382 protein-coding genes, 10 tRNA genes, 1 other RNA gene, 3 pseudogenes, 2 riboswitches and 2 other annotated features (1 of these 400 cut by a window edge) are annotated in these 389,829 nt (G+C 43.5%); of the genes and pseudogenes, 330 read left to right on the top strand and 66 right to left on the bottom strand.

Features of this window, described 5'->3' with window-relative positions; all coding sequences use genetic code 11:
* Window positions 1-336 precede the first annotated feature (336 nt).
* The 4 genes from serS (at window position 337) to FGL80_RS02215 (ending at window position 7,993) form a co-directional block, all read left to right on the top strand.
* On the top strand, window positions 337-1,647 hold the full coding sequence (gene serS, locus FGL80_RS02230; RefSeq protein WP_055307344.1) for a serine--tRNA ligase: 1,311 nt from the start codon (window positions 337-339) through the stop codon (window positions 1,645-1,647).
* Window positions 1,648-1,776: 129 nt separating this feature from the next.
* A complete protein-coding gene (secA, locus tag FGL80_RS02225; protein ID WP_055307439.1) occupies window positions 1,777-4,191 on the top strand; it encodes a preprotein translocase subunit SecA in 2,415 nt (804 codons plus the stop codon).
* A 79-nt stretch (window positions 4,192-4,270) separates the two neighbouring features.
* Window positions 4,271-5,389, top strand: a complete 1,119-nt coding sequence (gene prfB, locus FGL80_RS02220) for a peptide chain release factor 2 (protein WP_029509440.1) — start codon at window positions 4,271-4,273, stop codon at window positions 5,387-5,389.
* A gap of 129 nt (window positions 5,390-5,518) precedes the next feature.
* Entirely contained in the window at window positions 5,519-7,993 is a 2,475-nt protein-coding gene (locus FGL80_RS02215; RefSeq protein WP_055307345.1) for an ATP-dependent Clp protease ATP-binding subunit, read from the top strand.
* Window positions 7,994-8,002: 9 nt separating this feature from the next.
* Here the strand turns inward: FGL80_RS02215 and FGL80_RS02210 are convergent, their stop codons facing one another.
* Window positions 8,003-8,620, bottom strand: a complete 618-nt coding sequence (locus tag FGL80_RS02210) for a prepilin peptidase (RefSeq protein ID WP_172792701.1) — start codon at window positions 8,618-8,620, stop codon at window positions 8,003-8,005.
* Between the two features lie 326 nt (window positions 8,621-8,946).
* Between FGL80_RS02210 and rpsL the strand changes: the two genes are divergently transcribed.
* The 36 genes from rpsL (at window position 8,947) to rplQ (ending at window position 31,649) form a co-directional block, all read left to right on the top strand.
* The gene (gene rpsL, locus FGL80_RS02205) at window positions 8,947-9,360 is read left to right on the top strand and encodes a 30S ribosomal protein S12 (RefSeq protein WP_009999878.1); all 414 of its coding nucleotides are present in this window, start codon (window positions 8,947-8,949) and stop codon (window positions 9,358-9,360) included.
* A gap of 15 nt (window positions 9,361-9,375) precedes the next feature.
* Window positions 9,376-9,846 (top strand): 30S ribosomal protein S7, encoded by a 471-nt coding sequence (rpsG, locus tag FGL80_RS02200; protein WP_009999877.1) that lies wholly within the window; start codon window positions 9,376-9,378, stop codon window positions 9,844-9,846.
* Between the two features lie 201 nt (window positions 9,847-10,047).
* Window positions 10,048-12,162: an elongation factor G gene (fusA, locus tag FGL80_RS02195; protein ID WP_055307347.1), complete on the top strand. Its 2,115-nt coding sequence runs from the start codon at window positions 10,048-10,050 to the stop codon at window positions 12,160-12,162.
* 124 nt (window positions 12,163-12,286) lie between these two features.
* Window positions 12,287-13,480 carry a CynX/NimT family MFS transporter gene (locus FGL80_RS02190; protein WP_055307348.1) on the top strand — a complete coding sequence of 398 codons (1,194 nt, stop codon included), beginning with the start codon at window positions 12,287-12,289 and terminating at the stop codon, window positions 13,478-13,480.
* A 76-nt stretch (window positions 13,481-13,556) separates the two neighbouring features.
* Window positions 13,557-14,672 carry an ABC transporter ATP-binding protein gene (locus FGL80_RS02185; protein ID WP_172792702.1) on the top strand — a complete coding sequence of 372 codons (1,116 nt, stop codon included), beginning with the start codon at window positions 13,557-13,559 and terminating at the stop codon, window positions 14,670-14,672.
* A complete protein-coding gene (locus FGL80_RS02180) occupies window positions 14,659-15,486 on the top strand; it encodes an ABC transporter permease (RefSeq protein WP_147001979.1) in 828 nt (275 codons plus the stop codon). The genes FGL80_RS02185 and FGL80_RS02180 overlap by 14 nt, the downstream gene beginning before the upstream one ends.
* 4 nt (window positions 15,487-15,490) lie before the next feature.
* The gene (locus FGL80_RS02175; protein ID WP_009999871.1) at window positions 15,491-16,318 is read left to right on the top strand and encodes an ABC transporter permease; all 828 of its coding nucleotides are present in this window, start codon (window positions 15,491-15,493) and stop codon (window positions 16,316-16,318) included.
* A 1-nt stretch (window position 16,319) separates the two neighbouring features.
* Complete coding sequence (locus FGL80_RS02170) at window positions 16,320-17,399, top strand: ABC transporter substrate-binding protein (protein WP_055307350.1); 1,080 nt, start codon at window positions 16,320-16,322, stop codon at window positions 17,397-17,399.
* 300 nt (window positions 17,400-17,699) lie between these two features.
* Window positions 17,700-18,008, top strand: a complete 309-nt coding sequence (gene rpsJ / locus FGL80_RS02165; protein WP_002816040.1) for a 30S ribosomal protein S10 — start codon at window positions 17,700-17,702, stop codon at window positions 18,006-18,008.
* Between the two features lie 69 nt (window positions 18,009-18,077).
* Window positions 18,078-18,764: a 50S ribosomal protein L3 gene (gene rplC / locus FGL80_RS02160; RefSeq protein WP_009999868.1), complete on the top strand. Its 687-nt coding sequence runs from the start codon at window positions 18,078-18,080 to the stop codon at window positions 18,762-18,764.
* A gap of 32 nt (window positions 18,765-18,796) precedes the next feature.
* A complete protein-coding gene (gene rplD, locus FGL80_RS02155; RefSeq protein ID WP_009999867.1) occupies window positions 18,797-19,420 on the top strand; it encodes a 50S ribosomal protein L4 in 624 nt (207 codons plus the stop codon).
* Window positions 19,420-19,707, top strand: coding sequence for a 50S ribosomal protein L23 (gene rplW, locus FGL80_RS02150; protein WP_009999866.1), 288 nt, complete (start codon window positions 19,420-19,422; stop codon window positions 19,705-19,707). Before rplD ends, rplW begins: the two co-directional genes overlap by 1 nt.
* Window positions 19,708-19,729: 22 nt before the next feature.
* Window positions 19,730-20,563, top strand: a complete 834-nt coding sequence (gene rplB, locus FGL80_RS02145) for a 50S ribosomal protein L2 (RefSeq protein WP_055307352.1) — start codon at window positions 19,730-19,732, stop codon at window positions 20,561-20,563.
* A gap of 17 nt (window positions 20,564-20,580) precedes the next feature.
* Window positions 20,581-20,862, top strand: coding sequence for a 30S ribosomal protein S19 (rpsS, locus tag FGL80_RS02140; protein ID WP_004899458.1), 282 nt, complete (start codon window positions 20,581-20,583; stop codon window positions 20,860-20,862).
* Between the two features lie 16 nt (window positions 20,863-20,878).
* Complete coding sequence (gene rplV / locus FGL80_RS02135) at window positions 20,879-21,235, top strand: 50S ribosomal protein L22 (RefSeq protein ID WP_004899456.1); 357 nt, start codon at window positions 20,879-20,881, stop codon at window positions 21,233-21,235.
* Window positions 21,235-21,906: a 30S ribosomal protein S3 gene (gene rpsC / locus FGL80_RS02130; protein WP_009999864.1), complete on the top strand. Its 672-nt coding sequence runs from the start codon at window positions 21,235-21,237 to the stop codon at window positions 21,904-21,906. The genes rplV and rpsC overlap by 1 nt, the downstream gene beginning before the upstream one ends.
* Before the next feature lie 14 nt (window positions 21,907-21,920).
* Window positions 21,921-22,334 carry a 50S ribosomal protein L16 gene (gene rplP, locus FGL80_RS02125; protein ID WP_009999861.1) on the top strand — a complete coding sequence of 138 codons (414 nt, stop codon included), beginning with the start codon at window positions 21,921-21,923 and terminating at the stop codon, window positions 22,332-22,334.
* Window positions 22,334-22,540: a 50S ribosomal protein L29 gene (gene rpmC, locus FGL80_RS02120; RefSeq protein ID WP_002816028.1), complete on the top strand. Its 207-nt coding sequence runs from the start codon at window positions 22,334-22,336 to the stop codon at window positions 22,538-22,540. The genes rplP and rpmC overlap by 1 nt, the downstream gene beginning before the upstream one ends.
* 22 nt (window positions 22,541-22,562) lie before the next feature.
* Entirely contained in the window at window positions 22,563-22,829 is a 267-nt protein-coding gene (gene rpsQ / locus FGL80_RS02115) for a 30S ribosomal protein S17 (protein WP_009999860.1), read from the top strand.
* A gap of 52 nt (window positions 22,830-22,881) precedes the next feature.
* Window positions 22,882-23,250: a 50S ribosomal protein L14 gene (gene rplN / locus FGL80_RS02110; RefSeq protein WP_009999859.1), complete on the top strand. Its 369-nt coding sequence runs from the start codon at window positions 22,882-22,884 to the stop codon at window positions 23,248-23,250.
* 23 nt (window positions 23,251-23,273) lie between these two features.
* Window positions 23,274-23,582 carry a 50S ribosomal protein L24 gene (rplX, locus tag FGL80_RS02105; RefSeq protein ID WP_009999857.1) on the top strand — a complete coding sequence of 103 codons (309 nt, stop codon included), beginning with the start codon at window positions 23,274-23,276 and terminating at the stop codon, window positions 23,580-23,582.
* A gap of 23 nt (window positions 23,583-23,605) precedes the next feature.
* The gene (gene rplE / locus FGL80_RS02100; RefSeq protein WP_009999856.1) at window positions 23,606-24,148 is read left to right on the top strand and encodes a 50S ribosomal protein L5; all 543 of its coding nucleotides are present in this window, start codon (window positions 23,606-23,608) and stop codon (window positions 24,146-24,148) included.
* 142 nt (window positions 24,149-24,290) lie between these two features.
* On the top strand, window positions 24,291-24,689 hold the full coding sequence (rpsH, locus tag FGL80_RS02095) for a 30S ribosomal protein S8 (RefSeq protein WP_009999855.1): 399 nt from the start codon (window positions 24,291-24,293) through the stop codon (window positions 24,687-24,689).
* A gap of 24 nt (window positions 24,690-24,713) precedes the next feature.
* Window positions 24,714-25,250, top strand: coding sequence for a 50S ribosomal protein L6 (rplF, locus tag FGL80_RS02090; protein ID WP_009999854.1), 537 nt, complete (start codon window positions 24,714-24,716; stop codon window positions 25,248-25,250).
* A gap of 99 nt (window positions 25,251-25,349) precedes the next feature.
* Window positions 25,350-25,703, top strand: coding sequence for a 50S ribosomal protein L18 (gene rplR / locus FGL80_RS02085; RefSeq protein WP_009999853.1), 354 nt, complete (start codon window positions 25,350-25,352; stop codon window positions 25,701-25,703).
* Between the two features lie 18 nt (window positions 25,704-25,721).
* Window positions 25,722-26,228 carry a 30S ribosomal protein S5 gene (gene rpsE / locus FGL80_RS02080; protein WP_009999850.1) on the top strand — a complete coding sequence of 169 codons (507 nt, stop codon included), beginning with the start codon at window positions 25,722-25,724 and terminating at the stop codon, window positions 26,226-26,228.
* A gap of 11 nt (window positions 26,229-26,239) precedes the next feature.
* On the top strand, window positions 26,240-26,422 hold the full coding sequence (rpmD, locus tag FGL80_RS02075) for a 50S ribosomal protein L30 (RefSeq protein WP_004899438.1): 183 nt from the start codon (window positions 26,240-26,242) through the stop codon (window positions 26,420-26,422).
* 28 nt (window positions 26,423-26,450) lie between these two features.
* A complete protein-coding gene (rplO, locus tag FGL80_RS02070) occupies window positions 26,451-26,885 on the top strand; it encodes a 50S ribosomal protein L15 (RefSeq protein WP_009999848.1) in 435 nt (144 codons plus the stop codon).
* The gene (gene secY / locus FGL80_RS02065; protein WP_055307353.1) at window positions 26,885-28,219 is read left to right on the top strand and encodes a preprotein translocase subunit SecY; all 1,335 of its coding nucleotides are present in this window, start codon (window positions 26,885-26,887) and stop codon (window positions 28,217-28,219) included. The genes rplO and secY overlap by 1 nt, the downstream gene beginning before the upstream one ends.
* The gene (locus tag FGL80_RS02060) at window positions 28,212-28,775 is read left to right on the top strand and encodes an adenylate kinase (RefSeq protein WP_029509450.1); all 564 of its coding nucleotides are present in this window, start codon (window positions 28,212-28,214) and stop codon (window positions 28,773-28,775) included. Before secY ends, FGL80_RS02060 begins: the two co-directional genes overlap by 8 nt.
* 108 nt (window positions 28,776-28,883) lie before the next feature.
* Entirely contained in the window at window positions 28,884-29,099 is a 216-nt protein-coding gene (gene infA, locus FGL80_RS02055; protein WP_002816015.1) for a translation initiation factor IF-1, read from the top strand.
* 45 nt (window positions 29,100-29,144) lie between these two features.
* Window positions 29,145-29,264, top strand: a complete 120-nt coding sequence (gene rpmJ, locus FGL80_RS02050) for a 50S ribosomal protein L36 (RefSeq protein WP_009999832.1) — start codon at window positions 29,145-29,147, stop codon at window positions 29,262-29,264.
* An 84-nt stretch (window positions 29,265-29,348) separates the two neighbouring features.
* Complete coding sequence (gene rpsM, locus FGL80_RS02045) at window positions 29,349-29,720, top strand: 30S ribosomal protein S13 (protein ID WP_009999831.1); 372 nt, start codon at window positions 29,349-29,351, stop codon at window positions 29,718-29,720.
* Window positions 29,721-29,850: 130 nt separating this feature from the next.
* Window positions 29,851-30,237 carry a 30S ribosomal protein S11 gene (gene rpsK / locus FGL80_RS02040; protein ID WP_009999830.1) on the top strand — a complete coding sequence of 129 codons (387 nt, stop codon included), beginning with the start codon at window positions 29,851-29,853 and terminating at the stop codon, window positions 30,235-30,237.
* A 46-nt stretch (window positions 30,238-30,283) separates the two neighbouring features.
* The gene (locus FGL80_RS02035; RefSeq protein ID WP_009999829.1) at window positions 30,284-31,228 is read left to right on the top strand and encodes a DNA-directed RNA polymerase subunit alpha; all 945 of its coding nucleotides are present in this window, start codon (window positions 30,284-30,286) and stop codon (window positions 31,226-31,228) included.
* A gap of 37 nt (window positions 31,229-31,265) precedes the next feature.
* Complete coding sequence (rplQ, locus tag FGL80_RS02030) at window positions 31,266-31,649, top strand: 50S ribosomal protein L17 (protein WP_009999828.1); 384 nt, start codon at window positions 31,266-31,268, stop codon at window positions 31,647-31,649.
* A gap of 53 nt (window positions 31,650-31,702) precedes the next feature.
* Here the strand turns inward: rplQ and FGL80_RS02025 are convergent, their stop codons facing one another.
* The gene (locus FGL80_RS02025; RefSeq protein WP_055307354.1) at window positions 31,703-32,701 is read right to left on the bottom strand and encodes a polyprenyl synthetase family protein; all 999 of its coding nucleotides are present in this window, start codon (window positions 32,699-32,701) and stop codon (window positions 31,703-31,705) included.
* Window positions 32,702-32,801: 100 nt separating this feature from the next.
* Window positions 32,802-34,472: an FAD-dependent oxidoreductase gene (locus tag FGL80_RS02020; RefSeq protein ID WP_055307355.1), complete on the bottom strand. Its 1,671-nt coding sequence runs from the start codon at window positions 34,470-34,472 to the stop codon at window positions 32,802-32,804.
* 187 nt (window positions 34,473-34,659) lie between these two features.
* Here FGL80_RS02020 and FGL80_RS02015 point away from each other — a divergent pair, with 187 nt between their 5' ends.
* From FGL80_RS02015 to FGL80_RS01975, 9 genes are all read left to right on the top strand, one after another.
* Window positions 34,660-35,481: an energy-coupling factor transporter ATPase gene (locus FGL80_RS02015; RefSeq protein ID WP_055307356.1), complete on the top strand. Its 822-nt coding sequence runs from the start codon at window positions 34,660-34,662 to the stop codon at window positions 35,479-35,481.
* Complete coding sequence (locus FGL80_RS02010; protein WP_055307357.1) at window positions 35,457-36,314, top strand: energy-coupling factor transporter ATPase; 858 nt, start codon at window positions 35,457-35,459, stop codon at window positions 36,312-36,314. Before FGL80_RS02015 ends, FGL80_RS02010 begins: the two co-directional genes overlap by 25 nt.
* A complete protein-coding gene (locus FGL80_RS02005) occupies window positions 36,307-37,107 on the top strand; it encodes an energy-coupling factor transporter transmembrane component T family protein (RefSeq protein WP_055307358.1) in 801 nt (266 codons plus the stop codon). Before FGL80_RS02010 ends, FGL80_RS02005 begins: the two co-directional genes overlap by 8 nt.
* 36 nt (window positions 37,108-37,143) lie before the next feature.
* Complete coding sequence (gene truA, locus FGL80_RS02000) at window positions 37,144-37,929, top strand: tRNA pseudouridine(38-40) synthase TruA (protein WP_055307359.1); 786 nt, start codon at window positions 37,144-37,146, stop codon at window positions 37,927-37,929.
* 194 nt (window positions 37,930-38,123) lie between these two features.
* A complete protein-coding gene (gene rplM, locus FGL80_RS01995) occupies window positions 38,124-38,567 on the top strand; it encodes a 50S ribosomal protein L13 (protein ID WP_009999818.1) in 444 nt (147 codons plus the stop codon).
* Window positions 38,568-38,585: 18 nt separating this feature from the next.
* Window positions 38,586-38,981: a 30S ribosomal protein S9 gene (gene rpsI, locus FGL80_RS01990; protein ID WP_009999817.1), complete on the top strand. Its 396-nt coding sequence runs from the start codon at window positions 38,586-38,588 to the stop codon at window positions 38,979-38,981.
* Between the two features lie 1,120 nt (window positions 38,982-40,101).
* Complete coding sequence (locus FGL80_RS01985) at window positions 40,102-42,060, top strand: hypothetical protein (RefSeq protein WP_147001782.1); 1,959 nt, start codon at window positions 40,102-40,104, stop codon at window positions 42,058-42,060.
* Between the two features lie 131 nt (window positions 42,061-42,191).
* On the top strand, window positions 42,192-43,793 hold the full coding sequence (locus FGL80_RS01980; protein WP_055307361.1) for a hypothetical protein: 1,602 nt from the start codon (window positions 42,192-42,194) through the stop codon (window positions 43,791-43,793).
* A gap of 262 nt (window positions 43,794-44,055) precedes the next feature.
* A complete protein-coding gene (locus FGL80_RS01975; protein WP_055307363.1) occupies window positions 44,056-44,250 on the top strand; it encodes a hypothetical protein in 195 nt (64 codons plus the stop codon).
* 81 nt (window positions 44,251-44,331) lie between these two features.
* Here the strand turns inward: FGL80_RS01975 and hflX are convergent, their stop codons facing one another.
* The 3 genes from hflX to FGL80_RS01960 all read right to left on the bottom strand — a co-directional run bounded on the left by hflX (window position 44,332) and on the right by FGL80_RS01960 (window position 48,019).
* Window positions 44,332-45,630: a GTPase HflX gene (gene hflX, locus FGL80_RS01970; protein ID WP_147001781.1), complete on the bottom strand. Its 1,299-nt coding sequence runs from the start codon at window positions 45,628-45,630 to the stop codon at window positions 44,332-44,334.
* Window positions 45,631-45,827: 197 nt separating this feature from the next.
* On the bottom strand, window positions 45,828-46,493 hold the full coding sequence (locus FGL80_RS01965) for a histidine phosphatase family protein (protein WP_055307365.1): 666 nt from the start codon (window positions 46,491-46,493) through the stop codon (window positions 45,828-45,830).
* Window positions 46,494-46,624: 131 nt separating this feature from the next.
* On the bottom strand, window positions 46,625-48,019 hold the full coding sequence (locus FGL80_RS01960; protein ID WP_147001780.1) for a hemolysin family protein: 1,395 nt from the start codon (window positions 48,017-48,019) through the stop codon (window positions 46,625-46,627).
* Between the two features lie 436 nt (window positions 48,020-48,455).
* Between FGL80_RS01960 and nrdH the strand changes: the two genes are divergently transcribed.
* The 4 genes from nrdH (at window position 48,456) to nrdF (ending at window position 52,413) form a co-directional block, all read left to right on the top strand.
* A complete protein-coding gene (gene nrdH, locus FGL80_RS01955; protein WP_029508861.1) occupies window positions 48,456-48,686 on the top strand; it encodes a glutaredoxin-like protein NrdH in 231 nt (76 codons plus the stop codon).
* A 104-nt stretch (window positions 48,687-48,790) separates the two neighbouring features.
* A complete protein-coding gene (nrdE, locus tag FGL80_RS01950) occupies window positions 48,791-50,962 on the top strand; it encodes a class 1b ribonucleoside-diphosphate reductase subunit alpha (RefSeq protein WP_147001779.1) in 2,172 nt (723 codons plus the stop codon).
* 30 nt (window positions 50,963-50,992) lie between these two features.
* A complete protein-coding gene (locus FGL80_RS01945; RefSeq protein ID WP_009999797.1) occupies window positions 50,993-51,433 on the top strand; it encodes a class Ib ribonucleoside-diphosphate reductase assembly flavoprotein NrdI in 441 nt (146 codons plus the stop codon).
* Between the two features lie 2 nt (window positions 51,434-51,435).
* Window positions 51,436-52,413, top strand: coding sequence for a class 1b ribonucleoside-diphosphate reductase subunit beta (gene nrdF / locus FGL80_RS01940; protein ID WP_055307368.1), 978 nt, complete (start codon window positions 51,436-51,438; stop codon window positions 52,411-52,413).
* Between the two features lie 34 nt (window positions 52,414-52,447).
* On the opposite strand, the gene FGL80_RS01935 is transcribed toward nrdF, so the two are convergent.
* On the bottom strand, window positions 52,448-53,116 hold the full coding sequence (locus FGL80_RS01935) for a phosphatase PAP2 family protein (protein WP_055307369.1): 669 nt from the start codon (window positions 53,114-53,116) through the stop codon (window positions 52,448-52,450).
* Between the two features lie 192 nt (window positions 53,117-53,308).
* On the opposite strand from FGL80_RS01935, the gene FGL80_RS01930 reads away from it, so the two are divergent.
* Both FGL80_RS01930 and FGL80_RS01925 read left to right on the top strand, forming a co-directional pair.
* A tRNA-Tyr gene (locus FGL80_RS01930) sits at window positions 53,309-53,391 on the top strand.
* A gap of 38 nt (window positions 53,392-53,429) precedes the next feature.
* Window positions 53,430-53,501 (top strand) — tRNA-Gln (locus tag FGL80_RS01925).
* 95 nt (window positions 53,502-53,596) lie between these two features.
* On the opposite strand, the gene gpmA is transcribed toward FGL80_RS01925, so the two are convergent.
* The gene (gene gpmA, locus FGL80_RS01920) at window positions 53,597-54,310 is read right to left on the bottom strand and encodes a 2,3-diphosphoglycerate-dependent phosphoglycerate mutase (RefSeq protein WP_029509470.1); all 714 of its coding nucleotides are present in this window, start codon (window positions 54,308-54,310) and stop codon (window positions 53,597-53,599) included.
* Between the two features lie 108 nt (window positions 54,311-54,418).
* Window positions 54,419-54,619 carry a cold-shock protein gene (locus tag FGL80_RS01915; RefSeq protein ID WP_010001709.1) on the bottom strand — a complete coding sequence of 67 codons (201 nt, stop codon included), beginning with the start codon at window positions 54,617-54,619 and terminating at the stop codon, window positions 54,419-54,421.
* Window positions 54,620-54,969: 350 nt separating this feature from the next.
* Here FGL80_RS01915 and FGL80_RS01910 point away from each other — a divergent pair.
* The 13 genes from FGL80_RS01910 to FGL80_RS01850 all read left to right on the top strand — a co-directional run bounded on the left by FGL80_RS01910 (window position 54,970) and on the right by FGL80_RS01850 (window position 72,941).
* A tRNA-Leu gene (locus tag FGL80_RS01910) sits at window positions 54,970-55,054 on the top strand.
* A gap of 106 nt (window positions 55,055-55,160) precedes the next feature.
* Complete coding sequence (locus tag FGL80_RS01905) at window positions 55,161-55,502, top strand: hypothetical protein (RefSeq protein WP_010001708.1); 342 nt, start codon at window positions 55,161-55,163, stop codon at window positions 55,500-55,502.
* 2 nt (window positions 55,503-55,504) lie between these two features.
* Window positions 55,505-56,317 carry a triose-phosphate isomerase gene (gene tpiA, locus FGL80_RS01900; RefSeq protein ID WP_055307440.1) on the top strand — a complete coding sequence of 271 codons (813 nt, stop codon included), beginning with the start codon at window positions 55,505-55,507 and terminating at the stop codon, window positions 56,315-56,317.
* Between the two features lie 270 nt (window positions 56,318-56,587).
* Window positions 56,588-60,202, top strand: a complete 3,615-nt coding sequence (rpoB, locus tag FGL80_RS01895) for a DNA-directed RNA polymerase subunit beta (protein ID WP_147001778.1) — start codon at window positions 56,588-56,590, stop codon at window positions 60,200-60,202.
* A 145-nt stretch (window positions 60,203-60,347) separates the two neighbouring features.
* The gene (gene rpoC, locus FGL80_RS01890) at window positions 60,348-64,010 is read left to right on the top strand and encodes a DNA-directed RNA polymerase subunit beta' (protein ID WP_147001777.1); all 3,663 of its coding nucleotides are present in this window, start codon (window positions 60,348-60,350) and stop codon (window positions 64,008-64,010) included.
* Between the two features lie 194 nt (window positions 64,011-64,204).
* A complete protein-coding gene (locus FGL80_RS01885; RefSeq protein ID WP_010003348.1) occupies window positions 64,205-64,612 on the top strand; it encodes a Mini-ribonuclease 3 in 408 nt (135 codons plus the stop codon).
* The gene (gene rlmB, locus FGL80_RS01880; RefSeq protein ID WP_029509476.1) at window positions 64,609-65,370 is read left to right on the top strand and encodes a 23S rRNA (guanosine(2251)-2'-O)-methyltransferase RlmB; all 762 of its coding nucleotides are present in this window, start codon (window positions 64,609-64,611) and stop codon (window positions 65,368-65,370) included. The genes FGL80_RS01885 and rlmB overlap by 4 nt, the downstream gene beginning before the upstream one ends.
* 83 nt (window positions 65,371-65,453) lie before the next feature.
* The gene (locus FGL80_RS01875) at window positions 65,454-66,008 is read left to right on the top strand and encodes an RNA polymerase sigma factor (RefSeq protein WP_055307441.1); all 555 of its coding nucleotides are present in this window, start codon (window positions 65,454-65,456) and stop codon (window positions 66,006-66,008) included.
* Between the two features lie 95 nt (window positions 66,009-66,103).
* The gene (gene eno / locus FGL80_RS01870; RefSeq protein ID WP_010001698.1) at window positions 66,104-67,429 is read left to right on the top strand and encodes a phosphopyruvate hydratase; all 1,326 of its coding nucleotides are present in this window, start codon (window positions 66,104-66,106) and stop codon (window positions 67,427-67,429) included.
* Window positions 67,430-67,634: 205 nt separating this feature from the next.
* Window positions 67,635-68,219: a DNA-3-methyladenine glycosylase I gene (locus tag FGL80_RS01865; RefSeq protein WP_055307372.1), complete on the top strand. Its 585-nt coding sequence runs from the start codon at window positions 67,635-67,637 to the stop codon at window positions 68,217-68,219.
* A 104-nt stretch (window positions 68,220-68,323) separates the two neighbouring features.
* Window positions 68,324-69,817, top strand: a complete 1,494-nt coding sequence (locus FGL80_RS01860; protein ID WP_055307373.1) for a Ppx/GppA phosphatase family protein — start codon at window positions 68,324-68,326, stop codon at window positions 69,815-69,817.
* Entirely contained in the window at window positions 69,817-71,961 is a 2,145-nt protein-coding gene (locus tag FGL80_RS01855; RefSeq protein ID WP_055307374.1) for an RNA degradosome polyphosphate kinase, read from the top strand. Before FGL80_RS01860 ends, FGL80_RS01855 begins: the two co-directional genes overlap by 1 nt.
* Entirely contained in the window at window positions 71,958-72,941 is a 984-nt protein-coding gene (locus tag FGL80_RS01850; protein ID WP_055307375.1) for a Ppx/GppA family phosphatase, read from the top strand. The genes FGL80_RS01855 and FGL80_RS01850 overlap by 4 nt, the downstream gene beginning before the upstream one ends.
* A 250-nt stretch (window positions 72,942-73,191) precedes the next feature.
* Here the strand turns inward: FGL80_RS01850 and FGL80_RS01845 are convergent, their stop codons facing one another.
* Complete coding sequence (locus FGL80_RS01845) at window positions 73,192-73,827, bottom strand: YigZ family protein (RefSeq protein ID WP_055307376.1); 636 nt, start codon at window positions 73,825-73,827, stop codon at window positions 73,192-73,194.
* A gap of 17 nt (window positions 73,828-73,844) precedes the next feature.
* Between FGL80_RS01845 and FGL80_RS01840 the strand changes: the two genes are divergently transcribed.
* The 28 genes from FGL80_RS01840 to proC all read left to right on the top strand — a co-directional run bounded on the left by FGL80_RS01840 (window position 73,845) and on the right by proC (window position 93,563).
* Window positions 73,845-75,122: an ATP-dependent helicase ComFA gene (locus FGL80_RS01840; protein WP_055307377.1), complete on the top strand. Its 1,278-nt coding sequence runs from the start codon at window positions 73,845-73,847 to the stop codon at window positions 75,120-75,122.
* Between the two features lie 257 nt (window positions 75,123-75,379).
* Window positions 75,380-75,790 carry a ComF family protein gene (locus FGL80_RS09105; RefSeq protein ID WP_244297942.1) on the top strand — a complete coding sequence of 137 codons (411 nt, stop codon included), beginning with the start codon at window positions 75,380-75,382 and terminating at the stop codon, window positions 75,788-75,790.
* An 82-nt stretch (window positions 75,791-75,872) separates the two neighbouring features.
* A complete protein-coding gene (hpf, locus tag FGL80_RS01830; protein WP_055307379.1) occupies window positions 75,873-76,421 on the top strand; it encodes a ribosome hibernation-promoting factor, HPF/YfiA family in 549 nt (182 codons plus the stop codon).
* A gap of 132 nt (window positions 76,422-76,553) precedes the next feature.
* Complete coding sequence (locus tag FGL80_RS01825) at window positions 76,554-78,101, top strand: ABC transporter permease (RefSeq protein ID WP_055307380.1); 1,548 nt, start codon at window positions 76,554-76,556, stop codon at window positions 78,099-78,101.
* A gap of 70 nt (window positions 78,102-78,171) precedes the next feature.
* Window positions 78,172-78,762 (top strand): TetR/AcrR family transcriptional regulator, encoded by a 591-nt coding sequence (locus FGL80_RS01820; RefSeq protein WP_055307381.1) that lies wholly within the window; start codon window positions 78,172-78,174, stop codon window positions 78,760-78,762.
* 52 nt (window positions 78,763-78,814) lie between these two features.
* The gene (gene rpmG, locus FGL80_RS01815) at window positions 78,815-78,964 is read left to right on the top strand and encodes a 50S ribosomal protein L33 (RefSeq protein ID WP_010001468.1); all 150 of its coding nucleotides are present in this window, start codon (window positions 78,815-78,817) and stop codon (window positions 78,962-78,964) included.
* Window positions 78,965-78,979: 15 nt separating this feature from the next.
* Window positions 78,980-79,153: a preprotein translocase subunit SecE gene (gene secE / locus FGL80_RS01810; RefSeq protein WP_010001469.1), complete on the top strand. Its 174-nt coding sequence runs from the start codon at window positions 78,980-78,982 to the stop codon at window positions 79,151-79,153.
* Window positions 79,154-79,272: 119 nt separating this feature from the next.
* Window positions 79,273-79,899, top strand: a complete 627-nt coding sequence (gene nusG, locus FGL80_RS01805; protein ID WP_029509488.1) for a transcription termination/antitermination protein NusG — start codon at window positions 79,273-79,275, stop codon at window positions 79,897-79,899.
* Between the two features lie 112 nt (window positions 79,900-80,011).
* Window positions 80,012-80,476, top strand: a complete 465-nt coding sequence (gene rplK / locus FGL80_RS01800; RefSeq protein ID WP_010001472.1) for a 50S ribosomal protein L11 — start codon at window positions 80,012-80,014, stop codon at window positions 80,474-80,476.
* Window positions 80,476-81,168, top strand: coding sequence for a 50S ribosomal protein L1 (gene rplA / locus FGL80_RS01795; RefSeq protein WP_010001473.1), 693 nt, complete (start codon window positions 80,476-80,478; stop codon window positions 81,166-81,168). The genes rplK and rplA overlap by 1 nt, the downstream gene beginning before the upstream one ends.
* A 39-nt stretch (window positions 81,169-81,207) precedes the next feature.
* Window positions 81,208-81,326, top strand: a sequence feature (ribosomal protein L10 leader region).
* A 28-nt stretch (window positions 81,327-81,354) separates the two neighbouring features.
* On the top strand, window positions 81,355-81,930 hold the full coding sequence (gene rplJ, locus FGL80_RS01790; protein ID WP_010001474.1) for a 50S ribosomal protein L10: 576 nt from the start codon (window positions 81,355-81,357) through the stop codon (window positions 81,928-81,930).
* 56 nt (window positions 81,931-81,986) lie between these two features.
* The gene (gene rplL, locus FGL80_RS01785; protein WP_010001475.1) at window positions 81,987-82,352 is read left to right on the top strand and encodes a 50S ribosomal protein L7/L12; all 366 of its coding nucleotides are present in this window, start codon (window positions 81,987-81,989) and stop codon (window positions 82,350-82,352) included.
* Window positions 82,353-82,472: 120 nt separating this feature from the next.
* Window positions 82,473-83,114 (top strand): class I SAM-dependent methyltransferase, encoded by a 642-nt coding sequence (locus tag FGL80_RS01780; protein ID WP_055307382.1) that lies wholly within the window; start codon window positions 82,473-82,475, stop codon window positions 83,112-83,114.
* Entirely contained in the window at window positions 83,092-83,601 is a 510-nt protein-coding gene (gene tadA, locus FGL80_RS01775) for a tRNA adenosine(34) deaminase TadA (RefSeq protein ID WP_055307383.1), read from the top strand. The genes FGL80_RS01780 and tadA overlap by 23 nt, the downstream gene beginning before the upstream one ends.
* A gap of 62 nt (window positions 83,602-83,663) precedes the next feature.
* A complete protein-coding gene (locus FGL80_RS01770) occupies window positions 83,664-84,182 on the top strand; it encodes an HD domain-containing protein (RefSeq protein WP_055307384.1) in 519 nt (172 codons plus the stop codon).
* A 23-nt stretch (window positions 84,183-84,205) separates the two neighbouring features.
* Window positions 84,206-84,293: signal recognition particle sRNA small type (gene ffs, locus FGL80_RS01765), an RNA gene on the top strand.
* Window positions 84,294-84,367: 74 nt separating this feature from the next.
* The gene (dnaX, locus tag FGL80_RS01760) at window positions 84,368-86,140 is read left to right on the top strand and encodes a DNA polymerase III subunit gamma/tau (protein ID WP_055307385.1); all 1,773 of its coding nucleotides are present in this window, start codon (window positions 84,368-84,370) and stop codon (window positions 86,138-86,140) included.
* A 36-nt stretch (window positions 86,141-86,176) separates the two neighbouring features.
* On the top strand, window positions 86,177-86,782 hold the full coding sequence (gene recR / locus FGL80_RS01755; protein WP_010001482.1) for a recombination mediator RecR: 606 nt from the start codon (window positions 86,177-86,179) through the stop codon (window positions 86,780-86,782).
* Complete coding sequence (locus FGL80_RS01750) at window positions 86,779-87,039, top strand: YaaL family protein (RefSeq protein ID WP_010004630.1); 261 nt, start codon at window positions 86,779-86,781, stop codon at window positions 87,037-87,039. Before recR ends, FGL80_RS01750 begins: the two co-directional genes overlap by 4 nt.
* Window positions 87,040-87,086: 47 nt before the next feature.
* Window positions 87,087-87,740, top strand: coding sequence for a dTMP kinase (tmk, locus tag FGL80_RS01745; protein WP_055307386.1), 654 nt, complete (start codon window positions 87,087-87,089; stop codon window positions 87,738-87,740).
* Window positions 87,737-88,066 carry a cyclic-di-AMP receptor gene (locus FGL80_RS01740; protein ID WP_010001486.1) on the top strand — a complete coding sequence of 110 codons (330 nt, stop codon included), beginning with the start codon at window positions 87,737-87,739 and terminating at the stop codon, window positions 88,064-88,066. Before tmk ends, FGL80_RS01740 begins: the two co-directional genes overlap by 4 nt.
* A complete protein-coding gene (locus tag FGL80_RS01735) occupies window positions 88,066-88,986 on the top strand; it encodes a DNA polymerase III subunit delta (protein WP_055307387.1) in 921 nt (306 codons plus the stop codon). Before FGL80_RS01740 ends, FGL80_RS01735 begins: the two co-directional genes overlap by 1 nt.
* A gap of 1 nt (window position 88,987) precedes the next feature.
* Complete coding sequence (rsmI, locus tag FGL80_RS01730) at window positions 88,988-89,863, top strand: 16S rRNA (cytidine(1402)-2'-O)-methyltransferase (RefSeq protein ID WP_055307388.1); 876 nt, start codon at window positions 88,988-88,990, stop codon at window positions 89,861-89,863.
* Window positions 89,864-89,903: 40 nt separating this feature from the next.
* Window positions 89,904-90,635, top strand: coding sequence for an acyl-[acyl-carrier-protein] thioesterase (locus FGL80_RS01725; RefSeq protein WP_055307389.1), 732 nt, complete (start codon window positions 89,904-89,906; stop codon window positions 90,633-90,635).
* A gap of 45 nt (window positions 90,636-90,680) precedes the next feature.
* Window positions 90,681-91,673, top strand: a complete 993-nt coding sequence (gene galE / locus FGL80_RS01720; protein ID WP_029509497.1) for a UDP-glucose 4-epimerase GalE — start codon at window positions 90,681-90,683, stop codon at window positions 91,671-91,673.
* 132 nt (window positions 91,674-91,805) lie between these two features.
* Window positions 91,806-91,878: transfer RNA gene (locus FGL80_RS01715), tRNA-Lys, on the top strand.
* Between the two features lie 226 nt (window positions 91,879-92,104).
* A complete protein-coding gene (locus FGL80_RS01710; protein ID WP_010001492.1) occupies window positions 92,105-92,749 on the top strand; it encodes a deoxynucleoside kinase in 645 nt (214 codons plus the stop codon).
* A 46-nt stretch (window positions 92,750-92,795) separates the two neighbouring features.
* On the top strand, window positions 92,796-93,563 hold the full coding sequence (gene proC / locus FGL80_RS01705) for a pyrroline-5-carboxylate reductase (protein WP_055307390.1): 768 nt from the start codon (window positions 92,796-92,798) through the stop codon (window positions 93,561-93,563).
* Between the two features lie 55 nt (window positions 93,564-93,618).
* On the opposite strand, the gene FGL80_RS01700 is transcribed toward proC, so the two are convergent.
* A complete protein-coding gene (locus FGL80_RS01700; protein WP_055307391.1) occupies window positions 93,619-94,848 on the bottom strand; it encodes an aminopeptidase in 1,230 nt (409 codons plus the stop codon).
* A gap of 179 nt (window positions 94,849-95,027) precedes the next feature.
* Here FGL80_RS01700 and FGL80_RS01695 point away from each other — a divergent pair, with 179 nt between their 5' ends.
* From FGL80_RS01695 to FGL80_RS01685, 3 genes are read left to right on the top strand one after another with little or no spacing between them, the layout of a single operon-like run.
* Entirely contained in the window at window positions 95,028-95,765 is a 738-nt protein-coding gene (locus tag FGL80_RS01695) for a GH25 family lysozyme (RefSeq protein WP_055307442.1), read from the top strand.
* Entirely contained in the window at window positions 95,762-96,763 is a 1,002-nt protein-coding gene (locus FGL80_RS01690; RefSeq protein WP_055307392.1) for a Gfo/Idh/MocA family protein, read from the top strand. Before FGL80_RS01695 ends, FGL80_RS01690 begins: the two co-directional genes overlap by 4 nt.
* 3 nt (window positions 96,764-96,766) lie before the next feature.
* A complete protein-coding gene (locus FGL80_RS01685; protein ID WP_055307393.1) occupies window positions 96,767-98,086 on the top strand; it encodes a DEAD/DEAH box helicase in 1,320 nt (439 codons plus the stop codon).
* Window positions 98,087-98,143: 57 nt separating this feature from the next.
* On the opposite strand, the gene FGL80_RS01680 is transcribed toward FGL80_RS01685, so the two are convergent.
* Entirely contained in the window at window positions 98,144-99,436 is a 1,293-nt protein-coding gene (locus FGL80_RS01680; protein ID WP_147001776.1) for a hypothetical protein, read from the bottom strand.
* An 83-nt stretch (window positions 99,437-99,519) separates the two neighbouring features.
* Window positions 99,520-99,975, bottom strand: a complete 456-nt coding sequence (locus FGL80_RS01675; RefSeq protein WP_055307395.1) for a hypothetical protein — start codon at window positions 99,973-99,975, stop codon at window positions 99,520-99,522.
* A gap of 205 nt (window positions 99,976-100,180) precedes the next feature.
* Between FGL80_RS01675 and FGL80_RS01670 the strand changes: the two genes are divergently transcribed.
* The 5 genes from FGL80_RS01670 (at window position 100,181) to FGL80_RS01650 (ending at window position 104,982) form a co-directional block, all read left to right on the top strand.
* Window positions 100,181-100,870, top strand: coding sequence for a response regulator transcription factor (locus FGL80_RS01670; protein WP_010000796.1), 690 nt, complete (start codon window positions 100,181-100,183; stop codon window positions 100,868-100,870).
* The gene (locus FGL80_RS01665; protein WP_055307396.1) at window positions 100,863-102,146 is read left to right on the top strand and encodes a sensor histidine kinase; all 1,284 of its coding nucleotides are present in this window, start codon (window positions 100,863-100,865) and stop codon (window positions 102,144-102,146) included. Before FGL80_RS01670 ends, FGL80_RS01665 begins: the two co-directional genes overlap by 8 nt.
* Window positions 102,147-102,199: 53 nt before the next feature.
* Window positions 102,200-103,069: a S1C family serine protease gene (locus FGL80_RS01660; protein ID WP_010000799.1), complete on the top strand. Its 870-nt coding sequence runs from the start codon at window positions 102,200-102,202 to the stop codon at window positions 103,067-103,069.
* A gap of 168 nt (window positions 103,070-103,237) precedes the next feature.
* A complete protein-coding gene (gene fucP / locus FGL80_RS01655) occupies window positions 103,238-104,578 on the top strand; it encodes an L-fucose:H+ symporter permease (RefSeq protein WP_055307397.1) in 1,341 nt (446 codons plus the stop codon).
* An 11-nt stretch (window positions 104,579-104,589) separates the two neighbouring features.
* On the top strand, window positions 104,590-104,982 hold the full coding sequence (locus tag FGL80_RS01650) for a VOC family protein (protein ID WP_055307398.1): 393 nt from the start codon (window positions 104,590-104,592) through the stop codon (window positions 104,980-104,982).
* A 35-nt stretch (window positions 104,983-105,017) separates the two neighbouring features.
* Here FGL80_RS01650 and FGL80_RS01645 read toward each other — a convergent pair whose 3' ends face one another.
* Window positions 105,018-105,347, bottom strand: a complete 330-nt coding sequence (locus tag FGL80_RS01645) for a thioredoxin family protein (RefSeq protein WP_055307399.1) — start codon at window positions 105,345-105,347, stop codon at window positions 105,018-105,020.
* A gap of 523 nt (window positions 105,348-105,870) precedes the next feature.
* Here FGL80_RS01645 and FGL80_RS01640 point away from each other — a divergent pair.
* From FGL80_RS01640 to FGL80_RS01590, 11 genes are all read left to right on the top strand, one after another.
* Window positions 105,871-106,752: a homoserine O-acetyltransferase/O-succinyltransferase family protein gene (locus FGL80_RS01640; RefSeq protein WP_055307400.1), complete on the top strand. Its 882-nt coding sequence runs from the start codon at window positions 105,871-105,873 to the stop codon at window positions 106,750-106,752.
* Window positions 106,753-106,772: 20 nt separating this feature from the next.
* The gene (locus FGL80_RS01635; RefSeq protein ID WP_055307401.1) at window positions 106,773-107,882 is read left to right on the top strand and encodes a trans-sulfuration enzyme family protein; all 1,110 of its coding nucleotides are present in this window, start codon (window positions 106,773-106,775) and stop codon (window positions 107,880-107,882) included.
* Window positions 107,879-109,024, top strand: a complete 1,146-nt coding sequence (locus FGL80_RS01630) for a trans-sulfuration enzyme family protein (protein WP_055307402.1) — start codon at window positions 107,879-107,881, stop codon at window positions 109,022-109,024. The genes FGL80_RS01635 and FGL80_RS01630 overlap by 4 nt, the downstream gene beginning before the upstream one ends.
* Window positions 109,025-109,038: 14 nt before the next feature.
* Window positions 109,039-110,166 carry a vitamin B12 independent methionine synthase gene (locus FGL80_RS01625; RefSeq protein WP_055307403.1) on the top strand — a complete coding sequence of 376 codons (1,128 nt, stop codon included), beginning with the start codon at window positions 109,039-109,041 and terminating at the stop codon, window positions 110,164-110,166.
* A gap of 33 nt (window positions 110,167-110,199) precedes the next feature.
* Entirely contained in the window at window positions 110,200-111,054 is an 855-nt protein-coding gene (locus FGL80_RS01620; RefSeq protein WP_055307404.1) for a MetQ/NlpA family ABC transporter substrate-binding protein, read from the top strand.
* The gene (locus FGL80_RS01615) at window positions 111,054-111,530 is read left to right on the top strand and encodes an S-ribosylhomocysteine lyase (protein ID WP_055307405.1); all 477 of its coding nucleotides are present in this window, start codon (window positions 111,054-111,056) and stop codon (window positions 111,528-111,530) included. The genes FGL80_RS01620 and FGL80_RS01615 overlap by 1 nt, the downstream gene beginning before the upstream one ends.
* A 187-nt stretch (window positions 111,531-111,717) precedes the next feature.
* A complete protein-coding gene (locus FGL80_RS01610; protein ID WP_147001775.1) occupies window positions 111,718-112,851 on the top strand; it encodes a 5-methyltetrahydropteroyltriglutamate--homocysteine S-methyltransferase in 1,134 nt (377 codons plus the stop codon).
* 123 nt (window positions 112,852-112,974) lie between these two features.
* Window positions 112,975-114,579 carry a peptide ABC transporter substrate-binding protein gene (locus tag FGL80_RS01605; RefSeq protein WP_147001774.1) on the top strand — a complete coding sequence of 535 codons (1,605 nt, stop codon included), beginning with the start codon at window positions 112,975-112,977 and terminating at the stop codon, window positions 114,577-114,579.
* Window positions 114,580-114,597: 18 nt separating this feature from the next.
* Window positions 114,598-115,320 carry a gamma-glutamyl-gamma-aminobutyrate hydrolase family protein gene (locus FGL80_RS01600; RefSeq protein WP_147001773.1) on the top strand — a complete coding sequence of 241 codons (723 nt, stop codon included), beginning with the start codon at window positions 114,598-114,600 and terminating at the stop codon, window positions 115,318-115,320.
* 193 nt (window positions 115,321-115,513) lie between these two features.
* The gene (locus tag FGL80_RS01595; RefSeq protein ID WP_029509519.1) at window positions 115,514-117,358 is read left to right on the top strand and encodes an APC family permease; all 1,845 of its coding nucleotides are present in this window, start codon (window positions 115,514-115,516) and stop codon (window positions 117,356-117,358) included.
* Window positions 117,359-117,403: 45 nt separating this feature from the next.
* A complete protein-coding gene (locus tag FGL80_RS01590; protein ID WP_010000837.1) occupies window positions 117,404-117,592 on the top strand; it encodes a hypothetical protein in 189 nt (62 codons plus the stop codon).
* A 46-nt stretch (window positions 117,593-117,638) separates the two neighbouring features.
* Here FGL80_RS01590 and FGL80_RS01585 read toward each other — a convergent pair whose 3' ends face one another.
* Window positions 117,639-118,370 (bottom strand): type 1 glutamine amidotransferase, encoded by a 732-nt coding sequence (locus tag FGL80_RS01585; protein WP_010000836.1) that lies wholly within the window; start codon window positions 118,368-118,370, stop codon window positions 117,639-117,641.
* Window positions 118,370-119,728, bottom strand: coding sequence for a Mur ligase family protein (locus tag FGL80_RS01580; protein WP_147001772.1), 1,359 nt, complete (start codon window positions 119,726-119,728; stop codon window positions 118,370-118,372). The genes FGL80_RS01585 and FGL80_RS01580 overlap by 1 nt, the downstream gene beginning before the upstream one ends.
* A 224-nt stretch (window positions 119,729-119,952) precedes the next feature.
* On the opposite strand from FGL80_RS01580, the gene FGL80_RS01575 reads away from it, so the two are divergent.
* From FGL80_RS01575 to FGL80_RS01515, 13 genes are all read left to right on the top strand, one after another.
* Window positions 119,953-120,558, top strand: a complete 606-nt coding sequence (locus FGL80_RS01575; RefSeq protein ID WP_029509522.1) for a thymidine kinase — start codon at window positions 119,953-119,955, stop codon at window positions 120,556-120,558.
* Window positions 120,559-120,658: 100 nt separating this feature from the next.
* Window positions 120,659-121,732 (top strand): peptide chain release factor 1, encoded by a 1,074-nt coding sequence (prfA, locus tag FGL80_RS01570; RefSeq protein WP_029509523.1) that lies wholly within the window; start codon window positions 120,659-120,661, stop codon window positions 121,730-121,732.
* A gap of 2 nt (window positions 121,733-121,734) precedes the next feature.
* Window positions 121,735-122,742: a peptide chain release factor N(5)-glutamine methyltransferase gene (gene prmC / locus FGL80_RS01565; RefSeq protein ID WP_147001771.1), complete on the top strand. Its 1,008-nt coding sequence runs from the start codon at window positions 121,735-121,737 to the stop codon at window positions 122,740-122,742.
* Between the two features lie 38 nt (window positions 122,743-122,780).
* Window positions 122,781-123,788, top strand: coding sequence for an L-threonylcarbamoyladenylate synthase (locus tag FGL80_RS01560; protein WP_147001770.1), 1,008 nt, complete (start codon window positions 122,781-122,783; stop codon window positions 123,786-123,788).
* A gap of 252 nt (window positions 123,789-124,040) precedes the next feature.
* Window positions 124,041-124,310, top strand: a complete 270-nt coding sequence (locus FGL80_RS01555; protein WP_010006425.1) for a phosphocarrier protein HPr — start codon at window positions 124,041-124,043, stop codon at window positions 124,308-124,310.
* 2 nt (window positions 124,311-124,312) lie between these two features.
* Window positions 124,313-126,028, top strand: a complete 1,716-nt coding sequence (gene ptsP, locus FGL80_RS01550; protein WP_055307413.1) for a phosphoenolpyruvate--protein phosphotransferase — start codon at window positions 124,313-124,315, stop codon at window positions 126,026-126,028.
* 52 nt (window positions 126,029-126,080) lie between these two features.
* Window positions 126,081-126,791, top strand: a complete 711-nt coding sequence (gene tsaB / locus FGL80_RS01545) for a tRNA (adenosine(37)-N6)-threonylcarbamoyltransferase complex dimerization subunit type 1 TsaB (protein ID WP_147001769.1) — start codon at window positions 126,081-126,083, stop codon at window positions 126,789-126,791.
* Entirely contained in the window at window positions 126,775-127,332 is a 558-nt protein-coding gene (gene rimI / locus FGL80_RS01540; protein WP_010000825.1) for a ribosomal protein S18-alanine N-acetyltransferase, read from the top strand. Before tsaB ends, rimI (FGL80_RS01540) begins: the two co-directional genes overlap by 17 nt.
* Window positions 127,307-127,717, top strand: coding sequence for a ribosomal protein S18-alanine N-acetyltransferase (rimI, locus tag FGL80_RS01535; protein ID WP_147001768.1), 411 nt, complete (start codon window positions 127,307-127,309; stop codon window positions 127,715-127,717). Before rimI (FGL80_RS01540) ends, rimI (FGL80_RS01535) begins: the two co-directional genes overlap by 26 nt.
* 37 nt (window positions 127,718-127,754) lie before the next feature.
* Window positions 127,755-128,765, top strand: coding sequence for a tRNA (adenosine(37)-N6)-threonylcarbamoyltransferase complex transferase subunit TsaD (gene tsaD, locus FGL80_RS01530; RefSeq protein WP_147001767.1), 1,011 nt, complete (start codon window positions 127,755-127,757; stop codon window positions 128,763-128,765).
* A gap of 169 nt (window positions 128,766-128,934) precedes the next feature.
* Entirely contained in the window at window positions 128,935-129,582 is a 648-nt protein-coding gene (locus FGL80_RS01525; RefSeq protein WP_095653136.1) for a redox-sensing transcriptional repressor Rex, read from the top strand.
* An 8-nt stretch (window positions 129,583-129,590) separates the two neighbouring features.
* Window positions 129,591-130,628 carry a lipid II:glycine glycyltransferase FemX gene (locus tag FGL80_RS01520; RefSeq protein WP_055307416.1) on the top strand — a complete coding sequence of 346 codons (1,038 nt, stop codon included), beginning with the start codon at window positions 129,591-129,593 and terminating at the stop codon, window positions 130,626-130,628.
* 156 nt (window positions 130,629-130,784) lie between these two features.
* On the top strand, window positions 130,785-131,615 hold the full coding sequence (locus FGL80_RS01515; protein WP_055307417.1) for a Cof-type HAD-IIB family hydrolase: 831 nt from the start codon (window positions 130,785-130,787) through the stop codon (window positions 131,613-131,615).
* A gap of 25 nt (window positions 131,616-131,640) precedes the next feature.
* Here FGL80_RS01515 and FGL80_RS01510 read toward each other — a convergent pair whose 3' ends face one another.
* Complete coding sequence (locus tag FGL80_RS01510) at window positions 131,641-132,129, bottom strand: aromatic acid exporter family protein (protein WP_055307418.1); 489 nt, start codon at window positions 132,127-132,129, stop codon at window positions 131,641-131,643.
* A gap of 116 nt (window positions 132,130-132,245) precedes the next feature.
* Here FGL80_RS01510 and FGL80_RS01505 point away from each other — a divergent pair, with 116 nt between their 5' ends.
* The 10 genes from FGL80_RS01505 (at window position 132,246) to FGL80_RS01460 (ending at window position 141,564) form a co-directional block, all read left to right on the top strand.
* Window positions 132,246-132,986 carry a nitroreductase family protein gene (locus tag FGL80_RS01505; protein ID WP_147001766.1) on the top strand — a complete coding sequence of 247 codons (741 nt, stop codon included), beginning with the start codon at window positions 132,246-132,248 and terminating at the stop codon, window positions 132,984-132,986.
* A gap of 172 nt (window positions 132,987-133,158) precedes the next feature.
* On the top strand, window positions 133,159-134,139 hold the full coding sequence (locus FGL80_RS01500) for a type I phosphomannose isomerase catalytic subunit (RefSeq protein WP_147001765.1): 981 nt from the start codon (window positions 133,159-133,161) through the stop codon (window positions 134,137-134,139).
* Window positions 134,140-134,335: 196 nt separating this feature from the next.
* Window positions 134,336-135,298: a mannose/fructose/sorbose PTS transporter subunit IIA gene (locus FGL80_RS01495; protein ID WP_084459886.1), complete on the top strand. Its 963-nt coding sequence runs from the start codon at window positions 134,336-134,338 to the stop codon at window positions 135,296-135,298.
* Window positions 135,299-135,335: 37 nt separating this feature from the next.
* Window positions 135,336-136,145, top strand: a complete 810-nt coding sequence (locus tag FGL80_RS01490) for a PTS mannose/fructose/sorbose transporter subunit IIC (RefSeq protein WP_055307421.1) — start codon at window positions 135,336-135,338, stop codon at window positions 136,143-136,145.
* Window positions 136,146-136,159: 14 nt separating this feature from the next.
* A complete protein-coding gene (locus tag FGL80_RS01485) occupies window positions 136,160-137,071 on the top strand; it encodes a PTS system mannose/fructose/sorbose family transporter subunit IID (RefSeq protein ID WP_055307445.1) in 912 nt (303 codons plus the stop codon).
* A gap of 135 nt (window positions 137,072-137,206) precedes the next feature.
* Window positions 137,207-137,584, top strand: a complete 378-nt coding sequence (locus FGL80_RS01480; protein WP_055307422.1) for a DUF956 family protein — start codon at window positions 137,207-137,209, stop codon at window positions 137,582-137,584.
* Window positions 137,584-138,417 (top strand): YitT family protein, encoded by an 834-nt coding sequence (locus tag FGL80_RS01475; protein WP_055307423.1) that lies wholly within the window; start codon window positions 137,584-137,586, stop codon window positions 138,415-138,417. The genes FGL80_RS01480 and FGL80_RS01475 overlap by 1 nt, the downstream gene beginning before the upstream one ends.
* A gap of 147 nt (window positions 138,418-138,564) precedes the next feature.
* Window positions 138,565-138,849, top strand: coding sequence for a co-chaperone GroES (gene groES, locus FGL80_RS01470; RefSeq protein ID WP_010000805.1), 285 nt, complete (start codon window positions 138,565-138,567; stop codon window positions 138,847-138,849).
* An 84-nt stretch (window positions 138,850-138,933) separates the two neighbouring features.
* Window positions 138,934-140,553, top strand: a complete 1,620-nt coding sequence (groL, locus tag FGL80_RS01465; RefSeq protein WP_010000804.1) for a chaperonin GroEL — start codon at window positions 138,934-138,936, stop codon at window positions 140,551-140,553.
* A 123-nt stretch (window positions 140,554-140,676) separates the two neighbouring features.
* On the top strand, window positions 140,677-141,564 hold the full coding sequence (locus tag FGL80_RS01460) for a prenyltransferase (protein WP_147001764.1): 888 nt from the start codon (window positions 140,677-140,679) through the stop codon (window positions 141,562-141,564).
* Between the two features lie 29 nt (window positions 141,565-141,593).
* Here the strand turns inward: FGL80_RS01460 and cbpA are convergent, their stop codons facing one another.
* On the bottom strand, window positions 141,594-142,241 hold the full coding sequence (gene cbpA / locus FGL80_RS01455; RefSeq protein ID WP_147001763.1) for a cyclic di-AMP binding protein CbpA: 648 nt from the start codon (window positions 142,239-142,241) through the stop codon (window positions 141,594-141,596).
* Between the two features lie 119 nt (window positions 142,242-142,360).
* On the opposite strand from cbpA, the gene pth reads away from it, so the two are divergent.
* The 12 genes from pth (at window position 142,361) to FGL80_RS01395 (ending at window position 154,318) form a co-directional block, all read left to right on the top strand.
* Window positions 142,361-142,930 carry an aminoacyl-tRNA hydrolase gene (gene pth, locus FGL80_RS01450; RefSeq protein ID WP_147001762.1) on the top strand — a complete coding sequence of 190 codons (570 nt, stop codon included), beginning with the start codon at window positions 142,361-142,363 and terminating at the stop codon, window positions 142,928-142,930.
* 38 nt (window positions 142,931-142,968) lie between these two features.
* The gene (mfd, locus tag FGL80_RS01445) at window positions 142,969-146,496 is read left to right on the top strand and encodes a transcription-repair coupling factor (protein WP_186737165.1); all 3,528 of its coding nucleotides are present in this window, start codon (window positions 142,969-142,971) and stop codon (window positions 146,494-146,496) included.
* A 27-nt stretch (window positions 146,497-146,523) separates the two neighbouring features.
* Complete coding sequence (locus FGL80_RS01440) at window positions 146,524-146,814, top strand: RNA-binding S4 domain-containing protein (protein WP_019041443.1); 291 nt, start codon at window positions 146,524-146,526, stop codon at window positions 146,812-146,814.
* Window positions 146,815-146,895: 81 nt separating this feature from the next.
* On the top strand, window positions 146,896-147,291 hold the full coding sequence (locus FGL80_RS01435) for an FtsB family cell division protein (protein ID WP_029509550.1): 396 nt from the start codon (window positions 146,896-146,898) through the stop codon (window positions 147,289-147,291).
* Between the two features lie 28 nt (window positions 147,292-147,319).
* Entirely contained in the window at window positions 147,320-148,627 is a 1,308-nt protein-coding gene (tilS, locus tag FGL80_RS01430; RefSeq protein WP_147001761.1) for a tRNA lysidine(34) synthetase TilS, read from the top strand.
* Window positions 148,627-149,166, top strand: coding sequence for a hypoxanthine phosphoribosyltransferase (hpt, locus tag FGL80_RS01425; RefSeq protein WP_010003862.1), 540 nt, complete (start codon window positions 148,627-148,629; stop codon window positions 149,164-149,166). Before tilS ends, hpt begins: the two co-directional genes overlap by 1 nt.
* Before the next feature lie 23 nt (window positions 149,167-149,189).
* Window positions 149,190-151,265 (top strand): ATP-dependent zinc metalloprotease FtsH, encoded by a 2,076-nt coding sequence (gene ftsH, locus FGL80_RS01420; RefSeq protein ID WP_055307431.1) that lies wholly within the window; start codon window positions 149,190-149,192, stop codon window positions 151,263-151,265.
* A 101-nt stretch (window positions 151,266-151,366) separates the two neighbouring features.
* The gene (gene hslO / locus FGL80_RS01415) at window positions 151,367-152,263 is read left to right on the top strand and encodes an Hsp33 family molecular chaperone HslO (protein WP_147001760.1); all 897 of its coding nucleotides are present in this window, start codon (window positions 151,367-151,369) and stop codon (window positions 152,261-152,263) included.
* A 116-nt stretch (window positions 152,264-152,379) separates the two neighbouring features.
* Complete coding sequence (gene lysS / locus FGL80_RS01410) at window positions 152,380-153,861, top strand: lysine--tRNA ligase (RefSeq protein WP_029509554.1); 1,482 nt, start codon at window positions 152,380-152,382, stop codon at window positions 153,859-153,861.
* A gap of 83 nt (window positions 153,862-153,944) precedes the next feature.
* Window positions 153,945-154,017, top strand: a tRNA-Asn gene (locus tag FGL80_RS01405).
* A gap of 127 nt (window positions 154,018-154,144) precedes the next feature.
* Window positions 154,145-154,217 (top strand) — tRNA-Asn (locus tag FGL80_RS01400).
* 28 nt (window positions 154,218-154,245) lie between these two features.
* Window positions 154,246-154,318: transfer RNA gene (locus tag FGL80_RS01395), tRNA-Thr, on the top strand.
* A gap of 78 nt (window positions 154,319-154,396) precedes the next feature.
* On the opposite strand, the gene FGL80_RS01390 is transcribed toward FGL80_RS01395, so the two are convergent.
* Entirely contained in the window at window positions 154,397-155,578 is a 1,182-nt protein-coding gene (locus tag FGL80_RS01390) for an MFS transporter (RefSeq protein WP_147001759.1), read from the bottom strand.
* A gap of 291 nt (window positions 155,579-155,869) precedes the next feature.
* On the opposite strand from FGL80_RS01390, the gene FGL80_RS01385 reads away from it, so the two are divergent.
* From FGL80_RS01385 to FGL80_RS01370, 4 genes are all read left to right on the top strand, one after another.
* A complete protein-coding gene (locus FGL80_RS01385; RefSeq protein WP_147001758.1) occupies window positions 155,870-157,198 on the top strand; it encodes an APC family permease in 1,329 nt (442 codons plus the stop codon).
* 132 nt (window positions 157,199-157,330) lie between these two features.
* Window positions 157,331-158,722 (top strand): DUF2130 domain-containing protein, encoded by a 1,392-nt coding sequence (locus FGL80_RS01380; RefSeq protein WP_147001757.1) that lies wholly within the window; start codon window positions 157,331-157,333, stop codon window positions 158,720-158,722.
* A 94-nt stretch (window positions 158,723-158,816) separates the two neighbouring features.
* Window positions 158,817-160,766, top strand: a complete 1,950-nt coding sequence (locus FGL80_RS01375; protein ID WP_147001756.1) for a DNA/RNA helicase domain-containing protein — start codon at window positions 158,817-158,819, stop codon at window positions 160,764-160,766.
* A gap of 182 nt (window positions 160,767-160,948) precedes the next feature.
* Window positions 160,949-161,221, top strand: a complete 273-nt coding sequence (locus FGL80_RS01370; RefSeq protein ID WP_147001755.1) for a hypothetical protein — start codon at window positions 160,949-160,951, stop codon at window positions 161,219-161,221.
* Window positions 161,222-161,284: 63 nt separating this feature from the next.
* On the opposite strand, the gene FGL80_RS01365 is transcribed toward FGL80_RS01370, so the two are convergent.
* Both FGL80_RS01365 and FGL80_RS01360 read right to left on the bottom strand, forming a co-directional pair.
* Window positions 161,285-161,356 (bottom strand) — tRNA-Glu (locus tag FGL80_RS01365).
* 94 nt (window positions 161,357-161,450) lie between these two features.
* Window positions 161,451-161,774: a hypothetical protein gene (locus FGL80_RS01360; protein ID WP_147001754.1), complete on the bottom strand. Its 324-nt coding sequence runs from the start codon at window positions 161,772-161,774 to the stop codon at window positions 161,451-161,453.
* 370 nt (window positions 161,775-162,144) lie between these two features.
* On the opposite strand from FGL80_RS01360, the gene FGL80_RS01355 reads away from it, so the two are divergent.
* Window positions 162,145-164,229, top strand: a complete 2,085-nt coding sequence (locus FGL80_RS01355; RefSeq protein WP_147001753.1) for a DNA topoisomerase — start codon at window positions 162,145-162,147, stop codon at window positions 164,227-164,229.
* 19 nt (window positions 164,230-164,248) lie between these two features.
* On the opposite strand, the gene FGL80_RS01350 is transcribed toward FGL80_RS01355, so the two are convergent.
* Window positions 164,249-165,208 (bottom strand): Dyp-type peroxidase, encoded by a 960-nt coding sequence (locus FGL80_RS01350; protein ID WP_147001752.1) that lies wholly within the window; start codon window positions 165,206-165,208, stop codon window positions 164,249-164,251.
* A gap of 153 nt (window positions 165,209-165,361) precedes the next feature.
* Here FGL80_RS01350 and FGL80_RS01345 point away from each other — a divergent pair, with 153 nt between their 5' ends.
* Complete coding sequence (locus FGL80_RS01345; protein ID WP_147001751.1) at window positions 165,362-166,717, top strand: MFS transporter; 1,356 nt, start codon at window positions 165,362-165,364, stop codon at window positions 166,715-166,717.
* 41 nt (window positions 166,718-166,758) lie between these two features.
* Here the strand turns inward: FGL80_RS01345 and FGL80_RS01340 are convergent, their stop codons facing one another.
* The 5 genes from FGL80_RS01340 to FGL80_RS01320 all read right to left on the bottom strand — a co-directional run bounded on the left by FGL80_RS01340 (window position 166,759) and on the right by FGL80_RS01320 (window position 171,551).
* Complete coding sequence (locus tag FGL80_RS01340) at window positions 166,759-168,009, bottom strand: MFS transporter (RefSeq protein ID WP_147001750.1); 1,251 nt, start codon at window positions 168,007-168,009, stop codon at window positions 166,759-166,761.
* A 217-nt stretch (window positions 168,010-168,226) separates the two neighbouring features.
* On the bottom strand, window positions 168,227-168,898 hold the full coding sequence (tenA, locus tag FGL80_RS01335; protein ID WP_147001749.1) for a thiaminase II: 672 nt from the start codon (window positions 168,896-168,898) through the stop codon (window positions 168,227-168,229).
* Window positions 168,899-168,908: 10 nt separating this feature from the next.
* On the bottom strand, window positions 168,909-169,571 hold the full coding sequence (locus FGL80_RS01330; RefSeq protein WP_147001748.1) for an energy-coupling factor transporter transmembrane component T family protein: 663 nt from the start codon (window positions 169,569-169,571) through the stop codon (window positions 168,909-168,911).
* Window positions 169,568-170,977 (bottom strand): ABC transporter ATP-binding protein, encoded by a 1,410-nt coding sequence (locus tag FGL80_RS01325; RefSeq protein WP_147001747.1) that lies wholly within the window; start codon window positions 170,975-170,977, stop codon window positions 169,568-169,570. Before FGL80_RS01325 ends, FGL80_RS01330 begins: the two co-directional genes overlap by 4 nt.
* Window positions 170,970-171,551: an ECF transporter S component gene (locus FGL80_RS01320; protein WP_147001746.1), complete on the bottom strand. Its 582-nt coding sequence runs from the start codon at window positions 171,549-171,551 to the stop codon at window positions 170,970-170,972. Before FGL80_RS01320 ends, FGL80_RS01325 begins: the two co-directional genes overlap by 8 nt.
* A gap of 140 nt (window positions 171,552-171,691) precedes the next feature.
* Window positions 171,692-171,781: riboswitch (TPP riboswitch) on the bottom strand.
* 127 nt (window positions 171,782-171,908) lie between these two features.
* Between FGL80_RS01320 and FGL80_RS01315 the strand changes: the two genes are divergently transcribed.
* Window positions 171,909-173,246 (top strand): dihydrolipoyl dehydrogenase family protein, encoded by a 1,338-nt coding sequence (locus tag FGL80_RS01315; protein ID WP_147001745.1) that lies wholly within the window; start codon window positions 171,909-171,911, stop codon window positions 173,244-173,246.
* A gap of 98 nt (window positions 173,247-173,344) precedes the next feature.
* Here the strand turns inward: FGL80_RS01315 and FGL80_RS01310 are convergent.
* A tRNA-Gln gene (locus FGL80_RS01310) sits at window positions 173,345-173,416 on the bottom strand.
* Between the two features lie 111 nt (window positions 173,417-173,527).
* Between FGL80_RS01310 and FGL80_RS01305 the strand changes: the two genes are divergently transcribed.
* The 3 genes from FGL80_RS01305 (at window position 173,528) to FGL80_RS01295 (ending at window position 176,040) form a co-directional block, all read left to right on the top strand.
* Window positions 173,528-174,028 (top strand): phosphatidylglycerophosphatase A, encoded by a 501-nt coding sequence (locus tag FGL80_RS01305; RefSeq protein ID WP_147001744.1) that lies wholly within the window; start codon window positions 173,528-173,530, stop codon window positions 174,026-174,028.
* 159 nt (window positions 174,029-174,187) lie between these two features.
* Window positions 174,188-175,333: an N-acetylglucosamine-6-phosphate deacetylase gene (nagA, locus tag FGL80_RS01300; protein WP_147001743.1), complete on the top strand. Its 1,146-nt coding sequence runs from the start codon at window positions 174,188-174,190 to the stop codon at window positions 175,331-175,333.
* Complete coding sequence (locus FGL80_RS01295; protein WP_147001742.1) at window positions 175,333-176,040, top strand: GntR family transcriptional regulator; 708 nt, start codon at window positions 175,333-175,335, stop codon at window positions 176,038-176,040. Before nagA ends, FGL80_RS01295 begins: the two co-directional genes overlap by 1 nt.
* A 165-nt stretch (window positions 176,041-176,205) precedes the next feature.
* Here the strand turns inward: FGL80_RS01295 and FGL80_RS01290 are convergent, their stop codons facing one another.
* The 6 genes from FGL80_RS01290 to FGL80_RS01265 all read right to left on the bottom strand — a co-directional run bounded on the left by FGL80_RS01290 (window position 176,206) and on the right by FGL80_RS01265 (window position 182,289).
* Entirely contained in the window at window positions 176,206-176,901 is a 696-nt protein-coding gene (locus tag FGL80_RS01290) for a methionine ABC transporter permease (RefSeq protein ID WP_048700191.1), read from the bottom strand.
* Between the two features lie 2 nt (window positions 176,902-176,903).
* Window positions 176,904-177,983 (bottom strand): methionine ABC transporter ATP-binding protein, encoded by a 1,080-nt coding sequence (locus tag FGL80_RS01285; RefSeq protein ID WP_147001741.1) that lies wholly within the window; start codon window positions 177,981-177,983, stop codon window positions 176,904-176,906.
* 4 nt (window positions 177,984-177,987) lie between these two features.
* On the bottom strand, window positions 177,988-179,334 hold the full coding sequence (locus FGL80_RS01280) for a M20/M25/M40 family metallo-hydrolase (RefSeq protein ID WP_147001740.1): 1,347 nt from the start codon (window positions 179,332-179,334) through the stop codon (window positions 177,988-177,990).
* A gap of 62 nt (window positions 179,335-179,396) precedes the next feature.
* The gene (locus FGL80_RS01275) at window positions 179,397-180,242 is read right to left on the bottom strand and encodes a MetQ/NlpA family ABC transporter substrate-binding protein (RefSeq protein ID WP_147001739.1); all 846 of its coding nucleotides are present in this window, start codon (window positions 180,240-180,242) and stop codon (window positions 179,397-179,399) included.
* Window positions 180,243-180,359: 117 nt separating this feature from the next.
* Window positions 180,360-181,208, bottom strand: a complete 849-nt coding sequence (locus FGL80_RS01270) for a MetQ/NlpA family ABC transporter substrate-binding protein (protein WP_084459517.1) — start codon at window positions 181,206-181,208, stop codon at window positions 180,360-180,362.
* 397 nt (window positions 181,209-181,605) lie between these two features.
* A complete protein-coding gene (locus tag FGL80_RS01265; protein ID WP_029508884.1) occupies window positions 181,606-182,289 on the bottom strand; it encodes a YoaK family protein in 684 nt (227 codons plus the stop codon).
* Between the two features lie 391 nt (window positions 182,290-182,680).
* Here FGL80_RS01265 and FGL80_RS01260 point away from each other — a divergent pair, with 391 nt between their 5' ends.
* Window positions 182,681-185,344 (top strand): cation-translocating P-type ATPase, encoded by a 2,664-nt coding sequence (locus FGL80_RS01260; RefSeq protein ID WP_147001738.1) that lies wholly within the window; start codon window positions 182,681-182,683, stop codon window positions 185,342-185,344.
* A gap of 6 nt (window positions 185,345-185,350) precedes the next feature.
* Window positions 185,351-185,794, top strand: coding sequence for a hypothetical protein (locus FGL80_RS01255; protein WP_010000091.1), 444 nt, complete (start codon window positions 185,351-185,353; stop codon window positions 185,792-185,794).
* Window positions 185,795-185,824: 30 nt separating this feature from the next.
* On the opposite strand, the gene FGL80_RS01250 is transcribed toward FGL80_RS01255, so the two are convergent.
* Entirely contained in the window at window positions 185,825-186,232 is a 408-nt protein-coding gene (locus FGL80_RS01250; RefSeq protein WP_147001737.1) for a Fur family transcriptional regulator, read from the bottom strand.
* Between the two features lie 146 nt (window positions 186,233-186,378).
* On the opposite strand from FGL80_RS01250, the gene FGL80_RS01245 reads away from it, so the two are divergent.
* Window positions 186,379-187,248: a YihY/virulence factor BrkB family protein gene (locus tag FGL80_RS01245; protein ID WP_147001736.1), complete on the top strand. Its 870-nt coding sequence runs from the start codon at window positions 186,379-186,381 to the stop codon at window positions 187,246-187,248.
* On the top strand, window positions 187,241-187,840 hold the full coding sequence (locus FGL80_RS01240) for a DUF1054 family protein (RefSeq protein ID WP_147001735.1): 600 nt from the start codon (window positions 187,241-187,243) through the stop codon (window positions 187,838-187,840). The genes FGL80_RS01245 and FGL80_RS01240 overlap by 8 nt, the downstream gene beginning before the upstream one ends.
* 32 nt (window positions 187,841-187,872) lie before the next feature.
* Here FGL80_RS01240 and FGL80_RS01235 read toward each other — a convergent pair whose 3' ends face one another.
* The gene (locus tag FGL80_RS01235) at window positions 187,873-188,694 is read right to left on the bottom strand and encodes a hypothetical protein (protein ID WP_147001734.1); all 822 of its coding nucleotides are present in this window, start codon (window positions 188,692-188,694) and stop codon (window positions 187,873-187,875) included.
* Between the two features lie 99 nt (window positions 188,695-188,793).
* Window positions 188,794-188,896, top strand: a riboswitch (SAM riboswitch).
* Between the two features lie 96 nt (window positions 188,897-188,992).
* Here FGL80_RS01235 and metK point away from each other — a divergent pair.
* Entirely contained in the window at window positions 188,993-190,150 is a 1,158-nt protein-coding gene (metK, locus tag FGL80_RS01230; protein ID WP_010000098.1) for a methionine adenosyltransferase, read from the top strand.
* Window positions 190,151-190,182: 32 nt separating this feature from the next.
* Window positions 190,183-191,121 (top strand): ADP-ribosylglycohydrolase family protein, encoded by a 939-nt coding sequence (locus FGL80_RS01225; RefSeq protein WP_147001733.1) that lies wholly within the window; start codon window positions 190,183-190,185, stop codon window positions 191,119-191,121.
* Between the two features lie 43 nt (window positions 191,122-191,164).
* Here the strand turns inward: FGL80_RS01225 and FGL80_RS01220 are convergent, their stop codons facing one another.
* The 4 genes from FGL80_RS01220 to FGL80_RS01205 form a co-directional block, all read right to left on the bottom strand.
* Window positions 191,165-192,094 (bottom strand): diacylglycerol/lipid kinase family protein, encoded by a 930-nt coding sequence (locus tag FGL80_RS01220; protein WP_147001732.1) that lies wholly within the window; start codon window positions 192,092-192,094, stop codon window positions 191,165-191,167.
* A gap of 69 nt (window positions 192,095-192,163) precedes the next feature.
* Complete coding sequence (ppcA, locus tag FGL80_RS01215) at window positions 192,164-193,681, bottom strand: phosphoenolpyruvate carboxylase (protein WP_147001731.1); 1,518 nt, start codon at window positions 193,679-193,681, stop codon at window positions 192,164-192,166.
* A gap of 163 nt (window positions 193,682-193,844) precedes the next feature.
* Entirely contained in the window at window positions 193,845-195,527 is a 1,683-nt protein-coding gene (gene rnjA / locus FGL80_RS01210; RefSeq protein ID WP_147001730.1) for a ribonuclease J1, read from the bottom strand.
* A 3-nt stretch (window positions 195,528-195,530) separates the two neighbouring features.
* Window positions 195,531-195,743: a DNA-directed RNA polymerase subunit epsilon gene (locus FGL80_RS01205; RefSeq protein WP_010000105.1), complete on the bottom strand. Its 213-nt coding sequence runs from the start codon at window positions 195,741-195,743 to the stop codon at window positions 195,531-195,533.
* Window positions 195,744-195,896: 153 nt separating this feature from the next.
* Between FGL80_RS01205 and FGL80_RS01200 the strand changes: the two genes are divergently transcribed.
* The 15 genes from FGL80_RS01200 (at window position 195,897) to FGL80_RS01130 (ending at window position 206,604) form a co-directional block, all read left to right on the top strand.
* A complete protein-coding gene (locus FGL80_RS01200) occupies window positions 195,897-196,442 on the top strand; it encodes an LOG family protein (protein ID WP_010000106.1) in 546 nt (181 codons plus the stop codon).
* 23 nt (window positions 196,443-196,465) lie between these two features.
* The gene (locus FGL80_RS01195) at window positions 196,466-196,936 is read left to right on the top strand and encodes a MarR family winged helix-turn-helix transcriptional regulator (RefSeq protein WP_055307472.1); all 471 of its coding nucleotides are present in this window, start codon (window positions 196,466-196,468) and stop codon (window positions 196,934-196,936) included.
* 91 nt (window positions 196,937-197,027) lie between these two features.
* On the top strand, window positions 197,028-197,588 hold the full coding sequence (gene efp / locus FGL80_RS01190) for an elongation factor P (protein WP_010000108.1): 561 nt from the start codon (window positions 197,028-197,030) through the stop codon (window positions 197,586-197,588).
* 148 nt (window positions 197,589-197,736) lie between these two features.
* Entirely contained in the window at window positions 197,737-198,198 is a 462-nt protein-coding gene (locus FGL80_RS01185) for an Asp23/Gls24 family envelope stress response protein (protein ID WP_010000110.1), read from the top strand.
* Window positions 198,198-198,614 carry a transcription antitermination factor NusB gene (nusB, locus tag FGL80_RS01180; RefSeq protein WP_010000112.1) on the top strand — a complete coding sequence of 139 codons (417 nt, stop codon included), beginning with the start codon at window positions 198,198-198,200 and terminating at the stop codon, window positions 198,612-198,614. The genes FGL80_RS01185 and nusB overlap by 1 nt, the downstream gene beginning before the upstream one ends.
* A gap of 119 nt (window positions 198,615-198,733) precedes the next feature.
* Complete coding sequence (locus FGL80_RS01175; RefSeq protein ID WP_055307474.1) at window positions 198,734-199,531, top strand: TatD family hydrolase; 798 nt, start codon at window positions 198,734-198,736, stop codon at window positions 199,529-199,531.
* Window positions 199,524-200,105 carry a ribonuclease M5 gene (rnmV, locus tag FGL80_RS01170; protein WP_147001729.1) on the top strand — a complete coding sequence of 194 codons (582 nt, stop codon included), beginning with the start codon at window positions 199,524-199,526 and terminating at the stop codon, window positions 200,103-200,105. The genes FGL80_RS01175 and rnmV overlap by 8 nt, the downstream gene beginning before the upstream one ends.
* On the top strand, window positions 200,089-200,976 hold the full coding sequence (gene rsmA, locus FGL80_RS01165) for a 16S rRNA (adenine(1518)-N(6)/adenine(1519)-N(6))-dimethyltransferase RsmA (RefSeq protein ID WP_147001728.1): 888 nt from the start codon (window positions 200,089-200,091) through the stop codon (window positions 200,974-200,976). The genes rnmV and rsmA overlap by 17 nt, the downstream gene beginning before the upstream one ends.
* A gap of 104 nt (window positions 200,977-201,080) precedes the next feature.
* Window positions 201,081-201,314, top strand: a complete 234-nt coding sequence (locus tag FGL80_RS01160; protein WP_010000116.1) for a Veg family protein — start codon at window positions 201,081-201,083, stop codon at window positions 201,312-201,314.
* A 48-nt stretch (window positions 201,315-201,362) separates the two neighbouring features.
* Window positions 201,363-202,217 (top strand): metal ABC transporter solute-binding protein, Zn/Mn family, encoded by an 855-nt coding sequence (locus FGL80_RS01155; protein WP_147001727.1) that lies wholly within the window; start codon window positions 201,363-201,365, stop codon window positions 202,215-202,217.
* Window positions 202,217-202,939 (top strand): ATP-binding cassette domain-containing protein, encoded by a 723-nt coding sequence (locus tag FGL80_RS01150; protein ID WP_147001726.1) that lies wholly within the window; start codon window positions 202,217-202,219, stop codon window positions 202,937-202,939. The genes FGL80_RS01155 and FGL80_RS01150 overlap by 1 nt, the downstream gene beginning before the upstream one ends.
* Window positions 202,926-203,717: a metal ABC transporter permease gene (locus FGL80_RS01145; RefSeq protein WP_055307478.1), complete on the top strand. Its 792-nt coding sequence runs from the start codon at window positions 202,926-202,928 to the stop codon at window positions 203,715-203,717. Before FGL80_RS01150 ends, FGL80_RS01145 begins: the two co-directional genes overlap by 14 nt.
* A 95-nt stretch (window positions 203,718-203,812) precedes the next feature.
* A complete protein-coding gene (gene purR, locus FGL80_RS01140) occupies window positions 203,813-204,646 on the top strand; it encodes a pur operon repressor (RefSeq protein ID WP_029509603.1) in 834 nt (277 codons plus the stop codon).
* 6 nt (window positions 204,647-204,652) lie between these two features.
* Window positions 204,653-206,026 (top strand): bifunctional UDP-N-acetylglucosamine diphosphorylase/glucosamine-1-phosphate N-acetyltransferase GlmU, encoded by a 1,374-nt coding sequence (gene glmU, locus FGL80_RS01135; protein WP_147001725.1) that lies wholly within the window; start codon window positions 204,653-204,655, stop codon window positions 206,024-206,026.
* A gap of 98 nt (window positions 206,027-206,124) precedes the next feature.
* Window positions 206,125-206,604, top strand: a complete 480-nt coding sequence (locus tag FGL80_RS01130) for a hypothetical protein (protein WP_147001724.1) — start codon at window positions 206,125-206,127, stop codon at window positions 206,602-206,604.
* On the opposite strand, the gene FGL80_RS01125 is transcribed toward FGL80_RS01130, so the two are convergent.
* The gene (locus FGL80_RS01125; RefSeq protein WP_308584213.1) at window positions 206,601-206,825 is read right to left on the bottom strand and encodes a hypothetical protein; all 225 of its coding nucleotides are present in this window, start codon (window positions 206,823-206,825) and stop codon (window positions 206,601-206,603) included. The genes FGL80_RS01130 and FGL80_RS01125 overlap by 4 nt on opposite strands.
* Window positions 206,826-207,236: 411 nt before the next feature.
* Here FGL80_RS01125 and FGL80_RS01120 point away from each other — a divergent pair, with 411 nt between their 5' ends.
* The 3 genes from FGL80_RS01120 to holA are packed head-to-tail and all read left to right on the top strand — an operon-like array spanning window position 207,237 to window position 211,136.
* Entirely contained in the window at window positions 207,237-207,881 is a 645-nt protein-coding gene (locus FGL80_RS01120) for a helix-hairpin-helix domain-containing protein (RefSeq protein ID WP_244297940.1), read from the top strand.
* The gene (locus FGL80_RS01115) at window positions 207,881-210,175 is read left to right on the top strand and encodes a DNA internalization-related competence protein ComEC/Rec2 (RefSeq protein WP_147001723.1); all 2,295 of its coding nucleotides are present in this window, start codon (window positions 207,881-207,883) and stop codon (window positions 210,173-210,175) included. The genes FGL80_RS01120 and FGL80_RS01115 overlap by 1 nt, the downstream gene beginning before the upstream one ends.
* Window positions 210,138-211,136: a DNA polymerase III subunit delta gene (holA, locus tag FGL80_RS01110; RefSeq protein WP_147001722.1), complete on the top strand. Its 999-nt coding sequence runs from the start codon at window positions 210,138-210,140 to the stop codon at window positions 211,134-211,136. The genes FGL80_RS01115 and holA overlap by 38 nt, the downstream gene beginning before the upstream one ends.
* A gap of 37 nt (window positions 211,137-211,173) precedes the next feature.
* On the opposite strand, the gene rpsT is transcribed toward holA, so the two are convergent.
* Together rpsT and rpsO are read right to left on the bottom strand one after the other, a co-directional pair.
* Window positions 211,174-211,425 (bottom strand): 30S ribosomal protein S20, encoded by a 252-nt coding sequence (gene rpsT / locus FGL80_RS01105; protein WP_010000129.1) that lies wholly within the window; start codon window positions 211,423-211,425, stop codon window positions 211,174-211,176.
* A gap of 51 nt (window positions 211,426-211,476) precedes the next feature.
* Window positions 211,477-211,746, bottom strand: a complete 270-nt coding sequence (rpsO, locus tag FGL80_RS01100; protein ID WP_010000131.1) for a 30S ribosomal protein S15 — start codon at window positions 211,744-211,746, stop codon at window positions 211,477-211,479.
* Between the two features lie 229 nt (window positions 211,747-211,975).
* On the opposite strand from rpsO, the gene gatC reads away from it, so the two are divergent.
* From gatC to alsS, 9 genes are all read left to right on the top strand, one after another.
* Complete coding sequence (gatC, locus tag FGL80_RS01095; RefSeq protein ID WP_010000132.1) at window positions 211,976-212,284, top strand: Asp-tRNA(Asn)/Glu-tRNA(Gln) amidotransferase subunit GatC; 309 nt, start codon at window positions 211,976-211,978, stop codon at window positions 212,282-212,284.
* 2 nt (window positions 212,285-212,286) lie between these two features.
* Complete coding sequence (gene gatA / locus FGL80_RS01090) at window positions 212,287-213,759, top strand: Asp-tRNA(Asn)/Glu-tRNA(Gln) amidotransferase subunit GatA (RefSeq protein WP_147001721.1); 1,473 nt, start codon at window positions 212,287-212,289, stop codon at window positions 213,757-213,759.
* Between the two features lie 53 nt (window positions 213,760-213,812).
* Window positions 213,813-215,252 carry an Asp-tRNA(Asn)/Glu-tRNA(Gln) amidotransferase subunit GatB gene (gatB, locus tag FGL80_RS01085; RefSeq protein WP_147001976.1) on the top strand — a complete coding sequence of 480 codons (1,440 nt, stop codon included), beginning with the start codon at window positions 213,813-213,815 and terminating at the stop codon, window positions 215,250-215,252.
* A 137-nt stretch (window positions 215,253-215,389) separates the two neighbouring features.
* Window positions 215,390-216,379, top strand: coding sequence for a diacylglycerol kinase family lipid kinase (locus FGL80_RS01080; protein ID WP_077282225.1), 990 nt, complete (start codon window positions 215,390-215,392; stop codon window positions 216,377-216,379).
* 53 nt (window positions 216,380-216,432) lie between these two features.
* Window positions 216,433-217,827 (top strand): 23S rRNA (uracil(1939)-C(5))-methyltransferase RlmD, encoded by a 1,395-nt coding sequence (gene rlmD, locus FGL80_RS01075; RefSeq protein WP_147001720.1) that lies wholly within the window; start codon window positions 216,433-216,435, stop codon window positions 217,825-217,827.
* A gap of 186 nt (window positions 217,828-218,013) precedes the next feature.
* Entirely contained in the window at window positions 218,014-219,630 is a 1,617-nt protein-coding gene (locus FGL80_RS01070; RefSeq protein ID WP_010004318.1) for a CTP synthase, read from the top strand.
* Between the two features lie 74 nt (window positions 219,631-219,704).
* A complete protein-coding gene (gene uvrC, locus FGL80_RS01065; protein WP_147001719.1) occupies window positions 219,705-221,498 on the top strand; it encodes an excinuclease ABC subunit UvrC in 1,794 nt (597 codons plus the stop codon).
* 174 nt (window positions 221,499-221,672) lie between these two features.
* On the top strand, window positions 221,673-222,992 hold the full coding sequence (gene obgE, locus FGL80_RS01060; RefSeq protein WP_055307532.1) for a GTPase ObgE: 1,320 nt from the start codon (window positions 221,673-221,675) through the stop codon (window positions 222,990-222,992).
* A gap of 224 nt (window positions 222,993-223,216) precedes the next feature.
* Window positions 223,217-224,902, top strand: coding sequence for an acetolactate synthase AlsS (gene alsS / locus FGL80_RS01055; protein ID WP_147001718.1), 1,686 nt, complete (start codon window positions 223,217-223,219; stop codon window positions 224,900-224,902).
* 204 nt (window positions 224,903-225,106) lie between these two features.
* Here alsS and FGL80_RS01050 read toward each other — a convergent pair whose 3' ends face one another.
* The 3 genes from FGL80_RS01050 to FGL80_RS01040 form a co-directional block, all read right to left on the bottom strand.
* Window positions 225,107-225,607: a GNAT family N-acetyltransferase gene (locus tag FGL80_RS01050; RefSeq protein WP_055307488.1), complete on the bottom strand. Its 501-nt coding sequence runs from the start codon at window positions 225,605-225,607 to the stop codon at window positions 225,107-225,109.
* A gap of 31 nt (window positions 225,608-225,638) precedes the next feature.
* Entirely contained in the window at window positions 225,639-226,607 is a 969-nt protein-coding gene (locus tag FGL80_RS01045; RefSeq protein ID WP_055307489.1) for a thymidylate synthase, read from the bottom strand.
* Window positions 226,608-226,905: 298 nt separating this feature from the next.
* Window positions 226,906-227,388 carry a deoxycytidylate deaminase gene (locus tag FGL80_RS01040; RefSeq protein ID WP_129873755.1) on the bottom strand — a complete coding sequence of 161 codons (483 nt, stop codon included), beginning with the start codon at window positions 227,386-227,388 and terminating at the stop codon, window positions 226,906-226,908.
* A 73-nt stretch (window positions 227,389-227,461) separates the two neighbouring features.
* Here FGL80_RS01040 and FGL80_RS01035 point away from each other — a divergent pair, with 73 nt between their 5' ends.
* Window positions 227,462-228,313 (top strand): bifunctional 5,10-methylenetetrahydrofolate dehydrogenase/5,10-methenyltetrahydrofolate cyclohydrolase, encoded by an 852-nt coding sequence (locus FGL80_RS01035; protein ID WP_147001717.1) that lies wholly within the window; start codon window positions 227,462-227,464, stop codon window positions 228,311-228,313.
* Window positions 228,314-228,342: 29 nt separating this feature from the next.
* Here FGL80_RS01035 and FGL80_RS01030 read toward each other — a convergent pair whose 3' ends face one another.
* From FGL80_RS01030 to FGL80_RS01015, 4 genes are all read right to left on the bottom strand, one after another.
* Window positions 228,343-229,281, bottom strand: a complete 939-nt coding sequence (locus FGL80_RS01030; RefSeq protein WP_147001716.1) for a biotin--[acetyl-CoA-carboxylase] ligase — start codon at window positions 229,279-229,281, stop codon at window positions 228,343-228,345.
* A 9-nt stretch (window positions 229,282-229,290) separates the two neighbouring features.
* A complete protein-coding gene (locus FGL80_RS01025) occupies window positions 229,291-229,593 on the bottom strand; it encodes a CHY zinc finger protein (RefSeq protein ID WP_147001715.1) in 303 nt (100 codons plus the stop codon).
* Window positions 229,586-230,131 carry a biotin transporter BioY gene (locus FGL80_RS01020; protein WP_147001714.1) on the bottom strand — a complete coding sequence of 182 codons (546 nt, stop codon included), beginning with the start codon at window positions 230,129-230,131 and terminating at the stop codon, window positions 229,586-229,588. Before FGL80_RS01020 ends, FGL80_RS01025 begins: the two co-directional genes overlap by 8 nt.
* A gap of 104 nt (window positions 230,132-230,235) precedes the next feature.
* A complete protein-coding gene (locus FGL80_RS01015; RefSeq protein WP_010000150.1) occupies window positions 230,236-230,862 on the bottom strand; it encodes a GntR family transcriptional regulator in 627 nt (208 codons plus the stop codon).
* 182 nt (window positions 230,863-231,044) lie between these two features.
* Here FGL80_RS01015 and FGL80_RS01010 point away from each other — a divergent pair, with 182 nt between their 5' ends.
* Both FGL80_RS01010 and FGL80_RS01005 read left to right on the top strand, forming a co-directional pair.
* Window positions 231,045-232,241, top strand: a complete 1,197-nt coding sequence (locus FGL80_RS01010; protein WP_147001713.1) for a quaternary amine ABC transporter ATP-binding protein — start codon at window positions 231,045-231,047, stop codon at window positions 232,239-232,241.
* A complete protein-coding gene (locus FGL80_RS01005) occupies window positions 232,234-233,940 on the top strand; it encodes an ABC transporter permease/substrate binding protein (protein ID WP_147001712.1) in 1,707 nt (568 codons plus the stop codon). The genes FGL80_RS01010 and FGL80_RS01005 overlap by 8 nt, the downstream gene beginning before the upstream one ends.
* Before the next feature lie 32 nt (window positions 233,941-233,972).
* On the opposite strand, the gene FGL80_RS01000 is transcribed toward FGL80_RS01005, so the two are convergent.
* Genes FGL80_RS01000 through FGL80_RS00990 form a run of 3 tightly spaced genes read right to left on the bottom strand, consistent with a single transcriptional unit; the run spans window position 233,973 to window position 236,562 of the window.
* Window positions 233,973-234,437 carry a substrate-binding protein gene (locus FGL80_RS01000; protein ID WP_147001711.1) on the bottom strand — a complete coding sequence of 155 codons (465 nt, stop codon included), beginning with the start codon at window positions 234,435-234,437 and terminating at the stop codon, window positions 233,973-233,975.
* 12 nt (window positions 234,438-234,449) lie between these two features.
* Window positions 234,450-235,676: an ABC transporter permease gene (locus FGL80_RS00995; protein WP_147001710.1), complete on the bottom strand. Its 1,227-nt coding sequence runs from the start codon at window positions 235,674-235,676 to the stop codon at window positions 234,450-234,452.
* Complete coding sequence (locus tag FGL80_RS00990; RefSeq protein ID WP_147001709.1) at window positions 235,669-236,562, bottom strand: ABC transporter ATP-binding protein; 894 nt, start codon at window positions 236,560-236,562, stop codon at window positions 235,669-235,671. The genes FGL80_RS00995 and FGL80_RS00990 overlap by 8 nt, the downstream gene beginning before the upstream one ends.
* Before the next feature lie 372 nt (window positions 236,563-236,934).
* Here FGL80_RS00990 and FGL80_RS00985 point away from each other — a divergent pair.
* Window positions 236,935-237,006 (top strand) — tRNA-Glu (locus FGL80_RS00985).
* A gap of 445 nt (window positions 237,007-237,451) precedes the next feature.
* Here the strand turns inward: FGL80_RS00985 and FGL80_RS09030 are convergent.
* Window positions 237,452-237,607, bottom strand: coding sequence for a hypothetical protein (locus FGL80_RS09030; RefSeq protein WP_186737163.1), 156 nt, complete (start codon window positions 237,605-237,607; stop codon window positions 237,452-237,454).
* A 70-nt stretch (window positions 237,608-237,677) separates the two neighbouring features.
* Window positions 237,678-238,268, bottom strand: coding sequence for a DUF4352 domain-containing protein (locus FGL80_RS00980; protein ID WP_147001708.1), 591 nt, complete (start codon window positions 238,266-238,268; stop codon window positions 237,678-237,680).
* A 338-nt stretch (window positions 238,269-238,606) separates the two neighbouring features.
* Between FGL80_RS00980 and FGL80_RS00975 the strand changes: the two genes are divergently transcribed.
* Window positions 238,607-238,888, top strand: a complete 282-nt coding sequence (locus FGL80_RS00975) for a DUF2087 domain-containing protein (RefSeq protein WP_010004893.1) — start codon at window positions 238,607-238,609, stop codon at window positions 238,886-238,888.
* 112 nt (window positions 238,889-239,000) lie between these two features.
* Here the strand turns inward: FGL80_RS00975 and FGL80_RS00970 are convergent, their stop codons facing one another.
* On the bottom strand, window positions 239,001-239,780 hold the full coding sequence (locus tag FGL80_RS00970) for a DNA/RNA non-specific endonuclease (RefSeq protein ID WP_147001707.1): 780 nt from the start codon (window positions 239,778-239,780) through the stop codon (window positions 239,001-239,003).
* The gene (locus FGL80_RS09100; protein WP_147001706.1) at window positions 239,744-240,097 is read right to left on the bottom strand and encodes a hypothetical protein; all 354 of its coding nucleotides are present in this window, start codon (window positions 240,095-240,097) and stop codon (window positions 239,744-239,746) included. Before FGL80_RS09100 ends, FGL80_RS00970 begins: the two co-directional genes overlap by 37 nt.
* 235 nt (window positions 240,098-240,332) lie before the next feature.
* Here FGL80_RS09100 and FGL80_RS00960 point away from each other — a divergent pair, with 235 nt between their 5' ends.
* Window positions 240,333-240,563, top strand: coding sequence for a CsbD family protein (locus FGL80_RS00960; protein ID WP_010001439.1), 231 nt, complete (start codon window positions 240,333-240,335; stop codon window positions 240,561-240,563).
* A gap of 45 nt (window positions 240,564-240,608) precedes the next feature.
* Here the strand turns inward: FGL80_RS00960 and FGL80_RS00955 are convergent, their stop codons facing one another.
* A complete protein-coding gene (locus FGL80_RS00955) occupies window positions 240,609-241,154 on the bottom strand; it encodes a GNAT family N-acetyltransferase (RefSeq protein WP_147001705.1) in 546 nt (181 codons plus the stop codon).
* Between the two features lie 266 nt (window positions 241,155-241,420).
* Between FGL80_RS00955 and FGL80_RS00950 the strand changes: the two genes are divergently transcribed.
* From FGL80_RS00950 to FGL80_RS00935, 4 genes are all read left to right on the top strand, one after another.
* Entirely contained in the window at window positions 241,421-243,427 is a 2,007-nt protein-coding gene (locus FGL80_RS00950; protein WP_147001704.1) for a hypothetical protein, read from the top strand.
* Complete coding sequence (locus FGL80_RS00945; protein ID WP_147001703.1) at window positions 243,424-244,047, top strand: ATP-binding cassette domain-containing protein; 624 nt, start codon at window positions 243,424-243,426, stop codon at window positions 244,045-244,047. The genes FGL80_RS00950 and FGL80_RS00945 overlap by 4 nt, the downstream gene beginning before the upstream one ends.
* Window positions 244,048-244,146: 99 nt before the next feature.
* Window positions 244,147-244,641, top strand: coding sequence for a GNAT family N-acetyltransferase (locus FGL80_RS00940; protein WP_186737161.1), 495 nt, complete (start codon window positions 244,147-244,149; stop codon window positions 244,639-244,641).
* Window positions 244,642-244,802: 161 nt separating this feature from the next.
* Window positions 244,803-245,123 (top strand): DMT family transporter, encoded by a 321-nt coding sequence (locus FGL80_RS00935; RefSeq protein ID WP_010002201.1) that lies wholly within the window; start codon window positions 244,803-244,805, stop codon window positions 245,121-245,123.
* Between the two features lie 61 nt (window positions 245,124-245,184).
* Here FGL80_RS00935 and FGL80_RS00930 read toward each other — a convergent pair whose 3' ends face one another.
* Window positions 245,185-247,098: a sugar MFS transporter gene (locus FGL80_RS00930; RefSeq protein ID WP_147001702.1), complete on the bottom strand. Its 1,914-nt coding sequence runs from the start codon at window positions 247,096-247,098 to the stop codon at window positions 245,185-245,187.
* A 169-nt stretch (window positions 247,099-247,267) separates the two neighbouring features.
* On the opposite strand from FGL80_RS00930, the gene FGL80_RS00925 reads away from it, so the two are divergent.
* The 6 genes from FGL80_RS00925 to FGL80_RS00900 all read left to right on the top strand — a co-directional run bounded on the left by FGL80_RS00925 (window position 247,268) and on the right by FGL80_RS00900 (window position 257,499).
* On the top strand, window positions 247,268-248,284 hold the full coding sequence (locus FGL80_RS00925; RefSeq protein ID WP_147001701.1) for a LacI family DNA-binding transcriptional regulator: 1,017 nt from the start codon (window positions 247,268-247,270) through the stop codon (window positions 248,282-248,284).
* A 70-nt stretch (window positions 248,285-248,354) separates the two neighbouring features.
* Window positions 248,355-250,571, top strand: coding sequence for an alpha-galactosidase (locus FGL80_RS00920; protein ID WP_147001700.1), 2,217 nt, complete (start codon window positions 248,355-248,357; stop codon window positions 250,569-250,571).
* A 46-nt stretch (window positions 250,572-250,617) separates the two neighbouring features.
* Window positions 250,618-251,796, top strand: a complete 1,179-nt coding sequence (locus FGL80_RS00915) for a galactokinase (RefSeq protein WP_147001699.1) — start codon at window positions 250,618-250,620, stop codon at window positions 251,794-251,796.
* A gap of 9 nt (window positions 251,797-251,805) precedes the next feature.
* Window positions 251,806-253,326 carry a UDP-glucose--hexose-1-phosphate uridylyltransferase gene (locus FGL80_RS00910; RefSeq protein ID WP_147001698.1) on the top strand — a complete coding sequence of 507 codons (1,521 nt, stop codon included), beginning with the start codon at window positions 251,806-251,808 and terminating at the stop codon, window positions 253,324-253,326.
* An 18-nt stretch (window positions 253,327-253,344) separates the two neighbouring features.
* On the top strand, window positions 253,345-254,382 hold the full coding sequence (locus tag FGL80_RS00905; protein WP_244297939.1) for an aldose epimerase family protein: 1,038 nt from the start codon (window positions 253,345-253,347) through the stop codon (window positions 254,380-254,382).
* A 24-nt stretch (window positions 254,383-254,406) separates the two neighbouring features.
* A complete protein-coding gene (locus FGL80_RS00900) occupies window positions 254,407-257,499 on the top strand; it encodes a beta-galactosidase (RefSeq protein ID WP_147001697.1) in 3,093 nt (1,030 codons plus the stop codon).
* 71 nt (window positions 257,500-257,570) lie between these two features.
* On the opposite strand, the gene FGL80_RS00895 is transcribed toward FGL80_RS00900, so the two are convergent.
* Window positions 257,571-258,146: a recombinase family protein gene (locus FGL80_RS00895; RefSeq protein WP_147001696.1), complete on the bottom strand. Its 576-nt coding sequence runs from the start codon at window positions 258,144-258,146 to the stop codon at window positions 257,571-257,573.
* Between the two features lie 358 nt (window positions 258,147-258,504).
* On the opposite strand from FGL80_RS00895, the gene FGL80_RS00890 reads away from it, so the two are divergent.
* The 25 genes from FGL80_RS00890 to FGL80_RS00770 all read left to right on the top strand — a co-directional run bounded on the left by FGL80_RS00890 (window position 258,505) and on the right by FGL80_RS00770 (window position 290,490).
* Complete coding sequence (locus FGL80_RS00890; RefSeq protein WP_186737159.1) at window positions 258,505-259,443, top strand: vWA domain-containing protein; 939 nt, start codon at window positions 258,505-258,507, stop codon at window positions 259,441-259,443.
* 28 nt (window positions 259,444-259,471) lie between these two features.
* Window positions 259,472-261,106, top strand: coding sequence for an MSCRAMM family protein (locus tag FGL80_RS00885; RefSeq protein WP_147001694.1), 1,635 nt, complete (start codon window positions 259,472-259,474; stop codon window positions 261,104-261,106).
* Window positions 261,103-262,167, top strand: a complete 1,065-nt coding sequence (locus tag FGL80_RS00880; RefSeq protein ID WP_147001693.1) for a SpaA isopeptide-forming pilin-related protein — start codon at window positions 261,103-261,105, stop codon at window positions 262,165-262,167. Before FGL80_RS00885 ends, FGL80_RS00880 begins: the two co-directional genes overlap by 4 nt.
* Window positions 262,157-263,668 carry a SpaH/EbpB family LPXTG-anchored major pilin gene (locus tag FGL80_RS00875; protein ID WP_147001692.1) on the top strand — a complete coding sequence of 504 codons (1,512 nt, stop codon included), beginning with the start codon at window positions 262,157-262,159 and terminating at the stop codon, window positions 263,666-263,668. Before FGL80_RS00880 ends, FGL80_RS00875 begins: the two co-directional genes overlap by 11 nt.
* A 24-nt stretch (window positions 263,669-263,692) precedes the next feature.
* Window positions 263,693-264,484: a class C sortase gene (locus FGL80_RS00870; RefSeq protein WP_147001691.1), complete on the top strand. Its 792-nt coding sequence runs from the start codon at window positions 263,693-263,695 to the stop codon at window positions 264,482-264,484.
* Window positions 264,485-264,598: 114 nt separating this feature from the next.
* Window positions 264,599-266,629: an ATP-dependent DNA helicase RecG gene (gene recG, locus FGL80_RS00865; RefSeq protein ID WP_147001690.1), complete on the top strand. Its 2,031-nt coding sequence runs from the start codon at window positions 264,599-264,601 to the stop codon at window positions 266,627-266,629.
* A 39-nt stretch (window positions 266,630-266,668) separates the two neighbouring features.
* A complete protein-coding gene (gene mutS, locus FGL80_RS00860; RefSeq protein WP_147001689.1) occupies window positions 266,669-269,263 on the top strand; it encodes a DNA mismatch repair protein MutS in 2,595 nt (864 codons plus the stop codon).
* A gap of 28 nt (window positions 269,264-269,291) precedes the next feature.
* Window positions 269,292-271,289, top strand: a complete 1,998-nt coding sequence (gene mutL, locus FGL80_RS00855) for a DNA mismatch repair endonuclease MutL (RefSeq protein WP_147001688.1) — start codon at window positions 269,292-269,294, stop codon at window positions 271,287-271,289.
* Between the two features lie 41 nt (window positions 271,290-271,330).
* Entirely contained in the window at window positions 271,331-271,843 is a 513-nt protein-coding gene (locus FGL80_RS00850; protein WP_147001974.1) for a YehS family protein, read from the top strand.
* Window positions 271,844-271,917: 74 nt separating this feature from the next.
* Window positions 271,918-272,331 carry a nucleoside-diphosphate kinase gene (gene ndk, locus FGL80_RS00845; RefSeq protein WP_055307521.1) on the top strand — a complete coding sequence of 138 codons (414 nt, stop codon included), beginning with the start codon at window positions 271,918-271,920 and terminating at the stop codon, window positions 272,329-272,331.
* A gap of 118 nt (window positions 272,332-272,449) precedes the next feature.
* On the top strand, window positions 272,450-273,328 hold the full coding sequence (murB, locus tag FGL80_RS00840; RefSeq protein ID WP_147001687.1) for a UDP-N-acetylmuramate dehydrogenase: 879 nt from the start codon (window positions 272,450-272,452) through the stop codon (window positions 273,326-273,328).
* A 3-nt stretch (window positions 273,329-273,331) separates the two neighbouring features.
* A complete protein-coding gene (locus FGL80_RS00835; protein WP_055307523.1) occupies window positions 273,332-275,428 on the top strand; it encodes a Na+/H+ antiporter in 2,097 nt (698 codons plus the stop codon).
* A 64-nt stretch (window positions 275,429-275,492) separates the two neighbouring features.
* On the top strand, window positions 275,493-276,311 hold the full coding sequence (gene cdaA, locus FGL80_RS00830) for a diadenylate cyclase CdaA (RefSeq protein WP_055307524.1): 819 nt from the start codon (window positions 275,493-275,495) through the stop codon (window positions 276,309-276,311).
* Window positions 276,308-277,330 (top strand): CdaR family protein, encoded by a 1,023-nt coding sequence (locus tag FGL80_RS00825; protein WP_147001686.1) that lies wholly within the window; start codon window positions 276,308-276,310, stop codon window positions 277,328-277,330. Before cdaA ends, FGL80_RS00825 begins: the two co-directional genes overlap by 4 nt.
* A gap of 18 nt (window positions 277,331-277,348) precedes the next feature.
* Window positions 277,349-278,713, top strand: coding sequence for a phosphoglucosamine mutase (glmM, locus tag FGL80_RS00820; RefSeq protein WP_147001685.1), 1,365 nt, complete (start codon window positions 277,349-277,351; stop codon window positions 278,711-278,713).
* 86 nt (window positions 278,714-278,799) lie between these two features.
* Window positions 278,800-279,501 (top strand): ribonuclease III, encoded by a 702-nt coding sequence (gene rnc / locus FGL80_RS00815; RefSeq protein WP_147001684.1) that lies wholly within the window; start codon window positions 278,800-278,802, stop codon window positions 279,499-279,501.
* A 4-nt stretch (window positions 279,502-279,505) separates the two neighbouring features.
* On the top strand, window positions 279,506-283,060 hold the full coding sequence (gene smc / locus FGL80_RS00810; RefSeq protein ID WP_147001683.1) for a chromosome segregation protein SMC: 3,555 nt from the start codon (window positions 279,506-279,508) through the stop codon (window positions 283,058-283,060).
* Between the two features lie 2 nt (window positions 283,061-283,062).
* The gene (gene ftsY, locus FGL80_RS00805; protein ID WP_147001682.1) at window positions 283,063-284,331 is read left to right on the top strand and encodes a signal recognition particle-docking protein FtsY; all 1,269 of its coding nucleotides are present in this window, start codon (window positions 283,063-283,065) and stop codon (window positions 284,329-284,331) included.
* Complete coding sequence (ylxM, locus tag FGL80_RS00800; RefSeq protein ID WP_010000174.1) at window positions 284,328-284,672, top strand: YlxM family DNA-binding protein; 345 nt, start codon at window positions 284,328-284,330, stop codon at window positions 284,670-284,672. Before ftsY ends, ylxM begins: the two co-directional genes overlap by 4 nt.
* Before the next feature lie 64 nt (window positions 284,673-284,736).
* Window positions 284,737-286,212 (top strand): signal recognition particle protein, encoded by a 1,476-nt coding sequence (gene ffh, locus FGL80_RS00795; protein WP_055307534.1) that lies wholly within the window; start codon window positions 284,737-284,739, stop codon window positions 286,210-286,212.
* Window positions 286,212-286,391: a hypothetical protein gene (locus tag FGL80_RS00790; protein ID WP_010000171.1), complete on the top strand. Its 180-nt coding sequence runs from the start codon at window positions 286,212-286,214 to the stop codon at window positions 286,389-286,391. The genes ffh and FGL80_RS00790 overlap by 1 nt, the downstream gene beginning before the upstream one ends.
* A gap of 40 nt (window positions 286,392-286,431) precedes the next feature.
* Entirely contained in the window at window positions 286,432-287,235 is an 804-nt protein-coding gene (locus FGL80_RS00785) for a Cof-type HAD-IIB family hydrolase (protein WP_147001681.1), read from the top strand.
* Between the two features lie 82 nt (window positions 287,236-287,317).
* The gene (hisC, locus tag FGL80_RS00780) at window positions 287,318-288,382 is read left to right on the top strand and encodes a histidinol-phosphate transaminase (protein WP_147001680.1); all 1,065 of its coding nucleotides are present in this window, start codon (window positions 287,318-287,320) and stop codon (window positions 288,380-288,382) included.
* 286 nt (window positions 288,383-288,668) lie between these two features.
* Entirely contained in the window at window positions 288,669-289,952 is a 1,284-nt protein-coding gene (locus FGL80_RS00775; protein WP_147001679.1) for an adenylosuccinate synthase, read from the top strand.
* A gap of 25 nt (window positions 289,953-289,977) precedes the next feature.
* On the top strand, window positions 289,978-290,490 hold the full coding sequence (locus tag FGL80_RS00770; protein ID WP_147001678.1) for a YiiX/YebB-like N1pC/P60 family cysteine hydrolase: 513 nt from the start codon (window positions 289,978-289,980) through the stop codon (window positions 290,488-290,490).
* A 33-nt stretch (window positions 290,491-290,523) separates the two neighbouring features.
* On the opposite strand, the gene FGL80_RS00765 is transcribed toward FGL80_RS00770, so the two are convergent.
* Window positions 290,524-292,590, bottom strand: a complete 2,067-nt coding sequence (locus FGL80_RS00765; protein ID WP_147001677.1) for an ATP-dependent Clp protease ATP-binding subunit — start codon at window positions 292,588-292,590, stop codon at window positions 290,524-290,526.
* Window positions 292,591-292,743: 153 nt separating this feature from the next.
* Between FGL80_RS00765 and FGL80_RS09025 the strand changes: the two genes are divergently transcribed.
* The 35 genes from FGL80_RS09025 (at window position 292,744) to FGL80_RS00595 (ending at window position 327,843) form a co-directional block, all read left to right on the top strand.
* Window positions 292,744-292,917 (top strand): hypothetical protein, encoded by a 174-nt coding sequence (locus FGL80_RS09025; protein ID WP_186737157.1) that lies wholly within the window; start codon window positions 292,744-292,746, stop codon window positions 292,915-292,917.
* A 101-nt stretch (window positions 292,918-293,018) separates the two neighbouring features.
* Complete coding sequence (locus FGL80_RS00760) at window positions 293,019-294,026, top strand: rod shape-determining protein (protein ID WP_055307544.1); 1,008 nt, start codon at window positions 293,019-293,021, stop codon at window positions 294,024-294,026.
* A 74-nt stretch (window positions 294,027-294,100) separates the two neighbouring features.
* Window positions 294,101-294,958 carry a rod shape-determining protein MreC gene (gene mreC / locus FGL80_RS00755; RefSeq protein WP_010001764.1) on the top strand — a complete coding sequence of 286 codons (858 nt, stop codon included), beginning with the start codon at window positions 294,101-294,103 and terminating at the stop codon, window positions 294,956-294,958.
* Window positions 294,958-295,485, top strand: a complete 528-nt coding sequence (gene mreD, locus FGL80_RS00750; RefSeq protein WP_147001676.1) for a rod shape-determining protein MreD — start codon at window positions 294,958-294,960, stop codon at window positions 295,483-295,485. The genes mreC and mreD overlap by 1 nt, the downstream gene beginning before the upstream one ends.
* A gap of 43 nt (window positions 295,486-295,528) precedes the next feature.
* Window positions 295,529-295,751: a binding site (T-box leader), on the top strand.
* 182 nt (window positions 295,752-295,933) lie between these two features.
* Window positions 295,934-296,575, top strand: coding sequence for an amino acid ABC transporter permease (locus FGL80_RS00745; RefSeq protein ID WP_147001675.1), 642 nt, complete (start codon window positions 295,934-295,936; stop codon window positions 296,573-296,575).
* A 3-nt stretch (window positions 296,576-296,578) separates the two neighbouring features.
* Window positions 296,579-297,217, top strand: a complete 639-nt coding sequence (locus FGL80_RS00740; RefSeq protein ID WP_055307546.1) for an amino acid ABC transporter ATP-binding protein — start codon at window positions 296,579-296,581, stop codon at window positions 297,215-297,217.
* Window positions 297,217-298,071: an amino acid ABC transporter substrate-binding protein gene (locus tag FGL80_RS00735; RefSeq protein ID WP_147001674.1), complete on the top strand. Its 855-nt coding sequence runs from the start codon at window positions 297,217-297,219 to the stop codon at window positions 298,069-298,071. The genes FGL80_RS00740 and FGL80_RS00735 overlap by 1 nt, the downstream gene beginning before the upstream one ends.
* A gap of 125 nt (window positions 298,072-298,196) precedes the next feature.
* Window positions 298,197-299,651 carry a cardiolipin synthase gene (gene cls / locus FGL80_RS00730; RefSeq protein WP_147001673.1) on the top strand — a complete coding sequence of 485 codons (1,455 nt, stop codon included), beginning with the start codon at window positions 298,197-298,199 and terminating at the stop codon, window positions 299,649-299,651.
* On the top strand, window positions 299,648-300,916 hold the full coding sequence (gene yfmF, locus FGL80_RS00725; RefSeq protein ID WP_055307549.1) for an EF-P 5-aminopentanol modification-associated protein YfmF: 1,269 nt from the start codon (window positions 299,648-299,650) through the stop codon (window positions 300,914-300,916). The genes cls and yfmF overlap by 4 nt, the downstream gene beginning before the upstream one ends.
* Window positions 300,913-302,184, top strand: coding sequence for an EF-P 5-aminopentanol modification-associated protein YfmH (gene yfmH, locus FGL80_RS00720; protein WP_147001672.1), 1,272 nt, complete (start codon window positions 300,913-300,915; stop codon window positions 302,182-302,184). The genes yfmF and yfmH overlap by 4 nt, the downstream gene beginning before the upstream one ends.
* Before the next feature lie 13 nt (window positions 302,185-302,197).
* The gene (locus FGL80_RS00715) at window positions 302,198-303,076 is read left to right on the top strand and encodes a helix-turn-helix domain-containing protein (RefSeq protein ID WP_147001671.1); all 879 of its coding nucleotides are present in this window, start codon (window positions 302,198-302,200) and stop codon (window positions 303,074-303,076) included.
* Window positions 303,077-303,085: 9 nt separating this feature from the next.
* A complete protein-coding gene (gene pgsA / locus FGL80_RS00710; RefSeq protein WP_055307552.1) occupies window positions 303,086-303,667 on the top strand; it encodes a CDP-diacylglycerol--glycerol-3-phosphate 3-phosphatidyltransferase in 582 nt (193 codons plus the stop codon).
* Between the two features lie 133 nt (window positions 303,668-303,800).
* Window positions 303,801-304,946: a recombinase RecA gene (gene recA / locus FGL80_RS00705; RefSeq protein ID WP_147001670.1), complete on the top strand. Its 1,146-nt coding sequence runs from the start codon at window positions 303,801-303,803 to the stop codon at window positions 304,944-304,946.
* Between the two features lie 114 nt (window positions 304,947-305,060).
* On the top strand, window positions 305,061-305,750 hold the full coding sequence (locus FGL80_RS00700) for a response regulator transcription factor (protein ID WP_010001777.1): 690 nt from the start codon (window positions 305,061-305,063) through the stop codon (window positions 305,748-305,750).
* Between the two features lie 178 nt (window positions 305,751-305,928).
* Entirely contained in the window at window positions 305,929-306,837 is a 909-nt protein-coding gene (locus FGL80_RS00695; RefSeq protein WP_147001669.1) for a phosphate ABC transporter substrate-binding protein, read from the top strand.
* Between the two features lie 68 nt (window positions 306,838-306,905).
* Window positions 306,906-308,261 (top strand): sensor histidine kinase, encoded by a 1,356-nt coding sequence (locus FGL80_RS00690; RefSeq protein ID WP_147001668.1) that lies wholly within the window; start codon window positions 306,906-306,908, stop codon window positions 308,259-308,261.
* 105 nt (window positions 308,262-308,366) lie between these two features.
* Window positions 308,367-309,260: a phosphate ABC transporter substrate-binding protein PstS family protein gene (locus FGL80_RS00685; protein ID WP_147001667.1), complete on the top strand. Its 894-nt coding sequence runs from the start codon at window positions 308,367-308,369 to the stop codon at window positions 309,258-309,260.
* Window positions 309,261-309,343: 83 nt separating this feature from the next.
* On the top strand, window positions 309,344-310,267 hold the full coding sequence (gene pstC / locus FGL80_RS00680; RefSeq protein WP_029509636.1) for a phosphate ABC transporter permease subunit PstC: 924 nt from the start codon (window positions 309,344-309,346) through the stop codon (window positions 310,265-310,267).
* On the top strand, window positions 310,267-311,151 hold the full coding sequence (gene pstA, locus FGL80_RS00675; protein ID WP_055307559.1) for a phosphate ABC transporter permease PstA: 885 nt from the start codon (window positions 310,267-310,269) through the stop codon (window positions 311,149-311,151). The genes pstC and pstA overlap by 1 nt, the downstream gene beginning before the upstream one ends.
* Window positions 311,152-311,242: 91 nt before the next feature.
* Window positions 311,243-312,082 (top strand): phosphate ABC transporter ATP-binding protein PstB, encoded by an 840-nt coding sequence (gene pstB / locus FGL80_RS00670; protein ID WP_010001785.1) that lies wholly within the window; start codon window positions 311,243-311,245, stop codon window positions 312,080-312,082.
* Window positions 312,079-312,849 carry a phosphate ABC transporter ATP-binding protein PstB gene (gene pstB / locus FGL80_RS00665; RefSeq protein ID WP_055307560.1) on the top strand — a complete coding sequence of 257 codons (771 nt, stop codon included), beginning with the start codon at window positions 312,079-312,081 and terminating at the stop codon, window positions 312,847-312,849. Before pstB (FGL80_RS00670) ends, pstB (FGL80_RS00665) begins: the two co-directional genes overlap by 4 nt.
* Before the next feature lie 18 nt (window positions 312,850-312,867).
* A complete protein-coding gene (gene phoU / locus FGL80_RS00660) occupies window positions 312,868-313,542 on the top strand; it encodes a phosphate signaling complex protein PhoU (protein WP_010001788.1) in 675 nt (224 codons plus the stop codon).
* A gap of 184 nt (window positions 313,543-313,726) precedes the next feature.
* Window positions 313,727-314,062 carry a phage holin family protein gene (locus FGL80_RS00655; protein WP_147001666.1) on the top strand — a complete coding sequence of 112 codons (336 nt, stop codon included), beginning with the start codon at window positions 313,727-313,729 and terminating at the stop codon, window positions 314,060-314,062.
* 22 nt (window positions 314,063-314,084) lie between these two features.
* Window positions 314,085-315,047 carry an HPr(Ser) kinase/phosphatase gene (gene hprK / locus FGL80_RS00650; RefSeq protein WP_055307562.1) on the top strand — a complete coding sequence of 321 codons (963 nt, stop codon included), beginning with the start codon at window positions 314,085-314,087 and terminating at the stop codon, window positions 315,045-315,047.
* The gene (locus tag FGL80_RS00645; protein ID WP_147001665.1) at window positions 315,040-316,050 is read left to right on the top strand and encodes an NAD(P)H-dependent glycerol-3-phosphate dehydrogenase; all 1,011 of its coding nucleotides are present in this window, start codon (window positions 315,040-315,042) and stop codon (window positions 316,048-316,050) included. Before hprK ends, FGL80_RS00645 begins: the two co-directional genes overlap by 8 nt.
* Before the next feature lie 47 nt (window positions 316,051-316,097).
* Window positions 316,098-316,970 (top strand): UTP--glucose-1-phosphate uridylyltransferase GalU, encoded by an 873-nt coding sequence (gene galU / locus FGL80_RS00640; RefSeq protein WP_055307564.1) that lies wholly within the window; start codon window positions 316,098-316,100, stop codon window positions 316,968-316,970.
* Window positions 316,971-317,048: 78 nt separating this feature from the next.
* Window positions 317,049-318,005, top strand: coding sequence for a thioredoxin-disulfide reductase (gene trxB / locus FGL80_RS00635; RefSeq protein WP_147001664.1), 957 nt, complete (start codon window positions 317,049-317,051; stop codon window positions 318,003-318,005).
* Window positions 318,006-318,261: 256 nt separating this feature from the next.
* Complete coding sequence (locus FGL80_RS00630; RefSeq protein WP_147001663.1) at window positions 318,262-319,458, top strand: MFS transporter; 1,197 nt, start codon at window positions 318,262-318,264, stop codon at window positions 319,456-319,458.
* Window positions 319,459-319,549: 91 nt separating this feature from the next.
* The gene (gene gtfA / locus FGL80_RS00625; RefSeq protein WP_147001662.1) at window positions 319,550-321,004 is read left to right on the top strand and encodes a sucrose phosphorylase; all 1,455 of its coding nucleotides are present in this window, start codon (window positions 319,550-319,552) and stop codon (window positions 321,002-321,004) included.
* A gap of 63 nt (window positions 321,005-321,067) precedes the next feature.
* Complete coding sequence (locus tag FGL80_RS00620; RefSeq protein ID WP_147001661.1) at window positions 321,068-321,724, top strand: DedA family protein; 657 nt, start codon at window positions 321,068-321,070, stop codon at window positions 321,722-321,724.
* 46 nt (window positions 321,725-321,770) lie between these two features.
* Entirely contained in the window at window positions 321,771-323,471 is a 1,701-nt protein-coding gene (locus tag FGL80_RS00615) for a phospho-sugar mutase (RefSeq protein ID WP_147001660.1), read from the top strand.
* A 120-nt stretch (window positions 323,472-323,591) separates the two neighbouring features.
* Window positions 323,592-323,951 (top strand): 50S ribosomal protein L19, encoded by a 360-nt coding sequence (gene rplS, locus FGL80_RS00610; protein ID WP_010001800.1) that lies wholly within the window; start codon window positions 323,592-323,594, stop codon window positions 323,949-323,951.
* Between the two features lie 361 nt (window positions 323,952-324,312).
* Window positions 324,313-325,398 (top strand): DNA polymerase IV, encoded by a 1,086-nt coding sequence (gene dinB / locus FGL80_RS00605; protein WP_055307569.1) that lies wholly within the window; start codon window positions 324,313-324,315, stop codon window positions 325,396-325,398.
* A 63-nt stretch (window positions 325,399-325,461) separates the two neighbouring features.
* Window positions 325,462-326,418, top strand: a complete 957-nt coding sequence (locus FGL80_RS00600; RefSeq protein WP_147001659.1) for a DHH family phosphoesterase — start codon at window positions 325,462-325,464, stop codon at window positions 326,416-326,418.
* Window positions 326,419-326,478: 60 nt separating this feature from the next.
* A complete protein-coding gene (locus tag FGL80_RS00595) occupies window positions 326,479-327,843 on the top strand; it encodes a DEAD/DEAH box helicase (RefSeq protein ID WP_055307571.1) in 1,365 nt (454 codons plus the stop codon).
* Window positions 327,844-327,901: 58 nt separating this feature from the next.
* On the opposite strand, the gene FGL80_RS00590 is transcribed toward FGL80_RS00595, so the two are convergent.
* Both FGL80_RS00590 and FGL80_RS00585 read right to left on the bottom strand, forming a co-directional pair.
* Window positions 327,902-328,729: an alpha/beta hydrolase gene (locus tag FGL80_RS00590; protein ID WP_147001658.1), complete on the bottom strand. Its 828-nt coding sequence runs from the start codon at window positions 328,727-328,729 to the stop codon at window positions 327,902-327,904.
* Complete coding sequence (locus FGL80_RS00585; protein ID WP_147001657.1) at window positions 328,719-329,933, bottom strand: PTS sugar transporter subunit IIC; 1,215 nt, start codon at window positions 329,931-329,933, stop codon at window positions 328,719-328,721. Before FGL80_RS00585 ends, FGL80_RS00590 begins: the two co-directional genes overlap by 11 nt.
* A 156-nt stretch (window positions 329,934-330,089) precedes the next feature.
* On the opposite strand from FGL80_RS00585, the gene FGL80_RS00580 reads away from it, so the two are divergent.
* The 5 genes from FGL80_RS00580 to dltD are packed head-to-tail and all read left to right on the top strand — an operon-like array spanning window position 330,090 to window position 334,542.
* Entirely contained in the window at window positions 330,090-330,230 is a 141-nt protein-coding gene (locus tag FGL80_RS00580) for a teichoic acid D-Ala incorporation-associated protein DltX (protein WP_010001237.1), read from the top strand.
* Between the two features lie 15 nt (window positions 330,231-330,245).
* The gene (dltA, locus tag FGL80_RS00575; RefSeq protein ID WP_147001656.1) at window positions 330,246-331,778 is read left to right on the top strand and encodes a D-alanine--poly(phosphoribitol) ligase subunit DltA; all 1,533 of its coding nucleotides are present in this window, start codon (window positions 330,246-330,248) and stop codon (window positions 331,776-331,778) included.
* Complete coding sequence (dltB, locus tag FGL80_RS00570) at window positions 331,771-332,979, top strand: D-alanyl-lipoteichoic acid biosynthesis protein DltB (RefSeq protein ID WP_147001655.1); 1,209 nt, start codon at window positions 331,771-331,773, stop codon at window positions 332,977-332,979. The genes dltA and dltB overlap by 8 nt, the downstream gene beginning before the upstream one ends.
* Window positions 332,980-333,017: 38 nt before the next feature.
* Window positions 333,018-333,257: a D-alanine--poly(phosphoribitol) ligase subunit DltC gene (dltC, locus tag FGL80_RS00565; RefSeq protein ID WP_055307576.1), complete on the top strand. Its 240-nt coding sequence runs from the start codon at window positions 333,018-333,020 to the stop codon at window positions 333,255-333,257.
* A gap of 1 nt (window position 333,258) precedes the next feature.
* Window positions 333,259-334,542, top strand: coding sequence for a D-alanyl-lipoteichoic acid biosynthesis protein DltD (dltD, locus tag FGL80_RS00560; RefSeq protein WP_147001654.1), 1,284 nt, complete (start codon window positions 333,259-333,261; stop codon window positions 334,540-334,542).
* Between the two features lie 46 nt (window positions 334,543-334,588).
* Here the strand turns inward: dltD and FGL80_RS00555 are convergent, their stop codons facing one another.
* Window positions 334,589-335,293: a YslB family protein gene (locus FGL80_RS00555; protein WP_147001653.1), complete on the bottom strand. Its 705-nt coding sequence runs from the start codon at window positions 335,291-335,293 to the stop codon at window positions 334,589-334,591.
* A 90-nt stretch (window positions 335,294-335,383) separates the two neighbouring features.
* Between FGL80_RS00555 and murI the strand changes: the two genes are divergently transcribed.
* The 7 genes from murI to ruvA are packed head-to-tail and all read left to right on the top strand — an operon-like array spanning window position 335,384 to window position 341,041.
* Window positions 335,384-336,229 carry a glutamate racemase gene (murI, locus tag FGL80_RS00550; protein ID WP_147001652.1) on the top strand — a complete coding sequence of 282 codons (846 nt, stop codon included), beginning with the start codon at window positions 335,384-335,386 and terminating at the stop codon, window positions 336,227-336,229.
* A 1-nt stretch (window position 336,230) separates the two neighbouring features.
* Window positions 336,231-336,845 (top strand): XTP/dITP diphosphatase, encoded by a 615-nt coding sequence (locus FGL80_RS00545; RefSeq protein ID WP_147001651.1) that lies wholly within the window; start codon window positions 336,231-336,233, stop codon window positions 336,843-336,845.
* A gap of 20 nt (window positions 336,846-336,865) precedes the next feature.
* A complete protein-coding gene (locus FGL80_RS00540) occupies window positions 336,866-337,402 on the top strand; it encodes a YfcE family phosphodiesterase (RefSeq protein ID WP_147001650.1) in 537 nt (178 codons plus the stop codon).
* 47 nt (window positions 337,403-337,449) lie between these two features.
* Complete coding sequence (gene ruvB, locus FGL80_RS00535) at window positions 337,450-338,508, top strand: Holliday junction branch migration DNA helicase RuvB (protein ID WP_029508969.1); 1,059 nt, start codon at window positions 337,450-337,452, stop codon at window positions 338,506-338,508.
* The gene (locus FGL80_RS00530) at window positions 338,508-339,365 is read left to right on the top strand and encodes a metallophosphoesterase (protein WP_055307582.1); all 858 of its coding nucleotides are present in this window, start codon (window positions 338,508-338,510) and stop codon (window positions 339,363-339,365) included. The genes ruvB and FGL80_RS00530 overlap by 1 nt, the downstream gene beginning before the upstream one ends.
* Entirely contained in the window at window positions 339,362-340,423 is a 1,062-nt protein-coding gene (gene queA, locus FGL80_RS00525) for a tRNA preQ1(34) S-adenosylmethionine ribosyltransferase-isomerase QueA (RefSeq protein WP_048701507.1), read from the top strand. Before FGL80_RS00530 ends, queA begins: the two co-directional genes overlap by 4 nt.
* Window positions 340,424-340,447: 24 nt before the next feature.
* Window positions 340,448-341,041, top strand: coding sequence for a Holliday junction branch migration protein RuvA (ruvA, locus tag FGL80_RS00520; RefSeq protein WP_141308035.1), 594 nt, complete (start codon window positions 340,448-340,450; stop codon window positions 341,039-341,041).
* Window positions 341,042-341,118: 77 nt separating this feature from the next.
* Here ruvA and FGL80_RS00515 read toward each other — a convergent pair whose 3' ends face one another.
* Complete coding sequence (locus tag FGL80_RS00515) at window positions 341,119-341,751, bottom strand: deoxynucleoside kinase (protein ID WP_055307585.1); 633 nt, start codon at window positions 341,749-341,751, stop codon at window positions 341,119-341,121.
* 303 nt (window positions 341,752-342,054) lie between these two features.
* Here FGL80_RS00515 and FGL80_RS00510 point away from each other — a divergent pair, with 303 nt between their 5' ends.
* The 49 genes and pseudogenes from FGL80_RS00510 (at window position 342,055) to FGL80_RS00280 (ending at window position 388,780) form a co-directional block, all read left to right on the top strand.
* Window positions 342,055-342,246, top strand: coding sequence for a hypothetical protein (locus tag FGL80_RS00510; protein WP_010005314.1), 192 nt, complete (start codon window positions 342,055-342,057; stop codon window positions 342,244-342,246).
* A 21-nt stretch (window positions 342,247-342,267) separates the two neighbouring features.
* The gene (locus FGL80_RS00505) at window positions 342,268-342,759 is read left to right on the top strand and encodes a PH domain-containing protein (RefSeq protein WP_147001649.1); all 492 of its coding nucleotides are present in this window, start codon (window positions 342,268-342,270) and stop codon (window positions 342,757-342,759) included.
* Entirely contained in the window at window positions 342,752-344,218 is a 1,467-nt protein-coding gene (locus tag FGL80_RS00500) for a PH domain-containing protein (RefSeq protein WP_147001648.1), read from the top strand. Before FGL80_RS00505 ends, FGL80_RS00500 begins: the two co-directional genes overlap by 8 nt.
* An 89-nt stretch (window positions 344,219-344,307) precedes the next feature.
* Complete coding sequence (rpsP, locus tag FGL80_RS00495) at window positions 344,308-344,721, top strand: 30S ribosomal protein S16 (RefSeq protein ID WP_055307588.1); 414 nt, start codon at window positions 344,308-344,310, stop codon at window positions 344,719-344,721.
* 132 nt (window positions 344,722-344,853) lie between these two features.
* Window positions 344,854-345,450, top strand: a complete 597-nt coding sequence (locus FGL80_RS00490) for a 5' nucleotidase, NT5C type (protein WP_147001647.1) — start codon at window positions 344,854-344,856, stop codon at window positions 345,448-345,450.
* Window positions 345,451-345,591: 141 nt separating this feature from the next.
* Window positions 345,592-346,356 (top strand): DeoR/GlpR family DNA-binding transcription regulator, encoded by a 765-nt coding sequence (locus tag FGL80_RS00485; protein ID WP_147001646.1) that lies wholly within the window; start codon window positions 345,592-345,594, stop codon window positions 346,354-346,356.
* The gene (pfkB, locus tag FGL80_RS00480) at window positions 346,353-347,264 is read left to right on the top strand and encodes a 1-phosphofructokinase (RefSeq protein ID WP_147001645.1); all 912 of its coding nucleotides are present in this window, start codon (window positions 346,353-346,355) and stop codon (window positions 347,262-347,264) included. The genes FGL80_RS00485 and pfkB overlap by 4 nt, the downstream gene beginning before the upstream one ends.
* Before the next feature lie 16 nt (window positions 347,265-347,280).
* A pseudogene (locus FGL80_RS09290) lies at window positions 347,281-348,072 on the top strand (fructose PTS transporter subunit IIA); the annotation flags it as partial.
* Between the two features lie 57 nt (window positions 348,073-348,129).
* Window positions 348,130-349,200, top strand: a pseudogene (locus FGL80_RS09285) (PTS fructose transporter subunit IIC); the annotation flags it as partial.
* A gap of 65 nt (window positions 349,201-349,265) precedes the next feature.
* Complete coding sequence (locus FGL80_RS00470; protein ID WP_147001643.1) at window positions 349,266-349,757, top strand: methylated-DNA--[protein]-cysteine S-methyltransferase; 492 nt, start codon at window positions 349,266-349,268, stop codon at window positions 349,755-349,757.
* A gap of 296 nt (window positions 349,758-350,053) precedes the next feature.
* Window positions 350,054-350,596, top strand: coding sequence for an HdeD family acid-resistance protein (locus FGL80_RS00465; protein ID WP_147001642.1), 543 nt, complete (start codon window positions 350,054-350,056; stop codon window positions 350,594-350,596).
* 43 nt (window positions 350,597-350,639) lie between these two features.
* Window positions 350,640-351,161 carry a ribosome maturation factor RimM gene (gene rimM, locus FGL80_RS00460; RefSeq protein ID WP_172792707.1) on the top strand — a complete coding sequence of 174 codons (522 nt, stop codon included), beginning with the start codon at window positions 350,640-350,642 and terminating at the stop codon, window positions 351,159-351,161.
* The gene (trmD, locus tag FGL80_RS00455; protein ID WP_010001270.1) at window positions 351,161-351,892 is read left to right on the top strand and encodes a tRNA (guanosine(37)-N1)-methyltransferase TrmD; all 732 of its coding nucleotides are present in this window, start codon (window positions 351,161-351,163) and stop codon (window positions 351,890-351,892) included. Before rimM ends, trmD begins: the two co-directional genes overlap by 1 nt.
* Before the next feature lie 104 nt (window positions 351,893-351,996).
* Window positions 351,997-352,443, top strand: coding sequence for a hypothetical protein (locus FGL80_RS09095; protein WP_244297938.1), 447 nt, complete (start codon window positions 351,997-351,999; stop codon window positions 352,441-352,443).
* Entirely contained in the window at window positions 352,427-353,344 is a 918-nt protein-coding gene (locus tag FGL80_RS00450; protein ID WP_244297936.1) for a hypothetical protein, read from the top strand. Before FGL80_RS09095 ends, FGL80_RS00450 begins: the two co-directional genes overlap by 17 nt.
* A 156-nt stretch (window positions 353,345-353,500) precedes the next feature.
* Window positions 353,501-354,430 (top strand): aldo/keto reductase, encoded by a 930-nt coding sequence (locus FGL80_RS00445; RefSeq protein WP_147001641.1) that lies wholly within the window; start codon window positions 353,501-353,503, stop codon window positions 354,428-354,430.
* A gap of 297 nt (window positions 354,431-354,727) precedes the next feature.
* Window positions 354,728-355,495 carry a tyrosine-protein phosphatase gene (locus tag FGL80_RS00440; protein WP_147001640.1) on the top strand — a complete coding sequence of 256 codons (768 nt, stop codon included), beginning with the start codon at window positions 354,728-354,730 and terminating at the stop codon, window positions 355,493-355,495.
* Between the two features lie 25 nt (window positions 355,496-355,520).
* Window positions 355,521-356,411, top strand: coding sequence for a YveK family protein (locus tag FGL80_RS00435; protein ID WP_147001639.1), 891 nt, complete (start codon window positions 355,521-355,523; stop codon window positions 356,409-356,411).
* Between the two features lie 12 nt (window positions 356,412-356,423).
* A complete protein-coding gene (locus FGL80_RS00430) occupies window positions 356,424-357,188 on the top strand; it encodes a CpsD/CapB family tyrosine-protein kinase (RefSeq protein WP_147001638.1) in 765 nt (254 codons plus the stop codon).
* A 30-nt stretch (window positions 357,189-357,218) separates the two neighbouring features.
* Window positions 357,219-357,830, top strand: a complete 612-nt coding sequence (locus FGL80_RS00425) for a sugar transferase (protein WP_147001637.1) — start codon at window positions 357,219-357,221, stop codon at window positions 357,828-357,830.
* 1 nt (window position 357,831) lies between these two features.
* Window positions 357,832-359,016: a beta 1-4 rhamnosyltransferase Cps2T gene (cps2T, locus tag FGL80_RS00420; protein WP_147001636.1), complete on the top strand. Its 1,185-nt coding sequence runs from the start codon at window positions 357,832-357,834 to the stop codon at window positions 359,014-359,016.
* Entirely contained in the window at window positions 359,013-359,924 is a 912-nt protein-coding gene (locus FGL80_RS00415; RefSeq protein ID WP_147001635.1) for a beta-1,6-N-acetylglucosaminyltransferase, read from the top strand. Before cps2T ends, FGL80_RS00415 begins: the two co-directional genes overlap by 4 nt.
* 1 nt (window position 359,925) lies before the next feature.
* Window positions 359,926-360,885 (top strand): capsular polysaccharide synthesis protein, encoded by a 960-nt coding sequence (locus tag FGL80_RS00410; RefSeq protein WP_147001634.1) that lies wholly within the window; start codon window positions 359,926-359,928, stop codon window positions 360,883-360,885.
* Entirely contained in the window at window positions 360,869-361,564 is a 696-nt protein-coding gene (locus FGL80_RS00405) for an acyltransferase (RefSeq protein ID WP_147001633.1), read from the top strand. Before FGL80_RS00410 ends, FGL80_RS00405 begins: the two co-directional genes overlap by 17 nt.
* Window positions 361,565-362,374, top strand: a complete 810-nt coding sequence (locus FGL80_RS00400; protein ID WP_147001632.1) for a LicD family protein — start codon at window positions 361,565-361,567, stop codon at window positions 362,372-362,374.
* On the top strand, window positions 362,331-363,236 hold the full coding sequence (locus FGL80_RS00395; protein WP_186737155.1) for a glycosyltransferase family 2 protein: 906 nt from the start codon (window positions 362,331-362,333) through the stop codon (window positions 363,234-363,236). The genes FGL80_RS00400 and FGL80_RS00395 overlap by 44 nt, the downstream gene beginning before the upstream one ends.
* A 12-nt stretch (window positions 363,237-363,248) precedes the next feature.
* Window positions 363,249-364,328, top strand: a complete 1,080-nt coding sequence (locus tag FGL80_RS00390) for a glycosyltransferase family 4 protein (RefSeq protein WP_147001630.1) — start codon at window positions 363,249-363,251, stop codon at window positions 364,326-364,328.
* Window positions 364,329-364,411: 83 nt separating this feature from the next.
* Window positions 364,412-365,962 (top strand): lipopolysaccharide biosynthesis protein, encoded by a 1,551-nt coding sequence (locus tag FGL80_RS00385; RefSeq protein ID WP_147001629.1) that lies wholly within the window; start codon window positions 364,412-364,414, stop codon window positions 365,960-365,962.
* Window positions 365,955-367,223 (top strand): hypothetical protein, encoded by a 1,269-nt coding sequence (locus FGL80_RS00380; RefSeq protein WP_147001628.1) that lies wholly within the window; start codon window positions 365,955-365,957, stop codon window positions 367,221-367,223. The genes FGL80_RS00385 and FGL80_RS00380 overlap by 8 nt, the downstream gene beginning before the upstream one ends.
* Window positions 367,224-367,286: 63 nt before the next feature.
* Complete coding sequence (locus FGL80_RS00375; RefSeq protein WP_147001627.1) at window positions 367,287-368,243, top strand: glycosyltransferase; 957 nt, start codon at window positions 367,287-367,289, stop codon at window positions 368,241-368,243.
* Between the two features lie 9 nt (window positions 368,244-368,252).
* Window positions 368,253-369,110, top strand: a complete 858-nt coding sequence (locus tag FGL80_RS00370) for a glycosyltransferase family 2 protein (protein WP_147001626.1) — start codon at window positions 368,253-368,255, stop codon at window positions 369,108-369,110.
* 102 nt (window positions 369,111-369,212) lie between these two features.
* Entirely contained in the window at window positions 369,213-370,232 is a 1,020-nt protein-coding gene (locus FGL80_RS00365; protein WP_147001625.1) for a DUF6625 family protein, read from the top strand.
* A 48-nt stretch (window positions 370,233-370,280) separates the two neighbouring features.
* Window positions 370,281-371,165 (top strand): glucose-1-phosphate thymidylyltransferase RfbA, encoded by an 885-nt coding sequence (rfbA, locus tag FGL80_RS00360; protein WP_147001624.1) that lies wholly within the window; start codon window positions 370,281-370,283, stop codon window positions 371,163-371,165.
* A 10-nt stretch (window positions 371,166-371,175) separates the two neighbouring features.
* Window positions 371,176-371,769, top strand: a complete 594-nt coding sequence (locus tag FGL80_RS00355; protein WP_095652700.1) for a dTDP-4-dehydrorhamnose 3,5-epimerase family protein — start codon at window positions 371,176-371,178, stop codon at window positions 371,767-371,769.
* Window positions 371,770-371,781: 12 nt separating this feature from the next.
* The gene (gene rfbB / locus FGL80_RS00350) at window positions 371,782-372,819 is read left to right on the top strand and encodes a dTDP-glucose 4,6-dehydratase (RefSeq protein WP_048701554.1); all 1,038 of its coding nucleotides are present in this window, start codon (window positions 371,782-371,784) and stop codon (window positions 372,817-372,819) included.
* 12 nt (window positions 372,820-372,831) lie between these two features.
* On the top strand, window positions 372,832-373,680 hold the full coding sequence (rfbD, locus tag FGL80_RS00345) for a dTDP-4-dehydrorhamnose reductase (protein ID WP_147001623.1): 849 nt from the start codon (window positions 372,832-372,834) through the stop codon (window positions 373,678-373,680).
* Between the two features lie 212 nt (window positions 373,681-373,892).
* The gene (locus FGL80_RS00340; RefSeq protein ID WP_147001622.1) at window positions 373,893-375,005 is read left to right on the top strand and encodes an acyltransferase family protein; all 1,113 of its coding nucleotides are present in this window, start codon (window positions 373,893-373,895) and stop codon (window positions 375,003-375,005) included.
* A gap of 97 nt (window positions 375,006-375,102) precedes the next feature.
* Window positions 375,103-376,158: an AAA family ATPase gene (locus FGL80_RS00335; RefSeq protein ID WP_147001621.1), complete on the top strand. Its 1,056-nt coding sequence runs from the start codon at window positions 375,103-375,105 to the stop codon at window positions 376,156-376,158.
* A 166-nt stretch (window positions 376,159-376,324) separates the two neighbouring features.
* Window positions 376,325-377,413, top strand: a complete 1,089-nt coding sequence (locus tag FGL80_RS00330) for a GntR family transcriptional regulator (protein ID WP_147001620.1) — start codon at window positions 376,325-376,327, stop codon at window positions 377,411-377,413.
* A 228-nt stretch (window positions 377,414-377,641) separates the two neighbouring features.
* Window positions 377,642-379,066 carry an L-arabinose isomerase gene (gene araA / locus FGL80_RS00325; RefSeq protein WP_147001619.1) on the top strand — a complete coding sequence of 475 codons (1,425 nt, stop codon included), beginning with the start codon at window positions 377,642-377,644 and terminating at the stop codon, window positions 379,064-379,066.
* Window positions 379,067-379,078: 12 nt separating this feature from the next.
* A pseudogene (locus FGL80_RS00320) lies at window positions 379,079-380,441 on the top strand (sugar porter family MFS transporter).
* A 77-nt stretch (window positions 380,442-380,518) separates the two neighbouring features.
* The gene (locus FGL80_RS00315; protein ID WP_147001618.1) at window positions 380,519-382,138 is read left to right on the top strand and encodes a xylulokinase; all 1,620 of its coding nucleotides are present in this window, start codon (window positions 380,519-380,521) and stop codon (window positions 382,136-382,138) included.
* 5 nt (window positions 382,139-382,143) lie between these two features.
* A complete protein-coding gene (locus tag FGL80_RS00310; RefSeq protein WP_055307624.1) occupies window positions 382,144-382,848 on the top strand; it encodes an L-ribulose-5-phosphate 4-epimerase in 705 nt (234 codons plus the stop codon).
* Between the two features lie 124 nt (window positions 382,849-382,972).
* The gene (locus tag FGL80_RS00305) at window positions 382,973-383,926 is read left to right on the top strand and encodes a ketopantoate reductase family protein (RefSeq protein WP_147001617.1); all 954 of its coding nucleotides are present in this window, start codon (window positions 382,973-382,975) and stop codon (window positions 383,924-383,926) included.
* A 75-nt stretch (window positions 383,927-384,001) separates the two neighbouring features.
* A complete protein-coding gene (msrA, locus tag FGL80_RS00300; RefSeq protein WP_147001616.1) occupies window positions 384,002-384,529 on the top strand; it encodes a peptide-methionine (S)-S-oxide reductase MsrA in 528 nt (175 codons plus the stop codon).
* A gap of 159 nt (window positions 384,530-384,688) precedes the next feature.
* Window positions 384,689-385,633 (top strand): ribonuclease Z, encoded by a 945-nt coding sequence (gene rnz / locus FGL80_RS00295; protein WP_147001615.1) that lies wholly within the window; start codon window positions 384,689-384,691, stop codon window positions 385,631-385,633.
* Between the two features lie 33 nt (window positions 385,634-385,666).
* On the top strand, window positions 385,667-387,628 hold the full coding sequence (recJ, locus tag FGL80_RS00290) for a single-stranded-DNA-specific exonuclease RecJ (RefSeq protein WP_147001614.1): 1,962 nt from the start codon (window positions 385,667-385,669) through the stop codon (window positions 387,626-387,628).
* 57 nt (window positions 387,629-387,685) lie between these two features.
* A complete protein-coding gene (locus FGL80_RS00285) occupies window positions 387,686-388,216 on the top strand; it encodes an adenine phosphoribosyltransferase (RefSeq protein WP_010004086.1) in 531 nt (176 codons plus the stop codon).
* Window positions 388,217-388,366: 150 nt separating this feature from the next.
* A complete protein-coding gene (locus tag FGL80_RS00280) occupies window positions 388,367-388,780 on the top strand; it encodes a hypothetical protein (RefSeq protein WP_147001613.1) in 414 nt (137 codons plus the stop codon).
* A gap of 426 nt (window positions 388,781-389,206) precedes the next feature.
* Here FGL80_RS00280 and FGL80_RS00275 read toward each other — a convergent pair whose 3' ends face one another.
* A protein-coding gene (locus FGL80_RS00275) for an ATP-binding cassette domain-containing protein (protein WP_147001612.1) crosses the window boundary here: on the bottom strand, window positions 389,207-389,829 show its 3' portion. Its footprint extends 1,072 nt past the window's final position; 623 of the gene's 1,695 nt are visible here — the last part of the coding sequence; its start codon lies beyond the right edge, outside the window; its stop codon occupies window positions 389,207-389,209.

Here is a 389,829-nt window from a genome sequence, read left to right as displayed (position 1 = left end):
AAATAAGGAGAGGTAGCGCAAAGCTACCTCTCTTTTCTTGTGTAAATGAATCTTGCCTTTTATTTTTTTTTTCGTTACAATAGGGATAATAGCTTACCATAATTAGGCACTTTCAGAAAATTGTTGGTTGATGAGAAACAATACGCCGAAACTCCAGTAAGTCACGTTTAGTGGGTAATGCCACTCGGAACTCTCCGTTATCAGAAAATGAGTGTTGTACGCTTTTTGTGTACAAAATCTGGGTGGTACCACGGAAGCGCGTTTTCGTCCCTTGTCCTGTTGGATGGGATGGCAACGCGCTTTTATATTAGACTTTAAAATTAAAGGAGCAGAATAATGTTAGACATGAAGTATTTGCGCAAAAATGAAGCTGAGGCAACGCAACGGTTGCTTGATCGGGGTGTACCAGCAGAAAGGTTACAAGAGTTGTTGGCCTTGGATCAAGAACGGCGAGAAGCCATCCAACAAGTTGAAAATTTGAAGGCACAACGGAACGCTGTGTCGGATAAGATTGCGTATGCTAAGCGTAACAAAGAAGATGCAAGCGAAGCCATTGCGGCGATGCAACAAGTTGGTGCGGAAATTAAAGCCTTAGATGCACGTCAAGCAGAGTTGGATGAGGCAGTGAAAAATTTGGCGGCCCATTTGCCTAATTTAGCAGCGCCAGAAGTACCAGTTGGCCCAGACGATACAGCAAATGTTGAGCAGCGCGTTTGGGAGCCAGCTGACTATGGCACACGACCACATGCTTTGGCGGACACACCAAGTTGGTTGAAAGCGCACTATGAAATTGGGGAAGCACTGGGCATTTTAGATTTCGAACGTGGCGCTAAGGTTTCTGGAGCTCGTTTCTTGTATTATGTTGGTGACGGGGCCCGTTTGGAGCGTGCTGTTTACAACTTTATGCTTGATGAACATCGACAAGAAGGGTATACCGAAATGATTACCCCAATTGTGGTCAATGATACAGCGATGTTTGGTACGGGACAGTATCCGAAGTTTCAAGATGATGCTTACCGTGTAGAAGGGTTGGCCCAAACTTATATTCCAACAGCAGAAGTACCACTGACAAACTATTATGCTGGAGAAACAATCCCGAGCGAAAACTTACCAATCAAATTTACTGCGTTATCACCATCATTCCGTAAGGAAGCTGGGGCAGCTGGAAAAGATACGCGTGGCTTGATTCGTTTGCACCAATTCAATAAGGTGGAAATGGTGAAGTTTACTAAGCCGGAACAATCATATGCCGAATTGGAAAGCATGACAGCCAATGCGGAAAACATTTTGCAAAAGCTAGGTCTTCCTTATCATGTCGTGATGCTATCAACGGGGGATATGGGCTTCTCAGCAGCAAAGACTTATGATATTGAAGTGTGGATGCCGCAACAAAAGGTTTATCGCGAAATTTCATCAGTATCAAACACAGAGGACTTCCAAGCACGTCGCATGCACATTACGTATCGCGATGACAATGATAAATTGCAGTTGGTGCACACATTAAATGGATCAGGACTAGCCGTTGGTCGGACGGTCGCAGCCATTTTGGAAAACTATCAGAATGAAGATGGCACAGTCACAATTCCTGAAGTGCTACGGCCTTACATGGGTGGGCAAACAACATTAGCGGCAACAGCACATTATTAATCGATGAAAAGCCTATATTTATTGGGCTTTTTTTGCTACAATTTATAATAGACTATTGTGCGGTAGAACACACAAATTCATATTTCAGAGGAGACACACGCAACTAATTCAGGTTGTGTGCTAAAAACAATGGCAAATCCAATACGTAAATTAGTTGATAATTCAAAAAAACAACTAAAAAAATTAAACAATATTGCCGATCAAGTTGAAAGTTACGCTGATGAAATGTCAGCATTAACTGATGCGCAATTACAAGCTAAAACGCCATTTTTCCAGGAAAAAATTGCAGCAGCGGTAGCTGCTACAACAGATAAGGATAAACAAAATAAAGCCCTATCAAAGGTATTAGATGAGATATTACCAGAAGCTTTTGCAGTTGCGCGTGAAGGTGCTAAGCGTGTCTTAGGACTGTACCCATTCCGTGTTCAAATTATGGGTGCTGCGGTGTTGCATGGTGGTAATTTAGCGGAAATGCGTACCGGTGAAGGTAAGACACTAACAGCAACGATGGCGGTTTATTTGAATGCCTTATCAGGTCGTGGTGTGCATGTGGTGACTGTCAACGATTATTTGTCAGCGCGAGATGCTGAGCAAATGGGTCAGCTTTATAATTGGCTTGGCCTAACTGTTGGTGTGAATGTCGGTGATGCGCCAGCTGATGAAAAACGAGCAGCGTATAATGCCGATATCACTTATTCAACAAACTTTAACATTGGGTTTGATTATTTGCGTGATAACATGGTGCATCGTGCCGAGGAGCGCGTGATGCAACGTGGGTTAAACTTTGCGTTGATTGATGAAGCGGATTCAATTTTAATCGATACGGCGCGGACACCTTTGATCATTTCAGGACCTGGATCAGGTGTTTCACAATTGTATGCACGGGCTGACCGTTTTGTAAAAACACTTGTACGCGACGAAGATTATAAAATTGATGAAGAAGCTAAGACAACGATGATGACCAATGAAGGGATTCATAAGGCAGAGGTCTTCTTTAATTTGGACAATTTATATGCTGCTGGCGATACAGCCTTAACGCACCATATTGACCAAGCACTTCGTGCGAACTTTAACTACATTAATGATAAAGACTATGTGGTACAAGATGGCGAAGTCAAGTTAATTGACCAGTCAACGGGTCGTATTTCTGAAGGCACACGTTTGTCGGATGGCTTGCATCAAGCAATTGAAGCCAAAGAAGGCGTTGAAATTCAAGAAGAAAATAAGTCAATGGCACAAATTACGTATCAGAATTTGTTCCGTATGTATAAGAAACTGTCTGGTATGACGGGAACAGCCAAGACTGAAGAAGAAGAACTACGCGAAATCTACAACATGGAAGTCATTACGATTCCAACTAACCGACCAGTTAAGCGTGTGGATTATCCGGATTTGTTGTACCCATCAATGCGTGCTAAGTACAACGCGGTGGTTAAATTAATCCAAGAATTACACGCCAAGGGGCAACCCATTTTAATTGGGACAGGGTCTGTTGAATCATCTGAATTGTTGTCGAAAATTTTGATGGCACAAAATGTCCCACATAACGTATTGAATGCCAAAAATAACGCCAAAGAAGCTGAAATTATCGCTAACGCGGGACAACGTGGGGCCGTAACAGTTGCGACTAACATGGCGGGACGTGGAACAGATATTAAGCTTGGCCCTGGTGTGTCCGAATTAGGTGGGCTAGCTGTGATTGCCACAGAACGTCATGAATCTCGCCGAATTGATAACCAGTTACGTGGTCGTGCTGGTCGTCAAGGTGATGAAGGCTTCTCACAATTCTTCTTGTCATTGGAAGATGATTTGATGATTCGTTTCGGTGCAGAACGTATTCGTCTGATTTGGGAACGTATGAATTTGGATGAAGAAGAAACAGTGATTAAGAATCGTTTGATCACCCGTTCTGTTGAATCAGCCCAAAAGCGTGTCGAAGGTAACAACTACGATACGCGTAAAAACGTGTTGCAATATGATGATGTTGTCCGTGAACAACGTGAATTAATGTATCGTCAACGTGATATCGTCATTGATGAAACAAAATCATTGGATTGGGTCCTCATGCCAATGGTTGAACGGACAATTAATCGTGTCGTTGATGCACAAACCAAAGGTAAGAAGCCAGCGGAATGGCATTTGGATCAAATCGTTACCTTCGCCGGTAATGTTTTGGTGAATGAAAATGATATTTCGGTTGCCCAGTTAAAAGGGTTAGACCGTGATGGCATCAAGGCATTGCTATTAAACTTAGCAAAAGAAAATTATCGTGTTAAGCAGGGTCAACTCTATGATCCGGCACAAATGTTAGAATTTGAAAAAGTGGTCATTCTCCGTGCCATTGATCAACATTGGACAGACCACATCGATGCCTTAGATCGTTTGCGTCAGGGTGTTGGCCTTCGTGGTTATGGGCAATTGAACCCACTGATTGAATATCAAAACGAAGCGTTTGACAACTTCAACAAAATGATTGCTGATGTTGAATATGATGCGACACGCACCTTTATGAAAGCAGAAATCCGTCAAAACTTACAAGCTTAAGAGTTACCATGCCTGATGGTTGACGGTTGCATAATTATAACGAACCTTGTGTTCGTTTTTGTTTTGAAGGGATACTGGAATGGAAATTATTGATGCTAAACATGCTTTAGCAGATATCGAAGAAAATATTGCCCGTTTTCGTGGCACACTGGATCTGGAAGCGTTAACAGAAGAAATCGCTGATTTTGAAAACCGCATGACAGAACCAGGTTTTTGGGATGATAATGTTAAGGCACAAAAAGTCATTGAAGAAAATAATATTTTGAAGAATCGTCGGGATTCATTCTTAAACTTGACAAATCAGGCAGAAGAAATCGCTGTACTCATTGAAATGTTGTCTGAAGATCCGGAAGATGAGGATACTGCAGCCGAATTAGCGGCCAGTGTGGAAAAGGTTCAAAAAGATGTTGAAGCCTACAATTTGGAACAACTGTTAACTGAACCTTATGATGCCAACAATGCCATTTTGGAAGTGCATCCAGGATCTGGTGGTACCGAATCAACTGACTGGGGTGCCAACTTGTATCGGATGTACACGCGTTGGGCTCAGCAGCATGGCTTCCAAGTGGAAGTGTTAGATTATCACGCTGGTGACGAAGCAGGGATTGATAGTGCGACTATTAAGATTTCTGGGCACAATGCTTATGGCTTCTTACGGAGTGAAAAGGGTGTGCACCGCTTTGTGCGTATCTCACCATTTGATTCAGCGGGTCGTCGTCATACGAGTTTCGTCAGTGTCGATGTGATGCCGGAATTGGATGACACGATTGAAGTTGAAGTCCGTGATGATGACATCAAGATGGATGTTTTCCGTTCAGGTGGTGCCGGTGGACAAAACGTCAACAAGGTGTCAACCGGTGTCCGATTGACGCACGAACCAACCGGTATCGTTGTGTCATCAACTGTTGAACGGACGCAGTACGGTAACCGTGACTATGCTATGCGTTTGTTGAAGGGGAAGTTGTACCAGCTTGAATTAGAAAAGCAAGCAGCGGAACGTGCCGCCTTAACGGGTGAAAAGATGGAAAACGGCTGGGGATCACAAATTCGGTCGTATGTCTTACATCCTTATCAGATGGTCAAAGATCATCGAACGAACTACGAAACCAATCAGCCGCAACAAGTACTTGATGGGGACTTAGATCCGTTCATTAATGCCTATTTGCAATGGCAATTGAGTTTAAAAAACCCAAATTAACCCATAAAGGTCGAAACGATTGTTTCGGCTTTTTGCATTATGAAACAGATTAGTTTCTAAACCCCGTCACGTGCGTTATAATATAAGTCAATCTGAGACGCGATTGCCTTAAAAAATGGAGGGCATAATATGGATAACACATACACACCTAGTGCGCAAAACGTCCTCGTTTTAGCACAAGAACAGGCAAAATATTTTAAGCATCAGGCTGTTGGGACAGAACACCTCTTGCTTGCTTTAGCGATTGAAAAAGAAGGTATCGCGAGTAAAATTTTAGGCCAGTTTAATGTGACGGATGACGATATTCGTGAAGAAATTGAACACTTTACTGGCTATGGCATGACAGCACGTTATGACAAAAATAGTTATCTTCCTTATTCACCAAAGGCGGCTGATATTTTACGACAAGCAGGTGAAGAATCACGGGCGTTAGCCCAACCGCGAGTTGGCACAGAGCATATCCTCTTAGCACTCTTACAAGATGAAAGTATTTTATCATCACGTATTTTGCTGGCTTTGGATGCCAACTTGCAAGAAATGCGGCGTGCAATCCTACGTAAGTTAGGTGTGACGGACGTGCGCAAGCAAATGAAACAACATGATCGCCAGCAGCCACAGGGTACGCCCACATTAGACGGTTTGGCACGTGATTTAACGCAATTAGCCAAGGATAACAAGATGGATCCGATTGTCGGGCGTTCGAGTGAAGTGCGACGTGTCGTACAGATTTTGTCACGGCGGACGAAGAATAATCCGGTTTTGATTGGCGAACCTGGTGTTGGAAAAACAGCAATTGCTGAAGGCTTGGCGCAACGTATTGTGACCAATGATGTGCCTGATTCACTTAAAAACAAGCGCCTGATGGCATTGGATATGGGTTCACTAGTTGCCGGGACAAAATATCGTGGTGAATTTGAAGATCGCTTAAAAAAGATCATTGATGAAATTTATCATGATGGACAAGTCATTTTGTTTATTGATGAACTTCACACGTTGATTGGTGCTGGTGGTGCTGAAGGCGCGATCGATGCCTCTAACATTTTAAAGCCAGCGTTAGCACGTGGTGAAATTCAAACATTAGGCGCCACGACTTTTGACGAATATCAAAAGTATGTGGAGTCAGATGCTGCTTTGGAACGGCGTTTTGCACCAGTGACGGTCAATGAACCCTCACAAGCAGACGCCATTGCGATTTTGACCGGCATTCGACCAAAGTTTGAAGCGCATCATCAAGTGCAAATCGATGATGAAGCGATTGCAGCAGCCGTGAAACTATCATCACGTTATATTACGGATCGTTTCTTGCCCGACAAGGCAATTGATTTGATGGATGAAGCTGGGGCTAAAGTACGTATTGATGCGGTTGATAAGCCAAATGCCCTGCAAAAAAACCAGTTACGTTTAGCTGAATTGACAGAAGCGAAGGATCAAGCCATTACGGCACTTGACTTTGAAAAGGCGGCCGATCTGCGTGCTGAAGAAATGAAAGTCAAAAACAAGTTAGATAAGTTAGCCGCGAAAATGGCCAATCAAACAGCGGCTGACCGGCCACAATACGATTTACACGTGACGGCTGAAGATATCGCGGAAGTGATTTCACAGCAGACAGGTGTGCCACTAACACAACTTGAAAAGAACGAAAAGCAACGACTCGTTAATCTGGAAGCCGTGTTGGGTCGCCGTGTGGTGGGACAAAAGCAAGCTATTTCTGCGGTTGCGCGTGCCATTCGTCGTGCTCGTTCTGGCCTGAAAGATCCAAGTCGTCCAATTGGGACTTTTATGTTTTTGGGGCCAACAGGGGTTGGTAAAACAGAATTGGCCAAAGCTTTAGCCGAAGCGGTCTTTGGTAATGAAGATAATATGATTCGGATCGATATGTCTGAATATCAAGAGCGTTGGTCAGCTTCACGTTTGATCGGCTCAGCGCCTGGTTATGTTGGCTATGATGAGGGTGGTCAACTCACAGAGCAAGTCCGTAATCATCCTTATTCCGTTATCTTGTTAGATGAAGCTGAAAAGGCACATCAGGATATTTTCAACCTCATGTTGCAAGTGTTTGATGATGGTTTCTTAACAGATTCTAAGGGGCGCAAGGTTGATTTTCGAAATACGATTATTATCATGACGTCAAACCTTGGGGCAACAAGATTACGTGATGAAAAAGCCATGGGCTTTGGGGCCGTTGACTTGAAAAATGATAACGCCGCGGTTGCTGAAAAAATTCGTGAAACGTTGAAAGAAACCTTCCGACCTGAATTTATTAACCGACTAGATGAGGCGGTCGTCTTTGAGCCGTTAACGAAGCCTGAAATTCATACGATTGTGAAGCTCATGAGCCGTGATATCTTACAACGGGTTGCTGAACAAGGAATTTCAGTTAAAATCACACCAGCCGCGATTGATGTGATTGCTGATGCCGGATTTGATCCAGAATATGGGGCACGACCAATTCGTCGTGTCTTACAAACAAAAGTTGAAGATGCATTAAGTGAAGCGCTATTGCGTGGCAATATTACCACTGATAGTGTTGTGACGATTGGGGCAAAACAAGGCGATATTAACATCACCATTAAGCCACAGAAAAAAGTCATCACACATGCTTAACAAAAGTGATCACATCACGTATGTGGTCACTTTTTCAATGGCGCTGACAATCAGCCAACCCACGAGTAAAAAGGGCACAAACGGGGCGCATCGTCGCGTATAATAGTGGAGATAACCATAAGTCAGGAGTGCTGCGGTAAGGAGCGTCAGCGCCAAAATCATGGGGGATGACACTAAACCAATCACCATCAGGACGGGAAAGTCCCCGCTACCTAGGGCGTGGCGCACGTAAATTAGCCACAGACAAATCAGGGCAAACATGCCAACGACTAGCAGTTGAGGCGTTTCCCAACGTGTCCATACCAAGTAAGCCAGCCAAGGGTAGAGTAGATTGGCGTGAATGGTCTGTTGGTCCCAGTCTTCCAAAGCCAGAAAAAAGAGACACAGAGCTGTTAGCCATAGTTCTGGTTCAGGGAATAGCCAAGTCCCAATAATACCCCCAAGGCATTCAAATAAGACGTAAGTATAACCGTAGTGGTGTTGGCAATAGCGACAGCGGCTTTTGGTTAACAGTGCCGACACGATAGGGATGAGATCAAACCAAGCCAATACATGCCCACAATGCCAACAAAATGAGCGTTGCGTAGTTAAGGGGATTTTGTGAGTTAAGCGATCGTTGAGGCACATGATACTTGAGATGAAACAAGTATTGAGTAGAAAGATAACGAGTATAGTCATAAGGTATCATACGCAGTCGTTGTGGAAAATACTTGTTAAGAGCAACTGTTTTCCACAAATTTTAAAGAGATGCTGTTAAACCTATTGACAATCACTGTCAATCTGGTAATATATTGGACGTGCTTTTAAGTAATCTGTTCTGTGAGCTATTCACAACGTGCTGAACGGCGCTGTAAAGGCAATTGTCAGCAGATTTCCAGTAAGCATTTTTGTTTAAAGACAGAAATGACACACCTGGAACTGTGTAACTAATAAAATTTTAAGGAGACCGTAGCATGCCTACAATTAACCAATTGGTTCGCAAGCCTCGTAAGTCAAAGGCGACTAAGTCAAAGTCACCAGCTTTGAACTTCGGCTATAACTCAATGAAGAAGAAAGCAACAAACAATGTTGCACCACAAAAGCGTGGTGTTGCAACACGTGTTGGTACAATGACACCAAAGAAGCCTAACTCAGCTTTGCGTAAGTACGCCCGTGTTCGTCTTTCAAACTTGTACGAAGTTACAGCATATATCCCAGGTATTGGTCACAACTTGCAAGAACACTCTGTTGTTTTGATCCGTGGTGGTCGTGTTAAGGATTTGCCTGGTGTACGTTACCACATCATCCGTGGTGCATTGGATACAGCTGGTGTTGATGGACGTAAGACATCACGTTCAAAGTACGGCACAAAGGCGCCAAAGAAGTAAGAAGGAGACTGACAAATGCCACGTAAAGGTTATACTAAGCGTCAGGAAGTTTTGCCTGACCCAATTTACAACTCAAAGCTCGTTTCACGTTTGATCAACAAGTTGATGCTTGATGGTAAGCGTGGAACTGCGTCAACTATCTTGTACGATGCTTTTGATCGTATCAAGGAAGCTACTGGTAACGATCCATTGGAAGTTTTCGAACAAGCTATGGAAAACATCATGCCAGTATTGGAAGTTAAGGCTCGCCGTGTTGGTGGATCTAACTACCAAGTGCCAATCGAAGTACGCCCAGACCGTCGTACAACATTGGGATTGCGTTGGTTGGTAAACTACTCACGTTTGCGTAACGAACACACAATGGATGAACGTTTGGCTAAGGAAATCATGGACGCCGCTAATGACACTGGTGCATCTGTAAAGAAGCGCGAAGACACACACAAGATGGCTGAAGCTAACCGTGCATTTGCGCACTATCGTTGGTAAAATGCGTGGCGCAATTCAGTTTGTGTCATGACTGCTTACGTTGATTTATTGTTGCTTAGAATTTAATTGTTCACGGTCACAATAAATAGTGTAAAATGACAGTAGATGGTAAAACGCTATTGGCTTTTACCGTCAAAAAGCGAACACAATTCTGTGTCGCTTTTTGTTGCATATAGAACAAAAACCAGGAGATAACTCACAATGGCAAAACGTGAATACCCACTAGAACGTACACGTAACATTGGTATCATGGCCCACATCGATGCGGGTAAGACAACCACTACGGAACGTATCTTGTACTACACAGGTAAAATTCACAAGATTGGTGAAACACACGATGGTGCTTCACAAATGGATTTCATGGAACAAGAAAAGGAACGTGGAATCACAATCCAATCAGCCGCTACAACAGCGGTATGGCGTGGATTCTTTGACCAATTCGCTAAGACACCTTACCGTGTTAACATCATCGATACACCAGGTCACGTGGACTTCACAATCGAAGTTGAACGTGCTTTGCGTGTGCTTGATGGTGCCGTAGCCGTGCTTGATGGTGCTGCCGGTGTTGAACCACAAACAGAAACTGTTTGGCGTCAAGCTACAACATATGACGTGCCACGTATTGTCTTCGTTAACAAGATGGATAAGATGGGTGCTGACTTTGAAATGTCAGTTGACTCAATTCATGAACGTTTGCAAGTTAATGCTGAAGCTATCCAATGGCCAATCGGTGCCGAAGATGACTTCGAAGCTATCATTGACTTGATTACACAAGAAGCTTACTACCCAGTTGATGACTTGGGTGAAAAGTGGGAACCACGTGAAATCCCTGCCGAATTGAAGGAACTAGCCGAAGAAAAGCGTAACACGTTGATCGAAGCAGTTGCTGATGTTGATGATGAATTGATGGAAAAGTACCTTGAAGGTGAAGACATTTCTGTTGATGAATTGAAGGCAGCGATCCGTCGTGCCACTTTGGCATTGCAATTCTACCCAGTGCTTGCAGGTTCAGCCTACAAGGATAAGGGTGTGCAAATGATGTTGGACGCGGTTGTTGACTACTTGCCAGGACCTTTGGATGTTAAGCCATATACTGCTACTGATCCAAAGACTGGTGAAGAAGTTGAATTGATTGCCGATGATAACAAGCCATTTGCTGCTTTGGCATTTAAGATCATGACTGATCCTTTCGTTGGTCGTTTGACATTTATGCGTGTGTATACTGGTACTTTGCAATCAGGTTCATACGTACAAAACACATCTTCTGACACACGTGAACGTGTTGGTCGTTTGCTACAAATGCACGCGACATCACGTACAGAAATCGAAGAAGTCTTCTCTGGTGATATTGCTGCGGCAATCGGTTTGAAGAACACAACAACTGGTGATTCTTTGACTGCTGTGGACCACCAATTGATTCTTGAATCAATGGAATTCCCAGAACCAGTTATCGAATTGGCTATCGAACCAAAGACTAAGGCTGACCAAGACAAGTTGTCAAATGCCATCCAAAAGTTGGCGGAAGAAGATCCATCATTCCGTGCCACAACAAACCCTGAAACTGGTGATACTTTGATCGCTGGTATGGGTGAATTGCAATTGGATATCATGGTTGATCGTATGCGCCGTGAATTCAACGTTGAAGCAACAGTTGGTGCCCCACAAGTTGCTTACCGTGAAGCCTTTACACAAACAGTGCAAGCGCGTGGATACTTCAAGCGTCAATCTGGTGGTAAGGGACAATATGGTGATGTTTACATCGAATTCTCACCAAACGAAGAAGGTGCCGGCTTCGAATTCGAAGACGCCATCGTCGGTGGTGTTGTGCCTCGTGAATACATTCCATCAGTTGAAGCTGGTTTGAAGGATGCTTTGAATGCTGGTCCTTTGGCTGGATTCCCATTGGTTGACTTGAAGGCTAAGTTGTATGATGGTTCATACCACGATGTCGATTCTTCTGAAGCAGCCTTTAAGATTGCTGCCTCATTGGCCTTGAAGGAAGCTTCAAAGACAGCCGGTGCAGTTATTCTTGAACCAATCATGGCGGTTGACATTGTTGCCCCTGAAGATAACCTTGGTGATGTGATGGGACACGTTTCAGCACGCCGTGGTATGATCGAAGGTCAAGAATCTCGTGGTCCTGTTTTGGCAGTTAAGGCGAAGGTGCCTTTGTCAGAAATGTTTGGTTATGCAACGACTTTGCGTTCAGCAACACAAGGTCGTGGTACATTCCAAATGGTCTTTGATCACTATGAAGCTGTGCCAAAGAACATCCAAGACGAAATTATCAAGAACAGCGGTAACAAAGAAGATTAATGCTATTAATCTGATACCGTAGATTATGAGTTTATTCAGTAGATAATACTGACAGACGGTCCAGTTAAAACGGCGTCACCCAATCGGGTGACGCCGTTTTGTGTCGATAAATTGAGGAGAATTTATGCTGAAACAGCACAGTAAGTTTTTGATACCGGGCATTATCGTGATTGGTATGGTCTTGCGTATTCCGTTTACGTCGATTCCACCGATTATTTCACATATCGCCAAAACACAACACGTCCCAGTTGGCCAGCTTGGTATTTTGACGACAATACCACTGATCGCCTTTGCAATTTTTTCCTCTATTGCACCAAAGACAGCAGAAAAGTTAGGCTTAGAACGGACTTTTGCCGTGATGCTGGTTGTGATGGTTGTCGGCTCGTGGATTCGGATTATCAACACACCGCTCCTTTATATTGGGACATTATTGATTGGGGTTGGAATCGCCCATATGAATGTCCTCTTGCCCAGTGTGATTCGGTTGTACTTTCCCAATAAAGTTGGGCCGATGACGTCAACGTTTACCTTTAGTATGATGTTAGCCACCGCAGTTGGTGCAGGGTTATCGGCGCCGATTGCTGAAGCAACGCATTGGCACGTGTTTATTTTGTTATTAACAACGGTAATCGGTATTGCTTTTCTAGTGTGGTTACCCAATGTGCGCTTTGCTGCCAAGCATCCGCACTCATTAGCCACTACACCAACTGGTGTGAAGCGACCAAAAAATGCGCATGTTTGGCGTAATCGGTATGCGTGGTTGCTGTTGTATTTTGCTGGTGTCCAATCGGCTATGTTTTACATTTTAATGGCTTGGGGACCGACAATGGCGATTCAAACTGGTCTATCGGCATCAGTCGCGAGTGTGTTTGCCGGTATTAATGCCTTGATCGGGTTACCGTTTGCTCTGACAGTTCCAACGATTGTTGCCCGTTTATCGTCTGTTGGTCGGCAATGGTTGGTTGGTGTGTCTTCGGTGATTGGGATTGTGGGCTATCTGTTGCTCTTAGTGCCCAATAACCATTTTGGCTATTGGTTAAGTGTCAATCTATTGATTGGGGTAAGCACGTCGATTTTATTCCCTTATCTCATGACAACCTTTAGCTTGAAAACAACGACACCAATTCAAACCGCAGAATTATCTGGTATGGCGCAAAGTGGTGGGTATGTCATTGCTGCCCTAGGGCCAGCGTTATTTGGTTATGGTTATGGTTGGTTCCATAGTTGGGTACCGCAAATCGTGGTGATGATCATTTTGTTCATTTTGATGACGATTGCAATTGTTTTAGTGGAAAAACAACATAAAATCTTATCATAAGAAAAGCACGCAGGTAATGAACTTGCGTGCTTTTCTTGATACAATAGTTCTATTGACTAAAAGTGAGGGTTGGGAATTGACTAACACATCAACACCAATTATTGAATTTAAGAACGTTGGTTTATCTTATGATGACAACGAAGTTCTAAAGAACATTGATTTAGCGCTAGAAGCGGGTAAGTTTTACACGTTGCTAGGGCCTTCAGGATCGGGAAAGACTACGATTCTTAATTTAATTTCAGGCCAATTAACGCCGACACATGGCGAGATATTGTTTGAGGGAAACGTGATCAATGACGTGCCGGTTGAAAAACGGCATATGAATACGGTTTTTCAAGATTATGGCCTATTCCCCAATATGGATGTTTTTGATAATGTTGCCTTTGGCCCTAGCATTAAGGGCATGAATAAAGCTGATATCAAGACAAAAGTCATGGAAATGCTGGACCTCGTTAAGCTGTCAGCGTATGCGGATCGTGAAATTAATGAATTGTCAGGTGGCCAAAAGCAGCGTGTTGCCATTGCGCGAGCATTAGCGAATGATCCGGAAGTGCTATTGTTGGATGAACCTTTGTCAGCGTTGGACTATAAGTTGCGTAAAGACATGCAGTATGAATTACGCGAAATCCAACAACGTTTGGGCATTACGTTTGTCTTTGTCACACATGATCAAGAAGAAGCGTTGGCTATGTCTGATTGGATTTATGTCATGAATGACGGGGTCATCCAACAAAATGGCTCACCAGAAGATATTTATGATGAACCAATCAACCACTTCGTGGCTGACTTTATTGGCGAATCTAATATTTTAGATGGTGTTATGAAGGCGGACTATCTGGTTCACTTTACGGGTAAAGACTTTGAAAACGTCGACGCCGGTATGCGACCAAATGAAAAGGTTGAAGTGGTTATTCGTCCTGAAGATTTGGATTTGACGAGTGTTGAAAACGGTAAGTTGGTGGTCACGATTGATGATCAGTCATTCCGTGGTGATTATTACGAAATCACAGCTATTGATGATGATGGGAATGAATGGCAAGTGCAAGCCACAAACAAATCAACGATTGGTGAACGCGTTGGCTTGACGTTTGATCCAGAAGATATTCATATCATGCGCTTTAACGAATCAGAAGATGACTTTGACGCGCGTTTGGAAAGTTATGAGGATGATAGCGATGATGTCAAAGCGTAAACAGCAGCGACAATTATTCTACCTGGTGCCCTATGGTGCTTGGTTGGTGCTATTTGTCATTGTGCCACTTGTATTGTTGCTGTTTCAATCATTAACGACCCAAGATGGTCATTTTACGTTGCGTAACTATGAGACCTACTTTAGTAGTGGGACTTACTTGTTAATGACGATTAATTCAGTCTGGTATGCTTTCTTGATTACGGTCATTACGCTGGTGATCAGTTACCCGACCGCTTATCTCTTAAATCAATTAAAGCATAAGCAATTCTGGCTCTTATTGATTATCTTGCCAACTTGGATTAACTTATTGCTCAAAACTTATGCATTTATTGGTTTGTTATCAAAATCTGGTACGGTCAATAATTTTTTGGGCTTATGGGGCATTGTGCCGCAGCAACTCTTGTTTTCTAACTGGAGTTTCTTGTTGGTGGCGGCCTACATTGAAATTTCCTTCATGATTCTACCAATCTTTAATTCGTTGGCCGAGATCAATCCACGTCTTGCGCAGGCTAGTCGTGATTTAGGCGCAAACAAATGGCAGACGCTTCGGCGTGTCATCATGCCGTTGTCGATGCCCGGTGTTAAAGCCGGTATCCAAGCGGTCTTTATTCCTAGTTTGTCACTATTTATGGTGACACGACTCATCGGTGGTAACCGAGTGATTACTTTGGGTACGGCAATTGAAGAGCATTTCTTAGTGACGCAAAACTGGCGTTTAGGTTCGACGATTGGTGTAATTTTAATTGTTGCGATGGTTATTACGATGATTCTGACACGAGATCGTGCGCGTCAGTCGTCGAGAAAGCGAGGTTGAGCGGATGCATAAAAAAATTAAATGGGCTAATATTTATCTCTGGTTCGTCTTTATCTTGCTATACCTACCCATCTTTTTCCTGATTATCTATTCATTTAATGCCGGGGATGTCATGCAAGGTTGGGATGGCTTCTCTTGGAAACATTACGGTGAACTGTTTGCTGATACGCGGATTATGGAAATTGTTGTCAGCACGCTCTTACTGGCTATTTCAGCGTCAGTGATATCAAGTGTGATTGGCACGGCAGGGGCTTTATACGTGTACAATTTAAGAAACGGCCTCGTGAAGAATGTCTTCTTATCGTTGAATAACGTCTTGTTGGTGTCACCGGATGTTATTATTGGTGCGTCATTCTTGGTGTTTTTCACGGTACTGGGCTTCTCACTAGGCTTTACATCAGTTTTGCTGTCACATATCGCGTTTACGATTCCAATCGTTGTGTTGATGGTCTTACCGCGCCTTCAGGAAATGAATCAATCGCTTGTTGCTGCCGCAAAAGACTTGGGTGCTAATAATTGGCAAATGTTAACCCGTGTGGTCTTACCGGTGATTTCACCAGGTATTTTGGCTGGCTTCTTCATGGCCTTCACGTATTCATTAGATGATTTTGCGGTGACATTCTTTGTCACGGGTAATGGGTTCTCAACATTGTCTGTTGAAATTTATTCTCGTGCCCGTCAAGGGGTCAGTCTTGAAATCAACGCGTTGTCAGCCGTGATGTTTTTAATATCATTGCTTATGGTGCTGGTATACTATGCGATTGCAACACGTGCTGAAAAAAATAAGAAGCGTGCGACGCGTCTTATGTTGGTAGCGTCGGAGGGACTGTGATATGAAAAAGTTGCTACTTGGCGTTGTCGCCATCTTGATTGTTGTCGGGGGACTATTTGGGACTCAGCAATATCTTGCGACTAAAACAGGTTCAGATGCGTCTTCTGACAAAGTGTTGAACCTGTACAATTGGGGTGATTATCTCGATCCTGATTTGATGGCCAAGTTTACCAAGGAAACGGGCTATCAGATTAGTTATGAGACGTTTGATTCCAATGAAGCCATGTATACTAAAATTAAACAAGGTGGCACGTCATATGATTTGGCGGTGCCATCGGATTACATGATTCAGAAAATGAAACGTGAAAACTTGCTGTTGCCGTTGGATCATAGCAAGTTAACTGGTCTTAAAAATTATGATCCGCGTTTTATGAATTTATCTTTTGATCGCCACAACAAATACTCATTGCCTTATTTTTGGGGCACACTCGGCATTATTTATAATGACAAGTTAGTGGATGGGAAAGATGTGCAACATTGGGATGATCTCTGGTCATCAAAATTCCGGAATCAGATTTTGCTTGTCGATTCAGCGCGTGATGCCTTGGGCGTTGCGTTGATTACCCAGCATAAATCAGTTAATACGAAATCTGTTGCTGATTTAGCTGCGGCGCAAGCGAAGTTAGAAGCACTGATGCCAAACGTCAAAGCCATTATTGCTGATGAAATTAAAATGTATATGGCCCAAAATGAAGCAGGGCTGGCTGTTACCTATTCAGGTGAAGCCGCCGAAGCCATTGATAATAACCCGCATTTGCACTATGTTGTGCCAAGTGAGGGGTCAAACCTTTGGTTTGATAATATTGTGATGCCAAAGACGGCCAAGCATAAAGAAGCGGCTTATGCTTTCTTGAACTTTATGAGTGAGCCTAAGAATGCTGCTCAGAATGCGGAATATATTGGTTACGCAACGCCGAACGCGAAAGCGAAGGCATTATTGCCAAAGGCAGTGCGTAATGATCCACAATTCTATCCAAGCAATGAAACGATTAAGAATCTGCAAGTCTATGATGATTTAGGTCAGAAGTGGACTGAAAGATATAATGATGCCTTTTTGGAATTTAAGATGTCAAAGCGTTAAAAACCGACAAATTTTTGTCGGTTTTTTCTTTTAATAAATTTTGGTCAAAAGAAAAAGTCGCAGAATTAAATTGATAAAAGCCTTGCGCATGTAGGGTTCTTCTGTTATAGTAGTTAAGTACGCTTTTGGAACAGTAGTCATATAAACCTACCGAAAGCCTGGTGTATCAATGTTTAGCGATGATGATTAAGGTTGCGACACGCGCGGCCGCGTTGCCATGGGCGCGCAAAACACAAGCAGTGTTGTCGGTTTTTAATTGGAGTTAGCTGATTTACAAAATCAACGAGGAGGCACGAAATAATGGCACAAAAGAAGATCCGTATCCGTTTGAAGGCATACGAACACCGCATCTTGGACCAATCAGCAGAAAAAATTGTTGAAACGGCCAAGCGTACGGGCGCAGAAATCGCTGGTCCTATCCCTTTGCCAACTGAACGTACATTGTACACAATTCTACGTTCACCACATAAGCACAAGGATAGCCGCGAACAATTCGAAATGCGCACGCACAAGCGTTTGATCGACATTGTGAACCCTACTGACAAGACAGTTGACGCATTGCGTAAGCTTGAATTGCCATCAGGTGTTGCAATCGAAATCAAGTTGTAATTTTAACGAATACAACTTCGCACCCGTTAGGGTAAAAATAAGTCAAGAAATTATTTAAGGAGATTAGTCATGACTAAAGGTATCTTAGGCCGCAAAGTCGGTATGACTCAGGTTTTCACTGAAACTGGTGAATTGATCGCCGTGACTGTTGTTGAAGCTACACCAAACGTCGTTTTGCAAGTTAAAACTGTAGAAACAGACGGATATGATGCAGTACAACTCGGTTACCAAGACAAGCGCGCAGTTTTGTCAAACAAACCTGAACAAGGTCACGCTTCAAAAGCAAACACGACCCCTAAGCGCTACGTTCGTGAAATCCGCAATGCGGAAGGCGAATTTAACGCAGGGGATGAAATCAAGGTTGATACATTCGCAGCTGGTGAATACGTCGACGTTACTGGAATCACGAAGGGACATGGCTTCCAAGGTAACATCAAGAAGGATGGCCAATCACGTGGACCAATGGCTCACGGATCTCGTTACCACCGTCGTCCAGGTTCAATGGGTGCTATCATCAACCGTGTCTTCAAGGGTAAGCTTTTGCCTGGACGCATGGGAAACCACAAGCGCACAATGCAAAACGTTGCTATCGTCCACGTTGACGTTGAAAACAACTTGTTGTTGTTGAAGGGTAACGTACCTGGCGCAAACAAGTCACTATTGACAATTAAGTCAACCGTTAAGGTTAACGCAAAGCATCCTGAAGTTAAGATGGCCGGTGTTTCAGCACCAGCTGCCGCAGCTGAAGAAGCTTAATATAGACTATATAGAAAGGAGAACAATCAATCATGACTAAAGTTGCTGTATTAAAGCAAGATGGTAGTCAAGCTGCTGAACTCGAATTGAACGATGCAGTTTTCGCCATCGAACCTAACAACGCCGTTATCACAGATGCAGTTTTGATGCAACGCGCATCAATGCGTCAAGGTACTCATGCTGTCAAGAACCGTTCAGCGGTTTCTGGTGGTGGACGTAAGCCTTGGAAGCAAAAGGGTACTGGTCGTGCACGTGCCGGTTCAATCCGTGAACCACAATTCCGTGGTGGTGGAATCGTCTTCGGACCAACACCTCGTTCATATGCCTACCGTATTAACCGTAAGTCTTACCAATTGGCTTTGAAGTCAGTTTTGTCACAAAAGCTTGCTGACGGTAAGTTGGTTGTTGTTGATGCTTTGTCATTCGAAGCACCAAAGACACAAGACTTCAAGAAGGTTTTGGCTAACTTGTCAGTTGACACAAAGACATTAGTAGTTGTTGATGAAGACAACGAAAACGCAATCTTGTCAGCACGTAACTTGGCTAACGTTCAAGTTATGACAACAAAGGGTATTAACGTACTTGACGTTGTTAATGCAGATAAGCTGGTGATTGTTCAATCATCAATCGAAGAAATCCAAGGAGGTCTTGCCTAATGGATGCACGCGATATTATCCGTCGCCCGATCATTACTGAAGCATCAATGGCGCAAACAGAACGTAAGCGCTATGTCTTCGAAGTCGATGTTCGTGCCACAAAGCCTGAAATTAAGAAGGCAATTGAAGAGATCTTCGACGTTCAAGTATCTGGCTTGAACACAGCTAACGTTCGCGGTAAGAAGAAGCGCCAAGGTCGTTACGTTGGTTACACACGTAAGTTGAAGAAGGCAACCGTAACGTTGTCAAAAGATTCAAAAGATATTCAAATCTTTAACGAAGGTTAATTCTAAATAGGAGGAAAAGACATTGGCTATCAAGAAGTATAAGCCAACCTCTAACGGACGTCGTAACATGACGACTTCAGATTTCGCTGAAATCACGAAGTCAACGCCCGAAAAGAGCTTGTTGGCAAAGAAGTCAAAGACTGGTGCACGTAACAACTCTGGTCGTATGACAGTGCGCCACCACGCTGGTGGACACAAGCAAGCCTACCGTTTGGTGGACTTCAAGCGTATCAAGGATAACAAGACAGCTACTGTAAAGGCTATCGAATACGATCCAAACCGTACAGCAAACATCGCTTTGCTTGTATATGAAGATGGTATTAAGTCATATATCTTGGCGCCAAAGGGATTGAAGGTTGGCGATAAAGTACAATCTGGTCCTGATGCCGACATTAAGCCCGGCAATGCCTTGCCATTGCGCAATATTCCTGAAGGTACTTTGATTCACAACATCGAATTGAAGCCTGGTAAGGGTGGTCAATTGGCACGTTCTGCTGGAACTTCAGCACAAATCTTGGGTAAGGATGGCAAGTATGTCATCGTTCGTTTGACTTCAGGCGAAGTACGTTTGATCTTGGCAACTAACCGTGCAACAATCGGTGAAGTTGGTAACGCTGAACACTCATTGATTAACTGGGGTAAGGCTGGTCGTAACCGTTGGCGTGGAAAGCGTCCACACGTTCGTGGATCAGTTATGAACCCTAACGATCACCCACACGGTGGTGGTGAAGGTAAAGCACCTGTTGGTCGTCCAAGTCCTATGTCACCATGGGGTAAGAAGACTGCTGGTAAGAAGACTCGCGACAAGAAGAAGGCTTCAACGAAGTTCATCGTTCGCGGTCGTAAGAGTAAGTAAGGGAAAGGAGACAACTAATGGCTCGTAGTTTAAAAAAGGGACCATTTGCGGACCCACACTTGCTTAAGAAGATTGAAGCGCAAGCGGATTCTGAAAAGAAGTCAGTGATCAAGACTTGGTCACGTCGTTCAACAATCTTCCCAAGCTTCATCGGCTTTACAATTGCCGTTTATGATGGTCGCAAGCACGTTCCGGTTTTTGTACAAGAAGACATGGTTGGTCATAAGTTGGGCGAATTCGTACCAACACGTACATTCAAAGGCCACAAGGCTGATGATAAGAAGACCGGTAAAAAATAAAGGAGGAAATTGAAAAATGGCTGAACAAATTACTTCAGCTCGCGCGACAGCCAAGATCGTTCGCGTTGCCCCACGTAAGGCACGCCTAGTTCTTGACACAATTCGTCGTAAGAGCGTTAACGAAGCATACGCAATTTTGAAGTTCCTACCTAACACTTCTACTGAAGATATTTACAAGGTTTTGAACTCAGCAGTTGCTAATGCTGAAAACAACTTCTCATTAGACCGAGAAGATCTTATCGTGAAGGAAGCCTTTGCTAACGAAGGACCTACGCTTAAGCGTTTCCGTCCCCGTGCCAAGGGTTCTGCTTCACCAATCAACAAGCGTACAAGCCACATCACAATTGTGGTTGCTGAGAAGGAGGCAAAGTAATGGGTCAAAAGATTAACCCTACTGGATTCCGTGTCGGCGTTATTCGCGACTGGGATGCAAAGTGGTTTGCTGACAAGGCTGATTATGCTAACCAACTTCACGAAGACTTGCGTATTCGTAAGTACATCGAAAAGAACTTAGCGGATGCCGCAGTTGATCGCGTTGAAATTGAACGTAGCACAAAGTCACGTGTTGACGTATCTATCCACACTGCTAAGCCAGGAATGGTTATCGGTAAGGGTGGTTCAGAAGTTGAAAAGCTTCGTACACAATTGGCTAAGTTGACTGATGTCGATGAAAAGGGACGCTCAAAGCGTGTCTTCATCAACATTGTTGAAATCAAGAAGCCTGACTTGTCAGCACACTTGGTTGGACAACAAATCGCTGGTGATTTGGAACGCCGTGTGGCTTTCCGTCGTGCGATGCGTGGTGCTATCCAACGTGCAACACGTTCAGGTGCTAAGGGTATCAAGGTAATGGTTTCAGGTCGTTTGAACGGTGCAGATATTGCCCGTGTTGAACAATACACTGAAGGTACTGTGCCTTTGCATACTTTGCGCGCTGATATCGATTACTCATGGGACGAAGCAATGACTGCTTACGGTAACTTGGGTATCAAGACTTGGATTTACCGTGGTGATGTTTTGCCACAAAAGAAGAACAGTAAGTAAGGAGGGAAGCGAACATGTTAGTACCAAAGCGTGTTAAATTCCGTCGTGTACACCGTGGCCACATGCGTGGTGAAGCAAAAGGTGGAAAGACGGTAACGTTCGGTGAATTCGGCTTGCAAGCAACAACATCAAGCTGGATTACAAACCGTCAAATTGAAGCTGCCCGTATTGCAATGACACGTTATATGAAGCGTGGTGGTAAGGTTTGGATCAAAATCTTCCCTCACAAGTCATATACATCTAAAGGTGTCGGTGTTCGAATGGGTAACGGTAAGGGTTCACCTGAAGGTTGGGTAGAACCAGTTAAGCGTGGTAAGGTAATGTTTGAAGTTGCAGGTGTTCCTGAAGCAACTGCACGTGAAGCATTGCGTTTGGCACAACACAAGTTGCCTGTACGTACAAAGATTATTGCTCGGGAGGCTGAATAATGGCTAAAGCAAGTGAATTGAAAGAATTGTCACTTGCGGATTTGCAAAAGCGCGAGGCCGAATTCAAGGAAGAATTATTCAACCTACGTTTCCAATTGGCTACTGGCCAACTTGAAAACACGGCGCGTATTGCACAAGTTCGTAAGGACATTGCACGAGTTAAGACAGTTATCCGTGCGCAAGAATTGGCAAACGCCAACAAATAAGACGAAAGGAAGAAGCTGAAAAATGAGTGAAGAACGTAATGCTCGTAAGGTTTACCAAGGCCGCGTTGTTTCAGATAAGATGGACAAGACAATCACTGTCGCTGTTGATACTTATGTGAACCACGCCGTTTACGGTAAGCGTGTTAAGTACACAAAGAAGTTTAAAGCCCATGATGAAAACAATAGCGCTAAGATGAACGATATTGTCCAAATCATGGAAACACGTCCTTTGTCTGCAACTAAGCACTTCCGTTTGGTTAAGATCGTTGAAGAGGCAGTTATTCTTTAATTTGATCGTTATCAAATCGTCGTAATTAATTGCTAACTAAGGAGGAAGAACCATGATTCAACAAGAGAGTCGTTTAAAAGTGGCTGACAACTCTGGCGCACGTGAAATCTTGACGATTAAAGTGCTCGGTGGTTCAGGCCGTAAGTTTGCTGGTGTTGGTGACGTTATCGTTGCCACAGTTAAGCAAGCTATCCCTGGTGGTAACGTAAAGAAGGGTGACGTCGTTAAGGCTGTTATCGTTCGTACTGTTTCAGACGTTCGTCGTGCAGACGGTTCATACATCAACTTTGATGAAAATGCCGCTGTTATCGTAAAGGACGACAAGTCACCAGTTGGTACGCGTATCTTTGGCCCTGTTGCACGTGAATTGCGTGATGCAGACTTTATGCGTATCGTTTCATTGGCACCAGAAGTGCTCTAAAACTGACAAGGAGGAGCCAAATCATGTTTGTAAAAACAGGTGATAAGGTTCGCGTCATTGCCGGCAAAGACAAGGGAAAAGAAGGCACAATCACTAAGACTGTTGCTGCAAAGGACCGCGTTGTTGTCGAAGGCGTGAACATCGTTAAGAAGCATCAAAAGCCTTCTAACGAATACCCACAAGGTGGTGTTATCGATATCGAAGCACCAATCCATGTATCAAACGTGCAATTGCTTGACCCTTCAACTAACGAACCAACTAAGGTTGCGTTCAAGATTGAAGATGGCAAGAAAGTTCGCGTATCTAAAAAGTCTGGTAACGTACTAGGCTAATATTGAAAGGTGAAATCATTTTCATGGCTAACGCATTAAAAGAAAAATATGTTAATGAAGTTCAACCTGCTTTGATCGAAAAGTTTAACTTCTCATCACCAATGCAAGCCCCTAAGATCGAAAAGATCGTTCTTAACATGGGTGTTGGTGATGCGGTGTCAAACTCAAAGAACTTGGATGAAGCGGTTGAAGAATTGAAGTTGATTGCTGGTCAACAACCAGTTATCACAAAGGCAAAGAAGTCAATCGCTGGTTTCCGTTTGCGTGAAGGTATGTCAATCGGAACTAAGGTTACATTGCGTGGTGAACGCATGTATGAATTCTTAGACAAGTTGATCAACATCTCATTGCCTCGTGTCCGTGACTTCCGTGGTGTATCATCAAAGGCCTTCGATGGTCGTGGTAACTACACTTTGGGTGTTCGTGAACAATTGATCTTCCCTGAAATCGATTTTGACCAAGTTAACCGCGTTCGCGGCTTGGACATTGTTGTGGTTACAACAGCTCAAAACGATGAAGAAGGTCGCGCATTGTTGACACTTTTGGGCATGCCATTTGCAAAGTAATTTTGCAAATTAAAAACGTTCGTTACTCTTATAATTAAAAGAGTGACACGTTTTTAACTGTTATTGACCGAAATGGTCTATAATAGTTAAGAGCGTGTCATTTCATTATGTCCGTTCAAAAATAAAAGGAGGATATCGATAGATGTCTATGACTGATCCAATCGCTGATTTGTTAACACGTATTCGTAACGCCAACATGGCACACCGTGACGTTGTTGAAATTCCAGCATCAAAAATTAAAATGAGCATCGTTGAGATCTTGAAATCAGAAGGTTTCGTTCGCGACGTAGAATACATCGAAGATAACAAGCAAGGTGTTATCCGTGTATTTCTTAAGTACGGCGAAGACCGTAACCGTGTGATTACAGGACTTAAGCGTATCTCAAAGCCAGGTTTGCGTAAGTATGCCAAGGCTGATTCATTGCCAAAGGTTTTGAACGGTTTGGGTATTGCGATTATCTCAACTTCTGTTGGTGTGATCACTGACAAAGAAGCACGCGCAAAGCAAATCGGTGGCGAAGTGCTCGCTTACGTTTGGTAATATATCTAAGAAAGGAGACTTACCATGAGCCGTATTGGAAATAAAGTAATTACATTGCCAGCAGATGTTGAAGTATCTCAAGAAGGTACAGTTGTTACTGTTAAGGGACCTAAGGGAACATTGTCACGTGAAATTGCGCCGCAAATCACAATGACTGTTGAAGGTTCTGAAGTAACATTCACACGCGCAAGCGATGATAACAAGACAAAGGCTTTGCACGGTACAACACGTGCAAACGTTGCTAACATGGTCGAAGGTGTTTCTACTGGATTCACTAAGACTTTGAAGCTTGTCGGTGTTGGTTACCGTGCCGCAAAGTCAGGTTCAAAGTTGACTTTGTCTGTTGGTTACTCACACCCAGTTGACTTTGAAGACCGCGAAGATTTGACAGTTGAAGTACCAGATGCTTTGACAATCAAGATTTCAGGTATTTCAAAGCAAAAAGTCGGCGATTTCGCTGCTGAAATTCGTGCCGTACGTGCCCCAGAACCTTATAAGGGTAAGGGTATTCGTTACGAAGGTGAAGTTGTTCGTCGTAAGGAAGGTAAGACTGGTAAGTAATCAAATCGTCAGATTTTTTAACTTACTCGTATTATTTTCAATTATTAATCACAATAAATTTAACATGGCGTAAGCCATCAAGAAAAGGAAAGCACAGCTATGATTTCAAAACCAGATAAAAACAAGCTCCGCTTAAAGCGCCACAAGCGCGTTCGCGGCAAGATTTCTGGTACTGCTGCTCGCCCACGTTTGAACGTTTTCCGTTCTAATGCAAACATCTACGCGCAATTAATTGATGACGTAGCGGGTGTAACGCTAGCAAGTGCCTCAAGCCATGATGCAGAAGTATCAGGTACAAAGACAGAACAAGCTATTAAAGTTGGTGAATTGATCGCTACACGTGGTAAGGCCGCAGGATTAGAAGAAGTTATCTTCGATCGTGGTGGTTACTTGTATCACGGACGTGTTCAAGCATTAGCAGAATCAGCCCGTGAAAACGGCTTGAAGTTCTAAGGAAAGGAGGAATAAAAAATGGTTGAATTCGTTAACCCTAAGTCACTTGGTGAATTAGAAGAAAACGTTGTTGCTATTAACCGTGTCACAAAAGTTGTCAAGGGTGGTCGTCGTTTGCGTTTCGCAGCGTTGGTTGTCGTTGGTGATAAGCAAGGCCACGTTGGTTTTGGAACTGGTAAGGCACAAGAAGTTCCTGAAGCTATCCGTAAGGCAATCGAAGATGCTAAGCGTAAGATGATCACTGTACCAACAGTAGGGACAACTATTCCTCACGACGTCCTTGGCGTTTGGGGCGGTGGTAAGATCTTGATCAAGCCAGCCGAAGAAGGTTCTGGTGTTGCTGCCGGTGGTGCTGCACGTTCTGTTATGGAATTAGCAGGTATCGCCGATGTGACTGCAAAGTCACTTGGCTCATCAACACCAGTTAACGTTGTCCGCGCAACTTTTGAAGCTTTGACAAGCTTGAAGGATGCAGAAGAAGTAGCAGCTTTGCGTGGTGTTTCATTGGAACACTTGGCTGAATAAGGAGCGATAAAATGGCTGATTTGAAAATCACTTTGATTAAGAGTGCGGCTCATCGCTTACCAAAGCAACGCGCGATCGTTAAGTCACTTGGACTTGGTCGTGTATCTAGCTCAGTGGTGAAGCCTAACAACGAAGCTACTCGTGGCGCAATTTTCCACATTGCTCACTTGGTTAGCGTTGAAGAAGTAAAGTAATAACGATAAAAATAGGAGGTACCGAAAGATGAACTTGAACGAATTACAACCTGCTGCAGGTTCACGCAAGTTGCGTAACCGTGTAGGTCGCGGTACGTCATCAGGAAACGGTAAGACATCTGGACGTGGTCAAAAGGGTCAAAAGGCTCGTGGCAAAGTACGTTTGGGATTCGAAGGTGGTCAAATGCCTTTGTACCGTCGTATTCCAAAGCGTGGATTTACTAACATTTCACGTAAGGAATTTGCTGTGGTTAACTTGGAAAAGTTGAACGCATTCGCAGATGGCACAGAAATCACGCCAGCACTTTTGATTGAAAGCGGTGTTGTTAAAAATCAAAAGTCAGGTATCAAAGTCTTGGCTGTCGGTCAACTTGACAAGAAGTTGACTGTTAAGGCACATAAGTTCTCAGGCGCTGCTAAGGCGGCTATCGAACAAGCCGGTGGAACGACTGAGGTAATTTAATGCTACGCACGTTATTTAATGCAGTACGTGAAAAGGATATTCGCAAAAAGTTAGGGTGGACCTTCCTGCTTCTGTTTATTTACAGAATCGGAACGCACATTACTGTGCCTGGTGTTAACCCTGCTGCAATGGCGGATATGGCCAATTCAGGATTAATGAACATTCTGAACATTTTTTCTGGTGGCGGTTTAATGAATTACTCATTGTTCGCAATGGGTGTTTCACCTTACGTGACGGCACAAATTGTTGTGCAACTTTTGCAATTAGATATCGTGCCTCGCTTTGTTGAATGGAGTAAGCAGGGTGAAGTTGGTCGGCGAAAGTTGAACAACGCCACACGTTGGTTAACCCTCGTGCTTGCATTTGTTCAGTCCGTAGGTATTACAGCTGGATTTAATTCACTGACAGCCTACGGACTTGTTAGCCACACAAATGATGTGATGTCATACCTTGTCATTGGCACGGTCATGACCATCGGAACATTTTTTGCGATGTGGCTAGGTGAAATGATTACTGAAAAAGGATTAGGAAACGGCGTTTCCATGATCATCTTTGCTGGAATCATTGCACAAGCACCTTCAGGCATGTATGACATTTTCAAAGAAAATATCTTACAAGCCAACTCAAATGATTTAGTCAACGGCATTGTCTTTATGGCTGTGTTAACAGCTGCCATGATCTTGGTCATCGGCATTACAACATGGTTCTATGAAGCCACACGTCGTTTACAAATGCAGTACACACGTTCTGCAACATCATATGGTAGTGAAGCTTATTTACCATTGAAGGTTAACGTCTCTGGCGTTATTCCGGTCATTTTTGCCTCATCATTTATTAGTACACCACAAACGATTTTGTTGGCATTCCAAGGTAAATATGCGTCAGCGCAATGGTATCAAGTTATGCAAGATCTATTTAGCTTGACAACACTACCGGGTGCAATTCTCTACACTGTTTTGATTATCATCTTTACCTACTTCTATGCCTTTGTCCAAGTTAACCCTGAGAAGTTATCAGAAAACTTGCAAAAGCAAGGGGCTTACATCGTCGGTGTACGTCCTGGTAATGAGACAAAGGCTTATGTGTCACAATTACTTTTGAATTTGAGCTTTGTTGGTTCAATCTTCTTAGGTTTTGTGGCCTTGGTACCACTCATTGCCTCAGATGTCTGGGGTTTGAACGAGAAAATTGGACTAGGTGGCACAAGCCTTTTGATTACAATTGGCGTGGCGCTTGATTTGATTCGTCAAATTGATGGCTTGATGCAAAAGAGAAATTATATTGGGTTTATCACAAAAGATCAGTTAGCAAATCGGGAGGCAGCTAATGGCTAAGAATTTGATTTTGTTAGGTTTGCCAGGTGCTGGAAAAGGCACACAAGCAGACCTTATTGTTAAGGATTATCCAACGGTTCACATCTCTACTGGAGATATTTTCCGTGCCAATTTGGCCAATGATACAGAATTGGGAAAGCAAGCACGTGAATATATGGACGCTGGTAACTTGGTCCCTGACGAAATCACAAACGCAATGGTTGCTGATCGTTTGAGTCAAGCAGATGTTCAAGCTGATGGTTTCATGTTAGATGGTTACCCACGTAATGAAGCGCAAGCGGCATTCTTGGATAAGTATTTAGCCGAAAATGGGACATCAGTTTCTGCAACACTTTATTTTGAAGTTTCTGATTCATTGTTGCGCGAACGTCTTTTGGGACGTGGCCGCGCAGATGATACACCTGAAGTTATTGACAACCGTTTGGCGGTCAATAAAGCAGCGAACTTGCCATTGGTAGATTACTACCAAAAGGCAGGTGTCTTGCACACAATCGATGGCGGACAAGAACTTGCCGAGGTGTATCATGATGTGAAAGCGGTTTTGGATAACTTGTAAGCAAAGTTTCTGAAATCACATTGAGAAGTACTAGCAAATCTGGTATAATTTGATAGGTTAAGCACTTCTCAACAATGTTGAACATTATTAGCACAGGAGGTTAAGTGCATGGCCAACGATGTCATTGAAATCGAAGGTAAAGTGAAAGAAACTTTACCAAATGCGATGTTCCAAGTAGAACTCGAAAATGGCGCAGTTATCTTGGCGCACGTTTCAGGTAAAATTCGTAAGAACTTTATCCGAATCTTGCCAGGTGACCGTGTCACAGTCGAAATGTCACCATACGACTTAACGAAAGGTCGTATTACTTATCGTTTCCGTTAAGAAGTGATTTGGAATAATCAGTTAACCGAATAGGAGGAATAGATTATGAAAGTACGCCCATCAGTTAAAAAGATGTGTGATGCTTGCCGCGTTATCAAGCGGAATGGTCGCACAATGATCATTTGCCCAGCTAACCCTAAGCACAAGCAACGTGCTGGAAAGTAATTTTCCAGAACTAGGCAATTTTAAAAAATTATTGTAAATAGACATAACTGTCATTTTCAAAATACTAACAGGAGGTAAATTGTTATGGCTCGTATTGCAGGTATTGATTTGCCACGTGACAAGCGTATTGTCATTGGCTTAACATACATCTACGGAATCGGTAATACTACTGCACAAAAGATTTTGGCTGAAGCAGGCGTTTCAGAAGACGTCCGTGTTCGCGATCTCACAGCAGATCAAGAAGACGCCATCCGTGCAACAGTTGACAAGTTGAACTTGCAACTTGAAGGTGATTTGCGTCGTAAGGTATCACTTGATATCAAAGCGTTGCAAGAAATCGCTTCATACCGTGGCATTCGTCATCGTAAGGGCTTGCCCGTTCGTGGACAAAACACGAAGAACAACGCTCGTACACGTAAAGGCCCAGCTAAGGCAATTGCTGGTAAGAAGAAGTAATCTCTGATTATTTTTTCTGTTGTATCCTAATCGATACGGCACATGATTATCGTAACCATAGTTACGTAATGTTGGTTAAGCAATTAACCCGAGAAATTATATAAAAAGTATTGAAAAGGAGGCAAACATTATGGCAGGTCGTACAACGCGTAAGCGTCGTGTGAAGAAGAATATTGAAACTGGTGTTGCTCACATCCACTCAACATTCAACAACACAATCGTCATGATTACAGATGTTCAAGGTAACGCAGTTGCTTGGTCATCAGCCGGTGCGCTTGGCTTCAAGGGAAGCCGTAAGTCAACACCATTCGCTGCTCAAATGGCAGCAGAAGCAGCCGCAAAGAGTGCCATGGAAATGAACATGCGCACTGTTGCAGTTACTGTTAAGGGACCAGGTTCTGGTCGTGAATCAGCAATTCGTGCTTTGGCTGCAGCTGGCCTGGAAGTAACATCAATTAAAGATGTTACACCAGTTCCCCACAACGGATCACGCCCACCAAAGCGTCGTCGTGTTTAATTGATTTTCATTGCTCTTGCTGTGAAAGAAGGGGTAAGAATTACAGATGATTGAATTTGAAAAGCCAAATATTCATAACATCGAAGAGGATGCCCGCTATGGCAAATTTGTTGTAGAGCCTCTTGAACGCGGATATGGTACAACGCTTGGGAACTCTTTGCGTCGTATCTTATTGTCATCGCTTCCGGGCGCAGCCGTTAACACGGTGCAAATTGACGGTGTCGTTCACGAGTTTTCAACTGTGGATGGTGTCGTTGAAGATGTCACACAAATCATCTTGAACCTCAAGAAGGTTGTGTTGGCGATTGATTCGGATGATGAACGCAGCCTTGAAATCGATGTTCAAGGTCCGGCTGAAGTGACTGCTGCTGATTTGCAAGCAGGTGCAGACGTTGAAGTTTTGAACCCTGATTTGCATATCGCTACTGTGGCAGCAGGTAAGTCATTGCATATGACAGTCACGGCAGTTAAAGGTCGTGGTTACTCATCAGCAGACGAGAATAAGCAATTGCGTGAAGAAATGCCGATCGGTGTTTTGGCAGTTGATTCAATTTATACGCCTATCGAACGTGTGAACTACCATGTAGAAAACACACGTGTCGGTGCACGTGATGATTATGATAAGCTCACTTTTGATATTTGGACTAATGGTTCAATCAAGCCTAGTGATGCTTTGAGCCTAGGTGCAAAAATCTTGGCGGAACATTTGAACTTGTTTATGGATATTTCTCCAGTGGCAGCTGAAGCCAATGTTATGGTGGAAGCGGAACCTGTTGCCGTTAGTGCGTCAGATTCTGCGCCAATTGAAGACTTGGACTTATCAGTTCGTTCTTATAATTGTCTCAAACGGGCCGGTATCAACACTATTGTGGAGTTGACAGATCGCACTGAAGCCGACATGATGAAGGTGCGTAATCTCGGTCGGAAATCACTTGACGAAATCCAAGAAAAGCTGACTGAAATGGGCTTAGGATTCCGTAAGGAAGATTAACACATGTCTTTAAACTACTATAAAGGAGGATTCACCAATGCCATATCGTAAATTGGGTCGTACATCTTCACAACGTAAAGCTTTGTTGCGTGATTTGACTACTGATCTTTTGATCAACGGTCGTATCACGACAACTGAAGCCCGTGCGAAGGAAGTTCGTAAGACAACTGATAAGATGATTACATTAGGTAAGCGTGGTGACTTGGCGGCTCGTCGTCAAGCTGCTGCCTTTGTCCGCAACGAAGTTGCTGACGTGATCGAAGACGGCGACAACGTGAAAGTACAATCAGCTTTGCAAAAGTTGTTTGATGACGTTGCACCTCGCTTTGCTGAACGTAATGGTGGTTACACACGAATTCTCAAGACTGTCCAACGTCGTGGCGATGCCGCTCAATTGGTCATCTTGGAACTTGTTGATTAATTACGTTACATCTAAAAAATACCCCTTGGAATTTAATTTCCAAGGGGTATTTTTTAATGATCACGATGCAGTAATAATTGACTTAATTGCTCAAGTTGTGTTTGAATGGTTGGTTCAGGTAAGTTGCTAATTAAGGCTTGTAGTTGTTCGGTATAGTCTGTGAGTAATGCATTTAGCTTTGTCATCGCGTGACTTTGAGTAATGAGTTCATGCAAACGAATCATGTCAGCATCGCTAATTAAATCACGTTGCATGAGTAAGGCCCGAATATCATCACGCACAGTTGGATCTGTGAGGGCAAATAAAACAGGGGCAGTGTAGATCCCATTGCGAATATCTTGACCAATGGGCTTACCAAGAGATAATTGTTGCGTAATGGATTCAAAATCTAAGTAGTCATCCAATAACTGGAAGGTAATCCCCAAATTTTCACCTAATTGACTCACAGTATCTTGTAGGTCGTCAGCGATTGCTTGACCACTAATCAGCCCAAAGGTCACACTGAGTTTGAACAAGGCCGCTGTTTTGCCTTTGATTTGCGACAGGTAAGTGTCAAAGGTCGCATCAACATTAAAGCGATGATGCTTTTGCACTAATTCACCGAATAAAATGTCTTGTAGGGCTGTTAGGGCGAGTTGGTTGGCTTGTGGCAGGTTTGTTTGTTCAAGTAGAGAAAACATACCAGTCAGCAAGTAATCGCCGGCATAGACAGCAGTATCTTTGCCAAAACGACTTTGAATACTCTCGTAACCACGACGTAATTTAGATTCATCAATAATGTCATCATGAATTAGGGTCGCCAAGTGTAAGAGTTCGACACTGGCACCGAGTTGAATCGCTTGTTGGTTATAAGGTGTTGTCGTGAGTTTTGAGAAAATAAGAGTCAGTGCTGGACGAACGAGTTTACCGGCATTTAGTTGTGAACGAATTGCTGTATCAATGTCTTCGAAGCCGATATGCCAGCTGGTTGCCATACGATTTAAAACAGCGACTAATGGTTCGGATAATTCGGGAAATTGTTCCCACATTTTTGGAAGAGTAGGGGTTACCATGTTAAAATTCTCTATTTCTCTCGGCCAACTGAACACGCAGTATGGCTTATTTTATGTACAAAGTGCGAGAACACACATTCTCGCACTTTTTAATTATAACTTATTTATCTAAATCATCGTAGAGTGACTTTGCTTTACCATACCAAAGGCTACCAAGACCCTTTTGAAGCAATGGTACGACGTAGAAATCAAGACCGAAGCCACGACCAGCGCCGTTCATCACAGCGATACTTGAGAAGATCAAGAACCAGTGTGTAAGATCAAAGCCATTAGATGCCCAAGCGGCAATGGTCAAAATAATTGACACAAGCGCTAATGGCCAAGTCATCAAACCAATGAGCAAGCCAGCACCTGTTACAATTTCAATAAAGCTGGCAAGCCCATGTTGCCAGAAGAGGTCGTTAAGTGGGCCAACTTTACCTAGTGCGGCCAAGATCCAGAAGAGGCCTAAGAAGATACGCAAAGGTGTTGACCACAAGACGTTACCTAGACGAGAAACGGCACCCTTGAATGGGTTACGGCCGTTTTCTGTACGGAAGAATTCGTCCAACATGTAATGGAAAATTGAATACATTGAACGGATTTGTGAATAGAAGAAAATGTTGATGCCGTGCTTAGCCAGACTAGCGAAGAAGCCAGAGAAATTCAAGCCCATCAAGCTAGCAACCGTGTAGTGTGAGCCAATTGAAACGGCGAAACCGTGGTAGCTAACCACTTCACCAAATGTCTTTGGCTTAGCAAACCCAAGGTCAGCCAAAATGTTGTTTGAGGCAGCACGGGCAGCACTTTCAGCACCTTCAACCGTTTGTGGCACAGGGCCAGTCTTTTCATCAACGTAAGACAATGTGTCACCAACCACATAAATGTCTTCGGCTGGCTTATCATCTTCAAGGGTTGCGTGCATGTAGTCGTCGGCTTCGATACGGCCACCACGACCATATTTGAAGCCCCAGTCAGAGATGAATGACTTGGCCTTCACACCAGCTGTCCAAATGAGGGACTTGGTTGGCAAAGTTGAGCCATCCTTGAAAATCACACCATTTTCATCAACACCAGTAACCATGGCACCCAAACGAAGATCAACGCCGTTGTCAGTCATGTACTTCAATGCCTTGTCAGCGAGGCGACGATCTTGGAGCATGTTCAAAATTGTTGGGGCAGCTTCAAGTAATACCAGCTTGATTTCAGATTCATCCAACTTGTAAGTGTCAGCCAAGACCTTACGTTGTTCAATGAATTCACCCATCAATTCTGCACCAGTAAAGCCAGAACCAACCACCGCAATTGTGAGCATTTGTTCACGCTTAGCTGGATCAAGTTCACCGGCACCTTGGCCGATAATGCTTTCAATGTGGTGACGGATTGCCAATGATTCTTCCATTGACCATAATTCAAAGCCATGTTCCTTCACACCTGGTGTGCCGAAATCGTTTGATTGACCACCAACGGCCAAAATCAACTTTTCATAGCTCACGTCGCCGTGAGTTGTCTTAACGATCTTGGCAGCCTTATCGATACCATTAACTTCGGCCGTCAACAACTTCACATTTTTATTTTGGTAGAAGAGATGTTCCAAGTCTTCTTGCACGTGCTTTGGCGCCACACGCTTTGAAGCCACTTCATGCAACTCAGTCATGTACGTGAAGTAAGAATGCTTATCAATTAAAATGATATTGTATTCTTTGTGTGATTTTAATTTCTTTGACAAAGTTTTTGCTGCGAATACACCACCGAAACCAGCGCCAACAATGACAATATTTTTTTCTGACATGACTCTTTTCTTCCTTTTGTGAATTATATAATATTCTTGTGAAATACCTTTTTTATTATAGACCTATTTTCGTTATTTTAAAAGCATTTCGGCCAAAAAACCTTTGTGAAAAAAATAGTGATTATAATAAAGCGAGGGGAAACTCAATATAGTATTCAGGCCCTAACCTATGATAGAATAAGGTCTAATGACGCAAGCAATAGAAATTCACAATTTAAACTATCAATATGATGACGACCAAACATTGTTCGATGGGTTCAACTTAACGATTGAAGCTGGGCAATGGGTCGCACTAGTGGGCCATAATGGCTCAGGTAAATCAACGTTAGCGAAGTTGATTTTGGGCTTAATTGAAGCCAATGCCGGTGACATCACTGTTTTTGGTGTGCCGTTATCGGCAGAGACGGTGCATGACATTCGTGACCAAATTGGCATGGTCTTTCAGAACCCTGATAACCAATTTGTTGGCGCAACGGTCGCTGATGATGTGGCCTTTGGCTTGGAAAATCAACAGTTACCAAGTGCCGATATGCCGAGTCGAATTGATGACGCGCTGACAGTCGTTGGCATGCAAGGGTTTAAGGATCGCGAACCCCACACGTTATCTGGTGGTCAAAAGCAACGGGTTGCCTTAGCAAGTGTGTTAGCCTTGACCCCTAAAATTATTATTTTAGATGAAGCCACGGCTATGCTTGATCCAGATGGTCGTGAGACCGTGATGACAACCTTACAGGACCTTAAGGCCCGTTTTGGTGATGCGTTAACATTGATTACGATTACGCATGATATGGATGAAGCGGCACTGGCTGATCGTGTTGTGGTGATTAATGACGGGCAGCTGATCCTTGATGGCACCCCAGAAGAAGTCTTTAGTCAACGACAGGTGATGCATGAAAACGGGTTGGAATTACCTTTTGCAGGTGAGTTAGCGGCACAATTGACGCCAACACCTGAACAGTATTTAGATGAGAGAGAATTGATTCAGTGGCTATCACGTTCGAAAAAGTAAATTTTAGTTATGGTGCCGGCACAACTCTGGCCCAAGCTATTTTGCATGATGTCACCGTTACCATGCCAACCGGCCAAGTGACCGCAATTGTTGGCCAAACCGGCTCAGGCAAATCAACCCTTGTGCAGCATATTAACGGCTTGCTGAAGCCAACTGAGGGGCGGGTATTGGTTGATGGTTTTGAACTCACCCCACGGACAAAAGAAAAGCAACTGATGCAATTGCGGAAAAAGGTGGGCATTGTCTTCCAATTTCCAGAGAATCAGTTGTTTGCCAATACCGTGCTGGCGGATGTGATGTATGCCCCGTTAAATTTTGGTGCCGATCAGGCGACAGCCAAGGCCGCTGCTGAAGCGGCTTTACGTCGTGTTGATGTTGATGAATCACTTTGGCAGAAATCACCCTTTGAGCTTTCTGGTGGGCAAATGCGTCGTGTCGCTATGGCCGGCACGTTAGCGAGCGATCCGAGTGTGGTGGTGTTAGATGAACCCGCGGCGGGCTTGGATCCTAAAGGGCAAGCGGAACTGTTGCAATTGGTATTAGAGTTGAAGAACATGGGCAAAACGGTGATCTTTATTTCGCACCATATGGATCATGTGGTGGCAGTGGCTGATCAGGTCGTTGTCATGCACGATGGTCAGGTTGTGGCCAACGAAACGCCTGCGCAACTATTTAATCGCGATATGGCATGGTTTAAAACGATGAAGTTAGACCTACCAAAAGCAGGGCAATTTACGGAAAAGTTAAAGGCAGCTGGGGTCGTGTTGCCAGAGCGGCCACTAACATTGCCGAGCTTAGCCACAGCCATTAATGCGGAGGTCGGCCATGAATAACATTATGATCGGCCGTTTTGTGCCAGGAAATTCCTTTATTCATCGCCTTGATCCACGGACTAAAATGATTGGGACGTTTGTCTATATTTTGGTGTTACTGTGGGCCAATAGTTGGGCGACGTATGCTTGGGCAGCGATCTTTGTCTTGGGCTTGATCCGCTTAACGGGTCAACCGTTTAAGCTGTATTGGGATGGGTTAAAACCGATCTTTTGGCTGATTTTATTTACGGTCATCTTGCAGTTAATCTTTACCCCAGGAACGCCCGTCCTTTACCAGTTGGGGCCTATTAAAATCACGACCCCAGGGTTAATTAATGCGGTTTATGTGATGCTACGGTTTATCCTCATCATCTTGATGTCAACAATTCTGACATTGACGACACCGCCAACCAGCATTGCAAACGCCTTGGAAATGCTGTTAGGGCCGTTAAAAAAATTGCGAGTGCCCGTTGCCGAATTAGCGCTGATGTTGTCCATTGCGCTACGATTTGTCCCGCTATTAATGGACGAAACCCAAAAAATCATGAACGCCCAAAAGTCACGGGGGATGAGCTTTTCTACGGGCGGCCCGATTAAACGGGCTAAGGCGATTATTCCCTTGCTAATTCCGTTGTTTGTCGGGGCGTTACAACGCGCCTTGGACTTAGCCAATGCGATGGAAGTGCGTGGGTTTAAAGACGCTGTGCAACGGACAAAATACCGTGTGTTGCATTATGGACATAATGATGTGCTGGCTTTTGTGGGCTTAGGTGTTTTTGTGGTGATTTTTATGATTGTGAACTTATATTTGTAAGCTAACGCGTCAAACGTTATGAGAGAGTGGGGAGTTATGCCACGATATAAAGCAGTCGTCGCTTATGACGGCTCAGAATTTTTCGGATTTCAAGTCCAAACGAAAAACGGCGTGGAACGCCAACGAACAGTGCAGGGTGAACTCAACCGCGCTGTGAATCAAATGGCCAAGTTGCCAACGCCCGCCATTAAGGTCGTGGGCGCTTCACGGACAGATACAGGGGTGCATGCTTTTGGCCAAGTGGTCCATTTTGATTTACCATTTGATATCCAACCGGAAGGGGTTCGTAAGGGACTCAATACCTTGTTGCCCCGCGATATTATGATCAAACAGGTGGAACAGGTGGCGGATGACTTTCATGCCCGCTTTAACACGCATGCGAAGCGCTATATCTACCGTGTCTCGACCCAAGACTTTACTGATCCCTTTAAGCGCCGTTATACGGGGCATTTCCACTGGCGTTTAGATGTTGCCCGTATTCAAGCGGCGTTACCTGATTTACTCGGGGAACATGACTTTGCCAGCTTTGCGGCTTCAGGGAATCAAACGGCGACGACCGTGCGGACCATTACGCGTGCGGATGTCGAAGTGAAACCAGATGAACAAGAGTTAGTGTTCACGTTTGAAGGGAATGCCTTCTTATATAACCAGATTCGGATTATGGTTGGGGTGTTGCTGGAAATTGGGAACGGTCGGCGTGACGTGCATGATATCGTGCGCTTAATTGCCGTGAAAGATCGTGAACAAGCCCGCTTTACCGCCCCGGCCAGTGGGTTGTATCTGGATGAAATTTATTATGATGAACCAGTGGCTGATAAATGATAAACAGTTGGGGATGGCGTGTTTAAGAAGTGGTTGTCACCGAAGGAATTTGGCGACAACCATTGACAATACGGATTATTTTAGGTAAGATAATACACGGTATTGTTTACCTCACGATAAGCCCCGGAAACTTATTGTAATTGCGTGGCAAGGAACGGCTGCGTTTGTAAACAACTAATCAAAGGAGCGCACACATGCGTACAACATTTTTAGCAAAACCAGGTGAAATCGAAAAGAAGTGGTATATTATTGATGCCAAGGACGTCGTTTTGGGACGTTTGTCAACAGTAGTTGCTTCAATTTTGCGTGGTAAGAACAAGCCAACGTTTACACCAAACGTTGACATGGGTGACCATGTAATCATCATCAATGCAGGCGAAGTTAAGTTGACTGGTAAGAAGGCCACTGATAAGGTTTATTACCACCACTCAAACCACCCAGGTGGTTTGAAGGCTCGCACAGCTGGAAACTATCGTGAATTCAACCCTGAAAAGTTGCTTGAATTGTCAATCCACGGTATGTTGCCAAAGAACACTTTGGGTCGTAAGCAAGGCTTGAACTTGCACGTGTATGCTGGTGCAGAACATGCCCACGCCGCACAAAAGCCTGAAGTACTTGACATCAACAAGTTAGTTTAAGAAAGGAGAATCTAAATTATGGCTACAGCAGTACAATATGCCGGCACAGGCCGTCGTAAGAACTCAGTTGCTCGTGTGCGTTTGGTTCCAGGTAATGGCCAAATCACAATGAACGGCAAGTCAATCGAAGAATATATTCCTTTCGCTAACTTGCGTGAAGTTGTTTTGCAACCATTTAACGTTACTGAAACATTGGGAAACTACGATGTTTTGGTTAACGTCGTTGGTGGTGGATATTCTGGTCAAGCTGGTGCAACACGTCACGGTATCGCCCGTGCGTTGTTGACAGTAGATCCTGATTTCCGTGAAGCATTGAAGGCAGCAGGTTTGTTGACTCGTGACTCACGTATGAAGGAACGTAAGAAGCCAGGTTTGAAGAAGGCTCGTAAGGCTTCACAATTCTCAAAGCGTTAATATTCTTTTTTCCACAACGGTTGTTGCTAATATATGGTGGCAATTGGTGGTATCGATCATTAATGTTAGAGCAAATCTAGTAAATTTAAAAGCATCAGCATTTTGCTGATGCTTTTTTTGTGGTGTTGATTCTAAGTAGCATTTTTGAGTTATTAGCAATTTACATGACCAATTTGTTTGGAAATTTACAAGTAAGAAGAAAAATACAATCTTGATTTTTTATGTCAAAAGACCATTGAAGAGTTATGAGATGATCTGCATCATGATGATAATTTTGAATTATTTTTGGTGATCGCAGAATTTGATTTAAATTACTGTGTAATTTTACATTTTTTTGACGATTGAACGTAAACACACCGTTAAGAATGTTGAAATTGAACAGTAGTGTCTTTTTATTTCGATATATTGAAGTCTTTCAAAAAATCTGACTCCCAAACTATTTTCGTATGACCACCAGCTTTATAGTAGTTATTAGGTTCGGCATACTACGTACTGACAGTTTCTCATTTTAGGATAGACTATTTTTATTACAGTCTAGCCATCGCAACTGGAATCAACACATATGTTGTGTAAACATGTTATGGATGCAAAGTATTAGCTGATCTATTCAATATTCTGGAGGTTAGAATGAATTACGCTAAAGATTACTGGGCGGAGATTGTGGTGACGATTAAAGGCGTCACTGCAATTTGCGTAGCAAATGATGAGAGACACAAATATTAGGAGAAAAAGTTGACAGAATAAAATAGTAAGATAGATATACGTGACGGTATTTATGTATCTCTATGTTGTGTTATACAAAAATAAAAGCTATGAATCAAATACTGTTAGATTCATAGCTTTTTATTTGGCGATGACATTTCATATTATTGCATGAATTAAAGAAAATAGGATGGATTAGCAACTACAAAAGAAGAAAGTGTTGGGAGGGTTACGACGAAAAATAATAAAGTAATATTTATGTCTTTGTACGGAGGGTAAGTGGCAAAAAGGGGGAAGTGTGTCTCGAAATTGGTGGGGGAGCATGAGGAGTAATGGGGGTAAAAGGCTATTCTTTTGGATAAGTTTTTTTTGTTTTGGAAGAGGTATAATGGGGTTAAGTCTAGGGAGGTTGATGCATATGAGTAGGAGAATTCATGTTTTAGATTGGGAGCCCTGGAATGATAACGAGTTTGAAAAGAGGGTTTTGAAAATTCTGCAGATGGGTTCTGAAGAGATTACATCTTTAGAATTTTTAGAGTTGTTCGATGCGTTTCAGATGATTAAAACCAAAAAGAATGATATTAAAGACGGGAAAATTAAGTCTGACATACATCAAAAAATATCGCGGAGATATCATAATATATCCGCGGAAAAAATTCATAAAGAATTTCATTCACTTTTTACGTATAAGGAGCATGACTATCACGAGTTTTGTCATAGCTTATTGCAGGTATTTGAGGAGTATAAATGGCATAAAGTATTTCAAGAGCATGATTTAAATCGTATTCTTGAGGCTGGGCGAATAAGAATACAGAATTTTCTAAAAACAGAATATTGGGGTAAATACTACTCCAGTGTAGTTAAAAAATTATTTTTAAGTAAAGCAAAAAACTTTGAATTATTGTTAGATAATTTTACAGATAGTAACACTAAGTATATGATTCCAAGTAATATTTCTAAACAAGAATTTTACGACTTGGCTGTCCGGTATATAGATGGTGAAGCAGACTCAGAGGCGAATGTAAATTATTTAAGATTAATACAAGGCGGGTTAAGTGGGTTAGGAAAACATCTCAATTTGGATGCTATGCTGAGATTAAAGATAAAAAATGAAATCAACCGCCAAATTGACAAACATTTCTCGGAAAATGAAGGGTATAAGGAGTCATATGCCATATATGGAAATTGGAGTGATTTTATCAAGGAAAATCCAGATAATGAAATCAGAGGATACGTTGATGTAGAATTTTTGAGGACTTATTCAGATATTCCTACACTGCTTAATAGCGTTCAATACTTGCATTGGTTTTTAAATATCAATGGAATATGGAATTTAGTTAGCTTTCCTAATCTCGAAGCCGACATTTTTAGTAGTTTGTTAGGAATAAAGTCGAATCATCATTATGAAATGAGTTTTTTCTTCTCATCCAAACAACGGATAGTTTTAAACGAGCTAAGAGTAATGAGAGGTGTGCTTCAACAAGAACATCATGTAGAATTTGAGGACATATTTAATTACTTTTTTTTAGAGTATTCAAAACAAGTCTTACATTTAGATTGGCTTCCAATCGAGTTTTCTAAGAGTGTGTCATATGGTGCGAAAGTTAGTTTAATGTTTATAGCTGAAGAAAACCTTCGTAAACAATGGTACGCTTTTACTAAGTATGGTGACATACAGCACGATCTTGTTAATTTAACGTCGACGCCACGGTTTAAAGACTTAAAGAGTGTTATCCCTAATAAATATGTGTATGTACATTCAGAGAAAATGATTAAAATAAATAATTTATTGTTTTCAACACAGTCACATCTGGGATATATTAATCAAAATTTACAAGCGGATACATTTATTGATTTGTTACAAAATAATAAAGTTTCGTATTCTGACTTTTCGCCGTACCAAACAGAAAATATAGACTTTTTGGTAGAAGAAGAGATAATCACTGTACGGGAAAACGACGAAATTTTTGTGACAAACCAACAAGCTCAGTTTATTTTAATATGTCGATTTTTATGGTCATATGGAGTTATAAACTATTACAATTTTCCTTTTGCTGAAGTAGGCGATTCTGCAACAGAGTATCAAAACTTGATTAATACTAAAGTAGAACAAGGATATTTGAAAACTGAGAGTACGTTATTTTCAGAACCAGAAATTAATTATTTGAACTACTTACTTAATAACTCAGAGTATGATAATGCAAAGGCTTTACGTAACAAACATAATCATTCTTATGTTGCTGAAAAGGATGAAGACAACTTAGAAGATTACTTATATGCCTCGGCTGTAATTTTTGTTTATATTATCAAAATTAATGAAGAGATCCACTTGAAAAATCTCTTAGAGGGAAAAGAAGGATTCTGGATGGAAAGATAAAAGTAATCTGAAGAGGAATAAGGAGAGGTATAGGATTAGAATAGCAGGGGCTCATATATTTGTAAAAATCAGTAGACAAAACGAACATATGTTCGTATAATTTAGATGTAATCTCAAGGAGAAAAATTTATATGGGTAATAATAAAAGTTTAGTCTTTGATTTTAAATCGATATTGAAAACACAGTTTTCATCGGTAACTGTTGAAGAAAGAATACAGTTTTTGAATTCATTAATTCAAAGACGCTCTCTAGCTGGTACGCAATTGGTGGATGATCAACCAAAACTTGATTTTCAATCACTTAAGTTATTGATTGAGTATAGTTATTATATTGTTTCTTTACCATATGTTCCTGGCCCAGTTCAGAAATTTAATGCGACTGTGGGGGGAAATGTACTTTCTGAATTAGTTAATGCTACAGTTACTTATTACTTGTCCGATTCTTTAGAACGGAACGCTGATGAGATTGCGGAACTAGATTTTTTTGTCTCACATTTAAATTATGACTACGTAGAAGCGCCACAGTATCTTGAATACTTCGAATATTTTAAAGAGGAACTAGAAGAATACTTAGGATTTACAAATTCGTTTAATTTTGTAAGAATGTTGTTAGCAACTTCGGTGGTAAGAGTTGATCAAGTATATGGTGATTTATTGCCAGATTTCCTTACAATGGGAGTTCCTATTGATCAATTAGAAAGATTATATCCAGGAATAGGGGATACTCTTATTAGTTCTGAAAGCTTCCAGAACGAATTTGATAATATCAATTATCCTACAGATATTGAAAATCTTCTAAACAATGCTAAAGTACCTGCTATTCAACATAATGGGCTTGTTTTTATTCCGAATTCAATAAATATTGTGCAATATATTGCGGTGGGTTTGCGACGATACATTAAACCTCGTGGTAAAAAGGCCATGCGATTTCAACATAAGCATGAAGGTTTTTTAAAAAAAGTTATTACTGAAAAAGTGGCTAACAGAGAAAATGATATTAGTGTTGTGACTAATTTTTTTGTTTCAGTAGTAAATGGAAGAGAACATGATTTGCTATTGTTGTGGCAAAATTACGCCTTTGTGATTGAATTAAAAACAGCTGATATTGAGTTTAACAGTATGAACGCAGCTGGATCACTGCTATCGTTGCAAAGAAAGTATTCATCCGTTATAGGCAAGGCCATGATTCAGGAGCAAGATGCTGAAATAGAACTGAGAAATAATAGAAAATATTTTACGCGAGAAGGGGATGCAAAGTCTAAGCAAATACTACCTAAAAGGGTAAAGAAATTCAATGGTGTTATTTTAACCGGGAAAAATTATCAGTCTTTGGCACATAATCAAGAGAGATATTCAAAAGACAGTAATGTCTTGAAGTCGGTTATGAGTATTTTTGACTTTGAGATTATTTTTGCATGGACTGTTCATTTTAGAAATCCTAAATTTTTATCAGACTATTTAACATGGCGAGTTCAGCAACATACGATGAATATGATTGTGGATATATCAATGGATGAGATAGCATTGTTTGAATATTTTGTTATGTTTGAAGGTAAAACACATCAGGATATACCTATAGTGTTGTCTAGTCAGGGAGGAACTAGTATTTTGCTCTGGTATCAGAATGAATATAGTAGACGAGATGAATTAATGTCGACGAATTTTATGAGCCAGTGGATGGAAAAGTTTTTGGCTGATGATGAAACAAATGTATTTGAAGATATAAAATCATGATTGTGAATCAAGCCGGTAAAGTAAAAAGCCCCTCATATGTGGTGTACCCCGAAAGTTGCTTTAACTTTTTGGGTACATCACTCATTTTTGCTGATGCTTTTTTTGTGGCGTTGTTGAATAGCGATCGCGTTAGGGATAGATATGTTATATCGTCAAAAAATGAATGGAATGCCAGATTTTTTACATTTAATGCTATTCTTATGTAAACCCTTGCATTATAATAAAAATAATGAGTCAAATACACAATCAAAAGAGGTAAATAATGGATAAACTATTAACGTTTATTTTGATAATTGCCGCGCCATTTATCGTGATTGGCATTGTCTATTTGTTTGGATGGCTTCTTACTGGTCTTATCATGCTGTTTGGTGTGAGTTATGCAAGTGCAAGGCTTGTGGGCATTGCTTTAGCGGTGTTGATTAGTTTTTGGTTTATCGGTTATCAGGGATTTAAGTAAATAGCCTTGGGAACCAGCGTAATGAACAGATAGCCAAATAAAAAGCCCCCCCACACGCTAATCCGTGTGAGGGGCTTTTTACTAGACAATATAATCCGCGTACAACTTGCGTTCTAACTCTGACAATTCAACGGTAATCAATGTACCAGTCTCATCATAGTCCTCTTTGCTAAAGGTATGCTTAGCGGCGAGTTTGGCTTGCACAGCGCCTTGGTCAAAGGGGATGTGGAGCGTGACTTCTTGGACGTCGTTGAAGATTTGCTTCTTGATTAAGTCAATTAACGCATCTTGTGAGGCAGGGTCTAGGGCGGAGATGGTGATTGTATTTTCACCAGACACGTCAGGGTAGACGAGTTTCGTGCGATCCGCCTTGTTGTAGACAGTGATCATTGGCACGTCAGTGACGCCGACTTCAGCCAATGTTTTTTCTGTGGTAGCCATCATGTCTTTGTAGTGTTCATCTGACACATCCACGATCTGTAGCAATAAATCAGCATTCGCAGCTTCTTGCAGTGTTGATTTAAAGGCAGATACCAGATTGTGTGGTAACTTTGAGACGAACCCAACCGTATCACTGAGTAAGAACTGCTTCTTATCTGGCAGGGTTAATTGTCGGACAGTTGTCGTTAATGTGGCAAACAACATGTCTTTTTCAAAGACTTGCTTGGTATCGTCCGTATCAGCACCCACCCCAAAGCGCGCGAGTAGGCGGTTCATCAACGTTGACTTACCGGCGTTGGTATAACCAACCAGAGCCACATTGGCCAATTCATTGGTTGTCCGCTTTGCTGAACGTGTTGACGTCCCTTTGGACAACTCAGCGAGTTCTTGGCGAATATGGACCATTTGTGACGTAATTCGACGACGTGATTCTTCGAGCTTCGTTTCACCGGAACCACGTGACGTAAAGCTAGCGCCACCCGCACCAGTTTGCTGATCAAGGCTCACAGACATACTTGTCCGTAAGCGGGGAAGCTGGTACTGCAAGCGAGCTAACTGGACTTGCAACTTCGCTTCCTTAGTTTGGGCGCGTTGGGCGAAAATATCTAAAATCAGCCCCGTACGATCTAGCACCGTCGTGTTGGTTAACTTTTCTAAGTTACGAATCTGTGATGGGGATAACTCATCGTTAGCAACGATCATATCCACTTCGTAAGTCTTGGCTGCTTCAGCTAGTTCTTCAACTTTCCCCTTACCAAAGTAAGTAGCAGGGTTTGGCCGTTCCAGCTTTTGGGTAAAAGTTTCCACTGGGGTCAAGTTGTTGGCCTTTGCTAGATTACCTAGTTCTTCTAATTCATAGGTTAAATTAGCCTTGCTGGTCGTTAGGCCAACCAGAAAGACTTTGCGTGGCTCTTGGGCGTTAGTGTGTTGTTCAGTCATAAAAAAATACCTCCAGATAATACGAGACTGGGGGCATTTTACGTGTCAAGGGCAAAACTGCTGACCAATCTCAAGATGTGCACATAAAAATAGAGACTCTACTCTTATCTACGGGATCTTAAAATTCGTTTGACAATTGATTGCACTTCCTTTATTTATACTACTGATAGTGTAACAGTTTTTCGCGGTGCTGTCTATTAAAAGACGGTTGTATCATCGTTGAAGCGCACCACCGTGGCATCATGTGGGTCAAGTGCCAACTGCATCACCGCACCGTTTTTAACGGGCTCACTGGCGAAATCGTGACGACCTAACTTTTCTGCAATGCCGCGAATCGTTGTCCCGTGTGAGACAATGAGGACGTTATCACCGTCTTTGTGGCGGACACGGATGTCATTGAAGCCGCGTGAAACGCGCGTCCACCATTGTTCGTCGTCTTCGGCGAAATGGTAGGGGTCAGCTTGATGAATGGTATTCATTGCGTCGGCCATGCCGTAAATGGTAATCAAGTTTGCGTAAGTTTCAAAGGGTGTTTCTTTAAAAGCCGTTAAGGTTGTTGTAACAGTTTCACCGTTAATCCCTTCAAACGACCCAAAGAACTGTTCACGGAAGTCAAAGAGTTGCGTAGGTTCCTCTGGTGAGTCTGCGGTATTATTTTTCAAAATATAGCGCGCGGTATGAATGGCACGGGTCAAATCAGATGAGTAAGCACCATCAAAATGAATGTTAGCGAGCCGCTTGCCGGCATTCAAGCCATGTTCGATCCCTTTTGGGGTGAGGGGAGCATCAGACCAACCTTGAAAACGGTGTAAAAAGTTGAAGTAAGTTTCGCCGTGACGGACGATATAGACGTTAATTGACATAGTAATAGTTGTAGGCCATTGTCTTGAACAGTCGTTCCGCAATGCGCTACAATCGCCTCCTAAATGGTTATTATCTCCATTCTAACATAAAATGCCGGACACCAAAAAAGACCGCGTTTGCGGTCTTTTCATTAAGCGGGTGAGTCCTCTGTATTTGACTTGTCATCTTTTTCATCTTCGTCGAAGATGCCATTATGATTTAAGTCTTGTTTTGGTGTTGGTAACTCTTGAACAATAAATTCTGAAATGTAAGCATTGTCATAATCTAAGGCCGTTAATTTGAAGTTGGCCACTTGCATCGTGTCGCCAGCTCTAAATTCAGGGTCATGATTTAAGACATAACCGGTCAAAGTGACGGCTTCGTCTTCTTCAAGTTCTTTAATCTTCTTGTTGAAGTAACGTTCAAAGTCATAAAGGGTCATCTTACCAGAGACTTTATAACGGTGATCACCAAGCTTTTCGATGTAGTCATCTGAGACGTCATCGATTTCATCACGGACAGTACCGAAAAGTTCTTCGTAGATATCCTTATCCGTGATCATACCACTGGTACCACCGTATTCGTCCACGACAATGGCGATCGGCGAACGCTTGATAATCATTTCATCCATGACATCGTGTAAGTCCATGTTTTCAGGGACGGCTGGAATATCACGCATGATTTTAGCGACTGTATCTTGATCGTTAATGCGAGATTGACGCAAGAGGTCATAGATAAAGACATAACCTAACACTTTATCCTTGTCATTATCAGCAATGACTGGGAAACGTGAGTAACGATCTTGTAGGTAAAGATTGATGGCATCAGCGATTGTCGTCGTGACATCAATAGCAGTCATTGATGTCCGATCAATCATGATATCTACGGCAACCTTATCGTTCATCTCAAAGGCGCGCTTCATAAACGTCAAATCTTCTTCGTCCAGCTCACCAGCAGCGGCGGCATTACGTGACAGTGAGAGAATTTCGGTTTGTGAATAGATATCTTCTTCGCCATCCGTACGGAAGCCCAACATGTGGGTAATCACATTTGATAAGTGATCTAATGCCCAAATCAATGGGAACAGCAGAATATGGAAGAAACGCACAGGACGAACAATTAGCAGTAAGACCTTAATCGGTTCTTCAATCGCGATGTTTTTCGGTACCAAATCGGTAAACACCGCATGCACGATCGTGAAAATAATCATGGCAGAGACTGACGATACGACGCCAGAATATTCTGCTGGAATAAGACCAGTCTTTAGAATGATTTCGGCGACCGTTTCTTCACCAATCCAACCTAAAATCAAACTTGTGAGTGTGATACCGACTTGTGCAGTCGATAGATATTCAGTTAAATGCGATGCCATATAGATGGCATGATCAATATTACGTGAAGGCTTTTCGCGCTTTTCTTGCAAATCGCGTAACGCACTTAGACGTACTTTAACCAAAGAGTATTCTGTTAACGTGAACAAAATAGCGAGTAACAGCACCAAAACAATAATGAAAAAGTTAAGGAGCATAGACGGACCAGAATCCAAAGTCGTAAACCTCTTTTCTTATGTATACTACACGGTATTATACCAGAAAACGCCATGAAATAAAAATGTGGCTGGGGGGATAGGGCATGCAATGCGTCGTTGACGTTATTGGAAACGAACACATTTTCGCTTGTTGTCAAGTAGCTTGGTTAGCACAAAAGACCGTTAGGCGCGAAAACTGGCACTTTTGACGTGTTTTCTAAGTTTTTTGTGATGGTTTCATTTGTGGTGAAATTGGCATAATCGTTGATATATCGGTGTTTTTCACGCACAAAAAATAAGTTTGTGAAATTTAAAATCATTTTTCTCGGCAAACAATTGCTAACATTGTCTCGTGTCGAACAACTGTTTGTGAAGACGTATATTGTCCTTGTTTAATTTCCAAAACAGGGTAAACTAGCAATAACAATTAAGACAAAAGATTGAGGCAACGATTATGGAAAAAGTAACTGTTTATACAAAATATAACTGCGTACAATGCAAAATGACGAAGAAGTTCTTGTCAGCGCAAGGTATCCCCTTTAAGGAAATCAACATTGAAGAAGAAGTCGCATATGTGGAAACGTTAAAGGCTGACGGGTTCCGACAAACACCCGTTGTCGCCATTGAGGGCATGCCAAAGTTTTCTGGTTTCCGCCCAGACGTACTCAAAAAGATTTCAGCTTAATTAAAGCAATTAATGAAGAAAGACCAAAGGCGGAAGTCAACGGCGATGAGTTGTTGATTTCCGCCTTTATAACAAATACAATAATATAGTAAGGGATTGTAATTATGCCATTAAAAGAGATTAACTTAGATAAGGTGACTTATTTTGACTTGAACAACCAAGTCAACATTCCGAAAAACAATCAGATTCAACTTGAAAAAGACCAAGAAGCGCTAGATGCTTTTCTCACAGAAAACGTTTGGCCGAATGTTTTAAAGTTCGACTCTTTGTCAGAACGTTTTGAGTGGCTTTTTGAGCATAACTTTTTGGAACGTGCCTTTATCGAACAGTATCGCTTAGCGTTTATTGAGGAATTGTATGCTTACCTTGAAGGCGAAAATTTCCACTTCAAGTCATTTATGGCGGCATTCAAGTTCTATAATCAATATGCGCTTAAAACAAATGATGGCCAATATTACGTTGAAACTTACATCGATCGTGTTGCGATGAATGCATTGTATTATGCTGCGGGTAATGAAGCGTTGGCCTTGCGTTTGGCCGATGAAATGATTCACCAACGTTACCAGCCAGCCACACCAAGTTTTTTGAATGCTGGGCGGGCGCGTCGTGGTGAATTGGTGTCATGTTTCATTATTCAAACGTCTGACGACATGAATTCAATTGGACGAACGATTAATTCGGCGTTGCAACTTTCAAAAATGGGTGGTGGTGTCGGCATTAACGTGTCAAACTTGCGTGAAGCTGGGGCACCGGTCATGGGAATTGCCAATTCGGCTGGTGGCGTTGTGCCAATCATGAAGTTGTTGGAAGATTCTTTCACATTTTCATCACAAGTTGGCGCACGCCAAGGGGCTGGCGTTGTCTATTTGTCAGTTTTCCATCCTGACATTATGGCATTCCTGTCAACTAAGAAAGAAAACGCGGATGAAAAGATCCGTGTTAAAACGCTATCGCTTGGCTTGACCGTGCCGGACAAATTCTATGAATTAGTGCGCAAGAACGAGGATATGTACTTGTTTAGTCCGGCAGATGTGGAAAAGGTGTATGGTGTCCCATTTAACTATGTCGATATTACAGCTGAATACGACAACATGGTAGCCAATGATCAAATTACGAAATATCGACTCAATGCGCGGACGCTTGAAGAAGAAATTTCAAAGTTGCAGCAAGAATCTGGCTACCCTTATATCCTTAACGTTGATGTGACCAATCGTGCCAACCCAATTGCGGGTAAGATTGTGTCATCAAACTTGTGTTCGGAAATTTTGCAAGTTCAGACGCCATCTGAACTTGATAACGGGCAACAATACACGCGTTTGGGGTCAGATGTCAGCTGTAACTTAGGATCAATCAACATTGTGAACATGATGGCAACGCCTGATTTTGAAACATCTGTTGATACCATGGTACGCGCTTTGACGTTTGTTTCGGATACGTCAAACTTGGATGTCGTGCCATCAATTGCCAAGGGAAACCAAGAAAAGCATGCCATTGGCCTTGGGGCAATGGGCTTGGCAGCTTATTTTGCGCAAAACCAAATGTATTATGGTGATGAAGCGTCCCTTGATTTTACGTCAACATTCTTCATGACGTTGAACTATTATTCAATTAAAGCGTCAATGAAGTTGGCTAAAGAACGTCAAGAAAAGTTCTTTGAATTTGACAAGTCGACGTATGCTGATGGTACTTACTTTGATAAGTACCTCACGCAAGATTGGACACCGAAAACACCACAAGTTGCCGATGCTTTTGCTAACCATCATGTGCCAACGCAACGTGACTGGTTAGAATTAAAGGAAAATGTCATGAAGTATGGGATGTATCATGCCTACCGACATGCCATTGCACCAACCGGCTCAATTTCTTATGTGAACGACACCACCGCAACATTGTTACCAATTGTCAATAAAATTGAAGAACGTCAAGAGGGGATGATCGGAAAAGTGTACTATCCTGCTCCTGGTTTAAACAACGAGACGATGCCATACTACGTGTCAGCTTACGACACTGATATGCGAAAAGTCATCGATGTTTATGCCGCGGCACAAGAACACATTGACCAAGGCATGGCCTTAACGTTATTCATGCGTTCAACGTTGTCAACGGTGTTGTATGAATGGAAAAAGGGTCGGACAGAAAAAATGACAACACGTGATTTGACGATTTTGCGTCACTATGCCTTTAATAAAGGGATTAAGTCATTGTATTATGTCCGCACATTTACGGATGATAACCAAGAATCTGGTGTGAACGAGTGTGAAAGTTGCTCGATTTAAGCACATCACGGTACAAGGGATAAGAGGGTCATGGTCAAAATTAATATTTTATATGCGTCAACAGAAGGTAACACAGTATCATTTGTCTCAAAGTTAAGCGAAGTGGCAGCGGCGTATGGCGATACAGTCGTAGCGCGTTGTATTGGGGATGAAACGGATTATGCTAACGAGACAGAGCCATTTGTGGCTATTGTACCAACCTATTTAACAGGTGGTACCGGTACTGGGCCAGAAGTCACCGAGATTTTTACGAATGCCTTGGGCGATTATATCGCCTTTGGTCGAAATCAACATTATCTCAAAGGTGTCATCGGCTCGGGCAACCGTAATTTTAACGTCCAATTCAATTTGACAGCGATACGTTACGCTGAACGGTTTAACGTACCAATGTTATACGCCTACGAATTACGCGGTAGCACATTCGATGCAGACAAAGCTTATCACTTAATCAAACCAATATTTGGAGAATAACTGTGGTACAACATTTAAAAGACAATTCATATACAGCAATTAACTGGAACAGCATTGAAGATGAGTTAGATAAGGCAACTTGGGAAAAACTAACCCAACAATTTTGGCTCGACACACGTATCCCAATTTCAAATGATTTGCGGCATTGGCGTGGCGACATGTCACCACAAGAACAAAAAGCGATGAACCTTGTCTTTGGCGGGCTCACGACGTTGGATACGCTACAATCACAAGATGGGCTGGCGCAACTGAAGTTTGATTCGCTTAATCAAAAAGAAGAAGCTGTCTTGAATAACATCCAATTTATGGAGTCTATTCATGCGAAGTCTTACTCATCAATTTTTGAGACGTTAAACGAAAAGTCAGAAATTGAAGCTATTTTTGATTGGGCCGATAATAACGAATTCTTGCAATATAAGGCCAACCGTATTAACGATATTTACCAAACAGGCACATCGTTGCAAAAGAAAATTGCATCTGTCTTTTTGGAAACGTTCTTGTTCTATTCTGGTTTTTATACACCGCTGTATTTCTTGGGACACAACAAGATGCTGAACGTGGCTGAAATCATTAAGTTGATTATTCGTGATGAATCAGTTCACGGGACGTACATTGGCTATAAGTTCCAAATTGGCTTTAACCAATTGTCTGAAGATGAACAAGCAGAATTGCAAGCTTGGATGTATGATTTGCTCTATGATCTTTATGAAAATGAAGAGAAGTATACACATGAATTGTACGATGACTTGGGCTGGTATGATCAAGTCATGACCTTCCTCCGTTATAATGCGAATAAAGCGTTGATGAATCTTGGTCAGGAACCTATGTTCCCTGATGGTGCCGAGGATGTGAATCCGGTGGTTATGAATGGCTTGTCAACATCAACGGCTAACCATGACTTTTTCTCAGGTGTTGGGAACGGGTATCTCTTGGGTGCTGTTGAGGCGATGGAAGAAGACGATTACACAATCGGACAATAATAAAAAGCGTGATTGCAAATCGCAATCACGCTTTTTAAATTTCTTCGTTTTCAAATAATGGGACGCGTCGTTGTAGGAAAGTGGCAAACTTTGGATAAAGCGTGGCCGAAAGGATCACCCAAGCATAGGCGAATAGAATTGCCGCAACTGTATCACTGAAAAAATTAGCGTTGAAGTACAAACGACTCATAATGGTTAGAGCCCCGATAAGTTGGGTCAACCAAGTAATGATGATTTGCGCACGGTAGCTGTTGATGTTTGGCGTCACCAAGATGCCAATAATGAAAATGACGACGAACAGCCCGAAGACGTGCGAACTGGGAAATGATGATGCCGTGTCTGATAATAAATGACCAACTGGTCGTGGCCGATTGACAATGAAGCGGATGATGCTCAAAAATAAATCGCCGAGCAAGACGCTGGCAACAGTCCAAATCGCTGGGACACGCAATTGCGCAATGATGAGTATGCCTGCCAAAATGAAGGCGTAAATAACGTCGACGACAGGGTTACCCAAAAAGGTCGCAATGGCCATGACGGTGTCACCAAAGTTAGTTTGCACAGTGTTGAATAAACTATGCAACAGTTGGTCGAATGCGACAGGCACCAGGATATTAAATTTAGTGAGTAGGCCGAGTAGACAAGCAATCAGAAAGCAAATCAGAGCTTGTCGGCGCTGTTTATTGGTGGCGGATACAATCATGAGTTACAACTCCAAATGCAGTTTTTTACCTTATTCTAGTATAATGAATGCCTGCCATATAAACAAGATAATTTATTTGAAATCCAGTTATCGGCAGTCGGATCATTATCAGCAAAAAAAATAAAAAAATTTGCGAAAAGGGGTTGTCAAGGTTTTAAATATTTGTTATTATAATATAGTTGTTTGAGACATGGGAGTGTAGCGAAGTCTGGCTAAACGCGACGGACTGTAACTCCGTTCCTTCGGGTTCGTAGGTTCGAATCCTACCGCTCCCATAGCCGATTAATAGTTAACGGCTGAATAAATTAACTATTGCCCCTTGGCCAAGCGGTAAGGCAGCGGTTTTTGGTACCGCCATGCGCTGGTTCGAATCCAGCAGGGGCAATCTTAAAAAACCGGCATACGTGATGTATGCCGGTTTTTCTTTGGCAAAAAAGGCATAAAAAAGCCTAGTCATCATCAGATAACTAGGCTAGAGAATTACTTTGTCAAAGTCTTCTTAGAAACAACTGACAAATCATCAGCAAGGTCATAAACCAATGGTTGACCGTTAGCGATTTCAACATTCAAGATGTCTTCATCTGAAATGTTTTCCAAGTGCTTAACCAAGGCACGCAATGAGTTACCGTGGGCAGCGATGACAACGTTCTTGCCAGCCTTCAATTGTGGGGCAATGTCTGATTCCCAGAATGGCAAAACGCGTTCCAATGTGATCTTCAAGTTTTCGCCCAATGGCAATTCACCTTCAGGCACATCAGCATAACGACGGTCAAAGGCAGGGTATGTCTTGCCTTGCACAGTTACTTCTTCATCGTAGCTGTCCAACAATGGTGGCAAAACGTCGTATGAACGACGCCAGATGTGGACTTGTTCAGCACCCCACTTTTCAGCAGCTTCGGCCTTGTTTTGTCCTTGCAAAGCACCGTAATGACGTTCGTTCAAACGCCATGACTTTACTTCAGGGATGTACAATTGACCAGCTTCTTCCAAAGCATAGTGCAATGTTGTGATGGCACGTGTCAAAACAGATGTGTAGGCTTGGTCGAATTGGATGCCTTCGGCAGCCAATAATTCACCAGCTTCTTTTGCTTGGGCGATACCCTTGTCTGACAACTTTGTGTCAACCCAACCGTTGAACAAGTTCAATGCGTTCCATTCACTTTGACCGTGACGGATCAATACTAACTTAGCCATGTGTGCTAAACTCCTTAATTTGTGTTTAATCTAACATATTCATTATACCACGAAATTTGGACACAAAAAAACTCGCCGAAGCGAGTTTTTTGTGTTAGTTGCTTAAGATTACAACTTAACGATGTTTGCAGCTTGCAAACCGCGGTCTGAAGTTTCAACTTCAAATTCAACAGCTTGGCCTTCTTCAAGAGTCTTGAAGCCGTCGCCTTGGATAGCTGAGAAGTGTGCAAAGACATCTTCACCATTTTCGCGAGTTACGAAACCGTAACCCTTTTCGCCGTTAAACCACTTTACTGTGCCTTTTTCCATGATATGTTTCTCCTTGGTGTGCTCACCAATGTTATATTTTGTAACTTAAATAATTGGTACTTGAGCGCCTTCCGAGAAAAACAAATCAAAATCAATAACTTTTATTACAAGACCAGTGTACCACACTGGGAGAAATAAGCAAGATAAAAATATAAAAGAATTTACGCGTTAATAAAATGATGTCATCTCAAAGCTAGCAGTTTCTGGGTGTTTTAGCACGAAAAATATAGGGCAGGTAGGGGCTAAATAGCTTTTTATTAAATGATCATTTTGGTGGATTTTTGATAAAAAATATTGACATCTCATGTTGAGTGCGCTAAACTAATAGAGTTGTCAATACAAACAACATCGCAGCCGTGGCGGAATTGGCAGACGCGCAGGATTAAGGATCCTGTGCCCGTTTAGGGCGTGCGGGTTCGACTCCCGCCGGCTGCATCCAAGCTATTTTATCAGGTGACTGATAAAATAGCTTTTTTGTTGTCTCCGGTACGCAATGCTGATTTTTCTTGTGGTAAAATAGTAGTAATGGAGAATAATAATAATGTTACTTTTTAAACGAACAAAGCGCGAACCAAAAACTGAAGATGGCTTATCACAGTCGGATTTTGATTTAATGCAGCAAGAAAATGATAAAATGCTGGATCAGATTGAAGCATTGAAACTGGATGTGTCGGAATTGCAGTCAGAAAACCAACACTTATCAGAGTTGTTAGCACGGAGTAAGCATCAACGGTCTCTTGTTAAAACGGGGATGGGTTTAGGCGTGCTGGTTGTGAGTTACATTTTATTACGTCTAGTTAATGAAGAAGCACAATATACAGCAATGTTGCTACTAATTGAAGCAATCTTCATGTTTGTCATGTTACGAGGAGATGATAAATGATGATGGCGAAAATGCACAAGGCAAAGCGTGTACCGTTTGTGGTTGCAAACTGGAAAATTAATAAGTTGCAGGCCGATGTGACGGATTTTTTGGCGCAAGTTAGCGGTAAGGTACCCGATCAACGCGTCGTTGAAACAGGCATTGCCGCACAAGATTTGTTTTTAGCAGATATGGTGCGGGCAACTAAAGAAACGCCGGTTCACGTTGTCGCAGAAAATGTGCACTGGGAAGATAGTGGGGCCTATACTGGCGAAACGTCACCGAAAGCGTTAAAAGATATTGGGGCAACTTATGTCTTGATTGGCCATTTTGAACGTCGGAAGTTCTTTAATGAAACAGATTCGACGGTGAACCTGAAAGTCACAGCAGCTTTGCGTAATGGCTTGCGACCAATTATTGACGTTGACGAAGATATGAGTACGTACGCGCAGTTTATGGATGCTGAACCATCGGTGGCGCAAGTGGCAGCTGCGCTTGCCGGCGTCTCGGTTGATCAAATTCGGAATGTGACAATTGCCTATGAACCAACATGGGCCATTGGCTCAGGTGAAGCAGCTAGTGCGGACCAAGCGCAAAAAGCGGCACACCTCATTCGACAAACACTAGCCAAGTTGTATTCACCGGTGATTGCTGAACAAGTCCGTATTTTATATGGTGGTTCAGTGACACCGCATAATGCGCGCGAAATTATGCGACAAAAAGATATTGATGGCGTGCTGGTTGGGACAGCGGCACTTGACCCAGATAATTTCTTACAATTAGTCGATATTGCGCGTGATCCAGATGTCCCAGAATTTGATGTTGAACATGTTTAATTAAAAGGGTGTGCACCACAGTGTGTCTCCCGCAAAGGGCTTGCAAATGATTGCAAAAGGCGTATAATTATTCTTAGTAATACTGTGAATAAATATGGCTTTTTGCGAAATATTGTCCGCAATACCTTTATATTGAAGCAAACGTTGTCTGCGGAAACAGCGGCGATTGCTTTTTTTGTGCCTATTCGGGGTCAAGTTCGGTGGTAATCACCATCTTGTAACTGAATTGTAACAAACAAAACGCAGCTAAAAACAAACGAGGTGATAAATGTGGCAGGACATTTAGTAAAGTACGGTAAGCACCGTACTCGTCGTTCATATGCTAGCATCAAAGAAGTGCTTGATGTGCCGAATTTGATTGAAATTCAAACGGCGTCATATCAATGGTTCTTGGATGAAGGTATTAAAGAAATGTTTGGCGACATCATGCCAATCGATGATTTCCAAGGTAACTTGTCATTGGAATACGTTGATTACAAGTTGATGGAACCAAAGTACAACATTGATGAGGCGCGTGAACACGACGCCAACTACTCAGCACCATTACACGTTACTTTGCGTTTGACGAACCATGAAACTGGTGAAATCAAGTCACAAGACGTGTTCTTTGGTGATTTCCCATTGATGACAGAACAAGGGACGTTCATCATCAATGGTGCTGAACGTGTTATCGTTTCACAACTTGTGCGTTCTCCTGGTATCTATTACAACCAAGAAAATGACAAGAACGGTCGCCCACGCTATGGCACAACGGTTATTCCAAACCGTGGTGCTTGGTTGGAATACGAAACAGATGCCAAGGGTATCGCTAACGTACGTATTGACCGGACACGTAAGTTGTTGATGACAGAATTGGTCCGTGCCCTTGGTTTCGGTTCAGATTCTGATATTATCGACATCTTCTCAGACCAATATGACGCTTTGAACATGACTTTGGAAAAAGACGTGCACAAAGATATGTCAGATTCACGTGTTGAAGAAGCGCTGAAGGACATTTACGAACGACTACGTCCGGGTGAACCAAAGACAGCTGATTCATCACGTGCCTTGTTGGTTGCGCGTTTCTTTGATCCAAAGCGTTACGATTTGGCATCAGTTGGACGTTACAAGATCAACAAGAAGTTGTCATTGAAGACACGTTTGTTGAACCAAACATTGGCTGAAACATTGGCTGATCCTGATTCAGGTGAAATTATCGCCGAAAAGGGAACATTAGTTGATAAGACAGTGATGTCAAAGCTTAGCCCATATTTGGATCGCCCAGACTTTAAGACAACAACGTATACACCATCTGGCGATGCTGTTCTAAACGAACCAGTAACGCTTCAAAAGATTAAGATCGAATCACCTGAAAACCCTGAAAAGACATTGCTTTTGATTGGCAATGGTCACATCGGGGAAGATGATCGCACAGTCCGTCCTGCTGATATTTTGGCAGGCATGAACTACTTCTTGAACTTGCAAGAAGGTGTTGGTAATGTCGACGATATCGATCACTTGGGTAACCGTCGTATTCGTTCTGTTGGTGAATTGTTGCAAAACCAATTCCGTATTGGTTTGACACGTATGGAACGTGTGGTTCGCGAACGGATGTCAATCCAAGACGCTAACACAGTCACACCACAACAATTGATTAACATTCGACCAGTTGTGGCAGCCGTGAAGGAATTCTTTGGTTCATCACAATTGTCACAGTTCATGGATCAGACAAACCCATTGGGTGAAATGAACCACAAGCGTCGTTTGTCAGCCCTTGGACCTGGTGGTTTGACACGTGACCGTGCCGGCGTTGAAGTGCGAGATGTGCACTACACGCACTATGGCCGTATTGACCCAATCGAAACGCCCGAAGGTCCTAACATCGGTTTGATCAACTCTTTGGCAACGTATGGTCGCATTAACAAGTATGGCTTCATTGAAACACCATACCGTCGTGTTGACTGGACAACGCACAAGGTAACCGACAAGATCGATTACTTGACTGCCGATGAAGAAGATAACTACATTGTGGCGCAAGCGAACTCACCATTAAATGAAGATGGTAGCTTTGTTCACGATACAGTGATGGCCCGTTTTGGTGAAGAAAACATCGAAACACCAATTGATCGCATTGACTACATGGACGTTTCGCCTAAGCAAGTTGTTTCTGTTGGAACAGCTGCGATTCCTTTCTTGGAAAACGATGATTCCAACCGTGCCTTGATGGGTGCCAACATGCAACGTCAAGCGGTGCCTTTGCTTGATCCGCATGCACCACTTGTTGGTACAGGTATCGAATATAAGGCTGCGCACGATTCAGGTGTTGCCATGATTTCTCGCGCCGCTGGTGTCGTTGAATATGTCGATGGTCGTGAAATTCGTGTTCGTCGTGAAGACGGTCAATTAGATACTTACGAATTGATGAAGTTCCGCCGTTCTAACGGTGGTAAGAACTATAACCAAAAGCCAATTGTCCATGAAGGTGAACATGTCGAAGCTGATGAAGTTTTGGCTGATGGTCCTTCAATGGAAAAGGGTGAATTAGCTTTGGGACAAAACCCATTGATCGCCTTTATGACTTGGCAAGGTTATAACTTCGAAGATGCCATCGTCTTGAACGAACGTTTGGTCCGTGAAGATGTTTATACATCAATTCACATCGAAGAATATGATTCAGAAGCCCGTGATACAAAGCTCGGACCTGAAGAAATCACACGTGAAATTCCAAATACTGGTGAAGATCAGTTGAAGGATTTGGATGCGAACGGGATTATCCGTGTTGGTGCCGAAGTGCATGACGGTGATATCTTGGTTGGTAAGGTAACGCCTAAGGGTGTGACTGAATTATCAGCCGAAGAACGTTTGCTCCACGCCATCTTTGGTGAAAAAGCGCGTGAAGTACGTGATACATCATTGCGTGTGCCACACGGTGGTGGCGGTGTTGTACAAAACGTCCGCATTTACACACCAGAAAATGGGGATGAACTTGCTCCAGGTGTGAACATGATGGTACGTGTGTACATCGCACAAAAGCGTAAGATCCAAGTCGGTGATAAGATGGCCGGTCGTCACGGTAACAAGGGAACGGTTTCCGTTGTTGTCCCTGAAGAAGACATGCCATACATGCCAGATGGTACCCCAATTGACATCTTGTTGTCACCCATGGGTGTGCCTTCACGTATGAACATTGGACAAGTACTTGAATTGCATCTTGGTTATGCAGCTAAGGAACTTGGTATTCACGTTGCCTCACCAGTCTTTGACGGTGCTAGCGATGATGAAATCGAAGCGGCTTTGCGTGAAGCTGGTTTGCCACGTGATGGTAAGTCAGTTGTTTATGATGGTCGTACTGGTGAAGCTTTCGATAAGCGTGTTGGTGTTGGTGTCATGCATTATATGAAGCTTGCCCACATGGTTGACGATAAGATTCACGCCCGTTCAATCGGACCATACTCATTAGTAACGCAACAGCCTTTGGGTGGTAAAGCCCAATTCGGTGGTCAGCGTTTCGGTGAAATGGAAGTTTGGGCCCTTGAAGCTTATGGTGCCGCTTACACCTTGCAAGAAATTTTGACTTACAAGTCAGATGACGTTGCAGGTCGTGTGAAGGTCTATGAGTCAATCATTAAGGGTGAACCAATCCCACGTCCAGGCGTGCCAGAATCATTCCGAGTATTGGTGAAGGAATTGCAAGCCCTTGGCTTGGATATGCAAGTCTTGGATGGCGCAGGTGATGAAGTTGAACTCCGTCAAATGGATGAAGATGATTCAATCTTGCCAGTAGATGCGCTTGAAAAGTTAGTACGCTCAAATCCTGATCTCTTAAACAAAGAAGATGAAGAAGTTGCGGCTGCATTCTCTAAGGTAGAAGCCCAAGAAATGACAGACACAACTGACGAAGCTTAATCATATACAATTAACGTGCGACACAGTTTGTGGCACGTTTGTTATAAGGTAGGTTGAATGCATTATTGAACTTAGCTTATAGCAAACGTGTCAGAACTGGATGCAAACGTTAACTTAATAAATAACGAAAGGTAACAGCAAATAGATGGCAATCGATGTTAACAAGTTCGAGAGCATGCAAATCGGTTTGGCTTCTCCTGATAAGATCCGTTCATGGTCTTATGGTGAAGTGAAGAAGCCGGAAACGATCAACTATCGAACACTTAAGCCAGAAAAAGACGGCTTGTTCGATGAACGCATCTTCGGACCTACAAAGGATTATGAATGCGCCTGCGGTAAGTACAAGCGAATCCGATATAAGGGAATTGTTTGTGACCGTTGTGGTGTTGAAGTAACATCATCAAAAGTTCGTCGTGAACGCATGGGGCACATCGAATTAGCTGCACCTGTTACACACATTTGGTACTTCAAAGGTATTCCATCACGTATGGGACTTGTCCTTGACATGTCACCACGTTCACTTGAAGAAATTATTTACTTTGCGTCATATGTTGTCATTGAACCTGGTGATGCACCAGTTGAAAAGAAGCAACTGTTGACTGAACGTGAATACCGTGAATTGAAGCGCGAATATGGTGCTAGCTTTAAGGCTGGCATGGGTGCTGAAGCAATTAAAGATTTGTTGGCAAGCGTTGATTTGGCTGCCGAAGCAGATCAATTAAAGCGTGAATTACAAGAAGCAACTGGTCAAAAGCGTGTACGTGCCGTACGTCGTTTGGACATTATTGAAGCCTTCTTGCAATCAGAAAACAAGCCTGAATGGATGGTAATGGATGTTATTCCAGTTATTCCACCAGACTTGCGACCAATGGTGCAATTGGAAGGTGGCCGTTTTGCCACATCTGATTTGAACGATTTGTATCGTCGTGTGATTAACCGTAACAACCGTTTGAAGCGTTTGCTTGACTTGAATGCCCCAGGCATCATCGTGCAAAACGAAAAGCGTATGTTGCAAGAAGCCGTCGACGCCTTGATTGATAACGGTCGTCGCGGACGTCCAGTGGCTGGTCCTGGTAACCGACCATTGAAGTCTTTGTCTCACATGTTGAAGGGTAAGCAAGGTCGCTTCCGTCAAAACTTGTTGGGTAAGCGTGTCGACTATTCAGGTCGTTCGGTTATCGATGTTGGACCATTCTTGAAGATGAATCAAATGGGCTTGCCACGTCCAATGGCAATCGAATTATTCCGCCCATTCATCATGAAGGAATTGACAACACGTAAGTTGGCCGGTAACGTCAAGTCTGCTAAGCGTAAGATTGACAAGGCTGATGAAGATGTGATGGACGTATTAGAAGACGTGATCAAGGAACACCCAGTTCTTTTGAACCGCGCCCCTACGTTGCACCGTTTGGGAATCCAAGCCTTTGAACCTGTGTTGGTTTCTGGTAAGGCCATGCGTTTGCATCCATTGGTTACTGAAGCCTATAACGCCGATTTCGATGGTGATCAGATGGCCATTCACGTGCCATTGTCTGATGAAGCACAAGCTGAAGCGCGTTTGTTGATGCTTGCCGCAGGCCACATTTTGGCACCAAAGGATGGAAAGCCAATCGTTGCCCCATCTCAGGATATGGTGATTGGAAACTACTACTTGACGACTGAAGAAGCTGGTCGTGAAGGTGAAGGTATGATTTTCTCTTCTGTTGAGGAAGCAAAAATGGCCTTTGCAAGTAAGGTTGTCCACTATCATACACGTGTGGGTACCCAAACATCATCATTCCCAGCAGAAAAGCCATTTACAGATGAACAACGTTCAAAGATTATGGTAACTTCTGTTGGTAAGTTGTTGTTCAACGAAATTTTGCCAGTTGATTTCCCTTATATTAACGAACCATCTGAAGAAAACTTCAAGGGTGTTGATGATCGCTTCTTTATTGAAGCTGGTGAAAACATTCATGACTACTTGGCGGAAACACCAGTTGTCGGTTCCTTCAAGAAGGGCTTCTTGTCAGACATCATTGCTGAAGTCTACAAGCGTTATAAGGTGACGGAAACATCATTGTTGTTGGATCGCATGAAGGATCTTGGTTATGAAAAGTCAACAGAATCAGGTTTGACTGTATCAATGACTGATGTGACTGAATTGCCAGATAAGCCAGCAATCTTGGAAGACGCCCATAAGCAAGTCGCAACTGTGACAAAGCAGTTCCGTCGTGGTTTGATTACAGATGACGAACGTTACCAACGTGTCATCGAAATCTGGACTAAGGCTAAGGATGTTATCCAAGAAAAGTTGATTGCTTCCTTCGAACCAACGAACCCTATCTTCATGATGCAGGACTCAGGTGCGCGTGGTAACATTTCTAACTTCGTGCAGTTGGCCGGTATGCGTGGTTTGATGGCGGGTCCTGGTGGTAAGATTATTGAATTGCCAGTTACAGCGAACTTCCGTGAAGGTTTGACTGTGATGGAAATGTTTATTTCAACCCACGGTGCTCGTAAGGGAATGTCAGATACGGCCTTGAAGACGGCCAACTCTGGTTACTTGACACGTCGACTTGTCGATGTGGCGCAAGACGTTATCGTGCGTGAATGGAACAACAATTCTGATCGTGGTGTGGCTGTTCGCGCTATCATGGATGGCACATCTGTTGTTGAACCATTGTACGACCGTATCTTGGGTCGCTATGCCATGAAGTCAGTCTTTGATCCAGAAACTGGTGAAAAGATTGTTTCTCGTAACGAAATGATTGATGAAGACATCGCTAAGCGTATTGTGGCTGCTGGTATTGAAGAAGTGACAATCCGTTCTGTCTTCACATCAACGACTGAACACGGTGTTTCTGTGTTGGATTATGGTCGTAACTTGGCAACTGGTGAAGAAGTTGAAGTCGGTGAAGCTGTTGGAACAGTGGCTGCCCAATCAATCGGTGAACCAGGTACCCAATTGACGATGCGTAACTTCCACACGGGTGGTGTTGCCGGTGGAAACGATATCACACAAGGTTTGCCTCGTGTGCAAGAAATTGTTGAAGCACGTATTCCTAAGGGACGTGCAGAAATTTCTGAAGTGACTGGTACAGTTGTTTCAATCGAAGAAAATCCAGCCGAACGTACAAAGGCTGTGACAATTGAAGGCGAAACAGACACGCGGACATACACATTGCCATTGGCTGCGCGCATGCGCTTTGCTGAAGGTGATGCCATTAAGCGTGGTGATGCCATTAACGAAGGCCCAATCGATCCAAAGGAATTGTTGGCTGTTACAGATACGTTGACGACTGAATCATACATGTTGACGGAAATCCAAAAGGTTTACCGTTTGCAAGGTATCGAAGTGTCAGATAAGCATATCGAAGTCATGATTCGTCAAATGTTGCGTAAAGTACGTGTCATGGATCCAGGTGAAACGAATCTTTTGCCAGGTATGTTGATGGATATTGCTGATTTCCAACGCGCCAACGAACCAGCATTGTTTGCTGGCCAGGTACCCGCAACGGCACGTCCAGTGTTGCTTGGTATTACTAAGGCTGCCTTGGAAACAAACTCATTCTTGTCTGCCGCATCATTCCAAGAAACAACACGTGTCTTGACTGATGCCGCAATCCGCGGAAAGAACGATCCATTGGTTGGTTTGAAAGAAAACGTTATCATTGGTAAGATTATTCCTGCCGGAACAGGTATGGCTGAATATCGTAAGATTAAGAGCAAGGTGGTTGGGGATGTGGTTGCACAACCTGACGCTGAAGCTGATGCATCTGCTGATATTCCAAAGTTGGATGACGTCGCAAAGTCATTCGACGCCTAATTCAGCAAAAAAACGTTCACAATCATGTGAGCGTTTTTTTGTGCCATCAACGCCTGTCATACCAATTAGGCCACAAAAAGTACCAATTAGGCCAAAAATATAGGCGTGATCCCCGAAGCCGATTACACTAAAGAAGTTCTTACTTTAGTCAGGAAACTCGTACGCACAAACGTTATCTCGCGTATAATAAGAGTATGACTAATTTACAATATGAACAAATGAACGGGTTATCGTTGGCTTATATCGGCGATGCAATCTATGAACTTGAAGTGCGCCAACATTTGTTATCACTTGGTTTGACCAAGGTGAATGACTTACAAAAGCGCAGTAAACACTATGTTTCAGCCAAGGCGCATGCCGCTTTGTTTGACTTGATGATAACAGACAATCTGCTAACCGATACCGAACTGAGTTATTTCAAACGTGGTCGGAATGCAAAATCGCATACGAAAGCGAAAAATACGGATGTTGTGAGCTACCGTGTCTCAACTGGGGTAGAAGCCCTTTTTGGTTTCTTATATCTATCACAGCAACATGACCGTATTCAATCACTTATGACATGGATTTTTGAACAAGTTGAATCAGGGAGAACAGTAAAATGAAACGTGAACAAGAAACGCCTAACCAAGCCGAATTTGTCTATGGCCATTATGCCAGTGTTGCCGCGCTAAAAGGGACGCAAGAAATCAATAAAGTATGGCTACAGACTGGCTTGCAAGATAAAATTCGCAATGAAGTGACCCAACTAGCTAAAAAAAGAGGCTTAGTCATTCAACAAGCGCCAAAATCAAAGCTGGATGAATTGACTGATGGTGGCAATCATCAAGGTGTCGTTTTGAGTGTCGCAGCCTTTACCTATGCGACAATCGATGACTTGTTTGCCCGGGCAGAAGAACGCCAAGAAGCGCCATTTTTCTTAATCTTGGATGGTATTGAAGATCCCCACAATTTGGGGTCGATTTTACGTACGGCGGATGCGGCCGGTGTGCATGGAATTATCATTCCAAAGCGACGGGCAGTTCAGCTTACGGCGACAGTAGCGAAAATTTCAACCGGTGCGATTGAATATGTACCGGTTGCGCGTGTGACGAATTTGGTGAATACGGTTAATGAACTCAAAGACCGTGGTGTTTGGATTTTTGGGACCGATATGGCTGGGGAAGATTATCGTCGTTGGGATGCCAAAGGTGCAACGGCGTTGGTGATTGGTAATGAAGGCAAGGGGATTTCACCTTTGTTGAAGAAAAAGGTTGATGGCATGCTCACCATTCCAATGGTTGGTCATGTCCAAAGTCTAAATGCCAGTGTTGCCGCAAGTTTGTTGATTTATCAAGGATTTAGCTCACGTAACCCACTGTAATGGTGTGCGAGTAGTTGTTGCAGCGTTAATCGATTGATGACCTGAATACTAACTACTGCCACTTGTAGTGTGGGGGATTAGTGTTGGGGAAAGATAGATTACTTGCTGCCGTTCGTGCGGCACAAAATGGCCATGATATTGCGTATAATGTTTTAATTAAACATTTAAAGGGTGCGATGTTTGACATTCATCGACGCAAAGTGAGTAGCCGCATCACGGCTGACGACTGGTATGCAGATGGGTTAGAAATTTTACTACGTTGTGTACAGCGGTTTGACACGATTCAGCCAAGAGCAAAATTTTCAACTTACTTTATGACGGCCTTATCCAATCATGCAACGGATTTAATTCGGTCATATTACACCGCAAAATCTGAATTCGAAAAACAAATGATTTCAGATACAAATGATGTTGCAGAAACTGTTATTGATTGCGGCACAGATACGTATAATCCAGAACAGCTTGTCGTATTACGCGAAATGTTGAACACAACGCTGGTTGCGAAAACGCCAGAATTTCGACAAACTGTTTTGCAGTTGTTAGGGGCTGAAAGTGGCGCAATACCGGGCACGACACGGCGTTTTGAACAGATGCAATACCGTTTGAAAAAGGCGATACAACAGGCTATATCTTCTTAATGATCATGAATTTTGTACACAAATTATGTTTCAGCCACTGGCCTGTGATATAATATACATGGTAGAAAACCATAAACCAAAGGAGAAACAGACAGATGTCTTTAATCACTGATATTATCGCACGTGAAGTTCTTGACTCACGTGGAAACCCTACACTTGAAGCAGAAGTTATCACAGAATTAGGTGGTTTCGGTCGCGGTATGGTACCTTCAGGTGCCTCAACTGGTGAACACGAAGCTGTTGAATTGCGTGATGGCGACAAGTCACGCTTTGGTGGCAAGGGAACAACAAAGGCCGTTGCCAATGTTAACGATGCTATCGCTAAGGCTTTGGTTGGTAAGTTCGACGTAACTGACCAACGTGCAATCGATCAAGCTATGATCGAACTCGACGGTACAGAAAACAAGGGTAAGTTAGGCGCAAATGCTATTTTGGCTGTGTCAATCGCTGTTGCCCGTGCAGCTGCGGATGAATTAGGTGTGCCTTTGTTCTCATACTTGGGTGGCGTTAACTCATACGTTTTGCCTACACCAATGATGAACGTTATTAACGGTGGTGCACACTCAGCTAACAAGGTTGACTTCCAAGAATTCATGATCATGCCTGTTGGTGCCCCAACAGTTAAGGAAGCTATCCGTTATGGTGCCGAAACATTCCACGCTTTGAAGAAGTTGTTGGAAGCTGACGGTAAGGCAACATCAGTTGGTGATGAAGGTGGCTTCGCTCCTGACTTTGCTGACAACGAAGAACCTTTGAAGTACTTGATCCGTGCGATTGAAGCTGCTGGTTACAAGCCAGGTCAAGATATCGCTATTGCTGTCGACGTTGCCTCATCAGAATTGTATGATGCTGAAACTAAGACATACAAGTTGCGTTGGTCAACAGGTGAAGAATTCACAACACCTGAATTCATCAAGTACCTTGAAGATTTGACAGAACGTTACCCAATTATCTCAATCGAAGATCCTATCGATGAAAACGAATGGGAAGACTGGGCAACAATCACTGCTGAATTGGGTAAGAAGGTACAATTGGTTGGTGACGACTTCTTCGTTACAAACACACAATACCTACAAAAGGGTATTAACATGGGTGCCGCTAACTCAATCTTGATCAAGGTTAACCAAATTGGTACTTTGACAGAAACTTTCGAAGCTATCGAAATGGCTAAGGAAGCTGGTTACACTGCTATTGTGTCACACCGTTCAGGTGAAACAGAAGACACAACAATTTCTGACTTGGTTGTTGCAACAAACGCTGGTCAAATCAAGACTGGTTCATTGTCACGTACTGACCGTATCGCTAAGTACAACCAATTGATCCGTATTGAAGAATTGTTGGGTTCAACAGCACAATACAAGGGTATTCAATCATTCTATAACTTGTCAGTTGCTGCACGCGATGCTATCCAAGCAAAGTAATCAGTGACTTGATTTAAAATCATACCTTTTGGTGTGATTTTTTTTTACCAAAAAAAGAGAAGAGGTAGCTATTTACGATGACAAATAAAACGATATTGGCGCTAGGCGTTAGTGTAGTGGCGGTTGCGACAGTAGCCCATGTTATTTACTGGGAAACCCGTCCAGCAGAAAAAAGAGCCCAAGATCCCGTAAGAAAGGTGCTGACATGGTTGAAAAACAAGTGACGAGATGTCAGTGGGTGGCACATTATCGGCCATCAGAGACGATGGTTGCCTACCATGATGTTGAATGGGGACATCCCATTAGACAAGACGATCGGTTATTGTTTGAACTGCTAACGTTAGAAATTTTTCAAGCCGGGCTCAGCTGGGAGATTGCTTTAAACAAGCGAGCGGGTTTGAAACAGGCCTTTAAAAATTTTGATCTGACACAAGTCAGCCAAATGACTGCGCAAGATGAAGCAATGCTACGCGATGATGCAACAATTATTCGAAATCGGTTGAAGATTGCAGCCACGGTTAATAATGCACATGCCATTAAACGTGTACAAGCAGCATTTGGTAGTTTTTCAAATTACATGTGGCAGTTTACGAATGATCAGGTGATTGATCATCATGTGACTGATGTCGCTCTGATTCCAGCGCAAAATGAGTTATCACAAAGCGTTGCCAAGGATATGAAGGCGCGCGGATTTAAATTTGCAGGACCGGTGACCATTTACTCATTTTTACAGGGGATGGGAGTCATTAATGATCATGAGGAAAGTTGTACATTCAAATACCATCAGTAATTTGAAAATTTTAAATTAATTAGAATTATGATATTTTTCGTGAATTAAAAGAGAATATTATGTGATAAACTGATAATATCACATTGATAGCATTTGAGGTGGACATGGCAACAATTCAGGGGATTATCTTATTAAATTCTAGTTCGGCTGCCTTGCAGATCGTTAATCAGAAAACTGGGGAAAAGATTGAAAAAGTGACGCGTGATTTTGGTGAAAGTGATATTAACTCACCTATTTTCACAACAGAAATTATGCGACGTGCGTTAGCGCAAGTGCATAAATTTCAACAATTATTACGCGATTATGCCGTCAAAGAAGTGACATTATATGGTAGTGAAACATTGTCACAGATGAAAAATGCGGTTTATTTTGCCGATCAAATTGAAACAGCAACTGGCCTTAAAATACAGTGGTTGAATGGTAATCAAGAAAGTTTTTACCGGCAATTAGCGCTACGGCAAGCTTATCAGCAGCAAAAGGTCAGTGCGACAGACGGTCAATTTTTTGTTTTGGGCATGAGCTCTGCGCGACTTGATCTGAGTTATTTTAACAATGCACGGTTTGTGTTTTCACAACATTCAGCAGTTGGGCCGATTCGATTGGCGCAAATCATTCATGATATGGCTATCGGGGTCGCACAGGAAACGGCTTTTGCCAGAGAATTAATTAATAGTAAATTAGCTGATTTTTGGCATATGTTACCACCTTATCAGCCAGCAGAGTCATTAATTTTACTGGGCGCTGGCGCCGCGCAACAGATATTCTTGCCGGAACATGCGCATTGTGTTCGTGTGTCAAAAGCGGTTATTCAGACGTTAGCGGACGATTTGGCTAATTTAAATGATCAAGCGATTATTGAAAAATATGCGGTTGATTTTAATGATGTGCCATTTATTCTCACAGAAATGTTATTACTTTTGCATGTCATGTCAGCACTGCAGGTGTCAACGTTGCAGATTAGTGATATTACCGTTTTAGATGGTTTATCGGTTAATGATGCACAAGCAGAAGCGGATATCGTGACGGCGGCACGTGGTATTGCGGATCGTTATTTGGTTGAACCGGTGCATCGTGAAATTGTTTTAACTTTTGCGACGCAATTATTTGATCGTCTCAAAAAAATCCATCATCTCACATCACGTGACCGCTTACTATTAGTGGTGGCGGCCTTGGTACATGATGTGGGGAGTTTTATTAATTCACAAAAACATTATCAGTATTCTGAAGATATTTTAACTGGTGTTGACTTTTATGGCTTGTCAACGGTAGAACAACGCATGATTGCAGCGATTGCGCGGTATCATAGTGCAGAAACGCCGGACAGCGCCTTACGCACGGTTGCTGACTTTTCACCCCAGCAACGTCTACGCATTGCAAAATTGGCCGCACTATTACGATTAGCCGACGCGTTAGATGATAGTCGTTTACAGAAAATTACCCAGTTAACGGTCTCAATTGGGGAGAACCAGATTACGATTACGGCCCAAACATTAGCCGATCTGCAATTAGAAATTTTTGTCTTTACGCAGAAGGCGCGCTTTTTTGAGGCCGTATTTGGTTTACCCATTGTGTTAAAACGAAAAGGAAAGAGAAGTTGATGGTTGATTTTAAACACTCAAAATTTTATGTCAATCGTGAAATCAGCTGGTTGGCTTTTAATGATCGTGTTTTGGCTGAGGCGCGGGATTCGCAAAATCCTTTGCTGGAACGTGCCAATTTTTTAGCGATTACGCAAAAGAACATGGACGAATGGTTCATGGTTCGTGTGGCGAGTTTACAACAGCAGGTGATGTTGGGGCATAATCGGGTTGACGCCACTGGTGAAACACCTAAGGCACAGTTAGATCACGTCGCACAAGTTGTTGGGCAACAAATTAAAGATCAGTATCAAGTGTTAAATCGCCGATTATTACCAGCACTGAAACGCCAAGGATTTGAACTGCTATCGGCAGAAGACTTATCCACGGAACAAAAAATATTTTTGAAAAGTTTTTTTGAACAAGAGCTGCTGCCCGTTTTAACGCCGATGGCAATCGACTCAACACGTCCATTTCCATTCCTAGCTAATGATACGTTGAACATTGGGGTACGTCTTCAAAAAGACAATGAAAAATCTGAGAAGTATTTGGCGGTGCTCCAAGTGCCGGAAACTTCTGGGCGCGTGATTGCTTTGCCGGAAACGAATCAATTTGTCCTGATAGAAGTAGTGGTACAGCTGTTTTTGGCCTCACTTTTCCCTGGTTATACGATTAAAGAATCAACTGTTTTTCATGTCTTGCGGGATATGGAATTGGATGTGAGTGATGACGAAGATACCCCCAATATTTTGCAAGAAGTACAGTCAAAGCTGCAGGAACGTGAACGGGGTCGGATCATGCGGGTAATCTTATCGCATGAGACCAGTAAGACGCTGAAGAATAAACTGGTTAAACTCTTACAAGTCGATGATGCCCGGACGTATTTGGTCAATGGCCCCGTTGATTTGACTTTTTTAACGGCTTGGTTAAAATTACTCGATGCCCCGACATTACGTTTTCCGACTTTTAAGGGGTTTGACAATCCGGCATTAGCACCAGAAAAACTGTTTGATAGCATTCGCCAACAGGATTTTCTACTACATCACCCTTATGATGCGTTTAAACCAGTGGTCCGTTTGATTCAAACGGCAGCACAAGACGACCAAGTACTCGCGATTAAAATGACACTGTATCGTGTTTCGGGGAGATCACCCATTATTAAGGCGTTGGGTGAAGCCGCACGACGTGGTAAGCAAGTCACGGTGTTAGTGGAAATTAAGGCGCGTTTTGATGAAGAAAATAACGTTCATTGGGCGCGTGAGTTAGAGCGACAAGGCGTCCATGTTGTTTATGGCCTGCGGGGGTTAAAGACCCACGCTAAAGTCGCTTTAATCGTCAGACGAGAAGATGATACTATTCGACGCTATGTCCATCTTGGTACGGGTAATTATAATGATGTCACGGCAAATTTCTATACGGATATGGGGCTGTTAACCAGTGATGCCGAACTTGGGGCAGATGTCGCCTCGATTTTTAACATTTTGACAGGTTATTCAGATCCAGGATTTTTCCATCAATTACACATGTCACCAGATGGTATTCGTGAATTTTTATATGAACAAATCGCTAATGAAATTGCTAATGCCAAAGCGGGGCTTCCGGCTGGGATTAAAATGAAGTTCAATTCACTATCTGATGAACGAATCGTGCGCCACCTTTATGAGGCGAGTCGCGCAGGGGTGCCCATCCAACTTATTATTCGCGGTATTACGATTTTAAAAGTGGGGATTCCAGAAGTTAGTGATACGATTGAGGTGCATTCAATTGTTGGGCGTTTTTTGGAACATAGCCGGATTTATAGTTTTGAAAATGGTGGCCAACCAAAAGTTTATTTGTCATCTGCCGATTTAATGACGCGAAACCTTGATCGTCGAGTGGAATTACTTTTTCCACTTAAAGATGACCGTTTACGCGATCAAGTACGTGACATTTTCCAGACGATGTGGCAGGATAATGTCAAAACCCGGGTGTTACAACCGGACGGCACATTTTTGAAGAAAGATCGCCGTGGTGTTATGACCTACAATGCACAAGAAATGTTTATTGCAGAGTCGTTGACAGCGCAGAAAAATAGCCAAGATCGGGTGGCTGCAACTGAAGTGACGCGACGTTTTGAACCGTTGAATAACCCGTTTTTAAATGAAGAAGGTCGAGGGGACATATGACAGTAATTGCAGTGATTGATTTAGGATCAAACTCAGTCCGTATGACGGTGAGTCGCTACCATAGTGACGGCTCATACGAAGTCTTAGCGCGCTTTCAAGAAATGGTGCGGTTGTCGGCGGGGATGGGACCGGATAAAGTCTTACAAGAAGAGGCGATTAAGCGGACCATTACCGCGTTAGAAAAATTCAAAAAAGCCTTAAAAGACTACGACCAAACTAAGCTTGAAACTTACGCGGTTGCGACGGCAGCGGTGCGTCAGGCTAGTAATCAAGCCGCGTTTTTAGAGCAGTTTGAGCAAACCATGGGCTTTCCATTACGTATTCTATCTGGTGAGGAAGAAGCGCATTTTGACTATGTCGGTATTATTAACACGTTCTCAGTCAATGATGCCTTAATTCTAGATACTGGTGGTGCCTCCTCAGAATTGGTGCTTGTGCGTAATCGTCAGGCTGTGCATGCAGTGAGTTTGCCAGTGGGGGCGGTGAATATTTCAGAAGCTTACCTTGAACGCGATAAGGTATCTGCCGCGGCATTGTTCCGTGCGATTTTGTCGCTACGGCAATTGTTTGGTGATATTTCGTGGTTGCGTGAATCGGTGAATATGCCTTTGATTGCCCTTGGTGGGAGTAACCGAACGTTGGCCAAAATTAGTCGCAAAAAAAATAAAGTCCAAGACATGCCCATTCACGGTTATCATATGAGCATTGGTGAAGTCGCGGCAATCTATGACAATATTTTGAGTGAAGGGTTAGACGGGCGTAAAAAGATCCCTGGCTTAGCCAAGGAGCGAGCGGATATCATCGTTGGTGGGTTGTTACCGTTAGTTGAAATCTTGCTCTTTACAGAGAGCCGACAAGTGATCTTTTCACAAAGTGGGCTACGTGAAGGCTTCTTGTTTGAACAAATTATGAACAAAACTGGCCATCAAGTGGTATCGCCAGAACCAGCTGCCATGACGGTGGATAAAGAAGATTTGTAAGTTGTCTTATATCAAAAAAGTACCAATCTCTATCAGAGATTGGTACTTTTTCTATTTTTTAAATAAAAAACACAACTGCTTGAGTTGCGTTTTAAATGGTTGTGATGTTACAACAGTGCTACAAATTGCCTGTAAACGCCTATATATCGAGCGTTATGATGATCCACCCGGGAGTCGAACCCGGATTTCAAGAACCGGAATCTTGCGTGCGATCCATTACACTAGCGGATCATAACTATTCAATTATAGCCTATTTTGTCGAAATTTCAAAGAAAGTTTTTTCACCAATTTGAAATTTAATGTTACCGGCCAGAAAATCAGTCAATGTCGCTTGGAATTCTGGCAGTTCCACTTCGGCAACTGGCACGACCAGATGGACCGCCGTATCGTAAGTGGTGGTCATAATTTGATAATCATGTGTGGTTAACCAGTATTGTAATGTGTCGGCTTGTTTGTAGTCGACGGTGAGCGTCACTTTGGTCCGCGTCAACCGTTCCACTAGACCAGCGGCCTTGATGCCGTCGGCGGTTGTACCGGCATACGCACGAATGAGCCCACCAGCGCCTAACTTAATGCCGCCAAAATAGCGGGTGACGACAGCAACGACATCATGGATGCCGTTTTTTTGTAGCACTTCAAGCATCGGCACGCCTGCGGTGCCACTCGGCTCACCGTTGTCGGAATAGCGTTGAATTTGATCGTTATCGCCTAATAAATAGGCAAACACATTGTGGGTAGCCTTATAGTGCTGTTTGTTAATTTTCTCGATAAACGCACGGGCATCTTCTTCTGACGTGATGCGGGCAATATTTAAAATAAAACGTGATTTTTTAATGTCTTGTTCCCAGACAAACTGATCTGGGGCGATTGTGATGTACTTGTCCATATATCGTATTATAGCGTATGGAAAAATATTATGGTCGACAAATTGTGCAAGCAAAGATTGATCCTATCCCAACTACTTGTCAGGTTGTCCCAGCCTTTCATCACACGATCTGTCAGCGCTGTGGGCAAAGCCAACGCGAGGCACTCCCTAACAAACAATTTTATTGTCGGGCGTGTTTAGCATTGGGACGTGTGAGTACGTTGGATGTATTAGTATCGCTACCAGAACCCAACCGATTTAACGGTGACACGACATTAACGTGGACCGGACAATTGACGGCGCAACAACGACAGGTCAGTCGTGCCTTATTGGCAACGTTAACTCAAAAACGGGCACACTTAGTTTGGGCGGTGACGGGTGCGGGTAAAACCGAAATGCTCTTTCCAGTCATTCATCGCGCGCTGCAAGCAAAACAACGCGTTGCCATTGTGTCACCGCGCATTGATGTGATTTTGGAACTGGCGCCACGCTTACAAGCAGCCTTTCAACAGACACCGCTGGTCGTTTTGTATGGCGAACAACCGCAACCCTATGCCTATACGCAGTTGGTTTTAGCGACAACGCATCAAATGTTACGTTTTTCAGCGGCTTTTGACGTACTAATTATTGATGAAGTTGACAGCTTTCCCTTCGCTGGGGATGCCATGCTTAACTTTGCTGTGAACAAAGCCAAAAAAAACCAAAGTACGGTGATTTATCTGACGGCAACGCCGACAAAGCAATTACGTCAACGAGTCAAGCGGCAACAACTGGCCGTTTCCTATCTCCCATTACGCTTTCATCAACATTTATTACCCGAGATACGACTGCGGCTGGTGAACAATTGGCGACACAAACTGCCGATGCATTTTTATCAACAGGTTCAACAACGCTTAATGGCCAAACGGCGTTTATTGATTTTTGTGCCACATATTGCAGATCTTAAACCAATTTATGCGGCCTTAAGTCAGCGATTCCCCGAACAATTAGGGGATTATGTGTCCGCAGACGATGCGCAGCGCCAAGCAAGAGTGCAACGCATGCGAGATGGGACCGTGCAATTTCTTGTGACGACCACGATTTTGGAACGTGGAGTGACGTTTCCGGCATTAGATGTGTTGATTTTGGGCGCGGAAGAGCCGGTATTTAGTGAAAATGCTTTGGTTCAAATGGCAGGCCGTGTCGGCCGGCATCCTGACTATCCGAGTGGGTTAGTTATCGCCTATGTGACTCACGTTAATTACCACGTTTTAGCTGCTCGGCATCAAATTAGGCAAATGAATCGACGTGGCCAAAAGTTAGGTGGTGTGACATGATGTGTTTGCTATGTCAACAACCAATACACGACGAACTGAATCTGTTGCAAGCACTCGGCGTGATAACATTGGACAACGCGGTAATTTGTGAGCCGTGTCGGCAACGGTTTCAAAGTATTACGGCAGCGTGTGCTGGTTGCGGCCGACAACAAGTTGATGATACGTTGTGTCAAGATTGTCGCCGTTGGCAACAACAAGGGCAGCAATTATTAGCGCATTGTGCGTTATATCAATACAATGAGGCGATGCGACAGTATATGAAGGCGTATAAATTTAACGGGGATTATCTGCTGCGTTCCGTATTTAATCGTGAGTTAATTCAAAAAGTGCATACTATGGCTATGGATATGGTTGTGCCGGTACCGGTTAGTCATGATACGATGTTACGACGGGGATTTAATCAAACGCTAGGACTATTTGAAGGGGTCCCTTATCAGGCATTACTGCAAGTGACGCAACAGCAAAAGGCACATCAGTCACAGCGAGATCGTGCGGCCCGTTTACACCGAAAACAGCCATTTTCCATTGCGGTGACCAAAGATTTGGGTGATCAGCGCGTGTTACTTGTTGATGATGTCTATACAACAGGCAACACGTTATATCATGCAGCAGCATTGTTATACCAATTAGGCGCAAAAGAGGTCAAAAGTTTGTCATTGGCGCGTTAATGATGAGAAAATGAACATTTTTACAGAAAACGCTTACAGCTATGGTATAATAAATGTAGTAACTTAGATGGAGGAATTGATTATGTTAGATTTTAATGTACGAGGCGAGAATATCGAGGTAACAGATGCCCTTCGTGAGTATGTGGAGAAGCGTCTGACAAAGTTGAACCGTTACATCGGCGAAAAAGCGACTGCTAATGTCAATTTGAGAACTTACCAGTCTGATAAGTCTGATAAGGCCGAAGTTACCATTGTACTACCGTACGTTGTTTTACGCGCGGAAGCTATTGACCCTGACATGTATGCAGCGATTGATGCAGTTTCTGATAAGCTTGAACGTCAAGTACGTAAGTATAAGACGAAGATTAATCGTAAGTCACGTGCAACTGGCTTCAAGGGCATTGATGCAGAAGGTGAAATTCCTGAAACAGAAGTGGACGATGATGCAATCCAAGTCGTACGAACAAAGCATGTGGATTTGAAGCCAATGTCACCTGAAGAAGCAGCCCTACAAATGGATTTGTTAGCGCACAATTTCTTCATCTTCAAGGATGCAGAAACCAACACAGATGCTGTCATTTACAAGCGTAAGGATGGCCGCTATGGTTTGTTGGAGACTGCAGGCGAATAATGGTGTATTGTGTAGTTGCGTCAGTATGACCAACGCGCAAAAATGTTGTAAAAGTCATAAAACTTTATAAAGATAACCCCAAAAAGCCTTTTTATCGTTATGCTAGTAATAATAGATAAAAGAGGTTTTTTTATGTTCAGTTGGCAATCCCTATTTAAAAATAAGCGACAGCTCGTGAAGTGGCTAGTAGCCACGATCACACCGGTCATCTTGGTAGCCGGTATGCTGGGTGTTTTAGGACATCAGAACCAACAGGCAACTAAACTACGTGTTGCGGTTGTCAATCAAGATCGTGGTGGTCAATATCAAGATCAACAGCGCAATATTGGGGCTGATTTTAGCAAGTTATTGCATCAAGATACAGCGTTGACCGCGGTTGATTATCGCAGCGTAGCACAAGCCAAAGCAGCTTTGCGCGCTGGTAAGGTCAATAGTGTCGTGATGATGCCAGCAACGTTGACACAACAATTGGCTGACTTTAAACAAACTGGTCAAGTTGCGCCAATTTCACAGTGGCTAGCGAGTGGGCAAAGCCCATTTGCTGCCCAGTACCTCACACAGGCATTATCAGCAGCGTTGACCCGTCAGAATAACGCGTTGCTAGTTGGTCCGGCAAATAACACGGCGTTGAAAAAAATTGCGCAACAAAGTCAACAACTCTCGCAGCAAGCAGATGATTTGCAAGTGAATTTGCAAGTTGTTGGGAATCGTATTGATGCGCAATCTGCCAGTGATTTAAAGGATAACGCCAATGATGCGGTGGCAAAATTGGCAAATTATTCGGCACAACTAAATGATGCCGTTAATGCTGGTGACACAGCAAAAATTCAGGCCATGGCAGTGGCGATTAATAATCTATCTTATACGATGCAAACTACGATTGTTGGTGGCATTGGCACAATCAGTGCTAATTTATCACAGGCTAAAGCGTTAAGTGAGCAATCAGGCACGATTCAAGCTGGTGCCAATGCGCTACAGCAAGGCCAAGCTGACGTGGCCAGTCAGCTTAACAGTATGTTGGGTGAACAGGCGGATCAGCACGATGCGTCACCATTGACGCAGATGATACGCTATCAGACGGTTGATTTACAACCCATTAAGCAAACCGGACAAACCTTATTGCCACAATTATTGGTGGTGGCCGTGACAGTGCTGGCTGTATTGTTTGGGTTACTACTACCTGTGAAAGCAACACGTCAAGAGGCGTTAGCCTTAGAACAGTGGTGGGAAAATTTCCAACTAGCGGGCGTGTTCAGCTTGTTAGCTGTTGGCTTGATGGTCGGTAGTGCGCCGTTTTGGCATGTGACGATTGGTAATATTTGGCTAATGGCTGGGGCGACGTTGTTAGCCGCCTGGGTCATGATGAGTCTGGTTTGGTATTTGAAGCAGTGGCTTGGACAGGCAGGCTGGTGGCTAAGCATTGTCTTGTTGATTTTGCAGGTAATCTTTGTGTTAAGCATCAGCCCAGCCCAGACGATACCAACGGTTGTGCATATGAGTGATATGGTATGGCCGCTAGCAGCTTTGTATCGTGTGACGACGGCGATTATTTTTGGCGGGGCAGTCCAGCAAGATTTGTTAATCTTAGCGTTGTGGTGGCTTGTCTTGACGATTTTGTTAGTCTCATACTATCGGATGAAGCAGCGGCAAAATTTCAAGAACGAATTAAGCCAGTCGTAAAATCTAAAAAATCAGTGCAGGATGACGAAAGTCATGCTGCATTTTATTTGAAATGGTGTAAACTAACAATATGGAAACCAAATCACAGACAAATACAGCGACACGTGATCGCATTATAGCCGCTGCGACAGACCAATTTTTGGCGCACGGGTTTGAACAAACCACAACACGTGATATTGCCAAAGCGTTAAATATTACCCAACCGGCGTTATATCACTACTTTGGTGACAAAGAAACCTTATTTGTTGAGGTGATCAAGGTCGTTGGACAACAAGTTGCTGATGAGATGCTCGCCATCTTGGCACGGCCCTATCCGCAGCCAGTTGATCAGCTAGTCGACATGACTAAGGTGATTGTAAATCGGCATCCGCGTGATGTTTTCACTTTAATTCACGGTAGTTTTGATGTGCTTTCGCCAGATAGTAAACAAACGTTAGGCATGGTTTTTGGCCGGCATTATGTCGGTCCGATTGCACGTTTTTTTGATCAAGAGGCGATGCAATTAAGGCAACATGTTGATGCCAAAATGGCGAGTGCATTTTATATTACAAGTTTGGCACCGTTGTTTAGTGACTTCCATGCGCTCACTGATGCCCATGATTTAACGACACGCGTCCGAAATCTACTTGATCTGATTTTATACGGCGTTGCGCAACGTTGAGTTTTACGCGTGTAAGTGTTATGCTAGAAATGAAATTTAACGGAGACCTATTATGGCTAGTCAAAAAGTATCACTCGCGTGCACAGTATGTGGCTCACGCAATTACACAGTAGCATTGTCAAAAGATCGGACAGAACGTTTAGCAGTGAATAAGTTCTGTGCTTTTTGTGGCAAGCACACATTGCATCAACAAACAAAGTAAAGGGGGCAACCAACCATGGTGAGATACTTTAAAAATGTCGCAAACGAAATGAAAAATGTGACATGGTTGTCCGAAGCGCAAGCATCAAAGGAAACAGTGACGGTGATTACCGTGTCGATCATCTTCGCGATTTTCTTAGGCGGTGTGGACTGGCTCTTACAACAAGGTATTAACTTCGTCATGAAGTAATAGCTCAAAAACAGAAAATATAGTATACTGTAACTAACGCAAGGACTTCTTAAAAGAGGTTCTTTTTTATATCGAATGAAAGAAAGGGCGGTGTACCCGCAAGGGTACCGACAATTAAAATGACAGAAAATAACGAATTACCAGAAGAAAATGTTGTACCAACACCAAACACAGACGACATTGAAAAGTCATGGTTCGTTGTGCACACGTATTCAGGTTATGAACATAAAGTGAAGGCTAACTTGGAATCACGTACACAAACAATGGGGATGACAGAACAAATTTTCCGTATTTTGGTGCCAGAACAAGAAGTCACAACGATTCAAGATGGTGAAGCCAAGACATCAGTTGAAAATGACTTCCCAGGGTATGTGTTGGTTGAAATGGCCACACCACAAGATTACAACATGACAGATGAAGCTTGGTACGTTGTCCGTAACACGCCAGGTGTTACTGGTTTCTTGGGCTCGCACGGTGCCGGATCAAAGCCAAATTCTTTGTTGCCTGAAGAAGTTGATTTGTTGATGAAGCGGATGGGGATGGTCACACGTGAAGTGGTTGACCTTGACGTTGAAGTTGGTCAAATCGTTAAAATTATTGCTGGCCCATTTGCGGGCATGGAAGGTACAGTTGTCAGTGTGGATGCGGAAAAGCAAACGCTTGAAGCAACGGTGGAAGTCTTTGGTCGTGAAACACCAACAGAATTGGACTTTGCCGATGTCGACACGGTCTTGGACGAAGCCTAAATAAAAGTATTGCAATTTGCTTTATTTTTTAATATAATGTATTGGTATGCCATCGGCATACGTGGGAGTAGCACTAAAGCTACGTCTACCACAACACGAGGAGGAAAAAATCGTGGCTAAAAAAGTTACACAAGTAGTTAAGCTACAAATTGCCGCTGCTAAAGCAACACCAGCACCACCTGTTGGTCCAGCTTTGGGACAAGCCGGCATTAACATCGCGCAATTCACAAAGGAATTTAACGCGCGTACTGCAGACCAAGCGGGTTCAATCATTCCGGTTGAAATCTCTGTTTTCGATGATCGTTCATTCGAATTCGTGACAAAGACACCACCTGCTGCTGATCAATTGCGTAAGATCGTTGGTAAGGGTTCAGGGGAACCTAACACTAAGAAGGTCGGAAACGTTACTTTGGATCAAATCCGTGCAATTGCTGAAAACAAGATGGCTGACCTGAACGCCAACGACTTGACAGCTGCTATGCGTATGATCGAAGGTACAGCACGTTCAATGGGTGTTACTGTTGATGGTGTTGACTTGACTGTTGAAGGTACAGCAATCAAGGAGGACGCAGAATAATGACTCAAAAGCATGGTAAGAAGTACGCCGCAGCTTTAGCAAAGGTTGACGCTGAAAAGAACTACGCCTTGAACGATGCCGTGGCATTGGTTAAGGAAATTGATTACGCTAACTTCGACGCATCAGTTGAAGTTGTCTTCAACTTGAACGTTGACACACGTCAAGCCGACCAACAATTGCGTGGCGCTGTTGTGTTGCCAAACGGTACAGGTAAGGACAAGAAGGTTATCGTCTTTGCGCAAGGCGACAAGGCTAAGGAAGCGGAAGCTGCTGGTGCCGATGTTGTTGGTGCTGCTGACTTGGTTGCACAAATCCAAGGCGGTTGGTTAGACTTTGACACAGCTATTGCGACACCTGACATGATGGCTCAAGTTGGTCGTGTTGCCCGTGTATTGGGACCTAAGGGCTTGATGCCAAACCCTAAGACTGGTACTGTGACAATGGACGTGACTAAGGCTGTTTCAGATGCCAAGGGTGGTCAAGTGACATACCGTACAGACCGTGACGGAAACGTTGCTGTACCTGTTGGTCGTGTTTCATTTGAAGATGGTAAGTTGGCTGAAAACATCAAGACAATTGCTGAAACTGTTTTGAAGGCTCGTCCAGCTGCTGTTAAGGGCACATACGTACAACACGTATCAATTGCCTCAACATTTGGCCCATCAGTAACATTGGACATCAACACATTGTAAAATTTGACGATATCAACTTGGTTTGATATAATCATTTAAGTGAATTAAATCATTTTGCCTAAGACTCAGGTGGTACTTGTACCTTAATATCCTGCCGAGGAAGTTTTAAAAAAACTTTTCCCGTGCGTCTTTTGGTGCACGGGATTTCTTTTGCAAAATAATATTAAGGAAGGAGAATCACATATCATGAGTGAAAAAGCTATTGCGCTTAAGGCACAAAAGGTTGAAGAAGTTGCTGAACAATTCAAGAACGCTGCTTCAGTAGTTGTGGTCGATTCTCGTGGATTGACAGTTGCGCAATCAACAGAATTGCGTCAACAATTACGTGAAGAAGGCGTGTCTCTTGAAGTGATCAAGAACAAGATTTTGACACGTGCTGCTGAAAAAGCTGGTTTTGCTGAATTGAACGACATCTTTGTCGGTCCTTCAGCCGTAGCCTTCTCAAGTGAAGACGCTATTGCGCCATCACGTATCTTGAAGAAGTTTGCTGACGCCAACGAAAAGTTGGAAATCAAGGGTGGTGTTGTTGACGGCAACATCGCTAACTTGGACGACATCAACAAGTATGCATCTTTGCCATCACGCGAAGGTTTGCTTGGTCAATTGATGGCCGAATTCCAATTCTCAATCCGTTCATTTGCATATGCTGTTAAGGCTGTGCAAGAGAAGTTGGAAGAAGAAGGTGGCGAAGCTGCTGCACCTGCTGCTGAAGAAGCACCAGTTGCGGAAGCTGCAGCCGAAGAAGCACCATCTGCTGAATAATCAGCAACAAGTTTTACTAACGACAACATCAAAACAAAAATTTGGAGGATTTAATCATGGCTTTTGATAAAGACGCGATTATCGCATCATTGAAGGATGCAACAATCTTGGATTTGGCTGAATTGGTTTCAGCAATCGAAGAAGAATTTAACGTTTCAGCAGCAGCTCCTGTAGCAGCAGCTGGTGCAGCTGACGGCGCAGCCGCAGCAAAGACAGACTTCGACGTAGAATTGACTTCAGCAGGTTCTGCTAAGGTTAAGGTTATCAAGGCAGTTCGTGAAGCAACTGGTCTTGGATTGAAGGAAGCTAAGGACTTAGTTGACAACGCACCTTCAATCGTTAAGGAAGGTCTTGACGAAGCAGCCGCTAACGAATTGAAGGCAGCTTTGGAAGAATCTGGCGCATCAGTAACTTTGAAGTAATTTCATTTGATGAAATAACGGATTGGTTATCATCACACCAATCGGTGTGGGATATGATTCGCAATATTAAAAGAGGTGCTTCGGTACTTCTTTTTTTGTACATAAACTTAAGGAGTCGTTATGACCACATCAAATGAAAAAATTGGCGGTGAAATGTATTTCACTGCCAACCCGAATTCTGAGCATCATTTCCAAAATTTTGATTTTGACTTGTTGGGGAATACCTTACACTTTACAACTGATAGCGGCGTTTTTTCTAAGTCAACCGTTGATTTTGGCACACGCACCATGTTGGATGCCCTTGATAAAACAACTCTAACTGACGGGAAGGTACTAGATCTCGGCACTGGTTATGGCCCAGTGGGGGTTGCTATTGCGAAAAAATATCAACGGTCAGTTGACATGGTTGATGTTAATGAACGGGCGTTGGCTTTAGCGCAACAAAACGCCAAGCAAAATGGGGTTGACCAGTTGGTATCCGTTTTCCAATCAGATATTTATCAACAAGTCACAGATCAATATGCCTTGATTTTAACGAATCCACCGATTCGTGCCGGTAAAGAGGTGGTCACGGCGATGTTACAAGATGCCGTGCATCACTTAGTACCGGGTGGTAAATTAATTGCTGTTTTACAGAAAAAGCAAGGGGCGCCTTCAGCACAAAAAAATATGCTGGCAGCCTTTGGTAATGCAAAAATTATTGCGAAAAACAAAGGCTACTATATTTTGGAGAGCACTTATGAGCCAGATACCCACATTTAGTGATGCGCAGATTGATTATTTTATGCAGGTTGCGCTAAACGAGGCCAAACTAGCCGCTACTGAAGGCGAAGTGCCAATTGGCGCGGTGATTGTGAAAGATAATCAAATTGTGGCACGAGCGCATAACCATCGTGAAGCGCACCAGCTCGCCACAGCGCATGCCGAGTTACTCGCGATTGAAGCGGCTAACGATGCGTTACAATCTTGGCGTTTAGAAGACACGGCGTTATTTGTCACGCTTGAACCTTGTATTATGTGTGCTGGGGCGATTATTAATGCCCGCGTCCCAGTGGTTTATTATGGTGCCGATGATGCCAAAGGCGGTGCGACCCGATCGTTGTATCAGTTGTTGGAAGATGAACGCTTGAATCATCGTGTCGTTGTCCATCCGCAGGTCCGCGGTGATGAGGGTGGGGCGCTGTTACAAGATTTTTTCGGCAAAATTAGAGCGCAACGGAAACGCAATAAAAAGTCGCAAACATTGTAACGGCTATATTAATGATTTCGTAGTATAATAGCATCAGACTTACTAAAAGAGGCAAAATTTACATGCAAAATCCTAATGCTTGGCGTCTCGACCAAGAGTATTTAGCAATTGTTGACGATTTATTACAACACGAAGAAGTACAGCAACTCGCACAATATACGCAACACCATTTTTCTAACCGGTTACGGCACTCTATCTCAGTTTCTTATCAATCTTATATGATCGCCAAAAAAATTGGCGCTGATGCAACAGCGACGGCACGTGCCGGATTGTTACATGATCTTTTTTACTACGATTGGCGTGTGACGAAGTTTGAAGCGGGTTCACATGCCTATGTCCACCCACGTATTGCGCTTCAAAATGCCAAAAAGCTAACGTCTATTAGTGATAAAGAAGCTGATATCATTGTTAAGCACATGTTTGGTGCCACCATTGCGCTACCAAAGTACCGCGAAAGCTGGATTGTTTCAATCGTAGATGATTTCGCAGCGGTCAACGAATATTTGGTACCCAAGGCTTACTTAACTTACTTTAAGTGGCAAGCAAAAGTGACGAAGAAAGTGGCTGAAGTGTTTGCTTAAAGCAAAAAAATTAGATATAATAATAAAGCAGGCAAGCGTCGACTCTCGAACCGGGTCAGGACAGGAATGTAGCAGCCCTAAGGTTGTTCGATGTTGTGCTTGTGTACATATTGACCGCATAGCGGTCTTTTTTTGTAAGTTAGCGTTGTAATTTGCAAAAAAAAGTTCCTCAGGAGGTGGTAACAGTGGCATATCAAGCATTATATCGGGTTTACCGACCACGGACGTTTGATGACATGATTGGTCAAGAAGTTATCACACAAACACTTAAGAATGCGATTGAAACAGAGCAGACAGGCCATGCCTATCTTTTTTCTGGGCCACGTGGGACAGGGAAGACATCTGCGGCTAAAATATTTGCTCGTGAAGTCAATGGGATTGATCCGCAAACAGATGATGCCCAAATTCCCGATATTGTGGAATTTGATGCGGCGTCTAATAGTCGCGTTGAAGATATGCGTGATATTTTGGCGAACGTGGATTATGCACCAATTGAAGCGAAATACAAAGTCTACATCATTGATGAAGTGCATATGTTGTCAAACAGTGCCTTTAATGCCCTCCTGAAGACGCTTGAAGAACCACCGGCAAATGTGAAGTTCATTTTGGCGACAACCGAACCGCAAAAAGTGCCCGTAACGATTTTGTCGCGGACACAGCGTTTTGAATTCAAACGAATTGCGACAGATGCCATTCAGGCACGGTTAGCCGATATTTTAACGCAACGTGATGTCGCTTATGATGACGATGCGTTACGAATTATTGCTAACGTTGCTGAAGGTGGTATGCGGGATGCGTTGTCGATTTTAGATCAGGTGATGGCGTATGGCACAGATCGGGTGACGGTCGATAACGCCTTACAGGTCACTGGCTCAACAACAACAGCCCAACTATTGGGATATATGGTCGCTGTCAGCCAAGGGGATACGCCAAGAGGGCTCCAAATTTTACATGATATTTTACTTGCCGGCAAAGATGCCCAACGTTTTGTGGTTGATGTGTTAGGCTTATTGCGTGATGTGATGATGACAAATGTCGCGCCTGATTTGATTAAAACAGCGATTGCTGTGACTGATCTTACGGCACTGGCGCAACAATTATCGGCTGAACGTATTCAACAGATGATGGTGATTCTAGATGACATTCAGCAACAGCTCATGCAAACGATGCAAAGTGATGTGTATTTAGAATTGCTCACGGTTAAACTAGCGATGACGGCTGCACAGCAAGCATCAGTACCAGTCCAGCCAAGTGAAACAGCGACACCTGCACAACCTGACAAATCTGCACCACAAGTGATTGCAGCACAACCAACGCCAACACCATTGGTACCAGTTGAGGTTGAACCAACATCGATCACACCAGTGCCGCCAACATCGGCAACACCACCAGTTGCACAACCAGTGGTAATTGCTGCGCCAACTGAGGAATCAACCGTTGCTAACCAATTATGGGCGCGTACGGGGCAAAATGCGGTCTTTGCCGTCCTACAACAAGCGAAGCGGGAGACGCTTAGTCGCGTGAAGGCTGCTTGGGCAGACTTGATTAGTCAATTTGGTGTTGCGGAACAGGCCTTACTGACGATTGCCGCCCCAGTAGCTGCAAGTGAGGAAGGGCTTGTTTTGGCGTTTGATTTTCCACCTTTATTGGCACAAGCTTTGCAAGATGCCGCTTTGCAAACGCAATTACGGACAGCGCTAGCTGCACAACAATTGCCAACAGAAATGGTGTTGATTACCCAAGATAGCTGGCAACAAGAACGCTCAGATTATGTGGCGCAATTAAAGGCTGGGACGACGCATCCTTTGAATTTGGCGGATATACCGAGAGTGAGCCAAACAACCACGACCCAGGCGCCAAATACGCCAACACCAGAACAAACGGGGCTTGTGGAACCAGCGATCGTCGCTGAAGCTAAGAAATTGTTTGGTGACGATATTGTGCAAGTGATTGATTAATAGAGAAAGGATTGGCTGTGATAGCCTTGTACCATTATGGAATATCCAGAACCGATTGCAAAATTAATAGCAAGCTATACAAAATTACCGGGTATTGGGCAAAAAACGGCCACACGTCTGGCTTTTTATACCTTAGGTATGGCAGAAGACGATGTCATTGATTTCTCTAAAGCACTTGCTTCTGCCAAAAATGATTTGACCTTCTGTGAGGTGTGTGGCAACATTACGGAAAAGACAATCAATCCGTGCGTGATTTGTCAGGATCCATCGCGTGACCAAACGACTGTTTTTGTGGTTGAGCAGGCGCGTGATGTGATGGCGATGGAAAATACGCGTGATTATCACGGCTTGTATCACGTGCTCAATGGCGTGATTTCGCCGAGTTCAGGGACAGGTCCAGAAGACATTAACTTACCGAGTTTAATTCGGCGATTATCAGAACATCAAGAAATTAATGAAGTGATTGTCGGCACAAATGTCAACGCTGAAGGCGAAGCAACGGCGATGTATCTCGCACGGTTGCTAAAGCCTGCGGGGATTAAAGTAACCCGTTTGGCGCACGGTTTGGCAGTGGGGTCAGATATTGATTATGCGGACCAGTTGACGTTGATTAAAGCAGTACAAGGACGAACAGAATTATGATATTTCGTAAAAAGAAAGTAAATCTGCGACAAACTTATGACCAGGCCCTCGTTTTTCAAATTGATAAAGCTAAAATTGACTGGGATACGGCCCAAAATTCGGAAGAAGCATTGTTAGATGGCCAAGTCAATGTGCGGTTAATTCAAGCACAAACAGCGCTAACAAAAGCCAAATTTAACTACCTCTATCGTGAAGCACGCCGTCGCAAGACAGTTGGGCATATGCAAACCCATGTCCTGAAAACTGATCGCATTTAATGCCGGTCAGGGTATTGCCGCGATAAACAAAAAGGACAACAAGACACATGACGAAACCGCTATTTATTACTTTTGAAGGACCGGAAGGTGCGGGTAAGACAAGCGTCTTACAGGCACTGGTGGCTGAATTACAACCGCAACTTGGTGAGGCACTTGTGACGACACGAGAACCTGGGGGCAATCCGATTTCTGAAGCCATTCGTGCGATTCTGCAGCCGGCAGAAGATAATGGCATGGATGACCGCACAGAAGCCTTATTATATACGGCAGCGCGCCGGCAACACTTGGTATCCGTCGTTTTGCCAGCACTTGAAGCGGGTAAAGTGGTGATTTCTGATCGTTACGTGGATAGTTCGTTGGCCTATCAAGGCGGTGGTCGTGGCCTAGGTGTCGATCAGATTTGGCAAATTAATCAGTTTGCCATTGATGGGTTAATGCCTGATTTAACGATTTATTTTGATGTGCCGGCCGAAGTTGGCTTGGCGCGCGTGATGGCCAATCGTCAAGATAAGATTGACCGTTTGGATAAGGAATCATTAGCCTTTCATCAAGCAGTGCGAGAGACTTATTTAGCCCTGCAACGTGATTTTTCTGATAGAATTAAATTAATTGATGCGACACAACCGCTAGAACAGGTCATTGCAGAGACACGCACATTGCTATTTGACATCATAGCATCGCGAAAGGAGTCATCATTATGAAATTAGTGACAGCTATTGTTCAAGATAAGGATGCGACCAAGCTCAGTAACGCTTTCGTCAAAGCCAATATTCGGGCGACACGTTTGACGACGACGGGTGGTTTTCTACGTTCAGGCAACACCACTTTCTTGATTGCCATTGAAGACACACGCGTGCAAGAAACGTTGGACATTATTCAAGAAGTATCACAAACACGAAAGCAGTTTATGGTGCCGCCAGTGAATTTAGATGCCGGTGGTGAGCAAATTGGCATTTATCCGATTGAAGTTGAAGTCGGTGGCGCAACTGTTTATACGCAAAATATTGAATCATTCCATCAGTTCTAATGACACCGGAATTTATTACAATCGCAGAAAAGGTGTATCCGCAACAGATCGCCCATTTTAAACAATTAATTGCGACAAACCAGCTCAGTCATCTGTATCTCTTTGTCGGCCCAAGCCAGCCAGAAAAGCTGGCTTTTTCGCGTTATTTGGCTTGGCTTATGGCTGGTGCGGATGAGCGACAAGCCATCCGGATCATGGCGGATGATCATCCAGATGTTAAAATTACCCAACCCAGCCTACCCAAAAGTGGGACAGGGACTAAGCGGACGTGGAAGGTCGACCAAATTCGGGCATTAAAACCAGAATTTGTCACGGTTGCGCAAGAAAGCCAACGTAAGGTTTTTGTGTTTGACGCCATCGAAACGTTACAAGCCGAGTCTGGCAATGCGCTGCTTAAGTTTATTGAGGAGCCGGCTGGGCCGCAACTCATGATCATGTTGGCCGAAAACCTCAATGAGGTGCTGCCCACCATTCGATCACGGGCGCAAATTGTCCAATTACGCCCCGAAATTGCCTTGGCACAGCCAGATGATGAAGCCGAGCAGTGGCGTAAAACAATGCAACCAGTCTTGTTTAAATGGTTTGAACTGATGATGCAACGACGGGTGGAAGCTTTTGTGTATGTGCAATTGCAACTCGTCGATGCGTTGAAAGAAGCACCACAGCAACGTCTTTTTTTGACCTGGTTACATGAATTATCACGTGACACGGTTGTTTACGGGCAAATACCCGACGCGCAACTTCATTTTCCCACACTAGTTGGTTTATACAAAACATTGCGACAGCATTATAGTCCACAACAGTTAGTGCGCGCGAGCGACGTTATTTTTGCTGATGACCGATTAAGCCAAACGAACGTGTCACTGCAAACACGATTTGAGAAAATGGTCTTGGAAATAGCCATGGCATTAGGAGAATAATATGCAACAACAAAAGAGTTTTGAACAGCGCGAAACCGGAACACTCTATCTTGTGCCAACCCCGATTGGCAACTTGCAAGACATGACCCCGCGCGCCATTGCCGTTTTGGCCGATGTTGATTTAATTGCAGCTGAAGATACGCGGCACACGCAACAGCTCCTTAATCATTTTGACATTACCACAAAGCAAACGAGTTTTCATGAACATAATTGGCAAGCTAAAATACCAGGCATCATTGCGGATTTACAACAAGGCAAAAACATTGCGCAAGTGAGTGATGCGGGGATGCCGTCGATTTCTGATCCAGGAAAAGAATTAGTGGCCGCAGCGATTAGTCAAGGGATTGCTGTGGTGCCAATTCCTGGCGCAACAGCCGGTGTAACGGCGTTGATTGCCAGTGGGTTAGTGCCGCAACCATTTTATTTCTATGGTTTCTTACAGCGGAAAAATAGCGACCAGTTGACCGAGTTAGAACGACTTGCCACATTGCGTGATACAACAATTTTTTATGAGGCACCGCATCGCTTGAAACAAACCTTAGAAAATATTCAAAAGGTGATGGGTGATGACCGACAAGTGGTTTTGGCGCGTGAACTGACGAAAAAGTATGAAGAATTTTTGCGCGGTACAGTGGCCGAATTAGTGGCTTGGGCGAAAACACACGAAATTCGCGGTGAATTTGTTGTGATGATTGCCGGCTTTACTGGTGAAGAAATAGCGGCAACTGACAATGATGAGGCTGAATTGACAGTCCAAGAAGCCGTGGCTAAGTTGGTCGCTAAAGGCTTAAAGCCTAATGCGGCCATTAAACAAGTGGCCAAAGCGCGGCAGCTTGATCGACAAGCGGTCTATGCCGATTATCATGGCATTGATTAACGACTAATAGTCATACAGTGGTACAGAATGAGGGGGGAACATGCAACCATTTGCGATGCAACGACACGTTGAATATTATGAAGCGGATATGACAGGGAAATTATCCTTGCCGATGATTTTAAATTGGGCCGTTTTGGCCTCAAAAATGCAAGGGGATGCCTTAGGGGTTGGGCAAGACGTGCACTTAGCGCGTGGTCTCGGTTGGGTTATTTTACAATATGAGGTCACGGTTAAGCGACGCCCTAAAATTAATGAGTCGGTAACAGTCCAAACTTTTGCGGCAAAATATAATCCTTTTTTTGTGCGGCGGCCGTTTGCTTTTTTTGATGCCGCAGGAGAAGAAGTGATTCGTGTCGATTCGATTTGGGCCATGATTGACATTGAAAACCGGCGCATGGCACGCATACCGGAAGATATTATTAATGCCTATCAAGCTGAATATGTGAAACAGATTCCGCGTATTCCTAATCCGGCGCACTTTGCATCAGATGACGTTTACGAAGCCAAAGATTATCACGTTCGCTATTTAGATATTGATGCCAATCAGCATGTGAATAACTCGAAGTATTTTGAGTGGATGCAAGATGTCATGGCACCTGAATTTTTAAATACCCATGAGGTGACTACAATTAATCTCCGGTTTGAAAATGAAATTCGGCTGGGACACACGATCCAATCACAAGTCGTACACCAAGATCACGAGAGTAAACATCGCATTATGATGGGTGATGTCGTCAGTGCCGAGGCGGAATTCAAGTGGCGTGATGCTTAAAAGTGGTGTAAACTGAAAGTATCAATTTAGAATAAAGAGGCGATTATGTCAGTATTAGTATTAGGTGGCGCCGGCTATATCGGGTCACACATGGTAAAAACACTTGTTGAAGCAGGTCGTGACGTCGTTGTTGTCGATGCCTTGTTTACTGGGCATCGTGATGCCGTCCATCCAGACGCTAAGTTTTATCAAGTCGATATCCGTGATAAGGCCGCTCTATCAGCTGTCTTTGATCAAGAAGACATTGAACAAGTCGTGCATTTTGCCGCTTTTTCAATTGTGCCGGAATCAGTTGCTAATCCATTGAAGTATTTTGATAACAATACGAGTGGCATGGTGACGTTGCTGGAAGTGATGAAGGATCATGATGTAAAGCAAATCGTCTTTTCATCAACAGCAGCCACTTATGGTAATCCAGTGAACATTCCGATTAAGGAAACAGATCCACAAAACCCCATCAACCCTTATGGTGAATCAAAGTTAATGATGGAAAAGATCATGGCTTGGTCAGATCAAGCGGATGGTGTGAAGTGGGTGGCGTTGCGTTACTTCAACGTGGCTGGGGCTGCGGAAGATGGCACAATTGGTGAAGATCACCAACCTGAAACCCACCTTGTGCCAATCATTTTGCAAGCAGGTTTGGGTCAACGGGAATACATTGAAATGTTTGGCGATGACTACAACACACCAGACGGTTTCAACGTTCGCGACTATGTTCACGTATTAGACTTGGCAGATGCTCACATGCGGGCTTTGCAATATTTGGCTGATGGTAATGAATCGAACCAATTTAACTTGGGATCAGCAACTGGTTTCTCAGTTAAGGAAATGGTGGAAGCAGCGCGTGAAGCGACTGGCGTTGATATTCCAGCTAAAATTGGGCCACGTCGTGCTGGCGATCCTGACATTTTGATTGCCAACTCAGATAAGGCACGTGATGTGCTGGGTTGGGCGCCAAAGTATGATAATGTGCAAGACATTATCAAGACAGCTTGGAACTGGCACCAAAGCCATCCAACTGGTTACAACGATAAATAAAGTAATGGCTGTAAAACAGCGCAAGTGATGACTTGCGTTGTTTTTTTTAATAGTGTGCCATTATTTTTAGAAAAAGTGTTGCACAACATCAAAATACATGCTATACTATTCTTTGTTGTGAAAGTGATATATGGACAGTTAGCTCAGTTGGTAGAGCAACGGACTCTTAATCCGTGGGTCCAGGGTTCGAGCCCCTGACTGTCCACTAACTAAAAGGCGATACAGAAATGTATCGTCTTTTTTTATTGTGATTGTCGGGTTGGCTATAAAAAAAGTAAAATGAATACGGGCTTAAGTGCTGATCTACCACGGGTTAGACAATGTTTCAGGGACTGACTTGCCAGCGTGATGGCCATAATTTTGCTGACTCAACTGTATGATTTTTGATATACTAGACTAGTACGTAACTGAAAGAAATTAGGAGAATTGGCATGATTGTATTATCAGGCACTATCGGCGCCGGCAAAACAAGTTTAACAGAAATGTTGGCTGACCACTTGGGGTCAAAGGCATTTTATGAAAGTGTTGATGATAATCCGATTTTGCCATTATTTTATGAAAATCCAAAGAAGTACGGCTTCCTATTACAGATTTATTTTCTAAATAAGCGTTTGGCACAAATCAAAGAAGCACGCGCTACTGGGGTGAGAAACATTTTGGATCGTTCGATCTATGAAGATGCGTTATTATTCCAATTAACAGCTGATCTTGACCGCGCAACACAAACTGAAGTCGATATCTATAAGTCTTTGGTTGATAATATGATGGCGGAAATTGCGGGTGTTGAAGACGTTAAAAATCCAGATTTGCTCATTCATGTGCGCGTGAGCTTTGATACCATGTTGGCACGGATTAAAAAGCGTGGCCGTTCATTTGAACAAATTGATGATAATCCAGATCTTTATGACTATTACAAAGAGTTGAATAAACGTTATGATGATTGGTTTGATGCCTATGATCGTTCACCAAAGGTGCAAATTGATGGCGACCGTTTTGACTTTGTATCAGACGCTGATGCACGCGCTAAAGTCTTAGAGATGATTGATAGTAAGTTAGCAGAAGTTCAAGACAAATAGTGACGATGGGCCACTTGGCTTGTCGTTTTTCAATAGGAGAAAGTATATGGCAAAGTACGGATTTATTGGCACGGGCAACATGGCACAAGCGATGATAAAAGGGCTATTAGCACGCCAAGTGGCGCCGGCAGACATTGCCGTATCATCACCACATACAGCTGCAAAATTAGCCCAAGAATGGGGTGTACAAGCTTTGTCAGCCCAGCAACTGATTCAAGCAAGTGACGTGGTTGTTTTAGCCTTCTTGCCGAATCAGTTAGCAGCAGTTGTCAACACGTTGGACTTTGGCGATAAATTAGTCGTTTCTGTATTAGCTGGGATAACCGTTGACCAACTGGTCGCAGCGACGGGGACAACGCAAGTGGTACGGACGTTACCGAACATTAACGTGGCGATTAATCAAGGGATCACGGCCTATGCCAAAGCGTCATTGACAGCGGCTAACGATACCGCTTTTCAGGCGTTTTCTGACCAACTTGGACAAGCTGTTGCCGTGCCTGAAGCAGAATTTGCGGCCTTTTCAGCTGTAGCTGGTTCGGGTCCGGCTTACGTTTTCAACTTCATTGATGCCTTGGCTAAAGCAGGGGTTGAAAATGGTTTGTCAGCTGAATTAGCAACAACTATTGCCACCCAAACGGTGGCTGGCTCAGCACAGCTATTAGCAGTTTCTGGGCAATCAGCGCAAGCGATGCAAGATGCTGTTGCGTCACCAGGTGGTTCAACACGTGCTGGGTTAGATGATTTGGCGCAACAACAATTTGATGCTGTTGTAGCACATGCCATTAAGGCAACCGTTGACCATAAACATGCGTAATGACACAAAAAAACCGCAAAATATTTTTGCGGTTTTTTATTGCGGTGACATGATATTAAGCCCAATCACCGTTTCGGAAGACTGGCACAGTTTGGCCGTCTTGCGTGATACCATCGATGTTCATATCGGCAGAACCAATCATGAAATCGACGTGCACATCTGAGATGTTCCAACCACGCTGAGCGAGAACTTCAGGTGCTTCAGTCTTACCACCGGTAATATTTGAATTATAGGCCGCACCGATGGCCAAATGGTCTGATGCATTTTCATCGAACAAGGTATTGTAGAACAAGACACCACCTTGGGCAATAGGGGATGGATCAGGTACCAATGACACTTCACCAAGTGACTTGGCACCATCGTCAGTAGCCAATAACTTTTCCAAAACGTCTTGCCCCTTAGTGGCAGTGGCCTTCACAATGCGACCATTTTCAAAGTCAAGGGCAATGTTTTCGATGACATTACCTTGATAAGATAGTGGCATTGTGGCTGCAACGTGCCCATCAATGTGACGGTTATCGGGGGCGGTAAACACTTCTTCTGTTGGCATGTTCGGGATGAATACGTTACCGGCCTTGTCTTGTGACAAGGCTGCTTCCCAAATGTGACCTTCGGCAAGGCCAATTGTAAAGTCAGATACGGCATTCTTATAGCGTAGTGCTTTAAAGTTTTGGGCATTTAGCCAGTCGGCTTTAGCTTTTAATGTTTCAATATGGTCTGTCCAGTTAGCGATGGCGTCTGAGTCGTCATCAACACGAACGTCCTTTAAGATTTCTTCCCAAAGACGTTCGACGGCTGCTTGACCTTTGAGGTCAGGGAAGACTTTTTCTGCCCAGGCTTGACCAGCAGCTGCAACAACGAGCCAAGAAATATCATCTTTCATCGTAGCATCGCGGACACGATGCAGAGCTTTTTGCGTTGCTTTTGTATAGGTTTGCAAGCGGTCAGCATCAACACCAGCCAAACCGTCCGGATCTTGTGAGACAAGTGAAATCCGTGACGCGTACTTGTCCATCAAGGTGTTGGCCTTAAGGACTTCATATTCAGGGACGTTTTCAAGTCGATCGACTGGCGCATGGCTCAAAAATGACTTGGTAATGGCTTGATCTGACCATTCCATCACCACTTCGCGGGCGCCGGCTTCATAAGCGGCAGCAACAATTTTACGTGCAAAGTCAGCTGATTCAACAGACGCATATAAAATAATTGTTTGGCCAGGCTGAACATTAACCCCACGCTTGACAATCAATTCGGCATATTTGTTGAGTTTGGTTTCTAATGACATCGTTTTAGTGTGTTAGATGACAGGTATTCTAACACGTTCCTCCATAAAATTTCACAATATAATTATTATCTCATGAAAAAGGGTGCACGACAAGATAAAGCCACGCGATAGCGACTTTGTGATATAAGCTTAATGTAATTGGCAGGCGCAACAGGCATAAATTTTGTATAATGGATATTATGACGAATGATGCGGCAATGAAACAAAAAATAAAAACAAATAACTGGTTGATGACGATAACGTGGCTGATTGTTATCGTTGGTATTTCAGCGACGGTTGCGGTGTGGCTGTTGGCTAAACCAGTGGCGACTCAAACTGAGGCAACACCGGAAGGTTTTGCTGTGCAAGGCGTGGCGATTAACCAAACGTCAGGTTATGTTGATTATGGTAATTTAGCCACTAATGGCATTGACTTTGCCTATTTGCGTGCGACGACAGGGACATCATTTTTTGATGATGGCTATCAATCAAGTTATAGTCGTGCCGAGGCGGCGAAATTAAAAGTGGGTGCCATTCAAGTTTTTGATAATAGTATTGATGCGGCCGATCAAGCGCAATATTTTATTAGCCATGTTGCGAGTCATGTTGGGGAACTACCAATTGCCGTGTATGTGACCAACGATCAAGTGGCCACGCAAGCAAGTAAGTCACGGTTAGCCAGCGTGATTCGGTTACTGGCAGCGCATTATGATAAGTCAGTTGTAATCTATACCACGCCAGCCGTGAAAAAGAAGTTATCTGGTACGATCCATCAGGCGAATTATTGGCTAATTGAAGATAATACGCGGGATCGGGCAGCCGAAAACCAATTTATTCAATACAGTGAAGATCACACGATTGGCACGGGCTTAAAGGCCATTAAGATGCCAACTAGCGTGTTTAACGGGACAAGAAAGCAATTCGAGGCGATAAAATGATAAAATTAGGAACGATTGGGACGAATTGGATTACCAAAATGTTTATTGAAGCGGCACTTCAAACTGGTGATTATGAGTTAACGAAAGTTTATTCAAGACGCCAGGCCGGTGGAGAAGCATTTGTAGCCGAACTGGGGTTGGAAAATGTCGATGTTGTCACAACTTTGAGTGACCTCTACACAGACCTTGACGTGGTCTATATTGCGTCACCAAATGCCCTGCATTTTGAACAGGCGAAAGTGGCCATTCAATCTGGTGTGCATGTGATTGTTGAAAAGCCATCAACGAGCAATCCAACAGAATTTGCCGCGATTGAGGCGTTACTGGCCAACCACCCAGATGTACGCTATTTTGAAGCAGCCCGCCATGTGCACCAACCGAACTTTAAGATTATCCAACAGGCCATGGGTGATTTAACACAGTTACAAGGGGCAACATTGGTTTATCAAAAGTACTCATCACGCTTTGATGCCTATTTGGCTGGTGAGGAACCAAATGTCCTCACCCGTGAATTTAGCGCAGGCGCTTTGTATGATTTGGGTGTTTATCCAATCTATGCAGCGATTGCTTTATTCGGGGCACCACGTGCTGTGCAATATTTGCCAATCCTCTTGGCTAATGGTGCTGATGCACGTGGCGTTGCCAACCTCTTTTATGATGACTTTAATGTCACCGCAATTTTTGGAAAAAATGCCAATTCTTACCTGTCGAGTGAAGTATATGGCTTGAAAGAAACCATTTCGACGGATAATATTGCTGAACTCGATACTGTGACTTTCCATGATGGGGAAGGGCACAGCGCCGACATTGGGGAAACACCCGATGCTAATCCGATGGTACGTGAAGCCCAAGACTTTGCGGCTATCATGAATGACCCCGTTGGCCACCATTTGCAGTATACGCAGTGGTTCCAACTTGCTAAACAAGTCAATCAAACGCTGTTTGACTTACGTTCGTCGGCTGGTATTATTTTCCCAGCTGACCAGAAAGAAATGTAATTTATGCCAATTAAACCAGCGCTGCAAGCGCAATTTGAACAACAATTTAAAGCTCAAACACCTATTCAGGCTGCTGTGTGGGAGAAATTAACGCAGGGCGACAATATTTTCGGCCTAGCGCCCACTGGGACAGGGAAGACGTTAGCCTTTTTACTGCCAATTCTCAGTCGCATTGACCCTAAAGTTAAGCAGACACAAGTTTTGATTTTAGCGCCGAGTCAAGAACTCGCCATGCAAACAACGGCTGTTGCACGGGAGTGGGGCGCTTTGGTAGATGTTTCTGTGACCAGTTTGATTGGTGGTGCCAATGGCCGCCGTCAAGCAGATAAACTTAAAAAAGATAAGCCACATATTGTAGTGGGGACATTAGGCCGCGTATTGACGATGCTTGATGGTGGTGCCCTAAAGCTTAATGGCTTGCAAACCGTTATTTTTGATGAAGCAGATGCCATGTTGTCAGATGAACGACGTGACAGTTTGCAAGAATTAGCGGATCAATTACCAACAGACGTCCAACTTGGGCTGTTTTCAGCGACCTCAGGGGTTGATTTGAAATATGTCGCAGACACTTTTGGTCAAGAAGTCCGACCTGTATCAGTTGGCACGGATGCGCCAGCAGCGATTACGCATGAATTTCAATATGTTGACCAAAAGGCCAAGGCCAGTCTGTTGATTCAATTAGCCCGTAATAAGCAACAAGCTTTGGTATTCTTTAATACGATTAGTGGTTTGGTTAATATGCAGGCGACCTTACGCCACGCGCATGCCAGTGTGATGAGTATCGGTAGCAATGATAAGCGACAAGTGCAGCGTGCAGATGCGTTACGCTTATTCAAGAAAGGCGAAGTATCGCTGCTTTTGGTGACAGATGTTGCTGCACGTGGCTTGGATATTGAAGATCTACCATTAGTTGTGAACGCACAGTTGCCACAACGGAAAAAAACATATATTCATCGTGCTGGACGTACGGGCCGAATGGGTAAGCCAGGACGCGTGTTGAACTTGGGCAATGATCATGATATTCGTGATTTAAAACGCGAATTAGGGGATGATTTTGTTTTGGTGAAAGCCGCTAACACATTTGCCGATGCTAAGCAGGCGACACCGCAAAAAAGTACCGTTGCGGGCAAGGCTGCGCGTACAACTGCGCCAGCTGATCAGGCAGGACACCAAACATCGGATCAAGCGGCCAAACCAGTGGCACAACGTCAGACAACTCAAGCGAAGATAGTACCAGTTGTTGAAAAACCTAAGAAGAAAAAACGCTTAAAGGCATCCAAAGATAAAGGGAAGCCAAAATGGGCTAAAAAGTCGGCCGAATAAGCCACATATAAAAAAGGTCACAGCTAATCATCAAGCTGTGGCCTTTTTTAATACGATTTAAGGGATGAGGTGTTGAAAAAGAGGGGTGTTCGGAATTTCAATTGATTTATGCAACGCAACGGGGGTGTTATTAGCATTCGTCGTGTTAACGGTATAGTCGTAACGATAGTAGTTCTGACTTAAAGTGGCAGCATCAACATCTTTCGCATTTGGTGGCGTGATGAATTGATAGTGACCAGGGTTTTGAATGCTATTATAGGGCGTGGCGATGAAATTGTTTTGGGCATCAAAAGTGAATTGATAACGGGTCGCGCCACCAGGTAGTATATTGAGATCAGGTAAAAAGGCTTTCGCAAAGATATGTGCCGTCGATCCCCAAAGGACGATACGATACGTGCCGTCAGGCATTTTAATACGGGTTGCGATATCGCGTAAATTCACAAACGCCAGACCAATCGCTTGGCCCTTATCATCTGTCGCATCGGTGTAAATTTGGCCATCTTTGTAAATGACCCAACCAAACCCATTCCAAATGAGCTGATCATTGGTCGCGCCTTGCCAAATGACGGGGAGGGTGACTGAGGCGAGTTGACCAGTGTCATCGGGGATGGACACGGTGGTCGTCCCCCAACTGATATGGTTACTTTTAAAAATCAGATTGGGATTGGCCGGTGAATGATAAGTCGGCCCGTCATTTAACCAGGCAATCGCAATGCCGACGGCATTCATTTGGGCGGTGAATTGTGCAATTGTTTGCGTTTTGAGTTGCTGCAAGAGTGTGGCCAACGTTGGTTGTTGCGTCGGGTTGCCACCGGCATTAAGATAAGCAGCGCGTATTGCTGACTGAAGATCGGTGTATTTGTTCTGCCAGGCTTGGCTTGTTGCGCTGGCGGTTTTGAGTGCCGTAATGGCATTTAAAATTACGGGGCTGAGTTTATCGCTATCGAGAACTTGACCATTTTGGTCAGTGAACGGATTATCACTCGGTGGTGTGATATAGTATTGCGACAAATCAGGAATATTCAACGCCATTGCGGTCGCAATCATGGTTTGATACCGGTCAGTGACGGCGGTAGCGAGGATACTGTTATCACGCGTTAATTTGGTGATTGTTGCGGCGTTATGTGACAATGACGCTTGTGCGCTGGTTAGGGCTGATGTGAGCTGTGCGTTATCTGCTTGACTGCTGGTCAATAAGTTTTTCATCCGCGTAATATTGTCATTTAATTGCGCAATACCGGCAGTATTGAGTGGACTCACCCCTAAAAAATAGTAGGCAGCTGAGGCAGTTCCAATCAAAACCGCGAGGGCAGTTATGAGGGGGACAATAAGTTTCGTACTTTTGAACATCGTGCTATTTCTCCTTTTTCTGTGTGCACTGTGCAAAAAAAGCTACCAGTCGATAGCGACTGATAGCTTTTTTTACGCAATGCTTAAGGATTAGCTGTTGATGTTTTGGCATTATTGGGATCGACATCGACAGTCCGATCGGTAACGCTGGTATTGGCATTGGCAGCAATGGCTTGTTGTGTGGTGACGTTAGTGCCGGTTTTGGGGTCGTTTAAGGCTGTATTAGCAGCATCAACGGCGGCGTTAGCGGCCTTGATATTATCATTGGCTTTTTTAATTTGATCTTGTGCTTGCGCAAGATCATCTTGGTGCTGTTGTTGCTCGGTATTAAACTTGCTCGTTAAGCCGGTTAGTGCATCTTGAATGGCCTGCATACTCCCATTAAAGGCCTGGCTGGCTGTTGATAAGGCACCGATATTAGTACTTGGACTTAGGACCCCAAAGAAATAAGTCGTCGCGGCGAAACCGGCAAATGAGAGGACTGGTAGGAGTAACAGGGTGAGAACAAATTTTTTGGTGCGCGTGTGTTTCTTGAACATAATCTTTTCCTTTGTTTACTTTTGACGCACTAACCGATGATTATAAACGAACCAACCTATTATATTTATAATATCAATAATGTGATAGCTCTAGTATAAAACTTACGATGTACAAGGTCAAGAATTTCTTAAGCAGGATTTAATCTCCTATTAATCACCGGGCATTACAATTAGAAGCAGAAAACGGTACAATGGAGATATGAAAATGGCTAAAGCAATTAAAATATTATTAATCGAAGACGATGTCAACTTGGCGGATAACATTGTCGGCTTTTTGCAAGATTTTGCCGATGTGCATGCGGTTGATAACGGCTTAGATGGTGAATTTGAAGGGCAAGAATCACCTTATGACCTCATTATCTCGGATTTGATGCTGCCAGGCGAGAATGGCTTGGAAGTCATTAAACATTTGCGTGAAAAAAATATTGAGACGCCAGTTTTGATTTTGACGGCTAAAAGTTCTTTAGATGATAAAATCGAAGGCTTTAATGTTGGCGCGGATGATTATTTGACGAAGCCGTTCTATCGTGAAGAATTATTGTTACGGGTGAAGGCTTTATTACGCCGTGCCGGTGTCTATTCGGAAGATAATACGATCGCGGTGGGTGATGTGCTCATTAACCTTGAGAATCGTGGCGTCCAAGTCCATGGTCAACCTGTCAAATTAGTCGGAAAAGAGTTTGATATTTTGACCTACTTGGCACAAAATAAAAATATCATTGTGACGCGTGACCAAATCTTTGATCGTGTTTGGGGGATTGATTCTGACACCACGATTAACGTTGTGAATATTTATTTGAACAACCTCCGGCGTAAGTTAGAGGCTGTCGGACAACATGATCTGATTAAAACGCTCCGTAATATTGGGTTTATTTTAGAGGTTGACGATGCCTAATGTCATCAATAAGCAACAACAAATTCGCGGCTTTCTTCTGCTAATTGCGAGTTTCTTTTTCATCTTCTCGATTTTAGGTGGGGTCATGTATTGGTCCTACACACGCACGGTCTTTAGTAATTCAGATGCTGCCATTACCCAACAAATTCGTAACTTTGAATTGGCTGGCGCTTTGAATAATACTGACGCGACGGAACGAAAAGCACCACTGTTATTAGAAACCAATACCTTGGCCAATGTCTGGCTATATGACAGTCGTAAAAACTTAGTCTTGGATGCCCGTTTACCAGAGGCGACCAAAGAATTACTCAGTAAACAATTCAAATACACCTCACGATTTGAGTCTGATACACCACAAACGGTACATATTGGGGATAACTATTATCGTGTGGCCAGTGTCACGTTTATTAGGGGGGCCAAAAACAATGACGGTCACCCCGTGAAATATGGTGTGATTACGGTTAATGTTAATGATACGATTTACAACCTTAACCACTTTAAAAAGGTGATTCTTTGGTCGTTTGGCTCGTTTGGTTTGCTTGCTTTAATGGTGTCTTACTGGATTAGTTTAAAAAACATGAAGCCGATTCTGCGATCGTGGCAGCAACAGCAAGACTTTGTGAACAATGCGGCACACGAATTACGGACCCCCATGGCCGTGATTCAAGGCAAACTTGAAAATATGTTAACGCATCCAGAATCCACAGTACGTGAACAATCTGATGCCATTATCTTGTCCTTATCAGAAGTGAGACGGCTAACCTCGTTAACAAATAATATGTTAACGCTGGCTAAGTCAGGATCGAATATGACCCGCCTTGAAAAAGAATCGACTGATATTAGTGATTTTCTCTCGCAAATTGTCGCGCCATACCAAGAAATGGCTGAATTTGATGGGCAACAAGTGCTCTTGTCAGCGCGAGTAGGTCAGCGCGTGATGATTGATCAAAAGCGCATTCATCAATTGATTGTCCTGTTGGTCGATAACGCTTTGAAATACTCTGAAGCCGGCGATACCGTGTCAATTACTGCCATGATTGAAAAGCGTAAACTTGTCTTAACGGTTGCCGATACGGGGCGAGGTATCAGTGATGAAGCCAAAAAGCATGTCTTTGACCGTTTTTATCGAGAAGATAAGACAGGCAATCGGGAAACTGGTGGCACGGGCTTGGGCTTGTCCATTGCGGAGTGGATTGTCCATGCGCATGGCGGTAAAATTGTGGTGTTAGACAATCAACCAAAGGGTACGATTTTCAAAATCACGTTACCGTTATAACACACGAAAATTGAAACAAGCATGACCACGTTGATTAAAATGGAGGGCACGTGATGAAACATTCTCTTATAATAGTTGCGGCAGTCGCTGCCGTAGTTGGTGGTGGTGTCGTGTATTCTGGCACACAACCAAATTCTTGGTTCCAGCGTCAACCTGAAACTAAAAAAGTGGCCAATATTGCCGGGCAAGCTACGATTGCTTCGACCGCCTATGTGAGCCAGGATGCGGCCATTTCGGCCTATAACAAAGTGAAAAATGCGGTGGTTACCGTGCAGAACTTGCAAAAGAATGCGACCCAAACACCAGATGGGTTTGCGGGGTTGTTTGGTCAACCAGGGCGTCAAAAGCAAGCTGGTGATGGCCAAGTTCAAACCGCCTCAGAAGGGTCTGGGGTCGTCTATAAGATTGCGGATGGGTACGTCTATATCATCACCAACAATCATGTGGTGGCGAATTCGGATGCCTTGCAAGTGATTACGGCAAATGGCGACAAGGTTAAAGCAACCATTGTCGGAACAAATGAACAAAAAGATTTGGCTCTCATTAAGGCCAAAACAGACTTGATTAAAACAGCGGCGAGCTTCGCACCAAGTAGTAAGCTCCAATCAGGAGAACAGGTTTTAGCGATTGGGTCACCGTTGGGGTCTGAATATGCGACGTCAATGACGAGTGGTATTATTTCATCGCCCCAGCGGCAACTGACGGCAGAAGAGACGGGATCGAGTGATGAAACGGTCATTCAAACCGACGCTGCCATTAATCCAGGTAACTCTGGCGGACCATTGATTAACTTGTCAGGGCAAGTCGTTGGGATTAATTCGTCAAAAATTGCTGCTGCAACCGATGGTACTAACGTTGAAGGGATGGGATTCGCCATTCCGTCAGACGTTGTTGAAGCCTTTATCCAGCAAACAGAAAAGTAAAAGAGTCACCAATTTGGTGGCTCTTTTTATTGTGTGCTAAATGATTGTGCATCACAATACAATCATTTAATTTATGAAAGGGCTTTCAATGACGGCAGAAGTGTGCTATTCTTAGTTTCTGAAAACGCTTACAGGAAAATCACAAATTGCAGCCAGAGGAGAACAGGCATGATTAATTCAGTTGGGGTTGTTGCTAAAAAGCACAAGGATTTTGGTCAGTTGGCTGATGGGTATCTTAAAAAGACACCGATTTTCCAATTTATCATTGTGTCGTTGATGTTTCCGTTGTGGGGAACAGCGGCGAGTTTAAATGATATTTTAATTACGCAGTTTAAAACAGTTTTTGCTTTAAATGATGCGGCAACTGCCTTTGTGCAGTCAGCATTTTACGGCGGGTATTTTCTAGTCGCAATTCCTGCCAGTTTTGTTATTCGCAAGGCCTCTTATAAAGTGACTATTATGACGGGGTTGGTCGCTTATATCTTAGGTGCTGGCTTATTTTTCCCGGCATCGCGGGTGGCGACCTATTCGATGTTTCTCGTGGCTATTTTTGCCATCGCCATTGGGTTATCATTCCTAGAAACAGCTAGTGACACCTACAGTGTGATGATGGGACCCAAGAAATATGCCAATTTGCGTTTAAATATTTCACAAATCCTGAATCCGGTGGGCAGTATTGCTGGGATTTTGTTGGGCAAGTATTTGATTTTTGGTTCGGTGGGGAACCTGTCTGAAAAAATGGCTAGTTTGCATGGCGCAGAACGGCTGGCTTACGGCGAAAGCATGTTGCAATTAACCCTCCAACCTTACAAATATATTTTGTTCGTGCTAGTTATCATGTTGCTCATCTTAGCTGTGACGAAGATGCCAAGTGCCAAGCCGATTGTGACGGGGACACAGATGGCTAAAGTGAGTTTTCGTCAGTCAATTGCCTATTTGAGGCAGAACGATCGCTTCAAAAAAGGTGTGTTGGCACAATTCATTTATGTGGGGATGCAGACGGCTGTTTGGTCATTTACTATCCGGCTGGCGTTGGATGTGAATCATCATATTACAGATGCCGCGGCCTCAAACTTCATGATCTATTCGTATGTTGTGTTCTTTTTAGGGAAGGTTGTGGCGACTTGGCTCTTTACGCAATTGAAAGCGACCCAAGTTTTGATGGCTTACTCAGTACTTGGCACCTTGGCGCTATTGCTCGCAACATTTGCGCCAGGCATGATCGCTGTGTATGCAGCCGTTGGGGCGAGCTTCTTCTTTGGCCCACAATGGCCAACGATTTACGCGCATACCTTAGATCATGTAACAGATAAGCGTTACACTGAAACAGCAGGCGCCATTTTGGTTATGGCCATTGTGGGCGGTGCCGTTATCCCCGCTGTTCAAGGCCTCGTATCTGATGCAGTGGGATCGATGCAATTGTCATTCCTGGTGCCAACGATTGCGTTTGCACTAGTGAGTTATTATTTTGCAACAGAAGTTAAACAAGATATGGCGACAGGACGTTAAAGGAGAAAATAATGGCGATTCAAGATTATGTGACCGGTGTACAACACGTCGGCATACCAACAAAAGACTTAGCAGCAACCATTGCTTTTTACGAAGCACTCGGTTTTGAACAAACTGGCTTATTCCCTAACGGTAATAGTCGTTGTGCCTTTCTAAAATTAGGTAACCTCGTGATTGAAACTTGGGAAGGTGAGCCAGTTGGGCATGCCGGTGCGATTAACCATGTCTCATTAGATGCGACGGATATTGAAAAAGCATTTGCAGCGGCCAAGGCAGCGGGTTTTGAACTGATTGATCATGACATTCAAAGTATCCCAACTTTCTGGCAGCATGGCATTCGCTACTTTAATATCTTAGGTCCGAACCAAGAAATTATTGAATTCTGTGAAATTTTAGCCCAATAAAAAAGGACCCTGTGATAAAAACAGGGTCCTTTTGATTAGGCTTGTGTACTTTGATACCAGTCGAGCACTTGTTGTGGTGTCAAGCGTTCACCGTGACCAATACGTGATACTTCTTGACCATCTTCAAATAAAACAAAAGATGGGATACCACGCATATTGTACTTAGTTGCAACCGCCAGATTTTCGTCACGGTCGGCATCGAACCAGTTAGCAGTTTGGCTAATGGTATCCTTAATATTTTGTACAAATGGCTTGATAGCGCGGCAATCACCACACCAATCTGCTGACAAAAACATCACATTGCGCCCTGGCTTGTTAATATTTTCTTCAACGACAGCATCTGAATGATGAGTAGGTTCGTACATGTTTTAAGACTCCTAATTGATTTTGAATGAAGTCAGTATACCATAAAAATTTTACGACGTTAAATACTTTGCTTAGTTAAGTATCATGACTGCAAAATGAGAAGATTAAAAAATAAATGACAAATAAGTGTTGACAGTTCACAGAATAAAAGTTATAGTTAATGACAATATAAACGGTGAAGAGATAAGTACAACATGGTATTTTACACAGAGAGTCGATGGTTGGTGTAAGTCGATAAAATAACTGTTGGAAAATGGTCTTGGAGTGATTACAGAGACGAGCAAGCGGACACCCATCTGTGTAGCGCGGTAAGTTGAAGTCGGTGGTGCTCGTTAACGCACAACGTATAACCCGAAAGATCTCACAGATGTTCTCGACGAGATGTGGTGGGCGTACGTTTGAGGTGTGGGTGCGAGAGCCCTACATAAACACTGGGTGGTAACACGTTATTTTTGCGTCCCGTAGTCTAATTTTAGACTACGGGATTTTTTTGTTTTCGCATGATGTTAAAAGGAGTGAATGATGAGTGTCATATTACAAAATGGCTTATTACGACATGACCAATTGGTCATTGGCCAATATCGTGTCTTGCAGCCAACCGTCAGCATTTTATTGGTGAATCTCATGCCGAATCGGCGCCAAACGGAAGAACAGTTTGCCCAACTCTTGGCCCAATTACCGATCAATGTGCGGGTGACATTTGCCGTACCCGCTACGCACGTTATTCGTCATGACCGTGAGCTGATTGAAAAAAATTATGTGACTTTAGCCGACATTTGGCACCAGCAATTTGATGGCTTAATCGTGACAGGTGCACCAGTTGACCGCGAAAAAGTGACGGCAATTGACTACTGGACCGAGTTTCAACAATTGCTGGTATGGCGGCAAACTCATGTAAGAGAAAGTCTACTGACTTGCTGGGCGGCCTATGGGGCCGGCTATGTCGAACGCAACTTCCCAGTGCGTCATGTTGGCGATAAAATCTTTGGTGTCTACCACAACCAGCCAACACTTGGGCAGGTACATCCGCTATTAGCGCAAATGAGCGACTTGGCGATGCCACATTCACGGTATTTTACCATTCCAAATCGCGCAGTTGCCCAACGATTAAAGGTGGCTGGTGATGATCGCGTCGGCGCATTCATTTTACGCGATGATACGAAACGGACGACCTATGTGACGGGGCATTTAGAGTATGCGACGCACACGTTACATGATGAATTTTTACGCGATCAGCACTCAGAGCCGGCCATGTTACCGCCAGAAAATTATTATCGTGCGGGTGAACCGGTGAATTCTTGGTCAGCATCTGCTGTGCAGTTTTTCAAAAATTGGGGCCATTTGCTGGTCAGTCAAGCTCAGCGACCGGCGGTCGTTGACATTGTCCCGGCAGTACAAGCATAAATGATTTTAGAGGAGTAACGATGACAACAACGATTGATACATTACTAGCCCAAGGGGGCAATGGGACAGACGATGCGCAAACAGGTGCAGTGGTTACGCCACTTTACTTTTCCACGGCCTATCGCCATCCAGGGTTAGGCGAGTCTACGGGTTTTGACTATGCGCGCTTAAGCACACCAACGCGACAAGTGTTAGAAGAACAGCTGGCACGCTTAGAACATGGCGTGCAGGGTTTTGCGACCAGTTCGGGGATGGCCGCCATTGATTTGGTGTTTGCGACTTTGTTGAAAACGGGCGATCATTTTTTAACCAGTGATGATTTATATGGTGGGACTTTCCGTTACTTTGATGATTTAGTGGTTCACAGTGGGGTGAGCTATACCGCGTGTCGTGATTTAGATGACTTTCTGACACAAATTCGACCCGAAACCAAGCTCATCTGGCTGGAGACACCTTCTAATCCAACCATGAAAATTACCGATATTCAAGCACTGAGTACGGCGGTTAAAGCTGTCCGACCAGACATTATCATTGCGGTGGACAACACCTTTTTAACCCCGATTTTTCAACAGCCTTTAACACTTGGCGCTGATGTGGTCGTTCATTCTGCAACGAAGTACTTGGGCGGTCACAACGATATTTTGGCCGGTGCGGTTGTGACGAATCAAGCCACGATTGCGGAAAAATTGGCGGCTAGTTTGGTCACGCGTGGACAGGTGCTTGATCCTTTTAGTGCTTGGTTACTGTTACGCAGCTTGAAAACCTTACATTTACGCATGGCGCGACATCATGAAAATGGTCAATTTTTGGCGGATGCCTTAAAGACAGTACCAGGCGTGGCCAAAGTCTTATACGCTGGCGTGGGTGGCATGGTGAGTTTTTATTTGGCAGATGGGTATGATGTCGATCACTTTTTGAAAGGGTTAACAATTGGGTCGTTTGCAGAAAGCCTCGGTGGCCCAGAAACATTGATTACCATCCCCGCAGTGCAAACCCATCATGATATGAGCCAATCCCAGCGGGATGCATTAGGTATTTCGGATCAGTTAGTTCGGCTAAGTGCTGGGCTGGAGGACAAAACGGACTTGTTACAAGATTTAGTCCAAGCCATTGAAGGAGCGAAAAAATGAGTGATTGGACAGATTTAATTCAAGCCACAACAGCACACGACCCGTTGTCTGGGGCGATTAATACCCCGATTCAGCTCAGTTCGACGTTCCATCAAGCGTCATTTGATACGTTTGGGCATTTTGATTATGCGCGTTCTGGTAATCCGACGCGTGAATCAGGCGAGCAAGCAATTGCTAAACTTGAGCACGGGACGCAAGGCTTTTTATTCAGTACGGGGATGGCCGCCATCAGTAGTGTGTTGTTCACCTTGTCATCAGGGGATCATCTTGTCGTCAGCAAGCATGTTTATGGCGGGACGTTTCGTGTCTTGGAAGACATTTTGCCCCGCTGGGGCATTACGCATACTTTCGTTGATTTTAGCGATGTCGCCGCTGTGACCGCAGCGATTACACCAGCCACCAAGGCACTATATATTGAGACGCCGTCCAACCCAGTGTTGCAAATCACAGATATTGCGGCCATTGTCGCTGTGGCAAAACAACATGGGTTGCTGACGATTGCCGATAACACGTTCATGTCGCCATTTTTCCAAAAACCTTTGGACTTAGGCGTGGATATCGTGGTGCATTCAGCAACCAAGTTTCTCGCCGGACATTCTGATATTTTGGCGGGCGCCGTGGTGGTCAAAGACAAGCAGTTGGCTGAGCGGATTTACTTTATTCAAAACGCGGTTGGGGCGACACTAGGTGTGTTAGATACTTGGCTATTATTGCGCGGGATTAAAACGCTTGGGGTGCGGATGGCGCAATCTAGCCAATCGGCATTGCAACTGGCGCAACATCTAGCGCAACATCCAAGCGTCACGCGTGTACTGTATCCAGGACTGGCGACTCATCCAGGCCATACCATTCACACCAGCCAAGCCACCAGTGGGGGCGCGGTGTTGAGTTTTGATGTTGGTAGTCAAGACAACGCCAGAAAAGTGGTCACAGCCTTAAAAATTCCGGTGTTTTCCGTTAGTTTAGGCGCTGTGGAAAGTATTGTGAGTTATCCACCAAAGATGAGCCACGCCGAATTGAATCAATCGGAACTATCAGCCAGTGGGATTACACCAGGGTTGTTGCGGTTTTCCGTGGGACTAGAAGATGTGACGGATCTGATAGCTGATCTCGACCACGCATTAGCACAAATTGAAGTATAAAGAGGAGAAAAAAGATGACAACAGCTCGGAAATTACAGTACCATTTTGATCAAGTCGGGTCTTACTTGCGGCCAGACGCGTTGAAAACAGCTCGCGAGCAATACGCCAAGGGCGAAATCACCAAAGCAGCACTTTTGCAGGTGCAGCATGCCGCGATTAAAGATTTAGTCGACGCACAAGTAGCAGCCGGTTTGTCGGCAGTGACAGATGGTGAATTTAACCGGTCATGGTGGCATTTAGACTTTCTGGGACAACTCGGAGGGTTTGAATTTTATGATCAGGAAACATCATATAAATTTCACGGTGAAAAGACCCGTTCGACAAACATTCGCCTCAACGGTCCAGTGCATGCGAATTTGAATCATCCGTTTTTTGATGATTTTAAATACCTCCAATCGCTTGTACCTGAAGGTGTGGAACCGAAAGTCACGATTCCGTCACCAAGTCTCATCATTAATCGCGATCAACGCTCAGATGGCTGGTCAGATTACTATCCAACGTGGCAAGCGTTTTTGGACGATTTGGCACAAGCCTATCATGATACGCTCCAACATTTCTATGACTTGGGGGCACGTTACATACAATTGGATGATACAACTTGGGCCTACCTCATTGCCCAATTGAATGCCAATGCAGATGATCCGGATGCACGGGCGCCGTTTGAGCAAACAGCGCAAGATGATGTCTATGTCATTAACCAAGCATTGGCCGGCTTACCAGACGACTTGAAGCTATCCACCCATATTTGCCGCGGTAACTTTAAATCGACATATTTGTTTGAAGGGGGTTATGAACCCGTTGCCAAATATTTGGGCCAGTTAAATTACGATGCGTTCTTCCTCGAATATGACAATGAACGTTCCGGTGACTTTGGACCGTTGGCAGATATTTATAATGGGCGACCAAATGTTGAAATTGTGTTGGGCTTATTCACCTCTAAATCAGCAGATTTAGAAGCCGTTGACGATGTCGTCGCTCGGATTAACGAAGCAGCGCAATACGTGCCCAAAGCGCAACTTGCCTTATCAACACAATGTGGTTTTTCGTCAACCGAAGAAGGCAATATCTTAACGATTCCAGATCAGTGGCGTAAGTTAGCGTTGATTAAAACGATTGCCGATCAAGAACTGGCGACTGTTTAAGGGGAATTTTAACAAGCGTGTATAGGAGATGTGATGCGTAAAAAAACTTGGATTGGGCTTATTTTAGCGAGTATACTGGTCGTAGGAATCACTTGGGCAACCGTTAAGCAGCGACCAACCAATATCATAACGGTAGGATCGGTGACCAGCGATGCCGATATTTGGCGCCATTTAGCGCAGAGCAAGCAAGCGAAACAATTACATCTTAAGATTCAGGTAAAAGAATTTACAGATGGGCAAGCATTGAATGTGGCCACGGCACAGGGTCAGGTTGATGTGAATGCGTTCCAAAGTTATGGCTACTTTGACGCCTTTAACAAAGCCAGTAAAGTGGGGAAGCTAGCGAATCTGGGTACGACATATCTTGAACCGATGGGGATTTATTCGAGTCACTACCGGACGCTTAAAGACTTGCCCGATGGGGCAACGATTGCCATTGCCAAAGATTTGGCAGATGAAGCACGTGGGTTAAAGCTCTTGGCTGATAATGGCTTATTGACACTGGCACCTGGGTTTGGCGCGTTAGATGGCTTAGAAAAAATCACCAGTAACCCCAAGCATTTTAAGTTTCAAGAAATTGATGACACCACTGGCGGCCGTGTTGTTAAAGATCCAAAAATTGCGGCCGTCTTGATGTCTAATTCTATTTCACAAGCCAGTGGTTTGAATGTGTTAAAAGATGCGCTGGCTTATGAACATGTCAACGGCCATACGCGGGCGAATATCAACATTTTAGCCACCGCTACAAAAAGCCAAAACAATCCAACTTATCGGAAGTTATTGACGCTTTATCATGACAAAGCCTCGCAAGCCTATATTGCTGCGAAGTATCATGGCACCAAAACAGAAGTGAACAAACCAATCAGTTATTTTAAAGGAGAAAAATAATGTCAGAAACAGTTGTTGAAAGTTTTACGCTTGACCACACCAAGGTCAAAGCCCCATATGTGCGCGTGATTGAAACCCAAGCTGGCCCACAAGGTGGTCAGATTACGAATTATGATTTACGGCTCACCCAGCCAAACGAAACGGCGATTGAAACTGGTGGTTTGCACACACTAGAACACCTCTTTGCTGGACTCGTACGTGATGAAATTGATGGGATTATTGATATCTCACCATTTGGCTGCCGGACAGGGTTTCATGTCATTTCTTGGGTAGATTATGATGCCGAAACTTTGGCTAAAGTCTTCAAAAAGGTCCTAGAAAAGATTGTCAGTGATGACGTGACAGAGGTGCCGGCAGCTGAAATTCAAAGTTGTGGGAACTTTAAGGATCATAGTCTACATTCTGCCAAAGCTTGGGCAGCGATTATTCTTGAGCAAGGCATTTCAAGTGATGCCTTTGAACGACAAGTCGTGTAATGTTAGCAACCAATATGGCAAATTAGAGGAGTAGGCGATGCCGGTGAACCCGCAGAAAGTTTATTATTTGCATACCAATAAAATCGCCACGGCTGTGTTTTTGACGGGTAGCGGGGCGGTGGATAGTGTCATGTGATCGTGTTTTGTGACGTTACTAAATAATCGCGAGACAAGAGGAGTCTAACACATGACACAAACACAACAAAAAATTGGTTTTCAACACGTCGGGTCGTTTTTACGGCCTGATGCACTGAAACAAGCGCGGGCAGCATTTGCCAACGGCCAGGTAACGGCTGACGAATTAACCGCAACTGAAGACGCGGCGATCACCACTTTGGTGGCCCAACAAGTGGCGGCCGGTTTGGATGTCGTCACAGACGGTGAATTCCGGCGCTCATATTGGCATCTTGATAACTTTTGGGGATTTGAAGGCGTTGAACGGTTTAAATTTGGCGAAGGGTATCAATTTGCCCATGAAGAAACGCGAGACGATTCGGCCCACCTCACCGGTCCGCTGGGTTTTGATGCGACAGCGCATCCGCTTATTCGTGAATTTAAGTTTCTCAAAGAAATTGCTGATCACTATGGTGTCGCGGCCAAAGCGACGCTCCCGTCGCCAGCGCAATTCTTTGCGGAATTAGTGCGTGGCCAAAATGCGGAACGTGTCCACCGGTTTTATACCAATGATGCTGACTTTCATACGGCCATTCAGCGGGTATATCATGACGAAATTTTAGCACTTTATGATGCCGGTGCGCGCACCATTCAACTCGATGACTGTACTTGGGGGATGCTCGTGGATCCACATTTCGGCGTGCTGATGGCTGGTAGCGGGATTAGTGTGGCCGAGTTAAAGACACTTTATTTAACCCTTAATAATGGGGCATTAGCCGGTTTACCGGATGATTTGGTGATTAATACGCATGTTTGTCGTGGGAACTATCATTCTGACTGGGCGGCGAGTGGTGGCTATGATCTGGTGGCTGATGAACTTTTGGGTCAGGAAAATGTGGCGAACTACTTTTTAGAGTATGATTCTGACCGCGCAGGTGGTTTTGCACCACTAGCCAAGGTTTCTGGTGATAAACGGGTTGTGCTGGGACTCATCACAACGAAAACGGGTGAACTTGAAGATAAACAGGTGATTATTGACCGCATTTATGAGGCGGTGCAGTATTTACCATTAGAGCGTTTGTGGTTATCGACCCAATGTGGCTTTGCGTCAACTGAGGAAGGTAACTTGCTGACAGAAGACCAGCAATGGGCGAAACTCGCGCTTGTGCGCGATATTTTAACGCAAGTCTGGGGCTATAAAGCATAATCATTGCCCGCTGAAACGACTTGCGCTATACTCAAATTATTTATTTGAAGACGATCATTTTTTACCAAACAAATTCTAATGTTGTGGGTAGCGTTGGCTGCAAGTCGTTTATGGGGGAAGTGTATGAAACGAAAAACAATAATCGCTGTGGGGATGGCTGTGTTGCTGATTGGTGGGTATGGGTTGTACCAACGGGGTACGGTAAAACCAACCCCAGCAACGCTCAAGGTTACGGTACAAAATCCAATTACGACGTTAGATCCAAATTTTGCTGACGACATTGGATCCAATTTGGCTGAAGTACAAACACTACAGGGTTTGTATACGACGGATGCCACGGGCCAAATCATTCCGGGAATGGCCGAAAAGATTGTACAACCGACAAACAATCATACGGTTTATACGTTGACGTTAAAAAAGAACCAGAAATGGTCTGATGGGACAACGGTGACGGCACAAGATTTTGTATCTTCGGTGAAACGACAGGTCGATCCAGCGTCTAAATCAACGCGTGCCAATCATTTTAAAGATTTAGCTAACTATGACGCCATTAGGAAACAGGGTGCTAGTATTGATACTTTAGGAATTCAAGCAGTCAACAATCGTACAGTTAAAATCACGCTGTCGCATCCAGTGCCTTATTTTAATTTTATTTTGGCTAATCAGCTCTATCCGATTAACCCTGCTAAGGTCAAAGCTTACGGGCATAAATACGGCCAAACAGCTGAAACAACGGTTTCTAACGGGCCGTACATGATTAAAAAATGGCACCAATCGGCCACAACTTGGGAATATGTGAAGAATCCGTATTATGCGCAGGCCAAAAAAGTCCATTTTAATACGATCAAAACAACCTTGGTGACCGATGCCACTTTGGCCAGCAAACAATTTTTGTCAGGTAACGTTGATGAAGCAGAAATATCTGGTGGTATTTTGACCAATTTGAAGAAACATTATGCTGACGAGATCAAGTCTCAGAAAAAGGGACGGATGGCCTTCATTGTTTGGAACGCGCAAGATAAAGTAGCAGGGAATACCAATTTCAAACGTGCGGTGAGTTATGCGATTGATCGACGTGTACTAGCCGATCAAGCTTTAGCTGATGGGTCAACTGCGGCGCAGTCCATTGTGCCGAGCGGCGAAGTCAAAGTGCACGGCCAAGACTTTAATGCAGGATTGACGTTACCAAATGATAAGGCAAAAGCGCAAGACTATTTGAAAAAAGCGCAAGCAGAGATCGGCGAGAAAAAACTGACGTTGACACTCAATACGGCTGATACGGATGCCTATCGTGCTGCCGGGCTTTATTTGAAGCAAAGTATTGAAAGCACGTTGCCGGATGTGACCGTTAATCTGAATCGAATGCCGTTAAATGCGGAAATTTCAGCCTTCAACAATCGTAATTTTCAAGCTGGCACATTGAGTTGGTCAACTGATTATAATGATCCGATTGATTTCTTAGATACCGCTTATTCAGACGGCGCGATTAATTTTACAAAATGGCATGATGCCCAATATGACGCCTTGATTCAGAAAATTAATCAACAGCCCGAAGCCAATGATGCGCGTTATCAATTAGAGCAGCAAGCGGCTAAATTGAATAATGACTTGAATGGGGTCACACCGCTATATCAAGTGGCCAATGTACATTTGCAGAAAAAGACGATTAAAAACTTAAATTATCCCGTGATTGGGTACCAAAGTTATCAATATGCAACAGAAAAATAACCGACGTAGGAGTTTATTATGAAAAAGATTGGGATTGCTGGGAACCACGCCATTCATCCGAACCCGAAATTTGGGACGAATTATGTGAACTATATTCAAAAAAATTATACTGCTGCCCTGACAGAAGCAGGGGCACTGGTGATGATTCTACCAATTAGTGCCCCAGAACTGGCGGCTGACTATGTAGCAAGTATCGATGCCTTGGTGTTAGCGGGTGGGCAAGATGTGACGCCAGATTATTACGGCGAAGAACCAATCCCAGCTATCGGTGAAATTGACCGTTATCGCGATGCGTTTGAATTTGCCTTGTTTGCCGAAGCCGTGCGAGTGGGCAAGCCCGTCTTTGGCATTTGCCGCGGGGCGCAGGTGATTAATGTGGGACTTGGTGGCACGCTTTATCAAGATTTGGCCACCCAATATGAACAACTTCGCGTGAAGCATGATCAATACCCAACGAAGTGGTCCACGCCAACACATCGCTTGGTTTGGCAACGCGATAATTGGTTAACACCGATCGTAGCGCCTGATGCGTTAGTGAACTCTTTTCATCATCAAGCAGTGAAAACATTGGCACCATCCCTAACTTTGGATGCGACCAGTTCGGATGGCGTTGTTGAAGCCTTTTCAGATGAGACACGACATATCTATGCTGTGCAATGGCATCCGGAAATGCTCCGTATGACAGATGATGCTGTGCAAGCCGTTTTTGATGCCTTTGTTGCAAAAGTTGAAAACGTCTAATGTTTTTGCAAGTCGTTAAATTAACGGCTTTTTTTACGCGATGAAATAGCGTAAAATGTGATGAGTAATGTTGCAGCATTTTTAAAACCTTGCTGGCATTAGCGTGAAACATGAGGTTGATGAACCTGATCGCTCATTAGCTATTTGTGTTAATTGTTGCCATTTTGGCACATCACGTTCATTGGAGAAGAACATGTTTCAATACATTAAGAAGATCATCATCGGCAAACCACTCAAAACGTTAGATGAGGGTGGCCAGTCATTGTCGAAAACTAAAGCGTTAGCGCTGTTGTCATCTGATGCTTTGTCATCAGTGGCCTATGGTACGGAATCTATTACGGCCGCTTTGGTCGCTGCGGGTGCCGTAGCGCTGTGGTTGCAACTGCCCATTGCGCTACTAGTTTTGATTTTGTTGGCAGCTATTGTCTTGAGCTATCGGCAAATTATCCATGCGTACCCTTCAGGCGGTGGTGCTTATGCTGTTGCCAGTGAAAACTGGGGGGCGAAAGCGGGATTAGTCGCCGGCGGTTCGTTACTGGTTGACTATATGTTAACGGTTGCCGTATCAGCATCAGCGGCATCCGACGCCATCACTGCAGCGATTCCAATGTTAAATCCCTATGTGGTACCGCTCTCGATTTTCGTGGTCGTGTTACTGACTGGTATGAATTTACGTGGTTTGCGAGAAAGTGCGAACTTCCTGATGTTTCCCGTCTACTTTTTCATCATTGTCTTAGCAATCATGATTATCTGGGGTGTGTTTCAGGCAGCCACTGGCCAATTGCCGTATCATGCTGCGGCACGTGTGGGAACTAGTTTTTCCGGCCTATCATTAGTCTTGTTTATGCGTGCCTTTTCAAGTGGTTCGTCATCTTTGACAGGTGTGGAAGCTATTTCTAACGCAGTGCCAAATTTTCGGGCACCAAAAGAACGGCATGCGGCGACAACGCTCACATTAATGGCGCTGATTTTAGCGACATTCTTTGGCGGCATCACGTTTTTGAGTTACTGGTATGGCATTGTACCCAATAGTCATTCAACAGTTTTGTCCCAAATTGCTGCCAAAACATTTGGTGGGCATAATATGGGCTTTTACATTATTCAATTGGCCACGGCTTTGATCCTAGCTGTGGCGGCCAATACAGGCTTTTCGGCTTTTCCAATGTTGGCATTGAATTTGGCCCGCGATAAATATCTACCACATCTCTACATGGATAAAGGCGATCGCCTCGGTTATTCTAACGGTATCTTATCACTGGCTTTTGGCGCGATTATTTTGTTGCTGATTTTCCATGGTTCCACGGATGCGTTGATTCCGTTGTATGCGGTCGGCGTGTTTGTACCGTTTACCCTGTCACAGTCGGGGATGATTATTCATTGGTGGCGGCAGAAGCCAACGCGCTGGGTATTAAAAGCCTTGATCAATTTTGTTGGGGCATTTATCTCAGCGGTGTTGGTGGTCACGTTGTTTGCCACACGGATTGAACATGTTTGGCCATATCTTTTGATTATGCCCATTATCATGTACATGTTCCTAAAAATTAAGCACCACTATACGAGTATTGCGCGTCAACTGCGTTTAGCCTATGCGAAAAATTCACATGCTGTGCGGCACCATTATGATGGGGCGACTGTCATTGTTTTGGTATCAAATATTACCAAAGTCACGACCGAAGCGATCGATTATGCGCTATCAATTGGCGATTATGTGGTGGCGATGCACGTGAGTTTTGATGTGAATCCGAAAAAAGAATTGGAAACATCAACGCAGTTCAAGCTGGATTTCCCAGATGTCCGCTATGTGGATATTCATTCGTCGTACCGCTCAATTGTTAAGCCAGCCACTAGTTTCGTGGATGCGGTGGTGAAACAAGCGGAAAAGCGCAATCATTCAGTCACGGTTTTGGTCCCACAATTTGTGCCCAAAAAACCTTGGCAAAATATTTTGCATAACCAGAACTCATTACGTCTGCGTACGGCGTTTGCCGCACGGACAGATATTTCAGTCTCAACCTATTATTATCACCTATCAGAATAGTGGTAGATAGCGCAACAATAAGGAGTGGCATGTGCTTGAGTTGGCATGCCGATAACAATCATGACACAAGATACGAAGTTAATACTGTTTTTCATTTGGGTCGTCATTGCAATGATGATATCAACGGGTGGCTTAATTTTGATTATGCGTTGGTATCATCGTGAAGTCGATCGGGTGAAAAAACAACAAAAGGCGTCGCAAAATACTGAAACGCCTACAACGAAGCAAAAATAAAAACTGTGGCCAACTGATCATCATCAGTTGGTCACAGTTTTTTGTATTAGAAACTTTCAGTTGGAACTGCGTCCAATCGGGCTTGCCAATCAACGTCAGGATATTTACGTTGCAAAGCTGTTGCAAGAACGCGCTTAGCTAAATTCCCATTACGCGTAAAGATTGGGCCGTGGAAGTATGAGCCATAAACGTTACGATAAATCACACCTTCGGTTTTGTCCATACCATTATTACCATTACCAGAAATAACAGTCCCCAAAGCACGTTCACCTTCGCCGAGGAATGTACGACCTTGGTGGTTTTCAAACCCATGGTATTTTTCACCAGTGTCGTTATTTTCAATCACAACGTTACCGGTTAGGCGCTTGCCAGATAATACTGTTAATTGGTCATCATACATATTGGTCGTATAATGATCCATAACGCCAATGCCATCGACACGCGTACCGTCAGCCATCACCATATAATGACCGAGTAATTGGAAACCACCACAAACAGCCAGCAGTGGGCCATCGTTTTCGATGTACTGCTTGATGGCTGTTGCCTTTGTAGGTAAATCTTCGGCGACAATCGTTTCTTCGTAATCTTGTCCGCCACCAAACAAGACAAAATCAAAGGCTTGGGCATCAAATTCGTCGCCAAGTGAAACCAATTGATAATCAACAGCAACGCCAATTTGCTTGGCATAGTAAGTGAGGGCAATGATGTTGCCATAATCACCATAGGTGTTCATTAGATTACCATAAAGGTGCGCAACGTTGAGTTGGTATTCGGTCATTAGAAACCTCCTTTAATATAGCCAGCTGCACCAAGTTGTTCACGAAGTTGTAGCATCGCCGTATAAGTTGCTGCAATGTAGACCTTATCGGTTGGTAAGGCTTTGATGGCGTCGATGACTTGGGTCAAATCTTCATAGACGGCCTGGTCAGCAAAACCAGCCATCTTCAAACGCACGCGAATATCGCGATAGCGTTCACCGCCAGTGGCGACGGCCTTGAGCTTGGTGTCATGTAGCTTTTCAAACTCGGCATCCCAAATCCAACTCGTATCAATACCGTCCGCATAATTGGCGTTCAACAGCGCCAATAGTGAGAAATCAGCCGTTTCGGTCCGCATCATATCGATGACAGAATTGGTCCCAACCGGATTTTTAATCAAGACGATTGTGACATCCTTACCATCAACATGAATGGCTTCTTGGCGGCCAAAAATCTGTGCATTTGATTCAAAAGCTGTCTTGATTTGTTCAGGCGTTACACCAAATTCACGACCAACAGCATAAGCAGCTAGGGCGTTATAAATATTGTAGAGCCCGCCAATTTCAATACGAAGCGGTGTACCATCAATACTAAAAGTTGAATAAGTTGGGGTCAATTCGTCAATTTCGGTCACTTGATAGGCCAATGGTGGGCGCTTGAAATCATCGGTGACACTAAAATACTGACCAAGATTGGCGTACGTGATGAAATCATAGTGTAAGACAGAATGATCGGTCGGTGATAAAATCCCATCCGTATTGATAGGCGCCACTTGTGGTTGATAGTCGGCCGGTTGGATATGATTAAAGCCAAAATATTGGCGCTTGTTTGGGAAATCACCGCGGGTAAAGATTGGTGAATCACCGTTGGCTAATACCGTAGCTTCGGGTGCATGCTTAATGCCGGCGATGATTTTATCATACGTTGTATAAATTTCGCCGTAGCGGTCAAGTTGGTCACGGAAAATGTTTGTGAGCACAAACATTTTTGGCTTGATCGCTGAGGTGATTTTTTCAACGTTGGCTTCATCGACTTCTAAGACGGCTACGGGCTTTTTACCATTTGGCGAAGGCTTGACTGGTGTCGTCACCAATGTGCCGGTAATCCCTTGAATCATGTTAGAACCGGATGGGTTGGTGATGACTTCATAGCCACCAGCTTGTAAGACACGCGTGATGAGGGCAGTGGTCAACGTTTTACCATTTGTACCAGTCACCACCACGAGGTCAAAATCCTGTTGGATTGATTTGAGAATATCTGGGTCGATTGCGACCGCGATTTTGCCGGGTAGACTTGTGCCACCACGGTGCATCACGTCATGCAAAAACCAATAGGCGCTTTTAGCAGTAGCGCGTGCAATTGTACTTTTAAGTGTCATAATGTCCCCACTTTCATGATTATCATTTTACCACGCGTAGCCTTGAGATGGGAATTTTTGATGAAATGTTAAAAAAGCTGACCGACCTGTGTTCTGGTATGAAAAAGCGCCTGTTATCGTTTGTCATTTGTTATAATAGGAAGGAGTGACAAAATAAGTCAGCAAACAAACTTTTCAGGAGGCGACGTGTCATAAACTGAGGGAACTTGGGACACGGGATGATGATGGCACAATTATTTTTTGAATATGGGGCAATGAGTTCAGGTAAATCAATTGAAATCCTGAAAGTTGCGCATAATTACGAATCACAGGGACGTCAAGTGTTGTTAATGACGCCGATTGTGGATACCCGTGCCGGTGTGGGCGTTGTGGCCAGTCGGATTGGTTTGTCGCGCGAAGCTTTAGCGATTAAGCCAACGGATGACTTGTATGACTTAATTAAGGCCAAGCAAAGTGATAATCTTGCCGTGGCCTTGATTGATGAAGCACAATTTTTAACCGCAACACAAGTTGATCAATTAGCCAAAGTCGTGGATCACCTACATATTCCAGTGATGGCATTTGGTTTAAAACAAGATGCCTTTAATCACTTGTTTGAAGGTTCAAAACGACTCATTGAAATGGCTGATAAGCTGGAAGAAATGAAGACGATTTGCTCATTTTGCGGTAAAAAAGCGACAACGCAATTACGAATTGTTGACGGCAAGCCACAACGTTCTGGGGAACAACTCTTTATTGGTGGCGATGAAGCTTATATTCCAACCTGTCGCCATCATTGGTACGTGCCCGATTTGGCTAAAATTTCCGAGATGTTTCCTGTGGATAAGTAAAGCCAAAAAGCTATTTTTCAACATAAATTATGACAATAACAACAGGGTACAGTGGCTAAGTTAAGTCGTTGGTGTACCACTGTGAAGAGGAGAGTAAACGATGGATCCAATTTTTCAATCATTACAAACGGTTGTTGATCGCTATGATGAACTGAACGAACAATTAGCCGACCCAGAAGTGGCGAGTGACGGCCAAAAATACATGGCATTGTCAAAAGAAGCGGGGGAAATGCGTGAGACAGTTGAAGTCTATACCCGTTACCAACAAGTCATTCAAGAAATTCAAGAAGCAGAAGAATTACTAGATGATGCCGAAATGGCACCATTAGCAAAAGAAGATTTAGCCGACTTAAAGCCAGAAAAAGCGCAATTGGAAGACCAATTGAAAATTTTAATGTTACCGAAAGATCCCAATGATGATAAAAACATTATCATGGAAATTCGTGGGGCTGCTGGTGGGGATGAATCCTCATTATTTGCCGCTGACTTGTTAGACATGTATCGCCGTTACGCAGAAAAGCAACGCTGGACATTGAGTATTATTGATGAATCCACGACTGAAGTTGGTGGCTACAAGGAAGTCGCTGTGATGATTACTGGCGATAATGTGTATTCGAAGTTAAAGTTTGAATCAGGTGCGCATCGTGTACAGCGCGTCCCATCAACCGAAACACAAGGGCGTGTCCACACGTCAACGGCAACGGTTGGCGTGATGCCTGAATTTGAAGACATTGATTTTGAATTGGCTGAATCTGATTTGGAAGAAGAATTCTTCCGTTCAGGTGGTGCTGGTGGTCAAAACGTCAACAAAGTGTCAACGGCAGTCCGTTTGGTTCACAAGCCAACCGGTATCATGGTGAAAATGCAAGAAGAACGAACACAGATAAAGAACCGTGATAAGGCACGGAAGTTGCTGGCCAGTCGTGTGTATGATTTTTATGCGCAACAAAATGAAGCAGCTTATGCCGAACAGCGTAAGTCTGCCGTCGGTACTGGGGACCGTTCAGAACGTATCCGGACATACAATTATCCACAAAACCGTGTCACGGATCATCGTATTGGTTTGACATTAAACAAGTTGGATCGCGTGATGAACGGTGAATTAGGAGAAGTCATTGATGCGTTAATCATTGCGGACCAAACAGCTAAGCTCGCTGAACTCAATAACGCCTAACAATGACAGAAAAAAACTTTGAAACCCCAAAACAATTTCAACAACCTAACCAGACTACGCACAAACGCTCAAGTTCACCTGCTAAGCTGACTCAACCGCGTTGGTACGAGTGGGATGATCAGATCAAACCAACTGTCCCAGCGCAAGTGAAATTGTCGTTACTTGAAGCACGTAAGTGGGCGGTTTTAGAACTCACGCAGGCGGGGATGCCAGAAGAAGATGCCAAAGATAACGTGGACTTCTTGTTAACGGGTGCCTTAGACATTAACTACGGTTATTTACGGGCCAATTTATCACGGCAAATGCCAGCGGCGCTGGCAGCTGTTTGGCCAAAGTGGGTGGCGCAATTAACCCAAAACAAACCACCACAATATATTTTGGGGCATGCACCTTTTTATGGGCGGGAATTCATGGTGGATGAACGTGTCTTAATTCCCCGTCCAGAAACTGAGCAACTCGTAGAATGGATTTTACAAGATGCCAGTGGGACCCAAGGTGAACCAGTTTCTGTGTTGGATATTGGGACGGGTTCAGGCGCAATTATTGAGACGTTAATGCTTGAAAATCCACGTGTTAAGGGGTTTGCCGCCGATATTTCACCTGATGCCTTGTCCGTGGCTGAAAGTAATGCGCAGCGCTTTGGTTTGCATCAGTTACACTTCGTGGAAAGTGATGTTTTCCAAGGGGTTGCGGATTTAACTTTTGATATTATCGTCAGCAATCCACCGTATATCGCGCGGACTGATGAAGCAGAAATGGACGCTAGTGTCTTGGCGTTTGAGCCACAACTGGCGTTGTTTGCCGACCAAGATGGCTTAGCCATTTACGCTAAGATTGCGGCCGGTTTGGCACAACATTTAACGGCACATGGGCGTGCTTATTTTGAAATTGGCTACAAACAAGGCCCAGCGGTGGTAGCCATGATGCAACAAGCACTACCTGATGCAACGGTAACCTTGAAAAAAGATTTCGCAGGCTTAGATCGTATGGTGCGTGTGGTGAAAGGATAAAATGGACGTCGCGTGTGTCTGACGTCGGTAGGATTATTATGGAGACAGAATTACTAACAACTCAAGATGTGCAGCAGGCGGGCGCGTTATTAAAATCCGGTGAAGTGGTGGCTTTTCCAACAGAAACAGTCTACGGCTTAGGGGCAGATGCCACTAATGATGCGGCGGTGAAAAAAGTCTTTTTGGCGAAAAATCGGCCAGCAGATAATCCGCTTATTATGACCGTTGCAGACGTTGAACAGTTGACACCCTTTGTCACGATTTCTGAAGCAGCTCGGCAATTGATGACCGCATTTTGGCCGGGCTCTTTGACAATTATCATGCCCATTAAACCAGATCAGGTATCGATGTTGGTGACTGGTGGGTTGCAAACGGTGGCTTTCCGTTTGCCTGCCAATGAGACAGCACGGGCTGTGATTCGCGCAGCCGGGGTACCGATTGTTGGCCCAAGTGCCAATACGTCTGGTAAACCGTCGCCAACCACGGCGCAACACGTTTGGCATGATATGCAAGGCCGGATTGCAGCCATTGTGGACGATGGGCCAACGGAAGTCGGGGTGGAGTCCACAGTTATTGACATGTCAACAGATACGCCAACCATTTTGCGGCCTGGGGCAGTGACGCAACAACAATTAGAAGCCGTTCTCCAACAACAAGTGTTTGATGCTACCAGTACGACATCGGTGGCGAGCCATGTCACACCAAAAGCACCAGGGATGAAGTATCGTCACTATGCACCAGACAAAACAGTGGTGATGTTTGATCGTTTAGATGCTTTGGCGCTGCGATCAAACCTGACAGCCCAAGACGTTGTGATGGCCCAAGATGACACATTGGCAACATTGCAGTTACCGATGACGCAAACGTGGTCGTTAGGCGAAACACTTGAAAGTGCGACCGAACAGCTCTTTGCTGGGCTGCGGTTTTATGACGAAACGCCAGAAGTGGCGACGATTTATGTCGAAAAAATGCCCCCCATTGGAATTGGCAAAGCGTATAATAATCGCTTAGCTAAAGCGGCGGGTAATCAAGAATTTACGATTTAAAAGCACCGGATCGGTGCTTTTTGTGTTGAATTTTTGGCAAATGTTGCGCACGTCACCGAGAATCTTAACGTTTACTGAAAAGTCACACGGAAAACATGTAAACGGTTACATCACAAACGCGATGAGACCGGCATTTTGGGCGCTTGGGCTTGATATATCAAGGTTTATCCGGGCATTTTACTTGATATTTTGTAAGCGCTTTGATACACTATTATCAGAAGCTGATTCACAGCTAAAAAGGAGAAAATAATTATGACACAATCAAAAGAATTCCATATCGTAGCAGAAACAGGTATCCACGCACGTCCAGCAACATTGTTGGTACAAGCAGCTTCAAAGTTCACATCAGACGTTACTTTGTCATACCAAGGCAAGGATGTTAACTTGAAGTCAATCATGGGTGTGATGTCACTTGGTGTTGGTCAAGGTGCCGATGTGACAATCAAGACTGAAGGTGATGATGAAGAAGCAGCAATGGCTGCTATCACTGAAGCAATGGAAAAAGAAGGACTTGCTGAATAATAATGGCTAAGAACTTCAAAGGAATCGCGGCAAGTAATGGTATTGCAATTGCAAAGGCCTACTTGTTAGTTGACCCAGATTTGTCTTTCTCAAAGACAACAATTACAGATGTGACAGCTGAACAAGCTCGTGTCGACGATGCTTTGAAGGCTGCCAGTGCAGATGTGGAATTGATTAAAACAAAAGCTGCTGAAAACCTTGGTGATGAAGAAGCCCAAGTGTTTGAAGCGCATTTGATGGTTTTGGCTGATCCCGAAATGTCTGGCGCATTTAAGCAAAAGATTGCTGATGACAAGGTCAATGCTGAACAAGCTGTTAAAGAAGTAACAGACATGTATATCAGCATGTTTGAAGCGATGACGGATAACGCCTACATGCAAGAACGTGCAGCAGATATTCGTGATGTCACGAAGCGTATCCTATCTCACTTGCTAAATGTGGCTTTGCCTAACCCAGCGTTGATTGATGAAGAAGTGGTCTTGGTTGCAAGAGACTTGACGCCTTCAGATACAGCGCAGCTTGACCGCAACTTTGTTAAGGGTATCTTAACTGATTTGGGTGGTCGTACAGCGCATGCGTCAATCATGGCACGTACGTTGGAAATTCCAGCTGTCGTGGGAACTGAAATTGCCACAAAAGAAGTGGCAGCTGGTGACATGGTGATTGTTGATGGCTTGACGGGCGATGTGATTGTCGACCCAGATGCCGACACATTAGCCAGTTATCAACAAAAGGCGGCTGATTATCAAGCACAACGTGCTGAATGGGCCTTGTTGAAAGATCAACAATCAGTCAGTGCCGATGGCAAGACATTTGTCGTGGGCGCAAACATTGGTTCACCAAAAGACATGCCTGCCGTTTTGGAAAACGGTGCTGAAGGAATTGGTTTGTATCGTACTGAATTCCTATACATGGAATCAGATCACTTGCCAACTGAAGAAGAACAGTTTGAAGCTTATAAGACTGTTGTTGAAAAGATGGCTGGTAAGCCAGTGACAGTGCGTACCATGGATATTGGTGGCGACAAGCACTTGAGCTATTGGAAATTGCCGGAAGAAGAAAATCCATTCTTGGGTTATCGTGCGATCCGTATTTCTTTGGATCAAACAGAAATCTTCCGCACACAACTCCGTGCGTTGCTACGTGCCTCAGCCTTTGGTAACTTGTGGATTATGTTCCCAATGATTGCCACATTGCCTGAGTTCCGTGCCGCAAAGCAAATTTATACAGAAGAACGTGCCAAGCTTGAAGAAGCTGGTGTGGCAATGGGTGATGTCAAGTTAGGTATCATGATTGAAATTCCAGCTGCCGCAATGTTGGCTGATAAGTTTGCTAAGGAATTGGATTTCTTCTCAATTGGAACCAACGATTTGATTGGTTATACAATGGCTGCAGATCGTGGTAATGATAAGGTTGCTTATTTGTATCAACCTTATAATCCATCAATCTTGCGTTTGATCAACAATGTGATTACTGCCGCTCATAAAGAAGGTAAGTTTGTTGCAATGTGTGGTGAAATGGCTGGTGATCCAATCGCTGTCCCATTGTTGATGGGTATGGGCTTGGATGAATTCTCAATGAGTGCCCCATCTATTTTGCAAACACGTGCATTAATGAAGCAGTTGAATACTGCTGATATGAAGTTGTTGGCTGAAAAAGCTTTGGATGCCGAAACAAATGACGAAGTCATTGCATTAGTTGAATCAGCAATTGACTAGAACAAGTTTTAAGACCGCCGATTGGCGGTCTTTTTGTGTTAAAATATAACCTATGAAGATTTTAGCCTTTGATACAAGTAACCAACCACTTACGGTGAGTTTGGCGGAAGATAATAATGTACGACGTGTGTTCACAACGAATGAAGCGCGGAATCATTCGATTCAGTTATTGCCAGCAATTGAAACAACGCTGGCTGAACAACAATGGGCGCTCAGTGATATTGATCGTATTGTGGTTGCCCAAGGACCAGGATCATTTACTGGGCTTAGAATTGGTGTGACTGTTGCCAAAATGCTGGCTAACACGTTGCAAGCTGAGCTCATAGGCGTTTCTAGTTTAGCCGTGCTGGCTGCGCAAGTGACCAATCCTGGCTTAGTAGTGCCACTGTTTAATGCGCGCAATAATAATGTTTTTGCAGGTGTTTATTTAAATGACACAGCTGTGTTAGCTGATGCGCATCAGCCAATCGACCATTTGGTGACTTGGTTGCAGACACGTGCTGAGCCCATTACTTTTGTGGGGGAAACCACAGAATTCGTGCCCACGTTACAGGCGGCTTTTGGTGATCAAGCGACGATTTTAACACCCGCTGACAGCTTGCCTGACGGTCATGGCATCGTTACACTCGGTCTCAAAGCGCAACCTGTGGCTGATGTCGCACACTTTAACCCTAATTATTTAAGGAAAACCCAGGCGGAGTTGAACTGGCTTGCTGCGCATCCTGGTGAGGATAATCCCGAAAATTATGTTTTTGAAGTTTAATCACCACCCTAAATTACCAATTGCCTTACCGCAATTTACGACTAAGACGATTGCTGTCAGTGGTTATGACTTTGTGTTACGTCGCGCCACAATTGCTGATATTGACACATTGGTTAGAATTGAGGAAGCGGTTTATGCGGGTGTCGCGCCGTGGGTATTGCGCGACTTTCTCAGCGAATTATCGCGGCCACATATTCGCCTCTACTTAGTGATTGAACGCCATCAACAAGTTATTGGCTTTGCCGGTGTTGCCTATCAAAGAGATCAGCGTGATATGCATATTACCAATATTGCGGTTGTTCCGATTTGGCAAAGTCATGGTTTAGGCACAACCATTTTGTCAGAAATTAACCAATTTGCGACTGCGGTTGGGGTTGCCACCATGACGTTAGAGGCACGCGCCTCTAATCATGGGGCGATTGCTTTATATCAACGATTAGGCTTTGAACAAACAGGGATCAAAAAAGGATACTATTTCGGTGATCATGAAGATGCCGTTTCAATGGTGAAACAACTTGAAAATTCAACCAGCAACAATTGAAGACAGTGAAACCATCTATCATATTGCCCAAGCGGCCTTTCAACCGTCTCCTTGGCCAAAAGCAGTCTTTGAACATGAACTCACAAGTCCTCGTAGTCGTTATTTTTTAACGACGGGTGGTTTTATTGGGATTACCCAGATATTAGATGAAGTTGAAATTAGTAGTATCGCGGTCCAACCGGATTATCAACGACAAGGTATTGCGCAAGCACTATTAACAACCGTTTTGGCTTTGCCAGATGTTGCCCGATTTTTATTGGAAGTCGATGAGTTGAATCATCAAGCGATTCAGCTGTATGAAAAGATGGGCTTTTCACCTTATCACCGCCGTGAAAAGTATTATAAAAATGGTCATGCCGCGATCATGATGGAAAGGAAAATGTGAGCACAGGTTACTAAGGTAACCACTCACACGCATAAATATGACAAAAATCATAGCATTTGAATCCAGCGCTGATGAAACCAGCGTTGCCATTGTGGAAGATGGCCATATTGTCCTAAGCAACGCCGTGGCGACACAAATCAATTCCCATCAACGTTTTGGTGGTATTGTACCGGAAGTCGCCAGTCGACATCATATTGAATGGATTACACGCGTATTAGATGATGCGTTGGCCACAGCTAACGTGTCACCATCGGAGCTTGATGCGGTGGCGGTGACCTATGGGCCTGGCCTGGTAGGTTCTTTATTGGTTGGCTTAATGGGCGCAAAGACCTTTGCGTTGGCCCATAACTTGCCGATTGTACCAGTGAATCATTTGGCCGGGCACATTGCAGCGGCCAACTTTAATCAGCCAATTCGCTATCCAGCCTTAGCTTTGATGGTATCTGGCGGTCATACCGAACTGGTCCTCATGCAAAACGAAAATGAGTTTGCCGTGTTAGGGGAAACGCGTGATGATGCAGCAGGGGAAAGTTTTGATAAAGTTGGCCGTTTGTTAAAGCTGCCTTATCCAGCGGGTAAAACGATTGATGATATGGCGCACAAAGGGCAACCAACGATTAAGTTTCCCACCGCTATGGCACATGAAGACAATTATGACTTTAGTTTCTCTGGCTTAAAAAGTGCGGTGATTAATTATGTCCATCACGCTGAGCAAAAGGGTGAAACAATTGATCAATATGATTTAGCAACGAGTTTCCAAAATGCAGTTGTGGACGCGCTAGTTGGTCGGACGAAGCGCGCCTTACAAGACTATCCAGTTAAAAGTTTTATCTTGGCTGGTGGCGTTGCGGCTAATTCACAATTGCGAGAGACGTTAGAAGAATTGCTGGCGTCATTTCCAGAGACAACGTATATTCCTGTGCCACGGCAATATACGGGTGATAATGCCGCGATGATTGGGGCAGCAGGCTACTGGAATTATAAACAAGGTATTTTTGCGGGCTTAGACTTAAATACTGATCCAGGCTTAGATTTTGAACTAATATAATCGTAATAAGATTGTGAATCTATCACGATCTTTTGTTGCGATCCTTATTTTTGTGGTACAATAGTTATGCAAAAGTTCACAAAGTAATCTAAGGTGCCGATTTCATCAGACAATCACGTCTGCGTTTGGTGAAACAAGCATGATAATAACGACATTAACACTGGAGAAAATTATGACACAACCTAAAATCCCGCGTGCGACCGCAAAGCGTTTGCCGATTTATTTCCGCTACTTAACATTTTTACACGATGCGGGGACTGACCGCATTTCTTCTGCTGAATTAAGCGATGCAATCAAGTTTGATGCGGCCACGATTCGTCGTGATTTTTCTTATTTTGGTGCCTTAGGCAAGCGTGGCTATGGCTACGATGTCAAGGCGTTGCTGGATTTCTTTGCCAATGTGTTGGATCAAGACAGTCTCATTAATGTGGCGTTAATTGGTGCTGGAAATTTGGGGCAAGCTTTGCTTAACTTTAACTTTCACCAGTCTTCTAACATGCGTATTTCAGCGGCTTTTGACGTGGATAAGTCACGTGCAGGCACAATTATGGCCGGTGTGCCGATTTATTCAATGACTGAATTAAAAGAGCAGATTACTGCGCAACGGATTAACATTGCCATCTTGACCGTACCACAAGGTGTCGCCCAAGAAATCACAAATGAACTTGTGGATGCTGGGATTAAAGGGATTTTGAACTTTACACCTTTGCGTGTGACGGTACCAAGTGGCGTGCGTGTGCAAAATGTGGATTTGACCAATGAATTGCAAACATTGGTTTACTTTATTGAAAACTATGGTTCAATTACGACAGGATAATAACTAACATGCCGATTTTAGATTTAAATGATCAAGAAAAAGTACAGGCGTATCAACGTTTTGTTCGTGAGGATCCACGTGGCCAGGTGACCCAAGATCCGCTATGGGGTGAACTCAAAGCGAATTGGGGTCATGTTTATGTTTACCATGAAACGGCGGGGCAAATTGATGCAGTCTTAACAGTGTTAACGGTTGAAGCTGTGCCGGGCAAGTTGCTGGGATATGCTGGTCGCGGACCGATTGGCGACATTCATAATGTGGCGTTGATTAAAAGTATGATCCAAGAAGCTTTGGCGGCCTTGCCAGATAATGTCTTCCTCATTCGTTTGGACCCTGAAGTGGCCTATAGCGATGCGTTGAATGCCGAATATCAAGCAGCCGGTTTTGTGACACGTAATCGTGAGATTCACCACATGCATGGGAATATCCAACCACGCAAAAATGTGGTGTTGTATTATGATGGTCGTGGCGAGGGTGCGACACCGATTACGACGGCAGAAGAATTGATGTTACACTTCAAACGTGATTATCGTAACCAAATCCGTCGCGCGGCCAAAGATGGCGTTACCGTGACTGCTGGTGATTCTGAAGCGGATGTGCGCGCCTTTTTTGAGACTTATGTGATGATGGCTGCGGCACAAGGGATTACTCACCGGCCAATTGATTACTTCTTGCGTATGCAACAATTATGGGCTGGCACAGGCTTATTTAAAGTGTTCCTAGCACACTTTGAAGGTCGCGTGATTGCCAGTGGCATTGGTTTTAGCTATGGTGATGAAATTTGGTATATGTATGCCGGTTCTGATCGGCAATATGCTAAGCACTATGGCCCATATGCTGTGCAATGGGAAATGCTAAAATGGGGTCTGGCACTTGGCAAAGTCGAATACGATTTTGGCGGTGTTGGAGATTTTGTACCCGAAGATGGCCTCTATAAATTTAAGCACGGCTTTGCTTATCACGATCCACAAGCCGAATATATTGGTGAACTGGATTGGGTTGTGGATGAAACAGCCTATGAAACTTATCTTGAACAATTTAAATAACCCGCCGTTGGCGGCTTTTTTAGTTATTCAAGACTATGCTATAATTAAAATATTGTGGGCTAATTCATGACGTGGTTGACAAGATATGCAGGTATGGCTTGTGCACGACAAATTTGTTTTAGTAAACGACCGATATTTAAAAGGAGTGTGTTGTGAATGACAATCAAAATGATTGCGTCTGATATGGACGGGACTTTTTTGACAGCAAATGATGAGTATAATCGTCACCGTTTTGAACGTGTCTTGGATCAGCTTCAAGAAAAGGATGTCCGCTTTGTAGCGGCTTCGGGCCGGCAAGTTAAAAACTTGCAACAACTTTTTGCCCCCACAATTGCGAAAGGCTATGAAATCAATTTTGTGGGATCAAATGGCGCCATGGTGGCCACACCGGATGAACAACTCTATTCTGTTCATTTGTCGCCAGCACAATTACATCAAGTGATTGAATGGAATGCCAAGAATCCTGAATCAGCTGAAAATATTATTATCATGACGGGTGATAAGGCAACGTATGTCTCTAACCATGCTACAGGTCCGGTCGCTGATATGGTCTTTCAATTTTATCCAAATGTGAAGCAAGTGGAAAAATTGATGGAAGTTGATGACCACATTTTAGAAGTGACATTTGTCTGGCCAAATGATGAAGTACAACAGCACGTTGCTGAATTGCGACAAGTCTTTGGCGATGAACTCCATGCGACGGGATCAGGATTTGGTTCCGTTGATGTGTTGGGTAAAGGGGTCGACAAAGCGACTGGGTTGCAAGTTTTGCAAGACTACTATGACATTTTAGATCGTGAAGTGATGACCTTTGGTGATAATGGCAACGATTTAGAAATGCTGCAGAAATACGAACATGGCTATGTGATGCCAAATGCCGAACCATTTATGTTACAGGCTGTGGATAAGCGTGCCTTGAACACGAATGTTAACGATGGGGTGTTAGCAACAATCGAAGATTATTTTGGTTTAGCCAGCACTTCATAAATGATAGCAAACAAAAAAAGAAGGTTTACGCCTTCTTTTTTGTTTGCGGTGAAGCAAATCGGTTCACACCAATAGCCACTAAGACCCCCACAAATGTATCTGCAATACGATCAATCACGTAGACAACCGTCGCACCAGCTGGAATATTTAAGGCAATCATCAATAAAGCAGCAAGTGCGCCGATAACCCCACTATTAAAATTAAAACCATCTAAGAAAACAATGGTGATAATCACAAGCAGTGGGAGGATGATAATTGCGACCCAGTCAGCGTGGTCAGTTTGCGTATAAATGAGAAAGTAGACCAAGGCGAGTAAGCCACCAACGGTGTTTGAAATTAAACGGATCTTAGCAAAACTCAGCGTTTGATCCCAACTTTCACGTAAAGCAAAGACAGCCGCTAAAGCAGCGACAAATGGGGGACGGTTAAAGAAATAATAGACGGCAATGATTAACATGACCGCCATGGCTGTTTTTAGCGTCCGTAAACCGATACGGAATCGTCCAAATTGCATAACTGCCTCCACTAATATTCTTATCATTTTATCATAAAAAAATGGTAAAATCTATGTATCACAAAACGAAAGGATCTTGCAACATGGGCTCGATGCGCGTTGCAAGACAACAACACATGTCAAATCCAGTTTTAGATTTATTGAATAACCATCGTTCAATTCGTGCTTATACGAATGAACCGGTCACCGATGACATTGTGACAACGATTTTATCTGCTGCCAATGCGGGACCAAACATGAATAATTACCAACCAGTCACTTTTATTGAAATTACTGACCAAGCATTGAAGGCGGAAATTACAGCACAAGTCGGGATGACTTATATTGAAAGTGCCGCCCGTTATTTTGTGGTTGCCGTCGACTTTAATAAAGACTTGATTGGTTTAACACCGGAAGTACGTGCCTTAGCTGAGGAACGACTATCGACGTATGCTATGTTAGAGGGTGGCATTGTGTCGGCTGGTGTCGCTTTGGGACGCGCCCAAGTAGCCGCAGAAGCGCTTGGTCTGGGCAGTGTGACCATGGCTGGGGCACTAGGCGCCTTTGAATTATATGAACAACATTTACAATTACCAAAGTTCGTGAAAGCAGTCATGGGCTTTTCGATTGGCTACCCAGCACAAGAACCTGGCATTAAGCCAAAGTTACCAATGGCTGGGATGTGGATGAAAAATCATTATGATCAAGACCAAATGGTGGCAGCCGTCACGGCGTATGATCAAACGATGACCACCTATTATGCCGATCGGGGTGTTGATAGTTCCTGGGTGCAAAATAATACGAAACTTTTGACACGACCACGTGACTATACGGGTTTGAACAACTATCCAAAGCAAAAAGGCTTTCGCCTATCATAACGTCACACGACAGTTTAAAGACTAAACACGCATGGGTGTTTAGTCTTTTTATGTGGACAAGACAAATAGGAAGATACCGCCAAAAACAGCCAAAATATGATAAAATGAAAGCGCATACAATTTTTATTATCATTGTATATAAAATAATCAAAAAGGAGATCAAAACGCTATTATGACAATCCTGATGTTAGCACCAGTTTTACAGGAAAAAATTTGGGGTGGCACAAAATTAGCGACGTTTGGCTATCAGTTGCCATCCGACCACGTGGGCGAGGCATGGGTGATTTCCGCGCATGACAATGGGGTCTCAAAGATTACGCAAGGTGAGTTTGCCGGGCAAGACTTAGCTCAGTTGTGGACAGAACGACCAGAACTATTTGGCGGGCATGATCCTGAACAGGCATTTCCTTTATTAGCCAAAATTTTAGATGCCCAAGAAAACTTATCAATTCAGGTACATCCGAATGATAAGCAATCATCTGAAAACTTTGGCAAGACGGAAAGCTGGTATATCTTAGATGCCACACCTGACGCCAAGTTATACTATGGTCATCACGCCTCCACTAAGTCAGCTTTAAAAACAATGGTTGACGAACGTGAATGGTCGCAATTACTGCGTACAATTCCGGTGCAAAAGGGGGATTTCTTTTATGTCCCAGCTGGGACTTTTCATGCCTTGGGCGCTGGCGTATTAGCCCTAGAAATCCAACAAAGTTCCGATTCGACTTATCGTTTCTATGACTTTGATCGCGTGGATGCCACAACGCAGCAACCACGATCATTGCAAATTGATGCCGCACTGAGTGTCACTAAAGCGCCCCATGTTGATCCAATCTTGAACCAGAGATCGCGGTTGCAAGATCAAACAATCTTGACGCGTTTACTGACGTCGCCTAAGTTCACCATCGATAAGTTATCTGTTCGTGGGGAAAGTCATTTTAACCAGCACCATGACTACGAATTGTTTAATGTGATTGCCGGGGACTTAACTTTGACGGCTGAAGGGACGACGTACCACCTTAAAAAAGGCGATAATTTTATCATGCTAAAAGATACCGGTAATTATACATTATCGGGTTATGGTGAAGTGATTGTCAGCTTTATAACCCCAACAAGTTATCGTGAACAAGAGCTGTCATATCTTGATAATTAAGGGCAGAGCTGTTTTCAGGAAAGCGCGTGTAAAAAGCTTGCAAAAATGTAATGAAAGCGTTTACTTTTCATTAACAATGATGTATACTAATGACTGTAAACAATAACGGCAATAATATTTATTGTGAAAGCGTTTACATCGCGATTAAATTCATATATAATCGTACAGTAAACATTTATTGAGAAGGAGATTATCGATGGTTAATCTTATTGTTGCTAGTCATGGTGACTTTGCAAAAGGCATTATCATGTCGGGTTCAATGATTTTCGGTGAACAAGAAAACGTTGAAGTCGTGACATTCCAGCCGACTGAAGGACCAGACGATTTAGATAAGCATTATCAAGATGCCTTGGCAAAGTTTGATAATGACGACGACACATTGTTCTTGGTTGACTTGTGGGGTGGTTCACCGTTTAACCGTGCCAGCCTCATCCAACAACAAAATCCAGAACACGTCGCGATTGTGTCTGGGTTGAACTTGCCAATGTTGATTGAAGCTTATGGCGGTCGCCTAGGGATGAATTCAGCAGCTGATTTGGCGAAGTACTTAGTGCCAGTCTCAAAAGATGGTGTGAAGTCAGTGCCAGAAGCTGAAGAAGCAAAACCAGCGGCGTCAGAAAAGGCCGAAGCTAAAGCTGGTGCGACTGATGGTTTGAAGCCAGGTCACATCAACATCAATTTGGCACGTTTGGATACACGTTTGTTGCACGGTCAAGTGGCGACAGCTTGGACGCCATATTCAAAGGCTAACCGTATTATCGTTGTTTCTGACGCGGTTGCCCGTGATGAATTGCGTAAGAACTTGATCAAGCAAGCAGCACCAAACGGTGTGAAGGCGAACATCGTGCCAATCAGCAAGATGGAAGAAGTCGCCAAGGACGATCGTTTCGGTGGCGTTGATGCACTCTTGTTGTTTGAAACAGTGCAAGATGTTCTCCGTGCCGTTGAAGGTGGTGTGCCAATTAAGACACTTAATGTCGGTTCAATGGCGCATTCTGAAGGTAAAACGATGGTCAACAAGGTCTTATCAATGGACAAGGCAGACGTTGAAGCATTTGAAAAGTTACGTGACTTGGGTGTTGAATTTGACGTCCGCAAGGTGCCAAGTGATAGCAAGGCCAACTTGTTTGACTTAATTAAAAAAGCTAACGTTCAATAAGACTTTTGAAACGTTGATTAGGAAAGGTGTTTAACATATGTCTATTATCTCAATGGTTTTAGTCGTAATCATTGCCTTCTTCGCAGGTATGGAAGGTATTTTGGATGAATTTCAAATTCACCAACCATTGGTTTCGGCAACATTAATTGGTTTGGTCACTGGCCATTTGACTGCAGGTATTATCCTTGGTGGTTCATTGCAAATGATCGCCTTAGGTTGGGCTAACATCGGTGCCGCTGTTGCACCGGACGTGGCCTTGGCTTCTGTCGCTTCAGCGATTATCATGATTAAGGGTAATAACTTCACGCCAACAGGTATCTCTGTGGCCGTTGCTTCAGCTATTCCTTTGGCTGTTGCTGGTTTGTTCTTGACAATGATCGTGCGTACCATTTCTGTTGGTTTGACGCACGGTGCCGATGCGGCTGCCAAGGACGGTAACTATCGTGCAATTGAACGTTACCACTTGATTGGTATCTTGTTGCAAGGTTTGCGTATTGCGATCCCAGCTGCTTTGTTGATTGCAGTCCCTGCGTCAGCTGTTCAAAATGCTTTGGCAGCAATGCCAGAATGGTTGACTGGTGGTATGGCTATCGGTGGTGGTATGGTTGTCGCCGTTGGTTACGCATTGGTTATCAACATGATGGCAACACGCGAAGTATGGCCATTCTTCGCAATTGGTTTTGCCTTGGCCGCTGTAAGTCAACTCACATTGATCGCACTTGGTGCAATCGGTGTGGCCTTGGCTCTTATCTACCTTAACCTATCAAAGATGGGTGGTAACGGTGGCGGTGGTTCAAATGGCAACGGCTCGGGCGACCCAGTCGGTGAAATTTTGGATCAATACTAGGAAGGAGCAACATGATGGCTGAAAAAATTGAATTAACACGTAGTGATCGTCTATCTGTTGCATGGCGTTCACAGTTCTTACAAGGTTCATGGAACTACGAACGTATGCAAAACGTGGGTTGGGCTTATGCCTTGATCCCAGCAATTAAGAAATTATATACAACAAAAGAAGATCGAGTAGCCGCTTTAAAGCGTCACTTGGAATTCTTTAACACACATCCTTATGTTGCTTCACCAATCATTGGTGTAACTTTGGCGCTGGAAGAAGAACGTGCCAATGGTGCAGCGATTGATGATACAGCAATTCAAGGTGTGAAGATTGGTATGATGGGACCTTTGGCTGGTATTGGTGATCCGGTCTTCTGGTTCACAGTGCGTCCAATCTTAGGTGCGCTAGGTGCCTCATTGGCCCTTTCTGGTAATATTCTTGGTCCAATCTTGTTCTTCGTTTTGTGGAACTTGATTCGTATGTCATTTATCTGGTATACCCAAGAATTCGGTTATAAGGCCGGTTCTGCGATTACACAAGACTTGTCAGGTGGCCTCTTGAAGGACATCACTAAGGGTGCCTCAATCCTGGGAATGTTTATCTTGGCCGTTCTGGTTGAGCGTTGGGTTTCAATCAAGTTTGTCGTTAACCTACCAGCTAAGAAGTTAGCTGAAGGGGCTTACATTGATTTCCCAAGTGGTGCTGTGACCGGTGGTAAGTTGCAACAAATTTTGAGTGATCAAGCTGCTGGTTTGTCATTGACAAAGATGGCACCAAACACATTGCAAGCAAACTTGGATAGTTTGGTACCTGGTTTGATGGGATTGGCATTGACATTCTTGGCTATGTGGTTGTTGAAGAAGAACGTGTCACCAATTGCAATGATTGTTGGTATCTTCGTCTTCGGAATCATCATGCATGCCTTGCACATCATGTAAGCATGAATTAAATTATTACGATAAAGGGCGCCCGTCATTTTAGACGAGCGCCTTTGTACATAAAAGAAAAGTTATTGAGTATGCCTATCATTTAATGATACGATTAAAGTATGATAGGTGAGGAGGGTAATCAGAATGGTACAATCACTGAATACTAAAGTAGCGTTAACAGCTAAAGGGATTTCGTATTTAGGTATTGGTGCGCAATACGGTAAATTTCTAGTGGGTGATCGCGCATTTGAATTTTTTAATGATAATAACGTGGCTGACTATATTCAAATTCCTTGGGCGAACGTGACGGCGGTGTATGCGAATGTTTCGCGGCATCAAGTCAGTCGGCGTTTCCGAATTGATACAGATCGTGGCAGTTTTTCCTTTTCATCACCGGAGTCTGGGAAGGTGTTAAAGGCCATTCGTGATCAAATTGGTCATGAAAAGGTCTTAAAACAACCCACTTTAATCTCACGTTTGAAAGCACTATTTAAAAAGAAGGATAAAAAGAAAGGCGTTTAATGAAATTATTACGGCAGTACCAGATTTTACGTTATTTAACGATTGTTGTCGCTTTGGAATTCGTCGCCATTAGCATTAACTTTTTTTACGCACCAGCTAAAGTTGCGGCTGGTGGGGCGACAGGTTTTGCTATCTTGCTGAATGAATTAGTTGGGATTGATCGTGCGGTGACCGTCTTAGTGGTTAATATTTTGATGATCATCTTGGCGGCAATTTTTTTAGATCGTGGCACAACGATGCGCATTACTTTTGGCAGTCTGTTATTGCCGATATTATTGAAAATAACGCCTAGTCATCAAATTTTAACCGATAGAACGTTTGCTGTTTTGGTTGGTGGGGCAATTTTTGCGTTTGGTGTGGCGATGCTTTATCGAGTGGAGGCGTCCAGTGGTGGCACGGCTGTACCGCCAATGATTTTGAAGAAATATTTCCGCATTGCACCAGCGTTATCGTTATTGGTTATTGACCTATTTGTGTCGTTAGGCAACCTACTAACGGATGGCCTGGAAGCCTTTATTTTGGCGGTGTTTTCGCTGATTATTACGGCCGTTGTGATGAACTATATTGAGACAGGTCTTGATCGGCGTAAAATGGTGTATATCACGAGTAACGATCATATTGAAGCGGTTAAAGCCTATTTGAAAGAAAATGATACGAGTTACACACTGATGAATGTTCGCGGTGGGTACACGGATAGCAATCGGGATATGTTGATGGTGATTTTAGAAAATCAAGATTACAATCACTTGGTCCGCGGTGTGCATCAAGTCGATCCCACTGCTTTCATGATTGCTTACGACATTAGTGAAGCGCATGGCGGCACGTTTATATAGAAATACTTAGGTCTACTTTGGGCGACAAAATTAGTCTACAAAAGTAGGCTTTTTTTATTGACAAATATCCGGACAGTGCTATAATAATAGTTGTAATTAGCACTCGCATAAAAAGAGTGCTAAAACTTAAAATTGGAGGTATGTCTCATGTTGAAGCCATTGGGTGATCGCGTGATTATTGAAGTAACTGAAGCTGCGGAAGAAACTGTTGGTGGCATTCTCTTGGCAACAAATGCTAAGGAAAAGCCAGTCACAGGTAAGGTCGTTGCCGTAGGTTCAGGATATGTCCTAAACGATGGGACAGTCCGCGAATTAACTGTGAAGACAGGTGATGAAGTACTTTTTGATAAGTACGCAGGGCAAGAAGTATCATTTGAAGGAAATGACTACCTTGCACTACATGAAAAGGATATTGTTGCCATTGTGGCGTAATTTTTGTGCCAAGTTAAGTCGGTACAAACAACTATATATTTAAACTGTAGATTTAAAATGAATTACTAGAGAGGGAATGTATTCATGGCAAAAGAAATTAAGTTTTCAGAAGATGCTCGTGCTAAGATGAAGGTCGGTGTCGACAAGTTAGCTGACACTGTTAAGACAACAATTGGACCAAAGGGTCGTAACGTTGTATTGGAGCAATCATACGGCGCACCAACTATTACAAACGATGGTGTGACGATCGCTAAGGCAATTGAATTAGAAGATCATTTTGAAAACATGGGGGCTAAGTTAGTTGCTGAAGTGGCTTCAAAGACAAATGACATTGCCGGAGACGGAACGACAACAGCTACAGTCTTGACACAAGCTATTGTGAGTGAAGGTCTTAAGAACGTGACAGCTGGTGCGAACCCCGTAGGTATTCGTACTGGTATCGAACGTGCTACAGCTGCAGCCGTTGCGAAGTTGCACGACATGTCACACACTGTTAATACAAAGGCTGAAATCGCCCAAATCGCCTCAATCTCAGCTGCTAACGAAGAAGTTGGTGCTTTGATCGCTGAAGCGATGGAAAAGGTTGGTAACGACGGCGTTATCACAATTGAAGAATCAAAGGGTATCGAAACAACTTTGGATGTTGTTGAGGGGATGCAATTTGATCGTGGTTACATGTCACAATACATGGTCACAGATAGTGAAAAGATGGAAGCTAACTTAGACAACCCTTACATCTTGATCACAGACAAGAAGATTGCTAACATTCAAGAAATCTTGCCAGTATTGCAACAAGTGGTTGAACAAGGTCGTGCCATGTTGATTATTGCTGACGACATTACTGGGGAAGCTTTGCCAACACTTGTTTTGAACAAGATGCGTGGTACGTTTAATGTTGTTGCCGTTAAGGCACCAGGCTTTGGTGACCGTCGTAAGGCACAACTTGAAGATATCGCTATTTTGACTGGTGGTACAGTAATTGCTGAAGACCTTGGTTTGAACTTGAAGGACGTGACAATTGATCAACTTGGTCAAGCAAGCAAGGTCAACGTCACAAAGGACAACACAACAATCGTTGAAGGTGCCGGTGATAAGGCTGCCGTAGCTGCTCGCGTTGAAACAATCAAGCAACAAATTGCTGAAACAACTTCTGACTTTGATCGTGAAAAGTTGCAAGAACGTTTGGCAAAGTTGTCTGGTGGTGTTGCTGTGATTAACGTTGGTGCGGCAACTGAAACTGAATTGAAGGAACGTAAGTACCGCATCGAAGACGCCTTGAACGCAACACGCGCTGCCGTGCAAGAAGGCTTCGTTGCCGGTGGTGGTACAGCCCTTGTGAATGCTATTTCAGCTGTTGCTGAATTATCAGAAGAAGGTGACATTCAAACTGGTGTCAACACTGTGATGAAGGCATTGGAAGCACCTGTTCGTCAAATCGCTGAAAACGCTGGTCTTGAAGGTTCAGTCATTGTTAACAAGTTGAAGGAACAACCAGAAGGCTTTGGTTTCAATGCTGCAACTGGTGAATGGGTTGACATGATTGCTGCTGGTATCGTGGACCCAACAAAGGTAACGCGTTCAGCATTGCAAAATGCCGCCTCAGTTTCAGCTTTGTTGTTGACAACTGAAGCAGTGGTTGCTGAATTACCAAAGGATGATGCTATGCCTGCAATGCCACAAGGTGGTATGCCAGGTATGATGTAATCTGTTAGATTAGATTAAAAAACACGACTTAAGGTCGTGTTTTTTTGTGTTGTGGACTCATGAGCGGGCATGTCGTCGATTGCATTTTTCTGGTAGAATAGGTTACTAGAGGTTAATACGACAATGACACCAAAACAGTTTTTAGATTTAGTTGAAATTCGGGTGGTAATCCCCAGTGTTGCGCCATTGCTGGTGGGGTTAGCTTATAGTCAATGGCAATATGCGCGATTAAATTGGTTGAATGCAACATTGCTCATCATTGCAACGACTAGCGTGCATTTAGCAGTGAATACATTTAATCGTTATGAAGATGCGAAACGCCAAAAGAATAACGCCTTTTTGCGTGAGGAAGCGGCTGGAGAAGAAATTTCTAACCATCAGGTGCGAAATGTTGCGCTCGCTTTAGGTGTGATTGCAGCACTGGCCGGAGTGGCCGTAGCGTTGCGTACCGGTTATGTGACTTGGATTATTGGGATTGTCAGTTTTTTAATTGGTTATCTCTATTCAGCGGGGCCAAAACCAATTACGAACACGCCATTTGGTGAACTTGTCTCTGGCTTGACGATGGGTTACTTTATCTTTGTCGCGCAAGTGTACGTCAACACGCACATGACGCCTATGCCGAGTGTCTTACTCCAATGGTTTGTGGTCAGCTTCCCGTTAACTGTGTTTATTGCGGAAATTATGTTGGCAAATAATATTGCTGATCATGATGAAGATGAAGAAAACAATCGCCACACCTTGGTGCACTATATTGGCGTATCAGCGGCCAAGCAGCTCTATCTTGTTTTGGCAATCATTGCGTTTGCGGAATTGATCTTAGTGACGTTGGTCGGTTGGTTGCCGATTACCAGTTATGCGATGATTGTCTTGTTGCCCATTGTGATTCGTCATGCACGTGATTTTATTGCCCGTCCGATTAAACGTGAAACCTTTATTTTAGCCATTAAAAATCTAGTCATTGTCATGTTGGGGATGACTGTCGCCATTGTGGCAGGGCTATTGTTATAAAAAAGACGACCGCAATTGCGGTCGTCTTTTTAGTTAAAACGTCGTAAATCTTCAATACTTGTAACAGTAAAGCCCTTCTTTTCAAGGCGTGTCACCAGTTTTTGCAACTGTTCGCTGTCGATTGCGAGGGGCAACGTGAACATGAGTGATGTGGGCGTTGCTTGTTGTGGTTGAATGCTTAAAACAGATTCGATGTTGGAATAGCGGGCGATAATGCTCGCTATTTTTTTCAAGTCACCTTGCGTGTTATGTGAGGTAACTGAAATGGCAACCCCGCCGGTACGAACGGACCAACTCTGTGACAAAAGATCCATCAGGGCGTCATGGGTGAAGATGCCGGCGAAGTGGTGTTGTTCATCGAGTACCGCGATAAAAGGCAAATCACGGATCGCAAAAAAGACCTCGTAAAATTGACTTGTGGTATAAATAAACTTGGTTGAATTGCGCATGATAGCCGTTACGGGCAAGTTCATGTCGCCGTTTTTGGCGATGTGTTCGTAAACATGTTGCTTATAAACGTTACCGCGAAAGAGTTTGCCAGATTCATCCAAAATTGGCATTGTGCGCGTATGCGCCTCCGCAGCTGAATTAAACAAATCATTCACTTGCGCAATTGTCGTATTTTCTGTAACTGTTGTCAATTCAGACTTTGGGGTGATGAGAGATTCGTGGAGCATATGCGTGTCCTAAAATTAAATTTTTTATCATGAAATAGCCATATATCATGATAACACAGAATTCTGTTATACTGGTAGATAAGATTGAGAATTTTAGTAAGGATAGATAAAAAGCTGACATGAAATATATTATTGGACTCGGAAACATTGGCTCAAAATATGAACAAACACGCCATAACATTGGTTTTATGGCCGTTGATGCCTTTGCAGCGGCGCACCAAGTCGCCTTTTCACCAAGTAAACACTTTGCCTTAACGGCCAAAGTGACCGTGGCTGGTGTGCAAGTCATGTTGGTCAAACCAACAACTTATATGAACGATTCAGGTAAAGCGGTACGCGCTGTTTTAGACTATTTTGGTGGGGCAATTGATGATGATGTCCTTGTGCTGGTGGACGATATGGATTTGCCATTTGGTAAATTACGCTTTCGCGGAAAAGGGTCAGCCGGTGGCCATAATGGCTTGAAGTCCATTATGGCGCATACTGATTCCCAGACATTTCTACGTTTGAAGTTTGGACTCGGTCATCCAGAACGTGACAAGCAAGCAGTGATTAACTACGTGTTAGGAAAGTTTACACCAGCTGAGATGCCAGCGGTTGAACAAATGCTAGATCGCAGCGTCGCAGCGATGACTGACTGGATTAAAGGGGCTGACGTGGCACAATTGAGTAACCAGTATAACGGTTAACATGTGTCACCGATTAGTGATTTGTGGGCAAGGGGAGTATGGATTATATGTTAACGGATTTTCTAGCACAATCAGAAACAATTCAAAATATTACGACTCACGCCACTGAGGATTCGACCCAACTCTTGTTAGGGGTACATGGTAGCGCGCGTGCTGCCAGTATTGCGGCGCTTTATCAAGCCCAACCACGCCAAATGTTGGTGGTGACTGATACACAGGTGCATGCTGATCAACTTTTGGCTGATTTATCCCAGCTGACGGCGGCTATGGGATTTCCGGCGGAAGAATCATTAGCAACAGAAATGGCCATTAGCTCACCCGAATTGCGTATGCAACGTGTGGCCACACTGTTGGCCTTGCGACGCCAAGAAAAAGTGATTGTCGTGACAAGTTTGGCGGGCGTTGAACGCCTGTTGCCAAAGCCAGAAACGTTGGATCAGGCCAGCTTGAACTTGGCTGTCGGAGAGACGTATGCGCTTGACGATATCAAAGCGACTTTGATGATGATGGGGTACACGCCAACTAAGTTGGTGCAAACCCCTGGCGAATTTGCGCAACGCGGGTCCATTATTGACATTTATCCGTTCACTGGTGAGGAACCCGTGCGACTGGACTTTTTTGATGATGAATTAGATCAAATTAAAAGTTTTGATGTAAGTACGCAAAAGCGGACAGGCAATTTTGAGACAGCCACCATTGAACCGGTGACGGATTTTATTGTGTCAGAAACGGATTATACGGCCGCTGCTGCTAGTATTGAAGCTGCCTTTAATGACTACCGTCGTGAGCTTGTTGGCGTGGAAAAGAAGCATGCCACGACTGGTTTTGCGTTAACGCATCAGTTGTTAGAAACACGTGTGCGTGAAAATCGCTTGTTGCCGTATGCGACCCACTTTTTCGGTGGTGAAACGACGCTGTTGGCTTATTTCCAACCGGATCATTTGTTGATATTGGATGAATATACACGGATTAAAGAAACTGGACTCACCCAACATAATCAAGCGCAAGAATGGGTTGAACAGCAAATCTCAAGTTATCAATTACTACCGCGGCAGACTTTTCGTGCTGATTTGACGGCGCTATTGCATCAAGATAAGCGGGCAACCTTGTATTTGGCGAATTTTAAGCGTGGCCTAAGCCAAATGAAATGGACAAATCTCGTTGAAGTGACTACGCGACCGGCAAATCAATATTATGGTCAAATGCCAGCGTTAATGACGGATCTTGATCAAGCTCAAGGGGCGGGGACAACCGTCATTTTATTGCTTGATGATGCCAAACAACGTCAAAATTTTCAGGCGACATTGACTGATTTAGAACAGCCAGTACTGGAGACCCGCGCGGTCCAGCCCCATCACGTTCAAATGATGGCTGGTGACTTGTCGGCCGGCTTTGAATGGCCTCAGTTGCACCTTACAGTGTTAACGGCACACGAACTGTTTGCCAAATCACGCCGGACAACGCCACGTCCGCGACAAATGGCGAATGCCGAACGGTTGAAGTCATATAATGAGTTAAATGTGGGCGATTATGTCGTCCACGTTAACCATGGTATTGGTCGTTACGAAGGCTTACAGACCATGACGGTTGATGGTGGTAAACAAGATTACCTCACGATTGCTTATCAAAAAAATGCCAAGATTTTTATTCCCGTTACCCAATTAAATTTGATTCAAAAATATATTGGGGCTTCTGATGCTGCTAAGGCACCCAAGTTAAATAAGTTGGGTGGTACCGAGTGGGCGAAGACCAAGCGCCAAGTCGCAGCTAAAATCGAAGACATTGCGGATGATTTACTCGAGTTATACGCGCAGCGTGAAGCGGAAGCTGGGTATGCTTTTCCACCAGATGACACGGCGCAATTGAAATTTGATACGGCATTTGGTTATCCAGAAACACCTGACCAGATCCGATCAATTGAAGAAATTAAAGCAGACATGCAAAAACCACGACCAATGGATCGGTTGCTGGTCGGCGATGTTGGTTTTGGTAAAACGGAAGTCGCTTTACGGGCGATTTTCAAAGCGGCCCATGCAGGGAAGCAAGTTGCCTTTCTGGCACCAACAACAATCTTAGTCCAACAACACTATGAGACAATGTTGGCGCGCTTTAGTGCGTTTCCTGAATTAAAAATTGGCGTGTTAAGTCGCTTTCAAACGCCAGCGCAGAATAAAGCGGTGATTGCTAAGCTAAAGGCACATGAAATTGACATCGTGGTAGGCACGCATCGTTTGCTGAGCCAAGATGTGACGTTTGCTGATTTGGGCCTCTTAGTCATTGATGAAGAACAACGCTTTGGGGTGAAGCATAAGGAGCGGTTGAAGCAGTTGCGTCACAGTGTTGACGTCCTGACATTGACTGCAACGCCAATCCCGAGAACGTTAAATATGGCGATGGTTGGTGCGCGTGATTTATCAGTGATTGAAACGCCGCCAGCTAATCGTTTCCCGATTCAAACATATGTATTGGAAGCAGACTGGACCATTGTGCGTAATGCCATTGAAAAAGAGTTGGCACGTGATGGCCAGGTGTTTTATTTGCACAATCGGGTGGCCGACTTGGACCGTGTGGTGAGTCAAATTGAAGAATTGGTCCCATCCGCACGCGTGGCGGCGATTCACGGGCAAATGTCTGAAACGCAATTAGAAAGCATTCTATTTGATTTTTTGAATGGGAATTATGATGTTTTGGTGACCACCACCATCATTGAAACTGGTGTGGATATTCCGAATGCCAACACACTCATTGTTGAAAATGCGGATCACATGGGCTTATCGCAGCTTTATCAGTTGCGTGGTCGTGTCGGCCGTTCTACCCGTTTAGCCTATGCTTACTTCACTTATCCTTTTTCACGGACACCCAGTGAAGAAGCGGAAAAGCGCCTAGCGGCGATTCGTGATTTTACGGAATTAGGTTCTGGTTTCCGGATTGCCATGCGTGATTTGAGTATTCGTGGCGCTGGTGACTTATTAGGGAAGCAACAACACGGCTTTATTGATTCAGTGGGTTATGACATGTATACCCAACTGCTCAAAGAAGCTGTGGCCAAGAAACAAGGTCACCATGACGCCACACCGGCACAACAAGAAACCGATGCGGAATTGATTTTGGGTGTTTTGGCCTATTTGCCAGAAGACTACGTGGCGGATAATGCGCAAAAAATTGAGTTATATACCCGTATTCGACAAGCACGTACGGATGACGACTTTGCAGATATTGAAGCGGATATGCTGGATCGTTTTGGGGATATGCCAGATGAGGTCGCGCGTTTGCTTTTGGTAGGGCAGATTAAACAGCTAGCTGATCAAGCCCAAGTTACCAATATTCGCCGACAACGCCAACAATTGGTGATGACCTTTAGCCCAGAAGCAACAGCCAATTTGGCAGGGGAAGCGGTATTTGCAACTTTGGTTGATGTGCCGTTAAAGGTCGCAGTCCGGTCGGAATCAGGACAATTACAAGTCATTATGACTGTCAATGACGTCGCCGAAAGTAGCATTTGGCTCCATATCCTGAAGGATTATTTACGTGTCGTCATTGCGAAACAACAAGAAAGTAAGGGATAACGTCTGTTATCCAGAAAAGAGAACACTATGCGATTAGATAAATATTTAAAAGTGTCACGACTCATTAAGCGTCGGACGGTAGCAAAAGAGATTTCAGACCAAGGTCGTATTTCAATTAATGGTAAAGTGGCCAAGTCATCATCTGATGTGTCAACTAATGACGAATTGGAAATCCGTTTTGGAAATAAAACGTTGACGGTTAAGGTCTTAAAAATTGTTGAAACAACCAAAAAAGACGAAGCCGCTGATATGTATGAAATTGTGAGTGAAACATTTGCGCAAGATTTCCGTACGGATAGCGACGACGCAAACGCTTAAAAGCACGCTTAAATTTTAAGTAAGTTTAAAGAATATTGAAAAAATCCTAAGAACGTGACAAACTAGCATTAGGTGAAATTCATGTCGACTTACAACAGAAGACAATTGAATAAGCAGCGTGTTCATCCAGAAATACAACAAATTATTCGGAATTCTGAACCAGCTAACATGCAGGCGAAGCGTCATTATCAAAAGGCGCACGCTAACCGTGAAAAAAGAATCCTGTTCTTTGGCGCCATTTTTGCGACAATTTTTGCGGTACAATTATTGATTAGTCAAGTTAAGCTACACGCTGCTAATGCAACGTTGACAACAACGCAATCACGGTTAATTGCGGTTAAAAAAGCGAACAGCGAGTTAAAAGCTGATCAGAAGCGTTTAAACGACCCAACTTATCTACAACAGATTTTGCGAGATAAGTATGGCTATACGAAATCAGGTGAGATTGTTTATAATCTACCGTCAGACCATAACTAACAAGCACCTTAAGGGTGCTTTTTCTATCATGATTGAAAAAATCCAACAACAATTAGAAGCGCAAGACTGGGAACCAACCATTATCGTCGCCGTGTCTGGCGGTGTCGATTCTGTTGTTTTGCTGCACGCTTTGCGCCAGCACTTACCCACAGCGCAACTCGTTGTCGCGCATGTCAATTATCATTTGCGTGCTGAGAGTGACGAGGATGCGGCTTTTGTAGCCGAATTAGCACAGCAGTATCAAGCGCAATTTGAGCTATGCGAATGGGATGATATTCCGACAACGGGTGTTGAAGCGCAAGCGCGCACACTCCGTTATCGTTTTTTTGAGGCATTGGCTGCCAAATACCACACCCAGACTATTGCCGTCGCACATCATGCCGACGATCAGGCCGAAACGGTCTTGTTAAAATTGGTGCGTGGTGGGCAAGTGACGCAACTAGCGGGGATGGCCACTAGCCGTGCTAAAATCCGCCGACCTTTTCTGGGGATAACAAAGCAAACATTAATAAGTTATGCACAGACGCATGGGTTAATGTGGCGGCATGATCAGACCAATGATGATCCCGATTATACCGCGCGCAATCGTTTGCGACACGTGGTCGTTCCGGCCTTGCAACAGATTAATCCACAGGCTGTGACACATATTAATGCTATGGCTGCACAAATTCAGGCACAATCTGATTTAATTACCCAAACGGCTGCTGACTATGTGCCGTTACTCACATCGAATTGGCCGGCTATCCCATCGCGTTGGCTCTTACCGACGCTCACCGTTTTTTTACAACAACAGGGCATTTACCGGATTAAACAAGCGCAGCTGGCGCAAGTCGTCAAATTGTTGCATAACGATAAAAAACCAACGGGCTCGGTGCGTTTGTCACAGCAAACACAAATTGTGAAATCTTATCACCAATTACAGCTAGAAAACATAATAGAAACGGCAAATCCGGTGCAAGTTTTGCCGTCAACTATGTTAAAATTAAATCAATGGCAAAAATTCACTGATGGCGCCCTTCGATGGACGAATCAGTCCCCAAATGAAACCGCATACAGTGTTGCATTTACCTTAAAGCAACCCACGACGCATTTGGACTTGCGCCCAGTGAGAACTCGTGATAAACTTGCTCTCATACATGGGCACAAAAGGTTGCGACGACTAGCGATTGACGAAAAATTATCACCTGCTGAACGGCAAGACATGCTAGTCTTGGCGACCCCTGAAAATGAGGTTATTGCGGTGAAGATTCGCCAACGTTGGCGCGTTAGCGAAGATTTTGCCATCAAACAAGATGCAACGCCAAATTGGCTAGCATGGCGAATTGAGGAAAAATAGTGGATAACGATATACAAGAAATTTTGTTTGACCAAGCAAGCATTCATGATGCTGCAGTACGTCTAGGCAAGCAAATTACACAAGATTATGCTGGCGAAAAGCCAGTGGTACTATCAGTTTTAAAGGGGGCATACCTTTGGACAGCTGATTTGTTACGCGAAGTTGACTTATACGTTGATTTAGAATTTATTAACGTATCAAGTTACCATGGCGGTGTTGCCAGCACAGATGAAATCACATTAGTGACGGATATTCGTTCTGATGTGGCCAACCGTGACGTCATTATTTTAGAAGACATCGTGGATACTGGTCAATCATTGCTCTTTATGAAAGAGTTGCTGGCTGACCGTGGTGCGCGTTCAATCAAAGTTGCGACATTGCTTGATAAAAAGGGCGGCCGCAAAGTTGAAATTGATGCGGATTATATTGGGTTTGACGTCCGTAACGAATTCGTTGTTGGGTATGGATTGGATTACAAAGAAATGTACCGCAATTTGCCGTACGTTGGTATCTTGAAAAAAGAAGTCTATTCTGACTAACTTCTAGAAATTGGGGAAAATTAATGAAAAATAATCCAAAAGACGGTTTCTTAAAAAGTTCGATTTTCTACATTTTTATTTTCCTTGCAGTTGTTGGGATGATTTATGGCTTGTTCGGAAACGATAAGTCAACATCTAAGACATTAACGTCAAGTGAATTTATAAAGGCGCTGAACGATAAGGAACTCAAATCAATTACAGTGCAGCAAGGTAATGGTATTTACAACATTACTGGGGAATACCGTAAGCCGCAAGAAGTGACCGCTGACAAGGGTTTGAATATTTTGCAGCAGTCACAAAAGGTGACAAAGTTCACGTCAACTTTGTTGCCAAATGATGCGTCATTACAAACTGTTTCTCGTGCTGCAGCTGACACTAAGACAGAATTAGTCGCGAAGCAACAAGAATCATCTGGCTTCTGGTTGAACTTACTCGTGTCATTCTTGCCAGTCTTACTGATCATTGGTGTCTTCTACATGATGATGAGCCAAGCTGGTGGTAAGGGTGGCCAAGGTGGCATGATGAGTTTTGGTAAGTCAAAAGCTAAGCCATCTGACCCTAAGGATAATAAAGTACGCTTCTCTGACGTGGCTGGTGCTGAAGAAGAAAAGCAAGAATTAGTTGAAGTGGTTGAGTTCTTGAAGTCACCTAAGAAGTTTGTGAGCTTAGGTGCCCGCATTCCAAAGGGTGTTTTGCTTGAAGGCCCTCCGGGAACAGGTAAGACATTGCTTGCCAAGGCGGTTGCTGGTGAAGCCAGCGTGCCATTCTTCTCAATGTCTGGTTCTGACTTCGTTGAAATGTTCGTCGGTGTTGGAGCTTCTCGTGTCCGTGATTTGTTTGAAAACGCCAAGAAGGCTGCACCAGCAATCATTTTCATTGATGAAATTGATGCGGTTGGTCGTCGTCGTGGTACCGGTATGGGTGGCGGAAACGATGAACGTGAACAAACATTGAACCAAATCTTGATTGAAATGGACGGATTTGAAGGGTCAGAAGGTGTGATCATTTTGGCTTCAACGAACCGTTCGGATGTTTTGGATCCAGCTTTGCTCCGTTCAGGACGTTTTGACCGTAAGATTTTGGTTGGTGCGCCTGATGTTAAGGGACGTGAAGCGATCTTGAATGTTCACGCTCGCAACAAACCTTTGGCTAAGAACGTTGATTTGAAAGCGATTGCGCAACAGACACCAGGTTACGTTGGTGCCGATTTGGAAAACTTGTTAAACGAAGCTGCCTTGTTGGCTGCACGTCGTAATAAGAAAGAAATTGATGCAGCGGATATTGATGAAGCTGAAGATCGTATTTTCCAAGGACCAGCAAAGACAAACCGTGGCATGTCTGAACAAGAACGCCGGACAACGGCTTACCACGAAGCCGGACACGCTCTGGTTGGTTTGGTACGTTCTGAAGCATCAGTTGTGCGTAAGGTAACCATTGTCCCACGTGGTCGTATTGGTGGTTATGCATTGATGACGCCAAAGAATGACCGTTACAACTTGCGTTACTCAGAAGCTAAGGAACAATTGGCTGGTTTGATGGGTGGCCGTGCTGCGGAAATGTTCATGTTTAATGAAGCCAGCTCTGGCGCATCAAACGATTTCCAACAAGCAACTAACTTGTCACGACAAATGGTCACAGCCTTTGGTATGTCAACTAAGGTCGGGATGGTGCAACTGGAAGGTAATGCCAGTGTCGGTTATACTGAACAAGCTGGTAACCATCCTTATTCTGAAGAAACAGCACGTTTGATTGATGAAGAAGTTCGTCGTTTGGCGCAAGAAGCTTATGATGATGCAACCTCAGTGATTGCTGAACATAAAGATAAGCTGGTGGCGATTGCCGAAGCTTTGCTTGAAGTCGAAACGTTGGACGAACGTCAAATCAAGGATATCTATGAAACGGGTCACTTTACCCGTAAAGATGTGCAAGATGATGACGAAGTGGCGACAGCAAAGTCATTTGAAGAAGCAAAGGCAGCTGCTGATGCGAAGGATTCAGAGGCTGAAGCACGCTATGAACATCATGAAGAACCAAAACCTGATGATGAATCAGAAGCAGAAACTTTAGATGATGCGCCAATAGATGACAAGCGCGATTAAAATAAGTAAAATAGAGGTTGACGGTTACGTCAACTTTTTTATTTGAAATCAGTTTTTAACTAGGGTGTGACGACGTTCACAGTAAATATAGAGGGTATAACATGTCAGATCAATTCATTAAAACAGTGACCAAGAATAAGTTTTTCCGTGCTTATGCTTTAAACGGTACAAATATGGTGCGTGAAGCGGCTGAAATCCATGATACAAACCGCTTAGCAGCCGTTGTATTAGGCCGTAGCTTGTTGGCCACAACGTTGACGGCACAATCAATGTTGAAGGGTGAAGAACGATTAGCGATTCAAATTAATGGTCGCGGGCCAATCGGTAATGTGGTTGTCGAAGCTGACGCAAAGGGGAGTGTGCGGGGATATGTGACGAATCCACAACTTGAACCTATCTTTGATGATGCTGGACAACTGGATGTGGCCAAAGCAGTTGGCACAAATGGTTTCTTGCAAATCACTAAGTTTGCGCCTTATGCCAATCCTTACATTGGCCAAAGCCAGCTGGTTTCAGGTGAAATTGGGGATGACTTCACGTACTATTTGGCACAATCAGAACAAATTCCTTCCGTTGTCGGCGTTTCAGTTTATATGAACCAAGACGACACGGTAGGGGCTGCTGGTGGCTTCCTCGTGCAAGCTTTGCCTGATGCAACCGATGAGGCGATTAATGAATTAGAAGCAGCGCTCAAGGTCATGAAGCCGTTGACTGAGATGTTGGTTGAAGGCTACACACCGCTTGAAATGTTAGAAGAAATTTTTGGCAAGGGCGAAGTTGACGTCTTGCAAGTGGCTGGGGTTGGTCTGGCAGCAGAACCAACGAAGGCAGCCTATCGTGAGATGTTGACAACGTTGCCAGCTGAAGAAGTTCAAGCCATGATTGATGAAGATGGCGGCGCGGAAATTGTGGGTAAGTTCTCAGGTAAGCGTTACTTCTTCACAGCTGATGAATTACGTGAAATTGTCGATGAAATCAACCAGAATAATCGTGACTAACCTTTGAGGTTGTCTCTAATTTTTGGTATAGTTAATATTAGTAAAAACTTTGACAACTGGTGAGTATCATCAGAATATAATGGAGGAAACGTGCTCACTTTGAGCACTCTAAACATATGGCAGAAGAAAAAGCCCTCAACGATCAAATGTTGGCCCGTCGCCAGAAGTTGGCAACGCTTGTTGACGATTTACATTTGGATCCATTTGGTAAGCGATTTGAACGCACAGCAAAGGCGCAAGAATTGCATGACTTGTACGATAACAGTACATTAGAAGAATTAGAAGCTGAACCACATGAAGTTGTGATTGCTGGTCGTATGATTGCTAAGCGTGGCGCTGGTAAGATCATCTTTGCCGACTTGCGTGATGTTTCTGGTAAGATTCAAATTTATGCTAAGCGTGACGATTTGGGCGATAACTACCCAATCATTAAGCGGGCAGATCTTGGTGATTTCCTTGGTGTTAAGGGGATCATGATGAAGACTGAAGCCGGTGAATTAACGGTTTTGGTGACTGAATTAACACATTTGACGAAGGCTTTGCGTCCAATGCCAGATAAGTTCCATGGTATTGCCGATGTGGAAACACGTTACCGCAAGCGCTATTTGGATTTGATTGCCAATGAAGACTCATTCAAGAAGTTCCAATTGCGGTCAAAGATTATTTCAGCTATTCGCGCTTACATGGATTCACAAGACTTCATGGAAGTAGAAACACCAATTTTGCAAACTGAAGCTGGTGGTGCTGCTGCACGGCCATTTATCACGCACCACAACGCGCTCAACATTGATATGTACATGCGTATTGCCACCGAATTGTACTTGAAGCGTTTGGTTGTTGGTGGTTATGAACGTGTGTATGAAATCGGCCGTATCTTCCGTAACGAAGGCATGGATCCTAAGCACAACCCTGAGTTTACAACAATGGAAACTTATGCGGCGTACATGGACTTTACCGACGTGATGGATGAAACGGAAGGTATTTTCAAGGCAGCGGCCGCTGTTGTTTCCGATGACTTGAAGGTTACTTACCAAGGGACAGAAATTGATCTTGGCTCAAAGTTTGCCCGCAAGCACATGGTTGACTTAATCAAGGAACAAACAGGGGTTGATTTCTGGCAAGACATGTCTGTTGAAGACGCCCAAAAGTTGGCTGACGAACATCACGTGAAGTACGAAAAGTATTGGGGTGTTGGCCACATTATCAACGCGTTCTTTGAAGAATTCGTTGAAGACACGTTGGTACAACCAACATTTGTCTATGGTCACCCAGTTGAAGTGTCACCATTGGCCAAGCGTAATGCGGAAGACCCACGCTTTACGGACCGTTTTGAATTATTCATTATGGGTAGCGAATATGGTAACGCCTTTACAGAATTGAACGATCCAATCGACCAACGTGCGCGTTTTGAAGCCCAAGTGGCAGAACGCGAAAACGGTAATGATGAAGCCGAAAACATTGATGAAGACTTCATCGAAGCTTTGGAATACGGTATGCCACCAACAGGTGGTTTGGGCATCGGAATTGATCGTTTAGTGATGTTGCTAACAGACTCCGATACGATTCGTGATGTTTTGTTGTTCCCAACAATGCGTTAAAATATTTTCAATTTAAATGATAAAAAGGCTTGACATAACGATAGATTATTCGATATAATAATTAAGTTGTGTTAAGCAATTATTCCGACTTAGCTCAGTTGGTAGAGCACCTGACTGTTAATCAGGTTGTCGCCGGTTCGAGCCCGGCAGTCGGAGTTTTATGAGAAGCAAACCTTAGAGGGTTTGCTTTTTTTGTGTCATTTTTTAGCGCATTTTTTCGTCAAAAAGTGTTGACAAAATATGGCAAAGCTGGCATAATTAAATAGTTGTGTTAAGCAATTATTCCGACTTAGCTCAGTTGGTAGAGCACCTGACTGTTAATCAGGTTGTCGCCGGTTCGAGCCCGGCAGTCGGAGTATCGGATAACCTTTAGGTTATCCACTTGCCGATGTAGCTCAGTTGGTAGAGCACGGGTATCGTAAACCTGGGGTCGGAGGTTCGAATCCTCTCGTCGGCATCCCGTCAAAGCATGATCACTGTTATCCAAGTGATCATGCTTTTTTTGTCGCAAAAAAACCAGTTGACTATCAACTGGTTAGACGGTTTTAGGTTTAAATCGAACGGTTAAGGTTAACACGCTGGAAATGGCTAAAATAACGGCCACAAAGGCATACGGTAAACTACCGTCGATATCAAGTAAGGCACCACCCAGAATCGGGCCGACAATGTTACCAATACTCGTCAAAGACATATTAAGACCGTTAATTAAGCCTTGTTGCGCTTCGTTAACGTGAGACAGCAGCGTGGTAATAGCAGGTCGTAAGACGTCAAAGCCAACAAAGACAATTAAGGTAGCGATAAAGACTTCCCATTTGCTTTGGGCAAATAAAATCCAAATAATGGCGACAAAACCAGCGATGAAACTTAACCGAATCACGCGTAATTCACCGAGGTGGCGGACTAACGCATCAAAGAAGACGACTTGGAAGATCAGCGACATGACACCATTGACGATTAAGAACCATGCAATTTCCGCTAAATCAAAGCCACGAACATCATGGAAATAAAGTGAGAACATATTATCAAAGGCTGCCAGACCAAAGGAAGCCACTAAAATCATCAGGAGCAACATCACTAAAGCCACCGACCAAAAGTTAGGCGCTGGGGTTGTGATCTCAGCATCGGGCTTTGTTGGGTCTTCATGTAACCGTAGTTGTGATTCAGCTGGCATGAAGCAGATGAAGACAATGAAGGCGAGCAGGCCCATCACAGCAGACCCATAAAAGGGGAAGGTAAGGTCGATATTGGCTAATACACCACCAATGCCGGGCCCCAAAATAATCCCGCCACTAAAAGAAGCGGATAACCAACCAATCACGCGAGCACGATTTTTCAGAGTGGTCATATCAGCGGCTAACGCGGTAATGGATGGCATCGATAAGGCAGCGGCTAAACCACCGAGCACACGGGCAAAATTTAGATACCAGAGTGATTGCCCAATACCGATGGCAAAAACAGCTTCCGAGATGGCGAAAAGCAACAGGCCAGCCGCAATGATGGGGATACGGGCAAACTTATCAGATAACCGCCCAATAATGGGCGAGGCGATAAATTGCACAGCGGCAAATAAGGCCGCCATAATCCCCATATCCATTGCCGTGAGGCCCATCTCTGTTTTAATATAAGGTTCAACTGGAATGACCAAGCCGATTCCTAACATAATCAGTAATTGCGAACCCACGAGTAAATAAAGTGCACGTTTTTGAATGCTTGTCATAAACCACCTTTTCTGATGTCGTCCTAGCATCTGTATAAAAAAGTGGACGTCATGAGCTAGACGTCCAAACTTTGCTAACGATGCGGTGTTGACGCAGACCGTGGCCTATCATCAACCTATTGTCTTTACCTTATCAATTGGTGGGGCGGTTGTCAAACTATGACAGTGGTCACGAGCCTTTGGGTTGTTTAAAAACGTTTAAATATTTAAAAATGTTATGGGTTTGTCATTCTTAAACTGGTATGATAAAAAGATGTAATGCTATTTTTAGAGTGAAACAGGGGAATAAACATGGCGACGGATCAAAAACTTAATCGCACCATGACATTAATACCGGCAATCTCAACTGTGATGGGCACAGTGATTGGCGCCGGCGTATTTTACAAAGCCTCAAGTGTGGCATCAGCCACGGGTTCAACCAGCATGTCGTTATTTGTCTGGTTGCTTGGTGGCTTGATTAGTTTAGCGGCTGGTTTGACTGGCGCTGAATTGGCAGCGGCCTTGCCACAGACCGGTGGGATGCTTGTTTATATCGAACGCGCATACGGTAAGTTAGCGAGTTATTTGCTCGGTTGGGCGCAAATCATTATTTATTTCCCAGCGAGTATTGCGGCTAAAGGGGTCATCTTTGGGACACAGGTAGCCAATCTGTTGCATTTGGGCGCGGGCGCAATTATTCCGTCAGGCGTTGCCGCACTGGTCTCAGTTGCGCTAATTAACATGCTTGGTTCAAAGGTGGCCGGCCAGTTCCAAGCGGTGACTTTGTTCTGTAAGCTCATTCCATTGGCCTTAATTATTATCTTTGGGTTGTTGCAGCCAGGGGGCGTCGATGTGTCGTTGTTCCCCGTGACACCAGGACATGAAGTTGGCGGTTGGGCCGCTGCTTTGGGTGGTGGTTTGTTGGCTACGATGTATGCCTATGATGGTTGGATTCACGTCGGTAACATTGCCGGTGAAATGAAGCATCCCTCACGCGACTTGCCACGGGCGATTGCGGGTGGTTTGTTTGGGATTATGATTATCTATTTGTTGGTGAACTATGCGTTCTTGCATGCCTTGCCATTCCAAGACATTCAAGGCAACGAAAATACGGCAATGGATGCGGCCCAAGTCATTTTTGGTGGCTTTGGTGGGAAATTAATTACCATCGGAATTTTGATTTCAATTTATGGGACGTTGAACGGCTTCACGATGACGGGTATGCGTTTGCCCTACGCGATGGCTTTGGAAAACAGTCTGCCCTTTTCAAATCAATTACTCAAATTAAACCGCTTTAAGATTCCATATGTGGCGGGGATCTTTGAATTGATTGTGTCAATTGCTTTAATGTTTGTCGGCGGCTTTGACATGTTAACGGATATGTTAATCTTTGTCATCTGGATTTTCTACACGCTAGTCTTAGTGGCGGTCATTAAGCTCCGTCGCGATGAGCCAGACTTGCCACGACCATACCGTGTGCCGCTTTACCCTGTCATTCCAATTATTGCCATTTTGGGTGGGGTATTCATTATTGTCATGACATTGTTGACGCAGTTCCAATTGGCCATGAGCGGTGTGCTAGCCACATTAGTCGGCCTACCACTCTATTTCTACCGGAAACGGCATCAAAAATTAGATTAAGCAAAGCATCTGAGTTATCAGGTGCTTTTTTTATTGTTAGTGACCGAACTGATACGGGAACGCGCGCTAGGTTTGCTATAATGAAAGCAGTAGCGCATCGTTGAGATGTGCATTTGATAGAGGTAGATCATCATGGCAAAAGTTAAATTTCATATTGCATCGCAAACCGAACTCGTCCTTGATCAAGACGCCCATGCTGGGGATGTGATTGATCTCACGGATGAACAAAATATTGATACGAGTATTGTCAACGGGAAAATTGCCGATATTTTAGAAGATAAATTAGCGCAAGCCCGTGAAGAATGGCTTAAACAACAAGAAAAGCAAGCTGCCGTTGAGCTGGAAAATCACTTGCAAGCGCAAAAACAGACCATGCAAGCCGAGTTGAACGATAAAGCCCAACAAATCATCGCGTTAGAGACCAAGTTGGATAATTTAATGCAGCAGAACGCCGCAGAATTGCAGTCTCAGCTCGTGCAAAAGGAGTTGGATATCCAAGATACCATGGCTAAAAAAGACGCAGAAATCGCGCAATTAGTGGCTAAAATTGAAGCGGCCAAGCAACAAGGGCAAGCCGAATTGGAAACGGCGTTGGTTAAAAAGGATGCAGCCGTGCAAGCCGAATTGGCAACGCGGGATAAGAAGCTGGCGGAATTGACGTCGCAGTTGGAATTGAAAGACCAAAAACAACAGTTAGAACTAACGAACGTGCAGAACCAATTTGAAGCGCAGTTAAAAGTCGCTCAAGAACAAATTGAATTCTATAAGGACTTTAAGGCACGGCAATCGACCAAGGAAATTGGCGAAAGTTTGGAACAATACGCGATGACGGAGTTTAGCAAGATTCGGTCTTATGCCTTTCCTAATGCCTATTTTGAAAAGGATAATACGTTATCGGAAACCAACTCTAAGGGTGACTTTATTTTCCGTGATTATCAAGATGGGTTGGAATTTATCAGCATCATGTTTGATATGAAAAACGAAGCCGATACGACGGCAACCAAGCATAAGAACGCTGACTTTTTCAAGGAATTAGATAAAGATCGCCGTGAAAAGAATACCGAGTATGCCGTATTGGTATCGATGCTGGAAGCGGATAGTGACTTATACAATACCGGTATTGTACAAGTGCCAAATTATGAGAAAATGTACGTTATTCGCCCGCAATTCTTTATTCAATTCATCGGGGTGTTACGTAACGCTGCCCTAAACACGGTTGCGTACAAGCAGGAACTCGCGCAAGTTCGTGAACAAAACATTGATATCACGCATTTTGAAAGTGATCTGACGAACTTCAAGCAGGCTTTCGGCAAAAACTTTCAAAGTGCCTCAAATAACTTTAAAAAGGCGATTGATGAAATTGATAAGTCAATTGCTCGGATGGAAGCAGTCAAAAAAGCCCTCACCACATCAGAAAATCAACTTCGCTTGGCGAATAATAAACTGGAAGATGTCAGTGTCAAAAAATTAACGAAAAACAATCCAACCATGAAAGCGAAGTTTGATGCGCTTTTGGGGGAGTAGGGTAGAATAGATTTTACTGACAAGTAAATTCATTAAAAACAAAAAGCAACGATTTGTTGCTTTTTGTTTTGACCTGTTTTGAGATAATTAGGCTATGAAATTGTATGAGTTAATTAAGCAAAAAAGAGAAGACAAAGGTTACACACAGGATGACGTCGCACGATTTTTGAATGTTACACGACAGGCTGTTCAAAATTGGGAGAAAAATAAGCGTGCGATTCCTAATGAATTATTAGCAGATTATTTTGGGCTTCTTGGTTTTAATGCACATGAAATATTATCCGTATTTGGCTTTATTGATAGCGGTAATCTAATGATAAAGACGATCGATTATTCGAAAGATGCTATTGAAAATTTTGCAAAGACCGCTCAAAATACGATATTGACCAATTATCCAACAGTTTATTTGGGGATAGGGAAACAAACGAATGAGCATACCGAGCAGACGAAGCAATTAGTTTATGTTGGCGAAGCGAGTGCAATTGTGCGTCGAACAATTGAACACTTGAACGCACAAGAAGATAAGTTAAATGAGATTAAAGCTGTTGCCGACGAACATAACGAATCATTGCACATTATAGGTCATTCAAAATTTAACAAGTCAGCGACATTAGAAATTGAACAAATGTTCATGGATTATCTGTTAGGCGATGACAAGTTTGAAAAAATATACAATGGTCGTAACAACGGTTTATCCAATGACTTTTATCAACGGGAAACCTATCGGTCAGGTATTTTTCCTGAAATATGGGAACGACTACGGCAACAAAATATCGTATCGAGTTTGCAAGCTGTCAAAAATTCAGCCCTTTTTGCCAATAGTCCATTTAAATCATTAAGTCCAGAACAGGAAAAGGCAAAAAATCGTATTGGTCTTACGATAGCAGAGACTTTAGCCAATGGTTGGGATAATAAAATTATCAAGATACAGGGGCTTGCTGGTTCTGGGAAGACTGTGCTGATGGCGCAACTTTTTTATGAAATTTGGCAAAATCCGTATCCGGTATTAAATGCGGATAAAAAATCAAAACATTTGGCCAACGTTGTGCTGTTAGTGCGTCATGAACAACAACGGCGCACTTATGAACAGATTGCCCGTAAGCTAAATATGGGCAAGAATGTTGTGATGGATGTACCGACATTTATTAATAGAGGCGAACCGGTTGATGTTCTTTTGGTAGATGAGGCACATCTCTTATGGAGTGGTAATTACGGGCGTGTTAATAAAGCGAAATGGCAACCAGATTTACAGGCCCTACATGAATTAGCGCGTACAATGGTATTGGTTTATGATCCAAAACAGGTAACATCGGTGAGAAACAATATCAGTGATAATGACACACTTTGGTGGTTAGTTAATGGGCCAGATACCACAACACTTTACTTAGAAAATCAGTGGCGGATACAAGCTAGTAAACAAACGCAACAGTGGATTGAAAATTTAGCCCATTTTGAAAACAATTCGCTGATTATGCCGCCAAATGATGAGACGTATCAAATTAAATTTTTTGACAGTGCAAAAAAATTCAAAGCTGCGATTGAAAAGAAAAATGAAGAAGTTGGGTTAAGCAGATTAGTAGCAACTTACGATTGGAAATATTCGCAAGGATCAAGGCCAAAAGATGGTCAATATTGGACAGTGAATTTTGGTAGTGAGATTGTTCCTTGGAATCTTGAATTACCACAAGTCAAGTTAGCTCAAAATAAACAAATACCATGGCAAGAAATTGCGGAAAGTATTGGCGAGGTTGGTAGCGACTTCACAGTTCAAGGGATTGATTTGAATTATGTTGGGGTAATTTTGGGACCATCAGTTATTTGGAATGAGGCAACAAATGCGTTAGATATTGACGCTGACTATTCATTTGATCATTCTAAAATGCGCAAGCAGAATGGGACGTATAATACTGCTGAAAATAAAGCATTTCTAAAAAACATTGTTAATGTTTTGCTGACACGCGGTGTACATGGCCTTTATATTTATGCTGTAAATGATGACTTGAGAAGAAAATTGGTTACGTTAAATCAGACAACGATAGACTAAATCGCTAAAACGACAGTGTGAAATGTCGGTGCTATGATGTATGAGGCGATTTTAGAGGAATAATGCGAAATATGAAAATAGTGCGTTACCGCTTGTTAAAAAAATTACAAATGTTATAATAGGGCCAATGTTGACACGAAAAAACGATTAGCTTTTATCGTTGCTATTGACGGGGAGTTGTGATGACACAGTTAGTATGGCCACTAATATTATTTGCTTTCGCAACAATTTTGGGCAATTTACTTAAAAATACGAAACCGATGCGAGCGATTTATCCTTATCGTGGGTGGCTAATTATTGGTACCGGAATCATGTTGTTCAGTTATATATTGCTGACGATGGGTCATCCTTTTGCACTACCGGTTTTGATATTCCCGATGTCATTTATCATTTTAGGCTTACTGACGTTAAGTAAAGATAGAAAATATGAAAAAACGCCAAACCTGAAAGACTAGGTTTGGCGTTTTTATCATGTTTAAAACAACATAAAAAGCCGCAACCGAAGTTGCGACTTGATATAGCTCGTGAGAGAATCGAACTCTCGATTCCGCCGTGAAAGGGCAGCGTCTTAGCCACTTGACCAACGAGCCATGGTCAGTGATGTCTGAATTACTATCAAACAACATATAATATCATAACAAGTTTCACGACAGACGTCAAGCGTTTTTTGCAATTTTTTTTGAATTAATGACAAATTTTTTGAATAGCCTGTTGTTGCGTCTCGGGGAGGAGTGGTAGGAGTTCGCTTAATTGTGCTTTGAACTGCTGACGGCCACGATTAGCGGCGAAACCGTTGGCATGTTGTATCGCTTGATAACGCTTGATGAAGTTGTGTGCTTGTGACTCGGCAACCTGTTGAATTTGGGTGAGTAATTTAGGATCTTGCGTGGCCTGGGCCATCAGCACGAGATCAGTTGGGGTGACATCAGGCATCGTCAGGACTTTTGCAATCCCAAGTTGGGTCAAAGCTTGCTGGCGCAGCGCTGCGTCTAAGGTTAGTGTTGTCATTTATTGCTCCTGTTTAACGTCCAAAGGACTAGTTAAACAAATAAAAAACGTGCTCGATATACGAACACGTTTAAAAGTGACGTATATCCAATTACAGTGGAGCACCTTGCCAAAAGGTAGGTTGCTGCTAGGTCAAAGTGTGTAATCACTCACTAGCTCTCGATATAACACGTGATTTAATTGTTGCAAGTAGTGTATCACAAGCGAAAAGATGTTGTCAACTAAGGGGCTAGTATGACGTTTCTTTGTTTTCATTTAGTCCGTTTCTGTTACGTGCGTTGTTAGCAAGCTAACCACCACAACCTAACTAACGCTGAAGTTAAATCTGGTAAAATAGTAAGATAAGTAAATGAAAGGCAACTGACAACGCATGCCCAATTACCTGATACTCACGGAAAAGCCATCCGCTGCCGCCAACTTTGTGAAAGCGCTTGGTGGCCAAACTGGCACATTTAACCAATTTAACTATAAAATTACCAATTTACGGGGTCATGTGATGACCTTAAAAGACCCCGAAGAAATGGTCGCTGATGCGCTCAAGCCACGCTACAAGTCATGGCTCATTAAGCATTTACCTTGGGATTTGGCTGATTTTTCATGGGAACGCACCTACATTCGGCAACGTAATTTGCGCACGGGGAAAATCGAATCAACGAAACAATTGGTCGATGATTTAAAAAAAGAAGCTAAAAACGGCTATGATGCCATTGTTATTGCCACGGATACGGATCCATCTGGTGAAGGTGAGTTGTTGGCTTGGGAAGCGTTGGACGCCATTAAGTGGCGCGGTCAAGTCCTGCGGGCGAACTTTATGGATGAGTCCGTCAAAGGCATTCAAGCCGCAATGACACAGCTCCGCGACGTGTCCTATAAACAACAAGACGGCGACTACATCAAAGGGGAAAGTCGGAATCGTTGGGATTTTGCCTCGATGCAACTCACTCGCATCGCAACCACCGCAGCAAAAAAACAGGGCTTTAAGGTGGTGGCACGTGAGGGGCGTTTAAAGTCCGTCATTGTTTGGCAAATTTATGCCCAACTGGAAGCGATTAAAAATTATGTTAAAAATCCCTACTTTGAAGTGAAATTCAAAGATCCGGCGGGACATGTGTTTGGGCGGGTCACGCCTGAAGGGGATGTTATTCCGTGGCGCTTTGCGACGCAAGCCGCGGCCGAACAGGATTTAGCCCAATACCATGAGAGTGCGGTGGTGAATGAAAAGCATCAAACACGGACGCAAGCCCCAGGCAAATTGTTAGATTTGGCCGGCTTAGCCGCCATTTTAGCGCCACGTGGTTTTTCAGCCCAAGAAGTGCTGCGTACGTATCAAAAAATGTATGAAGCACAAGTGGTGTCCTATCCACGAACGGAAGATAAGACGGTGACGCCTGAACAATTTAATGAATTACTGCCAAAAATTGATCAAATTGCCCAGGTTGTCCAAGTCGATACAGGGTTACTCACTCACCGGCAACCACGGCCAACCCATGTGAAAGCCAAAGGCGCCCACGGGGCCAACCGACCAGGGGAAAACGTCCCGCCAACATTAGCCAGTTTGGCCAAATTTGGCCCTAGTGCGCAAGCCATTTATGAAGTGTTAGCGAAGAACTATTTGGCGATGTTGGCTGAAGATTACGTCTATGACCACGTGACCGCTAATCTGGCGGATTATCCAGACTTTAAAACAGCGTATAACGTGCCGATAGCGTTAAATTTCAAAGCGGTTTATGATGCCCAACGCGCCACAAAAGTCGAAGAGGATGCCGAAGAGGACGTGGCGAGTGGCCAATTAGGGCCAATGGCACAACCTTATTTGCATGAAGGTGCGAATAAGAAACCTCAAGCCCCAACGACGAAATGGATCATGGCCTTTTTGGAGAAGCATAACGTTGGAACAGGGGCGACGCGCGTCTCGACATTGTCTGACATGAGCAAAGGCACCAAAGCCATGATTAAAGAAACACGTGGGAAATTGACCCTCACCGAAACGGGCAATGTGTCCGCGGTGATGGTGAAAGATACATGGATTGCGTCACCGAAAATCACTAAACGGCTATTTGAAATGATGGATCAAGTCGGACAATTTGAGATGACCATGCCAAAGTTATTAGAATCCGTGACCCAAGTGGTGAACCATGATATGCCAATCATGTTATCCAATGCGGAACAATTAACGGCGCAACTTGGGCAGCCCAAACCAACACCAAAGCGCAAAGTCAGCGAGAAAATGACTGCCACGTTCAAAGGTGAAGAAATCACGTTTGCCAAAGAATGGAGCGGGCATGTCTTTACAGATGATGAACTGACCAAGCTGTTGAGCGGGGCAGAAATTAGTTTTGAAGCTAAGTCAAAGCGCGGTAAGTTGTACACAGCCACCGGTAAATTGGCAAAACAAACCTATAAAGGCAGCACATTTTACGGCTTTAAATTAAAGCCAAAGCCCAAAAAAGCCTGATCATTAGATCAGGCTTTTTTTAGTCTTGGAATTCACCATCGGCGATGGCTGCTAACAAATCACGTGACGGAATGAAGAAGAGTTGGCCAGACAGAATATCGGAAAACTGTAACAAAAAGTCGGATTGATCGAGCATATTTTGTAACATCCCTTTTGTCACGGTCCAATGACGGGCATAGCCCATAAAATAAGTGCCGGTATTACCCGAAGCAGGGTCAGAATAAGGGACATTCATCCGAATAATCTTTTGTTCGACCCCATCAGGTTCAAACTTTGAGGCAACATTATGCGCGTTTGGATACTTTTCGTCGTCTTCTAATTCAATATCGGAAAACTTTTCCCGACCAACAGCTTTTTCTTGTTCTTCAGTGGTTAGGTGGTGCCAAAAGTCCATATTATGCCGCCACTTTTGTGCAAAGGCGTAGGAACCATTGATAAATTGCGGATCTTCATCACCAATAATGGCATATTCGGCCGCATCTTCCACCGCAGGAGCTTCAGTGCCGTCGATAAAGCCGATAATGGCACGGCCTTCAAAGTAACGGAATCCCTTGGTTTCATCAACCACAGTGGTAAAGTCCTTTAAGAAACGCATAAATTGGGTCTGCGCTTCATAAACAACCGCTTCGTTGCTGGCGCGAATGTGGAAGAATAAATCACCTTCACTCGCTGGCATACTATAATTTGGACCAGTTAAGGTCTGATAAGTTTCCAATTCGGCTGGGATTGGCGCATTTGGGAAAAGGTAAACCCATGCGTCACGGCTAAAGCCAAAGGCAACTTTTAGGCCAGAAGCAGCTGATAAATGCGAATCACGAATTCGCAATGAGCGAATAATGGCTTGTGAGCGATCCGCGAATGCTTGAATAGCAGCTTGGGCCTGTTGTTGATCGGCACGCGTGAGCTTTAAAACAGTGAATTGTACGTGTTCACCAGCATCTTTCCAGACATCTTGTGCTTTTGTTGGGGTAATGGGCATCTGTACGTCCTCCATTAATGACTTTATGTTCACAGTCAGCATACACCTTTTCACCGCCTTAATCAAGAATCATTCTAATTTACTTGATTAAATTTAGTAAAAAGTTTAGTATGAGAACAACACAAGCGACAGTTGAAAAATGAGGTAGGACACATGTTTAAAAACATCCGACAATTAACACCTTTTGCCATCATATTACTGGCAATTGCTTTTACTATGTCCATTAGTCAATCGACGATGACGACGGCATATCCCGTTTTAATGCGTAACTTTCAAGTTGATGCGGGGACGGTTCAGTGGTTAACGACGGGATTTATGGTAGCAATGACCCTCGTCATGCCGGTGAGTCCGTGGTTATTGAATAATGTCACGTTGCGGACGTTGTTAAATGGGATTGTCGCTGTCTTTTTGACGGGGACAGCGGTGGCCATGTTGGCGACACGGTTTGAAGGCATTATTATTGGACGCTTGCTAGAAGGATTAGCTGTCGGTGCGTTGTTTCCCACTTTTCAGAGTGTCATTTTGGAAAATACCGCAACGGCTCAGCGTGGCGTGACCATGGGGGTTGTCGGCTTGGTCATGGGATCAGCTTTGGCAGTGGGGCCAATTATTTCTGGCGTCGTCCTCCAATGGGTCTCTTGGCGTGCGCTATTTGTGCTCTTTTTTGTCATTTTATTAGGCTTGATTGCGTTTGGACAACCCTTAATTCAAAACACCCATGTCATGCAGCCGTCACGCTTTGACTGGCTATCGGCGCTGAGCTTAATTGGTTTTGGTGGGGTTTTGTACGCGATTTCAAGTATTGAAACGCTGGGCATGAATTGGCTATGGTGGGTTATTTTGCTGGGAAGTTTTTGCCTGCTGGCATTGTTTGTTATTCGGCAACGTCAATTAGCACAACCCTTTTTAGACTTATCAGTGCTCCGGTATCGCGGGTATATCCCAGGCTTGTTGCTAACGGGCATTTCATATTCTGGCTTGATTATCGCCACGGTGATTATGCCTTTATTCTATCAACGCATCTTCCACATCACACCGATGTGGTCGGGATTGTTGATGGTGCCTGCTGCGGTATTTTTAAGTCAGTTGAATCCACGTACTGGTCGGTTACTGAACCAAATTGGCTTGAAAAAGTTGGTGTATATTGGCATGACCATGATGATGGTAGGCTATGCCGGCCTAGCGTTATTTGGGACACAATCGTGGGTGGTCGGCTTGTTGGCAGCCTTATTGCTGGAAGGTGGTAATGCCTTTGTGATGATGCCGGCCGTGACGGCGGCTAACAATGTTCTCCCTGAAGCATTGGTGAGTCATGGGACTGCGCTGATTACGACCATGCGTCAAGTCATTGGTGCAGCCAGCGTGGTCGTGGCGACGTTGCTGATTAGTCATTTCAACACCACGGTGACGATTGGCCAAGCTCTATCACGTACATCCGCCTGGTTTATCTTGGTACCAGTAGCTGGTGTGCTGCTGGCGACACAATTAAAACGCCATGAAGGCGAGTAAAAAAGCAGATCAATTGATCTGCTTTTTTTGATGCACAAGAATTAAGCCAGGGTACGTTGAGACGTTTTTTTAATAATAAAGCCAATATAGAGTAATAGGATACCCATATAGAATGCCATTAAGCCGAGACTGATGGGGACGGACCAGATATTAGCAATACTCATGAAGATCAGTTGACCAATCGGCAAGGTAAAGGTCATACTGGCTGAAATCAGGCCGAGCGATAATGCAACATGTTCGGTGATGTCTTGATTCATAATCCAAGCACTTAATTTTGGACCAGCCTTGCCTTGTAAAAAGCCAGCCAAAAACAAAAAAATCAAAAATAAGTAGGTGGGTAAAAATAGTTCAACGACGATAACACCGCCTAATAAGAAAACAACCTGTAAGCCGATTAACTGTAAAAAAGAAATTTTCTTAAAAACCGTCAGTGGTAAGAAGGCACCACAAACTTCGGCAATTGAGAAAACTGCGCCTACCAGTGCAATAGTGAAGCCAAACGAGATAATTTGTTGTTGGTGATAGTTGGCAAAATATAGGGATAGCACATTTTCTAAAGCAGCGCCAACAATACCGGCCACAGTATAAACTGAAATATACCAACCGAGTAATGGGATTGAAAAAATGGTTCTGATAGCATCTAAGAAACTGATCTGCGACTTGTTGTCTTGCGTGGTTGGTTCCGGTGATATAATCGCTTTCGGCGTATCACGTAAATTGCCTAATAACAGGGCGCTAACACCAAAAATAACAGCATTCAGTAATGCGAAGTAACCATAGTGGTCATGAACGAGGACTAAAAGCGCAGGCCCAATGAATTGCGCAACCATTGCGATAGTTGATGTGACGCCTGAACTCCACCCCATAATTTGTTCGCGATCTTGATTGGCAACGACTTGTATTTCTTTTTCGTAGAGCAGGCCGCCAGCATAGCCACCGCCGAGTTTAACCACGGAAATGATGAGTAAGATGATAATCATTGTGGCAATCGACAAACTTTGCGCATAAAAAGCGATAATGAAATAGAGCACCATTTGGCAACATCTGATGATGCGAGAGACGGTAATTTTATTGGCTGTTCTGTCTGCGTAATAGCCAGTGACAGCACTGAGGACAGCTGGCATGATGTTGACGATAGAAGCGGCAGTAATTAACCAACCTCTTTGCGCACCGGTAAAGTTTGCAGCAATCATCATCAACAGGACAATACCAAAAAGATTGGCACCAATACTTTCTAAGATACTCGATAAAAATAACCATTTGAATTGACTTCGCCAATACTTTTTTATCATTGTGCCGCCTTTCGTTTACCAGATGCAATGATGTTAGCTGATTGGTAACAACTACTGTTGATCAGTCATTGCAACACAACTACTAGTTAAATTCGACAATAATAATACTAACACTAAAGTTAAATATTTAATAGTTTTAAATTAAAATAAAGCCATAAATAACAAAATGGTGTGATCAGATCTCAAAAAAAAGCAGATCAATTGATCTGCTTTTTGATTAAAATTCGAATTGCCAGTGGGTTTGTTGCCAGGCTGCTTCCCAGAAGCGCCATTCCATTTCTAAACTGAACAGGAACGTTTGGGCAACGTGTTCAAGTTGTGTTGGTGTGAGTGACGCCACTGCACGATCTAACGCTTCAAAACGCCAAGCGTTGTAATCTGGTGTATCTGGCGCCATCTGCGGTGCATATAATTCGATCCACTCTTTAAGTGGGTTCTCATCATTGTTAGCATCTTGGTCAACGAGTTGTTCACCAATGACCGCATAACTCCACGCACAAGGCAGGAGGGCCGCTAGGGCATCAGCGTAAGTACCATGGTAAGCTGATGCATACATATGGTCCGTGTAACGCTTTGTTTCCGGTTCGCGTCGCCAATTTTCAATGGTATGACCGGTAATTTCCAGCATGACTTGATGCGCACGCGATTCATTTTGTACAAATTGGGCAGTGGTCAAAAGATTATTGATATCATCAACATTATCGGTTTTGGTAATCGTCAAGGCGGTCACCTGCAAATAATCTTTCAGATAATGCTCGTCTTGTTCCACGTAATAATTCAATACATCATTTGGTACGGTACCAGCTGCGATGGCTTGAACAAATGGGTGTACCATAATGGCATCCATCATGGGTTGGGCGCGTTCTAAGAGCGCCTGTGAAAAGGTCATAACAGTCTCCTTAATACCAACGGGGTAACAACAGTAGTTGGAAAATGATCAGAATCAGTAAAGCAATGAGCCAATCACGTCGGTTAATCGTGACGGTCTCAAGATGGGTACGTTGCGCGCCTTCAGTAAAACCGTGACTGACCATCCCCTCAGCCAAACTCTGTGACCAACGAATGGCAGATAAAATGGCTTTAAAATACAGTTGAGGATCCCAAACGTGCAATGTCATGCCCCGCATTTGGGCGGCCACACGAATCGTTTTAATTTGTTGATTCACCGCCGGCATAAAATTTAACACACCAACTAAGGCATAAACAAAGGTGGGGCTCAAGTGCGCACGTTGCTCAAGGGTGGCTAAGAAAAGATCGCGTTCATCATTGAGCTTTAGCGTGAACAAACCGCCAAGCCAGAGATAAGCGTACACACGTGATAGCATCACCCAAGCCATGTGGACGTGATCACCGGTACCAAAGTACATCAGAGAGAACCAAGAGCCAAGGCCTGGCAGGGCAGGTAGTAAGCACAGCCATAACCATTGTCGCCAACGTAAATGCAAAATCAGGTATAACAAGGCACTCACACCGATGACGATGAGATTAACCGTCACGCTTTTAATGAAAGTTAATTCCAAGGCGATGACCATAATCACGCCAAATTTTATCAGTGGATTCATGATGCGTCACCTCGAAAAGTTAGTTGCTGGTCTTCAAACTGCAAGTGGTAATCAAACCAATCCGTCACCGCGTGTAATTGGTGGCTAATCATCACCACGGTTTGGTTTTGTTTGGTGGTCATGTCAGCGATGACAGCTAATAGTTGTGTCTGTGACGCACTGTCTAGGCCAGCCAAGGGTTCATCAAATAACAAAACCGGTGTGCCAGTCATGAGCATGAGCAATACTTGCAGCTTTTTTTGTTGCCCACCAGATAATTGGTAAACGATGTGTTCACGCACATGACTCAAATTAAGTTGTACCAAGATATCATTGAGTAAATCGGCTGTCCAAATTTCTGGAAAACGACTTATTTGCTGTGCTTGTGCCAATTCTTCTGCCATCGTCATCGCGATAAACTGCTGCTCGGCATTTTGGAAGACAAGGGCAACATCGCGAACGTGTTGTGCAATGCGACGTTTAGCGAGTGGTTGGTTTTGGTACAAAATATGACCACCGTAAGGGTAAAGTTTCACCAAAGCCGACAATAATGTTGACTTACCAACACCATTTGGTCCAGTAATCAGTGTGCGTTTGGCCTTGGGAATCGCGAGTGACGTTTCAGAAAGTAAGAGACGATCACCACTGGTGAGGGTGACTTGATCTAACACCAAGTCACCAATCACAGCGTCTGGTTGGGTGGTGTGAACGGTGGGTTGGGTGGGCAATTGGGACAAAATCGTTGTTTTTTCGTCAGCTGATGCGGTGTGCAATCCCCCATCAGCCATGACGAAAACATCATCGATAACGTCAGCGTAACCGCTCCAATCATGATCCGCAATTAAAATCGTTTTGCCTGCTTGTTGATAGGCTTTGATCAACTGAATTAATTGCAATCGAGATGTGGGATCCACGTTAGCAAACGGCTCATCAAGGAGTAAGAGGTGACTGTCTGCTGCGAGGACTGCGGCCAATGCCACTTTTTGCTTTTCACCACCGGACAAGGTCATCAAGTCATGCCACATGAAATCACGCATGCCCACGCGGGTCAGGGCATCTTCGATGCGTGGCGTGATGTCTTCAGGTGCAACCTGGAGATTTTCTAGGCTAAAACGCAGTTCTTCAAACGGTGTCTTCATGACAAATTGGCGGGTGGGATTTTGGAAGAGATAACCAATATGTGCTACCCGCTGAAAAGGCACAATATCATGTACAGCATGGCCATCTAAAGTCAATGTGCCCGTCAATTCACCACCACTAAAGGTTGGATAAAGACCGGCCAGGAGTTTAAGCAGGGTTGATTTACCACTACCACTTGGGCCGACAAGTAAATTCAAGCTACCAGGTTGTAACGTTAACGACACATCCTTAAGAACCGGTATATCAGCGTAGGCAAAATTAACTTGTTGGACAACGAGATTAGTCACGACGTAAGACACCAGCTTTTTCAATCAGTTTTTGGATGGCAACGACTAAGACACCACCAAAGAAGAGGAGTGACACAAGACGTGTCAAGAACAAGGCTACAAGTAGGCCAATATGGTATGAGGCATAACCGTCACGGAAGAGTGACCAAACGAAGGTCACAATGGTGCCGGTAATAGCAGAAGCGAAAATACCGCGCCAATGCCAATCTTTATAGCCGAGAAGCGCAAAACCAGCTTCACTACCAACACCTTGAACAAGACCGGAGAGCAGGGTTGCCACGCCCCATTGTCCGCCAAGCAACATTTCAACAGCTGCGGCAAAGACTTCACCCAGTACACCCGCACCAGCTTGGCGAATTAACACACTAGCCAAAGGTGCGGCCATCATCCAACCCCCTAGCAAGAGATCGTTAGCAAAGGGGGCCAACCCCATTGGTGTGAGGGCAGCAGACAAAACATTATAAACTGGCCCTAGCACCCAGAAAATAAAACCGATGAAGACTGCGACAAAAGCCAGCAGTAGGACATCGCGTAACGCCCAGTGTGGGCGTTTAGAATTTGAAATCGTTTGCATAATGAATATGCCTCCATAAAATTTTTGTAGTTTTGTATCTTATGTCTGGCACGGTGCAGTTTTGATGTGTCGGATAACGGCCAAATTTTGACCAACAAAAAAACGCCTGGCTTTTTATGAACCATGCGTTTACTTAAAGACACACTAAAGCGCAATGCTCCCTTCGCTGGTACTAACCAGATCAGGTTCAATGGGTGTTTCTCAGCCAAATGGCACCCCAGATTGTTAAATATTCAACTACACGTTAAATTTAACATAAGTCAATCGTTTATGCAAACACTTTCATGCGTGTGCGGATACCGGCATGTCATATCTTGTTTGAGAAATACTGGTATAATATGAGCAACGAGGTGAATCATGACAGAATATGAATTTGAAGTTGGGGTCATTGGCGCCGGACCTGCTGGTCTTGCAGCGGCGTATGCTGCGCGCGCTTTAGGCAAAAATGTCGTCATTTTAGAAGATTATTTATGGGGTGGGACGTGCCCTAATTACGGCTGCGATCCAAAGAAAATCTTGCTGGCGGCTGTTGAAGGAATTCACCGGCAATCAGCACTGCAAAATCTTGGCTTGCGCGGCTTGTCAACGATTGATTGGTCAGCTTTGATGGCGCACAAACAGCGTTATGTCGACGCTGTTGAACCCCGTAAAATACGCGGACTTGATGCGGCAGACATTACCCGTTTTTATGGTCGGGCGGCTTTTGTGAACGCTGATACGGTTACAGTTGGTGACACAGGTGACCGAATTAAGGCGCTTGATTGGGTTATTGCTACCGGACAACGCCCAAAAACGTTAACGTTTCCTGGGGCAGAATTGACGCAAGATTCAGAAGCCTTTTTGAATTTGCCAGTGATGCCAGATGATGTCACGTTTATTGGCGCTGGGTATATCGGAATGGAGTTTGCCAATATTACACAGGCTGCTGGCGCTCACACACGAATTGTGACCACTGGACCGACAGCACTGCGGGCGTTTGATCAAACGTTAGTCCGTCAATTGATCACGGACATGCAGGAAACGGGTATTTCCTGGTATTTTAATGCGACTGTCCAACAAATCGAGAAAACACCGACTGATCGCTTACTAGTGACATTGACAGATGGGACACAATTTGAGACAGGTCGTGTTTTTGTAACGGCTGGTCGGGTGGCCAATGCCGATCAATTACAATTGGAAAATGCCGGTGTGGTCTGGGATACGACGGAAATTCCGGTTGATGATCATTTGCGTACGTCAAACCCACATATCTATGCCATTGGGGATGTCGGTGGCTCACCAGTCCCTAAGTTAGTGCCAACTGGGAACCATGAAGGTCGTTACGTGGCGCAAGTCATTGCGGGGTTGAATACCGCACCGATTACTTATCCGGCCATTCCAGTTGTGGTATTTGGCACCCAACATATTGCCCAAGTTGGGTTATCCGTTGAAGCAGGACTGGCAAAGGGTTATCGAGTAACTGATATTGATATGAGTCAGGTCATGCCATTTTATCGTTACAATGATACAGCGCGGGTACGGACTGTACTTGATGATGCCGGCCATATTGTTGGGGCGAGCGTAATTGCTGCTGAAGCTGAAGAAGTGATTAATTATTTTGTCACGGCTATTAATGAACGGCGAACGTTAGCCGAAACGCAAGCTAACTTATATGCCTATCCGTCATTGGGATCAGAATTTGCAACGTTTTATTAAAAGCCATCGTCTTAGACGATGGCTTTTTTCGCTCACTTTAATCGTATTTTGACGTAAAAAAGGGCACAAAAAAAGCAGTCCTAAGACTGCTACTAACATTGCCCCTGTTGGATTCGAACCAACGCATAGTGGCACCAGAAGCCACCGCCTTACCGCTTGGCCAAGGGGCAATTACTCTATATATTTTACAGACTTCACACGGATTTTGCAAGCCTCAAAACGGGCTTTGTCAAATCGTGATTTATTGTTTATACTAGGGACATAATAAAGGGAGAACAATCATGGCATACGCAACTTATGAAAATACTGTCGAAAAACTCAAAAAGCATCGCATCACGATTCGCGGAATTGCGTTGATTGGGTATGAAAACCAACATCGCTATCAACCCGATTTGACATTAGCACAAGTTGAAGAAGCGGTGATTAGTATTTTACATAAGCGCGTCGTGCAACATCAAATTTGGGTGGCATTGGAATTGGATCGTTTGGCCGAAGCGCATTTGCTGGAATCACCTTTGCAAGATTTAGTTGAAGGGGACGATACACTTTTTGGCGTGGATGAAACGTTGGGAACAGCCATTGCGATGTCTTATGACACCATTGGTGTGACCAACTATGGCTACATTGATAAAACCAAAGTTGGGTTAGTAGGCGAATTGGATCGCTTGGGGAAAACAACGCCAGCCGTAACCACTTTTGCGGATGATATTGCTGGTGCCTTGGCAGCTGCTGCGGCTTCAAAAATTGCGCATAACTATGCGAGAAATATTGTGACGAATTAGTGCACACACCATTTAACGCTACGGCGTTTTTATTTTGATTTGCAAAATCGGTCTATACCAATTATAATGAGGATAGTTAGAAAAAGGAGGCAGTGTCTAAGCATATAAATTATTCAATGTGTGTAGTTGAATAATGATGATACTGTGACACGTATAATCATGGTAAAATTATTGAAAAATATTGATCTTTACACAGGATACAAGCACATGCCAGATGCGTATATCCGTTTTTCTGATAAGATTTTAGATGTCGGTTATATGGCAGATTTTGTCCCTGATGCTGAAGATACAGTGATTGAGGAGGCCAGTGGCCGTTTAGTGGTGCCTGGCTTTATCGATGTGCATAAGCACGGTGGCTATGGTTTCGATACGATGGACGGGGATCCTGAAAAGCTTAATGAGATGGTTAACTTGATGGTGACCGAAGGGATTACGTCACTTTTTCCCACAACCATGACGCAATCCCCAGAAAATATTGAACGCGCCTTGGTGACGATTGACCAAGTGGCAAAAACAAACCCAGTTATTCAAGGCATTCATTTGGAAGGACCATTCATTAACAAGGTCTTTATGGGCGCGCAGCCAGAAGAATACATTGTTGATCCTGATACTGAATTGCTCAAAAAGTGGTATGCTTTATCTGGTGAACGGATTCGCTTAGTCACGTATGCGCCCGAAAACGGTGGCATGCCTGATTTTGAAGCCTTTATGTTGGCGCATAATATTCGCCCGTCAGTCGGGCACTCTAATGCGACACGTGAACAATTGACCCATTCACGCGCGACACACGTGACACATCTTTACAATGCGCAACGGCCACTCCACCATCGAGAACCTGGCGTGACGGGCCATGCGATGCTTGAATCATCAATCACGGCGGAATTAATCGCTGATGGTTTCCACATCGCCCCTGATATGCTAGAATTGGCCTTTCGTTTGAAAGGGCCTGAACAGTTAGAATTAATTACGGATTCCATGCGAGCTGAAGGCCTTGGTGACGGGGTTTCTGAACTTGGTGGTCAAAAAGTGATCGTGAAAGATAAGCAAGCCCGTCTTGAAAATGGGCATCTCGCGGGTTCAGTGTTAGCTTATGATGACGCATTCCGTAATATTCAACAGATGACATCTGCTGACATTCAAGCTGCTGTTCAAATGAGTTCAGTCAATCAAGCCCGTGAATTTGGGCTGACCCAAAAGGGCGAACTTGCGATTGGCAAGGATGCTGATTTCAATTTATTTAATAAGGAAGATATGCAATTATTGGCGACGTATTCATTGGGTCGTCGATTTGCACGGAAGAATTAATGACAAAACCTGCGACACCACGTTACATCCAAATTCATAATCAAATTAAAGCGCGCATCGAGGCAGGGGAATGGCAGTCACATAAGCGACTACCAGCCGAACGTGAATTGGCGGCGGCTTTTAATGTGTCACGAATGACACTACGGCAAGCTGTACAAACACTCGTTGACGAAGGTTTATTGGAACGTAAAGTTGGGTCTGGGACGTATGTCGCAGAGCAAAAGGTTTCAGAGCGTGCCTTAGGCATGACCAGTTTTACGGAATTGATGGCTGCTACAGGACGCGTGGCAAGCACGAAAACTGTGAGTTATAGAGTCACGTCACCATCAGCCTCTGAAATGGCGCATTTGCAATTGGCGCAAACTGATGAGGTGATTGTGATGGAACGGTTGCGTATGGGGGATGATGAACCTATTTTGCTTGAACGGACGACAGTACCAGCAAAGTTGGTGACGAATTTTTCCAAGCATGACCTGACCGAATCGTTATATGTGACGTTGGGCAAGGCTGGCGTGCAACCTGGTCGCGCAGAACAAACGATTTCAGCCAGTCTGGCCAACGAACGCCTGGCAGAATTGTTACAAATTAAGCGTGGGGATGCGATTTTGACGGTACGTCAAGTCTCTTTTGACCAAAATGATCGACCGTTTGAATATGTCCGTTCGTATTATGTGGGCGAACGTTTTGAATTTACATTGACACGATAACGTTAAAAGACTAGCTGATGCTAGTCTTTTTTAGTGGGTAGAAAAATCAGGATGAGTACGACCGCACCGCTCATAAAAGGTAACGGATTTATTGCCAAAATAATAAAAATGCTAATACGCGAGGTATTAGCATTTTTTATAAGCGATTATATTTGATAAGCGTGCTTACTTATGGCTTAACTTTTTAGCGAGGTAATCACCCACCACTTGTACAATCAAGACAAGAATTAAGACAAGAATAGTGGCAAACCAGGTCGTATCTGTGGCAAAACGGTTATAACCATAAGAAATGGCCATGTTACCCAAACCACCAGCACCAATGGCACCAGCCATGGCTGTCAAACCAATTAAACTAATGAGTGTGACAGTTGAGACACGAATGATTTCTGAACGGCCTTCACGCAAGTAAACACCGAAGACGATATCCCAAAATGAGGCGCCCACAGATTGTGCGGCTTCAACAATACCGCCGTCGACTTCTGATAAAGCGACTTGTACTTGACGGGCATAGAAAGGAAAGACACCGAGTGACAAAGGCACAAGCGCCGCAGTTGTCCCAATTTGTGTGCCGACCAAAAGCTTGGTAAATGGTGCAATGGCAGCTAGTAAAATAATGAATGGGACAGCACGGAAGATTGAGACGATTTTATCTAAGAGCCAAAAGCCGGCGCGATTTGGGGTGATCCCATTAGGTGCTGTAATCACCAAGCCAACCCCAAAAATCAGGCCAAGCAAACCGCCAAAAAGAGCGGACCAAAATGTCATAAAGAGTGTTTCATTAATGGCCGTTAGCCAACCAGTATCACCAGTCCAGCCTTGATAAACCACATTTGGAAATGTCTGTGCGAACCATGTCTGCATGATTATTGCCCTCCTTTAAGGATTTCGACTTCAACGTGATGATCAGCTAAGGTTGAAATCGATGCTTTAATTTGTTCAGGGGTCCCTGATAGAATCACGAGTAGTGAGCCAACCGGTGTATCTTGTAAGACTTCAATGTTACCGTACAAAATATTGGCCGTCACATTGAAATCACGGAAAAGCCCAGCGATAAGTGGTTCATCGGTTGTCTCACCGACATAAGACAAGCGGACAAAGATTTCGTTGGGTTGTAAGTTTTGGACCATGGGTTGAGCTGTAACTGTTTCAATCGCCTTATCAATGTTCGTCGCGGTTTCGATGAACTCTTTGGTTAATTGTTCCTTTGGTTGGGCAAAGATATCTAGCAGTGAGCCACGTTCAATGATTTCACCATTTTGCATGACCGCGACTTTATTGGCGATTTCTTTGACGGCCTGCATTTCGTGGGTGATGAGCACAATTGTCAAACCAAATTCTCGGTTGAGCTTTTTGAGCAAGGCCAAAATTTGATTCGTCGTCTTGGGATCCAGTGCCGAAGTGGCTTCATCGGAAATTAAAATTTCAGGGTCATTGGCCAAAGCGCGGGCGATGGCCACACGTTGCTTTTGACCACCAGAAAGTTGTGACGGATATTGTTGTGCGCGATCAGATAGGTCAACCAATTCAAGGAGTTCAGCCACTTTTTTGGCTTTTTCTTTTTCAGATAATGGACTGTGTTGTAAGGCAAACGCCACGTTTTCTGTTACCGTGCGTTCGTTTAGCAAGTTGAAATGTTGGAAAATCATCCCAATTTTGCGTCGGCGATCACGGAGCTTTTGGCTAGAAATGCGGGTAATTTTGCCGGTCTTATCATCACTTTGAAAGAAAACTTCGCCGTTGACGACCACAGAACCACTGGTTGGTTCTTGCAAGAGGTTAATGACGCGTACTAATGTTGATTTACCAGCACCTGAATAACCAACAATGCCGTAAACGTCCCCACGTTCAACATGGACAGAGACGTTGTTCACGGCAGTAATGGTCCGTTTTTTTTGATGGAAAGCGACAGTAATATTGTCTAATGCAATAATGGGTTGACTCATTCATTTACTCCTTTAGTTGAGATGCTTGATAACTCTTAATTAAAGCTTTGACGGCATCAATATGTTGGTCATAATCAACCAAACGAATATGCTCGTTTGGCGCATGGTCGAGGTTATTGGCATAACCAACGCCAAGGCTGGCAATTGGGGCCTGCAAAGCTGCATAAATCGTTGCCATTGGACCAGTGCCGGGTGATGTGGGCATGACTACGGGGTCTACTTGGTAATAGGCTTTGGCCACTGAGATGACCCGTTGAATTTCTGGGTCAGACATATCGCTGCGATAACCAGCTAGCCCCAGTGTTTTGGTAACGGTAATATCCGCAAAACCTTGTGCAGTCAAATGATCAGCAATGCGTTGTAACGTAATGTCAGGTGACATATTAGGAACTAAGCGCGCTTCTAATTTAGCCGTGGCGGTCGCGGGTAAGACAGTTTTGACACCTTTATCATTATACCCTGAGATGATGCCTTGGACATTAAGGGTTGGTTGGAAATACAAGGTTTCTTTTAAATCTTGGCCGTTACGATCTGTATAAAGTGGCACTTTTAGGCCGTGTTGCGCCACTAAATCTTCTCGTGTTAAAGGTAACTGGCCAATTAAAGCCTTTTCACGTGCGTTTGGTGCGATGACTTCATCATAAAAATGCGGTACGGCAATATTGCCTTGTTGGTCAAATAATGAGGCAATGGCTTGTGATAAGCGGATAGGGGCCGAGTCAACAACAGCCGACAATGATGAATGAAGGTCACTGTCCGCTGTGTTAGCGGTTAATTCAAAGGTCACAATCCCTTTATTACCACCATAAATTTCGACAATCTCATCCGCATTTTTACCACCAGATTCCCAAAGCACTAAATCAGCCTTGATGGTGTTGGCATGTTTTACCAAGTATTCTGGTAAGTATTGTGAGGCAGTTTCTTCGGCGCCTTCGACGATAAAGATGATATTAACCGGTAAGGTTTGGTCATTTTCTTTTAAATACTCGGCAACTGCCGCTAAGCGTGCAGTTAAATTGCCTTTATCGTCGTCAACCCCGCGGCCATATAGCTTGCCATCACGTGATGACAAGCTATATGGCGCAGTCGTCCACAGGTCAAGTGGTTCGGCGGGTTGGACATCATAGTGGTTATAAATCACAAGTGTCTTGGCATCGGGTTGGTCACTGGTGAATTCAGCCAGCACAAACGGGGCAAAATAGGTGTCATCGTAAGTTACTTTAGCGCCAAGTTGGCGAAAAGCGTTGGCAATCGTTGTGGCTGCTTCGGGTAGTGACGCTGCCTGAGCGGAAACACTCGGAATGGCCACAAGTTCTTCAAGTAAAGTGAGGTAGTCTTGTCGGATTGTCATATGTGTTCTCCCGTTAAACATATGTACCTGTAAGCAAGCTTACAGATGGTGATGATTTGTGGTTACTTCTTGTAATCCCAAACGGTAATTTCGGCATTACCGTAGTACTTTTTCACTAATTCTTTGGTTTTCTCAGTTTGCAATGACTTCACCACGTCCTTTAGGATTTGCTTATCTTTGTCCTTTTTGTTGGCTGCGATAAAGTTGAAGTATTGCTCAGAGTTCTTATTCAAACTTTCAACAAAAATTGCTGAATCAATATTCAAGTTTGCCGACTTGGCATAGTTGGTGTTGACGACCGCAGCGCCAACCTTAGGATCATTTAGGGATGCTGCTGTTTGTGAGCCATCAACTGGGGTGATCTTCAAATGCTTTGGATTTGAAATAATGTCCTTTGGTGTGGCTTGGGTTGTATCTTTAAGCTTGATAAGACCAGCATCAGCCAACAAATGGAGACCACGGTTTTCGTTTGTTGGATCGTTAGCAATGGTGATTTGGTCACCATCTTGGATGTCACTGACTTGCTTGTACTTATCGGAATAAATACGTAATGGTGTCGTCCAAGTATCACCAATTGCGACAATATCTGTTTTATATTGCTTATTCCAGTTTGCCAAGTAAGGGTAGTTTTGGAAAGCGTTCAAGTCAATTTCTCCAGCAGACAAGGCCTTGTTAGGTTGGAGATAATCAGTGAACTTCTTGGTCTTTAAAGTGATGCCGTACTTCTTCTTGGCGGTTTCCTTGACCGATTGCCAAATTTCGTCTTCGTTCTTGTCACCAGCCATGACACCGATTGTGACCGTCTTGTTGGCCGTTTCTTTGCTGTGACCACCAAAACTAAAGTAAGCACCTACGGCAATGGCTGCAACAGCAACACCGCCAATAATCCAATTCTTTTTTTGACTCATGTGACAATCTCCTTTATAGCGGGGGGTGGGTGGTTAGCGAATGGTTCGCTGATCTGAACGTCCCATGCCAACTGATGTGACGCTCAGATCAGTAAACCAATCGTTACTGATCAAACTTTACTTAGAGAAATCTTTTCCCCAAGCGGCGAGTTCGGCACCATCATAAACCTTATCGATCACATCTTTTGTGGTTTGTGTTTGGTAAGCTTTAACAACGTCTTTGAGGGCTTGTTTGTTCTTATCTTTTGCATTAACGGCAATAATGTTGACCCATTGATGAGAATCTTTGTTGATGGGTTCAACGAAAATGGCCTTCTTGTAATCAAGACCAGCAGTATCAGCGTAAGTTCCGTTAACCACGGCACCTTGTACATCTGATAACGCACGCGCTGTTTGGTCAGCGGCTAATTCCTTAATTTTTAAGTCTTTTGGATTCTTAGTAATGTCCTTGACAGTTGCTGTTTTTAAACCTGGCTTCAAATCAATCAGGCCAGCAGCCTTCAAAACGTAGAGGGCACGACTTTCATTTGACGCATCGTTAGGCACGACAATCGTATCACCGGATTTGAAATCTGAGACATTTTTATAGGTATTACTATACAAACGAATTGGTGAAATGACCGTGTCACCAAGTGCGACAATCTTGTTACCCGTTGCTTTGTTAGAGGCATCAAGGAACGCATAATGTTGAAAGGCGTTAATATCAATGTCGCCATTGGCAAGGGCTTTGTTTGGTTGGTTATAATCTGAAAATTCTTTGAATTTCAGGGTAATGCCGTAATCTTTTTTGGCGGTTTTAGCCACCGATTGCCAAATTTGGCTATCTTGCTTGGAACCAGACATAATGCCGACAGTGACCACTTTGCCGTCTGTCTGTTGGGCTGGCTTACCAAAACTTGCGTAGCCAATGCCACCAATGGCCACAATTGCGGCGCCACCAATTAACCAATTTTTTACTTTACTCATGTGTTATTCTCCCAAATGTTGTCATGAATTGTGTGATTTTAGAAAAGACAGGTCGGGTTAACAGGGACAAAAAAACCGCCTCTGTATACCTAAATACAGAAGCGGCTAAAAAAGCGCGTTACCATTCTGAGTTGTCAGTCAATATTACTATTGACTTGCTCACTAACCATCGGGCATCGGGAGATGATCCTAGCCGAATGGTGTGCCCAGTAACGAGGGCCAAACCGTTGCCGACTAAATGGTAAACCAATTCGCCGACACCAATCACAGGTCATTTTCACAATCTCACGCACGCTAATTTTCATCAACCATTAGCTTTCTGGGCTTTGCTTAATTGCTACTTTTCTGTTCAACTTGTTTATTTCTAAAATCGTTAAGTTTTATAATACGCACTGGTTTAATATTTGTCAACACCTTTTTTTGAAAAATCAAAAAGTAATGTGAAAATAGTGAGTAAAATCACGCTAGAACCAATCAACGTGTAATGATCAAAGAGGTACACAAAGCAAGTTGAGACAAACGCCCCAACCAAAAAAGCTAAGACAATGAGGGCAAACAACCAAGCATCGTGACGAGCTTGCCGGTCTTTGGTGTAAAGGAAAGTCATCAGGTTAGCGCCAACATTTCGGAGGTTACCTGTCGACATGACACTGGTAAAAGGCAGCCCTTTAACTTTAGGGAAAGCGTCTAATTGGATAGCTAAAAAGAAAGACAGTAACGTGATATAAAGGGTACTTGAGATATAGGGACTCAACATCACAACGAGCAAGACGCCAAAAGTTTCGACGAGCAGGCTGTGTTGTTGTTGAGATAGTTTACCAATCTTGAATTCACGTTTGAGAATGCCGTTAAAAGCAGCGCCTAATATGAAAAAAATGATCGGTAAAATAAAACTTTGTGCGGCAGTAAATTGTCCTTTGGCCAATAAGAAGCCGGCTTGAATAATATTACCCGTTTGTAAGCTGGCAAACCGTTCCCCATGATATTGAAAGGTGTAGGCATCGACAAAACCAGAATTAGCTGCTAAGAGTAACGCGATATAGAGACGTTCATGAATCGGATGTGTCGTTTTTTTTGACATAAATAAATCGGCACGTAACGATGATGACAATTGGCATCGTTACGTGCGGTCCCCCCAATTATTTTTATCATTCTATTTTACGCTATTTTCAGGGTAAAAGACATTAAATTCTATCTCATAGTACGCCGACAGTAACTTGCGTCATAGGCGTGCCTTTGTTAGAATAAAGGTATAATCATTCCTGAGGGAGTAACTGGCGGATTTTCCGCGACAATACCGTCAAAGCGAGTAAGGTTAAAAATCTTACTTATATCGAACGTACGGTTCCGGTATTGTCTTAAATGGTGAGACTCATGTAAACAACTCATGCCGGCGCATAGTGTTGTTTATGTGGGTCTTCTTTTTTTAGGTGAGACGCAGGGATGAAGGCACAAAGCCTAGGAGGAGAAATATGGCAGATAAGCCACTATATAACCAAGATGTGACGACCATCATTGCCGAGTTGAATACGGATGGGCAGCAAGGGTTAAGCACACAAGAGGCTGCCAAGCGTTTGGCTGAAAATGGTCCAAATCAGTTAAAAGAAGCAACCAGCACGTCATTGCTACAAAAATTTATCAATCAATTTAAAGATTTGATGATTGCCATTTTGTTAATTGCCGCGATTGTTGCTGGCTTTACTGGCGAAATGGTTGATGCGAGTTTCATTTTGGCGATTGTGATTATTAACGCTGTTTTTGGTGTTTTTCAAGAGGCTAAGGCCGAAGATGCCATTAATGCGTTAAAAGAAATGTCGACACCCAATGCGAATGTGATTCGTGATGGCAAAGATATGGTCATCAAGTCAACAGATTTGGTAGTTGGTGATATTGTTCGCTTGGAAGCCGGTGATATTGTGCCGGCTGATCTGCGATTGACAGAATCAGCTTCGCTACAAATCGAAGAAGCTTCATTAACAGGTGAATCTGTGCCGGTTGATAAGGTCGCCGCCACTTTAACGGCGACTGACTTACCATTAGGCGATCGCAAAAACTTAGCCTATATGAACACCAATGTCACGTATGGTCGTGGTGTGGGGATTGTTGTGCACACTGGTATGCAGACTGAAATTGGTCATATTGCCGGGATGTTAGACGCAGCTGCGGAAACGCGCACGCCTTTGCAAGACAATTTGATTCAACTTGGTCGTGTCTTGACCTATTTGATTTTGGCAATTGCGGCCATCACGTTTATTGTGGGATTGTTGCGTGGTAAAGAAACAATTCTGAACATGCTGCTCACCTCAATTTCATTGGCAGTTGCGGCCATTCCGGAAGGGCTACCAGCGATTGTGACGATTACGTTGGCACTGGGGACAACCCGAATGGCAACACGCAAAGCCTTGATTCGTAAGCTACCAGCGGTTGAAACGTTGGGGTCAACTGACATTATTGGTTCTGACAAAACGGGTACGTTAACGCAAAACAAGATGACGGTTGAAAAGTTAGTCGTGAATGCCGAAATTTCCGATGCGGCAACGACAGAGGAACTAACAGGCACTTATGCACGACTAGCTGATATTTTAGCGTTAAACAATGATACGAAGCGTACGGATAATGGGTATGTTGGTGATCCAACCGAAACGGCGTTAATTGCCTTTAATGAAAATCATCAACGTGATCTTGATAAGTTATTTGCAGAAATGCCGCGTGTTGCTGAAATTCCGTTTGATTCGGAACGTAAGCTCATGACGACCGTACATCCTGCACCACAAGGTTACATCATCACAGTTAAGGGTGCACCGGATGAATTATTGAAGCGCGCAACACGCATTGAAATGCATGGTGACATCGTCCCATTGACGCCAGAGATTCGTGAAACATTGTTGGCTATTAATTCAGAGTTGGCTATGCAGGCACTACGTGTCTTAGGTTTTGCTTATAAATTATCTGATACGATACCACCGGTGATGACGCCGGATGCCGTCGAAAATGACCTTGTCTTTACAGGCTTTGTGGGCATGATTGACCCTGAACGTCCGGAAGTTTCTCAAGCGGTGGCAGAAGCCAAAATGGCCGGTATTCGGCCAATCATGATTACCGGTGATCACCGTGATACGGCGGCAGCGATTGCGATGCGTTTGGGTATTTTAGATGAAGCCGATATGGCCACGGCTGTTATTTCTGGTTCGGATTTGGATAACATGAGTGATGCCGAATTTGCGGACAAGGTTGACCGCTATAGTGTTTACGCTCGTGTGGCACCGGAACACAAGGTGCGAATTGTGACGGCTTGGCAGAAAAAGGGTAAGGTTGTGGCCATGACTGGGGATGGTGTCAACGATGCGCCAGCACTGAAAGCAGCCGATATCGGTATTGCCATGGGTATTACCGGAACTGAAGTGTCTAAGGGTGCCTCAGATATGGTCTTGGCCGATGATAATTTCGCAACAATTGTGCATGCGGTTGAAGAAGGGCGTAAGGTCTTTGCTAACATTCAAAAGGCTTTGCAGTATTTGCTGGCCTCGAACTTAGCCGAAGTGATCTCAATCTTTGTGATGACGTTGCTCGGTTGGGAAATTCTCGCACCAATTATGATTTTGTGGATTAATTTGGTGACAGATACCTTACCAGCGATTGCCTTAGGCCTTGAACCAGCACAAAAAGATGCGATGACGAAGCAGCCACGTGGTCGTGGTGCTAGCTTCTTGTCGGGTGGTGTTGGCCCAGCAATTATTTGGCAAGGTATCTTGCAAGCTGTAATCGTGTTATCTGTTTACGGCTTTGCGTTAGCTTATCCAGTTCACGCTGGCGAAACAGCGGCGCATCAAGATGCCTTAACGATGTCATTTATGACACTTGGTTTGATGCAAATGTTTAACGCGATTAACGTGAAGTCAGTTTATGGCTCAATGTTAGGCCCACAAGCCTTCCGCAATAAGTTATTCAACTGGGCCTTGGTTGGCTCATTGGTTGTGATGGCCGCAGTTGTGGTGATCCCACCATTGAATCCAATCTTCCACGTGTCACATTTGGATGCTTATCAATGGGCAGTTGTCTTAGTTGCCGGAATTAGTATCATTCTGATCGTTGAACTGGTAAAATTAGTACAGCGAAAAATTTTCAAAAAAGGATAAGAGACATTGCCAAAATTTAATCCAAAACAAGCCCAAATTTATATTCAAACATTGCAAAATGTTTTGACAAATACGGAAGAGACTGCAACACGCGTTTCACCTTTCTTTACAAAGTTAGATGATGCGAAGGAAGCAGGTCAAATTGCTGATATCCCTGCTGCAGAATTTGCTGAAATTAAAGCCGAATTCGAAGATGCGGTGGCGAACTACAAGGCCAATGCGGCGCAGTTAAATGCTGCTTCAGCACCGGTACGTTTGTTAGGCGTTCACAAGTCACTTGCAACGGCGTACACGAAGTATGCGGAAGCGACACAATTAATGGCTGACGCTGTGATTGTAGCTGATCAAAGTGTGGATGCTGATAAGTATGCCCAATCTGAAGAAGAACAAGGGATTTATTTGGAAAAGATTCATGCGGCTGTTGCCAAAATCATGAATGCTAATTTGTAATCAAAAAGCCGACACTATGTCGGCTTTTTTTTATTTGGTATCTTCGGGCGCAATGCCATAAACTTCAATGTGAAAACCAGTAATATTTAAGGCACTAGCTTGTCGGGCAGCTTCAAGTAGTGGTCCGACATCAAAATTTTCCGCATCAATAATGGCATTTGTTTGGGTATTGATAATATGATAGTGTGGCTGACCGTAGTAGTCAAAGTGACGTTTACCATCTTTTAGGGTATCAATGGCGATTACGATGCCAACCGCTACTAGGCGTTCTAAAGTGTTATAGATTGTGGCTAAGCTAATCTCTGGTAAATCACGGTGGATCATTTCAGCGGTGGGGTGAGTTTCGTGGGTCATGAGGTAGTCTAGAATGGCGAGGCGTTGACCAGTTACTCTCAGCCCATGTTTTTTTAAAATGTCGTGGTGTATCAGTTCTGTCATAACGGCCACTCCTTTGCTTGTCATGTTTAGTATACCATGCCAAATCGTCTGTTTCGCAGTTAAACCCTGTACATGGTCACCAGTATCATACGCATAAGTTGAACATTTTTTAGGTGATATGCCATTTTTTTTGGCATAATAGAGATATGTTAAATCAAGTGAAATATTATTGGCAGAAATTAGATAATCGCTGGCAGTTGGCGACGTTAGGGGAATTGTTTTCGCGTGCGCAAATTAATTATGTCGGACCAACCTTTGCTTACTACGCCTTACTAACGGTTTTTCCGATGCTGATGTCCATTGCCATGATTGTTTCGATTGCCAATGTGAGTCAAGCTGCCTTAATGACAACGCTTAATAGTATGTTACCACAGGATGTTGCCGCCGTTGTCCGGCCGATTTTCAAGTCGGTCATGGCGTCTAAGCAAGTGTCATTGTTGTCTTTTTCGGTGCCTTTCACCTTATGGACCGTGTCACGGGTGATTGCGGTCTTTCGGCTATCTTTTAATCGCATTTCGGATACTGATGAGCGGATTAGTACAATGTTGACGCGATTTTGGTCGTTTTTGTGGTTATTGGTCATTTTAGCTGGTTTCGGTGTATTGTTGATTGGCGGCAATATTTTAACCCTTGTGGTTAATCGCCTGCCAAGCAACCAGTTGCCACTGTTTATCCTGCACCAGACGCGTTGGTTAATCTGGTTGGGACTGTGGCTAGCGCTAGTGATGCTCAATTATTTTTTACCAGCCAAATCAGGTCGCGCACCGTTTAAAATAGTCATGCTAGGGAGTTTAATTGAGTTGGGACTGTTAGAAATTTTGAACGTTGCCTTTACTTGGTATGTCAGGTTTGGGTTGAAACGCTATGATTTCTACCAGTCAATGAGTTCAATTATTGTCTTATTGATTTGGTTAAACTTAATTGCTACGATTTTGGTCACGGGTTATGTTTTGATTCATTGGTTGACCGTCTTGTCGGCAAAACGGCAAGCACGACAGGAGGATTCACATGTTTAATGCGCAGGATTTTGATATTTTTGACGAGCCGACTCTCTCTGGCCGTATGACAGCGATTCGGGACGTGATCGACCCTAAGTTTGAGCAAGCTGCCGCAGTGCTATTACCGATTTTGGCGACAGATGGGCAACACTGGACAGCTCATATTGCCAAGCATTTACGCCGGACGACAAATGCTCCAGACAACACATGGGTCGCTTTTGCGCCTAATAAACGTGGCTATAAAATGATGCCACACTTTGAACTGGGCTTGTGGGCTGATCATCTCTATCTTTATTTGGCCGTTGAAGAAAATATGAAACCACAGCAAACACCTGATATTGTCGCTAAGTTACAACGCGCACGTGAACAAGTAGCACAGCTACCTGCAGAGTATGTGTTAAGTGCTGATCATATGGTCAACGCCACGCAACCGCTCACCTTAGCGGCTTATGATGGCTTGGTTGCCCGTTTTGCTGCTGTGCGGCATAGTGAAGTCTTAATCGGCTTAACAATTCCGCGTGGTGATGACCGTTTACAAGGCGATAGGGCAGTTGAAGTACTCAGCACGGCCGTCAAAACATTATTACCAATTTATCAAGTGCTTAAATAAAAAAACGTGATGGTGTGAACCATCACGTTTTTTTAATGATAGATGAGAAGTAGGGATAAAGCAAACATCAAGACATACCCCATCGGTTGCCAGCTACCAATTTTAGCTTTGACAAATTGTAAAATAAAAGCCAGTAAGCTAAAGAGGATGACAAAAATCGTGCCGATGCCAATCGCGTGGCTAAAAACTGTGACCAAAAAGAGGCCAAGGGTCAGAATGCTTAATTTCCGACCATCAGGATTGGGCATCATGATGGGGGTAAAGAAGAAGCCAAAGCCAAAAAGCATTGGCAGCAGTTGGTTGAGGTAACGATGCGTCATAAAGCCGTTTGAAATGTAAAAGATGGTGACAGGGACGGTATAGGTTGCTAAAACACTTAAAAGCACTAAGCCTAACCAATTTTGTAACCCTAACCACTGCTGCTGTAGGATGATAAAGAATCCGCTAAGTAGGAGTAACAACAAGAAAATCTCGTGTCGTGTTTGAATGAGGGAGCTAAAGGTCAGTAAAATGCTCACCCCTAGGAAGGCATAACTGAGCAAACTACGTAAATTTTGGGTAATCAGGAGCGTGATCCCAATGGCTAAGGTCAGGGTGTAGCCAAATAGTGGAATTAATTGCCAAGTGACGGTTGCTTCAGTTAACGTCTTGGTATGTAGGAGTGGTTGACGCCACCAGATAAGATTTAAGCTCAAAATAATGACAACGAGTGGGACCCATTGGCGCCAATCTAAAAAATTCACTGGGTGAAAGGTTTCATAGGCGCGACGCTCACGAGGATCGGTCGTGATACGTTTGGGCATGGGACGGCCGTTTGGTAATTGATGTGATTGTAAGTGATTTGGATAAGTCATATTGTTATTGTACCTTAATTTGGTGGACCTGCGTAGCGTTTTGGGCACAAGAATTTGCAATCTAGTGGTGATTTTGTTATGCTGGAGATACAATTTAAACAGCTATCAAGAGCAGGCGAGTGATACAGCACTTTGACCCTGCACCAACCGGCAAAATATGGCAGCATATTTCGTCATGGTGGTCCATCTGTACAGATAGTCGTCACGTTAGCGCGTTCCGACTTATCCGTTGGGAGGCGCTTTTAATTTGCGACCGTGTAGCTTTTTATTTTGAAAATCGAAGGAGGTCATGTTTATCATGACAAAGTATTTTACCTCAGAATCCGTTTCAGCTGGGCATCCCGATAAGATTGCCGATCAAATTGCCGATGCGATTTTGGATGCTGTTTTAGCGCAAGATCCTTATGCGCGCTCAGCCGTCGAAGTGACAACATCAACAGGCGACGTCTCAATTTTCGGCGAATTATCAACATCTGCTTACGTGAATGTGCGCCAAATCGCGATGGATACCATTCGTGAAATTGGGTATAACCAAGCGGAACTTGGCTTTACCGCAGATTCCGTGAACGTTTCTAACCGCATCGTGGAACAATCAGGTGATATCGCCCAAGCGGTTGACAGCGCCGATGATGATCCAGAACAATTAGGGGCTGGGGATCAAGGCATGGTCTTTGGGTATGCCACCAACGAAACGGATAGTTATTTACCGTTGACTTTGGCCTTATCACACCGTTTAATGCGTCAAATTCGTGATGTCCGTGAAGCTGGCACGTTAAGTTACTTGCGCCCAGATGCTAAGGCTGAAGTCAGTGTGGAACTTGATGATAACAACCAAGTGACGCGGATTGCAGCAGTCGTTTTGTCAACACAACACGATGAGACAGTTACTTTGGACCAACTACGAGAAGATGTCCGTCGGTTAGTCATTGATGCTGTTTTGCCACAAGATTTGGTCGACGATGAAACGGTTTACTATATTAACCCATCTGGCCGTTTCGTTCTTGGTGGCCCACAAGCAGATTCTGGTTTGACAGGTCGTAAGATTATTGTTGATACTTATGGTGGGGCGGCCCATCATGGTGGTGGCGCATTTTCTGGTAAGGATGCGACCAAGGTCGATCGCTCAGCTGCTTATTTTGCGCGTTATGTGGCTAAAAATCTAGTAGCTGCTGGTGTCGCTGATAAGTTAGAATTGCAAGTTGCTTACGCAATTGGTGTGGCACAACCCGTGTCATTAAACATTGAAACCTTTGGCACAGCTAAAATTGATGAAGACAAGATTCGTGACATTACGGCACAACTCTTTGATTTCCGACCTTTGGCGATCATCAATCATTTAGATCTCCGTCGCCCAATTTACAAGCAAACAGCTGCGTTTGGTCACTTTGGCCGAACAGATATTGATTTACCTTGGGAAGCATTGGATCAAGTCGACAAGATTAAAGCATTGATGTAAATGCTGGTATTTTGAATATGTTAGAATAAGGTATGGCTAAAAAGCAAGCAACAATTCAATTTTTAATGTTTGGTATCGCGGTTGGTGAAAGTATGACCCTGCTATCAAACAGTGAACAAGGCGCATTACTGTCTGATCCAACACAGTTTAAACAAGAGCTGCGCTGGGGGTCACACACGAGTTTGTCATTGACGACCGTTGCGAGTTTGTCACGTGGCTACCAGTTAACTGATGTGATGAATCATTTCCAAAATTGGTATAAAAAGCGCCAATTTGCACCCGAAAGAACACGTCAACGCATTGATGTCGTCACCAAAAAGGCGATGGATAATTACAGTAAAAATCGGGACACTTTGGCTTCTGGTATTTTAGAAGACGTGGCGGATAGTGAAGATATTTTAGTCCGAATGTTACCGGTTGCGTTATATTTACATCATGAATACGGTGTGTCGTTTATTAATGATGAATCAGCCATGTTAACCTTGCATCGTATTGCGGGCCTAACGCATAATGCGGAAGGCGCCTTGGTGAGTGTGGGTATGTTAAGCCTAATTGTGAGCCAGATTCTTGAAAAACAGCCCATTCGAGATGCGGTGGAAAATGGCTTGGCCTTTGGCTTTGAATATTATTCTCGCCATAAGGTGTTTGAATCAGAATTAAATGCATTTGAAGAACTTAATTTACCGGACTTTGCCAATATTCCGGTCGGCAATATCGTGTTAGATGGTCGCAGTGCCAACACATTGGAAGCGATTATTTGGTCGTTATTAAACAGCCATAACTATACTGAAGCGATGAAAAATGCCTTCATGCATGGTCACGCGAACAGTATTGTCCCAACTGTTGTCAGTGCCATTGCGGCCATTATTTACCAAGAAGATTTGGTCATTCAAGCCAGTGAACATTTGATATCGCGGAAATTAATTGTCAGTGTGACAAACCAAGCGGAACGTCTAGGACGATTTAATTAAGATAAAAAGCGTTATCTCTATTTTTAATAGAGATAACGCTTTTTTAGAGCCAAAATGGATAGGACTGATAATCAATGGTCAGGCCAAAAGTACTAGGTTGCAAAGTTTCACCGTCAACTTGGCCAGGTTGCATGTCACGGACGTAAATTTGTGTGCCATGTTGGAGTGGAATCGTTGTCACGTTTGAATTATCGAGATGGCTGCCATCCTTTTTTAAGGCCATAAATAATTTTAGAAACTGGAAAAATGACATTTTTTTGGCGATGACGAGGTCGAGCCGCTCTTGGGTTAAGTCAGCCGTTGGGAGTAGGGCAATCCCACCACCAAAAAAGGGCTGGTTGGTAATGGTGACCAGAAAAGCTTGGGTAAATTGCTGATACTGATCGCCAGTCATGACAGTCATTTGGAAAGCTTGTTGTTGGAAAAAAGCGGCTAAAGTTGTAGCCAGGTAACTAAATTTTCCTAAGCCCAAACGGTTAAGCCGTTTTTTCCAAGGTGATTGGTTGGTGTGATCGACCACTAACGCATCAAACCCAATCCCCAGATTGTTAATGAAATACCGCGTTGTGTGATAAAGACCGTCATCTGTCATGCGCCCAACATTCAGTTGCTGTGCTTGGGTTGTCTGTTTAAGATGGTGCAGCGCCTCACTGGCTGTTCCTAAGTGGGCTGCTCGGGCAAAGTCATTACCCGACCCAAGCGGAATATAGGCTAAGGGGATGGGGTGTGGCCGTTGGGCTTGTATTAAGCCGTTTAACACCTCGTTTAGGGTGCCATCACCACCGATTGCTAAAACAACCGCTTCAGGGTCTGTGACCGTGCTAGCAATGTTTTTTGCCAATTTGACCGCATGGCCAGCATATTGGGTGTCGTACCAGCGTGCGATGGGGCGTAGTTGTTTAATTTGACTGATAATATCGCCATGTGCTTGGTTACCAGCCTGAGGATTGTGAATCACGTAAAAGTTTGGCATGATAGTTATTCTTTCGATAAAAACTAGTTTTATTGTAACAAAAAAGCCCTGAAGGGCTATGTGTGGTCATTATCCTAAGAAGTGGCGGAGTTGCGCCATACGGTTAATTAAAGCTGTAATGGCAATTGGCGCCCCTTCTTTAATTTGAACAACTTGCAAAGCGATTTCTGCATGTTGTTGTTCTTCACGGGTTTTAGGACCAATCTCAAGATCAAAAATATCTTTGACAATCATAATGTCGCGTTCAACATCTGCCCAAGCGGGGCTTTGTGTCTTCAAGATTGCGAGCGCATCGAGATTAACAAAGCGAGCGAGTTCACGGAAATCGTCCTTCATACTTGGGTAATTCCGGACAAACGCTGACAGATGATCAGCGTTTAAGTTTTCAAGGGCCCGACCGAAGCCGATGAATTCTGGTGGCACACCGATTGAATAAAAGGCACCGGTAAAGTTGATGGCACGGGGTAATTCGATACCGTCAACAGAACGTGAGTAGCCTAAGACACCAACGTGTTGGCGGCGATCACGACGCTTAGGGAAGGCCTTGAAAATTGGTTGCATATCAGGCACCAGTTGATCTAATGTATGGGCATAGAATTCAGCTGATTCTTCGGCCACTTCGGCTAAGACTTTTTGGTCGGCGGCTGAAATCTGTAATGGTTCAGCCGTCGGCAACTTTTCTTTTAATTCAGCAATCGCTTGTTGGACATCAGCAATTGGGAAATCGTAGCGGAAAGCAGACTGAACGGTTGCTGTACGGACACCAGGGAATTCTTTGACATAACGGTCAATACGGTGTGGTGACAAACCGCCACGGAAAATTGCTGAGCCAGTCCCAGAAATTGGATAAATTTCAATGTTTTCTTCACGGGCAAATTCATGTAAGCGGGCAATTGCCAGCTTGTTACCCGTAATTGAGCTCATGAACCCAGCCGTCAACGCTGAATCAGATCCGGCAAGGAACACACGCATATATTTTGGTCGGAATCCAAAATGTTCTTCATGCAACTTGAGATATTCTTTCAAAATTTCTGGTGCGTGAAGTTGGGTATCGAAGTCTTCAAATAGGGGAATAATTTCAATATAAGGGGTATTTTTATCTGAACGAGTAAACTCAACTGACTTAAAGTTGGCTAGCTTTTCAAACAAAACCTGCATCTTCAGCAATTGATCAGCGCGTTGTGCCATTGGCAAAATGGCTTCAAATAGTGGCCGTTGTTCAAAGCCTAAATCATGTGCGAAGTCTTCTGAGCTTAAGATGGCAGTCATTGCCTGCATCAAGTTATAGCCTTTTTCTTCCCAGATATTTGGGAAGCGGAATGTTAAGAATTTATCACGACCAATTTGTTGGTTCTTAAAGTAATCATATTCGGTGCTAAATAGGCGATCAATGACGGCAGCATCGGCGTGCTTACCTTCCCAATCCCACATGTATTCATCAACATTTAATTCACTGAAATTTTCAAAAGCTTCGTTCATTTCGCGATAGGCGCTGATAAAAGGTTGTTGGGATGCATCCCAGAAAGGTGCATTCGCATTATCGGGGTGTTGCGTACCCATAATCGTAGGGATTTTTCGTTGTGTCATGATGGCTCCTTCATATTGTACTTCTACTATTCTAGCATATTGGGCACGGTTTAAAAATGTTAATGTCAAGTTTTATACGTTGACCTCTGAATAAAAGAAAATAATGTTCGGTATTTATTGCGTCAAGGCAACAAAAAAACACCCACAGGGGGTGTTTTTGTCATTAGACCATAATCAACATTGGTAAAATCATTGGCTTACGTGCTGTTTCACGATACAAGAAACGTGATAAGTCATCAATGACTGCTTGACGAATATCAGCTTCAGTTGCATTAGCGTTATTCATCACACGACGCATCGTGCCAAAAATAATCCGACGGCCTTCATTAATTAAATCACCAGACTCACGCATGTAAACAAAGCCGCGTGACAAAATATCTGGGCCAGAAAGAATTTCTTTTTTCTTCAAATCGATAGTAGCCGTGACCACGACCAAACCATCTTGTGAGAGCTTTTGGCGATCATGAAGGACAACTGATCCGATATCACCGATACCTGAACCATCAATGTAAGTATCTTCGCCAGGAAAATGACCCGCAATCCGGGCATTTTCACCATCAAGCGCTAAGACATCACCGTTTTCCAAAATAAAGGTATGATCTTCGGGGATATCTAGTTCGTGTGCCAATGAGGCATGAACTTTCAACATGCGATATTCCCCGTGCACGGGCATGAAGAACTTTGGCTTCATGAGGGCTAACATCAACTTTTCTTCTTCTTGGCCACCGTGACCAGAAGTATGAATGTTGTTGACCTTACCATAAATAACATTGGCACCGCCTTCTTCCAGCTTATTAATCACTTCATTGACCGAAGCGGTGTTACCCGGAATAGGGGATGATGAGAAAATAACGTTGTCGTTTGGCTTCAAGCGAATTTGCTTGTGCGTGCCTTCAGCAATGCGAGCCAAAGCGGCCATAGGTTCACCTTGTGAACCGGTTGATAAAATCAACAGTTCTTCATCAGGAATATGCTTAATCTCAGATTGCTCAACCAGCATGTCATCAGGAATGTTTAAGTACCCTAAAGCACGACCATTGTTAACAGCTGATTCCATTGAACGACCAAAGACAGCAATCTTACGCCCATGGGCAATTGCCGCATCAGTTGCCATACGGACACGGTTCATATTTGAAGCGAAGGTCGCAAAAATGATACGACCCTTCGTAATTTTGTCAAAAATACGGTTAACGGATTTGGCAACCCAAGCTTCTGACTTCGTCCATTCAGGACGTTCAGCGTTGGTTGAATCACTCATCATGAGTAAGACGCCTTTTTCCCCAAGACGGGCCATTGACCACAGGTTAGGTGGCTGCTTTGTTGTTGGGGTGAGATCGAACTTGAAATCACCGGTTTCAACAATTGTCCCGACTGGTGTGTGCACCGCAACACCGAATACATCAGGAATTGAGTGGGTTGTCCGGAAGAATTCGACACTTAATTTATCAAATTCAAGGACTGACCCATCCGTAATTTCGTGTAGTTCGACGCGGTTGAGGAGTTGTTTTTCTTCGAGCTTGTTCTTAATTAAAGCCATTGCCAGTGGACCAGCGTAAACTGGGACGTTAACAGCTTGTAAAAAGTAGGCGATTGCACCGATATGGTCTTCGTGTCCGTGGGTGATAACCAGTGCTTTCACGCGATCGATATTATCGACTAAATAAGTATAGTCGGGAATAACGTAATCGATACCAAGTAGTTCATCTTCGGGGAACTTAATACCCGCGTCAACAACGATGATTTCATCTTGATACTCAATACCATACGTATTCTTACCGATCTCGCCTAAACCGCCTAGCGCATAAACGCCGACTTCGTTTGGTTTAATATCTACAGAATATGTCATAGTTTAGAATGTTGTGATTTCGAAGTTTGGGTTAGCTTTTTCGTAAGTCAATGCCTTATCTGAAAGTTCTTCGATAAATTCAACGTTGTAGTTGGTGTTGTCTTCAATAATTTCCCGTGCTTGTGGCAAGCTTTCTGCCGACAAGTAGAGTGAAAGGGTTGTTTCACGCTTGGGATTGCGTTCAGGATGTTCCTGGTAATAAACTTTGTAAATCATAATGCCTCCAAAATATCGTTAATTTTTTAATTTGTCACGAACGAAAACCTATATTATAGTGTACCACATAGCATGCGAAAACGGGAATGTTGTCGGCCTTATTACTTGATTATTCCCATTATCATTGTTAAATTGATGTAGGGGAACAAAGAAATGTCAGTCAAATCGATTACAGTTTTTATGGGATCGCAACTTGGCGCAGATCCAGAATTTACAACAATTGCAGCGACGTTGGGAGAAGCACTCGCCCAACAACAGCTCACACTCGTTTACGGAGGTGGGCGAGACGGCCTGATGGGTGTTACGGCTCGTGCCGTGATGGCACATGGCGGCCAAGTTATTGGTGTGTCGCCACGTAACTTAGCAGAAGAAACGATACCGGCTGCTGACATTACACAGTTGATAACCGTTGAGACAATGTCTGAACGGAAAGAATTACTGATGTCACTTGCTGATGCGTTTATTGTTTTACCGGGTGGATTTGGCACACTTGAAGAATTAGCGCAAGTGTTGAGTTGGGCAAGAATTGGCTTACATCACAAACCACTCGTACTATTAAATGTGAATGGTTACTATGACCATTTGTGGGATTGGATCGCAGATAGTGTGACGGCTGATTTTGCTGTACCAACGGATTTAGCGGCGGTGCGGTTATACAACAGTGTTGACGATGCGTTGCGCTATCTTGGTACCATTTAAAGGTATGAAACAAGGGAGATCATATGCCAGAATATACAATGTTAGCCGATTTTATTCGGGTTTACATGTCATCGCTAAAACACATGGAAACAATGCTCTCACAGCCAATGCGTGAATACGGGTTGTCTTTTGAGCAGTGGTTGATTATGGCATCAATTGCGCGCAGCGAAACGCCACTGACATTAACAGAAATTGCCGCAGAACGTGATGTGACAAAAGGCGCCGTTGGCCGCCAATTGAAGCCGATTTTGACGTTGGGTTTTGTTGTCCAAACGCCAGATGAAAAAGATCGGCGGCGGATCCTCTTATCCTTAACGCCAGAAGGGCAGCGTATCGAGGCAGAAATTACCAAGCGCGTACGGGCTCGTGGTAAGGCGTGGATTGAAGCATTTGGTCTCGAAGAATCACGTGACTTGTTAAAAGACATTCATCGATTTGATGATTTAATTATGAAACCGGCACTCAATGGGAAAAACATTGAGGAATCACGATAATTGTGGTAAAATTTTGTTTTGTATGAAGACTGCATCATAGACGGTTTTCTGGTATAATAAACTAAATTATTTATAAAAGAGGATATTGATCATGGCAATTGGCATGAATGATTTAAAGAATGGTTTGACAATTGAGTATTCAAACTCAATTTGGCGCGTTTTGGATTTCCAACACGTTAAGCCAGGAAAGGGTGGCGCATTTGTCCGCTCAAAGTTGAAGAACTTGCGTACAGGTGCCGTGAACGAAGTGACTTTCCGTCCTGGTGATAAGTTCGAACAAGCTGATATCACAACACGTCCAATGTCTTACTTGTTTGCTGAAAACAATGGTCGTGTCTTCATGGATGTTGAAACTTACGAACAAATTAACTTGCCAGATGACAAGATCGAAGCTGCTTTGAAGTTCTTGCTTGAAGGTATGGAAGTTAAGATCACAATGTTTGGTAACGAAATTTTGGGTGCTGAATTGCCATCAACAGTTGCTTTGAAGGTGACGGAAACACAACCAGGCATCAAGGGTGCGACAGCAACTGGTTCAGGTAAGCCAGCAACAGTTGAAACTGGGGCAACAATTACTGTGCCTGACTTTATTAACGAAGGTGAAACAATCATTGTTAATACTGAAGACGGTTCATATAAGGGCCGTGCCTAATTACAAAGTGTGAACTAACACAAGCTGACGGTGCTAACACGGCACAATTGTTGTCATGTTATCCAGTGGCTGCGTGTTGTAGGGAACACAGATAAAAAGTTCCCTAGGGGAACTTTTTATTTTAAAAAATATTTTCGAGGATGACATCATGGCCAGAGAAATTAAGCGTAGCAAGCAAGCTACAAAGAATATTATTTTAGCAACGCAACATACTGTTGCGGGGACAACACAAGTGACGCCAGAAGTCATTGAAGTGATTGCACAAATTGCAACGCAAGAAGTGCCAGGTGTTTATTCAATGCGTGGTAAGTTGTCAGATCACTTTACGAACGCCTTTGGTTCAAATGCACGTGGTAAGGGTGTTGAATTAACACAAACTGAAGACGGTTTGATGATCGATGCCTATGTGTTTTTGCAATATGGTGTGGCTGTGCCGAAGGTTGCGCTTGACATTCAAAATGCCATTCAATCTCAAATCACATCAATGACAGACTTAAACGTTGTGCAAACGAATGTCCACGTGAGTGGGATTGTCCCAGAAAAAGTATCCAATCAATTTGATCCAGATAATCTATTTGGTGAAACAGAAACAACTGAGGTGGCCGATTAATGGCGAATTTATCACGACATGAGTCACGTCAAGCAGCTTTTCAGGTGCTGTTTGCCCTTGAAAAAGATCCTACGAGTAATAGCATTGACAGTCTTTACGAGATCGTTTTAGATGGTAAGGACTACGATGATTATTTACCACGCCTTGTTAACGGTGTCTTGGGTTCAAAAGCCGATCTTGATGCGCATATTACGGCACATTTGGCTACCGGTTGGGCAATTAATCGCATTAATAAAGCTGATCTTGTGATTTTGCGCTTGGCCATTTATGAATTAAACAATCAACTGGTACCCTATAAGGTAGCGATTGATGAAGCGTTAATTTTGGCTAAAACATTTGCTGACGAAGATGACCGTAAGTTTGTTAACGGGCTGTTAAAGCATTTTGCGCCAACTGATACACCCAAGGTCGATTAGATCGTTAAAAGTCGCTTGGCGGCTTTTTTTCTTAAAAACAATTATTGGGTCATGATGACGAGACGACAAAAGAATGGAGGAAAGGATGTTATCCTTTCAGGACGATGTCCAAATAAAAAATGGCAATTTATGATTTAACCAAAACGCCGGCTGACAGTTACGATACACATACGCATCTCAATGACGATAAGTTGTTTCACGATGTGCCAGCTTATATTGGCCGCGCCAACGAATTCCGGGTCATGGAAATGAACATTGTGGGTTATGATGCAGTGGGCAACGCGCGTGCCTTAGAAATTGCACAAGCCCATGATAATATTTATGCTGTATTAGGTTTCCAACCGGAAGATACGGTTGATTTTGATGCAGCAGCAGCCCAAACGCTTGAAGCGCAATTGCAAGCAGACAAGGTGGTTGGTGTTGGGGAAACTGGCCTAGACTATTATTGGGAAACGGCACCCCACGATGTCCAAAAGCAAGCATTTGAAACGCACCTTGCCTTGGCAAAAAAGTATGATTTACCTGTTATTATCCACAACCGTGATGCGTTTGATGACGTGTATGCCATGTTGAAGGCTAGCGGCGTGACAAAAGGTGTGATGCATAGTTTTTCTGGCACGCCTGAACAAGCTTTGGCGTTTGTTGACTTGGGGATGCATATCTCATTTAGTGGTGTTGTGACCTTTAAAAAAGCGGAAGAAGTGCGCGAAGCGGCCAAAGCGGTACCGCTTGAACGATTGCTTGTTGAAACAGATGCGCCTTATTTGGCGCCAACCCCATTCCGAGGTAAGGATAACGAACCTGCTTTCGTGAAGTATGTCTTGGATTCATTAGCGGAAACGCTTGATATGACGCCTAAAGAATTGACCGAAATTACGCGTACCAATGCGCATCGTCTTTTTTTAAATCATGACTGACAAACCAAAAATCAATGAAATGATTGTGGTTGAGGGGCGGTCCGATACACAAAATTTGGCTCGGGCAGTGATTGCTGACACCATTGAAACTGGTGGCAGTGCCGTGACACCCGACGCCATCATGCGTGCTAAACACGCTGCTAAAACCCGTGGTGTCATTATTTTGACCGATCCGGATTATAATGGGCAACGAATTCGACAAATCATGTCGGCACATGTCCCTGACGCTAAGCAGGCTTATATTACACAAGCTGCAGCTCGAGCTGCGAAAGATAATCCGCATAAGTCGCTTGGGGTCGAACATGCCGAACCGGCAGTGTTACGTGCCGTTTTGGCACAAGTGATGACACCGAAAGTGGCGCAAACCAGTGATGTGGATCAACATTTTCTGTTACAACACGGTTTATTAAGCGGTCCGCAGGCACGGTTACAGCGGCAAATACTTGGTGAGGCCCTGCATATTGGCTATACTAACGGTAAACAACTCATGAAACGCTTGCATCAATTTGGCATTACACAAGACCAAATACGCGCAGCACTACAAAGGACACAAGAACATGGCAGAGACAATTGATATTGCAAACCCAACCCGTACCCAAGCGATTTTGACACAATATGGGCTACACGCTAAGAAAAAGTTTGGACAGAATTTTTTAACGGATTTATCGGTATTACATGGTATCGTTGATACTGCTGAAATTACAGCAGATGATTATGTGATTGAAATCGGCCCAGGAATTGGGGCATTGACAGAACAACTTGCTCGTCGTGCCAAACGCGTTTTGGCGTTTGAAATTGACCCACAAATGGTGGCGGTATTAGCGGAAACGTTGCAACCCTATGATAATGTGACAGTCGTCGAACAAGATATTTTAAAAGTCGATCTTGCACAAATGATTGCGACTGAATTTGGTGTCGGGGCGCGGGTGAAAGTTGTCGCCAACTTGCCTTATTACATCACCACACCAATTTTGATGCAGTTACTGCGGTCTAATATTGCGTGGGATAATATTGTCGTGATGATGCAACGCGAAGTCGCTGATCGCTTAAATGCAGCGGTTGGGACAAAAGCATATGGTGTGTTGACTTTGACGGTCGCTTATTTTGCCCAAGCAACACTAGCTATTAATGTACCGGCAACATCATTTAACCCATCACCAAATGTCGATTCAGCCGTTGTGAAGCTCACACCACATACACCAGAAATCGTCGTCGATCAGCCCGAACGGCTTTTCGGTGTCATCAAAGGAAGCTTCTCACACCGTCGTAAGAGCCTGTGGAACAATATGATCCAAACTTACGGGAAAGACGCTGAAACAAAAGAAAAAATAACAGCGGCCCTTGCAGCAACTGATATTGCGCCATCTATTCGTGCAGAACGACTTGATTTGACCCAATTTACGCAGTTGTATTTGGCTTTGCGCGCCGTTGGGTTAACCCAATAAACGTATATTTTTTCGATTATTACCATGTAATATACAGTATAATTTGCAATTGCGCGTGTTTTGTGCTAAAATGAGTTAAGTTTTTCACGAAAGGTGGTATAAAAATGCCAAGTAGTTTACAAGACATCAAAACTGAGCTTGATGCCCATGTCGGAGAAGAAGTGACGGTTGTGGCTCAAGCTGGCCGTAAGAAAATCACTGAACGTAGTGGTGTATTACGGTCGACTTTTCCATCACTGTTTATCGTGGAATTAGATGAGGATGCGAATTTTGAACGTGCATCCTATAGTTATACCGACATCTTAACCAATAACATTAACATTACATTTGCCGATTAAACAAAATGCCCGTATGGGCTTTTTTTGTAGTGATGAGAAAATATTACGATGAACAAACAAGCATTTTATGCCATTTTGACCTTCCTGTTGATTCCATTAGGGATCTGTTTAATAATTTTAAAAATGACGGTACCGTCATCAGGACCAAAACATAGCCCAGTTCAGATTGCTACCGATCGGATTGCCTACCAACAGCTGGCTAAAGCGATTGTCGCAGATGATGGTCGTGTCACCGTTTTAGACGGTAAGTTGGCGACACCGCAACAACTAAAACAATTTAAGGGTACAGAAGTTGTCTTGACCGATAATCATGCTAGCCCGCTACTCACACAACGGCAGAAATTACATTTACGTTCTAAAATTTTAGTCGCTAGTGATAGTTTTCAAGGACCAGATGCTAACAATTACTGGTTGAGTCCCCAAGTGATTTTGCAAACAATTTCCCGCCTGTCGGATCTTTTAAGTGATTTGGATCCACAAAATCGGGATTTTTATATTCGACAAAGTCAGCAGTTATTGGCACAAACACAACCGTTAGCCGATGGGATTGCGCGTTTACAGGCTGAAAAAAATGTTCAGTATTTAGCCACAAATCACGCACAGCAGGTCTTTATGACCCAACTTGGTTATCAGCCAGTACAGCAAGATTTAGCATCTGCCACGGCTGCTGATTTTGATACGTTAGCTAAAAAAATGCAGGACCACACCATTCGCTTTGTGTTGACCGCCAGTCAAGATCAATCCGACCATGATCAGCGGGTGATGCAGTTGGCGACGCAATATCAGGTACCAATTATCACTTTTAATCAAGTTTTGCCAGCGGGTGAAAAAGTGTGGGATTGGCAACTGAATTTTGTGAATCAATTACAAGCAGCACTAAAACCAGTAGAGGGTGGAAAATAATGGGCATCATTGAAACAAAAGATTTTGGCGTGCGTTATGGTGAAAAAGTTATTTTTTCAGACGCAAATATCGACATTCCGACAGGCCGTTTTTTGGCGATTTTGGGTGAAAATGGTGCGGGCAAGACAAGTTTTGTGAAAGCGCTCATTGGTCAAAATGTCCAAACTGTTGGGCAATTATCACGACAAGCGAAGCGGATTGGCTTTGTGCCACAGTTTCGAGATATTACCCGTGACTATCCCTTGCAAATTTCCGAATTTGTTGGTTTGACCTTTAATCGTGGCTGGCGTTTGTGGTGGAATACCCAAGAAAAACAAGCCATTCAGGCAGCGCTGTCACGGATGGATTTGTTGGCAATTGCTGACCAACGGTTGGGGTTGGTTTCCGGTGGTCAAAAGCAACGTGCCTTTGTGGCGCAAGCTTTAGTGCAACAACCTGATTTATTAATCCTTGATGAGTCAACTGCGAGTTTGGATCACGAACACAAGGTACAATTGCTTAAAACCGTGCAACAGTTACAAAAAGAGCAGCAATTGACCATTCTATTTATTACGCATGAATTGAAGTTGATTTCACAATTTGCTGATGGCTATCTGTTGTTTGAAAATGGGCGGGTGACGCAGGGCGATAAAGTAGCCTTGCAAGCCTTGACGAAACAAATGACGCATATGCATGAAGCGCACGTGCATGAAGAAAATGAGGTACATGATGTTCAATTATGATTTTATGCAAAATGCGTTTATGGCTGGCACAGTCGTTAGTATTGTTGCTGGGATCGTTGGCACGTTTGTCGTGGCGCGAAATTATGCCTTTCTCACGCATAGTTTAAGTGAAATTGCCTTTGCGGGTGCGGCTTTTGGTTTATTTGTTGGTTGGCCAGCCCTGTTGGGGATGATGGCAGCAACTAGCGTTTCTTCGCTGGCTATTGGGGCCTTGGAGTCCGGGTACACGAAGCGCGATAATGTCACGAGTGCCATATCGGCATTAGCCATTGGTTTAGGGATTCTCTTTTTAGCCTTAGGTCATACGAGTACAACGGCCGCGACAGGTATTTTATTTGGCTCAGTGCTAGGTATTAGTCGGCAAGATTTATGGTTGTTGCTGGCGTTGGCTGTTTTTGTCATCGTGGTGTTATTGTTTAATTATCGCGCCTTACGGCAACTCGCTTTTGACGAAGCGGGTATGTTTTTGCAAACCCGTCGTCAAAAAGCAGTCCGTTATATTTTTCTGATTACGATTGCGCTGTCTGTCAGCATTTCATCACAACTCGTTGGGTCACTTTTGATTTTTGTTTTGGTCACGCTACCAGCCGCGAGTGCCAAGTATTATGTGACAACGACGGTACGCTTGATGGGACTGGCGATTGTGTTTGCGTTGTTTGGGACTTGGGCTGGTTTGACGTTGGCGTATCTCACCAACTTGCCGACGAGCTTCTTTATTGCCATGATTGAGGTCATCATTTATTTGACCTCGGTGTGGCAATTCAAAAAGAATGCCTAAATACCGAACATTGGATCGTTTTTGATGTTATAATTATTGTTAAATATTAATAAAGGAGAATATGTGCTAAGTTTGTTTTAGCACAACGATATATTATGAAAACACGCCGCTCTGATCGACTGGTTGACATGGCACGTTACATGCTTGAACGCCCACGGACATTAATTTCTTTGTCTTATTTTGCCAAACGTTATGATTCAGCAAAATCTTCCATTTCTGAGGATCTTTCAATTATCAAGCGGACGTTCCAAGAACGGGGCACTGGCTTACTAGAAACTGTTCCTGGTGCAGCTGGCGGGGCACGTTTTGTCCCTTATATGACGGAAGAGGAAGCCAAGGAATTTATTGAACAAATTCGGCAAGATGTTGATGATGAAACGCGTGTTTTACCAGGTGGCTATGTCTATTTGTCTGATTTGTTGGGTCGGCCAGATATCTTAAGACAAGCCGGTCGTTTAATTGCAACGCAATACTTACGCGAAAATATTGATGCTGTTATGACTGCTGCAACTAAGGGTGTGCCGTTAGCTCAGGCGGTCGCTGAACAACTCAATGTGCCGTTTGTGATTGTGCGTGATGATGCGAAAGTAACCGAAGGGCCAACTGTGTCAGTGAACTATTTGACGGGTTCATCTAAGCGTGTCGAAAAGATGGAATTGTCGCGGCGTTCATTACGGACGGGTTCACGGGTGCTGATTGTGGATGACTTCATGAAGGCAGGCGGCACGATTCAAGGGATGCAGACGTTGGTCAGTGAGTTTGACGGGACTGTCGTTGGAACGGCGGTCTTTGCTGAAGGTCGTTCAGCAACACGGTTGTTGGATCGCTTCACATCATTGTTGCATGTGGATACGAACCTGAAGAACGGGGCACCAATTTTGGTGACTGCTGGTAACTACTTAGAAGAGATATATAAACACGAGGCTTAATTTTTCATGAATGATGATGTAAATGTATTAGTTTTGGCAGCCGGTCACGGCTCACGGATGCGGTCAACCACACCGAAAGTATTGCATCGGGTAGCCGGAAAGACGATGATTGATTGGGTCCTAGATGCGGTGGCACCGTTAACGCAAAGTAAGCCAATTACAGTAATTGGTGTGGGTGCAGAGAGTGTTCAGGCACATGTTGGTGATCGCAGTGATTTTGTCCTGCAAACAGAACAACTTGGTACAGGACATGCGGTGCAGCAAGCACAAGCAAAGCTTGGCGATAATCATGGCGTGACCTTGATTATGTCAGGTGATACACCAATGTTTCGACCAGAAACGTTGGCTGAATTTGTTCAAACGCACCAAAACTCTAAAAATGCTGTGACCGTGCTGACCGCCATTGCCGATGATCCGACTGGCTATGGGCGTATTGTGCGTGCGGATGACGACACAGTTTTAAAGATTGTTGAGCAAAAAGATGCCAGTGTCACAGAACGTCGTATTCAAGAAATTAATACAGGCGTTTATGTGTTTGATAATCAGTTGCTGTTTGAAGCGTTATCACAAGTGAAAAATAACAACGCGCAAGGAGAATATTACTTGCCGGACACGTTGGATATTTTGCGCCAATCTGGTCACCAAATCGGTGCGCACACGTTGCATGATTTCACGGAATCACTGGGTGTTAACGATCGTGTGGCCTTAGCTGTTGCCAATCGGGTGATGCATGAACGAATTAACCATCGCTTAATGGTGGCAGGTGTTGAGTTAATTGATCCTGCTAACACCTATATTGATGCTGACGTCACCATCGGGGCAGATACAATTGTTGAAGGTGGGGTGACGATTTTAGGGCACACGACGATTGGTCAAAATAATGTGATTACCCAAGGTTCACGGATTGAAGATAGTCAAATTGGTGATGACAATGTGATTACAGCGTCACATATTGAATCGGCCGTTTTGGCAGATCGTACGACAATCGGACCTTATGCTCACCTACGACCAAAGGCTGAACTAGGTGATGCGGTTCACGTGGGTAACTTCGTGGAAGTTAAACAAGCCAAACTAGCAGCCAACACTAAGGCAGGCCATCTCACTTATATCGGGAATGCCGATGTTGGTGAATCCGTTAACATTGGTGCTGGTACCATTTTTGTGAACTATGATGGGGTGAACAAGTTTAACACCACAGTTGGTGATCGGGCCTTTATTGGTTCAAATACGAAGTTGGTGGCGCCTGTGACAATTGCTGATGAAGCAATCACGGCTGCTGGCTCAACGATTACAACAGATGTACCGACCCATGCTATGGGCATTGCACGGTCACGCCAAGTCAATAAAGCTGATTTCTGGGATCGCATGCCACATAAGTGAGCTGTGATCACACAAAAACGTCCTGGAGAATTGTGGTGACACAAGCCAGGACGTTTTTTATGTTAAGATATGAGTATTAAAATTTTGGGAGCAAAAATATGGAAATCACCGGTGAACGGGCATTAGAAAATATTACCGAATCACAAGTATTCACCTTGGTTATGGCACAGCCAGATCAGGACGATATTGCGTTAGATGCGCTATTTGATGCCCTCGATACGCATATTGCTGATCCAAACTTTATCCATTTAGCCCTCACAATCAATGGCGGTATTGCCGCGGGTGGGACGACTTTAACGTTAGAAACGAATGTCATTAACTTACCCCAACGCTATACAAATCAGCTCAAAAAGCTAATCTGGCCAGAGAAACCAGATAATGACGTGAATCTTTATATGATTGTGGAAAATCCGCTGGTGAGCCAGTCACAATTAAAAATTGCTTTGGCGAGTTCGGTGGCAGCTTATCAAGATGATCCCGATAGTGTGAAAAGTAAAATCGCCCAATGGTTTACGGCACAACTGCAAGTGATTGTTGAACAGCAAGCTGCTGAAGAGGCAGAAGTTACTGAGGATTAAGCCTGGTAAGTAATGCGACCAGTAATCCGTATTAATTGCTGGTTTTCTGAGCGACAAGTAAAATCTAGCATATGTGGTGCACTCGTATTTTTGACACCATCAAAATGACCTAAATCATAGGTATCAATTACATATTGGGCCAGTGCGTGTTTGGTATCACCGGCAAAGTCGGGGACTAAAATATCTGACAAGCTGTGATGTGTTGGGTTTGCTTGTGTCATAATGATGTGCTTTTCAAGTTTCGTCAATTTAATCATAAAGGTATTATAACAGGTTATTTGTGTTGAAAATTTTTGAGTTTTTTTGAAAAAAGTGTTGACATCACGTTGATACTCTGGTATGATAATTATATGCGATGAGTCGAAGCGCTTGAAAAATTAGCGCCGAAGGCGGCCTGCTGTGTTAAATCACAAATCTCGGATAGATGCAGGTGTTAATGGTGGTTGTGGAACCCCATTTTCTCACCATGACTAACAGTGCTTGCACTGAGGTGACGCGACTTTGCTATTGGTGTCACCACCAGTAGTCGCCCGTAAGAGCGAATCTTACATGCCAAACTAACACCTAACTTCGGTTAGGTGTTTTTTAGTGCTTTCAAATGATACATCGTATGATGTATCAGGGGGCGTGGCATGTTAGAACAATTTGAACAAGTGAAGGTTATTTTAAGCCACGGGAAACGCTGGTTACTGCTTATCTTGATCATTGTAGGCGGCCTACTGTTGTTTTTTGCCAGCCGGTTGCCGGCTGGTCACGACTCAGCAGGTAAGACAATGCCAAGTCATGTGTCAAACCATGCAGCTGATCAGAAACAGGCTGATCAAAAACAGGTTAATCGTGTTGAACATACTGAGACCAAAATATTAATTGATATTAAAGGTACGGTAAAGCAGCCAGGTGTTTATGATGTCAGTCAACAGCCACGACTACAAGCAGCAGTGGCTAAAGCTGGTGGCTTGACTGATCAAGCAGAAATACTAACGATCAATCTGGCACAAAAGTTAACTGATGGTCAAATGGTTTATATTCCCACAAAAGGGGAACGTTTAAGTGAGCCTACTACAGCATCATCGCAAGCACAAAAAGATAAGGTTAATTTAAACACGGCCACAGTGGCTGAACTCCAAACGCTAGAAGGTATTGGTGAAAAGAAAGCTGAACAAATTATTGCCTATCGTGAAGCAAATGGTGGTTTTAAACAAATTTCAGACTTAAAGGCAGTTTCTGGAATTGGAGAAAAACGTTTTGAGACGTTAAAGGACAGCTTAACAGTCTGATGAAAAACCGCGATTTTCTGATTGTTAGTCTCAATATTGCAGCGATGAGTGGTTGTGTTTATCGTTTTAGTGCCATGACGATGACTTTGTGTCTGTTCGCCATGATCGTATTCTGGCGGCATGCCAGTGTGTACCGGCTTGGGTTATTTATCGGTATTGGGCTGCCTTTTTTGTGTTATTTCATGTGGGATGCGCAGATGTTAAGACAGCAAGCCAACAAAGAGACGTCAGCCATGACACACATTTCTGGTCGGATTTTACCAGATGACATAACGGTTAATGGGGCAACGGTACGTGGGCAATGTCAACTTGATGAAAGTGGCGAAACCGTTATTTTTTTCTATCAGGTCAAATCTGAGCAAGCGCAACAGCGCTGGCTAGCTATCCGGCAACCGGTTCATATTACTGGTCAAGGAGCAATGAAACGTTTGATGCCCGCAACCAATTTTAATCAATTTGATGCGCAAGACTTTTATGCGACGCAGCATATTACGCATCAAATAACATTATCACAGTGTACCTTAACCCAGTCCACAGCCCAATCAATCGGGCAAAAGTTAGTAGATCAACTACACGGTTGGCACGCGCAAGGGATTGCTTCGGCTCAACGTTTACCGCAGCCATTAGGCGAATATGTCCAGGCGTTGATTATGGGAACAGCATCGCGAACGCTTTATGAGCGAAATCCAGGCGTACAAACATTGGGGCTGATTCATCTCTTTAGTGTATCTGGTTTTCAAGTGACGTATCTTTTGACCCTATTAGTAATCGTGTTACGTCGTTTATGGTGTCCGCAAGAGTTGACAGCGGTATTTGGGGCTGGTGTGTTGTTGGCGTACTTTGCTTTTGCGGGCGCACCAGGCATATTGGTGCGTGCTGTGATTGCGGGATTTTTTAGTCTCAGCCGCTTGTTTGGCTACCGCGCCTTAGCGCAACCAGTCGTCTGGTCGATGAGTTTACTCGGTAGTCTCCTCTATCAACCAGCCATTTTGTTGACTTTAGGCGGGCAGCTTTCTTTTGCGTTGACCTTTTGCCTCTTATTTACGCGACAGTTAACTTTTTGGCAAACAAATTTGTGGCTCAGTATGGTCAGTTTTGTGTTAATTACGCCACAGCAATATACCTGGCACCTTCTACAAACATTGGCTAATTGGGCCGCTATTCCGCTTTTTAGTCTTGTGATTGTGCCGTGTGTCTTGATTGGCTGGTTAGGACAACCTTTAGTTGAGGTCGTTAGGTGTATGAACGGTGTGATTGCGTTTTTTGCACGGACGTTAGATGGTTTAGCGCAGTTACCTGGACAACTCATTATCGGGAAATTACCGTGGTGGCTTATTATCTGTCTCTTGATATTGGCTATCATCAGTTTCGTGACACATAAAAAAATAGCCTATGTCGCGCGCGGGGCGTGGGCTGTTTTTTTGGTGATAGGCATCATGAGTATGAAGTATCTGCTGCGTGGTGAATTCACGACGTTTGATATTGGGCAAGGGGATGCCGCATTACTCCGGACACCTGGTAATCGGGTGGTGACATTAATTGATACGGGCGATGCGCCACAATTTGGGCAACAACAACCGTGGCAACAAGCGTCAGGGCAACGATCAGTTGGTGAAACAGTCATTGTCAACTATCTTCATAGTTTAAGTATTGGGCGTGTGGATTATTTAGTCTTGACTCATCATGATTTAGATCATATTGGCTACGCCAAAGCGATTTTAGAAAAAATGGTGGTCAAATACGTGGTAGTACCGGCTGGTATGGCACAACAAACCGCTTTTCAACAAGAGATTCAACCATTTCTAGGCCGTGCTAAAGTTGTTGAAGTTACCGCTGGGACATCGTTATCAAATTTTCCAGGTCAAATTTTACATCCATTTCACAAAGGGAATGCTGAAAATGACGATAGTATCGCGTTATTTAGCCGGATTGGTGGTCAAAATATTTTAACGGCTGGTGATCTTGGTCAAGCTGGCGAGGCCGAACTTGTCGCACGATATCCTGATATGCGGGTTGATATGCTAAAATTAGGCCATCATGGCTCAAAAACAGCGACTAATCCAGTGGCTATTAGCCATTGGCAACCGAAAGTTGCCTTGATTTCTGCAGGACGAGAAAATCGTTATCATCACCCGCATTTAGAAACATTAAAAACCATTCAAGAAAACGGGCTAACGATTTATAACACGCAAACAAATGGTATGATTAGATACAGTTATGTCGGAGAAAAAGGGCGTTTCGAGGTTAAGTTTCCAAATGAATCTGCAACAATTACAACAACAAATACAAAATGATGCTTTAGCCAATTTTTATGTTGTCATCGGTGACGAACCGGCATTAAGTCAACGTGCCCATAGTGCGTTTAAAGCGCTCATTCAGCCAGAAGATGTCGAGATGAATTATAGTCAATTTGATTTGGCCGTTCAGGGTGTAGATGAACTGCTTAATGACGCAATGTCGATGCCGTTTTTCGGTAATCGACGGGTGATTACTGTTCAAAATCCGGAATTTTTAACGGCCAAAGGGAAAATTTCAGATCACGACCAAAAAAGCTTACTACAGTTATTAGCACAGCCAGTGACTGAAAATATTGTGGTCTTTTTTATCAATGATTTAAAGATAGATAAACGCAAAAAAGTGACCAAGGCTATTTTACAGGCAGCAGAAACGGTTGATGTGCCTGCTTTGAATGAACATCAAGCCCGGCAAGCGATCACGCAACAATTACAACAACGCGCTTATAAAATTGATGCGGACGCTATGCAGGAACTTTTAGTTCGGACGAACGCCCAGTATTCAGCCATGCAAAATGAGCTACCTAAGTTGGTTGCTTATGCCACCCATCATAAACATATTTCATTAGACGCTGTCGCAGCGCTGGTGCCCAAAACCTTAACAGCCACGGTATTTGATTTAGTTGATGCTGTGATGACGCAACGCGTTAAACAGGCGTTGACGATTTATCGAGAATTATTGCAGAATGGTGAACCAGCGCTGCGGATTAATGCCGTTTTGACGGGGCAGTTTAGATTGTTATTACAGATTGCGGGGATGACGGGCACGGATCAAGATATTGGCAAGGCGCTAGGTGTGCATCCTTATCGTGTCAAACTGGCTAAAGGCATGCTCAAAAAATATGCGTTGCCGGCATTGCGCGCTGGTTATCTGGGGATGGTGGCGATCGAAATTAAATTAAAATCAACCACACAAGATCCGGAAATGTTATTTGAACGATTTATCTTAAAAACAGCATAAAAAAACACCTTGGAAAATTTCCAAGGTGTTTTTTTGATTACTTGACGTACTTTGCCAAACGTGACTTTTCACGTGAAGCCTTGTTCTTCTTGATCAAACCCTTTGAGTAGGCGTGGTCAATTGCAGAAGAAGCAGTCTTGTATAATTCTGCCAAATTGTCTTGACCGGCAGCAGCAGCTTTTTCAAAACGCTTAACAGCTGTACGGTAAGCACTGATTTGTGGTTCGTTACGATCGTGTTGCTTTTTCGTAAGACGAACACGTTGAATTGCTGATTCAATAACAGGCATATGTCTTTTCTCCTTAAATTTGATACGAGGTTTTCATGTAATCTAAAAAGATTAACGACGCAAACCTAAGCGTTGGATCAATTCACGATAACGTTGAATATCAGTGTTGCGGAGGTAACGTAGTAAGTTACGACGGCGACCGATCTTCTTCATCAAACCACGTTGTGAGTGGAAATCATGCTTGTGAGCTGCCATGTGTGCATTCAACTCGTTAATATCAGCAGTCAAAACTGCGATTTGTACTTCAGCTGAACCTGTATCGCCTTCGTGACGAGCATATTCTTTGATGATTTCGTTCTTACGTTCTTGTGTAAGGGCCATAATCATATCCACCTTTCTAAAATGTCGCCAATAACTGTGTAAAACGACGGTGAGACGTTAAACAAAGTGATTGGTCATGTTGTTTATACAACAAATTTAATTATACGCCTATATTCTTAAAATGCAAGCGTAGGGAAAGCGTGAGTTATGGTAGAATAAATAAGTATATATGAAGTGTTGATTGTGCAGCGTAATGCAAAGCATGACGCATGTTTAAAGGAGTAAGTAAATGTCTGAAACAACGATTTCAAAAGAAGAAGTTGCTCACGTGGCTAATTTGGCTAAATTAGCATTTGATGATGCTGAATTAGAACAATTTACAACACAATTGGGAGATATCTTAAATATTTTTGACACACTGGGAGAAGTGGATACAACAGATGTTGAACCAACTTATTCCGTGACAGAAAATGTCAATCATTTGCGCCAAGATGTGGCTGATAATTGGCATCAAAAGCAAGCCTTGGTAGATAATGCACCAGAATCTGCAGCCGGTTTGATTAAGGTGCCCGCAATTTTGGATGGCGAAGGAGAATAATCATGACTTTTAACTTTTTTGATAATGACCTAACCACGTTACATGACAAATTGGTTAAGCAAGACGTGACAGCGGTCGAATTGGTACAAGGGGCTTTGGATAATATCGCCAAAGTTGATGACAAACTTGAAGCCTTTATCATGACAAATCCGGAAGCAGCGTTACTCCAAGCGCAAGCAGAGGATGACAAACAAGATTTCACGCAAACATTAGCTGGTATCCCATTTGCACTGAAGGATAACTTGGCAACGGAAGGCATTCAAACGACCGGTGCGTCACATATTTTAGAAGGTTTTAAGCCAGTCTATAACGCAACAGTTGTGGATAAGTTAAAGACGGTTGGGGCGGTATCAGTTGGTAAGACTAACATGGACGAATTTGCCATGGGTGGTTCAACAGAAACGTCATACTATAAGACAACGACTAATGCGTGGGACCAAACGAAAGTACCAGGTGGTTCATCTGGTGGTTCGGCAGCTGCGGTTGCGGCTGGTTTGGTACCCTTTGCTTTGGGGTCAGATACTGGTGGATCAATCCGTCAACCAGCGGCGTTTAACGGGATTGTTGGCTTAAAGCCAACTTATGGTCGTGTGTCACGTTGGGGCTTGTTTGCCATGGCGTCATCACTTGACCAAGTTGGACCATTTACACGTACTGTGAAAGATAATGCGTTGGTCTTAAATGCCATCTCTGGTTTTGATGCGAAGGACTCAACGTCATCAGAACGTGCAGTACCGGATTTCACAGCGCAGTTAACGGGTGATGTCAAGGGCTTGAAAATTGCCGTACCAAAGGAATACTTTGGTGAAGGGATTGATCCAAAGGTTGCTAGCACCGTTAAAGCAGCGATTGCCCAGCTTGAGGCACTTGGTGCAACAGTGGATGAAGTCAGCTTGCCACATACAAAGTATGGTGTTGCGGCTTACTATATCATCATGTCTTCTGAAGCCTCATCTAACTTGCAACGTTATGATGGCGTTCGTTACGGCTTCCGTGCCGATGACGTGAAAAACTTGGAAGAACTTTACATTAAGACACGTTCAGAAGGCTTCGGGGATGAAGTCAAGCGTCGCATCATGCTTGGGACATTCTCACTGTCAGCTGGTGCGTATGATGCGTTCTTTAAGAAGGCAGCGAAAATTCGGACATTGTTGATTGAAGACTTTAATAAGGTCTTTGCCGATTACGATGTGATTGTTGGGCCAACGGCACCAACGGTGGCTTATGGTTTGGGCGAAGAAGTGGATGATCCAACAGCGATGTATTTGGCGGATGTCTTGACTATTCCAGTGAACTTGGCTGGGTTACCTGGCATGTCTGTCAATGCTGGTTTTGTTGATGGCCTACCGGTTGGCTTGCAAATTATTGGCCGACCATTTGATGAAGCAACAGTTTACCAGACTGGTTATGCCTTTGAACAAACGAGTCGTTTGTTTGAACAAAAGCCAGCAATTGCAAAGGACATACTAAGCTAAGCGGGAGGAATAACGTTCACCTGATTAGCAGAGCAGATGAACGGATGACAATTATGGGAACAGGAAATTTTGAAACAACGATTGGTCTTGAAGTCCACGTTGAAATGCAGACAAACTCAAAGCTGATGTCACCATCACCAGTACATTATGGTGATGAACCCAATGAAAACACCAACGTGATTGATTTTGGTTATCCAGGTGTTTTGCCAGTGGCCAACAAAGGGGCATTAGAATTTGGGATGCGGGCGGCTTTGGCACTCCACGCGACGATTTCACCATTTATTCGTTGGGATCGTAAGAATTACTTTTATCCTGATAATCCAAAGGCCTATCAGACAACCCAATCACAGACACCTTTGGGAACAAATGGCTACTTGGATGTGAAGCTTGAAGACGGTAGCGTTAAGCGTGTTCGTATTAAGGAATTACACGTCGAAGAAGATGCCGGTAAAAATACCCATGGCACGGATGGTTATTCTTATGTCGATTTGAATCGTCAAGGCACACCTTTGATTGAAATTGTGTCAGAAGCAGACATTTCATCACCTGAAGAAGCGTATGCCTATTTGGAACAACTCCGCCAAACAATTTTGTTTACGGGTATCTCTGAAGCCAAGATGCAAGAAGGACAGATGCGTGCCGATGTCAACATTTCATTGCGACCATATGGTTCTGATACTTATGGGACTAAAGTCGAAATGAAGAACATCAATTCATTCAACTATGTCCGTAATGCCCTGTACTTTGAAGAAAAGCGTCAAGCCGAAGTTTTGCGGGCTGGTGGTGTGATTCAACAAGAAACGCGACGTTATAATGAACCAACTAAGTCAACGATCTTGATGCGTGTCAAGGAAGGGGCTGACGATTACCGTTATTTCCCAGAACCTGATTTGGCACCAGTGGTGATTGACCAAGCTTGGATTGACAAAGTAGCAGCTGAATTGCCAAAATCTGCGGCTGAACGGCAACATGATTATGTGACAAACTTGGGAATTGAACCTTATGATGCTGAAGTGTTGACGCAAACATTGGCGATGGCTAATTTCTATGATGCGACAGTGGCTGCGGGCGCTGACGCTAAGCGTGCGGCCAACTACTTAATTGGTGATGTGAATGCTTACATGAACAAGCACCAAGTAGAACTGTCAGAAACGCAATTAACACCAGAACATTTGGCAGGCATGATTCGCTTGATTGAAGATGGGACAATTTCAACGAAGCAAGCCAAGCAAGTGTTTGAAGCTATCATGGCTGGTGAAGAACCAGAAGCATTTGCCAAGAAGCATGGTTTGGTTCAAATTAGTGATCCAGCTGTCTTATTAGAATGGATTACAACTGTTTTGGATGCCAACCCACAGTCAATTGAAGACTTTAAGGGTGGTAAAGACCGCGCAACAGGCTTCTTGATTGGACAATTGATGAAGATGTCTAAGGGTCAAGCAAATCCAACTGTCATGAACAAATTATTACTGGAAGAATTAGCCAAGCGTTAATTCTCAATATCTAACTGGCGACTATGGTCGTCAGTCATAACAGGCTTTCGCCTGTGTACATAAGTTTTTAAGAAAGGATTGTGTTAGCACGGTAACGTGTGAAGTAACGTGTTCATAACACTTACGCACAAGCAAACATGAGAGCAAGAATTATCTACAACCCAACATCTGGGCGTGAGGCTATCAAACGTGAAATGTTGGATATTTTGCAAGTTTATGAATCAGCAGGGTATGAAACGTCGGCCTTTGCAACGACGCCAGAACCCATGTCAGCAGCCAAAGAAGCTAAGCGTGCTGCTGAGGCTGGGTTTGATTTAATTGTTGCTGCCGGTGGCGATGGCACGATTAATGAAGTGGTCAATGGTTTGGCGCCTTTAGAAAAGCGGCCGATGATGGCGGTGATTCCGGCAGGAACAACCAATGATTACGCCCGTGCGTTGAAGTTACCACGTGACGAACCTTTGGAAGCCGCGAAAGTGATTTTGCAGCATGAAACCATTAAAATGGATATTGGAGAAATTGACCAAGCTGGTCAGACCAAATATTTCATGAATATTGCCGCTTTGGGGACAATTAGTGAAGTGACTTATGCAGTCCCATCATTGATGAAGTCATTGTATGGTTACTTAGCTTATTTGGTGAAAGGGACAGAGCTCATTACCCGAATTAAGCCGGTTAATGCCCGCGTGACCTATGATGATGGTGAATATTCTGGTAAGATTTCAATGATTTTCTTAGCGCTAACGAATTCTGTTGGCGGGTTTGAATCGATTGTGCCGGATGCGAAGTTAGACGATGGTAAGTTCACGTTACTGATTATTAAAGAATCTAACTTGGGTCAAATTTTGCAAATGGTTGCCCAAATGTTAAATGGTGGCAAGCATGTGGATAATCCCCAAATGATTTATAAAAAGACCAATAAAGTTGAAATCACGCCATTAGATGATGATCAATTGAAGGTTAACTTGGATGGTGAATATGGTGGGGATGCACCGATGTTATTCACAGATCTCCAACAACACATTGAGTTTGTGGCCAACCGTTCTGGTATGCCAGAAGCGGCAACTATTTCCGACAAAACAAAGCAACAGTTTATGGCGGACGTCGAAAAACTCGACGTTAAATAATGTGACATTAAAGTGCGTATCAAAAGGCGCAACAAGAAAGTGAGCGAAATGCTATGGCAAAAGCCAATCGGGTTTACCCCCAAAAAGCCCCTGTAACCAAGAACCAAGAAGTTGAAGGGGAAGTTGTTGACATTACTTATCAAGGCATGGGTGTGGTTAAAATTGATAACTTCCCTATCTTTGTTGTCGATGCGATTCCAGGCGAAGTTGTGCGTCTGGGCATCACGAAAGTGCAAAAGAATTTTGCCTTTGGGCGTGTGATTAAGCGTCTGCAAGAATCACCAAATCGTGTGCAAAATGCCAATCAAATCGCCATTACAACGGGGATTGCCCCGTTGGCAAATTTGAAATATGAAGCACAACTTGAATTTAAGCAACGTCAAGTCGAACAGCTATTTAAAAAAGTCAATATTGACGTGGCAGTTAGCCCAACCATTGGGATGACTGATCCGACCAAGTATCGTAACAAGGCCCAGGTGCCCGTTCAAGAAATTAATGGCCGCTTGGAAACTGGTTTTTATCGTCGTGGGTCACACAACTTAGTCCCTGTGGAAGACTTTTACATTCAAGATCCGAAAGTCGACGAAGCTGTGACGGTAACGCGTGACATCTTACGTGATCTTGGGTTATCAGCCTATGACGAAACAACTAAAAAAGGTGTTGTGCGCCATATTATGGCACGTCGCGGCTATTACTCACACGAATTAATGGTTGTGATTGTGACGAACACCAAGCGTTTGCCACAAGCTGATGAAATTGCAACACGTTTGCAGGCAAAACTCCCTGAATTAAAGAGCTTTATCCACAACATTAACCATGATGATACCAATGTGATCATGGGACAATGGAATGAAACCATTTGGGGCGCTGATGATATCCACGACCAATTGATGGGCAAAGATTTTGTCATTGGACCGAACTCATTTTATCAAGTAAACCCACAAACAACCGCCACGTTGTACATGTTGGCAGCTGAAAAAGCTGGCTTGAAACCAACAGATATTGCTGTCGATGCCTATTCTGGTATTGGGACCATTACGTTGTCAATTGCTGACAAGGTGAAGCATGTTTATGGTGTTGAAGTCGTTGAAAATGCGGTAGCTGATGCGGAACAAAACGCGCGCAACAACCAAATTGACAACGTGACTTTTGTCACGGCTGATGCCCCAGAACAAATGGTGGCTTGGGCGGCTGAGGGCTTGAAGCCTAACGTTGTCTTTGTAGATCCACCACGTAAGGGATTGACAGCGGAACTGATTTCCGCCGTAGCCGCTATGGCACCGGAAACATTTGTCTATATTAGCTGCAATCCAGCGACTTTGGCGCGTGATGCCGTCCAAATTTTAGCTGAAGGGTTTGAGATTGATGGCTCAGTCCAACCATTGGATCAATTCCCACAAACAACGCATGTGGAAACCATCACGGTTTTCAAGCGTGTTAAAGCATAAGCAAATAGGTTTAAAAAAAGTAGGTTAATGTTTGACAAATATAACCGAACTCTGTATTATATATTAGGGCTCCCATTTATTGGGACAGACGTTAAAAGCTCCCAAGTTCAACTTGGGGGCTTTTCTATTTTATTTTTACCCCCTGAATCGTTGCAAGCGCCCAGCGCTATATCATGAGGAGGCATCATGGCAGATAAACAAGTAAAGTACATTTTCGTCACAGGTGGTGTTGTGTCATCTTTGGGAAAGGGTATTGTCGCGGCATCACTTGGCCGCTTATTGAAGAATCGTGGGTTGAAATTAGCGATTCAAAAGTTGGACCCATATATCAACATTGATCCAGGGACAATGTCACCTTACCAACACGGTGAAACCTTTGTGACGGGTGATGGTCTTGAAACTGATTTGGACATGGGTCACTATGAACGTTTCATGGATATTAACACGAACATGTATTCAAACGTGACGACGGGCCGCATTTACTCAGAAGTATTGGCTAAGGAACGTCGCGGTGACTATAATGGTGGGACAGTGCAAGTCATTCCGCACATTACCGATGCCATTAAAGATAAGATGAAAAAAGCTGCGGAATCAACAGACGCTGATGTTGTGATTGTTGAAGTTGGTGGCACAGTTGGTGATATTGAAAGTTTGCCATTTATCGAAGCTTTGCGTCAAATGAAGTCAGATCTTGGTAACGACAATGTCTTTTACATTCACACGAGCTTGATTGTTTACTTGACAGCGGCTGGTGAAGCGAAGACAAAGCCAACACAACATTCAGTAGCGCAATTGCGGTCATTGGGTATTCAACCTGATATGATCGTCTTGCGTACTTCTGAACCACTAGAAGATAGCTTGAAGCAAAAGATTTCAACCTTTACGGATGTTAATGCGAATGCGGTGATTGAATCGCGTGACGTGGAATCATTGTATGACATTCCAATGAACTTGCAAGCGCAGGGCATGGATGATGTCGTCTTGGAAAAGTTGAAGATTGACGCGCCAAAGGCTGACATGACAGCTTGGACAGCGATGGTTGATCATATCAAGCATCCAAAGAAGACAGTTAACATTGCCTTAGTCGGCAAGTATACGGATTTGCCAGATGCGTATATTTCAGTTAATGAAGCCTTAAAGCATGCGGGTTACGCCCAAGATGCAGAAGTGAACATTAACCACATTAAGTCAGAAACGGTGACAGCTGAAAACGTGCAAGAATTGTTAGCTGATGCCGATGGCGTGATGGTACCTGGTGGCTTTGGTGCCCGTGGTACTGAAGGTAAAATTCAAGCGATTCGCTTTGCCCGTGAAACAAACACGCCGTTCTTGGGTGTTTGCTTGGGCATGCAGTTGGCTTCCGTTGAATTTGCACGCCATGTTCTAGGCTATGAAGATGCGAACTCAACTGAACTTAATCCAGAAACGCAAGCACCAATTATTGATTTGATGAAGGATCAAGAAAACGTGGAAAACCTTGGTGGTACATTGCGTTTGGGTCTTTACCCAGCGATGTTAAAGCAAGGTACATTAACGGCCAAGGCTTACGGCGATGTTGAAGAAGTTGAACAACGCCACCGTCACCGTTATGAATTTAACACAAAGTTCCGTGACGAATTTGAAAAGGCGGGCATGGTCTTTGCGGCAACGTCACCAGACAATCGTTTGATGGAAGTGATTGAATATCCAAAGAATGATTTCTTCGTTGCAGCACAGTACCATCCAGAATTCCTCTCACGTCCGGATCGTCCAGAAGGTTTGTACCATGACTTTATTGGTGCAGCCTTACAACATGAAGCATAATTAAAATGAGAAACACGCGAACGCGTGTTTTTATTTTCGACCAAAATGCTTGCGTGGCTTGGTATAATAAAACTATGTTAGCAAATCCATCACAACACATTGAACAAAAACTCGCGTTACTGCCAGCAGAACCTGGGTCATATCAAATGAAAGACCAGAGTGGCAAAATTATCTACGTGGGGAAGGCCAAAAACCTTAAAAACCGCGTCCGGTCTTACTTTAAGCAAGATCACACAGGTAAAACGGCTGAATTGGTCCAAAATATTGTGGATTTTGATTATATCGTGACCAATTCTGACAAAGAAGCCTTTTTGTTGGAAAATGAGTTAATCAAAAAATACAAGCCATACTACAACATTCGACTCAAGTATGGCACAGGCTATCCGTACATTAAAATTACCAAAGAACGTGATCCCAAAATGGCCATGGTTAATGAAGTTAAAAAAGATGGTGGTTTTTATTTTGGCCCCTATCCTAACGTGTTTGCAGCCCAAGAAACATTACGTTTTTTGGAAAAAAACTATCCCTTGCGCCGCTGTAACGGCTTTCAGGGTCGGCCATGCTTGTACTATAATATGGGGCAATGTTTGGGCGCTTGTTGGCATGAAGTACCAGAGGCTGAATACGCAGCCCAAGTTGACCAGATTAAACGTTTTTTGGATGGGGATACGGCTGCCGTTAAAAAAGCCATTGCTGAGAAAATGGCAGCCGCAGCAGAGGCGTTAGCTTTTGAACAAGCCGCTGATTTACGGGATCAATTGAAATATATTGATGAAACGGTCGAAAGTCAACGAGTGCTGTCAAAAGATACCACGCCGCGTGATTTGTTCAACTATCATTTGGATAAAGGTTGGATGACCGTTGAGGTCTTTTTCCTTCGGCAAGCCCGCCTAATCCGGCAGTTTAAACAAACATTTTCGGTCGTTGGCTCCGCTGATGAAGAAATGATGAATTTTATTCAACAATTTTATGCGCAGCGCAACATTCAAAAGCCTAACGAAGTCCTAGTACCAAAAGGGATTGATACCGCAGCACTAACTGAAGCATTGGGCGTCCCCGTTCGCATCCCAGTACGAGGTGAAAAACGTGATTTGCTGGATTTAGCCCAAAAAAACGCCCGCATTGCGCTAGAAGAAAAATTCCGCTTGATGCAACTCAATGAAAAGAAAACCACAGGCGCCATGCGTGAAATTACCGATGCTTTGCATATTCCCATGGGCCATCGGATTGAAGCTTTTGACCATTCACATACGCAAGGGGTTGAAATTGTGAGTGCGATGGTGGTATTTGAAGATGGTGTGCCAAATAAGGACCTCTACCGGAAGTATAAAATTAAGTCTGTTGATCATGCGGATGAATGGGCGGAAACGCAAGAAGTTATTCGTCGGCGCTATTCCCGTCTGTTAAAAGAAGGTGGCGAGATGCCCGATTTGATTTTAATGGATGGCGGCGAGATTCAGCTCAATGCTGCCAAAGAAGTTCTGGTAGATGAATTAGGCCTCACGCATGTTCCAATTGCGGCCATGGTTAAAAATGATAAACATAAGACTGCTGATCTCATTGATGGCCATACGGGAAAAGTGGTGACCTTTGACAAACAATCTGAAGGGTTCTTCTTAATTCAGCGGGTACAAGAAGAGGTGCACCGTTTTGCCGTCAGTTTCCATCGACAGTTACGCAGTAAAAACACGTTAGCGTCACGACTTGATAGGATTGATGGTGTCGGGCCTAAGACCCGGCAAAAACTTTTGCGTGAATTTGGGTCACTACCAAAAATTGCCGCGGCTTCAATCGCTGACTTACAGGCCATTGGTATTAATGAAAAACTGGCACGGGTCATTCACCTCAGTTTGCAGTCGGGTGCCTGAGTCACGGCATAATAGTCGCATGAAGTTGTTTTTTATGGTAAACTAGAGTATTAAAATATCGCAAGCTTACCTCGGTAGGCAGACAAGGAGAAGGGGGGCGCAACGACACGCACGAATCAGGCTTTTGCAGCTGGACGGTCGTGTGTGAGGCAACAAGTTGCGCGCAATCAAACTATGGCATTCGTAGATCAAGCAGAAATTGAAGTAAAAGCCGGTAAAGGGGGAGACGGTATTGTGTCTTTCCGTCACGAAAAGTTCGTCGCAATGGGCGGGCCTTTTGGTGGTGATGGTGGGCATGGTGGCTCAATCATTTTGAAAGTCGATGAAGGGTTACGTACTCTGATGGACTTCCGTTATAACCGACATTTTAAAGCACAACCAGGTGGTAATGGAGGCACAAAGGGGATGACAGGTGCGTCATCCGATGACCGCTATATTAAAATCCCACAGGGTACAATCGTGAAAGACGCCGATACCGGTGAAGTTTTGGGCGATATGCTTGAAAACGGACAAGAACTGGTTGTTGCCAAGGGTGGTCGTGGTGGCCGTGGTAATATTCATTTTGCCACCCCAGCCAACCCCGCACCGGAATTATCAGAAAACGGTGAACCAGGTGAAGTTCGGAATTTGAAGCTCGAATTAAGAGTTTTGGCAGATGTTGGGCTAGTTGGTTTCCCATCAGCGGGTAAGTCAACGTTGCTGTCAGTTGTGTCGAATGCGAAGCCAAAAGTGGCCGCATATCACTTTACAACGTTAGCCCCCAACATTGGGATGGTGCGTTTGCCAGATGAACGTGACTTTGTCATGGCGGACTTACCAGGATTGATTGAAGGCGCGGCTCAAGGTGTTGGGTTAGGTTTCCAATTCTTACGTCACGTTGAACGAACGAAGGTCATCTTGCACTTGGTTGACATGTCAGGGATTGAAGGCACGGATCCGTATACGCAATACCGTAAGATTCTTGACGAATTACAACAATATGATGAAACCATTTTGGCACGACCACACATTATTGTGCCAACTAAAATGGATATGCCGGATTCAGCCGATAATTTGGTGAAATTCCGGGAACAAGTAGCTGCTGATTCAGGCTTACCAACACAACCAAAGATTATGCCAATCTCAGCTTTGACGCGTGATGGCGTCCAGGAGTTGATGCGTGTCACGGCCGATACTTTGGCGACTGCACCAGCACCAGAAAGTTATCGGCCAGTCGTTGAAGCCACACCGACTGAAAAGACGTATGAGTTTAAGCCAGAAAAGCATGACTTTACAATTGAATGGGATGAAGATTCTGAGCAATGGGTTGTTGGTGGTGCTGAAGTTGAAAAGTTGTTCTTGATGACCAACATTCAGCGTGATGCCACGATTATGCGTTTTGGTCGCCAATTGCGTCACATGGGTGTCGATGATGCCTTACGTGCTGCTGGGGCCAAAGATGGGGATGATGTCCGCATCAATAACTCAGACTTTGTCTTTGAATTTAGTGATTAAACGTAAAAGTTATCCAATTCGGATAACTTTTTTTATTTGGTCAAATTGTGAGTTTGTGAAGGGAAGAACATTGATATAACGATGAATTTCACAAAGTTTTTTTGACCATTACCAGCTAAAAAGTGCTATGATAGGCTTATTGAAAAAAATGGAGGAATGGGTAGTTAATGATCGGCTTGTCTTGCTTAAGTGTCGGTCAGCGCGTTAATTACCCTTGATATCAAATGTCAGATCAAAAGTACGGTGCAGATATTGTTGCAGATAGCTTGACGAACCATGGGATTGATTTGGTTTTCGGGATTCCCGGTGCCAAGATTGATCGTCTCTTTACGACGTTGGAACATCCAGCCTCTGGTCAAAAAGTGCCAAAATTAATTGTGACGCGTCACGAACAAAATGCGGTCTTTATGGCACAAGCTTTTGCGCGTATTACCGGTAAGCCAGGTGTCACGATTGTCACATCAGGTCCTGGTGTGGGTAACTTGGTGAGTGGTTTGATGACAGCAAGTGCTGAAAGCGACCCCGTAGTGGCTATTGGTGGTCAAGTACCACGTAAAGACTTGTATCGTTTGACGCACCAATCAACGAATTCAGTGGCACTGTTTGCCCCAATTACGAATTATAGTTCAGAAATTCAAGATCCAAATAACATTTCAGAAATTATTGCGAACGCTTTTGCGGCTGCTAATGGCGCTAAAAAAGGGGCAGCCTTTGTTTCATTACCACAAGATGTGGATGATGCACCCGTGTCAGTTGAAGCCTTGCCACCAATGCCTTATGCCAAGCAAGGGGCAGCAGCCTTAGCTGATTTGGATTGGTTAGCTGAACAAATCAAGCAAGCTAAGTTACCAGTTTTGTTGGTTGGCGCACGTGGTTCTGACGATGAGACAGTTGCGGCTTTGCACAAGTTGTTGAAGCAAACAACGCTACCAGTCGTAGAAACATTCCAAGGTTCAGGGGTTATTTCTCGTGAATTGGAACCAGAAACATTCTTTGGCCGCATTGGTTTCTTCCGTAACCAAACAGGGGACAAGTTGTTGAAGCAATCTGACTTGGTCATCACGATCGGTTATGATGCGATTGAATACGAACCACGTAACTGGAACAAAGAAAATGATTTGAACATTGTGGCGTTGGATACAACACCGGTACAAATCGACAATAACTTTATGCCAAAGCGTCAACTTGTGGGTGATTTGGGTCAAAGCTTGGACTTATTAACAGAACGTGTGGCTGGTTATGAATTACCTGTTGATAGTCAGGCTGTTTTGAAGACATTGAAGGCGGATTTGCGTGCGTCAGACGAACCAACTTATACGCCAGCGCAAGGCCATTTGAACCATCCATTAAACATCATTAAAGCAATCCAAGCGCATGTGACGGATGATATGACTGTGGCAACTGATATTGGGTCACACTACATCTGGATGGCGCGTCACTTCAAGTCATACGTTGCCCGTCACTTCTTGATTTCAAATGGGATGCAAACACTTGGTGTTGGTTTGCCATGGGCCATGACAGCAGCGATGTTACGTCCAAATGCCAAGGCGGTGTCGGTTTCTGGTGATGGTGGCTTCTTCTTCTCATCAATGGAATTAGAAACTGCTGTTCGTTTGAAGTTAAACACCGTGCATATTGTGTGGAATGACAACGCCCACTATGACATGGTCAAGTTCCAAGAAGAAATGAAGTATGACGGTCGCTCAGCCGGTGTTGATTTTGGTAACATCGACTTGGTGAAGTATGCTGAAAGTTTTGGTGCCAAGGGGCTACGTGTCAACACACCAGATGAACTGAATGCGGTACTTGATGAAGCCTTTGCATCTGAAGGACCAGTAGTGGTGGACATCCCAGTTGACTACTCACATAACTTTGAATTAGGGTCACAAATGATTGATGCCCAAGGCTAAACGCATTGTATTTAGCGGGTTGACCATTTATTAAAAATTGATATAATAGTATTGTAAACGCTTTCAGTGTTTGCGATTATTCAGTTCGCCGAGAAGTTCTGAATCTCAAACTTGTTTCCTAAGGAACAAGTTTTTTTATTGGGATGCGATACCGTAAAGATTGACAAAAAAGACTGAACACCAATATGGTGTTCAGTCTTTTTGCTAATTAGTGGTAAATTCTTTTGCCAAAATGCCCATCATCATACTGTCGTGATATTGACCTTCGGCAAAGAAGTGTTCGCGTAAAATACCTTCTTCTTTGAAGCCAACCTTCTTGTAGATATGGATGGCTGCGGCATTAGCCACGTCAACGTACAGATAGACCTTATGCATGTTCAATACTTGGAAAGCATATTCAACGCCCGCACGAATAGCTGATTGCGCAAAGCCAAGGCCTTGATGGTCGGGATGAATAATAATTTGAATTTCGGTATGTCGATGTAACATGTCGATATACATTAACTCGACGACGCCGATAAATTGGTCGTCATCTTCAACGACAAACCGACGCTCAGTCTGATCTAAGATATGGCGTTCATAGAGCAGTTGTAGTTCTTCAAATGACGTATAAGCCTCTTGAAACCATAGCGCCATGACTTTTCGGGAATTCTCCTGTTGATAAATATAAGGTAAATCCCTTTTTTCCAACGGTCTAATTTTCATGATGAGGTCCTTTCAGTTGGTCGATAACGCCTTAAACAGCGACCGGTGCCTTAATTGGGGCTTCACTTTCATAATCAAGCACCTTAATGTCATCCATCGTGTAATCAAAAATTGATTTAACGTCCGGATTTAACCATAACTTTGGTAGCGGGTGCATCGGACGTGAGAGTTGTTCTGTGATTTGATCCACGTGGTTGTTATAAATGTGCGTGTCACCGATTGTGTGCACAAAGTCACCCACTTCATAACCGGTTTGCGCGGCCATCATATGCAACAAAAGTGAATATGACGCAATGTTGAATGGCACACCCAAGAAGAAATCACCTGAACGTTGATACAACTGAAGGCTTAATTTGCCATCAGCGACATAGAATTGACTCAAGACGTGGCATGAAGGCAAGGGGGCTTGCGGCGTTGTATCAGCATTCCAGGCTGTCAAAATAAGGCGGCGAGAGTCAGGCGTTGTTTTAATCTCTTCAACTAAGCGCGCCACTTGATCAACAGTCTCGGTACCAGCTGTGACACTGCTCGTTTCCCAACCACGCCAGAGCTTGCCATAGACGTCACCTACGTAACCAAATTTTTCCATGAAGGCGTCGTCGTTTAAAATTTTGTCGACAAAAATCGCTTTTTGCGCTTGATAGACGGCCGCAAATTCAGGGTCAGTTTCTGCGCGATGGCCAAAGTTGGTCATATCAGGACCGGTATAATCGTTTGATTCTACCCAGTTTTTAAAGGCCCACTCATCCCAAATGTGGTTGTTATGTTGCAATAGGAAACGAATGTTGTTATCGCCACGCAAAAACCAGAGTAGTTCGGATTTAATTAACCCAAAGAAAACTTTCTTGGTTGTGAGAAGTGGAAAGCCTTCTTGTAAGTCAAAGCGCATTTGCGTACCAAAGAGGGAGTGCGTACCCGTTCCAGTACGGTCGCCTTTGAGGTTACCTTCAGCTAATATTTTTTGTGCTAAATCAAGGTATTGCTGTTCATTTTTTGACATCGTATTGATCGCGTAACAGGGGCGTTACGCGGTTCCTTTCTCAAAATCATCTATCTTAAATATTAACGAATTTTACCGTGGTTGGCAAGTTTGTTCGTATCTGAGGAAATCGCGATTTGCTTGATGTGACGGGCTTTTGGGCAAAGGTAAGTTGGCTATTTCGCTATTAAAACAGTGACTTAATGACTTAAGTTAGATTATGATAAGTATTTCGAGTATTCGTTTTCTAAACGGATAAATTATGCTAAAATGAAAATAGTTCGTTATTAACAAATAATTCAAGGTTTTTGATGTTGGATCATTCATGTGTGACGAAGCGCGATAAGTCAATTTGATTGGCTGTCTCTTGTGAAAAGGGCACTTGTTGCAACGGTACTTGCTTTTGTTGTAAAAGTTCTTCAGCAAAAGAATCGTTGCGATAGTTACGCATGTAGTTAATTTTTGACACGCCCGCTTGTAATAAGAGCTTCGTACAATGAACACAGGGGACATCGGTGACATAAACCGTCGCGTCGGCGACGCTAATACCCATTTGTGCGGCTTGCATCAGGGCATTTTGTTCCGCATGAACCGCGCGGATACAATGCCCATCAACGATTAAGTCACCAACATCGGTACAGTGTGGGGTGCCAGCAACGGCTCCGTTATAACCACTGGCGATAATTCGGTTGTTTTTGACCAGAACGGCCCCGACATGCAAGCGGGTACAAGTTGAACGTGTTGATAAAATGGCGGCTTGGGCAATAAAATATTGATCCCAGCTAATCCGTTGATCTGACATAATAAACTCCAATGACTTAGTTTTGTTAAGAAAAATATAACATAAAAGTGCGGACAAACGAAGGAGCATTTTGATGACTGAAATACTTGATGGCGCAGCTGTGGCAAAGCTCACGAATGCCAAGACTGCTGAACGCGTGGCGAAGCTGGATAAGCCAGTAACGCTGGCTGTAATTTATGACCCACAAAATGACGGGAGTCGTTTATATGTTGGCATGAAATCTAAAAAAGCAGCGGCATTGGGCATTCAAACAAAAGATATTCCAACTGACGCCAATGCAACCATGGAAAGCGTGTTGCAATTGGTGGCTGAATTGAACGCGGATGACAACATTACGGGTATTTTAGTCCAAAGTCCTTTGGCTGAAGGTGTCAAAGAACGTGAAGTTTTCTCAGCGGTTGCCCCGCATAAAGACGCTGATGGTTTAGGTGCCACAGTACAGGGGATGCTCTTTGCAGATGCGTTGGCGGATTACACCGTTGCCGCAACACCGCAAGGTGTGATGACCTTGCTTAATCACTATGGTATTGAAACGTTTGGTAAGCAGGCAGTGGTCGTTGGTCGTTCACAACTTTTTGGCCGCCCAATGTTTGCTTTACTCAATAACGCGGATGCGACGGTGACATTAGCACATCGTTACACACCAGCCGCTGACTTAAAAAGATATTTGAAAGATGCCGATATTGTTGTTGTCGGTGTTGGTAAGCCAAACTTTATTAACGGCGCCGATTTGAAACAAGGTGCTGTTGTCGTTGATGTCGGTATGAATTATGTTGACGGTAAAGCGGTCGGGGATGTTGACTTTGCATCTGTTCAAGGTATTGCCAGCTACATTACCCCAGTACCTGGTGGTGTTGGGCCAATGACGATTGCGACCCTATTAGAAAATACAGTCACACTTGCTGAACAACAGCAAGCTAAATAAAAAGGACAGGTCTTGTTGACCTGTCCTTTTTATAGTTGATCACCACTGGTTAGCGTAATAATACCAGTTGGTGTTTGTAGTTGTAGATAACCGTCATCAGTCACTTGTAACAGTTGTCCGGTAATCGTTTGATCAGGTTGGGTGATCGTTATTGTTTCGCCTAAGCCAATCAAATGACGCCGATAAGCTGGTAAATACATGCCAGATTGGTATTGTTCGTACATTTGGAAAAAGTCTTGAATAATTTGTGCGGCAACTGCGTTGCGTGACAAGGTCAATTCTGGTGTAATTGCACCCATTGGTTGCGGTTGTGTGGTATGCGGTGGGGTGAGATTCAGCCCAATGCCAACAACCAAGCCCGAAAAAGTTTGGCTTTCTAAGGTCATGATGCCCTCAGTGAGAATCCCGCCGACTTTTTGCTGATTTAAATATAAGTTATTCAGCCATTGATACTGTAGGTCAACCCCAAAGAGGGTCCGGATACTTTTCGCCACAGCAACGGCAGTACTAATCGTCAATAAATGTGGTTTGACAGTATCTTGAAAAGTCAGGGGCAAGGCAATACTCAAATAAAGCCCTGTTTGGCTAGGGGAAAAGAATGAACGACCTAAATGACCAACCCCGTGTGTTTGAATGTTTGAAATGACTACCAGCGGCGCGTTGAGCGTCTCATCTATTAAGGCCAGCTTAGCATAGCGATTGGTAGAGTCTAATGAATCAAAAACGCGAATCGCCATTGGCACGCCCAAGAGGTGCTGGATTTCGGTGCTGGTCATTTTTTCATTGGGGATATAACGGTAACCTAAACCACGCTGACTTTCAATCATAAAGCCGGCTTCAGTCAATTTATTGATGGCTTTCCAGACGGCAGCACGAGAAATGCGGAGATCAGTGGCAATGGTTTCACCAGATACCCATTCGTCGGCATGGTTGACGAAAATATGCAATAATTTTTCTACAGTTGTCATACATTTATTTTAGCAAAAATAAATCTGTTGATGTAGATGGCATTGTGGATTAAAGGCATGATGGCACTGGGGACAGGTTGTTTGTGTGAGATAGGCGTTACCTGTCATCTCTAACCCACATGAACCACAAAGAACACTTAGTGCCGTCAAAGCAACGGGGGCAAATTCATGCGTTGTCAGCGTATTGTGGCATAAATAGCAGGCGTAGTAAGTCTGGCACTGCTGGCATTTGTTGGCAATAATATCGACCTCAGTATGCCAATGTGTGCAGCGTCCAGCAGCATCAGTTGCGATACCTAAGATATTAAACATGGGTGAGTTGGGGAAAGCGGCGCCGTAACGCCAGGGTGACTACTGTAGCAATAACAGCCTTCGCACAGTCACCTGGCACATATGTGAGTTGTAATAACAAAGCCTGTGGCAGCGGCATATGGGTCACAATATGCAAGCCAATTGCACCGCTGACATCAACAAGCACCGCACCAAAAATTAAAATGACGAGTAATAAGGTCACAAAATTGGTTTTTTTCAAACGATCAAGGGTCTGCACGCTCAGCCCAATCAGTGCAGCCGCAACGGGATAAGACCAAATATAACCGGCTGTTGCACCGAAAAAGTGTGGGAAGCCGCCAGCTCCGCCAACCAAGACAGGTAACCCGATGGCGGCCATGAAGAGCCAGACAATAATCGCGAGTGCGCCGTTACGCCAACCAAGGAGTGCGCCAGCCAGCATAATGCCGAGATTTTGCACGACAATGGGTACCAAGCCAACGGGGATGGCGGGCAGGTAAGCCATGACAATCAGTAAGGCTATCATCATGACGGTGAGGGTGAGCTTTTGTATTTTCATGTGTTTTCCTTTGTAAACCTATTTAATTATTTAAGTTTACAATTAAGGTGATTGGTTGTCAAGACAATAAAAAAACGACAGGGCGACTGTCGTTTTTTTGCATGTTATTTTTGATAAAAGAAATTGTAAACTGTCTCAACGACTGCTTCGTTACCGACAAAATACAAGGTATCACCCCGTTCAATTACCGCATAAGGCCCTGGTGAGACGATAAGTTCATCATGATGTAGGATGGCAACCAACGTGGCACCTGTGCTTTGCCAGAGGTTAAGACTGCCGACTGATAAGCCAAGCTTAGGACTATCGTCATGTAACTCAAGTTCATAGGGCGTCAATGGACTATGACGATGGCGTTGGACGCGTTGTGTTTGGTCAAATAGGCGCGATAAGGTTTGTTCTAATGTGTGAATATCTTGTTTTTGTTGTGCGATCAGATCATTAATTTGGCCGTGCAAGGCTTGAATATCAAACGTTGTTTCCGACTGCTTCAAAAAGGCCTTGGCGCGTTCACGAGATAAAACTTCAACCCCACTACCATGAATTGGTTTCACAATCTGCAAATCAGCGAGCACACTGACCGCTTTTCGGGCCGTTTCTGACGAGACACCGAAGGCCACGGATAGCGTTGAACGCGCATGTAGCTTGCTACCAACGGGGTAATCGTTGTCAGCGATTTTCTGTGCAATTTGATAGGCGATTTTACGATAACGTGGTTCTCTAATTGTTCGCATATGGCTCTCCAAAAGTTACCTCATTTGACAAAAGTGACAACTTGTGACAGAATAGAAGACATCACTTTGAGAGGCAATCTAGTTTTTATAATAAGTTGTCACTTTGAAGTATAAGTTAAATCGCAAACAGAGTCAATGGGAGATGGGTAGAAACGCTCATTTGAAACGAAGTGGAGGATTTCATGACGAATAAAGTCGAGATAAAGCACCTAACCAAAATATTTGGGAAACGCCCAAAAGCGGCGTTGAAGATGGTGAAGCAAAATAAGAGTAAGAACGAGATTGTCGAAAAGACAGGGAGTACGGTTGGTGTGTATGACATCAACATGACCATTGAAGAAGGCGAAATCTTCGTGATTATGGGCCTTTCAGGTTCCGGAAAATCAACCTTGATTCGTTTGCTCAATCGATTGATTGAACCAACGGATGGACAGCTCTTTATTGATGGACAAGAAATTACGAAGTTTAATAAGAAACAAATGCTGGATATTCGACGTAAAAAGATGAGCATGGTGTTCCAAAATTTCGGGCTATTTCCCCATCGGACGTTGCTTGAAAATACGGAATACGGGCTAGAAGTGCAGGGTGTTGACAAGGCCGAACGGCGTCAACGGGCCGAAAAAGCTTTAGATAACGCGAAGTTACTGAGTTTTAAAGATCAATACCCAGCCCAACTATCTGGTGGGATGCAACAACGTGTAGGTTTAGCTCGTGCATTGACCAATGATCCTGATATTTTATTGATGGATGAAGCGTTTTCTGCCTTAGATCCACTGGTTCGTGGTGAAATGCAAGAAGAACTATTGGAGTTGCAGGCGAATGTCCGCAAGACCATTATCTTTATTACGCACGATTTGAATGAAGCCTTACACATTGGTGACCATATTGCCATTATGAAAGATGGTCAGTTGCAACAAGTCGGTACGGGTGAAGAAATTTTGACCAATCCAGCCAATGATTATGTGCGAACATTTATCGGTGGCGTTGATCGGACAAAGGTGTTGACAGCGGAAAGTATTATGATTCCAGCCTTAACGACGAACTTGACTGTCGATGGGCCAACGGTGGCGTTGCGTAAGATGTCGGATGAAGAAGTTTCTGGTCTGGTTGCCGTCAACCGTAACCGTGAGCTCCTTGGTTATTTGTCATCTGATGCAGCTGTGACTGCGCGCCGTGATAAAACACCACTGACTGAGGTGGTTTCTGAGATGCCAACGGTTTCATTAGACACGTTAATTGTGGACATTATGCCAATCATTTACGATGCCCAAACCCCTGTTGCGGTTGTTGACGACAGCAATCGGGTCAAAGGTGTCATCATTCGTGGTGGTGTTTTGGAAGCGTTAGCTGATACACAAGGAGAGGACGAACATGCTTAATATACCTAAATTACCCTTAGAAGACTGGGTGACGGCGGGCGTTAACTGGTTAACCGATCATCTATCTGGTTTATTTAATGTCATGCAACACGTCGGGCAAGCTGTCATGGATGGCTTGACCAACGGCTTGACTGCGATTCCAATGCCGCTAATGATTGCTGGTATCACGTTAATTGCCATTTTAACTACACCTAAAAAAATTGGTTTCCCAGCGTTTACCCTTTTTGGTTTAGCCATTGTGGCCAACCAAAATCTGTGGGAAGACTTGATGAGTACGTTGACATTGGTTATCATGGCTTCGGTTATTTCGTTAGTTATTGGTATTCCATTGGGGATTCTAACTGCTAAATCGCCAAAAACAGCAGCCATTGTGAAGCCAATTCTAGACTTTATGCAAACGATGCCCGGTTTCGTTTACTTAATTCCGGCAGTGGCATTCTTCGGAATTGGGGTGGTGCCAGGGGTGTTTGCCTCAATTATCTTTGCTTTGCCACCAATGGTGCGGATGACGGATCTTGGTATTCGTCAAGTCCCCGTATCATTAGTTGAAGCAGCTGATTCTTTTGGGTCAACAACTTGGCAAAAGTTAATCAAGTTAGAATTGCCGAGTGCGCGTAACACGATCTTAGCTGGTGCGAACCAAACGATTATGTTGGCCTTGTCAATGGTTGTGACGGCCTCAATGATCGGGGCACCTGGCTTAGGACGTGGTGTCTTGTCAGCTGTGCAACACGCTGACATTGGTTTAGGTTTCGTCAATGGTCTTGGGTTAGTGATTCTGGCGATTATTATTGATCGCTTTACCCAAAAGTTAACAACACAACCAGGTCAAAAGGCTGAAACCAAACCTTGGAAGCGCTGGACGATTCTAGCCACAGTGCTTGTTATGATTGCTGGCGGTGCCATTAATGTGATGACAACCCAGAAGGCGACAGGCCAACGCGTGAACCTTGGTTATGTGGAATGGGATTCGGAAGTGGCGTCAACTAACGTGTTAGCTGAATCTTTGCGTCAACACGGTTATAATGTGACCATGACACCGCTTGATAGTGCTGTTTTGTGGCAATCTGTCGCGAAGGGGCAAATTGACGCTTCTGTCAGTGCTTGGTTGCCATATACGAATAAAGTGTTGTATAACAAATTTAAAAATGATGTCGACATGCTGGGCCCTAACTTACGCGGTGCCAAAACGGGATTAGTCGTGCCGGATTATATGGCGGCTAATTCAATTGCTGATTTATCTAATCAGGCGGATAAAACCATTACCGGGATTGAGCCTGGGGCTGGTGAAATGGCTAGTGCGCAAAAAACATTGGACAGTTATGATAATTTGAAGGGGTGGCAGTTGCAAGGTTCATCATCTGGTGCGATGGCCATTGCACTTGATAAGGCCTACAAAGCTAAAAAAGATATTGTTGTGACAGGTTGGTCACCACATTGGATGTTTAGTAAGTACCATTTGAAGTATTTGGCTGATCCAAAGGAAACAATGGGTAAGGGTGAAAATATTCAAACCTTTACCCGCAAAGGTTTGAAACAAGATAACCCAAAACTTGAAAAGGTCTTGGATAACTTCCACTGGACGAAAGATGACATGGAAAGTGTCATGTTAGCCATTCAGAATGGTAAATCACCGAAGGATGCGGCTGCTGACTGGCTCAAGTCACACAAAAAACTCGCTGACAGCTGGTATGACTAGTCAAAAAAGCCTACGACAATTGTCGTAGGCTTTTATTGTGTCAGTTGCTGGTCTTGGGCAATGATCCATGCATTGAGGTCGAGATCATCAATACGGGTGGGATGTTGCTTCAAAAATTGCCGGTAGAGTGTGGCAATACGCTTGCTAAAAATGAGTGTATTGGGTGGTGTCAGCGAATCATCGAGTAGTTGATAAGAGCGAATCGCATAACTGATAAATGCCAGTGTTTGGGCTAATTCGTTATCAGATAACCCATGTGCTTCTGAGAGATAGTGTCGGCGTGCGGCATAGCCTAATGCTTGTTGAAAGCGATTTAAATTATCCGGCTCGATTTGACCCTCTGGTCCGATGGCAATCATGGTTGCTTTGAAGCTAGCAATCGCTTCTGGCGTCGCTTTGTTGGTGAGTTCAAAACGTTGAAAGGGTATCCCATCCGCTGTGGTGCGGGTTTCAAAGGTATACCATTTTTTATTGGTGAGAAAGAAAGGTGTTGTCATAAGAACCTCAGTTTAATCGCGGTGTTTGATATTTCGGATGAGTTGCGCCATAATCTTGTCATCACTATATGACAAGACGTTTTTCGCGTAAATACCACGGCCAAACCAAGCTAGAAGGACTAGCGCAATGGCCGACAAAGCCAGGGCCACAATGGCAGCTGGCCAGGATTCGACCTTGGTAACCAGGCGGACAGGCATCATACTTTGTGAAATAAATGGGACGTAACTTAAAATTTTAATCACGATATTGTTTGGCATGTTAGTCATAAAGTAACTAAAGAAATAACCAATCATGGCCAGCACCGTCACGGGACCAACAGCTTGTTGAACTTGTGAATTATCATTAACGAGGGAGGCAATGATTGCAGTCAGTACGAGATACAAGGCCACGGCTACTAAAATAAAGCAAACAGCATAAACAGTAAATCCTACAGTGATACCGGAGAAGTTATGCGCAATCTCAGCAACTGCTGCATTATTTTTAAAGATAATATAGGCAGTGATACCGGCAACCAAGTAAAGGAGCATATGTGTGAGCGTTAGCGCAAAAATACCAATGATTTTACCGAAATATTGAATGTTTGATGATGTCGCAGCCAACAAGGTTTCCATAATACGTGACGACTTTTCGTTGGCGATTTCTGTGCCAATCATTGAGGTATACCACATCACGACGACCATTGTGATCACGCCAATGGCAACAGCGATGCCGTAGTTGGCCATTGATGAATTATCACCATTTGTGGTACGGTTGTCAGCTTGCTTGACGACAGACTTTAACTGATAAGGCTGTATCAATGCTTGGGTCTGTTCTGGTGTGAGACCGTACTGGGCGGCTTTTTGTGTGCGGGCCAGATTACCTAAGACACTGCTGATTGCCTCTTGATTGATTTTGTTACTTTTAGGCTGTGTCGTGAGTGTGGCACCATTAGCATTAAAAGTGAGAACACCGTCAAGGGTTTGCTTGTCGAGTGATTTGTTTGCTTCTGCTTGTGTTGTTATACGTGATACTTTCAGATCGAGGTTTTTTTCGCTTTTAATCATGACTTGGCGTACAGCAGGGTTGCCGACGACTGCCACATTTGGGGTGGTGTTGCCTTGCATTTTTGTAATGCCAAAGACAACCGCAGCAATAATACCAGCAAAAATGATTGGCGAGAGGACTAAGAGCCAATAACCGCGAGATTTGAAATGATTACGGTACGTCTGTTTAATGACGATCATGAGTCCATTAGGCATTGTGAGCGACCTCCTGTCGGAAAATATCATCTAGTGTTGGGGGTTGTTGAGAGAAGGCCGGAATGTAGCCGTTTCGGGTAACATAGTTGAAAATATCATGACCCACAGCTTCATCTGTGACAACGAGGTCAAAGCCTGCGCCGCGTGGGGTGACACTAACAACCCCTGATAACTGGGCCAACTCGGCTTGTGTGAAGGACCCTTCAACGTAGATTTTTGTCCGACCAAACTGTTCACGAATTTCTTGCACGCCGCCTTGTAGAATAACTTCACCTTTTTTAAGCATGGTGAGTTGGTCTGAAATTTTTGTGACGTTGTCCATATCATGGCTTGAAAAAATAATCATGGCACCTTGATCGCGCATCCGGATGATTTCGTTCATCATAATGCTGGTGTTGACAGGATCAAGACCAGAAAAGGGCTCATCTAAAATGATAAATTCAGGATTAAAAATGAGCGAGGCAATCATTTGAACTTTTTGTGCATTACCTTTTGACAAGGACTGCACTTTGTCCGTTGCTTTTCCCACAACATCAAGTCTTTTGAGCCAATCACTTAGTGCTGTTCGGGCATCTGCCCGTCGCATGCCGTGTAGTTCAGCGAAATATAATATTTGCTCTTCAATCGTTAACTTTTGATACAAGCCACGCTCTTCAGGGAGAAAGCCAATACGTTGCTTATCTTGTTGCGTGATGGGACGATTATCCCAAGTGATCGTGCCGGAAGTCGGCGTAATGAAGTTAAGAATCATACGGAAAGTCGTCGTTTTACCGGCACCGTTTTGTCCGATTAAACCCATTACTTGACCTGGCTCAAGTGTCATGTTTAATTGGTTAACGGCTAATTTGCTGTTGAACTTTTTAGTGAGTTGGGTCAGTTGGATCATACTGTGCTCCTTATATTAACTGCGTATGTGACGATCTGAAGTGGCATTTGATAGGCGAAATGTGCAAGTATGGTTTAACGTTCGTCATATAAAATGATACGAATTTTTTACTTGTTTCTTCGATGTCATTTGACGTATTTTCTAATTGTCTATCAGGATTCAGTAACGTATTATACAATTGGTACTTTGAGTGTAGCGAACTTAACATTAAATGTAAAGGCAAGGGCCAAATGAGGATTGATGATTCGGACGCTTGCCAAGGTAAGCGTTGCGTCATATTGGTCATCAGTGCCAAGCTTAATCGCACGAGTCAGAATTTTTGATTGATTGTTGACGGGGCAGCATTTTTTCGGTATACTTATATTTTGTTATGGCGCTATGGTCAAGTGGTTAAGACGTCGGCTTCTCAGGCCGAAATCGAGGGTTCGATCCCCTCTAGCGCTACTAAGTATTTCGAGGTGTTGCATTAAGTTTCAAAGAAACTTACTGTAACACCTTTTTTATGGCAAAAAATATCCTGTCGAACAGTTACTTTTTATCTCGATATTTGTTTAAACAAAACAAATATATGAGCACGATTGAATAGATGAACAGCCATTTGTAATAAAAATCACCCTGTGTGATGAACCAGTTCAAGATAAAGCCGATTAGCAATACGCTTAAAATAAATACGGTATATTGTGTCGAACGTAATTGATTGACGAACTTGACGACACCATAATTTGTTTCTTTTTGTTTTTCAAAAATAAAATTGAATAAATTGAAAATTAAGAACCAAAAAATGAGCGTCATGATGAATTTGACTGTTAAATATAGCATGATATACCTTTCTAAAAATCACGTCTTATGATCGATTAGGTGATTTTTGTTGTTGCCTGAGTGAACCGCGTTAGCTAAATAGTCGGTATGCTAAAATAATCAGTCCGATAATGAGCAATGCATAACCAATATATTTTTGGTAGAGTTGGCGTGGGTTTGGTTTTTTTGATGCGCCAATCAGTAGGGCGCCAAATAATAGAAAAATAACTTGTACTGCTGTCGTCATAATCATCTCCTGTGTGCGATCATAATGTGGTGGTTAGCCTATATATGTACGCCCAAAAGGGCATAAAGGATTAGTCGAGGTCAAAGGTAATTTTCTCATCCTTTGAGAATAGTGATCCTGTGTAAATTAACTTGAGCTTATCTGTTTGGACAGCTTGACCGACGAGTGTGCCAGTAACGGAAGCCCCCTTGGCCAGGTCACCGTACTTCAAATCATCACCGACGACTTTGTGACCGTTATCGTCTAGCACAATTTCTGTTAGGTCAGTTTGGTTGCCATTATCGTCTAATTTGAAATCTAATGGATTGTAGCTGACTTTGTTGCGATCAACATTGGTAATGGTGACATTCACCATCACAAACATCTTGCCAGAATCTGGTGTTGAAATTGAACTACCGTTATAATAGTCCACTTTATTGAGTTTTAACGTAACGCCATCTGCCTTGACAGTATCACCAACTTTGAAGGTTTTGTGGTTGACCTTAGCTGAAGAAGTTGTTTTATGTTCAGAGGAAACCTTTTTTGCGCTGTCGTCTGCTCGACCAATTGCCGCAATCACAAGCACGACAATGATCGCTAGTGTCCAAAACCAACCGCGCTTATAAAATGGCTTCTTTTGAATGTCTGTGTTGCTATTCTCATCAACAATCTTTTTCGCCATGAAAAAATCTCTCCTTAGCCTTTTAGTGTGGTTGCTCAGCACATGTGATGTTAGGGATTAAAGGCTAGTTAACATGTTTGGTAAATGTTTAACGTTTAGCATTTCAAGACGCAGTAACGCACTGGATTGCGTCGGTGTTAGATAAACTTAAATAGGAAAATGATATTTTATATTGCAATTTTATTATTAAACCAGTATTGTGTCAACGCAATTTGACACATGCACGCATTAATCAAGTCGCTAATCAGGGCTTGTCGATTTTACTAGAATTAAAATTTAATGAGGTTTATAATAGAGACAACTTAATATTAGAATTGCAGAAAAACGGGAGGGAACAAATGACACAGGGGATTACAGCCTATTTAAATGACGATGGGGTCTTGATACAATGGCCAGCGAAATACCATAAAAAGCGTGACGTGATTGCTTATTTAGCCAGTAAGTTTGACAGTGATAAAACGTACGATGAACAGGACGTTAATTTAGTATTGCGGCGTTGGTCCGATTATGCGGACTATCCATTGCTAAGACGCGCATTAGTAGATTTTGGTTTGCTAACAAGAGATGCTTATGGGCGAACGTACCAATTGTCATCCGAAGTAAATAGTTTAGAAAACTAGTAACCGTGCTTGAGTAGTTTTAAAGACGTGTTGTGATCAGCACCGTTCGCAGATGATGACTCAAAATAAAAAAGCGCTTATGCGCTTTTTTATTTTGTCGTTGTATGGTAATTTATTGAACTTGCCAATGATAACCTGCTGGCAATGCACCACCAGGTGCAACACGTGTTGAGTGGCCTTTACGGGTTTGCCAAGTATAGCCATCTTGAATAGCCCATTTGTATGCCCCAGTATTATTAATGTTACCAGTGGCTGGTGCGGGGGCGACAGCAGTTTGGGCCGTCGCTGCCTGAGATTGCGCTGCTGCTTGTTGCGCAGCGGCCTCACTAGCGGCGCGCGCAGCACTTTCTGCAGCAGCGCTTTCCGCAGCAGCTTGAGCGGCTGCTGCTGCGTTGGCCTTAGCTTCGGCTTCAGCTTTGGCCTGGTCAGCTGCTTCTTGTTCAGCTTTTAGTGTTTTTGCTTTATTGAGTGTGTTGCGTGCGGTACCATTACTGTAATCAATAATGGCATTTGGACTATCATTATTGAGGTAGACGACAGTCGCATCATCATTTCCATTTTCTTCACGATATGAGTGGAGATTAATTTTGACTTTTTCACCACGCGGATTGTAGCCAACATAAGCCAAGCGTACTTGTCGTGGTAGTAACTCATCGTTGCGATACAATGGTGTCACTTGATAATCGAGGCGGTAGCCTTTGTGTGTCTTTAACCACTTGGCCAGATGATTTTCATAATAAAGCATGGATTGCTTATTAGCAGCGTTCATGCTTTTAAGGGCACCGGCATTTAAATAAGCGGTTTCAGGCACCAAATTTTTAGGTTCGTCATTGAGGCCGCTGAATTGATAACCGACTAAATGGCCACGATTGAATAACCACTCTTTACTGATTTTACCGTTACTTTTTCATATTTGAAACGATAGTTGTGCCAACCAACAGGATTGTATGTCAAACGTGCTGCGCGTTTAGCAGTTGGCTTATCAGTATTAGTCAACTGAATATGTGCATCCGTTGCCCGTTGTTTGTCATCATGATCACCTAAGATAAGTTGTTTAGATTGACTGAAGGCCAACGGCCGTTGTTCTGCACCCGTCAGTGTTGCATCGCGATAGGTTTGGTCAGCGGCAACTGGGGCAATTCCCATTAAGCCAACGACACTAGAAAAAACAGCCAAAATGACTGTGCGTTTTATGTGTTGAAACATCATATTCTCCTAAATTCTCCCGAAAAATAACAATCTGTTGAATGGTCCTTTTTTAAGGAACATTTATAAGAATTATTATAAGATATTTGCTGAAAATTGTATATCTATTTTAGTTTGAGCATGATTAAAGACAACATAACCGTTTGATCATAGCGATTAGGCCCGCAATTTTTATAAATGGCAAATTTATGATAAAATAGAGGGGTACCATCAAATAAAACTCAAGGAGAACATGTTCATGTCAGTTGAAGAAAAGTTTGATAGCGCCAAGGACCAAGTTGTTGGTAAGGTGAAAGAAGTAGAAGGTAAGCTTACCGGAGATAAGGTACGTGAAGCAGAGGGTAAAGCCCAAGGCGTACTTGGCAAGGTGAAAGATGCCGTGTCAGATGTTAAAGAAGACGTTAAGGATGCTGTTAAAGAAGCAGCCGATGACTACAAAGCCGATAGCGAAAAAGAAATTGATCAATAAATTTAAAAAAGCCCAACAGGCAGTTTAGCCTGTTGGGCTTTTTGTTTAAGCACGAGACGTTAATTGTGAAAAAGGTATAAACGGTGCGGGCGTATCGGTTGGTGTTGCTAAGGATTTTTGTAACCAGGCAACATCAAGCCATTTACCATGTTTAAAACCAACTTGTGTTAGTTGGCCCACTTGGTGATACCCAAAATGTTCATGAAAAGCAATACTACGTGTATTTTCAGCAGTAATGACAGCGATAGTTTGGATAATATTTTGCTGCTTCAGGTGTTGTTCCAGTGCCTGATAAAGCTGCTTGCCAACCCCACGACCTTTTGCTTCGGCACTCACATAGACGCTCAGTTCAGCTGTCCATTGATAAGCTTCGCGTTCGTTTAAGGGGTGCGCATAGGCATAACCTAAAATCTTGTTATTATCTTCAGCAACAAGATAGGGGTGAGTCTGTAGTGTTGTCGTGATGCGCTGTTCAAAGGTTTGCAGGCTGGGGATATCATACTCAAAAGTAAAGGTACTATCCAATACGTAAGGGGCATAAATATCAAGTAACTGTTGGGCATCATTTTTGGTGGCAATTCGAATGATCATCACATACACTCCGTTTGATTAATGTTCACAGTATAGCATACGGCGCGAAGAGAAACAGCCAGTGGTGATAAAAATACATAACATTTATTTATTACAATGTCAATAAATAATTTCAAGGATTAAATTGAAGATATTATTGACAAAAAACGACACGGTATTGTTTATCATGTTGATAACGGTTGTTAACAAACACCGTTAGATAGAAGAGGTGTTACTTTAATGAATAAGTTTAAAAAGGTTGTGCTAGTTGATGTGGTTAAGCGCGGATGAAACGTTTACGTCAATTAAGAAATAGTGTTTATATTATCTTTATTTTCCTCGTTAGTGTGATATCTGTGACGGCCGCCATGTTGTATGCGAAAGACGCAGCCTATTTTGGCACACCGACAAATATTTCAATTGTGAATAATAGTAGTGATTTACGCACTGCCACGTTGAATCAAGCGATTGCCGCGTATGCAGATACCCATGATTTAGTGATTATTAAACGTGTATATCCGAAAATTGATGGCAAAATCATCCCGAAAAGTTATATACTTGGGCATCAAAAACAACACATGATTGGGATACCAGTCGGTAGTATTGAAACTCGAAAAAATATTGCAGATCGCGATGTGTTGTCTGATTACGGTGTGTTTGGAAAAGGTAACCATCAAGCATTTTTGGCATTTTTGTCTAAAAACAATATTCAATTTATGGTGTATAATCCAACAGCTTTGTCAGCAGTGGTAGCAGATCTCACAGGACAATTGGCTGTTTCACGACTAGATGTCTTGTTAGTGATGATACTCTTAGTCATTGTGATACTGAATAGTTTCATTATTTTTAAACAACGACGGCAATTTGTGATACAACAACTTTTAAAGGGACAAACCAAAGGGATTACCGTATTGACGATTTGGTGGTCTAACATAAAAGTCTATGTTTATACTTATCTCGTTGGGTTGCCTATTGTTGTTGGTGTTTTATGGTTGTTGTTACCGGAGATGCTTACTTATGAATTAATCATCGTTAACGTGATATTGTTACTATTTTTTGGTGCTGTTGCTGTTAGTACGCTTATCTTAACGATTTTGTTCAATCGTGGGCAACTCGTAGCGGTTCTGAAAGGACGTGGGAAGCAAATCTTGATCCCAATCGTATCTTGTATCATTTTGGCACTCACATTTATGAATTTTGTGACAACATTAGATTTGGCGCAAAAAGAGAATCGACAAATTAATTTAATGCGACAAGGGCAACAAAAGTGGGAGCAAATAGCTCATTTTTCAGTTTTAACCATGCACACAATGTCCAAACAAGATGATGTGCAGATAAAAACGAGTCACTTATTGCTGAATCAGATAGATGAATCACAACTGTTAATGAGCATGTTTGCACCATTCCAAGGACCAAAAATAACCTTGGGACGCGACCAACCTTACGCACGTGATATTTATGTAAATCCCACTTATTTTAAGTATCAACAGGTACGATCAGTTACCGGAAGACAGTTAACAGCAGATGATTTTCATGCACCCGTAACGTTATTGACGACAGAAAATTTATCGACAACACAAATACAGCAAAATTATGCAATACCGAATGGCATTGACGCCGAAAATATCGTGATCAAGAAAATGCAACCGACGTCAACCTATGTTTTTCTTAATGCGACGCAGGAGCAGTCATTTGCCTACCAAAAACCAAAACATATACTGGTGATAAATTTTCATGCTGTACAGCGTGATGCATTAGCGCATTTAGATAACAGTGAGACAGTTGCGAGAGAAAAACCAAGTCAACTGATTGTGCAGAATTTGTTGTCATGGTTGTCACAACGCAACGTGATGGTTAACTTGGCTTCTGAGGAAAATAAGAACCAAGTTATGACGGTTTTAGGGCCGAATATTCAAGACGTTAGTAGTACGAACAAACTGCGGGCAACCTTGAAACAAACCTACTTACTGCGTAAAAATGTCTTATTGGGTAGTTTGATACTGGCAATTTTAGTAGTGCTATTGTGTGGTTTGTTTACGATTTGCATCATATTTATGGCGTATCGTCGTTCATTATTTGTGAAACAAGTTTATGGCATATCATTTATTAATCGGTATCGTCACATTTATCTCATGCTATCGTGTGCGTTGTTACCAGGCATCCTGTACGCAACTTCAAAGCCTAGCGTCTTGATAACCGTTGTTTTTGTCATGAGTTGTCTGTTATTGTTTTTCACGTACCGCATTATGGTGAATGAAAGGCAAAGTTATTTAATACTTAAGGGAGAGTTATGACGCTAGTTTTGAAAAATGTGAGTAAGCGGTTTGGCAAACATCAAATTATTGATAATTTATCAGTTGTGTTTCAACCTGGTATGAAATATATTTTACGCGGGCGCTCTGGAGCGGGGAAATCAACAATTTTGAATATGATTGCACGTTTTGATGACGATTATCATGGCATCATAACGTATGATGATGGTAATCTGAAAACAATCAAAAAAAGTCAGTATTATCGAGACTATTTGGGCTACCTATTTCAAAATTATGCGTTGTTAGAAGATCAAACAGTTTTTGATAATTTGGCGCTTGTTTTTCGACATCGTATTCAAAAGCAAGATACGCAAGAGATGAGACAGGCATTAGAAGCTGTGGACTTATCTAAAAACTATTTGAAAAAGCATATCTATGAATTATCTGGTGGTGAGCAACAACGTGTTGCAATAGCCCGCTTAATACTAAAGAAACCACGCATTATTTTGATTGATGAGCCAACAGCTGCATTAGATTACGATACTGCGACAGCAATTTTATATCAGGTACTTGATCGTTTGATTAATGACCAGACCATCATGATTGTTGCCACCCATGATCCTTTAGTTATCCAGTGGGGGGATGTGATGATTGATGTTTAACATGTGTCACATACTGTTCTTAATCCATGATAGGGCATACAAAAAGTATCTAGTTTGCTATAATAATCGTAATTGAAAGGGCGAATAGGTTGTTCACATATGCAGTTTAGAAATGCGACACACGAAGATATTGAGATGATTTTGACAATTGAAAATCAAGGCTTTAACCAAGATGAGGCGGGAACGAGAGACCAATATCTTGATAGAATTGCTAATTTCCCAGAAACATTTATTGTGGCTGAAGATGAACAGGCAGATGTTCTCGGTTTTATTTGTGGACCAGCAGTCAATCAACGTTTTGTTGAAGACTGGATGTATGAAGAAAATCCGAAAAATATTGCCCAAGGAGGCTATCAGACCGTACTAACGGTCGCAGTTCACCAAGCTGCCCGTGGTCTTGGTTTAGGAAGTCAATTATTGTCACAATTAACAACGCGGGCGCAAGCAGCTGGGCGTGAAACCATCGCTTTAACGTGTTTGGCTGATCGTATTCCTTTCTATGAAAAAAACGGCTTTACTAATCTCGGCCCATCACAATCTACTCATGCCGGTGAGCAATGGTACAATATGGAAAAGATATTGCATCATGCCTGAATTTTTAACGTTTGGACTAGTACCAGACGTTTTTGCTATGTGGCGGAAATATTGTCTCGGTTAGATAACCATGGTAGACTGACAGTTAGGATATAACGTTGGCTAAGTCAGTTATAAATTGTCGACTAATCCAAGTGCAGCATGATTGAGGAGATAAAAATATGTCATGGGTATATCTATTGTTAGCCGGCTTATCAGAAATTTTGTGGGCGACGACGATGAAATTAAGTCAAGGCTTCACGAAAGTTGGCTGGGTAATTGTGACAATTATTGGGCTTATTGCCAGCATGGCGTTTTTAATCCAAGCCGTGAAACAACTGCCCTTTAGTTTAGCCTATCCAATTTGGACAGGAATTGGTGCCGTGGGGTCTGTTGTGATGGGGGTTGTGCTGTTTCGGGATCAATTCCCGCCAGTGACCTGGTTTTTTATTGGGCTACTCATTGTTGCCATTATTGGGATAAAAATAACGGCTGGTGAATAAAATATAAAAACGCGTAGTTGGTACAGTTTGTCACTGTATCAACTACGCGTTTTTGATTGCGTTAATCATTAAATTCTAATAAGATATCGTTTTTGGAAACTTGTGACCCAAAGGCCTTTTTAAAGGTTAATTGTGGTAAGGCGTTGGCATTAGTGATCGTTACCATCACCGTGTCATCAAGCTGTGCATCCTGAATCGCTTTGTCCCAGAATTCGATGAGTAAGTCACCCCTCTTCACGCGCTGGCCTTTATCAAAGTAAGTAATGAATCCGGTACCTTGCATGGATACGGTGTTAACACCAATATGGATTAACGTCACAACACCTGAATCAGATTCAATACCGACCGCATGACGCGTTGAGAAGGTTGAACGAATCACGCCATCAAATGGCGCATAAACGCGGCCATCGGTTGGCTTAATGGCAAATCCTTCACCAAGCGCACCCGAAGCAAAGGCAGGATCCGAGACGGTTGCCAAAGGTTCTAACGTACCAGCAATTGGCGCATAGTATTGTGTATGTGTTTGATTCAAATCAGTGAGATCTGACTGACTATTTTCAAACTTTTGGCCCCAAGTCTTTTCAAGTTGATCAACAATTTCGGCATGTTTGTCTTCCGTTAACGTGACACGGCGATAAAAGACGAATGCACCAATTGAAACAATGATAAATGGTAGGCCAAACATAATGATTTTAAACGTGAGTTGGCCAGAAGGGGTGATAGAGCTGGCAGTTGCACCAGTCGTCATACCGGCAGCCACCGCAGTCAAACCAACCGCACCGTTTGAAATCGCACCGGCTAATTTATCTAATAAAGGTCGAACTGAAAGCGTCAAAGATTCATCTCGATGGTTGAGTTTCAATTGACCATATTCAACAGAATCAGAAATGAGCATCAAGATAACCAAGAAAACGAGGGGTTGTGGCAAAGCAAACAATTCCGCCGCAATCAATACAAGGGTTAGTGAGCCGCCAGCAAAGGAAAATAGGATGATGCCGGAAAGCATGATGGCGATACACCAGAAGAATAGCTTACGGCGATTCAGTTTATCAGACAGGGTTGGGAATAGGGCAACAGCCACCAAGCCAGTTAAAATATTTAAGCCGGCTAAGATTGAGAAGGCACTAGAGTTACCGAGGATAAACGTGAAATAGTAGAGTTCTAACGAATTGACAAGGGTAACACCCGTTGTATAGAGTCCATATGCTAAAGCAATCCACATCAACTGATCATTGTGCGTCAAAATATGAAAGACCTGCTTGAATGTGGTACGTTCTTTATTTTGACGTAAGGTTGAATCGATTTCTTTGGTACCCAGACCAACAACAATTGAACTGATCCAAGCAACAGTTGCAACAATCACAGCAAACCAGAACCAACCTCTTGAGTCACCAGTACCGCCATTGCTTTTCATCGAAAAGAACAGTACCAGTGGCATCACCACAACGCCGACCAAGTTACCGCCGATAGTTGAGCCGATACGGGCAAGTGTTGCCGTTTTTTCACGTTCACGTGAATTCAAGGTCAATGCGGGAATCATTGACCAGAAGCCGATATCCTTAAATGAGTAGAAGATATCCATTGTGATATACACGAAGCCAAAGAGCAAGAGGTACAAAACCGGATTGCTCTTATTGATACCGCCCATATTTGTAAACAAAATGATGAGGGCAATGGAACCGATGGTACCACCGACGACGACCCAGGGTTTAAACTTTCCCCAACGCGTCACAGTATTATCAATCGCATTACCAATAAATGGATCAATAATTAATTCCACGAAACGCAGGACGAAAATAATCAGGGTGATATAACTAATCATCCGGTCATTTTCAGCGGAATTACCGGTGTTAAACAAATGTGTCGTGACGAACATGATGAAGTACGTCGATAATGTCGCAAAGAAGACATCGTTACCAAATGCACCAAAGGCATAAGATAGACGTGATGACATAGTATGTTTGTTAGAAGGCATAGCTCGTTCTCCTTTTTAATATCAGCTAACACAAACATTGTAAGCGCTTTCAAATCAAAAGACAAGACTTTTACTAAAATTTTAGTAAAATATAGTAGTAATAATTTTTTGTAGTAGAATAGATGATAACGATATTTTCGTGCAGCGATGCACACAGTGGAGAACGCGTATGGTAACTATAAAACAAATTGCGGAGACGGCCGGCGTTTCGTCGAGTACGGTGTCGCGTATTTTAAATGACGATGCGACCTTGTCCGTTTCGTCAGCGACACGGCAAGCGGTATTAGAAACTGCCAACAAGTTAAAGTACGTTAAACGTAGCAAAGCCGCATCGATGAAAGCGGTCTGTCATGTGGCCGTGATCACGGTTTTTTCGGAAGCGCGTGAGGCAACGGATGCCTACTGGCGACAAATTTACCTAAGTATTGAAAAACATGCGCGACAGATGGGGGTCGTGATTGATGATGTTATTCGCATGGCGCAAGGGATTGAGCAACAAACGATTGCGGCGTATGATGCCATCATTATATTAGGGGATATTTCCCAACAAGCCATTTTTACGATTAAACAAATGAATCCACACTTAGTGTTGGTTGATAGCAAGGCACATTATGATGATATTGATGTGGTTGAACCGGAAATGGCCAATATCACTGCGAAAATTCTGGATGATTTTTATACTGCCGGTCGCCGTCATATTGGTTTTATTGGTGGGACGAATGAGTTATTTGAGTTGGATGGGACTACCAAAGGGATTGCGTCAGACGTACGAGAAACTGCGTATCAACAATGGATTGCAGCCCATCAGTTAACACCCTATATTTATACAGGGGGATGGCATGTTGAGACAGGTAGTCATGGGGCGGTGGCATTATTAGATGACGAGCCAAACATTGATGCACTCTTGGTTGCTTCAGATCCAATTGCCATTGGTGCCATCAATGCGTTGAAAATGCGTGGCCTTGAACCAGGCAAAGACATTGATATTGTCAGTTTTGATAATTTGGAATTGGCTGCCTACTTGGTACCAGCTTTAACAACGGTTGACTTAAAACCAGAAGTATTAGGCCAACAGGCGCTCGTACAAGCTTGTGAATTGGCCCGAAATAAGCGGGATTGGGCAGTTTGGACAACGATTCCTAGTCGGTTAATTTACCGCGAAACGCTCACGTCAACGAAAAAGTAAGCGTTTACATTTTAGTAAAATAATGATACTATATGCTTGTAATTTAGTAAAAGTTTCCTGGAGGAAGACAATGACTAGTGCAAGCATTTTTTTTGACGCTGAAAACAAGGTTTTTCATCTTAAAAATGATCAAATCTCGTATCTTTTTCAAGCTGATACGGGTGATATTTTAAGTCATCTTTACTTTGGTCGGCAGATATCAACGTATCATGACCAACGGCGTTATCCCAGAATAGACCGTGGTTTTTCACCAAATCCAGCTGGTAATCCTGGCCAATTGGATCGTGGGTATTCGAAAGACACGTTACGGCAGGAGTTTTCAGGCTTTGATACGGGGGATTTTCGGCAACCAGCTGTCGTGATTCGTGCTGAAAATGGTGCGCAAGCAACCGATTTTCGTTACGTCGATTATGAGATACAAGCGGGTAAGCCAGATTTAGTGGATTTGCCACAAGCATACGTCCTAGCACCTGAAGAAGCCAAAACGTTAATTGTCCGGTTGGCTGATGCCACGTTAGATGCAGAACTGTTCTTGTCTTATACCATCTTTGCTGATCGACCAGTCATTGCGCGATCTGCGAAACTCGTTAACCGTGGCACGCAAAAGCTACAGGTTGAAAAACTGGTATCAGTACAATTAGACGTCATTGAAAATCAACTAGAAGTTATTTCGCTACATGGGGCACATTTGAACGAACGTCAGATGGAACGTAAAAGCTTGCCACATGGCATCACGTCATTTGCCAGTCACCGTGGTGGTAGCTCACATCATATGAATCCGTTTATCGCGTTAGTTGCGCCAGATACGACGGAAGATAGTGGCACAGCAATTGGTGTACAGCTCGTGTATTCGGGGAACCATCAATTTACGCTGGAAAAAGATTACGTGGATCAGGTACGCGTCCTAGCGGGCATTAACGAACAAGGGTTTAGTTGGCAATTGCTACCAGATGAAGCGTTTCAGGCACCTGAAGCCTTACTCGTGTATTCAGAGGCTGGTTTAAACGGGATGTCGCAAGCGTATCATCACTTATTGCGTGAACGTGTTGCGCGCGGGCGTTTCCAATATGCACCGCGCCCCATTGTCATTAACAATTGGGAAGCCACGTATTTCAATTTTGATGCGGAAAAAATTGATCATATTGTGGATCAAGCCGCACCGCTAGGTATTGAAATGTTTGTGTTAGACGATGGTTGGTTTGGTCATCGTGATGCGGATACAAGTTCCTTGGGTGATTGGTATGAATACGCTGACAAACTCAAATCGGGTGGTGGGTTAGCTGGTATTTCTCAGCGTGTGCATGATCGTGGCATGCAGTTTGGGATTTGGATTGAGCCGGAAATGGTCTCAAAGGACTCACAACTTTATCGTGCACATCCAGATTATGCCATTCAAATCCCGAATCGCGCGATGACGCCCAGTCGGGATCAACATGTGTTAGATTTTTCTCGCCAAGAAGTTGTGGACGCCATTTACGATCAAATTTCAGCCATTTTGGACGACGTGCCGCTTGACTATATTAAATGGGATATGAATCGCCATTTAACCGAGGTGTATTCAGCAGTCTTACCAGCGGATCGACAGGGCGAAGTGGCTCACCGTTATGTATTAGGGGTGTATCAGTTAGCTGAACGACTCACAACAGCCTATCCAAACATCCTATTTGAAGGTTGCTCAGGTGGCGGGGGTCGTTTTGATGCCGGCATGCTGTATTATTTCCCACAATCATGGGCGTCAGATAATACAGACCCAGTTGATCGGTTAAAAATCCAGTATGGGACATCATTGAGCTATCCGATTTCAAGTATGACGGCGCATGTATCAGCTTCGCCTAACCATCAGACCGGTCGTGAAAGTAGTTTGACCATGCGTGGGGATGTTGCTATGGCGGGTGTCTTTGGTTACGAACTCGATCTAAGCCAGTTATCAGATACCGACAAAACGCAAATCAGTGAACAAGTGGCGTTTTACAAAACGCATCGGGACTTAATTCAGTATGGGGACTTCTATCGCATTCAGTCACCTTTTGAAAGCAACGATGTGGCTTGGCAATTTGTCAGTGCAGATAAAACAGAAACACTGCTGTTCCAGTATCGTGTGCTATCAGAAGGGCAACCACCACTTCATGTCACCAAGCTCAGCCATTTGGCGCCGGATAAGACTTATTTTGAGCCGGCCACTGGTCAAGTATTTGGTGGGGATGAACTGATGGCTGTTGGCTTCTACAATACACCGTGGCCACAAGCTGACTTTACCTCACGTGTGCGTTATTTTAAACAAGTATAAGCATATGGTAGTGGTCTGAGGTCAGTGTTGATGAAAGGAAAAACAAATGACAACAATTTATGATGAACTCGCAACAGTCTATCACACACAATTTCAAACACAACCAACTGACAAATTTTTCTCCCCAGGACGTATTAATTTAATTGGTGAACATACGGATTATAATGGGGGTCACGTTTTTCCGGCGGCAATTACCTTAGGGACTTATGGGGTCGCGGGTAAGCGTACGGATAAATTGGTGAAGTTGTATTCGACCAATATGCCCGAGGTGGGGGTCATCACATTTGATATTAACGATGAAACCCAGTTACCACATGGGTCATGGGGCAACTTTGTCAAAGGGGTTTTGCAAGCTTTACGTGGATATGGCAATCAGTTTGAAACGGGATTTGAATTGGTCATTTCGGGCAACATCCCCAATGGCTCAGGGCTCTCGTCGTCATCGTCACTCGAATTATTGATTGGTGTGGTCGCCAAAAAGTTATATGACTTGAAGGTGCCTAGATTACAATTGGTAGCGAGTGGCCAACGTGCTGAAAATGATTTTGTCGGCGTTAATACAGGCATTATGGATCAGTTTGCGATTGGTTTTGGCGAAGCTGATCACGCTATTTATTTGGATACGAATACAATGATTTATGAGATGATCCTAACACACTTAGGAGATCACGTCATTGTCATTATGAATACGAATAAACGGCGTGAGTTAGCAGATTCAAAATATAACGAACGCGTGCGTGAAACGCAAGCGGCGGTCGTTGACTTACAACAAAAGCTCAACATTCAATTCCTTGGGCAATTGGATCGTGCGACGTTTGATCAAAATGCAGCATTGATTGCGGATGAAACAGTTCGCCGTCGTGCGCGTCATGCGGTTTATGAAAATGAACGGACGCAAGATGCTGTGAAAGCCCTACAGGCTAATGATTTGGTTGGCTTTGGGCAACTGATGAATGCCTCGCACCAATCACTAAAAGCAGATTATGAAGTCACAGGCATTGAACTCGATACTTTGGCTGAAACTGCCCAACAGGTGCCGGGTGTCTTAGGTGCACGGATGACTGGTGCTGGTTTTGGTGGCTGTGCGATTGCCTTAGTACATCGCGATGCAGTCGCGACACTGGAAAAAACAGTTGGTGAACGCTATGAAGCGGTGGTGGGTTACGCGCCATCATTTTATGCGGCTAACATTGGCACGGGTGCACATTGGGTTGGCGAAATTTGAGGTGACACGATGAATCAGAATGGCTTAATCACAGTCTTTGTCCAGCGTGTCATTGCTGAGACCGACTATACCGAACTAGATGAGACCTACTTAATTAATCAGGTGCTGGGCTGGCTTGGTGAGGCAGAATATCAAGTACCAACGACGTTGACCCCTTGGGAAGATGCGGACACCTTAACTTTACTGGATGCTTTAATTCGTGTGGCAGACACGAATGTGACATTGGTGCGTCGTGAGATGAACGCTGATATGTTGGGGGCGCAATTAATGGCCCTTTTTGTGCCACGGCCTTCTGAAGTGAACCGGATTTTTTGGGAAAAATATGCTAGTGCACCCGCTGCCGCTACGGACTACTTATTTGCATTATCACGCCGCAGTAACTACATTAAAACGCGTGAAATTGGTCAAAATATCTCGTTTCCGGTCACGACAAAATATGGCGCGTTACAAATCACGATTAATTTGTCGAAACCAGAAAAAGATCCTAAGATGATTGCGGCAGCGTTGCAGGCTCAAAAAAATACGCCTGTCAATTATCCAGTTTCGCAATTATCTCATGATAATGAAGGTTACTGGGGGCGGTTAGATTACCCAGCACGGGCAAATCATCGGGTGGTGGCCCTAACTTTGGGTGGGGAACCATGGTTTTTCCAATATTCACCGTATGCCTATTTCAACGAACATGCGATTGTTTTTTCAAAAACGATTCGGCCAATGCGCGTAGATGTGGCCCATTTAGCGAAATTATTAGAGTTTGTGACGTTATTTCCGGATTATTTTATCGGTTCCAATGCGGACTTGCCCATTGTCGGCGGCTCCATTCTAACCCATGATCATTTCCAGGCTGGGCGCTACGACTTGCCAATGGCTAAGGCTACGATTAAGACACCAATTACGTTGCCAGGTAGTCAAGTTGCGTCGGCTGGCGTGTTAAATTGGCCAATGACGGTGATTCGTTTGGCCGATGAAGACCAAGCCAACCTGCTACAAGCTGCCCAACAAATTATGACAACGTGGGCCCATTATAGCGATCCTGAGTTAGACATTCGCGCCTTTGATGCGCAGGGTGAACGCCATCATACGGTGACGCCAATTGCGCGCTATCGGGACGGGCGTTACGAACTCGACTTAGTGTTGCGGGATAATAACGTATCGGAGACGTACCCTGATGGTATTTTCCATCCCCACGTCGATGTCCAACATATTAAACAAGAAAATATTGGCTTAATTGAAGTCATGGGCTTAGCTATTTTACCACCAAGGTTAAAGACCGAACTTGAGGTCGTCAAGGCTTACTTATTAGGCCAAGTCGACCAGGTGGCACCAAAGCATCAATTGTGGGCTGAAACATTGCGTGTCAACACAACAATTACCCCTGATAATGTCACCGACGTCATTAATGACAGTGTCGGGCACATCTTTGAGCGGGTCTTAGAAGATGCGGGTGTCTATAAACATGACGCAGCCGGAGAAGCCGGTTTGGCACGTTTCTTACGGGCTGTCGCCCAAAATGCACAAGTATCAGATTAAAAACTTGAAAGGAAAATTATGATGGAAATTTTAACACAACCGTTTGGTGAGCAAGCAACATGCTACACCCTAGTCAACGACCAGGGTGTGGCCTTGAGTGTCACGGATTTTGGCGCGCGAATTGTGAGTTTGCGCGTCCCACTTGCGACAGGCGAACGTGAGTTGGTATTAGGTTTTGACAGTGCGGAAGAATACCAACAAAAGGATACCTTTATTGGGGCTACAATTGGCCGTGTTGCTGGTCGTATCGCTGGATCACATTGGCAAAACGATGGTGTCGACTACCAGTTTGAAGCCAATGAAAACGATAGTAATTTGCATAGTGGCGTGATCGGCTTCGATCAACGTTATTGGCAAGCTGCACCACAGGTGACAGCAACAGATGCAAGGGTTGTGTTTACGTATGTCAGTGAAGACGGGGAAAATGGTTTTCCTGGCCAAGTCACCGTTAACGTGACCTATGCTTTGGATAATGATAACGTGTGGCGGTTAACATATGACGCTACGACTGATGCGCCAACACTCTTTAATCCAACGAACCATGTCTACTTTAACTTGACGGGTGATCCGACGCAAAGCGTTGCAGCGCATCAGCTCAAGGTTGCCGCTGATTTCTTTGCGCCCATTGGTGATAAGAACTTAACGACTGGGGAAATACAGTCAGTGGCTGGCACAGGTTTTGATTTTCGTGAGGCAAAACCAGTTCGCACGACGATTGAGAGCACAGATGAGCAGCATCAACGCGTTGGTCATGGCCTTGATCATCCATTTTTGTTACAAGACACGCAGGGAGCACCACAAGCCGAACTGCTATCACCAGATGGTTTGGTGCGCGTTGCCATGACCACAACGGCGCCGGCAGTGGTTGTCTTTACGGGTAATTTTGGTACAGATTACAATCTGCCAATGCGCCAATCGCAATTGAAAAACCATGGGGGGATTACACTAGAGGCCCAAGCGGTACCTGGCGCCGAACGTTTTGCGCAATATGGCGATATTGTGCTAACGCCGGCATCGCCTTATCAGCAAGTCACCGAATTTAAGCTGGACTTTTAAAGTTGGCAACCTAAAGGAGATCACATGACAACATTACAGACGATTTTGGCACGTCGGGATTGGGAAAATCCGGTCGTAACCCAATGGCATCGCTTACCTAGTCATACAGATATGACCTATGATAATTTGGATCAAGGACGACCAGGTAGCCAAATCCAATCGCTTAACGGAACTTGGGGATTTAATTATTTTACGCACCTTGATGATATTGACGATACGTGGCGTGTGCAAGATTTACCAGATGCGACAACCATTACGGTTCCCGGCAACTGGCAATTAGCCGGTGATTATGACGTGCCATTGTATAGTAATGTGGCCTATCCGTTCCCCGTAACCCCGCCAATCGTGCCTGAAGAAAACCCAGTAGGGGCTTATTCAAAGACCATTCAAGTCGACGAAGCGTGGCTGGCTGACTCGAAAGAGACACATATTGTCTTTAATGGTGTCAGTTCAGCATTTTATCTTTGGGTCAACGGGACTTGGATCGGGTACTCAGAAGATAGCCGGTTACCCGCCGAATTTGATTTAACGCCACACCTGGTAGCGGGTGAGAATCGTATCGCTGTTTTGGTTTTGAAATGGAGTAAAGCGAGCTATTTTGAAGATCAAGATATGTGGCGGCTTTCTGGCATTTTCCGTGATGTTGAACTGGTGAACATGCCCAAGGTGCGTTTGTCAGACTTTGCCATCGATACCCAGTTAGCGGATGATTTGGATGATGCCGTGGTCACAGTGCGAGCTGAAATTGGAGATGTGGCGAATCAGGCATTACAAGTGCGGGCAACTTTATCTTGGGATGGCTTAGAAATCGCGTCAGATGAGACAACATTTGGCAACGACTTGGTGGATGAGCGTGGCGCCAATGCCCAAGAAGCGACCTTATCGCTACCAGTTCATCAGCCGAAACTGTGGTCAGCAGAAATGCCACAGCGCTATGACTTAACGCTGACATTGTTTGATGACGAGACGGTTTATCATACGGAAACCAAAAAAATTGGTATCCGACGCGTCGATATCAAGGACGGGCTCTTGCGTTTAAATAATCAGCCGCTGCTCATTCGCGGGGTGAATAAGCATGAATTCACGCCGGAGACGGGCTATTATGTCGATGAAGCGACGATGTTAAAAGATATTCGCTTACTCAAGGAGCATAATTTTAATGCTGTCCGATTATCGCATTATCCTAATGACCGTCGTTGGTATGAGTTATGTGATCAATACGGGTTGTATTTAGTCGATGAGGCGAATATTGAAACCCACGGGATGACCCCGATGAACCGTTTAACCAATGATGCCACATACTTGCCGCTCATGATGGCCCGCGTGACGCGCATGGTCAAGCGTGACTATAATCATCCTTCAGTCATTATTTGGTCACTTGGGAATGAGTCGGGTTATGGCCATAATCATGACGCGATGTATCAGTGGTTGAAGCAAGTGGATCCGTCACGACCAGTGCAATATGAGGGTGGTGGCGCTGATTCACCAGCGACCGATATTATTGCACCGATGTACGCGCGTGTGGATCAAGATCAAGTTGCGCCTGTGAATTCAAAATGGTCGATTAAGAAGTGGGTGAGTCAACCCGGCGAAACCCGGCCCCTTATTTTGTGTGAATATGCGCATAGTATGGGCAATAGCTTAGGTGGTTTTGCCAAATACTGGGATGCCTTTGAACAGTATCCACGTTTACAAGGTGGCTTTATCTGGGATTGGGTTGATCAAGGGTTGTTGAAAAATGAGACGACTGGTGAGTCATTTTACGCTTACGGTGGTGACTTTGGGGACCACCCCAATGATCGGCAATTCAGTCTGGATGGTTTGCTTTTACCAGACCGGACCCCAAAGCCAGCCTTACTGGAAGCGGCATTTTGTCAGCAGTACTTTGGCTTTTCGCTTGTTCGGACGCCGACTGGTCACCCCGAAGCGTTACAAGTTACTAGCAAGCATCTGTTTAAACATGTGGATGATGCGGTTTTGCAGTATCAGTGGGTGATCAATGGCATACCACAACCGCTGGCGAGTTTGCCACTTGATTTACCAGCTGGGGATACTATGACGGTACCTTTAACGGTGCCACAGGTTGCGACTGGTGATGTAACCTTAAATGTAACCATTATTCAGCAAACACCTGATGGCATTATTCGCCCGCAGACGCGTTTGGCTTACAATCAGTTTGTGATTCAAAATCGCCCATTAAAACCAGCCGTGCCTGACGTGACGACAAGTTTACCACCGGTAGTTGAACAAACAGCCGAAACCGTTACCATTACGGCCGGCCAACACCAGTTTGTCTTTGATGCCACGCGAGGTTGGTTAACACAGTGGTATTTTGCAGGGGTCAGTCAGCTCTTGACGCCGTTAAAAGATCAGTTTACCCGTGCGGCAATTGATAATGATATTGGCGTGAGTGAAGTCGGGCGTGTTGATCCAAATGCCTGGTATGAAAAGTGGCGTGCTAGTGGTTATGACCAATTGCAACCACGTTTGGGTGCGTTTGACGTGACAGCCAACGACCAAGGTGTCGTGGTAACGACGACACATGATTTTCTGTCACCAATTGATCAGCATGTGATGTTACAGTCAACTAAGCGTTACCAAATTTCACCGACCGGTGCGTTAGATTTGCAAGTTGATGTTTGGCGACAGATTGCTGACCCTGAACCAGCCCGAATTGGCTTAAATGTCCAATTAGCGACGGTACCAGAACAAGTGAACTACGATGGGCTTGGACCAATGGAAAATTATCCAGACCGTCGGGCAGCAGCGACCAAAGGCCGCTGGGCAGCATCATTAGCTGACTTATACACGCCTTACATTTTCCCAAGTGAAAATGGGTTGCGTACAGCTGTCACACATTTGCAATTTGGACAACATGATCTGCAAAGCACGACAACGTTGGCCTTTAATTTGTCACCGTATAGTCCGCAACAGTTGGCAAGTACGACACACCGCCATTTGCTCAAACCAGAGACTGGTGTGTGGCTCAACTTAGATGGTGCGCATATGGGTGTCGGTGGGGATGATTCTTGGTCACCAAGTGTGTCACCGGAATATCTATTATCTGACGAGCATTACCATTATGCGTTGCATTGGCAATTGCATGACCAACTTTAAATAAAAAATGAATGCTTTAAAAAGCTGTGTACTTCGAGACACAGCTTTTTTTGTTGGTTAAAATCGATGACTCACGTGTTTTTCTCGGCCTGTCGGAGTTTTTTGATGCGTCGTTTTAAAGTTGAGGCGCTAATACCCGTTTTTTTGGCCACTTGTTGATACGATAGGCCAGCTTGATGTTGTTGATAAGCGGCTAAAATTTCCATATCGGAATAGGTCTCTTTACGTCCTTCACGAAAATGGGGATTGTGGCGTCGGGCATAAGCTTTGCCTTCCTGTGTCCGTGTCAAAATCAGATCACGTTCAAACTGCGCAAAGGCAGAAAAAATGGTGAAAATCAGTTTACCCGTGGGACTTTCATCAATCAAGCCTAAATTTAAGATGTGGATGGCGACCCGTTGATCAAATAAATGTTGCATGACTTCGAGGGCCTCGTGGGTATTTCTGGCGAAGCGATCTAGCTTGGTCACAACAAGCATATCGTGAGGTTGTAACGTTTTTAAGAGTGTGTCAAAAACCGGCCGTTCAGTGGTTGTGCCGGTATATTTTTCTTTGAAAATTTGGTCAACACCAGCCTGGGTTAACTGCGCAACTTGGGCTTCAAGATGTTGGCCTTCTGTGCTAACTCTAGCATAGCCGTATTTCATATCATGATTCCTTTATTGTATTAATAATTTTTCCAAGACGCAAAAAAAGGTTCGCAACTCGAGAGATGCGAACCAGACACTTTGATAAGAGAATTATATCACAAAGGTAATTTAAATGCGTGTTTAATCGTTATCCTAAGTCATAATACGTGATAACTGGTGATTTGTTGGAATTGTTATGGTGGGGTTACATCTCTCGAGTTGTGCTACTAGAAAAACGGGATTGACTTTGAAATACCAAGCACAACTGTTACTTAGAAGGGAGAAAGGAACGATTACTATCATAAAAGCGAGGCGGGCTAAAAAACGCCGAAACCACCGTGGTTGGTGGTTATGGTTAAGTGTGCTGAGTCTGTGTTTGTTAACCATTGGACAAACTGTGACTGCTGCTGGTATAACGCCAACCTATCAAACCACACCAGCTGGCACGTCATCAACAGCTGCATGGACGATACCAGGGCAAGTGGACGTCATTAATCCCCAGGGTGGGCATGAGCGTGAGGGCTGGGACAATGTCACCCAATGGGATGGTGCACCTGATAACATGCGCAATGCCTATCTCAAATTTGGCGGTCATGACGTCAACAATCCAGCTTATCAAATACGACAATATGCACGCCAAACCACGACACCTGGCTTGTTTGATGTTTTCTTGAATGTTAAAGGGAATCGGCAAGTGCCGATCAAACCAATTGATATTGTTTTGGTCACTGACATGTCCGGATCCATGAATTCAGTGTTCAACGGTGGCATCAAGCGAGAATATGCGATGCGTGAAGGTATTGAAAAATTTATGCAAACCATCAATGACGCAGGCTATGGTGACTTTGTCAATGTTGGACTTGTTGCTTTTGCCGCCAAAGACAGTGACAAAGAACCAGGGATTTGGTCAGAGAATATTGAGCGTGTTAGTAATACAGCGCATGTTGCAAACATTAATAAGATTCTCAGAAATCCACCTGCTGGCGGAACGTTTACACAAAATGGTCTTCGTGAAGCACAAAACATGTTGGCAAGTGATGCCAGTGACCATAAAAAAATCATGGTGTTATTGACTGACGGAATTCCGACGCAATCATACAAAGTAACTCAAGCCAAAGTAGTTGATGGGCACGTTATCGGGACGGGTTTTAGTCAAGCATGGGATTATCCAGGGTATACGTCACAGTTTGTCGAAAGCCATTATCCTGACTGGATAGAGAGACCAGCGCCGTATCAAGTTGATGGCCAAATGATTCCAGATACTTGGGCAGCTACGTTAGGGGGAGGCCTACGCACTGCGGGAAAAAGGGACTGAACTACATACATTAGGTATTCAGTTGGATATGGATAGTTGGGGTACAGGTAATAATTCTCACATGTATTTAACCAAAACGCAAGTACGTGAACGCATGGCATTACTCGCAACACCTGGCCACTATCAAGATGCTAATACGTTAGATGACGTTGGCACTTATTTAGCAGGTCAAGTCAATAGTGTCTTAAGTGAGTTTTATACGGTAAAAAACGGGACGGTGCATAATCCGATTGGTGAACAATTTACATATGCGGACACAGCATTTACCGTGACCAGTGTGGGTAAAAAAGTGGTTGATAACTTACCAAGTGTGACACGTGATACCCAACAAGTGACCGTTAACAACCTGAATCTGGGGCAAGATCAAGAGATTCAGCTGCATTATCAGGTCCATCTCAAGACGGAAGCGCAAAACTTTCAACCTGATTTTTGGTACCAAGTGAGTGGGCAAACGTCATTAACCCCAACTGAAAAAGACGCCGCAGTGGCCTTTGGTATACCTTCTGCTAAAGCAGCCGGAACCAAGTTGCAGGTGACTAAAAAATGGGTGGATGATATTGATCGCACAAAACGACCCGACCAAATTCAGTTTGGCATTGGGCGAAAAGTGGCTGATCAGTTAACTGATTGGCGGGCGGTTGGACAGCTAACAGCTACGGAAAATTGGCAAAAGACAGTCGCCCAAAGCATGCAAGACGGGCAATCGGTGTGGCTACCCGCCTATAATAACCAAGGCCAAGCATTCGATTATCAGGTTTTAAATGAGCAGACAGCGGGTTACGTGACACAAATTACGCAACAAGGTAATCAGGCGACGGTAACAAATTGCCAATATGGCTTAATGATTGACAAAATCGCCCAAGGGACAACATCACCCGTCAAAGGTGCGACGTTTACCGTATCATCTTCAGATGGTCAGCAGGTCCTGACGGTTCAGCCGGGCCAATGCCAGCTGTTGACACCAGGCGACTACACCATTCAAGAAACTCAGTCACCCAGTGGGTTTCAAATGGCCAAAACCACGTATCATTTAACGCTGACGACAGACGGGCAGTGGTTAAGTGATGGGCAAGCCATTACAGCGACTGCGCCTGAATCAGACGGTGATGGCGTTAAGGATGGTTTTTCAATTGACCAGACATTATCGCATAATGCCAGTCAAACTAATGTTGTCAAATTAACGCAAAATAATCCCATTAAGCCATTCAAATTAGTGGTGAAAAAGACGGATGCCCAGACAACCCTACCTGTGTCAGGCGCACAATTTGAGCTTAAAGCGCTAACGGGTGAGATGCTAACCCTTAAAGCCAATCGACATGGCACAGCATTTACCGTGATGCATTTAACCCCAGGTACTTACACCTTGACCGAACGTCAAGCGCCTCAAGGTTACTTACCTGCCGAACCAATCGTGATGGTCATTTCGCCAGATGGCCGTGTCCAAGTGACCGGTGGGACTAAACAGTGGGCCACCAAGTTAACCAACGATCAAACTGATAATCAAGTTATCTTGCAAGTTCCAAATCGGAATCAAGCCGTTTTGCCAAACACAGGTGGGGCTGGTCAGTTACCTTATTTGATGGTGGCTGGTGGTTTACTGAGTGTCGGTTTCTTGCTTCATTCGGGTTACCAGTATGGCCAACGCCGGAGGCAGAAAAAATGATTAAAAAGATGCTGTACTTTTTAACGGGTTGTTGCTTGTTTGGCTTGCTAAGTTGGCAATTTAACTGGCCAGTATTGGCACAAAATCAAACTGATACGACCATTGCGTTGCAACATCAAGTTGTGCATCAGACCAAGCAACGGACACGCTTTGATTTGTATGACATGTCAAATTTGGCAGCGGCCCATCATCAAGATCACCATTATAACCAGACGCTGAAAACACAAGCGCAGACCATTCAGACGGTGATCCAAGATCAGCATTTGGCGTTAGTTGATTCGCAAGTAACGGATGCATCAGGACAACTTGTGTTTCATGTCCCGCAAGCAGGTGACAAGACTTATCTGATTGTGCAACGCCAGCCGGATGCTGTGACGCAAAATGGTCAAACCGATCAAGTGTTGGCTGATCCAATGGTTATCAAAATGGCTGATTATGTCGGGTTGGCACAACCAGCAACGATTCAAACCAAGTCGACGGTTTTAAAACACCAGCCATATTTTTTTAAGTATGGACGAACGCAAAATAAAGGGGAAATCCCTTTGTCAGCGGTGCGTTTTGTGTTATATCAGCGCCGACAACGACAAAAATACTATCTGACGCAAACGGGTGATTGGTGTCAGAGCACCACACCCAAACAAGATTCGCGGGTCAAAAAGATTGTATCCGATAGCCAAGGCTTGGTGATACTGCAAGATTGCCAGTTACCAGCAGGCCGGTATTTTTTTGAGGAAGTTCAAACCCAACCGAATTATCTGATATCACCGGCTGCGCGGGCCATTCAGTTGGACGTACCCGTAGTAGCAGATCATACGCCATTAACACCGATGCGTTTGAACGGTGAGCCATTGTGGCAAACAGCCGCTGGTCAGTTACCCAATACGGTGATGACAACGGCTCAACCGCGCGTTATCAATGCACAAAAACAAGGCACCACTCAGTTACCAGCAACAGGACAAGCCAAGGCGATGATGTCCCTGATTGGCCTAACTATTTTGGTCATGAGTTTTGTCGTGTTAGTTGGGTTATATACGAAGAGAGGATTAAATCATGAAAAGTAGTATCTGGTCAAAACTAGTAGCCATTGGCTTATTGCCCATTTTGATCGCAACAATTATCGGTGCGTTCAGCGGGGCTGTATCTGCAGATACAACACCAAGTACAGTTACTGTTACCTTACACATGCGGGGATTTGAGACAGGCCAAGTTCCAGCTAACAAAGAAAATTCTGGTGTGGTTGATAACGATTTTGGCGGGACGCCTTTAGCAAATGTCACCGTTACAGCGTATGATGTCACAGCACAGTATTTACGGTTACGCCAAACGGGCCAAACTGCACAAAATGCTGTGGCAACAATGCAACAGGATGCGCAAAAAACTGTCCCAAGTTATGTGACGAAGTTGTCAGACGCGACAACGGGTCAAGACGGCAATGCGACGTTTGCTAATTTAGCGGCCAAAGATGGTGACAAGGACAAGGTTTATTTGTTTTTAGAAACCAATTCTTCAAGTAATATTACACAACGTGCCACGCCGAGTGTTTTAGCTTTACCAATTTATCAACCTGGATCAGATATGCAGATTAACCCAAATATCCATATTTATCCTAAAAATGAACAGACGAACGCCTTTTCAAAAGATTTGACCGCACAAAGTAAGGCCGATTTGACGGTGAATTTACCCGATGGCTCAAAAATCTATAATGCTACTATTGGCCAAACGTTTAGTTATCAATTACAAGTGGCAGTCCCTTGGAATATCCAAGATAAATCAACGTTCAACGTCGTTGATACCCCAAATTTAGGCATTGATGACGTGGCGAGTACCGTCAAAATCGATGGGTTAGTCCAAGGAACGGACTACCAAGTGACGGCAACAACTGCAACGACAAAAGAGGGCAAAGGGTTTAGAATCACATTTAACCCAAAAACTACTCGTATGACAGCAATGGCAGGAAAACAGTTAGTCGTTACCTACGATGCTATGTTAACCAAAGCCGCCGCACCAGAAAAAGGCTTGACGAACGCCGCTACTTTCACCGTTGATCAGGAAGTCGTCACGACCGAAGGTGACGGGTTAAAAATCTATACTGGCGGTGCTACCTTTGTTAAAGTGGATAAACAAAGTCAAGCCAGGCTGGCTGGGGCTGTTTTCCAACTAGTCAAGGTTGATCATCAAGAAAATATCATAGCTTATGCGAATCAAGCTACCGATGGCAGTTACCAGTGGGCAACAAGTGCCAATCAGGCCACAGGATATGTGACGGATTCACAAGGTATGCTAAGCTTGCAAAATTTGATCTATTCAGCAAAATTGCCGAATAACCAATACTATGCCTTACTTGAAATACAAGCACCAACGGGGTATGCACGCTTGGCAAAACCAGTGCCGTTTAATGTGACCAAAGGTAGCTATGCGAGTGCGCAAACCATTACCATTGAAAACACCAAAAAGGGCTTGCTGCCAGCCACTGGTGGTGTTGGCGTTTATATTTTCTTAGGTATGGGCGTGGTATTGATGGTTGGGGCTGCTTGGTGGTATAAAAAACACCACACGATTTAATGTGTGAATAAGAAAGACGATGTTATGACATTAGCACAAAACCACCGGTCATATTGGTTTCGGTGGCTGTTTGCTGGTATTTTTATCCTTGGCTTTTTGATTGCGACTTATCCATTTTATGTTAGCGCAGTTAATCATTTTATCGATCAACAGCGGTTAACAACATTAGCACGACAACAACAGGGAACTAGTCAGCCGAGTCAACCAAACGATCACGGCGACGAGGTAGCAGATCCGTTTTCAAATGCTACCCCGCCACAACAAATTGTTTTAAAACAACAATTGCTTGGCAGTATCACAGTGCCAAGTATTGGGTTATATACGCCACTATTTAAAAATACCAACGAGGTAACCTTAACCTATGGGGCAACGGTGCTACAAAATATGGATAGTCCAACTGGTGGGGTTGGGACGCATTGTGTCATTGCGGGGCACCGTGGCTTGGCCTCGAGAGTGCTATTCACCAATCTTAATCGTGTTAAGTCAGGGGATATTGTGATTTTAACGCTTGGGGATAAAAAATTAGCCTATCAAATTTTTATGACGCAAGTGGTGCGACCAGCTGATTTTCAGGTGATACAACGTCAACCTCAGCAGGACTTGCTGACATTAGTGACGTGTACGCCATACATGATCAATTCACATCGTCTACTGGTGACGGGTAGGCGCGTGCCGTATCAGCCGCGTTTTCAGAAAAAAATGACACAAACGATTCAGTCAGAAAATCTCAAGCAAGCTGGGATATTGCTAGCCATTGGGATGGCGCTTGGCGGTCAAATCTGTTGGTTTTGGTGGCGTTGGCGACGATCAGTCTGATACTAGATGTCTCTTGCTGACTGCCAAAAGTTAACGGGCAACACGGATAGGGGAAAAGGCAATCGGCTCATGAGCTGGTCGCCTTTTTTTCAAGCAAAATGATACAATAATAACATGATGACACCGGTTGAAAATGTGGATATTTTACCAGGCGTTGGCCCAAAGCGCTTGGCAGCTTTACATGAACTTGATATTTTTACCATTGAAGATTTATTGGGATATTTTCCGTTTCGCTATGAAGATTTAGGCGAACGACGGCCGTCAGAAACCTTGGATGGCGAGAAGGTGACCTTCAAGGGTGTGGTGAGTGCGCCCCCAGTGGTGACCCGTTTTGGCAAGAAAAACCAAACGCGCTTTGGCTTACTCATTGAACACGAAAATGTTCGCGTGACGTTTTTTAATCAGCCTTGGTTAGCACAAAATATCGCTGTTGGTCAGGAAGTGGCTGTATATGGGACGTATAATGCTGCGAAAGCAGCACTAACGGGCATGAAAATGATTAATGCCACGGCAAATGCTTTAGATCCAATTTATCCGGCCTCTAAACAAATCACGGCGAAGACAATTCGGAATTTAGTCGAATTGGCCTGGGCGGATGTCCGTTGGACGATGCCGGATCTCGTGCCGCTTAGTTTACGGCAGAAGTATCGGTTATTAGACCGCAATACTCAAATTGAACACATGCATTTTCCTACTGACATGCCAGCTGCGAAAGCAGCACGTCGGAGTGCGGCCTTTGAAGAATTTTTTATTTTCCAAATGCGTTTACAACTGTTGAAGTTGGCGGATCAAAAATTTGCGGGTGAAGGCATTGCCTATGATGCACAAGCGCTCAAAAAGTTTGAGGCAGGATTGCCATTTACACTAACCACCGCACAAAAAAAGGTGATTGCGGAAATTTTGCAAGATCAGCATCGGCCACGGCACATGAATCGCTTACTACAAGGGGATGTTGGTTCCGGAAAAACGGTTGTGGCGGCCATGGCGATGTATGCTGTCGTGACGGCAGGGCTACAAGCTGCCATTATGGCACCAACGGAAATTTTAGCGCAACAACACGCGTTGAATTTAGCACAGTTATTTGATCGTGCGGGTGTACAATTGCGCATTGAGTTGCTGACTAGTGGTTTGCGTGCTGCGGCGCGACGACAAATTTTAGAGGACCTTGAGAACGGTGAGATTGACATTTTAGTTGGGACACATGCGTTGCTACAACCAGACGTGGCATTCCACCATTTAGGGCTAGCGGTGATTGATGAACAGCATCGTTTTGGTGTGAACCAACGAGCCGCGTTACGTGAAAATGGGGTTAATCCGGATATTTTGGCGATGACGGCGACCCCTATTCCACGTACATTGTCAATCACAGCCTACGGTGAGATGGATGTGTCCATTATTGACCAATTACCTAGTGGCCGTAAAGCCATTGCCACCAAACGGCTGAGTCATAATCAGTTAGATGCCGCTTTGGCATTTGTGAAACAACAACTGGATGACGGGGCACAAGCCTACATCGTGACACCTTTGATTGAAGAGTCGGAGTCACTGGATGTGCAAAATGCGACCGCTATGTATGAAGCGATGCAGTTAGAATTGCCAGAATATACGATTGGTCTGTTACACGGCCGCTTATCAAATGATGAAAAAAAGCAGTTAATGGCTGATTTTAAGGCCAATCGGATTCAAGTTTTGGTGGCCACAACAGTGATTGAAGTTGGGGTGGATGTGCCCAATGCCAGCATTATGTTGATTTTAGATGCTGATCGCTTCGGGTTAGCGCAACTGCATCAACTGCGCGGCCGTGTTGGTCGTGGTAGTCGGCAATCGTATACGTTGCTGATAGCGGACCCTAAAACCGATTACGGCACAGCCCGTTTAGATGCGATGGTGGCGACGACTAATGGGTTTGTTTTGGCGCAAAAAGATTTGGAATTACGTGGTTCTGGTGATATTTTAGGTACCAAACAGTCCGGCGTCCCAGAATTTGTTGTGGGTGATCCAATCAAGGATCTGACGATGATGGAAATTGCCCAACAGGAAGCGATAGCGTTAGTGAGTCAGGAAAATTGGGACCAACAGCCAGAAAACCAAGCATTAGTTGCTTATTTATCACGTACGATGGCGCGCTATCGCCATTTTGATTAAGCAAAGTGAAAGAAAAGATGATTGAGGAGATACCTACCGATGGCTAAACCAGCTGACACCCCCATGATGGTGCAATATCACGAAATTAAAGCGCAATATCCAGATGCGTTCGTTTTTTATCGCTTAGGTGATTTTTACGAATTATTTGAAGAAGACGCCATTCAAGGGGCAAAATTGCTGGAATTGACGTTAACAGCGCGGAATAAAAATTCTGAAAATCCGGTGCCGATGGCCGGTATCCCCCATCATGCGGCGCAAAACTATATCGATATTTTAGTTGATCAGGGTCATAAGGTTGCCATTGTGGAACAAATGGAAGATGCTGCCGTAGCCAAAGGTATGGTGAAACGCGATGTTGTCCAACTCATTACACCAGGGACAAAGTTATCGGGTGGCGCCGGTTCAGATAAACAAAACAATTATTTGGCGGCCGTATTACCGGATGGCCAGGCTTGGGCCATGGCTTATATTGATTTATCGACCGGTGAATTGAAAGCCACAACCAGCCAACAATTTAATGATGTCGTAGATGAATTACGGTCGTTGGAAGTGAAGGAAGTCGTTTTACGCCAAAATGATCCCGAGACGATCAAGCAACAAATGGCAACGAAATTAGGCGAGCATGGGTTAGTCATTTCGACGCAAACGGAAGTAGCATCGTCCGCAACGATTAGTTTTTTGACGCAAAATCTCACGCATCCGTTAGAAGTTGCGGTCACGACGATGTTGTTAGGGTATATTTTTGATACCCAACGTCGTAACCTCGAACATATTGTGCCCGCGGAAAGTTATGAGCGGTTAGCTTACCTGAAATTTAATCAAGATACCCGGATTAATTTAGATTTGGTCGAAAATACTCGTACCAAAAAACGGGCGGGCTCATTACTGGGGTTAATTGACGAAACCCATACAGCAATGGGCGGCCGTTTATTGAAACAATGGGTGTTGAAACCGTTACGGGTACAGGCTGATATTGAAGCACGACTGGAACTTGTACAAGCTTTCCAAGCTGACTTTTTTACCCGAGGCACGTTACAAGATCATTTGAAGTCGGTCTATGATTTGGAACGTTTGGCAGCACGCGCAGCGATGGGGACTATGAATGCGCGTGAACTCGTCCAGTTAAAACGCTCATTGCGCGCAATTCCGGCGATAAAAGCGACTTTAGCAGAATCGCACAGTTTACTTCAAGCAGTTGGGCAACAGCTCGATGATATGGGCGACTTAGCTACCCTGATTGATGATGCCATTATGGACGAACCGCCAATTAGTGTGCGTGAAGGCAACATTATCAAAAATGGTTTTGATGCCAAAATTGATGAGTATCGTCAAGTGCTCACCGATAATCAGCAGTGGCTGGCGCAATTAGAAGCTGATGAACGCGCCGCGACTGGCATTGGGTCATTGAAAGTCGGGTATAATAAGAACTTCGGTTACTTTATCGAAGTGACCAAAGCCAATATTGGGAAATTAGCGGAAAATCGGTATGAACGCCTGCAAACTTTGACCAACGCGGAACGGTTTGTCACGCCTGAACTGAAGGCACATGAACGGCTGATTATTGAAGCCCAAGCCAAGCAAACCGAACGCGAGTATGATTTGTTTGTTACCGTTCGTGACCATGTGAAGGCTGGGATTGGGCGTTTGCAGACGTTAGCTCAGCAAGTCGCACGTTTAGACGTGCTGGCGGCGTTAGCTGATGTTGCGGACAATCGCCGTTTTGTCCGACCAGTCTTTACTACTGGTAATCACATTGCCATTGAGCAGGGTCGACATCCGGTTGTTGAATCTTTGTTGCCGGCTGGTGAATTTGTGGCCAATGATGTCATGCTGGATGATCAAACTAATATGCAATTGATTACGGGGCCAAATATGGCGGGTAAGTCAACCTACATGCGGGAATTAGCTTTGATTGTCATTTTGGCACAAATGGGTAGTTTTGTGCCTGCCTCAGCGGCTGAGTTACCCATCTTTGATCAAATCTTTACGCGTATTGGGGCCAATGACGATATGGCTATGGGACAGTCAACCTTTATGGTAGAAATGGCAGAGGCCAACCACGCGTTGCAAGAAGCGACGGCGCATTCGTTGATTTTATTTGACGAATTGGGTCGGGGCACAGCAACCTATGACGGGATGGCTTTGGCACAGGCGATTATTGAGTTTTTAAATACGCATGTGCATGCCAAAACATTGTTTTCAACCCACTATCATGAACTGACGGTGTTGGCTGATCAACATGCTGGTATTGCCAATGTTCATGTCGGTGCTGTTGAAGATGCGGATGGCCAATTGCATTTCTTACATCAAATTCAAACAGGTCCTGCGGACAAGTCTTACGGGATTCACGTGGCTGCGTTAGCCGGCTTACCTGATGAATTAATTGCCAATGCGACGCACATTTTGTCACAACTTGAAAACCAAAAATCAGTTGTCGTGGCGAGTGAACCCGTTGCACCAGAGCCTACTGCGTCAGCGCAACAGTTAGCCGAACAGGTGCCATTATTTGATGTGGCCACAACTGATGACAAGACCCAACAATTGTTAGCGCAATTAGATCAGTTAGATATTTTAAACATGACACCGATTGATGCGATGAACGCATTGCATACCTTGAAGAAAATGCGACAGTAGGAGGCGTGCCACGTTGCACGGACGTTAAATGGGAAAAATACATGAACTCTCAAACTTATTAGCGAACCAAATCGCAGCGGGTGAGGTCATTGAACGACCGGCCAGTGTTGTCAAGGAATTAGTTGAAAATGCGATTGATGCTGGGGCCACCCAAATTGATGTGGTGGTTGAAAATGCCGGCCAATCACTGATTCGTGTCGTGGATAATGGCACAGGGATTGATCCAGAAGATGTGCCCTTAGCGTTCACGCGGCATGCCACCAGTAAAATTACGGATCGGCATGACTTATTTAACATTGTGTCGCTGGGCTTTCGTGGCGAAGCGTTGCCGTCTATTGCAGCCATTGCCGATGTGACGCTGAACACCACAACTGAGACGGCGCCGGCAGGTGTGATGTATCACATCAAGGGTGGGAAGGAAGTGCAGGTGACCCCAGCCAATGGCCGACGTGGTACCGTGATTTCGGTTCGTGATTTGTTTTATAATACACCGGCTAGATTGAAATACCTCAAACGCCCACAAACAGAATTATCGCGCATCACTGATATTATGAATCGGTTGGCCTTGGCCTATACGAATATTGCATTTACTGTCACAGCTGATAATCGACCCTTGTTAAAAACTACTGGCAATGGCAATCAACAACAGGTCATTGCGGCAATTTACGGGCGTGATGTGGCCCAAAAAATGTTAGCGATTGCTGGTGAAGATGATACATTTAATATCACTGGCTTTGTGTCCTTACCAGAATTAACGCGCGGGTCACGTGAGTATTTGACAGTACTGATTAACGGTCGCTTTATTAAAAATTTTGCCGTTTCTAATGCCGTCATTCGCGGCTATGGTTCCAAGTTGATGGTCGGGCGTTTTCCGATGGGCGTCATCAATATCAATACGGATCCCTTATTGATTGATGTCAATGTCCACCCGCAAAAATCCGAAATTCGTTTAGCTAAGGAAGACGAACTATCAGCGTTACTCGTGGAGACGATTAAGGCACGTTTAGCCCAAGAAAATTTAATTCCGGATGCCTATGAAAATTTGTATGGTCAGCAGTCGGTCATCGCCTCACATGATCGACCAACACCACAACAGCACCCCACCCAGCGAGCACCGTGGGTAACGACCAGTGATACTGTCGTCACCCAACCGATTGAACCCGCCAAGTTAACCGAGACAGCAGTCGATAGCCCAGCACGGGTGATTCACATTACGAATCGGACGCAACTCACTAGTGACGCTGTGCAAGCATTTGCGGCAAAATACGCTAACGAACCGACACTAACTGTCTTTGAACAACCGGCAGTCGTCAATCAAGTAACAGAACCAGCAATGCCGTATCAAGCACCGACCGAGAAGGCCGTTCAGGAAACGTTAGACGTGACACCAACACGGCCGAGTGGCTTTCCAACCTTGGCTTACATTGGGCAAATGCATGGCACTTTTCTCTTTGCACAAAATGAAACCGGCTTATTTTTAATTGACCAACACGCCGCACAGGAACGGGTCAATTATGAATACTATCGCCAAATCATTGGTGACGTGTCAGCTGACCAACAGCGGTTACTCGTCCCAATTACCCTGAATTACGCCACGTCAGATATGCTAAAAATCGCTGATTATGCAGCTGATTTAGCGGCCGTTGGGTTACATCTGGAAACGTTTGGTCCCAATACACTCATTGTCCGGGAACATCCGACTTGGTTTGCCAAAGAACAAGTGGCCGAGACGATTCGTGAAATGATTGATTGGTTACTTCGTGATGGTCATCTGACCGTAGCTGAATTTCGTGAACGGACGGCGATTATGATGAGTTGTAAGCGGGCCATTCGGGCTAATATGCATTTATCAGATAGCCAAGCACGCACCTTGCTGGAAACATTATCACAAGCTGAAAATCCGTATAATTGTCCTCATGGCCGTCCCGTGTTAACACAATTTACTTTAACTGAGATGGAAAAAATGTTTAAGCGCATTCAAGATGCGCATGAAAAATGGGAAACCTACGATAACCATCCATACTAAACGCAGCGCAGATTTGCGCGGTACATACTAGGAGAAATATGATGAATAATAACGATATTATCATTCGTTTACGTTACGCACTCAATATTAAAAAGACTGACATGCTCAAAATTTTTGAATTGGGTGGCATCACGCTTGATGAAGCGCAATTGACGGCGTTGCTCACCAAGCAAGCCGAAGGGACACCACGCGATGAAAAGGTTGATATGCATACTTTAGAAACTTTTATGAATGGCTTGATTATTTCACAGCGTGGCCAGAAAATCGGGGCTGATCTCAAGCCAGTACCACCAACTTTTGATATGACAAAAGAAGATGACATTAATAACGTTGTCATGAAAAAGCTGAAAATTGCGATGTCTTACACGAGTGATGATTATCTTGGCTTTTTAGAAACTGCAGGCATTACCATTTCCAATAACGAATTAAGTGCCGTATTGCGCCGGCCAGATCACCGCAACTATAAGCCGGCTGGTGACCGTTACCTTCGCAATATTTTAAAGGGCATGGCCATGACTTACCGACCAGAAGATGTTAAAAAAACAGCGCGTTAAACACGTTGTAAGCGGTTTCTTGTTCGTGTACAATAGGAGTAAATACAGATACAACTCATTGGGAGGACAAAACCATGACAGAACGTACCTTTATGATGATTAAGCCAGACGGTGTACAACGGGCTAAAGTAGGTGAAATCATTCGACGTATTGAGGCCAAGGGCTATCAGATTGTTGACATGAAGATGTTAACGCCAACACCAGAATTGTTGGCGCAGCACTACGCAGAACATGTTGACAAGCCTTTTTATCCCGATTTGGTCACTTATATGACGTCTGGTCCGGTTGTTGCCATGATTGGTGAAGGCAATGAAATCATTGCTGGCTGGCGGAATATGATGGGGGCCACAGATCCAACTAAAGCCTTGCCTGGTACAATTCGCGGTGACTTAGCACGTGCATGGGATGCTGCCGCTATTATGAATCTGGTCCATGGATCAGATAGTGAGACTGCAGCCAAGCGTGAAATTGCGCTCTGGTTTGATTAATCCAAAAAAGCTTGACTTAGCCAAGTGGCGATATGTCAAGCTTTTTTTGTGCAATGTGCGTGGTTGGGCGCAAAGTTTGGTAGAATAGAAATATAGATTCGGAGCTGAGATTTAGAAAATGACAATAGAAAATATAACAATATTAAAAAATCAACCACTAGCGCCTTATGCCCACACACAGGTGGGCGGCGTGGTGGATTATTTAGCGATTCCTAAGACACTGGCCGAATTGCAAGCACTATTGGCTTGGGCGCGGTCAGCCCAATACCCGATCCATGTTTTTGGCCGTCTATCTAATTTAGTAGTGCGCAATGGGGGGCTACGCGGTTTGGTGATTTTGTTGCACGAACTGCGAGAGATTCAAGTCAGCGGCGAGACAATCACCGCTGATGCCGGTGCAGATTTAATTCTCGTGACAGAAATTGCCTTGGAACATGGGTTGACGGGGATGGAATGGGGCGCAGGCATTCCTGGCTCAGTTGGTGGTGCCATCTTTATGAACGCTGGGGCTTATGGCGGACAAACCGATATGGTTGCCACGTCGGTGACAGCCATTATGCCAGACGGGTCTTTGCAAACTTTTGCAGCAGATGCGCTGAACTTTGGGTATCGTCAATCCGTTTTCCAAGAAAACGGGGGCGTGATTGTCAGTGCGACCTTTACGCTCAAGTCAGATGATAAAGCAGCTATTCAGGCACGTATGGATGATAATAATTTCCGACGGGCTAATAAGCAACCGTTGAATTACCCTTCCAATGGGTCGGTCTTTAAGCGACCAACGGGTTATTTTGCGGGGAAGTTAATTATGGATTCCGGCTTACAAGGGACACGCGTCGGCGGGGTTGAAGTGTCGAAAAAACATGCAGGATTTATGGTCAACGTTGCTAATGGTACAGGCAATGATTATGAAGATTTAATTCATTTGGTGCAAGCGACCGTTAAAGCAAAGTACGGCGTAACACTGGAGACAGAAGTACGTATTATAGGAGAAAGATAAACGATGTTGATACTTGAATTGGTCGTTATTCTGATTGTTTCAGTGACTTTCTCTAATATTATTTCGCACTTTGTGCCGGAAGTGCCGATTAGTCTTTTTCAAATTGTGATTGGCTTGTTCTTATCGCTATTTTTAGGGGTTAATGTCGACATTGACGCGCATTGGTTCATGTTATTGTTTGTGGCACCGTTGCTTTACAATGATGCTTGGCGCTTTCCAAAACGTGAATTATGGGAGCTACGTGGCCCCATCTTGGGAAATGCTATCCTGTTAGTCCTCCTCACGACGTTAATTGGTGGATACTTTATTCACTTGTTGATGCCGCAACTGCCAAACTCGGTGGCCCTAGCGTTGGCGGCTGTCGTGTCGCCAACTGATCCGGTGGCGGTACAGGCTATCGCCAAACGTGTAAAATTGCCAGAAAGTGTCTTACACATTGTTGCTGGTGAGAGTTTGATTAACGATGCGAGTGGTTTGGTGAGTTTTAACACCGCCATTAAAGCTACCGTGATGGGGACATTTTTAATCGGACAAGCGGTGACGAACTTTTTCTGGATGACCTTCATGGGTCTCATCGTTGGTTTAGCCTTGGGAAGTCTGCTCAGCTGGTTACGTGATACATTTGATCGGGTGGGGTTAAATGATGTCGTTTTCCATACCGTGATGACGTTGTTAGCACCTTTTTTGATTTATTGGACAGCCGAAGCCGTTTTTCATGCATCAGGCGTGATTGCCGTTGTTGCTGGTGGTGTACTGACTAAAATTTTAAGCGATCAGCATATCAACGCCCGGCATCCAGAAATTTCGGTGACAGCCGTACGCACATGGGAAATCTTTGTGTATTTGCTCAACGGGATTATTTTCGTGTTGTTGGGAATTGGTTTACCACCCATTGTGGTGGCGGTTGTCAAAAATGCACAAATTCATACCGGACAAGCGATTCTCTATGGTGTGATTGTTTGGCTCATTATTTTTACCATTCGGACATTGTGGGCGTATGGCAATCAGGTGGTGTGGTATTTACGCAATCGTGATCAAAAACCCACGTTTAAAATGGCGATTATTTCGGGTCTAACGGGTGTTCGTGGGGCGGTGACGATGGCGGCGGTCATGACTGTACCAGCCGTTATCCAAGATGGTTCGGCATTTCCACAGCGTGATTTGTTGATTTTCATTGCGGCTGTTGTCGTGATTATTAGTTTATTAGTCGCGACGATTATGTTGCCAATTGTCACGAAAGTCCGGTCATCACACGACTTTACGCAGCCAGAAATTTCCGACGCTGAGTTGCCGGAAACGGGTGAAGGTCGTGAAGCTGAATTATCAGAATCACGCGCGCGTATTTTTGCCATTCAGGTGGGTATTGAAACATTGCGTGAGCAACAAAATGATACGAACCGAGCCGTGGTTTATGAATTGATTACGCGTAAGCAAGCCACAATTACCCAAATTCGCGAACAGCTTATGGGTGAAAAACCCGAGGATGCCCAATTTGATAACTCAGAATTGCGTCGGATTGCTTTAGATGCCCAACGCAATCGCTTGCAGCAGTTATTGGTTGAAGAGAAAATTTCAATTTTAATTTTCTCCATTCAATCTCGTCGTCTAGAACGCCTCGAAAAACTCATTGGGGCGGATAAAAAGTTTGATAATTCCGCGCATTGGGTCCGTATTTTAACACGGCGGGCTTTGCGTAGTGTTCGTATTTGGTTGTCAGATGAATCGAACAAACAGTTTAAAGCGGAAACCTCATTAGCGATTCGTGAAATGGCCAAGGCTGCGATTAAGGCGTTGTCTCAGCATATGGAGAAGTACGATGGCGATACTGTTTTGCACCGTATGGAAAGACAAAATGCCTATGAATTGATTGTGGTTTACCGCTATCAAATTGAACATGAAAAACATCCAGATACACCAGAACAGCGTGAATTAGATGATAAACAGCGCATGGAGCTTGAATTACTCGCTTTAAATGCCCAACGTGAGACGATTCAAGATCTTTACGAACAAGGCCGAATTACGCGTCAAGCGGGCATCAATATTCGTCAGTTTATCAACTATGCGGAAACGGCAGCGCTAGCAGGTAAAAACGAAGAATAGGACAACTGAGTTCATCGTATTATTGCCGTTAAGTTATTGCTTAAAATTCAGTAAAGGAAAACCTATGCTATCGTACTTAACCATTTCCAACCTCATGCACGCGGTTGATATTATTATTATTTGGTTCTTACTCTATAAGATTATTCAATTTGTTGAAGGCACGCGTGCACTCCAAATTTTATTTGGCGTCGGGGCGATTATTCTGGTCAAAGTGGTGAGTTGGTACTTAGGCCTCACAACCTTGTCGTGGGTCATGGATCAATTGATTACTTGGGCGCCAATTGCCTTGGTGGTGATTTTTCAGCAAGAAATTCGTCGTGGTCTGGAAACGTTAGGGCGTGGCTTGACGTTACGGCGATCACATGTTGACAATGCAGAAGAAAATCAACTCATCAAGAGTTTAGATGATGCATTACAGTATATGTCAAAACGGCGTATTGGTGCCTTAATTACGATTGAACGTGAGACGCAGCTAGATGACTACATTAAAACTGGTATCAAGTTGGATGCGGCAATTTCGGGTCAATTACTGATTAATACTTTTATTCCCAATACGCCACTACATGATGGCGCCGTGATTATTAGTAAAGATCGCATTGCTGCCGCTGCCGCTTATTTGCCACTTTCTGAAAGTGTCCGAATTCCCAAAGAATTAGGCACACGTCATCGCGCTGCAGTTGGTATTTCGGAAGCCAGTGATGCCATTACGGTGGTGGTGTCGGAAGAAACCGGTGAAATATCCATCACGCAAAATGGCGATTTATTACGCCGTATGGATCAGGAAAGCTACCTCAACTTCTTCAAACATCAGTTCTTGGCATCCGATGAAGATTTGGCGGCTAAAAAGCACTGGTGGCAAAAGAAAGGGAGGTCAGCCTCATGAAAAAAGTTGGCCAGTCAAAAATTGTTAATCTCGTCATCTCATTAGTGATCGCAATTCTCCTATCAGCGTACGTGTTAAGCACCAAAACGGCGAGTCTCACGTCTAATGGGTCGGATAACTTTTCGACGTTGATACCGGAAAAAAAGGCGACCTTAAAAGTCCCGTTGAATTTGCAATTTGATAGTGATAATTATGTCGCTGTTGGCGCGCCAGCAACGGTATCTGTTGATATTGAAGGATCAGGGGCCTTAATTTCTGCCACCCAAAGTCGCAATGATATTCAAGCCAGTGCCGACCTTCGTGGTTTAAAACCGGGAAAGCATACGGTAACAGTTGCGTTGCGCGGGGTGAATGCCTCGTTGACATCCACGGTAACACCACAAAAGATTACGGTCACGATTGCTAAGAAAGCCGCCGTCACATTACCAATTCACGTTAATTATGATCAGAGTAAAATTGCGCAGGGTTACACTGTCAGCGAGGTGGTGAGTGATCCAAAGCGCGTGACAATCAGCGGCCCAAAGACGAATGTTGACGCAGTTTCGACAGTTGTCGCACAAGTAGCCTTACAATCAGGGATTAAAGATACAGTTATCAAGGTTGTTCGGTTGGTGGCTTATGATAAGGATGGTCAGGTGGTTGAAGTGAATTTCGACCAACGGTCAACCACTGTGACGATGGTTGTGACACCGTCAGACAGTAAGAAATTATCACTGACACCAGCACTTAAAAACGCCGGCAGCAACAAATACCAGGTCACATTTGATCCAAAAAGTGTGACGGCATATGGTGCTTCTGATATACTTAATGCTATGAGTGAACTGAGCGTGCCGATTGATGTCTCGCAAGTTCAAGGTAATGGCACATTGACGGTGACGTTACCGGCGATTGCCGGCATTGTCCGATATGATGTCAAATCTGTGACGGCACAAGTGGCACAAGGCACGGGGGATGGGGAGCAGAGCAGTAGTTCATCTTCCGATACGAGTGCCTCGTCTTCTAGTCATTCAACGAATTAAAAAGAACAGGACAAAACAATGTCAGAAATTAAATTAAAATATTTTGGAACAGACGGTGTACGTGGTATTGCGAATGACACGTTAACGCCAGAATTGGCTTTCCGTCTCGGACGTGCTGGTGGGGCTATTTTGACACGCCACGCACAAGATGATAAGAAGCCAGTCGTTATTGTTGGCCGTGATACACGTATTTCAGGTGAAATGCTACAACAAGCCATTATTGCTGGCTTCTTGTCAGTTGGGATTGATGTGTTGCGTTTAGGTGTGATTACAACACCAGCGGTGGCATTTTTGGTACAAAACCTTGAAGCCGATGCCGGCGTACAAATCACTGCTTCACATAATCCGGCAGCTGATAATGGAATTAAATTTTTCGGTAATGATGGGTTCAAATTATCCGATGAACTAGAATTTGAGATTGAACAATTACTTGATAGTCCGGTCGATGATTTGCCACGTCCAAGCGCAGCCGGCTTGGGGGTTGTGAATAATTACCCAGAAGGCGCTTTGAAGTATTTGAGCTTTTTGCAAAAAACAATTCCAACTGATTTGGAAGGGATGCGTATTGCGCTTGATGGTGCTAATGGCGCAACGAGTGGGTTGCTAGCGCATCTGTTTGCTGATTTGAATGCTGACTTTGTGATGATGGGGACAGAACCAAATGGGCTCAACATTAATGACGGTGTCGGCTCAACCCATCCAGAAGCCTTGGCAGCCTTTGTGACGGAAAATGATGTTCAGGCCGGCTTGGCTTTTGATGGCGATGGTGATCGATTGATTGCGGTTGATGAAAATGGTGAAATTGTCGATGGTGACAAGATTATGTACATCGTCGGGAAGTTTATGGATGCACAGGGGCGTTTGAAGCACCATACTGTGGTCTCAACTGTGATGAGTAATATTGGTTTTTACAAGGCATTGTCTGAACACGGGATGACGAGTGTGAAGACTGCTGTGGGTGACCGTTATGTGATGGCCGAAATGCTGGCATCTGGCTACAATCTTGGTGGTGAACAGTCAGGTCACATTATTTTTAGTGACTGGGCGACAACGGGTGATGGCTTGCTCACAGCATTGCAGCTCCTTTATGTGATGAAAGAAACTGGCAAGAAGCTGTCAGAATTGGCAGCTGAAGTCCAAATTTATCCACAAAAGTTAGTGAACATTCCCGTTGCAGATAAGATTGCGATTCAACAAGACCCAGCAGTCATCGCAAAAATTGCTGAAGTGGAAATGAAAATGGCTGGTGATGGTCGTGTGCTTGTCCGTGCATCAGGGACGGAGTCACTCTTACGCGTCATGGCTGAAGCACCAACAATTGAACAAGTTGATGAATACGTTGAAGAAATTGCAGCAGTTGTGCGTGAACGTGCCAACGGCTAAGACGAAGGAAGTCCCAAGTTTGTGATAAACAGGGGGCTTTTTTTGTTATAATAAAGTATCAAACTATGACTTCAAAGGATAAAATCGTGTCACAAGACAGTTTTAAACAATACTTACGGACCGAATTCAATATTGTATTTCATGATGAGGACTTATTACTAGAAGCGCTTACCCAGCGTAACTACCTGAACGAACATCCTAACGAACCTGGTCGGGATTACCAACGTTTAGAATTTTTAGGTGATTCGGTGATGCAAGTTTCTGTTGCCGAATATTTGTTTAAGCGCTATCCCGATTGGCATGAAGGGCAGTTAACTGAAATGCGTATTGCCATGGTGCAGACACGGTCATTCGCCCACTTCTCACGTTTAGTTCACTTAAACGAAGCTGTGCGCTTGGGTAAAGGTGAGGAAATGTCTGGTGCGCGTGAACGTGACTCTTTGTTGGAAGATATCTGGGAAGCCTTTATTGGCGCATTATATTTGGATCAAGGGGCAGACGCTGTGCAAGAATTTTTAGAGCGCACGTTATTTGCCGCCATTGATACCGGCTTTTTTGACCGCTTTATTGACTTTAAAAGTCGCTTACAAGAAAAGTTGCAAGTTAACGGGGCGGTCGTCATTGATTACCAGACAGAGCGTGAGCAAGCCCTGGCTGATAAAACACAGGTATTTGAAGCGAGCGTCTCTGTTGATGGACGTGAGTTGGCCCGTGGGACCGGTAAGTCGATTAAAGATGCAGAAAAGGCTGCTGCCCGGGCAGCCTTAAAACTATTGGAAGAAAAATAAGCTTATGAAACTTAAATCCCTTGAAATCAGTGGCTTTAAGTCTTTTGCTGATAAAACGGTTATTGAATTTATGCCAGGCATGACTGGCATTGTCGGGCCGAATGGTTCCGGAAAATCAAATATTATCGAAGCGATACGTTGGGTGATGGGTGAGCAGAGTGCCAAAGATTTGCGCGGTACCAAAATGGCAGACATCATTTTTGGCGGGACCAATACCCGACCCGCTTTAAATCGGGCCGAGGTCTCGATGACTTTTGATAACACCGATCACTATATCAAATCAGATTTTAGTGAAATTCGTATCACCCGTAAATTGTATCGCTCCGGTGAGAGTAGCTATCAAATTAATGGCGTGGAAAGTCGCTTGCGAGATATTCATGAACTATTTATGGATACTGGCTTGGGACGGGAAAGTTTTTCAATTATTTCACAGGGTCGGGTGGAAAGCATTTTTAATGCCAAACCAGAAGACCGTCGCAGTATTATCGAAGAAGTCGCAGGTGTTTATCAATATAAACAAAATAAACAACGTGCACAAAAAGAGTTACAACAAACAACTGATAATTTAGCGCGCGTGGCCGACATTATTCATGAAATTGAAGGCCGGATTGACCCATTAGCTGAACAATCTGCACAGGCAACGGATTATATCGCCCAAAAAGCGCGCTTTGACACGTTAGATCGTCTTCGGTTAGCGCTGACACAACAAGCATTAGTTGAACAAAAGGCGCAAGCGACGGCTGAACTCACCCGCCAAGATGCGCAAGTGAATCATACCAAGACAACCGTCGATGCGCTCAATCAAACCTTAACGCAAAAACGGCAAGAACGTGTCAACGAACAAAAAACGCGTGATGCCTTGCAAGCCACTATTTTGCAAGAAACGCAAGCACGTGAGCGACTCATTGGGGCGCAAAACCTCAGTTCTCAGCAGCTGGAAACCCTACAGGGGAAAATTGCTGACCAACAAGTTCGCGCACAAGAGATTGCTGCACGTGTGACCGATCTTGATGCACAACTGCAAGCGGTGACGGCACAACAAACGGCACTAACGCAGAAACGCCAAGTGTTAAAACGACAACTGACTGCTTTTGACAACCAAGCGTCTGCGACTCAGCAAGCAGCACTTGAAGCTGACCTTGAGAAGAACCGGCATGCGTATATTCAAACGATGCAAACCATTGCCGCCTTACATAATGCGTTACAACATGATGACAAGACACAACAAGCGTTGCAGAGTCGGCAACAAATTCTCCAGCAACGGTTGCAACAGGAAATGGCGACGCATGAAGAATTGTTGGCAGCTACTGCTGGTGACGCATCAACAACAGTTGATGACAGCAATCTGACGGCTTTGTCAACAGAGGTCACCAATCTCAAGCAACAATTGGCCCAAGAGACGCAAAGTTATCAACAAAATGAAAAGCAATGGTATGCGGCCTTAAATGATTTAAATAAGGCCAAAAGCCAACGCGATGCGTTGCATGCGTTAGATGAGTACGCTGGCTTTTATCAAGGTGTCCGTGCTGTCATGCAGCCAGCGGTTCGAGGACAGTTTCCAGGGATCAAAGGTGTGGTCGCTGAATTGTTAGCAGTACCAAGTGACTATACCAAGGCAATTGAAACGGTCCTTGGTGGCGCATTACAGCAAATCGTGGTGGATACAACCGACACGGCGAAGCAGGTGATTCGTTATTTGACGCAAAAACGGGCGGGGCGGGTCACGATTTTACCCATCGATACCATTAAGCCACGGCGTTTGACTGGTATTGAGCGTATTAAAGAGATGCCAGGCTTCATTGGGATTGCAGAAGATCTGGTCACGATGCCGGCAGGTATGGCTGGTATTGGCGGTAATTTGTTGGGAAATACCGTTGTGGCAGCCACACTAGATGACGCAACACAAATCGCACGAGCGGGTCAATATCGTTTCCGCGTGGTGAGCCTTGATGGCCAAGTTGTTAACGCGGGTGGCTCGCTAACTGGTGGGGCCAACCAACAACGCGGGGCCACGATTTTAAGTCGTCAGACGGAATTGAAGCAACTCACGGCCCGTGTGGATGAATTAGCCACGCAAGCCCAAACGCTTGAACAACAACTACAAGCACAGCGCGCCACTGGTGACCAGCTACGCGAAGCTTTGCAGACGGCTGAGGCCGCATTCGCCACGGCTAAAAATGAAACGGCTAAGGTCGATTATGAATTATCACGCCGCCAAGATGCGGTCAAACAGCAAGCCCGTGTTGTCCAAGCTTTGCAGTTTGAATTAAACGAGCTGGCTACACAATTGGCCGAAGGCCAAACGCAGGCTACACAAAATCAAGCGGCATTGGCAGAGGCGTCAGCCGCAAAGGTCCAACAAGAGGCGGAGACAACCCGCTTAAATGCTGAACTGCAGGATATTTCACAGCAATCAGAAGTCTCTAATGCCGAAAAAGTAGCCGTACAAACGGCTTATGCGACAGTGCAAGCCCAACGCGATAGTGTGACCAGCCAAGTGCAATTACTGCAAACACAACATGAGGACTTATTGCAGCAACAAGCTGCATTAGCCCACACGTTGGCTGACTTACAAGCACAATTACAGGCTGCCAAAGATAATAGCCAAAATGATGCTGTGATTGCAGCAACCACAGCCCGTTTAGCGACAGCCCAACAGACGTGTGACGCCACAACACAGCGAATTGCGCTGCTGTCAGATGAGGTAATATTGCTGGAAGAACAGCTAGCCACGCAACAAGAGACCTTGCGGACACAGACTGGGGTTCAGAGTCAATTGGCCGCCCAATTAGCACGCCTTGAAACGCAACTCGACAATAGTCAATCACAATTATTGACGCAATATGAGACAGTCGACATCGTCGATATTATTGGGACGCATGATGTGCAGGAATTGCCAGCTATTACTGAACAACTTGCACTCGTTAAACGTGGTTTAGACGAGATTGGGACGGTTAACCTGGGTGCGATTGAAGAATATGAAGCGGTTAAAGCACGCTTTGACTTTTTAACACAACAGCGCGATGATTTACGACAAGCAAAAGAAATTTTGCTCCAAACAATTGACGAAATGGATGACGAAGTGCGGGTCCGGTTTAAAACGACTTTTGACGCCATTGCAGCGCGTTTCTCAGAAACTTTTGCACAAATGTTTGGTGGTGGACAGGCTGAGATTCGTTTGACGGATCCTAAGCACTTGTTGACCACAGGCATTGATATCATTGCCCAACCACCAGGAAAAAAGTTCCAACAAATGAGCTTGTTGTCAGGTGGTGAAAAGGCCTTGACTGCCATGACGTTACTTTTCGCCATTTTGCATGTCCGGCCAGTACCTTTTGTGGTGTTTGATGAGGCGGAAGCAGCTTTGGATGAAGCAAACGTAAGTCGCTTTGCCAAGTATTTGTTAGATTTTGCTGGCGGTACCCAATTTATTGTCATTACCCATCGGAAAGGGACGATGATGAAAGCCAACCTGTTGTATGGCGTGACCATGCAAGAGGCGGGTGTGTCAAAAATGATTGCAGTCGATTTAGATAAAGTAACAGAAAGTGTAGGTTAACGATGGGATTATTTGATATTTTCCGTAAGAAAACTGCGGCCAATCACGAAGCACCAACTGAAGAAACGACGACCAGCACGACGGATGATGCGGCGGTAACAACTGATGCCAAGACATCAGAAATTGAAACGGTGACAACAACGGTTGACACATCAAACGAGACTGTGTCACCATTAGCCGAAGCCGAAGCCGAAGCCGAAGCCGAAGCCGAAGCCGAAGCCGAAGCCGAAGCCGAAGCCGAAGCCGAAGCCGAAGCCGAAGCCGAAGCCGAAGCCGAAGCCGAAGCCGAAGCCGAAGCCGAAGCCGAAGCCGAAGCCGAAGCCGAAGCCGAAGTTGTGACCGAACAGGAAATCTATACACAAGGTTTGACCAAGACACGGACCGGTTTCGCCGCCAAGTTCAACCAATTTTTGGCTAATTTCCGTTCGGTAGATGAAAACTTTTTTGAAGAACTTGAAGAAACGTTGGTTGGCGCTGATGTTGGTTTTGACATGGCCATCAAGATTTCAGATGAATTGCGTGAAGAAGTCAAGCTTGCCAATGCCAAGCGACCAGAAGATGTGAAACAAGTCATCATTAAAAAAATGGTTGACATGTATGAAGCTGATGGCGTCAATGAAGATGCGACAATGCATTTTAACGCCAATGGCACCACTGTTATCTTGTTCGTCGGTGTCAATGGTGTGGGTAAAACAACCACGATTGGGAAGTTAGCCACAAAGTATCAACAACAAGGCAAGTCCGTGTTACTGGCAGCCGCTGATACTTTCCGTGCTGGCGCCACCAAGCAGCTACAAGAATGGGGCGAACGCGCCCATGTCCCAGTGGTTGCTGGTAAAGAAAAGGCAGATCCTGCATCGGTTGTGTACGAAGCCGTTGCTAAGGCGCGTGATGAACATTATGATATTTTGTTTGTGGATACGGCGGGTCGTTTGCAAAACAACGTGAACTTGATGCAAGAGTTGGAAAAGATGAAGCGCATTATTCAACGCGAAATTCCAGATGCACCACATGAAGTCTTGCTTGTTTTGGATGCGACGACGGGTCAAAATGCGTTGCAGCAAGCCAAACTCTTTAAGGATTCATCGGATGTCACAGGCATTGTGTTAACTAAGATGGACGGGACGGCCAAAGGTGGGATTGTGTTTGCCATTCGTAACGAGATGCAATTGCCTGTGAAATGGATTGGTTTTGGTGAAAAAGCGCAAGATTTGCGTGAATTCAAACCAGAAGAATTCATTTATGGTCTCTTTAAGGACTTAATCGCATGAATTTCGCAGAGAAAAATCAGATTACGCGGTTATTTGGCTTTTATGGTGGCTTATTGACGCTCAAACAGCAGGATTATTTGCGTTATTATTTTGAAGATGATTATTCCATTGTTGAAATTGCGGAAGCAGAGCATGTCAGTCGACAAGCTGTGTCGGACAATATTAAGCGTGGCATTGATCAATTAGTCAAATACGAACAAGTCTTGCATTTACAAGCAGACTTTGAGGCGCGCGCGGCCATTGAGCAGCAAGTGCAAGATTATATTAGCTTGTATTATAATAAAGATGACCAGTTAAAGCAGCTGGTGTCACAATTAATGGCGCATGAAATAGAAGACTAGTGCCAAGACGCTAAAAAGGGGAGATATAGTACCGCTGGCAACAGTATGGTACTATACAAAGATTATGGCATTTGAAAATTTAACTGAACGCCTATCCAAGGCAATGAAAAACCTGACCGGCCGTGGTCGTGTTAGTGAAGAAGACTTACGCGCAACGATGCGCGAAATTCGTTTGGCCTTGCTGGAAGCCGACGTCAATTATGACACGGTGAAAAAGTTTGTGGCCAATGTCCGTGAAAAGGCCAGCGGCGCCGATATTTTAGAAGGTTTGAACCCAGCGCAGCAAGTTGTCAAAATCGTGAATGATGAATTGACGGCAACTATGGGTGAAGAAGCCGTACCGTTGAACAAGTCACCAAAAATTCCAACAATCATTATGATGGCTGGTTTGCAAGGTGCAGGTAAGACGACGACAGTTGCCAAATTGGCTTACAAATTAAAAACTGAAGAAAAGGCACGTCCTTTGTTGATTGCAGCCGATGTTTATCGGCCTGCTGCCATTGATCAGTTAGAAATTTTGGGTCGTGATTTGGATATCCCAGTTTTCCAACTAGGTACTGACGTTGACCCACGTGAAATCGTGCGCCAAGGACTTGCAAAGGCTGCGGAAAATAAGAACGACTATGTCTTTATTGATACGGCCGGTCGTTTGCAAATTGACGAAGTCTTGATGCAAGAATTAAAAGATGTGGCTGAGATTGCCCAACCAGATGAAATCTTGTTGACAGTTGATGCTATGACGGGACAAAACGCTGCCGAAACGGCAAAGGGTTTTGCTGAAGCCCTTGACTTAACTGGGGTTGTGCTTACAAAGCTTGATGGCGATACCCGTGGTGGGGCCGCGTTGTCAATTCGTGATGTGACTGGTAAGCCAATTAAGTTTGTCGGACAAGGGGAAAAGCCAACGGATTTGGATGTCTTTTATCCTGATCGCATGGCGTCACGAATCTTGGGGATGGGTGATGTCCTCACATTGATTGAAAAGGCCCAACGTGATTTTGACGAAGAAGAACAGGCTAAACAGCTTGAAAAGATGCGTCAAAACACATTTGACTTCAATGATTTTGTGTCACAATTGAAGCAAGTGCAAAAGATGGGCCCAATGGAAGATTTGTTAAAAATGATTCCAGGTATGGCCAATAACCCTGCTTTGGCTAACCTCAATATTGATGCTAAGCAATTTGCACATTTGGAAGCCATCGTGAACTCAATGACACCAGCCGAACGTGAAAACCCAGATCTCATCAATCCATCACGTCGGCGCCGTTTAGCTGCCGGTGCTGGTCGTCCAATTGTTGAAGTGAACCGCATGATTAAGCAATTTGATCAAATGCGCAAGATGATGAATCAAGCAACGAATGGCAACTTTGGCGGCATTGATAAGATGCTGGGTGGTGCCGGTATGGATATGTCGTCTCTTATGGGCGGCATGGGCGGTGGCATGCCAACGGGTAACTTCGGTCAAAAGGTACAAAACTTTGCGATGAAGCAAGCTGCGCGTCGCTTGCAAAAGGCCAAAAAGAAGCGTGGTAGAAAGTAATGGCCAAGTTAGAACGGGTATTACCCACGTTTATCTTTGTCGTGATGTTGGGGTCAAATTTACTCAACATGCAACATAGCACACTACCAGCAATCGCTTTGGCGATTATTGGTGCGTTAATACCTGCCATTTTAGTTTTTGCTCTGATCCGTTTTTTAACTTGGTGGCTACAACGCTAGGGGATTATTGTTAAAAAAGAATAGACAGTAAAGGGGAAATATGTCAGTCAAATTAATTGCATCAGATCTTGATGCAACGTTTCTAAGAGATGATAAAACGTTTAATGAAGCATTGTTCCAGGAAGTGCTGGATAAGTTACATGCCCAAGATATTCAATTTGTTGTGGCAACAGGTAATCATGTCCAAAAAGTGCATGATTACTTTAAGCACTTTGCTGGACAATATCAATTAATTGCCAACAATGGTGCAGAAGTCATCATCAATGGTGAGTTGGCCCACGTATGGGACGTACCACACTCAGCATTAGCGACCGTTGCGCAATTGACTGACAAATATACTGATCAATTAGAACTTGGTGTGGCTTTTGTCGCAGCTAATCAATCCTTTATGATTATCAAACGACCAAGTGAGAAGTACCTCAAGTTAGCACACGCTTATTTTGAAAATTTGCAAATCATTGATGATGTGAGCGAAATTAATGAACCAATTTTAAAGATTTCATTGGTTCTGCCACATGCGGCAAATGAATTTATGCAGGATGTGAAGACTGTTTTGGGCAGCAAAGTCCATGTGACAACGTCTGGTTATGGCGCTATTGATATTGTCAACCCAGAAGTGAACAAGGCAACAGCGTTGTCATTTATGGCCGATAAGTTAAGCATCGCGCCTGCTGATATCATGGCTTTTGGTGACGGTCTCAATGATTTGGAAATGTTAGAATATGTTGGTCACCCAGTGGCAATGACAAATTCTGATCCAGAAATCTTGAATCGCGGCTTTGCGTTAAGTGTCGCGGACAATAATCATGACGGTGTTTTAAAAACAATTCTTGAAAAAATTTAACACGCTACGGCGTGTTTTTTTATTGTCAAAATGGTATGATAAATAAAATTAATTAGTTTTAGATGAGAAAGAGGCAAGGATATTGAAAGAAGCAATCAAAAACTTAACGGCTTATCAGGCGGAACTACCAGCTGATATCGTGAAAGAAAAGTATCAACTCGACCATTTGGCGCGCTTATCGGCCAATGAATCGCCTTATGGCCCATCACCAAAAGTTGGTGAGGCCATTCGTGCTATCCCAGATGATGTGCTAGGTTTTTATCCTGACGGGCAGGCCACACTTTTACGTGAAAAAGTCGCGGCTTTAGAAAATATTGATCCTGAAAATTTGGTCTTTGGCGTTGGTGCTGATGAACTGATTCAATTACTAACGCGTACGGTATTAACCCCTGGTGGTAATATGGTTGTGCCGTCACCCACTTTTGGGGAATATGCGCTACATGCACAAATCGAGCAAGCAACGACTAAGCAAGTCCCAGTTGATGACGAAACTGGTCATGTTGATTTTGCAGGGATGTTGGCGGCAGTCGACGACCGTACCGAAATGGTTTGGTTGGCGAACCCAAACAACCCGACTGGTGTTTTTGAAACACGTGCTGATATTTTGGCCTTTTTGGAACAGTTGCCTGAATCGGTCGTTTTGGTGGTGGATGAAGCGTATTATGACTTCGTGGATGCGCCTGACGCTACTTTAGCTGGTGATGTCAGCCGTTATCCTAATTTGGTGGTTCTCAGGACGCTGTCTAAGGCCTATGGTGTCGCTAATTTGCGCGTAGGCTATGGCATCATGACCGCACCACTTTATCCCGTTATGCAAGCAGTACGGCTGCCTTACAACCTCAATACGTATCAAATTGTCGGTGGGGCGGCAGCCTTAGACGACCAATCCTATTTACAGGACGTCGTTAAAAAGGTCCAACATGAACGCACGATATTCCAAGATTTCTTGCGTGATAATGGGTTTAAATTTTACGCGTCGCAAACAAATTTTATTTGGCTTCAAGTCGGAGACACCAAACGCGTTGGTGAACAACTGCTATCCCACGGCTATCAAGTCAATGATCGTTTAAGCGATACTTGGCTGCGGATTGCCTTGGGCACACCAGCAGATAATGCGGGGATGCGCGACATCTTAGTACAACTTTAAAAAATATTCAGACCTTGTTGTAAGCGTTATGATTGCCGATAGCGCATATGACGAATTTATTTTGTGAAATTAACACTATCGTTATGAAGGTTTGTATGGTAAAATGGTTTAGTAAAAGGCGTTGTAATACATAATGTTCGTGTTTTACTAAAAAATAAAATGGACATCCGCAGAGGGACACTCACGGATAGGTGCAAACAAACTCTGTCGATTTTGAATCACATGGTTTTCTCCGACAAACCTATCCCGTCTGAAAGCAGCTGTTGGTGTTCTAGGAGAAAAATATATGTCTGGTGTAATTGTTGTCGGTTCGCAATGGGGCGATGAAGGTAAGGGAAAGATTGTTGACTTTTTTGCGGAAGACGCAGATGCCGTTGTCCGCTATCAAGGTGGCAATAACGCGGGTCACACAATCTGGCATGGTGACACCAAGTTTGAATTGTCAGCATTGCCTTCAGGTATCTTAACTGAGGGACAACTAGCAGTTATTGGTAATGGTGTGGTGGTCAATCCCGAAGCCTTGTTGGCTGAAATTGCCGAAGTGCAATCAAAGGGTATTTCAGTTGATAATTTGCGTATTTCAAATCGCGCACATGTCATCATGCCTTATCATATTGCGCTTGATAAAGCAGCAGAATCATCATCAAATAACCGTATCGGAACAACAAAGAAGGGTATCGGACCAGCTTACACGGATAAAATTTCACGTGTCGGCATCCGCATGGCTGACTTGGTTGATCCCGAAGTCTTTGCTAAGCTTTTGAAAGAATATTTGCCATTCAAAAATGCGCAATTGACAAAGTTATATGGCGAAGAAACACTTGATTATGACACGATTTATTCAACTTATGTTGAATATGGTCGTCAATTGGCACCTTATGTCACAGATACTTCTTATCTATTGGGGCAACTTATGGATAACAACAAGCGTGTTGTCTTTGAAGGTGCGCAAGGTATCATGCTTGATGTGGATCATGGCACATATCCTTATGTGACAAGTTCAAACCCAACAGCCGGTGGGGTAATGAACGGGGCCGGTGTTGGTCCTAACCAAATCCAAGATGTGGTTGGTGTTATTAAGGCCTACACGTCACGTGTTGGTGAAGGCCCATTCCCAACAGAATTACACGATGATATTGCCGATCATATTCGTGAAGTTGGTCATGAATATGGTGTGGTCACAAAGCGTCCACGTCGTATTGGTTGGTTAGATGCCGTCGCTTTGCGTCACGCTGTTCAAGTGTCTGGTTTGACAAAGTTGGCGATCAATTCACTTGACGTTTTGTCTGGTTTGAAAGAATTGAAGATTGCGACATCTTACACGTATAAGGGTGAAGAAATTCATCATTTCCCAGCATCTGATACATGGTTTGAAGGGCTTGATGTGAATTATGAAACATTGCCTGGCTGGGACGAAGATATTACAGGTGTGCAATCATTTGATGAATTGCCAGAAAACGCTCAACGTTACTTAAAGCGTATTTCTGAATTACTGTCAGTTGAACTGTTGAGCTTTGCAGTTGGACCAAAGCCAGAAGAAACACATTTGATGAGTCCTGTTTGGCAATAACAGCGCAAATAGCAGAGGGATAAGCATGGCATTACAAGCTGGGGATTTACTGTTTATCAAAAATCAACATGAACCCATGGATGAAGCCATTGCTGCATCGACGGGAACTTATGTGCATGTTGGCATTGCTGTGGATGACCAGACTGTCATCCATGCGAGTCCGCGCTATGGTGTGGCCATGCAGGATTTGGCGCAATTCCAAGCGGAATTTGGTCGGCCGGATGTTTATCGCCCACAGGTTGATGATGTCACGACGGTCATTGCCCGTGCGAAAACGTATCTTGGGCAACCGTATAACGCTACTTTCTATCCAGATGGTGCGGGACTGTATTGTTCTGAATTGGTTGAAGTTGCCTTTGGTGACCTGTTACCGTTCGAACCGCAGCCGTTACGTTTTCACGATGCTACCCATGATATTTCGGCCTATTGGCGAGCTTATTATGACCAATTAGGTGTGGCGGTACCGGTTGGCCTACCTGGTTCTAATCCAGAGGCGATGGCCAAATCGTCACAATTGACCTTTCTTGGCAGCTTATAAAAAAGCACGTTCTCAAACGAGAACGTGCTTTTCTTATGCCTTAACGTAGGCTTCTTCGGAAATAATAATTTGATTTGTTTCAGCATCCAAATCAGCGTACAAATTGGTACTTTCAGGATGTAATAGATAATAATCAGCCAGTTGATCGGCGATTTGATCTTGAATGACACGACGTAGTGGCCGTGCGCCTAGAGCTGGGTTATAACCCAGCTTGGCGAGTTGTTGCTTTGCAGCGTCGCTTACCGTGACGTGGAGTTGATTATCTGCCAAATTAGCGTTCATATCGGCTAACAGTAAGTCAACGATTGTGAGGAGATGGTCTTGCGTCAATTGATCGAATTCCACAATATCATCAAAACGATTTAAGAATTCAGGACGGAAATAATTTTCCAAACGTTGGAGTAACTTGCTTTGGGCATCAATTTGATTGAAGCCCATTGGCGTGTTACCGGTATCTGTGGAACCAGCGTTTGACGTCATGATAATCACTGTATCTTTAAAGCTAACGACATGGCCTTGGGCATCGGTCAAGCGACCATCATCCAAAATTTGTAAGAACATATTCATCACATCTGGATGCGCCTTTTCCACTTCGTCAATGAGGACGAGGGAATAAGGACGGCGACGGACTTGCTCTGTCAGTTGGCCAGCTTCTTCATAGCCTACATAACCAGCAGGGGCACCGATCATTTTCGATACCGCATGCTTTTCCATATACTCTGACATATCAAAGCGAATCAAAGCGTCTTTGCTGCCAAACATTTCTTTGGCCAATTGCTTGGCTAATTCAGTTTTACCAACGCCGGTTGGACCGACAAAGAGGAATGAGCCAATTGGGCGACCGGACTTGGTCAAACCAATACGATTACGACGAATGGCTTTCGCCACAGTTTGTACGGCCGCATCTTGACCAATCACATGGGCTGACAAGTGCGCATCTAACTCGCGAAGTTGGTTTGCTTCGTTATCTTTCAAGTCACCAACTGGAATGTCCGTTTTATCTTCGATGATTGTTAGGATATCTTGTTCAGTGACAGGTTGTGGCTTAAACATTTCTGGATGGGCTTCAACTTGTGCTTTTTGCGATTCGAGTTGGTTGACTTGATCACGCCAATAGCTGGCTTTCTCAAAGTTTTCTTGATCGATCGCTGCTTGTTTGAGCTTGTCGGCTGAGTCGATTTTGGCCTGAATCGCTTTAGGATCAGCAATTTTCATAGACAAGTTCTTCCGTGAACCGGCTTCATCAATTAAATCAATCGCTTTGTCTGGCAAGAAGCGTTCTGGCAAGTAACGGTCGGATAATGATACCGCGGCAGCAATCGCTTCATCTGTGTAAACAACATGGTGGTAATCTTCGTAACGTTGCTGAATCCCTTCTAAAATCTTAATTGTGGCAGCCATTGAAGGTTCGTTTACCTGTACAGGTTGGAACCGACGAGCAATCGCGCCATCTTTTTCAATTTTACGGTATTCGTTTAAAGTCGTGGCGCCAATCAATTGGAATTCACCACGCGCCAAAGCAGGTTTTAGGATGTTACCAGCATCCATGCCACCTTCGGCATTACCGGCACCCATGATTTCATGCACTTCGTCAATAAACAAAATGATATCGTCATTGTCGGCGACTTCTTGCATCAGTTGCCGCATACGGGCTTCAAACTGACCACGCATTGCCGTACCTTGCACAAGCGCAGACATGTCAAGTCGGATAATCTCTTTTGATTGCAATTTTTCAGGGACTTTATTGTGAACAATTGCTTGTGCGAGTCCTTCAACAACAGCTGTTTTACCAACACCTGGTTCCCCGATAAGCACAGGATTATTCTTGGTACGACGATTTAATATCTCGATGGTGCGGGAAATTTCGCTATCACGACCGATAACCGGATCTAACTTACCGTCACGGGCTTGTTGTGTTAAATTAATTCCAAATTCGTCGAGTAGTGTTGAGCGATTATTTTGTTTATCTTTTTTATTTTTTTGTTGAGTGCCAAAGTTGGCTTGTTGACCATTTTGTGCGGCCTGCATTTGCTCATTCATGGCGCGCATCATATCATCAAAATTAATATTTCCAAATCCGAATGGGTCTTGTGATGCCATAATTATTAAGTGTACCGCTAAAATGCACGATACTTTCCTTTCTATAGCTTACCTATAGTATACCAGGTTAAGATTAAATGACAATTAAATTTAGCACTCTTATTTAACGAGTGCTAAAATGAATTTGTTGTATAATGGACTAGAGGTGAAATTATGGATTATGAAACATTATTAAATGATTTACGTGACGGTAAAATTGATGAAATTGACATTACGCCAGAAACTTTTCCGGCATTTCAACAAGTTTGGCGTGACTTCCCATCCCAAAATCGCATTCGCGGCATTGCGGGTAAAGGTGGGCATATTAAATATGTCCGCGCAAATTAATCGGCAACATCATTGTTTTTTATGCTACAATACTATAAGTTAAGCATAATTTAAGTCATGCGTATTTTTCACAATAACAGGTACAAAAGAGGGGCAGCATAGTGGCATTTTCATTTGGACAACGAAACGTTGGTATCGATCTTGGTACAGCCAATACATATGTATATATTGAAGGACGCGGCATTGTTTTGCGTGAGCCGTCTGTGGTCGCACGTAACACACAAACGAATGAAGTCGTTGCAGTCGGATCAGAAGCCAAGGATATGCTTGGCCGGACACCGGCAAGTATTGCTGCTATTCGACCAATGCGTGATGGTGTGATTGCTGATTACGATACAACGGTTGCCATGATTCGTTATTATTTGCAAAAGGCATTGGGTGGTCGTATTGGTAAGCCATACGTCACAATTGGGGTGCCTGCAGGTGTGACAGCTGTTGAACGTCGTGCGGTGATTGATGCCGCACGTGTGGCTGGTGCGCGTGATGCGTATGTCATTGAAGAACCATTTGCCGCTGCTGTCGGGGCTGGTTTGCCCGTCATGGATCCAACTGGTTCAATGGTTGTGGATATGGGTGGTGGCACAACGGACGTGGCCACGATTTCACTTGGTGGTATTGTTTCAAGCCGTTCAATTCGTATCGCCGGCGACAAGTTAGATGAAGCCATTGCCAATTTTGTACGTAATAAGTACAACGTGACCATTGGTGAACCAACTGCGGAACGTTTAAAGATTGAAATTGGGGCAGCGTCGCTTGAATTAGCACGCACATTGCCAAATGCTTCAGTCCGTGGTCGCGATTTGTTGACAGGTTTGCCTAAGACAATTGATGTGACAGCGGAAGATGTGGCATTGGCCATTCAAGAACCTGTGCAAGAAATTGTCGTTGCCATTCGTGAAACGTTAGAATCAACACAACCAGAAATCGCCGCCGATGTCATTGACCACGGGATGGTCTTAACGGGTGGTGGTGCTTTCTTACGTGATTTTGATAAGATTATTCAAGAAGCAACCAAAGTGCCAGTCTTAATTGCTAATGAACCACTCGATGCAGTGGCCATTGGCACTGGTGAGGCGTTAAAGTCAATTGATGTGATGCGACAAGGATAATCAGTTGTTGGCATATTGTACACTAGCGTAGCGCTTGCGCTGCGCTTTTATTTTTTAAACAAGGGGACAACAAAATGCGTAAAATTTTTTCATCTCGCGCAGTTGTAACAATTATTATTGCTTTTATTGTCATTGTTGGCTTAATTGCCGGATCAAACTGGTGGGCGAAGCGTACCAATACACCGCCATTTATTCAACGTTTTAGCAATGATTTAGCGGGTGGTGTAAGTCGCGTGATTGCGGTACCGACAACAGCAATTGGTCGGACGGCTAATAGTATTGGGAATCTATTGGATACATTTGAAGAAAATCGCGCTTTAAAGGCTAAAATTGATGAATTTGCACAAGATAAAGTGCGCTTGCAAACTGTTGAGGAAGAAAACCGCGAGCTGAAAAAACAGTTAAAGTTGGAAGCGACCTTAACGGATTTCAAAACGGTTACTGCCGTGACTATTAGTCGGTCACCAACCACTTGGCAATCACAATTAGTAATTAACAAGGGTAGTAAATCTGGCTTGAAAAAGGGTATGCCCGTTTTGGCTGGTTCCGGTATTATTGGCCGTATTAGTGAAGTCAATACAACGAATGCCAAAGTGGCACTGATTTCTGATACTGGGGAAGATGCCAACCGTTTTGCCATTACTATTAAAGGTAATAAAGGGGATGTCAATGGGATTGTGACAGACTTTGATCGCGAAACGAACCAATTAATCATGGGACAAGTCACGTCGGATAATGAAATTAAAGCTGGTGACCTAGTGGAAACATCTGGCTTGGGTGGTGTGATCCCATCTGGTTTGTACGTTGGTAAAGTAGCGAAAGTTACCAAGGATGACTACGGTTTGTCAAAGCGCATTTATATTGAACCGGCGGCTGATTTAGGTAATATCACCACAGTAGTGGTGGCCGTATCAGAGATTGGAGCGCAATAATGGCTTTTTGGCAATTAACACGTTTGCGGGTAGTTTTCCCAGTCTTATTGCTCTTTTTCCTATTTGTAGATGGTGATTTAATGGCTGCCATGGGTGGTATTTTTACCGCTTTTCCATGGCATGTGTTACCAGTACTAACGTTGATTTGGTTGTTTTATGCCATTCAATTTGATGCGGAAAATGAAGTGCCAATTTGGCTATATACCATTATTATTGGGGTGCTCTTTGATATGTATTATACGGGCATCTTTGGGACTTACACGGTAGCCTTTTTAGGGGCTGTTGGGGCCATGAAACAACTACATGCCTATTTGGATGAACGTTTGTTGAGTGGGATGACGTTACTATTGATTGGGTTGGTGACTTATTTGCTCATCACCTATATGGCTGGTTTTATTATTGGGATTGCTAATGTGAGTTTGGTATCGTTTTTCCTTTATGAAGTATTGCCAACGGTAGCCTTGAATCTGACGATTGCGGCATTAGGTTATTATCCAGTCTGGTCCTTATTCCAGTTTTTGAGATAAGTGCTTGACAAAATAAAAAAATAGATTATACTAAGCTTTATATTAAAAAACGTTGAGCGGAAGAGTAGATTAGCATCACTTTAAGGGAGTTTGCGGGTAGTGTGAGCAAACAGTGGTGTTAGTTGAAACACATCTGTGAGTGTATGATTGAATCGAGTAGGTCATATCGGTTTTGCCCGTTATCGCAAACAGTCTTTTGACTTATTGAGGCAACTACCAGTGATGGTTTTGCGATAAGAGGTGGCACCGCGGAAAACGCCCTCTGAATACACCTGTATTCAGAGGGCGTTTTTGCAACCATTAAACCAAAAGACTGACGGAGTAATTTTGTGTGAACAAAATTAGAATCTGAGGTGGCACCACGCTGACGCGTCCTCTTGCAAGTTATTTTGCAAGGGGACTTTTTTAATCGCTTAAAGTTAATCAATATCGCGCAAAGGAGAGTAGGATGAATTATTTGTTAGAAATTTTGCCCAGTTTAATGTCAGGGTTGAAAATGACGTTAGGGGTTTTCTTTATTACCATTATTGGGTCGGTGCCATTAGGTATTATTGTGGCATTGGGGATGAAATCACCTTATTTTACCATTCGCTGGTTGATTAATGGTTATATCTGGGTGATGCGGGGGACACCGCTCCTGTTGCAACTGATTTTCGTCTATTATGGTTTGGGGATGATGGGCATTACTTTTCCCCGTTTTGAAGCTGCTGCGATTGCCTTTATCGTCAACTATGCAGCTTATCTCGCCGAAATTTTCCGTGGTGGGTTGCAAGCAATTCCGCGTGGCCAATATGACGCTGCGAAAGTATTAGGCTTTACGCGCGTCCAAACATTTTTCAAGATTATCTTGCCACAAGTGATTAAAATTATCGTGCCATCATTTGGTAATGAAGTGATTAATTTGGTTAAAGATACGTCATTAGTTTATGTCATCGGTTTGGGTGACTTGTTACGAGCAGGAAACATTGCGGCTAGCCGTGATGTGACGTTGGTGCCTTATTTGTTGGTTGGGCTGATTTATTTGCTGATGACGGCCGTTGTGACAGTCCTCTTACGCCGTAGTGAAACGCGATTGAATAGTTGGAGATAAGCGATGTTAGAAATTAAACAGTTAACGAAAACATATACCACAAATACAATTTTTAAAGCGTTGGATTTATCGGTAGCAGATGGTGAAGTACTCAGTATTGTCGGCCCATCAGGTATTGGTAAAACAACCTTGATTAAAATTTTAGCTGGTCTGGAAACGGCCGATGCTGGTGAAGTACGCCTCAACGGTGAACAGCTAGCCATTGACGGCACGCGTGCGGATGCGAAGGTTGGTTTGATCTTTCAAGATTTTAATCTTTTTCCAAACTACACCGTGATTGAAAATATTATGCTCGCGCCCATTAACGTAAGCCGGCTGTCACGTGATGCGGCTAAGGCCAAGGCGACAGCGTTGTTAACCACGCTTGGTATGGCTGATAAGGCAGCGTTATATCCCTACCAACTATCGGGTGGGCAAAAACAGCGGGTTGCGATTGCACGGGCGTTGGCAATGGATCCCAAAATTTTGGCCTATGATGAACCAACCAGTGGTTTAGATGAGGCGTCAACTAAGCAGGTTGCGGAAGTCGTGAAAACGCTCAAAGCGCAAGGTGTGACGCAGTTGATTATTACGCACGATCAACCTTTTGCAGAAATGGTATCGGATCGCGTGTTTGATTTTGCAACGGAGGTCAGTCGCTGATGGTAAGTATGAAGAAAAAAATTATTGTCAATACGTTAGTCGGGCTGCTCTTTGTTGGTGTTGTGATTTGGGCGGCGATGAGTTTAAGCAGTGGTGCGAAGCGAACTGCGCAAAATGAACAACAAACCACCCAAACGGCAGACTGGGCACGTATCAAGAAAGCCAAACAAATTACGATTGGGTTGGATGATACATTTGTACCAATGGGTTTCCGTGATAAAGAGGGGAACATTGTTGGGTTTGATGTTGATTTGGCGACGGCAGTCTTTAAAACGATGGGCATTAAAGTCAAATGGCAGCCCATTGATTGGTCGATGAAAGAAACCGAGCTGAATACTGGGAATATCGATGCGATCTGGAATGGCTATACGGTGATCAAAGCACGTGAAAAGCAGGTGGCCTTTTCTAAGCCTTACCACAAGGCGACTCAAGTACTGGTAACGCTTAAGAAAAATAACATTAATCGTTTCTCAGATATGAAGGATAAAGTCTTGGGCGACCAAACGGCTTCTAGTGGTGATGAAGGCTTTAACAAGTATCCAAAGGTCCTTAAGCAATACGTGAAAGACCAGCAGGTGGTTGGGTATGATACCTTTGACAAAGCGTTCAATGATTTGAATGCTGGGCGCATTGATGGGCTGTTAATTGATGAAGATTATGCGCGTTATTACGTTGCCCACCAACCAAATCCAAAGGATTACACTGTGACTGTTGGTGATTTCCCAATTGATCAAACGGCAGTCGGTTTCCGAAAGTCCGATAATCAATTACGAGAAGCAGTCGATCAAACGTTAGCAGCCTTTAAAAAAGATGGGCGCTTAACGCAAATTGAAAATAAATGGTTCTCAAAATAAGTTAAAAAGCCAAAGTGGTACATCACTTTGGCTTTTTTGCGGCCATTGACAGCATCAATTTTGTCATACTACCGTAAAAAATGTTAAACTAGTACTATTATTATAGAGAGATAATGAGGTGTGAGATGCTAGGAGATTCATTGTGGATAATCCTTTTAATTCTTTTAGTTGCCAACACATTTGGGGCGATTATTACTGTTTTTAGTCAACAACGTGATATTGCATCAATCTGGGCGTGGTTATTAGTCTTGATTCTGTTACCCGTGTTAGGGTTTATCATTTTCTTCTTTGTTGGCAGTCGCATTTCTGATAAGCGGATATTTCGCTTACGGACACAAGAACAACTTGGATTGGATCAAATCGCGGATAACCAACGGCGACAGCTAGAAGCGATTGAGCAATTATTACCGATTCCAGATTCAGCCACTGAGTTGGCGAACTTGTTTTTACGCACAGATGAGTCAGTCTTAACGCGTGGTAACAAGATTAAAATTTTTACCAATGGACCGGATAAATTTAAGGCGTTGTTTGAAGACATTCGGCAGGCCACGCATCATGTCCATCTGGAGTACTTTACGATTGATGATGATAAAATTGGGAACCAATTAGTCGATTTGTTGACGCAAAAAGCGCGCGAAGGTGTGGACGTGCATGTGATTTTTGATCAATTTGGTTCGCATGGTCAACATCGTGACATGTATAAGCGTTTGCGTGAAGCAGGTGGGGTGGTAGCGCCATTCTTAATGCGTCGCTTCCAGCTTTTGACCTTGCGATTTAATTTCCGAAATCATCGTAAGATTGCTATCATTGATGGTAAAATCGGTTACATCGGTGGGTTAAACGTTGGGGACCAGTACGTTGATCGTTCTAAAAAGTTTGGGCATTGGCGGGATACGCATCTGCGGATTCATGGTGATGCGGTCTTATCACTGCAAAGTCGTTTCTTGATGGATTGGAATGCCACGGCTGAAGAAAACGAATTACTTGTCGATACTGCCGGCTACTTTCCTGAAATTGAGGAATTGTCCGGACGTGCGATGGTTCAAATTGTATCGAGTGGGCCAGATAATGATTTAAAGCAAATTAAACAAGGCTTTATGCGGATGTTTGCTTCGGCTCGTTCAGAAATTACGATTCAAACACCGTATTTCATTCCGGACTCAGCCGTACTAGAAACCTTAGAAATCGCGATTATGTCAGGTGTTCGGGTGCGTTTGATGATTCCGGATATGCCAGATCATCCGTTCGTTTATCGGGCAACACAGTATTATGCACAAGAATTAATTGCCATGGGAGCGGAAGTGTATCGTTATGATGCTGGTTTCTTACACAGTAAGGCAGTCACCATCGATCATGAAATTGGCACCGTTGGGTCAGCCAATATGGATATTCGGTCATTCTCATTGAATTTTGAAGCCAATGCGTTTGTCTATGATCCAGAGTTTGCAACACAGTTAGAAGAACAGTTTGAACAAGACATTTTAGTGTCAAAAAAATTGACAATTGAGGATTTTGAGAATCAGTCATATTGGATGAAATTTATTCAAAAGTTCAGCCGACTCTTCTCACCAATACTATGAAAAAAATACAACTTAAGCCTGGTGTGACACTTGTTGTTCACCCAACAACACAATTTAAAACCCTACACATTGCTGTCGATTTTGCGGCGCCGTTACTGACGCATACCATTTCGGCGCGGGCATTATTGTCTTACTTGACCGCTGTCAGTTCGCAAAAGTATCCCGACCAACAAGCCGTTGCGCAAAAAACGATTGATTTGTATGGTGCTCAGTTTCAAACAGATGTGGTGCGTTTTGGCCAAACACACCATGTGCGTTACCATTTACAATTGCCTGCGCCCACTTATATTGACCATGCAGAACATCTCCTTGGGGATGCTTTTGCTTTTTTACGGGATATGATTTTTGAACCGCTGGTGACGGGGGATCAGTTTGATCAAGCGACGTTTGATAAAGAACGTCAAAGTTTGATCAACGAATTAGCAAGTCTACCTGATGATAAGCGCCGCTATGCTATGTTGAAACTGCGAGAACTGACCTATAGTGCGCCGGCCATGCGGTTACCATCTTCTGGTCAAGTGCGTGATGTTGAACAGTTAACGGCGACTGACGTTTTGGCGACGTATCAACAGATGATTGCCAATGATTCAGTCAATATTGTTGTGTACGGTGATATTGACGCTGAGCGTGTGGTGGCTGAATTAGCAAAATGGCCACTACAAGCGCGCCGTGAAATGGTATTACAGCCATTTTATCGTCAAGGCCTACGACCAGCTACCGTTGAATTGTCGGAAGCACAATTAGATATTAATCAGGCCATCCTGACGCTATCTTATCAGTTGAGTTTGCCACCAGATGATCCAAAGCGCTTTACAGCCTTAGTGCTCAACGCTTTATTTGGTGGTTCAGCGTTATCTAAGTTGTTTACCAATATTCGGGAAAAAGCCTCGTTGGCTTATAGTATCTACTCACGTTGGCAGCATGATACTGGCTTTATGACAGTGGCAGCAGGTTTAGATGCGGATAAGGTCGCACAGACGGATCGCATGATTCAAGCCGAATTGCAAGCGATTCAAGCGGGTGAATTTAGTGACGAAATCTTTGATGCGATTAAAACGAGCTTAATTAACGATTATTTAAGTCAACAAGATTCACCTAATAGTGAAATTGAACTTGTCTTTTCTCGATTGTTAACACAACGTGAGACCAGCACAGCGGAGTGGGTAGCGGCTATTCAAGCGGTAACACCAGCGCAAGTGAGTGCATTGGCCGACCAAGTGATTTTACAAGGAAGATTTACATTGATGCCAGAGGCGGATGCATGATAGAAAAGACATATCCAAAATTAAAAGAAACAGTTTTAACGACCGAGTTACCTAACGGGCTAACTGTGGTTATGGTACCAAAGCCAAATTATCATAAAACATTTGCGGTATTAACGACACCATTTGGGTCATTGGCACGCCAATTTCAAATCAATGATGAAGCACCGATTACAATTCCAGCTGGGACAGCCCACTTTCTTGAACACAAACTTTTTGAGAAGGCTGATGGGGATGCCTTTACGCGGTTTGGTGAATTAGGTGCGGATGCCAACGCGTTTACGAACCCGTATCAAACGAGTTATCTGTTTTCAACGACGCAAAACGTTTTGCCAGCCCTTGCGCATTTGCTTGATTTTGTGCAAACACCTTACTTTAGTGCACAAACGGTGGCCAAAGAACAGGGCATTATCGGTCAAGAAATTCAGATGTATGATGATGATGCCAACTGGGCCATTTATATGGGCTTGCTGGAACTCTTGTATCCGGGTGCGCCAATTGCCGAAGATATTGCGGGGACAAAAGCCTCCATTGCACAAATTACACCGGAACTGCTGTACCAAATTCATCGAGCCTTTTATCAACCCAATCAAATGACTTTGCAGGTGGTTGGTCATTTTGATCCAGATGAAGTGCTGGCACTGGTGACGGCCAATCAGGCCACAAAGGCGATTGAAGCAGTCAACGTCCGTCGATTCGAGCCAGCAATCCCTGAGCCAACAAAAAAGGAAGCGATTCAAAAGTTTGATGTATCGCGGCCAAAAATTGCATTAGGTATTCGGTTACCAAAACTTGATGTGACGGGTGAAGCGGCAACCAAATTAACGCTAGCAGCTGATATCTTGGCGGATATTTTGTTTGGAGAGCAGACAGACTGGTATCAAAACCTGTATAATAAAGGTATTATCGATACGGAGTTTGAGACATCATTTGATTTGATGCATGCGTATCAATTTGTGAGTTTCTTTGCGGAAACAACTGAATATGACGCACTAACGACTGCTATTCAGTCACAAATTGCGCAATATAAAACCATTTTGGCACATGGCGAATCGGCGTTTGAATCGTTACGCCGTGCGACACTTGGAGAGGGCATCCAACGTTTAAATGCATTAGAAAGTATCGCTTTACGGGGGGATGATGTGTTATTTGGGACAAACTTATTTGATAAGGTGATGCTTTTACAAGACTTAACATATAGTGATATACTAGATAGTGCTGAAAAAATATATCAGAACGCGACTTTACAACGTTTTGTTCTGAAAAAATAACATTGGACAAATTATGAGTGAAACTTTGACGAATCAAATAGGCGAACAGTTAAAAGCTGCGCGTCTGGCGAAAAATTTATCTTTAGAAGACGTGCAAGCAGCAACTAAGATTCAAGCACGTTATCTGGAGGCCATTGAAAATAATAACCTAAGCATTTTGCCTGGGGATTTTTATGTGCGCGCCTTTATTCGCCAATATGCGATTGCAGTGGGCTTAAATCCAGAGACGTTGCTAGGGGAAACAACGCCACCTTCAATCTCGAGAAGTCGTGACTTGAGTCGGGCTCATCGTGATAATGATGGGGTAGTGCGTGCGGGGACAAATCCTAATCCGTCACCGCGTTCAAAATTTTCTGACATGTTACCAAAGGTTTGGTTGGCTATTTTTATTTTAGTTGGCCTCGTTGCGGTTTGGTTTGCTATGACGCATCTTGGTAATAATGACCAACAAAATAGTGATAGTGGCAATGTGTCAGTATCGACTTCAACGATACCAAGTAGCAGTAGCAGTGATGCTTCTAGCGCTGCGTCGTCATCAAAAAAGCCTGAAGAAAAGAAGCCAGAACCTAAGGTGACACTTGGTACGCCAGAACAGAATACGGCGTTGCAAACAACGATTTATAACCTATCGGGGCAAGCCGATAAGCAACACACGATTAAAGTTTCAGCACAGGGTGTTGGGACCAACGTGAAAGTGACAGTTGGGACAACTGTGTTGTTAAATGAACTGGTCAAGGCCGATAAAACGATTGATGTGCCTGCTGGTACTAACGCGGTGAATGTTCAATTCACCAATGTTGCCAATGCAACGATGACCTTTGATGATCAAAAGGTAACAGTTATCGGAACGGCAACGCCGTTTTGGAACGTTTTGTTCAATCTCAATAAATAAGGGGCCATTATGAATCTGCCAAATCAACTCACTGTTTTTCGTATTATTCTTATTCCTGTTTTTATCCTATTATTATCGGTACCTTATGCGTGGCAATCACTTGACGTGACAGGTGTGATGTTGCCACTCAATTGGTTGCTTGCTGCCATTGTGTTTGCGGTAGCATCAATCACGGATTTTTTGGATGGTCAAATTGCCCGTCGCCAACATCTGGTGACGAATTTTGGTAAGTTTGCCGATCCGTTGGCCGATAAGTTGTTGGTCATGACAGCCTTGATCTTTTTGACTGGGTTCAACGTGGTACCAGCTTGGATGACAGCTGTGATTGTGATTCGGGAACTAGCCGTTACTGGTTTACGTACCTTAATTGTAGAAAATAATGGTAAAGTCTTAGCGGCACAGATGCCGGGTAAAATTAAGACTTTCTCGCAAATGTTTGCGATTTTCTTTTTATATCTCAAAGATGTCCCATTTACTGCAATTGGGTTGCCCATTGGTGAAATCTTATTGTGGATTGCGGTTATCTTTACAATTTATTCAGGCATTGACTATTTCTGGCAGAACCGAGTAGTCTTTTCCGACGGTCTATAAAAAGCGCGATAAGCGCTTTTTTCGTATCATCAAATAAGGTACGAACGCTGTCGAACAATTGTTCGTTAAATGCTTGCTTTTACGTTTAGAAACAGGTACACTATTGAGGTAAGATAAAAGGAGTTAGCTAAAAATGGTCACAAAAAAGACGACTAAAAAAGACGATAAAGACAGTCAAGCAAGCGGCCGTAAGGCGGCACTTGATGAGGCTTTAAAGCGTATCGAAAAAAATTTCGGTAAGGGATCAATCATGCTGTTAGGGGATAATGCGCTGACACAAGTTGAGACTTATCCTTCAGGATCAGTTAAGCTAGATGTTGCTTTAGGCGTTGGTGGCTATCCTAAGGGACGTATTATTGAAATTTATGGACCAGAATCTTCTGGTAAAACAACGTTGGCCTTACACGCTGTTGCCGAAGTGCAAAAAGCTGGTGGCACAGCTGCCTATATTGATGCCGAAAATGCCTTGGATGTGAAATACGCTGAAGCTTTGGGTGTTAAAAAAGATGAATTGCTTTTGTCACAACCAGATACTGGGGAACAAGGGTTAGAAATTGCTGATGCTTTGGTACAATCTGGGGCAGTGGATATCATCGTTGTGGATTCTGTGGCAGCGTTAGTACCACGTGCAGAAATCGAAGGGGAAATGGGCGACTCACACGTTGGCTTGCAAGCCCGTTTGATGAGCCAAGCTTTGCGTAAACTGGCGGGTACATTGAACCGTACTGGTACAGTTGCGATTTTTATCAACCAAATTCGTGAAAAGATCGGTGTCATGTTTGGTAACCCAGAAACGACGCCGGGTGGACGTGCGTTGAAATTCTATTCAACGATCCGTTTGGAAGTTCGTCGTTCAACCCAAATTAAAGATGGCACAGATGTGACCGGAAACTTAACCAAAGTCAAAGTGGTTAAGAACAAGGTGGCGCCACCATTTAAGGTTGCTGAAGTTGATATCATGTACGGAAAGGGCATTTCACAAACTGGTGAAATTTTGGATCTCGGTGCGGAACAAGAAATTATCCGCAAAGCCGGTGCCTTTTACTATTACGGTGATGTCAAAGTTGGCCAAGGTCGTGAAAAAGCGAAAGAATTCTTGGATGCACCAGAAAATGCTGCGATGCGTCAAGAAATCTATGCTAAAGTCCGTAACGCCTTTGGCATTGGTGATGGCGAGTTGTTAGTAGAAGAGACTGATGATGAGGTAATTGAAGCCCCAGAAACATTGACATTGGTCGCTGATGAAGATGATGATTTAACGGACGAACCAATTGTATAAATCCTGTAAAGAATAAATGGAAACGCTAGGGCGTGTCCATTTTTTTTGTTACAATGCAATTAAGCAAACAATTAGAGAGGCAGACATCATAATTAAAAAAGGTGTGTTGGGATCATGACAAAAATTTTAGTAGTGGATGATGAAGCAGCAATTTCAACGTTATTGCAATATAACTTGGAAGAGAATAATTATGACGTCACAGTGGCAGAAGATGGCCAGACGGCTTACCAATTAGCCAGTCAACAACAATTCGATGCTATTTTGCTAGATTTGATGCTACCAGGCATGGATGGTATGACGGTTTTGAAAACCTTACGTCAAGATAAGATTAGTACCCCAGTGATTTTGGTCACTGCCAAAGGGGATGAATTTGATCGAGTGTTTGGTCTAGAACTTGGGGCAGATGATTATATTACTAAGCCGTTTAGTCCAAGAGAAGTCATCGCGCGTTTAAAAGCGGTGTTGCGTCGTTCACAAGTTGATCATCAAGTCTCTGAAGAGGCGGATATCATCAAGATTCAGGATCTGGTCATTGATGATAATAAGAAGGTTGTGACCAAGGCTGATAAGATTTTGACGTTGACCCCGCGAGAATATGAATTGTTGCTCTATTTTGCCCAACGTATCGGACGTGTCATTGATCGTGAGACGATTTTAACGGCAGTGTGGGGCTATGAATATACGGGTGAAAGCCGTATGGTTGATATGCATATTAGTAATTTACGGGAAAAAATTGAAACCAACCCGAAGTCGCCAGTGCTCCTGAAAACGGTTCGTGGTTTCGGCTATACCATGGTGGTTTAGCCGCGTAAAGATGACTTTACAATGATTTACATAATGATGACAGGTTTGTGCCTAGTTCTTTGACACAGCGTCGGTAGTATATAACTTGTAAACAAGGACTGGCACCCAAGAGCCACTACTACAACCAAGTTTACACTACATACGCTTCAATGAAGCCTTAGACAAGGGAGAATTACTCATGAACAAAGCAGTTGTCGGTGTTATCGGCGGTGTTGTCGTTATCGCAGCAGGTGTGGCATTGTATGCCAATTCAAATCAAAGTACGACTAAGCAAGACACACAAAAAACAACCACTTCTAATCTCAGTGGTAAGGTGCTTGCCTTAGGATCGACGGCCTTGCAACCATTGGCAGAACAAGTTGCAACGTCATTCCAACAAAAAAATCCTGGTGTGACAGTGACAGTTCAAGGTGGTGGTTCAGGTGCTGGTTTGAGTCAAGTTGCGAGTGGCTCAGCACAAATCGGTAACTCGGACGTCTTTGCTGAAGAAAAGTCTGGTGTTGATGCTTCTAAGTTGAAGGATCACAAAGTCGCAGTTGTTGGTATTGCACCAGTTGTGAACTCAGATGTGCAAGTGTCAAATTTGTCAAAGACCCAATTGCGTGACATCTTCACTGGTAAGATTACGAACTGGAAAGAAGTGGGCGGTAAAGACGAAAAGATCGTTGTGGTTAACCGTGCTACTGGTTCAGGGACACGCGCTGTCTTTGAAAAGAATGTGTTAGACGGTCAAAATGCTGTTCAAGCAACAGAACAAGATTCTAACGGTACGGTTCAAAAGATCGTGTCAACAACACCAGGGGCTATTTCATACCTAGCCTTTGCTTACTTGGATGCTTCTGGTATCAAGGCGCTTAACATTGACAAGGTAACGCCTGATACAAAGAATGTTGAAGACAATTCATGGCCAATCTGGGCATACGAACATATGTATACAAAGGGTGACGCTACAGGTGCCACTAAGGCATTCTTGGATTACTTCACAACTAAGGAAGTACAAAAGTCAATCGTGCCAAAGCTTGGTTACATTGGTTTGACGGATATGAAAGTGACACGTGATGCGTCAGGCAAGGTTACAAAAAACTAATTTAAGTCATTTTTCAAAGTCCGCGTCAGCGGGCTTTTTTGTTATGATAGAGATATTGGAGTAAGGTAATGACAAAAAAATTATTAAAATTTCTATCGTTTTGGTTGATCAATTTTGTTTGCTGTGGCGTGATGAGTAGTCTATTGCAGCTACGCTTAAGACAGTGGCTGTTGCTTGTTTTAATCATGACTTTGGCAACTTTTGTCATTGTCATATGGGCTAATTTTTTGGAAAATCGCCAACAACAAGAATTAAAAGTCATGCAAAAACGGATGGCCGATACGGTTGCTGGTGAGACACCAAGAGGCGTGTTGGCGGAACCAGGATCGCCTTATTACGCCTTAATTCAGCAATTTAATGTGATGCAACATCGGATTGAGCAAGCACGCCAAGCAGCACAACGTGATGTCACAAACTACCAGTCATTGCTGGCGAGCTTACCAGTTGGGGTGATTAATATTAATCGCGCGCATACCATTGATGTGTTTAATGAAACGGCGGCTGACCTGTTAGGGATTCAACGCCCCGAAACGCCTATTGCCGAAAGTATGGTGATTCGACAGTTCACGCTCTCTGAGCTCATTACCCAAACGTTTAATACGCAAAAAAATCAACAATCGATTTTAAATTTGCAAATTAATGGTGATATGAAACAGTATGAAGTGAGTACTTTGTATCACCAAGGTAATCTGAAACATGCGGAAGTCATGATCATTATTTATGACCTAACGTCGGTCTTACAAGTTGAGCGGATGCAGTCTGACTTTTTGGCGAATGCGTCTCATGAGTTAAAAACACCGCTAACAGCAATTACGGGATTTATCGAAACATTACAAGGGCCGGCCGGTGCAGACCAAGCCACGCGGGAGATGTTTTTGGATATTGTAGCGCAGGAAGCCAAACGGCTATCGTCATTGGTCAATGATATTCTCTCGTTATCACGTGTGCAACAAAAGCGAGAGGCTGTGCAGACGGAGTTAGTGATTCATGATATGGTGGCCGAACAATGGCAGCATGTGATGCCACTGGCGGAAACCAAAGCTGTGCAATTACGTAATGACGTGCCCGATGATTTTATCATTCGTGGCCTCAAAACAGACGTGGAGATGATTTTACAAAACTTGATTGTTAATGCAGTGAAATATAATGTCCAAGGTGGCGACATTCACGTCACGGCTTACAAGGATCATCAGCATTGGCAGTTAAATGTTAAAGATACGGGTATTGGGATTCCTACGAATCAGCAATCACGTATTTTTGAACGATTTTATCGTGGGGATGAATCACGACAACGCAAAATTGCCAGTGGCACGGGCTTAGGGTTAGCCATTGTTAATGAAATTGTCAATAAGCACAATGGCGAAATTAAAGTGCAATCACAAGTTGCGGTGGGCACAACAATCAGTGTGACGTTACCTTTGTAAATATTTCTTGACACAACCTTTACATTCACCCGCGATGACATTTACATAACTTTAAGATAATAGGAGAGTAGTAGTTATTGTAGTTAAATCTTGGGAGGCATCAACATGTCGAAATCACATCGCGGGACGATTGTATCAACAATCGTCATCGTGGGTCTTATTGCGGCCATTGGCGCAGGTTACATTACACGTGATAAAAGTGCATCAGGCACATCAATCACGGCTGTCGGTTCAACGGCCTTACAACCATTGGTAGAAGCTGCCGGAGAAGAATACACGAAAGTTAATCTTGGGACATTTGTGAATGTGCAAGGTGGCGGTACGGGTACCGGTCTAAGTCAAGTCGCACAAGGCGCGGTTGATTTAGGAAACGCAGATGTATTTGCCGAAGAAAAGTCAGGGATTGATGCGACGAAGTTAGTCGACCATCAAGTGGCTGTCGTTGGCATTACACCGTTATTAAATAAAGAAAATGGGGTGACCAACTTGAGCACCCAACAATTGCGTGAGATTTTCACAGGTAAAGTGACGAACTGGCGTCAAGTCGGTGGGCGTGATTTACCAATCGTGATCATCAATCGTGCCGCGGGCTCAGGAACACGGGCAACCTTTGAAAAGTTTGGTTTGATGGGTGATAAGAGTACTTCAGCGCAAGAACAAGATTCATCTGGTATGGTGCGATCAATTGTCGCGACAACACCTGGTGCCATCTCTTATGCAGCCTTTGGGTACATCAACAATACCGTTGTGGCACCGACAATTGACCATGTCAAGCCAACCAACAGCAATGTCATTACTGGTCGGTATCCGATTTGGTCGTATGAGCACGTGTATACGAACGGGCAACCAACCAAGCGTGTCGCCAAGTTCTTGGACTATTTAACATCAGAAAAAATCCAAAAGACTTTGGTGCCAAAGTTGGGCTATATCTCAGTTCATGATATGCGAGTTATTCGTCAAGTCGACGGCCAGATTATAAAAAAAGAATGTGATGTTTAGCTATTGTGTGCTAATCACATCAGAACAGCATTTGAAATATAGTAGACAGTGGATAACCACTCGTCAAATACTTTGGAGATAAAATGGATAACATTACAAAAAAGTTGATGCAAAAGTCAGAATCAACGAAGCAAGACGCAATGGGGCGGGCAATTAGTTTGTCAGCGTTGGCCTTGATCGTGCTTGTTGTCGTTTCAATTTTTGCTTTCGTTATGAGCCGTGGACTATCAACATTTTTCCAAGATGGTGTCAGTGTGAAGGAATTTCTCTTTGGCACAACTTGGAATCCATCAGTGATTAATCCACAAACAAAACAGCCTTATGTCGGGGCGATGCCAATGATCATGGGCTCGTTCTTGGTCACGTTTTTAGCCGCAATTGTTGCCACACCATTTGCAATTGGGACGGCCCTCTTTATGACTGAAATTGCACAAAAGCGTGGGACAAAAATCATGCAACCAATTATTGAATTGCTGGTTGGTATTCCATCAGTTGTTTATGGTTTCATCGGCTTAACGGTGGTTGTGCCATTTATTCGGACAGTGTTTGGTGGATCAGGATTTGGTATCTTATCGGGTACTATTGTGTTATTCGTCATGATCTTACCAACGATTACGTCAATGACGGTGGATACGTTGAAATCAGTGCCACGTCATTACCGTGAATCAGCTTTGGCGATTGGGGCGACGCGTTGGCAAATGATTTATAAAGTCATCTTGCGTGCGGCAACCCCAGGTATTTTGACAGCGATTGTCTTTGGTATGGCGCGTGCGTTTGGTGAAGCCTTGGCCGTCCAAATGGTTATTGGTAACGCGGCATTGATGCCACAGAACCTGATTTCACCAGCCTCAACCTTGACTTCTGTCTTGACAATGGGGATTGGTAACACAGTTATGGGCTCACTACAAAATAATGTCTTGTGGACTTTGGCCATGATCTTGCTATTGATGTCACTTGTCTTTAACTTGATTGTGCGCGCTATTGGACGCAAAGGGGAAATGAAATAATGAATGCAAAAACTGCTGATAAAATCGCCACAGGCATCATTTATATGATTTCTGGGATTGTTGCGCTAATCTTAGCGGCCATGCTCGCCTTTATTTTAGTTCGTGGCGTACCACACTTGTCATGGCATTTCTTGACGGCACCAGCCAAAGCCTTTGAAGCTGGCGGTGGTATTGGGGTGCAATTGTTTAACTCGTTTTACTTGTTAGTGCTTGCCATGGCGATTAGTTTTCCAATCGCTTTAGCTGCGGCAATTTACTTGAATGAATATGCCCGCAAGGGCCCTTTGACAACAATTGTTCGGACAGCAATCGAAATTTTGAGTTCATTGCCATCAGTTGTTGTCGGCTTGTTTGGTTTCTTGTTGTTTGTGGTGAAATTCCATTTAGGCTTTTCAATTTTGTCTGGGGCCATCGCCCTCACATTTTTCAACTTACCTTTGTTGACACGCTCAATTGAAACCAGTTTGGCACAAATTCCAAACTTGCAACGTGAAGCCGGCTCAGCATTAGGCCTATCACGCTGGGAAACAGTGATTCATGTCATCTTACCAGCAGCGGTGCCTTCAATTGTCACCGGTGTTGTCTTGTCTGCTGGTCGTGTGTTTGGTGAAGCGGCGGCCTTGATTTATACAGCGGGACAATCTGCCCCAGCTTTGAACTTCAGCGACTGGAATCCATTCAACATTTCTAGTCCGCTAAACCCAATGCGTCCGGCCGAAACTTTGGCGGTGCATATTTGGAAAATTAATTCTGAAGGGATTATGCCTGACGTGAGTGCAGTTTCTGCTGGTTCCTCAGCGGTGTTGATCATTGTTGTCTTATTGTTTAACTTCAGTGCACGTAAGCTGGGCACAAAGTTACACAAAAAGCTTACCAGTGCTTAATGTGAGCTTTGTGAGTTTATTGAAAGAAACAGTTGTCACAGTCAGCTACTAGGCAATAGGACAGCCTGATTGTAGGCTTTATGGAGAAAAAATGGCAAATACGATTGATTTAAAACCAGTCAGTGAATTTATTTCGGATGAGCAGCCCGAACGCTATATCTATAACATGTCACCTGAAAAGCATGAAATTGCGTTGTCAACACATGATTTGCAAGTTTATTATGGTGATAACTTGGCCTTGAGTGAAGGTGATTTAGCGTTTGAACGTTACAAAATTACGAGTTTAATCGGTGCCTCTGGTTCCGGTAAGTCAACCTTTTTACGGTCTTTGAACCGCATGAATGATGGCGTGGCGACAGTTAAAGGGAATATTATGTACCGCGGTGTTGACATTAATACGAAAGCGATTGATGTTTACGAAATGCGCCGCCATATTGGCATGGTTTTCCAACGTCCGAATCCGTTTGCAAAGTCAATTTATAACAACATTACCTTTGCGTTGACACAACGTGGGGTAACTGACAAGCAAGAATTAGACGAAATTGTTGAAACAAGTTTGCGTCAAGCTGCTTTGTGGGACGAAGTAAAAGATGAATTAAACAAGTCAGCCCTCGCTTTGTCAGGTGGACAAGCCCAACGGTTGGTGATTGCCCGCGCATTGGCATTGAAGCCAGATATTTTGTTGCTCGATGAACCGTCAAGTGCGCTTGACCCAATTTCGTCAGCACAAGTTGAAGACACACTGCTTGAGTTGAAAAACAAGTATACGATCATTATTGTGACGCACAACATGCAACAAGCAGCGCGTATTAGTGACTACACGGCGTTCTTCCACATGGGAAAAGTCATTGAATATGATTTAACACGTAAAATCTTTACACGGCCAAAAGTTGCGCTAACAAATGATTATATATCGGGGAACTTCGGATGACAGAGAGTACACAAAAGAATATTCTTGAAACGCGCGATGTGAAATTATGGTACGGTAAAAAAGAGGCCTTGCATGGCATTAACCTCACATTTCCAGAAAAAGGCATTACGGCGCTCATTGGGCCTTCTGGATCAGGGAAGTCTACTTATTTGCGGGCGCTAAACCGGATGCATGATTTGGAAGATAACATTACGGTCACCGGCACGTTTGACTTTAATGGGACCAATATTTATGCGCCAACAACGGATACAGTTGAATTGCGTAAGCGTATTGGGATGGTCTTCCAACAACCTAATCCATTTCCATTTTCAATCTATGAAAATGTCATCTTTGGGTTGCGCTTAGACGGTGTTCGCGATAAAACGGTGCTGGATGAAGCCGTTGAAAAAGCGCTACGTCAAGCGTCCGTTTGGGATGAAGTGAAAGATGATTTGCACAAGTCAGCATTAGGCTTATCAGGTGGCCAACAGCAACGTGTATCCATTGCCCGTGTGCTGGCTACCTCACCAGAGTTGTTATTGTTAGATGAACCCACATCAGCTTTGGATCCCGTATCAAGTCACAACATTGAAGAAACGTTGTTGAATTTAAGAAATGATTATGCGATGATTATTGTGACACATTCGATGTCTCAAGCATCACGTCTATCAGATCGCACAGCATTTTTCCTAAGTGGTAATTTGATTGAAGTGGATGCAACGAAAAACATCTTCTTAAACCCACAGCGCCAAGAAACACAAGATTACATCAGTGGCCGTTTTGGCTAAGCATAAAGGAGAAACAATATGCGACGTTTATTTGATGAAGAATTAGCTGACTTAGATAATTCATTTACAGAAATGGGGATGCTTGTCGCCCAAACGATTCAAAAGGCAGTGCAATCATTTGTCGATCATGATCGCGAGGGGGCGAAGGCCATTTTGGAAAATGATCATAAGATTAATGAACGCGAAGCGGCCATTGAAAAGAAGACATTTGAAATGATTGCCTTGTATCAACCCGTGACGACTGATTTGCGTGAAATCGTGACGATTTTAAAGGCTGTTTCAGTCCTAGAACGTATGGGTGATCAAGCGCGTAACATTGCCAATTCAACCATTCGTGTGAAAGGCACTAAGCATATTCCTAGTGTCGAAAAAGAATTGGGTGAAATCGGCGAACAAGTGGCAACAATGGTTTCTCGTGTGATGGATTACTACGTTAAAAATGACGCTTTAGGCGCGGAAACAATTGCTGAAGAAAACCAATCATGGTCAAATCGGGCGGCTAAAGTCCGTTTGGATTCCGTAAAAGGCATGAAGGATGATCCAGAATTGGTCGATTCAGCGGCTGATTATTTGGTGATTGCGGGTTACTTGAAGCGCATTGGGGACTATACTATCGATATCGCGGAGTGGATCGTTTATAAGCGCACAGGTAAAATTATTGAATTAAACCCTGGCTACAATTACTTTATTTAACCTATAATCCCCATCATTGCCCTCGGTTTTGTAGCAATGATGGCAGAAAAATGACTGAACAGCTCGTTCAGTCATTTTTTCTACTCATCATATTTAAATATTTGGTATAATGAATTTATAACGTTTCCGATAAGATGCTTTATATCAATGTTTAAAGCGCTTACATGATTACTGGAGGGGGCCTATGCCGTTTATTGCAAGATTAGTCACCACGATGATTATCTTTATGGTGACAGCAACGCTATTTCCCAGCGGGTTTAGCGTTGAGAACTGGCTGACGGCTTTAGGCGCGGCCTTTGTATTGGCGTTGCTAAACATGCTGATTAAGCCAGTATTATTACTCTTAACGTTGCCACTCAACATCATGACTTTTGGCTTATTTACAATTATTATTAATGCCTTGCTATTAGAAATGACAACATTGTTAGTGGGTGGCTTCGCTTTTGCCGGTTTTGGTTGGGCAATTTTAATGGCAATTGTGTTATCGATTGTGAATACAATATTGACCTCCGATGTATAAATAGATTGAGAAAGATAGTAGTATGATACAGAATTCAGTGACAGTAAAACAGTTGGTTGATCATACCCGATTAGAAATTGTGTCTGGGGAGCAGTATTTAGATCGGCCAATTACCACTGCAGACATTTCACGTCCTGGTCTAGAAATGACGGGGTATTTTAATTATTATGCGCCTGAACGTGTGCAATTGCTTGGGATTACTGAGACGTCCTTTTCAGAACGGATGGGACACGATGAGCTTTTGATGGTCTATCGCCGGATGGCTGATGCGACGACGCCAGCGTTTGTGGTGTCAACCGGCTTACCAATCAGTGATGAACTGAAGCAGGCAGCTGAAGAGGCACATATTCCAATTTTGACATCAACGCTAACCTCTTCACGTATTTTGTCGAATATGACGTACTATTTGGGTGGTCAATTGTCACCCCGAGAAAGCGTACATGGCGTCTTGATTGACGTGTATGGCTTGGGTGTTTTGATTACTGGTGATGCCGGAATTGGTAAAACAGAAGCGGCCTTGGAGTTGATTCAACAGGATAAAGCGCGTTTGGTTGCCGATGATCGTGTGGATATTTATCAAGAAGATGAAGAACGTTTAATTGGTGAACCAAGCGACGTCCTCCGAAATATGATGGAAGTACGTGGTGTTGGTATTATTGACGTGCAACAAGTTTACGGTGCTGTGGCCGTGCGTTCACACGCCACAATCGCGGTGAATATTCATCTCTCAAACGGTAAAATTGGTGAAGCAAACTTTGACCGCTTAGGCAATGATAATGATACGTTGGAAATTTTAGGGGTGAAAATCAAGCGCATGGTTGTGCCAGTTACACCTGGGCGTAATACAGCGAGTGTGATTGATGCGGCGGCAGTCAAGTTCCGCACGGCTAATATGGGCATTGATCCGCTTAAAACGCTTGAAGCACGAATGGCTGCTGAAATGGCCAAGAACGAAAAGAAAGATTTGGAGAACAAACATGACTAAACTGGCCGTACTCGGTGCAGGGTCTTGGGGCACAGCTTTAGCAAATACCGCTGCAGAAAACGGGCATGATGTACGTTTATGGACACATAACCCAGATCAAGCAGTTGAAATTAACACCCAACATACCAATGACAAGTATCTGCCACAAGCACAGTTGTCAGAACAGTTAGTGGCTACCAGTGACATGGCTGAAGCCGTGGCGGATGTTGAGATTGTCTTGAGTGTGGTGCCGACTAAAGCAGTCCGCGAAGTAGCCCAACAACTAGCTGACGTCTTAACTGCGCAACAACAGACAGTCATTTTGGCACATGCGACTAAGGGTCTCGAACAAGGGACTTACAAGCGCATTTCTGAAATGATGGCTGAAGAAATACCAGCTACTTATCGGTCAGCAATTGCAGTAGTATCAGGACCGTCACACGCTGAAGATGTTATTCGACATGATCTAACGGCGGTATCGATTGGGAGTGAGGACGAAGCAGCAGCTAAGTTGTTGCAAACAGTTTTATCAAATCAAACTTTCCGCGCCTATACCAATCATGATTTACTTGGTTCAGAGTTGTTTGCAGCCTTGAAAAATATTGTTGCCATCGGCTCAGGCGCGTTAGTTGGACTAGGGTATGGTGCTAATGCACAAGCTGCCTTGTTGACCCGTAGTTTAGTGGAAATGCGGGCGCTTGGGTTGGCCATGGGTGCCAAAGAAGAAACGCTCTATGAATTAGCGGGTATCGGGGATTTAATTGTGACAGGCATGTCACCAAATTCACGAAACTATCGCGCTGGTATGGGACTTGGACAAGGCAAAACCCTGGCCCAGGTAACCGAAGACATGGGCATGGTGATTGAAGGCGTCAACACGACGAAAGCCGTGTACGATTTTGCCAAAACTTATCAAGTTGATATGCCGATTACGACAGCGATTTATCAAGTGTTGTATGAAGATAAACCATTAGCACAAGCGATTGCTGATTTGATGGCACGGCCATTAAAATCTGAAGATTAGCATGATGTTTGTGTTAGATTGAAAAGAAAGAAAGCGAGTTATAAATTATGAAACCAGTACGTAAGGCAATTATTCCAGCAGCAGGACTTGGCACACGTTTTTTGCCAGCGACAAAGGCTTTGGCAAAGGAAATGTTACCAATTGTTGATACACCAACGATTGAATATATCGTGCGTGAAGCAATTGCCTCAGGTATCGAAGAGATTGTTATTGTTGATGGGAAGTCAAAGCGATCAATTGAAGATCACTTTGACTCAAATCCAGAATTGGAAAACAACTTGCGCGAAAAGGGTAAGGATGAATTACTTAAGATTGTGCAAGAAACAACGGACATTAACATGTACTTTATTCGTCAGTCACACCCAAAGGGCTTAGGGGATGCGGTCTTAACAGCCAAGGCCTTTATTGGGGACGAACCTTTCGTCGTGTTGCTTGGTGATGATTTGATGGAAGATGACGTGCCATTGACAAAGCAATTGATTGACCGTTATGAAGAAACTGGTGAATCAACTTTGGCGGTCATGAGAGTGCCGCATGACCAAGTGTCAGAATACGGGGTAATTGACCCAGCTGCTGAAGCTTCAAAGGGACTTTTCCGCGTTAAGAGATTCGTGGAAAAGCCTAAGCCAGAAGATGCGCCTTCTGACTTGGCCATTATTGGGCGTTACTTGTTAACACCGGAAATTTTTGAAGAACTTGAAAACACAACGCCTGGTAAGGGTAATGAAATCCAATTAACGGATGCCATTGATTCATTGAATAACCGTCAGCACGTTTATGCCCATGAATTCAAGGGAAATCGTTATGACATTGGCTCAAAGATTGGTTTCCTAGAAACTAATATTGAATTTGGCTTGAAGCACCCACAAACCAAAGATCAATTACGCGCCTACATCAAGGAACTTGCTGCTAAGTTGTAAAATTCAAATCACGAGACAAATCAAGTTGTGTCGTGTAAAATAGGGTTAACAAAAAGTAAGTGAAATGAGGGCAACAAATTGACAGATTATAAGCAATATGATGTTGTGATTATTGGGGCTGGTCCAGCCGGCATGACGGCGGCAACCTATGCGTCACGTGCCGATCTTTCCGTTTTGATGTTAGACCGTGGTATTTATGGTGGCCAAATGAATAATACGGCTGAAGTTGAAAACTATCCAGGTTTTGACTCGATTTTGGGACCAGATTTGGCCGAGAAAATGTATGCCTCATCAACACAATTTGGTGCGGAATATGGTTTTGGTATGGTTGAAGAAATCACGTTAGATGGTGAAGACAAGCTTATCCATACGGATATGGGTGACTACAAGGCCAAAGTTGTGATTATTGCGACTGGTTCTGAGCATATTCATTTGGGTAAAGACGGTGAAGAAGACTATCAAGGCCGTGGTGTCAGCTACTGTGCGGTATGTGATGGGGCCTTTTTCCGTAATGAAGATGTTGTCGTTGTTGGTGGCGGTGATTCTGCTATTGAAGAGGGACTATATCTGACAAACTTGGCCAAGTCAGTCACGGTATTGCATCGTCGCGATAAGTTGCGTGCGCAACAAATTATTCAAGACCGTGCTTTTGCTAGTGACAAAATGGCATTTAATTGGTTTACTGAAGTACTCGCGATTACTGGTGATGGTGAAAAGGTGACTGGTCTTGATGTCATCAACAATCAAACGCAAGAAGTATCACATATTGATGCGAGTGGTGTCTTTATTTATGTTGGTTTAAAGCCCAACACACAAGGCTTTGAAAATTTGAATATTACTGATGATGAAGGTTGGATTATCACAGACGACAAGATGCAAACTGCCATTCCTGGTATTTTTGCAATTGGTGACGTTCGTGCCAAAGATCTCCGCCAAATTACGACAGCTGTCGGAGAAGGAGGGATTGCGGGTCAAGGGGCTTACACTTATATTAGCCAATTACCGTCAAAATCAGCAGCGCCGACGGCGCAATAAAAGCAAATTGTTAAAATTTGCTTTTTTATTTTAGCCAAAAAGAGCAGCGCATTATTTTAATATAAATTACTAAATGATAGTTATAGCAACAATGTAAGAAAATGTAATTTTCTGAAAGATTTACACAATTTATTACATTTGAAAAACGTTTGACAATTAAAAATCGGGATATTATAATTACTTGTGTAGAAATGCACAAAGCATGTTTTGTTTAACAAAATTGGAACCGGTTTTAATCAGATTTGAGGAGAATGTAATGAGAAGTCAGGATAAATGGCTCACTAAAATTGCCTTTTTAGGTATTTCATTTATGTTAACAAGTGCTTACGCCATCAACGGCGCTTTGCCACAAATGGCAGAAGCACTTGGCGTTACGGCAACTGAGGCGCAAGCGTTATCAACAACACCATCTATCTTTGTGACGATATTTGTTTTATTTAGTGCTTTTATCGCAGCAAAGTTGGGGGATAAGAAGACAATTGCGCTGGGGATGATTTTGGTCGGCGTTGCAGGTGCTGTGCCATTGTTCGTTGCATCTTATCCCGTTATTTTAGTATCACGCATGGTACTGGGGGCCGGATTAGGTATTTTCAATTCATTGGCTGTATCAATGATTGCGGTGATGTATCAAGGACAAACACGGGCCACGATGCTGGGATGGCGTGCTGCGGTTGAACAAATTGGTCAAGCGGTTTTGACATTTATTGCCGGCTTGTTGTTGGCCTTTGGTTGGCAAATGACTTTCTTGGTTTATCTCTTAGCCTTCCCAATTCTTTACCTCTTTTATCGTCAAGTGCCTGAAACATCAGACATGGTCAATGAAGCAGAAGCAAAAGATGACAACACAACACCAGCTATTCGTCCAGCAACTAAGATGAGCCCAATGGTTTGGGTCTTGGCATTCTTTGCGGCCTTCTTGGTAATTGACTATATGGCCATTCAATTGAGTTTCCCATTCATGGCCCAAAATGTTGGCGTTAACGGTATGGTGGTCTCAACGATTCTATCCTTCATGTTAGTTGCTGCTATGATGGGTGGTATCTTGTATGGGACAGTTCAAAAAATCTTTGGTCGTTATACGTTGCAGGTTGGCCTATTGTTGATGGCGGTCTCAAACTTCTTGGTGGCCTTTTCAAACCAAAACTTTATTATCTTGACGATTGGGGTTTTGTTGATTGGTTTCCCAATGCAACTGATCTCACCATTTATTTTTAGTCAATTACCACAATTGGCACCTCTGAAAAAGCAACCATTGGTGACATCAATTATCTTGATTGGCTTTAACGTTGGTGTGTTCGTTGAACCATTTGTTTTGTCACTTATGTCTGGCATTTTGGGTAATCCAACACGTAATGCGGATTCCGCAGCTTATACAACAACACCGGTTTTGGCCTTTATCCTACTTGGTTTAACGGTTGTCACGTTGATTACTAACCGTAAAAAGAAGGCTTAAAATCATATTGGGCGCCAACCTGCGGCGCCATATAAGTAGCATGAACTGAACAATAAACAGCGTAATTAAGCGTAAATAAAGGAGAACGAACATGAAAAAGCTCACCAATGAAGTGATGCTCATTACATATGCTGACTCACTTGGTAAGAATTTGAAGGAATTGAATCAAGTGTTGTCAAATGAATTGGATGGTGTTGTTGGCGGTGTCCACGTCTTGCCATTCTTCCCATCAACAGGTGACCGTGGCTTTGCCCCTGAAGAATATGAAACAGTTGATCCAAAGTTTGGGGACTGGTCTGACATTGATAAGTTAGCTGAGAAGTACTACTTGATGTTTGACTTCATGTTGAACCACATTTCACCACAATCAAAGTATTTCCAAGACTTCTTAGAAAAGAAGGACAAGTCAGAATACTACGACATGTTCTTGAAGTACTCTGAATTCTGGCCTGAAAACCGTCCAACAGCTGAAGATATTGATTTGATCTACAAGCGTAAGGATAAGGCACCATTTGCGCCAGTAACTTTTGCGGACGGCACAACAGATCAAGTTTGGAACACATTCGGTGACCAACAAATGGATTTGGATGTCACAAAGCCAGTGACAAAGCAATTCATCAAGGATTCATTGATTAACCTTGCCCGCCATGGGGCGTCAGTTATCCGTTTGGATGCCTTTGCTTACGCCATCAAGAAGTTGGATACAAACGACTTCTTCGTTGAACCAGAAATTTGGGATGTTTTGAACGAAGTACGTGAAATCTTGACAGCCGAAGGTTCTGAAGTTTTGCCAGAAATCCATGAACACTACAAGATTGTGCGCAAGATTACAGATCACGACATGTATTCATACGACTTTGCGTTGCCATTGATTACGTTGTACTCACTTTATTCAGGTAAGACAAACCGTTTGGCTGACTGGTTGCGTCAAAGCCCAATGAAGCAATTTACAACATTGGATACGCACGATGGTATTGGTGTTGTCGATGCCAAGGACTTGTTGACACAAGAAGAAACAGACTTTACAACGGAAGAAATGTACAAGGTTGGGGCTAACGTGAAGAAGATCTTCTCATCAGCAGCCTACAATAACTTGGATATTTACCAAATTAATACAACTTATTACTCAGCTTTGGGTAATGACGATGCCGCTTACTTGCTAGCACGTGCGACACAAATCTTTGCACCAGGTATCCCACAAGTTTATTACGTTGGTTTGTTGGCAGGTGAAAACGACCTTGAATTGTTGGAAAGCACAAAGGAAGGCCGTAACATCAACCGTCACTATTATGACCTTGAAGAAATTGCTGAAACAGTTAAGCGCCCAGTTGTGTCAAACTTGTTTGACTTGCTTCGCTTCCGTAACACAAGTTCAGCCTTTGACCTTGATGGTGAGATTAAGGTTGAAAACAACGGTGACAACGATTTGATCATTACACGCACATCAGCTGATGGTCAAACAACTGCTGTTTTGACAGCTGACTTTGCGACAAAGCAATTCAAAGTTACTGAAAATGATAAGGAAATTTTCAATACACAGGCTTAATGTAACCAAAGCGCTTTGGCGCTTTTTTTAGTATATAATTAAGGCAAGGAAAAGGGCCTGTCTATGATCATATTAGCTTCAAACTTACCAACTGTCATTAATCATATTCTGTCAGCAGATCAAGCCTTTGCGTGGTCAAAATTTGTCGTGATGTTTCTGCTGATTTTTGTTGAAACAGCCGGTATTGTCACGGGTTTTATTCCTGGCGATACGATTTTGACATCGGTGGGGAGTGTCGCAGGCTTACATCATAATTTGTGGGAGTTATTGGCAGATTGTCTGGTGTTTGGTTTGGCGTCACTTTGTGGTGATGCTGTGAACTATTGGTTTGGGGGCTTTTTAACCCGACAGATTGGTCGCATCCCTGTTTTAAAAAAGTATATATCGGGTGGCGTCATTGATCGGTTGGCAGTTGATTTCCATCCCAAACGGTGGTTATTGTTTATCGTGTTAGGACGCTTTTTACCGTTTATTCGCGTGGCGGTACCGTTGTTAGCGCAACGCTTGGGATTGCCTTTTGCCAGTTATATTAAAATGGCAGCGTTTGCGAGCTTTTTATGGGCGTTTACCATTACATCACTGGGTTATTTTATCGGCCATTTGGCCATCCCGCACGAATGGCTCACGATTGGGCTGGTGGTCATAGCGGTTGCCTTGATTATTGGGTTACGCTCACCAAAGTTACGACGCGCCGTCTTGAACTTACTAGTTCGGAAATAGGTTACGTTTGTTATAATTATGATTAGATAAGTTATAGGAGAAAATCATGCATTATCAAGAAACTTTAGCACAGTGGCAAGCGGCAGATTTGCCTGACTATTTGGCCGATGAGCTTGCCTCATATACACCAGAGCAGCAAGAAGAAGCTTTTTATCAAAATTTGAGCTTTGGAACAGCAGGTATGCGAGGTGTTTTGGGTGCGGGAACTAACCGAATGAACATCTTTACGGTACGCCAAGTCACCGAAGCCCTAGCGCGTTATATTGCGTCACAAGGGGATGAAGCGAAAAAGCGTGGCGTTGTGATTAGCTTTGATTCACGCCATTTTTCACCTGAATTTGCATCAGATGCAGCTAAAGTTTTGTCAGCACATCAAATCAAAGTCTATCTTTTTAGCAGCTTGCGGCCAACGCCGGAACTGTCTTTTGCTGTGCGAGAATTGGGGACATTTGCTGGTATCATGATTACGGCATCACACAACCCCAAGGAATACAACGGCTATAAGGTTTACGGTGAAGACGGTGGCCAAATGGTGCCGGAAGCCGTTGATGCTGTCGTGAATGAATTGGCTGGCATCTCGGATATCTTTAATATTGCACTTGACGACACACAAACGTATGTTGAAGTGATTGATCAAGCCATTGATGAGAAATATTTAGCAGCTATGAAGACGGTCACGGTTGATCCGGAATTGGTGGCTAAAGAAGGGCAATCATTGAAGTTTGTTTACTCACCACTTCACGGCACGGGTCAATATATTGGGGAAAAGGCCTTACAACAAGCAGGCTTTACGAATTATACGATTGTGAAGGAACAGGCTGTGATTGACGGGGATTTCCCAACTGTTGCCAAGCCAAATCCAGAAGATGCAGCGGCATTAGAAATGGCTATTGCTTATGCTAAGGAAACAGGTGCCGATGCTGTCGTTGCCACAGATCCCGATGCTGATCGCATGGGCGCTGCGGTTCGTTTAGCCGATGGCACCTTCCAAGTTTTGACTGGGAACCAAATTGCCGCTGTTTTGGTGAATTATTTGTTAACGGCCAAGCAAAACACCGGCACATTGCCAGATAATGGGGCAATTGTGACGTCAATCGTGTCATCACGTTTCGCTTCAAAGATTGCCGAAAGCTTTGGCGTAACGACAGCTGATGTGTTGACTGGCTTTAAGTACATCGCGGCAACCATTGATGAATATGAAGCAACGCAAGAAAAGACGTTCTTATTTGGCTTTGAAGAGAGTTTTGGCTATCTGGTTAAGCCTTTTGCTCACGATAAAGATGCCATTCAAGCCCTCGTGTTGTTTGCAGAAGTAGCGGCCTACTATAAGTCTCAAGGGCAAACATTTGCGGATGGGTTGCAAGCCTTGTTTGACAAGTACGGCTATTTTGAAGAAAAGACCATTAGTTTGGACTTCCCAGGTGTGCATGGAAATGACGATATGGCAAAAATTATTGCCAAGTTCCGTGATCATCAACCTGAAACGATTGGGGGGATTGCTGTTAGCCGCGTGCAAGACTTCTCAACTGGTCTAGAAACTGATGCTGACGGCCAGGTTACAACATTGACACAGCCAAAAGCCAATGTCTTGAAATATTGGTTAGCTGACGGCTCATGGGTGGCTGTACGCCCATCAGGAACTGAACCAAAGTTGAAGTTCTATATTGGGGTCACTTCTGATTCACAAGCCGCTTCACAAGCAAAAATTGACACGATCACAGCAGATTTGATGACTTATACAAAATAGTGCTAGACATGGCATGAATTATTTGTTACACTAAGAAAAGCCGTAAGGCAATATTAACGATAATCCGCTGTGCGTTTAGCCTGAGGGCGAGTGTAAGATTGTCGGCTAGGAGAATGACCAATGCGTCAAAACAGTATTTTAGAAAACGTTACATCAGTACAATTGCGTTCTGACATCCCTGACTTCCGCGCTGGTGACACTGTTAAGGTGTACGCTAAGATCGTCGAAGGTTCACGTGAACGTATCCAATTGTTCGAAGGTGTTGTTATCAAGCGTAAGGGTGCTGGTATTCAAGCAACTTACACAGTGCGTAAGATCTCATCTGGTGTTGGTGTGGAACGTACATTCCCATTGCACTCACCACGTGTTGATAAGATTGAAGTTGTACGCTATGGTGCCGTTCGTCGTGCCAAGTTGTACTACCTCCGCGCTTTGCAAGGTAAGGCAGCACGTATCAAGGAACGTCGTCGCGACGTATAATCCGAGAAAAGACACCGTGAGGTGTCTTTTTTTATATTAAAATACCGGTAATCCCACCGGATTTTTGGGGGACACGGGAAAATAATATGGGATATGGACTTGTCATAGAGGCGTAATATAATAGCAAAAGTTGTGATATATGCAAAAATCGCATGAAGGTATATAATAAAAACATACTCAAAGATATTTGAGTTTCATTACTCCCCTAGTAATGTTTCAATCAGCCCCCCAATTACTGATTGATAAATCGATAGCTACGGTTATCATCCCCTGACCATTGCCCTCTTCGGTCAGGGTTTTTTTTATGGCATTCGGCCGTATTGTGCGAACCCATGTTCGTTAAATGTGATAAGATAGGGATATGACAGAGTTTTTATTGACAACTGATACACGTAAAATTCTCCATGTTGATATTGATGCCTTCTATGCCCAAGTCGAAATGCGTGACAATCCGGCATTACGCCACCAGCCATTAATCATTTCGCGTGATCCAGCAGAAACTGGGGGTCGCGGGGTGGTGACGACGGCGAACTATGTCGCGCGCCAACTCGGCATTCATTCGGCCATGCGATCCGCAGAAGCACGGCGTTTAGCGCCAGACGGGATCTTTTTGACCCCGGATTTTGCCAAGTATAAAGCCATTTCTAAGCAAATTCATGCCATTTTTCGGACAATTACACCAAAAATCGAGCCGGTGGCGTATGATGAGGCCTACTTAGATGTGACCGATAATGCGTTGTCGGGCGCAATGTTGGCTGCCGAGTTACGACACGATATCTATAAACAGACGCGGTTGACCAGTTCGGTGGGCGTATCGTATAACAAACTATTAGCAAAACTAGGGTCTGAATTTAATAAGCCAAACGGCGTGACGGTGATTACGCCGGAAAACCGTCTCGCTTTTTTAGATCACTTACCAATTGGTGAATTTCGCGGCGTTGGTGAGAAAACGCAAGCCAAGTTAGCAGCGCTTAACGTACTTGATGGTGCTGCATTGCGGCAATTATCACGCGAAACGTTAGTGGCGCAGTATGGTAAATTAGGTGAAAATCTTTACTGGCAGGCGCGTGGTGTCCATTTTGGTGAAGTGAAGTGGCAACGCCAACAGCAATCAGTAGGTAAAGAGGAAACTTTTGCGCAGTTTTTACACCATGATGAACTGGTACGTGCTGAATTTAAAAAGTTAGCGAGTGGTATGATTGCGGCTTTGAAGACCCGTGGTTTGGTTGGCCGGACGTTAAATGTTAAAATTCGGGATGAAAAATTCCATACCACAACCCGTGCAATCACCCAGGTAGAACCTTGGTTGCTGTCTGAAGATCTCTTGGTGAATACAGCTCAAGCTATTTTTGATGAGGTGGTGACAGGCCCGTATGCCATTCGTTTATTAGGACTGTCAATGAGTAATTTACAGCCAAGTGGTTTTGAAGAAATGACCTTGTTTTAAACATGTTATACTAGTATACATATAGTCACGATAAATTTAAGATAACACGAGAAAGATAGATTAATGTCAGCAATTGAAGAACAAATATTAGCAGAAATAAAGCGATATGACACCATTATTATTCATCGCCACCAGCGCCCAGACCCTGATGCGTACGGCGCGCAGTTGGGCCTAAAGGCGATTTTAGAAGCTAGTTTTCCAGACAAGCAGATTTATGCGGTCGGGAAGGCTGTCCAAGGCTTAGCTTGGATGAGTGAAGATGACACCTTTATGGATGACATACCCGATAAAATGTATCGTGATGCGTTGGTCCTTGTGGTGGACACCGCCAACGCGCCACGGATTGATGATCAAAGATGGCCAAACGGATTAGAAATTATTAAAATCGATCATCATCCCAATGATGAACCTTACGGCGATTGGCAATGGGTTGAAGCCGGTAAATCAGCGACAAGTACGATGATTTATGAATTCTATGAAGCCCTGAAAGGCCAGGGTTTGGTCATGAACGCTAAGGCAGCCCGGTTATTATATATTGGGATTGTTGGTGATACTGGGCGTTTCATGTACAGCATGGATCAAGAAACCTTCCGCGTGGTATCAGAACTATTTGGTTATGACTTCGACTACGAAGCTGTTTTGCACCACATGTCAACGATTTCGGAAAATGCCGCTAAGTTATCGGGTTATGTGCTACAAAATCTCACGATTTTACCATCAGGGTTCGCCTATGTTGTCTTAACCAAAGCACTTTTGGAACAATTTGATTTGCAAGATTCAGGCACGGCGTTTGTTGTGCCATTGCCGGCAACCATCGATAAAGTCAAGGCTTGGGCAATTTTTGAAGAACAAGATGAAGGTAATTATCGGGTGCGGCTCCGTTCACGGACGATTGTGATTAACAAAATTGCAAACCAATTTGAGGGTGGGGGCCATCCAATGGCCTCTGGTGCCTGGGCACAAACCGCTGAAGATATTGAACGTTTGATCAACACTGTCAATGCTGCTTTACTTGAATAAGGCGGCGACAAAGAAGTTACCTCAGCTACAAACTGAGTAGAATGAAAGTAGAGAAAATTGATGGCAGAAACTGCAAACCAATTTGGACAATTTAATTTAAAACCAGAAATCATTATTGCGTTGACTAAGATTGGCTTTACCAAGCCAACCCCGGTCCAAGCAAAATTAATTCCAGCGATCTTGCAAGGTAAGGATGTCGTTGGCCAATCACAAACAGGTTCAGGGAAGACCCACACCTTTTTGATTCCCATTTTTAACCAATTAGAACAAGACCGACAATACGTACAGGCTGTTATTACAACGCCTTCACGTGAATTGGCTGCTCAAATTACAAAAGCTGCCAAGGACTTTGCCTCACAGCTCAATCCCGATATTACAATCGCTGAATATGTTGGTGGCACAGATAAGCTCCGCCAAATCAAGCAATTGGAAAACAATCAACCACAAATTGTCATCGGGACACCTGGTCGGATTAAAGACTTGGTTGAATCTGGTGCTTTGAAGCTACATGCTGTGCACACAATGGTCGTCGATGAAGCGGATATGACCCTTGATATGGGCTTCTTGACAGAAGTAGATTATATCGCTGGTGCGATGCCAAAAGACTTACAAACATTGGTCTTTAGTGCCACAATGCCAGAAAAGCTCAAGCCATTCTTAAAGAAATATATGGCGAACCCGCTTTTTGAAGCGATTCCAGTCTCAACAGTCATTGCCGACACCATTGAAAATTGGTTGTTAGCCACAAAGTCAAAAGATAAGAACGATGTGATTTACCAAGTCTTAACGACTGGGAACCCTTATTTAGCACTGATCTTTGCTAATACCAAGGATCGTGCCAAAGAAATCGCTTCTAATTTGCGTGGTCGTGGGTTGAAGGTTGCTGAAATTCATGGTGATATTGAACCACGTGAACGTCGTCGTGTGATGAAGGCGATTCAAAACTTAGAATTCCAATACGTTGTCGCAACCGACTTGGCGGCGCGTGGGATTGATATTGAAGGGGTTTCTCACGTCATTAACGATGATATTCCATCAGAACTGGAATTCTTCGTTCATCGTGTTGGCCGAACAGGTCGTAATGGCATGCCTGGTCTGGCGATTACGTTGTATGGTCCAGATGAAGAAGACGAAGTAGCAGAGCTTGAAGCTTTGGGCATTGATTTCAAGGCAATGCAGTTGAAAAACGGGGAATTCGTGCCGGTAAAAGATCGCCGTGCGCGAACACAACGTGTCGCAACCACAAGAAAGCTTGACCCAACGATGGTGGGGATGGTTAAAAAGAAGAAAAAGGTCGTGAAGCCTGGCTATAAGCGTCAAATCAAGTCAGCTATTCAACGGAAAAACCAAATGGATCGTCGTATTGCCAAGCGTGAAGAAATGCGTGCAGTACGTAAGTCAAACAAAAAGCGCGGTGGCGCCTAAACCGCTCATCATCATAAAAAAGCACGCTGTCTTTGTTTAACAAAGACAGCGTGCTTTTTTATTTTTGACCAGGACGTTGGCCAGCTTTAATCACTTTGGTTTGAATCAAGTTGACGACTTCTGGATTTTCGGGCAAACTCGAATGTTGCGCATTTGCCCCAGAAACGGTGATTTGCGTGTATGATTTGACTTTGTTTTGATAAATGTATTTACCAGCTAAGACACTTTCGACTGGCACAATCCCATCATCGGTATAGTCATCGGTCCCTGCAACTGAGTACATGACTAAATTGTCGGGCAACTGATTATTGGCGGCAATGAAATCATTGAGCATTTCGGTCCGGCGTTGCATGGAAGTTTCAGAGAAGTTAAACGGCGTACCAAGGGTCATGAGCGTCGGAATATTAAAAGATGACGCTGCGTAATCTTGTTCTAAATAATTCGTCCAAACCAGACCACCATTGGAATGGCCAATGGCGGAAAAGTCTCGGAAATGATAACGATTCTGGATGTCGTTTAACGCGAGGTTTAACCACTTAGTTTGTTTTTTAATATTACTGTAGCCGTCACGGTTATCTTGAAAACCGACAACAATAAAAGGTTGGCGATCTCTGGGATTAAGTTTACCGTGGAAAACGAGTTGGTTATTTTCGTTCACCTGCACCTTAAGAATACTGTGCACAGGTCCAGTTGCGTTTAAGTCTTTAAATAGATCGTCAAATCGATTGATTGTCGCACTAGAACCGGGGACAAAAATAATGGGTTTCATGCGTGAATTTTGAATTTTGGCTTCCTTGTCACTAGATTGCGCAATCGCTTTTTGACTAAAAACCCCAAGCACCAAGAGTAAGATAACGCTCGTGATTAAGATGAGTTTATTTTTCACCGGGCACCTCCAGAGTCAGATGGGATAAGAATGGGCGATAGATAAGAACGGAACCAATCAAAATGATCACAGTAATCAAGAGTGAACGAATTGGCGTGGTACTAGCAACCGTTGGCAGTAGTAGATTAGGCAAACTGTCAGGTGCCACAAAGACAATTGGTTGAATAAAATGGGTTGTGATGGCAATAAAACTAATGGCCAGGCTCATCAGATTGACTAAAATCATCGGGATAAAAATAAGGGGGTTCAAATAGAGCGGTACGCCCACAAAAAGCAGGTAACTGTTATCAAATAACGTTGGGAACCAAGAAATTCTAGCCAGACGACGTTGTTGCTTGGAAGCAGCAAATAATAAGGCAAGACAGATGGCCAGTGCATTACCAACCCCACCAAATAATGTAAAAGCGCCATAAATACTATACACGTTTTCCGGCACAGGTAAGGCACCGTGTGCAGTGGTGAGATAGGTGGTGAGATTGCGATCAACACCATACATGTTTGACGAGGGGGCGGTAAGTTCTGGTGGTAACGCCACACCCAATAGATAAAGAATCGGTGCCGTAATTGTAATAATGATTAGGCCTAAGAACGTGGCAAAGAAGCGATGCGTCCAAATATCGGATAAAAAGAACTCAAAGAGTTGTTGCCGGAAAAGCTGGTGTAAAAATAGGCCTAGGATAATGATAATGCCTGCCCAAATGAGATAAGGCAAACTGTAGGGATTGGGATGATGCTTAATATGAATGGCATAGCGTGTGTAAGAGTAGCTACTCAATAAAACAATCAAGGTCACAACAAAGTATTGGTTGACGTTAAAGACAGGAAATTGATTTTTATCGCCAAAAAATAAGAAAACCGCCAAACAGTTGGTGATTGAAGGCAGGCTGGTGTTTTGATAAGATTTAGCGGCCAGGTACTGATAGGTCAGCGCAATGACGTAAATTAAGACGACCGCTGCATCTGCCATCGGTAACAATACCAATATAGTATCAAAAAGTGGCTTGAATAGCTGAGCGTCCAGTTTAAATAATTTGACGAATAGCGCATTGGGCGATAGAATAAGCTTGACTGATAATCGTAAATAAATATCAATAACAATAATTGGTAGTGATTGATGTAATGCTGTTTTGATGCTTTGAAAAGCAGTCATTTGCCATAATTTTGTTTCCCAACGTTGTGCCACATTGACTAGAAAATAGCGCATAGTTTCTCCAATTTAGTTCAAAAAGTTGTCTTGTAACAAGATGCTACAAGATTGACACATTTATGTTATAATTAACTCATTATTTTTTTGTGTACCAGACACTGTCATACTTATGTCGATTATACATGAAAATCACAGAAGAGGGGTAACGTGAAATTGATTAAGCGGTTCTTTCAGCGTCCGATTATAAACTTTATGAGTCGGACGCTATTTTATTTTTGTGTTATTTTGATCCTTGTTTACCTGTATAGTTATTCAGGAGTAGGACAAGGACACTTCATCTACAACGAATTTTAATATAGGGAATGAAACATGATCATTAAAAACGTTATTGAGACAATTGACGCCATCGCAACAAATCAGGGGGATTACGTTGCGTATGATGAATTGGGTCAAACAAATACATATGCCGATTTAAAGGCCGCATCTGATCGTTTAGCTGCGCATATTACGAACCTGGGGCTAACAGATAAGGCACCTATCATGGTTTATGGTGGGCAACAATTTGAAATGGTTGCCAGCTTCTTAGGGAGTGTTAAATCAGGACATGCTTATGTGCCAGTAGATGTGAATTCTGCTGACGAACGCTTGTTAGATATTTTGGCCATTGGGGAACCAGCCTTGGTGATTGCCGTTGATGACTTGCCAATCGAGGTGACAACTGTGCCAGTTATCACGCGTCAACAACTTACTGATATTCTGGCAACACCCGTTGACTTTGCGTTAACACAACCGGTGACAGGGGATGATAATTTCTATATTATCTTTACTTCTGGTACAACGGGTAAGCCAAAAGGGGTACAGATTTCACACAATAACCTCCTGAGCTTTGCCAACTGGATGTTGGGCGACGATTTTGGTTGGCAAACAGGGGCCAATGTCTTGTCACAACCACCTTATTCATTTGACTTGTCGGTCATGGATTGGGTGCCAACGTTGTTGTCACAGGGGACATTGAAGGCTTTGCCAAAAGCAACGGCTGATGACTTTAAGGCTTTGTTCCATACTTTGCCAACCTTAGCGTTAAATAAGTGGGTATCAACGCCATCATTTGCCGATGTGGCCTTGTTGAACCCAGAATTTAATCAAGAAACGCACCCAGAACTTGATACATTCTTATTCTGTGGTGAAGTGTTAACTAAGACTACGGCAGAAAAGCTGTTGGCGCGTTTTCCACAAGCTAAGATTTTTAATACGTATGGGCCAACTGAAGCAACGGTTGCCGTGACTGGCTTGCAAATTACGCCAGAAATTATGGCTAAGTATGACAAAATGCCAATTGGGTATGCTAACGCTGATACCGAAATTATCATTCAAGATCTTGATGGTGCAACTTTGCCTGATGGTGAAACGGGTGAAATTGTGATTGCGGGACCATCAGTGTCTAAGGGTTACTTGAACAATCCAGAAAAGACTGCGGTTGCCTTTACAACCATTGATGGCAAGCAAGCTTATCACACGGGTGATCTGGCAACGCGTGATGCTGATGGGCTATTGCATTATCGTGGTCGGACAGACTTCCAAATCAAATTACACGGTTTCCGGATTGAATTAGAAGAAGTTGCCCACCAATTGCAACAAAGCCAGTGGGTTGAACAAGCCGTGGCGGTACCTCGATATGATGCGGATGGTAAGGTCAAGCAATTGTTGGCTATTATTGTGCCAAAAGCGAACGACTTTGAAAAGCCAATCTTGTTAACGCAAGCGATTAAAGCGGAACTTGAAGATATCATGATGCCTTATATGGTGCCAGGTCGCTTCATCTACCGTGACAGCATGCCGTTAACACCTAATGGTAAGATTGACTTGAAAGGTTTGATTGCTGAGGTGAATGGTAATGCTTAATTTACAACCGTATGCTGATCCCAAGTACTTTGTGTACTTGCTATTAGCGTTAGCACCATTGGCTATCGGGTTGTACTTTGGGAAGCGTTTTGTTTGGTATGAAATTGCGGTATCGTTGGTATTTATCGTTTTGATGTTTGATGGCGCTAAATATCACGAAGGTTTTGCCATTATCGAGTATATGATATGGCAGTGGCTGTTGGTTTGGGGGTATACCAAGTATCGACAAAAAGCGAATCGCAGTAGCGTCTTTTATGTCGTGACCGGCCTCGCAATTTTACCGTTATTCCTAGTTAAACTCGCACCGGCAACGCATTGGACCCATGTGTCAACATTACTTGGTTTCATGGGGATTTCTTACCTGACCTTCCGGTCAGTCGGCATGATTTTAGAAACACGTGATGGTTCAATTAAAAACTTTGATCCTTTGTTGTTCCTAAGATTTATGCTCTTTATGCCTTCCATTTCGTCAGGACCGATTGATCGGTATCGGCGTTTTGAAAAGGATGTAGCGACTGTCCCAACGCGTGAGAAGTATTTGGAACTGCTGGAAAAAGCGGTTTGGTATTTCTTCCTTGGTTTCTTGTACAAGTTCGTTCTGGCCTACATTTTTGGGACATTGATTTTACCACAGGTAGAAAGCCAGGCGTTAGCCGCTGGCAGCATCCATCATGGGTGGACTTGGTGGTTAATTCCCGTGATGTATGCCTACGGGCTTGATTTGTTCTTTGATTTTGCGGGTTACTCACTGTTCGCCGTCGCAACCAGTTACGTGATGGGCGTTTCCCTACCAATGAACTTCAACAAGCCGTTCCTGTCAAAAAACTTGAAGGAATTCTGGAATCGTTGGCACATGACCTTGTCATTTTGGTTCCGTGATTACGTTTTCATGCGTTTGGTCTTCACAATGATGAAGAACAAGTGGTTTAAAAGTCGCATCACGTTATCAAATGTCGCCTATATTTCGAACATGTTATTAATGGGGTTCTGGCATGGGATTACTTGGTACTACATCGTTTATGGTTTATTCCACGGTGTTGGTCTGGTCATCAATGATGCCTGGTTGCGTTATAAGAAGAAGCACCATGTCCCACATAACAAGTTCACAGAAGCGTTGGCCATTTTCGTGACATTTAACGTCGTCATGGTCAGTTTCTTAATATTTAGTGGCTTTTTGGATACCTTATGGTTTAAGTCATAATAATCTAGCTATCGTATAAAAAGAAAGAGGAAAAAAACATGTCAGTAAAAGAAGAAGTAATCGATATTTTGAACACAATCACAGGTGAAGATGTATCAGACAAGATGGATGAAAACTTGTTTGAAGATGGTTTGCTTGATTCAATGGCAACAGTTGAATTGTTGTTGGATCTTGAAAACAAGTTTGACATCCAAGCACCAGTGTCAGAATTTAACCGTGACGAATGGGATACACCTAATAAAGTGGTTGCCAAGGTTGAATCATTAATCGGACAGTAATATGAAAAAACGGGGACTTTGGTGGATTTTTGGGCCAGTAATCATTGCGTTTGTACTGGCTGGTGCGTTGTTTTTAGCACCATTCTCCTTAAACCACATTTCACAAAAAAGCGTGCGCGACGCGTCTGTTTCATTTTCAAAAAATGTGTATAAGGGCGAGACAGTTAAGACGGCGGCTTTTAGTGACCCATCTAAGCGCTATGTACCGTTTTTTGGTTCAAGTGAGTTATTGCGTTTGGACACGATGCATCCTTCGATGCTCGCCGCCAAATATCACCGCAATTATCAACCCTTCTTGTTAGGACAAGCAGGAACGGAGTCATTGCTACACTACCTAAGCATGCAAGAGATGCTACCAGCCTTGCATAAAAAGCAAGCGGTCTTTGTCATTTCACAACAGTGGTTTGTTAAGAAAAATGTCCATGGGGCATTCTCAGTTTTCTATTCTGCTTTGCAGACAGTCGATTGGTTACGTAATATCAAAGAAATTACACCAACTGATCGCTATATTGCTACGCAGTTATTAGAACAGCCACAAATCAAAGACAATGGTTTTTACGCGAAATTAGTGACTAAGATTAAGGATAATCAGCCTTTGTCATCAACTGATTTGAAGCTATTGTCGGTTCGTCATCGGGCGCTTTTGCGCGAAGATGAACTGTTCTCAAACTTTGCTAGTTCAGATAACTGGGATAAACATGTGAAGCCAGCTGTCAAACGTTTACCAGCTACTGACGAAAATGGTGCTTTGTTTAAGGAAGCAACTAGAATTGCGGCACGTGAAACGATGAATAATCCATTCAAAATCAAGGATTCATTCTATCGGTCACGGATCAAGTTTAATTTGAAGCGCTTGGCTGACTCACAAAAGAAGTTTGACTATCGCCAATCACAACAGTATGCCGATTTACAAGCGGTTTTGGCTGAATTTGCCCGTCAGAAAACGGATGTGTTATTTGTCATTCAACCAGTTAACCAACGTTGGGCGAATTATACGGGCTTGAGTAATGAGATGTACTACCAGAGTGTGGATAAGGTTAAAAAGCAGTTGACCTCACAAGGGTTTAACAATATTGCCGATCTGTCACACGATGGGGCAAAAAATTACTTCATGCAAGATACGATTCACCTTGGTTGGAATGGTTGGGTAACGGCAGATGAATACATCAAGCCGTTCTTAGAAGGTGGCTACAAGCCAACTAATTATCACATTAACAACAATTATCTATCAAAAGACTGGAAAAATTTGATGCCAACAGCACAAAATTTGCAACAGTTCAAATAAAAAGCGACCCACAATTGTGGGTCGCTTTTTATTATGAGAATGGTGATTACGAATCATTAAATGTCGTTGTTGGGACGTTGAATGGGTCAATCGCTTCATCATCTGATAGGGCGCTCAAATTGTTTTGCTCTTCAATTGGTAAGGCAATGTCGTCAAATTTGAAGGCCAACAGAGAATCGGTGATTGATTGTTCACGAGAAATGGCACCATCGTCACGAATTTCGATGAGTTGTGCTTGTTCAACGGTTTCGTGTGTTTGTTTGAGGAATGACTCACGTGCCGCAACGCGTTGTTTAATATCAGAAACGTCAACCGTTTCATTGAGGTCCGTTACGACTTCAAAGTTTACCCCGATATTCTTCTTGCCAATTTTAAAGGTTGCTTCGGCAATTGCCCCAGTTTGCAATTCAAGTTGTTGTGCCAAAAAGCCAGCTTCTAAGCTAAAATCAGCTGAACGGTTCAGATTTAAGCGTTGTTGGACAAGATCACCAGTAAGGGTCCAACGTTGATTTTTGCTATCTTGTGACGCAATTTCAAGATGACCAAAACCGGCATTGTCGAAAAATTCAACAACTGAAGCTAACGCATCAAAGGGAAATTGACGAGCGATTTCTTTACCAGCCCAATAGAGAATATGGGGGTAATCTTCTTGCAAGAGGTTTTGTAGTAACCCGTCGCGCAAAAGTGTCAATGCAAAACTATTGACTTGGAAATTAGTTTGTAAAATCTTGTCATAATCGTTGATGTTCATGTGCCCGTATAAACCTTTCAGACTTTTATTATACCAAACTTTACACGCGGAAAACTTGCATTCTCTGTTTTTAAGGGCATAATTATAAGTATGAGTAAAAATAATCCAATTGGTTTTGTTGATTCTGGTGTCGGTGGCTTAACCGTTGTGAAAGCGGCCCAGGACCAGCTACCACATGAACAATTTATTTTTATTGGCGATACCGCACGGATGCCGTACGGGCCACGGCCAGTACAAGAAGTCATTGATTATACCTTTCAAATGGCGCGCTTTTTGCTGACGGAAAAACATATTAAATTACTTGTGATTGCTTGTAATACTGCCACAGCGCGCGCTTTGCCACAATTACAAGCGCAGTTACCTATTCCAGTTATTGGTGTGATTGTCCCAGGGGCCACTGCGGCCGCAACGACAACAGCTAATCAAAAGATTGGGGTGATTGCGACTCAGGGTACGGTCACTTCTGGGGCTTATCAAGACGAGATTCAAGCGGTGAATGCTGACGTGACAATTTTCCAGCAAGCTGAGCCGGATTTCGTACAATTAGCTGAAGCCAATCTTGCCCAAGCAGCGACCACTAAAGACATCGTAGCGCAACATTTAGCACCGTTAACCGCGCAGGGGATTGATACGTTGGTCTTGGGGTGCACCCATTTCCCATTGCTGACTGACGCCATTACTGAAGCAGTTGGCCCAAACGTGAAATTAGTGGATCCAGGTCGTGAGACCGTACGGGTCATTATGGACACATTAGATCAGCAGGCCTTACATACAGCAGTGCCGCATCAGCATGCGGATGATATTTTCTACACGACCAAAGATCCAGCGACCTTCAAGGCCATTGCGACTGATTGGTTAGCCCGCGATACCGCACTAGATGTGCGCCATCTTGCCATTGTCGGCGAAGGCGCCACCCAACATTTAGAGGAGAAATAACATGCCGAGAATTATCCTGGCGAGTAATAACGCGCATAAAATTACCGAATTAGCCGCAATTTTAGCGCAACATCAAATTGATTTACAAGTGGTGCCATTGCGTGATTTAGGGGATGATATCCCAGATATTATTGAAGATGGCCAAACGTTTGAAGAAAATGCTTTGAAAAAAGTAACGGCGATTACGCCACTAGCACCCGATGATTTTGTCTTAGCAGATGATTCTGGCTTGACTGTGGATGCTTTGAATGGTGAGCCAGGGGTTTATTCAGCCCGTTATGCTGGCGACCATGATGATGCGGCCAATATTGACAAGGTTTTGACAAAATTAGGCGATAATCCAGACCGTACCGCGCATTTCCACAGTGTTTTGGTATTGGCGGGACCAGGTCGTGATAACTTGGTCGCCAAAGGTCAAGTGGATGGCATGATTACGCATGAACGCCACGGTGAAGGCGGCTTTGGTTACGATCCCATTTTCCGGGTACCAGGTTTTAACAAAACATTTGCTGAATTAACAGCGGCTGAAAAAAACCAAGTGAGTCATCGCGGCTTAGCGTTACAAGACTTGGTTGCCAAATTACCAAACTGGTTGAAAGGAGCGTCACACGATTAAGTATCGTGTCACATAATAGGATGACAAAGTTTTTAATTGTTTCAGATACACATGGTGATCGTGAGATCATTGCTGATATTTTTGACAAATGGCGGGATAGCGTTGCCGGCATTTTTTACAATGGTGATTCTGAATTAGCGGCGGATGACGCAGTGTTTGATGGTGTGTCAACTGTGATTGGTAATATGGATGATGATCCTGATTTCGTGGCCGCACGGGCAACAACGATTGATGGGATCACTTTTTTCCAAACGCACGGGCATCTTTATGACGCGACCCAATTTAACGCTTGGGCGAACCTAAAATTAATGGCCGTGGCGGCACAAGAAGCTAACGCACAGGTCGCCCTCTTTGGGCATACCCATCTGGAAGGGGCGGTTGTGTTTGATGATATCTTGTTTATTAACCCAGGTTCAATCCGTCTGCCTAAAGGGCCACATGCTAACTTAGGTGGCACCTATGCTGTGTTGGATGTGACGGAGACGCGCTATGACGTGAGATTTTATAATCGTCAGCATCAGCCACTGCTACAGCTCACAGTACAGGTCGCGCGTTAAGTAGTCCGTACTGATTTGCAGGCAATAAACGTGGTAAAATGGTAGTTATGGCAAATGAACAAACACCACAATTTAATCAATGGTATGAAGAAACAACTGATGCGGATCGCTTAATTCGAGATGCTGCCGCTAATCAAGCAGAGCAGCATGATGAATTGTCATTGCGGCCGCAATTTTTGCGTGAATATATTGGGCAAACAGCCTTAAAAGAAGAGTTGTCGGTGTATATTGCCGCAGCTAAACAACGCCAAGAAGCCCTGGATCATGTCTTGCTCTTTGGCCCACCAGGATTAGGGAAGACGACGTTGGCGATGATTATTGCCAATGAAATGGGTGTCCATATCAAAACGACGTCGGGCCCAGCAATTGAGAAACCGGGTGATTTGGTGGCCTTACTCAATGAACTTGAGCCGGGCGATATTTTGTTTATTGATGAAATTCATCGGCTCCCAACCAATATCGAAGAAATTATGTATTCCGCAATGGAGGATTATTTCGTCGATATCATGGTCGGACAAGGTCCAACGGCACGGGCCGTCCATTTCCCATTGCCACCCTTTACATTAATTGGGGCGACAACCCGACCTGGTATGTTATCCAAGCCGTTGCGTGATCGTTTTGGGATTATTAATGCAATGGTGTACTATACGCCAGCAGAACTCCAAGAAATTGTCGTGCGATCAGCCGATATTTTCCAAGCACCGATTAAGCCAGCAGGGGCGTATGAAGTGGCGTTACGGTCGCGGGGGACACCGCGTATTGCGAACCGGCTCTTAAAGCGCGTGCGTGATTTTGCCCAAGTGCAGGGGCTAGACGCTATTGACCAAGGTATTGTCGATGTAGCCTTGGATAAGTTACGGGTTGATAATCGTGGGCTTGATGAGACGGATCATAAGTTTTTAGGCACCATGGTGGCTTATTATAACGGCGGCCCCGTCGGCTTAAATACGATTGCCGCCAATATTGGGGAAGAAGCGGAGACCTTGGAATCCATGGTTGAACCGTATTTGTTGCAAATTGGCTTCCTCCAACGCACGCCACGTGGGCGGGTGGTGACCGAAGCGGCTTATAAGCATTTGAATTTACCGTACCCAGAGGCACACTAATGGATTATATTATTTCAGATACACATTTTAGTCACGAAAAGATTTTATATTTTGACAAGTCGCGTGAGGCATCGCTTAGCGCACTTGGCATCGACCCGACGATTGAAAATATGAATGCCTATCTTGAGAAAACTTGGAATGAGACGGTATCTGCTGAGGATACGGTTTATTTTTTGGGTGATTTAGGGATGTTTCGTAAGAAGCAAGACTTTGTCGCCCAGTTGGCGCGTTTAAATGGGCAAAAGGTCTTCTTTAAGGGCAATCATGACCATTCTGATCAAATTAAGGCCGCTTTAAAGGCGCCTGAAGCACGGTTAGTGGCATATGAACCGACGGCCAAGGCGTTGAAAATAAACGGGATTCAAGTGTGGCTGAGCCATTATGCCGTTGATTTGCCTTATCCGATTTTATCCGTGCATGGGCATATTCACGAAGCAGAATATCAGCGGGATGGCATGGTGAATTTGTCATTAGATTCGGCCTTTATGCAAACGCGACCTTTCGGGCAACCGATCAGCTTTGACGAACTGACACCGCTGCTGCAGGCACGTTTAGCAGCGATTGAAGCAAGTTATCAAATCGAATCGGAAAACAAGCGATTTGACCGATTGGTGGAACGGGCCTTTGATGAGACGATTACGATCAATAAGCCAACCGCTACGCAGCGGCATGAATTGGCTTTGTTGGTGGCGTATCTTAACGCCAATGGCCTAACGTATGCGGATGTCTTAGAAAAGTTCAATATCCCCAACGAAAACAAAGTATTAACAGCAGAAGAAAAAGAAAAAGTTGCCCAAACTGGTTTTGAATTTGAAAAAACAACCGGCTTGAGTGGCAATACAGGTGGAAATAGATGACAGCACAACCATACCAATTATCAGATTTTGATTACGATTTGCCCGAAGCATTAATTGCGCAAACACCACTCAAGCAACGTGATGCGTCACGGCTTTTGGTGTTAGATGCCGATACTGGTGCTTATGAAGACAAGCATTTTTACGACATTTTGGATTATGTCGAACCAGGTGATGCCATTGTCATGAATAACTCACGCGTACTGCCAGCCCGTTTGCACGGTGCGCGACCAGAAACCGGTGGGCATGCCGAAGTGTTGTTGTTACGCCAAGATCATGGCGATGTTTGGGAAACATTGGTGAAGCCAGCCAAAAAGTCACCCATTGGCTCAACCATCGTGTTTGGGGATGACATTAACAACCCAATCATGACGGCAACAGTTGTTGGTGAATTAGAACACGGTGGCCGTTACATCGAATTCCACTACGATGGTATTTTCATGGAGTTACTCGAAAAGTTGGGTGAAATGCCATTGCCACCATACATTAAGGAAAAGCTCGACGATCAAGAACGTTATCAAACCGTTTATTCGAAGGTTGATGGCTCAGCAGCTGCACCAACGGCAGGGTTGCACTGGACGCCAGAATTGTTGGATAAGGTGCGTGCCAAAGGGGTTAAAACGGTCGAATTAACGCTTCACGTTGGACTGGGGACGTTCCGACCAGTGGAAGAAGAAAACATCGAAGATCACAAGATGCACTCAGAATTCTACCAACTCACGCAAGAAGCAGCCGACACCTTGAACGACGTGCATGCTAATGGTGGGCGCATTATTGCCACTGGTACCACGTCAATTCGAACACTCGAAACGATTGGATCAAAGTTTGATGGCAAGTTGCAAGCTGATTCTGGTTGGACGGACATCTTTATTAAGCCAGGTTATCAGTGGACCACGGTGGATGCGTTCATTACGAACTTCCATTTGCCAAAGTCAACTTTGGTGATGCTGGTGGCGGCGTTTACCGGCCGTGACAATATTTTAAAGGCCTATGAACACGCAGTTGCTGATCAGTATCGTTTCTTTAGCTTTGGGGATGCGATGTTTGTGAAGCGTGGTTAAAGGATAATTTGAGGAGAATGGCTTGTGTACGAATACATTAATGGGTTAATTACCAACATTTATCCGGCTTATATCGTGGTTTGTGATCGCAGTGGGGTCGGGTACAAGTTATATACGGCCAACCCTTACCGCTTTGAGCAAAACGTCGAATCGCATGTCTACGTGGAGCAGATTGTTCGGGAAAATGAAATCGCGCTTTATGGTTTCATGGATGAAAACGAGAAGATTTTATTCAATAAGTTGTTAAATGTGTCAGGCATTGGTCCTAAAAGCGCGCTAGCTATTCTCGCTAGTGGCGATGCCCAGGGCTTAGTGAACGCAGTTGCTAATGATGATGCGTCTTATTTGACGCAATTCCCAGGCGTGGGGAAGAAGACAGCCCAACAAATCATTTTAGATTTGAAAGGCAAGTTAGACGATTTGGCAGTGTCTGCTGGCTTGGATCTCACGACGGCCCAACCAGTAGCCAACAACCAGGCACTAGCCGATGCGCTGGCAGCGTTAACGTCGCTGGGATATAGTGCCAAAGAAATCGCTAAGATTGAAAAAACTTTGGCGCAAACTGAAGATACCACGGATGGCTACATTCGTTCAGCATTGAAATTATTAGTCAAATAAAAAACCACTTCGATGTGGTGTACCCCGAAAGTTACTTTAACTTTTTGGGTATACCACACTAACGAAGTGGTTTTTTATTAACGAATGGCCTTTAGGGCTTCGTCGATTTGATCTAAGATGATTTGTTGATTAGCTGGTTCTTCTAAGTCATAAGTTTGCAAGTCAATCTTAATCTTAGGTGACGCATCATAGGCTTCAAACCAATCGCGGTAAGCTGACCAAATACGGAAGTAGTATTGGCGCAATTCGTCATTTTCGTCGAATTGTTCGTAATCACGACCACGCTTCTTGATGCGGTACAAGATCGTTTCAAAGTCTGTTTCCGCATAGACTAAGAGGTCAGGCGCCTTTTTAGGGAGCTTTTGCAATTCTGCCATCATGTTGTCGAGCAATTGCGTATAAACTTCCATTTCAGCATCTGTGATGTTGCCATCTTTATGATTTTCAGCTGTGAAAAGGGCATCTTCATAGATTGAACGATCTAAGACATTGTTATCATCGGCCAAAGCTTGCTTAATCATGTCGAAACGACGATTAAGGAAGTAAATTTGTAGTAAGAAACCATACTGCTTTGGATCCGAGTAATAAAGTGGCAAGACTGGATTGTCGCCCACGGGTTCGTAAAATGCTTTTGTGCCAAAATGTTCAGCGATCAAGCTCGTTAATGTCGTTTTGCCAACGCCAATCATGCCTGCTGTAATAATCACCATGACAACCTCCAATTATTTAGTAACCTATTAACTATACAAAAAATCTGGGCAAACAACAAGTCAACCGGCTACGCGGTTTTGCTAGAAAAAGCGAACATTACCCCAAGATGGCTGGTGGGCCAACTAGTCAGCGGCATTAAAATAATGGCGATGATACGTGAGTACGTGCCAATTACCAGTTCAAACGCGACACTAGCAACAAAACGAATATTGTCATAATTAATTTATGAGAATGCACGTTTTTTCATGAAATTCGCTGCTAGTCATGATAAAATATACGTAATTGTTTATTAGGAGAAAATTATGACAGACAAAGACCAATTGGCAGCCTGGCATGAACAGTTAATTGCCATTATTAAAGACATTAATACGCCCCATACGCTGGGTGGTATTACAAATGAAGCCAACCGTTTGCACGACTCACGTTTGGCACGACGGGCGTTAGATCACTTAATTGTGTTGAGTGAAGAAATTAACGCTGAACGTCACAAGTAATGGTAGCTGGGGGGCTGCGAGATGATACCAACAAACGCTAAGAGTTTACCGCGGACAGCCAAGAAAGTGTGGTTGGCGCGTGGTGTGTTGTTGCTGATACCGGGCTTAGTGCTTTGGGGTGGCAGCAATTATGTTTTCCAATCACATTGGTCAAGTACAGTGATGACGATGACTAATGTGATTTTTAGTATTGGTGTGCTCCTTGTTGTGGGACACATACTACTCATTCCGTATTATTATCGCTACCATAAGTATCTGTTAACCTCAGATGCGGTGACGATTTATCAGGGTTTTTTCCTTCGAAAAACGGCAACAGTGCCGGTTAATCGTATTCAAAACGTGGATACTCAGCAGGGTCCATTGTTACAACATTACCATTTGCAAAGTGTTATCGTGGTGACCGCTGCCCACAACTTTAAAATTGAAGCCATTGCAGAAGATGTCGCGCAAGCGTTGCGTGATCAATTAATTGCCTCAGCCCGCCAGGCAAGGGAGGTTGAGACTGATGACTAAACCCATGCGCCAATCAAAATTTGCCGTGATTGCCATGGTGATGCAGACGGCCAAAGATTTGTTGTTGCCGTTTGTGTTTGTGATGTTGCAGGGCCAGCGCGATTTTACCCAACAGGCACTGTGGACGGGCGGTTTTTTGTTGGTTGCCCTGGTTTTTGGTGTCGTGAAGTGGTTTTTCTTTACTTATGAGCTAACGCCACATGAAATCACGGTGCATCAAGGGGTGTTTGTAAAACGTCGGACCCATGTCCCATTTGAACGTGTACAAACCTTGACCAAAACGCAGCCCTTCATTTTCCAACCTTTTGAAGTCTTTCAAGTGCGAATAGAGACATCAGGTAAAGCGGATGATCAGTTAACATTTAACGCTTTAACCCCAGCACAAATTGCGACCATTGAACGTTACCGACAAGCGGCGCAAACCACCAGTGTTGACACAACGACGACAGCACAACCGCAGGCGAGTGCCACGTATCAGATCGACCAACGGGCCTTAATCCGTTACGCCTTGACGTCATTTGGTAGCTTGGGGATTATTGGTGTCATTTTGACCCTGTTATCTGAAGTGAGTAATCATCTACCAGAAAGTGTGATGGCTGGCTTAGATCATTGGTTAAGCGGTGGCAGCCTGATGTTTTACGCGATGTTGACTGCTGTAGTCATCTTTTTAGGCATTGGCGTGGCTTTTCTTAAAATTTATAACCAGTATTATGGGTTTACGTTGACCCGTGTTGGCCAGCACCTGGCTATTGCGCGTGGTTTATTGACTAAGCACACCATGCAGTTGCGGACAACGCGCGTGCAAGCTATCCAGTTGGAACAATCGTTATTGCGCCGCGCTTTGCGTTTGGTGACGGTGAGTGTTTTTTTGGCGTCAGCGGTGAAGTCAGATAAAAATGAGGCGCACCAAACTGTGCTGATGCCAGTGATTCAAGCAGCCGAAGCAACACAAGTGCTACGACCGTTCTTGCCAACTTTGCCATTACCCGCATTACAACCTGTTAAAACGGTGCCACACGCTTTGCGTTATCAAATCCAATATACGTTGTGGTGGGGACTGGGTGTTTTAAGCCTCGTGCTTGGGAGTTACTGGGTACTAGCATCCCATTGGCATTGGCACAACGGTGTTTCTGATACAGTGATGATGGTAGTGGCGGGCGTGCTCCTGTTAGTTTGGTTGTCGGCGGCTTGGTTGCGTATGCGTGATCAACGGTTAACGATTGCTGGTGATATCTTAGCAATTCAAACGACCCCGTGGTTTACGAAACGTCAGTATTATGTGCGCCGTGACAAAATCCAGGGGCTGAATGCGTCACAAAGTATCTTTATGGTGCCACGCCAAGCACAGCATTTACAAGTCGTGGTCCGGCACGGTGACAGTGCTGCTTACATTAATTTGCGCTACTTACATACAGATGTCGTGGCTCAAGTGCGTCGCTGGTTAATCGATGTCAAGTAAAAACCCTTGACACGGTTTTTAAATCGTGGCATAATAAGAAAGTAAATTAACGTGCAAAAAGCACATAAGAAATTTGGAGGACATTACATATGTCAGTTAAGATCCGTTTGAAGCGCATGGGTGCCAAGAAGCGTCCTTTCTACCGTGTTGTTATCGCTGATTCACGTTCACCTCGTGATGGCCGTTTCATCGAAACAGTGGGTACATACAACCCAATCGCACAACCTGCAGAAATCACATTGGATGAAGACAAGATTTTGGCATGGTTGAACAATGGTGCACAACCATCAGAAACTGTTCGCAACTTGTTGAGCCATGCTGGTATTTTGGCAAAGTTTGCTGAAGCTAAGGCTGCTAAGAAGTCAGCTACTGAAAAGCCTGCTGCTTCAGTTGCAAAGCCAACTGAAAAGAACACTGTTGTTGAAATCAAGCTATACTTGGATGCCCAAGGTATCGAATATGCTTCATCAGCTAAGAAGGCTGAATTGTTGGCATTAGTATAAAACAACCTCAAAAAGTCGGAGCGATTGCTTCGGCTTTTTTTGTGCTTTGTTTCTGACACGAAATCCGCTATAATAAAACTATCCAAAGTTGGAAGCGCTTTCTTTAACTTTGATCTTAATGGAGAAATTCACATGCAAGCAAAGCCTAAACTATTTTTAGATATGGATAATGTGCTAGTCGATACCTTAGCCATTTTAAACACGATTGATACGCAACAATTACAAGTCGACAAACCGGATCAGATCCCCGGTATTTTCCGGAATTTGCCACCAATGCCCGGTGCAGTGGCAGCGGTACAGACGTTGTCAACAGTCTATGAACTACATATTCTATCCACAGCACCGTGGCAAAACGCCAGTGCTTGGCAAGATAAACTCTTATGGTTAGCCGAACATTTTGGTGATGGGCCGGATAGTCCGTTTTACAAGCGGGTTACGTTGACCCATGATAAAGGGCTGGTGCATTCTGTTGGCGGGATTTTGATTGATGATCGCCCGTATCATGGGGCTAGTCAGTGGTTAGATCCAGCGGCCGATAGTCTCTGGCTACAGTATGGCCATGATCCACGATTAGTATGGACAGGTGAACTCGTGAGTTATCTGAAATTGGTGGCGCAAGCTTACCAAAGCACTGGGAAACTTCATGAAAGTGCCATTGAACAAGCGAAGGCCGTCGATTATGATTTACACGGCGCAACGGATCATTTTGAAAAAGCCCATTGGGAATAGATAAACAAAGCAATCACGACAGTGGTTGCTTTTTATTTGGTAGTATTTGAAAGAATATGATAGAAAAAGGTTGCAATTAAAATTAAATCAAGTTATGATAATAGCGTAAAGAAAGCGCTTACGTTTTAATGAGGATAACCAATGATTGTTGAAGAAAGAAAAAAGCGATTACGTGACATTATTCAAAAAAATAAATTTGTCTCATTACAGGAATTAAAAAAGGCGACGCAGACGTCGCTCTCGACGGTCCGGCGCGATTTGGCTGACTTAGCTGCTGAAGGCGTTGTGCGACGCGTGCACGGTGGGGTTGAATTGATCATGCCTGATCGGGACAACATGACCGTCTCTGAGCGTCGCACAATTTATCAAGCCGATAAGCAACAAATCGCTAAGCGCGCGGCAGCCGAGTTAAAAGGCGGTGAAATGATTTTCTTAGATGCTGGTACCACGACTGGGGAGGTGATTCCTTATCTGGCTGATAAAAAACCAGCCGTGACGGTGGTGACCAATTCGGTGCATCATGCCGCTAAACTATCTGATCTGATGATTCCGGTGATGATCATTGGCGGTCAGGTCAAGCAAACTACGGATGCAGTTATTGGCGCTACGGCGGTGAATCAAATTAACCACATGGTCTTTCAAACAAGTTTCATTGGTGCCGACGGCTTGTCCGTTGACTTTGGGATAACCACACCGGACTTAGAAGAGGCAGCGATAAAAAAGGCCGTGGTTGAACGGTCTCAAACCAGCTACGTCTTAGCCGATGCCAGCAAGATTGGCACGGCATCGTTTGCCAAGGCGGTTGATCTATCACAAGTCACGTTGATTACCACACAACTAACAGCAGATCAAAGTCAGGCACTGCATCAAGTCATGACTGTGATTGAAGCGGAGGAGACAAAATGATCTATACCGTCACATTAAACCCATCATTGGATTACATCACACGCTTACCCGTCCTGACCCTGGGGGAAACCAATCGGTCAACCTCGCAAACATTATTTCCAGGTGGTAAGGGGATCAACGTGAGTCGGTTATTAAGCCATTTGGGCATCGACAATACCGCGTTAGGCTTCATTGGCGGGTTTACCGGTGAACACCTGCAAGCGACGTTAAATGAACCACACCTCAAACAAGCCTTTACGACCATTGCGGGTAACACACGGATTAATTTAAAAATTAAAGCCGATGTGGAAACGGAAATCAACGCGACTGGCCCAGAGATTACGCCGGATGAATTAGCAACTTTCTTGCAACAATTTGATCAGCTAACAGCAGATGATACGGTGATTTTGTCTGGTAGTGTGCCTAAAAGTTTAGATTCGGATACTTATCAACAAATCATTGAAAAAATTACCCAACACCAAGCGCAATTTGTGATCGATACGACGGGTACACCACTTCAAGCTGCTTTGAGCCAGCACCCGTTGCTGGTGAAGCCAAATCGGCATGAGTTGGCCCAACTGTATCACACAACCCTGACCACCCAAGCCGCTGTCCAACATTGGGGACACCAATTACTTGCTGATGGCGCGCAATTGGCCATTGTTTCTTTAGCTGGTGACGGCGCACTACTCCTAACACCCGATGGTGATTACTTCGCCGCCCCTGTGGCTGGCACGGTGAAAAATTCGGTCGGTGCTGGCGATTCAATGATTGCCGGTTTCGTTGGCACTTGGCTGCAAACAGCCGATGTGCTTGAAAGTTTTAAAATGGCGGTTGCCAGTGGGACAGCCACGGCATTCAGCGATGATATCGCCACAAAAGCAACAATTGCATCAATTTATCAACAAGTTCGTGTCACACCAATATAATATGTGAGGAAACATCATGAAAATCAGCGATTTGTTAGTAACCGACGTTATGATACTGGACCTGAAGGCCACCACCAAGCAAGCAGCTTTTGAGGAAATGATTGACCGTCTGTATGACGCTGGTCGCATTACTGACAAACAAGCCTTTATGCAGGGTATTTTGGCACGTGAAGCCCAGACAACGACCGGATTAGGGGATGGCATTGCCATGCCGCATGCCAAAAACAGTGCCGTTAAACTACCCACAGTTGTGTTTGCCCGTTCAGAAAAGGGGGTCGAATACGACGCCATGGACGGCCAGCCAATACATTTGTTATTTATGATTGCCGTCCCTGCGGATGCCAATAATACGCATCTGGAAGCTTTGGCCAGTTTGTCACGCTTCTTGCTCCAAGATGGCTTTATGGACGAGCTGAAAGCAGCACAAACGCCAGAAGCAGTGGTTGAATTGTTCACAGAGCAAGAAGTGACGCCGCCAGAAACGGTGACGGTGGCACAGGATGCACCATTCTTGGTCGCTGTGACAGCTTGTACGACAGGGATTGCTCATACTTACATGGCCGAAGAAGCCTTGAAAAAGCAAGCCGCTGAATTGGGCATACGTATTAAGGTAGAAACCAACGGGGCCGGTGGCGTTGGTAATCGTTTGAGTGATGCTGATATCGCTGAGGCGCAAGGGGTGATTATTGCCGCTGATAAAAACGTTGAAATGACCCGTTTTGATGGCAAGCCGTTGATTAACCGACCAGTGGCATATGGTATTCGACAGCCAGAAGAATTGATTAATCTGGCCTTAGACAAACAGGCACCAATTTTCCATAGTGATGCACCAAAGCAAAAAGAGGCGGAAACGTCTCAATCAATTGGAAAAGCCTTTTACCGTCACTTGATGAGCGGTGTATCGAGCATGTTGCCGTTTGTGATTGGTGGCGGAATTGCGATTGCGTTTGCCTTCTTGATTGACCAAAGTCTTGGTGTGCCAAAAGATATGCTATCAAGCTTGGGGACTTATCATCCGATGGCGGCCTTCTTTAAGCAAATTGGGGGCGCTGCCTTTGGCTTCATGTTGCCAGTGTTAGCAGGGTATATTGCCTACTCGATTGCCGAAAAGCCAGGTTTGGTCGCTGGATTCGTCGCAGGCGCCTTGTCAGCCAACGGGTATAATATTTATAACGTTGGACTAGATGCCAAGCATATGCCAATTCCGTCAGGTTTCTTGGGTGCTTTGGTCGGTGGCTTCTTGGCCGGTGGGATTATCTTGCTCCTCAAGAAACTCTTTAACAACTTACCTAAGTCGCTTGATGGGATTAAAATGATCTTGTTCTATCCTGTGCTGGGTGTCTTACTAACTGGCTTTGCCATGTTGTTCATCAACATTCCAATGTCAGGGATTAACCAAGGCCTTGATAACTTCTTGTCGAGCTTAAGTGGTACCAACGCTGTGTTGCTTGGCACGCTGCTAGGTGGCATGATGGCGGTGGATATGGGTGGTCCGATTAACAAAGCTGCCTATGTCTTTGGGACAGGCACGTTAGCTGCGACAGTTGCAACTGGTGGCTCAAATATTATGGCGGCTGTCATGGCTGGTGGGATGGTGCCACCATTGGCTGTCTTCGTCGCAACGCTGATGTCTAAGCATAAGTTTGACAAGCAAGAGCGTGAAGCTGGATTGACTAACATTGTCATGGGGCTATCGTTTATTACGGAGGGTGCGATTCCATTCGCTGCCGCCGATCCAGCCCGTGCCATTCCAAGCTTCATGGTCGGATCAGCAGTGGCTGGTGGCTTGGTTGGCTTAACTGGGATTAAGTTACTTGCACCGCATGGTGGAATCTTCGTGATTGCCTTGACGAGTTCACCACTCTTGTACTTGCTCTTCATCGCGATTGGGGCGGTAATTTCTGGGGTGATCTTCGGATTATTAAAGCGAAAGTAAGATAAAAAAGCACGCCGCTAGGCGTGCTTTTTATGTATTATCACGCATTATGCTAAAATTAAGCCATGATTATTTACGAGACCATGCCATTTTTACAACGACAACTGACGGTATTTAAGCAAGATGATGCCGTGGTTTTTGTGAGTTTAGCCGATGATGGGCGCCAAGAATTTTTAGCAGACTATCCCACAACAACGATTCAAGCGGGTCATGTGCCAGAACTAGATCTATTTCGGCGTTATGCTGCTGGGGAGTCGGTGGATTTTCAGGCGATTAAGATTAATTATTTGCGGGCGACGCCGTTTCAACAGGCTGTCTGGACGGCCTTACATGAGATGGCGCCAACTGAAACGCTCACATACTCGGATCTAGCAGCGCGGGCCAATTATCCTAAGGCGATTCGGGCAGTTGCCACGGCCGTGGGGAAGAATCCGCTGACCATTATCAATGCCTGTCATCGGATTTTGCCAAAGCAGGGTGGCATCGGCAAATATGCTTACGGTCCCGATATCAAACAAGCTTTACTAGCATTAGATATACCGGAAAATTTGCGTTAAATCACAGCTTTCAGCACACTTCAAGTCAGAGTGCTAAAAAAGTTTAAAAAAGGGGTTTACTTTTAAAATAATAGTGCTATAATGCTAAACGTATGACATTTACCTATTTCAATTCTGACTGTCTGAGTGATGCAGTTAATGGGGAATGCGGTCGTTATGTTTGTTGCAATACAATATAGCGGATTATGTGGTATGACAAAAGACGTAACGACATCAAATTCAATACCTTTGGCTGTGTGGCAACCGACAACAATGGTTGCAAGGGTTATAATAGCGATATAGGAGGAGAGAATAAAATGTCAGACGTATTTTATACGAAGTTGCGCTCGATGGTAGGGCTTCAAGGTCTACTATCTTTGATTTTTGGTCTTATGATTGTCTTTTGGCCAAATCGTACAGCAGCAGCAGTTACTATCATGGTTGGTATCGCCTTTATTGCCATTGGTGCAGCCTACGTTGCAGCAATCGGTACACATGATGACGAATCAGCTTGGGCACGTTTAGGTAGCTTCTTAGTTGGTGTGATCTACTTGGTGGCTGGTGTCTTCAGCTTCATCAACTTGTATGCAGCAACAGCTTACCTATTCTTAATCGTTGGTTTGTTGGTTGGTATCACTTGGATCGTTGAAGCTATTGTAACCTTTGCCTCATTGAAGTATTTTGAACGTAAGGGCTGGGCAGTATTTTCAGCCTTGATTAGCTTATTGGCCGGTATTGTATTGCTATTCTCACCACTTATCGGTGCAGCAATCTTGTGGCTACTACTTGGTTTGGCGATGATCATTGTGGGTGTTGTAAAGATTTTCCAATACTTCACTTGGTCACACCGTCACGCCTAAGCACAACACTTGCCAGTGGTCATAAAAGCTATGCTATAATACTATTATGACAAAAGAAAATTATTTTAAAGTTGGCACAATTGTCAACACCCACGGGATTCGTGGTGAAGTTAAAATCTTAGCGATTACCGATTTTGCTGATGAGCGCTTCAAAAAAGGTGCTGAACTACAAGTTGAAACAAAAGATGGCTTTGTGCCATTTAAGGTACAGTCATCGCGGTTGCACAAGAATATGTGGTTAGTGCTTTTTGAAGGCGTGAACAACATTAATGATATCGAAAAATATAAAACACATGATGTCTATGTCTATGGCGATGCACGCGAGACACTAGGGGATGATGAATACTATTACGACGAAATTATAGATAGTCGTGTATTTGACTTAGACGGTAACGACATCGGTGTGGTGTCAGAAATTATGACCACTGGGGCTAATGATGTCTGGGTTGTGCAGCGACCAGGGCAAAAAGATGCATTAATTCCGATGATTGATGACGTGGTAAAAGACGTTGATGTCGACAATAAGCGCATCACGATTGATGCGTTGGAAGGATTATTAGATTAATGCGAATTGATGTCTTAAGTTTATTTCCAGATATGTTTACACCGTTGAAACAATCGATTTTGGGGAAAGCGATTGACAAAGGGGCATTAGACTTTCATGTGACGGATTTTCGTGATTATACGGAAAACAAGCACAATAATGTCGATGATTATCCTTTTGGCGGTGGTGCGGGGATGCTTTTGATGGCGCAGCCAATCTTTGATGCGATGGCTGCCGTTGAAGCAGCAGCAGGTGATAAGGGACACGTGGTGCTACTCGATCCCGCAGGGCGTAAATTTGACCACCATGTGGCGGAAGAATTAGCGCAAAAAGAACATATCACTTTTATTGCAGGACATTACGAAGGGTATGACGAACGCATTCGCGAGCTCGTTGACGATGAAATCTCATTGGGAGATTACGTGTTGACAGGGGGAGAGCTTGGGGCGATGGTCATCATTGATGCCACGGCGCGCTTTTTACCAGATGTCTTAGGTAATAATGTGAGTGCTGAGGAAGACTCATTCCAAGATAATTTGTTGGAATTTCCACAATATACGCGACCTGCTGATTTTCGGGGCCGTAAGGTACCGGAAGTTTTGATGAGTGGGAACCATGCTAAAATTGCCGAATGGCGATTAAAAGAATCCTTACGCCGGACGTGGTTACGTCGGCCGGATCTATTAGAGAAGCGACCACTGTCAAAGCAGGAACGCGATCTCTTAGACGATATTAAACATGAATCTGAGTAATCAAATCATGTGATCATGACAAAAAGTCCAAGCGATTGCTTGGACTTTTTCTTTACCCTAAGACGTGATGTCATGACGCGTTTTGCATACGAGGACAAACCGTTATGACCAATCAACTGCCAATTGTAGGGAAATCCGCCCTGACTATCTTAAGTAGCACGATTATCGTCTTACCTTTTATGCTGTTAATTCAGCTCAGTAATGGGCAGTCGTTACTCACTGTTTTACCGTTCGTCTTATTTTATACGTTTCGGATGACGGGGATTTTCTTTATTCGAGGGATTAAGACACGATTACATAGTTTGAGCTTGCTAAAGTTGGCGCTCTATTGTGGGTTGCTGGGGTGTGGCTTTGGTATCTTAGGGATACTGTACTTTCCCAGTTTTATTGTGGCGGGCTTTTTCCTTGGATTAAGTGGGGCGTGGTTGCCACCAGCTAATGCGGCAATTGGTCAGTATTGGAAGACAAGAGATGCGGTGTTACGCGGGAATATGGTCGGATCACTGGTGATGTTAGTGTTGCTTGGCGCTGCTATTGCCAGCAGGATTTAAGTACCTCGTATTCTTTGTGATTTATGGCGTGATGTATGGCTTGGCGTTGCAAACGCCAAACGTCATCACCCATTATCAAGTCGATGCCGATGACTTAGCAGAGACCTCATATCGTTATCTGATCTTATTTGTTGTGTTCTTTATCTTACTATTTGGCTTGCGCTCGAGTCAGATGCTGGCGGATACGCTGGCTTTTGATGCCGTGATTAACAGTTTCTTCTTTATTGCCCTATTAACGGTTGGATTAGTCACTTTCTGGCGACGAAAAGTCCAACGCAACGTGCCGAATCAGTTGTTGTTTTTAACCTTGATTAATGGCGCGGTGGGGAATTATTTGTTTCTCTTTAGCTCGCTGTATACAGCGGCTTTTTACGGGCATCGCGAAGCTTTTTTCTACTTTTACTTACCATATGTATTGGGTACGTTATTGGCACCGAAGGGGATGGCGTTGCTCGGGACAGACATCAAGCGTCGCTCGTTGGTTGGGATTGTTGCGGGATTGCTGATCATCTTAGGGACGCCGTTGTTCCCGATAGGGTTATTCATTGTGAGTCTCTTTAAGGGGACGTTAAATGGCTGGTTAACTACGAGCTATCAAGCGACAGACCCCATCCCAGAAGATAAGCGACTCTGGGTCAAGTACACTTTGCAAAATATTGGCAGTATTCTGACGCAATTTTTACTGATGGTCTTGGCTTCCGTGATCATTCTCAGAGATGGGCATACGATTCAAGATTTTTTCATCATGACGACGGCTAGCACACCGACTGCTGAAAGTATTCAAGTCATGCATGGTTGGAACACGGTTGCGACAACTTTGGTGTTGGCAGCGATTGTGTTGTATGGTTTAATATTTTCTTATCAAAAGAAAGTAAACATTTCAAAAAGCGAACGCTCATAAGGTGTTCGCCTTTATTATGGTTTAACATTATAAATAGAAACAGAACATTAGTTGTCTATGATAGCATGCGCTATAATACTAGATATATGACTTGTCAGTCAATAGTTGTTGCGCGTTTTTAAACCAATCAGGTATCTCCAGAATGAGGTGAGAATATTGCAGAAGATTAAGCTAGGCGTTAGTGAACTAAATGCTTCCCGAATTGGACTTGGTGTCATGCGTATGGGTACGCGAAGTGATCTTGAGGCGCAAAGGGCGGTTGAATCTGCCATTGGCAATGGGATTAACTTTTTTGAATCCGCAAATATTTATGGTGATGGTCAATCATCCAGTACATTCGGCCGTGCGTTAAAAAATGCTAACGTTGCGCGGGACAGTATTCTCATTCAGTCTAAAGGTGGGATTGTTCGGGGGGATGGCTTCAAAAGAGTGGATTTTTCAAAAGCCAATTTAATCCAGTCAGTAGAAGACGAACTCAGCAGAATTGGGACGGATTACTTAGATGTCTTTGTGTTGCACCGACCGGATGTGTTAGTTGAACCGGTCGAAGTTGCTGAAGCATTCAACTACTTAGAGAAAAGTGGTAAAGTACGTTACTTTGGGGTGTCAAATCAAAATTCATTAGATATTGAATTGTTAAAAACTGCCGTTCAGCAACCCCTCATTGTCAACCAACTACAATTCGGGATTATGCACACCGGTATGATTGATCAGCAGATTCATGTCAATATGACCGATGATGCAGCGACGATGCGTGATGCGGAGTTGTTAGCGTATAGTCGTATTCATAACATGACGATACAGACCTGGTCACCATTGCAATTTGGTTTTTTTGGTGGCGTGTTTGTGGATAACCCTGATTTTCCAGAATTAAATGCCGAACTCGGTCGCTTGGCGGATCAATACCAAACGAGTAAGAGTGCGATTGCGGTGGCTTGGATTTTACGGCATCCAGCCAACATGCAAGTTATCATTGGTTCAATGAGCGAGCAACACATTAAAGATATGACTGATGGTGATAACGTCACGTTAACACGACAAGATTGGTACGATATTTATATGGCTGCTGGGAATACGTTGCCTTAAACGCGTCGAATTTGGCATTGGTGGCGGTTATGTTGTATAGCTTAATATTTTCTTACAAAAAGAAAGTCGAAATTTCGAAAAGCGAACGTGCGTAAGCGGTTCGCTTTTATTATGGATTAAAAAAGTTATATGAGAGAAAATAACCTTGCTCAAACCGTAATATGACAAAAAGAAACTTTTGTTTTATAACTGTAATAATGTTGAAATTTTCACATGGTATGGTTTAGTATATGCGAGTCTTTGACTTGGTATAGTAATATTAAACTTGTAATAGTAATACGAAATTAAGGAGCGAGTATGATCGATTTACATAGTCATCTGCTACCGGATATTGATGACGGTTCGGCTTCTATGCGTGCCTCGTTACGGATGGCGCGTGAGGCGGTGGCGGAAGGCATTGAAGCGATGTTAATGACGCCACATCATATGAATGGGCGTTATCGCAATAATAAGGCGGAGGTGGTAGCCTTAACCGCTGACTTCCAAACGATGTTAGATCAAGAGAGAATTCCCTTGCAAGTCTTTCCGTCGCAAGAAGTTCGGATTAATGGTGAGCTAATAGATGATTTAGCAGCAGATGAGATTCTCTTTGCAGATGAAGGGAATCAGTATTTACTCCTGGAATTTCCAGATGATGATGTGCCAACTTATAGTGCGGACATGATCTTTAACTTGATGCAACGGGGTATTACGGTACAAATTGCCCATCCAGAACGCAATACGAAGCTGATGGCACAACCAGAGATTCTGTATCAATTGGTTGAACGGGGGGCGATTGCCCAGGTAACGGCGAGTTCGTATGTTGGCGTATTTGGGAAAAAGGTACAAAAGTTTGCTGAGGCGATTGTGTCACATAATCTGGGGCATGTGTTTGTCTCGGATGTGCATGATTTGCCGAATCGAACATATAACATGCAGGCAGCTTTTGCCAAGTTGCGGAAGCAACAAGGTGCTGAAATCAGTGACCTATTTGCGTTGAATGCGGAAGCCATTATTGATGGTCGTCCCATTGAGCGTTTGATGCCAGCACCAATTGTCAAACGTTGGCTACGCAACCGGTTTTAATAAAAGAATAAAGGATTAATACACAATGAATAACGTACTTGAGTTACGACAACTATGGGACATTATCCGCAAGCATTTTTTGGCCATTTTGGTTATGGCCGTTATTGGCGCGGGTCTGGGTTTTGGGATTGCTGAATTTGTTATTGCACCGACGTATAGTGCTTCAACCAGTATGCTGGTTAACCGTTCAAACGATAACAATAATGGTTCAGTGAACTTGTCTGATCAACAAGCCGATGTGCAGATTATTAACACCTATAAGAACTTGGTGATTTCAAGTAATGTCTTGGGGGATGTATCTAAGACATTGAAGCACCCAGAACCAATCGTGGTTCAAGAAGCGAAACCAGCCGAATATCGAACTTTAGCTGATGGGACACAGCGCTTAATTGCCCCAGCGCAAGAAGAAATTACGAAGCCCTCAACCCAGAAGCCTTACAACTTATCAGTCGATCAGTTGAAAAACATGGTATCAATTTCTAACCAGCAAAACTCACAAGTTTTCTCAATTAATGTGAAGGCTAAGAATGCCAAGGAAGCTGCTGTCGTAGCGAATACAGTCGCTGATTCATTCAAAAATAAAATTGGCGACTTTATGAAAATTAATAACGTGTCTATTATTGATTCGGCCAAGGTAAGTAATGTGCCTGTTGCGCCAAATAAGAAACTCTTTGCTTTAGCGGGTCTTATGTTGCTTGGTGGCTTGACATTCTTAGTTGTGTTGGCAAAAGAATTGTCTGACACAACAGTGAAGAGTCCAGATGAAGTCTCACAACTCTTTGGGCTAACTAACCTAGGTGCTGTTGGTCATATTAGAAAGATTAAGCATTTCGATATGTCGATGGCAAACGCAGTCAACGCAGAACACGATGGTTTGCATTCACGTTCACGTTTGAGTCGCTTGCAGAAAGACTAATGGGGAATTAACATGGTATTTTTTAAGAAAAAGTATAAAACTGGTCGTGATGGTTTATCGGTTGAAACAATGATGGATGGTGCGCGCTTAATTGCAGCAGCGGAACCGAAAAATCTGGTTTCTGAGCAATTTCGTACAATTCGTACGAATATTGACTTTGCATCAGTTGCCAAGGGGAATGTCAAAACATTACTTGTCTCATCGGCATTACCATCGGAAGGGAAGTCAACAATCACAGCGAACTTATCGGTGGTTTACGCCCAACAAGGTAAGCGAGTCCTATTGGTTGATACGGATTTACGTCGACCAACAGTAGCGCGAACTTTTGGTGTTACCGATAATCATGGCTTAACGAACTATCTTGCTGATGTCAATAGTGATGCGGGATCAATTATCCATCATACACGAATGGCGTCGTTAGATGTCGTTGCATCTGGACCTGTGCCACCAAATCCAGCAGAGTTGTTGGCTTCGAGTCGGATGACGAACTTGATTGCTGAATTACGTCAACGATATGATTTGGTCATTTTTGATGTCCCACCATTTTTGATGGTGACTGATGCACAAGTCTTGATGAGTAAGATGGATGGGGTCGCTGTCGTTGTGAGTGGGAGACAGACAACGAAGGGTGCCTTGCAACGCACAACAGATATGTTGAAATTAGCCGATGCACCAGTGCTAGGATTTATCTATAACGATACTACTCGTAGGAAAAATTCGGGTACTGGATATGGCTACGGATATGGCTACGGATATGGTTATGGAGATACCAAGTAGTAGTTAGCAGTATTTTACGGGAGATAGAGAGTGAAATTAAGAGTTCGAGAATTTGCTATTCGATTAGTAGACATTGTTGGTGCATTAATTGGTTTAGTTATCTCTACGATTCCAGTATTAATCATCAGCCTATTCGTTAAAAAAGATGGTGGCAATGTATTTTTTAAACAAGAACGTGTTGGATTACATGGGAAGCGTTTTGTTATGTGGAAAATTCGCTCAATGGTTGTTGATGCAGAAATTATTCGGCAAGAATTAATGGCCCAAAGTGACGTTGAAGGCATGTTTAAAATGAAGGATGATCCACGTATTACACCTGTTGGTAAATTTATCCGTAAGCATTCACTGGATGAATTGCCACAGTTTTGGAATGTGCTCAAAGGCGATATGTCGTTAGTCGGGCCTAGACCAGCACTGGAAGAAGAGTATGAGAAATATACAGCGGTGGAAAAGAAAAGACTTAAAGTAAAGCCAGGTTTGACCGGTCTTTGGCAAGTTAATGGTCGAAGCAATGTTGATTTTGATACGATGATTGCTCTTGATTTAGACTATATTGCACGTCGCTCAGTATGGTTAAATATTGTCATTTTGGCGAAAACGGTTTGGCTAATTTTCCCTAGTGATAAAAATGGAGCATACTAAAATGAAACATATCTACATTATTGGATCAAAGGGTATTCCAGCGCGCTATGGGGGCTATGAAACTTTTGTTGACAAGCTGACAGCAGGGCAACAAACAGACGAGATTAAGTATCATGTTGCATCACGACGAGATAACTCTGAACTGAGTGAGGCTAATGATATATTTGAATATAATAATGCCGAAGTTTTCTCAATTGATGTACCTAATATCGGACCGGCACAAGCTATTTTATATGATATTAAATCTTTACAATGGGCGATTCGAAATGCTAAAGAAATTGGTGCTGAAGCACCAATTTTCTATATTTTAGCCGCACGTATAGGGCCATTTATGGGTCATTATGTTAAGCAAATTCATGCATTGGGCGGTTCTTATTTTATTAACCCAGATGGGCATGAATGGAAACGCGCTAAGTGGCCATTACCAGTACGAAAATATTGGAAAATTTCTGAGCGTGGCATGATTAAGCATGCTGATCTTGTGATTGCTGATAATCGAAAAATTGAAGAATATATCTTAGATGAGTACGCACCATTTAAACCACAAACAACTTTTATTGCCTACGGTACAGATACAATTCCGACAACGTTGAAGAGTACAGATGAGAGTATCAGGTCGTGGTATAAGAAGCATGATATTTCAGAGAATGGGTATTATCTCATTGTTGGTCGTTTTGTACCGGAAAATAACTATGAAACAATGATTCGTGAGTTTATGATTTCAGATTCGCCTAAAGATCTTGTGATTGTCACGAATGTCGAAAAAAATAAATTCTATCAAGATTTATTACAAAAAACAAGATTTGATCAGGATAAGCGCATTAAGTTTGTTGGAACAGTCTATGATCAACCGCTACTTCGATATATTCGTGAAAATGCATATGCTTATTTACATGGCCATGAAGTTGGTGGCACAAACCCAAGTTTGCTAGAGGCATTATCGAGTACTCAGCTTAATTTACTTGTGGATGTTGGTTTCAACCGAGATGTCGCTCATGATGCAGCACTATACTGGAACAAAAATAGCGGAGATTTAGCAAATACTATAAAGCAGGCAGATAGTTATTCAAGTGTGCAACTTGTAGAAAACGAAAAAAGTGCTAAAGCAATTATTGAGAGCGGATATACCTGGGAAAAAATCAATGATGAATATGAACGAAAATTTCTAGGAGAGAATAACATATGAAAATAGCCTATTTAATACTTGCTCACGATGATCCTCAACAGCTTCTTAAGTTGGTAAATAGGCTGTCACTTCAAGATGATTGGCATATATATATTCATTTGGATCAAAAAAGTGATATTAGAAAATTTGAAAAAATTCAAGCACATCCAAATGTAACAATGACAACAAACCGCCATGCAATTTTTTGGGGTGGTTGGAGTATGGTTGAGGCAATGAAAGAGCTAATCAATGTCTCAAACGATTCTTTTGATAGATATATTTTTATGTCGGGATTAGATTATCCAATTCAGAGTAACGAAAAAATTGATCAATTTTTTGAAGTACACAGTAATGAAGAATTTATTAAAACAGTTCAACTTTCGGGTAATAAAATTAAGTATTTTTCAAACAGAACGTCATATCCGTGGATGTTTGATAATATAAATTCATTGAAAAAAATTTTGAATCGTATTTTTGCAAAATTACCTTTTCCACTGCAAAGTTCATATTTAAATTTTAATGGAAATAAGTATATTATTTACGGTGGTACTAATTTTATCGCATTCACTAAGGAAATGTTTCAATATTTCTCATATCAGATTAATGGTGGCGAATTGGGCTTAGCACTAGATAGACGATTGAAAAATACATTTGAGCCAGATGAAATTTACTTTAACACTCTAGCTCAGTATGCGAATTTAAATCATAAATTTGTAGCTAAAGGGAAATTAAATACACCTGGTCTCGTAAATGTTCGAAATTTACACTTTTTTAGATATGATGGTAAGTATATTAAGGTGTGGAATAATTCTGAATCGGATCTGAAAGAGATTAAGGCAGCAAAGTTGGATGGAGATCTTTTTATTAGAAAGGTTAGATCAAATGTTTCAAATGAATTAATTGATATGTTTGACAAAAACACTTTGTAAGATGGAAAAAATTTTAAAAAAAATTAAACAACGGGGCATTAGAGATCAATTAAGACAGTTCTTGGCGGCAGGAATGATTTGGAACACTATTTTTAATATTATGACCTTGGGGATAAGCAAGACAACTTTTGAGCTTATCCAAATGAATAAAATGTTGAAGGTGAAGAATAAATTTAGAAAAAATTACCTAAATATTCTTGAAAAACCATTGGTTCAAAAATCAGGAGAAACGAGTAATATCATTTGGACAATGTGGTTGCAAGGGATCGATCAAGCACCAGATATCGTAAAAATGTCTATAAGAAGTATTAAGGATGCACTTCCCGACTATAAAGTTATTGTTCTAACAAAAGAGAATTTTGGCAAATATGTTGATATTCCTGAAGATATCATGGCAAAGTGGCAAAATGGTTTGATATCAAATGTTCATTTTTCTGATATTGTACGTATGGAATTATTAATACAAAAGGGTGGTACATGGTTCGATTCAACAATTGTGTTAGACAAAAAATTTCCACTACTTGAAAAGATTTTAAAAAGTAACCAAACATTCTTTTTTCAAAATATGAGACCTGGACAAATGGGCAATAGTATTTGGATTTCAAACTGGTTAATTCATTCACGATCGAATGAACCAACGCTCTTAAAAGTGAGGGAAATTCTATACGCATATTGGAGAAAATATGATTTCGCTGTAGATTATTTTATTTTTCATATTATTTGGCACTTGGTTTATGAATTTCACGATGATGAGTATCAAAAAGTATTGAAGATTCCCAATGCTGTACCGTTGCAAATTATGTATTTGTTAAATAAAAAAAATAAGGAATCTGAAGTCGAGAGAATATTCTCAGATTTTCCTTTACAAAAAATAACTTATAAGAACATTACAGATGAACCAGGGACTGTTTATAACTATTTGTTAGAACGAAAAGGTAACTTGAATGATGCATCTAATTGAAAAAATTATATCGAAGTTAAAAGGGTCACCATACGTTATTGATTCCAATCTAAGTTTTTTTGCATTTGGAGGGATTCTTTTAAAAAGAGTGCATATGCTCTTGAGAGGAGTATTCACGAAACCGTTTTTATCTAAGTCAGGACCGCTCTTATTCAAAGGGAAAAGTGTGTCACTCTCAGGAAAAAAGAAAATAAAGTTAGGGAATGGAATAACATTGTCTGATTTTTCAACAATTAATGCAAATGTTAGACAAAATGTTACAATTGGCGATAATTTTTCTCTCGGCGAATATTCTATGATTGAAGGATATGGCGTCATGACTGACCTAGGAGAAGGTATTTCTATTGGAAATCATGTGGGTATTGCTCAGAATGCGTTGATTAGTGTCCGAGGTTTTGTCTCGATTGGAAATGATGTAATCATTGGCCCATATTTTTCTTTGCATTCAGAAAATCATAATTTTGAAAACCTGACGGAACCGATAAGATTGCAAGGTGTAACTCGAAAAGATGTGGTTATTGAAGATGATGTCTGGATTGGTGCAAAAGTGACAGTATTGGCTGGTGTAACAATTAAAAAGGGAACAGTCATTGCTGCTGGTTCGGTGGTGACAAAAGATACAAAAGCATATGGTGTTTATGCTGGCGTACCGGCGAAATTGATTAGGGAAAGAAATTAGATGACAAATAATTTATCTCAAATACAACAACTAGAATTAGACGCCTTAAAAGAAATTAAACAGATTGCTGATGAAAATAACATCAAATTTTTTTTACGTGGCGGATCTGTCATGGGTGCGGTCAAATATAAAGGCTTTATTCCATGGGATGATGATATGGATATTGCAGTTCCTAGAGGCCAATTTGAGCAATTGATGGCATTACTTTCGGGAGATTGGTCTGAACGTTTTTGGTTGGCTAATTATCGTAAAGGTGATGAAATTCATGCTTATTTTCCAAGAGTACTGGTTAAGGAAAGTTACCGGAAACAAGAAGGTTTACCCACTAACAATCACTTGGGATTCTCAATTATTGATGTTCTACCATTAGATGGTGTTCCTCAAACCAAGTTTGGACGTCAAATATACAAATATCATGTCATGCTGTTACGTGGAATGGGTGCCGTATTTACAAGAGAGGTAGAAGATACGATTGTCATTCATTCAAAGAAAAAGCAACTTGCGATTGATCTACTGGGTAAAACTGGAATTAAACATTTCTTTACGCAAAACCAAATTTATGACAAAATTGATAAAGTTTATCGTAAAAATCAGCTTAAAGGGTCAAAGTGGGTAGGAACAATTACCGGTTCTTTGTTTGATAAAGAGATGTTTCCGAACGAATATTTCGGAGAGGGCATATTTCTGCCGTTTGAAGATACGCATTTTTTGGTACCAGCATTATATGATAACTATTTGAAGCAGCTATACGGAGAAAATTACGCCAGTGAAGAACCAAAACATAAAAAATCACATATTGAAGTCCAATAAATTTGTTTTTGTGATTTTACATTATCAATCGTTGGATGAAACAATTCATGAAACGCAACATATTTTAAATGAATTAGATGGTGATAATCAAGTAGTAATCGTGGATAATGCATCACCAAATGAATCAGGTGTTAAATTAAAAGAAATATTCGCTGATAATCAAAACGTTGATGTTATTTTGAACCAAGAAAATTTAGGTTATGCCAAAGGTAATAACCTAGGTATTGCCTTTGCTGTTACAAAATATAATCCGGATTTTTTAGTTTTAGCAAATAATGATATTGAATTTTTACAAAGTGATTTTAATCAATTGGTTGAACAGTCCTATAACGAACAAACTTTTGATTTATTAGGACCAGATATCTTTGTACCTGAGACAGGCATTCATCAAAATCCGAAGAAGCAAACAGGGTATTCATTGTCGGAAGTAGAAGCAATACATCAACACTCGAAAAAATTATTGAATCAAAACAAATTAATGTTTTTGATTAGGGCCAATCTAAAAAGAATTCGTGGTTTAAGACGTTATGTTTTAAATATTAGGCAATCAAATAAATCACGCCACGATGTGATGAAAAAGAATGTAGTTCTACATGGTTCTTTACTAGTCTTTTCAAAAAGTTTTTTTCATCAGTTGAATACACCGTTTGACGAAGGAACTTTTTTCTACTTTGAAACTGAAATTTTAGACCGAAAAATGAGAGAGTTAAAACTCGTTTCCAAATATGATCCGTCAATCGTTGTGAAACATCATCAGAATACATCAACAAAGCAGTCATTTAAAAGTGCTGTCGCACAACAAAAATTTCAGCTTGAAAATATGAAAAAATCAACACAGCGATTCATTGATTTATTTGGTTAGAGAGGGAGAAATATGAAAATTTCAATTGTAATGAGATTTCATGATGACACTGCTTCAGGTGGGCGAAAAATAATTTATGAATATGCGAACTATTTAGCTGAAAAAGGGCATAATGTTGAAATTACTTTTTTGGCTGATACACCATATAAGCAAAGGAAATTTAATTTTGTCAAACATGCCGTCCGCTTGGTTGAATTTTTTAGGAGGAAATCAAGTCAAAAAAGTTTGACTTGGTTTGATTTGAATGCATCTATTAGATTAAATGCCAACTACTCATTAAAAAAAAATACATTTAAAAATAGAGATATTATTATTGCGACTGATTTTGGTATTGCATTAAATGTTTCAAGAAAAGTAGAAAAATTAGAAAAGATAATTTATTTTATTCAAGCAGATGAGAAACTATTTTCTGAAAAGAAGATTGTTGACGCAGCCTGGGAATTGCAAATACAGAAAATTGTTGTTTCAAGTTGGCTGTATGACATGGTTAGAAAACACGATAATAAAGTGATACTTGTAAAAAACTATGTAAAAACAGAAAGCTTTTATATAGAGAAACCGGTTGAAGAAAGAGGTCATGTTATAAGTCTGTTGAATCATCCAAGCACAAGCAAAGATGTACTGACTGGTATAAAAGCTTTGAAGATTGTGCATGATAAGTTTCCAGATTTGAAAGTTATATTTTTTGGTAATCCAAACAGACCAAATGATTTACCAGAGTGCTTTGAGTATATACAGAAAGCCGACGAAAAAGTACTCAGATCTAATATATATAATCAATCATCAATTTTTTTATTCACAAGCAGATCAGAAGGTTGGGGTTTAGTCGCAACTGAAGCTATGGCTAGTGGCGCAGCATTGGTTTCTACACGAAATGGTGGCGTCAATGATTTCGGAATTGATGGTGAAACAGCCTTACTAAGTGATGTTGGTGACTTTAAAGATTTAGCAAATAAGATAATTCGTCTTCTTGAAAACGATGATATGCGAATCAAATTGGCTAAAAATGGTGCTAATTTGGTTAACACACTAACATTTGAAAGTAGTGCGAATGAGTTTGAGAAAGCGCTTGAATCAGTTGCAAATCAATAAAATTATTATGAATATCATGAAATGATACAAACAGTTTTTTAATTTTATTTAGAAAAATTTTGTGAAGTGAATCTTGAGGATAAATGGATAAACGTGTAGGTACAAAAATAATATTGATGAACAGCCTGTCAGGGCTGATTGTTGTGGTAGTAAATACTTTGATGCAGTTTATAAATAGAACTGTTTTTATACACTTTTTGGGGAAAACATATCTAGGGTATAATGGACTATTTGCGAATGTTTTAGGTGTGTTATCTTTAACTGAATTGGGAATCGGTAGTGCTATCATTTTCTCATTGTATAAACCATTAAAAGAGCATGATGAAGAAACAGTTATAAAACTAATGCATTTGTTCAAAAAAATGTATGCATTAATAGGATTAGCTGTACTGGTATTGGGAGTTGGTGCATATTTCTTGATTAACAACCAAATCACTGGCTCCCAAGAAAAAGTTATAGAGTTGACGATAACGTATTTTCTGTTTTTATTGGGTTCAGTTTCAGGTTATTTTTTAACATATAAACGTTCGATGTTTGATGCTGATCAAAAGGTGTATAAAAATCAGTTGAACTATCTAATTTTCAACTTTATGTCATCTATTGTACAAATGCTTATGCTCATTATGTTTAGAAATTTTCTACTGTACGCGGGAACAACGACGGTTTTTAATATTTTGAGTAATATAGTTATTGCAAGACAGGTTGATAAGGAATATCCATATCTTAAAAGAAAGCTTTCAAACTATAATTTGGGAAATAATCTAAAGCAGCAAATTAAAAAGCTTACTGTTGGAAATTTTTCAAATAAACTCGGGACTGTTGTGGTTTATGGTACGGATAATATCTTTATTGCTACATTCTCCGGTATTGTTAATGTTGGATTGTATTCTAACTACGCCTTAATAGTCAATACGCTTGTTTCCTTAATTAGTCGACTTTTTTCTGGATTAACTTCAACGATTGGAATAACGAAGAGTCATGAGTTGAGTAAAAATCATAATAATTATAGGAATTTGCATCTGATCAATATTTTCATTACAGTTGTTTGTGTGGGCGGTTTGACGGCTCTAGCAAATGTTTTCATTCAATTATGGATTGGGAAAAATTATTTGTTGTCGAATATCATAACAAACGTTATTATTCTCAATTTTGCTTTAGAACTTTATAGAAGAACATCTTTAACTTATATAGATGCATACGGATTAGCATGGATACAAAGATGGAAATCAATTATTGAAGTAGTGATTAATATAGTGTTAACGATATTTTTTGCAGGTGTTCTAAAGCTGGGAATGCTAGGAATACTAATAGGAACAACGATTTCGATTATCAGTTTTCCACTATGGTATGAACCCTATATAGTGTATAAATATGGTTTTAATGTGAACTTTAAAGAATACTTCAAACCTGCTCTTACGGGATTGATGTCAATTGTGTCAGAATATGTTATTGTGACGAAGGGAATTGAATGGAGTAAGGGGATTTCATCAAACTTAGTTATGCAGTTGATATTAAATGCAGTCATTGCGATTGTCTCAAGTTTAGTAATAATTTCATTGCTTATAATATTGACTAAAGATGGTAGAAATTTATGGACAAAATTCATAAAAAGGAATGTTAAATACGATGATTGAAGTTAATAGACTATATAAGATATTAATTACTATATTGTTAATTTTACAATTCTATTTTTTTGATTTAATTCCTAAAATTAATGATTGGCTTATAAATGCTAACTCAGAGTATTCTAAAAGAATTCAATTCTTTATATTTTTACTAATGTTAGTAATCTTGTTTCTTTCAAAGAAGGGAACAGAAAATGTAAAAATGAATTTTTCAGTTCCAATTATCCTTTTTTTAATAATAATTCCTTTGATTGCATGGTCATCAGCTCGGATATATAATCAAGGCATAATTGACACCATTTTAAAAAATTACTCTTATTATTTAGTGATTGGGTACTTTCCATTTTCTTATTTTTTTAGTGATAGAAAAAATGTAAGATGGTTTTATATGCTACTAGTTAAAATGGCGTTTGTTTACCTAATACTGCAAAATATTCAAGGAATAATTTTTAAATTAACGTATCATATAGTTTTGTTTTATACTCCAGTGGCGATTCAAAATTTGACAATTTTACAAAGACTTACGGAAGGGACTGAAATCATAACTTTTGTTGCAGTATTAATAAGTCTCAAACCCTTTTTATTTCATGAACCATGGCGAAAAATTGATTATTTAACCATCATATTAATATTGACGTTTGATATATTCTTTAGTCAAGGACGAATGTATTTGATGATTGTAATTGTAGCACTCTCTATTTCGGGAATACTTCAGTTGTATTCATCAAAATTTAGATCTGTAGTATATATTTTTACACCGTTTATGTTGGTTATCCTTATATTTTTATTTAATAAATTGGTAACGAGTCTAAATTTTACAAATACAACTGGTGCTAGAGCAGCAAGTTATATCATGCGAACTTATTCATATGATTATTTTTACAATCATATTTTTTATAATAACTGGTTTGGAATTGGATTTCCGGATATCGATCAATATAAATGGTTACTAAAGGGAAGTGTAGGCTTTGATCCGGGTGGTGGTTTAATGACTTCTCAAGATGTTGGAATAGTGGGAACGGCAGGCATTTTAGGTATTTCAAGTTTAGTATTTTTTACAATGATTTTTTTGAAATTATTGAGCATGCTTGCTTCGGGGATCAATAAAAGAATTATTTTAATTGTTTTAGTGTACCTATCAATGTCATTAATTTCTCTTTCGCCACTAGATATGGGGAGAATTTTCCCATTTATTCTAACCTTGGCACTTTGTGACTTTTCACAGACCGCAGTAATTAAAAAAAGTGCTTATAAGTTTTATTCAAATTAATACACAATGTGGTTAATTGAATATTACCCAAGATAGGGTTGTCTATATTTAAGTAGGGAAAAAATGATTAAAGAAAATTCAGTTGCTGTTTTGATGTCAACGTATAATGGCGAAAAATTTGTAGAAAACCAAATAGTAAGTATTCTAGAACAAGATAATGTTGATGTACACTTGTTTATTCGAGATGATGGCTCAAGTGATGGTACATTGAAATTATTAGATAAGATGAAATCAGTGTTTTCAGATCAAATTACTATTGTCAGGGGAGAAAACTTAGGATATGCAAGAAGTTTTTTTGAGCTGATGAAGTTATCTCAACTTGAACAATATGAATATGTAGCATTTTCAGATCAAGATGATGTTTGGAAAAAGAATAAATTAGAAATAATGATTCGTTCCCAAGTACAAGTATCTGATGTTAATATGCCAAAACTATCATTTAGCAATGGAACAGTGACTAGCGGAACTCAAGCTATAGGAAAATTATATGAAAAGCAACCACCAGCTGAAAGCATAATTAGTAGTAGATATCGGGCTTTTTATGGAATGTCTTTTTTACTAAATAGGAGCCTTCTAACAGTAGTTTTAAATTCAAATATTGATGACATTTCTGGTTTTGGTCATGATGATTGGATTATGATGGTTGCAGTAACAACTGGAACAGTTATTTATGTCAATGAGGAGTTGATCGAATACCGCCAACATGAAAATAATGTGTCAGGTATAAAGGGTACCAATGAATCAGAAGGAAAAATACATGCGCTAATTCGAGTATTTTTGAATATTAAAGAGCGTCTAAATCATTGGAGTTTTGTTAATTCTGCAAACGCTGAATATGTGCTGAATAATGTACCAGAAATTTTTATTCTAAAAGAACAACGGCTATTATTAGACAGACTAGTAAAGTCTAATAAATCCACCAGGGAAAGAATGGGTCTGTTTTTTTCAAGTCAACTATCTACAGGGTCAGTTACGCAGGATATCATATTAAGAATTTTACTTTTGGCCAGAAGGATTTGAGGGGGAAATATGACAGTATCTGTTATTCTACCGGTTCATAATAATCAAGACACTGTAAAGAGGGCTATAGAATCTGTTCTTAATAATATTGCAGATGATGATGAGCTTATTATAGTTTTAAATGGTTCTACAGATAATAGCAAAAACATTGTTTTGGGTTATGAAGGCGACTGTAGAGTCAAAATAATCACATCGGATCCGGGAAGAAGTAGAGCACGGAATAAGGGATTGCAATCAGCTAAAGGAGATTTCATTAATTTTTTGGATGCAGATGATATGATGCTCCCAAATCATATAGAAATGGCTAAAAATTTTTTGATTGAGAATGAAGAATATGATGCCTATACGGATGAGACATTAATAGTTGATGACAAGAGCAACCGTATCTCAATTCAGTACGATAAAACGACTACATCTAATATTCTGGTTGATAGAAATGTATTTGAAATTGGCGCAGTAATGTTCAGAAATAGAGATATTAGTTTGTTTATTGAAGATTTGGAGTACAATGAGGATCATATTTTTTGGATTGATAATTTACTCAATCATAGAGTATTTTTTAACTCAAATTTTATAGGTGTACATAAATTTATAGATGGAAACAACACTATGATCGTGAATAGGAAAGACATGATTGGTACCCGAATTGTTATTTTTGCCGTTCTAAAAGAAAAAAATATGTATGAGAAGGAAATTAATTTGTTAGATTTAATAAAAGAGGAGTTAAAATTTCTTCTTATTGATAGTTCGCAAAAATCGAAATTATTTAAACTTGTTAGTTCACAATTTCCAGTCACTATGGTGTTTTCAAAGTTTATTTTAAAAGCACCATTACTTGGAAAAATGGTTAGAGAACATTATAGATGATGTATATCAGTATTTTTTATGTTTTAGATTGTACAAAAAATTATCTGTCGTAATTATATTATTCATGTAGTTGCCAGACTAACAAAAAATTGGAGATTATGGATGTCAAATAAATTACTAATCATGCCATATTATGGTCAATTTCCCAACTATTTCCAGTTGTGGGTAGAACGTATCAAACAAAATCCAGGAGTGGATTTACTATTGGTTACTGATGATGGTTTTGATGGTTATGATTTAGATTCACCTAACATACATATTTTAAATAAGACTCTTGATCAATTAAAATTAATGATTCAAGATGTGGTGGGGGATAATGTACAGTTAGAGCAAGGATATAAAGTTAAGGACTATTTTCCACTTTATGGTGAAGTCTTTTCTGATGTAATAACGACCGGAAATTATGAATGGTGGGGGACTATAGATACGGACGTTATTCTAGGAAATGTTGATAACTTTCTTTCAGATAATAATTTGGTCGGTGTGGATCGTATCTTGGGTAATGGACATTTTTCTTTTTTTAAAAATTCTCCTGAGATGAACAATCTATGGCGTGACGTTCGACAAAATACTTGCAGTGATTTAATTCCATTTAAATATATAAAGAAATTTAATCAAGTTGCTGCATATAACGAATACGGATGGAGATGGGGTAAGGGCATATCAACATTCATGGAAAGAGTCGGATTAAACATAAAAAATGATATTCCAAGGGCGGACCTAGATTTTAATTATGCTGGATTTAAATCTAATTTTTTAAAGGCAGATAGAGCGATAGATATTGAAGAAGAGATTTCATATATTTCTGTTAAAGATAATAAGATGTTTGCTATTGACAACAATAAGGTACAAAATGAGATTATGTATGTACACTTACAAAAGAGAAACATGGGTGTAAATCCAAAATTAATTAGTTCAATGACAGATTTTGATATATTTCCAAATGTTTTTTTGCCCAGTGATACTAGTATCTCAAATGATGATTTAAGGAAAATGGCCAGTGAATTCGAAACTTTTCGGAAAAGAAGAATTTCTCTTACTCGAAAACAAAATTTATTTTCGGACTATATAGTGCTACGAATCCTTATGTTGATTAGAAAAGTAAAAGCGCATACAAAGTAAAAAATATTGTGATTGTTTTTATTGTAGTATAAAAAAGGAGACACAACCATGAAAGGTATTATCCTCGCCGGCGGTTCCGGCACACGACTATATCCCATTACCAAAGCGACCAGTAAGCAATTGGTGCCGATTTATGACAAGCCAATGATTTATTACCCTTTGTCAGTCTTGATGTTGGCGGGTATTAAAGAGATTTTGTTGATCTCAACCCCAGAATATGTCGGCCAATTTGAAGCATTGTTTGGCGATGGTCATGACTTAGGCTTGAACATTGAATATGCCATTCAAGAAGAACCCCGTGGGTTGGCAGACGCCTTTATTGTCGGCGCTGATTTTATTGGTGATGACACGGTGGCGTTGGTCTTAGGCGATAACATTTTCTACGGCGCTGGCTTGGCGGAAAAACTTCAAGTGGCGGCACAAAAAACCACTGGGGCAACCGTCTTTGGTTACCAAGTTCATGATCCTGAACGTTTTGGCGTGGTGGAATTTGATGATGACGGTAAGGCTTTATCCATTGTAGAAAAGCCGGAACATCCCAAGTCAAACTATGCCGTGACTGGTCTGTATTTTTATGATAATGATGTCGTCGAAATTGCCGCCAATGTGCAACCTTCAGCGCGAGGGGAAATTGAAATTTCTGATATTAACCAAGCCTACCTTGACCGTGGTGATTTGGATGTTCAAGTCATGGGCCGTGGTTATGCTTGGCTAGATACAGGGACGCATGAATCTTTGCTTGAAGCGTCATCCTTTATTGCCACAATCCAAAAGCAACAAAACCTTAAAGTGGCATCACTCGAGGAAATTGCCTACCGAATGGGCTATATTGGTCTTGATCAACTTGAAGCTTTAGCGCAACCACTCAAGAAAAACGATTACGGTCAGTACTTGTTACGTTTGGTAGCTGATGAACAAGCCCGTTTAAAGTAAAGGAGACAACATGACAGCTGATTTTTTTGAAAAGCCGTTAGCAGCCCGCCAAGTGGCAGAAATTCCCGGCATGCTTGAATTTGATATTCCGGTTCACGGTGATAACCGTGGTTGGTTCAAAGAAAACTTCCAAAAAGAAAAGATGGTACCATTAGGCTTTCCAGCATCTTTTTTTGCCGAGGGCAAGTTACAAAACAATGTGTCTTTCTCACGCCAGGGCGTTTTGCGTGGTTTGCACGCCGAACCTTGGGATAAGTACATCTCAGTGGCGGATAACGGTAAGGTCTTAGGTGCTTGGGTTGATTTGCGTGCCGGCGATTCATTTGGGCATGTGTACCAAACGGTCATCGATGCCAGCAAGGGCATCTTTGTGCCACGTGGGGTGGCCAATGGTTTCCAAGTTTTGAGTGAAACCGTGTCTTATTCATATTTGGTCAACGATTACTGGGCCTTAGAATTAAAGCCAAAGTATGCCTTTGTCAACTATGCCGACCCAACCCTAGGTATTGAATGGGCCGATGTTGCTCACGCTGAAGTGAGTGAAGCTGATAAAAACCACCCGTTACTCAAAGACGTAGTGGCTTTGCAACCTGAACAATTATAATTGGAGAGAAACATGACTGACTATAAAAATATTTTGGTAACTGGTGGGGCTGGCTTTATCGGGGCGAACTTTGTCCGTTACATTGTTGAAGAACACCCAGATGTGTTTGTGACTGTGTTGGATAAGTTGACGTATGCCGGCAATAAGGAAAACTTGGCTGGTTTGCCAGAAGACCGTGTGAAGCTAGTTGTTGGGGACATTGCGGATGCGCCATTGGTTGATCAATTGGTCGCTGAAACAGATGCCGTGATTCACTATGCCGCTGAATCACATAATGATAATTCTCTAAAGGATCCATCACCATTTGTGCAAACGAACATTATTGGCACGTATACCTTGATTGAAGCAGCGCGTAAGTACAACAAGCGTTTCCACCATGTTTCAACGGATGAAGTCTATGGCGATTTGCCATTGCGGGAAGACTTGCCAGGTCATGGCGAAGGGGCCGGTGAAAAGTTTACGCCAGAATCACAATACCGTCCCTCAAGTCCTTATTCGTCAACAAAGGCGGGGTCTGATTTGTTAGTCCGTGCTTGGGTGCGTTCATTTGGCTTGCAAGCTACGATTTCTAACACATCAAACAACTATGGGCCATACCAACACATCGAAAAGTTTATCCCACGTCAAGTAACCAATATTTTGAGTGGGATTAAGCCAAAGTTGTATGGTAATGGGAAGAACGTCCGTGACTGGATTCACACTTACGACCATGCGACAGCCATTTGGGCAATTTTGACCAAGGGTAAGATTGGAGAAACTTACCTCGTTGGTGCCGATGGTGAAAAGGATAACATCACGGTATTGCGCGCTATTTTGAAGGACATGGGTAAGGCTGAAGACGACTTTGACTTTGTGCAAGATCGTTCAGGGCATGACTTGCGTTATGCCATTGATGCCACGAAGATGCGTGAAGAATTGGGTTGGACACCAAAGTATACCGACTTTGAAACTGGTCTAGCAGATACGATTCAATGGTATGCCGACAACCAAGACTGGTGGCAAGGTGAAAAGGACGAAGTTGAAGCTAAGTACGCGGAAAATAACCAATAAGAGAGTGTTCGGATGAAATTTTTAATTACCGGTGCCAATGGGCAACTGGGGCAAGAACTACAAAAACTATTAACGGAACGTGAACTAGATTTTGTCGCGTTGTCATCACAAGAACTCGATATTACCGATCGTGCAGCCGTCTTTGCCACGTTTGAAACAGTCCAGCCAGATGTGGTCTTCCATGCCGCTGCCTATACCAAAGTTGATCTAGCCGAAGATGAGGGCCGTGACACCAATTGGCAAGTCAATGCTAATGGGACAAAAAACGTCGCCGATGCAGCGAAGCTGGTGCAAGCCAAATTGGTGGCTGTGTCAACCGATTATGTGTTTGATGGTAAAAGCCTAACGGATTATCGTGAAACTGATCCGGTAAATCCGCAAAATGCTTATGGTCGAGCTAAATTAGCAGGTGAACTAGGCGTGATTGAAAGTGGCGCCGATGCCTATATCGTACGAACGAGTTGGGTGTTTGGTGAATTTGGGAATAATTTTGTCTACACGATGCAACGTTTGGCTCAAACGTACCCGAAGTTGAGTGTAGTGAATGATCAATTAGGTCGGCCAACTTGGACGCGGACATTAGCGGAGTTTATGTTACATTTGATCACGGTGAATGCGACATTTGGGACGTATCATTTATCAAATGATGATACCGCGACTTGGTTTGATTTTGCGCGGAAAATTCTCAAGACAACTGATGTCGAGGTAACACCAGTAACGAGTGCAGAATTTCCTCAAAAGGCCTATCGTCCTAAGCATTCGGTGATGAGTTTGGACAAAGCCAAGGTTACGGGATTTGATATTTTGAATTGGCGTGAAGCCTTGGCCCAATTTTTGGCAAGTCTACAAGATAAGGACTAAATTTTCTTTACAATACTTGGTTGTCTCATGACAGCCAAGTATTTTTTATATGGGGTAACTTGATGTGTTGGGAAGTAGTGACGTTAAATTTAAGTAGGCGAAAATGACTAATAATCGCTTAATATTCCTTAATCTATTAAGACAATCCACGCACAATCACGTATAATAAAAATAATAGTGTAAAACTTGATGAGAGCGTTGGGATTGAGTTGATGGTTAAGAGAAATTCAAATATTGAGCTATTGCGCTTGGTTGCAATGGTATTTATTACGGCGCACCATTTTGCCATTTGGGGCTACTTTATTGGTGGTGATGTTCATACAGTGCACCCGAATACGGTGTGGCTGCAGTTTTTAGAATTATTTGGGAAGATTGGGGTGGATTTGTTCATTCTGATCACTGGCTATTTTGCCATTAATCCCAGACCAACGTTTAAGAAGGTTTGGCAATTAACCAATACGGTGCGGTTTTACGCGCTCGGATTATTTATTATTTTACTGGTTTGTGGACAGTTGCAATTTAATACTGACCTGATGTGGCGTTCGGTGTTTCCAACGATCCGGAGTATGTATTGGTTCATTACAATTTATTCCATTTTGTATATTTTTTCGGATTATTTATCCCAGTTTCTCAGCCACTTACGGCGCGCCCAAGCGGTGAGTTTCATTGCGCTCGGTGTGTTAATCTTTATGGTATTACCGACGTTTTTAAAGGGCTGGGGGAGTCAATTAACGGATTTATTACCAGTATTCTTCTTTGGGTTATACCTGCGCATGTATGGGGTGTCAAAGCGATTGTCCACGTTACTTAAGGTCTTACTAGGTGTCACGGTTGTGATTGCGGTGTTGTCAATTGGGTTGAGTGATTTGGTGGGGAATAACCGACCAGAGAGTCAAGCCATTGCCGACGCAACTAGGTATTTTGTGACGGGTAGTTCGCCACTGGCATTCATTGTAGCGGCTTATATTTTCAGTCAGACGATTCAACGTCAGCCGCGTGGTAATCGTCTGATTAACTGGATGGGTAGTTCTGCAGTCGCGATTTATTTAATTCAAGACTACGAACCATTTCACAATACACTGTGGCAGAACATTTTCCATGTGCGCGACTTTGCGGATGCTATGGGCACACCAGCCTTCATCGGTTATTCGTTCTTCGTGATGGCCGTGATTGTGATTAGCGCGATTCTGATTGATAAGCTATTGAGGTACATTTTGATGCGACCAGCACAGGTGTTATTAGGACTTGAAATGTTGGCTACACGTTATGTCACGCGATGGTTTAAAAACCTAATTAAAGTAACGGGTTATCAACTCGAACCCTAAAAATACTTGGTTGTCTGACGACAGCCAAGTATTTTTTTATGCGCTGTAACTTTGGTATACTGAGAGTAATCGTATGACAAAGTGGAAAAGGGACAGGATGGTCAAACAGCAAGCAATCAATTTAACCCAATTAAGTGCTTCTTACCAACAAGCACAGGCGTCAGAATATTTGGAAAAGCTGGAACACACCACGATTCGTGAGCAGGAATTAATGGGAATCACGCGTTTAGTCGCGCATTTTCCGGTTGCGCTACCCGCGTGGCAAGCGGTGTATGTGGATTATGCTGTCCCGCCGATTAGTAAAGAGTTTGATATGTTGCTCATTAATACTGAAGGTCATATCATCAACATTGAACTCAAGAGTGATGTGCATTACAGCATTGAAAAAATCCATAAACAATTACGAAATAATCGTTATTACTTAACACAAGCCAGCCAGCACGTTGATTTGTTCACGTATAATTCAGACTTGGATCGGATTTATCATCTGACCGACCAAGACACGCTGGACGTGATTGACTTACAAGATGAGCGTTGGCAGACATCGGTGTTTTATCAGGCGGTCATGGGGTTTAAAAGTGTTGCAGTAGCTGATTTGGACGACGTATTACGAGTGGCGGATTATTTAGTTTCGCCTTTCACGCAACTGGCGCGATTTCTTAAAGGGCAGTATTTATTAATGCAGCCGCAGCAACAATTACAAGCAGCACTATTAGCTACGCCAACGCCTGGTATTTATGCCGTGAAAGCAGCCACCAGTGTTGGGCAGACGTTGATGATTTATGATACGGTGAAAATTCTACGTGAGCAGGGGCAAGTCTTACTCGTTCATATTGGCGCGCTGAAGTCGGCACAAGCGACGCTGCGACGGCAGTATGGCTGGCACATTTTACCTGAACGGCAGTTCTTCAAGAAGCTCAAACGTCAACGTTTACAACCATATGATATCGTCATCATCACCGATGCACAGAAGTTATCCATTAGACATGTGAATAGTTTAAGACGTTACTTTGCGGTACGTCACACGCGGGTCTTGCTTATTGGCGACCCCAACCAGCAGAGTAAGGCGACTATCAGTAATCGTGACTATTTTGCCACGCTAACCCATGCGTTTGGCGAAAAGCATCTGATTAAGTTGTCTGATGAATTGTAAAATTTTGAGATTGTGAAAAAATTTGTGCGAACCAATGATGATCGAGTGAAAAAGTGGTACAATCGACTATGCGTTATCACGTTATTAATTTATTCATCACATCACGAAAAAGGAATGCGAACAACTCAGTGGTATGACGATTACTGGGTTATTCATAGGACATGGTATGACGAGCAAATATGAAATCTTAAAACATCACATTTTAGAACAAATTTTGAATGGCGAATTGGTTAAGGGACAAAAATTACCGACCGAAAGTGAAATGATGGCAGCATTTTCTGTCAGCCGTTATACAGTTCGCCGTGCCATCTCGGATTTAGAAAATGATCATTACGTTTATCGGGTGCAGGGCGGTGGCTCTTATGTCGCTGATTGGCAAGCCAAGCGAAAGCAGGATAAAGCACCGAGTGTGATTGGGATTTTGTCGACGCACGTGGCGTCGTATATTTTCCCAGCGATTATTGACGGGGCCGATCAAGTCATCAGTGAAAATGGCTATTCATTGGTTTTGGCGAACACGCATAATGAGCCAAAGCGCGAACGTATCGCCCTCATTAACATGATGAAGCAGAACTTAGCTGGTTTAATTATTGAGCCAACACGGAGTGCCACAGCAACGCCTAATATTGATTTGTATGACAAATTACGAGAAGAGGGGGTGCCGATGATTTTTATCAACGCCACTTATCCGAATTTCGATGAGGTGTCAGTGGTCAGTGATGATCAGGCAGCGATTTATCAGGCTGCAAAATACCTCATGGAGAAGGGGCATAAGCGGATTGTGGGAGCATTCCAAGTGGATGACCGGCAAGGGGTGAACCGTCTCGATGGGTTTATGCGTGCCTATCAAGAACAGTCCGAATTGTTAACGGAATTTACGCCAGTTATTTATAAGTCAGATGAAACCACGCAGGTACTTCATCACATTAACGACATTTTGATGCGTAGTCCGGAGCTACGGCCAACGGCCATCATTGCCTATAATGATCAGCTGGCCATTCAAATCATGGCTTTAGCGCATGATTTAGGTTTACGCGTGCCAGAAGACGTGTCAGTAATGGGCTTTGATGATTTCCAGATGTCGCGTTACGTCACGCCACCACTGACAACAATGTCGCACGAAAAGGAGCGTATGGGGCGTGATGCCGCTAATTTACTCCTGCAACAAATTAAGCATCACAAAGTGGAGTCGATTTGTTATGAACCGCGATTAGTTGTACGTGATTCGGTACAAGATTTAACAAAGGAATTGTGATAAAACCAACAAAAAATAAGTTTTTCAAATAAAGTTTGACGCTGTAATCCAGCGTCAGGCTTTATTTTTTTAAATTATTAATCGTATGACAAAAAAATAAACTATTGACTTATACGGACAAATATTTTATATTATGTTTGTAAGCGGTTACATTAACACGACAAATTCTAGATAGATCGGTTAATGACGCTCATAAAATTATAAACAATAAAAAAGAAGGATATTAAAATGGCAGTGATGGAAAATTATAAGTTCTGGTTTGTGACAGGTTCTCAATCTCTTTATGGGTCTGACGTATTAGATCAAGTAGCAGCAAATTCTCGTGAAATTGTTGACAAGTTAAACGCATCAAATGTCTTACCTTATCCGATTGAATTCAAGACGGTGGGTGTGAGAGCGGAAAACATTACCGAAACCATGAAAGAAGCCAACTATGATGACTCTGTTGCAGGGGTCATCACATGGGCACATACTTTTTCACCCGCAAAGAATTGGATTCGCGGGACACAATTGCTCAATAAGCCGCTCTTACATTTGGCCACACAAATGTTGAACACGATTCCTTATGACACGATTGACTTTGATTATATGAATCTCAACCAATCAGCTCATGGTGATCGTGAATACGCCTTTATCAATGCGCGCTTGCGTTTGAACAACAAAATTATCTTTGGTCACTGGGCAGATGAAACTGTTCAAGCACAAATCGGCAAGTGGATGTCAGTCGCAGTCGCCTACAACGAAAGTTACAAGATCAAGATTGTCACATTTGCGGACAAGATGCGTAACGTGGCCGTGACAGATGGCGACAAAATTGAAGCACAAATTAAGTTTGGCTGGACAGTTGATTACTGGGGTGTGGGTGATCTTGTTGCTTATGTGAACGCCGTCGATGATGCTGCGGTTGACCAACTTTATGTCGACTTACAAGACAAATATGATTACGTTGTTGGTCAGAATACACCAGAAAAGTTTGAACACAACGTGAAGTATCAACTCCGTGAATATCTTGGTTTGAAGCAATTCATGGACGAAAAGGGCTATTCTGGTTTCACAACCAACTTCGAAGATTTGGTTGGCTTGGAACAATTGCCGGGACTTGCCGTACAACTCCTCATGGCTGAAGGTTATGGCTTTGCGGGTGAAGGGGACTGGAAGACAGCTGCCTTGACACGTTTGCTAAAGATCATGGCTAACAATGAAGCAACGGTCTTCATGGAAGATTACACATTGGACTTGCGTCCAGGCCATGAAGCCATTCTTGGTTCACACATGTTAGAAGTTGATCCAACGATTGCTTCAGACAAGCCACGCGTTGAAGTGCATCCCCTTGGTATCGGTGGTAAGGATGACCCAGCACGTCTGGTCTTCACTGGTCGCACAGGTGATGCGTTAGACGTCACTTTGGCAGACTACGGTGATGAATTCAAGTTGATCAGCTATGACGTGGTTGGCAACAAGCCAGAATCTGAAACACCATTCTTGCCAGTGGCTAAGCAATTGTGGACGCCAAAGAGTGGCTTAAAGCAAGGTGTTGAAGCCTGGTTGTCAGTTGGTGGTGGTCACCAAACAACGTTGACATTTGCCATTGATTCTGAACAATTAGCTGATTTGGCCGCACTGTTTGGTGTGACATATGTTGATATTAAGTAACGGTATGGACACATGACAAATCAACCAACTAAAAAAATTTCAAGTCGTTTTATTTACTTCTTCGGCGCGTTTGGTGGTATTCTCTTCGGTTATGACATCGGTGTGATGACTGGCGCATTGCCATTTTTGCAAAAAGATTGGCACTTGACGGATGCCGGTACCATTGGTTGGATCACATCAAGTTTGATGTTAGGTGCGATCGTTGGTGGCGCACTAGCCAGACAATTATCAGATAAATTAGGTCGTCGCCGCATGCTTCTGGCCGCCTCATTTATCTTCGCAATCGGTTCAGTCATGGCCGGTATCTCGCCAAATGATGGGGTCGCTTGGCTCTTGATTGCGCGAACATTACTTGGTTTGGCCGTTGGTGCTGCGTCAGCTTTGGTGCCATCGTATATGTCAGAAATGGCCCCAGCTCGTACGCGTGGGCATCTCTCTGGTCTGAATCAATTGATGATTGTGTCGGGAATGCTCTTGTCTTACATCGTGGACTATTTATTGCAAGGCTTGCCACACGACATTGCTTGGCTTGGCCGCTGTACCAGCCGTGATTCTCTTCTGGGGTGTGTTACGGTTGCCTGAATCACCACGTTTCTTAGTGAAAACGGGGCATATCGATGCTGCGCGTCGCGTATTGACTTATATTCGACCTAGCAATGAAGTTGCGGGCGAATTAGCAGACATTCAACGCACAGTAGCGGTTGAAGATGGGGCGCAAAAAAATATTACCTTAGCGACACTCTTTTCATCAAAGTATCGTTATCTGGTAACGGCCGGTATCGGCGTGGCTGCTTTCCAGCAGTTCATGGGTGCCAATGCGATCTTCTACTACATCCCTTTGATCGTTGAAAAGGCGACGGGGCAATCGGCAGCCAGTGCGTTACTTTGGCCAATCGTTCAAGGTGTTATCTTGGTCTTGGGTGCGATCTTGTATATGGTGATCGCCGACAAGTTCAAGCGTCGGACACTCTTGATGCTTGGTGGGACTATCATGGCGTTATCGTTCCTAATGCCAGCAATCTTAAACATGGTTGTCGGGGCAGAAAATTTGCCACCAATGCTGATCGTTGTCTTCCTCTCAATCTTTGTGGCCTTCTAATCCTTCACTTGGGCACCATTGACTTGGGTCTTGGTTGGTGAAATCTTCCCACTTGCCATTCGTGGTCGTGCCGGTGGTTTGGCGTCAGCCTTTAACTGGATTGGTTCATTTGCGGTTGGCTTGCTGTTCCCAATCATGACAGCAATGATGCCACAGGCTTCAGTCTTTGCCATCTTCGGGGTGATCTCAATTATTGCGGTACTCTTTGTTAAGTTTGCCGTACCAGAAACACATGGTAAGTCACTTGAAGAAATTGAAGCGCAAGGGACGCGTTAATTGCAACAAGATGAAAACGCTAATCACCCTTGGCTGATTAGCGTTTTCAATTACAGCATAATAGGAGAAATAATAGCATGACATCAGAAAATATTAAAGCAGCCATTACGTCAGGGCAAACTGCTTTAGGCGTGGAATTTGGATCAACCACCATTAAAGCTGTCTTGACGACACAAGACGGTACCACTATCGCTTCCGGTAGTTACGACTGGACGAACAATTTCCAAGATGGCTTATGGACGTATGCGTTACCCAATGTCTGGGCCGGTTTACAAGTGGCGTATGGGCAATTAAAGACAGCCGTTCAGGCCGAATATGGCGTAACCATTACAAAAATTGACAGCATGGGCTTTTCAGCTATGATGCACGGCTACTTGGTGTTTGACGCCGATGATGAACAACTTGTACCCTTTAGAACTTGGCGTAACGCAATCACGGCCGATGCTGCACGTGAATTAACACAACTATTTGCGTTTAATATCCCGCAACGTTGGAGTATTGCCCATCTTTATCAAGCGATTTTGAATCAAGAGACGCATGTGAAAAACATTGCCTACATGACGACCTTAGCGGGTTATGTCCACTGGCAATTAAATGGGGAAAAAGTCCTTGGGATTGGTGATGCTTCCGGTATGTTCCCAATTGATGAAGCGACAGGGGATTACGATCAGGTGATGCTTGATCGCTTTAATCAACTCAAACCAGTCCAACAGTACCAGTGGCAACTCACTGACATTTTGCCTCAACCATTAAAGGCGGGTACACCAGCCGGTACATTGACCGAAAAAGGCGCGTTGTTACTTGATCCAACTGGTGATCTCCAACCTGGAACGCGTTTGGCGCCACCTGAAGGTGATGCTGGGACGGGGATGGTTGCCACAAATAGTGTGAACAAGCGAACAGGGAACATTTCTGTTGGGACGTCAATTTTCTCAATGATTGTCTTAGAAAAGCCACTGGCTCATGTCTACAGCAACATTGACATTGTGACGACGCCAACCGGCTTGCCGGTCGCCATGGTACATGCGAACAACTCGGCCTCAGATATTAATGCTTGGGCGAAGCTCTTTGCGGAATTTGCTCAAAAAATTGGCCATGACCTATCCACAAAGGACCTCTATCAAGTCCTATTTGATGCCGCACTAACAGATGCCACACCAGATGCTGGTGGATTGTCAGGCTATGGCTATTATTCTGGAGAAAATATCACTGGGGTACCAGAAGGTCGACCACTCTTAGTGCGTCAACCAGATGCTATTTTCAGTGTCGGTAACCTCATGCGTCTGCACATCTTTAGTGCATTTGGCGCCATTAAAATCGGCATGCGTTTGTTAGCTGATGAAGATGTGTTGACTGACAATATTGTGGCGCAAGGCGGTGTATTTAAGACGCCAGTGGTGGCCCAAAAATTATTAGCCGCAGCCTTGAATACCAATGTGACGGTGATGCAAAACGCTGGTGAAGGTGGACCATGGGGTATGGCAATCTTAGCTTTGTATGCCGCTAATAATGATACGACAGTCTCATTAGCTGACTTCTTGGCAGAACAGATTTTTGCGGACAGTGTGGCGGAAACGCTATCACCAGATCCAGTCGATGTGGCCGGTTTTGAAACATTTATGACGCGTTATATCAATGGCCTTGAAATTGAAATGGCTGCCATTAAAGCTTTGCCAAGCCAGGGCAAAAAGGAGTAGACAACATGTTAGAAGCGTTGAAACAAACAGTATATGAAGCCAATATGGCATTACCTGCCAATAATCTCGTCACGTTAACGTGGGGGAACGTCTCACAAATTGATCGCGATTCAGGACTATTTGTCATTAAGCCCAGTGGCGTGGCTTATGATGAACTCACGCCGGCAGATATGGTCGTCGTTGATTTGGATGGTCAGGTGGTGGAAGGCGAATTGAACCCCTCAAGTGATACACCAACGCATGCGTACTTATACCGACATTGGCCAGAAGTGGGCGGAATTGTGCATACGCATTCCAAGTGGGCGGTGGCCTTTGCCCAGGCGGGCATTCCAGTGCCTGCGGCAGGGACAACGCATGCGGATACGTTTTACGGGGATGTGCCAATTGCTGACCGCCTCACGCAAGAGGAAGTCGATGGGGATTATGAATTAAATACCGGCCAATCTATTGTGCGCGTGTTTGATCGTCAAAACCTTGATCCGATGGCGATTCCTGGTGTGTTAACTAATGATCATGGACCATTTACTTGGGGAAAAGATGCCAAAACGGCAGTCCAAAACGCCATTGTGTTGGATGTGGTCTCAGAAATTGATTTCCACACCATGCAGTTAAATCCAACGCAAGATTTACATGTGCCACAATATTTGCTTGATCGGCACTATTTCCGCAAGCATGGGGCGCATGCTTATTACGGTCAAGGTACCCACTAAGAATGATCTGTTGCCAATGCGCCACTGAATTGTCGCTTTTTCAAAAACCAACGTGTGGTAAAATAATAGTAATTATTTATTTTTGAAAGCGGAGGCGTTCATCGCTGATGGACGAATATAAATTATGAAAATAGCGATTGCAGGATTTGGCGCACTTGGCGCACGTTTGGGCATTATGCTCCAAGCAGCTGGTCATGATGTGACCGGTATTGACGGGTGGCCAGCACACATTGCCGCCATTAATACCAAGGGATTGACGGTTGTCCATGATGATCAAGACCCAAAGGTTTACTATTTGCCCGTGATGACCCCACAAGAAGTAACGGGGACGTTTGACCTGATTATTTTATTGACTAAGACGCCACAGTTGGATCGGATGTTAACGGATATTGCGCCAATTATCACTGATCAAACGCAATTACTCATCTTGTCTAACGGGTTGGGTAATATTGAAGTGATGGCAAAACACGTGGCCAAGTCACAAATTGTGGCTGGTGTGACGTTGTGGACATCATCTTTGGTGAAGCCTGGTGAGATTCACACAACGGGTTCAGGTTCGATCAAGTTGCAAGCACTGGCTGGTGGGGATGCGCAACCGATTGTTGAGGCATTGAACGAAGCCGGTTTGAATGCTGAATTGGTACCGGATGTCATGACAGCCATTTGGCATAAAGCCGGTATCAATGCCGTTTTGAATCCGTTGTCAGTGTTGTTAGATGCCAACATTGCTGAATTTGGTACGGCGGGTAATGCCATGGATATGGCGTTAAATATTTTAGATGAAATGAAGCAAGTTGGCGCCTCACAAGGTGTCAAAGTCGATGTGGCGGGTATTATTGCGGACTTGAGTCGTTTATTGAAGCCGGAAAATGCGGGTAATCACTATCCATCCATGTATCAAGACATTCAAAATGGTAAGCGAACAGAAATTGACTTTTTAAATGGCTACTTTGCGCGTCTTGGCCAACAAGAGGGTATTCCCACACCATTTAACGCGTTGGTCACACGATTGATTCACGCCAAGGAAGATATTGTGCGCACGAAGTTAGCCAAAGAAAAAGAAAATTTTGAAATTTGAGTTTGATTATAGTATGATGAGAGAGACGAAGAACGTTTCTCTTTTTTATTTTAGCAACGAGATAAGGACAAACTCATGACAAAGACGACGGAAACAGCCATTTTTGCGGGCGGATGCTTTTGGTGCATGGTGCAACCATTTGATTCATTGCCTGGCATTGAAAAAGTACGCTCTGGTTATACCGGTGGCCACACAGAAAATCCGACTTACGAAGAAGTGAGTTCACACACGACGGGGCATACGGAAGCCGTGAAAATTTGGTTTGACCCAGAACAGTTATCGTATGCCGAATTGGTCGAAATTTACTGGGAACAAACGGATCCCACTGATGCCATGGGCCAGTTCCAAGATCGTGGTGACAATTACCGGCCAGTGATTTTTGTCGCTGATGAGACACAACGTGCCATTGCGGAAAAGTCCAAAGCGGCATTAGCAGCCTCTGGTCGCTTTGATGCGCCAATTGTGACGACAATTGAAGACGCACAACCGTTTTATGAAGCCGAAGAATACCATCAAGACTTCTATAAGAAGGATCCAGCGCGTGAAGCGATGGTCATGGCGAGCCGTGTGGCTTTCCAAAAGACCCATTGGGATGACAAGTAAACAGCGTGAGCTGTTTTTTTATTTTGTCTTCGGATCGCTATCAAGTGTTGATATATGGTAAAATAGTTAAGTTATAGATGATACAAGATCGTCTAATTGATGAGGAGAAAAACGTGCCAGCCACAGCGTTAAGCGGTGTGACGGGACGCTTAAGATAACATGCAACTTGAATTTTTAGGCACTGGTTCTGGTCAACCATCAAAATTTAGAAATGTGACAAGCATTGCGTTGCGCCTCCTTGACGAGCGCAATGCCGTTTGGTTATTTGACGTCGGGGAAGCCACCCAACATCAAATTCTCAAGACAACATTGCGGCCACGCAAGGTTGAAAAGATCTTTATTTCACATTTGCATGGGGATCACATTTTTGGTTTGCCTGGCTTTTTGAGTTCACGGTCATTTCAAGGGGCGGATAAACATGAACCCCTCACTATTTATGGGCCAAAAGGCATAAAAGACTTCGTGCAAACGGCGTTGCGGGTTTCAGAAACACGCTTATCCTATCCCTTAGTTTACGTTGAATTAACCGAAGGGGTTATTTTTGATGATAAGACTTTCCGCGTGATTGCGGCTAAGATGCGTCACCGGATTGATACTTGGGGCTTTCGTGTTGAAGAAAAAGACCATCCAGGTGAACTATTGGTCGAAAAGTTGCGTGAACAAAATGTGCCATCTGGCCCAGTCTTTGGCCAATTGAAGGCGGGTAAGCGGGTAACCTTACCAGATGGGCGAATTCTGGATGGGCGTGATTATATTGGTGCGGCGCAAAAGGGCCGCGTGGTGACCTTTATTTTGGATACCCGACCAAATGATAATATTGAAACGTTGGCGCTAAATGCGGATGTTTTGGTGCATGAAAGTACCTATGGTGCCGGTGATGAAGAAGCCAAAATTGCACGCGCACACGCGCACTCAACGAGTGTCAACGCCGCCAATACTGCCCGACGGGCACATGTTGATAAGCTGATTTTAACGCATTTATCAGCACGTTATATTGGGCCAATGGTGAAAACATTAGTGGCAGATGTCCGCAAGATTTTCCCTAATACGGTGGTTGCTAGAGACTTAGATGTCATTGATGTGCCATTTAAAAAAGACAAATAAAGGCCGTCGGCCGATAAGTTAAAGAAGGTTACAATGAGTCAAAATAATTGGCGTTTGCTGCCCCAGCCAGCGGAAAAAACTGTCCGCCAGCTCACGTCACAACTAAATATTGCCCAGTTGACGGCCACGATTGTGGCGCAAAAAGGGTACACGACACCAGAAGCAGCGTTTGCCTACCTCCAACCCAGTGTTGATCAACTACACGATCCGATGCAATTACATGATTTAGACAAAGCATTGGAACGGTTGATGACAGCCGCCTTTGAAGGGGAGAAAATCGTCGTTTATGGTGATTACGATTTGGATGGGGTGACGAGTACGGCAGTAATGCTCGAATCCTTGCAAGTGCTTGGTGCCGACGTGACTGCCTATATTCCTAATCGTTTCCAAGATGGCTACGGCCCAAACTTGGCGGCATATCAACGTTTGATTGCAGATGGCGCCCAAGTTATTGTGACGGTTGATAATGGGGTAAGTGGCCACGAAGCGGTCGCTTATGCCATGAGTCAAGGCGTGGATGTCATCATCACTGACCACCATGAACTGGGACCAACGTTACCTGATGCTTATGCCATTGTACATCCAAGACATCCCGAAGGGGACTATCCCTTTGCCGATTTGTCAGGTGTCGGGGTCGCGTTTAAACTCGCCCAGGCGCTGTTAACTGACGGGGAACAGGTACAAGATAAAAGCGAATTGCCAACAGAAATGCTTGATTTGGTCGCGTTAGGTGAAATTGCCGATATGGTATCACTAACGGATGAAAATCGGACGTTGGTCTCTTGGGGACTGAAGCAAATGGCGGAAAGTCCCCGCCCAGGGATTGCCGCCTTATTGAAAAGTGCGGGTCAGCTGCCCGAACAACCGATTATTTCTGAAACGGTTGGCTTTAAGCTTGCACCACGGTTGAATGCTGTCGGTCGGTTGGGGGATGCGCAGTTAGCATTGGATTTGCTACTGACGCAATCACCAGATGATGCGACGGCATTGGCAACGCAAGTGGAAGCTATTAACGCGCAACGTCAAGAAATCGTTGAAGAAGTATTTGGCGCAGCCAAGCAATTGGCGTTGTCGGACACCCATGCCAACGATCAAGTTTTAATTGTGGTTGGCGATGATTGGCATCAAGGTATTTTGGGAATTGTAGCGAGTCGTCTCGTTGAGTTGATCCACAAGCCAGTGATTGTCTTGAGTCTAGTCGATGGGTCGTATAAAGGCTCTGGCCGAACGTATGGCGATTTTGATTTGTACACGCTCATGGGTCAGTACCGTGATTTGTATGATACGTTTGGTGGTCATGCCAGTGCGCTTGGCTTAGGCATTTCTCCAGAAAACTTAGCTATTCTGCGGGAGCGGTTAGCAAGCTTACCAGCCTTAGTGATACCTGAAAAACAAGTCGCAGTGAACATGATGTTGCCCGTTAACCAACTGGACCCAATGCTTTACGATGCATTAAAATTAATGGAACCTTTTGGGACGGACAATCCGGAACCAGTCTTTGGTTTCCAAACACCTAAAATTGAAAAAGCGATGACGATGGGGGCAACCCAACAACATGTCAAGTTAACGCTGGCGAATCAAATTGAAGCGGTCGGCTTTAATCATCCAGATTGGACGCGCATTGTGCAACAACCGGCTGGGGTGTCGTTTGCCGCCACTTTGGGCTTGAATTATTTCCGCGGGCAAGCGAAATTGCAGTTGTTACTGGCAGATGTGGCCTTACCGGAACCAGTGGAAAACACGGCGCATAAGCAATTTTTTGCGCAGGTTTATAAGTTTATTTATGCCCATCAAGACTTAAATTTTGGGCAAAACTTGGATAAAATCGCTAAGCAACTCCAGATCAGTCCCAAAGACCTCAATATTATGATTCAAGTCTTTATTGAGCTGGGATTTGTTCGGATTGTGGACGGCTATGTTAAAATTATTCCAAATGCCCCACAAAAGTCATTGACGACATCAGTGACTTATCAAAAATTTTTGGCCAATCGTTAAAAAGTAAAGAGAAAGCAGGGTACGTTCGTACAAGCTGAACGCACTCAGAGAAAAAATATGACAGTAGATTTACACAATTATGTTGCCACCGTAGAAAACTTTCCTGAACCAGGCGTGAGTTTTCGAGACATTTCGCCTTTAATGGGCAATGGTGTGGCTTATCATCAAGCTATTGATGCCATTGCTGCATTTGCAAAGGATTTGAATGTGGACTTGATTGCCGGACCTGAATCACGTGGTTTTATTGTCGGCTCACCATTGGCTTACGCTTTGAACGTTGGCTTTGTGCCAGCACGTAAGGGAGGCAAGTTGCCTCGTGAAGCGGTTAGTGCGTCATATTCACTTGAATATGGCAAGGAAAATGTGTTAGAAATTCACAAGGATGCCATTCAACCTGGACAACGTGTCTTAATTGTGGACGATTTGTTAGCCACAGGTGGCACAATCAATGCAACTCGCGAGATTATTGAAAAGCTCGGCGGTGTTGTGGCGGGCGTTGCCTTCATTATTGAGCTCACTGAATTGCATGGTCGTGAAAAGATCATGGCTTCTGGGGATGTGCCATTTTTGGCCTTGATGACTTACTAAAAAAGCAACCACAAACGTGGTTGCTTTTTTAGTCGTTATCTTTGCCATTCTAAATGCACAATGATAAGATGAACCATAATCTTATCACCATATTTTGGTGTACACGTGTTTCGAATCAGCTACGGGTAAAAAATGATGAAAAATACCAAAATGGCAAGAAAGAACTTTAAGACGAGATACCTGCTAATGGCTGTTTTGGCGATTGGTATTTTGTTGTGCGTATCAGTGCCAGCGATGTATCAGACTGCGACAACGAAAAAAGCGACGCAAGCGCTGAGTCAGCGGGTAGCCAGTGAAAATGCAGCAGTGACGGGTCTGTATGGCAAAGAAAAACGACCTGATAAAGTGCCAGCGACTTCTGGAGAAAGTGTTGCCGCAAGTACGCCAGCAAATCAAGTTGGACGAGATACTAACGCAAATCCAGTTTATTTGATGCAGGTGGACGGGGTTTGGCTATTTAGAAATGTTGAGACCGGTCAAAATCATCAATTAACACCGGATGAAATTCAGCGATATGTCAGCCAATCAACCCAAGATGTTGGTCGGAAGGTCAGCAGTCAGTGAGTTATGCGTTGACAGTCTGTCAACGCATGGTAAATTTTACTATGCTACAATCATGAGGCAAGCAAGTTAGGGCGTTGGTGAGTCCAATAGCAGGGGGTGATGTATATGCGTTTAACCTCAAGCTATAAGAGAGGATAATACCCAACATGGCCACTTTGGTCACGGTAATTGTGTTAATCACGAAGTTGGTACTACTAGCTACGGCTACTGTAGAACTGATAGATGTGATTAAGAAACCTAAAAAATAGGTAAACAAAAACCCCTTAACTTTGGTAGGATCTAGGGGTTTGAGTTACTTGTAATTTAAACAATACCACCAACGCCATAGCGGGTTTGTGATTTAAAGGCTCATGTCTCTAGCATGGGTCTTTTTTAATGACTTCATTATATCATGGATTTTATAAACTTATCAATGAACGAATTGGATTAGTCAGAGACAGAACCGTTGTATTTTCCTGCAATATTTAAAAAATTTAAAAATTCTTGATTAAATAACAAAACATCAGGTGATGCCATCTGGTATAGCTTACCATCCTGGATCCAAATAATCTCGTCATATCTTTTAAGTAATGCCATATCAAACTTATGCGTGATATAAAGCAATGTCAAATTGTCATGATTTAATAGACTGTTCTCAACGTCATGGGCCAAGCTTGAATTGAGACCAGACAAGCTTTCATCGAGCACAAGCATCGGTTTTTGTTGATATAAGCCTCTGGCAATGGCGATGCGTTGTCGTTCGCCTCCTGAATAATTCGTACCATTACTGGTGATTTGATTGGCTAACTGATTTTCATTTGTTAAAAACTGTTTCGCGCCACTGTCTTGCAGTACTTTTTCTAATTTGTTGTTATCAACTTTTTTATACATCACAATATTTTGTGCCACGGTCGTGTTGAAAAGGTAAGGGGATTGATTCACATAAGCCACAATGTCAAACATCTGGTCGTTGGCGTTGACGACTTGATTGTCAACACTGATCTCCCCGTCGAAATTAGTGATAAACCCTGCCAAAACATTGGCCAACGTTGATTTTCCTGAACCACTTG

Origin of the sequence: Leuconostoc lactis (genome assembly GCF_007954625.1) — a bacterium.
GTDB lineage: Bacteria > Bacillota > Bacilli > Lactobacillales > Lactobacillaceae > Leuconostoc > Leuconostoc lactis_A.
Note: the sequence above shows the minus strand (reverse complement) of the source record. Positions and strands in the feature narration are given on the sequence as shown.

Bases quoted from the DNA above. Each gene is read 5' to 3' on its own strand.
- serS (WP_055307344.1), top strand. From the start codon at position 337: ATGTTAGACATGAAGTATTTGCGCAAAAATGAAGCTGAGGCAACGCAA.
- secA (WP_055307439.1), top strand. From the start codon at position 1,777: ATGGCAAATCCAATACGTAAATTAGTTGATAATTCAAAAAAACAACTA.
- prfB (WP_029509440.1), top strand. From the start codon at position 4,271: ATGGAAATTATTGATGCTAAACATGCTTTAGCAGATATCGAAGAAAAT.
- FGL80_RS02215 (WP_055307345.1), top strand. From the start codon at position 5,519: ATGGATAACACATACACACCTAGTGCGCAAAACGTCCTCGTTTTAGCA.
- FGL80_RS02210 (WP_172792701.1), bottom strand. From the start codon at position 8,620: ATGTGCCTCAACGATCGCTTAACTCACAAAATCCCCTTAACTACGCAA.
- rpsL (WP_009999878.1), top strand. From the start codon at position 8,947: ATGCCTACAATTAACCAATTGGTTCGCAAGCCTCGTAAGTCAAAGGCG.
- rpsG (WP_009999877.1), top strand. From the start codon at position 9,376: ATGCCACGTAAAGGTTATACTAAGCGTCAGGAAGTTTTGCCTGACCCA.
- fusA (WP_055307347.1), top strand. From the start codon at position 10,048: ATGGCAAAACGTGAATACCCACTAGAACGTACACGTAACATTGGTATC.
- FGL80_RS02190 (WP_055307348.1), top strand. From the start codon at position 12,287: ATGCTGAAACAGCACAGTAAGTTTTTGATACCGGGCATTATCGTGATT.
- FGL80_RS02180 (WP_147001979.1), top strand. From the start codon at position 14,659: ATGTCAAAGCGTAAACAGCAGCGACAATTATTCTACCTGGTGCCCTAT.
- FGL80_RS02175 (WP_009999871.1), top strand. From the start codon at position 15,491: ATGCATAAAAAAATTAAATGGGCTAATATTTATCTCTGGTTCGTCTTT.
- FGL80_RS02170 (WP_055307350.1), top strand. From the start codon at position 16,320: ATGAAAAAGTTGCTACTTGGCGTTGTCGCCATCTTGATTGTTGTCGGG.
- rpsJ (WP_002816040.1), top strand. From the start codon at position 17,700: ATGGCACAAAAGAAGATCCGTATCCGTTTGAAGGCATACGAACACCGC.
- rplC (WP_009999868.1), top strand. From the start codon at position 18,078: ATGACTAAAGGTATCTTAGGCCGCAAAGTCGGTATGACTCAGGTTTTC.
- rplD (WP_009999867.1), top strand. From the start codon at position 18,797: ATGACTAAAGTTGCTGTATTAAAGCAAGATGGTAGTCAAGCTGCTGAA.
- rplW (WP_009999866.1), top strand. From the start codon at position 19,420: ATGGATGCACGCGATATTATCCGTCGCCCGATCATTACTGAAGCATCA.
- rpsS (WP_004899458.1), top strand. From the start codon at position 20,581: ATGGCTCGTAGTTTAAAAAAGGGACCATTTGCGGACCCACACTTGCTT.
- rplV (WP_004899456.1), top strand. From the start codon at position 20,879: ATGGCTGAACAAATTACTTCAGCTCGCGCGACAGCCAAGATCGTTCGC.
- rpsC (WP_009999864.1), top strand. From the start codon at position 21,235: ATGGGTCAAAAGATTAACCCTACTGGATTCCGTGTCGGCGTTATTCGC.
- rplP (WP_009999861.1), top strand. From the start codon at position 21,921: ATGTTAGTACCAAAGCGTGTTAAATTCCGTCGTGTACACCGTGGCCAC.
- rpmC (WP_002816028.1), top strand. From the start codon at position 22,334: ATGGCTAAAGCAAGTGAATTGAAAGAATTGTCACTTGCGGATTTGCAA.
- rpsQ (WP_009999860.1), top strand. From the start codon at position 22,563: ATGAGTGAAGAACGTAATGCTCGTAAGGTTTACCAAGGCCGCGTTGTT.
- rplN (WP_009999859.1), top strand. From the start codon at position 22,882: ATGATTCAACAAGAGAGTCGTTTAAAAGTGGCTGACAACTCTGGCGCA.
- rplX (WP_009999857.1), top strand. From the start codon at position 23,274: ATGTTTGTAAAAACAGGTGATAAGGTTCGCGTCATTGCCGGCAAAGAC.
- rplE (WP_009999856.1), top strand. From the start codon at position 23,606: ATGGCTAACGCATTAAAAGAAAAATATGTTAATGAAGTTCAACCTGCT.
- rpsH (WP_009999855.1), top strand. From the start codon at position 24,291: ATGTCTATGACTGATCCAATCGCTGATTTGTTAACACGTATTCGTAAC.
- rplF (WP_009999854.1), top strand. From the start codon at position 24,714: ATGAGCCGTATTGGAAATAAAGTAATTACATTGCCAGCAGATGTTGAA.
- rplR (WP_009999853.1), top strand. From the start codon at position 25,350: ATGATTTCAAAACCAGATAAAAACAAGCTCCGCTTAAAGCGCCACAAG.
- rpsE (WP_009999850.1), top strand. From the start codon at position 25,722: ATGGTTGAATTCGTTAACCCTAAGTCACTTGGTGAATTAGAAGAAAAC.
- rpmD (WP_004899438.1), top strand. From the start codon at position 26,240: ATGGCTGATTTGAAAATCACTTTGATTAAGAGTGCGGCTCATCGCTTA.
- rplO (WP_009999848.1), top strand. From the start codon at position 26,451: ATGAACTTGAACGAATTACAACCTGCTGCAGGTTCACGCAAGTTGCGT.
- secY (WP_055307353.1), top strand. From the start codon at position 26,885: ATGCTACGCACGTTATTTAATGCAGTACGTGAAAAGGATATTCGCAAA.
- FGL80_RS02060 (WP_029509450.1), top strand. From the start codon at position 28,212: ATGGCTAAGAATTTGATTTTGTTAGGTTTGCCAGGTGCTGGAAAAGGC.
- infA (WP_002816015.1), top strand. From the start codon at position 28,884: ATGGCCAACGATGTCATTGAAATCGAAGGTAAAGTGAAAGAAACTTTA.
- rpmJ (WP_009999832.1), top strand. From the start codon at position 29,145: ATGAAAGTACGCCCATCAGTTAAAAAGATGTGTGATGCTTGCCGCGTT.
- rpsM (WP_009999831.1), top strand. From the start codon at position 29,349: ATGGCTCGTATTGCAGGTATTGATTTGCCACGTGACAAGCGTATTGTC.
- rpsK (WP_009999830.1), top strand. From the start codon at position 29,851: ATGGCAGGTCGTACAACGCGTAAGCGTCGTGTGAAGAAGAATATTGAA.
- FGL80_RS02035 (WP_009999829.1), top strand. From the start codon at position 30,284: ATGATTGAATTTGAAAAGCCAAATATTCATAACATCGAAGAGGATGCC.
- rplQ (WP_009999828.1), top strand. From the start codon at position 31,266: ATGCCATATCGTAAATTGGGTCGTACATCTTCACAACGTAAAGCTTTG.
- FGL80_RS02025 (WP_055307354.1), bottom strand. From the start codon at position 32,701: ATGGTAACCCCTACTCTTCCAAAAATGTGGGAACAATTTCCCGAATTA.
- FGL80_RS02020 (WP_055307355.1), bottom strand. From the start codon at position 34,472: ATGTCAGAAAAAAATATTGTCATTGTTGGCGCTGGTTTCGGTGGTGTA.
- FGL80_RS02015 (WP_055307356.1), top strand. From the start codon at position 34,660: ATGACGCAAGCAATAGAAATTCACAATTTAAACTATCAATATGATGAC.
- FGL80_RS02005 (WP_055307358.1), top strand. From the start codon at position 36,307: ATGAATAACATTATGATCGGCCGTTTTGTGCCAGGAAATTCCTTTATT.
- truA (WP_055307359.1), top strand. From the start codon at position 37,144: ATGCCACGATATAAAGCAGTCGTCGCTTATGACGGCTCAGAATTTTTC.
- rplM (WP_009999818.1), top strand. From the start codon at position 38,124: ATGCGTACAACATTTTTAGCAAAACCAGGTGAAATCGAAAAGAAGTGG.
- rpsI (WP_009999817.1), top strand. From the start codon at position 38,586: ATGGCTACAGCAGTACAATATGCCGGCACAGGCCGTCGTAAGAACTCA.
- FGL80_RS01985 (WP_147001782.1), top strand. From the start codon at position 40,102: ATGAGTAGGAGAATTCATGTTTTAGATTGGGAGCCCTGGAATGATAAC.
- FGL80_RS01980 (WP_055307361.1), top strand. From the start codon at position 42,192: ATGGGTAATAATAAAAGTTTAGTCTTTGATTTTAAATCGATATTGAAA.
- FGL80_RS01975 (WP_055307363.1), top strand. From the start codon at position 44,056: ATGGATAAACTATTAACGTTTATTTTGATAATTGCCGCGCCATTTATC.
- hflX (WP_147001781.1), bottom strand. From the start codon at position 45,630: ATGACTGAACAACACACTAACGCCCAAGAGCCACGCAAAGTCTTTCTG.
- FGL80_RS01965 (WP_055307365.1), bottom strand. From the start codon at position 46,493: ATGTCAATTAACGTCTATATCGTCCGTCACGGCGAAACTTACTTCAAC.
- nrdH (WP_029508861.1), top strand. From the start codon at position 48,456: ATGGAAAAAGTAACTGTTTATACAAAATATAACTGCGTACAATGCAAA.
- nrdE (WP_147001779.1), top strand. From the start codon at position 48,791: ATGCCATTAAAAGAGATTAACTTAGATAAGGTGACTTATTTTGACTTG.
- FGL80_RS01945 (WP_009999797.1), top strand. From the start codon at position 50,993: ATGGTCAAAATTAATATTTTATATGCGTCAACAGAAGGTAACACAGTA.
- FGL80_RS01935 (WP_055307369.1), bottom strand. From the start codon at position 53,116: ATGATTGTATCCGCCACCAATAAACAGCGCCGACAAGCTCTGATTTGC.
- gpmA (WP_029509470.1), bottom strand. From the start codon at position 54,310: ATGGCTAAGTTAGTATTGATCCGTCACGGTCAAAGTGAATGGAACGCA.
- FGL80_RS01915 (WP_010001709.1), bottom strand. From the start codon at position 54,619: ATGGAAAAAGGCACAGTAAAGTGGTTTAACGGCGAAAAGGGTTACGGT.
- FGL80_RS01905 (WP_010001708.1), top strand. From the start codon at position 55,161: ATGTTACTTTTTAAACGAACAAAGCGCGAACCAAAAACTGAAGATGGC.
- tpiA (WP_055307440.1), top strand. From the start codon at position 55,505: ATGGCGAAAATGCACAAGGCAAAGCGTGTACCGTTTGTGGTTGCAAAC.
- rpoC (WP_147001777.1), top strand. From the start codon at position 60,348: ATGGCAATCGATGTTAACAAGTTCGAGAGCATGCAAATCGGTTTGGCT.
- FGL80_RS01885 (WP_010003348.1), top strand. From the start codon at position 64,205: ATGACTAATTTACAATATGAACAAATGAACGGGTTATCGTTGGCTTAT.
- rlmB (WP_029509476.1), top strand. From the start codon at position 64,609: ATGAAACGTGAACAAGAAACGCCTAACCAAGCCGAATTTGTCTATGGC.
- eno (WP_010001698.1), top strand. From the start codon at position 66,104: ATGTCTTTAATCACTGATATTATCGCACGTGAAGTTCTTGACTCACGT.
- FGL80_RS01865 (WP_055307372.1), top strand. From the start codon at position 67,635: ATGGTTGAAAAACAAGTGACGAGATGTCAGTGGGTGGCACATTATCGG.
- FGL80_RS01860 (WP_055307373.1), top strand. From the start codon at position 68,324: ATGGCAACAATTCAGGGGATTATCTTATTAAATTCTAGTTCGGCTGCC.
- FGL80_RS01855 (WP_055307374.1), top strand. From the start codon at position 69,817: ATGGTTGATTTTAAACACTCAAAATTTTATGTCAATCGTGAAATCAGC.
- FGL80_RS01850 (WP_055307375.1), top strand. From the start codon at position 71,958: ATGACAGTAATTGCAGTGATTGATTTAGGATCAAACTCAGTCCGTATG.
- FGL80_RS01845 (WP_055307376.1), bottom strand. From the start codon at position 73,827: ATGGACAAGTACATCACAATCGCCCCAGATCAGTTTGTCTGGGAACAA.
- FGL80_RS01840 (WP_055307377.1), top strand. From the start codon at position 73,845: ATGGAAAAATATTATGGTCGACAAATTGTGCAAGCAAAGATTGATCCT.
- FGL80_RS09105 (WP_244297942.1), top strand. From the start codon at position 75,380: ATGAAGGCGTATAAATTTAACGGGGATTATCTGCTGCGTTCCGTATTT.
- hpf (WP_055307379.1), top strand. From the start codon at position 75,873: ATGTTAGATTTTAATGTACGAGGCGAGAATATCGAGGTAACAGATGCC.
- FGL80_RS01825 (WP_055307380.1), top strand. From the start codon at position 76,554: ATGTTCAGTTGGCAATCCCTATTTAAAAATAAGCGACAGCTCGTGAAG.
- FGL80_RS01820 (WP_055307381.1), top strand. From the start codon at position 78,172: ATGGAAACCAAATCACAGACAAATACAGCGACACGTGATCGCATTATA.
- rpmG (WP_010001468.1), top strand. From the start codon at position 78,815: ATGGCTAGTCAAAAAGTATCACTCGCGTGCACAGTATGTGGCTCACGC.
- secE (WP_010001469.1), top strand. From the start codon at position 78,980: ATGGTGAGATACTTTAAAAATGTCGCAAACGAAATGAAAAATGTGACA.
- nusG (WP_029509488.1), top strand. From the start codon at position 79,273: ATGACAGAAAATAACGAATTACCAGAAGAAAATGTTGTACCAACACCA.
- rplA (WP_010001473.1), top strand. From the start codon at position 80,476: ATGACTCAAAAGCATGGTAAGAAGTACGCCGCAGCTTTAGCAAAGGTT.
- rplJ (WP_010001474.1), top strand. From the start codon at position 81,355: ATGAGTGAAAAAGCTATTGCGCTTAAGGCACAAAAGGTTGAAGAAGTT.
- rplL (WP_010001475.1), top strand. From the start codon at position 81,987: ATGGCTTTTGATAAAGACGCGATTATCGCATCATTGAAGGATGCAACA.
- FGL80_RS01780 (WP_055307382.1), top strand. From the start codon at position 82,473: ATGACCACATCAAATGAAAAAATTGGCGGTGAAATGTATTTCACTGCC.
- tadA (WP_055307383.1), top strand. From the start codon at position 83,092: ATGAGCCAGATACCCACATTTAGTGATGCGCAGATTGATTATTTTATG.
- FGL80_RS01770 (WP_055307384.1), top strand. From the start codon at position 83,664: ATGCAAAATCCTAATGCTTGGCGTCTCGACCAAGAGTATTTAGCAATT.
- recR (WP_010001482.1), top strand. From the start codon at position 86,177: ATGGAATATCCAGAACCGATTGCAAAATTAATAGCAAGCTATACAAAA.
- FGL80_RS01750 (WP_010004630.1), top strand. From the start codon at position 86,779: ATGATATTTCGTAAAAAGAAAGTAAATCTGCGACAAACTTATGACCAG.
- tmk (WP_055307386.1), top strand. From the start codon at position 87,087: ATGACGAAACCGCTATTTATTACTTTTGAAGGACCGGAAGGTGCGGGT.
- FGL80_RS01740 (WP_010001486.1), top strand. From the start codon at position 87,737: ATGAAATTAGTGACAGCTATTGTTCAAGATAAGGATGCGACCAAGCTC.
- FGL80_RS01735 (WP_055307387.1), top strand. From the start codon at position 88,066: ATGACACCGGAATTTATTACAATCGCAGAAAAGGTGTATCCGCAACAG.
- rsmI (WP_055307388.1), top strand. From the start codon at position 88,988: ATGCAACAACAAAAGAGTTTTGAACAGCGCGAAACCGGAACACTCTAT.
- FGL80_RS01725 (WP_055307389.1), top strand. From the start codon at position 89,904: ATGCAACCATTTGCGATGCAACGACACGTTGAATATTATGAAGCGGAT.
- galE (WP_029509497.1), top strand. From the start codon at position 90,681: ATGTCAGTATTAGTATTAGGTGGCGCCGGCTATATCGGGTCACACATG.
- FGL80_RS01710 (WP_010001492.1), top strand. From the start codon at position 92,105: ATGATTGTATTATCAGGCACTATCGGCGCCGGCAAAACAAGTTTAACA.
- proC (WP_055307390.1), top strand. From the start codon at position 92,796: ATGGCAAAGTACGGATTTATTGGCACGGGCAACATGGCACAAGCGATG.
- FGL80_RS01700 (WP_055307391.1), bottom strand. From the start codon at position 94,848: ATGTCATTAGAAACCAAACTCAACAAATATGCCGAATTGATTGTCAAG.
- FGL80_RS01695 (WP_055307442.1), top strand. From the start codon at position 95,028: ATGACGAATGATGCGGCAATGAAACAAAAAATAAAAACAAATAACTGG.
- FGL80_RS01690 (WP_055307392.1), top strand. From the start codon at position 95,762: ATGATAAAATTAGGAACGATTGGGACGAATTGGATTACCAAAATGTTT.
- FGL80_RS01685 (WP_055307393.1), top strand. From the start codon at position 96,767: ATGCCAATTAAACCAGCGCTGCAAGCGCAATTTGAACAACAATTTAAA.
- FGL80_RS01680 (WP_147001776.1), bottom strand. From the start codon at position 99,436: ATGTTCAAAAGTACGAAACTTATTGTCCCCCTCATAACTGCCCTCGCG.
- FGL80_RS01675 (WP_055307395.1), bottom strand. From the start codon at position 99,975: ATGTTCAAGAAACACACGCGCACCAAAAAATTTGTTCTCACCCTGTTA.
- FGL80_RS01670 (WP_010000796.1), top strand. From the start codon at position 100,181: ATGGCTAAAGCAATTAAAATATTATTAATCGAAGACGATGTCAACTTG.
- FGL80_RS01665 (WP_055307396.1), top strand. From the start codon at position 100,863: ATGCCTAATGTCATCAATAAGCAACAACAAATTCGCGGCTTTCTTCTG.
- FGL80_RS01660 (WP_010000799.1), top strand. From the start codon at position 102,200: ATGAAACATTCTCTTATAATAGTTGCGGCAGTCGCTGCCGTAGTTGGT.
- fucP (WP_055307397.1), top strand. From the start codon at position 103,238: ATGATTAATTCAGTTGGGGTTGTTGCTAAAAAGCACAAGGATTTTGGT.
- FGL80_RS01650 (WP_055307398.1), top strand. From the start codon at position 104,590: ATGGCGATTCAAGATTATGTGACCGGTGTACAACACGTCGGCATACCA.
- FGL80_RS01645 (WP_055307399.1), bottom strand. From the start codon at position 105,347: ATGTACGAACCTACTCATCATTCAGATGCTGTCGTTGAAGAAAATATT.
- FGL80_RS01640 (WP_055307400.1), top strand. From the start codon at position 105,871: ATGAGTGTCATATTACAAAATGGCTTATTACGACATGACCAATTGGTC.
- FGL80_RS01635 (WP_055307401.1), top strand. From the start codon at position 106,773: ATGACAACAACGATTGATACATTACTAGCCCAAGGGGGCAATGGGACA.
- FGL80_RS01630 (WP_055307402.1), top strand. From the start codon at position 107,879: ATGAGTGATTGGACAGATTTAATTCAAGCCACAACAGCACACGACCCG.
- FGL80_RS01625 (WP_055307403.1), top strand. From the start codon at position 109,039: ATGACAACAGCTCGGAAATTACAGTACCATTTTGATCAAGTCGGGTCT.
- FGL80_RS01620 (WP_055307404.1), top strand. From the start codon at position 110,200: ATGCGTAAAAAAACTTGGATTGGGCTTATTTTAGCGAGTATACTGGTC.
- FGL80_RS01615 (WP_055307405.1), top strand. From the start codon at position 111,054: ATGTCAGAAACAGTTGTTGAAAGTTTTACGCTTGACCACACCAAGGTC.
- FGL80_RS01610 (WP_147001775.1), top strand. From the start codon at position 111,718: ATGACACAAACACAACAAAAAATTGGTTTTCAACACGTCGGGTCGTTT.
- FGL80_RS01605 (WP_147001774.1), top strand. From the start codon at position 112,975: ATGAAACGAAAAACAATAATCGCTGTGGGGATGGCTGTGTTGCTGATT.
- FGL80_RS01600 (WP_147001773.1), top strand. From the start codon at position 114,598: ATGAAAAAGATTGGGATTGCTGGGAACCACGCCATTCATCCGAACCCG.
- FGL80_RS01595 (WP_029509519.1), top strand. From the start codon at position 115,514: ATGTTTCAATACATTAAGAAGATCATCATCGGCAAACCACTCAAAACG.
- FGL80_RS01590 (WP_010000837.1), top strand. From the start codon at position 117,404: ATGCCGATAACAATCATGACACAAGATACGAAGTTAATACTGTTTTTC.
- FGL80_RS01585 (WP_010000836.1), bottom strand. From the start codon at position 118,370: ATGACCGAATACCAACTCAACGTTGCGCACCTTTATGGTAATCTAATG.
- FGL80_RS01580 (WP_147001772.1), bottom strand. From the start codon at position 119,728: ATGACACTTAAAAGTACAATTGCACGCGCTACTGCTAAAAGCGCCTAT.
- FGL80_RS01575 (WP_029509522.1), top strand. From the start codon at position 119,953: ATGGCACAATTATTTTTTGAATATGGGGCAATGAGTTCAGGTAAATCA.
- prfA (WP_029509523.1), top strand. From the start codon at position 120,659: ATGGATCCAATTTTTCAATCATTACAAACGGTTGTTGATCGCTATGAT.
- prmC (WP_147001771.1), top strand. From the start codon at position 121,735: ATGACAGAAAAAAACTTTGAAACCCCAAAACAATTTCAACAACCTAAC.
- FGL80_RS01560 (WP_147001770.1), top strand. From the start codon at position 122,781: ATGGAGACAGAATTACTAACAACTCAAGATGTGCAGCAGGCGGGCGCG.
- FGL80_RS01555 (WP_010006425.1), top strand. From the start codon at position 124,041: ATGACACAATCAAAAGAATTCCATATCGTAGCAGAAACAGGTATCCAC.
- ptsP (WP_055307413.1), top strand. From the start codon at position 124,313: ATGGCTAAGAACTTCAAAGGAATCGCGGCAAGTAATGGTATTGCAATT.
- tsaB (WP_147001769.1), top strand. From the start codon at position 126,081: ATGAAGATTTTAGCCTTTGATACAAGTAACCAACCACTTACGGTGAGT.
- rimI (WP_010000825.1), top strand. From the start codon at position 126,775: ATGTTTTTGAAGTTTAATCACCACCCTAAATTACCAATTGCCTTACCG.
- tsaD (WP_147001767.1), top strand. From the start codon at position 127,755: ATGACAAAAATCATAGCATTTGAATCCAGCGCTGATGAAACCAGCGTT.
- FGL80_RS01520 (WP_055307416.1), top strand. From the start codon at position 129,591: ATGCCGATTTTAGATTTAAATGATCAAGAAAAAGTACAGGCGTATCAA.
- FGL80_RS01515 (WP_055307417.1), top strand. From the start codon at position 130,785: ATGACAATCAAAATGATTGCGTCTGATATGGACGGGACTTTTTTGACA.
- FGL80_RS01510 (WP_055307418.1), bottom strand. From the start codon at position 132,129: ATGCAATTTGGACGATTCCGTATCGGTTTACGGACGCTAAAAACAGCC.
- FGL80_RS01505 (WP_147001766.1), top strand. From the start codon at position 132,246: ATGTCAAATCCAGTTTTAGATTTATTGAATAACCATCGTTCAATTCGT.
- FGL80_RS01500 (WP_147001765.1), top strand. From the start codon at position 133,159: ATGACAATCCTGATGTTAGCACCAGTTTTACAGGAAAAAATTTGGGGT.
- FGL80_RS01495 (WP_084459886.1), top strand. From the start codon at position 134,336: ATGGTTAATCTTATTGTTGCTAGTCATGGTGACTTTGCAAAAGGCATT.
- FGL80_RS01490 (WP_055307421.1), top strand. From the start codon at position 135,336: ATGTCTATTATCTCAATGGTTTTAGTCGTAATCATTGCCTTCTTCGCA.
- FGL80_RS01485 (WP_055307445.1), top strand. From the start codon at position 136,160: ATGGCTGAAAAAATTGAATTAACACGTAGTGATCGTCTATCTGTTGCA.
- FGL80_RS01480 (WP_055307422.1), top strand. From the start codon at position 137,207: ATGGTACAATCACTGAATACTAAAGTAGCGTTAACAGCTAAAGGGATT.
- FGL80_RS01475 (WP_055307423.1), top strand. From the start codon at position 137,584: ATGAAATTATTACGGCAGTACCAGATTTTACGTTATTTAACGATTGTT.
- groES (WP_010000805.1), top strand. From the start codon at position 138,565: ATGTTGAAGCCATTGGGTGATCGCGTGATTATTGAAGTAACTGAAGCT.
- groL (WP_010000804.1), top strand. From the start codon at position 138,934: ATGGCAAAAGAAATTAAGTTTTCAGAAGATGCTCGTGCTAAGATGAAG.
- FGL80_RS01460 (WP_147001764.1), top strand. From the start codon at position 140,677: ATGACACCAAAACAGTTTTTAGATTTAGTTGAAATTCGGGTGGTAATC.
- cbpA (WP_147001763.1), bottom strand. From the start codon at position 142,241: ATGCTCCACGAATCTCTCATCACCCCAAAGTCTGAATTGACAACAGTT.
- pth (WP_147001762.1), top strand. From the start codon at position 142,361: ATGAAATATATTATTGGACTCGGAAACATTGGCTCAAAATATGAACAA.
- mfd (WP_186737165.1), top strand. From the start codon at position 142,969: ATGGATTATATGTTAACGGATTTTCTAGCACAATCAGAAACAATTCAA.
- FGL80_RS01440 (WP_019041443.1), top strand. From the start codon at position 146,524: ATGCGATTAGATAAATATTTAAAAGTGTCACGACTCATTAAGCGTCGG.
- FGL80_RS01435 (WP_029509550.1), top strand. From the start codon at position 146,896: ATGTCGACTTACAACAGAAGACAATTGAATAAGCAGCGTGTTCATCCA.
- tilS (WP_147001761.1), top strand. From the start codon at position 147,320: ATGATTGAAAAAATCCAACAACAATTAGAAGCGCAAGACTGGGAACCA.
- ftsH (WP_055307431.1), top strand. From the start codon at position 149,190: ATGAAAAATAATCCAAAAGACGGTTTCTTAAAAAGTTCGATTTTCTAC.
- hslO (WP_147001760.1), top strand. From the start codon at position 151,367: ATGTCAGATCAATTCATTAAAACAGTGACCAAGAATAAGTTTTTCCGT.
- lysS (WP_029509554.1), top strand. From the start codon at position 152,380: ATGGCAGAAGAAAAAGCCCTCAACGATCAAATGTTGGCCCGTCGCCAG.
- FGL80_RS01390 (WP_147001759.1), bottom strand. From the start codon at position 155,578: ATGACAAGCATTCAAAAACGTGCACTTTATTTACTCGTGGGTTCGCAA.
- FGL80_RS01385 (WP_147001758.1), top strand. From the start codon at position 155,870: ATGGCGACGGATCAAAAACTTAATCGCACCATGACATTAATACCGGCA.
- FGL80_RS01380 (WP_147001757.1), top strand. From the start codon at position 157,331: ATGGCAAAAGTTAAATTTCATATTGCATCGCAAACCGAACTCGTCCTT.
- FGL80_RS01375 (WP_147001756.1), top strand. From the start codon at position 158,817: ATGAAATTGTATGAGTTAATTAAGCAAAAAAGAGAAGACAAAGGTTAC.
- FGL80_RS01370 (WP_147001755.1), top strand. From the start codon at position 160,949: ATGACACAGTTAGTATGGCCACTAATATTATTTGCTTTCGCAACAATT.
- FGL80_RS01360 (WP_147001754.1), bottom strand. From the start codon at position 161,774: ATGACAACACTAACCTTAGACGCAGCGCTGCGCCAGCAAGCTTTGACC.
- FGL80_RS01355 (WP_147001753.1), top strand. From the start codon at position 162,145: ATGCCCAATTACCTGATACTCACGGAAAAGCCATCCGCTGCCGCCAAC.
- FGL80_RS01350 (WP_147001752.1), bottom strand. From the start codon at position 165,208: ATGCCCATTACCCCAACAAAAGCACAAGATGTCTGGAAAGATGCTGGT.
- FGL80_RS01345 (WP_147001751.1), top strand. From the start codon at position 165,362: ATGTTTAAAAACATCCGACAATTAACACCTTTTGCCATCATATTACTG.
- FGL80_RS01340 (WP_147001750.1), bottom strand. From the start codon at position 168,009: ATGATAAAAAAGTATTGGCGAAGTCAATTCAAATGGTTATTTTTATCG.
- tenA (WP_147001749.1), bottom strand. From the start codon at position 168,898: ATGACCTTTTCACAGGCGCTCTTAGAACGCGCCCAACCCATGATGGAT.
- FGL80_RS01330 (WP_147001748.1), bottom strand. From the start codon at position 169,571: ATGAATCCACTGATAAAATTTGGCGTGATTATGGTCATCGCCTTGGAA.
- FGL80_RS01320 (WP_147001746.1), bottom strand. From the start codon at position 171,551: ATGCAAACGATTTCAAATTCTAAACGCCCACACTGGGCGTTACGCGAT.
- FGL80_RS01315 (WP_147001745.1), top strand. From the start codon at position 171,909: ATGACAGAATATGAATTTGAAGTTGGGGTCATTGGCGCCGGACCTGCT.
- FGL80_RS01305 (WP_147001744.1), top strand. From the start codon at position 173,528: ATGGCATACGCAACTTATGAAAATACTGTCGAAAAACTCAAAAAGCAT.
- nagA (WP_147001743.1), top strand. From the start codon at position 174,188: ATGGTAAAATTATTGAAAAATATTGATCTTTACACAGGATACAAGCAC.
- FGL80_RS01295 (WP_147001742.1), top strand. From the start codon at position 175,333: ATGACAAAACCTGCGACACCACGTTACATCCAAATTCATAATCAAATT.
- FGL80_RS01290 (WP_048700191.1), bottom strand. From the start codon at position 176,901: ATGCAGACATGGTTCGCACAGACATTTCCAAATGTGGTTTATCAAGGC.
- FGL80_RS01285 (WP_147001741.1), bottom strand. From the start codon at position 177,983: ATGAGTCAACCCATTATTGCATTAGACAATATTACTGTCGCTTTCCAT.
- FGL80_RS01280 (WP_147001740.1), bottom strand. From the start codon at position 179,334: ATGACAATCCGACAAGACTACCTCACTTTACTTGAAGAACTTGTGGCC.
- FGL80_RS01275 (WP_147001739.1), bottom strand. From the start codon at position 180,242: ATGAGTCAAAAAAAGAATTGGATTATTGGCGGTGTTGCTGTTGCAGCC.
- FGL80_RS01270 (WP_084459517.1), bottom strand. From the start codon at position 181,208: ATGAGTAAAGTAAAAAATTGGTTAATTGGTGGCGCCGCAATTGTGGCC.
- FGL80_RS01265 (WP_029508884.1), bottom strand. From the start codon at position 182,289: ATGTCAAAAAAAACGACACATCCGATTCATGAACGTCTCTATATCGCG.
- FGL80_RS01260 (WP_147001738.1), top strand. From the start codon at position 182,681: ATGGCAGATAAGCCACTATATAACCAAGATGTGACGACCATCATTGCC.
- FGL80_RS01250 (WP_147001737.1), bottom strand. From the start codon at position 186,232: ATGACAGAACTGATACACCACGACATTTTAAAAAAACATGGGCTGAGA.
- FGL80_RS01245 (WP_147001736.1), top strand. From the start codon at position 186,379: ATGTTAAATCAAGTGAAATATTATTGGCAGAAATTAGATAATCGCTGG.
- FGL80_RS01240 (WP_147001735.1), top strand. From the start codon at position 187,241: ATGTTTAATGCGCAGGATTTTGATATTTTTGACGAGCCGACTCTCTCT.
- FGL80_RS01235 (WP_147001734.1), bottom strand. From the start codon at position 188,694: ATGACTTATCCAAATCACTTACAATCACATCAATTACCAAACGGCCGT.
- metK (WP_010000098.1), top strand. From the start codon at position 188,993: ATGACAAAGTATTTTACCTCAGAATCCGTTTCAGCTGGGCATCCCGAT.
- FGL80_RS01225 (WP_147001733.1), top strand. From the start codon at position 190,183: ATGGCTAAAAAGCAAGCAACAATTCAATTTTTAATGTTTGGTATCGCG.
- FGL80_RS01220 (WP_147001732.1), bottom strand. From the start codon at position 192,094: ATGCCAAACTTTTACGTGATTCACAATCCTCAGGCTGGTAACCAAGCA.
- ppcA (WP_147001731.1), bottom strand. From the start codon at position 193,681: ATGACACAACGAAAAATCCCTACGATTATGGGTACGCAACACCCCGAT.
- rnjA (WP_147001730.1), bottom strand. From the start codon at position 195,527: ATGACATATTCTGTAGATATTAAACCAAACGAAGTCGGCGTTTATGCG.
- FGL80_RS01205 (WP_010000105.1), bottom strand. From the start codon at position 195,743: ATGATTTACAAAGTTTATTACCAGGAACATCCTGAACGCAATCCCAAG.
- FGL80_RS01200 (WP_010000106.1), top strand. From the start codon at position 195,897: ATGTCAGTCAAATCGATTACAGTTTTTATGGGATCGCAACTTGGCGCA.
- FGL80_RS01195 (WP_055307472.1), top strand. From the start codon at position 196,466: ATGCCAGAATATACAATGTTAGCCGATTTTATTCGGGTTTACATGTCA.
- efp (WP_010000108.1), top strand. From the start codon at position 197,028: ATGGCAATTGGCATGAATGATTTAAAGAATGGTTTGACAATTGAGTAT.
- FGL80_RS01185 (WP_010000110.1), top strand. From the start codon at position 197,737: ATGGCCAGAGAAATTAAGCGTAGCAAGCAAGCTACAAAGAATATTATT.
- nusB (WP_010000112.1), top strand. From the start codon at position 198,198: ATGGCGAATTTATCACGACATGAGTCACGTCAAGCAGCTTTTCAGGTG.
- FGL80_RS01175 (WP_055307474.1), top strand. From the start codon at position 198,734: ATGGCAATTTATGATTTAACCAAAACGCCGGCTGACAGTTACGATACA.
- rnmV (WP_147001729.1), top strand. From the start codon at position 199,524: ATGACTGACAAACCAAAAATCAATGAAATGATTGTGGTTGAGGGGCGG.
- rsmA (WP_147001728.1), top strand. From the start codon at position 200,089: ATGGCAGAGACAATTGATATTGCAAACCCAACCCGTACCCAAGCGATT.
- FGL80_RS01160 (WP_010000116.1), top strand. From the start codon at position 201,081: ATGCCAAGTAGTTTACAAGACATCAAAACTGAGCTTGATGCCCATGTC.
- FGL80_RS01155 (WP_147001727.1), top strand. From the start codon at position 201,363: ATGAACAAACAAGCATTTTATGCCATTTTGACCTTCCTGTTGATTCCA.
- FGL80_RS01150 (WP_147001726.1), top strand. From the start codon at position 202,217: ATGGGCATCATTGAAACAAAAGATTTTGGCGTGCGTTATGGTGAAAAA.
- FGL80_RS01145 (WP_055307478.1), top strand. From the start codon at position 202,926: ATGTTCAATTATGATTTTATGCAAAATGCGTTTATGGCTGGCACAGTC.
- purR (WP_029509603.1), top strand. From the start codon at position 203,813: ATGAAAACACGCCGCTCTGATCGACTGGTTGACATGGCACGTTACATG.
- glmU (WP_147001725.1), top strand. From the start codon at position 204,653: ATGAATGATGATGTAAATGTATTAGTTTTGGCAGCCGGTCACGGCTCA.
- FGL80_RS01130 (WP_147001724.1), top strand. From the start codon at position 206,125: ATGGAAATCACCGGTGAACGGGCATTAGAAAATATTACCGAATCACAA.
- FGL80_RS01125 (WP_308584213.1), bottom strand. From the start codon at position 206,825: ATGACACAAGCAAACCCAACACATCACAGCTTGTCAGATATTTTAGTC.
- FGL80_RS01120 (WP_244297940.1), top strand. From the start codon at position 207,237: ATGTTAGAACAATTTGAACAAGTGAAGGTTATTTTAAGCCACGGGAAA.
- FGL80_RS01115 (WP_147001723.1), top strand. From the start codon at position 207,881: ATGAAAAACCGCGATTTTCTGATTGTTAGTCTCAATATTGCAGCGATG.
- holA (WP_147001722.1), top strand. From the start codon at position 210,138: ATGAATCTGCAACAATTACAACAACAAATACAAAATGATGCTTTAGCC.
- rpsT (WP_010000129.1), bottom strand. From the start codon at position 211,425: ATGCCTGTTATTGAATCAGCAATTCAACGTGTTCGTCTTACGAAAAAG.
- rpsO (WP_010000131.1), bottom strand. From the start codon at position 211,746: ATGGCCCTTACACAAGAACGTAAGAACGAAATCATCAAAGAATATGCT.
- gatC (WP_010000132.1), top strand. From the start codon at position 211,976: ATGTCTGAAACAACGATTTCAAAAGAAGAAGTTGCTCACGTGGCTAAT.
- gatA (WP_147001721.1), top strand. From the start codon at position 212,287: ATGACTTTTAACTTTTTTGATAATGACCTAACCACGTTACATGACAAA.
- gatB (WP_147001976.1), top strand. From the start codon at position 213,813: ATGGGAACAGGAAATTTTGAAACAACGATTGGTCTTGAAGTCCACGTT.
- FGL80_RS01080 (WP_077282225.1), top strand. From the start codon at position 215,390: ATGAGAGCAAGAATTATCTACAACCCAACATCTGGGCGTGAGGCTATC.
- rlmD (WP_147001720.1), top strand. From the start codon at position 216,433: ATGGCAAAAGCCAATCGGGTTTACCCCCAAAAAGCCCCTGTAACCAAG.
- FGL80_RS01070 (WP_010004318.1), top strand. From the start codon at position 218,014: ATGGCAGATAAACAAGTAAAGTACATTTTCGTCACAGGTGGTGTTGTG.
- uvrC (WP_147001719.1), top strand. From the start codon at position 219,705: ATGTTAGCAAATCCATCACAACACATTGAACAAAAACTCGCGTTACTG.
- obgE (WP_055307532.1), top strand. From the start codon at position 221,673: ATGGCATTCGTAGATCAAGCAGAAATTGAAGTAAAAGCCGGTAAAGGG.
- alsS (WP_147001718.1), top strand. From the start codon at position 223,217: ATGTCAGATCAAAAGTACGGTGCAGATATTGTTGCAGATAGCTTGACG.
- FGL80_RS01050 (WP_055307488.1), bottom strand. From the start codon at position 225,607: ATGAAAATTAGACCGTTGGAAAAAAGGGATTTACCTTATATTTATCAA.
- FGL80_RS01045 (WP_055307489.1), bottom strand. From the start codon at position 226,607: ATGTCAAAAAATGAACAGCAATACCTTGATTTAGCACAAAAAATATTA.
- FGL80_RS01040 (WP_129873755.1), bottom strand. From the start codon at position 227,388: ATGTCAGATCAACGGATTAGCTGGGATCAATATTTTATTGCCCAAGCC.
- FGL80_RS01035 (WP_147001717.1), top strand. From the start codon at position 227,462: ATGACTGAAATACTTGATGGCGCAGCTGTGGCAAAGCTCACGAATGCC.
- FGL80_RS01030 (WP_147001716.1), bottom strand. From the start codon at position 229,281: ATGACAACTGTAGAAAAATTATTGCATATTTTCGTCAACCATGCCGAC.
- FGL80_RS01025 (WP_147001715.1), bottom strand. From the start codon at position 229,593: ATGTTTAATATCTTAGGTATCGCAACTGATGCTGCTGGACGCTGCACA.
- FGL80_RS01020 (WP_147001714.1), bottom strand. From the start codon at position 230,131: ATGAAAATACAAAAGCTCACCCTCACCGTCATGATGATAGCCTTACTG.
- FGL80_RS01015 (WP_010000150.1), bottom strand. From the start codon at position 230,862: ATGCGAACAATTAGAGAACCACGTTATCGTAAAATCGCCTATCAAATT.
- FGL80_RS01010 (WP_147001713.1), top strand. From the start codon at position 231,045: ATGACGAATAAAGTCGAGATAAAGCACCTAACCAAAATATTTGGGAAA.
- FGL80_RS01005 (WP_147001712.1), top strand. From the start codon at position 232,234: ATGCTTAATATACCTAAATTACCCTTAGAAGACTGGGTGACGGCGGGC.
- FGL80_RS01000 (WP_147001711.1), bottom strand. From the start codon at position 234,437: ATGACAACACCTTTCTTTCTCACCAATAAAAAATGGTATACCTTTGAA.
- FGL80_RS00995 (WP_147001710.1), bottom strand. From the start codon at position 235,676: ATGCCTAATGGACTCATGATCGTCATTAAACAGACGTACCGTAATCAT.
- FGL80_RS00990 (WP_147001709.1), bottom strand. From the start codon at position 236,562: ATGATCCAACTGACCCAACTCACTAAAAAGTTCAACAGCAAATTAGCC.
- FGL80_RS09030 (WP_186737163.1), bottom strand. From the start codon at position 237,607: ATGACGACAGCAGTACAAGTTATTTTTCTATTATTTGGCGCCCTACTG.
- FGL80_RS00980 (WP_147001708.1), bottom strand. From the start codon at position 238,268: ATGGCGAAAAAGATTGTTGATGAGAATAGCAACACAGACATTCAAAAG.
- FGL80_RS00975 (WP_010004893.1), top strand. From the start codon at position 238,607: ATGACACAGGGGATTACAGCCTATTTAAATGACGATGGGGTCTTGATA.
- FGL80_RS09100 (WP_147001706.1), bottom strand. From the start codon at position 240,097: ATGATGTTTCAACACATAAAACGCACAGTCATTTTGGCTGTTTTTTCT.
- FGL80_RS00960 (WP_010001439.1), top strand. From the start codon at position 240,333: ATGTCAGTTGAAGAAAAGTTTGATAGCGCCAAGGACCAAGTTGTTGGT.
- FGL80_RS00955 (WP_147001705.1), bottom strand. From the start codon at position 241,154: ATGATCATTCGAATTGCCACCAAAAATGATGCCCAACAGTTACTTGAT.
- FGL80_RS00950 (WP_147001704.1), top strand. From the start codon at position 241,421: ATGAAACGTTTACGTCAATTAAGAAATAGTGTTTATATTATCTTTATT.
- FGL80_RS00945 (WP_147001703.1), top strand. From the start codon at position 243,424: ATGACGCTAGTTTTGAAAAATGTGAGTAAGCGGTTTGGCAAACATCAA.
- FGL80_RS00940 (WP_186737161.1), top strand. From the start codon at position 244,147: ATGCAGTTTAGAAATGCGACACACGAAGATATTGAGATGATTTTGACA.
- FGL80_RS00935 (WP_010002201.1), top strand. From the start codon at position 244,803: ATGTCATGGGTATATCTATTGTTAGCCGGCTTATCAGAAATTTTGTGG.
- FGL80_RS00930 (WP_147001702.1), bottom strand. From the start codon at position 247,098: ATGCCTTCTAACAAACATACTATGTCATCACGTCTATCTTATGCCTTT.
- FGL80_RS00925 (WP_147001701.1), top strand. From the start codon at position 247,268: ATGGTAACTATAAAACAAATTGCGGAGACGGCCGGCGTTTCGTCGAGT.
- FGL80_RS00920 (WP_147001700.1), top strand. From the start codon at position 248,355: ATGACTAGTGCAAGCATTTTTTTTGACGCTGAAAACAAGGTTTTTCAT.
- FGL80_RS00915 (WP_147001699.1), top strand. From the start codon at position 250,618: ATGACAACAATTTATGATGAACTCGCAACAGTCTATCACACACAATTT.
- FGL80_RS00910 (WP_147001698.1), top strand. From the start codon at position 251,806: ATGAATCAGAATGGCTTAATCACAGTCTTTGTCCAGCGTGTCATTGCT.
- FGL80_RS00905 (WP_244297939.1), top strand. From the start codon at position 253,345: ATGATGGAAATTTTAACACAACCGTTTGGTGAGCAAGCAACATGCTAC.
- FGL80_RS00900 (WP_147001697.1), top strand. From the start codon at position 254,407: ATGACAACATTACAGACGATTTTGGCACGTCGGGATTGGGAAAATCCG.
- FGL80_RS00895 (WP_147001696.1), bottom strand. From the start codon at position 258,146: ATGAAATACGGCTATGCTAGAGTTAGCACAGAAGGCCAACATCTTGAA.
- FGL80_RS00885 (WP_147001694.1), top strand. From the start codon at position 259,472: ATGGATAGTTGGGGTACAGGTAATAATTCTCACATGTATTTAACCAAA.
- FGL80_RS00880 (WP_147001693.1), top strand. From the start codon at position 261,103: ATGATTAAAAAGATGCTGTACTTTTTAACGGGTTGTTGCTTGTTTGGC.
- FGL80_RS00875 (WP_147001692.1), top strand. From the start codon at position 262,157: ATGAAAAGTAGTATCTGGTCAAAACTAGTAGCCATTGGCTTATTGCCC.
- FGL80_RS00870 (WP_147001691.1), top strand. From the start codon at position 263,693: ATGACATTAGCACAAAACCACCGGTCATATTGGTTTCGGTGGCTGTTT.
- recG (WP_147001690.1), top strand. From the start codon at position 264,599: ATGATGACACCGGTTGAAAATGTGGATATTTTACCAGGCGTTGGCCCA.
- mutS (WP_147001689.1), top strand. From the start codon at position 266,669: ATGGCTAAACCAGCTGACACCCCCATGATGGTGCAATATCACGAAATT.
- mutL (WP_147001688.1), top strand. From the start codon at position 269,292: ATGGGAAAAATACATGAACTCTCAAACTTATTAGCGAACCAAATCGCA.
- FGL80_RS00850 (WP_147001974.1), top strand. From the start codon at position 271,331: ATGAATAATAACGATATTATCATTCGTTTACGTTACGCACTCAATATT.
- ndk (WP_055307521.1), top strand. From the start codon at position 271,918: ATGACAGAACGTACCTTTATGATGATTAAGCCAGACGGTGTACAACGG.
- murB (WP_147001687.1), top strand. From the start codon at position 272,450: ATGACAATAGAAAATATAACAATATTAAAAAATCAACCACTAGCGCCT.
- FGL80_RS00835 (WP_055307523.1), top strand. From the start codon at position 273,332: ATGTTGATACTTGAATTGGTCGTTATTCTGATTGTTTCAGTGACTTTC.
- cdaA (WP_055307524.1), top strand. From the start codon at position 275,493: ATGCTATCGTACTTAACCATTTCCAACCTCATGCACGCGGTTGATATT.
- FGL80_RS00825 (WP_147001686.1), top strand. From the start codon at position 276,308: ATGAAAAAAGTTGGCCAGTCAAAAATTGTTAATCTCGTCATCTCATTA.
- glmM (WP_147001685.1), top strand. From the start codon at position 277,349: ATGTCAGAAATTAAATTAAAATATTTTGGAACAGACGGTGTACGTGGT.
- smc (WP_147001683.1), top strand. From the start codon at position 279,506: ATGAAACTTAAATCCCTTGAAATCAGTGGCTTTAAGTCTTTTGCTGAT.
- ftsY (WP_147001682.1), top strand. From the start codon at position 283,063: ATGGGATTATTTGATATTTTCCGTAAGAAAACTGCGGCCAATCACGAA.
- ylxM (WP_010000174.1), top strand. From the start codon at position 284,328: ATGAATTTCGCAGAGAAAAATCAGATTACGCGGTTATTTGGCTTTTAT.
- ffh (WP_055307534.1), top strand. From the start codon at position 284,737: ATGGCATTTGAAAATTTAACTGAACGCCTATCCAAGGCAATGAAAAAC.
- FGL80_RS00790 (WP_010000171.1), top strand. From the start codon at position 286,212: ATGGCCAAGTTAGAACGGGTATTACCCACGTTTATCTTTGTCGTGATG.
- FGL80_RS00785 (WP_147001681.1), top strand. From the start codon at position 286,432: ATGTCAGTCAAATTAATTGCATCAGATCTTGATGCAACGTTTCTAAGA.
- FGL80_RS00775 (WP_147001679.1), top strand. From the start codon at position 288,669: ATGTCTGGTGTAATTGTTGTCGGTTCGCAATGGGGCGATGAAGGTAAG.
- FGL80_RS00770 (WP_147001678.1), top strand. From the start codon at position 289,978: ATGGCATTACAAGCTGGGGATTTACTGTTTATCAAAAATCAACATGAA.
- FGL80_RS00765 (WP_147001677.1), bottom strand. From the start codon at position 292,590: ATGGCATCACAAGACCCATTCGGATTTGGAAATATTAATTTTGATGAT.
- FGL80_RS09025 (WP_186737157.1), top strand. From the start codon at position 292,744: ATGGATTATGAAACATTATTAAATGATTTACGTGACGGTAAAATTGAT.
- mreC (WP_010001764.1), top strand. From the start codon at position 294,101: ATGCGTAAAATTTTTTCATCTCGCGCAGTTGTAACAATTATTATTGCT.
- mreD (WP_147001676.1), top strand. From the start codon at position 294,958: ATGGCTTTTTGGCAATTAACACGTTTGCGGGTAGTTTTCCCAGTCTTA.
- FGL80_RS00745 (WP_147001675.1), top strand. From the start codon at position 295,934: ATGAATTATTTGTTAGAAATTTTGCCCAGTTTAATGTCAGGGTTGAAA.
- FGL80_RS00740 (WP_055307546.1), top strand. From the start codon at position 296,579: ATGTTAGAAATTAAACAGTTAACGAAAACATATACCACAAATACAATT.
- FGL80_RS00735 (WP_147001674.1), top strand. From the start codon at position 297,217: ATGGTAAGTATGAAGAAAAAAATTATTGTCAATACGTTAGTCGGGCTG.
- cls (WP_147001673.1), top strand. From the start codon at position 298,197: ATGCTAGGAGATTCATTGTGGATAATCCTTTTAATTCTTTTAGTTGCC.
- yfmF (WP_055307549.1), top strand. From the start codon at position 299,648: ATGAAAAAAATACAACTTAAGCCTGGTGTGACACTTGTTGTTCACCCA.
- yfmH (WP_147001672.1), top strand. From the start codon at position 300,913: ATGATAGAAAAGACATATCCAAAATTAAAAGAAACAGTTTTAACGACC.
- FGL80_RS00715 (WP_147001671.1), top strand. From the start codon at position 302,198: ATGAGTGAAACTTTGACGAATCAAATAGGCGAACAGTTAAAAGCTGCG.
- pgsA (WP_055307552.1), top strand. From the start codon at position 303,086: ATGAATCTGCCAAATCAACTCACTGTTTTTCGTATTATTCTTATTCCT.
- recA (WP_147001670.1), top strand. From the start codon at position 303,801: ATGGTCACAAAAAAGACGACTAAAAAAGACGATAAAGACAGTCAAGCA.
- FGL80_RS00700 (WP_010001777.1), top strand. From the start codon at position 305,061: ATGACAAAAATTTTAGTAGTGGATGATGAAGCAGCAATTTCAACGTTA.
- FGL80_RS00695 (WP_147001669.1), top strand. From the start codon at position 305,929: ATGAACAAAGCAGTTGTCGGTGTTATCGGCGGTGTTGTCGTTATCGCA.
- FGL80_RS00690 (WP_147001668.1), top strand. From the start codon at position 306,906: ATGACAAAAAAATTATTAAAATTTCTATCGTTTTGGTTGATCAATTTT.
- FGL80_RS00685 (WP_147001667.1), top strand. From the start codon at position 308,367: ATGTCGAAATCACATCGCGGGACGATTGTATCAACAATCGTCATCGTG.
- pstC (WP_029509636.1), top strand. From the start codon at position 309,344: ATGGATAACATTACAAAAAAGTTGATGCAAAAGTCAGAATCAACGAAG.
- pstA (WP_055307559.1), top strand. From the start codon at position 310,267: ATGAATGCAAAAACTGCTGATAAAATCGCCACAGGCATCATTTATATG.
- pstB (WP_010001785.1), top strand. From the start codon at position 311,243: ATGGCAAATACGATTGATTTAAAACCAGTCAGTGAATTTATTTCGGAT.
- pstB (WP_055307560.1), top strand. From the start codon at position 312,079: ATGACAGAGAGTACACAAAAGAATATTCTTGAAACGCGCGATGTGAAA.
- phoU (WP_010001788.1), top strand. From the start codon at position 312,868: ATGCGACGTTTATTTGATGAAGAATTAGCTGACTTAGATAATTCATTT.
- FGL80_RS00655 (WP_147001666.1), top strand. From the start codon at position 313,727: ATGCCGTTTATTGCAAGATTAGTCACCACGATGATTATCTTTATGGTG.
- hprK (WP_055307562.1), top strand. From the start codon at position 314,085: ATGATACAGAATTCAGTGACAGTAAAACAGTTGGTTGATCATACCCGA.
- FGL80_RS00645 (WP_147001665.1), top strand. From the start codon at position 315,040: ATGACTAAACTGGCCGTACTCGGTGCAGGGTCTTGGGGCACAGCTTTA.
- galU (WP_055307564.1), top strand. From the start codon at position 316,098: ATGAAACCAGTACGTAAGGCAATTATTCCAGCAGCAGGACTTGGCACA.
- FGL80_RS00630 (WP_147001663.1), top strand. From the start codon at position 318,262: ATGAGAAGTCAGGATAAATGGCTCACTAAAATTGCCTTTTTAGGTATT.
- gtfA (WP_147001662.1), top strand. From the start codon at position 319,550: ATGAAAAAGCTCACCAATGAAGTGATGCTCATTACATATGCTGACTCA.
- FGL80_RS00620 (WP_147001661.1), top strand. From the start codon at position 321,068: ATGATCATATTAGCTTCAAACTTACCAACTGTCATTAATCATATTCTG.
- FGL80_RS00615 (WP_147001660.1), top strand. From the start codon at position 321,771: ATGCATTATCAAGAAACTTTAGCACAGTGGCAAGCGGCAGATTTGCCT.
- rplS (WP_010001800.1), top strand. From the start codon at position 323,592: ATGCGTCAAAACAGTATTTTAGAAAACGTTACATCAGTACAATTGCGT.
- dinB (WP_055307569.1), top strand. From the start codon at position 324,313: ATGACAGAGTTTTTATTGACAACTGATACACGTAAAATTCTCCATGTT.
- FGL80_RS00600 (WP_147001659.1), top strand. From the start codon at position 325,462: ATGTCAGCAATTGAAGAACAAATATTAGCAGAAATAAAGCGATATGAC.
- FGL80_RS00595 (WP_055307571.1), top strand. From the start codon at position 326,479: ATGGCAGAAACTGCAAACCAATTTGGACAATTTAATTTAAAACCAGAA.
- FGL80_RS00585 (WP_147001657.1), bottom strand. From the start codon at position 329,933: ATGCGCTATTTTCTAGTCAATGTGGCACAACGTTGGGAAACAAAATTA.
- dltA (WP_147001656.1), top strand. From the start codon at position 330,246: ATGATCATTAAAAACGTTATTGAGACAATTGACGCCATCGCAACAAAT.
- dltB (WP_147001655.1), top strand. From the start codon at position 331,771: ATGCTTAATTTACAACCGTATGCTGATCCCAAGTACTTTGTGTACTTG.
- dltC (WP_055307576.1), top strand. From the start codon at position 333,018: ATGTCAGTAAAAGAAGAAGTAATCGATATTTTGAACACAATCACAGGT.
- dltD (WP_147001654.1), top strand. From the start codon at position 333,259: ATGAAAAAACGGGGACTTTGGTGGATTTTTGGGCCAGTAATCATTGCG.
- FGL80_RS00555 (WP_147001653.1), bottom strand. From the start codon at position 335,293: ATGAACATCAACGATTATGACAAGATTTTACAAACTAATTTCCAAGTC.
- murI (WP_147001652.1), top strand. From the start codon at position 335,384: ATGAGTAAAAATAATCCAATTGGTTTTGTTGATTCTGGTGTCGGTGGC.
- FGL80_RS00545 (WP_147001651.1), top strand. From the start codon at position 336,231: ATGCCGAGAATTATCCTGGCGAGTAATAACGCGCATAAAATTACCGAA.
- FGL80_RS00540 (WP_147001650.1), top strand. From the start codon at position 336,866: ATGACAAAGTTTTTAATTGTTTCAGATACACATGGTGATCGTGAGATC.
- ruvB (WP_029508969.1), top strand. From the start codon at position 337,450: ATGGCAAATGAACAAACACCACAATTTAATCAATGGTATGAAGAAACA.
- FGL80_RS00530 (WP_055307582.1), top strand. From the start codon at position 338,508: ATGGATTATATTATTTCAGATACACATTTTAGTCACGAAAAGATTTTA.
- queA (WP_048701507.1), top strand. From the start codon at position 339,362: ATGACAGCACAACCATACCAATTATCAGATTTTGATTACGATTTGCCC.
- FGL80_RS00515 (WP_055307585.1), bottom strand. From the start codon at position 341,751: ATGGTGATTATTACAGCAGGCATGATTGGCGTTGGCAAAACGACATTA.
- FGL80_RS00510 (WP_010005314.1), top strand. From the start codon at position 342,055: ATGACAGACAAAGACCAATTGGCAGCCTGGCATGAACAGTTAATTGCC.
- FGL80_RS00505 (WP_147001649.1), top strand. From the start codon at position 342,268: ATGATACCAACAAACGCTAAGAGTTTACCGCGGACAGCCAAGAAAGTG.
- FGL80_RS00500 (WP_147001648.1), top strand. From the start codon at position 342,752: ATGACTAAACCCATGCGCCAATCAAAATTTGCCGTGATTGCCATGGTG.
- rpsP (WP_055307588.1), top strand. From the start codon at position 344,308: ATGTCAGTTAAGATCCGTTTGAAGCGCATGGGTGCCAAGAAGCGTCCT.
- FGL80_RS00490 (WP_147001647.1), top strand. From the start codon at position 344,854: ATGCAAGCAAAGCCTAAACTATTTTTAGATATGGATAATGTGCTAGTC.
- FGL80_RS00485 (WP_147001646.1), top strand. From the start codon at position 345,592: ATGATTGTTGAAGAAAGAAAAAAGCGATTACGTGACATTATTCAAAAA.
- pfkB (WP_147001645.1), top strand. From the start codon at position 346,353: ATGATCTATACCGTCACATTAAACCCATCATTGGATTACATCACACGC.
- FGL80_RS00470 (WP_147001643.1), top strand. From the start codon at position 349,266: ATGATTATTTACGAGACCATGCCATTTTTACAACGACAACTGACGGTA.
- FGL80_RS00465 (WP_147001642.1), top strand. From the start codon at position 350,054: ATGTCAGACGTATTTTATACGAAGTTGCGCTCGATGGTAGGGCTTCAA.
- trmD (WP_010001270.1), top strand. From the start codon at position 351,161: ATGCGAATTGATGTCTTAAGTTTATTTCCAGATATGTTTACACCGTTG.
- FGL80_RS09095 (WP_244297938.1), top strand. From the start codon at position 351,997: ATGACCAATCAACTGCCAATTGTAGGGAAATCCGCCCTGACTATCTTA.
- FGL80_RS00440 (WP_147001640.1), top strand. From the start codon at position 354,728: ATGATCGATTTACATAGTCATCTGCTACCGGATATTGATGACGGTTCG.
- FGL80_RS00435 (WP_147001639.1), top strand. From the start codon at position 355,521: ATGAATAACGTACTTGAGTTACGACAACTATGGGACATTATCCGCAAG.
- FGL80_RS00430 (WP_147001638.1), top strand. From the start codon at position 356,424: ATGGTATTTTTTAAGAAAAAGTATAAAACTGGTCGTGATGGTTTATCG.
- cps2T (WP_147001636.1), top strand. From the start codon at position 357,832: ATGAAACATATCTACATTATTGGATCAAAGGGTATTCCAGCGCGCTAT.
- FGL80_RS00415 (WP_147001635.1), top strand. From the start codon at position 359,013: ATGAAAATAGCCTATTTAATACTTGCTCACGATGATCCTCAACAGCTT.
- FGL80_RS00410 (WP_147001634.1), top strand. From the start codon at position 359,926: ATGGAAAAAATTTTAAAAAAAATTAAACAACGGGGCATTAGAGATCAA.
- FGL80_RS00405 (WP_147001633.1), top strand. From the start codon at position 360,869: ATGATGCATCTAATTGAAAAAATTATATCGAAGTTAAAAGGGTCACCA.
- FGL80_RS00400 (WP_147001632.1), top strand. From the start codon at position 361,565: ATGACAAATAATTTATCTCAAATACAACAACTAGAATTAGACGCCTTA.
- FGL80_RS00390 (WP_147001630.1), top strand. From the start codon at position 363,249: ATGAAAATTTCAATTGTAATGAGATTTCATGATGACACTGCTTCAGGT.
- FGL80_RS00385 (WP_147001629.1), top strand. From the start codon at position 364,412: ATGGATAAACGTGTAGGTACAAAAATAATATTGATGAACAGCCTGTCA.
- FGL80_RS00380 (WP_147001628.1), top strand. From the start codon at position 365,955: ATGATTGAAGTTAATAGACTATATAAGATATTAATTACTATATTGTTA.
- FGL80_RS00375 (WP_147001627.1), top strand. From the start codon at position 367,287: ATGATTAAAGAAAATTCAGTTGCTGTTTTGATGTCAACGTATAATGGC.
- FGL80_RS00370 (WP_147001626.1), top strand. From the start codon at position 368,253: ATGACAGTATCTGTTATTCTACCGGTTCATAATAATCAAGACACTGTA.
- FGL80_RS00365 (WP_147001625.1), top strand. From the start codon at position 369,213: ATGTCAAATAAATTACTAATCATGCCATATTATGGTCAATTTCCCAAC.
- rfbA (WP_147001624.1), top strand. From the start codon at position 370,281: ATGAAAGGTATTATCCTCGCCGGCGGTTCCGGCACACGACTATATCCC.
- FGL80_RS00355 (WP_095652700.1), top strand. From the start codon at position 371,176: ATGACAGCTGATTTTTTTGAAAAGCCGTTAGCAGCCCGCCAAGTGGCA.
- rfbB (WP_048701554.1), top strand. From the start codon at position 371,782: ATGACTGACTATAAAAATATTTTGGTAACTGGTGGGGCTGGCTTTATC.
- rfbD (WP_147001623.1), top strand. From the start codon at position 372,832: ATGAAATTTTTAATTACCGGTGCCAATGGGCAACTGGGGCAAGAACTA.
- FGL80_RS00340 (WP_147001622.1), top strand. From the start codon at position 373,893: ATGGTTAAGAGAAATTCAAATATTGAGCTATTGCGCTTGGTTGCAATG.
- FGL80_RS00335 (WP_147001621.1), top strand. From the start codon at position 375,103: ATGGTCAAACAGCAAGCAATCAATTTAACCCAATTAAGTGCTTCTTAC.
- FGL80_RS00330 (WP_147001620.1), top strand. From the start codon at position 376,325: ATGACGAGCAAATATGAAATCTTAAAACATCACATTTTAGAACAAATT.
- araA (WP_147001619.1), top strand. From the start codon at position 377,642: ATGGCAGTGATGGAAAATTATAAGTTCTGGTTTGTGACAGGTTCTCAA.
- FGL80_RS00315 (WP_147001618.1), top strand. From the start codon at position 380,519: ATGACATCAGAAAATATTAAAGCAGCCATTACGTCAGGGCAAACTGCT.
- FGL80_RS00310 (WP_055307624.1), top strand. From the start codon at position 382,144: ATGTTAGAAGCGTTGAAACAAACAGTATATGAAGCCAATATGGCATTA.
- FGL80_RS00305 (WP_147001617.1), top strand. From the start codon at position 382,973: ATGAAAATAGCGATTGCAGGATTTGGCGCACTTGGCGCACGTTTGGGC.
- msrA (WP_147001616.1), top strand. From the start codon at position 384,002: ATGACAAAGACGACGGAAACAGCCATTTTTGCGGGCGGATGCTTTTGG.
- rnz (WP_147001615.1), top strand. From the start codon at position 384,689: ATGCAACTTGAATTTTTAGGCACTGGTTCTGGTCAACCATCAAAATTT.
- recJ (WP_147001614.1), top strand. From the start codon at position 385,667: ATGAGTCAAAATAATTGGCGTTTGCTGCCCCAGCCAGCGGAAAAAACT.
- FGL80_RS00285 (WP_010004086.1), top strand. From the start codon at position 387,686: ATGACAGTAGATTTACACAATTATGTTGCCACCGTAGAAAACTTTCCT.
- FGL80_RS00280 (WP_147001613.1), top strand. From the start codon at position 388,367: ATGGCAAGAAAGAACTTTAAGACGAGATACCTGCTAATGGCTGTTTTG.